The following is a 459799-nucleotide window of genomic DNA, read 5'->3' on the forward strand; positions in this document are numbered from 1 at the left end:
CGGGCTGCCGGGCGAGGCCGCGCCGCCGGCGCCATAGCCCGCACCGCCGGCGCCACCTATGCCGTTGGCACCCGTGCCCGATGTACTCTTACAAGCCGCGAGCGCGAGAACACAGGTCAGCGCAGCGGCAAAGCGCAGTCCGTGGACCGCACGCAGGGACGTCATCATTCCGGTTACTCCTCCGGTCGTCAGAATTGGTGAATGAGGCATAGCGAAAGCTGGTTAATCGAACGTTCTGGAAACCTTGTTCGCGGAGTTTTCCCGAGCGTTGCAGCCCGGTAACACCGTGCCGCTACCTTTAAACTGCCGTTATGGTTAAGGAAGTGCTGTGAAAATCCGGCGCAAAGGTGGCCCGGAGCGGGCAGGCGCAAGGCGGGAACCCTTTGCCACACAGCGATGCAATATTGTCACACATGCTATGAGTAACACATTCCATGAGTGTGAAATATCAAATTTCCCATAAATTTTTGCGTATTATAGATTGACATTGTCGATTGATTTAGTGGACATTACGGGCCAGTTGATATTCCTGGTTGGAAACGGACCCGATGAACGACCCTCTTTGGAACAACTCGCTTCGCCTTGCGCGCCTCCGGGACACCCTGGCCGTGCTCCTTGCCCTGGCCTTCGTGCTGTGGATGACATTCGCCGCAGCCCCCGGTGCTCATTCCGCCGAGCTTCTGAACGTCTCCTACGATCCCACGCGTGAACTCTACAAGGATCTGAATGTCGCCTTCATCGCCGACTGGAAGGCCAAGACAGGCGAGGACCTCACCATCAAGCAGTCGCATGGCGGCTCGGGCAAGCAGGCTCGCTCGGTCATCGACGGGCTGGACGCCGATGTGGTGACGCTGGCGCTGTCGGCCGATATCGATGCGATCGCCTCCGCCACCAACAAGATCCCGGCGAACTGGCAGACCCGCCTGCCCCACAATTCCTCGCCCTATACCTCCACCATCGTCTTCGTCGTGCACAAGGGCAATCCGAAGAACATCAAGGACTGGGACGATCTCGTAAAGCCCGGCGTCTCCGTGATCACGCCCAATCCCAAGACCAGCGGCGGCGCACGCTGGAACTACCTGGCGGCCTGGAGCTTCGCCCTCGACAAGAACAATGGCGATGAGGGCAAGGCGAAGGACTTCGTCGGCGCCCTCTACAAGAATGTTCCCGTGCTCGATTCGGGTGCCCGCGGCTCCACCATCACCTTCGCCCAGCGCGAGACCGGCGATGTGCTGCTCGCCTGGGAGAATGACGCCTTCCTTGCATTGCAGGAATTCGGCGCCGACAAGTTCGAGATCGTCAATCCCCCCACTTCGATCCTCGCCGAGCCGCCAGTCTCCGTCGTCGACGGTAATGTCGATGCCAAGGGTACGCGTAAGCAGGCCGAGGCCTATCTGAACTTCCTCTACACCCCGGCCGCGCAGAAGATCATCGCCCACGACTACTACCGCCCGAGCGATTCTGCCGCCGCCGACCAGGCCGATCTCGCCCGCTTCGCCAAGATCAAGCTCGTCAGTATCGACGATCCCAGGTTCGGCGGCTGGAAGAATGTGCAGGGCAAGCATTTCGACGATGGCGGCATCTTCGACCAGATCTACAAGCCGCAATAATAGAAGCGACCCTCGTTGACACGGAAGCGGGCCCCTGCGGCCCGCTTTTCGTTGGAGTGGCGGTCTCTGACCGCCATCCCCAAAGCGAAGCGCCCGAGACAAGAAGGGGGCGGTCGGAGACCGCTACTCCAAATAACACACATTATTTGTGGAATTTATCCAATTTAACACATTGACATTGTCGATTGATTTAGTAGATAAGGCCTCAGCGACGTAGAATTATCCAATGCCGGCCCAGGGCTGTGAAATGACCAGAACTTCCTTCGCACGCCTCAGGGACACGCTCGTCGTCCTGCTCGCGCTCGGCTTCGTGCTGTGGATGACCTTTGGCAGCCCCTCACGCGCCCATGCGGCCGAACTCCTCAACGTCTCCTATGACGCCACGCGCGAGCTCTACAAGGAAATCAACAAGGCCTTTGCCGCCGACTGGAAGGCCAGGACCGGCGAGGACATCACCATCAAGCAGTCGCATGCCGGCTCGGGCAAGCAGTCGCGCGCCGTCATCGACGGGCTCGATGCCGATGTGGTGACGCTGGCCCTCTCCAACGACATCGACGCCATCGCCAAGGCAACGGATAAGATCCCGGCCGACTGGCAGTCCCGCCTGCCCCGCAATTCCACGCCCTATGCCTCGACCATCGTCCTGGTGGTGCGCAAGGGCAATCCCAAGAACATCAAGGACTGGGACGATCTCGTCCGCCCGGACGTCGCGGTCATCACCGGCAATCCCAAGACCGGCGGCGGTACGCGCTGGAACTACCTCGCCGCTTGGGGCTACGCGTGGGACAAGACCGGCGGGGACGAGGCCAAGACACGCGATTTCGTGGCCGCTCTCTACAGGAATGTGCCGGTGCTCGATTCCGCCGCCCGCGGCGCCACCATCACCTTCGCCCAGCGCGAGGTCGGCGACGTGATGATCGCTTGGGAGAACGAAGCCTATCTGACCCTGCAGGAATTCGGCGCCGACAAGTTCGAGATCGTCACGCCCTCGGAATCGATCCTGGCCGAGCCGCCTGTCGCGGTCGTTGACGGCAATGTAGATGCCAAGGGCACTCGCAAGCAGGCGGAGGCCTATCTGAATTTTCTCTACACCCCGGCCGCGCAGAAGATCATCGCCCATAATGGCTATCGCGCCTTCGACACTTCGGCAGCCGATCCGGCTGATCTCGCCCGTTTCGCCAAGCTGAAGCTGTTCAGCATCAACGACCCGCAATTCGGCGGCTGGAAGACCGTGCAGCCCAAGCATTTCGAGGATGGCGGCATCTTCGACCAGATCTACAAGCCCAAGGGCTAGGATATGCATGACTTTTGGCCGGCGGTCGATGAACATGCCCAAGCAGGAAGGGCTGTCATCCCCGGCACCGCCGTAGGATAGGAAATCCCCATGGCCGATACCGCCCTCCGGCAGGCCGCAGTCGCCCGCCCCCGAGCCTCCTTCGTCGCGCCCAGCGCCCTGCCGGGCTTTGGCCTGACCTTCGGCTATACCATCCTCTACCTCAGCCTGATCGTGCTGATCCCGCTGGCGGCCCTGCTGCACAAATCCGCCGTGCTCGGCCCCTCAGGCATCCTGGCGATCGCGCTGGAACCGCAGGTCTTCGCAGCACTGCGCGTCACCTTCGGCATCTCCTTCCTGGCGGCTATCGTCAATGTCGTGTTCGGCGTGATCGTGGCCTGGGTGCTGTCGCGCTATGATTTCCCGGGCAAGCGTCTGGTCGATGCGGCGGTGGACCTGCCCTTTGCCCTGCCGACCGCGGTGGCCGGCCTGGCGCTATCGAGCCTCTACGCCTCCAATGGCTGGATCGGCCAGTTCTTCGCCATGGGAGGCATCAAGGTCGCCTACACGCCCAAGGGCATCTTCGTCGCCCTCGTCTTCATCGGCCTGCCCTTCGTGGTGCGCACGCTGCAGCCGGTGCTGGCGGAGATCGACAAGGAGATCGAGGAGGCTTCCGCCACGCTCGGCGCCACTCGTTTCCAGACGGTGACGCGGGTGCTGCTGCCACCCTTGCTTCCTGCCGTCCTGACGGGCTTCGCCCTCGCCTTCGCCCGGGCCGTGGGCGAATATGGCTCGGTGATCTTCATCGCCGGCAATATTCCCTACGTCTCGGAGATCGTGCCCAGCCTGATCTTCCAGAAGCTCGAGCAGAACAAATATGCGGACGCCGCCGCCATAGCCATTATCATGCTGGCGATCTCCTTCGCGGTACTGCTGATCATCAATCTCATCCAGGCCTGGAGCCGCAAGAGGACAGGCGATGTCTGAGCTCGCAATCGAACTTTACCGCGAGCCGCCGGTTTCGCGCGAACACAACGTCACCACCGAGTCGCGCTGGGTGCGGCGGATGCTTATCGGCATCGCGCTGGTCTTTCTTGCTGCCTTCCTCGTGGTGCCGCTGATCGAGGTGTTCTACGAAGCCTTCCGTACCGGGGCGGCAGCCTATTTCGCGAGCTTCGAGGATCCGGACACGCAGACAGCGATCTGGATGACGCTCGGCGTCGCCGCCATCGCCGTGCCGCTCAACGTTGTCTTCGGCGTGATTGCCGCCTGGGCCATCGCCAAGTTCGAATTCAAGGGCAAAAGCCTGCTGATCACCCTGATCGACCTGCCCTTCTCGGTGTCGCCGGTGGTGGCGGGCCTGGTCTTCGTGCTGCTGTTCGGCGCGCAGGGCCTGTTCGGCCCCTGGCTCAACGCCCATCGCATCCACATCATCTTCGCCTTGCCCGGCATCGTGCTCGCGACGATCTTCGTCACCTTCCCCTTCGTGGCGCGCGAACTGATCCCGCTGATGCAGACGCAGGGCAAGTCGGACGAGGAAGCGGCCCTGACACTAGGAGCCTCGCCGCTGCGGATGTTCTGGACGGTGACCATTCCCAACATCCGCTGGGGCCTGCTCTACGGCGTGCTGCTCTGCAATGCCCGCGCCATGGGCGAGTTCGGTGCCGTCTCCGTGGTCTCCGGCCACGTCATCGGCGGCACCAACACCATGCCCCTGCACATCCAGATCCTCTATGAGGGCGGCGGGGACGGCGCCACAGCCGCTTTTGCCGTCGCCTCCCTTCTCGCCATGCTCGCCCTCGTCACCCTCGTCGCCAAGACCATCCTGGAATGGCGCTATGGGGATGAGCTGGCGCGCGGCGCCAAACATTAAGGAGTTCGTGACCATGGATATCCGCGTTACGGGCCTCACCAAGAGCTACGGTATCTCGCCTGCCCTGCACGGCATCGATCTCGACATCAAGTCGGGTGAACTGCTCGGCCTGCTCGGCCCCTCCGGCTCGGGCAAGACCACGCTGCTGCGCATCATCGCCGGGCTCGAGCAGCCCAGCACAGGCACCGTCTTCTTCGGCGCGGACGACACCTCGCGCCTCAGCGTGCAGGAGCGCCGCGTCGGCTTCGTCTTCCAGCATTACGCCCTGTTCCGGCACATGTCGGTGGCCGACAATGTCGCCTATGGCCTGCGCGTACGCCCACGAGGCAAGCGCCCGGCCGAAGCCGAGATCGTCAAGCGCGTGGCCGATCTCCTCGAACTCGTACAGCTCGGCGCTTATGGCCAGCGCTTCCCGGCCCAGCTTTCCGGCGGCCAGCGCCAGCGCGTGGCGCTCGCCCGAGCTCTTGCGGTAGAGCCCAAGGTGCTGCTGCTGGATGAGCCCTTCGGCGCACTGGACGCCAAGGTGCGGAAGGATCTGCGTTCATGGCTGCGCACCATCCACGACAAGACCGGCCACACCACCATCTTCGTCACCCATGACCAGGACGAAGCGCTGGAATTGTCGGACCGCATCGCCGTGCTCGACAAGGGCCGAATCGACCAACTCGGCGTGCCCGACGAGATCTACGACCATCCCGCCACGCCTTTCATCTTCGGCTTCATCGGCGAATCCAGCCGCGTGCCGGTGACGTTGACCGGAGGGCGGATCCGGTTCGAAGGCACCACCCTGCCCTTCAATGCCGAAGGCCTGCCGGATGGGCCCGCCACGCTCTTCGTGCGTCCGCACGATGTCGCCCCCGTGGAGCCGGCGTCGGGCACGCTCAACGGCGTGGTGGTGGCGCAACGCCGCGTCGGCGCCACCCGCCGCCTGGAAGTGGCACTCGGCGCCCAGCGCACCATCGTTGAAGCCGACCTGCCGGCCCTGCGCGCCGGCGAGACCAACAAGCCGGTGGGCTTGAAGCTCCTCAACGCCACCATCTTCGCCAGCAATGGCGAAGTGCGCTACTTTCGGGGCCCGAATATCGACCCCGTCGTCGTAAGGCCGAGCGCCTTTCAAAGGGCGTAGTAGTCCCGGGTGCGCGGACATCCTGTCCGCCTCTTGGAAACGATACTGTCGCAGGAATGGAAGAGCGGACAAGATGTCCGCGCACCCGGGACGAACTGGCTGGAAGCGACCATCACCCCATTTTGAGTGCAGCACGGCGGCAAGCCGTCTATGCTTCCTCGTCCCAGTCAATAGCGGCCATCCCTTTGCTTTCCCGATTTCGCCCCGATAATTTCACCCTGATGCTGGTCGCCACGGTCATCCTGGCGAGCTTCCTGCCCATCTCCGGACAGCCGGCCGTCTATTTCGGCTATGCCACCAATTTCGCCATCGCCCTGCTGTTCTTCCTGCACGGCGCGCGCCTGTCGCGGCAGACGGTGATCGCCGGCCTCTCGCATTGGCGGCTGCACCTCACCATCGTGCTCTCCACCTTCGTGCTCTTCCCCATCCTGGCGCTTGTCCTCGATTATGGGCTTGCCGCGGCACTCACCCCAGCGCTGGCCAGCGGCATCCTCTATCTGTCCATCCTGCCCTCGACCGTGCAGTCCTCGATCGCCTTCACCTCGATGGCTGGAGGCAATGTGCCGGCGGCTGTTTGCGCGGCCTCCGGCTCCAACATCATCGGTATCTTCGTCACGCCGATCCTCGCCGGCCTGCTGTTCAGCGCCCGCGGCGTCGGCTTTTCCACCGATGTGCTGCTGACCATCGTCAGCCAGCTGCTGCTGCCCTTCTTGCTCGGCCAGGTGCTGCAGCCCTGGATCGGCGACTTCATGCGCCGCCACAAGGCGGGGCTGAGCTACGTCGACCGCGGCTCGATCCTGATGGTCGTCTATCTCGCCTTCTCGGACGCGGTGGCGACGGGCCTGTGGAAGGAATTCTCGGCCATGGCCTTGCTCACCATGGTGCTCGTCAACGCCCTCCTGCTGGTGCTGGTGCTGCTGACCACCACCTATGCCAGCCGCTGGCTCGGCTTCTCCAAGGAGGACGAGATCACCATCGTGTTCTGTGGCTCGAAAAAGAGCCTCGCCAGCGGCGTGCCCATGGCGACCGTCATCTTCGCCGGCCAGAACATCGGCGCCATCGTTCTGCCTCTGATGCTGTTCCACCAGATCCAGCTGATGACCTGCGCCGTCCTGGCCCAGCGCTACGCCAAGCGCCTGAAGTCCGATGTCATCGTTGCGACGGAAGGCACGGCCAACGCACCGGCGAAGTCATAGCGGACGCCGGATAGTCACGATGTCTCCGAGGTCGCCTCGGCATCCTCGACAATCAGGCCGACGAGCCGGGTGAGTTCTCGCGCCGCGGGGGTACGCGCCTGGGTTTTGAGGAAATCGATCAGGGAGATGACGCGAATATCGCCATCGCCGTTCGCGCCCGCCCGACAATGATGCTCGACGAACAGCTCACCCTTGTCGTCCTTGGCGAGTAGCCAGCTATTGCCCTCATGATCGGTATCGAGAAGACGCTTCTTGATATCAACGACGACGATATCCTCTTCTCCCCGCAGATCCAGGTCAGCCATGGCGACCTCCTTCCATTGGGGCCTTTGCATCTCCACTATCCGGCGCGGGATACGTTCCCCAATGCCCAATCTCCCATGCAAAGGCGCCTATTTGATGGGTCTCAGAGGGAAAACACCCAGCGACGGAGGGATGTTCCGCCCAGAGCGGATCGTGACGCCGCTATAAAGAAAAACCCTCCTGACGAGGTGTCAGGAGGGCGGCTTCACGTTCAATCTGAAACTGTCGTCAGTTCTACCGGGAGGCCATCATATTGGTCGACCAGGCCGGATCCGAGGCATAGCCCTGGGTCGGCACGCGCTGCTCGGGCGTGCCGAAGATCGAGGCTTGCCAGAGCTGCGGGCCCTGGCCGAGATCGCGGAACCACATCAGGTAGAGGCCGTTCGGCGCCCAGGTCGGGCCCTCATTGTGGAAGCCCTCGGTGATCATGCGCACGCCCGTGCCGTCCGGCTTCATGATGCCGATGCCGAACTTGCCGCCCATCTGGCGGGTGAAGGCGATGAGGTCGGAGCGCGGCGACCAGACCGGCGTCGAGAAGCGGGCACCGCCGTCACCCGAGGTGATGCGCTGCTGGTTCGAGCCGTCTGCGTTCATGATGTAGATCTGCTGGGTGCCCCCGCGGTCGGACTCGAACACCACGCGGCTGCCGTCCGGCGAGTAGGAGGGCGACGTGTCGATGGCGCTGCCATCCGTGAGTTGGGAACTCTGGTGCGACTGCAGGTTCATGACCTGGATGGTCGAGGCGCCGTTGTTCTCAAGACTCATGATCACCTTGCGGCCATCCGGTGAGAAACGCGGCGAGAAGGTCATGCCCGGGAAGTTGCCGACCACCTCACGCTGGCCGGTCTGGATATTGGCAAGGAAGACACGCGGATCGGCATCGCCGAAGGAGAGATAAGTCAGCTCCTGGTTGGTCGGCGAGAAGCGCGGCGTCAGCACCAGGTCGTTCCCGCGGCTGAGATAGACGACATTGGCGCCGTCCTGATCCATCACGGCAAGACGCTTCACCCGTTTGTCAGCGGGCCCGGACTCGGCAATGTAGGCAACGCGTGTATCGAAGGCACCTGGTTCGCCGGTAACGGCCTTGAACACCGTGTTGGCAGCCACATGGGCAAGCTGGCGCCAGTTGTTCGCGGACGTCGTGAATTGCTGGCCGGCGATCTGCTTGCCCTGAGCGACGTCCCACACGCGCACCTGAATGCTGAGACCGCTGCCTGATGGGACGACCTGGCCGGCGACGATCACCTGCGCATTCAAAGTCTGCCAACTGCCGAAATTCGGCTGGGCATTGGGGCCGACCTGTTCCACGAAGGCCTTGGGATCGATCGGCTGGAACAGCCCGGAGCGGCTCAGGTCGTTGGAGATGATGCCGGAGAGGTCCTTGCCGCCGCCGCTGATGTTCATGATGGCGACGGAGGTGGGCGTTATTCCTGCTCCACCGTCAAAGTTGAGTGTCATGATCCTATCTTGCGCTACCGCCGGTACGGTCGCGCTCGCGAGAATGAGAGCCAAAGCGGCCGCGCACAAACGGACTTTGGCTTGTAAGAAGGAGGCGATGGACATTCTTATCTCTCGTATTTGCAGACTCTACGCGCCGTCTCAGAAACTGCCCGGCCTGACGACGTAGTTAAAGACCTTCCACGAGGCGTAGAGTTCGGGTTTGAACTTGAGCGGATTATCCGATGTGATGCATCGCTTGATGGCGCGAGTGACCGCTCCGGCGACAGTCGTACTCGTCGAATCGACAAGTTCAGTTTGAGCGACTGTGCCGTCCTCATTCATATGAAGCCGGATTGTTGCCTTCTCCTGGTCACCATTCACGCCAAGCTGAAGATTGAGGCAGCCTCGGATCTGGTTGTTGATCATGCCTTGCATAGCCATTTGCTCGGTCGCCGTGGCCTTTCTGCCTGTTGCTTCAGGAGCACCGGTCGATGCAGTCTGGCCGACATTGTCCCTGGTATTGCCGGCTCGTCCGGACGGCTTGCTTGGCGTGGTGGCAGGGCCGGCACTAGCGAGCTTGGTACCTTCCTTCGCCTGGCGCTTGGCGAGCAACCCCTGGATCCCATTCAGCGCAGCGGCTTGCTTGGCAGCCTGTGCCTGCTGTGCAGCGAGCTTATCCGCAGCAGCCTTCTTGGCTGCGGCAGCCTTTTCAATTGCAGCTTCAGCGTCGGCCAGCTTCTGCTTGTCGGCAGCTGCCTTCTTAGCCGCGGCCTCCTGGGCAGCTTTCTCGGCAGCAGCCTTGGCGGCATCCTGCGCGGCCTTGTCGGCAGCGGCCTTCTTGGCGGCTTCCTGGGCCGCCTGATCCTGCGCGGCCTGCGCCATCTTCAGAGCCAGCGCTTTTTGATCTGCGGCTTTCTGCTCGGCAGCCTTCTGTTCCGCGGCCTTCTGTTCCGCAGCCTTTTGCTGAGCCTGCCTTGCGGCCTCGGCCTGTTTGGCCTGCTGCTCCTTGGCGGCGGCATCCGCCGCGGCCTGGGCCATCTTGGCCAATGCGTCCGTGCTGACCTTGTCGGGCTTGGTGTCCGGCTTGGGGGGTTGCGGCGGCGTTGGAGGCATGGGTGGCGTCGGTACGGCGTCGTTCTTCGCCTGGCTGGGCGGCGGCGGGGGCGGCGGCTGGTCGTCGGAATTGTCGGCGACCTGCTGGTCCGGCACATCGCGCATCGGCGGCATAGGTGGCGAGGGTGTGGGCGAACTGGCGGATGAGCCGCTGGCCTGGTTGGAAGTCTGTGGGGTGTCGGAAGATTGCGCAGACTGTGCGGACGGATCACCCTTCATGATCTCGTTATATTCCGCCGTGGAAATGGTATCGATCACCGTTTCGGGCGTCGATTCAAGCGGCGCGGCAGCCGGCCACGCAAATAGAAGCGCGCCAATCAACACCGCGTGCACAATCGCCGAAACGGGAAGTCCATAATCACGCATTTTACTCAAACCGGCCTTTTCGATTGGCGCCTGTCGGCCATCGCAGTCGTCGTCAATTCTTCTGATCGGTGATCAGGGCCACCTTCTTGTAGCCGGCCGCCGACATCATCCCCATGATGTTCATGACCTGGCCGTAATTGGCGTTCTTGTCGCCGCGCACGAAAATGCGGTCATCGAGCCCCGCGCCGTTGTCGGCCATCGACTTGAGCTTGTCGAGGAGGTTGGGCTCCGGCGTCTCGCTGTCATTGATATAGGCGCCGCCATCCTGCTTGACCGAGATGGTCAGCGGCTTCTTGTTCACGGAGACCGCTCCAGCCGCCGTCTTCGGCAGGTCCAGCGTCACGCCCGAGGTCAGCAGCGGTGCGGCGACCATGAAGATGATCAGCAGGCAGAGCATGACGTCGATGAACGGCGTCATGTTGATATCGGCGATCGGCGCTTTGCGGCGGCTGCGGCGACGGCGCGTGCCGCCACCCGAACCGCCTGCCCCTGCCGCTACACTTCCAGCCATGATGCAATCCTTGGAAAAAGAGAGTCGGTCGTCACAGCCCTTTCGGGCGGCCAGATTCAAGCAGCCATGCGCTCGTCGATCTGGCGCGACAGGATGGCGGAGAACTCGTCGGCAAAGCCTTCGAGCCGTCCCTGCTGCTTGGCGACTTCGGCGTTGAACTTGTTGTAGGCGATCACGGCCGGAATGGCGGCGACCAGGCCCATCGCGGTGGCGAACAGCGCTTCCGAGATGCCCGGCGCCACGGCGGCGAGCGAGGTGTTCTTGGTGGCGGCGATCGACTGGAAGGCCGTCATGATGCCGATAACAGTGCCGAACAGGCCGATGAAGGGCCCCGACGAGCCGACGGTGGCGAGCACCAGGAGCTTGGATTCGAGACGCTCGGCCTCGCGCTGGATGGTGACGTCCATCACCTTCTCTATGCGGGCGTGCAGGCCGAGGAAAGAGCGGTTAGGCGTCTCCAGCGAGCGCTTCCATTCGCGCATGGCGGAGACGAACAGGCCGGCCATGCCATAATTGTTCTGGCGCTGCGACAGCGAGCGATAGAGGTCCTCCAGGCTCTGGCCGGACCAGAAGACCTGCTCGAAGCGGTTCATGGCGGCACGGGAGCGGGAGAACAGGATCGTCTTGTCGATGATGATGGCCCAGCACCAGATCGAGGCGATCATCAGGCCGATCATGACGATCTGCACCACCAGTCCCGCGTGAAGAACCAATCCGATCAGGCTCACATCCGCGACGGGAGCCAGTGCTGTCTGGGCAATATCCGCTGTCGAGTCCATACGTCCAAATCCTCGTCCTGAAGCCGGCGAGCCTACCTCACACCAAACGATACTCAGGAAATCCATGGGCGACGTTGTGCAGGGCAACAACGTCAGCGATCCCTGGTCCTTTTGGCTTTTGAATGTGACCGCAGTACGGCACCTTTCCCTCGCCGCAAAGCGCGGCAGATTTCCGGCCTATTGACCATCCGTATCGTTAATGTCGGGTTACGGCAGGGAAGATTTTAACATTTCTTGTTCATGATGCGGTGCAACATGGATCGGAAGGTGCGGCGAATTAAGCCAGGCACGGTCTTCTCAGGCCTCCCCCTTCCAACTTGCCAGCACCTTGCGCAGCACCTCCGGCAGCCTTTGCGGCCTGCCGCCCTTGATGCAGACCACCAGAACCTCCGCCGTGGTCAGCACTTCCTCGCCGCGGCGGATCGTCTGCGAGAGGTTGAGCGAAGGCCCGCGCACGAGGCCGGCCTTGGTCTGGACTTCGATGATGTCGTCCATGAGGGCGGGCCGCAGGAAGTCCACCCGTATCGAGCGTACGGCAAAGGCGATGCCTTCCTCGCGATGCAGCGCCATCTGGTCGACGCCCAGCGCCCGGATGAACTCGGTCCGGCCCCTCTCGAAGAAGCGCAGATAGTTGGCATGGTAGACGATGCCGGAGAAATCCGTGTCCTCGTAATAAACCCGTAGCGGCAGGTGGTGGCCGTCGCCATTAAGCACGCCGCCAGAATTACTGATCATTTGGCTAATTCTCTCATGGGGAAAGCCGGTTCTTCAAAGTTTCGCCTGACTTGGCCTGTGTGGTATCGACATGTCCAATCCTGGATCGATTTGCAACCCCAAGAGCCGCCCTATGAGCCGCCCCCTGCTCCGCCCCGTCTCCGCCGCGCTCCTGGCGACCGTGTCCCTGGCCGTGACACTGGCGCTGTCCCCGGGCCTGGCTCGCGCTGCCCAATATGATGATGGATTGATGCCGCCCGGCTCGGTTGGGCAGGACCAGACCTATCAGGATCGGACATATCGGGACCCGCAGGCCTATCCCGACCCGCGCCCCCAGGATGGCTATGGCCGCCAGAACGACGGGCAGGCCACCTATGACCAGAGCCAGCAGGACAGCGGCCAGGCCGCACCGCCGCAGGATTATGGCCAGGCCCCCGCGGCGCCATCGTCCCCGCGCGGCGGCTATGTCGTGGCCCAGGATTCCACCATGGGCGATCTCTTGGTGCGGGTGCAGCGGCTGGAGGGCGACAACCGCCGCCTGAACGGCCAGATCGACGACCTGCAGTCGCAGATCCGCAAGCTCCAGGACGACATGAAGCGCCAGCAGGAGGATACGGAGTATCGCCTGCAGGCCCTGGAAGGCGGTGGTGGCGGAGGCGGCAAGGCGCCGCCACCCAAGCCCGTGCCGCAGAAACAGCGTAGCGGCCAGAACGGGCCGGGCACCCCGCCTCAGAATCTCGGCAGCATTCCGCCCGACAACCAGAACACCGACGTGGCGATGCAGGACCAGACCGGCGACGACCAGCCGGCGGCGGCGCCCCCGCCGCGTCAGCAGCGTGTGAACTCGCCGACCTCGGCAACCGGCCTGCCGGGAATCGCCGTCGACACCAACCGGCCGCTGGCCAGCAACGCGCCGGACGCCGGCATGGACGGCGGCGCTCCGGCTGCTGCAGCGCCCGGAACGCCCGAGGAGGAATACACCGCCGACTATCGCCTGTTCGAGAACCGGCAATATGAGCAGTCCGAGGCCGCCTTCCGCAGCTTCGTGGCGAACCACCCCAAGGACAAGCGCGTGCCGGATGCGATCCACTGGATCGGCGAGAGCCTCTACCAGCGCAAGCAATACACCGATGCGGCCGAGCAGTTCCTCAAGGTGACCAAGAGCTACGCCAAGTCGAGCCGCGCGCCGGCGAGCATGCTGAAGCTCGGCATCACCTTGGCCGCCATGGGCGAGAAGGACGCGGCCTGCGCCGCCCTCCAGGCCGTGGCCAGTAAATATCCCAAGGCCGGACCGACGATCCTGAGCGGCGCCGATCGCGAGATCAAGCGCAACGCCTGTACGGCTGGGTGAGCTGGGAGCCTAAGCTAAGGGCGCGACGTGAAGCCTTCCCCACGAATCTGGGGAAGGCTCGTGCCTACTCTTGAGAGAAGAGCGCCCTTGCCCGACCCCATCGCCCTGGACGAACTCCACTCGCTCTTCGCTGCTTTCGCCGCCCGTTCCCATGTCGTCCTCGCCGTCTCCGGCGGCGCCGATTCCACGGCGATGATGTTGCTGGCGACCCGCTGGCAGGAAGCGCATCCAGGCACCCGCCTCACGGTCGTCACCATCGACCACGCCCTGCGCCCCGAAAGCGCGGCCGAATGCACTGCCGTCACTGGCCAGGCGGAGAGGCTCGGCCTGCCCTGCCTCGTCCGCCACTGGAGCGGCCCCAAGCCCTCCTCACGGCTGCAGGAAAGCGCCCGCACGGCCCGCTACGCCCTGCTGGCGGAGGCCGCCGTGGAGATCGGCGCCGATGCCATCGCCACCGCCCACACCCTCGACGATCAGGCCGAGACCGTGCTGATGCGCCTGCTGCATGGATCGTCGGTCGATGGGCTTGCCGCCATGCGCCCCGAGAGCATGCGCAACGGACTCACGCATCTTCGCCCCCTCCTCGCTATCCCCAAGGCGAGGCTGGTGGCGACTCTTGAGGCCGAGGGCATCGCCTGGACCGAGGATCCCTCCAACCGCAACAGCCATTTCGAACGGGTGCGCCTGCGCCATCTCCTTGCCGAGTTCGCTCCGCTCGGTCTCGATTCCCGGCGTCTCGCCTTGCTGGCCGAGCGGGCGGCGCGCAGCGCCGACGCCCTGGAGGCGATCGCAGCGGCCGATTTCGCCCGGGCCTTCCGGCAGGATGGCACCGAAGGCGTTCTGGATGGCTCTGTCTATCGTGCCGCGCCGGCCGAGATCAGGCTGCGGCTTCTCGAACGCGCCATCGATCGAATCCGGCCGGGCGAAGCCGGGAAACCCTACGGCCTGCGGCTGGAAAGACTGGAAACGCTCGCGCAAGCTATCGGCGTCGCCTTGCCTGCCGGCGGAGCCCGGCAATGGAGCCTCGGCGGCGTGCTCGTCCGTCTGGCCCGAGGTGGCGATATCCACCTCGCCGCCGAGCCGCCTCGCCTGCGCGGACAGGTAAAAAACAAGGTGTAGAAAATGTCATTTACAGGCATTATGGACGCAGCTGGGAGGTGGGGACCCTAAAATGGGCCGCCTGTTCAATATCTTATGAAATGAGGTTCCTGCAGCGTCTTGGCCGTGACAAGCGCGCTGCGGCCCTGTAAGGGAGCGTTCGGTAATCTATCCCGAGGGCTTGCCTTGGCATTTGAGTTCCATATGCCTATTTTAGCCAGGATATCCTGTGGCACTCGCCGCGACACCGCAAAACGGCTGCCACGAAAGGCAAGAGATGAACGCGAACTTCCGTAATTTTGCACTTTGGGTGATCGTAGTGCTGCTGTTGCTGGCGCTGTTCACCCTGTTCCGTCAGACAGGTGGCCAGAGCGCTTCCGCCAACAGTGCCATCTCCTATTCGGAACTGGTGAAGTCCGCCAAGGATGGCAAGGTCAAGGCTGTCACCATCACCGGCAGCGAGTTGACTGGCACCTATACGACGGGCGAGCCATTCAGCGCCCAGTTGCCGAACGATCCGAACCTGGCCAAGACGCTGAACGACTATAATGTTCAGGTCAGCGCCGCCCCGCCGGGCGAGACGCCCTGGCTGCTCCAGCTCCTGCTGCAGGCCCTGCCGATCCTCGCTCTGATCGGCGTATGGATCTTCCTCTCGCGCCAGATGCAGGGCGCCGGCGGCAAGGCGATGGGATTCGGCAAGTCCAAGGCCAAGCTCCTCACAGAGGCGCATGGCCGCGTCACCTTCGATGACGTCGCGGGCATCGATGAAGCCAAGGAAGACCTGCAGGAAATCGTGGAGTTCCTGCGCGATCCCCAGAAGTTCCAACGCCTCGGCGGCCGCATTCCGCGCGGCGTGCTGCTGGTCGGCCCGCCTGGCACCGGCAAGACGCTGACGGCTCGCGCCGTCGCGGGTGAAGCCAATGTGCCCTTCTTCACCATCTCGGGTTCGGATTTCGTCGAAATGTTCGTCGGCGTCGGCGCCAGCCGCGTGCGCGACATGTTCGAGCAGGCCAAGAAGAACGCACCCTGCATCATCTTCATCGACGAAATCGACGCGGTCGGCCGCCATCGCGGCGCGGGTCTGGGCGGAGGCAACGACGAGCGCGAGCAGACGCTGAACCAGTTGCTGGTCGAGATGGATGGCTTCGAGACCAATGAAGGCATCATCATCATCGCCGCGACCAACCGTCCCGACGTGCTCGATCCGGCCCTGCTGCGTCCAGGCCGTTTCGACCGACAGATCGTCGTCTCCAACCCCGACCTGTCGGGCCGCGAGAAGATCCTGCGCGTACATGTGCGCAAGGTGCCGCTGGCGCCCGACGTCGACCTCAAGGTCATCGCCCGCGGTACGCCCGGCTTTTCCGGCGCCGATCTGATGAACCTGGTCAACGAGGCCGCCCTGCTTGCAGCCCGCCGCAACAAGCGCATGGTCACCCATGTCGAGTTCGAGGACGCCAAGGACAAGATCCTGATGGGTGCCGAGCGCCGTTCCGCCGCCATGACGCAGGAGGAGAAGGAGCTGACCGCCTATCACGAGGCCGGTCACGCCATCGTCGCGCTCAACGTGCCGCTGGCCGATCCCGTGCACAAGGCAACGATCATACCGCGTGGCCGCGCACTTGGGCTTGTCATGCAGCTCCCAGAGGGGGACCGTTACTCGTATAAGTACACCTTCATGACTTCGCGGCTTGCGATCCTGATGGGTGGCCGCGTCGCCGAAGAACTGCAATTTGGCAAGGACAATATCACCTCGGGTGCGACAAGCGACATCGAACAGGCAACCAAACTGGCAAAGTCGATGGTCACGCGCTGGGGTTATTCCGATATCCTCGGCACCGTCGCCTATGGCGACAACCAGGACGAGGTCTTCCTCGGCATGTCGATGGGGCGCACCCAGAGCGTGTCGGAAGCCACCGCCCAGAAGATCGATTCGGAAGTGCGACGCCTGGTCGGCGAGGCCCTTGACGAGGCACGTCGCATCTTGGTCGACAAGAAGGGCGACTTTGAGAACCTGGCCCATGCCCTGCTCGAATACGAGACGCTGACGGGCGACGAGATTAGGGATCTCCTCAACGGCAAGCCCCCGTCTCGCGATCCCCTGGAAGAGCCCGCGCCCAGTCGCGGCTCGGCGATTTCGCCGGGCAAGCCCCGCCGCCGCCCGCCGTCGGCGGACCCTGGCATGGAGCCGGCGCCGTCGGCGTGAACACTTGCCTAACACGAACTTCGGAAAGGCCGGTTCCTGGGACCGGCCTTTTTCATGTCCTCAACGCTTATCTTGCGGAAAATAGTACCTTCACACCGCAATCACGGCATCGGCGTATCCTTTGCGAGCATAGCCACAATGGCGAGCACATTGAATGGAATGCAGCAGATCTCAGGAGAATAAATCAAGCTCTCGAGGAGCAAGCTCATGCCTGACACGCCTCTCTTCGATTACACACTTCACTATAGTGGCCAGCTGGCCACTTCGAAGACGATCAACAATATCCTATTCGTTTCCGCGCATCTGCCTTTCAACATGCAGACCCAGACGCAGACAAATTGGTGCTGGGCGGCGACATCGACGAGCGTATCGCACTTCTATTGGCGTTGGAGCGGCTGGACACAATGCCTGGTAGCCAATGGGGAACTTGGCTTCAACAATTGCTGCTCATCGCCTGTGCCAAGCCCCTGCAACGTCCCCTGGTATCTCGACCGCGCGCTGACCCTGACGCAAAACCTCGATCACATGGTGTCCGCCACGATCACCTTCCAGGCGATCAAGGCCGAAATCGATGCCGGTCGGGTCATCGGCGCTCGCATAGGCTGGTCCGGGGGTGGCGGCCATTTCGTCGCCATCTATGGCTATAGCCGGGTCGGGCCCTTCGAGTTCCTCGATATAGACGATCCGATATACGGCAAAAGTCATCCGTCCCTTGCCACATTCACCAGCAATTATCGCGGCAGCGGACAGTGGACCCATACCTATTTCACCAAGAGGTGGCCAAACTTGCACGTGATACTCGCCGACCTTCCGCCATTGGTTGCCCGCAGGATCCAGGAGATCCGCCCGCTTGTCGGCATGAAGAACGCCGTTCCCGAGCAAACGGAGTCGGCAGATGCTTCCCTTGCGGCCGCCCATCTGGTCTATGTCGCCGGCATCACGGACATCCAGAAGGCCAAGGGCGACGACATCTTCTCATCGTCCTCCCAACGCTTCCTGCGCGTGTTCGATGTCGAGAACGGCAAGGCGACGGCTCTCTACGATCTCGACCAAGGCGAGGCAGCGGGCCTGCGCAGTTTTGAGAGCGATCCGGCGACCGTCGAACTGATGCAGCAGGGCGCTGACGAAGCTTCCAGGCTCGCGACGAAAGGCAAGGCTCCTCCCGAATTGCGTTTCGTCAGCATTCCCGCACTCTATGTCGAAGCCTTTTGGCTTCACTACGAGGATGCAGGCGAGGATATCTTCGTGCCGGTTCGGGGTATCGGGCTGTTCAAGCCGCTGGAAGCCATGCCGGCTCGCAAATTCAACGAAATCGTCATGGCGGCGGCCCGGGATCGCAAGCCGGCCGATCCCACGGACAGCATCGCGCCGTGACAGCGCTGCTTCGGCACAGCAGGGAGGCACGGCCGCCGTGCCTCCGACACCCCGGCGATACTCGATAAAGAATTCATGATTTTCCGGGATGACACGGGCCAGATCCTGGCCCCGCTCGTCTTGTTTAGACCATTTCAGGTAGCATCCGAAATAAAGGCCTACGCCGCGTCCCTGAACTGCAGCTGTGCCAGGCGCGCATAGAGGCCGCCCCTCGCCACCAAGGCATCGTGCGTGCCCTCTTCGACGATGCGACCTTCATCCAGCACCACGATGCGGTCCGCCGCCTGCACGGTGGCGAGGCGGTGGGCGATCACCAGCGTGGTCCGCTCGATCATCAGGCCGTCAAGGGCGCGCTGCACCGCCTTCTCGCTTTCGGAATCGAGGGCCGAGGTCGCCTCGTCGAGCAACAGCACCGGCGCATCCTTGAGGATGGCGCGGGCGATGGCGATGCGCTGGCGCTGGCCGCCCGACAGGGTGACGCCGCGCTCGCCGATTGGCGTGTCATAACCCTGCGGCATGGCGCGGATGAAACCATCGGCGGCGGCAAGGCGCGCAGCCTCCTCCACCTCGGCATCGCTGGCGTCCGCGCGGCCGAAGCGGATGTTGTCGCGGGCGCTGGCGGCGAACACCACCGGATCCTGCGCCACCACAGCGATGCGCTGGCGCACGCGCTTGGGGTCGGCGGTCGGCAGGGCGATGCCATCGAGCGTCACGCGCCCCTGCAGCGGATCGTAGTAGCGCAGCAGGAGCTGGAACAGCGTGCTCTTGCCAGCGCCGGAGGGACCAACGATGGCAACGGTCTCGCCTGCCTTCACGTCGAGGTCGATGCCGTGCACCACCGGCCGGTCGGGCTGGCCGGGATAGGCGAACTCGACCTTCTCGAACGTGATGGCGCCGCGGGCGGGCTCTGGAAGCGCAACGGGCCGTGCCGGTGCCGCGATGGCCGGCACTTCGTTGAGGAGTTCGCCAAGCCGCTCGGCCGCGCCGGCGGCCTGCACGATCTCCGACCAGACCTGGCCGAGCTCGGACAGCGCGCCCGCGCCGAACACGGCATAGAGCACGAATTGCGACAGCGTGCCCGGCGTCATCGTGCCAGCCACCACGTCATGAGCACCAAGCCAAAGCACCGCCACGACCGAGGCGAACACCAGGAAGAGTGCGATGGCGGTGAGCACGGCGCGCGAACGCGTGGAGGTCGCGGCAGCCTCGTAGGCCTTCTCGACCTCACCGGAGAAACGCCCGATCGCCAGGCGCTCGGCCGTGAAGGACTGGATCACCCGCATGGCGCCGATGATCTCGGCGGCATAGGCTGAGGCATCGGCGAGCGTGTCCTGGGCCTTGCGCGAACGCGTGCGTACGGAACGCCCGAAGGCGACGAGGGGCAGCACGATGATGGGAATGGCGATCAGCACCAGCGCCGACAATTTCGGGCTGGTCCACACCATCATCGCCACTGCGCCGGCGAAGAGGAAGAGATTGCGCAGCGCAATCGAGGCGGAAGAGCCGAAGGCAGCCTTGATCTGCGTGGTGTCGGCGGTGAGACGCGATACAACCTCGCCTGTCTTGGCGGTGTCGAAGAAGACGGGCGACAATTCGGTGAGATGAGCGAAGACCGCCGTGCGGACATCGGCGACGACCCGCTCGCCGAGCGTCATCACCAAGTAATAGCGCGAGGCGCTGGCCAGAGCCAGGATCAGCACCACGCCGACCATGGCGAGGAAATAGGAATTGATCGTATCGGCATGAGAGGACAGGAAGCCGAAATCGATCATGCGGCGCACGGCCATCGGTACCGCCAGCGTGGCGGCGGAGGCGACGAGCAGTGCGACGAAGGCGAGGAGAATGCGCCCGCGATAGACCATGGCGTAGGGCGCGAGCGCCGTAAGCGGCCGCAGGGAACGGCTCCTTCTGGCCATCTCAGCCGCTGTTTCCGGGGTTTGGGCGGTTATTTCTGTAGCCACGAAACAATCTTCCTCACGAGCGCGCGGGACAATGCCGTGCCGCGGCCCCGGCTGCAATCGCGCCGTTTCGAACCGCTACAGTTTGCCGCGGCATATACCCCCGTGCACCGCGCAAAAAAGCGCTTGACTGCGACGGCGCAGAAGCGCAATTCGCCATTGTTCCGGCTCACGAATTTATTCGTATCCCGGACCCCACGAGACCCCAAGATCCATGCCAAGCGACAGTACCAGTCGAATGTTCGCGCCGTTGACGGCTGAGATGGACTGACCGCATTCGCGGGCTCATCCTTCCGGCCGGCAACGGCCGATAGGAAGGAAGAGCCATGGAAGACCTGGCCGAAAAGAATGTCGACCTCGCCGACCGCGACATCCTCGATGTCTGCCTCGGTCTCGAGCATGTCGCCGATATCGTCGAATTGCTCAATGAGCAGGATATCGAGGAGCAGGCCCGCGTCCTCATCCACCTGCCCGACGAGCGCGCCATCGAAGTGCTCGACCAACCCGGGCTGGACGATCCCGCCGCCCTGATCGAGGCGCTGCCGACCGATCGCGCCTTGAAACTGCTCGCGGGCATGTCCTCGGACCGTGTGGCGGATGTGTTCCGCTACATGAACGATCCGCCGCGCTCGGACCTGCTGCAGCGCCTCGACCCGGAGACCCGGACATCGCTGGACAAGGTGCTGTCCTATCCCGTCGACAGCGCCGGTTCTCTGATGACCACCGAATTCGTCTCGGTGCCCTCCTCCTGGACGGTGGAGCAGACGCTGGACCATATCCGCCGCGTCGAGCGCACCCGCGAGACGATCTATTCGGTTTATGTCCTCGATCCGAAGACCCGTCAGCTTCTCAAAGCCGTGGCGCTACGCCGCCTGATCACGGCCGATCCCAAGGCCTCGGTGCTCACAGCCGCCCGTTTCGACAAGCCGATCACGGTCTCCCCCACAGCCGACCGCGAGGAGGTGGCCAAGCTCATCTCCAAATACGACCTTCTGGCCGTGCCGGTGGTCGATGAGAGCTGGCATGTCATCGGCATCGTCACCGTCGACGACATCATCGACGCCATCGTGGCCGAAGGCACCGAGGATGCCCAGAAGTTCGGCGGCATGGAGGCTCTGGACGAGCCTTACAACACCATTGGCTTCTGGGCGATGATCAAGAAGCGCGCCGGCTGGCTGTGCATCCTGTTCCTTTCGGAAATGCTCACCGCCAGCGCCATGCAGCACTTCTCGGACGAGCTCGACAAGGCGGCGGTGCTCACCTTGTTCATCCCACTCGTGATGTCCTCGGGCGGCAACTCCGGCTCGCAGGCGACCTCGCTGCTGATCCGCGCCATCGCACTTGGCGAGGTCAAGCTCAGGGACTGGTGGCGGGTAGCGCTGCGCGAACTGCCGACCGGCATCTGCCTCGGCGCCATTCTGGGCGTGCTCGGCGTGCTTCGCATCACGGTGTGGCAAACCGCCGGCTTCTTCGATTATGGCGTGCATTGGGGCCTCGTCGCCTTCACCATCGCCATGGCGTTGACGGCGATCGTCACCTTCGGCTCGCTGGCGGGGTCCATGCTGCCCTTCGCCCTGAAGAAGTGCGGTCTCGACCCGGCCAGTGCCTCGGCGCCCTTCGTCGCCACGCTCGTCGATGTAACGGGGCTGGTGATCTACTTCTCCGTGGCCTTGCTCATCCTCAAGGGCACTTTGCTGTAGCGGCGCTGAGCCCTGGAAAGGCGCAAATTTTGTCATGCCCGGGCTTCGTCCCGGGCATCCAGTCTTAACTTCCATCGAGCATCGCGCCCCCCTCGATCACCGGCACGAAGCCCGGTGATGACGAAAGGCCGAGTTTCCCGATCTTTTATCGACTTCTGTCGACCGGCACTTGCAGACAGACGCTTGAACATTGGCGGGTTTTGCGCTATCGACCCGCCACTCATTCGAATTTGACCTTATCCGACCGGGGTAGCGCTCCGGCAAAGAGCAGGATTTGACCCCCATGAAGGCCGACATTCATCCCGACTACCACAAAATCAAGGTCGTTCTGACCGACGGCACCGAGTTCTACACGCACTCCACCTATGGCAAGGCAGGCGACACGCTGCAGCTCGACATCGACCCCAAGTCGCATCCGGCCTGGACCGGCGGCACGCAGCAGCTCCTCGACCGCGCCGGCCGCGTATCGAAGTTCAACCAGCGCTTCGCCGGCATCAGCTTCAAGCGCTGATCCGAGCTACCATCGCGGTGACGCTGAAAGCGGGCCTTCGGGTCCGCTTTTGTTTTGGGAGAAGCAAGCAAAAAGAAGCCGCGAGAAGATCGCGGCTTAATCCAAGTCAGAAACAGGGAGGCGTCAAACAGAGTGAACAGGAGCCACTCGAACATCCAGGAAAGCTGGAATGGGCACAGGCTACCTGAGAAAACTTACTGTTCGGTTAATCCGGGGGCACGCGCTCCCAGCGTCTATTTCTTGAAAAACGCGCTCGCTGCCGACATCGAGGCGGCCTTGCGCTCTTTCGCCTCTTCCATGCGCTTGATCTCGTCCTTCAGCGCCGCAATGCGTTCATCGAGCTCGTGCAGCGAAAGCGTGGAAAGATCCTGGCCGATCTGGTGGCCCGCAGCAGCCTTGCGTGGTTCGTCGTCGAAAACGGCCATGTCTTTCTCCTGCAGCCCCGGGCTCGCGGCCCCTCTTCGGCCCGTTGTGCCGCCATCTCCTGCGTCGTGGCAAGCCTTATCCCATCCGCGTTCGCGATGAAGAGTTCGTAGCGACTTCCTGGCGTAACAGTCGGGGGACCGCTCGCTATCTGCACGACGTTGAGCCGATCGAATACGTCTCGCTCCCGAATTCCGAACCTTGCGCAGCGTCATGATACCGGTACATCGGCTTTTGTCGACGTCCTGCACCCTCGAAAATGCGTAACAGGCTTTCCTTTCGGCCCGACGACGACTATATGGGGGATGAATCCCGACAATCAGCTCGCGTCGGGCTTCGCTCCGGGAGGCCGGTGCGAGGCGGCAGCGAGTTCATGCTTCCGAGGAGATGCTTATGTCGACCGCCCCGCTGATGCCGAAGGCCACCGCTGTCTGGCTGGTTGAGAACACCGCCCTCACCTTCGACCAGATCGCCGATTTCTGCAAATTGCACCCGCTGGAGGTCAAGGGCATCGCCGATGGCGAAGTCGCCGCCGGCATCAAGGGCCAGGATCCGGTGATTGCCAATCAGCTCACGCGCGAGGAGATCGCCCGTGCCGAGCGTGATCCCAACTACCGCCTCAAGCTGGCGGAGCCGAAGGTGAAGATCGCCATTGCCAAGGTGAAGAAGGGCCCGCGCTATACGCCGGTCTCACGCCGCCAGGATCGCCCGAACGCCATCCTCTGGCTGGTCAAGAACCATCCGGAACTCAAGGATGCGCAGATCATGCGCCTGGTCGGCACGACCAAGACCACGATCGCCGCCATCCGTGACCGCACGCATTGGAACACCCAGCAGCTCACCCCGGCGGATCCGGTGATGCTGGGCCTGTGCACCCAGATCGACCTCGATTTCGAGGTGGCCCGCGCCTCTAAGGACCGCGCACCAGAGCCCGAAAGCGCCACGCTGCTGCCGGCCGAGATCACCACGGGCCCAGCCGAGCGTGCCCACAGGGTCGAGGATCCCTTCGCTTCGCTCGGCAACAAGCCGCGCCAGAACGAAGACGAAGAGGTACTCGATGTTGCCAATGTCTTCGCCAAGCTCAAGGGCATCAAGCAGAAGGACGATTGAGGCTTCTCGGCCGTCCGGCATCGATGCGCCATTGCAGCGCGATCACGGCAAGGCGTGGTCGCGCTTTTCCTTTGTTGCCTGCCGCCGCACTTCCTTCGAACGGCGATCCTAAAACACCCAAAGGCGCGGCCGGCTTCCCGGTCGCGCCTTTCAGATCACGGTCACCCTGCTCCGAGATCAGCCGATCGGACGGCCGAACTCGTCGCGAACCCCTTCATGTGGGGTGTAAAGCACGGGGAGCACATCCTCGTCGCTGTAGGCGTCGTGCAGGCGGGACGGCCTCGACAAGGCGAAAAGCTCTGCCTGGTGCCGGTCATAGCGCTCCGCCGCCTTTTCGATCAGCGATTGTAGACCTTCGAATAGCGTTGCAAAGAGCGGATAACTTACCCGAACCTGCGTCCCGTGCAGGGCCGGGGAATAGCTCCACTGACGGCCCCATTCATCCTCGTGAAATTCAACGCTCGACATGACACATATCCTTAACAAAAAGTTAGTTCTTGGTTTCCCTATGACATTCATTTTCAATGTTTTATGTGGATTCATCAAGGCAGATGACCTATCTTCATCATCAAGAATAACTTGATGATTGCAGGCATGTGATGAACAAATCTGGCACAGGGCTGGGCGCGCTGTGGACGTTCGCCGCCGCCGCTCGCCATCTCAGCTTCGCCAGGGCGGCGGCGGAGCTCGACGTCACGCCGGCGGCGGTGAGCAGTCAGATCCGCGCCTTCGAGGAGCGTCTTGGCACGCGCCTGTTCTTCCGCACCAGCCGCAGCATGCGCCTCACACATGCGGGGGAGGAATTGCTGTCCTCCACAGCCGGAGCGCTGCGTACCATCGACGAGGCACTGCGCCGCGCCGCCAACACCACGCATCGGGAGACACTAACCGTTTCTTCCGGCCCCTCCTTCGCGGCCAAGTGGCTGGTGCCGCGTCTGCCGCACTTCCGGCAGAAATTCCCGGAGATCGAGATGCGCATCGATATCTCCGACACGCTGGCCGATTTCGGCCGCGAAGAAATCGATGTCGGCATCCGTTTCGGCCGGGGGGTCTATCCCGGCCTGCGCTCGGACAGGCTGTTCGACGAGGTGGTCTTTCCGATCTGCAGTCCCAGACTATTGGAAGGCCCGGTACCGCTGCGCGAGCCCAACGACCTGCAGCATTTCACCCTGATCCATCTTGACTGGTACGGACAGGGCGATGCCTGGCCGGACTGGCGCATGTGGCTGCTCGCCGTCAAGGCCGACAAGCCCGACCCCAGCCGCGGCCTGCATTTCAGCCAGTCCGTCATGACGCTGCAGGCCGCCATCGATGGCCAAGGCGTGGCGCTTGGCAACACCAGCCTTGTGGGTGACGACCTCGCCGCAGGCCGGCTGGTGCGCCCCTTCGATCTCTCGCTCAGGATTTCACCGGAATTCGCCTATTATCTCGTGGCGCCCAAGACAAAGGCCGACAAACCGATGATCAAGGCCTTCCGCGAGTGGATGCTGGGCGAGATCCAGAGCAGTACTGCGCCAGGGTAGGGCCGGGAGCGCAGACGCCATTCCTGGGAGTATCCGTATTCGGTCAAGCAGCTTTAGGCGTCCAAATCCGATTATCTCGCAAGAGGGCGTTAGCGAGGATGATGAGCTTGCGCATGATGGCGACGATGGCGATTTTTTTGGGTTTTCCGGCGGCGACCATGGCCTGGTATTTAGCGGCGAGGTCGGGGTTCCATCGGATAGCGGCGACCATGGGCATATAGAGGGCTCGTCGCAGAAGGGCTCTTCCCCCGCGAATGAAGCGCTTGCCATTTTTGCTGCCGCTGTCGCGTGGGACAGGGGCGAGGCCGGCCAGGCTTGCGGCTTGAGGGGGAGACAGGGTGCCCAGTTCAGGCATGTGGATGAGCATGGCGTGAGCTGTGATGGGTGCCACGGCGGGGATGGAATCGAGGATTTCGGCTCTGCGCTTGAAGGCGGGATCCTTGTCGGCCCGCCTGGCGATCTCCTCGTCGATGGCGTTTATCTGCGCTTGGGTCAGAGCCAGTGTCTTGGCGAGTTGGCGCTTGATCAGGGGGAGTTCGGCGGTTTGCTGGCGGGTCTGGGTTGCCACTTTGATCTTCATCAGGGCGTCCCGCGCCGCGGCCAATTGCTTCATCTCCTCAAGGGCCTGGCTGACGATGAGGGTCGGCTCGGGCTGGACGGCCTGGCCATAGCGGGCCAGGGTCATGGCATCGATGCGATCGGTCTTGGCCAGCCTGCCAATACCTTCGGCAAAGCGTCGGGCCTGGCGCGGGTTGAGCTTGACGGCCGGCAGGCCGGCCTGGTTGAGCGCGCGTTCGAAGGCGCGATGATAGGCCCCCGTTGCTTCGAACACCACACGCTCGACAGTCCAGGAAGAAAGCCAGGCAAGCAGGGCGCGATGGCCCGCCTGGGTGTTGGCAAAGCGCTTGATGAGGCCTGCCGGGTGGACAGCCACATCCAAATGATCCTTGCCGATGTCGGTGCCGACATTGTGTGCTAGGCTGCTCGTCATCTTTTCCAAGTCCTCTGCTTGTCTCCGGAGCAATGCCGGTATCCGTTCAGGCCTCATGGAAAAGAGAGGGGTGGTCAGACTCCTAAGTCAGTCCTTCGATTATCGCAGGCACGACCCGTCCCCTCCCGCCTCCAGCTCGGCGGCCACCGAGCTGGAGGCATCCAAAAGCTAGGCTTGCACGATGGGATTGAAATAGACAATCGCAGGCATCTCTGCCTGCTCTCGGATACGGATTGCTGTCCGGCAAGGGAAGAGCAGGCTGGAGGCCTGCGATCCCAGGAACTACGCAATGATATCCGGCGTCAGCATGTCCTCGATATAGGAGATGCGGTCTTTCAGATGAAGTTTGCGCTTCTTCAGGCGCTGCAATTGCAGTCGATCCGGTGAGCCCACCTGTTCAAGCGCGGCGATTGCAGCATCGAGGTCGCGGTGTTCCTGGCGCAGCTGGCCCAGTTCCGCCACGAACGCGGCTTCCTCCTCCTCACTCAGCGGATCTGACAAGCCGTTACCTTTCCGTTCCAAACCGCGCAGCCTTGGCTTGAAAGCCACACTGCGATTCTTGTTCGCTTTGCCCCGTTGCCGCGCGGGGAAGGATTATAGCGCAAACTATGCCGGTGCGATTCGTCACCCGCAAGCGCTGTGGAAAGATATCGCCATCTATTTACACGCGTTTGGTGGGCATTGGCGGGGGAACCATGAAACAAGGCTGCTACATCCTTGTTTCCGCACCCTTTTCAGCGTCAGGCACCTTGGTGTATCGCCTAGTAAACTATTGTTCCGACTAATGTAATTGCTGCTTTGCACAATTGATGAAGGCCTAAAAATCTCGAATTTTCCTTCGACAAGCCTTGCATTTCGTGAGAACGTTAGATGTCGGAACTGTGACAACAAGGAGCCGTTAATGCCTGTGCAGTCGCATCTGGTTGAGTTGGAGCGTAAGCATCACGCTCTCGAAACCGAACTCACCATCGCCTTGTCGCATCCCTCCTCGGATGATCTCAAGATTGCAGAGCTGAAGCGTAAGAAACTCCTTTTGAAAGATGAAATTGAGAAGTTGAAGAGCACCGGGACGGTGCACTGACCCAGCCAAAGCTGGAGCATTCCCAACCGCCGGCCTGGAGTTGATCCGGGGCCGGCGGTTTCATTTTGGGCAACCGGCAAGGCGTCAGCCGATCGCCGCTCGTGTGCCAAATCATACGGACAGGTCACGCCGACGAGCCCATGATGTCACACGATTGAGGTGACATCCCACATGAGGGGCATGCGATGGCCGGCACGAGGGGAAATATCGGAACTGTGCTGTTGACATCGGCGATGCTGGCCATGTCCTCGCTCGTGCCGATCGCCGGGCTGACCGCACCCGCGCAGGCGGCACCCGCGGCGGCGGTACAGCCCCAGCCGCCCACACTCGAGGACTTCAAGACGACGCTGTCGAATTTCGGACAGTTCATCTATTCGGAGCGTTACGGCAATGTCTGGCAGCCAACCTCCCTGCCCGCGGGCTGGCACCCCTACCCCGCCTGCCACTGGGTCTACGACCGCACCTATGGCTGGACCTATGACGACCCCACAGCCTGGGGCAAGATTGTGCACCACTATGGACGCTGGGCGCATGACGACCAGGCCGGCTGGGTCTGGATCCCCGGTACCGAATGGGCGCCCGCCTGGGTCATATGGCGCAGTGGCGGCGACTGGACCGGCTGGGCGCCGACGCCCCCGAACAGCGACCAGCAGGAAATCACGCTGGCAAGCTTCAACGCCGACAAGCAATGGACCTTCATCGAGACGGCCAAGCTCGCCAATCGCTGCGACGCTGAGCCGGCCGCCGCCCCCGCTGCAGCCTTCTCGGGCAGCGCACCAGTGACCAGCATCAGGGTTGTGCGCGGCATCGCCGTCTATGTGCTACCCCCGCCGGCCACGTTGATCGACTACGATACAGGTCCGGTGATCGCGTGGAAGCCGGACTTCCTGGGCGAATGGCTGCTCTGGCTCAATACCGCCGCCTCGGCTGCGGCTGTCAATATCGGCCCGGGCCATGCGGCCGTCTGCCCACCGGCCGTGGCGCCGGCCGCCGCTCCCTACATCTCGACGCCGCCGCCTCCGCCGCAGGGCCAGAAACCCCTCAAGAGGCGCGCCACGCGCAAGGACTACCAGCCTCCCCGCCAGGGCCGTCCGCCCGTGCTGGTGCAGGAAGGCCCCGCTTACGAGCCGCCTCCCGTCTATGTCGACCCGCCGGTTCGGCGCCGGCCCGCGGACTGGGTACCGCCCTATGTGCGCCCGCGTCCCTATCCAAGGCCTCGGCCGGTGTTGACGCCGCAGAACTATCCCGACCGGCCCTATTATCCCCGCAGCCCACGCCGCATACCCGGTCCCTATGACGAGCCGTTGATCCGGTAGAAGAGAGCGTGCGCTGACCTGAGATCGCAGGGCGAGCCGTTTTGCCTCAATATCGTCTCGACAGCGCACTGGAAGTCCGCGATCCCTCGCTCTATCGTCCGGCCTTTCCTTCCTGCCCGGACCTTGCCATGCCCTCTTCCGTTGCCCTGCCCCGTCGCCATTGGTTCGAGATGACGACGGAGGAGTTCCGCACCTCCGACACCTCCTCCTGGATTGCCGTGCTGCCGATCGCGGCCGTCGAGCAACATGGCCCCCATCTGCCCGTCGGCGTCGACAGCATGATCATGCAGGGCTACCTCGACCGGGCCATTCCCCTCATTCCCGCCGACATTCCCGCCACCTTCCTGCCGATCCAGATGATCGGCAAGTCGAACGAGCATCTGGAATATCCCGGCACGATCAGCCTGTCGGCGGAGACCGTGTTGCGCGCCTGGGTCGAGATCGGCGAGAGCGTTCATCGCGCCGGCGTAAAGAAGCTGCTGATCGTCAATTCGCACGGCGGCAACATGGCGGTGATGGACATCGTGGCGCGGGAACTGCGGGTGCGTCATGGCATGCTGGTCGCCTTCACTTCCTGGCATATGTTCGGCTATCCCAAGGGTGCCTTCGCGGAGGATGAGATGCGGCTCGGCATCCATGCAGGCGAGGTCGAGACGGCGCTGATGCTCGAATTCAGACCCGAGCTTGTCCATATGGACCGCGCCAGGGATTTCCGTCCCGTGACCTACGAGATGGAGCAGACCTTCAAATATCTGCGCACCGGCCGCCCGGGGGGCTTCGGCTGGATGGCGCAGGACATCCGCCCCGAAGGCGCTGCGGGCGACGCCTCGAAGGCAACGCGCGAACACGGCGCGCAATCGGCCGAGTTCGGCGCGCAGGCCTTCGTGGACCTGCTGCGGGATGTCAGGGATTTCGACCTGTCGAGGCTGAGGAAGGGCCCGCTCGGGTAACCTGGGAGAGCGGACGTCCCTACGACACTCAAGCGAGTGTCGTAGGGACGTCCGCTCTCCCAGGAATTCACGCCGCCTTGGCGGCGTCGTCCAGCAGCAGCAGGTCGTCGCGCCCGAAATTCAGGGCCACCGTATCGCCCGCCTTCGGCGGCACCGCGCTCGACGTGTTGAAAGTATCGAGCGACAGACGATTCGATCCCAGATTCACGTGGATGCGCACGATCGAACCCAGGAAGCTGACGAGGTCGATCTTGCCATGGAGCGTGTTGCGGGTATTGCCGCCTTCGCCGAGTTCCACCGTCTCCGGGCGCAGCGCCAGGCGACGGGTTTCGCCATTGCGGGTGCCCTGAAGGCCGCGGCCGACCACGACCTCCTGGCCGTCGATCGAGAAACGCCCGCTCGCCGCATCGGCAACCGTGCCGGTGAGGTAATTGAGATGGCCGACGAAGGAGGAGACGAAGCTGGTCTTGGGGAAATTGTAGATCTCGAAGGGCGTGCCAACCTGCTCCATCTGTCCGGCGCTCATCACGACGATGCGGTCGGACATGGAGAGGGCTTCCTCCTGGTCGTGGGTGACGAACAAAGTGGTAATGCCGAGCTGTTGTTGCAGCACGCGGATTTCGTCGCGCAAGGAGACGCGGATCTTGGCGTCGAGCGCCGAGAGCGGCTCGTCGAGCAGGAGGATCTTGGGCTGCACTGCGATGGCGCGGGCCAGCGCCACGCGCTGCTGCTGGCCGCCGGAAAGCTGGAAGGGATAGCGGTCAGCGATGTGCGGAAGCTTGATCATGTCCAGCATCTGCTTGACGCGATCGGCGGTTTCCGCCGTCGACTTCTTGGCGATCTTCATGCCGAAGCCGATGTTCTGCGCGATCGTCATGTTCGGGAACAGCGCATAGGCCTGGAATACCATGCCGACATTGCGCTGGTTGGGCGCAAGCGAGGTGACTTCCTTGCCGTCCATCTGGATGGAACCGGAGGTCGGCGTTTCGAAACCGGCCACCATGCGCAGCACCGTGGTCTTCCCGCAGCCGGAGGGCCCGAGAAGGGTGATGAATTCACCCTTGTTCACCGAGAGATCGAAGTGCTTCACGACCTGGTTGGGGCCGTAGCTCTTCTTGAGATTGGAGATATTGAGGAATGACATCGTGACCTCCCAAGGCGCTCAGCGCGCTGGTCTGGCGGCGCGCGAGCGGCCAGCGAGTTGGAGCAGGCCCATGCAGGCCCAGGTGATGATGAAGGCGACAATGGCCAGAGCCGACGGCTCGTAGGCGCGATTGGCGCCGATCAGCTGCAGATAGGTACCGAAGACCGGACGATTCAGCAGGCTGGCGAAGGTGAATTCGCCGATGACGATGGCAAAGGCGATGAAGGAACCGCTGAGCACACCGGACCGGATATTGGGCAGGATGATCTGCGAAAGGATGGTGAAACCGCTGGCACCCAGGCTTTGCCCAGCCTCCGTCAGCGTCTTGACATCAATCGCCCGCAGGCCGGCGTCCACTGAACGATACATGTAAGGTAGCGCCAGCGTGACGTAGCCAAGAGCGAGCAGGAGATCCGTCGTCCAGGCATTGGTCGTCAAGGGTAGCCAGGATGATGAATTGAACATCCGGATGTAGCCGAACACGATGATGATTGCCGGAATCACCAGCGGCAGCAACGTGACGAACTCAACCGGGGAGCGCCAGGACGGCAGGCGCAGGCGAACCAGATAGGCGGCCGGAACCACCAGCAGAATGCTGAGGATGATGGTCGCGAACGCCAGCAGGATCGAACGGCCAAATGCGATCTGGAAATCCGGCTGCACGAAGACGACGCGATAGGCCTCGAAGCTGTACTGGCCACGCAGCATGCGCAGCGAGAACTCGAAAGTCGCGAGCAGCGGGACGATGAAGTAGCTGATCGCCAGTATGATGATCAGCCAGGAGAGAATGTTGACTTTTTTCATCGCACCCACCGTTCGCTATAGCTGCGCAGCCAGATATAGGCGCCGCTCGACAGGCTGGTGATCACCACCATGCCGAACGCGATCGCGTAGCCGAGATTGGGATTGTTCAGCACGTCGCCACGGATCTGGGCCATCAACTGGATCGGAATGATCGGCAGGCTCGAGCCCGTCAGCGCATAGGCGGTCGCGACGGCACCGAAAGCATTTGCGAAGAGCAGCAGGGTGGCGCCCAGGATGCTGGGAAAGAGGATCGGCAAGGCGATGCGGCGCCAGTAATCGGCGTTGGTGCCGCCGAGTACGGCATTGGCTTCGCGCCATTCCTTTTTCAGGCCGTCCATCGCAGGCGCGATCACCAGAACCATCAGCGGGATCTGGAAGTAGAGATACACCAGCGTCAGACCGAAGAAACTCAGGATGTTGAAGCCGGTCGCATAGAGGTTGAAGCCCAGCCAGTCACGCAGGAGCACGGTGACGAGGCCGACCCGGCCCAGCGTGGCGAGGAAGGCGAACGCCAGGGGAATTCCCGCGAAATTCGAAGCAACGCCGGAAAAAGTCATCACGGCGCCCCGCATCCAGCCCGGCAGGCCGCCGAGGATGATGGCGTAGGCGACGAAGAAACCGACCAATGCCCCGCCAAGCGCCGAGGCGAAACTGACCTTGATACTCAGCCAGAACGAGGAGACGATGGTGGGATTGGTGAAGAGCTCGCCAAGATTGGCGAGGGTGAAATGTCCCTCGCGATCCAGGAAGGCCCCGACCATCAGCAAAGCCGTCGGGATGATCAGAAAAATCGCGGCGAATAGCGCGAAGGGCAACATACCGACCGCGGCCCAGGTCTTCGTTCGCGCTTCGGTCCGCCCTTTGGGGGCCGGAGAAGCAATTTCGATAGTAGCGCTCATCGTCCTGCCGCCATAAATTGAAATCCTGCCCGGAGGCTCCGGGCAGGATAACTATCGTAATGAGAACGACTTACTTGACAGCGGCGCCGACCTGGCTGTCCCACCCCTTCGCGATCACAGTGCTTCCTGCATTCTGCTGGTCGAGAGTGGGGAACACGGCCTTGGCGTAGGATTCTGCCGGCGGCAGCTTGGCGAGCAAGTCCGCGGGCACCTTCTTGTTGGCGACCAGGTCGTTGAAGCGGATCGGATGGCAGTAACCCTTGAGGAAGCCGAGCTGGCCTTCGTCCGAGTAGAGGTATTCCATCCACAGCTTGGCGGCGTTCGGATGCGGCGCGTAGGCGCTGATGGCCTGGACATAGACGCCGGCGATCACACCGGTGTTGGGAACCACGACGTCAACGTCCGGATTGCCCTTCAGGGTGTCGCGGTCAGCGAGGGCGTTGTAGTCCCAGCGGATGATCACCGGGGTCGTGCCCTGGGCAAGCGAAGCGGACTTGCCGATGGTGGGCACGAAATTGCCCTTCTTGTTCAGGTCGGCGAAGAACTTCAGGCCTTCATCGCCAGCCTTGCTGGCATCGCCCTTGGCGCCGGAAAGTCCGGCAGCATAAACGGCCATGGTGGCCTGGTTGGACACGCGGGGGTCGCCGGCCAGCGCAACGGCATTGGCGAAATCGGAGCCGAGCAGGTCAGCCCAATCCTTGGGCGAGGTCTTGATGATGTCCTTGTTCACCTCGAAGGTGAGAACGCCATAGTAGTCGCCATACCAGGCGCCATCGGCATCCTTGGCGGTGTCCGGAATCGTGCTCCAGGTCGAGACCTTGTAGGGCTGGATCAAGTTGTCGGCCTTGCTCTTGGGGCCGAAGGAAAGACCCACGTCGATCACGTCCGGAGCCTGCGGGCCGGTGTTGCCCTTGTTGGCCTTGATGGCCTCGACTTCGTCGCCCGAACCGGCATCCGGGTTGAGTTCGTTAACGGTCAGACCGTACTTGGCCTTGAAGCCGTCGATGATCGCGCCATAGCCGCACCAGTCGTGCGGCAGCGCGATCACGGTGAGCTGACCTTCCTTCTTGGCGGCGTCGATCAAATCCTGGCTCTGGGCAAACGCGCTGCCCATCGAGGCCATCAAGGCCAGGGACGATACCGATGCGATACCAAGCCACGTTTTCCTGCTCATGTTCAACTCCTTGATGGTGCCGCGCTGGCCCATTTTTTCCCCGTACGGGTTTTTACAGCGGCGCTGGTATCAATGACGGTTGACACTTTTGTGTCAATCCTGATTGTCATATATGACAATCAGTATTTTAGCGGTTTAGGGCGGAATTTTACGGGTTTACGTGCCTGTTACAATCCGTTAGGAAGTGAAAAAGCCCGGCCATCGGATGAGCCGGGCTTTTGCGCGTCCGGGCTGTCGCACACTGAAATTGGCCCCGGGCCAGAGAGAAAGGGAGAGTGCTTGTGGCCAATGTCGTCGTGGTCGGGTCGCAATGGGGTGACGAAGGCAAGGGCAAGATCGTCGACTGGCTGTCGGAACAGGCCGATGTCGTCGTCCGCTTCCAGGGCGGCCACAATGCCGGCCACACCCTGGTGATCGGTGAGAACGTCTACAAGCTCTCGCTCCTGCCCTCCGGCATCGTGCGCGGCAAGCTCTCGGTCATCGGCAATGGCGTCGTGCTCGATCCCCGTGCCTTCGTGGCCGAGGTGAAGAAGCTTGGCGACCAGGGCGTGAAGGTCACGCCCGCCGTGCTGCGCATCGCCGAGAATACCCCGCTCATCCTCTCCTTGCACCAGGAGCTCGATCGCCTGCGCGAATCGGCGACGGACGGCACCAAGATCGGCACCACCGGCCGCGGCATCGGCCCGGCCTATGAGGATAAGGTCGGCCGTCGCGCCATCCGCCTGATGGACCTCGCAGACCTCGAGGCCTTGCGCCCGAAGATCGCCCGGCTTCTCAATCACCACAACGCCCTGCGCCGCGGCAATGGCCAGGCCGAGATCGACCCGGAAGCGCTCTACGGCGAGCTCGCCGATGTCGCCCCCCTCGTCCTTCCCTTCATGGACGATGTCGGTGCCCTGCTCGACAAGAAGCGCAAGGCAGGCAACCGCATTCTGTTCGAGGGCGCGCAGGGTGCCCTCCTCGACATCGACCACGGCACCTATCCCTATGTCACCTCCTCCAACACGGTGGCGGGACAGGCGGCGATCGGCTGCGGCCTCGGGCCCAGCGCCATCGACTATGTGCTCGGCATCACCAAGGCCTATACGACCCGCGTCGGCGAGGGCCCCTTCCCCACCGAGCTGCATGACGAGACCGGCCGCCTGATCGGCGAACGCGGGCGCGAATTCGGCACGGTCACCGGCCGCGCCCGCCGCTGCGGCTGGTTCGATGCGGCTCTCGTGCGCCAGACCATCCGCACTTCCGGCATCACCGGCATCGCCCTCACCAAGCTCGACATCCTCGACGGTTTCACGACGATCAAGGTATGCGTGCGCTACGAGCTTGACGGCCGCGAGATCGATTATCTGCCCGCCAGCCAGGCGGCGCAGGCACGCGTGAAACCGATCTATGAAGAGATCGAGGGTTGGCAGGAAACCACTGCCAAGGCACGCTCCTGGGCCCAGTTGCCGGCGCAGGCGATCAAATATGTCCGGCGCATCGAGGAACTCATCGGCGCTCCCGTGGCGGTGCTCTCCACCAGCCCGGACCGGGATGACACGATCCTTGTGCAAAACCCTTTTCAAGTCTAAGAGCGAACCTATTCCGGTCAGATTCGGGCGGTAGTGCGTGAGTGCCGTAGGTCAGGCTAGGCGGTTTCTTAAGCAAATTCGCTTAGCTTGCCAGGTGTTTGGCAGTCTTTGATTCCGCCTGGAATGGCGGATCAATCGTGGCGAAGGCCATGCAGCGCTGCCTGGAGTCCCTGCAGCAGCCCATCTGCCTTTCAAGAGATTGAGCCAGGACGAGTGTCGACGGATTATTTCCCTCCCATCCAGCGAGCGGTACAGGGGCTGTTGCCCAATACCCAGGAGACCCGCAGCGCTCTTTACGAAAAAGCGCGCGCGGCGCTGCTCCGGCAGCTCAACGCCGCCGACCCGGCCCTGACCCCCGGCCAGATCTCGCGGGAGCGCGGCCTCCTGGAGGAGGCCATCCGGCGGGTCGAGCACCACTACGACGAAGCCGAGCTGACGCCCGAGCCGATGGCCTCCGAGCGCCCTGCGGCGCCCAAACCCGCGAACGCGGCCGATGACGCTTCACTGCCTGAGGATGAGGCCGCTGCGGAAGAGCCCGGGACTGCGCCCGCCTGGCAGCCCGAAGGCCTGCCGGCTTTTGTCGAACGCCGGGCCGAGAGGCGCCGCCCTCAGGCCCCGCGCCGCAACGCTGCCGGAGGCGGTCTCCAGCGCTATGCCGTGATGGGGCTTGTCGGCCTTCTCATTGTCGGTGGCGGTGCGGCCACCGCCCTTTATCTGCGCAGCCATGACGAGAAGACCGTGCTCGTGCCGGCGCAACCTGCGCCCGGGCCGCAAGCCGCCGCCAAGCCAGCCGATCCCGATCCCGCCAAGCTGAACGACCGCCTCGGCGGCGGGCCCAGCGCACCGCCCCCGAACCAGGTCGCGGTGGCAACACCGACGGTGCAGACCCGCTCGATCACGCCGGAGCCCGAGCGGACGCCGGCGCCTCCCCCGCCGACGACCGCGCCGGCCCCTCTCCTGCCTTCTGCGCCGACACAGGCGCCCGAGGGACAGCGTGCGCGCATGCTGGAGGAGGATCCGACGGCCCCCATGAAGGGACGCGTCTTCGAGGGGACGGTGAACTGGCGTACGGAGTCGCAGGCAAGCGGCACCAATGGTCCGCTCGAAACGGTGGTTATCGGCGAGCTCAACTTCCCCGACCGCAAGATGAAGGCGCTGCTCACCCTGCGCCGGAATTCTGACCCGGCCTTCCCGGCCGCCTTCCTGCTGCAGATCCAGATGACGGTGCCGCCCGATTATCCCAACGGCAATATTGGCTCGCTCAGCGGCGTCAACGTCAAGCACGCGCCGCAGGTCACCGGCACGCCCCTCGATGGAGTGCTGATGAAGGTGACGACCGGCGTGTTCCTGATGGGCATCGCCGACCCCTTCAACGAGAAGGGGCGTAACGCCAAGATGCTGCAGGACAATGAGTGGTTCGACGTCCTGTTTGCCTTCGACAATGGCCGCAGGGCCGTGATCACCTTCGAGAAGGGACCGGCCGGCAACAAGGTCTTCAATGACGCCATGGTAGCCTGGAACAACGGCACGGCTACGATCCAGTAAGATCGAAGCGGCAGTGGAGCTCCCGTCACAGCGAGCGCAGCGAAGCAATGACGGGAACGGCACTCCAACAAAAGAAGCCGCCCTTTCGGGCGGCTTCCTTGCCTTGACGGTATTGACCTTAGGCCGGGGCGTGCACCGCCTCGAGACGGGCGACGCCTGAGCGCACGGCGGCCTGCACCTTCTCGAAGGCGCGGACCTCGATCTGGCGCACGCGCTCGCGCGAGACGCCGAACTCGTCCGACAGCTCCTCGAGCGTGATCGGATCATCGACCAGGCGACGAGCCTCGAAGATTCGCCGTTCGCGATCGTTCAGGACGTTGAGGGCCTGGCGGAGCGCGGTGGTGCGATTGTCGCTCTCCTCGCTCTCGGCGAGACGGGCCTCCTGGTTGCTGGTCTCGTCGACCAGCCAGTCCTGCCATTCGCCGTCGCCATCCTCGCGCACTGGCGCGTTGAGCGAGGCGTCGCCACCGAGGCGGCGGTTCATCTCCACCACTTCCTGCGCTTGCACGCCGAGCGATTTGGCAATCGACTGCACCTGGTCGGGACGGAGATCGCCCTCGTCCAGCGCGGAGATCTGGCTCTTGGCCTTGCGCAGGTTGAAGAAGAGTTTCTTCTGGTTGGCCGTGGTGCCCATTTTCACGAGCGACCAGGAGCGCAAGATATATTCCTGTATCGAGGCGCGGATCCACCACATGGCATAGGTGGCAAGGCGGAAGCCCTTTTCCGGCTCGAAGCGCTTGACGGCCTGCATCAGGCCGATATTGCCTTCGGACACGACTTCGCCCAGCGGCAAGCCGTAGCCGCGATAGCCCATGGCGATCTTGGCGACCAGACGCAGATGCGAAGTTACAAGCTGGTGAGCCGCATCACGATCGCCATGCTCGCGCCAGCGTTTCGCAAGCATGTATTCCTGCTCCGGCTGGAGCATTGGGAAGCGGCGGATTTCATCGAGATAACGCGAAAGGCCACTCTCGGCGGCCAAGACGGGAAGCGCGGCAGAAGCCATATGTTCCTCTCCTCTGAACCCCCTTTTTGGGCGGTTCAATCGCCATCCCCCGTACTGGGCAGACGACGCCTACGTGATATGGGGACGGCACATGCATTTGTGAAGACCCCTTCAGGAACCTTCCTGCACCACCTGGCGGCCCCGCATGTGCCCTTGCAGACACGGACCAATCCCCTATCGACCGCGTATCATGCGCCCGATTGCGGCGATTTCACGTTGCAATTTTGGGAGGTCCGCCATGCATTGCGCTAAGGGCTCCGAAAGACTCTTGCAGCATGACCGGCAGGTCTGGGCCCTTGCGCTGGATCAAGATAGCCGCGGCCGTGGTGTTTACCGTAACCACTCGTTTACCTTGTGCTATCAGCCGGGTTCTCTATCTGTTGAGGGGAACAAATCTGCCCCAAGGAAGTTCCTCGCACACCAAAACGAAGACCGCATTTCATCGTTCACCAGTACGGGAGACATGAGAATGGATGGAGACAAGCGAGTGGAACAGGCCAAGGCACGCATATCCGATGCGCTCACCACGGATATCGACGCACTGCGCGCCGAGGTTGCCCGCCTGACGGAGCAGCTCAGCAGCTTCATCGACGAGGAAAAGTCCACCTTGTCGAAGCTCCTTTCCAAGGAAGCCAAGAGCGCCAGGCAGATGTTCGACAGCACGCTGAGCGATGTCGGAAGCAAGGCAGGCGAGATCAGCGATGCGGCCAGGGAGCAGGCCTCGGACCTGCAGAAGGCCACGATCGACTATATCACCAAGAAGCCGCTGCAATCGGTGGCGATCGCCGCGGGGATCGGCCTGCTGCTCGGCCTGTGGAGCAAGAACCGCTCGTGATGCGCCTTGTTGCTCTCGGCAGCCTCGCCAAGAAGGAAGTGGGCACGGCCCTGCGCCAGCGCGGGGCCGTTTTTCTGTGGCAGGGCATCGCCGGGCTCTGCGTGGTGGCCATTGCGGTCATCGGCCTTATAAGTCTCCACCGTTTCGTCGGCGAGCGCTACGGTCCCTATTGGGCGGATGCCGCCCTTGCCGGGCTGTTCGCGGTGACCGCCCTGATCGCGCTTGCGGTATCGATGCAGTTGGACAAGCGCGCCAAGCGCCGCGAGGCGCTCGCCGCCACCATGCTCGCCGCCGCCGGCCTTGCCTCGGAAGTGCTGCCTGACAAGAAGTCCGTCACCCAGGCCCTGGTCATCGCCGCCCTCGCCGGCGGCTTCTGGTTCGGCCGGAAGAGATAGGCACGCTGGGATCGCAGGCCACCTTGCCCGCTCTTGGAAACGATACACCTGCAGGAGAGGAAGAGCAGGCTGGAAGCCTGTGGTCCCAGGGTCATTACCCCCGCAAAGCCTGCGCCAAGGCGGCCAGATCCGCCGGCAGCTGGCTCTCGAACACCATATGCTCCCCACTCACGGGATGCTCGAAACCGAGCAGACGGGCATGCAGCGCCTGCCGGTCCATCGCGGCGAGAGCGGCCTTCGCCTCCTCCGGCAGCAGCGCGGCCTTGGTCTTGAAGCCCGAACCGTAGACGGCATCGCCCAGCAGGGGATGGCCGAGATGGGCCATGTGCACGCGGATCTGATGGGTGCGGCCGGTTTCGAGCCGGCATTCCACCAGGCTGACCAGCGGCTGGCCCGCCTGTTCGCCGAAGGTCTCGACCAGGGTATAGTGGGTGATCGCCTCGCGCCCTCGCCCGAGCGGCACCACGGCCATCTTCTCGCGGTTGCGGGTCGAGCGGTCGATGCCGGTCTCGACGGTGCCATGCGGGCGGGTGCCGCCCCAGACGAAGGCGAGATAGGCGCGCTCCAGTGGCCCCGTGCGGCCGTGATCGGCGAATTGCGCGGCGAGCCCCTGATGGGCGCGATCGTTCTTGGCAACGACCAGCAGGCCGGAGGTATCCTTATCCAACCGATGCACGATGCCCGGCCGCTTCACGCCGCCGACGCCCGAGAGCGAATCACCGCAATGGGCGATCAACGCATTCACCAGCGTGCCGCTTTCATGGCCGGCGGCCGGATGCACCACGAGGCCCACCGGCTTGTCGATGACGAGAAGGTCGTCGTCCTCATAGACGATGGCGAGCGGGATATCCTCGCCCCGCGGCTCGGCCGGCGCCGCCTCCGGCACGCCCAGCCCCACCGTCTGCCCGACCTTGAGGATATGTCCGGCATCGAGCACCGGCTTGCCGTCGAGCAGCGCATGGCCGGCCTCGATCAGCGCCTTGATGCGCGTGCGCGAAAGAGGCTGTGCCTCAGGGCCCTGGAACTGGCGCGCCAGGAAGCGATCGATACGCTCACCGGCTTCGGCAACCTCGAAGGTGGTGTAAACGGGATATACTGGATTGGTCATACACGCCTAAGGCGGATGGCGCTCCCAACCGGACTCGAACCGGTGTTTTCGCCGTGAGAGGGCGACGTCCTGGGCCACTAGACGATGGGAGCAGCGGCAAGGAGTGGGCCTATAGCGGGAAAGCTCGTCGCGAGCAAGGACCAATCTGCGCTTTTTCGCATTCGCAGACCGGCCGCCGTTGTTCAGGGCCTGGCGATGCCATTTGCGGGAGGAGGAAGCCGTCGGGCGATGGCTCCCTCGAGACTTGGGGTAAGCCGCGACCGGCGCGGATAGCGCCCTAGCGCACGCCGACCAGGCGCTTGGGCGCGCGGTATTCCACCACAACGGAACGCGGCGCGGCGGAGGCGCGGGGCTGCCCGATCGGTAGGCTCAGCCGCCGCTCGGTCGGCTTGAGCGGCGCCGGGCGCTTGGCGACGGCGCGCACTTCTTCTGCGCCGATACCGAGCAGGGATGCAGCGATCTCGATCTGCTGCTCGAAATCCTCGCTAAGGCATTCCGCGGCAATCATGGCTTCCTCGATGGTGGGAAGCGCCTGCTTGACACGCCGGCTGCCATATTTTGTCTTCCAGGTCTCGCTCACGGGAGTGAATGCCTTCTCTTTGATCGCCCTCAACATAGCAGGATTCGAACGATATTGCACCGCAGCATAAGCTGACCTGCCATGCGCTTTAAGGGTGACGAATCGCTCCTGCATATCCTTTCGAATCGGTCTGTGCGATTTGACACACCCCAGATGGGATAGTGCTGAAGCGATTCAAGGGAACCTTTCAGCCGATATCCTTCGTAGCGGCAGGATCACGATCTTCCGCCGCGACCGCCGACCTGAGGTTGGCTTCTATTGGAGTTCCACCCACCCAGCCCTCGCCGCCCAGACCTGACAAGTCATGACGACCGCACTTGACAGCATGGTTCCATGTGCTATTTTGAATTTAATATCATTAGTGAATAAATATTCAAATCCCGGACGGGGAGGACAGATGACAGCGCCCTATCGCCAATCAGCGTTGCAGGACGCCGTGATGGCAGCCCCGGACCCGGAGTTGCGAGCCGTGGCCTCCCCCGCCTTCGGCGCCACGTCTGATCCGAAGGCTCTCGCCGAGATCGCCCGCCAGGTGCGCATCAAGATCGTCAAGACCATCGCCAAGGCGCGACTTGGCCATGTCGGTGGCGACCTCTCGGTGACCGACATCCTCACCACCCTGTATTTCGGCGTGCTCGACATCGATCCAGCCAATCCGGCCAAGCCGAACCGCGACCGTTTCATCCTCTCCAAGGGCCACTGCGCCGCCGCCTTCTACAGCGTGCTCTCCCTGCGCGGTTTCTTCGATCCCGAAGCCGTCGACACCTTCATGCAGCCGCTCGCCGCGCTGAACGGCCATCCGAACCGCCGCAAGATCCCCGGCGTCGAGGCCAATACCGGTCCCCTCGGCCACGGCCTGCCCATCGGCGTCGGCGCCGCTGTCGGCGCCAAGCTCGCCGGGCAGGACTGGCGCACCTTCGTGGTGCTCGGTGACGGCGAACTGCAGGAAGGCTCGAACTGGGAGGCCGCGATGACTGCAGGCCACCGCAAGCTTGCAAACCTCACCGCCATCGTCGACCGCAACCGCTTCCAGCAGGGCGCCGGCACGGAGGCCACCAACACGCTCGAACCGCTTGCCGACAGGTTCCGCGCCTTCGGCTGGGACGTGACCGATATCGACGGGCATGACACGGCGGCCCTGCTCGAGGTTCTTGCTGCCCCAGGCACCGACAAGCCCCGCGCCGTGATCGCCAAGACCTATAAGGGGCGCGGCGTTTCCTTCATGGAGGACAGGGTGGAGTGGCACCACAAAGTGCCGAGCGCCGAGCAGGTCGAGATCGCATTGAAGGAACTGTCGAAATGAGCGCTCTTGAAACTCCGCGCCCTGCCGGGGCGGCCGAAACCTTCGCAAAAGAAACGTTCGACTGCCGTGTTGCCTTCGCCGAGGAGCTGACCGCTCTTGCCCGGGCCGACAGCCGCATCGTGGCCGTATGCAACGACAGTGTCGGCTCCAGCAACCTCGGTGCCTTCCAGAAGGAATTTCCCGATCGCCTCGTCAATGTCGGCATCGCCGAACAGAACATGGTGGGTGTCGGTGCGGGCCTTGCCAATGCCGGCATGATTCCCTTCGTCTGCGCCGCCGCGCCTTTCCTGTCGGGCCGCGCTACCGAGCAGATCAAGGCGGATTGCGCCTACTCGCAATATCCGGTGGTGCTGTGCGGCATGTCGCCAGGTATGGCCTATGGCGAACTCGGCCCGACCCATCACTCGATCGAGGATTATGCCTGGATGCGGGCGATCGCCGAGCTCACCGTGATGGCGCCTGCCGATCCGCAGGAGACCCGCCAGGCCGTGCGCTGGGCCGCCGGCGCCGGAAAGCCTGTCTACATGCGCATCCCCCGCTTCAAGATCCCGGCCGTCAACCCGTCCGAGTCCCGGTTCGAGCCGGGCAAGATCGCCATGCTTCGCGAGGGCAATGACGTCACCATCGCCGCCATCGGCACCATGGTCTCGCGAGCGCTCGATGCCGCCGACATGCTTGCACAGCAAGGCATTTCGGCCCGCATCCTCAATGTCTCGACCCTCAAGCCACTCGATGAAGAGACCATCCTCAAGGCCGCGCGCGAAACCGGGCGCATCGTCACCGCGGAGGAAGCGGTTGTCGGCGGCGGCCTCGGCGGCGCGGTAGCCGAAACCGTATCGCAGCACCATCCCGTGCCGATAAAGATCCTCGGGGTATCAGGCTTTGCGCCAACGGGCGACACGCAGTTCCTGCTCGACCATTTCGGCCTGAATGCGCAGGGCATCGTCAAGGCAGCGCTCGGCCTCCTGGGCAAGGGAATACATTGATGGCAGGCCCGCTCGTCCTCGCGATCGACCAGGGCACGAGCTCAACCAAGTGCCTGCTGGTCGACGGCTCCGGCGCCGTGGTGGCGCGCGGGCAGGCGTCCTTGTCCGAAAGCCATCCCCGGCCCGGCTGGGTCGAGCAGGACGCCAACGAAATCTGGGCGAGCGTCAAGTCGGCCGTCGCGGCCTGCGTCTCGCCGGACCTCGCCTCTCGTGTCGTCGCGGCCGGCATCAGCACGCAGCGCGAATCCTGCCTGCTGTGGGACCGCAGGACGGGTGCGCCGTTTTCTCCCGTCCTGTCCTGGCAGGACCAGCGAACCTCCGCGCTGGCGCACAAGATCGGCGCGCCCGACACCCTTGCCATGGTGAGGCGCGCCAGCGGCCTGCCGCTCGACCCGATGTTCTCGGCGCTGAAGCTCAACTGGCTGCTCGATGAGCTCGACCCGGATCGGGCGAAGGCAAGGGCCGGCGACATCCTTTTCGGCACCATCGACAGCTGGCTGCTCAGCCGCCTCTCCGGCGAGCACTTGATCGAAGCCGGCAATGCCTCGCGCACGCAGCTCCTCGACGTCGCGAAGGGATGCTGGGAGCAGGGCCTGCTGGATCTCTTCAGGGTGCCGGCCGAGGCGCTACCGCAGCTCACGGCTTCGACCGGCCCGTTTCCCGCCCTGCGCGGCCTCGCGCCCCTGCCGGACGGCATCCCCGTGCTGGCGGTGATGGCCGATTCCCATTCCGCCCTTTTCGCCCATGGCGCCATCGCGCCGGGCGAAGCCAAGGCGACACAGGGCACGGGCTCCTCGGTGATGGGCCTCGTCGCCGACGGCGCCTCACTCGATCCGGGCCTCTGCCTCACCATTGCCTGGGCCATCGACGGCGTCACGCCCGATAAGCTTGCCCTGGCGGCGGAAGGTAACATCCGCGCCGCCGGCTCGACCCTGCGCTGGGCTGCCGGCATCCTCGGCGTTACCACTGAAGAACTCGCCGCGCTCGCGAGGACCACGCCGAGCAACGGCGTCGCGCTCGTGCCCGGCTTCAACGGGCTTGGCGCACCCTGGTGGGATGCAGAAGCGACGGGACTCCTGACCGGCTTGACGCTTGGCACCGACCGCAAGGCCATCGCGCGCGCGGCCCTCGACAGCATCGCGCACCAGATCGCCGACGTAGTGGAAGCCCTCGACCGCAGCGGCACCCCGCTGCGCCGGCTCCATGTCGATGGCGGGCCGACCCGCAATGACCAGCTCATGCAGATGGAGGCCGACATGATCGGCCGTCCCATTCTGCGCGGCCGCACGACCGAACTCTCCGCCCTCGGCGTCGCCCATCTCGCCGGCCTCAAGGCCGGGCTCTGGGACACCAAGACCCTCGCGGGGCTGGAACGTCCGCACGATGTCTTCGAGCCTGTGATGGAGGCGCGCGCCCGGAAAGTCGAACGCCGGCACTGGCTCGACGCGGTGGCGCGCTCGCGCCTTCGGCCTGCGCCTGAACGGCACGGATAATCGCGCAAAGCGGACGAACTCGACACGGGAAGGAACAGGAATGTCAGCTCAAGCGGAGAATACGGGCCAGACTACGTCCCGTTTCAAGATCGACCTGACCAGTGGCATTTGGGGGCCCCTGATCGGCCTCCTCGTGCTGATCGCCTTCTTCTCGATCCGGGCGCCGCATTTCTTCACGATTCAGAACGCCATCATCATCTTCGACCAGGTCACCGTCTATGGCATCCTGGCGATCGGCATGACGCTGGTGATCATCACCGGCGGCATCGACCTTTCGGTCGGCTCGGTGCTGGCATTTTCGGCGATGACGACCGGCTGGCTGTTCTCGATCGTCGGCCTGCCCTTCGTGCTCGCGCTCTTCATCGGCATCCTTGCAGGCGCGGCCTGCGGCCTTGTCTCGGGCCTCCTGATTACGCAGGCGCGCCTGCCCCCTTTCATCGCCACCCTCGCCATGATGACGATCGCCCGCGGGCTCGCCAACAAATACACCGACGGCAATGTCGTCTCGGGTTGGCCGGACGCCTTCAACACCCTCAATACATATCGGCATTTCGGCCTGATCACGGTCACCACCGCCTTCTTCCTGGCTCTGGTAGTACTGACCTGGGCCTTCCTGAAATACCGGCCCGCCGGCCGCAACCTCTACGCCATCGGCGGCAATCCGGAAGTGGCGCGCCTCGCCGGCATCTCCGTGAAGCTGCAGATCGTGATCGTCTATGCCGTGGCCGGCGCGCTCTCGGCCGTCGCCGGCATGGCCAATGCCGCCCGCCTGCAGACCTCCCAGCCCTATGACGGCCTCGGCTATGAGCTCACCGCCATCGCCGCGGTGGTGATCGGCGGCGCCAGCCTCTCGGGCGGGGTCGGAAGCATAGGAGGCACGCTGATCGGCGTCCTGATCATCGGCGTCCTCAATTCCGGCCTCAGCCAGGTCGGCGCCCAGACCTACGACAAGGACGTGATCATCGGCATCATGATTGCGGCGGCCGTGGCCTTCGACACCCTCATCCGGCGACGCCGGTAACCAGATCGGGGCGGGCCGTGCCCACCCGGTGCCCTAGTAGACCTTCAACAAGCAAACCACCAACTGAGGAAACTGCTCTATGACCATGAAAACGCGCATGCTCGGCCTGGCGCTCGCTCTTGCCGTCTCCCCGCTCGCTCTCTCCGGCGCTCTCGCCGCCGACAAGATCAAGGTGGGCCTCGCCGTCGCCAACCTCCAGGCCGACTTCTTCAACCAGATCAAGCAGTCGGTCGAGAAGAACGCCGATGCCATGGGCGCCGAGGTCATCACCGTCGATGCCAAGGGCGATGGCGCCACGCAGGTCAGCCAGATCCAGGATCTCATCACGCAGAAGGTGCAGGCCCTCATCTATATCCCGGCCGGCGCCGCCGCGGCCAGCGTGCCGGTGAAGGCGGCCAAGGCTGCCGGCATCCCGGTCGTCGCCGTCGACCGCAACCCGGCCGACGCCCCCGGCGACACCTTCATCGCCACCAATTCGGTGGTCGCCGCCAAGACGCTGGGCGATTATGCCTGCAAGCAGACCGGCGGAACCGGCGTGCTGGGCGTCATTCAGGGCCAGATCGGCACCACGCCTGAGCTCGATCGCGACAAGGGTTTCAAGGAAGCCATGGCGGCCTGCCCCGGCATCAAGGAGGTGGCCCGCGAAGCGTCCAAGATGTGGATGAAGGACGAGGGCTTCAACATCGCCCAGAACATGCTGCAGCGTGACCCGACCATCAGCGTCTTCTTCGGCCGTGCCGATGCCCTCGCCCTTGGCGCGGCTCAAGCCGTCAAGGCCACCAGCCCCGACCACAAGGTCTGGGTCTTCGGCTTCGACGGAGACCTCGCCGGCCTCAAGGCCGTGAAGGACGGCACGCTCGATGGCACGATGACCCAGCGCACGCAGTTCATGGGCAAGCTCGCCCTGCAGTCGGCCCTCGACCTCGTCGCCGGCAAGAAGTTGCCGGCCGAGCAACTGCAGGATGCGGCGTTGACCACCAAGGACAATGTGGATCAGTACATCGCCGAGCATCCGTAAGCGGTCATCCTGTGCGCGGTGCGGCATGCAATGCCGCACCGCTGACACGGGACGGTAGGACCCGAAGAGCGCCCTACTCCTCGAACGGTCCCGGATCTGCGCAGCATCGCTTCGCGCTGCAGCGCGTCCGGGATGACACCCTGGAGACCCACCATGTCCCAATCCAACGAACCTCTCGCCGTGGGCCTGTCCGTGCGCGGTGCCGGCAAGAAATATGGCCCGGTTACCGTGCTCGAAGGCGTCGACCTAGACGTCGGTCCGGGCGAAGTGGTGGCCCTGCTCGGTGAGAACGGGGCCGGCAAGTCGACCATCTCCTCGATCATCGCCGGGCTGGTGCAGCCGACCACCGGCACCATGACCTGGAATGGCCGGCCCTACGCACCCGCCAATCCGCGTGATGCCCTGTCCCAGGGTATCGGGCTGATCCACCAGGAGATGCGGCTGCTTCCCGATCTCTCCATCGCCGAAAATGTCTTCGTCGGCCGCCAGCCGACCAGCATGGGGCGTATCGACCGTGCCGGGATGGAGAAGCGCGCGGCCGAGCAGCTCCATCGCCTTGGCCTCCACGTGCCGACCTCGACCCTGGTGCGCAATCTGCGCGTCGCCGCCCAGCAGCAGGTCGAGATCGCCAAGGCCCTCACCCTCGATGCCAGGCTGCTCATCCTCGACGAGCCTACTGCGGCGCTGGGCGGCGAGGAGACCGACCACCTCTTCGAACAGGTCGAGCGCCTGAAGAAGGAGGGCATGGGCTTCATCTATATCAGTCATCGCCTCGACGAGATCGCCCGCATAGCCGATCGCGTGGTGGTACTGCGCGACGGGCGCCTGGTCGGAACCTATGCCACTGCGCAGGTGCCGGTGAAGACCCTGGTCGAGGCCATGGTGGGCCGTTCGGTCGAGCGCATGTTCCCCGCCATCACCGCCGCCGGCAGTCGCGAGGTTCTGCGTGTCGAAGGGCTGAGCGCGCCGGACAAATCCTTCAGCGACGTCAGTTTCAACGTGTATGCCGGTGAAGTCTTCGGCATCGCCGGCATTGTCGGTGCCGGGCGCACCGAGCTGGTACGCGCCATCGCCGGTGCCGATCCGATCGCCGCCGGTTCCATTACCATCGACGACAAGCCGCTGGCGCCCAGAAGCCCGGCGGACAGCCTGGCTGCCGGCATCGTGCTGGTCCCGGAGGACCGCAAGGACCAGGGCCTCATCCTCGAACATACGATCGGCGATAACATCGCCCTCGGCAACTACCCGCGCGTGGCGCCCTCGGGCTTCGTCACGCCGAGCGCGGTGCGCCGCTATGCCAATGAGAATATCAAACGCTTCGGCGTGAAGGGGAGCCCCGGACAGCCGGTCAATCACCTCTCGGGCGGCAACCAGCAGAAGGTGGTGCTGGCCAAATGCATCTCGCGCCGGCCCAAGGTTGTCATCCTGGACGAGCCGACGCGCGGCATCGATGTCGGCGCCCGGGCCCAGATTTACGACGTCATCGCCGGACTCGCCAAACAGGGCCTTGCCGTCATCGTCGTCTCCTCCGACCTCGACGAAGTGCTGGGCCTTGCCAATCGCGTGATGGTCCTCAGCCGAGGCCTCAACCGCGGCATCCTCGATCACGATCAGGCCAATCGCGTGTCCGTAATGGAACGCGCCACGCTTTGACAGCAGGAAATGGGTTCATGCAGATCTTCAGACTGGACGGGCAAACCGCCTTCGTCACGGGCGCCGGCAGCGGCATCGGCCAGCGTATCGCGATCGGTCTTGCCGAGGCGGGCGCCGACATTGCCGGCTTCGACCTGCCGGGTTCCAAGGGCATCGGCGCGACCGTTGCCGCTATCGAGAAGCTTGGGCGCAAGGCCATCGCCCTCGCAGGCAATGTCACGCAGGCCGACGATCTCGCCAGGGCGGTGAGCGAAGCCGAAAAGGCACTCGGACCGCTGCAGGTCGCGGTCAACGCCGCCGGCATCGCCAATGCCGCGCCGGCCGAGGAGATGCCGCTCGACCAATGGCAGCACATGCTCGACATCAACCTCACCGGCATCTTCCTGTCCTGCCAGGCGCAGGCGCGGGTGATGCTGCCGAGGAAGCGTGGCGCTATCGTCAACATCGCCTCGATGTCCGGCTCCATCGTCAATCGCGGCATTCAGCAGATCCACTACAACACGTCCAAGGCCGGGGTCGTACATCTCACCAAGAGCCTGGCGATGGAGTGGGTGGATCGCGGCATCCGCGTCAACGCCATCAGCCCCGGCTACACCTCGACGCCGATGAACCTGCGTCCCGAGGTTGCCGAACAGGTCAAGCGCTTCGAAGCCGAGACGCCGATGGGACGCATGGCTCTGGTCGACGAAATGGTCGGGCCGGCGGTCTTCCTCGCCAGCGCAGCAGCCTCCTTCGTGACGGGCGTCGACCTTCTCGTGGATGGCGGCTTCGAGTGCTGGTGACCTGGCCATGGGGGCATGCGACGGTGCACGAGTGAGATTGGCGCTTGTCGGTTCCCCGCGATCCGGTCGAGAATGGAGGCTTCCGCACCGCCGCGCCGCAAGCGCACGGAACACTCATTCTTGCCAAACAACGATAAGAACCATGTCCAGGGTCGACGAACTACGCCTCATCACCCGCGTCGCGCAGATGTATTATCTCGACGCCGTGAAGCAGTCGGACATTTCCGAGCGGCTGCACATTCCCCAGGCGCGCGTCTCGCGTCTCCTGAAACGGGCCCTTGACGAGAACATCGTCCGCATTTCGATCACGCCGCCCCCGGGCGTATTCGCCGAGCTGGAGGCGGGGCTGCGCGATCGCTTCGGCATCGATGAAGTCATCGTCGCCGAAGCGATGAGCGAGCGGGATGAAGCCATCCTTGCCGCCATCGGCGATGCCGCAGCGCATTTCCTCGAGAGCACGATCGCCGACGATGAAGTGATCGGCATCTCATCCTGGAGCCTGTCGCTCCTGCGCACGGTGGACGCCATCACGCCGATCAAGCGGGTGCAGGCGAGCAAGGTGGTGCAGACTTTCGGCGGCATGGGCAATCCGACCATGCAGTCGCACGCCCAGCACATCGTCACCCGCCTCGCCCAGCTAACCAACGCCAAGGCGCAGTTCCTGCCCGCCCCCGGCGTCGCGGGCTCTCCAGAGAGCCGCCGCATCCTGGTGAACGATCCCTTCGTGGAGGAGACCTTGCGCTGCTTCGCAGAGGTGACGCTTGCGCTGGTCGGCATCGGTTCGATGACGCCCTCCTACATGCTGGTCAATTCCGGCAACGCCTTCACGCGCGAGGAACTCGACGAACTCGCCGAGCACGGCGCCGTCGGCGACATGGGGCTGCGCTTCTTCGACGCCCAGGGCGCCCCGGTGATCACGCCACTGAACGACCGCGTAATCTCGATGACGCTCGCGGAAATCAAGGCGGCAAAGCGCGTGGTGGCGGTCGCCGGGGGCTCACGCAAAGTGCCGGCCATCCGCGCTGCCATGCTTGGCGGCTATATCGACGTGCTCATCACCGATCATTTCACCGCCGGGCAATTGCTCGCCGGCGGACCGCCTCCAAAGCTCTGATCAACACGACCTGAAAGGACATGCCATGACTTCCCCTTCCCGCTTTGCTGGCAAGACCGTGGTGATAACGGGCGCCAGCCGCGGTATCGGCGCCGCCATCGCTCGCCGTTTCGCCGAGGAGGGGGCGGCCGTTTTGGTCAGCGCCAATGAAGTGCGGGTCGAGGAAGTGGCGGCCGGGATCAGGGGCAACGGCGGCAAGGCCGTGGCCTTCGTGGGCGACGTCACCGACAAGGAAAGCGTCGCAGGCCTCTATGACGCGGCCGAGCAGCATTTCGGCCGCGTGGACATCTCGGTGCAGAATGCCGGCGTCATCACCATCGCTCGTATCGAGGACATGACCGAGACGGAGTGGGACAAGATCATGGACGTCAACACCAAGGGCGTGTTCCTCTGCTGCCAGGAAGCAATCCGGCGCATGCGCAAGCATGGCGAGGGCGGGCGGCTTATCAACACCGCCTCTGGTCAAGCCCGGCAAGGCTTCATCTTCACCCCCCACTACGCCGCCTCGAAGTTTGGCGTGGTTGGCGTGACGCAAAGTCTTGCCAAGGAAGTGGCCAAGGAAGGCATCACCGTCAACGCCTTCTGCCCGGGCATCATCGAGACCGACATGTGGGCTTATAATGATACCGCCTGGGGCAAGCTCCTCGGCAACTACAAGCCAGGCGAGTTGATGGCCGAATGGGTGCGCAACATTCCAATGGCGCGCGCCGGCACAGGCGACGATGTGGCGGGCCTGGTGGCCTTTCTTGCCAGCGCAGACGCGGCTTACATTACGGGCCAGACCATCAACGTCGATGGCGGGCTCATCATGTCATAAGGAATGAGCCACGCCGACGGAACGTGTTTAACCGATGAAACAAGGGGCGGAGCTTTATCTCGCCTCCCTGTTGGTACAGAGCGGCGTGACAGTGACCGGCGGCTGCTTGAGACTAATCAACAAATCTGCATTTTTCAATGAATTGCGCGGATACCCTCTACCCCAAAGGGGTTAGTTCCGTAGTGTAATGTGAGGGGCTTAGACTCCTGATTGTCCTTTTGAGGCTCTGGGTACAAAGAGAATCAGATCGAAGAGGATTAAGATATACCCATCAATTACTATCACTTCTCAACCCATCCTTGGATTAATTGGGATGCAAAAAAGCAACACGTATCTTAATTTTGAGCAAGCAAAGCTCATCATGATTAATAGCGCTTCACTTTCCCCTTGCTTGCGAGTTAATATGGAGGAAAGCAGACGTCAAACAAATGTAACATTCGCTCAATGGTTCGAAACTCGTCATGATGGCCCGTCTCCTGCGTCTTGTCCCCGTGCTGCTGATTTTGCTTGCAGCCAATTCCTTTAAGACAGCCTACGCTCAAAAGGCGCCCGTCGGCGAGGACCCGACCGTGATCGGCGATGTGGTCGGCCTTACGCCGGCGGTCCATGGCACCGTCTCCGGCCTGCTCGCAATCGGCTCGAAAGTCCACCAGGGCGAAAAGATCGAGACCGGGCCAAGCGGTGTGATCGAGCTGCGTTTCCTCGACAACACCCACCTTATGCTGGGCTCACGCTCTTCGGTGACCCTGGACACCTTCGTCTATGCCGGCAATGGCAAGGCCAACTCTGTCGTGCTGCAGTTCGCCCGGGGCGCCTTCCGCTTCGCGACGGGAGACTCGGCCAAGAGCGCCTACAAGATCCAGGCCCCCCAGGCCTCGATCGGCGTCCGTGGCACCAAATTCCAGGTGGATTCGCGCTCGCCGACCAGCGCCATCACGCTTTACGAAGGCAAGACCTTCATCTGCCCGCCGCACCGCCCCATCGGCTACTGCAAGATCGTCAAGCCGGGTGAAACCGCCCTCGTCGGCGATGACCGCGTCATCCGCATCGTTCCCGCCCAGGGCTCGCCCACGGAACACTGCACGGGCTCGCCAAGCTCCAAGATCTGCGACATCTTCGGCGGCAAGTAGGACGACGGCTCAAGCGAGGAGAGAGGGCCCGTTCTCGGGCCCTTTTGTTTCAAAACTTCTTGCTGAGGAATTTCGAGCCATCCCACCCGAAACGCCAGGGCCGCTCCATCGCCTTGGTGATGCCGATGCGCGGCCCGGCGACGATGGGCGGCTCCTCCCGGCGACGCTGGAGTTCGAAAGGGGGCTGCGTCAGCGCAAGCCCGTTCTGCGCACCGGTAAGGCCGAGGGCCTCGCAGAGCCGGCCCGGACCGGAGCAGAGCAGCGTCCGCTTCGTCACGCCCCGCCGCTCCTCCATGCGCTCGATCCCCACCTGGGGTTCGAGCGCGCGCAGCAGCACGGCGCTGGCCCGCGCGCCCTCTCCACTGACGAGATTGGCGCACCAATGCATGCCGTAGGATAGATAGATATAGATGTGGCCCGGCGCCCCGAACATCACTGTGTTGCGCGGCGTCTGTCCGCGATAGGTGTGCGAGGCCGGATCGTCGCGATCATAGGCCTCCGTTTCGACGATCACCCCGCCCACCCCGTCGACCAGGAGCGTCACGCCGATCAGATCGCGCGCCACCTGGAGGACGTTGCGGTTATAGAAGGAAGCGGGAAGGAAGGTCATGACGTCGGTGGGATTAATCTATTGTCATGAAATAGGCCATGTTTAATACAGCTTGGCATTGACTCCAGATATTCCCTGTTTAGCTTGCGGCTCGGTTTGAGTTAGGAACTTGTTGATGAACGACGCTTTCGACCGGCGGCAATTCCTCCAGGGAGCCGTGAGCCTTTCAACCCTGATTGTTCTGGGCTTGCCCGCGGCCGCGTTCGCCGATGAAGGGGCCCTGACTTTCGGTCCCGCCGAACCCTTTTCCTTCGACGGACTGGTCGACCGGGCCCGCAAGCTGGCGACGGAAGCCTATGTGCCGGCCGAGAAGCCTGCGGCGGACATCACTTCCAGGCTGACCTATGAAGAACTCGGCAAGATCAAGTTCAAGACCGAGGACGCGCTTTGGGCAAACGGACCTGCCCCCTTCCCGGTGACTTTCTTCCATCTCGGCACCTTCTTCCAGAAGAAGGTGACGATCAACGTGGTCGACGGCAAGAACGCCAGCGAGATCATCTACCGCAAATCCTCATTCGACATGCCGGCCGACAGCCCGGCCCAGGCCTTGCCCGAAGGCGTCGGCTTTGCAGGCTTCCGCTTCCAGGAGCCGCGTACCGGCCCGATCGACTGGAAGAAGAATGACTGGGTCGCCTTCCTCGGCGCATCCTATTTCCGCGCCATCGGTGAGCTCTATCAATATGGCCTCTCCGCCCGCGGCCTTGCCGTGAATGCGGCTGATCCAAACCCACCGCACCAGGAGGAATTCCCCGACTTCAAGGAATTCTGGCTGGAGCCGGTGGCTGGATCCACAAACCAGATCAAGGTTTATGCCCTGCTGGACGGCCCCTCCGTCGCCGGCGCCTTTTCCTTCCTGATGACGCGCGAAAAGGCCGTGCTGATGGACATCGATGCGCGTGTCTTCACGCGCAACGACATCAACCGCTTCGGCCTGACGCCGTTGACTTCGATGTACTGGTTCTCGGAGACCGTGAAACCGACGGCGATCGACTGGCGGCCGGAAGTCCATGATTCCGACGGCCTGGCGATGTGGACGGGAGGGGGAGAGCATATCTGGCGCCCGCTCAACAATGTGCCGGCGACGATCACCTCGACCTTCACGGATTCCAATCCGCGGGGCTTTGGCCTGCTGCAGCGCGACCGTATCTTCGACCATTATCTCGACGGCGTGATGTATGACCGGCGGCCCTCGCTCTGGGTCGAGCCCCTGGCGCCCTTCGGTGACGGCCAGGTGCAACTCATCGAGATCCCCACCGATGACGAGATCCACGACAATGTGGTCGCCATGTGGGTGCCGAAGGATCCGGTCAAGGCCGGCCAGGAGTTCAACCTGAAATACCGCCTGCACTGGGCGGCGGACGAGCCCTTCCCCACCAATCTCGCCCGCTGCGTGGCGACGCGTCTCGGCAATGGCGGCCATCCCGGACAGCCGCGCCCGCCGGGCCTGCGCAAGTTCATGATCGAGTTCCTGGGTGACTCGCTCAAGGACCTGCCCTATGGCGTAAAGCCCGTTCCGGTCATCACCGCCTCGCGCGGCGAACTCTCCTATATCTTTACCGAGGCGGTGCCCGATGGCATCAACGGCCATTGGCGCGCCCAATTCGACCTGCAGGTCACCGGCCCCGATCCGGTGGAGATGCGCTGCTATCTCAAGCTCGGCGACAAGGTGTTGAGCGAGACCTGGCTCTACCAGTACCACCCGTTCTGATGCGAAGTCATCCCGTGCGCGATGCAGCATGTAGTGCTGCGTCGCAGACACGGGATCGCGGGAAGATACATTACTCCACCCACGGTCCCGGATCTGCGCAGCATCGCTTCGCGCTGCGGCGCGTCCGGGATGACGCTCCCCTCCTTCCCAAACGCCGCGTCATGCACTAGACACCCCTTTTGCCGAAGGAAGTCTCGATGCCAACAACCGCCGCGGCGGGGCAGGCCAAGCCTGTCGCCATCATCATGGGCAGCCAGTCCGACTGGGCCACGATGCGCCATGCGGCGCAGACCCTGGAAACGCTGGGCGTCGGCTATGAGGCGCTGATCGTCTCGGCCCATCGCACGCCCGACCGTCTCTACGACTTCGCCCGGACGGCCAAGGCGAAAGGCTACCGGCTCGTCATTGCCGGGGCCGGCGGCGCCGCTCACCTGCCCGGCATGGCGGCCGCGCTCACCCCCCTGCCCGTTTTCGGCGTGCCGGTCGAATCCAAGGCCTTGTCAGGCGTCGACAGCCTCCATTCCATCGTACAGATGCCGGCCGGCATTCCCGTCGGCACACTGGCCATCGGCCGTCCCGGCGCCATCAATGCCGCATTGCTGGCGGCGGCCGTGCTCGCTTTGCACGATGAAGGCCTCGCCGCCCGGCTCGATCGCTACCGCGCGGCGCAGACAGCCGCCGTAGCCGAACATCCCAGCAATGACGAGGCTCCCAAGGCATGAGCGGCGTGCGTGTGCCGCCGGGCGGGACGCTCGGCATCCTGGGTGGCGGCCAGCTCGGCCGCATGCTGGCGCTGGCCGCAGCGGAACTCGGCATCCAGAGCCATATCTATTGTCCCGACAAGGCAAGCCCGGCGTTCCAGATTGCCGACCGTTATACCTGCGCTGCCTATGAGGATCCCGCCGCCCTTGCCGCCTTCGCCGAGAGTGTCGATGCGATCACTTATGAGTTCGAAAACATCCCGGCCGCCACCGCCGCCATCCTCTCGTCCGCGCGTCCGGTGCTGCCTGCCGTCCGCGCCTTGGAGACCACGGCCGACCGCCTGACGGAAAAGACCTTCGTGCGCTCCCTCGGCATCGGCACTGCGGAATTTCGCGCCGTCGACAGCCATGCCGACCTCGCCTCCGCCGTCGCCGCGCTCGGGCGCCCGAGCGTCTTGAAGACGCGCCGTTTCGGCTATGATGGCAAGGGTCAGACCATCATCCGGCCTGGCAGCGACCTCTCCGAAGCTCTTGCCCGCATGGGCGGCCAGCCCGCTATCCTCGAGGCCTTCGTGCCTTTCATGGCCGAGGTCTCGGTTGTCGCGGTCCGCGGCGATGACGGGGCCGCCCGCACCTATGACCTTGTCGAGAACAAGCACCACGATCACATCCTCGACCAGTCGATCGTACCCTCCCGGCTATCCGTCATGGTGGAGGACCAGGCCCGCGCCATCGCCACCAAGATTATCGCGGCGCTCGACTATGTCGGGGTGCTGGCGGTGGAGATGTTCGTCACCGCCGATCACAACGTGCGTGTCAACGAGATTGCGCCGCGGGTGCACAATTCCGGTCACTGGACGCAGAATGCCTGCCTGGTCAGCCAGTTCGAGAATCACGTGCGCGCCGTCTGTGGCTGGCCGCTCGGCTCGACCGATCGTCACAGCAACGCCGTGATGACAAATCTCATCGGCGACAGCGTCAATTCCTGGCGCGCTCTAGCGGCCGAACCCAATGCCTCCGTTCATCTTTATGGCAAGCACGAAGCGCGACCGGGCCGGAAAATGGGCCATGTCACGCGGATTTTCCCCAAGAGTCGCTGATCCGTGCTAAACTGTATGGACAGGTGAAGCCCCGTCTGATATGACGCCGCTTCCAAATTCGGCGGTGCCTTGGCACTGGGCTTTCTTGCGTCAAGCCGCCGCAGCAATTCACATCAAGTATAGGACAGCACGCGTGCAGGTTCTCGTTCGCGATAACAATGTTGATCAGGCTCTGAAGGCGCTCAAGAAGAAGATGCAGCGCGAAGGCATTTTCCGTGAAATGAAGCTCCGTGGCCATTATGAGAAGCCGTCGGAAAAGCGCGCCCGCGAGGCTGCCGAGGCCGTTCGCCGTGCCCGCAAGCTTGCTCGCAAGAAGCTGCAGCGCGAAGGCCTGATTCCCGCAACGCCCCGCGTTGTGAAGAAGTAAGCTCCGCTTCCGATCGAAGTTGCCGTCTCCGACAGACGCCCGGGCATTTGGCCGGGCGTTTGTGTTTTGTGCGTTTGTCACAGCCTTGCCCAGATTTGCCGTTAGCGGCTTCGGGAACGATAGCGGTGACGATGCGCGCAAGGCGTTTGACGCTATGGCGTTTTGCGATTTGACAGAATCGGCATGAATCGCAAAGACGCGTCAAAACAATGAGTTAGAGCAATGAGCGTTTGCGTGTAAAGGCGCTTTGCTCTAGGTCAGGAAGCCAGCAAACGCTGCGTTTGCGAAAAGTTCAGGGGAAAGCTTTACCTTCCAGCAAGGTTAATGCGGCAAATTGCCGGCCAAAGGCCTCGAAGGCGAAAGACCCTGGCCATTGTGACTTGTCTCGAACTGTCCGGATCAGAATGATGACAGACCCCATGAATGCAGCCGCCCCGGCCACCCTGCGGAGTTCGCGCTCCCTGTTCGTGGCGGCCCTGTTGCTGGGTGCTGCCGGCCTTGGCCTGATGAGCTGTGAGACCGTGGGGCGGGTCGGAAATGCCGATGACGGCGGCGAGAGCTACCAAGTGGCCTCCACCGACATCTCCTCCCTTAGCCAAGTGATCGAGAAGAACCCCAACGATCCGGAGGCCTGGAACATGCGCGGCTCCGCCTATGCGCGCTCCAAGCAGTTCGGCCCGGCTGTCTCCGATTTCAACCGCGCCCTCCAACTCGATCCGAACTTCGCGCAGGCCCTCGCCAACCGCGCCCTTGTCTACCGCCAGACCGGCCAGACGGACCAGGCGCTCGCCGATTACAACAAGGTCATCTCGGTCGATCCCAACTATGCGCCGGCCTATGTCGGCCGCGGCAACATCTATCGCCTGCAGGGCCAGACCCAGCAGGCGATGGCCGACTACGACAAGGCCATCCAGATCAAGCCGGAAACGGCCGAGGCCTACTACAATCGCGGCCTGATCCGCCAGGCCAGCGCCAATCACGAGGTGGCGATCGACGACTTCACCTCGGCGATCTCCAACGATCCGCTGGCCGAGGCGCCCTATTATTCGCGCGGCACCTCCTATCTGCAGCTAAAGAAGTACAAGGAGGCTCTGGCCGACTTCAACCAGGCCCTGCAGATCAACAACAAGAACCCGGCCTCCTGGGCCGGCCGCGGTTATGCAGCCGCCGGCCTCAACGATATCCAGAAGGCGCGCGAGAGCTTCCATCAGGCCCTCGGCATCGATCCGAGCAATTCCGCCGCCAAGAACGGCTTGTCGCAGCTCCCAGCCGGCTGAGGCTGACTGCCGCCCTTATGGGTGGCAGGGCTTCTCCGCTGAGGGGGTCGGCGAAATCCTGACGAGCGAGAATGCGCTGCACAGGCCGGGATAGGCCGCCTTCACATCGCCCTTCATCGCGGTGCCGGAGGCGGCGATGCGCCCCTCCAGGTCGACGGTGATGTAATCCTTCGGCTGCGTGATCCAGGTCGAAGCGCCGATGAAGACCCGCTTGTCCTCGAAAATGTGCCCCGCAACCGCAAAGCAGCCTTCCTTGGCCGCCGGATTGGACGGCAAGGGATAGAAATGAAAAGTGCCCAGAAGGGCCGCGCCATCCTGTTTATTGACGGAGAGGGTCAACCCGGTAAGGCCCTGCCCGCAAACATATGAGCCTTTCCAGGTGCCCGTCAGCGTCATGCCCTTGCTGTCGCCCGCCAAGGCCGGGATCGTCATGGCAAGCGAGAAGAGCACTGTTGCTGTCGTGAATTTCATGGCGGCGACCAGTCCCGGCATCGGGGCCCTAGAGCAAAGCGCGTTTGCACGCAAACGCCCATTGCTCTAACTCATTGTTTTAACGCGTCTTTGCGAATCTTGCCGATCCCGTCAAATCGCAAAACGCTATAGGAGAGTGCCTGGATGATATCCGGGACCGAGTTTGCCAGCAATTGCCGGGACGCATGGGGATGCCGTGCTTTTTGAAACTCCATCCCACACTATCCGCACCTCGGGGGCTTACATTGGGGACCCGCCATCCAATATAAGGCTGAGCGAACGCGGCCAAGGCGGTCATGTGCCTGGCCGTGCGCTTATCCGTTTTTCAAGAGCGCGCCCTGCGCTCCGGAGATTGTCATGGCCGATACGATTGCTTCCGAAAACAAGTCCTCAGACAAGATTCCGGTGACGGTGCTCACCGGCTATCTCGGCGCAGGCAAGACCACTTTGCTCAACCGTATCCTTACCGAGCCGCATGGCCAGCGCTTTGCCGTCATCGTCAACGAGTTCGGCGAGATCGGCATCGACAACGACCTCATCGTCGACGCCGACGAGGAAGTCTTCGAGATGAACAATGGCTGCGTGTGCTGCACGGTGCGCGGCGACCTCATCCGCATTATCGACGGCCTGCTGAAGCGCAAGGGCAAGTTCGACGCCATCCTGGTGGAGACCACCGGCCTTGCCGATCCGGCCCCCGTGGCCCAGACCTTCTTCATGGACCAGGACGTCGCCGACAAGACCCGCCTCGACGCCGTGGTCACGGTGGCAGACGCCAAATGGCTGAAGGACCGCCTCAAGGACGCTCCGGAAGCCAAGAACCAGATCGCCTTCGCCGACGTGATCGTGCTGAACAAGACCGACCTCGTCACCCCCGCCGAGCTGCGCGAAGTGGAGATGCGCATCCGCGCCCTCAACCCCTATGCCAAGCTGCACAAGGCGACACGCTCCAACGTGGCGATCAACGAGGTGCTCGGCCGCAACGCCTTCGACCTCGACCGCATCCTCGATCTCGAGCCGGCCTTCCTGGAAGCCGACGAGCATGATCATGACCATCATCACGATCATGATCACCACCATCATGACCACGAGCACGGCCTGAAGCACTATCACGACGAGACCATGCAGTCCCTCTCGCTGAAGATCGACGGCGACGTCGACCCGGCCAAGGTGATGCCCTGGATCGAGCGTATCGCCCAGAGCGAGGGACCGAACCTCCTGCGCTGGAAGGGCATTCTCTCGCTCAAGGACGAGCCGCGCCGCTTCGTGCTGCAGGGCGTGCACATGATCATCGAGGGTGACCTGCAGCGCGAATGGAAGCCGGGCGAGAAGCGCGAGTCGCGCCTGGTCTTCATCGGGCACGACATCAACCGCGAGGCGCTGGAGCAGGGCTTCAAGGCTTGTGCGGCGTAGTGCTGGGAGCGCGGGCGTCTCGTCCGTTCTTGAAACTGTAACCTTTCAGGAAGACCCAGAACCGCCGCAGAATCCACGACATAAAAGGGCGGGAGCCATAACCCTTGGGAGCGCCCTTTTTTATCCAACGCAATCGTTTCAAGAGCGGACGGGACGTCCGCGCTCCCAGGTCCGCATCGTGAACACCACCACCTTCCCCTCCTTGTCCGAAGCCACCACCTGGATCGAGGCCGGCGGCCATGTGCTCGCCGCGAGCTGGCTCGGCCGAACACCGATCTTCGCGCTCACCGATGGCACGGTCATCACGGCCGCAATCGGTGAGGAAAAGCGCGACAGGCTATTCGCGGATGCCAGCCTGCTCTCGATCGCCTCAAACGGCACCATGCTCATCGCCGGCAGCGATGATGGCCAGGTCGTCAAGCTCTCGGCCAATGGCGAGATCGGCCGGCTCGGCGAAGTCAAGAACAAGTGGATTGACGCGGTGGCCCTCTCCCCCGGTGGCGCCACGGCCTGGTCGGCCGGGAAGCTCGTCTTCGTCCGCGACGAGAAGGGGGCGGTGAAGCAATGGGGGGCGCCCTCCGGCGTGCGTGGCATCGCCTTCATGCCCAAGGGCTATCGACTGGCCATCGCCCATTACAACGGCGTCTCGCTCTGGTTCCCCAATTCGACTGCCACCCCCGAATTCTACGAATGGAAGGGCAGCCACCTCGACATCACGATTTCGCCCGATAGCCGCTTCATCGTCACCTCCATGCAGGAAAACATGCTCCATGGCTGGTCGGTGGTCGAGAGGAAGCACATGCGCATGTCGGGCTATCCCTCCAAGACGCGTTCCTTCTCGTGGTCGCATGACGGCAACTGGCTCGCCACCTCGGGAGCGGACGCCGGCATCGTCTGGCCTTTCCAGTCCAAGGATGGCCCCATGGGCAAGGCACCACGCGAGTGCGGCATCCGCCACGCCAAGGTGACTCGCGTGGCCTTCCATCCCAAGGCGCTGGTGCTGGCGCTCGGCTATGAGGACGGTTGCGTGCTGCTCTGCCGCCTGACCGACGCCTCGGAGATCCTGGTGCGCCGCGCCGTCGATGGATCGAACATCACGGCGCTCGCCTGGGACAAGACGGGCGCTCAGCTCGCCATCGGCACAGAGGATGGCCAGGCCGGCATCCTCACCTTGCCGGCTGCGGCCTGAGCCCATGTTCGGCCTGTTCCGCAAACCCAGCCAGGCCGAGCGCGACAGGGCAGCCGCTATCAAGGAGCAGGTTCGTGCATTGCGCGGCCTCGGCGTGGAGACAACCGTGTCGGTGAGCGAAATCCAGTGCGGCGACGCCTACTGCCCCGGCACCGAGACGGTGATCCTGATCATGCAACCTGGCGTGAAGACCAAGGCCTACAAGGTGCTGGCGCCTTTGCTGGAAGTAGATGGAGCGGCGGTCGAAGCGGCGCTGGCCGAATAGGTCGGCTCACAACTTCGGCCCTTCCAGCGTCTTCACATAGCTCGTAAGCGGGAAGCAGATCACAAAGAAGATCAGGGCCACGCAGCCATAGACAATGAAGGGCTGGAAGGTGGCATTGTTGATGGCATTGGCCGTACGCAGCAATTCCTCGAAGCCGATGATCGAGGTCAGAGCCGTGCTCTTCACCAATTGCACCAGGAAACCGACTGTGGGCGCCCGTGTGATCGAAAAGACCTGGGGCAGGACGACAAGGCGCAATTGCAGAAAATAGTGCAGGCCGAGACTCGCCCCGGCATCCCATTGGCCGCGCGGCAGGGCCTCGACGCCGCCGCGCCATATTTCGGCGAGGAAGGCGCTGGCGCATAAGGTAAGGCCGAGCACGGCGGTCAGCCAGGGGTCGATGCGCAGACCCAGGCGCGGCAGGCCGAAGAAGACCAGGAAAAGCTGCAGCAACAGCGGCGTTCCCTGGAACAGGCCGATATAATATTCCGCCGGCCGCCGCAGCCATTTGCGGCTGTCGATCCGCATCAGCAGAATGGCGAGGCCAACGATGCCGCCGCCGATGAAGGCCGCTATCGAAAGGAGCACCGTCCAGCGAGCCGCCAGCAGAAGATTGCGAACGATATCCCAGAGGGTGAAGTCCATCATATGGCTCCCCTGAACAGGAAGCGCTGGCCGCCGTTCAGCAGCACCCGGCGCAGGATGATGCTCAGTCCCAGATAGATCAGCGCGACCACGAGATAGGTCTCGAAAGGCAGGAAGGTTCTGGCCTGGATGAGGTCGGCCTCATAGGTCAGCTCCTTCACCGCAATCTGAGAGACCGCGGCCGACTCCAGCATCATGATGACGATCTGGCTGGTCAGAGCCGGCGAGATCACCCGCAGGGCCTGGGGCAGCACCACCTTGACGAAGATCTGCCCGGGCCGCAGCCCGAGCGCCATGCCGGCCTCGCTTTGCCCCCGCGGCACGGCGTCGAGGCCGGCACCGACGATCTCGATGCCATAGGCCGTCAGATTGATGGTGATCGCCAGGATCGCGACCACCAGGGGATTGAGCACCAGCCCGATGCTCGGCAGCCCGAAGAAAATGAAGAACATCTGGACGATGAAGGGCGTGTTGCGGATCAGCTCGACATAGCCGGTGACGAAATAGCGGATCGCCACATGCCGGCTGCGCCGCCCCGCGGCACCGATGACGCTGAGGACAACGCCCAGCAGGGCAGAGACGAGGATCATGCCGATCGTCGTCGCCGCCCCCCTCGCGATTGCGGCAGAGGCATCGCCGAGCCACCCGAAGTCGAGATTACCGCCCATCGTCGCGCCCTTTGCCGCAAGCCGGAGTCCGTCTTTTTATGATCAGTCCTTCAGATCCTTGGGGTCCAGCGGCTTGTTCAGCCACTTCACCGAGATGGCATTCAGGCTGCCGTCCGCCGCCATCTTGGCAATCGCGTCGTTCAGAGCCTGCTTGAGGCGGGGTTCGCCCTTGTTGATGGCGATGTGATCGGGAGAGGTCAAGAGCTGGAACTTCTGTTCCGGCTTGAGATCCACGCGCTTGGCCAGCACCTGGGAGCCGACGTCATTGCCGACCACCATGAGTTGCGCCTGGCCCGACAGGAAAGCCTGGATCACCGAGTTGTAGTTGTCGAAACGGCGGACATCGGCCGAACTCGGCACCACCGCGGTCAACGACGTGTCCTCAAGGGTGCCGCGATTGACCGCGATGGACTTGTCCGCCAGATCCTCCTTGCCGGTCACCTTCAGCGCCTGAGGGCCGATGACCGCGATGTAATAGGGTGCATAGGCCGAGACATAGTCGACCACTTTCTCGCGCTCGGCGCTGTAACCCACGCTCAGGAGCATGTCGACGCGCTTTTCGGTCAGGAAGGGGATGCGGTTCTGGCCGGTGACGCTGACAAGGTTGAGCTTGACCTTCAGCCCATCGGCGATGATCTGCGCCACATCGATGTCATAGCCCTTGAGGCTCATGTCCGAACTCACCGAGGAGAAGGGCGGAAAATCGGCGAAGACACCGACATTGATCACGCCGGCCTTGGTGATGTCGTCGAGCGCATCGGCTCTGGCGCCGATGGCACCGGCGAAGAGCGCCGCGGTCACGGCGGCGGCACGCAGGAAGAAATTCAGCTTCATGGAACTCGTCCTTTCTCTGGATGGGTCGTTTCAACGATGCAGAGTATTCAAGCGGCGACGGGGATGACGACGCAACCCTGCGCCGGCAGTCCCACCACCACGGGCTGTCCGGGAACTTGGGCGTCGCCGGCTCTATTGGGCTGGACAGCGAGTAGCTGCCCGCCTCCCTGAAGCCCGATCAGCACCTGGCGCATGGCGCCAAGCGGGGTGATTTCCAGAACCTGTCCGGGAATGCGGTTGCGCTCGCCCGAGGCTGCGGCGGCCTGCGGCGCCATCAGGTCGATGCTCTCCGGGCGAACGCAAAGATCGACCTCGCCTCGCCCGGCAGCGCTGTCCTGCATGGCAACCACCAGCTTCATGCCATTGGCGCCCACGAAGGCCGCAAGCCCATTGCCATGCGCTTCAAGGCGGCCACGGAACCAATTGGCTCGTCCCATGAACTCCGCCACGAAGCGAGAACGAGGCTGGCCATAGACCTCGTTCGGGGGTCCTGCCTGTACGATATGTCCGCTTCTCATCACGAAGACGCGCTCGCCCAGGCTCATCGCTTCCTCCTGGTCATGGGTGACCACGATGGTCGTGGCATCGACTGCGGCGAGTACCTGCTTGAGTTCCGCCCGCAATTCCTGGCGCAGCTTGGCATCGAGAGCGGACAACGGCTCGTCCAGAAGCACCAGCCCCGGGCGTGTCGCCAAGGCCCGGGCCAAGGCGACGCGTTGCTGCTGGCCGCCGCTAAGCTGATGCGGCTTGCGATGCCCGAAGTCCGGCAGGCGCACCAGTTTGAGCATCTCGGCGACCCGGTCGGCGATCTCATTGCGCGGACAGCCGCGATAGCGCAGCCCATAAGCGACATTCTCGGCGATGGTCATATGCGGAAACAGGGCATAGTGCTGGAACAGCAAGCCGACATTGCGCTGATAGGGCCTAAGGCTGGTGACATCCTCGCCAGCAATCCGCACCGTCCCGGCATCCGGCTTCTCGAATCCGGCGATGATGCGCAGGATCGTGGTCTTGCCGCAACCGCTCGGACCAAGAAGAGCAACTGTCTCGCCACCTGCGATCGAGAAGGAGACGCCATCAACGGCCGTTATGTCGCCAAAACGTTTGACAGCATTGGTGAATTCCACGGAGTTGGCCATGTCGTGCTCCTGTTATCCGAACATGCCCTGGCCGATCAGCCGGTCGAAGCCGACGAGCCGTTCCAGGACGATGATGAGAATGGCCGTGATGCCGACGAGCAGAACGGCGGCAGCCGCGATGGTGAGGTCGAAGGAGGCCCGCATGTTGCTCACCAGCGCTACCGGCAAGGTATAGGTGGTGGGATCGGTGAGGAAGAGGCTGACGGCGACGTCGTCCATCGAGATCGCAAAGGTGAAAACCGCGCCCGTGACGATGCCGGTGCGGATGAGCGGCAGGGTGACGCTCCAGAAAGCCTGCCTTTCCGTCGCCCCAAGGATCAGCGCTGCCTCGGTCAGGCGTTTGTCGCGACCGACCAGGCTGGCCAGAGTCGCGCGCAGGGCATAGGGCAGCGTGATGATGATGTGCCCGGCCAGCAGCCGCGGAAAGCCGTTGACCACACCGATCTTGGACAGGAACAGCAACAGGGCGAAGCCCGTCACCACGGCCGGCACAATGAGCGGCGACAGGAACGCCGCCATGATGAGGCCCTTGCCACGAAAATCACCGCGGTCAAGCCCCACGGCCGCCGCCGTTCCAATCACCACATTGACGAGGGTTGCCAGGATCGCGATCTGCAGGCTGGTGCTCAGCCCCGCTGCCACGTAATCCTGCGAAAACAGCTTCTCGAACCAGTGCAGCGACAGGCCGGGCGGCGGTAGCGGCCCGAGATAGTCACGGGCATCGAAGGCGAGCAATCCGGCCACCAGCAAGGGCGCGATGAGGAAGGCCAGCCCCAGCCCGACCAGTGCGTTCGTCACGGCGACAGCGAAACGATCGCCCCAGAGCTTGGTCCTGCCGTCCGAGGTCATGCGCGTTTCCTCCGGCCATGCTGCACGAGCGAGACGAGATAGACGACGCAAAGGGTCAGGATCAGCATGGTGATCGAGACGGCGGCGCCGCTCGGGTAATTCGAGACGTCGCTGAAGCGGTTGTAGATCACGTTCGAAATGAAAAGTACCCGCCCTTTCCCGAGCACCATCGGAATGACGAAGGCGCTGATGGAGAAGGTCAGCGAGATCAGGAATGCGGAAATCACCGCCGGCAGGCTGCGCGGCAGGGTGATATCGAGATGAGCCCGCCAGACCGGCGCCCCTAGGGACTGGGCAGCATCGATCAGGCGGGGATCGAGATTCTGCACCGTGCCGATCAGGGTCAGTACGCTGATCGGAATCACCGCATGCAACAGCCCGGCCCCAACCAGGGTCTCGATATACCAATGGCTGGTCGGCGCGATGCCCATGGCGGTGAGCAGCGGGCGGGCGATTCCGACCGAGCCGAAGGTGAGTTCGAGCGCATAGGTGCGCACCAGCATGGAAAGCAGCACCAGCATGATCATCAAGCCGATGCAGGCGACCCGTCCCCGTCTCGAGAAGCGGCGCACGATGCCGTAGGCGATCGGAAAGGCGATGATCATGCCCACCAGTGAGGCGGCGATACTGATACGGAAAGTCTCGAGCAGCACACCCACGAAGGAAGGGCTGGCGAGCTCGCTGTAATTGTCGATGACGAAAGGCGAATCGGGCGCCGAGCCGATCCGGCCGGGCACGAACTGCCTGAAGCTCTCCAGCGCGAGATCGACAAGCGGCGCCGCAAAGATCAGCACGAAGACGGCCAGCGCCGGCACGAGCAGGAGCATCGCCCCGCGGTCGCGGAATGGCGTCGTCGACGGGCTGGTCGCAGGGATGGCTTGGGACGACAAAGGATGTTTTCCTGCAGACTGCTCCCCGCACCCGGGGTGAGGGAGGCAGCCGATCTGGCGGAAAGGAGAAAAACGAGGGCGATGGTGTCCTCGTTTCGATTTGCGTCAGAGCAGCGGTGCGATATCGGCTTCCCAGCGCTTGGCCCAGGCATCCTGGCTGGACAGCACCACGTCGTAGTCGGGCACGTGGACATATTCGTCCAGTTCGGCCGACGTGAAAATGAGGTGCTTGAGGTTGTCCGGCGTCTCGGCCTTGGCATTGAGCGGTGCCTCGCCCGCGACCTTGGCATAGAGCGCGTTCATCGGCGGGCTGATGGCAAAATTGATGAAGTCCAGCGTCGCCTTCAAATTGGGCCGGTTCTTCAGCACGGCGAAGCCGCTCTGATAGAGGAAGGTCGCCATGCCCTTCTGCTTGGTCAGGCGGGTTACCGGGAAGTTCTTGGCGACGGCCGCCCAGCTCGGCTCGGCAAAGAAACCGACCGAGGTCTCGCCCGCGGTGAAGGAGTTGGTGAAGTCGACATCGGTCACCGCGATGCGGCCGATATTGCCCGACTTGGCGAGATCCTTCATCAGGGCCCAGCCTGGTTCCATGTTCTTCTCGTCGCCGCCGCCATGCAGGGCCAGCGCCACGATCTGCAGCATCATGCTTTGTGTCGGACCGGGCCAGCAGATGGCGCCCTTCAGCTTGGGATCAAACAGGTCCTCGATCCTGGTGACGGGCATCGGCGCCGTATCCGTGCGGTAGCCGAAATACATGCCGCCGACGGCGCGCGGTACCGCCTTGATCCCTCCCTTGCTGTCCTTGATGATCATCTTGGCGGGAATGTCGGCGAGATTGGGAATGTCGGCCGGTGAGATGGTCTCCAGCCAGTCCTCCTTGATCATGCTGTTGAAGGAACCTTCCCAGCCGGCGACATAGTCGAAATCAGTGCGCGGCCAGATCGCCTTGATCTTGGGTAGAATTGCGGCGGCACCACCCTGATGGAGGACCCAATCGATATCGACGGTGCTTTGCTGAGCGGCGATCTCCTTCATCGCCTTGACGACATCGCCGCCCCATTCGACGGCCGTCAACTTCGTACCGGCGGCCCGGACTGGTGCGACCGTCCCCAACAACGCGGGCACGCTCATCGAGCCCAGAAGTGCGAGCAGGTTCCTGCGCGACAATTCAATCATGATCTTTCCCCTCTATGGCTGCCGCCATGCCCGCGTCGTGGACCGACTTCTTATGGGCAGCGCCAGCACGGCAGAGGGGGCCCGAAAAAGACCGGCTGCGGTAGCCGGAAAATAGATGTGAGGGTATAAGCGCCGCTGAATGCCCTCAGCGGAACGCCGCCACAGGTAGTCTCTCAGGCGTGGCCGAGCTCAACCTGGCGCAGCACGAAATCGACCAGGAAACGCGACTCCTCGCGCGCGCCGCTGCGCACATAGAGACCGATGTCGACCCGGGCCGGACCCGGTATGTCGATCGATCTGTCGAGGGCGCGGCAACCCTCGGGGATGGTCGCCGCGATCATTGGGCCGATGCCGATGCCGACCCTGACGGCCGTCGCCATCGCCACCAGGGTCGAAGCCTCGCAGACGATGCGCCAATCGCGATTGCGCGTTGCGAGCGTCGCCATGGCTGGGCCCCGCCAGGGGCAGCTTTCCACGAACATGATGACGGGCAGCGGCATGTCCGGCATGAATTCGATATCGGCACGCCCGACCCAATGCAGATACTCGTTCCAGACATGCACAGGCTTGCGGCTGCAGCGGCTGGTATCGCAGACAGCGATATCAAGCTCGTCATTCTCAAGCATGGCCGCCAAGCGTGCATTGGAATCGACCAGGATGTCGATGTCGACCCGCGCGTTCTTGTCGCGGAAATCCCTGAGAATGTCGATCAGGCGGGTCGCCGCGAAATCTTCGACCACGCCGAGCCGGATGCGTCCCTCGATCTGCCGGCCGTTCAGACGCTTGCCGACTTCGTCGGTCAAAGTGAGGATTTCACGGGCATAGGACACAAGCAGAAGTCCGTCGGCAGTCAGGGTGAGTCCCTTGGGGCTGCGCTCGAAGAGGTCTGACCCAACCAGACCCTCCAGTTTGCGGATCTGCATGCTGACCGCCGCTTGCGTGCGATGCAGCGATAGCGCCGCGCCATTCACCGTCCCCACTTCGGCGACGGAAATAAAGGCGCGAAGCAAGTAGGGGTCAAGATTCAGCATGGGGGCGCGGAAGAGAGCCAGTAGGCCGGAGGCGCGATGGGCGATAGTGCAACGCATTCGCTGCGAGGCGCCGGACTAGGCGGTCCATGCTGCTGATCCCCTGTGATGATACCCCTGCCCGTGCCGGCCTCGTCAACCTTCTCAGCGCATGCAAGCATTGTTCCACATGAGCTGAAAATCACAAGAGCCTTCTGTCGTGATGGGCGTCCGTGGATCGGCGGGCTCACGGCTTTGCGGCCACGACCTCGACCTCCACCTTGAACTCTTCCCGCGTGAAGCCAGAGACGATCATGAGCGTCGAGGCTGGCGGCGGATTGGACACCACCGTGTCGCGTGCCTTCATATAGCCCGCCATGTGCTCGCGGGCTGTAACATAGGCGTTGATGCGCACGATATCGCCAAGTCCCATGTCTGCTTCAGCCAGGATGGCGGCGATGGATTGGAAGATCAGCGCGGCCTGCGCCTCGGCGCCTTCCGGTATCACCTCGTCGGTGCCGATGCCCAATTGCCCCGAACAGAACACCAGCCGCGTACCGGCCAGCACTTCGATGGCATGGCTATAACGCGCGAACGGTGCGCGGAGGGAAGGCGGCGTAATGGCACGGAGCATGGGGACAGATCCTGGGCAGAAGGGGCTGGCGCGAAATTAGTCGTGCTTGTCTCTTGTGCAAGCGCGATTTGCCGCTAACAATTCCTATCGGCGTGGCAAGGGCCCTGACTGAAGCGCCCGCATGACCACTATCGGCCTTCGAGCCGGAAGGGAACAGAGGCGAACGAATGAACAAGATGCTCAAGAAGGCCAGCTTCATTGCGGCGGCCGTGCTCCTTGCCGGCTTGAATGCCGCCCATGCGGAGGATCTCGTCAAGGTGCGCTTCGGCACCAACTGGCTGGCCGAGCCCGAGCATGGCGGCTTCTACCAGGCTGTTGCCGACGGCACATACAAGAAATACGGCCTCGATGTCGAGATTGTGCAGGGTGGTCCGCAGGCCAACAACGCCACGGCCTTGGTTGCCGGCAAGAACGACTTCTACATGGGCGGCAACATGGTCGAGGTCTTCTCGGCAGTGAAGGAAGGCGTGCCGCTGGTCGCCGTCGCCGCCACATTCCAGAAGGACCCGCAGATCCTGATGACTCATCCTGGCGTCGGCCTGGATAGCTGGGCCGACCTCAAGAAGGCAAAGTCCATCCTCATCGGCCCCGACTTCCAGGCCACCGGCTATGCCTGGATGAAGGCAGCCTTCGGCTTCACCGATGAGGTGGTCAAGCCCTACGACTTCAATCCCGCCCCCTTCATCGCCGACAAGGACTCGGTGCAGCAGGGCTATGTGACCTCCGAGCCCCTTCAGGTGGAAAAGAGCGGCGGTTTCAAGCCCAACGTCTTCCTGATCGCCGACCAGGGCTGGAATACCTATTCGACCTTGATCGTCACCCGGCAGGACTTCATCGACAAGCACCCCGATGTGGTCCAGAAATTCGTCGACGCCTCCGCCATCGGCTGGGCCAATTATCTCTACGGCGACAACAAGGCCGCCAATGAGGCGATCAAGAAGGACGATCCTGACATGAACGACGAGCAGATCGCCTATGGCGTCTCCCAGCTCAAGGCTCATGGCCTGGTCGTCTCGGGCGATGCCGAGAAGGGCGGAATCGGCGCCATGACCGACGAGCACATGAAGTCCTTCTTCGACAAGATGGTCCAGGCCGGCGTCTACACCGCCGATCTCGACTACAAGAAGGGATACACGCTGCAATTCGTGAACAAGAATGTCGGCTCGGATCTGATCAAGAAGTAGAAGATGCGGGGCGCGACTTGCCTTCCCCACGAAGCTGGGGACGGGAGTGGTGCCCTTCACTCAAGTGGAAATCCCCCATTGAACCAGGCCGCTTCCACTCCGCGCCCGCCGACCCCCAAGACCGTCGTCTCGCTGCGCGATGTCAGCAAGCAGTTCTCCTCGGGCACTCTGGCACTGGAGCATCTCGATCTCGATATCTACCAGGGTGAGATCCTTTCTTTGCTCGGCCCTTCCGGTTGCGGCAAGTCGACGGCGCTGCGCATCATCGCCGGGCTCGGCGACACTTCGAGCGGCCGCCTCATCTGGCCGGGCGGAGGCGATGATCATTCCAGCGACGTCGGCTTCGTCTTCCAGGAACCGACGCTGATGCCCTGGGCCACCGTGTTCGACAATGTGCGGCTGCCCTCCCGCCTCAAGGGCATCTCGCGCAAGGCGGCGAAGGACACGGTGATGCAGGCGCTCGACAATGTGGGCCTCCATGCCTTTGCCGATGCCTATCCGCGCGAACTGTCCGGGGGCATGCGCATGCGCGTCTCCATCGCTCGCGCCATGGTGACAAAGCCGAAACTCCTCCTCATGGATGAGCCCTTCGCGGCGCTCGACGAGATCACGCGCCAGAAGCTCAATGACGATTTGATCCGCATCCAGCACGAACTCGGCTGGACGGTGGTGTTCGTTACCCATTCCGTGTTCGAGAGCGTCTATATCTCGGACCGCATCGTGGTGATGGCGGCCCGCCCCGGCCGGGCCTTCGCCGAGCTCATCGTGGATGCGCCCCGCCCGCGCACCCCCGAGTTTCGCGCCTCCGCCGCCTATGCCGATTATTGCCGCAAGGCCTCGGCCACGCTGACGGCGGCCATCGGCAAGACGGCCGAAACGGTCGATGGACATTGAACGGAGGCCGACATGAGCGCCCTCACCAACACCAGCGACCTCGCAAGCGTCCCACGGGGCCGCGCAGGCGCCTTCCTCAAATGGGCCCTGCCGCTCGCCTTCCTGGTCGTGGTCGTGGCGATCTGGGAATATTGCGTCGATGTCGGCCTGACTCCACAAAAGGTGGTGCCGGCCCCGAGCGAGATCTGGGCGGCCTTCTTTCGCGAATGGAACACGCTGGGGCCGGCGTGGCTGTTCACCATCGAGGTGACGATCGAGGGCTTCGTCCTGGCTGTGGTCGGCGGCGTGGTGCTGGCGGTGCTGTTTTCGATGTCGCGGCTGGTCGAATTCACGCTCTATCCTTATGCGATCATCCTGCAGGTCACGCCGGTTCTGGCGATTGCGCCGCTCCTGCTGGTCATCCTCTCGCAGGGTACGGTGCTGCTGGTCTGCGTATGGCTGGTCGCCTTCTTCCCGGTACTCGCCAACACGCTGATCGGCCTGCGCTCGACCGACCATAATCTCCTCAATTTGTTCGAACTCTATCGCGCCTCGCCCTGGCAGAAGCTCTGGGTGCTGCGCCTGCGCAGTGCCCTGCCCTATTTCCTGGGCGGCGTGCGCATTGCCGGTGGCCTCTCGCTGATCGGTGCCGTGGTGGCAGAACTCGCTACCGGGGCAGGCGGCGCGCGCGGGGGCCTCGGCTATGTCATCTATCTCGCCCCGCGCTATTTCGCCTATCCGCGCGCCTATGCCGCTTTGGTGCTGCTGTCGCTGTCCGGTATCGTCATCTTCCTGTTGCTCTCTTTCGCCTCGCATCTGCTTTTGCATAAATGGCACGAGAGCGCCCTGAAGCGGGAAAACTGATTGTGCCCTCGTTACCGGAAATTCCCGCCTCGGGCCGCTGGTCCCTCGAAGCCACCGTTCCCGCGTGCCTGGTGGCCTTGCCGGGCCTGACGCCGGACGAGGACGGGTTGGCACGCATCAGCCTGACGGTCGAGAATGGCAAGATCGTCGCGCTCACCCCGGCTGGCGGCCTGCCCGGTGCGCTCAGGGCCGGCATGGCCTTTCCGACTTTCGTCGAGCTGCACACCCATCTCGACAAGGGCCATATCTGGCCGCGCCGGCGCAATCCCGATGGTACCTTCTTCGGCGCCCTCGACAATGTCACGCTCGACCGGGAGGCCCACTGGTCGGCCGCCGATGTTGCCGCCCGTATGGAATTCTCGCTGCGCTGCGCCTATGCGCACGGCACTTCGGCCATTCGCACCCATCTCGATTCGATCGGCAAGCAGATAGGCATTTCCTGGCCCGTCTTTGCCGAAATGCGCGAGAAATGGGCCGGCCGCATCGAGCTGCAGGCCGTGGCGCTATTCTCGATCGAACAGGTCTCGGACCGCGCCCATGTCTCACAGGTCACGGCCGCCGTGCGCGACCATGACGGCATCATGGGCGGGGTCACCTATATGGTGCCCGAGCTCGACCAGAACCTCGACACCCTCTTCCGCCTTGCGGCCGACAACGGCCTCGACCTCGACTTCCATGTCGACGAGACGCAGGATCCGGCTTCGCGCTCGTTGCGCCACATCGCCGAGGCTGCCCTGCGCCACCGCTTCGCCGGCCAGGTCACCGTTGGCCATTGCTGCTCGCTGGCACGGCAGGAGGAAGAGGAAATCAGGGGCACCGTCGACAAGATGGCGGCCTCGGGCATCGCCGTGGTCTCGCTGCCGATGTGCAACCTGTATCTCCAGGACCGCGTCACCGGCCGCACCCCCCGCTCCCGCGGCGTCACGCTGCTGCATGAGCTGAAGGCGGCCGGCGTGAAGGTGGCAGTGGCCTCCGACAACACGCGCGACCCCTTCTACGCCTATGGCGATCTCGATGCGCTGGAAGTATTTCGCGAGGCGAGCCGCATCGCCCATTTCGATCATCCCTTCGGCGACTGGCCGATGGTGGTGACGGCGACTCCCGCCTCGGTGATGGGCATTGATGCCGGGCGGCTGCGCGTCGGCGGCGCGGCCGATTTCGTGCTCTTCCGGGCCCGCAACTGGACGGAGCTGCTCTCGCGCCCGCAAAGCGACCGCGTGGTGGTACGCGGAGGGCAAGCGATCGATACGGCGCTGCCGGATTACGAGGAGCTGGACGGAGTGCTGGCGGGATGAGGGAGACATTTCGGGGGGCGGGTCTTCAGACCCACCTCTTCAAAGGCAACGACGCAGAAGGCGGGTCTGAAGACCCGCCCCCCGAGGTCATGGCATGGCAGGCTTCCCGCCTGCTCTTCCCTTCCCATATGCGTATCGTCTCCAAGAGCAGGCTGGAAGCCTGCGATTGTCTATTTCAATCCCATCGTGCAAGCCTAGCTTTTGGATGCCTCCAGCTCGGTGGCCGCCGAGCTGGAGGCGGGAGGGGACGGGTCGTGCCTGCGATAATCGAAGGACTGACTTAGGAGTCTGACCACCCCTCTCTTTTCCATGAGGCCTGAACGGATACCGGCATTGCTCCGGAGACAAGCAGAGGACTTGGAAAAGATGACGAGCAGCCTAGCACACAATGTCGGCACCGACATCGGCAAGGATCATTTGGATGTGGCTGTCCACCCGGCAGGCCTCATCAAGCGCTTTGCCAACACCCAGGCGGGCCATCGCGCCCTGCTTGCCTGGCTTTCTTCCTGGACTGTCGAGCGTGTGGTGTTCGAAGCAACGGGGGCCTATCATCGCGCCTTCGAACGCGCGCTCAACCAGGCCGGCCTGCCGGCCGTCAAGCTCAACCCGCGCCAGGCCCGACGCTTTGCCGAAGGTATTGGCAGGCTGGCCAAGACCGATCGCATCGATGCCATGACCCTGGCCCGCTATGGCCAGGCCGTCCAGCCCGAGCCGACCCTCATCGTCAGCCAGGCCCTTGAGGAGATGAAGCAATTGGCCGCGGCGCGGGACGCCCTGATGAAGATCAAAGTGGCAACCCAGACCCGCCAGCAAACCGCCGAACTCCCCCTGATCAAGCGCCAACTCGCCAAGACACTGGCTCTGACCCAAGCGCAGATAAACGCCATCGACGAGGAGATCGCCAGGCGGGCCGACAAGGATCCCGCCTTCAAGCGCAGAGCCGAAATCCTCGATTCCATCCCCGCCGTGGCACCCATCACAGCTCACGCCATGCTCATCCACATGCCTGAACTGGGCACCCTGTCTCCCCCTCAAGCCGCAAGCCTGGCCGGCCTCGCCCCTGTCCCACGCGACAGCGGCAGCAAAAATGGCAAGCGCTTCATTCGCGGGGGAAGAGCCCTTCTGCGACGAGCCCTCTATATGCCCATGGTCGCCGCTATCCGATGGAACCCCGACCTCGCCGCTAAATACCAGGCCATGGTCGCCGCCGGAAAACCCAAAAAAATCGCCATCGTCGCCATCATGCGCAAGCTCATCATCCTCGCTAACGCCCTCTTGCGAGATAATCGGATTTGGACGCCTAAAGCTGCTTGACCGAATACGGATACTCCCAGGAAGGTCCCATGACCGACATCGCCGCGCTCAAGGCCCGCCTGCCCGGCATCCGCATCGAGGACCACCCCACGCTCGTGCGCCAGAAGAGCCGCGACTTCTTCTGGTATTCGCCCGTGCTCAAGCGCCAGCTCGACCACATCACCGGGGATGGCGTCGTCTTCGCCAAATCGGCCGCCGATGTCGCCGCCACGCTCGCTGCCTGCTATGACCTCGACATTCCCGTCACCCCGCGCGGCACCGGCACCGGCAATTACGGCCAGGCCATGCCGCTTTCGCGCGGCGTGGTTCTCGACCTTTCCTTGATGGACAAGGTGCTGAAGATCGAGCCGGGCGTGCTGGTCGCCGAAGCCGGCGCCGTGATGGCGGAGATCGACAGCAAGACACAAGCTCATTCCAGCCAGGAACTGCGCCTGCACCCCTCCACCGCCAAGACCGCCACTATCGGCGGCTTCGTCGCCGGCGGCTCTGGCGGCGTCGGCTCGATCACCTGGGGCGGCCTTCGCGATTGGGGCAATGTCACCCGCCTCAAGGTGGTGACGATGGAGGCAAGCCCCCGCCTGCTCGACCTCACCGGCGAGGACCTGCAGAAGGTCAGCCACGCATACGGCACCAACGGCATCATCACCGAGGTGGAAATGCCGCTGACCACCGCCTTCAAATGGGTGGATGTCATCATCGGCTTCGATACGCTCGCCGAGGCGGCCGCGTTCGCCAATGAGACGGGCGAAGCCGACGGCATCCTCAAGAAGCAGCTTGCCGTGGTGGCCGCGCCCGCGGCCCATGACTACTTCAATCGGCACCGGCGCTGGATCCCGCGCGACAAGCACATCGTCTGCGCCATGATCGCACCGCAGAACTACGATGCCTTCCTTACCCTCACGCGCCGGCGCAGGGGCGCCGAACTGCTGTTCTCCACATCGGGCCTGGGCGAGGCGGATCGCAAGGGCCTGCCCGACATCTATGAGCTTGGCTGGAATCACACCACGCTGCGGGCACTGAAGATCGACCCCACCATCACCTATCTGCAGGTGCTCTATCCCTTCCCGAAGCAGCTCGAGCTTGTGACGAAGATCCATGCTCGCTTCGGCGATGAATTGCCGGCTCACCTCGAATTCGTGCGTTTCGACGGCAAGGTCACCTGCTTCGGCCTGCCGCTGGTGAAGTTCACCACGGAGGAGCGGCTAGACGAGATCATCAGCATCCACGAGGAAATGGGCGCGCCGGTGTTCAATCCGCACCGCTACACACTGGAGGAAGGCGGCATGAAGCAGACCGACGCGCTGCAGCTCGCCTTCAAGCGCGAAGCTGACCCCAAGGGCCTGCTCAACCCCGGCAAGATGATCGCCTGGGACGATCCGAACTACGACTACACCTCGAGCCGGACCTACCTGTTCCGGGGCATGCAGATGGAGGAAACCTAAGTCATGTGCGGCAACCAGAGCGGTGAGAATCTTGCGACCGGCACCCTGCAGGTCGACGACGAGCGCGTACGCATCACCCGCTATGACTTCACGCCGGGCGCCGAGACGGGCTGGCACCGCCACGAATATCCCTATGCCGTGGTGCCCCTGCTCGACGGCACGCTGCGGATCGTCGACAAGGCGGGCGAGAAACTGGTGCCGCTCTCGGCCGGCGTCAGCTATTCCCGCCCCGCCGACATCGAGCATAATGTCTTCAATGCCGGGCCTGGACCGATGGCCTTCGTCGAAATCGAAATGAAGGGTTGATGCGAGTCCTGGTTCTGTTCGCCCATCCTTGCGAGGAATCCTTCGCCGCGGCCCTGCACGCCAGAGCCGTCGAGACCCTGCGCAAGGCCGGCCACGAAGTCGACGATTGCGACCTTTATGCCGAGGACTTCCAGCCCGTGCTGTCGGCGGCGGAACGGCGCGCCTATCATGATACGGCCAAGAACCGGGCAGGCGTCGTCGCCTATGTCGAGCGGCTGCAGCGGGCCGAGGCACTGGTGATCGTCACCCCGGTGTGGAATTACGGCTTCCCGGCCATTCTCAAGGGCTTCTTCGACCGGGTCTTCCTGCCGGGCGTCTCCTTCAATCTTGTCGATGGCAGGGTGCAGGGCGCGCTGCACGACATCACCCGCGTGGTTGCCGTCACCTCCTATGGCGGCTCGCGTTTCAAGGCGATCCTGATGGGCGATCCGCCTCGACGTGTGATCATGCGCATGTTGCGAGGCGTGGTGAAACCTTTCGCACGCTTCCGCTATCTCGCCCACTATTCGATGAACCTGTCGACCGATCAGTCCCGCAAAGCCTTCCTGGCCAAGGTGGAGCGAACGCTGGAGCACCTTTAGGGGCGCTGCCTTGTCCCAATGCTCAAACAAAACCATTTTCACAGTTTGCGCAGGTACTCCTCGACATTTTCTGTAAGAAAATGTATTTGAAGCCGGCTACATCAAATCATCAGCCGGCGGATTATTGCCATGCGACATCCGGCCTCCAAGACCCTTGGTTATCAATTGATCCATGTGGCCCGGCTGCACCGGGCTCGAACGGCCAAGCTCCTTGAAGCGCTTGGCCTGTTTCCCGGCCAGGAGCAGGTTCTCGAAGCACTGGCAGGGCGCGAGGCGCTGTCGATGAGCGAGCTCGCCGATATCCTGCGCGTACGCCCGCCGACGGCCTCGAAGACGATCGCCCGTCTCTCCGCAGCGGGCCTGATCGAGCGCAAGACGACCGACGGCGACGGACGTGTGGTGCGCGTGGCGCTCAGCCCCACGGGCAAGGACAAGGCGGCAGCCATCGCCGCCCTGGCTCTGGACATCGAGGCGGAGGCCACCAGCCATCTCGATGGCAAGGACCGCAAGCGCCTGCGCAAACTGCTGAAGCGCGTCGAGAAGGGTTTCAAGCACGCGTTGGGCGGCGAGATGGATCCCGACGACGATGACGGCGCCGACGATGGGGACGCCGACGAGGTGTGACCGGGAGCGCGGACATCCTTCCTGGGATCGCAGGCATCCTTGCCTGCAACTTTGTCGTAGAGCGAAGCGTATCCAAGAGCAGGCAAGGATGCCTGCGATCCCGGGAAATCACAGCCCCATGATACTTTCCACCAGTTCCTTCGAGCGGAACCGGTAGCCTTCATTGTCGATGGCCTTCCAGCCGCCCTTGCCGTCATCGACGATGCGGCTGCGCATCCCGCCGGCCTTGGCGATGATGTCGTAGTCCTGACCGGAGTCCGCCGGATAGGCGAAGGTCATCACCAGTTCCGTGTCGCCGATATTCACGGAGCGGTGGATCCAGTAGGGCGGCACGTAGCACAGGCTGCGCGGGCCGATCTCGACAGTGCGAATCTCGCCGGCGGGTGATTCCAGCAGCATGAGGCCGTGGCCCGCCTCCCCATAATACATTTCCGGCCGGTTGGCGTTGGCGTGGATATGGCCGCGCGTGAGAAAATACTCATCGCCCACCCTGCCCGGGATCATGCGCGTGACGCCGATGATCATGTCGCCGGCATCGGACGAGGGTTTGAAGTCGGTGACCTCGTAGACCACCGTCTCGCCGAGCTCGGCCAGAACGGCATTGTAGGCGTCTTGGTCCGCATAGAGGCCGACAAGATCCGCCATCGTCCTGGTGTAGCGATTGCTGGCGCCGCTCAGTTCGCCCTTCTCGACATCGACTCGGCAGATACCGGGTTCACGCATCGGCATTTCAGCACAACCTTTCAACGCAATGAAGCGAGCCTTGGGACTCGAAATTGTGTAGCTATGCTACATTTTCGACAACCGGCCGACAAGACCGCGGGCAAGTTTTTGACCAGGTGCACGGAAAAATGCGCAATATTGCGCCGCAGCATTTCACCTATGTGAATAGATATCAAATTTTGATATTTTCTCTCGCTTGACCGTTATCAAAAAATGTACTTAAGCTACCAAATGGGCCGCAAAGAAACGCCCAGCGAATTTGGCTTCGGAGGAGACGGACGATGAAGAAATCCCTTTTGGGTGGCGCTTTGCTGGCGACCCTGCTGGCGGGCACGGCGGGCCTTGCCCAGGCGGCCGACTGCAAGATCGGTGTCGCCATGTATACGCTCAGCGCCCCCTATTTTGCCGCCCAGCAGGCCGCCGCCATCGACGAGGGCAAGAAGGCCGGCTGCGAGGTCACCACCTCGGACGGCCAGAACGACATGGGCAAGCAGATCTCCGACGTCGAGGACATGGTCGCCAAGGGCGTCAACCTGCTCATCCTCAACCCGCGCGATCCCGAGGGTCTTGTCGGCGCTGCCAATGCCGCCACCAAGGCCGGCGTGAAGGTGGTGGTGATGGACTCCTCCATCAACACCAAGGCCAATGTCATCACGCAGGTGCGCTCCTCCAACGACCAAAATGGTTTCCTGGTTGGCGAGTGGCTCGCCAAGAAGATGCAGGGCAAGCCGGTCAAGATCATTCTGCTGTCCGGTTCCCAGGGTAATGAAGTCGGCCGTGACCGTCGCCTCGGCGTGTTTCGCGGCCTGGTGGAAGGCCAGCTCGTCAACGAGGGCAAGGCCGGCTTCGAAGTGCTTGGCCAGGGTTGGGGCAATTGGGCCACGGAGGACGGCTTGAAGGCTGCCGAAGACCTGCTTCAGGCCCATCCCGACGTCAACGTCCTGCTCGCCGAGAACGACTCGATGGCGCTGGGCGGCATGAAGGCGCTCCAGGCTGCCGGCAAGACCGATGTGCTGGTGCTCGCCGCCGCCGATGGCCAGAAGGAAGCGCTCGCCCTCATCAAGGACGGCAAATATGGCGCGACCGGCCTCAACGATCCCGATCTCGTGGCCCGCACGGCCGTCGATATCGGCATGAAGGCCCTCAAGGGTGATTTGCCTGCCGATTTCCCCAAACTGAACCTGACGACGCCTGCCGTGATCACGCAGGACAATGTCGACAAGTACTACAGGAAGGATGCAGTGTTCTGAGGAGCAGGGTCATCCCGGACGTGCTGCATCGTGTAACGGTGCAGCGCAGATCCGGGACCGCCCTCCAGCAAGCATTTTTCTCGTCTTACGGTCCCGGATCTGCGAAGCGGCACAGCGTGCCGCATCGCGTCCGGGATGACCATTCATTGCAGCGAGCGCACCATGCCAGAACTCGCAAGGCTGACGGCCATCACCAAATCCTTCGGCGGCGTCCATGCGCTGAAGGGCGTCGATTTCGACGTGCGGAGCGGTGAGGTCCACGCCCTTCTCGGTGAAAACGGCGCCGGCAAATCAACCCTCATGCGCGTGCTCGGCGGCGAGCTCCAGCCCACCAGCGGCGAGGTCAAGATCGCCGGCCAGCATGTCGACTTCCGCGACCCGCGCCTGGCCAGGGCGCTCGGCATCGCCGTAATCCACCAGGAGCTCGCGCTGGCGCCGGACCTGTCGGTGGCGGAGAATATTTTCTTGGGCGAACTACCGGGCGTCTTCGCCGGTCCGGGCCTGAAGAGGAAGGCCGGCGAGTTGATCCGCCGCCTCGGCTTCGATATCGATCCGGGCGAGCGTGTCGGCAACCTCGCGGTCGCCCATCAGCAGGTGGTGGAGATCGCCAAGGCGCTGTCGCGCGAGGTAAAGATCATCATCTTCGACGAGCCCACCGCGGTGCTCTCGGCGCAGGATGCCGAACGCCTGCACAGGGTGATCGCGGATCTGCGTGCCCACAATGTCGGCGTCGTCTATATCTCCCACCGCCTCGAGGAGGTGATGCGCATCTCCGACCGCATGACGGTGATGAAGGACGGCCAGCTCGTCGGCACCGTCGCCGCCGGGGACGTCACCATCGAGGATATAATCCGCATGATGGTCGGCCGCCCGCTTTCGGCGATGTTCCCGCAGACAGCCCCGCGCAAGATCGGCGAGGAGATGGTCTCGGTCAGCGGCCTCAATGCCGGCCGCAAGGTCCGCAATGTCAGCCTGTCGGTGCGCGCCGGTGAAATCGTCGGCCTCGGCGGCCTGGTCGGCTCCGGCCGCACCGAGGTGGCGCGCCTGATCTTCGGCGCCGACAGACCGGATTCGGGTTCGATCAAGCTCAGGGGGCAGCCCGTGAGGTTCCGCTCTCCGCGCGATGCGGTGGCGGCGGGCATCGGCCTCGTACCGGAGGATCGCAAGCACCAGGGCGTGATTCTCGACAAGCAGATCCGCGTGAATGCCACCATGGCGCGCATGTCCTCGATCACCACTGCCCTCGGCTTCCTGCGCCAGGGGCTGGAAAGGCGTACCGTCACCGATCTCGGCCAGAGCCTGCGTCTCAAGGCAGCAAGCGTCGATGCTCCAGTCTCAAGCCTGTCCGGCGGCAACCAGCAGAAGGTGGTGCTGGCCAAATGGTTCCATGCCAAGGGCGAGATCATCATCCTCGACGAGCCGACGCGCGGCGTCGATGTCGGCGCAAAGACCGAGATCTATGCGCTCGTCAACCGGCTCGCCGAAGCAGGCAAGGCCGTGCTGGTGATCTCCTCCGAGCACCAGGAGTTGTTCGGGCTATGCGATCGCGTGCTGGTGATGCGCGAAGGCGAGATCAGGGGCGAACTCAAGCCCGGCAGCTATTCGGAAGAAAATCTCCTCTCTCTGGCGATGAGCGAGGGCGGACAGCCCGGCTCAGCCGCAACCAAAGCGATTGGATAACATGACGGCTCTCAGCGAAAACCGCGACGAGAAGAAACGCGGCTATGATCTCGGCGCGCTGGTGCAACGCTTCGCCACCCTCGGCATTTTCCTGGTGTTGGTCGTCGTCGCCTCGTTCTGGACCGACAGCTTCCTGACCAAGACCAATATCCTCAACGTGCTGCGCCAGGTCGCCTCGGGCGCCGGTATCATGTCGGTCGGCATGCTCTTCGTCATTCTCACGCGCGGCATCGACCTCTCGGTCGGCTCGGTACTGGCGCTGGGCTGCGTGCTCACGGCCTATTTCATTTCGACACTGGGCTACAGCGTCGGCCTTTCGATCCTCCTGGTCATCCTGTGCGGCGCCGCCTGCGGCCTCGCGGTGGGCTTCTTCGTCGCCTACATGCGCCTGCCCTCTTTCGTGATGTCTCTGGCCATGATGGCGATCGCACGCTCGCTCTCCTTCATGATCTCGGAGGGCCGCCCGATCTCGATCGGCGACGAGGGCCAGTCGCTGGCCGATTTCGGCTCCGGCTACTGGCTGGGTATTCCCCAGCCAGTGATCCTGATGTTCGCGGTGTTCATTGTCGGCGGCGTCGTGCTCTCCTTCACCCGCTTCGGGCGCATCATCACGGCGATCGGCTCCAACGAGGAGGCGGTGCGCCTGTCCGGCATCGCCGTGCCGCGCTATGTCCTGGCCGTCTATGTGATCTCCGGCGCACTTGCCGGCCTTGCCGGGGTGATCTCGGCTAGCCGCACCACTATCGGTTCGGCCCAGGTGGGCGTCGGCATGGAACTCAACGTGATCGCGGCGGTGGTGATCGGCGGCGCCAGCCTGATGGGCGGGCGCGGCGATGTCATAAACACTCTGCTCGGCACGCTGGTGATGGGCATCATCGCAAACATCATGAACCTGGCCGGCGTGCCCGGCTACAGCCAGCAGCTCTATACCGGCCTCATCATCGTCGTGGCCATGCTGCTGCAATACGCCACCGGCACGCTCAAGCGCTGAGACCAACAAAGCGCGCTGTCGAAAGGTTTGACAGCGCGCCTTCTTTTGTCTAGATTTTCACATAAATGATCTTCTTTCACAAATGTGAAGAAGGATCGTCGGCGGCCAGGCTGCCGCTGGGAATAGGGAGATCTTCCAATGAGCGCTACACAGGGCTGGCATGCCGCCTCCGGCCGGGCCTTCGGCGGCCCGCTGAAATATGTCCAGCGCGCCGGCGAGATCGATCGCCTGGCCGGCCACCTCAAGCCGCTCGGCAAGACCGCTTTTCTGCTTGTGGACGGCTTCGTGTTCGAGAAGCTCGGCAAGTCCATCCTCGCCTCGCTGGAAGGCAGCGGCCTCGCCCTCACAGTGGAGAGGTTCAACGGTGAATGCTGCCGAGAGGAGATCGACCGCGTCACCGCCCTGGTGACCAAGGCGAAGGCGGATGTCGTCGTCGGCATCGGCGGCGGCAAGACGGCCGATACCGCCAAGCTCGCGGCGATCGCCAATGAGGCCCGCATCGCCATCGTGCCGACCATCGCTTCCACCGATGCTCCCACCAGCGCCATCGCGGTGACCTACACCCCGCAGGGCGTGTTCAAGGAGAGCTTCATGCTGCCGCGCAACCCCGATGTGGTGGTTGTCGACAGTGCGCTGATTGCCAAGGCGCCGGTGCGTTTCCTCGTCGCCGGCATTGGCGATGCCCTCTCCACCTGGTTCGAGGCCCGTTCGAACCTGGAATCGCGTTCCAATAATTTCATCGCTGGTGGATATCCTGCACCGATTGCGGGCGTTGCCATCGCCAAGGTCTGCCACGAGACATTGATGCGCGACGCTCTTGCCGCCAAGATTGCGGTCGAGAAGGGCGCGCTGACACCCGCGGTGGAGAACATCATCGAGGCGAACACGCTCCTCAGCGGCCTCGGCTTCGAGAACTGCGCCGTCTCGGCCGCTCACGGCATCCATGACGCGCTGACGGTGCTCGACGAGACGCATAGCTTCTTCCATGGCGAGAAGGTCGCCTTCGGCGTGCTCTGCCTGCTGATGCTGGAAGGCCGCCCGCTCGCCGAGATTGAGGAGACCGCGCGGTTCTGCAAGACGCTCGGCCTGCCTTGCACGCTGGCCGATCTCAAACTCACGAAGGTAACGGCCGACGACATCGAGCGCGTCGCCAAGGCCGCCCTGAAGGAAGGCTCGATCACCTGGCGTGTGGCGGTGCCGCTGTCGGTGGCGATCGTCCGCGACGCCATCATCGCGCTCGATGCGTTCACGAGCGCGCTGTTCAGGGAAGCGCAACCATGACCCGCAGGGCGCAACCAGCCTCCCCCACGAAGCTGGGGGAGGTGGTCCGGCAACGCCGGGTCGGAGCGGGTGTGGCCAGAATTGGGCGCGCGAAACGGAACTCAAGATACTGCTTCCCGCACTTTATCCTGACCACACCCCCTCCGTCATTGCTCCACAATGCCACCTCCCCCAGCTTCGTGGGGAGGCTCGTCGCTCCCTGTTCTGCCGCCACCTGCCCTTCCCATTTCCCATTTCACCCCAAGGACTTTGATCATGCGTGCAGCCGTCATGTATTCGCCCGGCGATATCCGGCTCGAGGACGTTCCCAAGCCCATCGCCGCCACTGGCGAGGTGCTCCTGCGCGTTGCGGCCGTCGGTGTTTGTGGCTCGGATCTGCCGCGCATGCTCACCAAGGGCGCGCATCGCATGCCAATCGTCTGCGGACATGAATTCTCCGGCCATATCGCCGAGATCGGCCAGGGTGTGAGCGGCTATGAGACGGGCGAACTGGTGGGCGTCGCCCCACTCATTCCCTGCCGCGTCTGCGACCAGTGCGCCACCGGCAATTTCTCGCGCTGCCGCGACTATGACTATTTCGGCAGCCGCCGCGACGGCGCCTATACCGAATTCGTCTCGGTGCCGGTGGGCAACCTGCTCAAGACGCCCGCAAGCGCCGATGCGCGGGCGGTGGCAATGACGGATCCGGCGTCCATCGCCTTGCATGCGGTCTGGAAGGCCCCGCCCACCATGGGCCAGCGCGGCGGCGTGATCGGTTGCGGCCCGATCGGCCTGTTCGCCATCCAGTGGATGAAGTTGATGGGCTGCACCGAGGTGGTAGCCGTCGACATCTCGCAACAGAAGCTCGACCAGGCGAAGGAAGCCGGCGCCACCCGGACGCTGTTGGTGACGGACGAGGTGCCGGCAGGCCTCACCTGCGACCTCATCGTCGAGGCGGCCGGCCATCCCTCGTCCATCAACCTGGCGGCAAAGCTCGCCGGGCCCGGCGGTCATGTCGTCTTCATCGGTATTCCCGTTGCCGATGTGACGCTGGAGAACAAGACCTTCCAGCATTTCCTGCGCCAGGAGATCTCGCTGCACGGCGCGTGGAACTCCTTCGGCGCGCCCTTCCCCGGCAAGCAGTGGACCGTGGCGCTCGAAGCGCTGTCGAACGGCACGCTGCGCTGGGAGTTCATGATCTCGCACGAGCTGGAACTGGAAGAGCTGCCGGCCATGTTCGAGACTTTCAAGCGGAAGAATGATTTCTTCTCGAAGGTGATGTTCAGGCCGTAACGCTGGGAGCGCGGACATCTTGTCCGCTCTTCCTCCATTATAGGGCCCATCGTTTCCAAGAGCGGACAAGACGTCCGCGCTCCCAGGGAGTCTCCATGCCACGTCTTCTCGGCCTGGATTTCGGCACGGGCGGCATCAGGGTCGGCGTGTTCGACCTCGACAGCCGCACCATGCTCGGCGAGCGGGAGGTGCAGTACGAGACGCGCCAGCCCTATCCGGGCTGGGCCGAACAATCGCCCGCTGACTGGTGGCGGTGCCTGGGCGAGGCGACGCGCGGCCTGATGCGCGACCTTGGCTCTCCCCATATCGACGGCATCTGCGCCGCCACCACGGCCTCCACCGTGGTCGCCTGCAAAAGAGATGGCACGCCGCTGCGCCCTTCGCTGCTCTGGATGGATTGCCGCGCGGCCGAGGAGGCCGCCATTACCGCGCGCGGCACGCATCCTGTCCTCGCCTATGCAGGAGGGAGCGACGCCGCCGAATGGCTGGTACCCAAGGCGATGTGGCTGGCGCGCCACGAGCCCGAGGTCTACACCCAGGCCGAGATCATCTGCGAATGCCTCGACTACATCAATTTCAAGCTGACGGGCCTGTGGGTCGGCTCGCGCATGAACGCGACCTGCAAATGGAACTATGATTCCGCCGCCAATTGCTTCCATGAAAGCCTCTTCGCCGAGTTCGGCGTGCCCGATCTCACGCGCAAGCTTCCTCCCGAAATCAAGGCGGTGGGCGCGCCGATCGGAGAGATCGGGGCCGAGGCGGCCGAACATCTCGGCCTCGTCAACCGGCCCATGCTGGCGCAGGGCGGCATCGACGCCCATACAGGCATCGTCGGCGCCGGCACGCTCAGGCCCGGCGAACATCTGATGATCGGGGGCACCTCGGTGGTGCATCTCTTCCAGCTGGCGGCAAAGGTGCCCGTCACCGGCTTTTGGGGCCCCTATCCTCATGCCCTGGTCGATGATTACTGGCTGGTGGAGGCCGGACAGGTCTCTGCCGGCTCGGTGCTATCCTGGGCCTCGCGCGACGTCTTCCAGCTCGACCAGTCCGGCCTCGCCGCGCTGTGGGAGGAGGCAGCGGCCAAGCCCGTCGGCAGCACAGGCCTGCTGACGCTCGACTATTTCATGGGCAACCGCACGCCCTATCGCGACCCGCTGCTGCGCGGCGCCGTCATGGGCCTGTCGCTGAGCCACAGCCGGGCGGACATCTATCGCTCGGCGGTGGAAAGCGTCGCGCTCGGCTCGGCCAATGTGCTCAAGCGTATCCGCGAGCTCGATATTCCCTGCAATCGCATCGTCAGTTCGGGCGGCTATGCCAAAAATCGTCTATGGTTGCGGGCAACCGTCGACGCTCTTGGCATGCCCGTGGAACTTCTTTCGCAAACCAACCTCACCATCATAGGCGCCGCCGCCTGCGCCGCGGTCGGCGCCGGCCTGGTCAAGGACCTCTTCGCCGCCGCCGATGCGGTGAGTCAGCCGACGACCCTGATCGAACCAGACCTTGCGGCGCATGCGCGCTATGGCGAGCTGCTGGTGGATTATCTGGAAGCCACGGAACTCCTGGCCCCCCTCTCACGCCGCCTCGCCACGCGGCAATTGGGAGGCGCGGCATGAGCGTCGCCAATCTCGACCAGGACGTCCAGTTCCGCACGCTGTCGGGTGAGCAGCGCGAGCTCCTGATGATCCAGGTCGCCAAGCGCTATTATGAGCTTGACATGACGATGGGCGAGCTTGCCAAGGAGCTCAACCTCACCCGCTGGCAGGCCAGCCGCCTGCTCACCGATGCCCGCGAGGCCGGCATCGTGCGCATCGAGATCGTGCCGCGCGCGCCGCGCAGCCCCGATATCGAGGCGCGGCTGCAGCGCCGCTACAGCCTGAAGGAAGCTGTGGTGGTGCCCCATTCAGGCGAGGAGGACGAGGGCCTGCTGCTCGAAAGCGTCGCGCAGGCCGCCGCCCGCATGCTGGCCGGGCTCGGCAAGGTTCCGCTGATCGGCGTCTCCTGGGGCCGCACCATGAGCGCCGTAGCCCACCGCCTGCCACCCTTCTGGAACGAAGGCGTCGAGGTCGTGCTGCTGAACGGGGCGATGAACATCCGCTCGCCCTCGATCCGCACCAACAATGTCGCCGAACTCTTCGCCCGCTCCGCCAATGGTACGGCGACATTGCTGCCCGTGCCGGCGATCCTCGGCCATGCCGCCACGCGCGTGGCGCTTGAGCAGGATCCCACCATTGCCAGCGTGCTCGACCTTGCCCGCCGAGCACCGGTGATCTGCTTCGGCCTCGGCACCATCAGCCCGGATTCGGTGCTGGTGCAATCCGGCTTCGTCACCGAAGCCGAGACGGCGGCGCTCAAGGCGAGGGGCGCCGTTGGCGATATTCTCAGCCGTTATGTCGATGCCTATGGCAATATCGTCGATGCCGGCATCGATGCCAGAACCATCGGCCTCGATTTGCGTTTGTGCCGGGAGCGCAAATTCTCGATCGGCGTCGCCGCCGGCAAGTCGAAGCAAGCCATTACCCTTGCCTGCCTGCGGGCAGGCTATATCAACGTGCTCGTCACCGACGAGCAGACAGCGCGTTTCCTCCTGGATGAGGCCCATCATGGATAAGACCGATCAAGGCACACAGACTGCCACCAAGAAATCCGCCTCCACCACCCCGGCGCTCAGCGTGGTGCCAACCGGCTCGGCCCTCACCGTGATGAGCCATGGCGCCCATGCCCGCAATCCCGGCACGGCGCTGAAGCCCGAATGGTTCGAGAACGTCCAGGTCAATCTCAGCGCCACCGAGCGCCGCGCCGCCACGCTGGGCGGCCGCCGCACGGTGAAGAAGGAATACCAGGCGGCCTGGCTGGTGAAGGCGGTACAATGCATCGACCTTACCACCCTCGCCGGCGATGATACCCCGGGCCGCGTGCATCGCCTCGCCTTGAAGGCGCGCCGGCCCATCCGCGAGGACATCGTCGCCGCTCTCGGCCTTGCCGACACTCCGCCCACGGTCGGCGCAGTCTGCGTCTATCCCACCATGGTCGCCCCGGCCGTGAAGGCCCTGCAGGGCTCGGGCATTCCCGTGGCGTCGGTCGCCACCGGCTTTCCCGCCGGCCTGACCCCCCTGCCGCAGCGCCTCGCCGAGATCCGTTATGCGGTCGACCAGGGCGCCGGCGAGATCGACATCGTCATCAACCGTGCCCAGGTGCTCACGCAGGACTGGAACGCCCTCTATGACGAGGTGAAGGCCATGCGCGAGGCCTGCGGGGAGGCCCATCTGAAGGCTATTCTCGCCACCGGCGACCTCAAGACGCTGCGCAACGTCTACAAGGCCAGCATGGTGGCGATGATGGCGGGTTCCGACTTCATCAAGACCTCGACCGGCAAGGAAGACGTCAACGCCACGCTGCCTGTCAGCCTGACCATGATCCGGGCGCTTCGCGACTATGGCGAGCTCACCGGCGAGATGATCGGCTTCAAGCCGGCCGGCGGCCTGCGCACCGCCAAGGACGCCCTCGCCTGGCTGGCGCTGATGAAGGAGGAACTCGGCCGCCCCTGGCTCGAGCCGAACCTCTTCCGCATCGGCGCGAGCTCGATGCTGGCCGACATTGAGCGGCAGTTGGAGCATTTCGTCACCGGGCGCTACTCGGCGCTCACGCATCACGCGATGGCGTAAGGGTCATCCCGGACGCGATGCGGCACGCAGTGACGCTTCGCAGATCCGGGACCGCGCTCCGGATGGGGCGCCCTTGTCGTCTTACGATCCCGGATCTGCGCAGCATCGCTTCGCACTGCAGCGCGTCCGGGATGACCGCCCCCTCTTCTCCCCCTGGAGGAATACCCATGCCCACCGTCAAGGAAATCCTGCAAACCATGGACTACGGTCCCGCCCCGGAAGCCGAGAACCATGTCTCCGCCTGGCTTCAACAGCATGAGAAAGGCTTCCGCCATTTCATCGGCGGCGCCTTCGTCGCTTCGAAGGGCAAGTCGAGCTTCGACGTTACCAATCCGGCCCGCGACACCCTGCTCGGCAAGGTCGCCGAGGGGACGGCGGAGGATATCGATGCCGCGGTGAAGGCCGCCCGCAAGGCGTTTCCCGCCTGGTCGGGCCTGCCGGGTCATGAGCGTGCGCGCTATCTCTACGCCATCGCCCGCCATATCCAGAAGCGCGAGCGCTTCCTCTCCGTGCTGGAGACCATGGACAATGGCAAGCCGATCCGCGAGAGCCGCGACATCGACATCCCGCTCGTCGCCCGCCATTTCTACCACCACGCCGGCTGGGCCGAGCTGATGGAGAGCGAGTTTGCCGGCTATGGTCCCGTCGGCGTCTGCGGGCAGATCATTCCCTGGAACTTCCCGCTGCTGATGCTGGCCTGGAAGATCGCCCCGGCGCTGGCCGCCGGCAACACCGTGGTGCTGAAGCCCGCCGAGTTCACGCCGCTGACGGCCCTCGCCTTCGCCGAGATCTGCCGCGAGGCCGGCCTGCCCGACGGCGTCGTCAACATCGTCACCGGCGACGGCGCCACCGGCGCAGCCTTGGTGGCTCATCCCGATGTCGACAAGATCGCCTTCACCGGTTCCACCGAGGTCGGACGCCTCATCCGTCAGGCCACGGCCGGTTCCGGTAAGAAATTGTCGCTGGAGCTCGGCGGCAAGTCGCCCTTCATCGTCTATGAGGATGCCGATCTCGACGGCGCGGTCGAAGGCGTGGTTGATGCCATCTGGTTCAACCAGGGCCAGGTCTGCTGCGCCGGCTCGCGCCTGCTCATCCAGGAAGGCATCGCCGAGCGCTTCCTCGGCAAGCTCAAGCGCCGGATGGAGACACTGCGCGTCGGCGATCCCCTCGACAAGTCGGTCGACATGGGCGCCATCGTGGCGCCGGTGCAGCTCCAGCGCATCCGCGACCTCGTCAAGAAGGGTGAGAGCGAGGGTGGCACGCTGGTGCAATCGAGCTGCGCGCTGCCGGCCAAGGGCAATTTCTTCCCGCCCTCGATCTTCGTCGATGTCGAGCCTTCCTCGACCGTCTCCGAAGTGGAAATCTTCGGCCCCGTCGCGGTCGCCATGACCTTCCGCACTCCGGACGAGGCCATACAGCTCGCCAACCATACGCGCTACGGCCTTGCCGCCTCGATCTGGTCGGAGAACCTCAACCGCGCTCTCGACAGCGCCGCGCGCATGAAGGCGGGCGTGGTCTGGGTCAACTCCACCAATCTCTTCGACGCCGCGGCCGGTTTCGGCGGCTATCGCGAAAGCGGCTTCGGCCGCGAAGGCGGGCGTGAGGGCATGTATGAATATCTCAAGCCCGATTGGGAGAAATCTCTGCCGGCAGCGGAGGACGCCAAGGCCGCGGCGCTCAGCGTTTCACCGGCCGAAGCGCCTACCGGCAATGCCCTGCCGACCATCGACCGTACGGCCAAGCTCTTCATCGGCGGCAAGCAGGCGCGGCCGGATTCCGGCTATAGCTATACGGTGAAGAGCAGCGCCGGCGCCACGCTCGGGCAGGCTGGCCTCGGCAACCGAAAGGATATCCGCAACGCCGTCGAGGCCGCCACCAAGGCCGGCGGCTGGGGCGGCGTCACCGCGCATAACCGCGCCCAGGTGCTCTATTACATCGCCGAGAACATGGCTGCCCGCGCCGCCGAGTTCGAACAGCGCCTTGTGAGCTTCGGCCAGAGCGCCAAGGCGGCGAAGGCCGAGGTGGAAAAGGCAATCCGGCGCATCTTCTATTACGCCGCCCAGGCCGACAAATATGACGGCCGGGTGCATGCCACCCGCACGCGCAATGTGACGCTGGCCATGAACGAACCGTTCGGCGTGCTGGGCATCCTCTGCCCGGACGAGGCGCCGCTGCTTGGCTTCGTCTCGCTGGTGCTGCCAGCCATCGCCATGGGCAACCGGGTGGTCGTGGTGCCCTCGCCCGCCTTCCCGCTGGCGGCGACGGATTTCTACCAGATCCTCGAAACCTCCGATGTACCGGCCGGCGTGGTCAACATTGTCACCGGCGCCCGCGACGAACTCGCCAAGACCCTGGCCGAACACGACGATGTCGACGCCCTCTGGTATCACGGCTCCAGAAGCGGTGCGGCGGCGGCCGAGAAAGCTTCTGCCGGCAACCTCAAGGCGACCTGGACCAACCAGGGCCGGCCGATCAACTGGCTGGTCGATGTGCAGGCCCAGGGCGAGGACTATCTGCGCCATGCAACCCAGGTGAAGAACATCTGGGTGCCTTATGGGGAGTGAGGAGCGAAGCTAAAGCAAAGAGCGCGACTCGCCTCCCCCACTAAGCTGTGGGAGGCCCCCGCACACCGGGCTCGCGCGATGCCAACCGCCTCATCTCGCTCCGCTGCCCAATTCCACCCTCCTCATCACGCCAATCCCCTCCAGAAACGCCTCATCATGGCTGACGACCAGCAGCGCCCCGTCATAGGCACGCAGCCCGCTCTCTATCGCCGCGATGGAGTCGAGGTCGAGATGGTTGGTCGGCTCGTCGAGGATCAGCAATGAGGGCGGCGTCGGGCCGCCCAGCACGCAGGCGAGGCCGGCGCGCAGTATCTGGCCGCCGCTGAGGGTGGAAACAAGCTGCAGTGCCGCATCGGCCCGGAACATGAAGCGGGCGAGCGCGGCGCGGCAGGCATTCTCGTCCGTGCCGGTGTTCAAGCGTCGGAAATTGTCGCGGATCGACAGTTTGGAATCGAGAAGACTCACCTGCTGGTCGAGCATGGCGAAGGGGACCATTACCCGCACCGAGCCCTCCCATGGTTCCAGCGCACCGGTGATGAGCCCCAGCAGCGTCGTCTTTCCCGAGCCGTTCGGGCCAGTAATGCCGATGCGCTCCGCCCCAACGATCTGGAAAGACAGATCGCGGATGACAGGCTCATCCAGCCGGTAGCCGGCTGTTACGCCGTCGAGCCTCAGCACGACCCGGCTCGCGGGCAGGCCGGAGGGCGCCAGACTGACCGACAGCGGTTGCAGCACTTCGATCTGCTCCCGCGCGGCGGACGCATCATCAAGGGCCTGTGAGCGCCGCCGCTCGGCAAGATGGGCATTGCCGGCCGACGTCATCTCGCTCTTCTGCTTCTGGGCGCCGAGGGCGATCCGCGGCATGTCGCCCCTCGCGGCCTTCTTCTTGCCCGTGCTGTTGCGGCGTGCCTGCCGCTCCACGGTTGCCTGGGCATTTCGGGCAGCCTCGGCGACGCGCTTCTCAGCGTCCGCGAGATCGTGCGTGATAGCCGCGAGTTCCAACGCCTTGCGCTCGCGATAGTGGCTCCAGTTGCCGCCATAGCGCGTGGCGCCGAGCGTGGACAGCTCGACGATGGCGTCCATGGTTTCGAGCAATTCGCGGTCGTGGCTGACGATGATCGCGCCTGAGCGCCAATGGGCCAGCAGCGCGATCACCGCCTCCCGTCCTTCGCGGTCGAGATTGTTGGTCGGTTCGTCGAGGATGAGGAAATCTGGCTTCCCGAAGACAAGGGCGGCAAGGCCCGCGCGCGTACGCTGGCCACCGGACAAAGTGGCGAGTGGCGTCCCGCCCTCCGCGTCGAGCCCGGCATGGGCCAGAGCACTGGCCATGCGTGCCTCCAGCGTCCAGTCGGCAGTGGCGAGCTCGTCGGCATCGGCCTCCCCGTCTTCCGCCCGCCGCAGCACAGCCAGTGCGCCGGCCACGCCGAAGAGGTCGGCGATGGTCGTGCCCGGCGCCACGTGCACGTTCTGGCGCAGGATGCCGAGGCTGCCGCCGACAGTAACGGCCCCAGTTTGTGGAGGGATCTCGCCGGCAATCAGCCCGAGCAGCGTGGTCTTACCGACACCGTTGCGGCCGACAAGCCCGGTACGTTCGGGCCCGAAGCTCAGATCAAGATGGGAGAAGAGGGTCCGCCCCTCAGGGGTAGACCACGACAGATTGGACAGAGTGATGGCGGCAGGCATGGATGTGCAGAGTCCCGGTGGCAAGGCGAAGCGGCATTGCGATCGGGTTGGAATCCACGGTGCACCATCCTGTCGGAGTACGGTGCCAGCGATTTAGGGCAGAAAGGAGCGGGACGCAAGGGAGCCGCTCGGATCGCCGCGGCGAGGAAGGTCGGGTGCAACCTGGCGGGATCGGCGTCCGCGATCATCACCTCGTCGAAAGCCAGTGCGGCGCCATGTGAGAAAATATCACATAGCGCCGCCATCGCCGGGATGGACCGACTCCTACGACAGTCGCGACTCACCCCTTCGGCAGTCCCATGGCCTCACCACACATGCACGGAACTGCTGCCCTGCGTCGTCCACTGCCAGGCAGAGGTCTCGATGTTGAAGACGAGGGCGCTGACGACCTGCCTCGCCACCGTCTGGTGAAAGGCGAGAATACCCTCGGCTTTCAGGAAGAAGGTCTGGGTCAACAGGCGGCGCTTGGACTTCGCCTCCGTGAGGGTCACGATCACGTTGAAATGCGGATCGCCGCCTTGGACCTCTCCCTCCACCAGATAGTCGACGCTGGCCTCGATCAGGGCGGCGGGCATGGCGGGCGAGAGCGTGCGCACCGTGATCGTACGGGAGGTGGAGAGCGCGGTCTGGATCTCCTGCGCCACTACGTCGAAATTGCTTTTCAAAGCCTGGCTCGCCCCGCCGAGGCGGAAGGGCAGCACGGCGACCCTGGGTTCGGTCGAAATCAGGCTGAGGTCGAGATCGTAGGGTGCCCGGGACAGAGGCTCGGCGAAGTCGTCCTCCTCGCCGCATGAGGGCACATACATGTAGCCGCGGCGCGACACGGTGCGGATGACCTTGTGGTCCTCATCGCCGATGCATTTGCGCGCATCGCGGATGCATTGGGTGAGCGAATCCTCGGTCACGATCGTGCGGGGCCAGACGGCATCGAGCAGCTCTTCCTTGGTCACCACCCTGCCGGCATTATGCGCCAGATACCCCAGCAGTTTGAAAGTCTTGGGGCGCAGCGACACCAATTCGCCTGCCTTGCGGAGGGTTCCCCGGCTGAGATCCAGAACGGTCTCGCCAAGCCTGTAGGTAATCTCCTGATCCATGACCCATATCTTTCCGCATCTGGTTTTGCTCGCGGCGAGGTCAGCCCCGCTTCTCGTCGGATTGGTGTTCGTGCAGGCAACCGGCGGGCCAAGAAGAAGATGACGCCCAATGATCCGGAACCGCGTGATGGGGAGTGTTGCTTGTGCGGCGCCGGGTGACATCACCAAAATAGATGAGGACGGGAATATTTCTTACCTAAGGCGCGGCATATTGCCTTGCTGGACGGTTTGTTACATTCCCAATCGTCATCGCGATCTTGGTGGCGGAAGCAGGACGGACCGTCTACCCGCGGCCCTTGATCGTTGCTCCACGTCTCTTGTCGCGCGAAGGGGACGGACGCTCTGTTCCCTGGGGAACAGTACCGCTGGAGAACGGACGGACGTCTCGAGCTGAACGCTCACATCTAGATGGGGCTCGCGCCCAAGCGGACGCTCGGGACGGCGCCGGCGAGCAGGGAGATCACCTCGGCCTGGCGGCTGCAGCCGGTCTTTTCCAGGACGCCACGCACCTGCGTACGGATGGTATTCAGGGTAACGCCGCTGCGCACGGCAATGTCCTCGACCGTATCCCCGGTAGCGAGGCTGCGGGCGACACGCGCCTCAGCCGGGGTAAGGTCGAACAGCGACTGCACGAGTTCGACCCGCGGCGCTTCCGGCGCGGTCACCGGCGTCATGATCAGCGTGGCGGCACAGCTTGCGAAGATATCGCGCGCGCTCAGGCGGATCGGCACGACATGGGCCACCATCATCGCCCCTCCGCCCCGCACCGGGAAGGAGCGCACGCTGGCGCCCTCGGCGAGGTCGACGGTCGCGATGGCATCGCGCAAGAGCTGGTCAGCCGCCTTATCGCTGAAGGATACACCGTCGAAGGCGCGCCAACGCACGAATTTGGGCAGGCTCTCGATCAGGCTGTTGGCCGCGAGCACCTTGCCATACCGATCGAGGACGAGGGCGGGAAGGCCGAGAGCGGCGAGCGTCTTGCTCGCCACCTTGGCGCGTTCGAGCTGCGGGCGGGCCGTCATCAGGGCGCTGCGCGCCAGATGTGGACGCAGCCTGTCGAGCTGGTCGACCAGTGCGCGTTCCGCCGGGCCCTGCTGGAGCCAGCGCGTGAAGAGGAGCAACAGCGATTCCTTGGTGGGCAGTTCGACCGTCGTGACCACCATCGAGCCGATGCCGGCCGGGCGCCAGAAGTCGCGATAGAGCGGTTCCTGCTCCAGCTCGTCCATGGTCATGATGTCGCGCTCGGTGATGAAGCCGGAACGCGAGGAGGCGAGAACGCGCGCCAAACCCCGGCCGCGCTGGACGAAACCACCCCTGAGCGCTCCGGCCGCCCGCTCCCGGGCACCGGGCGAGGCAGTCAGCATGGTCGCATCCTTGCCGAAGATATAGAGGCTGCCACCGGCCCCCGAGGTCAGGTTCGAAAGCGTATCCAGCGTGCCCGGCCATTGCTCCGGCACGAAGGCGCATTCGTAGATGCGATCGACCAACCCTTCGATCATCTGAGGCTTCCCATTGAAAGCGCGCGTATTATTCCAGATCACGCCTCGCTTTCATAAGGAAAATGCCCGCTGGATTGCCGGTTTCGCCGGGAAACGAATTAATTTCTCGTCATTATTCCCGGGTTTGAGATGATCTTACATCATCGATTTGTCGGTCTAGGAGCCGGACTCGAAAAGTGCAACGAAGCGAAAGAGGCAGCAGAAGCGCAGTTATTGCGAGCTCGCCAATCCTCTTGGATTGCTTCGCTACGCTCGCAATGACGAACGCTTGTCGGCCTCTTGCGATTTTTCGGCCAGGTCCAAGGCCCGAGAACAGAGCCACCAGCGAACGGCGTTGGCGTAATCACGGCCGCTCGTTTTGGACCAGGCAGTCCGCAACGCCTCAGGATCTCGGCCACGGCGTCTCTGCAACCGGCGTGATCGGACCCTTGCCATCGCGCCAGGAAATGAGGTTGTCGATCACGAGCTGGCCCATGGCCGCGCGCGTGTGGTGCGAGGCCGAGCCGACGTGGGGCAGGAGAACGACATTGTCGAGCGCGATCAGCGCCTCGGGCACTTTCGGTTCGTCCGCGAAGACATCGAGGCCCGCGCCGAGGATCTCGCCCTTCTGCAAGGCAGCGATCAGCGCCGGCTCGTCCACCACCGAGCCGCGCGCCACATTGATCAGGATGCCGTGGGGTCCGAGCGCCTCGAGCACCTTGGCGTCGATCAGGTTGCGGGTCTCCGCGCCGCCCGGCAGGATCAGCATCAGCGTGTCGACGGCCTCTGCGAGGGACAGCACGCTGTCGTAATAGGGATAGGGTGCATCCGCCTGTCGGCGCCTGCCGAAATAGGCGATCTTCAGCCCGAAGGCCTCTGCCCTCTTTGCGATTGCCTTGCCGATGCGGCCAAGGCCGACGATGCCGAGGGTGCGGCCCTGAAGCGTGCCGCGGGTGAGGGGATAATTCTCGTGTCGCCACTTGCCCTCGCGCAGATATTTCTCGGCCTGCGGCAACTCGCGCACCGTGGAGATCAACAGCCCCATGGCGAGATCGGCGACATCCTCGTTCAGCACGTCGGGCGTGTTGGTGACGATGATGCCGCGCTGGGCCGCCGCAGCGGCATCGACCGAATCATAGCCGACGCCGAAATTGGCAATGATCTCGAGCTTCGGCAGCGCCTCGATCATCGCCGCGTCGACCACCGAATGGCTGCCTGCCGCGATGAAGCGGACTTTGTCGCGAAGATCTGCCAGCATCCCCGCCTGATCGCCCGCCTGCCAGAGCTTGTGGACGTTGAACTCCTTCTCCAGCACCGCCGTGGCGTGCGGCAGCATCGGGCGGGGCATCAGCAAGTCGAGCGAAGGCATCGGCAGAACAATCCGGTACAGGCAGGAAAGACGGTTTTGCAGTCGGAGGATCAGTAGTTCGGCAGCTTACCGCCAAGCTCGTCGTCGATATAGACCTTGATGATCGCGTCCATGTCCTTGTCGGCGACGAAGCCGAGCGAGAGGGCGCGCGCGGTATCGAAATCACGCGCCCAGCCGTCCACGATCTTTTCGATCACCGGATCGGGCTCGCGGCGGATCAGGGCGACGGCCTTGTCGCCGGCAGCGCGGCGCAGGGCTTCGATCTCTTCCGCAACGGTGGCCGAAAGGCCGGGCATCGAGAGGTTGCGGCGCCAACCGAGCTGGGCGGTGTCGATGGCGGCGGCATGATGCAGGAAGCCGACGGCCGAACGCGGGCTGGCGAACCAGTGCCGCACCTGGTCCGACACCGGCAGGATCGCTTCCTGGCCGCTGAGCGGCTCGCGCAGGATGCCGGAGAAGAAGCCGGAAGCCGCCTTGTTTGGCTTGCCGGGCCTGACCGCGATGGTCGGCAGGCGGATGCCGATGCCGTCGAAGAAGCCCTTGCGGCTGTAATCGGCCAGCAGCAATTCGCCGATCGTCTTCTGCGTGCCGTAGGAGGTGAGCGGCGTGTTGAAGAATTCATCGCCGATCCGCTCTGGGAAGGGCGCGCCGAACACGGCGATCGAGGAGGAGAAGATCACGCGCGGAAAGTAGCCCTCGCGCGGGGCGCTGGTGCCATGGGCCTGGCGGATGGCCTCGAACAAGCGCGTGGTGCCCTCGAGATTGATGCGGTAGCCCTTCTCAAAATCCGCCTCGGCTTCGCCGGAGACGATTGCGGCCAGATGCACGATCACGTCGGGACGGGCTGAGATCAGTCGTTCCACGGTGCCACGCGCCGGCAGGTCGTCCTGCGAGGCGCTGCAGGTAAAGGGCAGGCCGGGCGGCACCAGGGGCAATACGACGTCGCTGAGCAGGACCTCATCGACCTTCTTGCCACCGAACATGCCGCTCTGGGCAATGCTTTCAAACAATTTGCGGCCGATCATGCCAGCCGCGCCCAGAATCAGCACCTTCATCGCCACGCCTCGTCATTTCCCCGGGAGTGGTCGCCCGACAACACGCCGCCACACCCTGCCAGAATTCTTGCTTGTGATCCGCCGGACCGGGCGGGGCCCTAGCGATAGGACCTTTGCAGAAGCGAGGCAAGCTTTGGTCCTACAATTCATGGTGCCGGCGATTATTCCGTGAGACTCGACCAGTCACCGCACGAAAATGCCCGGACTTTCGCCCGGGCATCACGCTTGCGTCGGAAACAGGGCTCAAACCTTCGGGCCGACCACGGCGAACATGGCGCCTTGGGGGTCCAGGCCCTGCACGATCCACATGCCGCCGGGCACTTCCACCGGACCATGCAGCACCTTGCCGCCATTGGCGTTGATGCGGCCGTGAGTGGCCTCGATATCGGCGACGTTGATGTAATAGAGCCAATAGGGCATCGGGGCTTCCGGCATCTTGGTCATGATGCCGCCGAAGTCGACGTCGCCCTTGCCATACATCTGGTAGACGCCCGCCGGGCCCATATCCATGGCCTGCCCCTTGCGCCAGCCGAACAGGCCGGCATAAAAGTCGAAAGCGGTCGCCCCGTCGCCGGCGTTCAATTCACGCCAGGCAATCAGGCCGGGCGTATTCATCGGCGGCATTTCGGGGGGCTCGCCCTGGCCCTTGAAGAGGCAGAACACGGCGCCCTGCGGGTCCGCGGCCACGGCAAAGCGGCCGATGCCGGGAATATCGTCCGGCTCGCGCATGATCCTGCCGCCGGCCTTCTTGATCTCGGCCGCCACTGCGTCGACGTCGTTGCAGCCGATATAGCCGATCCAGGCCGGCCGGGCGCCCATGGCGGCAGCCTCCGCGGGCACCGTCATCAGGCCGGCGACGCGCGTTCCGTTGGTCGAGAACAGGGTGTATTCGACGCCGGGCATGCCGGAATCGGCGGCATCCCAGCCGATCACGGTCTTGTAGAAGGCCTCTGCGGCCTTGGTGTCGCTGGTCATGAGCTCATACCAGACAAAGCTGCCGTGGTGGTCGGTCATGTGTTTTCTCCCTGTGCAATACGGGGTTTGCGTTGGCCCTCGAGGGCGGGTGGAACCTTAGCGAAAGAAGGTGACGATTATCTGGCGCTCATGCCGTTGCGGCAGCACCGCAGCAGGCAAGGGCGGGCTTGCTCTCATATTCGTCGTGGCGGCGCACGAAATCCATGGTCGAGCCTTCGTTGCGGCCTTTGGGCGCGAGGTCGAGGATCATCAGCGTGCCGATCATCTCCTCTCCCCCACGGGCATAGCTCGAGTAGGTGTGGAAGATCGTGCCGTCCTCGTTCTTGTAGAAGGCGCTGAGGCCCGGCAATTCGTCATTTGCCTCGGAGCCCGGAATCTCCCGGAAATTGTAGAAGACAGCGCCGCTCTTCAACTCCGCCGGCTCGAAGGAGACGTGATAGTCGAAATTGAAGTCGCCGCCATGCGAAGACACCCACGGGAAGCGCCAGCCCATGCGGGCCTTGTAGGCCTCGATCTTGGCGAGCGGCGCGCGCGACACCGCCGTGAGCGTCACATCGTGATGTTCCAGATGCGGCAGCGCGCCGTCGAAATGATCGGCCAGGAAGGAGCAGCCGGTGCAGCCTGCGGTCCAGTCCGGTCCCAGCATGAAATGGTAGATGATCAGCTGGCTGCGGCCGGCGAAGAGGTCGGCAAGGGATTTGCGCCCATGCGGCGTGTCAAATTCATAGGGCTTGTCCACCCTGACCCAGGGTAGAGCCAGGCGCTCGGCATTGAGCCTGTCTCGCGCGCGCGTCGCCTCCTTCTCCTTCACGAGCAGCGCCTTGCGGGCTGCGAGCCATTCTTCCCGCGATACAACCGGATGTGCCGTCATTTCATCCTCCTCAAGAGCTTCAACCGAGCCAAAGCAACCGGATGTCGTTCCAAATCTTTGTCCCGCCGCGCTTTTCCGCAGGCAGACCGCCGTCCGCCTCACCTGAAATATACGTCGTCAGCCTCTCGGGCTTCTTGACAGGAAAGGTTGATATCAACATTATTCCTGCCTGTCAAAGAGCCTCGTTTCCGCAAAAATCTCGGAACGCAGGCCGATAGCCGATCGATATGATGCGCCAGACCAGAACCATCGAACCGTCTTCTCCGTCGCTACAGATGGAAGACGTCTCAGTGTCCTTCGAAACGACATTGCTCGTGAAAGATTCCTGCCTGTGCCTGCATGTGCAGCGCGCGGCCCGAGCGCTGGCGCGCCGCTTCGACCTCGCCTTGCGTCCGGTGGGGCTGACCAACAACCAGTTTTCCCTGCTGATGGCGCTCAACCGGCCCGAGCCCCCGACGATGGCGCCGGTATCAGCCCTGCTCGCCCTGGATCGCACCACGCTGACCGCAGCGCTCAAGGTCCTGGAACGGCGCGGGCTGGTGACGGTGACGCCCGACCTGGCCGACAGGCGCTCTCGCCTGCTCGCCTTGACACCCGCCGGCCGCACGGTCCTGGCGAACGCCTTGCCGATCTGGAAGAGCACGCATGAGGCGCTTGAAGCGAGCCTGCCGGAGGGCAATGCCGACAGGCTGCGGCAGGACTTGGCGGCGCTGGCCTGAAGCCGGGCAATCAAGCTTTGCAATAATGCAAGTGAATAAGTGACGCTAGGTAAGGCCGGAACCGGTTTCAACAGGCGGGCCGGCACAGGAACCGTAGGCAAGGTCGATTGCTAGCGCCCTGTGGAACTCACAACCCGGCAATGCAGCCTCGCTTGCCGGACAGAATCACGAGGGCATTCTTCCTCCACTCCCTTTCGACGAGTGGCATCCACACGCCCGGAACACCACAGGCCGCAAATGCAAACAGCGGCCCGAGGGACCGCTGTTCAAGTGACGCTGCAAAGTGCGATGGAGCGTCGGGTCCGGAGCCTATTGGGCCGGAGCCGCATCCGGTGCCGGCTTGGGCTCGGCTTTGGGCTTGGGCTTGGGTTTCGGCTTGGGCTTGGCCTTGGGGGGATCCGACGACGCCGGTGCCGGGGCTGCGGCGGGCCCTGGAGCGTTGGCGGCAGGCGCCGGTGCCGCGGGGGCACCCGTCGCAGGAACCGGAGCGGGCGCCTGCGCGGCTGCGGGCGGGCTGCCGGCCTGGCTCACATTCACGCTGAGCCCATAAAGCACCAGCCTCTTGTCAACGAACTGATAGAGCATCTCGAAATTCAGCTTTCCATCGCCGTTGACGGGAAAATAGCCCGCCAGATGCAGCAAGCCGTTGCTCTCGACCTGCGGCTGGAGCGTGATGGTCGGCTCCAGGATCAGGGCAGCACTGAGGTCAAGGCCGACCTTGCGCTGGCCGGCGAAGAGGTCGCCGAGCTTCGCCAGTGTATTGCCGCGCTGGAAGTCGGGCGCTCCGAGATCACGCAGCACGGAGTAGTTGCCGGTCTTGTTGGCCTGGTCGAGCGCGATCAAGGTGGAACGCACCAGCACCAGGATTGCCTTGGGATCCAGTTTTACAGCCTGCGGCCCGGCCGGAGCAGCGGTTGGTGGAGGTGTTGTTGCGGCGGGTTGCTGTTGGGCAGGCGCCGATGGAGGCGTTTTGGCGGTAGGCTGCTGTTGGGCGACGGCCGGTATCGTGAAACCAGCCGCGAGGCTGAGGGTGAGCACGCCCACGGCCGTCAGGCTCATGAGCGGGCGCCGTTCTGTCGTCGAGAATATCTGCAATGGATAGGCTTTCATTGGGCCTGGCTGTCTCTCTTGGGCAAAGCTTTCATGGAATGGAGACCCGTCTTCCAGATTGTGCGGTACTCGTGACGGCCTTGGCCCGGATGACCAAATCGCGCAGCTGAATGCGCGCGTTGGGTACTACCACGTTCCATCTCCGCCTCGCCAGTCCACGAAAAAATGCCGGACGGCGGCGGCGCTGCCGAATGGGGCCTGTCTCAACCCAGCGTCCTCCCTTATAAGCAGCGCGAATTCGGTAACTGGACAGACCCCCGCATGCGCAGTCTCCTTCAACGCCTTCTTCTGGCCCTGAGTGTCGGTGCGATGGGGGCGATCTGCACCATGCCCTCAGCTCCGCAGGCTCAGACAGCACAGAAGCCCGCGAAGAAGGGCAAGGCGCCTGCGAAGAAGGCCGCGCCCGCCGCCGCTCCCGCTCCCCTGCCCGAACCGCCGCTCCCCGTCCAGCAGGCCCAGAAGCTTGGCATGACGCAATGCCTCGGCATGGTCGATCAGATATCGCGCGGGACGCTCAACAGCCAATATGACGTACAGTCGGGCTGGAACGGCCAGGCGCCCGCCCAGCATGCGTTCCAGAGCGTCGCGGTTATCCAACGGCCCGAGGTGATGCCGGCTAACGGTCTGGCGGCCATCATTGCCACACCCACGCCCGGCGGCTGCGACGGCGTAGCCGTGCAGGTATTCCCTCTCGCCAGCGACTGCAGCACGGCGCAGAAATACATGCAATCCACCGGGTCCACCCCCACTCCGATCCTCAATACGCAGATCATGATCGATCGCAACGGCAAACGGGTTTTCCTGCTGCCAGGCGTAAACAAGACCTGCATCGCCGTTTCCGTCGATTCGAGCTTTGGTCCGGCAGTTGGTCCGGCGGCACCGGCGCCAGTTCCCATCCCGCAGCCGACTCCACAGGCACAGATTCCACTGCCCGCCCCGGCGCCGTCCGCCTCGCCCATTCCCCTTCCGGCGCCCGCCGCGACGCCGCCCGCCATCGTTCCGACACCGGACAGCTCCTCCATCCTTCCAACGGCGCAACCGGCAAAATAGGGTCGAACCCACCGGCTGATACCGTCGGATGGCTTGTGCATGGCGCCCGAAGCTGCCTTTGAATCCTGCGCCGGACATGTTCTAATTGCCCGATAGTGGTCAGCCGCCGCCTCTCGCTCTCCCGCCTCTGGGCCCACGCGGCGTGGAGCCCCAATCGAAAACCAGCAGAACATGCTCGAGATTTCAGCCCTCCAGTCGATGAAGGTGTTGTTTGCAACGCCTTGCTACATTTCCGCTGTCAGCATGAACTATGTGGTAAGCATGTACAGCCTCGCCTGCGATGCCTCGGCGCTCGGCCTCAAGACCGTGCTGCACATGCACTCCGAAAGCCTGATCACGCGCGGGCGCAATATGGTGGTGCTGAAATTCCTGCAGGACGAATCCTTCACGCACCTATTCTGGATCGACTCCGATATCTCCTTCAACACCCAGGCCGTGATCCGGCTGCTGTTGGCCGACAGAGATGTGGTCGGCGGCGTCTATCCAATCAAGGCGCTGGCTTGGCCCGACGCCCTGCCGCCGGGCATGACAAGGGAGCAGCTGGAAATTCGTTTCGCGCGCTACGCCTTCAATCCTGTCGATCACGGCAAGACGCCGATCGGCCAGCATGTCGATGCCGAGGGCTTCATCGAAGTTTCGGAAGCGCCCACCGGCTTCATGGTGATCAAGCGCCACGTCTTTCCGAAGATGATGGAGGCCTATCCAAAGCTCAACTACACGCCGGACGGACCGCCCAACAATCCGCTCAAGCCGTTGCATTGGCTATTCTTCGACTGCATGGTCGACCCCGATTCCGGCCGCTACCTCTCCGAGGACTACGCCTTCTGCCGGCGCTGGCGCGACATCGGCGGCAGGGTCTGGGTGGATTCCCAGTCCAAGCTCTCGCATCTGGGCCAGTACAACTTCAGCGGCGATGTCGAGACGAGTCTCAAGCAGCAGGGCCATTGGTAAAAGACCGGGCTGCGAAGCGCGTCATTGCCTCATCCGAAACGCGAGAAGACCGGCACGCCTCGTCTCAGGTCGCCGAAATCCTGCACCGGCATCAGCTTGCCTTCGAAAGAGGGCCGGCCCGGCGGGCAGAAGACGATGTTCGAGTCCCAGCCCGCCACGGAAAAACTCGAACGGTTGAAATTATCGGCGCGAAAACGCGAAGCAAGAAACCAGTAGGCGGCATAGCCCCGAGGGCGTAGCTCAGCCAGGATATCTTCCGCCACCTCGGCCTTGTTCGCCTCGACGAAGAGATAGGGCTGGTGCAGCCCGATGAGACGGCGCCCGCCGCGCAGCACCTGCGGCTCGAAGCCTTCCGCGTCAATCTTGATCAGGTCGAGCCGGGCAAGATCGGCCAACTCCCGATCGCCGTCGAGGCTGACGATATCGATCGTTTCGCTGCGGACGCCCCCCTTGAACGCCGCCTCGGTGCTGAAGCCCGCGTCGATCGAGAAGGAGCCGTAATTCCAGGCCTCGTCATAGTCGCCGGTCTGGATGCTGATACGCCCGGGATTCTCTCCGACCGCAAGATTGCGTACCACCGCGTTGAGGCGGTTGTTGAGGGCCATGTTGCCGCACAGGATATGGAAGACCGGGCGCTGCGGCTCGTAGCAATAGATTCGCCCGTTCTCGCAAAAGCGCGAGAGCGGCACGGCGTGCATGCCGATATTGGAGCCGACCTCGATGCACACGCCGTCATGGGGCAGCAAGGTTCTGAAGAGCTCGACCTCCGTCTCCACCCATTCGCCATACATGTCGACATATTGGCTGATCATGTCGCCACGCAGCAGCATGAACATGCCCCATCGGCATTCCCTGAGATATGTCTTCATCAGGTTTCCCTATCGCGGCTCGCTCCGGCTGGATGCCATGATTTCGGGCCGGATGACAGTCTCGTCAGGTGCGGGCAGCCAGCCAGAGGGACTTGGGATCGCACGCATCCTTGCCTGCTCTGGAAACGCGACACCCGCCGGAAAGGAAGAGGCCGGCAGGATGCGGGCGGTCCCAGGGAGATCTTGACGCCGTCCCGCCGCTCGCGTTCTCTGGGGCCCCATCGAGAGCCATCATGCCCGCAGATACAAGCGCGCCGCGCCATCCCGAGGTCGCCGCCTTCCTCGCCGCCCGTCCCGAAACCCGCTTCATCGAAGCATTCACGCCCGACCTCACCGGCTACGGCTTCGGCAAACGCCTGCCGGTGGTGGAGATCGACAGCCTATATCGCTCTGGCATGGGCTTTTCCGCCGCTCCCTACGTGCTGAACCCGCAGCATGGCGGCTATGGTTCGGGTGGCATCGGCTGGGACGATGGCGATCCAGACGCCAGGGGCATGCCGATCCCCGGCAGTCTGAGGCCGATGACCTGGGCGGCCGTGCCGACGGCGCAGGTGATGCTCGACATCACCCTCGCCGCCACCGGAGAACCGCTGTGGACCGATCCGCGCCATCTCCTGAAGTCCATCGTGGCGCGGCTCAACGCGGACGGCTTCTTCCCGACGGTGGCCTGCGAATACGAGTTCTTCCTCACCGACGGCGCCCGCGAGGCCAACGGCCGCATACGCCCGCCGGTGATCAGGCGTACCGGCCGGCCTATCGGTCCGCCCACCAACCTTTCCGTATTGACGCTCGAGGAAGTGGCGCTATGGACGGCCAAGCTGGAGAATGGCGCCCGCGCGCAGGATGTGCCGATGGGCAGCGTCATTGCCGAGATGGGCGTCGGCCAATTCGAGACCAACCTTCACCACTGTGACGACGCGGTGCTCGCGGCCGACCATGCCGTGTTGCTCAAGCGCCTGATCCGCGGCACAGCACGGGCCGAGGGTTGGGATGCCACTTTCATGGCCAAGCCCTATGCCGACCAGACGGGCTCGGGCCTGCATGTGCATGTCAGCCTAGGCGACAGGGAGGGCCGCAACATCTTCGCCGATCCCACCGAAGGCGAGAGAATGATCCGCCACGCCGTGGCCGGCATGCAGAAGCTGATGCCGGAGTCCCTTGCCTTCTTCGCGCCAAACCATAACAGCTTCCGCCGTTTTGGCGGTCTGTTCGCGCCGGTCAACCGCAAATGGGGCGAGGACAACCGCACGGTCGCTTTGCGCATTCCCACCGACAGGGGGCCGGGGCGGCGCATCGAACATCGCGTTGCCGGGGCGGATGCCAATCCCTATCTCACCGTCGCCGCCATCCTCGCAGCCGCCCACCACGGCATTACGCGCAGGCTCGAACCGGATGCACCGGTAGCCGGCAAGCATGCCGGTTTCACAAGGGATCCCGGCCTGCCCGCCGACGTCTTCGAGGCCGCCCGCCGCCTGAGGGGCGCGAGGGTGCTTAGGGATTATTTCTCCAGGCGCTACCTGGAAACCTATGCGCATCTCGTTCACGGCCAGCATGAGGAATTCCTCTCCGAACTCAGCGTGCGGGAATACGAGATGTTCTTCTGAGCGTGCGGCAAAGACTTTCCGACGCCTCGAATTTATATCGCAAGACGATATAAATTGCCCAAACCATCTGCATTCGATACAAAAGATCGGTTCAATCGGATGGATATCTTCGGAAATGGAACCGATCGACTACACTGCGCTGGCGCAGTTCCGGCATGAATTGCGCAAGTTCCTGGCCTTCAGCGAGAATGCGGCGGCGCAGGCCGGTCTGACCGGGCAGCAGCACCAGGCCCTGCTCGCCATACGCGGCCTGTCGTCGGGCGAATTGTCGGTGGGCGAGCTCGCCGAGATCCTGCTGCTGCGCCATCACAGCGTGGTCGAGCTCGTCGACCGCCTGGGCAAGCTCGGCCTCGCGGTTCGGGTCGCCGATCCCAGTGACGGGCGACGGGCACTGATCAGGCTGAGCCCGCTGGGCGAGGAAAAGCTGCAGGCCCTGTCCTCCGCCCATCTGAAGGAACTCGCTTCGATCGGCCCGGCGCTAACCCGCATGCTGCAGCCTTTCCATGCGAAGGCATAGTCGGGAGCAAACGGAGGTGGCATCGCTCTCGCCCAAGGCCAGGGTAGCTGTCATTCCTTCCCCTCGCCCTTTCTCTCTTCGCTTGAGAGCGGCTCGGCCGGGAACGACACTCCTTGATCTCAAGTGATTGTTCCGGACGAGGTCACGTCCCCATTGCGTTCTTAAATTTTATATCGTATCACGATATAACTCTTGAATCGCATCGATGGAACGTGGGAGGCCGGCTTCCCGCGTCGTCTGCGCGAGCAAAACTCTCTCTCGGACGTCCTCAGGTGCCCTGTGAAGAACAGCCATAGTCGCCTGGCCGATTTCACGACCGACCCAAGGGTCCTCGTGATCGCCGCCATCGCCATCATCGTCGGAACGGCTGGCGTCGCCGCCGCCGTCATCCTCCTGCATCTCATCGAACTCGCCACCAACATCGCCTATTTCGGCCGCTTCAGCTTCGGCAGCGTCGATCTCCAGCAATCGCCGTTCGGGCTGTGGACGGTGCTCATCCCGGTCGGCGGCTCGCTGATCATCGGCCTGATCGCCCGCTATGGCAGCGAAAAGATCAGGGGCCACGGCATTCCCGAGGCGATCGAAGCAATCCTGCTCGGCCGTTCGCGCCTCGACGCCAAGGTCGCCATCCTGAAGCCGCTCTCCTCCGCCATCGCCATCGGCACCGGCGGCCCCTTCGGCGCAGAGGGACCGATCATCATGACGGGCGGAGCCATCGGCTCCCTCATCGCGCAGGCCCTGCCGGTCAGCGACAATGAACGCAAGACGCTGCTGGTAGCCGGCGCCGCAGCCGGCATGACCGCCGTGTTCGGCACGCCCATCGCCGCCATCATGCTGGCGGTCGAACTGCTGCTGTTCGAATGGTCGCCGCGCAGCTTCATTCCCGTCGCGGTCGCCGCCATCGTTGCGGCCGTCGAGCGCTCGCTCCTCGGCATGCCGGCTCCGCTCTTTCCCTTCAGCGGCAGCGTCGCCGTCACCGTGCCGGGCCTCGGCGGCTGGGTGCTGATCGGCATCCTCGCGGGCCTGCTCTCGGGCTTGCTGACGCAGCTCGTCTATGCCTGCGAGGATGGCTTCCTCAAGCTGCCTCTTCACTGGATGTGGTGGCCGCTCATCGGCGGCCTGGTGGTCGGCCTCGGCGGCCTCGTCGACCCGCATGCCCTCGGCGTCGGCTATGACAACATCGCCGGCATGCTACAGGGCAACGTCGTGGCCAAAACCGCCCTGCTCCTGCTCGTGGTCAAGGCGATCATCTGGTCCGTCGCGCTCGGCTCGGGGACGTCGGGCGGCGTGCTCGCGCCGCTGCTGATCATGGGTGGTGCGATGGGCGCGGCGCTTGCGGGCTTTCTGCCCGACGCCCCGCCCGGCTTCTGGCCGCTCCTCGCCATGGCCTCGACCATGGGCGGCACCATGCGCTCGCCGCTGACTGCGACCTTCTTCGCCGTCGAGCTCACCGGCAACACCCATGTGCTGCTGCCGCTGATCACCGCCTGCGGCACCGCCCATGCCGTGACCGTGCTGACGATGAAGCGTTCCATCCTTACCGAGAAGATCGCCCGGCGCGGCCACCATATCGTGCGCGAATACCGCATCGATCCGTTCGCCCTGAGGCGCGTGAACGAAGTGATGACCTCCACGGTGGAATCCGTGCCGGCAAGCATGACACTGCACGCCGCCGCGGCCTTCCTGACCAGCCCGACCACCACCCATCCCAGCTTCCCCGTCGTCGATGGGCAACACCGTGTAATGGGTGTGATCGACCCGCCCGCCATCCTGCGCTGGCGCCGGGCCGGCAAACACCGCAAGAGCACGCTCGGCGAATTGCTGGCCGGCAGCAAGATCGCCGTTGCCTATCCCGACGAATATCTGGAGGCTCTCGCCGACCGGCTGGCGACCGTGAATATCGCCCATCTGCCGGTGATCTCCCGCAAGGACGAGCGACTGGTCGGCTATATCGGCTGGAAAGACCTGATGCGCGTGCGCGCCAAGGTGCAGAGCGAGGACAGGCACCGTGCCGCCTTGTTCGGCAAGAAGGCCCCTGCCGTCAGCCAGCATTGAGAGTTTTTGCCTCACGTCCACGTCAGCACCAGGCGGCGTGAGGCTCAAATCCGCGTGACACTCGTAACGAAGGCTCCAAATACCCGTATAGTAGCTGTAACGCGACATCGGGCTGGAGCCTCGCCATGAAAAAGACCTCCTCGACTCTCCGCAACTGGCTGATCGCCGGGCTTGCCGTTCCCCTCGCGGCCGGCCTTTGGCTCTCGACATCCAAAGCCGACGAGTCCCCGCATCTCGTGCCCGCCCCATCTGTGGACAGCGCCGCCTCCGGCAATCTCGAGACCGCCGTGCTGGCGGGCGGCTGCTTCTGGGGCGTGCAGGGCGTGTTTCAGCATGTGAAGGGCGTGACCTCAGCCGTGTCGGGCTATGCCGGCGGCGACAAGGCCCATGCCCAGTACGAGATCGTCTCGACCGGCACCACCGGTCACGCCGAATCCGTGCGCATTACCTTCGACCCTTCCAAGATCTCCTATGGCAAGATCCTGCAGATCTATTTCTCCGTGGCGACCGATCCGACCGAACTGAACCGCCAGGGACCGGACACCGGCACGCAATATCGCTCGCAGATCTTCACCTCGACGCCGGAACAGGCCAAGGTCGCTGCGGCCTATATCAAGCAGCTCGACACTGCCCGCACCTATAGCGCCCCAGTGGTGACCAAGATCGGCGGCCTGCGCGGCTTCTATCCAGCCGAGGATTATCATCAGGACTTCCTCGTGCGGAACCCGGACTATCCCTATATCGTGATCAACGACCTGCCCAAGGTCGCCGCGCTGAAGCAGTTCTTCCCCGACTATTACCGCGCCGATCCGGTGCTGGTGGCAGCGAAGTAAATGGGGGGCGGATCTTAAGACCCGCCCCCCCAAAGGTCAGGCCTCGCTCCCAAGCCTCTTCCTGAAATGCACCACGCGCCGGTCGGGCCGCTCCTCGATGCGCTCGATCGCATAGCCGCGGCGCTGATACCAGGCGACGTTCTCGGTGAAGCGCTCATTGGTGTAGAGCCTGACCTCCCCGAGACCCGACTCTTGTGCACGGTTCTCTGCGAAATCGAGCAAGGCCGAGCCGATGCGCCCGCCCTTGCGCCCGGGTGCGACCGCGATGCTCCAGATCAGGAGATGGTCGGGCTTCACATCGAGGATGAGCGCCGCATCGAGCGCCCCGGCGCTTCCCTCCACCCAGATCTCCATCGTCTCGAAGATCGCCGTGAAGTCGGCATCGGCCGGCTGCAGCGACATGCCGATCCGCGCCTTCAGCATCGCATAGGCCGCCTGCTGCAGGGCGGCGAGAGAGGGGACATCGGTTCGAAGGGCGCGGCGGAGGAGCATTCCCGGGTGCGCGGACGTCCCGTCCGCCTCTTCCTTTATCGTAGGGCGACTCGTTTCCAAGAGGCGGACGAGACGTCCGCGCACCTGGGATTAATCAAACCGCAGCTTGCTTTTCTGCTGGCCGGCCTCGTCGAAATTCTCCAGTCGGAGCCAGGCCTCGTAGCCTGCCTTGAGGCGCGGCCAGTCGGCATCGACGATGGAGAACCAGGCGGTGTCGCGGTTCTGCCCCTTGGCCACCATGTGCTGCCGGAAGACGCCCTCGAAGACAAAGCCGAAGCGCTCCGCGGCCCGCTTCGAGGGGTCGTTGAGGTTATGGCACTTCCACTCGAAACGGCGATAGCCGAGCGTGTCGAAGACATAGTGGGCGAAGAGATAGAGCGCTTCCGTACATACGCGCGTGCGCGCGATGGCCGGGCCCCACAGGACGCTGCCGATCTCGATGACGCCGTGCACGGGATCGATGCGCATCAGCGCCTGGCGTCCTTCCGCCTTGCCGGTAGCCTTGTCGATCACCGCAAAGAACATCGGATCAAGGCCGGTTGAGGCCTTGTCGAGCCAGGGCTGAAACGCGGCCGCATCCACCGGCGTGGTCTCGAACAGATAGCGGAAGCGCGCGTCGGCGCCCGGCTCCTGCGCCGAGTGCAGGAGGTCGGCGCCATGCCTTGCTCCATCGAGCGGCTCCAGCCTGGTGTAGCGGCCTTCGAGAACGACGCGTTCGGGGCGCGGCACCCCGTTCCAGGCCGAGAGGTCCATCACTTGTCCTTGGCAGAGAGCAGAGGATCGGAAAAAGGGCTATTGCGGGGCTATGCGCTGTTCAAGCGAAAGCACTTCCTGGCGCACCACGCCGGGCAGTGCCTTGGAGGACGCGACGGAGGCGAAGTCGCCATCCTCGTGCGGCACATCATTGGGGCCGTGAAAGACCTTCAGCCCGTCCGGCATCACCACGATGTCGCCATTGCGCAGCGTGGGGTCGAGGGAGATCGGGATCTGCGGCAGGCCGCGCGCCGTCGACTGGCAGGTACAGGATGGGTTCTCGCCATTGCGGAAGGCATAGGCCGTGGGCAGCGCCGTGTAGAGATTGCCGCCCTCATCCTGCGCCGACTCGATCGCCGGCTTGGTGTTGCCGTTGCTGTCCGAATTGTTGACCGTGGCGGTATAGAGCGCCATCTGGCCACCCGTGCAGGAGGACTCGCACATCGAGGCCTGCATATCCTGGTCGTGCTGGTTGCGGATGAAACCGGTGGCGAAATAATAGCCGTCGCAGGTGCGCACGCAGTAGCCGCGCATGCGCGAGGCGCTCACTGCGGGCCCCGGCGCCCTGGGGCGCTGCTGAGTCTGCGGCTGCTGCTGGACCGGCGGCGCAACAGGCTGGGGACGCTGGCGCGGCCCGAACAGGAAATCGAACAGGCCCGCGTTGGCGCTGCCCGCCGCGACACCCGCCAGGAGCAGTCCGGCGGCAAGGGAGGCAGCGAAACGTCTGGTGGTCATGTCGAAATTCCTGGCAGGTCGCGGAAGGGCTGTACCCAGCCCTACCCCGACCTACGGGAGCATCCCGACAAAATCATGTCGGAGCGCGAGGTTAGTGGTTGTCGCGCGGCACGCCAAAGGTCTGGGCGACCTTCTGATACTTCACCGCGGGCTTGAGCACCATCCCATCGCCGAGCTGATCCACCATGGCGCGCTGGATTTCCTGCCAGGGCGTCTGGCTCGGCGCGTAATGGAATCCGCCGGCTGCGGCGAGATCGGCCCGACGCTGCGCCAGTTCCTCATCCGAGATCAGGATATTGGCCTCGCCCTTGTTGAGGTCGATGCGCACCTGGTCGCCTGTCTTGAGGATGGCAAGGCCGCCGCCTGCCGCCGCTTCCGGCGAGGCGTTGAGGATCGAGGGGGAACCGGAGGTGCCGGACTGGCGCCCGTCGCCGATGCAGGGGAGCGCCGTGATGCCGCGCTTGATCAGGGCCGCGGGCGGCTGCATGTTCACCACCTCGGCCGCGCCCGGATAACCGATGGGCCCGGTACCGCGGATGAACAGCATGGAATGCTCGTCGATGTCGAGCGAGGGATCGTCGATGCGGTGGTGATAGTCCTCCGGCCCCTCGAATACGACGGCGCGGCCTTCGAAGGCACCCGGATTCTTCGGATCGGCGAGATAGCGGTCGTGGAACTCCTTGGAGATCACGCTCGTCTTCATGATGGCGGAATCGAACAGATTGCCCGACAGCACGATGAAGCCGGCGTCCTGCACCAAAGCGGTGTCGAAGGTGCGGATTACGTCGGGCAGCTCGATGGAGGCGTTCTTGCAGTTCTCGCCGATCGACTTGCCGTTCACCGTGAGCGCGTCTTCATGGATGAGCTTGTGCTTCATCAATTCGTTGACGACGGCCGGCACGCCGCCGGCATGCTGGTAATCCTCGCCGAGATATTTGCCGGCGGGCTGCAGGTTCACCAGGAGCGGCACCTTGTGGCCGATGGTCTGCCAGTCGCGGATGTCGAGTTCGACGCCGATATGGCGGGCGATGGCATTGATATGGATGGGCGCATTGGTCGATCCGCCGATGGCCGAATTGACCACGATGACGTTCTCGAAGGCTTCGCGCGTCATGATGTCCGAGGGCTTGAGGTCCTCCCACACCATATCGACGATGCGCTTGCCGGTCTCGTAGGCCATCTGCTGGCGCTCACGATAGGGCGCGGGAATGGCGGCCGAACCCGGCAATTGCATGCCGAGCGCTTCCGCCAGCGAGTTCATCGTGGTGGCCGTGCCCATGGTGTTGCAATAGCCGGTCGACGGCGCCGAGGAGGCCACCATCTCCATGAAGCCTTCATAGTCGATCTCGCCGGTGGCCAGCATCTCGCGGGCCTTCCAGACGATGGTGCCGGAGCCCGTGCGCTCGCCATGCCACCAGCCATTCAGCATGGGACCGACGGAGAGGGCGATGGCGGGAATATTGACGGTGGCGGCGGCCATCAGGCAGGCGGGCGTGGTCTTGTCGCAACCGATGGTCAACACTACGCCGTCGATCGGATAGCCGTAGAGGAGTTCCACAAGGCCGAGATAGGCGAGGTTGCGATCGAGCGCCGCGCCGGGGCGCTTGCCCGTCTCCTGGATCGGATGGACGGGAAATTCGAAGGCGATGCCGCCTGCCTCGCGGATACCCTCGCGCACGCGCTCGGCGAGGACGAGATGATGGCGGTTGCAGGGCGAAAGATCGGAGCCCGTCTGCGCGATGCCGATGATCGGCTTGCCGGATTGCAGCTCCTTGCGCGTGAGGCCGAAATTGAGCTGGCGTTCGATATAGAGCGCCGTCATTCCCGGATTGTCCGGGTTGTTGTACCAGGCCTGAGACCGCAATTTCCGGGGTTTGCCAGTGGTGTCAGCCATCGTGAGACTCCCTAATTTCATGCCGGGCCTGTGCATCAGGCCGCTGCCTTCTTGCGCAACTGACGATCTAGCACTTTTGTCAGACCATTCGCAACGCCAAAGCGAAGCGGCGCGGAAAAGCTGGTTCCCACAGCCGTGATTCTCGTTGTAGCCTGACCGCATAAAAGAAATCCTCTCCTAACGGAAACGTTCAATGCCTCCTCACCTGGTTTCCGCCTTCTCCCGCATCGGTGAGGAGAATGCCTTCGCCGTGCTGGCCCGCGCCACCGACCTCGCCAGGCAGGGCAAGGACATCATCAACCTCGGCATCGGCCAGCCGGATTTTCCTACCCCCGCCCATATCGTCGAGGCCGCGATCAAGGCCCTGCGCGAGGGCCATCACGGCTATACGCCGGCCACCGGCATCCTCCCCCTGCGCGAAGCGGTGGCCGCGGATGTCGGCAAGCGCACAGGTGTTTCGGTCTCGCCGGACGAGGTGATCGTGGTACCCGGCGGCAAGGTCACCATGTTCATGGCGATCATGATGTTCGGCGAGCCGGGCGCCGAAATCCTCTATCCGGATCCCGGCTTTCCGATCTACCGCTCGATGATCGAGTTTACCGGCGCCACGCCCATCCCGGTGCCGATCCGCGAGGAGAACGGCTTCGCCTTCTCGGCAGCGGAGACGCTTTCCCTGATCACGCCGCGCACGCGCCTCCTCATCCTCAACTCGCCGGCCAATCCGACCGGCGGCGTCACGCCCAAGGCCGAGATCGACGCACTGGTGAAGGGTCTCGATGCCCATCCCGATGTCGCCATCCTCTCCGACGAGATCTACAGCCAGATGAGCTATGACGGGCTGGAGCATGTCTCGCTGCTGACCTATCCCTCCATCCGCGACCGCCTGATCCTGCTCGACGGCTGGTCCAAGACCTATGCCATGACGGGCTGGCGCATGGGCTTCTCGATCTGGCCGAAGGATTCTTCAGGAAGGAGTCCCTGGGGCGACGCTGCGCGCAAACTCGCGGTCAACTCCTATTCCTGCGTCAACGCCAGCGCCCAATGGGCCGGCCTCGCCGCCCTCACGGGTCCGCAGGACGAGGTGCACGCGATGGTTGCCGAGTTCGACCGGCGGCGAAGGATCGTGGTCGAGGGGCTCAACCAGTTGCCCGGCGTCTCCTCGGTGACGCCGAAGGGCGCCTTCTATGCCTTCCCCAACATCCGCAAGACCGGCTGGAAGGCCAAGCCTCTCGCCTCGGCCCTGCTGGAGCAGGCCGGAGTCGCCACCATCGGCGGGCCGGATTTCGGCGTGCATGGCGAGGGCTATATTCGCCTCTCCTACGCCAATTCGGCCGAAAACATCCGCAAGGCCCTCGGCAGGATGGGCGAGTTCCTCAGCGCGAATCCGGGCAACCACGCGTGAAGCCTGTCATCGTTTGCGCCGGCGCGATGCATGTCCGCTGGCTTTGCTTCACCGCCAACCCGCCAGGACGGACGTCATGACCGATCTCATCGCCATCGGCGAATGCATGGTGGAACTCTCCCGCCAGGGCGGCAATGTCATGAGCCTCGGTTATGGCGGCGACACCTTCAACACCTGCGTCTACGCCGCGCGTCTCGGCCTCGATGTCGCCTATGCCACGGCGCTCGGCGACGATCCCTATTCGCAGGGCATCTGCGACCTCGCCGCCAGCGAGCGCATCGCCATGGCCGGCGTGCCGCGCCTGCCCGGCCGGGTGCCCGGCCTCTATGCCATCGAAACCGACGACAAGGGCGAGCGGCGCTTCTTCTATTGGCGCGACAGCGCCCCCGCCCGCAGCCTGTTCGAGCTTGCCGAAAGCGCCGATCTCACAGCCCGCATCGAGAGGGCCGGGATCGTCTACTTCTCCGGCATCACGCTCTCGCTCTACACGCCCGCCGGGCTCGACCGCTTCGAGCAGGTGCTCAAGGCCGCCAAGCGCTTCGGCGCCAGCATCGCCTTCGACGGCAATTTCCGCCCACGCGGGTGGGCCGGCAGCACCGAGCGGGCGCGCAAGACCTTTTCCCGCTTCCTGCCTCTGGTCGAGATCATGCTGCCGACCTTCGACGACGAGCAGGCCCTTTGGGGTGATTTGAGACCACAGGACACGCTGGCGCGGCTCGCCCGCTACGGCATCCGCGAGATCGCGGTGAAGGACGGCACCAACGGCGTCCATATCCGCAGCGGAACCAGCCAGATCCATGTTCCGGTGCCCGAAAAGGTCTCGCCCGTCGACACCACGGCTGCCGGCGACAGCTTCAACGCCGGCTATCTCGCCGCCCGCCATGGCGGCGCCTCAGAGGAGGCCGCGGCACTCGCCGGCCACCGCCTCGCCGCCCGGGTGATCACCCACCGCGGCGCCATCATCCCGGCGGAGGCGATGGCGGGCGTGTAGGAGCCTGAGCGCTCACTGGCATTCTGTCAAAAAGCTCATGTCCCGCCTCGGCCAAGCGACCGCGTTCTCACGCCCTCTCGGGCTGAGTCATGCAGCGGGCGCAGTCAAGGTGACGGCGGCTTTCCGCAGGAAAGCCGTGCCTTGATATATAGGTGCGTGGCGGGCCTGTTGGGGAAAGCCGCCGTCACCTCAGTCCGGCGGGTTGCCCCGCACCGATCCCGACATGCCAACAATGCGCATGCCGGACCGGCCTCTTCCCGTCAGAACCGGCCGCTCGCCGAAGCATGAAGCCTCGGTTTGCCGGCCCGGCCCTTGCCGAACGGGAAGACACCGCCCCTTCTGCCCTTGGAGATCACGTCGCTCTCCTGGCATTCGGGGCCATGCTGGATGGCACAGGTCCCAAGTCGCCCCCGCAGCCACGCGGGAACGGCCCGGATCATCCTGCGCCTCACCCACGAAGCGTCGAGAACAGGGCCCGCGATGGCTTGCGCCACCCGAATGATCCGGCCCGGAACGGCCGGCTACTCTCCCGATCCCGGAGACGCATCTGCGGCGCAAGGATCATGTCCTATCGCGCCGTGAGCGGTCCATCCGCCTCTCATTAAGCCCTTACCGGCTCGGTCAGGGCCGACAGGCTTTCGCCTGCAGACCAGCCCGAAGCCGCCGGATGATGTCGCCGCACAAGATCCCATCCCGCGAGGTTCCATTCTCGCGGGCAGCCGGGATCGCAAGTAGCGCGCGGCTGGCAAGGCCGCGAGACATCGGGGTGGGTGGAGGGGGCAAGGCTACCGGTCATGATCCGGATTTACGAGCCGCGCCTGCCTTCGTTCCAATAGGAAGTAGAGCAGAGCAAGGGAGTGATGTCAATATCGGTTCTTGTTATGTACACAAGACTGCGACCGCCCATTCCTGCGCGGCAAGTCCCGCTCCCTCTCAGTGAAAGCGCAGACGCTGTCACGCGATCCGACCATCCCGCCGCACCGACAAAGAGCTATTGGAATTCTTAATGCAACGCCGCCAGCAGAAGAATGAAGGCCCCGATCAGGGCCAGGTAGTCGGCCAACTCCTTTGGATCGATTTTGAACGTTTCCCTGATTGAATTCGGGGAGACTTCAAAGATATGACGAATATCATACCTGAGATCCGCTGACGGCTTGACGGCAATCATTGTAGCTACCAAAAGTAATGAGGAGCCGAAGACTTCGAACATTTAAAAAAAGGGATCAGAATGCATTGCAGAAGTTCCTTTTTGCAGCCATACGGGATGCTGGTAACAATTTCACATTCTATTCCTAATATACCGTGACGTCAATCCGATACGTGAGTAATGCAATAAGTTACGCTATACTTCCACCGTATGGCATCACGTCATAAACTTTGGGGAATTACGGAAATAGTGCGTTTAATTCCTTCGCCCCGGCAACGACACGCCTGATCCGGAATGAGCTTGTCAGGGCCAGGCAAAATTAAGTGCGATCGCGGTGGAGACGCCCATTGCTGAGCAGGCCCCGCAGAGAACCGTATGTGCCCAATTCGGGGCATCACGACGCGCATCCTGTCACCTGAACTCCTTGTCTCAGCGATGGGGTGCTGTCCAGCATCTTGCGGGTTCTGGAGTCCGCCCGACTACGGGAGAGGAAAAACGGGCAAGATGCCCGTGCACCCGGAGAAGCGCGTCCGGCTCGCTTTTTCTCCATGGTCTCATCTCGCGCAGCCGAAGCCGTCTCCTCACGCCATCCGGGGATTGGGCATGCCATGGTCCCAGCCAGGAGAAGGGAATCATCCCCTTTTGTTACATACAATTCACATACCCGCCGCTGGAATGCCACGTTCTGCCAGCATGAACATTGCGCGTGATAAGTGACCGCTGAGCTTGAATCGCGGGGAGCGCCTTGTTAGTGCTCTCGCAATGGCTTGTGCCCATTTCTGTCGGTCACTATCCAGTTCAGGGCGCAGTGACGTGTCGACAGTGGGTGGGTCCGTCTGGGCGACCGCCTTTCATGATGGGGCTAAGGCATGGCTGAGATTGTGGGATCGCTCGATCGCGCCGTAACGCGCGACGATGCTCCCGGCCCCTCGCCTGTACCCGTCGGAATCGAGGCCACCACGGCTCCTCCCGCCAAGGAGAGCTGGCTGAGGCGGATCGACTGGAGCAAGGCCGGCCTGCTGGTCGGGCTCGCCCTCTTCCTCATCGCAGCCTTCGTCCTCTATGACACGCTGGAGGATCTGACCTGGAACGACATCGCCGACGCGCTGTCTCGCATCGTCTGGCACCAGGTGGCGCTGGCCTTCATCGCCGCCGCTCTCTCCTATGTCGCACTGATCGGCTATGACATCCTGGCGCTGCGCCATGTCGGGGCAAGGCAGGTGCCGCTGCCCGCCATCGCCTTCACCTCCTTCGTCAGCCAGACCTTCACTTTCACCCTCGGTTTCGGCGTACTGACAGGCGGGGCGGTGCGCTGGCGCATGTATCAGGGCTACGGCCTCAAGCCCGGCCAGATCCTCGCGGTCGGCGCGCTCACCACCCTGACCTTCTGGCTCGGCATTGCCACGGTGGCGGCCATCTGCCTGCTGTTCCGGCCGAGTTCGCTCGCGCCCATCGACGGTCTTGCGCCCAATCTCAACTTCATCATCGGCGTTGCCGTGCTTGTCGGCGTCGGCACCTGGGTGACAGTCTCGACCATCCGCAAGCGTACGCTGACGGTGGGCGAAGTGACCATGCCGCTGCCCGGCCCGCAGGCGACTCTCGGCGCCATTCTCGTCGGCCTTCTCGACACCGTCGCCGCCGCGGCGGCTCTCTGGCTGATCCTGCCCGCCGGGCCGGATGCCGGTTTCATCAGCTTCCTGGCCGTATTCGCCATCGCTACCGTGCTCGGCGTCATCAGCCATGTCCCGGGCGGCGTCGGCGTCTTCGAGGCGACGCTGCTGCTGGCCCAGCCGCAGATTCCGCGCAGCGACATGTGGGCCTCGCTGATCCTGTTCCGCCTCGTCTACTACATCATCCCATTCGCCATCGCCTGCCTGATGTTCGGCGCTTACGAAGTGCGCCAGCGCCAGCAGGAGGTCGGCCAGTTCGCCAAGGCATTGCGCTCCTTCGCCCGGCCGATCGCGCCGCGCGCCGCCGGCATCGCCGTGTTCCTCGGTGGCGTCGTGCTGCTGTTCTCCAGCGCCACGCCCGAGGAGCATTATCGCATCGCCATCGTGCGCACGATCATCCCCCTGCCCTTCGTCGAGCTTTCGCAGCTTGCCGGCAGCATCGCCGGCATGGTGCTCCTGATCATCTCCTACGGCCTGGTGCGGCGCATGGCCAATGCCCAGCGGCTGGCGGTGCTGTTGCTGCTCGCCGGCGCCGTCTGCGCCCTGTTCAAGGGCCTCGATGTCGAGGAAGCCATCATCTGCTCGATCGTCGCGGGCCTGCTCGTGCTCTACAAGGACGAGTTCTACCGCCAGGCCGAGCTGTTCTCGGTGCGCCCGTCCTTCCATTGGATCATCGCCTGCATCGTCGCTGTCGGGGCCACCATCTGGCTCGGCTTCTTCGTCTATTCCAATGTCGACTACCAGCATAAGCTCTGGTGGGACTTCGCCTATAACGCCGATGCCCCACGCTTCCTGCGCGCCACGCTGGCCACAGTGGTGGTCGCCTTCGGCATTGCCGCCTACATCATCATGCACCGCACCCGCGCCGCCTTCGATCCGGCCACGCGCGAGGAGCTGGAAACACTGGAGCCACTGATCGAGGCGAGCACCCGCTCCGACGCCCATCTCGCCATGCTCGGCGACAAGCGCTTCCTGCTCTCGGCCAGCGGCAAGGGCTTCACCATGTATGGCGTGCAGGGCCGCAGCTGGATCGCCATGAGCGATCCGGTGGCGCCCGAAGAAGAGATCGACGGCATGGTCTGGCGCTTCAAGGAGCTGGTGGACCGCAACGGCGGCATGCCGGTGTTCTACCAGATCACCACTGGCCATCTGCCTGCTTATCTCGATGCCGGCTTCTCGCTGGCCAAGCTTGGCGAGGAAGCCTGGGTCGATCTTAGCAAGTTCACGCTGGAGGGCGGCGAGGGCCGGCGCCTGCGTCAGGCCAAGGCCAAGGCCGAACGCTCCGGCGCCACCTTCGAGCTCGTGCCGGCGGCCGAAGTCGAAACCATTCTTCCCGAACTCGAGACCGTCTCCGATGCCTGGCTCGCGGAAAAGGGCAACAAGGAGAAGGGTTTCTCCCTTGGCTTCTGGTCATCAGACTATGTCAGGCGCTACGATCAGGCCGTGATCCGGCAGAATGGCCGCATCGTCGCCTTCGCCAATATCTGGCGCGGCGCCGACAAGAAGGAATACACGGTCGACCTGATGCGCTATCTGCCTGATGGACCGGCGGGCATGATGGACCTCCTGTTCATCGGCCTGCTCGCCCAGGCCAAGAGCGAGGGCTACCAGTGGTTCAATCTCGGCATGGCACCCCTCTCAGGCCTGGCGCGCCACCCCCTCGCTTCCCTGTGGAGCCGGGTCGGCGCTTTCGTCTACCGGCGTGGCGACCGCTTTTATAATTTCGAAGGACTCCGGTCCTACAAGGACAAATTCAAGCCGGAATGGCGGCCGAAATATCTTGCATTCCCGGGTGGATTGGCCCTACCGCAAATTCTCATGGATGTTACCGGCTTGATTTCCTCAAGCCCGAGACGAGCTTTGTCTGAGGAGACTACTTGATGCGGCGCATCGCCTTGTTCTGCGTTGCCATGCTGGCCTGCACGACTTCTGCCCTCGCGGCGCCCCGCCAAGTTCAGGTTCAGGAAGAGGTCCTCGGCAAGGTCACCGTTCTCGCTCCGGAGGACGAACCCACCAAATACGTCGCCCTGCTCTCCGACAAGGACGGCTTCTCGCCGGCCTATAATGCCGTGGCCGAAAAGCTGGTGGCCCAGGGTAGCGCCGTGATGCTGATCGATTCCCGGGCCTTCATCGACGGTCTCGACAAGAGCGACGAGGAAGATTGCCACTACGCCTTCGGCGACATCGAGGATGCTTCCCGCGAGGCACAGCGCCAACTGGGCATGCAGACCTGGCGCTGGCCGGTGGTGATGGGCCTCGGCAAGCTCGGCGGCACCTATGCCTATATCAACCTCGCCCAGGCTCCGGAGAACACCGCGGCTGGCGCCGTCTCGACTGATTTCAGCGACGAGATGGCCTCCAAGCTGCGCATGTGCGACGGCCCCTCGAGCGACAAGGCGGCCGACGGCAATTGGAAGTACAAGCCGCTGGAGGAGATGCCTGGCCGCTGGACGCTGGTCACCACTACCCCGCCTGACGCCACCGAGCAGGCCTTCATCGCCGGCACCAAGGGCGCGACCTCGATCGTCGCCTCCGACGGCGCCGACGCAGTCAACGACGCTGCCGTGAAGGCTGCCGTCGAGATGGGCGCGCCTCCGAACCAGGAACTGAGCGATCTGCCCCTGGTGGAACTGCCCGCTTCCGGCCCGCCGGTGGGTCTCGCCATCTTCATATCCGGTGACGGGGGCTGGCGCGACATCGACAAGACCATCGGCGAGATCCTGCAGAAGGAAGGGGTCGCGGTGGTGGGCATCGATTCGCTGCGTTATTTCTGGAGCACCAAGGAGCCGGATGTCATCGCCTCCGACCTCACCCGCATCATCAGCTATTATACCAAGCTGTGGGGCGCCAAGCGCATCGCGGTGATCGGCTATTCGCTCGGGGCCGACGTCATCCCCTTCACCTGGCAGAAGCTGTCGCCGCAGACCCAGAAGAAGGTCAATCTCCTCGCCATGCTGGGCCTGGAACCCACCGCCGATTTCGAGATCTCGGTGTCCGGCTGGCTCGGCGTTGCTTCCTCCTCCGATGTGGACCTGAAGCCCTATCTGCCTGGCCTGCCCTTCGAGAAAACCATGTGCTTCTACGGCGCCGAGGAAGTGCCCGACAACGACACGGCCTGCGTCTTCCCGGAGATGAAAAAGGCCGAGATCATCGAACGCCCCGGCGGCCACCACTTCGACGGCAATTACGAACCAGTGGCGCGCGCCATCCTGGACCGGCTGAAGAAATAGCCTGGGAGCGCAGACGTCCAGTCTGCTCTTGGACACACGGCGCGAAGCGTTCCTGGGATCGCAGGCATACTTGCCCATGTGCGCTAACTTTGCGGAAAAAGGCGCACGAAACGCGGAGTGGCGATCTCCGATCGCCATCTTCTTCACCGGCGAACACATCGTTTCCAAGAATGGCGATCGGAGATCGCCACTCCCAGCCTGCATCTCACCGCCTAAAGTTTGCGCACATGGGCAGGACGCCTGCGATCCCAGGGAGTCTTGCCTGCGTCATATCGCTGTGGAAGGCTTGGCGGGACCCATTGTCCGCGCTCCCGGGAGGCCCCATGTCGAAGATCTCGCGCCGCCAAACCCTCGGTCTCGGCCTGGCAGCCGGCTTTTCGGTGACCATGCTTGCCGGCGGCGACGACACGGCAAAGGCCGCGGGCCCCGGCACCACCTTCTCGCTTCTTCTCGTCAACGATATCTACCAGGCCGGCGACACCAAGGGCCGGGGAGGCTTCCCCAAGCTGGCGGCGGTGGTCAAGGCCGAGCGGGCGCGTGGCGTGCCCATGCTGTTCTGTCATGCCGGAGACAGCTTCTCGCCCTCGCTGATGTCGGGCTTCGACCAGGGCGAGCATATCGTCACCCTTACCAACATGATCAAGCCCGATGTCTTCGTGCCCGGCAATCACGAGTTCGATTTCGGGACCGACGTCTATTTCAAGCGCATGAAGGAGGCGAGCTACCCCTTCTTCGCCGCCAATATGCGCCAGGCCGACGGCTCCTCCATCCCGGGCATGCAGGACAACACCATCATCGAGCTCGGCGGCATCAAGGTCGGCGTCACCAGCCTGGCGCTGGCTGCCACGCCCCAGATGTCGCAGAGCGGCAACCTCGTCTTCAAGCCGGAGATGGAGACCCTCCGCGCCGAGACGGCGGCGCTGCGCAAGGCGGGCGCCGAGTTCATCGTCTGCGTCGCCCATACCGACCGCGCCATGGACAATGAGATCGTGCGATCGCGCCTGGTCGACGTGCTGCTCTCTGGCCACGACCACGACCTTGCCATCGGCTATGACGGCCGCACCGTGATGGTTGAGTCCAACGAGGAAGGCAATTTCGTCACCGCCATCGACTTCGCGGTAACGGTGAGCGGCGAAGGCGATCAGCGCAAATTGAGCTGGTTGCCGAGCTTTCGGGTGCATGACAGCGTCACGGTGACGCCCGATCCCGACGTCCAGGCCGTCGTGGACAAGCTCGAGGCGGAGCTGTCCCAGGAACTCGACGTGGTGATCGGCAAGACGGTCGTCGCACTCGACAGCCGTACCGCCAGCGTGCGCTCCGAGGAAACGACCATGGGCGATCTGATCGCCGACGCCATCCGCGCCCGTACCGATGCCGATTGCGCGCTCACCAATGGCGGCGGCATCCGCGCCAACAAGGTCTACCCGGCCGGCTCGGAGCTCACACGCCGCGACATCCTCTCGGAACTGCCATTCGGCAACACCACGGTGCTGGTCGAGCTGAAGGGGAGCGATCTGAAGGCTGCGTTGGAAAATGGCGTCTCGCAACTTGAGAATCATGCCGGCCGCTTTCCGCAGGTATCGGGCATGACCGTCACGGTGGACAAGAATGCGCCGGTCGGCTCCCGCATCGTTTCGGTCAGCATCAACGACGAGCCTCTCGATCAAACCAAGACCTACAAGCTCGCCTCCAACAATTTCATGCTCGCCGGCGGCGACGGCTATACCGCGCTCGCCAGGGGACGGGTGCTGATCGGCGCCACCGATGGCAAGCTGCTCGCCAATGAGGTGATGGTCTATGTGCGCCAGAAGGGCACTATCGACATCAGCATGCAAAAGCGCATCGTGATCCAATAGGCATTCCTCCGGGCCTGAATCCAGCAGGCCGGTACGGATTTGACTGACACCTGACCAACTCGGCGCCCTCGGCGCCTTGAGAAAAATCAGGCCTTTTCAAAGGCATGTCCGGCGGCCCTCGTGTCCGGCCTGATGCCATCCCTTATACTTTCCTTATTTGTAGGCCGTCCTCGCCGGGCCTATTTTCATGGGTGTCTTCAAGACCGCAGTGCCGTCAAGCCCATGACCACCATCAGACTTCGCAAAGCCCGGGCCGAGGATCTCGACGCCCTGGTGAACCTCGAGTTCGCCGTCTTTCCCGGTGACCGCATCTCCCGCCGAAGCTGGCGGAATCTCCTGAAAAGCCCTTCCGCCCTGGTGACCGTGGCCACGGTCGGCGATGTCGTCGCCGGCTGCACGGTCGTGCTCCTCAACAAGCGCACCGCCATCGCCCGGCTCTATTCGATCGCCGTCGCGCCGCACGCCCGCAAGCAGGGCGTGGCCCGACTGCTTCTGGACGTTGCCACGCTGGCAGTGGCCGAGGCCGGCGCCTGCCTGCTGCGCCTCGAGACCCGCTTCGACAATCTCGATGCCCAGCGCCTGTTCATCCACCTCGGCTTCAAGCCCTTCAAGCGCATCCCCGGCTATTACGAGGACGGCGCCGAGGCCGTCCGTTACCAGCGCATGATTTCGGACGACGAAATCCACGCGCCCCCCGAAAGCAAGTCATGTCATCTCAACTGATCATCGTCGAAAAACGCAGCGATTTCCGCTGGCCGGATCCCGAAGCGCGCGTCCTCACCGCGCAGGAATTCATCGCCGAGGGCCGAAATCCCCTCAATCGCCCGTACCGGGTGATCAATCTATGCCGGAGCTATGCCTATCTCAGCATAGGCTACTACGTCTCGCTGCTGGCCGAGGCCCGTGGCGACCGGGTGACGCCAAGCGTCGAGACCATCACCGACCTGCAGCAGAAGGGGGTGCAGGCCCTCAAGCTCGCCGGGCTCAACCGCTGCCTCGGCCCCCTGCCCTCGGTGCCGCGCGCCGTCAACGCCATGCGCGTGCAGGTTTTCTTCGGCCAGATCGAGGACAGGGAATTGGCCGAGATGGCGGCCCGCAGCTTCGAGCTTTTCCGCTGCCCTTTGCTCGCCATCGACCTCGAGCGCACCGGTGGAGGCGATGGCTGGAAGGTCGCCAACCTCCATCCCCTCGACCCGCGCGACGTCGATGCCAGCCGCGACAAGGTCTTTCTCGATGGCCTCGGCAAGTTCGCCCGCCGGCCCTGGCGGGCCGCGCCGACGTCGAGCGGCCCGCGCATGGACCTGGCAGTCCTGTACGATCCCAAGGATCCGATGCCGCCGTCCAAGCTCAAGACGCTTCAGGCAATGGCGCGCATCGGCCAGAGCATGGATATCGCTGTGGAGCTGATCGAGAAGAAGGATTTCCCGCGCCTCACCCAGTTCGATGCCCTGTTCATCCGGGAAACCACGGCGATCGGCCATCACACCTTCCGCTTCGCGCGCAAGGCGGCGAACGAGGGCATGCCGGTCATCGACGATCCGGACTCGATCCTGCGCTGCACCAACAAGGCCTATCTCTCCGAACTTCTCGCCGGCAACGGCATCGCCGCGCCGCGCACCCTGTTCCTGACAAGGCGTACGCTGCCGACCTTCGAAACGGGCCTGACCTATCCCGTGGTGCTCAAGGTGCCGGATGGCGCCTTCAGCCTCAGCGTCAAGAAGGCAGAGAACTGGGCGGAATTCCAGGAGATCGCGGCTGCCATGCTGAAGGAGTCCGATCTCATACTGGTGCAGGAATTCGTCTACACCACCTTCGACTGGCGTATTGGCACCCTCGCCGGCGAGGTGATCTTCGCGGCCAAATATTTCATGTCGTCGGGCCATTGGCAGATCATCCAGCATGAAGGCGCCGGCAAATATGTCGAGGGCCGCACCCAGGCGGTAGCTGTCCAGGACGTTCCGCGCGAGGTGCTGGACCCGGCCCTCGCCGCTGCGCGCCTGATCGGCAACGGGCTCTACGGCGTCGACCTCAAGCAGACCAAGACGGGGGTGCTGGTCATCGAGGTCAACGACAATCCCAACATCGATATCGGCATGGAGGATGCGGCGGCGGGCGAGGATCTCTACCGCACGTTGCTGCGGCACTTCCAGACGCTGGTGGATGCGCGGCACCGACAGGTGGCGCCGCTGCAGCCGCTGCAAAGAACAGGGAGTTGAGGCAACCCTGGGATCGCAGGCATCCTTGCCTGCCTCTTTTTTACAGTTGCCACAAGGAAAAAGGGACAAGCAGGCAAGGATGCCTGTGATCCCAGGAAATCAGTGCTTCGCCAATGCCTGGGGCTGCTTCGCCGGCGTCTGCGGCGGCCCGGACCGCGGCCGTCTGGGCACCGGCGGGGCGGAGAGGAGTGGCGAAACGATGATATCCGCGAGACGGTCGGAGTCGCCATCGAACCCGTGGCCGCCGGACTCCGGCAGGATGGTGAAATCGGGACGGGCATTCGCGAGTGCCGGGCAGGCCATCGCCGCCATGCGGTCTTCCTTGCCATAGATGCATTGCACGCTGGGCGCGTCGATGCGCGCGGCCTCGGGCAGCAGCGGCGTCTCGTTGGGATAATCGTCGTCGCTGAGCTCGATGCGCATGTCGGTCACCGGCGCGATCGACAGCAGCGACACCACCGCCACGATGCGCTTGGTGGCCGGCGGCAGGCGGTTATAGACCAGCGGCAGCGCATCGGCGCCGAAGGAATATCCGACCAGTGCCACCCTGTCGACCGGCCACGCCGCGCGGAAATGGCGGATGATCCGGCGCAGGTCCACCGCGACATCGCCCGGATCGCGCTTGGCCCAGAAATAGCGCCGGGAATCGATGGTCACCACGCCGACACCCCGCTTGGTGAGCGAGGTGGCGAGATTGCGGTTGAGCGGGCCCATGCCGCCATCCCCGGACAGCACCACGGCAAGGCGATGGGGCGGCATATCGGGCTGGGCGACATAGAGCGGCAGGTCGGCAAGATCGCCCGGACCATGCGGGCCGGCATCCTTGCCAAGCGCCTCCGCCGCTTCCTCCGCAGCCGTCTCGTCGCCATCCTCGATCTCGCGCAAGGCCGTGAAGCTCGCCGCGGTGGAGGCGCTGGCATCCGCATTGGTGAGGGTGCTGGTGTTGGCGGCGCAAGCCGACACCGTGTCGGGCTTCATGTCGGTGGTGTGAACGGCGATCACGCCCGCGATGCTGTGACCTGCGGCTTCAAGCGCAAGCGCCCGCGCGGCATTCTGACCGAGACCGGCGCCGGCCAGCACCGGCGTCTGGTAAGGCGCAATGTCGAGCAGGCGCTCGACATGCAGGGTGACATCCTCGATATGGCCGGCCAACTCAGTGCAGGTCATGGCGCGGCCGAGGCCCGTGAGATGCCGGCTCGCCGGCCAGCTCAGGCCGATGACGAGATCACCATGCTGCATGAATTCCACCGCCACCCGGCTTTCGTCCCGGCCGAAGCCATCGGAATTCGAGAGGAGGACGATGACGTTCTTGGGCGCGGCAAAGGGTTTGAACAGCCTGATGTCGCCGAAGATCGGATCGGTCGTCGCGCCTCGCCCGGCAGCCTGCGCCATGGTTGCCGGCAGGACCGCGATCATCAGGGCCGACAACATGCAGATGAGACGCATGGGTCACCAAACGGCGAGCGACGGCCTCGCGCCGTAACACTCTCCTCATAAAGTAATCCGCAACCTATGCAGGAGTCGAGCCGTCCAATGGAGGTAGGCGATCACTTCATATTGATTCTCGTCATCATCACCGCGCCCAATATCAGGAGGCCGCCGACAAGCTGATCGAGGCTGAGAGCTTCGCCAAACACGAAATAGGCGATGATGGCCGACAGGATGGGATGCGAGAGCAGGATGATCGCCACGATGCCGGCGGGCAGGCGGCCGATGCCGACGGCGCTGAGGCCCTGGCCGAGAACCTGGCAGATCAGGCCGAGGCCGACGACCACGGCCCAGCCCTGCAGCGTATGCGGCAGGAAGGTCCCCCCCTCTACCAGCGCAATGGCAAGCAGGCCGATGGCCGCGGCGCTGGTGGAGACCAGCGTTACATCGGCGGCAAGGCGGCTGCTGCGCGCCACGCGCAAGGCGACGAGGTAGAAGGCGTAGGAGAACCCGGCCGCGGTGGCAAGCAGGTCGCCCCGCCCCATGGAGAAGCCGCCATGATACGCCCCGCTGGTGATGACCACGCCGATGAGGGCAATGCCGAGCGCCAGCAACACCAATGGGCGGATCCGGTCGCGCAGCAACACGAAGCCGGCGACGACGGAAGCGACCGGCGCGAGGTTGGAGATGAAGCTGGCATTGGCCACGGAGGTGAGCGGCAAGGCGGCATGATAGAAGGCGAGGTCGCCGGAAAAGGCGATGCCGGCCAGCACGGCTGCGATGAGGCCCGGGCGCGACAGCAGGCTCGCCAGGGGCTGGCCGCCGGCTCGACCGGCTTCCGCACGAGCCCAGAGAACCAGCACGGGCAACGAAAACATGAGCCGCCAGAACGCTGTCGCCGCCGGCGCCACATCGCTGAAGCGGGCGAGAATGGGCGACCACGCAATCGCCAGCACGGCCGCGATCATGGCGCCGAGACCGACGGAATCCACCACCGGCAAGCTGGCGGCACGGCTGGTGGAGGTAATATCACTCATGACAGGCTCACGCGGGGAAATATTTTGCCGGAGCCACCATAGGCGGGACTTCACATGCACGAAAACGAATGTATCATATGAAAGGATATCAAATCTTTATGGATCAGGCGCCATGCGTCACTTCGATACCGACAGTCTGGAAACCTTGGTCGCCATCGTCGACCGGGGCGGCTTCACCGCGGCGGGCGAGGCGCTCGGGAAGACGCAGGCCGCCGTCAGCGTGATCGTCTCGCGCATGGAGGCGCGCGTCGGCAAGCGCCTGCTGGAGCGCTCGCGCAAGGGCGTGATGCCGACCTTCGCCGGCGAAATCCTCATCGGCTATGCCCGCCGCATTCTGAGCCTGGAAGACGAGGCACTGGCCGCAATCGGTGGGGACGAGGCAGCCGGGCGTGTGCGCCTCGCGGTCCCGGACGACTTCGTCGACATGATGGTGACGCCGCTGATCGGCGCCTTCTCGCGGCGATTCCCTCGCGTGCAGCTCGAAATGCGTTGTGACCTCTCCTTCCGCCTCGAACCCATGCTGGAGCGCGGCGAGGTCGACCTTGCCATCATCACGCAGGATCCCGTCCGTCCGCTCGGCGAGGTGCTGCGCCGCGAGCCGCGAGCCTGGTGCGCGGCGCGCGACCACCGCCCCGAACTGATCGATCCGCTGCCACTCGCCATGTTCCCCGACGGTTGCCGCTGCCGGCCGGATGCGCTCGCGTCGCTTGAGGCCATGGGCCGATCCTGGCGCATTGCCTACACCTCCAGCCATATGCCCGGCATCCATTCGGCGGTGAATGCCGGCATGGCGGTCTCGATCCTGGGTGTCTCGTCGATCCCGAAGGAATGGCGCCGCCTCGGCGAGGCCGAAGGCTTCCCCGAGTTGCCGCCGCTCGACATCGCACTGGTCGTCCCGGCCAATGCCAGCGTCGCGACCAGGCGCTTCGCAGCCTTCCTGCGCGAGACGGTATCGCAGCAGGAGCTTGCAGCCTGAGGCCGTCGATGCCAACCGATGCGTTACTTCCTTCCATGAGCACCGGCGTCGTTCATGAAAGCTCGGATTTTTGTCATAGGGGGCATGTCCCGCGTATCCAGACAACCGCCGGCATTGCTGGATGACCTGGACAAGCCCGGTCATGACAAAAATCAGGCCTGTGTTCCCCATGCTCACTCCGCAAGGCTAGACGCCATGCAGCCTCCCGCCCGCAAGCCCCTGCGCATTGGTTTCATCCTGGCCAACGACTTCACGCTCTCGGCCTTTTCGCTGTTCGTCGACACGCTCCGCCTCGCTGGCGACGAGGGCGACCGCAGCGGCAAGGTCCATTGCGACTGGGATGTGCTGAGCGCGAACGGGCATCTCATCCGCTCCAGCACGGGGGTCGAGGTAGCACCCACCGCAGCACTCGCCGATCCGCGCCGCTTCACCCATGTCGCCGTGGTCGGCGGTCTGCTGCGCGATCCGGAGCCGGTCAGCGCCTCGGCCCTCGCCTTCCTGCGCAAGGCCGCACAGGAGAACGTGCCGCTTATCGGCGTCTGCACGGGCACCTTCATCCTCGCGCGCGCAGGCCTCATGCGCGCGCGCAAGGTCTGCGTAAGCTGGTACCATCTCGACGAATTCCGCAGCGAGTTTCCGGACAATACGCCAATCGCCGACCGCCTCTTCTTTGTCGACGGCAACCGCATCACCTGTTCCGGCGGCGCCGGCGCGGCCGACCTCGCCGCCCTGTTGGTGGAACGCCATCTTGGCCTCGCCATGAAGCAGAAGGCCCTCGACGTGCTGCAGATCGAGAAGGCACGGGCACCGTCCGATCCACAGCCGCATGTGCCGGTAGCCCGGCCCGTTTCGGACAACCGGGTGCGCCGCGCCTTGCTGATCATGGAGCAATCCATGGCCGATCCCTTGCCGATCTCGGAAATCGCCAGCCGCTGCGGACTCTCGACGCGTGGCCTCGAGCGGCTGTTCATGAACTCGCTCAACACCCGCCCCAACGCCGCCTATGTGCGCCTGCGCCTCGAGGTCGCGCACCAGATGGTTGTAACGACGGCCAAGAGCATGATCGAGATCGGCGGGGTGACCGGTTTCACCCATTCCTCGAATTTTTCACGACGCTTCAAGGAAGCCTTCGGCATCTCGCCAATCGCGTTGCGGAGGAGTGGTCAGGGAAAACCAGCGGCGAGCGAAAATAGTGTTGGCGCTGGCATTGGCTAAGGAGGCACAGGCTTGGAGTGGCGGTCTCCGGCCGCCATTCTTGAACCAGCCTACTTTCGGCAGAGTAAGATGGCGGTCGGAGACCGCCACTCCAATTCACCTCACCGGGGCGGCAGGGTCGTCCCCTTGACATCGGCCGAGCGGGTCGAGAGCAGGAAGACCGCGGTGTCCGCGAAGGCCTGTCCGCCGGAAAGAAGCTGGTTGACGCGGATATCCTGCGCGGCGAACTCGTCGCTGAAGTGCCGTGCCGCCTCCGCCAGGGCGCCGCGCACGCCCGCCGCCGGCCAGGGCTCGCCCTTTCGCTCGCCGCCGGCTACCAGCAGCACGGCGCTGGAGGCATGCAGCAGCGGCCCGGCGGCCTCCACCGCCTCCACGGCATGGCCGACATTGAGGGCGAGTTCTGCCTGCCAGGCCTCGCGATCCGTTCCACCCTTCGTCGCCATGGCTCCGTTGCAGACAAGGCCATCCAGGCGTCCGAAGATCTCGACGACGCTGGCAATGAAGGCCGCGGCTTCGCCCGGTACGGCAAGATCGCAGGCATAGGCGAGGCACCGGCCGCCATGACCCTCGATCACGGCATGGGCATCGGCCAGCTCCTGGGCCGAACGCGCTGCGATCGCCACCGCCGCCCCCTCGGCAGCCAGTCGCTCGGCGATAACCAGGCACACACCGCGCGAGGCGCCAGTCAGCGCGACCACCTTGCCGGCAAATTCGAGATCCATGCTTTGCTCACCTCAAAAAGGCGGCAAGAGTGTCAGATGGCACGAAGATCGGCAACTCTTGGACGAGATCGGAAGAACCTTTAGGTGCTTTTAATGGAATCCCAATTGAGGTAGAAAGGTTGATCCTAGGAACCTTGGTACTAGCATGGCTCTGAGCATCAAAGACCCGGTGACGGAACAATTAGCCCGAGCTTTGGCTCAGCGAACCGGCGAAAGCATCACCATGGCGACCCGGCACGCCCTGGAGGAACGCCTGAGGCGCGTTTCCGATCAGGCAGGCGATGCGCTGCTTGCAGAGGAACTCGCAGCCATTCGCCGCCGTTGGAGCACCATGCCCATTGTCGACACACGCTCTCCGGAAGAAATCATCGGTTACGATGAAAACGGGCTGCCGCTCTGATGGTGATCGACACTTCTGCAATTGTCGCGATCGCCTTGAACGAACCAGAGGCCCCGGTCTTGGAAGGTAAGATCGTCGGCGATCCTGTAAGGCTCATTTCGGCGGCCACGCTTCTTGAAACGGCGATGGTCATCGAGGCCCGCCTCGGTGAGGCTGGGGGACGCGAACTTGATCTCTGGCTCTACAAGGCACAGATCGAAACCGTTGCTGTGGATGTCAGGCAGGCCGATGTCGCACGCCGGACCTGGCGCCGATATGGCAAGGGCAGGCACCCCGCCGGTCTCAACTATGGTGACTGCTTCTCCTATGCGCTCGCGGCGGTTCGGGGAGAACCTCTGCTCTTCAAGGGCGATGATTTCAACCGAACGGATATCGTCCCGGCTTGAGCCCAAAATAGAGGCATCGTCAGGAACCAGGCGCCCCAGCTACTGCATCAACCTGGGTACCGTGCCCGTCAGGCCCGTCGCCTCGCGGATAAAGAAGCGTTTGGCGGCCGGGAAGCGTTCGACCAGGCCGAGGCCGAAATCGCGCGCCAGGCGGATGGCGTCGTGGTCGTTGGAGAACAGGCGGTTGAGGCCGTCGGTCGCCATGCCCATCGAGACGGTGTCGAAGCGCCGCCAGCGCTGGTAGCGCTCCAGCACATCGGGCGCGCCGATATCGAGGCCAAGGCCGGCCGCATCGGCGACACATTCGCTGAGCGCCGCCGCATCGCGGATGCCGAGATTGAGACCCTGCCCGGCGATCGGGTGGATGATATGGGCGGCATCTCCAACCAACGCCAGGCGATCGCCCACAAAAGAGCGGGCGATGCGCATGGCGAGCGGAAAGGCCGCGCGCGGGCCGACAGCCCTGATATCGCCGAGCTTGAGACCGAAGCGCTTTTCGAGCTCGGCATGGAAGCCGGCTTCGTCGAGGCCGATGACGCGTTGCGCCTCTGCCGACTTCTCCGTCCACACCAGGGAGGAGCGCCGGCCGGTCAGTGGCAGGATGGCGAAGGGTCCAGCGGGCAGGAAGTGCTCTTCGGCCCGGCCCTCATGATCGAGCTCGTGCTCAACCGTGGTGACGATGCCGGACTGGCCATAGTCCCAGCCATGCATGGCGATGCCGGCCTGCTCCCGCAGGCGCGATCGCCCACCATCGGCCGCCGCGAGGAGGCGCGCGGTGATGTCCTCGCCCGAGGGCAGGATGGCCGTGATCTTCTCGTCCTCCTGCCTGTAGCGGCTGACAGAGGCCCCCTGCCCGCACAGCTCGACGCCGAGCGCGGCGGCCCGTTTCACCAGGGCATCGAGCAGCAGGCGGTTCTCGACCATGTGGCCGAAGGGCTCGCCCGGCTCGACATCGCCGCCAAAGGACAGGAAGGTCGGCCGGATCGGATCGTCGAGCTTGGAATCGGTGATCACCATGTCGAGGATCGGCTGACTCTCGCTTGCCACCTCGCCCCACACGCCGAGCCGTTCGAAGAAACGCCGCGCGCCGGCGGCGATGGCGGAAGCGCGGGCATCACGCGAGGGCGCTCCGCCCAGGACGGGATCGACGACGACAATGTCGAAGCCAGCACCCAGCTCCACCTTCAGCGCCACGGCGAGGCCGAGGCCGGCGAAGCCGCCACCCGCGATGATGAGATCGGCCTGCTTCACCATGGTTGATCCTCACACTTGACTTTCGGCGGCGGGACCGGCTCGTTGCGTCGACAAGGAAGCGCCGATGCCCGATCCCATATCCAATCTGCTCTCGATACTCGATCTCGAACAGCTCGAACATAATCTTTATCGCGGCACGAGTCCGCAGGTGGGCTGGCAGCGCGTGTTCGGCGGGCTGGTGATCAGCCAGGCGCTGGTCGCCGCCAGCCGAACGGTCGATGCCGAGCGGCGCGTGCACTCCCTGCATGGCTATTTCCTGCGCCCGGGCGATCCCAGCGTGCCGATCATCTACGAGGTCGACCGTTTGCGCGACGGCAAGAGCTTTGCCACCCGCCGGGCCATCGCCATCCAGCACGGCCAGCCGATCTTCTCGCTTTCCTGCTCCTATCACCGCTATGAGGAAGGCTGGAACCACCAGTCCACCATGCCCGAGGTGCCCAAGCCCGACCAGTTGCCGAGCGATATCCAGCTCAAGGAGCGCTTCCTCGCCTTGATGCCGAAGAGCGTGCGCGATTACTGGGAGCGCGAGCGGCCGATCGAACTGCGCCCGGTCGACCTCACGCGCTATGTCGCCCGCATTCCACAGGAGCCGAGGCAATATATCTGGATCCGTGCGGCCGGTAAGTTGCCCGAGGATCCCGCCGTGCATGAGGCGGTGCTGGCCTACGCCTCCGACATGACGCTGCTCGACACCACGCTCGTCGCCCACGGCAAGAGCGTGTTCGACACCGACGTACAGGCCGCCTCGATCGATCATGCGCTGTGGTTCCACGCCCCTTTCAAGATGGACGAGTGGCTGCTCTATGCCCAGGAGAGCCCCGTCACCGGCGGCGCGCGTGGCTTTGCCCGAGGCCAGATCTGGCAGGCCGGCAAGCTGATCGCCTCCGTGGCCCAGGAGGGCCTGGTGCGGCCAAGATGGGACAAGGATACGAGCCTGGGGGATGTGTCGCGGTAACTGGGAGCGTGTCGCCAGGTGCCTGGACATCTTGGCCTGCCCCTTGGAAACGACTCGCTTGGTGGCGAGGAAAGAAGCGGACGAGGACGTCCGCGGTCCCAGCCATCGCATCTCTCCCCGCAACGGCAGCATGTCACCATAGAAGTATTTTAGTGCTGGAAGCGGCGTGGCTGGGACCGCGGACGTCCTCGTCCGCCCCTTGGAAACGGCTCGCTCTACAATATGGGAAGATGCGGACAGGATGTCCGTGCACCCAGTCAGCCCGCCATCTTCTGCAAGGCAGCGCCCAACGCGGCCCCATCCCCTTCCACCAGCACCATCTTCACCCGGCTGGTCGCGCCCTGCGCAATCGACACTTGCGACGCGGATACCTTCAGCGCCTTGGCAATCAGCCTGATCAGTGCCTGGTTCGCCTCGCCATCCGTCGGCGCGGCGCGCACGCGGGCCGCTAGCACCGGTCTGCCGTCAGAGAGGACCTCGGCCTTGCCGAGCGTATCCTTGCCGCCGCGCGGGGTCAGTCGCACGGCGATGCGCAAACCCTTGGGCGAAGCCTGCCAGGGCGAGCCGGCAGTGGGCATCATCAGGGGACGTTCGGAATGACGTATTGCACGATTTCCATCTGGAGCAGCCAGATGACCAGAAACACCACGATCGGGGACAGGTCGAGATTGCCGAAATCGGGCAAGCGCCGACGGATCGGCGCCAGCACAGGCTCGGTCAGCCGATAGAGCACGTCGCCCACGGACGCGACCATCGGGTTGCGCCGGGAGACGATGTTGAACGCCACCAGCCACGAAAAGACGATCGAAGCCAGGAGAATGAAGGCGTAGATTTGGAGAAGATAGACAATGATGATGAAGATCGGTTGCATCTCAGCTTAAGGCCTTCGGCGGGAGCGTGGTGGCTATGATCTAACGATGGAGCGACGGCAGGACAAGAGTGCTGCGCGAGCATTGCCACTTGCCTCAATCTCTGCGACACATCCGCCATGAGCACGCATGATCACGACCATGACCATGATGACGACCACCATCATGGCGCGCCGCCCTCCCGGATGGCCGAACGGGTGAAGAAGCTCGAAGCCGTGCTGGTGGAAAAGGGCTATGTCGATCCGGCCGCCCTCGATGTCTATATCGATACCTATGAGACCAAGGTCGGCCCGCGCAACGGCGCCCATGTCGTCGCCCACGCCTGGCGCGACGAGGAATTCCACCACTGGCTCCTGGAGGACGCCACCGCCGCCATCGCCTCGCTCGGCTATTCCGGACGGCAGGGCGAGCATATGAAGGTGGTGGAGAATACGCCGCAGGTGCACAACCTCATCGTCTGCACCCTGTGCTCCTGCTATCCCTGGTCGGTGCTGGGCCTGCCGCCGGTCTGGTACAAGTCGGCGCCCTACCGCTCGCGGGCGGTGATCGACCCGCGCGGCGTGCTGGAGGAATTCGGCGTGAAGCTGCCGGCGAACAAGGAGATCCGGGTCTGGGATTCCACGGCGGAACTACGCTATCTCGTCCTGCCCGAGCGGCCCGATGGCACCAAGGGCTGGAGCGAAATGGCCCTGGCCCAGCTCGTCACCCGCGATGCGATGATCGGCACGGGTCTGGCGATACAGCCGGGCGGGCTGTAGGCCGCGCGACTTCTCCGACCTGGAACAAAATCAAAGTCCATGACCCGCTTCATCACCAATGCCCGCATGTATTCCGTCACGCCCGAGGTCGAGGAGAGCTGGAAGGCGTTGCTGGGCCATGTGCTATCCATGGCGGGCGTCGATTTCGACTATGTGCCCTATCCGGCGCCCAAGCCGCTGGAGGTGTTGTGGGAACGCGAGGATCTCGGCTGCGTCTTCATGTGCGGCTACCCCATCGCCTTCCAGCTCTCGGAAGTCATCCCGATCGCGGCGCCCATCCCCTCCGCGCCCTGGTCGCAGGGCAAGCCGCTCTATCGCTCGGACCTGATCGTGAGGAAGGACAGCCCCTTCCGGCGCATCGAGGATACGTTTGGCCATCGTATCGGCTGGACGGTGGAGCATTCGCATTCGGGCTTCAACGCCTTGCGCCATCATCTTCTCGCCTATCGCACGCCGGAGCGTCCTGCGCTCTACACCGAAGTGCGCGGCAACCTGATCACAGCGCGCGGCATCCTCGACGCGGTGCTGGCCGGCGAGATCGATGTCGGCCCGCTTGACGGCTATTGGCATGATCTGATCCGCGCCTATCGCCCGGATCTCACGGACGGCATCCGCGTCATCGCGAGCACGGATCTCGCCCCGATCCCTTCCTTCGTCGCCGCGCCGGGCCTGCCGGCCGAAACGATCGTGCGACTCAAAACCGCCTTCGCCGCCGCCCATCACCAGCCCTGGTTCGCGCCTCTGGGCGAGACGCTGCACCTCACCGCCTTCGCGCCGGTGGAGCTGGCGGACTTCGAGCGCACGCTCACCTGGGACCGGGAAGCGAGGGAGCAGGGCTACGCCATGATCGCGTGAGCCTCGAAGTACCAGTTGCGGGCCCGCTCTTGGAAACGATGTGATTGAAGGCAGAGGAAGAGGCGGACGAGGACGTCCGCGGTCCCAGCCACGGCGCCTGTCCGACTGGTGACTACACCTTAAAGCGAACGGCCGGCCTAATCGCTGCACCTGCAGGAAGAACGGAGTGGCTAGGACCGCGGACGTCCTCGTCCGCCACTTTCCGCCTAAAATGCCGCGCCGCCAGTAAGCCGGCTCAAAAGCCGCCGCCCCCAAGCAAAGAAAAGGACGGAGAGACCCCCTCATCCGCCCTTAGGGGCCTTCCCTGCTTGGGGGGGAAGGCGAGGTGTGCTTGCAACCTAGTACAGCGGCTGTGGCTCCAGCGCCGAAAGCGGCTTCGGCCGGGGCTTCGGCGCGGGGGCCGGAACCGGCATGCCACCCATGTCGGCCTCGACGGCGGTCGGCCGGATGGTCACCGTCGGCACGGCGCGGGACTGCGCCACCACGGCCTTCGGACGCTGGGGCTTCGCTGCCGGCGTGGCGTCAGCCACACCTGACGGGCCCTGCTGGAAGTTGAACTGCGGCTGCGGGGCGCGGTTGCGGATCGGCGGCGGCAGATGGACCTGGCCGACCGACGGGCGCACCGGCGGCAGCGCCTCGGGCGTGGTGCCGGCATCCGTGTCGTTCTGCGCGACTTCCGCATCCGGCGTACGCACCTTCTTCGCCGTATTCAGGCGAGTCGGACGAGCCGGCGGCAGGATGTCGATGACTGGATCGGCCTGTGGGCCGGGCTCAGCCTGGTAGGCTGCGACCGCCAAAGGCTTGGCTGCCGTGCTGCGGGTATATTTGCGGTGCTCGCGCGGCGGTATCGGCGTCTCGGCCGAAGCGACATCCATACGGACGGCCTTGGGAAGCGGTGCCGGCTCGGGGAGCGGCGCGGGCTCGGGAGTAGCCAGCGGCGGCATATCGGCCTGGGCCACCATCACCGGAGCCTCGGCAGGCGAGCTACCCGGCCTGCTGCGCTTCTCGTAGAAGGCATTGCCACCCGCGACAGCGACATAATGCATATTGCTGTAGGGATAGGTGTAGCCGGCGGTGTGGAAGAACATGACGTTCTTCGCCATGCCGGGATAGCGTTTGCCGGCGAGCACCGCGTCCGCCACGCGGAAGGCGCGCGGCTTGCCGGCATCGGCCATTTCCTTGGTGAGCACGCCCGGAGCGAACTGCACGCGCTGGCCGACCACACCGCAGATCGAGCGGGGGTACTTGCCGGATTCGTAGCGGTTCATCACCACGGTGCCGACGGCGAGCATGCCGTCGTCGCTCGAGCGGTTGGATTCGAAATACATCGCTCGCGCCAGGCACTCACGTTCATTGGTCGTGCTGGCCACACGCGAACCGGAGAAGAGGGCACAGCTGCCAAGGCCGGACGTCGCAATCGCGATCGCGAGGAAACGTGCGGCAAATTTGATGGTGTCTGTTTTCATACGCTCGTTGTGCTGTGAGGAAGTTAACGACCGGTAATGAATTATGTGGCGAAAAAACAACGTGGCTACAAAACTTCTCCACACCGGGGCCTTTTTAAGGGAATGGTTAGCACTTTCTTGCCACAGAGTGGCGAATCTGCAACAATTTGTCTGACAAATAGAGCCATATTTGGTCATTCCGGACGCCCTGCAGCGCCAAGGGTGCCGCGCAGATCCGGGCCAGTCCGCCGGCAGAGACTCACGCCTCCAACGGTCCCGGATCTGCGCCGCAGCACCGCGTGCCGCGCCTTGTCCGGGATGACCTCGACCTCATCGATTGACGCCGCTCGCCGCCAGCGCCATAGCAAGAAAGGCATCGGGAAAGAATCGCCGCAATCGGAGGAGAACCATGAACGCACCAGCGAAGGCGCGCGGCGCCAATAGAACGCAGACGGATGAACTCCTGGAGCGGCGCGCCAATGTCTTTTCGCGCGGCATGAGCGCGGGCCAGCCCGTCTTTGCCGCCAAGGCCAAGAATTCCGAGATCTGGGACGTCGAGGGGCGGCGTTTCATCGATTTCGGTGGCGGCATCGCCGTTCTCAATACCGGCCATCGCCATCCCACGGTGATGAAGCGCGTCTATGAGCAACTCGACAAATACACCCATACCTGCCTGATGGTGACGCCCTACGAGCCGGCGGTGACACTGGCCGAAAAGCTCATCGCCATGACGCCGATCTCCGGCCCCAAGAAGGTGATGCTGGTTACTACCGGCGCCGAGGCGGTCGAGAACGCCATCAAGGTCGCGCGCGCCCATACCGGCCGCTCCGACGTCGTGGTCTTCAACGGCGCTTTCCACGGCCGCACGCTGCTGGCCATGGCCATGACCGGCAAGGTCGTGCCCTACAAGACCAAGTTCGGCCCCTTCCCGGGCGGCGTCTGGCGCGTGCCCTACCCGATCGAGCACAAGGGCATTTCGGTGGAGGACACCTTCGACGCCTTGAAATGGCTTTTCAAAACGGATGTCGACCCGAAGAATGTCGCCGCGATCGTGATCGAGCCGGTGCAGGGCGAAGGCGGCTTCTATATCGCCTCCCCCGAGTTCCTCAAGCGCCTGCGCGCGCTCTGCGACGAGCACGGCATCCTGCTGATCGCCGATGAGATCCAGACCGGCTTTGGGCGCACCGGCAAATGGTTCGCCATGGAGCATTCCGGAGTCGAGCCCGACCTCCTCACCACCGCCAAGAGCCTGGCCGGCGGTTTCCCCCTGGCCGGCGTGGTCGGCAGGGCTGATATCATGGATGCCCCCGATCCTGGCGGGCTCGGCGGCACCTATGCCGGCAACCCGGTCGCCTGCGCCGCGGCGCTGGGCGTGATCGAGGCCTTCGAGACCGAGGGCCTGCTCGACAAATCGACGAAGCAGGGCGAGACTATCATCAAGCGTCTCAAGGCGATCAAGCGCCGCAAGGAAGGACGCCCCATCGGCGACATCCGTGGCCTCGGCGGCATGACGGCCTTCGAGCTCGTCACCAGCCATGGTGGCAACGAGCCCGACCCCAACGCCGCCAAGGCACTCGCGGCCGAGTGCCTGGAGCGCGGCCTGATGATCCTCACCTGCGGCGTCTATGGCGAGACGGTGCGCCTGCTTGCCCCGCTGACGATCCAGCCCCGCGTGCTCAAGGAAGGCCTCGATATCCTCGAAGCCGCGCTCACCACGCCGAAATGAGTCTGTTCCGACTTGTTGTCCTGCCGTTCCTGCTGGCGACGCTGCTTGCCGGCGGGACGGCCTGGGCACAGGTCGAGATCGGCAACAACGTCTTCGTGGGCGGCCACCGGGTCACGCCCGGTACCTATCGCTCCGTCCATATCGAAACCACCAGCCGCCGCCCGCCCTGGTATGGCTGCCGCTGGTTCTCGCCGGGTTCGGTATATCAGGGCGAGCGCGTCCGCACGCGGACGAAGATCTGCAACTGGAAGCAGGTGCCCTACAGCAAGAAACGGCGATAACCCCCTGGGATCGCAGGCATCCTTGCCTGCCCCTGGAACCGCAAGTTTCCAAAGGCAGGCGAGAAACCTACGGTCCCAGAAGCGCTTCGTACGCACCTCCAAGGAAAGAGCAGGCTAGGATGCCTGCGATCCCGGGAAGGATGTCCGCGCTCCCGGTCAAACCCTCTCCCACGCCCCGCTCTTCTCCGAGCGGAACAGCGCGTCGATGATCTTCATGTTCTGAACCGCATCTTCAGGACCATAGGGCAGCTTGATCTCGCCCCGTACGGCCTTCGAAAAGGCCTCGGCCTGCTCGGCATATTGGTCGACGGGATGGATCATCTCCGGCACCACCGAGGCATCGCCCAGCTTCGAGCCGTCGTCGGTGAGCACCGTCACCGCTTCCATCTGTGGGGCATTGAAGGGGATGGTGATCTGCAAGCGCTTCTTCGTGCCGACGATATCGACGCGCTGCAGGGGCGTGAGCTGGGTGGAGCAGGTGAATTCCGTTCGGCGCCCGCCACCGAAATCGAGGATCGCCGAGGCCAGGCGGTCGACACCGGTGTGGGGATCGCGGTCGACCAGCGCGACGACGCGCTGTGGCTCGGCATCGAAGATGAAGCGGCCCGCAACGATCGGATAGCAGCCGATATCCATGATGCCGCCGCCGCCGATGTCGAGCTGGTTGCGGATATTGGCGGGATCGTCGTTGTAGTAGGAGAAGAAGCACTGGATGGCGCGCACCTCCCCGAGTTCGCCCGAGCGGGCGGCGTCCCGTGCGCGCAGCCATTGCGGATGGAAGCGCACCATGAAGGCCTCCATCACCAGCCGGTCCTGGGGCAGGGACAGGAGCTTTTCGGCGTCGGCAGCGTCGAGACCGACAGGCTTTTCGCACAGCACATGTTTGCCGGCTGCCACCGCCTGCAACGTCAGCGGCACATGAAGGTGGTTGGGCAGCGGATTATAGACCGCCTCGATATCAGGGTCGGCGAGCATCTCCTCATAGGACCCATAGGCCTTGGGGATGCCAAGCTCCTTGGCCGTCTCCTGCGCCCGGGCGAGATCGCGCGAGGCGATGGCGACGACTTCCGCCGACGGTGCCCGCTGGATGCCCGGGATCACCTTGCCGGTGCCGATCTTGGCGGTTGAAATAATGCCCCAACGCGTTTTGGCCATGGCGGCCTCCTCCCGGAATAGTCTGACTTATCGTTCAGGCTATTCTTGGCATGGGAGGAAGGGAGAGGGAAGTCCTTCCCTGGGAGCGCGGACGCCTCGTCCGCTCTTGGAAACGTCGCGCTTTACGACAAAGGAAGAGCGGACGAGGACGTCCGCGCTCCCGGCTACTCCTCCCCCATGGCGATCAGGCTGGCATTGCCGCCGGCGGCCGCTGTGTTCACCGCCACCACCTGCTCCGACGCGAAGCGCTTGAGGTAATTGGGGCCGCCCGCCTTCGGGCCGGTACCGGAGAGGCCGACACCGCCAAAAGGCTGGGTGCCCACCACGGCGCCGATCATGTTGCGGTTCACATAGATATTGCCGGCCGGCATGCGGTCGGTCACCGCCTCGATTGTGCTGTCGATGCGGGTGTGAACGCCGAGCGTCAGGCCATAACCGCTGGCGGCGATGGCGTCGAGCAGGGCGTCGAGCTTGCCGGCCTTCCAGCGCACCACATGCAGCACCGGGCCGAAAACCTCGCGCTTGAGGTCCTCGACCTTGCCGATCTCGAAGATGTGCGGCCCGACGAAGGTACCCTCCGCAGGCGCCTTGGTGGCGAGGCGGGTCTTGGAGGTCTTCGAGATCTCGGCAATATGGGCCTCCAGCCCAGTCTTGGCTTCGGCGTCGATCACCGGGCCGATCTGAACCGAGAGGTCGCGCGGATCGCCAAGCTTCAGTTCCTCCGCCGCACCCTTGATCATGGTGACGATCTTGTCGGCGACATCGTCCTGCACGCAGAGCAGGCGCAGCGCCGAGCAGCGTTGGCCGGCCGAGCGGAAGGCGGAGAGCACGACGTCGTCGGCCACCTGCTCGGGCAGGGCGGTGGCATCGACCACCATCGCGTTGATGCCGCCCGTCTCGGCGATCAGCGGCACGATCGGCGCGTTCTTGGCCGCAAGCGCCCGGTTGATCGCCCAGGCCGTCTCGGTCGAGCCGGTGAACGCGACGCCGGCCACGGCGGCATTGTTGATGAGGGCGGCGCCGATGCGGCCGTCCCCGGGCACGAACTGGATCACCGAACCAGGTACGCCGGCTTCCAACAGGATTTTCACTGCCTCATGGGCGATCAACGGCGTTTGCTCCGCGGGCTTGGCGACCACGGCATTGCCGGCGGCGAGCGCCGCCGCGACCTGGCCGAGGAAGATCGCCAGAGGGAAGTTCCAGGGGCTGATGCACACGAACACGCCGCGCCCGCGATGAACAAGGCGGTTTTCTTCGCCCGTCGGGCCGGGCATGGCTTCGCCCTCCGCAAAGAGCTTGCGGGCCTGGGCGGCGTAATAGCGGCAGAAATCGACCGCCTCGCGCAGCTCGGCAATGGCATCGTCGATGGTCTTGCCGGCCTCGACCTGGAGGAGCGACAGGAGCGGACCGCGGCGCGCTTCCATGAGATTGGCGGCATTGTCGAGCGCGGCGGCGCGCCTTGCGACATCGGTGCGGTCCCAGGCACGGAAGCCGGCGGCAGCAACCTTCATCGCCTCGCGCGCCTGGTCTTCGCCGGCCTCGACCACGCTGCCGGCGACCGTCTTGCCGTCCACGGGTGAGATCACCGGCCGCGCCTTGCCCGGCACGGGCTTGCCGTTGATCAGGGGCGTGGCGTCGACCTTGCCGCCCTTGGCGAGATCGGCCTGCAGGCGGGCGAGATCCTCGCGCGAGCCAAGCTCGACGCCGTCGGAATTGTCCCGCTCCTCTCCATAGAGCTGGCTCGGCATGGGGATCCTGGCATGGCGTGCCTTGCGGGCATTGCCGATCTGGATCTCGGGCCGGCGCAACAGGCTGGAAATCGGCACGGCGGGATCGGCGGCCACCGAGACGAAGTTCGAATTGGCGCCATTCTCGAGCAGACGCCGCACCAGATAGGCGAGCAGGTCGGCATGACCGCCCACCGGGGCATAGACGCGGCAGGCGGTTGCAGGCCGCTCCTTCATCAGCGCCTTGTAGGCAAGGTCGCCCATGCCGTGCAGGCGCTGGAACTCATAGCCCTCGGTGCCGCCGGCAAGCTCGACGATGGTGGCGATCGAGAGCGCATTGTGGGTGGCGAACTGCGGGTAGATATGCGGGCGAGCTTCCAGCATGCGGCGGGCGCAGTGGATGTAATTGAGGTCGGTGACCGCCTTGCGGGTGAAGACGGGATAGTCTTCGAGGCCTCGTTCCTGGGCGCGCTTCACCTCCGTGTCCCAATAGGCGCCCTTGACGAGACGCACCATCAGACGGCGGCCGAGAGCCTTGGCCAGCGCCTCGATATGCTCGATCACGGCATAGGCGCGCTTCTGGTAGGCCTGGATGGCGAGGCCGAAGCCGATCCAGCCCTCCAGCGCCGGATCGGCCAGCACGGCGGCGATGACGTCGAGCGAGAGCTCGAGGCGGTCGGCCTCCTCGGCGTCGACGGTGAAGTTGAGGTCATATCCCTTGGCCTTGCGGGCAAGCTCCTGCACGAGCGGCACAAGCTCGGCCATCACGCGGTCGCGGCTGAGGGCCTCGTAGCGCGGATGCAGCGCCGAGAGCTTGACGGAAATGCCCGGGCGGGACGGCAAAGCCTGCTTGCCGGCCGAGCGGCCGATGGCATCGATGGCATCGCTGTAGCTCTTGAAATAGCGCCTGGCGTCCTCCGCCGTGCGGGCACCCTCGCCCAGCATGTCGAAGGAATAGCGAAAGCCCCTGCCCTCGCCGGACGCGGCGCGCTTGAGGGCGTCGCCAATGGTCTGTCCCAGCACGAAATGCGATCCGAGCACCTTCATGGCCTGGCGCGTGGCGGTGCGTACCGCCGGCAGGCCGATGCGCTTGGCAAGCGAAGCGACGATGCCTTCCGGCGTCTCGCCGGGCTGGATGACGCGGGCGGTAACGCCCAGTGCCCAGGCCGAAGCCGCCACCAGCCGCGCCTCGGACTTGGTCTCGCGGTTGGCCCAGTCGCCCTGGCCGAGCTTGTCCTCGATGAGGGCGTCGGCCGTCTCCTTGTCGGGCACGCGCAGCAGCGCTTCGGCCAGGATCATCAGGGCCAGCCCCTCCTTGGTGGAGAGCGAATATTCGCGCAGGAAGTCCTCGATGCCGCCGATGGAGCCGACGCCTTTGCGGATCGCCTCGATCAGGCGCGTGGCAGTGGCATCGATGCGGGCCTGCCCCGCCTGGTCAATGGCCGGATCGGCCAGCAATTGCGCCACGATGGTGGAATCGTCGGCGGCATAGGGGGCATGAAACTGCGGCATAACAGGCATGTCAGGAACTCCCTTGGAGATGCTGGAATCTCGCACCGATTGCATAGTTTTTCGACGGCTATTTTTGGAGTTTGATAGTGATAGTCACTAGCTTTTGTTATGGTGATGGTGATATCCGCGGATAACGTGGTTGCGGTGTGCCGACCTCCAGGTCGGCACTCTTCTCCGCCGTGCGATGCAAAAGTGCCGACCTGGAGGTCGGCACACCGAGTCCGAGCCCCCATGCCAGAACCATCCCCCATCGACCGCACCGACCGCAAGATCATGCGCCTCCTTCAGGCCGACGGGCGCCTTGCCACCGTCGAACTGGCCGAGCGCATCGGCCTCTCCCCTACCGCCACCACCGAACGGGTGAAGCGCCTGACACGCGAAGGCTTCATCACCGGCTTCGGCGCCCGCCTCGATGCCGGCAAACTCGACCGCGCCTTCCTCGTCTTCGTGGAAGTGCTGCTCGACAAGACCACGCCCGATGTGTTCGACCGCTTCGCCGACGCCGTGCGCCGCACGCCCGACGTCGCTGAATGCCACATGGTCGCCGGCGGCTTCGACTATCTTCTCAAGGTGCGCGTGGCCGATATGGCCGCCTACCGCAACTTCCTCGGCGATGCGCTTTGGACTGTGCCAGGGGTGAGGGAAACCCGGACTTATACGGTGATGGAGGAAGTGAAGGCCGATCAGGGATTGCCGGTGTAGGGCGTGCTCGCCTCAAACAGGTAAGGGATATCTTCGCCACAAGGGAACCGGCGGGAAACGCCGTTCCATGTGCGGGATCGCACAGGCCGGGGCATTTGGATCGTGCGATGTAACCCCGGGCACAATACCAAAAGGCAGCAGCAAATGCCTCAACGTCAGGTCCATGATCTCGACAATCTGAAACAACTCATCGAAGACCAGGAAGCACAGGGTATCCGCTTTCAGTTCCTGGGCTGGGCGATCCGGTTGCCGGACGGCGAATTCGCCTATGGCGCCCATACGCAATACGGCATCACCACTCGAAGGCTCGTGATCACCCAGGATCAAGCCGAAGCTCGCCGCCTTGCGAAGAGGAACCGCGGTGAACTGGTGGAATACTGGGCGACACCGAAGATGACCCTGGCCATCGCCCGAAACGGCAGCGAAGCTGTGTGGTGGGACGCCAAGGTCATGGGGTGACGCCGCCTGGCGCCTCGGGAGACAATTTTCGGTACAGAACGCATGGCTGGTCGTGAAAGACAACCTCACGCTCGAACAGGAAACCCGCCTTCTCCAGAACGTGACGGGAAGCGGCATGCGGGACGAGGACCACACCAACCAGCGAAGAAAGGCCCAGCCGTTGGAATCCCAGCTCGATCAACGCCTTGGTGATCTCACTTGCCAGGCCCATTCCCCAGAAAGGCCGGCGCAAGGCGTAGGCAATCTCTACCTCCTGCGCATCCTCGACGACGACGTGCCGTATGCCGGCACGTCCCACGAACTTGCCGTCCGGTGTCCGCCAGGCCCAAAGCCCAAATCCGTAACGATCCCAATGGGCCATGCTGGTTGCGAGATAGGCCGTGGTCACGGCCGGCGAGCGTACGCCGCCAAGATAGCGTGAAACATCCGGGTCCAAATGAAGCGCGACGAGATCATCGAGGTCCGCATGTTTGAGCCTTTGGGCGGTCAGTCTCTCAGTCGTCCAAATTTCCATGATGCGGGCACCGCGCAATTCGGCCATAAAGCCCCGAACTAGCATAGAGATTTATCCGGGCCGCAACCATCCCGCGCCACCGTGGTTTTCCTTTGCCCCACAATGCAGGAGGAACTTCCTTCCATGAGCAGCGACAGAACACGCCGGCCGAGCGATCCCTGGAAGCAGGCCGAAGCAGCCTTCAAGCCCAAGGCGGCGAAAGCGGTGGCGCCACCGAAGAAGCCGGCCATCCCCAATGCCAAGGAAGTTGTTTCGCTGCGGCTCGACCGGGACTTGATCGAGCATTACCAGGCTGAAGGCCTCGGCTGGCAGGACCGTATCAACGCGATCCTCCGGGAAGCATCCGGCATCGACCAGGCCGAGGGCCTGCGCCCGGACGAACTCAATGCGGAGGATGACAGCTGAGGCCCCATAAGCGCGACTTCGGTTTGTGGGGAATGCGCTGAATTTGGAGTGTCGATCTCTGATCGACAATCTTGGAAACGACACGTTTGCCGGCTTGGAAGATGGCGGTCGGAGACCGCCACTCCGCGTTTCGCACACCTCGCACTGCAAAGTTAACGCATACGCGCCTGAGCGCCGTACCCCTCAGCTCTTCACCAGGAATTCCGGATCGGCCGGAATCTGCATGGCCGTCACGAGGTGATTGGTCTTGCCGGCCAAGCCGATCACGGCCAGGAGCTCGCCATATTGGGCATCGGTCATACCCTTGGCGCGGGCGGCGGCAGTGTGAGAGTGGACGCAATACTGGCAGCCATTGGCGGTGGAAACGGCGATATAGATCATTTCGCGCACCAGTGGATCGAGAGCACCTTCGCCCGCCATTACCGCCTTCAGATCCTCCCAGGTGCGCTTGAGAAGCACGGGATCATTGGCGAGGCCGCGCCAGAAATTATTGACGAAATCGGATTTGCGCGTGGCACGGATGTCGTCAAACACGGCTTTGGCTATAGGTATCGCCTCAACCTCGGCGTCGGTGAGCAGCTTCACGGTAGCCATCTGAGTCTCCTGGGATAAGGGGGGCGGGTCTTCAGAGCCGGCTCTTTTTTGCAAGGTCGAGGGCAGCCGGGTCTGAAGACCCGCCCCCAATTATCCCAGCCTGTCCCCGCTTGCCGCATCGAACAGATGCAGCGCCCTATCGTCGAAACCGATGCCGATCTTCTCGCCGATCTCGCGCTGGAAATCCTTGTCGACCTTTACGGTGACGGTCGAGGAGGCGCAGCGGCAGGTCACCAGCGAATGGTCGCCGATCAACTCGGTGGCGAAGACCTCGCCGGCGAACTTGCCGAGTTCGGGTGTCGTCACCCGGCAGTCCTCCGGGCGGATGCCGACGACGGCCTTGGCCGCGCTGGCATGGCCGGGCGTGCCGAAGCTGCCAGCGGGCGAGGAGAAATGTCCATCCTTCAGTTCGCCCTCGAGGAAGTTCATCGGCGGCGAGCCGATGAAACCGGCGACAAAGAGATTGGCTGGGCGATTGTAGATGTTGGCGGGCGTATCGAGCTGCTGCAGCACGCCCTTGTCGAGCAGGGCAACACGGTGGGCGAGCGTCATCGCCTCCACCTGGTCATGCGTGACATAGATGGTGGTAATGCCGAGTTCGTGCTGCATATGCTTGAGTTCGGCCCGCATATGGCCGCGCAATTTGGCGTCGAGGTTGGAAAGCGGCTCATCCATCAGGAAGGCGGCAGGGCGGCGGATGATGGCGCGGGCGAGCGCCACGCGCTGGCGCTGGCCACCGGAAAGCTGGCGGGGATAGCGGTCGAGCAGCTGGTCGAGCTGCACCTGGCGGGCGACATCCTTCACCGCCGCCTCGATCTCGGCCTTGGGATGTTTGCGCACCGTCAGGGGATAGGCGATGTTGGCGTACACAGTCTTGTGCGGATAGAGCGCATAGGACTGGAACACCATGGCGATGTCGCGATATTTCGGCAGGATGTTGGTGACGTCGCGCTCGCCGATCCGCACGGTGCCGGAGGTGACGGTCTCCAGGCCCGCTATCATGCGGAGCGCCGTGGTCTTGCCCGACCCCGAGGCGCCGAGCAGCACCAGAAACTCGCCGTCCTTGACGTCGAGGTCGAGGCCTTTGACGACGTCGACGGCGCCGAACGACTTGTGGATGTTCTGCAGAGTGACTTGCATGTGACGCTCAACCCTTCACCGCGCCGACCATCAGGCCCCGCGCGATATGTTTCTGCAGGAAGGCCGCGATGACAATGACCGGCACGATCATGATGACGATCAGCACCGACATGTACCACCATTGCGGGCCGCGGGTGGTGTTCTGGGCCGAGACCAGCACCGGCATGGTCTGCGCATTGGCATTGGAGAGGAAGAGCGCCAACAGATACTCGTTCCACGCGAGAATGAGCACCAGCATGAAGGTGGCGGCAAGGCCGGAGCGCACCAGCGGCAGGGCAATGGTGAAGAAGACGCGGAACTTGGACGCGCCGTCGATCTCCGCGCTCTCCTCGAGGTCGAGCGGAATACCTGCGAAGAAGTCACGCGTCAGCCAGACCACGATGGGCAGGTTGACGGCGGTATAGGTCGAGATCAGCGCCACCTGCGTATCGAGCAGCTTGAGGTTCTGGAACATCACATAGATCGGCAGCACGGCCACGATCGGCGGCATGATGCGGTTCGAGATCATCCAGAACTCGATGTCGTTGTTGCCGAGCGCGGCCTTGAAGCGGCGGCCGATGGTGCCGAGGATCAGGAAGAACAGCACGATCGCGGCCACCGTCGCGACCTGCCAGGGCACGCCGAACTGCGCCACAGCCAGGATGATGCCCACGACCAGCAGGATGAAACAGATGACGGCGGCGAGCTTCACCTGGAACTGGATACGCACCAGCGCGTAGGCGGCGAGAGAACCGAAAAGCAGCGCCAGGACGGTGCTCGACAGCGCCACGATGATCGAGTTCACATAGGGCCAGAGCGTGTTGTTCTGGAACAGCATGAAGTTCCAGGCATCCAGCCTCGGCTGGAAGTCGACAAAGGGGATGTAATAAGGCCCGGCGTCGACCTGGATCTGCACCTTCAGGGAGGTGACCAGCACCCAGTAGAGCGGGAACAGCACGACGAAGGTCCAGCCGAGCAGGGCGAGATAGGTCAGCGCCTTGGGCACCGGCGCCATCTCGTCGAGGCTGCGGCGCTCGAACAGGCGCTGCATCAGCGGGCGGGTGTCGGGGGCCGGGCTCATCACTGATATCTCCTGGTGGGCCGCACCACGAAGTTGAAGAAGGAGACACAGGTCACCGTCGAGACGAAAAGGAGCAGGTAGCCGACCGCCGCCGAGCCACCGAGATCCTGCGTGCGCCAGGCGATGAAGGAGTGCAGGGTGAGGGATTCGGTGGCAAGGCCCGGGCCACCGGCGGTAAGCACGTTGGGCATGTCGATGATCTTGAAGGCCTCGATCAGGCGGATCAGCACGACCGTCGCCGCCACGGGAGCGATGGAAGGCCAGGTGATGTCCTTGAAGATCTGCCAGGGGCCGGCGCCGTCGAGATGGGCGGCTTCGAGCTGGTCGCGCGGTTGGTTCTCCACCGCCGCCAGCAGCACGATGAACATGAAGGGCGTCCACTGCCAGGTATCGCCGATCATCACCATAAGGCGGGCCGACCAGGCTTCCGTCGCCCATGACCATTGGCTCACGCCGAGAATCTGGCTGAGCGGGGCGAAGGGCCCCTTCTGCATGTCGGCGAGCATGCGGAAGATATAGGCGACGCCCACAGGCGTCACCATCACCGGAATGAAGAAGATCACCCGGAACCAGTTACGGGCGCGGATGGGCTGGGCGCAGAGCAGCGCCAGGCCAAGGCCGATCAGGAATTGAAAGAACACGCCGACAAAGACATAGAGCAGGGTGTTGAGCAGCGTGCCGGGAATGGCGCCGCTGAAGGCCGTGGCAAGCACGACATACCAAACGCCGGTGATCAGGCTCGCCGTGACCAGCCGGCCGAGAAGACCTGATACGGTGAAGCCCGTCATGGCGAAGCGCACGAGCCAGGCCAGCATCAGGGCGACGACGACCAGCAGCAGCACCCATTCGAGCGGCCCCAACTCCTTCAGCGTGCCGAGGAAGTGGTATTGCTGCACACCCAGGAAGAGGCGGTTGTAATTATAGAGCCCGATGAAGGTGAGCTTGAAGCTGCCGGCTGCGAGCGCAAAGCGCGACAGGGAGAGATAGGCCGAGGCGATCAGCGGAAAGATGGCGAAAGCCAGCAGGATGAGTACGGCCGGCAGCACCATGATGCGGCCGGAGTGCCGGTCGAGCCATTGGGACAGACGCTCCCGCCGGTCGGCTTCGTTGGGAATGGAGACGTTGACGGCCATGCTATGCCCGGTATTGCGAGACATGGCCGGGAACGCGCAGTGACTGGGACCGCGGACGTCCCCGTCCGCCTCTTGGAAACGGTACGGGAGCAGGAAGAGAAGAGCGACCGTCGCGACAATCGGCTTCGCCGATTGCGCGGCTACGTCCGCGGTCCCGGTCACATCGCCTCTTCAACCGGCCGCGGCGGACAATCGCCACGGCCGGATCTTCAAGCGCTTACTTCGCGCCGAGCGTGTTCTTGTAGAACTTCAGCTGGTCGTCGGTACCGATCTGGTCGTTGAGGTCCTTCCAGCCGTCGGAGATCGTCTTGATGGTGGTGTCCTCGTCGATCTCGCCGGCCAGGAAGCGGGCGATGGCCTCGTCGAGCACGACCTGCTGATATTTCTGGTTCTGCGGGATGCGGAGGTCCAGGATCATGTTCGGGCTGTTGAGGCTGTCCTTGATGGCGCCGAGATATTGCGCCGCCGCCTTCTCGCTCATGCCGCCCTTCTTCCAGGCGTCATTGTAGGAAAGTTGCGACAGGCGATAGGGGTTGAAGCCGGTCTTGCCGATGGTGACGTCGACATTCGACTGGGCCGGCGCGCTCATATAGGAGAAGAAGGCGTAGGCCGCATCCTTCACCTTGTCGCTGGCCTTGGCGTTGATGCCGCCGCTCCAGCCGCCGAAGGCCGCATAGGGAGCATGGCTCACGCCATCGATGGCGTTCGGGCAGTTGTCCTTGGTGCAGGCCTCGAGCTTGCCCGTATCCCAGTTAAGCACTTCCTTCGAGCCGGGCGTGATGATGGCGCCCGTCTTGTCGATCACCTTGGACGTAGCGGGATCGATGGCAAGCACGCCGACATCGCCCCAGTCCAGGTTGAGGGCACATTTGCCGGAGGTGAACAGCGGACGGGTATCGGACACGTCCATGTTGAGCTCATCCGGCGGGCCGTATTTCGAGGATTCCTTGAGGAACGCCAAGGCCTTGCGGAAGGCCTCGTTGTTGACGAGCGGCGACATGTCCTTGGTGTTGAAGAAGGTGCCCTGCGAGGTGCCCTTCGACTGGGTCATCGAGCCCACAATGTCGGTGACGAACCAGTAGCTCTGGGCATTACGCTTCTTGGCGATGCAGGAGCCGTAGATCTTCTGGCCGTCGACTTCCATGCCGTTCAGCTTCTTGGCATCCTCCAGATATTCGTCCCAGGTCGCCGGCGGCTTGAGCCCGGCCTTGTCGAAAATATCGGTGCGGTAATAAAGCATGTGGAAGTCGCCATCGAGCGGCACGAGATAGGTCTTGCCGCCATAGCTCGAGGAGAAGTCGCGGAAGAAGGGCGCGATGTCGGTCCACTCGATGCCCTTGTCCTTGGCGACTCGGTCGCCGATGTCTTCCAGATAGCCGCCTGCGACATAGTCGACCATCCATTGCGGGGCGAACACCGCCGCATCGACGGAATTGGTGCCGCTGGCCCAATCGGTCAGGACCTTCTGGTAGAGGTCGGAGAAGGGAACCGCGATCACGTTGATCTTGGCGCCGGTGAGCTTCTCGAATTCAGGAGCACGCCTCTGCAGGGGCTCCTGAATTGCACCGGTCTGCGTCATGACATTGACGGTCACGCCGTCAAATTCGCCAGCAGCGGCAGGCAAAGCCGTGGTGGTGAGCGCAACCGCCATGAAGGCAGCGCTGAAAACCCCTGATTTAGAAGCCATCCATTCCTCCCGATTTTATGCTTTTATTGTCGTACATGTCGCTGCAGACGGTGTTGCGATGCGACAATCCACTGCAGCGGTGGGATTATGCCATCGCCGCTGACAAAACGTCAAATGTCAGAACATTCATTCCGGCTGTGTTCCGGATAGCCGACACCAGGCGGGAGCCTTACCTAGGGGCACAGGTTTTCAAGGAGTTGACCTCCATCCGGTTCCGGAGACCGAGAAGATCCTTTCCACGCCGTAGCCCGAAAAGCGCCGCTTCTTCCCGGGTGCGCGGGCATCTTGCCAATAGGCGCTAATTTTGCGGAAAAAGGCGTAGGGAACGCGGAGTGGGGATCTCCGATCGCCATCTTCTTCACCGGCAAACACATCGTTCCGAGATTGGCGATCAGAGATCGCCACTCCAAACCAGTGACCTCCCACGCAAAGTTAGCGCCCGTGGGCATCTTGCCCGCCTCCTCTTCTCCAACGAATGACACCGCCTGAAGGGAGGGAAGAGGCGGACAAGATGTCCGCGCACCCGCGGCAATCACGCTTGCACGCGGTCGAGCTCCGGCAGCAGCACAACGCTTTCCTGCTCGTTGGGGTCGGTACGCGCGATCACGGCGCGGCAGGGCTCGGTATCGCTGAGATTATAGGGCAGGTGCGGCATGTTGGCGGGGATGTAGAGGAACTCGCCGGCGCGGGCGATGAGGTGGTGTTCGAGCCTCTCGCCATAGTGCATGCCGGATTCTCCCTCCAGCACATAGATCGCCGTTTCATGGGCCTCGTGCTTGTGCGCCTTGGCACGGGCGCCGGGCGGGATGGTGACGATCTGCAGGTGGATGGCCCTGGCGCCCACCGTCTCGGCGGAGATGGCAGGTGCGTAGGAAAAGCCCTGCTTGCCCACAAAGGCCGCATGGCTGTGCATCACGGTGCAAATGGGCTCGGGGTTTGGCCTGGCTGGCTTCTCGGTCATGGGAGGTCTCCGACAGGGGATCGCCGACAGGCTTATTCCCCTCATAGCTCCGCTGCAACTAGCGCCTGCCGCGTGACCGATCTGTGACCGACAGAGGGCTAAGGCGTTTTTGGTATTTGACGGAATCGGCGAGAATCGCAAAGACGCGTCGCAACTATGAGCTAAAGCAAAGCAGCGTTTACGCCTAAACGCGCTTTGCTTTAGCGTTCGATCAGCATGGAATCGCCGAATTCATGCGTGCGATAGTTCCAGGCCTCAGCCATCAGGGAAAGACGGCCGAGCAGGACATCATCGGCAAAGGCCCGCAGCAGCTCGAAATGGCTCTCCCCGGGCTGATGCACGCCGGTGACGATCGCATCGACGATGCGAAGCGGCGTGTCCGGCCCGATGCGACCGCGCGCCACGCCCGGTCCTGCACGAACATGGCCGACGCCGACCGCTGCCGCCTCCAGTGCCCGCACCACGCTGGTGCCGACGGCGATGATGCGGCCACTCGTGTCCTGTGTGCGGGCCACCGCGGCCGCGGTTACCGCGGGAATGCGATAGAGTTCGTCCAGCGGAAAGCGCTGGTCGAGCGCGGCATCGCCGGTCGAGGAGATCCCCGCCGCATGGGTGAGCGTGGCAAAGCCGACCCCACGCACTCGCCAGGCGGCGATCACGCGCCAGTCGAGAGCGAAGCCGGCCGACGGTGCCTCGAAGGCGAAGGGCTCGGCGGCGACGGCCGTCCAGACATCCCACAGGGCGAGCGTCTCAGGCACATGGGCATATTGGATCGGCCTCCCGTGCCGGGCGAGCCCGGCAAGAAATGCCGTGCGTTCCCCTTCGAAGCGCAGTGCCACCAGCCGCGGATGGTCGAGCAGGCTCTCGATGATGGCCGTGAGAGGCCCCAGCAAGAGATGATCTCCAATAGCCAACGGCGGCGGCAAGGGCCGGTCCTCCGTGCGGGTGTGGTGATCGCCCGCGCCGAAGGCCACAGCAGCGAAGCGCAGTGGATCATCTGGCGCCAGCCAGGCAGCGAGCCGGATCTCGACGGGCGCGCCGCTCGCCGCATGCAGGCCCCGTAGGCTGGCGGGCAGCGTCGCGGCGTCATTGGCGATGACGAGATCATCGGGCCGGAACAGGAGGCCGAGCGCCTGGCGCGGCAAATGGCGGATACGGCCTCCGGCATCGGCGGCAAGCAGCCTGGCGCCGCCGGGATCCGGACTGTCGGCAACGATCATGGCTGCAGCTCCACCGAGATGTTGGCAGCCAGGGCAGCGCGAATGGCTGCGATGATCCCGGCGGCCGCATCCTCCGGGCGCTTCAGCGTCGTGGGATCGGCCTCGGGCACTGCGACCGCATGCAAGGGCGTATCCATGTCGCTGGGGTCGAGCGAGAGTAAGGCCACGCCCTCTCCCCTTGCCTCCTCGGCCCAGATCCCCGTGAGATGGCGCAGCGCCGCCTTGCTGGCGCCATAGGCGCCCCAGCCTGCATAGGCCGTGACGGCGGCGTCGCTGGAGATGTTGACCACCACCGCGCCGCGCCCCTCGCGCGCCGAGGCCGCGAGAGCGCCGAAGAGAGCCTTGGTCAGCCGGAAGGGCCCAAGGAGGTTGGTCGCCAGCGCCCGTTCGAGCTCTTCGCATTGGGTGTCTGCCAGCAAGGCGAGCGGCACGGGGCCGAGGCTCGAAGCATTGTTGACGAGGACGTCGAGCCCCCCAAGCAGGCCGAGGATCTGCAGGCTGATGGGATGGATATCCTCCCTGCGGGCGATATCCCCGACGATGCCATGTGCGCCTGTCTCGTTGGCCGTGCGCTCCACGGCGAGCGGCGTTCGGGCGATGAAGGCGACGCGCGCGGCCTGAGCTGCGAGGCCTCGCACCAGCGCCAGCCCAAGGCCGGACGTGCCACCGGTGACGGCCACGCGCAGTCCTTGCAGAGGGATCTGAATGGGCATGATTCGATGCTCCTTCGTTCAACGAAGGCATTGGCATAGAAGTTCAAGTGAACTTGAAGTCAAGAGCCGATCGTGCTCTTATTCGCCGATGGATACCGTGCTCCCCATCAGCGAAATCGCGCGCCGCAGCGGCGTCGCCTCTTCTGCCCTGCGCTTCTATGAGGAGCGCGGCCTCATCACCTCCGAACGGGCAGGCTCGGGACACCGGCGCTATCCCCGCTCGACGCTCAGGCGCATCGCCTTCATCGTCTTTGCTCAGAAGATCGGGCTGTCGCTCGAGGAAATCGGTGCGGAACTCGCCAAGCTGCCCGAACATCGTGTGCCATCACGCGAGGATTGGCAGAAACTCTCGGGCGAATGGACGAAGCGCATCGACCAGCGCATTGCCGAGCTGCAGCGCTTGCGCGCTGGTCTCAGCGAGTGCATCGGCTGCGGCTGCCTGTCGATCGACCGCTGCCATCTGGCCAACCCCGCCGACGAGGCCGGCCGGCGGGGCCCGGGCCCGCGCAACTGGATGGGGTAGGCAATGAGGCGGGGAGAAAGGCCGGCGTGACCCGGAAACGCCCGGCGCCCCTCCTCAGCTCGTCAGCATCACCGCCTGGACGTCCTTGTCGACATGGGCCTCGAACTTGCGGAAGTTCTCGGCGAAGAGACCGACCAGCCTCTTGGCCTGTGCCTCATAGGCAGCCTTGTCGGCCCAGGTCTTGAACGGGTCGAGCACATGCGTCGGCACGCCGGTGACCGCCGTGGGTACCTTGAAGCCGAAATGGCGGTCCGTGCGGAAGCTACCGCCCGCCAGCGTTCCGTCGAGCGCGGCGGCGAGCGAGGTGCGCGTCCACTGGATCGGCATGCGCCGCCCCGTGCCGAAGGCGCCACCGGTCCAGCCGGTGTTGACCAGCCAGCAGGTCACCTCGTTCTCAAGGATGAGTTCACGCAGGAGCCTCGCATATTCGGCCGGATGGCGGGGGATGAACGGGGCGCCGAAACAGGTCGAGAAGGTTGGCTGGGGCTCGGTGACGCCCCGCTCCGTTCCGGCAACCTTGGCCGTGAAGCCCGACATGAAGTGATAGATTGCCTGGTCGGGCGAGAGCTTCGCGATCGGCGGCATCACGCCGAAGGCGTCGGCCGTCAGCATCACGATGGTCTTGGGCTGGCCGCCGCGCCCCATCGGCGAAGCGTTCTCGATAAAGTGCAGCGGGTAGGCGGCGCGGGTATTCTCGGTCCTGGCCGCGCCATCGAAGTCGATCCGGCGCGTAACCGGATTCATGGCGACGTTTTCAAGAATGGTGCCGAAGCGCTGCGTGGCCGCGTAGATCTGCGGCTCGGCGGCCGGATCGAGCTTGATGGTCTTGGCATAGCAGCCTCCCTCGAAATTGAAGACGCCGTCCTGGCCCCAGCCATGCTCGTCATCTCCGATCAAGGCGCGGTCGGGCGAGGCCGAGAGCGTGGTCTTCCCGGTGCCCGACAGGCCGAAGAAGACGGCGACATCGCCATCGGCGCCGATATTGGCGGAGCAATGCATCGGCATCACGCCCGCCTCGGGCAGGGTGTAGTTGAGATAGGTGAAAACGGATTTCTTCATCTCGCCGGCATAGGCCGTGCCACCGATCAGGATGATGCCATTGGTGAGGTCGCAGGCGATCACGGTCTCCGAACGGATACCGTATTTGGCGGGATCGGCCTTGAAGCTCGGCAAGTTGATGATGGTGAGATCAGGCCAGAAGCCGACGAGGTCGGCGGCAGGCGGACGGATCAGAAGATTGCGGATGAACAGGCTATGCCAGGCATATTCGGTGTAGACGCGAACATTGATGCCATGGGCCGGGTCGGCGCCCCCGCGAAGATCCTGGACATAGAGCTCCTTGCCGGTCGCGTGCCAGAGCATGTCGTCGAGCAGCTTGTCAAAGGCTTGCCGGCTGATGGCATTGTTGTTGTCCCACCAGACCTTGTCCTCCGTCGAGGCCTCGCGGACCACGAACTTGTCCTTCGGCGAACGGCCGGTATGGCTTCCCGTATCAACCACAACAGCGCCATTGGGGGAGAGCAAACCTTCGTTTCGCCGGATGATTTTCTCGACCAGCGCCGCTTCGTCGAGATTAGCGAAGACGGCGGCCAGATTGTTGAACTGAATCGGCTCCGACGTACCGGGATTTCCGCCTTCGATAACCTTGAACGTCATCATCTTCTCCGTGCATTAGCTGTCGGGACATCCTTCCCGTCATGATGACCATCATGCATATTCCAACCCTGGAGCAAAGCGCGTTCAGGCGTAAACGATGCTTTGCTCTAACTCCTTGTTTCGGCGCGTCTTTGCAATCCTTGCCGAGTCCGTCAGATCGCAAGACGCTTTAGCGTCCAATCGCCCTGCGGGCGGTGCCGCCACCCTCTTCCCGCTATCACCTCCCCCTTGCGGGCAGGCTGTGGAGCGGCTTTGATGGCGGATTGGGGAGCCGGCTCAGAGGCGTCGCGTCGAGCTGGCGGCAGGCAGATGACAGGTCAGCCATGACAAGCGTTTCTCCGATTCTGGTCGACCGGCTTCTGGCAATCTCGCGCGCCCTTGCCGGCCACACCAACCCGGGCGAGGCCTTCCGCGCCACTGCGGTGGAGATCGGCCAGCTGATCCCGCACGACCACATGGACGTCGCCGTGCTCATGCAGGAAGGCGCAAGCCATGCCTGCTATGAGGCGGGCTATCACACGAGCTGGAGCAGCCTCGCCGAGCAGCCGCTGCCCACCAGCCGCAGCCCCGTACGCGCGGTGCTGTGGGGTGATGTGCCCTATCTTCTGGCCGGCGATGCCGTCGCCGATCCGCGCTTCCATTTCGACGGCGCCCTCGACGGGCCGATCTTCTCCGCCGAATTGCGCAGCCGCATCGTGGTGCCGCTCAGGGCACGGGGCGAGATCGTCGGCGCCCTCAATATCTCCAGGCACGATCGGGACTGCTATTGCCACGAGGATGTCGACGTCGCCCAGCAATGCGCCGACTTCATCGCGCCCTATATCTTCGCCCTGCTGCAGGCGAACGAAGCGCAGCGGGCCATGCTGGCGGAGGCCGAGGCGCGCAACCGTGAGGAGCTCCTGCGTGTCGGCGCCTCCAGGCTGACGGAAGGCATGGAGCGTGAGCGCCGCCGCATGGCGATGGACCTGCACGACCAGACGCTTGCCGATCTTGCCCGCGTCGCCCGCCAGATCTCGGCGCTTCGCAGCCAGGGCGTGGCGCGGACTGCGCAACTGGCGGACCTGGAAGCGGAGGTCGTCAGCTGCCTCACGGAGCTGCGCCACATCGTCGACGACATGCGTCCAAGCGTGCTCGAGCTCTTCGGCTTTCGCGACGCCGTCGAGGCCCACCTGAACCGCAGCGTCAGCCGCGCCAAACCGCCGATAGCGGTCGGCATCGCGGATAACAGCGATGGCAGCGCCGACGACCTGCCGGAGACCACGCGCACCGCCCTCTACCGGATCGCCCAGGAAGCGATCAACAACGCCGTCCGCCATGCCGGCGCCGGACGCATCGAGGTCCATATCGGCTCGACGTCCTCAGAGCTCCTGGTTGCGGTGATCGACGACGGCCGGGGATGCGATCCCCCGGGCGCCGTCGCTTCCGGCGGCGTCGGCCATATGCGCACCCGTGCCGCCCTCATCGGCGCGCGCCTGGAGATCGGGCGCGCCGGCCGGAAGGGAGGCACGCGGGTTGAGATTGCCATCGCCCGCAATGCCGGCAACGATGAAGCGGCACCGGTGCCGGCCCAGTCGGCCGAAGCCGGACTATGATGGAGACGATGCGATGCTGGTGATGATCGCCGAGGATGATGGATTGCATCGCAGTTTCGCCCGCGGCATCGTGGAACAGCTCTGGCCCGGCGACGTCGAGGTGATCGAGGCAGCCGATGGCGACGGCGCCATCGATCTCGCGCTGAAGCGCGAACCACCCTGCGTGGTGCTCGACCTGCAATTGCCCAAGGCGACGGGCATCGAGGTGGCCCGCACGATCTGGAACCGCCGCGCCGACACCCATATCCTGTTCTGGTCCAATTTCGCGGACGAGGCCTATGTCCGCGGTGTCGCACGCATCGTGCCGCCCGGCTCCGTCTATGGCTATGTACTGAAATCGGCCTCGGAGGAAGGCATGCGCTCGGCGCTGCGCGGCGTCTTCCGCGAGGGGCATTGCATCATCGACCGCGAGGTGCGCGGCATCCAGCACCGGGTATACGACCGGCTGGAGGGCATCACGGATACCGAATATGAGAGCCTCATCGACATCGCGCTGGGCCTCACCGACAAGGCCATCGCGCATCGCCGGGGCCTGTCGACACGTGGCGCCCAGAGCCGCATCCAGCACCTCTACGACAAGCTCGGCCTCGCCACCGTTCCAGGCGACGGGAGCTCGGTCTTCAATTCGCGGACGAGGGCAATCTACCTGGCCTTGGCCCGCGGCCTGATCAATGTCGATGCCCTCAAGCGCGAACAGAAGCGCTTCGACGATTGGCTGCACCAGGCGGAGGATCTCGGCGAGCTGTAGGGCACTTTCTTTTATAAGGGGCGCATCGTCATTCCGGGCGACTGCACGAATACGCAACGCCGACTGTGCAAACGCACAGTCGATCTTGTCTCTTGCCTCGTATCGACACCGCCCCGTCGCGCCTAGCCTCGACTTCAACAATCAAGAAGTTCGGGGAAACGCCAATGCCATTCGTCAACATTCAGATTCTCAAGGGCCATCCTCAGAAGCGCAAGGACGAGATCGCGCGCCGTGTGACGGATGCGATCAGCGAGGAGACCGGATTGCCGAAGGAGGCGATCTGGGTGGTGTTCGAGGATGTGGCCGCGCCTGACTGGTATGTCGGCGGCAAGACCGTGGCCAAGGCCGAAAACTGACGGCCATGATCGTGCAAACCCGCCCGACAGGCTTTTCCGACATCGTCGGCGGCGCGAGCCTGGAGACATTGGCGACCGGCTTCGGCTTCCTCGAAGGGCCGGTCTGGCATCCTTACGAGAAATGGCTGGTGTTCAGCGACATCCCCAACAGCCGGATGTATCGCAGGAGCCCGGCCGGCGTCATCGAGACCTTCCGCGATCCCAGCAATATGGCGAACGGCAACACGCTTGACCGCCAGGGACGGCTGCTGTCCTGCGAGCACGCCACCAGCCGCGTCACGCGGACGAGGCAGGACGGCAGCAGCGAGGTTCTCGTCACCCACTATGGCGAGAAGGCGCTCAACAGCCCGAACGATATCGTGGTGGCCGCCGACGGCTCGATCTATTTCACCGATCCCAATTATGGCCGGCGCGACTATTTCGGCGTCAGGCGGGCGCAGGAACTCGCCTTTCAGGGCGTCTACCGGCTCGACGCCGCCGGCCTCATCCTGCTGGCGGACGATTTCGCCCAACCCAACGGCCTGTGCTTCTCGCTCGATGGCTCACGGCTCTTCGTCAACGATACCGAACGTCGGCACATCAGGGTGTTCAACGTCGAGGCCAATGGTCATCTTGGCGGCGGGGCCGTCTGGGCGGAGACAAAAGGCAACGGGCCGGGAGCCCCCGACGGCATGAAGATCGACAGCTGCGGCAATCTCTATTGCTGCGGGCCAGGCGGCATTCATGTCTTCGACCCGTCCGGTGATATAGTGGGGGTGATCGCGACACCGGAACCCTGCGCCAACTTCACCTTCGGGGACGATGACTTTCGCAGCCTGTTCATTACCGCATCCAGCACCTTGCACCGCTTGCGGGTGCGCGTGCCGGGACTGAGATTGTTCTGAGCCGACAGGGTCGGCCCAGCTCCAAATAACCTCCGGTCCAACCGGCGGCGCACGGCGCTCCAGCGCCACAACTGAAGCTGCCGGCAGCCAAGCCGGCATGACGATCAAAAACGGGAGGACGTCGAAATGAAGAAGCTACTTGTCCTGAGCGCGCTCGCCAGCGTTCTCGTCTCCACCACCGCTCTTGCCGACACCAGCGGCAAGAAGATCGCCTTCTCCAACAACTATGCCGGCAATTCCTGGCGCCAGGCCATGCTCAAGAGCTATGGCGCCGTCACCCAGAAGGCGGTTGCCGACAAGGTCGTCGCCGCGGCCGATGTCTTCACCACGGCCGACAAGGAAGTGCCGACCCAGGCCGCGCAGATCCAGAACCTGATCCTGCAGGGCTATGACGCCATCGTCATCAATGCCGCCTCCCCGGATGCGCTCAACGGCGCCATCAAGCAGGCCTGCGACGCCGGCATCGTGGTGGTGTCCTTCGACGGCATCGTCACCGAGCCCTGCGCCTATCGCGTGGTCGTCGACTTCAAGGCCATGGGTAATGCAGAAGTCGCCCAGATGGCCAAGTTCCAGCCCAAGGGTGGCAACCTGCTGGAGATCCGCGGCCTCGCCGGCACTTCCATCGACGATGCCATCCATGCCGGCATCCTCGAGGGTGTCGCCGCCAATCCGCAGTTCAAGATCGTCAGCTCGGTAACCGGCGACTGGGACCAGACCACGGCCCAGAAGGCGGTGGCAACCGTGCTGCCCTCGCTGCCGGACATCATCGGCGTAGTCGACCAGGGCGGTGATGGTTATGGCGCGGCACAGGCCATTGCCGCCGCCGGCAAGCCGCGCCCGACCATCATCATGGGCAACCGCCAGGATGAATTGCAATGGTGGAAGGAGCAGAAGGATAAGGATGGCTACACCACCTGGTCCGCCTCCATCGCGCCGGGCGTGTCGAGCCTTGCCTTCTGGGTAGCCCAGCAGGTGCTGGACGGGCGCAAGGATATCCCGCACGATCTGCTCGTGCCCTATCTCGCCTTCACCCAGGAGAATTTCGAGGCGGCTCTGCCCACCATTGAGAAGGGCGGCGTCGCCAGCCACGAATACACCCAGGACGAGGCCCTGGCCGCCATCAAGGCGAACATCAAGTGAGGCTGCGGTCCTCGGCGCAGCATCGACCACTAGAGCAAAACGCGTTTAAGCGTAAACGCCCTTTTACTCTAACTCTTTGTGTCGACGCGTCTTTGCGATTCTTGCCGATGCCGTCAAATCGCAAAGCGCTATGGTGAGCAAGGAGCGAGCGTGCCGGCCGAGGTAAGCAGAACCATCATCAGACTTGACGGCGCCGAGAAGCATTTCGGCGCCGTTCGCGCCCTCGACGGGGTCAACTTCGCCGTCGCCGAGGGCGAATGCATCGGGCTCGTCGGCCATAACGGCGCCGGCAAGTCGACGCTGATGCACATGATCGCCGGCACGCTGTCGCTGAGCGGCGGGCGCATCACCGTCGGTGATACGGTCGAGGACAATTACTCGATCCTGCGGGCCCAGCAGCGCGGCATACGCTGCGTGTTCCAGGAACTCTCGCTCTGTCCCAACCTTTCGGTGGCGGAGAACACCCGCGTCAGCCACGCCGCACTGCAGGGCCTGCGCTGGCGGCACCGGGCGGCGACCCTGATCTCGGCCAAGCTCGACGAGATCTTTCCCGGTCACGATATTTCGGCTTCCGACGTCGTCAGCGATCTCTCCATCGGCCGGCGGCAGATGGTGGAGATCGCGCGCGCCTTCACCGTCACAGACGCACCGCTCGACCTCGTCATCCTCGACGAACCGACCTCTTCGCTCGATGCCCAGACCGCCAGCCAGTTGCTCGCTTTCGTCCGGCGCTTCGTCGCCGGCGGCAAGAGCTGCATCCTGATCTCCCACATCCTCGGCGAGGTACTGGAGAATACCGACCGCATCGTGGTGATGCGCGACGGCAAGGTGGTGGTCGCCGATGCGGCCAAATCCTTCAATCGCGCTCGGCTGGTGGCGGCAATGGGCTCCGTCGAGCCGCGCCAGAAGGCCATCACTGCGGCTGCCATCGGGCGGGCAACGAGCCCCGAGCGGGTCCGGGCCCGCCCGGAGCGCCAGACCGATGGCGAGGAACTGGTCGCCCGTGAGGGCGAGATCATCGGGCTTGCCGGGCTCGCCGGCCATGGCCAGACCGATCTGCTCCTGGCCATCTACCGTGCCGCCGAGCGGCGCCGGCCCGGCATAAGCGTGACCGCGCCGGTCGCCCTGGTGGCCGGCGACCGCCAGTCGGACGGCATCTTCCCGCAATGGTCGATCGCCGCCAATATCGGCATCCGCTCTCTGAACCGGCTGCGTAGCGGTCTCCTGATCTCGCCTCGTCGCGAGGCCGACCTCGCTCGGGACTGGCAGAAGAAGATCAAGATCCGCACGCCCGACATGAGCAACAACATCCTCTCGCTGTCCGGTGGGAACCAGCAGAAGGCGCTGTTCGCCCGCGCCCTCGGCTCGGACGCGAAAATCGTTCTGATGGACGACCCGATGCGCGGCGTCGATATCAGCACCAAGCTCGAGGTCTACGACCTCGTGCGGGAGGAGGCGCGCCACGGCCGCACCTTCCTATGGTACACCACGGAAACCGACGAGCTCGACAATTGCGACCATGTCTATGTCTTCCACAATGGCCGCATCGTCGCCAATCTCGCGCGTTCCGAATTGACGGAAGAGCGGATCATCCACTCCTCCTTCAGCGAGGCGGGCTGACATGACGATGCCTGCCGTTCAAGCCAATCCGGTAAACACAAATCCTGGGAGCGCTGCCGCAAGGCGCATGGCGCGGGCGAGACTGCTGCGCACGCTGCTGCCGGCGCTGTCGCTCGCTCTCGTGCTCATCGCCATCGCCTGGCTCAATCCACGCGCCATCAGCTATTTCGGCTTCAATCTGATGCTGAACCTGGCGATCCCCATCGCACTCGCCACCATCGCGCAGATGTTCGTCATCGCCAGCAACGAGCTCGATCTTTCCATCGGGACCTTCGTCGGCTTCGTCGCCTGTGTCACCGCGACTTGGCTGCGGGAGGAGCCCCTGCTCGGCGTCGCCGTGCTGATCGGCGGCATTCTCGTCTACGCCGCCCTCGGCGCGCTGATCCATCTGCGCAACCTGCCATCGATCGTGGTAACGCTCGGCATGAGCTTCGTGTGGCAGGGGCTCGCCATCCTCGTCCTGCCCAAGCCCGGCGGCAAGGCGCCCGACTGGCTTCTTGCCCTTGTCGGCTTCAAGCCGCCCTTCGTGCCCTTCCCGATCCTCGCGGCCGTGCTGATCGCGGTGATCGTGCATTTCGGGCTGATGCGCACCTCCTATGGTGTGATCCTGCGTGGCTCGGGGGGCAATCCGGCTGCGATCGGACGGGCGGGCTGGTCCCTCCTCAAGATCAAGATGTGCCTGTTCGCGCTGACCGGCTTATTCGGCGTGCTCTCCGGCATGGCGCTCATCGGCATCACCACCTCGGCGGATGCCAATATCGGCAATGGCTATACGCTGCTGGCGGTCGCCGGCGTCATCCTCGGTGGGGGCGAGTTCGTCGGCGGCCGCGTCTCGCCGATCGGCGCGGTGATCGGCGCGCTGACGCTGGCGCTCGCCGCCTCGCCGCTGCTCACCTTCATGCGCATTCCGCCGGACTGGCAGGTTGCCGCCAACGGCGCCATCCTCATTATCGTGCTCGCCGCCCGGGCGCTGATCAGCCGAAGGGAGGGATGATCATGGGTTCCCTGAAGCTCCTTTCGGAAAAGCCCTGGCTGTGGTCCTTCGTCGGCGCTCTCGCCGTGTTCCTGGCAACGATTGCCTTCACTGGCGGCTACGGCGCCGGCGGCATGGTTACCGCCGCCCTCGCGCTGGCCGAATTCACGGTGATCGTCGGTGTCGGCCAGATGTTCGTCATCACGCTGGGCCCCGGCAATGTGGACCTGTCGCTGCCGGCCAATATCGGCCTTGCCAGCGCCGTCGCCATGAAGGTGATGGACGGCAGCGACTCCATGGTCGCCATGGGCCTGCTCGCGGCCCTCGCCTGCGGCATGGCGATCGGCATGTGCAACTACCTGTTGATCTGGGCCCTGCGCATTCCGCCGATCATCGCCACCCTGTCCGCAAGCTTCATCATCCAGTCCGTCGACATCAGCTATGGCCGCGGCCTGCAGATCAAGCCGCCACCCGGATTTGCCGACTTCACCAACCTGCAGGTCCTCGGCATTCCCGTCCTCGCCATCGTCGTGATCCTGTTCACCATAACAGCCGCCATTATGCTCCAGCGCATGATCTATGGCCGCTCCGTACTCGCGATCGGGCAGAACATGCGCGCGGCCTGGCTGGCCGGCGTGAAGGTCGGGCGCATCCGCTTCCTCACCTACACGCTCTCGGGCGCTCTCGGGGGCATCGATGGCGCCCTGCTCGCCGGCTATTTCCGGGGCGCCAATGTCGATCTCGGCAATGAATATCTCCTGTCCTCGCTCGCCGTGGTGGTGATCGGCGGCACCTCGGTGGCCGGCGGGAAGGCCAACATCCCCGGCATCTGGGGAGCCGCCCTCTTCCTGGTGCTGCTCCTCACTATGCTCAACACGTTCGGGGTGAGCGCGGGCGTGCGCCTGGTCCTCACGGGTGCGATCATCGTCGGCGTCATCACGGCGGCGGGCGGACAGAAGGCGCAGAGGTAGCTCCATTCGCGGGAACGAGAAATCCGGTCCTACCTGAACGCATTTTGCTTCAGGCAGCGGCTTCCTCGGCAAACTCCACGCCATAGTCCTTGAGGGCCGATCTGATGCGGACAATCTCCGTTGTGAGGATATTTTCCAGGCCGGATACCAGCAGAGCCGTAACCTGAGGCCTCACGATGCGCTCCATCGGCCGATTGGACCGGGTCGTGTAGACCAAGCGAAATTCGGGTGTCTGGCGTATTTCCTTGAGAGCTATTTCAAGCTCGTCCAGTTCCTCGAAGAGACCGGCGATACGAAGAAAATCTTCTCTCTTCATGGGATGGATCTTTCGTTGACAGCTCACTCGCGTCTTCGACTGACGTCGAATGTCCGTTACTGGCCGGCGTCTCTTTCGACGTGATAACTTTGACGAGGTGTCGAAGTTCCGCCCGACTCCCGGCGTGGCGACGCTGACCAGGGCTCGCTGTCAAAAGCAGGGCCATCCGGCACCCCAAGCCCTTAACACTCAAAGCCCGCTCTGTTTAATCGGTGACGACGCACCTCCACCCAGCAGTGGTGAATGGCGTGCGCACGGCCGCGAGGCAGGGCCGTCGCATTGTCCCATAAGAGCCGTGATCGCCCGCAATCTTCGGTGGAAACCTCGACCGCTTGCGGAACACCACCGCCTTGCCGGCGTTGAACTCGCGTCAACCATCAGGTCGCAACGCGTTGCTTGGACAATTCATGACTTTGATCTCCGGGCGGAATGGAGCAGAAGTGAGTCCGCACGAGATCCCGCGTACGACGCCGGATTCCCGAATGCCCCCGAGCTTGTTCGGTTTTGTCATTCGGGTCTCCGGCAAACATCAGATCTGGATCGGGCTGCTGGCGGTCCTGTTGTTCATCGCGGACACCGTGCCGCTCGAAGTGCAACGACGCCTTGTCAATTCCGCGGTCAAGGGCGGCGACTTCAAGATCGTGCTGATGCTGGCGATCTTGTTTGCCGTTCTGGCCCTGGTGCAGGGCCTCCTCAAGATCGGTCTCAATCTCTATCGGAACTGGGCCGGGGAATCCGCGGTGCGGTGGCTTCGCAACGAGATCTCACGCGTCGCCCAGCAGCCCGACTCTGTGCTGCCCTCGGGCAAGGCAGGCGGGGTCGAGATCGCCATGGTCGTCGCGGAGGTCGATCCGATCGGAGGCTTCGTCGGGTCGAGCTTCTCCGACCCCATTCTCCAGTCTGGCGTGCTTATCTCGGTTTTCGGCTATCTCATCTACCTCCAGCCACTCATGGCTCTCGTCGGCATTCTCGTTTTCCTGCCGCAATGTTTCCTGGTGCCGTGGATGCAGGGCGCCATAAACCGGCGGGTCGGGGCGCGCATCTGGGTGTTGCGCAAGATCAGCGTGATGCTCGTCGATACCGCCGAGCGCGACGAGAGCACCAACCATTCCCAGTCCAGGCGTGTCGACCAGGTCTTTCGTCTGAACATGAGCATCTACAAGCTCAAATTCGCGCTCAACTTCGCGATGAATTGGCTGAGCGCCCTGGGAACGGCGGTCATCCTGGGTATTGGCGGCTATCTCGTCGTCAATGGACAAACGGAAATAGGCACCGTTGTCGCTTTCGTCTCCGGGCTTGCCAAGATCAACGACCCGTGGGGAGACCTCGTGAATTGGTACCGCGACTATCGCGTCATCCAGGCGCGCTATCATCTGGTTGCGACCGCGATGCGCACCGTCGGCGCGGAAGAAGAGGTGCCTGACACATCTCGCCCATCTTCAACGCCGGAACGGTGAGCAGCGGCTCGCCGGGCATGGCGGAAACCCAACCAGGTTTCCGGGAACGAAGACGAACGGAATTCTCCCCTCATCCACTCCCAGCTTGGCGGAGCAGGCAACCACTGCTATTGAACTCCTCAACGAAAATGAAAGTATTGACGGTCAACGATGTTATCGTTTTGATTCGACACGGACTTTCGAAACGCCATTCGTATGGCGATTACGTACGGCATGAAGCAAATACCAGCCTTCAACGCCAGAGAGAGACTGCAGGCCAATGAATAATATAACGATAAAGAACCGCATTCTCTTAAGCTTTGCAATAATTCTGGTAATTCTCTCCATCATGGCGATTGCCATCTATTATTGGCTTCAGCAGATTGAAAACGAAGCCAACACCTTGGAGTCCAGCACGGTTCCGGCTCTGTATTACAGTGCGCAACTACAATCCTCCTGGGCACAGGCCTTCGGCCTCGTCGAGGAATTCGCGCTGCAGGATAACGCGTCGGACCGGGCGCGGATCGCCAACCAGATCAAGGCGAACCAGGACAATTTGCGTCAGCTGATATCGAAGTACAAGACCACGATAGACACTGATCAGGACCAAAAGAACTACGATACCGTAGCGAATATCGCCAATCAGTTGCTTCCTGCAGAAGATGCAGTTCTGCAGCGTGGGCTCGCCGCCGATGCGTCAGGCGTCGTAGCGGATGTGCGAGCGGATATTCGAGACCGGCTGAAAGGACCTTATACCGATATCGGAACAGCCCTCGGAGCGATGTTCAATTACAATAGGGGCGAATCCGACAATTCAAGCCGGCGTATCGCGGATGCGGTCTATGTGGCCCTCTATGGCCTGGTTATCGGCTTTCTTGCCGCGCTCATCCTGTCCCTGTTGTGCGGGTATCTTCTCTTCCGCGCAGTGATGACGCCGCTTGGCCGATTGCTCGGAACCGTCGATACTCTGCGTCAAGGCGATTTCAGCGAGCGCCTCGATCTGGGCCGGCAGGACGAATTCAGCACTCTGGGCGCCGGCTTCAATTCCATGGCCGACGACCTCACCAATCTCATCGGTCAGGTGCAGAAATCCAGCATCCAGGTCAACACGTCGATCACCGAAGTCGCCGCGACATCGAAGGAGCAGCAGGCAACCGCCCACGAGATCGCCGCGACGACGACGGAAATCGGCGCGACGGCCAAGGAGATTTCAGCGACTTCGAACGAACTCGCGCGCTCCATGCAGGAGTTGTCGGCCGTAGCCGAACAGACGGCGACGCTGGCAGGAGGCGGGCAGGCAGGCCTGTCGCGCATGGAAGCGACCATGAGGCATGTGGTGGATGCTGCAGCCGCCATCAACGCCAAGCTTGCCGTTCTCAGTGAGAAGGCCGGCAACATCAACCAGATGGTCACCACGATCACGAAGGTGGCCGACCAGACCAACCTCCTGTCGCTCAACGCGGCGATCGAGGCTGAAAAGGCCGGGCAGTACGGACGTGGCTTTGCGGTCGTCGCCACCGAAATTCGCCGTCTCGCCGACCAGACCGCGGGCTCCACCTACGACATCGAGCAGATGGTAAAGGATATCCAGTCTGCCGTTGCCGCCGGCGTCATGGGCATGGACAAGTTTTCGGAAGAAGTCCGCCGCGGCATGTCCGAGGTTCAGGAGGTCGGAGGCCGGCTGTCCGAAATCATCGATCAGGTCCAGGGGCTGGTTCCTCGGTTCGAGGTGGCCAATGAGGGCATGCAAGCCCAGGCTGCGGGCGCCGTCCAGATCAGCGAAGCCCTGGTGCAATTGAGCGAGGCAGCCCAACAGACCGTCGAGTCCCTCCAGCAATCGACCATCGCGATCGACGAATTGAACCAGGTCTCAAGCGGGCTGCGCACAAGTATTTCGCGGTTCAAGCTGAGGGCATGACCGGGTGTCGCTATCGACAGGCCAGGACTGAACGATGCTCTTCCTGATGTTCCATCTCAACAAGGACCGTTATGTTCTCGATGTCGAACAGATCGAGGAAGTGCTGCCTTGTATTGCTGTCAAGGCCATTCCAGGCACGCCGCATGGTGTCGCCGGTGCGATCAACTATCACGGCCGACCGGTACCGTTGATCGACCTCAGCCTCCTGGCGCTTGGCCGCCCATGCGAGGAGGTGATGAGCACGCGCACCATCCTGGTCCGCTATCCGTCCGCGCAGGGCGAGCCGCGTCTCCTCGGGCTGCTTGCCGAGCGCGCAACCGAAATTCTCGCCCGTGACCTCGATGATTTCGGCCCCTCCGGTATCGATGCCGGGACACCAGCCTATCTGGGGCCCGTCCTGGCAGACGAGCAGGGCCTCATACAGCTGGTGCAGGTGGATGCTCTCCTGCCGGCGGAGATTCGCGATGCGCTGTTTCAGCAGATCGAAGCGGTGGCGTGATGTCGGACGCCGTCGAACTGTTCCTCAAGGAGGCGATCGGTCTCCATAGCGGCACAATCGGCTCCTCCGTGATCGATCACGCCATCAGGCAACGCATGAATGCCTGCAAGATCACCGATATCCAGATCTATCGGCAGCATCTGGTCACATCGGATCATGAACGCCAGGAACTGATCAACGCCGTCGTCGTTCCCGAAACCTGGTTCTTCCGCGACCGCAAGGCCTTCGGGGCAGCCGTGCACCACCTTCGAAGCACCACCGACGTCGGCCGGCCCAAGCGCATCCTGAGCCTCCCCTGCTCGACCGGGGAAGAACCCTTCTCCATGGCCATCTCCTTGTTCGAAGCAGGGTTTGGAGCGGAGGATTTCAGAATTGACGCCGTCGATGTCAGCACACAGAATCTCGAAAAGGCCGAACGGGCCATCTACGGCCGAAATTCGTTTCGCGGCGGCGACCTTGGCTTGTGGGCCGGTTATTTCGACAATGTCGACGTGGGGCTCCAACCGAACGACAGGGTGCGCCGACAGGTCGCCTTTACGCGCGCGAACCTGTTCGAATGGACGCCAGTCCTCGGCGAGAATTGCTATGACGTCATCTTGTGCCGGAACCTCCTGATCTATTTCGATCGTCAGACGCAGGAACGGGCACTTCGCCGGTTGGGAGGCTGGCTCGCACCTAACGGCCTGCTGCTGGTCGGCCCGGGAGAATCCGGCATTCCGACGACCTGCGGATATGCTTCGGTTCGGGCGCCGAGAGCTTTTGCATTTCGCAAAGCCGACCGGCCGCCGACAGTCGCCGCGCCTCTGCCTCTGAGGCGGTCAGCGCAGGGGTCGCGGCTTGCAGCATCCGCGGGCTCGCCCAAGCCGAAGCCGACGGCCGCCGCAAACAAGGCTGCGGTGAAACCCTTCGGCATCCCGCGAACCCCCCATCCCGAAAGCGCCGCACCGCCCGCGGACAGGGCGCCAGCTAGCCTTGCCGCGATCGAGCGGGCCGCCAATACCGGCAGGATGGCGGAAGCAAGGCAGGCGGCCGCCGCTCATTTTGCCGACTTTGGACCGTCGCCGGACATCTTCTACCTGATGGGGCTGATCTGCGACGCGAGCGGGGATGCGAGCGAGGCCATCCAACATTACCGAAAGGCGCTGTACCTGGCGCCCGATCACGCCGAAACTCTCGCACACCTCGCGCTGCTTCTCCAAAGCCGGGGCGATATCCCAGCCGCCAAGGCCCTGAACAGCCGCCTCGCCAAACTTGAGCAAAAGAGGAGCGGGTCATGACAGCCTCAGCCAAGGCCGAACAGCCGACGCCCGGTTCTGCAACTCCGACGAACGCCCCGGTCGCCACTCCAGCGGCGCGAAGCCTGCTCGACCGCCCCCTGCCCGAGGGATATCGCGAAGGATGGGCGCAGCATTTTGCGCGCAACGACCGAGGTGCCGGGAGAGAAGACGACGTTTCGGAGAAATCGCGCACGTTCATGATTTTCCGCATCGGTGAGGAATGGCTGGCATTGCCGGCAGCCATCTTTCACGATGTCGTCGAACCTCGGCCGGTGCACTCCCTTCCCCATCGCCGCGATGCCCTCGTGCTCGGCCTCGTCAATGTTCGCGGCGAATTGCTCGTTTGCGTCTCGCTCGCCCAGCTTCTCCATATCGCGCAATCCACATCCCAGGCGCGCTCGACCCGCGTGGACAATCTTCGGCGCATGGTCGTGATCGGGAGCGAACACCGCCGCATCGTATTTGTCGCCGACGAGGTGCACGGCCTCCAGCGCCGCCATGAAAGCAGCCTCCTGGCCATTCCGGCAACGGTCAGCAAGTCGGCATCGGCATTCACGACCGCCATGCTGGCATGGGAGGACCGGACTGTCGGCTGCCTCGACGCGACGTCGGTGCTGGACATGCTGGATCGGAGCCTTGCATGAGCGGGGAGGATTTCAGCCAATTCTCGATGCTGGACCTGTTTCGAGCCGAACTCGAGACGCAATCCCATGCCCTGACGACCGGCCTGCTTGCGCTCGAGCGCAATCCAAGCGCGGCCGATCACCTCGAAGCGTGCATGCGCTCTGCGCATTCTCTCAAGGGCGCCGCGCGCATCATCAATTTCATGCCCGCAGTCGCGGTGACGCATGCGATGGAGGAGTGCTTCGTTGCGGCCCAACGCGGGCAGATCCGACTGGGACGGGGCCATATCGATATCCTCTTGAAAGGGGTCGACCTTCTCGCTTCGCTCGCATCGCAATCGGAACTGGACACCGACGAAGACGCGCCGGAGATCACGGATTTTGTCGATGCCTTGGAGCAGGCGTCCGCGCCCGCTCGGCCGGAGGAAGCCCCGCCTGTTCCGGCAGCACAGCCCTCGCGCGCCCTCGCTTCGGCAAGGCCGGAGCCTGTCGAACCCAGCATTCCGGCTTCCGGCGGTGCGGGGCCGGATCGCATCGTCAGGCTCACAGCAGGCAGCCTCAACCGGCTGCTCGGGCTCGCCGGTGAGGCGTTGATCGAGGCGAGGCGTCTGCGGCCATTCGCCGACAGTCTCGTTCGGCTCAAGCGCCTGCAAGTGGATCTCGGCAGGGCGTTCGACTCCCTGAACCTCGGCCTGGCGGAGAATGCGGACAGCGAACAAACCCTGCCGGCACTTGCGAATGCGCAGCAGAAGCTCGTGGCCATGCAGGAATTCCTGGCAAAGCGTCTCAACGAGCTGGACTCGATCGACAGGCGTGTAACCGACCTTGCCAACAGGCTCTACGACGAGACGCTGGCCAGCCGCATGCGGCCCTTCGAGGACGGCGTCAAACAATATTCGCGCATGGTCCGCGATCTCGGCATGGCTCTGGGCAAGATGGTTCGGCTGGAGATCGTCGGCGGCTCGACCACCATCGACAGCGATATCCTGGAACAGCTCGACGCGCCGCTCGGGCATCTGTTGCGCAATGCCGTGGATCACGGGATCGAGACACCCGTCGAACGCCTGGCCGCCGGCAAGCCCGAAGAAGCCTGCATTCGGCTCGAGGCCCGACACAGTGCGGGTCGCCTGCAGGTCATCGCTTCCGACGACGGCAAGGGCATCGATCTTTCTGCCCTGCGGGACCGGATCGTTTCGCGGCAGCTCGCAAGCCGGGAGTCGGTTGTAAGCCTCAGCGAAGAGGAGCTTTTGGAATTTCTGTTCCTCCCGGGCTTCTCCCTCAAGGCCGAGGTGAGCGATATTTCCGGGCGCGGCGTCGGGCTCGACGCGGTCAGGGCCATGGCCAAGCAGGTCGGCGGTTTCGTCACCCTCACTTCGAAGCTGGGCATCGGAAGCAGTTTCCAGCTCGAGTTACCACTGACGCGGTCGGTGGCGCGCACTCTGCTCGTCGAGATCGACAGGGAGCCCTACGCCTTTCCGCTCGTCGGCATCGTGCGCGCGCTGAATGTGCCGCGTGAAAGGGTCGAGCTTGTCGAGGGCCGGCCGCATTTCCGCTTCGAGGATCGGCAGATCGGCCTGATCACCGCGCACGAGGTGCTGGAACGTACCGAATGGCAGCCGGAGGGAAGCGAGCTTTCCGTCATCCTCATCGGCGATCGCGACGAGATCTACGGCGTGATCGTCGATCGTTTCGTGGGCGAGCGGGAACTCGTCATACGGCCCCTGGATCCCCGTCTCGCCAAGGTCAGGGATATCAGCGCCGCGGCGCTGATGGACGATGGTTCGCCCGTGCTCATCATCGATGTCGAAGATCTTCTTCGTTCCATCGAGAAGCTCGCGTCCTCCAGGCAGCTTCGCACGCTCAGCCGGGCTTCGGACGGTGCCGCGCGCAAGCAACGCAAGCGCGTCCTCGTCGTCGATGATTCCCTCACGGTGCGCGAGCTCGAGCGCAAATTGCTCGATCAGCGCGGCTATCACGTCGAGGTCGCCGTCGACGGCATGGATGGGTGGAACGCCGTGCGCTCGGACCCGTTCGACCTCGTGGTCACCGATGTCGACATGCCACGCATGGACGGCATCGAGCTTGTGAAGTTGATCAAGAGCGACGGGCGGCTCAGCGGGGTGCCCGTGATGATCGTCTCCTACAAGGACCGGGAGGAGGATCGCCGCCGCGGTCTCGATGCCGGTGCGGATTACTACCTGGCGAAGGGAAGCTTCCACGACGAGACGCTGATCCGTGCGGTGGCCGATCTCATCGGGGAGGCCAACGAATGACGCTGCGAATGGGTGTTCGATCATGAGAATTGCCATCGTCAATGATCTGCCCATGGCAGTCGAGCTGCTCCGGCGCACTCTGTCGATCACGGCCGAGCATCAGGTCGCATGGATCGCCACAAATGGGCGGGAGGCCGTGGAGGCCTGCGCGCTTGACCTGCCCGATCTGATCCTGATGGATCTGACCATGCCGGAGATGGGCGGTGTCGAGGCCACGCGGCGGATCATGGCCGCAACCCCCTGCGCGATCCTCGTGGTGACCGCGAGCATCGACGCGAACATTCCCGAGGTTTACGACGCGATGGGCTACGGCGCGCTCGACGCCGTCGAGGTGCCGACGATCGGCGCAGACGGGGGAACGTCTGTCCAGGCGCAGCTCTTCCTGACCAAGATCGCCAACATCGAAAGGCTCATCAAGGATAGTCCGCTGGCCAGGGGAAACGGGAAGAAGTCTCCCTCCTCCTTCTCCCTCGCGCGGCGCCTTATTGCGATCGGGGCTTCGGCCGGCGGACCTGCCGCCGTCGCCGGCGTGCTCAGCAAGCTGCCCAGGGACCTGCCGGCCGCCATCGTGGTGATCCAGCATGTCGATGCGCAGTTCGTTCCCGGCCTGGTGACATGGCTCAGCCAGCACACGGCCCTGCCCATTCGCCCCGCAAAGGATGGCGACCGCCTGGAGACGGGCACGGTTTTCATCGCGGCGACGAACGATCACCTCGCGTTCAAATCGACGGGCGAGCTGAAATACACGCCTGAGCCCCTGAACAACCTCTACCGGCCCTCGGTGGATGTGTTCTTCGAGAGCGCAGCCCGGCGATGGCGCGGCGAGATCATCGCCGCCTTGCTGACCGGAATGGGACGCGACGGTGCCAGAGGGCTGAAGCTCCTGCGCGAGAAAGGGCATCTGACGATTGCCCAGGATGCCGCGACGAGCGCCGTCTACGGGATGCCCAAGGCCGCGGCGGCGATCGAAGCGGCTGTCGAGATTTTACCACTCGATCTCATAGCGCCCCGCCTCATCCAGGCCTGTGGCCACCATGGTTGAAGGACCCTAGCCCATGTCGGACGTGCCCATGTCGGAAGATCCCGATCTCGATCTGGAACTCGTGCCCCCTCCTGCCGACAAATACCTGTCGATGGTCCTGCTCATCGACGATCAGATGATCATTTGCGAGGCGGTGCGCCGCGCTCTGGCCGGCCAGGCCGAGCTCGACTTCCACTATTGCACCAATCCGCTCGACGCCATCAGGATCGCAAATGAGACCAAGCCCACGGTGATCCTGCAGGATCTCGTGATGCCCGGCATGGATGGGCTCGACCTCGTCCGCGCGTATCGCCAGAATCCGGCGACACAGGCCGTGCCCGTCATCGTGCTTTCCGCGAAGGATGAACCGGCCATCAAGGGTGAGGCCTTCAACGCCGGAGCCAACGACTATCTCGTCAAGCTGCCGGACCGTATCGAACTGATCGCCCGTATCCGCTATCACACCCGCGCCTATCTCGACCATGTGCAGCGCAACCAGGCCTATCGCGCCCTGCGCGAAAGTCAGCGCCAGTTGATCAAGGCCAATCTCGAGCTTGAGCGCCTGACGCGGATCGACGGGCTGACCTCCCTCGGCAACCGGCGCTATTTCGACGAGTATCTCAGCCTGGAATGGATGCGCGGGCGGCGCAAGCAAACGCCGCTCTCGGTCTTGATGATCGATGTCGACAACTTCAAGCGATACAATGATTCCTACGGCCATCTCGCCGGAGACGAGGCACTGAAGCGCGTTGCCCGGGTGATCCAGGACAGCCTGAGCCGGGCGACGGACCTGGCTGCCCGGTTCGGCGGCGAGGAATTCGTCGCAGTCCTGGTCAATGGATCGGAGACGGGAGCCAATCAGATTGCGGAGAAGATGGTACAGGCAGTCCGCGACCTTCGGATTCCCCATGGCGAGGGATGCGTGACCATCAGCATCGGCGTGGCCAACGCACTGCCCGGTGAGGAAAACTCCGCCGGGGAATTGTTGCATAATGCGGACCAGGCGCTGTTTCGGGCCAAAATGAAAGGCAGAGATCGGGTCGTGTCCTACGAGTCTCTGGACGAAAAGAAAGAATAAGCTGTTGGGTGAGCCGCGAGTATAGGTCGGACAGCGAAGCCACGCCTCACGCGACCTCACTGAAATCCCGAATGTCAAGGCGCTCTCGGTCTATCGTCATCGTCGAACAGGATGCGCTCTGCGGAGCCGGCCAGATCATCGTACTGGCCGTTCCACAAAGACCATAGAAAGGCAGCAAGCCCGATTGCTCCGAGAAGCAGCGCGATAGGAACGAGAAACAGGAAATCGCTCATGACCCGCCAGCCAGAATGATGGAAGTGCGCGGGAACGCTGTGCTGCAATGTGGCCCCACTTCCTTCCCACCGAAGCGTTGCGCATTGGCGACCACGACGAGCGACGAAAGAGACATGGCAATCGCGGCGATCAGCGGGGTAACGAGGCCCGTGAAAGCCAGCGGTATTGCCACCAAGTTGTAGGCGATCGCCAGGCCGAAGTTCTGGATGATCAGCCTGTGAGCCCGACGAGCGACATGAAGGGCCCGTGGCACAGCCAGGAGACTTTCGCCGAGAAAGACGAGATCGGCCGCGCTACGGCCGACATCCGCGCCCGACGCAGGCGCCATCGAGGCGTGGGCGGCGGCAAGGGACGGTGCATCGTTGAGGCCATCGCCCACCATGAGGACCTTTCTGCCACAGGAGGTGAGGGCCGCGATCCGGGCGACCTTGTCGCCCGGCGACATCTCCGCTCGGAAGGGGATGCCCAGGCCAGACGCCAGTTGCTCGACTGCCTTTTTGCGATCGCCCGAGATGATCTCGGCGCCGATCCCCTGGGCGACAAGTGAGGCGACGCTTTCGCATGCATCGGGCCGCAGACCATCCTCGAAACGGAAAGAGGCGAGCACAGTGCCGTTCCCTGCGAGCAAGACGTGGGCGTCTGCCCCATAGGGCGCAGGCACATCGCTCCCGGCCCAGCCTGGACGCCCGAGTCGATAGACCATCTTGCCTTGCCGGGCCTCCAGACCCAGCCCGGGATGTTCCACCACATCGCTGGACCGGAAGCCAGGCGCGGAGCTGTCGCGAAGCGCCTCGATCAGTGCACGCGAATAGGGGTGCCGGGAATGTCGCGCGATCGCGGCCGCCAGCGCCAGGGAGGCTTGGTCGAATCTGCCGCCGCACAACCTGGCCTCCCCGCAAGTAAGGGTTCCCGTCTTGTCGAAGACCACACTGTCGATTTCGACAAGGCGCTCCAACGCCGCCCCATCCTTGGCCATGATGCCTTGCTCGAAGAGTCGTCTGGCGGCCGCGACCTGGACCATCGGGACGGCAAGGCCGAGCGCGCAAGGACAGGTGATGATGAGCACCGAGACGGCGATCAGGATCGCACGATGCCAATCGCCCGTGCCTATCAGCCAGCCCAGCAAAGCAAGCAAGGCGGCAACGTGGACGAGGGGCGCATAAAGTCGCGCGGCCCGATCGGCGATACGCCGGTAGGACGGACGTCCGGTTTCCACCGCCTCCATCATCCTGATCATCTCGCCGAGAAAGGAATCTCGGGCCCGAGACAGCGCCGCGAGCGTCAGGGGGGCGCTGAGATTGAGCGTCCCAGCCTGCAGAATCGCGTCTTTTTCGGTCGTACGCGGCAGATACTCGCCGGTTACCAGCGAACAATCGATATCGGACACGCCCTCCATCACCCGCGCGTCGACGGGCACGCGCTCGCCTGCCGCGAGCAGGAGGGTCATGCCAGGCTCAATTTCGGCGACAGGCAAGTAGTGCTCCGTGCCGTCTTCGTTCAGGATCAGCGCCCCTCGAGAGGATAGTTTTGCCAATCCCTTCACAGCTGCCCGCGCGCGTTCGCGCATCAGGTGATCGAGCGTCCGGCCGACCAGCAGGACGAAAAGCAGGGATGTCGCGGCATCGAAATAGGCATGGGGCCCTCGCTGCACGGTCTCATAGAGGCTCATTGCGAAGGTAGCCAGGACGCCGATGGAGATCGGCACATCCATGTTCAGGCTGCCATGGCGAAGCGCCTGCCAGGCGGAGAGGTAGAAGACCCGGCCTGAATAGGCCAGCGCCGGCAAGGCGAGGAGAGCCGAGATCCAATAGAAGAGCGTGCGCGTGTCGGGCTCTGCGCCAGCCCAGACCGAAACCGACAGGATCATGATGTTGGATGCGGCGAAGCCGGCGACAGCAAGGGCTCGTATCAACTGCGCCAGGACCGGATCGCCCTCGCCCGCGGAATCGAAGAGGTGCGCCTCATATCCAAGGTTCCGCAACGTCTCGATGAGCGGAGGGGCTTCCTCGCGATTGTTCCATTGAATGGATACACGTTTCGCCGAAAGGTTGGCCCTGGCGCGCTGCACGCCGGGAAGCCGGTCGAGCGCCTCTTCGATTGTCCGGATGCAAGCACCGCAATGCATGGTGGGAATTGAGATGTCCGTCTGCAGGAGATCGCCGTCGAGACGCCGGCTCGCCAAGCGAATTTCCTCCTGCGTGGGGCCGCTCCGCAAGGACGCGAAAGCAAGTTCGGCTTGATCAAGGCAGCAGCTCATCGTGATTTCCAAGCCGATGTGACCGGTTCAGGCGCCTTCCTTCGACGCAAGGGCCTTGTAGGCGTGCCAACTGCCGTGACCGAGGATAGGAAACACGACGACAAGCCCTACAAGGCCGGTGGCCACGCTTGCCAGAACCAGTCCCAGCACGATTGCGGCCCAGGTCAGCATGACCGGCAAATTCTTTGAAACGAGCGCCAGGCTCGATCCCATCGCGGTGAGGGCGTCGAGACGCCTGTCGAGCAACATTTGAGGCGACAGCGCACTGATGGCGTAGGAAAAGGCAGCAAAGATACCGCCAACCGCAGTCCCGACAAGCAGCATGCACCAGCCGCGCGTCGTGGTGAAAAGCACCCTCGCAATGTGATCGAGTCCCGGAAATGGCAGGAATCCGAAGAAAAGAGCATAGATGATGACGGCGGCCCGCATCCAAAGCAGCATCAGAAGGCAAAGCAGTACGCCGATGAACAGGGTCTGCCCCCCCGAAGCCGCCTGCACGAAAAACATTCCGCGCGTATCGACGGGCTCGCCGCGGGTGAGGCAGCGACTCTTCTCATAGAGGCCCATGGCGAGGATGGGTCCGACGATCATGAAGCCCGCGAGTGCGGGAAACAGCAAATAGTCCCAGCCGAGATAGAGCATCCCGCCGACCACGAAGAGCGACACCGCAAAGACGATCAAGCCGATCGCAAGGCTTGGGAGAGGCTTGACGCTGAAATCGCGCCACCCTTGAGCCAGCCAAGTGAAGGCCGTGGCGGGCGCGATGTGGCGGCTCCATCTTTCCTGATGCGGCAGCGGCGGCACGACCGGAGGCAGCATTGTCATTCTCGTTGCCCTCCTGGTTTGACGCTCTGTTCCGGCCCCTCGGACGTACAGTCGGACTGCGCCGCGGCAAAAGTGCGCCCCGTCCCCTCTCCGAGTCTCACATGGTCCACGCAAGCCGGCTGCGAAATCAGCGACACCATCACGAGATGCGCGTTCGCGACGAGGATCAGCAGCACGCCGGCAATCAGCAGCAGCCAGCCCGCCACGGACCACCCTGCACCGGACGTCACAGCAGGAACGGATTCGTCCTTCATTGGTCCGGGGCCCTCAGACTGGTGACATAGAGAGCGAGAATCTTGCGCGATACTGGCGAAAGCCGTTCTTCCCAGGTCGGCATGTGGCCCTGCCGTCCTCCCCACAACGTCGTCAAAACGGATTGCTGGTCACCGCCGTAGATCGAGAACCGATCGGTCAGATTCGGGGCGCCGACGTCTGTCTTGCCCTTTGCGTCGTCGCCATGACAGACCGTGCAGTTCGCCTTGAATATGGCCCTCCCGGCGTCGATGGTCGAAGCCGGCTGCTCGCTTGCCACGGATGGATCCGTCAGGCTGCGTACGTAGGCTACCACCTTGTCGATGGAATCAGCGGGAAGCAGCTTATCCCGTCCAAAGGCTGGCATTTGCGATATGTGGCTCTTGGGATGGGCCGAGTTGATGCCGACGCGAATGGTTTCGAAAATCGCGTCGGGCGAACCACCCCAGAGCCATGAGCTGGTGGTGAGATTGGGAAAGCCCCTCTGCCCTCGCGCGTCGGCCCGATGGCACGCCGCGCAATTGTCGCCGAACAGCCGCGGCCCGGCCTCGTGCACGATCCTCATCAGGTCGGAATCCGCCTGGATGGCCGGGAAACTCTCCGCCGCGATGCGCTTGGCCCACACGTCCCGGTCCATCGCAGCCTGCTCAAGAGAAGCCTGAACGCTCGTCCTCTGGTCGACGTTGAGAATGCCCTTCGTATAGGTCGTCCCGATCGGCCAGGCGGGCCAGAGAATCCAGCCCAGGAGTGCGAAAGTCGCGGCGAGAATGAGAAAGAAATACACGGGACGCGGCACCGGCGTGTTGAGCTCGGTGATCCCGTTCCATTCATGCCCCGTGGTCAGATACCCGGTGGCGCTGTCGCGTTCCTCTACCGGCATGGCTTGTCCTCATCGCTCAGGATGGAGGTCCGGGCACGATCGAAAGGCTCCCTGTTGGAAGGCCAGAACGTGTAGGCAAGAACCGCAACGGAAAAACCGAGCAAATAAAAGAGCCCGAAGGATTTGGAAAACCAGACGACGGTGTCGTAATCGAAGCTCATGGCTCGTCACCCGCATCCGGCCCGTTCACCGGACTTTTCGAAGCGTTTGTCAGTTTTCCGAGAACCTGCAGATAGGCGACGAGCGCATCCATTTCCGTGAGCGGCCCCGAGGGATCCGTGAATGCCTGCACATTCGTCGCCGCGCCATAGCGTGCCGTGACACCATCGACCAGGGAGCTGTCGGGCTGGGCCTGGCCATAGGCGTCCTCGCGCGCATGGGCAATCATGTCGGCGGTATAGGGCACGCCGACCTCCCGCTGGGCCTCGAGATGGAGGCTTAGATCGTCGGTTCGCAGTTCGGTCGTGCTAAGCCAATGATAGGACGGCATCACCGATTGCGGCACGACGGCACGCGGGTCGTTGAGATGCGCGACATGCCACTCGTTCGAGTATTTGCCGCCGATGCGGGCCAGGTCCGGTCCCGTCCGCTTGGAGCCCCACAACATCGGATGATCGTATTTGGACTCGACCGCCAACGAATATTGGCCGTAGCGCTCGACCTCGTCCTGGAGGGTTCGAATCATCTGGGAGTGGCAGGCATAGCAGCCCTCGCGGATATAGATGTTGCGTCCCGCGAGTTCCAACGGCGTGTAAAGACGCATGTCGGCGGCTTTTTCCACGGTGTCCTGGATGGTGAAGAGCGGCGCGATCTCCATCAGGCCGCCGACGCTCGCGACCAGGATAATGGCGACGACGAGACCGATAGCCTTACGCTCGAGCCTGTAGTGAAGACCGAACACCGTCGCTACTCCGCAGGCTGGGACAAGGGCAGGTCGACGGCGGACTCACCCGGCTCGTCGACGACCATCACCGGCCTTGGATGTCGAGCGGTCGCGATGGTCATGGCAACATTGTAGGCGCAGACGAGTCCTCCGAGCAGGAAGAGCAGGCCGCCGATGGCACGGGCGCCATAATAGGGATGCATGGCGACAAGCGAGTCGACGAAGGAATAGACGAGCGTCCCATCCTCATTATAGGTCCGCCACATCAGCCCCTGGATGATGCCGGAGTTCCACATCGCGAAGACGTAGACGACGGTGCCGGAGAGGGCGAGCCAGAAATGGACCTCGACGAGCTTGGCCGAATACATCGACTGGCGCTTCCACAGGCCAGGCACGGAGGCGTAGATCGCACCCAGGCTGATCATGGCGACCCAGCCTAGAGCTCCCGCATGTACATGGCCGATCGTCCAATCCGTATAATGCGACAGGGAGTTCACCGGCCGTATCGCCATGAACGAGCCCTCGAAGGTCGTGATGCCGTAGAAGACGGCCGCGACCATCATGAAGCGCAGGGTCGCGTCGTCCCTCACCTTGTCCCAGGCCCCGTTCAGGGTCAGCAGCGCATTGGCGGCCGAGGCCCAGGAGGGCACGAGAAGCATGACCGAGAAGGTCATTCCCAAGGTCTGCACCCATTGAGGCAGCGCTGTATAATGCAGATGGTGAGAACCAGCCCACATGTAAAAGAACGTAATACCCCAAAAGCTTATGATAGACATTCTGTAAGAATAGAGTGGTCGCCCTGCACGCTTTGGAAGATAGTAGTACATCATGCCGAGGAACCCGGCGGTGAGAAAGAAAGCGACCGCGTTATGGCCATACCACCACTGTGTCATGGCATCCTGCACGCCCGCGAAAAGCGAGTAACTCTTGGCGTGTCCTAAGGAGACGGGCACAGACAAGTTGTTGACGATATGCAGCATCGCCACGACCACGATGAAGGCCAGGTAATACCAGTTGGCAACATAGATGTGCGGTTCGTTTCGCCTGGCGAGCGTGCGCAAATAAAGGATCAGGTAGGTGACCCAAACGATCACGAGCCAAAGGTCGGCATACCATTCGGGCTCGGCATATTCCTTCGACTGCGTGACACCCATCAGGTATCCCGTCACGGCCAGAAGGCAGAACAGATTGTAGCCGAGCAGCACGAACCATGGGCTGAGCTGGTCGGGCAGGCGCGCCCGCGATGTGCGCTGCATGACGTAGAATGAGGTCGCGATCAGCGCGTTGCCGCCAAAACCGAAGATCACACCCGTCGTATGCACCGGCCGCAGGCGCCCGAAGCTCGCCCATGCTGCATCGAAGGTGAGGTTCGGATTGAACAAAAGCCAGGCAACCCAATCACCGACGGACAAGCCTATGACGAGCCAGACGACCGCAAAGACGATACCTGCCTTGCTGGGATCGTCGTAATATTCGGAGAGCCTCGCTGCGCCCGGCTCCGGGTCGAAATAGCGGCCGATAATCGCGAACACGCCGACGATGGCCAGCACCATTACCATGGCGCCGTGGACACCAATCGGGTCGCTCCGCCCCGCCATGGCGGCGGCCAGCCCGCACACCGCAAGAGCAATCAGGATGACGACCGCATATTGCCGCTCACCCTTAGTCAGCTGGCTGACCATACTTCCCGCTCCCGACGCCGAACGACGGACCCCCTCGGGAACGATAGGCGACAGCACGCCGCCTTGATTGAACATTCACACCCTATTTTGCAGAATCAGGACATATCCAATCACTCGACGCGCGTTTTGCGACGGGCGAGATCAGCGCCCATCGGCGCCCCGACCTTCGGCTTTTTCACCGTCGGCTCCGGGATTGTCGAGGGGCCGGGTTGCACGTTCGCGCCGCCATTGCCCTGGGCCCATTTGCATGTGCCTTGTAAAGACGCGCGTAAAGTGACTCTGGTCGGCAAAGCCGCATTCGATCGCGATATCGGCCAGGGACATCTGTCCGCCGTCGAGCAGTGACATGGCCCGTTTTATTCGACGCTCCTGCAGCCATTGATGCGGAGATGCGCCGGTTGATCGCCGAAACGCCCTGGCAAAGTGGGTCACAGAGATCCCGCAGCTGTCCGCCAACTTCTTCAGTGAAATATCGGAGCCGAGGTGAGCGTTCATCAGCTCCTTCGCAAGGCGTTCCTGCCAGGGAGCCAGGCGGCCGTGGGGAAGGATTCTGGCAGGCCCGGCCTCGCCATATCGAGCCACCACATGGGTAGCGACGGCATAGAGCACATGGTCTAGAAAGAGGCCGTCGAGCGGTTCGCCGCGTGCCAGGATAGGCAGGAGCGCAGATCCCAGGTGGCGGATCGTGGGGTCGTCATAGCCCTGCGCGAACTGGTAGCACAGGTCCCCGGAGAAACGCACGCCCGCCTCATCGGCTATGTCTCTGAGAACGTCGCGAGGCAGATAGAAATGCAAAGAATGATGCGCGGTCCTGGTGAGATTGATCGGGTCTCGACGCAGATCGAAGAATGCGATCTCGCCGGCCAACAAGGTCTGCTGTTTCGCCGCCCGCCCATCCTGCCACAGCTGGTTGTCGGGAACATCGCGTACCATCAACCCGACCAGATAGGCTTCGTCATAGCCAATGGACTGGCTGGGTTCGGGCGTCGGAAAGTCCGATTGAATTTCCGTGACCGCAAGCGATCCTCGCCGGAGCGAGCGCATCACGTGCGTCCGGGCCTTCTCCAGCCAGAAACGTTCGCCCAGTTCGTCGCCATGCGCCTTTGAGGGCCGATCTCCCGCCTCACGGCCGTTCGAATTCTTCATGGCACAAACTCGCTATGGCGCTTTGCGAATTGAGCAATGGGCGTTCGAGGGCAACCGCGCTTTGCTCCAGGACACGGCACACTTGAATACCATATTTCATGCCGTTTCCCGCAAAGATTGCAAGCGTCTGCAGTTGCATGCTGGTGGGCCGGTATTCCGCCGATCAGAGCTCATGGACGCCGGGACCATTCCCGGGGTCGCACAGCCAGCCGCATTCCTCGCCACTGGTCGGTCCGAGGCGTGGTGGCGGGTATCTATGATGCGAGTGGATAGCGTCTTGACTTCAGGCCGAACCACCAGGAATCACAAATTGCGTTTCGGACCAACGAGTTAATCTGAGAATCCGCTCCTGCCAGGATGCATTTTTCCCCAGGGGTCGCCGCTGCTCCTACCAGCGCTGGTGCACATATGGCTTGATGCAGGTGTCGTAGATCGTACGGATCTCCGCCATCACTTCTTGCGGGATCGCAGGAAGATCCGCCGCCTCGGCATTCGTACGAGCCTGGGCGGGATTCCGGGCACCGGGAATGGCGACTGTGACGGCGTGGAACATCAGGATCCAGCGCAGGGCGAATTTCGCCATGGTGGTGTCATCGGCCACCAGCGGACGAACCTTCTCGACAGCCTGGAGGCCGACCTCATAGGGCACGCCCGAAAAGGTCTCGCCGACATCGAAAGCCTCGCCGCTGCGATTGAAGAGGCGATGGTCGGTGCTCTCGAACTTGGTGTCCTTCCTGAACTTGCCGGACAGCAGACCGCTGGCCAGCGGAACGCGGGCAATGATGGCGATGTTCTTTTCCCTGGCCTGCTGGAAGAAATGTTCGCTCGGGCGCAGGCGGAAGGCATTGAAGATGATCTGGACGCTGACGACGCCCGGATATTCGATCGCCTTGAGGGCCTCTTCGACACGCTCCACGCTCACGCCGTAATTGCGGATCTTGCCGTGCTCGACCAAGCGGTCGAGGCGTTCGAACACTTCCGGCTGATAGTAAAGATCGGTCGGCGGGCAGTGCAGTTGTACCAGATCGAGCACCTCGGTCTCGAGGTTCCTGAGGCTGCGATCGATCCATGTCGTGAGGTTTTCAGCGCTATAGCCCTCGACGGATTGCGCCGGCAGGCGGCGGCCGGCCTTGGTCGCGATGAACGGACGCTCCCCGCCACGCTCCCGCATGACGCGTGCGATCAACTGCTCCGAATGGCCGTCGCCATAGACATCCGCGGTGTCGATGAAGGTCACGCCTGCGTCGAGAGCGGCGTGCAGGGCGGCCAGAGCGTCCTCGTCATTGATCTCTCCCCAGGCGGCGCCGATCGCCCAAGCTCCGAAGCCGATTTCACTCACGCTGCGGCCTGTCCGGCCAAACTGTCTTGATCGCATATCACTCTTCCCGGGACGCCGCCTATTCAGGCCGAATTCTACGTGTTCCGACCGCAGCCGGAGCTTCACGGGGAAGGCTATTATCAGAAAAACTACTTGTCGTACAACCCTGCAAGAAGGCAAAATTGGATCGAGAGGACCATTGTGGGGACCCGCCGAGGAGGAGTGCTTGGAACAGGTCTACCCATCATCGCGACGGAACGTCAGCGGCCGCAGATGCTTACCGTTGCTTGGCCCAACCCGGCGTGCTTCTGCTGGATGAACAACCCTCGCTACCTGGGCAGGCTCTCGTCACGCAGGCTTTCGAAACGCGCGGCGCTGCGAGACAAATGATTGCGAAGCGCCTTCCTCGCGGCCGCTTCGTTGCCGTCGCGGATCGCGGTGAAGATTGCGTAGTGCTCCTTGCGCATCCGCGTCGTGTGCCGCTGGCGTTCGGCATCGGTCATCTTGTCCAGACGCATCCACTGGCGGGGAACCATCGCCGTACCGAACGTATCGAAAAGCCGCCCGTAATAGGAATTTTGCGTGGCCACCAGGATCGAACGGTGGAAGGCATAGTCTTCTTCAGCGCCATATCCACCCTGCCCGATGGCGCGGTCCAGCGCGTCCAGGCGTTCCTGCATGCGGGCAATATCTTCTGGCGTGCGCCGGAGGGCCGCCAATCCTGCCGCCTCGTATTCGATACCGATCCGCAACTCCAGCACGCGCAGGACTTCGTCGATCGACTCAAGATCGGTCGGAATGATTGAAAAGGAGCGTGGATTCGGATCGTTGGCAACGAAGGCCCCCAGGCCCTGCCGCGTCGTGATCAGCCCCTTTGCCCGCAGGGTTGCCAGCGCCTCGCGGACGATCGTGCGGCTGACTCCCGTCGCCTCCATGATTGCCTGTTCGGTTGGAAGGCGCTGGCCGGGTTTCAGGTCGCCGGATTCGATCTGGGCGATCAGGCGGTCGGCGAGCCCGCTCCGCAGATTTGGCGTCTGCTGGATCGTATTGAAGACTGCGCTGTCCCTGTCTCTCATGCCGCTCGAAGCCCGCCCGCTGTCCGACAACCTGTGCTTATCCTAGCTACCCTGGGCCAGCTCAATAAGCAAAGGCATGCTTTGCACAGGACGAAGATGGGGCAGCGGCAACGGCCAGCCAGAACCGTAGCGCTGGCTGGAGATGAGCATTTATCCGGATTGCTCCTCGGCAAGGCCGACACGGCCGGCGGCGTTGTGGAGATGGGCGCGCATGGCATCCTGGGCTTGGTCGGCATCGCCGGCGGCGATGGCGTCGAGGATGCGCTGGTGCTCGCCGAGCGTCACGGCGGCGAGGTCTTCCGAGCGCTGCTGGTTGCCGGAGGCGAGGATGCTCTCACGGACCTTCTCGGAGACGAACATGAGAAATTGCACCATATAGGCATTGCCGGTGGCGGCAGCGACCTTCTTATGGAATTCGAGGTCCGTCTTCAGCCACGTCACGCTGCCATAGGGCGCTTCCCGCATGGTTGCGAGTGCTCCCTCCAAGGCCGAAAGGTCATCCTCGGTCCGGCGTCTTGCGGCAAGCGCGGCGGCCTGAACCTCCAGTATCCCGCGCAGTTCGAAGAGGGAACGGAAGGCGTCGCCCTGCTGGAGGGCCTCGAAATCGATGGTCAGCACGGTCGGATTCGGCTCGTCGGCCACGAAGGCGCCACGGCCCTGCTGCGACCAGATGCGCCCTTCCGAGCGCAGGCGCGCAATCGCCTCGCGCACAACGTTGCGGCTCACCCCGAAGGTCTGCGCAAGTTGCTGCTCCGTCGGCAACTGGTCGCCGGATTTCAGCCGGCCCTGAGCGATCTCGCGGGAGATCGAGCTTGCCACCAATGTCGAAAGATGCGGCCCCCGATTGACCTTACCGAGCTTCAGCGTCATTCCCCACCCCCTGCGCGCTTGCCAAGATCCGCCCCTCGCTCAGCAAATGCTTGGGATCGAAAGCGTCCTTGATTCGGCGAGAAAGTTCCAGAGTCAAAGGGTCGGCTCGTTTCAGGAAAGCGGCCTGCTTGACGCGGCCGATGCCGTGCTCGGCACTGATCGAACCGCCATGCCTGTCCACGATGTCGAAGATCACCTCCTCGGCGGCGCTGAACAGCGCGTCGAATTCAGCCGGCGGCATGGTTTCGGGCGGCACGACATTGAGGTGGATATTGCCGTCGCCGACATGACCATAGGTGACGGGGATCGCTTCGGGCAATGCGCGCGCGAGCGCGTCGAGGCTGTCGGTAACGAACGTGGCAAGGCTCGATATCGATACCGAGACATCCGTTCGAAGGTAGCGCCCGCCCCGGCCCTGCGCCTCCACCATCATTTCGCGCAAGAGCCACAGCCTGTCGGCCTGAGCCCGGCTCCCCGCGATGACACCGTCAAGCACGAGGTCGGAGGCATCGGCAAGGAAGCCCTCCAGCAGGCCCCTGAGGTCGACCCTGCCTGCCGCGGATGCCTCGATCAGCACGTAGACGGGATAAGCCGCGCCGAGGGGGTCGTGCAGATCATCCCTTGCATTGAGGGCGATCTCGATGCCACCGCGCAGGATCAGCTCGAAGGCGGAGAGGAGATCGCTGCATTCGCGCCGCGCGCGGGCGTAGAGCTGCATGGCGGCGTCGACCGAAGGCAGGCCGACAAGCGCGGTCTCGACCTGCGTCGGCTTGGGGAAGAGCTTCAGGGCAGCGGCCGTGACGATGCCAAGCGTCCCTTCGCTGCCGATGAAGAGCTGCTTGAGGTCATAGCCACGATTATCCTTGCGCAAGGTTCGCAGGCCATTCCAGACCTGCCCGTCGGCAAGCACGACTTCGAGACCGAGCACCAGATCGCGGGACATGCCGTAGCGCAGCACGTTGAAGCCGCCAGCATTGGTGGAGACATTGCCCCCGATGCGGCAACTACCCTGCGCTCCGAAGGTGATGGGCAGGATGCAATCGGCAGCCTCGGCCTGGCGCTTGGCATCCTCGAGGATGCAGCCAGCCTCGACGACCATCGCGAAATCGATCGGATTGACCGAGCGGACCTTGCTCATGCGTTCGAGCGAGACGACGACCTCCCCGCCTGGATAGCTCGCCACGGCGCCGCCCACCAGACCGGTCAGACCGCCCTGCGGCACCACATGGATCCGCTGCTCGTAGAAGCGGCGCATCAGCAAGCTGAGTTCCTCCGTCGAGCGGGGTCTGGCGACCGCCAAAGGGCGTCCGTAATGGTCGCCGGACCAGTCCCGGCTATAGCGTTCCAACGCCTCCCCATCCGACAAAAGCAGATCCGCCGGCATCGCCGCGAACAGAGCCGCGAGCGCTTTTTCGTGGGACGGCGGAAGGGCATTCATTCTGGGGCTCCGGCTGGAGGGGAAAACATCTGGACAATTGGACTGCTTGCATGGTTATCATACAACACTGACTTGGAACATCAAGAGCAGAGGCCCTCTCCCGCGCCCTGCTTTCCTAAAAACCAGTGTGAAAACGACAACTTGTAAGAGGATCCGTACGATGACCGATGCGTCTGGCCAATTCCGAATGATGCATACGATGATCCGAGTCTTCGATCTCGACACGTCTGTCAAGTTCTATACGGAGCTGCTCGGCATGAAGCTGCTCCGCAAGGAAGAGTTCCCCGGCGGGCGCTTCACCCTCGCCTTTGTCGGCTACGGCCCGGAGGAGGACAGCACGGTGGTCGAGCTGACCTACAACTGGGACCAGGCGACACCCTATGAGATCGGCACCGGCTTCGGCCATCTCGCCCTCGGGGTCAACGACATCTACGCCGTCTGCGGCGCGCTGGAAAAGCAGGGCGCAAGGATCCCCCGCCCACCCGGCCCGATGAAGCACGGCACCACGCATATCGCCTTCGTCGAGGATCCGGACGGCTACAAGATCGAGCTGATCGGCCTCGACACCATGAAGTGACAGCCGCCCCCTGGGGAGGCCGTGCCCTCGAGCCCGGCCCTCCGTCTTCGTGCTTCCCGTGCCAGGGCTCCCTCATTTGATGATGGCGATCTTGCTGCGGTCGATGGTGATGGCGACGGCCATGACGAGCACGGCGCCGAAGACGATGTTTTCGGCGAAGATGTTGATCCCCACGAAAGTCGTGCCGATGCGCACGATGGAAATTATCAGCGCTCCCACCGCGGTGCGTGCAATGCCACCGAGACCGCCGGTGATCGCCGTTCCGCCGACGATGACGGCGGCAATCGCCGGCAGCAGCAGCTGGTTGGCGAGGACCGGCGAACCGCTGGAGAGGCGAGCAGCGAGGATCGTGCCGGCGATGGCCGCGAGCATGCCGGAAATGGCGAAGGCGACGATCTTGGTGCGGTCGACATTGATGCCCGCTGCGATGGCGGCCGGCTCCCCGGCCCCGATGGCCATGCTGTAGCGCCCGAAGCGCGTATAGCGCAGACCGATATAGGCCACGATTCCGATCACTGCGGCGATGATGACCACCGTCGGCAGGCCGCCGAGGCTGCCATTGATCCAGGCTGTGTTTGCACGACCCCCCTCCTCGATGGTGATCGCCCGGCCGTCTGCCACCCAGAGGGCAATGCCCGCCACCACGCCGCCGGTGGCCAGCGTCGCCACGAAGGAGGGCACCTTCAGCCGAACATGCACATAGCCACTCAGCAGGCCGAAGACGAAACCCGACAGGATGGCGACGGGAAAGGCCAGCAATCCCACGCGCGGCAGGAGCTGGGCAAGGATGACGCTGGCCAGCGAGGCCACCGACTGGATCGACAAGTCGATGCCGCCGATCAGGATCACGAAGGTGACGCCGGCGGCCAGGATGAAGAGCACCGCCGTGTTGGAGAGCAGGAGAAGGAGCGTATCGCCCGTCAGGAAGCCTGGCGCGGCGACCTCGATGATCAGCACCAGCGCGACCAGCAAGGCTAGGGGAATGGCGCCCTGGAGCCATCCTGTGGCCAGGAGAGTCTTCAGGCTGTCGGTTCGCTCCATGAGTTCCTCCTCAAACCACTTCCTCCTCAAACCACGTCCTCCTCAAACCATCGCCCGCACGAGTTCGACCTGGTCGGGCTTGTGGCCCGGCGCGGCGTCGAAATGGGCCGTCACCGCACCGTCGCGCATCACGAGAACTCGGTGCGAGAGGCCGATCGTCTCCTCCAGCGTGTCGGAGATCAGCAGAATCGCCACCCCTTGGGACGACAGGTCCCGCACCAGGTCGTAGACCTCCTCCTTGGCGCCCACGTCGAGCCCTCGGGTCGGATGGTCGAGGACGAGGATGCGCGAGCCCGCAGTCATCCAGCGCGCCAGCACCACCTTCTGCTGATTGCCGCCGGAGAGCTTGCGGCAGGCGATGTCGGGGCCCGGTGCCTTGATATGGAGGCGCTTGATCCAGTCGCCGGCCAGCCGCCGTTCCAGGCCATAATTGATGGCGCCGCCACGCATCACCGAGGAAAGGTCGGCCAGCGAGATGTTCTCTGCGACGGAGAGGAACATCACCAGCCCCTCGACGCGCCGCTCGCGCGGGACGTAGCCGATCTGCTTGCGCACGGCCTGTTCGGGCGAGCGGAAATGCACGGCCTGGCCATTGATCTTGAGCGAGCCGGCGGTGTGGGTGAGGAAGCCACCGATGGCGCGCGTCACTTCCTCTCGGCCGGAGCCCACCACGCCGGCGATGCCGACGATCTCGCCGGCGCGGATCTGCAGGTCGACATCGCGGAAGACGCCCTCGACGCCGAGGCTCCTGGCTTCCACCACGATTTCAGTGCGCGGTGGGAGCTGCTTGTCTTCCTTGTAATAGGCCGCCTGCAGACCGCGCCCGACCATGATCTCGTGGAGCTGCGGTGCGCTGACGTCGCGAGCCTGATGTTCGGCCACCACCTGCCCGTCCTTCATCGTGTAGACGCGGTCGGAGACGTGCAACACCTCCTCGAGGCGATGGGAGACGAAGACGAAGCTCGCGCGCGATTTCAGGGACCGCACCCGGCCGAACAGCATCTCGATGTCGCTGCCGCCGAGGACCGAAGTCGGTTCGTCGAGCAGGATCACCAGCGGGCGCGAGACCGTCTCCTCCAATGTCAGGGCCTTGGCGAGTTCCACCATCTGGCGCGCGGCGAAGGTGAGCTCTGACGTGCGAGCAGCGACGTCGATGTCGACGCCCACCTTGGCAAGCTGGCGCCGCGCTGCCGCCCGCATCGCCCGCCAGTTCATCAGCCCGAAGCGGATGAACCGGTCCTCCTGGCCGAGATAGATGTTCTCGGCGACCGAGAGGTTGAGCAGAAGGGACTGCTCCTGGAAGACCATGCCGATGCCGTGCGCCGCCCCGTCGCGAGCGCTACGAAGTCTCAGCGACTCGCCGTCGAGGAGGAGCGTGCCGCTGTCGGGCTGGTGCGTGCCGGCCAGGATGCGCATCAGCGTCGACTTGCCGGCGCCATTCTCGCCGATCAGTCCCACCACCTCGTTAGGCCGGATATCGAGGGAGACCTCCCTCAAAGCGGGAACGCCAGCGAAGGATTTGCTGATGGCACTGGCTGACAGCAGGGAGGTCATTTCACGATCCTCAGGCGCAGGCGATCGAGCGAAAGGGCGACGGCCGCGATGATCATCAGGCCCTGCACGGTCTGCTGCACATAGGGCGAGACGCCGAGCAGGATCATGCCATTGCCGAGGACGGTCACGATCAGCACGCCGACGAGGGTGTTGATCACGCCGCCTTCCCCACCCGTCAGCGCAGTGCCGCCCACGACCACCGCCGTGACAGCCGCAAACAGGCGCCCGTCGGCAATCACCGCATCGGAGCGACCAAGCTGGGCGGCGGAAAGCACGCCTGCGACGCCGAAGAAGAAGCCCGCGAGGCCAAATGCCATGATGCGCACACGGCGCAGATTGATGCCCGACAGCTCGGCGACATCCTCGCCGCCGCCGATCGCCATGATGTGCCGGCCGAGCCGGGTGAAATATTGCACGAGACAAGCCAGGGCGAAGGTGCCGAGCGCGACCCAGACCGCCAGTGGCAGGCCGAGGAAGCGCGCCAGCGCAAGGTCGCGGATCGAGGGATCCATCAGCCTGACGGCGGACCCGCCCAGCATGTAGACGGAGATGCCGAGGCCGATAAACCAGACGCCGAGCGTCGCCATGAAGGAGGGAATGCGCAGATAGGTCTGGATCACCCCGGTGGCGAAGCCCATTGCGGTGCTGGCCGCGATGGCGGCCAGCACCGCGAGCCAGCCATAGGAGTTGGCGTTCAGGTCGTTGGCAGCGAGCAGCACCGTGACCATGGCCGAAATGGAGAGCGAGCCTTCGACGGAGAGATCGATGCTGCCGAGCAGGATGATGAAGGTGAGCCCCATTGCAAGCGTCAGCGGCACGGCCGCCGAATTGGCGATACGCACCAGGTTGCGCAGCTCGATGAAATTCGGATTGGCGATCGCAATCAGGATACACAACGCAATCAGGACGAGGGCCGGTGCATAATTGCGCCAGCGCTTGAGATTCAGCCCGCCGGACAGGCGGCTCGCAAAGGCCGGCATCACACGTTCCCGCTCGCTTTTCGCGACAGTTTTAAGATTCTCGGCATCGATGGTCAAAAGAGGACACCTCGCTAAGCCATTTGAAAAAGCTGGCGGACGCGGGCGCCCGCCAGCAGTAAGCCAGTCGCGAGAGGAGGGACCGCCGACTGTCGAAAACAGAAAGCTGGTTTTGCCCTCAGGAGCGGATCGGGCCGACGACGCGGCCCCACAGGTCGTTCCAGTCAAGGGTGGGATGGGAGTCGATATTGGTCTTGTAGTACTCCTCGACATTGTCCTTCGAGATCAGCACCGCCTTGCCGTAGAACTCGCGGTGCTCCGCCGGTTCCTTGGCCGGATCGATCTTCTTCTGCAATGCCGCCAGGCCGATGGCGAGGCCCATGCCGCCCTGCCAGAAGGGGTCGGAGGTGACAGTGCAGGCAAACTCGCCCTTGCGCACGGCATCCACGGCCGCCTTGATGCCGTCGACGCCGACCACCGGCACCTTGCCGGCCAGGTTCTCGGAACGCAGGGATTCCAGGGCGCCCGTGCCCATGTCGTCATTGGCGGCCCACACGCCCTTGACGTCGTCGCCGAAGCGGGTGAGCAGGTTGCCGGTCAGATCATAGGCTTCCGAGGATTTCCAGTTGGCGACCTGGAAGTCGAGCAGCTTGATGTTCGGGTTGGCCGCCAGCGCAGCATCGAGGCCCTTCTTGCGCTCGATCGCCGCCGTGTTCGAGATCTGGCCGCCAAGGGCGACGATGCCGCCGGAGCCGCCCATGGCCTTGAACAGGATCTCGGCGATCTGCTTGCCGCTGGCAATGCCGTCGAACTCGATATGCGAGACGTAATAGGGATTGAAGTCGCGCGGATGCAGGTCATCCGGCTTGTTCCACTGCGTGACGACATAGGCGCCGGCCTTCGCGCAGGACTCGGCGATGGGGCGGGCATCCGGCGTGTCGTTGGGGTCGGAGTTGAGCACCATGTTACCGCCCGTCTTGGCAAGCATGGCCTTGATGTCCGCGATGCCCTTCTCGCTGTTGCCCTCGGAGACAAGCGTGACATGGTCGAGGCCGATGGCGGAGGCAAAGGCCTCGGCACCAGTCTTCCAGACGGCGTGATAGGGGTTCGAAAGCGAGCGGATCGAAGTGACGAGCGTGGGCTTGTCGGCCGCGAAGAGCCGGCTGGGCAGCGCGGCGACCGTGGCCCCCGCCGCTATGGTGGCAAGGAACGAACGGCGATTGAGGACGCCGAACCGCGAACTGACCTTGTCGATCATGAAATACCTCCCGTTGCATGGCCCCCGGAGCTGCTGCCGTCGCTGTTTCGCGACATTCCGGTCAGGGCGATCTTGTTGTAGAGATTGTACGACAACCCCTCAAGGCGGCAACCGTACTCTTTCTCTCCTAAATGGGCAAGGGACTTTGGATCGGACGATGACCCGGGATGAAAAAAGACAGGGAGTTCCGTTAGTTGACAGCTTCGTGCCTGCCCGAAGCGGCGTGTTCGCCGGACGCAGCGGGGAGCACCCATCTGGCGGCCATTATCGCCGATATTCGCCGGCCCGTGGTTTTCAGGACCCCCGGCCCGGCGGCCCTACCGCGCCAGCCACCCGCCATCGACGGGGATGACCGCGCCATGGACATAATCCGACGCGGATGAGGCCAGGAACACCGCCGCACCGCCGATATCCGCCGGGTCGCCCCACCGGCCCGCTGGCACACGTGCCAGGATGGCCGCGCTGCGGTCGGGATCCTCGCGCAGGGCGGTGGTATTGTTGGTGATGAAATAGCCGGGCGCGATAGCGTTGACATTGATGCCGCTGCCCGCCCATTCGCAGGCGAGCAGCCGGGTGATGCCGGCGAGCCCGCTCTTGGAAGCCGTGTAGGACGGCACGCGGATACCGCCCTGGAAGGAGAGCAGCGAGGCGATGTTCACGATCTTGCCCCTCCCCCGTCCGATCATGTGACGGGCGGCGGCCTGCGACAGGAAGAAGGCCGTCTTCAGGTTGACGTCCATCACCGCGTCCCAGTCTTCTTCGCTGAAATCAATCGCATCGGTACGGCGGATGATGCCGGCATTGTTGACTAGGATGTCGAGGCCGCCGAAGGTCGAGAGTGTCTCGGCAACAATGGCCTTCACCGGAGCGATGCCGCCCAGATCGGCGCGGATGGCGTGGAAGCGGGCGTCCGCGCTCCGCACCAGCGCCTCGGTCTCGTCCATGGGTGAGCGGCCGACGGCGACAATCGCCGCACCCGCCTGGCCAAGGGCAAGCGCGATCGCCTGTCCGATGCCGGTGTTGGCGCCGGTAACGACGGCGACGCGGCCCGTTAGATCGAAGGGATTTGCCGCCATGCTCACCTCAGATCGCCGATGGCGATATGGTCCATGTCGGTGAAGCTCTTGTTATCGCCGGCCATGGCCCAGATGAAGCTGTAATTCTTGGTGCCCGCGCCCGAATGGATCGACCAGGGCGGGGAGATGATCGCCTGCTCATTGGCCACCAGCAAGTGCCGCGTTTCCTGGGGTTCGCCCATGAAGTGAAAAACGCGCTGGTCGGCATCGAGATCGAAATAGAGATAGGCCTCCATGCGGCGGTCATGGGTGTGGCTGGGCATGGTATTCCACACGCTGCCCGTCTCCAGCATGGTCAGGCCCATGGTGAGTTGGCAGGACTGGCAGACTTCGGGGTGGATGAACTGGAAGATCGCACGCCTGTTGGCCGTGGCGGCGTCCCCGGGGGCCAGATGCCTTGCCTTGTCGCGGGTAAGGAGCACCGTGGGGTGGTTCGCGTGAGCCGGCGTGGAGACGAGGTAGAATTTGGCCGGCACCGCCACATCCACGCTTTCAAAGCGCACCTCGCCCGCACCGCGACCAACATAGAGACATTCATATTTCCCCAGCTCATAGGCATTGCCATCGACGACAACGCGGCCGGCACCGCTGACGGCCAGCACACCAAGCTCACGCTCGGCCAGGAAGGTCTCCTGGCCGATCGCCTTCGGCGCGGTCAGGGTCAAGCCTTGGCCGAGTGGCATGGCGCCGCCGATCACCATGCGGTCATAATGGGAATAAGTGAGGCGGATCTCGCCGTCGGCAAACACGGTCTCGACCAGGAAATGGCGCCGCAGCGTCTGCGTGTCGTATTCGCGCACCGCATCGGCGTGCGAGGCGTGCCTGACGTCGATCTTCATGGAATTTCCTCTCAGTTTCTCGGTCCAGCTGGCGAGATAGGTCCGATCTCCTGCTCGGCAGCCAGGATGGCGCGCTTGCCGAGGCCGGATTTGACGATGCGGATAAGCTCTTCCTCGCTGGTCTCGGAGGTCGCGGCATCGAGCACGATCTCGCCGGAATGCAGGAAGTTGATGCGGTCGCAGACCTCGAAGATCTGGTTGTAGTTGTGCACGATCAGCACCACCGAGACTTCGCGCTGGCGCCGCAGATTCTGGATGAGGCCGAGCACATGGGCGCTTTCGCGCACGCCGAGGGCGGCAAGCGGCTCATCGAGGATCAATACGGTGGGCGAAGAATAGATCGAGCGTGCCACGGCGATGCACTGGCGCTGGCCGCCAGAGAGCATATCGACCGTGCTGTTGACGCTTGGAATGGCGATACCGAGCGTGTCGAGATAGGAGCGCGAGAGTTCGCGCATGCGCTCATTGTCCAGCAGGTTGAAGCCGAGAAAGCGCCGGCGCTGCTCCCGGCCAAGGAACATATTGTGGTAGACGCTGAGATCGCCGATCAGGGCCAGGTCCTGGTAGACGGTCTCGATGCCCAGCGCCCGCGCATCACGGGGCGAGGCGAAATGCGTTTCCTTGCCGTTGAAGAACATCTTGCCGCCGTCGGGCGCGTGGAAGCCGGACATCGTCTTGATGAGGGTCGACTTGCCTGCGCCATTGTCGCCGACCAGAGCCAGCACCTCGCCCTTGCGCAGCTTCAGGCTGACATCGACGAGCGCCGTTACCGGGCCGAAGCTCTTGCTGATATGCTGCATCTCCAGGATGACCGGGGCATCCACCGGCAGCGGCGGCAAAATATCGCTCGTCATGTCCGCCTCCTCAGCCTGAGACGGCCGACCTGCACGTTGAGGATCATCGCCGCGACGATGGCGGCTCCCAGGTAGATGTCCGAGGTGGTGGCCTGGGCGCCCACCATCACCAGCCCATTGTTGAGGGCGGCGACCACGAAGGCACCGATCAGCGAGCCGACCACAGTGCCCGAACCACCCATCAGCGAAGTGCCGCCGATCACCGCCGCGGCAATAGCCTGCAGGGTAAGGAAGGGGCTGCCGGCCGTGGGATCCGCGGATGAGAATTCCGCCGTGTTGATGATGCCCGCAAAGGCGGCGATGCCGCCGGCGATCATGAAATTATAGATCTTCATCCAGTCCGTGCGGATGCCGATCTCGCGAGCCCCGGTGATGTTGCTGCCGGTGGCGATGGTGTGCAGGCCGAAACGCGTGCGCGTCAGCACCACGGCGAGCACCAGCACCACGAGCAGTGCCCACAGGAACGGCGAGAAGGCCGAGAGGCCATGGAGCGAGAATGGTGAATCGTTCGGCCCGAACAGACTCTCGCCGAAAATTGCATTGAAGGGCTCTTCGCTCGGCGCCACGATCGGCTGGCTGTCGTAGATCGAGACGGTGACGCCATTCAAAAGGAACAGCGTGCCCACCGTGGTGATGAGCGAGGGTACGCGCAGCCTGACCGTGATGAAGCCGTTGATGAACCCCACCAGCACGCCGAGCAGGATGCCGATGGCCGCACCCGCGTAGAGCGGCAGCCCGAAAGTGATCGACATCAGCACCATCAGATAGGGCGCGAGCGAAAATGTGCTGCTCAGCGAGAGGTCGATCTCGCCGGTGATCATCAGCATCACCTCCGCGGCAGCGATCATGCCGAGCCGGCCGGCATCGCGAAGCACGACGCTCATCAGCTGCGTGGTGAGGAAGCCACCATTGCTGCCGATCTGGAAATAGATGACCAGCAGGACGGCGACGACCGCGATGCTGGCCTCCCTGTAGCGGGAGAGCAGCATGATCAGGACATTGCCAACCGACACCTTCGGCCGCGGCGCGATGCTGGCCGACGTTGCATCGGGATTACCGGATTTCGTGTTCATCGATCAGGGACTCTCGCGCCTTTGGAGTGGCGGTCTCCGACCGCCATTCTCGGATACGATGCGCAGGCAAGGCAGGAAGATGGCAGTCGAAGACTGCCATTCCGTGCTTCGTGCGCCAGTCGGACTGCCCAACGCCCGATCAAGTCGGCTCCGCGTTGGTGCGGCCCTCGAAGCGGGTCTGCCCGAGATAGTTGTCGACATTGTCCTTGGTGACATAAGCCTGGCTGGTGTCGCTGTTCGCTGGGCCGACCAAGCCGCCGGAGACCTTGTAGAGGAACATCTGCTGCACCGGCAGGAAGCCTTGCAGATAGGCCTGCTGGTCGGTGGTGAAGGTCACGTCCTCACCCTTGATATAGGTCAATGTCTGCGGGAAGAGATCGAAGCCGGCGACAATGCCGCCCTTCTTGGCCAGACCATATTTGTTGGAGACGAAGCCGCAGGCATAGGTATCCGAGCCGCCCGTGCCGAACAGGCCGGCAACGTTCTGGTGGCTGAGATAATAGCTCTCCACCCGGGAGATTTCGGTCTGTGGATCCGGGCCGGAGTTGACGACGTCGTAGGTGACGCCGTTGCCGAAATCCTTGATCGCCTGGATATAGCCATCGAGGCGCGGCTGGGTGTTGAGCGAACCGGGCACGCCGATCGTCAGCATGACATGGGCGCTCTTGGGCAGCAGCTTCAGCCACTTCATGGCGACGTTGTAGCCCGCCGTGTAGAGCGGCTGGCCGACATAGGACAGGCGCTTGTTGGGGCTGCCGGCCGGCACGTCGGCATTGAAGGCGATCACCGGGATGCCGGCGGCGGCGGCCATGTCGGTGGCGGCGTCGAAGGCCTTGGGATCGACCAGGCAAACGGCGATGCCATCGGCCTTCTGGGCAATGGCCGTCTGCATGGCGGACACCATCTCGGAGACCACATTCTTCTGCGAGCCGGTCCACTGATAGGTGGTGCCGAAGGCGGCGCAAGCGTCCTGGATGCCGTAGATGCAGGGGGTGAAGAACTGGTCCAGCGTCACGTGGCAGACGAAATGGAACTTGTAGGGCCTCCTCGGCAGCCCGGCGCTGGCCCCTGAGGCCTGGGCCAGTGCGAGATCGGTCTTCGCCAGCAGTCCGGCCGCACCGCTCGCCAGCGCCGCCGCGCCGAGGCCCGCCTTGGTGGCGAAGCTGAAAGCCTGCCTGCGGTTGAGCCGGCGCTGCGCAAGAAGCTCGGCCTCTTCGTCCTGGAATTCCTTGGTCACTGCAACCTCCCCTTGAGCCGATATGAGCGACGCCTGGAGCGCGCTTCCCATCGTACGGTTACCTTGTTGTACGACAAATTTTCTGTCAATATGTTTTTCGCGCCCTGCGGCGACACAGCTGCCGGGAGGTGGTCGGCATGTGCGGCGAAGCAAGAAATATTCAGGAAAATCAATGTCTAAATTGAAAACGAGGGCCATCACGGCCAGCGGATTGAAGGTGACCACGATGGGCCTTGGAGGCACGGGCCTCGGCAACATGTATCGCGCCACCGATCCTAGGGTTGCCCATGACACCGTGCATGCCGCCTTCGCGAACGGCCTGCGCTACTTCGACACGGCGCCCGTCTACGGCTTCGGTCTTGCCGAAAGCCGGCTGGGCGAAGCGATTGCTTCCCTGCCCCGCAACGAGATCGTGATTTCATCCAAGGTCGGCTACGACCTCGTGCCCATTCCCCCCGAGGAGGTTAAGCCGGTGCTCTGGGACGCCGCCCCACCCTTCCGGGCCGATTTCGACTATTCGCGCGATGGCGTGCTGCGTTCGATCGAGGGCAGCCTGAAGCGCCTCGGGGTCGATGCCATCGACATGCTGGCGATCCACGATCCCGACGAGGCGCTGCATTTCGCCCCGGGGGAGGATCCCTTCGCCCACAGCCGTTTCAGGGAGGCGATGGAAGGCGCCTATCCCGCCCTTGACGAATTGCGTTCGCAAGGCGTGATCAAGGCCGTGGGGGTGGGCATCAACCAGTGGCAGATGCTGGCGGATTTCGTCACCGCCGGCCGTTTCGACTATTTCCTGCTCGCGGGCCGCTACACGCTGCTCGAACAGGAGCCTCTCGCGACCCTGCTGCCCGAATGCGAGAAGCGCGGCACCAGGATCATCATCGGCGGCCCCTACAATTCCGGCATCCTGGCGACGGGCCCGGTGGAAGGAGCGACCTTCAATACGAAAATCGCGCCCCCGGCCGTGCTGGAGCGCGTGCGGCGCATCCAGAGGGTCTGCGAAAGCCACGGCGTGCCCCTCGCCGCCGCCGCGCTGCAATTCCCGCTCGGCCATCCCATCGTGGCCAGCGTCATTCCCGGCGCACGCGCCGTGGCCGAGCTTGAACAGAACCTCGCCTATATGCGCTGGACCATTCCCGCTTCTCTCTGGTCCGACCTCAAGACCGAAGGTCTTGTGGATGCAGGAGCGCCTCTGCCCACTGAGAATTTCCGAGCGATTGCTGAATAGCCGGCTTATCCTTCCGTTGGCTTGAAGGATATGCGCGCGGACCAAGCAGGGTTTCAGTACGCGCTCCAAAGCCCCTTCCCACCGCGCATGAACGCGGCGAAGTGAGGCCGATCTGCAGAAAACGAAGAGAGGGCGGGCGTGATCCCGCCCTCTCTTCGTTCGGACAAAGAGGTTGCCATGAACGGTCCCACGCCGGTGAATGGCCTGGATGACAAAGGCCGGGGTGTTCAGTCCACCCTGAGCAGAAACTCGTGACAGAATCCCACGCTTTTGGATGACTTGACTCAAAATAATGATGGGCGCACACGGCTCGGGCCAAAGCTGAGCCGGCGAATTTGGCGCGCAGGAGCGATGATGCAGAGCGGACGGGCCCGGGTAAGGCGACGAGAAAAGCCAGCGTCGGCGGCCTCTCCCGGCGCCAGGACCGGGCGCACGCCGCTCCTGGTTGCCGAGCATAATCTTCGGGTCACGCTCGAAGCGATCCGCCGTGCCGGTCCCCTCACCCGTCCTGAACTCGCGCGCCGCAGCGGCTTGTCTGCGCCGGGGCTGACCAACATCCTGCGCCGTCTCAGCGAAAACGGGCTGGTGACGGCGAGCCGGCGACGCGGCGAGGGATCGGGCCAGCCCTCGGTGGAGTTTGCCATCAACCCGAATGGCGCCTTCGCCGTCGGCATTCGCCTCGCCGGGGCTGCGAGCGAGGCGGTACTGATCGATCTTGGCGGGCAGGTGCGCGACAGGATCATCTTCGATCCCGGCACCGACCTCGCTGCCGCGATCGGCGAAGTCCTGGCGCGGCTCAGGAGCGGGCCTGCCCAGCCACAGAATATCGTCGGCATCGGCATCGGCGCCAGCACGCCGGGTGCCCTGGACCCGGGAACCCTGAGCGCCGGCCTCAGCCCGCTCCGCGTGATGGTGGAGCGCGATTGTGTGGTCGGCGCCTTGGCGGAACGCATGTTCGGCGCAGGTGCAGTCGATGGCGGCCTCGTCCTCATCGTCATCGACGCAGCGGTGCGGGCAGGCCTCCTGCTGCAGGGCGTTCCCTTCGGTGGCGTGCATGGAAGGGCCGGCGATATCGGCGCGATGCGAACCGGCCCCGACCAGGTGCCGCTCGATTCCGTGGTGGGCCTGGGCGCCCTGCATGCCAGGCTGACGCCCGCCGAGAGGAAGATGCTGCAGGACGGCGAGGATTTGCCCATGACACCAGCCGTGCGCGCCTGGATCGAAACCGCGGCCGGCCATTTGCTCGATGCCATCATCGCTATGGCCGGATTCGTGGCGCCGGGCGCGATCCTGATCGGGGGCGACCTGCCGCGCAACGCGATCGATGCACTGATCGAGCGCATGGTGATGGAACGCGCCGACAGCTCGATCCGGCCGGTCTCGACGCCCTGGATTTCGCCGATCCGGCCGGCAACCTTCGCCGGTGGAGGGATCGCCATCGGCGCAGCCCTGCTGCCCTTGTTCGATCAGCTACTGCCTTCGCCGATGGTGGCAGTCTAAGGGGCCGTCAAAAGATCAGTGAATCGGCGCCGGTGTATGAGAGTGCAGGGGGCGCGGCGCTGGAAGCGCTCAGTCTTGAACGATCCCTTGGTTAGCCGGCCAAACCGCTCGTCAGTGCTCGTGTCAATCGATGGTGCTCTGCGTGGCATCCTACCCCGCGGATGACACAGGCGTTGGATTGCGTTGAACATAGAACGAACGGAGATTGACTTTCGTTCGTTCCCATGCTTTATTCCGTAACGGAATGAGGCGTCAGCGGCCGGCGTAGGAACAACCCGGCTCCGAACGCTTCCATCCACCCCGACAGCCTGTCCAGGCGATAGGCGCGTGCGGCGGTCCTGCTTCCTTTGAAGCCGGCCGCCAGGGGTGACGAGCGGGACAGACGGGATCGGCACACCATGGAAGTGCCACGCGATGGAAAGACCACGCAATCCCCGGACGGAGCGTGAAGGGCTTGAGCCCGGCAACGCCTTCGTCCCTCCTCCCGCCGATGCGGTGAAGACGGCTGATGCCGCCGTCCGGCCAGGATGGATGTCGCTCAGCCCCTTTGCCGAGCCGGCTGGGCCGGGTTCGGATGGTCCGTGCCATCCGCTCCCGGCTCGCCTCCGCCTTCAGAAGGCGGAAAAACAGGTGGCCTTGCGCGCCTTGTCAGCGTGTGAGGCTGCCGGAACGGGGCGATGGTGGCCTGCACCGACAGTGCGGCCTGCATCTTCCATGATCCTGCTTTCACGGCTGCCCCGCAGCCGCCATCGCCCGGTCTCCTCAATCAACCCAGCCCGAAAGGGCGTGGGAACGAGAGCGCTTGCGCATTGTGGTGGGACGACGGCGGAGGCGAGAGAGACTGATGCTTGGGGAACATTTACAAAATCAGTGAATCGGCAAGCCGATGCTCAGGGAACCAGGAATGGCGCGCTCGAAGCACATATGTTTTGACGATCCCAAGCTGTGTTTCAGACCCACCCCTCGAGCCTTACCCGACAGCTTCGTCGCGGCGGCTCTGATCGGAGGCCATTGCCTTGTCCAGCACCTTCTGGATATCGGCAGCGCGACGGAAGGAGGGTTCCTGAGTCTTGCCCGCCCGTACCGCAGCCACGAAGCGCTTGTAGTTGGTGTCGACGGGATCGTAGGGAATGTCGCGCCAGTTGGCCGTATCGAGGTCGCGGCCAAGGCATGCGCGCAGATACGACCTGCCTGTGTCGTAGATCATCTCGATCGAGCCCTTCTCGCCATAGACCCGCAGGCGCAGCTGATCGAGTTGTCCCGCCGCCGTGCGGGTGGCCTGGATGGTGCCGACAGCGCCATTGGTGAAATCGACATTCATGGTGAAACTGTCATTGGCGTCGAGATCATACTCGCCGATGACGTTGCCCTCTATCTTGTCGAAGGTCTTCAGGCGGGCAAACACATGGGCCACGTCGAGGCCCGATCCATAGGACGTGAAGTCGACGATATGGATGCCGATATCGCCGAGTGCGCCATTGGAGCCGTGCTTCCTGGACAGGCGCCAGAGCCATTTGCTTTCGGTCTTCCAGTCTCCCCAGGCCTTGCCGACCAGCCAGCTCTGCAGGTGGGAAGCCTCGATGTGGCGCACGGCGCCGATCTCGCCGGCGAGCACCATCTGCCGGCCCTTCTGCAAGGCGGGCGAGTTGCGATAGGTGAAGTTGACCATACCGACCTTGCCGGATTTCTCCATCGCCTCGGTCATTTCCATGGCGAGACTGGCATCGGTCGCCAGCGGCTTTTCGCAGAAGACATGCTTGCCGGCAGCGATGGCCTGCATGGTGGTAGGGTGATGGATACGGTCGGGCGTGACATTCGCCACCGCATCGAACTCGCCCCACTTCAGGGCGTCCTCGAGGCTGGCGAATTGCCGGGCGATGTTGTGCTGGGCGCAGAAGGCTGCAAGGCGGTCGGGCACGACATCGACGCCGCCCACGACGCTGACGCCGTCGATCGCCGAGAAGTTTTCGGCGTGCTGCCTTGCCATGCCGCCAGTGCCGAGAATGAGAATGCGCATGTTCTTTCCTTGAGCGTGAGCAACAAGGCGTCCCCTGGAAACGCCGGTTTGGGTGAGAGGGATCAGGAACGGGCGACGACCGAGCCGTCCTGCTGGAAGCGATGGATCTGGTCCGGCATCGGGTTGAGCCGAACCGTCTCGCCAAGGCGCACGGCAAACTCACCCCCTGTGCGAACGGTGACGCGTCCTGCGTCCGGCACGTCGGCATAGAGGAACGTGTCGCTGCCCAGATGCTCGGCGACGGCGACGACGCCCTCCCAGCCCTCGCCGTCCCGGCTGACCAGCAGATGTTCCGGCCGTATGCCGATGGTCTCGGCGCCGAGCCGCTGGGCGATCGGGCCAGATATGATGTTCATGTGGGGCGAGCCGATGAAGCCGGCGACGAAGAGGTTCGCCGGGTTGCGATAGAGTTCCAGTGGCGAGCCGACCTGCTCGATCCGGCCCGCGTTGAGCACGACGATCTTGTCGGCCATGGTCATGGCCTCGGTCTGGTCATGGGTGACGTAAACCGTGGTGGTGCCCAGGCGCCGGTGCAGGTCACGGATCTCCGAGCGCATCTGCACCCTGAGCTTGGCGTCCAGGTTGGACAACGGTTCGTCGAACAGGAAGACCTTGGGATCGCGCACGATGGCGCGGCCCATGGCGACGCGCTGGCGCTGGCCGCCCGACAGCGCCGCGGGCTTGCGCTCCAGGTAGCGATCGAGGGCGAGGATCGAGGAGGCGCCTCCCACCTTCCGCGTGATTTCGGACTTGGGCCGCCGCGCGATCTTCAGCGAGAATCCCATGTTCTGATAGACCGTCATATGCGGGTAGAGAGCGTAGTTCTGGAACACCATCGCGATGTCGCGTTCCTTGGGGGCGAGGTCGTTGACCACCCGGTCGCCGACACGGATCGTGCCCGAGGTGATCGATTCCAGGCCGGCGATCATGCGAAGCAGGGTCGATTTTCCGCAGCCCGACGGACCCACCAGGACGATGAAATAACCGTCCTCCATCTCGACGTTCAGGCCATGCACGACTTCGAGCGCGCCATAGCTCTTGCGCACGTTCTCGATGCTGACCGAAGCCATGCTGGTTTCCTCCTCGGGTCGTCTTTTGGCGACTTGACACGAAAACAAAGTCACTTAATCTAATCAATGCAGCATCAAAACTACCTCAGGTCAACTGTGAGAATTCCGCTGCAGGGCATTCCCTTGGGAGGAAACCATTGTGATGAGACATCTCGTCGGCGCCTTGGCGCTGAGCACGATCCTATGCTCCGCACTGCCCGCCTATTCCGATGATCTGACGGCCTCTGACCGTATCGGGCTGGCCAGCGCACCCAACAAGCTGATCCTGCGCGTAACCCTCGACAGTCCCGGCAATGCCGATGCGGCCATCGGCAAGGGCTACCAGGATCTCTATGTCGACTTCATCAAGAAGCACCCCGACTGGCAGCTCCAGCTCCAGTACATGTCTCAGGACATCGGCACCGAGCAGGCCAAGATGCTCGAGCAGGCCAAGGCCGGCACGGCGCCGGATTGCGCATCGGTCGACTCGTTCGTGCTGGGCCAGTTCAAGGTCAATCATGTCCTGGCCGACTTCACACCGTACTTCAGCAAGGAGGAGATCGCCGACCTCTTCCCCTTCGTGCGCGATGGCATCAGCGACAAGGATGGCAAGATCTACGCCTGGTGGTGGGACACCGATCTGCGCGTCCTTTATCGTCGCACCGATATCAACAAGGATGCGCCGCAGACCTGGGACGATCTCAAGAAGGCGGGCCTCGCCTCCAAGGAACAGGGCATGGAGGGCGTGCTCTTCAATGGCGGGCGCTATGAAGGCGCCACGTTCGACTGGCTGTCCAATTATTGGGATCTCGGCGGCAAGCTCGTCGACGATGCCGGCAAGCCCGTGTTCGGCGACGACGAGAACCGGCCGAAATTCCTCAAGGCCCTCAACTATTATAAGGATCTGGTAGACTCCGGCGCCGCGCCCAAGCGTGTGACGACCATAGCCAACTATGACGATCTGAACGCTGCCGCCGCTGCCGGAACAGCCTCCTTGTTCTTCGGCGGCAACTGGCAGCTTGCCCAGCTCAAATCGACCCTGGAACCGGATGCCTTCGCCAAATGGGCGTTCTCGCCCCTGCCCGGGCCGACGGCCGACAAGCGCCAGACCGGCACCGGCGGCTGGACCTTCGCTTCCTTCAGCAAGGACCCCAAGAAGATCGAGATGTGCGCCAATTTCGTGCGCGACGTCTATATGGGCCCTGCCAACGCCTTGCAGCAGCAATTGCCGACCAGGGCGTCGCTGTTCGACAAATATCCGGTGTTCGCGACCGCAGAGAACAAGACCTTCGCAGCGGCGCTGAAGGACGGCCAGGCCCGCCCGGGCGCGCCCATCTATCCTGAAATCTCCAATCAGATTCAGATCATGATGGGCGACGTGCTGTCGGGGACCAAGTCTCCCGAGGACGCCTTGACTGGCGCCTATAACGCCGCTCTCGAAGCCTACAAGCGTCTCTAGCGGCGATAAGCCGGCGCCGCCTGTCTCCTCCCCGGGCGGCGCGACCTTTTTCTCGATCCGGGCGAACCAGGCGAACCATGAGCGCAGTGACCACGGCCCCCCTGACAGGCCGACTTGCCAGCCGGTTGGGACGCCGCTTCACAGGCGCGCCCTTGCCCTGGATATTGCCGGTTATCCTGGTGATCGGCATCTTCTATCTCTATCCGGTCTTCGACGTGTTTCGTCTGGCGTTCACGGACGCCACCCTGATCGGCAATCGCGAAAACTATACGCTTGGCTCGATCGTCAACGGGCTGGGCTCTCCGGCGCTTCCGGGCATCCTGCTGACCACGCTGATCTTCACGGGCGGCAGCGTCGTCGGCCAGCAATTCTTCGGCCTGGCGATTGCGCTGGTGGTCATCCGTGGCGAAAAGCGCCGCCTGTGGGGCACCACGACGCTGCGCACCACTGCGCTCGTCGCCTGGGTGGTACCCGGCATCGCGGGCGGCATCATCTGGCAGATGCTGTTCAGCGAGGCGCCTTACGGCGCGCTCAACAGCATCTTGCGGGTCATGCACCTGCATCCCGTGGCCTGGCTTTCCGATCCCGGCATCGCGCCATGGTCGGCCGTAATCGCCAATATCTGGCGCGGCACGGCCTTTTCGATGGTGGTGATGTACGCCGCCCTCAAGAGCATCGACCCTGCGCTCTATGAAGCAGCCGAGATGGATGGCGCCTCGGCCAGCCAGCGCCTGATCTACATCACGCTGCCGCAATTGCGGGCGGCCATCCTGGTCAACATGATCCTGATCACGATCCTGACCATCAACACGTTCGACGCCATCATTGCGCTGACGGGCGGCGGCCCGGGACGCGCCACGGAAGTGCTCTCGCTCTATGTCTTCAACATCGTCTTCCGCAATTACGACCTTTCGGGCGGCAGCGTGCTGTCGGTGCTGATGCTGGTGATCAGCCTGGGGCTTGCCCTCGTCTATGCCTGGTTCCTGCCGCGGGAGGAGCCGACATGACCGGCAAGACCGTCAACCGCATCGGCGACGTGCTGAGCTATGTCTTCATGGCGGTCACCTTCGTGTTCTTTGCCGGGCCGCTTTCCTGGCTGCTGTCGATCGCCATGCGCGACAAGCGGGAGATCTATCTCGGCGTCTCCCGCTACATTCCCAAGAACCCGACCTTCGACAATTTCGTCGCGGTGATGACCAACAGCTTCTTCCCGACCTATCTGTGGAACGGGTTGAAGCTCGCCTCCCTCAGTGCCGTCGGCGTGCTGATCGTGGCGATGCCGGCCGCCTATGCCTTCTCGCGCTTCACCTTCCGCGGCAAGGGCCTGTGGATGATGGCGCTGCTGGCGTTCCAGATGATTTCACCGCTGGTGATCATGGTGCCGCTCTATCGCTACATGAATCGCGTGGGCCTGACCGACAGCCATTTCGGCGTCATCATGGTCTATATCGCCCTTGGCGTGCCGCTCGCGGCCTGGCTGCTCAAGGGCACGGTCGACGCCATTCCCAAGAGCCTCGACGAGGCGGCGATGATCGACGGCTGCAGCCGCTTCTCGACATTCTGGCGCATCATCCTGCCGCTGTCCGGGCCGGGCATCGCGTCGGTCTTCATCATCACCGTGATCGCCGGCTGGTCGCAGTTCCTGGTGCCGTTCCTGCTGCTGACGAAGAACGATCTGCTGCCCATCGGGGTCGGCATCTTCAACTTCAAGGGCATGCAGACCGATTCCTCGATCCAATTGCTCGCTTCCGCCTGCCTGATCTCGGTCGTGCCGGCAATCGTCGCCTTCCTCCTGCTCCAGAGGTTGATCCTGGGGGCGATGACCTCGGGCGCGGTCAAGGGATAGGCCGGCTTCGCAACGGCGCCAGATGCAATTCGAGCCGTGTCAATTCGAAAGTGGACTGTCAGTATCATGGTCGCGCGACAACGGGCCCAGCCAATCCAGACCGAAGACCTTGCCGGTTCCAATGCGGGGCATGCCGGGGAACACAATCGCGCCCTTGTGCTGCGGGCAATCCACCGGGATGCACCGATCTCGCGCGTCGAAATCGCACGCAAGACCGGACTGACCAAGCAGACGATCGCCCGCATCGTGGACAAGCTCCTCGACGAGGGGCTGATCATGGAGGCCCGTCGCCGCCACGGCCTGCGCGGCCAGCCAGCCATCGAGCTCGAGATCAATCCGGAAGGCTGCTACTCGATCGGCGTGCATATCGACCGCGACCACCTCACCATCCTGGCAGTTGACGCCATCGGCACCGTGCGCGGGCGCGTCCACCACGAGAAACGCGCCATCCTCCCTGCTGAATTCGTCGAACTCACGGGCGAGGCGATTTCCTATTTCCGCCGCAGCAAGCTGATCGACGAGGCCAGGTTGAGCGGCATCGGACTGGCCATCCCCGACTGGCTCGGCGAGATCCCGTTTCTCGGCATGCCCGAGACCTATTCGCAATGGGCCAATTTCGACGTGCGCGCTGCACTGACGAATTTTACCGCTCGCCCGATCTTCATCGACAATGAGTCCAACGCCGCCGCGGTGGCCGAGCTCGACTATGGCCTTGGCGCGGAGAGCCGCGACTTCTTCTACATCTCCATCAACGCCCTCCTCGGCGGTGGCCTGGTGCTCGACGGCGTGCGCCATCGCGGCGCCATGGGCCTCAGTGGGGAAATAGGCTGGATGCCTGTCATCACCGACGACGGCCGAACACCCCGAAGGATCACATTGCTCGGGGAAGTCTTTGCGTTGCTCTGGCTCTACGAGTATCTGCGCCAGCATGATGTCCATGTGACCAAGCCGCAGGACCTGCTGGCGCTGGACGCTCGCGGGCGAGCTCTGGTCTCCGCCTGGCTCAAGCAGATGAGCATCCACATCGCCGACGCGGTCGTCCACATCGGCCTGATTGTCGATCCCGATGCCGTGCTTGTCGGCGGACGGCTTCCGGTTCGCATGATCGACGAGCTGCTGCGCTACATCAACGAGCATCTCGCCAAGGCAGACCCGAACCTGCCCTCCATTCACCGCGCCTCGATTGCCGAGGACGCCGGGGCGTTGGGCGCGGCGGCGATGTCGACGGCCTCGGCGCTGATGCTCGGCTCGGTCGACCCAGCCCAGCGTACGCGAATGCCGCTCCAGAATTTGCAACGACCGACAGGCTTTTGAACCGAACCCTCCGTTGCGGGCCATCGAATAACTGAAAGAAATTATGATGAAGATCGGTTTTTATACCTCCACATTCAACGATCGTCCGGCCGAAGAAGTGATCGGCTTTGCAAGGGACACCGGATTCGATGCCATCGAACTCGACGTCCGAGGCCATATCAAGACGCCCGAGAACGTGGCGCCTGTCGTCGCGAAGGCACGGGAGGCAGGGCTATTCGTCTGCTCGATCACCCTTTTCGGCAACCAACTCGATCCCGAGCCGGCGCAGCGCCAGACCTTGCACAAAGCCACGAGCGAGTTCGCCCAGGCCATCGGCGAGGCGGGCGTCCCGATTTTGGTGATCTTCCCGGGCCGCGACAGAACCTCCCCGGAAGAGGACAACTACGCCGGCTTCGCAGCCCATATGAACCAGCTCATCGCCGACACCGCCGCCAGTGGCCTGCAATTTGCGATCGAGAACTGGCCTGGGCCGAACGATGATTTCATCGGTGTCACGCCGGAAGGCTGGCTGAAGCTGTTCTCGCTGATTCCCAGCAGCCGCTTCGGCCTCGAATTCGACCCGTCGCACCTGATCCGCCTGGGCATCGACCCCTATGCGGCGCTGGATCTCGTCAAGGACCGCGTCAAGATCCTGCACGGCAAGGACACCTCAATCGATCCCGAGCGGCTGCAAACCATCGGCTATCACGCCAAGGGCTGGTGGCGCTATCGCCTGCCCGGCAGCGGCCTTCTCGACTGGCCCCGGTTCATTGCCCAGGCTCGCGGTTTCGGCTTCGACGGCACGATTTCGATCGAGCACGAGGACTCGGACTATGGCTGGCCGGGCAAGGATCTGGCGGCCCGCAAGGAAGGCGAGCGCAAGGCCCTCGCCTTCCTCAGGGAGGTCATCGGCTCGCGCTAGCGCCCGCCAGTCATCAGATCCCGCAGACGCCGCGCTCGCGCGGCCTTCGGAGCGCGGCTCCACTTCCCCAAACGGTTTTTCGACAGGACAGATCCATGGCCCTCACCCTCTCCCAGCGGCTCAATCGACTCAAGGTGCGGTTGGCGGAACTCGCCTTCTGGCGCGAGCGCGAACGCCGTCCGATCGACAACTGGACCTTCGAAGGCGAACCGATCGCCAGGGGCGCATTCTGGCCGCGCCGCGATGGCGTGGTGCATCTGGCTGCTTCCGCCGAGGTTCCCGAAGACTGGCCGCTGGCGGAGACTCGTCTGTCGCTGAATGTCGGCGGCGAAAGCCTGCTCTCCCTGACCTATGCCGACGGTGAGGTCGTCCGTTTCGGTCTCGATCCCTATCATGAGGAATTCCCGCTGAGGGCCGGGCCTTTCACCATCGCCACCGACAGCGTGGCGCGCCTGCCCTTCGGCGAGCCGGTGCGCGAGCCTCGCCTAAACCGTGCCGAGCTTATCTGGCTGGACCTGCCGGTCCACCGCTTGCATTTGCTGCTGACCCAGATCGCCGAGGCGGTGGCGGCGCTCGAGGGCCACGAAGTGGTACCCCATCTGCTCGACGCCGCGGAGGCGACGACGCGGGCACTCGACTGGCCGTCGGCGACCGCCGATTATGTCGCGCGCACCGCTAAGGAGGCCGGTCAGCAACGGATATGGCAGTTGCCCGAACTCATCGACGCGCCGGCAGGCCTCAACCAGGCCGAGCGGGCCAGCGTCGCCACGGCCTGCGACACCCTGGTGGCGCAGTTGCAGGTCCTGAAGCAGCGCTTCCCCCAGCAGGGGGAAATCGCCTTGACCGGACATGCCCATATCGATCTGGCCTGGCTATGGCCCTATGACGAGACGCGACGGAAGATGCGCCGCACCTTCCACACCGCGCTGTCGCTGATGGAGAAGTCCGAGGACTTCCGCTTCAATCAGTCGACGGCCCATTATTATGCACAGATGCAGGAGGACGATCCGGCCCTGTTCGAGAAGATCGCGGCACGGGTGAAGGCCGGCAATTGGGAAACCGTCGGCGCCATGTGGGTCGAACCCGACACCAACATGCCGACGGGCGAAAGCCTGGCGCGCCAGATTCTCTATGGCCAGCGCTACTTCGAAAAGACCTTCGGCCTTCGCCATACCGTTTGCTGGCTGCCCGACTGCTTCGGTTTTTCAGGAGCACTGCCGCAATTGCTCAGGCAGGGCGGCGTCGACAACTTCTTCACCATCAAGGTCAATTGGAGCGAGACCAACCATATCCCAGCCGATCTGTTCTGGTGGGAAGGGCTCGACGGCAGCCGGGTTCTGACCCACACCTTCGACAACCCCATGCATGGCTATAACGGCTTCGTGCAGCCCGATTGCTTCGTGCCGACCTGGAAGAATTTCCGCGGCAAGACCAAGCATCCCACCACGCTGCTGGCCGTGGGTTATGGCGATGGCGGCGGCGGCGTGACACCTGGCATGATCGAGCGCGAAGAACAACTGCGCGATTTCCCCGCCTTGCCCAGGGCACGCTGGACTACGATCAAATCCTTCTTCGAGAGCGCGCAGCAGAGCGCGCGAGCGCAGAAGATGCCGGTCTGGCTGGGTGAGATCTATCTGGAACTGCACCGCGGCACGCTGACCACGCAAAGCGGTGTCAAGCGCATGCACCGGCAGGCCGAGCGCGCGCTGATCACGGCGGAAGCGCTCGCAAGCCTGAACCATATGATCGGCGGCGAGAAGCCGGGCAGCCTCGAAACGCTCTGGCGCGTGGTGCTGAAGAATGAGTTCCACGACATCCTGCCGGGCTCGTCGGTCCGGGAGGTGTACCAAGATGCCGAGCGCGAGCTTGGCGCCGTCATCGACAACGGCCTTGCCGCCCAGCAGGCCGCGATGAAGGCTATCGCCGGTAACCTCGCCAGGGGATCCGTCAGCGACGCCCTGGTCGTGGTCAATCCGTCACTGTCGGCTCGGCCGTTGCGGCTGCGCCTTGACGACGGCGGCTTCCTCGCCGCCGGAGAGAGCGTGCCGCCGATGGGCATCGCCGTGTTCGACCGATCGCGCCTGGCTGCCGTGCCAGGCCTGTCCGTCAGCAAGACACATCTCGAAAACGCTCATTTGCGGGCGACGATCGGTGCCGACGGCACTATCACCAGCCTGGTTCACAAGGCCAGCGGCCGCGAGGCACTCGCCGGCCGGGGCAATCAGCTCTGGGCCTATCCGGTCGACAAGCCACGCAACTGGGATGCCTGGGATGTCGAGGAGGACTATGCCGAACGCGGCGAGGAATTGCTCGACGTCGAGAGCATCGAGGTCATCGAACAGGGGCCGCACCGCGCCGCCCTGCGAATTCTCAGGCGCTATCGCCATTCCACCGTCACGCAAACACTGGCGCTCGCGGCCAACGGCCTGCGGCTCGACATCGAAACGCATCTGGACTGGCATGATCGCCGCGTCTTCCTGCGCACCCAGACCCCGGCGGCGGTGCGCTCCTCCACCGCCACCTTCGAATGCGCCTATGGCGTCACCCGGCGCACGACCCACACCAATACCTCATGGGACGAAGCGATGTTCGAAGCGCCGGGCCACCGCTTCGTGGATCTCTCCGAACCCGGCTTCGGCCTCGCCTTGCTCAACAACGCCAAATACGGCCATAGCGTGCGTGGCAATGTGATCGGCCTCAGCCTGTTGCGCTCGCCGACCTATCCGGATCCGCAAGCCGATGAAGGCGAGCAGAACTTCACCTATTCGCTGATGCCGCATGGGGGCGACTGGTTCGACGCAGGTGTGCGCGAAGAGGCCGAAGACCTCAACCAGCCGCTGCTGGCGACAGGTGCGAATGGCCTCGCCGAGGGTGTCGTGGCGCCCATAACCACCACCGGCATTCCGGCCGCCTTTTCTGGCCTGAAGCCTGCCGAGGACGGCAAGGGGCTGATCCTGCGCGTCTACGAACCGGCCGGCCGGCGCGGGGATTTCAACCTTGCCCTGGCAGGTGGCTGGAGCGCGCAAGGTCCGCTCAACATCCTGGAGGAAGCGATGGACCGCGGCGATGGCGCCGATCTCCGGCCATTCGAAGTCAGATCCTGGCGGCTCACGCGCTGAGCGGGCCGGCGCTTGCTGACCATGATGCCAGTGGGGTGCGCGACTCGATTACGCGCACCATCTCCACCTTGCGTGAAGAGCTGGGCCGACCGCTGACGTGGGATCGGGGAACCGAAATGGCGTGGCATGCCCGGCAGCGAACCAGGGAGCCTGGAAGGCAGTGGCTTAATCCGGCGCCTTCTGAACTATACACAACATATTGAAATATAATATCTTTGGTGTGCTGTGCGCTGCTCCACGCGAGTCTGCGTGGCATAAATAGATAGATATTGACAGAATTTGAGAAGACGCCCTTACTGATGGCCTTCGAGGTCCATCTCGATGTCGGTGTCGATCGGCTCGCTGCTGTTCGACGCCCAAGGCAAACCAAGCCGTCCGATCAACGAGACGGCGGATAGCCAAGCCTACGCGCGGCCGAGCATCCGCGCGCAAGCACGCAAATAAACATTCAAGGAGGAGGGAGTCTCATGCGAGGCAAAATATTTCTGAGTGCAGGCATTCTTGCCTTAGCGCTGTCAACCGCATCCGCGTTCGCCCAGCAGAAGGAAGTAACCGTCTGGTCCTGGTTCGTTCAAAGCACCATGCAGAAGTCCATCGATGCCTTCGAGAAGGCGCATCCGGACATCAAGGTCACCTATACCTATTACAACTATTCACCGGAATATATTACGGCGCTGAAGGCGGCGGCAGCCTCCGACAGCCTGCCGGACGTGATCGGCCTGCAGCCTGGCTCCCTCACGCAGCAATATCGCGATAAGCTCGAGCCGATCGACCAGCTCGCCGCCAAGGCCTGGGGCGATGGCTGGCAGGACAAGGTGTTCCCGGTCAATCGCCGGCAGATGCAGATGGGCAATCCGGCCGGCGACAAGAACAACTACCTCGTGCCGCAGGAGTCGCAGGTTCTCTGCATCTGGTACAACAGGAAGCTGTTCGACCAGCTCAAGATCTCGGTTCCCAAGACCTATGCCGATCTCAAGGCAGCCGCCAAGACACTCACCGATGGCGGCTATATCCCGATGTTCCAGGGTGCTGCCGACGGCTGGCAGAACGAGAACGTCTTCCTGATGCTCGCCAACCAGTTCTCCGCCGGCATCGTGGACAAGGCGCAGGCGGGCCAGGCACCATGGACATCGCCTGAACTGGTCTCGGCCATGAAGGCGTGGAAGGGCCTGTTCGATGACGCCATCTTCCAGCAGGGCGCCCTTGGCGCGCACGCCTATCCGACCGGCGCGCAGTTGTTTGCGCAGGGGCGGGTAGGCATGATGGCGCTCGGCTCCTGGTGGATGCAGGAAAGCAAGTTTCCGCCCCCGCTATCCGAGTTCGTCCAGAACATGGACGGATTCGACTTCTTCTACCTGCCGTCCGTCAAGGACGGCGGATCCGCCAGCCCGCCGGTCGGCGGCATCGACATCGGCTACGGCCTGACCAAGAATGGCGCCAAGCATCCCGAATCCTGGACCTTCCTGGCCGAGCTGACCAATGGTGTCGGCCTGCAGGAGGCGCTGAACGACCTCAACGACCTGCCGGCCTTCTCGGGACATGAGCCGAAGGGCGACATCACCGATCACGTCAAGGAGATGTCGGCGCGCTTCATGGCCGATCTGCCGAAGGCCGAGAACCAGCGCTTCGCTTCCCCTGCCGTGTCCGAGGCCCTCGACAATGCCCTGGCCGGCGTTGCCGCCGGCAGCCTCGAGCCGGACGCGGCGCTGGCTTCGGTCCAGGCCGCGACCGACAAGGCGCTCGGCAAATAGATCCTATCTCGACCGGGCGCTCCACGCGTCCGGTCCCTTACCGGGGATGACAGCATGCAGGCTCAAGCCGGGCAGACGATCCTACTTTCGTCGCGGCGGCCGGGACGGGGCCGCCTTCTTTCCTATGGCTTTGTGCTGCCGGCGGCGACGCTGTTCGTCATTTTCATCGCCTATCCGATACTCTGGGTGATCGGCCAGAGCCTGTATGCCAAGAATGCGGCCGGCGCCCTGGTCATGAGCGGCTTTGCCAATTATGCGGCCGTGCTCGCGGACCCGACCTTCTGGATCGTCGTGCGCAACATGGCGCTCTGGGCGATTATCACCATCCCGGTGCAGATGCTGATCGGCGGCCTGCTCGCCTATTTCATCGAGCGCCACACCCTGCGCCTGCGCGGCTTCTTCCGGACGGCATTCTTCCTGCCCGTGGTGACGTCGGTGTCCGTCGTCAGCCTTGTGTGGGTACAGATCTACGCGCCCTATTACGGCATCGCCCAGGAATATCTGAAGCATCTCGGCATCGTCATGGTGAACTCACCGATCGGCGATCCAAAATCGGCAATCTACGCACTGGTCGTCGTCAATATCTGGCAATGGACCGGCTTCTCGATGCTCATGTACATCGCGGGTATCGCCAACATGCCGAGCGAAATACTGGACGCCGCCCGGGTCGATGGCGCAACTGGCTGGCGCCTGGCCGTGCATGTCGTGGTTCCGATGCTGGCGCCCGCGACCAAGTCGCTGTTGCTGCTCGGGGTCATCGGCACGCTGCAGACCTTCCCGATCGTCCATCTGATGACCGGTGGCGGGCCGAACCACGCCAGCGAAGTCTTCGGCACCTTCATCTTCAAGCAGAGCTTCGTTCTCGGTGACACGGGAGGCGGCGCGGCGCTCTCGGTCATCGTGCTGCTGCTCGCCCTTGTGCTGTCGCTTGTCCAGATCGTCCTCCTCGGCGCCCGCCTCACGCCCGCCTCGAAGGAACGCCAATGACCAGCCTCGGCCGAAACCGACTGCATTCGCTGCTCGTGCATGTCGTGCTCTTCGCAGCGCTGGCCCTGTGGATGGTTCCCCAGATCTACATGCTTTCCATTGGCCTCAGGACACCGGCTCAGGCCTTCAATCCCGCTCTCGTGACCTGGCCTGTCACCCTGGACAATTTCGTGACGGTGATAAGGGACAACCCGCTGGGCCGCATCTTCCTCAACAGCCTCATCGTCACGGTCGCGACGGTTGCGATCGTCGTGGCGCTGTCGTCGTTGTTTGCCTTTGCATGCGCCGTTCTGCGCTTGCGGGGAACCACCTTCCTTTATGCAACGCTGCTGACGACACTGATGGTGCCGCTCGCCTCGCTGGTGCTGCCGCTGGCGATCCTTCTCAAGAACTTCGGCTGGATCAACACCTATATCGGCCTGATCCTGCCCTATGCCGCGCTCGGCGTGCCGTTCGCCATGGTGATCCTCAAGGCGTTCATGGAGGATTCGCCGCAGCAGCTCTTCGAAGCTGCCCGTGTCGATGGCTGCACCCCCTGGCAGACCTATTGGCACGTTGCCCTCCCCCTCGTGCGGCCGGCGCTCGTCTTCGTCATGATCTGGCAGTTCATCGTTACCTGGAACGAGTTCTTCCTGGCCCTGATCGTCCTCACAAGGACCGAGTTGAAGACCCTGACCATCGTGCCGATGCAGTATTCCGGGCTCTATATGGCGAATCCGGGCGCCCTGTTCGCGATCCTGACGCTGATCGCGCTTCCCCTGATCCTCCTCTATGTGCTGGTCCAGCGTGCCTTCGTTCGCGGGCTGCTGGCCGGCGCCGTGAAAGGTTGAGCCATGGCAACGCTTTCCATCGACAGGATAACCAAGCGCTTCGGGAGCCATCCGGTCATACCGGAACTCTCGCTCACCATCCGGGACGGCGAGTTTTGCGTCCTCGTCGGCCCGTCCGGCTGCGGCAAGTCCACCCTTCTTCGGATCATCGCCGGCCTTGAACCCACAAGCTCCGGCCGGATCCTGATCGACGGCGTCGACATGAGCGACGCCGAGCCGCCGGAGAGGGGCGTCGCCATGGTGTTCCAGTCCTATGCGCTCTACCCGCATATGGATGTCAGCCGCAACATCGGCTTCGGTCTCCAGATCGCCCGCACGCCGCGAGCCGAGATCGTCGACCGCGTCGCGGCGGCTGCCGAGAAGTTGCGGCTATCCTCCTATATCCGGCGCAAGCCGCGGGAACTCTCCGGCGGCCAGCGCCAGCGGGTCGCCATCGGTCGGGCCATCACGCGCAAGCCGAAGCTCTTCCTGCTTGACGAACCCCTGTCCAATCTCGACGCCGCGCTGCGGGTCGGAATGCGCCTGGAGATCGCCCGCCTCAAGGCCGAGCTCGCCTCGACCATGATCTATGTCACGCATGACCAGGTCGAGGCGATGACGCTGGCCGACCGCATCGTGGTGATGAATGCCGGCCGGATCGAGCAGGTCGGAACTCCCTTGGATCTCTACGAGCAACCGGCCAATCTCTTCGTTGCTGGCTTCATCGGTTCGCCCGCAATGAACCTGCTGAAGGGAAGCGTGAAGGCCGTCGACGGGGCCGAGGCAAGAGTCGCGCTGGCCCTCGGGGCAAGCGTGTCCGTGGCGGTTACGGAGCCCCTGAAACCGGGAGACCCGGTCACGCTGGGCATCCGGCCGGAGCATCTTTCCTTTTCGCTCGACGGCGGCCCCTCGGACTATGTCGGTGCGGCCTACATGGTCGAGATGCTCGGCAGCGACACCTTCATCTACATGCGGCAAGGAGAGGAATCGCTGGTCATCCGCGACAGCGCAGGGCGTCGCGCCCATGCGGGCGACAAGATTGCCCTCTCCTTTCCGCCAAAGGCCTGCCACCTGTTCAACGCAGCCGGCCAGCGGATCTCGCACGCCGCCATCATGTCCAGCCCATAACCGCGCCCCGGCGCTCGCGAAACGAACGAATGAGAGAATTCGCCAAGGAGGAAAGCCATGACTGATTTCAACGGACGTACCATTCTCGTAACCGGAGGCAGCGGCGGCATCGGCGGCGCCACCGTGCGTCATCTTGTCAAGGCGAATGCCGACGTGATTGCGAGCGGCCGATCGATAGAGGCGCTCGCGGCGATCGCCAAGGAAACCGGCTGCCGCACGCTTGTCTTCGATCTGGCGTCAGAGCACGAGATACGCGACGCGCTGGAGGGCCTCGACCTCTGGGGCGTGGTCAATTGCGGCGGCTTCGGCGGAGAGATCGCGACGCCGATGGACACCGACATCGCAATATTCGACAAAGTTATCAGCATCAACGCGCGCGGCGCCCTGATCGTCACCAAATATGCAACCCAATCAATGGTGCGCCTGGGAAAGGGCGGCTCGATCGTCAATGTTTCGAGCCAGGCCTCCCTCGTCGCCCTGGATGGGCACATATCCTATGGTTCCTCGAAGGCTGCGCTCGACAATATTACCCGCGTCTCCGCCCTCGAACTCGGCAGATACAACATCCGCGTGAACAGCGTGAACCCCACGGTGGTGATGACGCCGATATCCTCCGGTCACTGGAGCCAGCCTCACGTCGCCGAGCCCTTCCTCAAGCAGATGCCGCTTGGCCGCTGGGCGACGGAGGACGAGATCGCCGGACCGATCGTATTCCTTCTGAGCGATGCCGCCTCCATGATCACCGGCGTCTCGCTGCCGATCGATGGCGGCTATACCTGCCGCTAGAATAAGGTAAAAGCGCCGTCCCCGCCGGGGCGGCGCAATCTTCGCCGGCATTCGCAGTACGAATGGCGACGTAGGAGATCGCAGCATGGGCGCTAACTTTGTGGGCAGGGCGGAATCATAGCCCGCCCCTGCGACATGAATGCCGAGGGAAAGTGTTTTCGTTCGCCCAATCCTGTCGGTGATATCACTCAAGTTCAGGCAGCATAGAAGACTTAACGCGGTGCTAATCGCTATCGGTTATTCATGCATGGCAAGGTTTGTTGCCTGATTTTCTCGCGAGCTATGGATGGTCGCCTTCTTCCTGCTGGTGCTGCACCTCATGGCGACTAGCCTTGTCGTCCTGCGTATCATGCTGCGCGACGACACCCTGCCAACCGTACGCGTTGCGTGGGTCCTCCTATTGCTGTTGCTGCCGATCACGGGATTGTTCGTCTACTTCTTCTTTGGCGAAGTCAGACTCTCAAGGCGTTTCGTCGAACGTCACCGTCGCGCCGAAGAGATGATCGGACGGCCCCGGCAGGTGAGCGGGACTGAAGAGCCAGGCACAGCCTTTGCCTACGCGGCCTCGATCAATGGCTTCCGTCCTGCTCCGGGCAATCACGCGGAACTGATGTCCGGCGGTGATGAGGCCAGGCGGCGCCTGATAATCGATATCGATGGCGCCCGTGATCACGTTCACATCCTCTATTACATCTGGCTCGACGACCAGACGGGCATCAGCACATCGCAGGCGATCATCCGCGCCGCGAAGCGAGGCGTGCACTGCCGGATCATGGCGGATGCGCTGGGTTCGAGCGCCTTTATCGGCTCGGAACACTGGCAGGCCATGCGCGATGCCGGCGTGGAAGCGGTGGCAGCCTTGCCTCTCCCCAGGCTCCGAACGCTGTTCACCGCCAACCGACTGGATCTACGCAACCATCGCAAGATCACTATTATCGACACCCGGATCTGCTATTGCGGCAGTCAGAACTGTGCCGATGCTGCCTTCCTTCCGAAGGCCAGGTTCGCGCCCTGGGTCGACATCCTGCTTCGCTTTGAGGGCCCGGTCGTCGGGCAGATGCAGGCCCTGTTCGCCCAGAACTGGTTGACCGAAAGCGATGGCTCGTTGGCTAACTCCGCTGCGCTCGAGGAAAGTTCCGCAGGAGGCTTCCAAGCGCAGGTGGTGGGCACAGGCCCCACGGTGGAGCATGGCACGACGGCCCAGCTCTTCAGCAAGCTGATCTCTCACGCGCGGCAGGAACTCATCATTTCCACGCCTTATTTCGTGCCGGACGAGACCGTCGCCAGCGCCCTATGCGGGGCTGCGGCAAGCGGCGTGTCCGTGACCCTGATCCTCCCGCTCCGCAACGATTCTCGTTTCGTCGGTCTGGCCAGCCGCAGCTATTACAAACGGCTGCTCGCGGCCGGTGCGAGGATCTATGAGTTCAAAGGGGGCCTGCTCCACGCCAAGACGCTGACCATTGACGGGGAAATCACGTTCCTTGGATCATCGAACATGGACGTACGCAGCTTCGACCTCAATTTCGAGAATGACATACTCCTACATGACTCATTCACGACGGAGCAGGTCCGGGAAAGGCAAATGGCCTATATCGCCACCTCGGTGGCAATAGAAGAAGCAAGCGTGCGACGCTGGTCAGCCCTGCGCCGGATCATGCAAAACGCCTGCGCTACGATGAGCCCGATCCTATGAGACGTAGCAAATGCTACCTGAAGACATTTAGAATTCGCGCACGCGCAGAAGCATCTCGACGCGAGGGGCAGTCCGGACCCTGATATAGCCTCCGAGCGAACGGTCGAGCTCGGCGTTCCCTGTATCGACAAACAATTCACGCCGCTCCAGGGACGAGAGCTTCGATTGAGTGGCCAGCACGCGGATATTCTCTCGACCGACATGTTGCAGCACGGCCGGACTGATGGGGTGATTGCCACGGCCAAACAAGCATCCCGTACCCCCGATGACGCCGACATGGATGATCGCGGGCCGTCCCTCCAGATGCCTGAGGATCGTGGCTTCACTGACATCGCTCGCCACCAGCTCGCCATCGAGGACAAGATCGACACCGAGAAGGGTTCCTGTGAGTCCTGCCTCCGACAGCAGGCGCTGCATGGTCGATCCGGGGCCGACGATGTGCAGGTGGCCTGGCTCCAGGGCCTTCGCAGCGGCACGGCACAAGGCACCAAGGGCGATTTCCTCATTCGTGGTAGCCGAGAACTTGGCGGCCTGCATCGCAGGATCTCGCGGTACCAGGGCATATCCGTAAAGGCGCGTAGCGGATCTCCCCTGTCGCACGCTCTCCTCATCGACATCGAGGATCTCGGCCTCGCACAGACCTCGCTCGACGCCCGTCAGGAAATGGCGGGTAAGCCGCCCCGCATGAGCCGGCGAAACCGCGAAAACACCCGAGTACATCTTCACGCCCGCGGGTATGCCAACCAGCGGCACCTGCCGGCCGACGGCGGAGGCAATGTCCCGTGCCGTGCCGTCCCCGCCCGCGAAAAGTATGAGATCGACGCCAGCCGCGATGAGCGCCTGGACGGTCGATATCGTGTCACCCGCACTCGTCTGCCGCGTCGTTGCCCTGTGTACTATCTGGGGTTCGACCCCGGCAGCCTGGCAGGCCCCCTCCCCCATGCTGCCAGCCGCGGTCAGGATCACGAGCTCCCGCTCCGCCAACGCCGTCAGGGCAGCGAGGGCGCGCTGCGAAGCGGCAGGCACGGCCCCGCGAGCCAGAGCCTCCATGACGGTCGCCGAACCATCCGACCCCTTCAGGCCGACCCGGCCGCCCAGCCCGGCAACCGGATTGACGAGGAAGCCGAGGCGCTTTGGGGATACCGTCATGTCCGCACAGGCGTTCGCTTGGAGCGACATGCAGCCTTCACCTCCCGAATACGGATCGCAAGCATGTCACCCTCTTACGAAGGCCTTCATCCACCGTCGCATGCCGAACCTCAAAGTTCGATATAACAACTTCTGTACGCATTGCGAACAAATGATTGACAGGCGCACCAAAGCGCCGGCACATTCGATGTCAGCGAAAGGCAACGCGCGAGGAGCCATGACCTTCACTCACCCCTTCATGGCCAATTCGGTAAGCACCATCAAACAGGAGATGCTCGACGCCATAGGCGCCAGGACCGTGGAGGAGCTGTTCGAGCAGATTCCCGCAGATCACCGCCTCGCAAGACCGATCGACCTGCCGCCTGCCCTGCGCTCGGAGGCCGAGCTGCGCCGCCATCTCCTGGGCCTGCTCAAGAAGAACCAGGACTGCGAGAGCAATCTGAGCTTCCTCGGAGGCGGCTGCTGGCAGCACCATGTTCCGGCCATCTGCGACGAGATCGCCGGACGCAGCGAATTCCTGACGCCCGTATGGGGCACCCCGTCGTCCGATCACGGCCGCAACCAGGCTTGGTTCGAGTTCACCAGCCAGTTGGGTGAACTGATCGAGATGGAGATCGTGAGCCTGCCCGTCTACAGCTGGGGCTGCGCTGCTGGCCATGCCATTCGCATGGCCTCCCGCCTCAACGGCCGCCGTGAGGTGCTGGTGCCCCGCATCATCGATCCCGAACGGCTTTCCGTGATCCGCAATTACTGCGAGCCGGAGGCGATGCCGAGCCACATCAAGGTGGTCGAGATCGGCTACGATGCGGCGACTGGCCTGCTGGATCTGACGGATCTCACGGCCAGGCTCTCCTCGGGGACCGCTGCTGTCTATATCGAGGTGCCCAACTATCTGGGGGTGATCGAGAGCCAGGGTGCGGCGATCGCGGACCTCGCCCACAAGGTCGGCGCCGAGTTCATCGTTGGGATCGACCCCATCTCGCTCGGCCTGCTCGCCCCGCCAGCGACCTATGGCGCCGACATCGTGGTCGGCACCACCCAGCCCCTCGGCGTGCACATGAATTGCGGCGGCGGCACCGGCGGCTTCATCGCCAGCCGCGACGAGGAGCGCTATGCGCGCGAATATCCCGCACTCCTCGTCTCCATCGCGGAGACCACCGTGCCAGGCGAGCATGCCTTCGGCCTGTCCCTTCTGCACCAATCCTCCTACGGCATGCGGGAGAACGGCAAGGACTGGACCGGCAATTCGGTTTATCTGTGGGCCATCGCCAATGCCGTCTACATGTCACTGATGGGGCCGCAGGGGTTTCGCGAGCTCGGCGAGTTGATCATCCAGCAGGCCCAATACGCCGCCAGGGCGATCGCAGCCGTGCCGGGCGCGGAGGTGATCTTTCCAAGCGGCTTCTTCAAGGAATTCGTGGTGCGCTTCTCCGGCCGGTCGGTCGGCGAGGTCAACGCCGCGCTGCGCGCCAGGGGCATCTTCGGCGGGCACGACCTCTCCCCCATCCTGCCCGAACTCGGCCAGGCCGCTCTTTATGCGGTCACCGAAATCCACACGAAGGGCGATATCGACCGCCTCGCCGAGGCGCTTGCGGAGATCCTGCACCGATGACCGTCCTCCCGAAGATCCCGCGCTACCACGCCGCCGTCTGGGACGAGCCGGTGGTCATGGAGATGGGCCGCCCCGGCCGCCGAGGCATTACCTTTCCCGCCGCCGAGGACGCAGTCGCCGGACTCGTCGGCCCAGCGGAGAGCCTCGTTCCGGCCGGCATGCGCCGCAAGGCTGCGCCGGCCTTGCCCGAGATGTCGGAGCCCGACGTGCTCAGGCACTATCTGCATCTGTCGCAGGAAACGCTGGGCATGATGGGCATCAGCCTGTTCGGCACCTGCACCATGAAATACAATGCCCGCCTCAACGAGGCCCTGGCCTCGCGCCCCGAGCTTGCGGAGGTCCATCCGCTACAGGACGAGACGACTTTGCAGGGCGTCCTGGAGATCATCCACCGGTTCGACCTCATCCTGCGCGAGCTTTCGGGCATGGACCAGTTCGTGTTCCAGGCCGCAGGCGGAGCGGATGCGGCCTATGTGCATGCCTGCGTCACCCGCGCCTGGCTTGCCTCGCGCGGTGAACTGGGAGAGCGCGACGAGATCGTCACCTCGCTGCAGGCCCATCCCTGCAATCCGGCAACGGCGGCAACGGCGGGCTTCAAGGTGATCACGCTTCCCCTGGAGGAGAACGGCTACCCCTCCCTGGAGGCGCTCAAGGCCGCGCTTTCCCCGCGTACCGCCGCTTTGATGATCAACAATCCCGACGACATGGGCATCTACAATCCCGACATCAAGGAATGGGTGCGCCTTGTGCATGAGGCCGGCGGCCTGTGCTTCTACGACCACGCGAACTTCAACGGCGTGATGGGCCGCATCCGGGCGCGGGAGCTCGGCTTCGATGCCTGCATGTACATGCTGCACAAGACCTTCGGCGCGCCCAAGGGTGGTGGCGGGCCGGCGGTCGGCGCCTATGGCTGCAGTGCCGAGCTGGCGCCTTTCCTGCCGAGGCCGATCGTCGGCTTCGATGGCACCGCCTATCATCTCGACCATGACCGCAAGGAGAGCATCGGCAAGGTACGCGAGTTCTTCGGCAACATTCCGGTGGTGCTTAAAGCCTATGCCTGGGCCCGTTCGCTCGGCGCCGAGGGCATCCGCGAGGCAGCCGATCTCTCCGTGCTCGGCAACAACTACATGGAGCACGAACTCCTCAAGCTGCCGGGCGTCTCACGCTCGCATCCCCAAATCGATGCGTGGCGCATGGAGATGACGCGCTTCAGCCTCGGCAAGCTGTTCGAGGACACCGGCGTCAGCGCCATGGATGTGCAGAACCGCATGGTGGACTACGGCGTCGACGCCTTCTGGCTCTCGCATGAACCCTGGATCGTGCCGCAGCCCTTCACGCCCGAAGCTGGCGAGATGTGGTCGAAGGAAGACCTCGACACCTGGATTGCCGTTCTGGGCAATGTGATCGAGGAAGCCTATGCCGATCCCGAACTGGTGCGCAGCGCGCCACACAACCAGGCCGTCCATCAGATCAAGGCCGGACCGCTGGAAGATCCGGACTACTGGGCGATGACCTGGCGGGCCCATCTGCGCAAGCGGACGAGGAGCAAAGCCAAGGCGGCTTGATCACCCGATGGACCGGGCGGAGGCGCCTACTCTCAAGGCGAGCGTCAGATCCAGCTCTCCAGCCTTGTATTCATCACGAGTTCTGCAACCGAGGCCGTGTTCGGCAGACGCAGGAGGAAGGCGACCGTCTCGGCGACCGTCTCGGGCGCGAGGCGGTTGGCCGTGGGCGTTACGCCTGGAATGGAAGCCACGAGCTCCGTATCCACCGCGCCGGGGCAAAGCGCAGTCACGCGCACGCCCTTCTCCCATCCCGCGAATTTGGCGGCATGGGTGAGTGCCATGACAGCATGCTTGGTCATGGCGTAGGCGACCGACACGGTATCGCGATAGCGTTTGCCGTCCGTCGAGGCGATGTTGATGATGCGGCCATGGCCGCCCGTCTCCAGATGCGGCAAGGCGAGCCGGATCAGGCGATAGGGCGCCTTCACGTTCACCGCCCACATCTCGTCGAGCACGGCCTCGTCGCCGGATCTCAGGTCGAGCGGGCGCAGGATGCCGGCATTGTTGATGAGCGCGTCGAGGCGCCCGAAGCGTGCCAGGGTCGCGTCGAGCCATGCCTGCGCGGATTGTGGCTGCGTCGCATCGAAGCGGTGGATGAGCACGCGGTCGGTAGGAAAACCTGCGAGGCCCGCCGCCGTCGGCGTGCGCACGCCCAGGGACAGCAGATACCCTTCGGCCGAGAGCCGCCGGGCAATGGCGAGCCCGATGCCGCGTGAGGCGCCGGACAGCATCACCACCCGCCCTGCAGGATCGAGCATTTCGGCCCCGGCCATCATAAGATCCCCTGATAGACGCCGCCGTCATTCACGATGTTCTGGCCTGTCATGTAGCCGTTCTGCGCGCTGCACAGGAAAGCGATCAGGTCTCCGCACTCGCTGGGATCGGCAAAGCGGCCGGCCGGCGTGCTCTTGAGGCGATCCGCCACGATGGCCTCATAGGTGGTGTTGCCGCGCGCGGCGTGGCCGTGGAGGTTCGTCTGCAACGCATCGGTGTCGAAGAAGCCGGGCAGCACGCTGTTGATGACCACGTTATGCGCCACCAATTCGCGCACCATCGAGGCGATGGCGCCGGCCAGCGCCAGGCGCGCCGCGTGGGAATGGCCGAAATTCACCTGCGGGAACTTGATGAAGCTCACCGAAATATTGACGACGCGGCCGAACTTGCGATCGCACATGCCGGGGACCAGCGCCCGGATGAGTTCGAGCGCCGAGAAGAAATGCGCCTCCATCCAGCCATCCCATTGCTCGCGGCTGAGCGTGCGGAAATTGTCGGGCGTCTGGCGCACGCCGGGATTGGTGATGAGGATGTCGGGCGCTGGACAGGCCTTCAGCACGGCCTCGCGGCCCGCGGGCGTCGTGACATCTGCTGCGACGAGGGAGACCTCCACGCCCTTGGCAGCCGCGATCTCGCGCGCCGTCGCCTCGAGCGTTTCGGCTGTGCGAGCCGCCAGAGTGAGGCTCACGCCCTCTCCCGCCAGCGCCATGGCCGCCGCCTTGCCAAGCCCCTTGCTGCCGCCGCAAACCAGGGCATGGCGCCCTTTGATACCGAGGTCCATGTGTCGAACCGCTCCATGCATGTGAAAGGCGACAGCACCGGCCCTGGTCCGAAGCCGGGTCCGGTGCTGTCGACGAACTCTAGACCTTCGGCGTGAAGGAGGAGGCCAGCAGCCGCGGCGGCACGCGGAAGCGGCCGGCGACGTCCTTGAGCTGCTCGCGCTCGGTGATGATCTCGGCATGCGTCCCCGAGACCAGGACAGTCGCCGGCAGGAGCTGCGCATTGTAGCGGGCCGCCGAAGATTCCGTGTAACCGCCGGCATCGAGGAAGGCGACGAAGTCCCCCCGCTTCAGCGGTGGCATCTTGCGATGTGAGCCAACCTCGTCGGAATTACAGAGAGGCCCGACCAGATCGACCACCTCGCTTCCTTCCGCGCCGGCATTCTTCACCGGGACGGCGTGATAATACCAGTCGAGCACGGCAGCCCAGGACAGGTGGTTCGTCGAAAGATCGAGGTTCACCCATTTCTTGCTGGCGCCGACCTTCACCGCGCCCACCCGGCCGACAGCGACACCAGCGGGCCCGGACAGCGCACGGCCCGGCTCGAGGCGCAGCTTGGGCAAAGGCAGGCCCAGGCGGGCCGCCTCCTCCTTGATCGCGGCCGAGCACAGGCGGGCATAATCCTCGGCGGTGGGCGCCTTCGCGTCGTCGAGCTGGCTGTTGGGGCCGGTGCCGTACCATTTGCCGAAGGTCCAGCCGCCACCGATATCGATGCAGGGCGGCGTCCAGCCGGCATTGTCGCGCAGATAGCCCGACCAGGTCAGCATTTCCCGTGCCATCACGGCGAAATCGTTGGGATCGTTCGACATGCGGCTGAGATGGAAATGGGTCTCCTTCAGCTTGATGCGGGGCATGCCGAGGGCGCGCTTCACGATCTCCACCGTCTGCTCGCGCGTCATGCCCCATTTGGTGGAATCGCTCTGCTGCTTGAGCGTGCCCGGGCCATGCATGGATACCCCGGTGCGCTCGCGAAGCGGCTCGAGGTCGAGCTTGAGGCGGATGCCGACATCGACGTCCCTGTCCAGCCGCTCGGCAATCTCGACGATGCGGTCCAGCTCGTCCATGGCATCGATATTGATGCAGAGCCCGTTGGCGATCGCCATTTCGAGCTCCTCGTCCTGCTTGTTGGAGCCGTTGAGCACCAGCGTCCGGGCATTGGTGCCGGCGAGCAGCGCCATGTACATCTCCTGCGCGCCGAAGCAGTCGCCGCCGGCTCCCTCCTGGTTCATGATGTGGCGGATGGCGAGTCCATTGTTCGACTTGTTGGCGAACAGGATCTCGACCTCCGGATAATGCCGGCGGAAGGCATCGCGGAAAGCGCGATAGGTGTAGCGCAGCTGGTTTTCCGAAATGATGTAGAGCGGCGTGCCGAACTTCTCGGCCAGGACCTGCACGTCGCAGCCATCGACGAAGAGATCGCCGTTCGGCCCGATGCCGATGAACTCGCCGAACTTGACGCTGTAGTCGACCGGCGTGAGCTGCGGCGCCGAACCCGGGATCTTCTCTTGAATGGTCATGACCGTCTCCTAAAGATGAGGGTGCCGATTTGGGCCTGCGTCAGAGCAGGCCGAGTTCTTTCAGGCCGCGTTCGAGCCCTGCCAGCGGTTCGCCCACGAGCGCCCGCAGGGGCGCGCGCGGCTTGCCGCCGCCGGGCAGGCCCAGCATGTCCATTGCGGCCTTGGTGGCGGGATAGAGCGTGCGGCCGCCCGACGTGCACAGATCGGTGAGCTTGCGGCCAAGGGCTTGGACCTGCTCGGCCTTGGCCCTGTCGCCGTTCTTGGGCGCGAAATAGAGATCCATGCCGCCTGGTGACCACATGTTCGGGAAGCAATCGATGGTGCCGTCGGCGCCAAGATCCACGGCGGGAACCCCGAAGACCGAGGACGGCCCGCAGAAGACCCGCAGGCGGTCGCGCACGGCGAGCGCCGTGCCATAGTAATTATTCCAGTCGCCGGAGCTTTCCTTGACGGCCACCACGCGATCGAGACCGGCAAGGCGCGACACCAGTGCCGGCGTGAGGGCATTCACCGCATTGCCGGGAATGTTGTAGAGCACCACCGGCAGGCCGATCGCTGCTGTCACATCGCGATAATGGGCGTAGATCTCGTCATCAGTGAGCTTGACGAAGTAGGGCGGCAGGATCAGCGCCCCGTCGCAGCCGACCTTTTCGGCATGCCGGGACAGAGCCACGGCCTCGTCCACCGTCACCGCGCCCGTGCCGACGATCAGCGTGCCCATGCCGGCGACCGCCTCCTTCGAGACTTCATAGAGGCGCTTGCGTTCGTCATGGCTGAGCGCCCAGAATTCACCCGTGCAGCCGCCCGCCACCACGCCGGTTGCGCCGTCCCCGAGAAGGCGCTCGATATTGGCCGCGAATTCGGCCTCGTCGATACGTCCATCATCGTGAAATGGCGTGGTGATGGCCGGCATCGGGCCGGTCCAGTTGACGCTTGTCCTATCCATTAAGAAATTCCCTGATGAAATGGCGGTCGGCTCAGGCCGACCAGATCTTTTCGCGCACCAGCTCGTCCATCACCGTGTCGACCGCCTTGCGGGCGCGCGAGACCATGAGGCCGACTTCCTCCTCCGAAATCACGAAGGGCGGCGAGAAGGAGATGGTGTCCGCGTGCGGCAGGGCGCGCGTGATGAGACCCTCCGCCAGCGCGGCCTTGACGATGCGGCCGGCGATCTTGAGAGCGGGATCGAAGCGCGTCGCCGGTTCCTTCCTGGCCACGAATTCCACGGCACCGACGAGGCCGCGCCCGCGGATCTCGCCCACGAGGGGATGGCCAGCGAAGGCCTCCTGCAATTTCTCGTGCAGGAGGACGCCGCGGCTCGCCGCCTGCGCCACCAGGCCGTCATCCTCGATGATCTTGAGGTTGGCGAGAGCCGCCGCGGCCGCCAGCGGATGGGCGGAATAAGTGTAGCCGTGGCCGAAGGCGCCGAGCCTGGACTGGCCGTCGACGATGGTGCGCCAGACCTTCTCCGACACCATGCAGCCCGAGAGCGGCACATAGGCCGAGGTGATGCCCTTGGCGACGGTGATGAGATCGGGCTGCATCGCCATGGCTGTGGAGCCGAACATGGTGCCGAGGCGGCCAAAACCGGAAATCACCTCGTCCGCGATGAGGAGCACGTCATATTTGTCCAGCACGGCACGGATGGCGGCGTAATAGCCTTCGGGCGGCACGATCACGCCGCCTGCCCCCATAACCGGCTCCATGATCACCGCCCCCACCGTCTCCGGCCCCTCGGCAACGATGAGGTGGTCCAGGTCCTTGGCAAGCTTGGCGGTGAAGGCGGCGTCCGACATGTCGGGCGTGGCTTCCCACAGGCGATAGGGCGCGGTGGTGTGGCGCACGAAAGGCAGCGGCAGGTCGAAGCCGGAATGAAGGGCGGGCATGCCCGTGAGGCTGCCGGACACCACGGTCACGCCGTGATAGCCACGGTTGCGGGCGATGATCTTCTTCTTCTCGGGCTTGCCCCGCGCATTGTTGTAGTACCAGACGAGCTTGACCTGGGTGTCGTTGGCGTCCGAACCGGACTGGCCGAAGAACACCTTCGACATCGGCACCGGCGCCATTTCGATGATCTTCTCCGCCAGCAGGATCGGCGTGTCGGTGGCCCAGGACGAGAAGGCGTGGAAGTAGGGCAGCGTCACCGCCTGGTGGTGGATGGCATCGGCAATTTCATGGCGGCCATAGCCGACATTGACGCACCACAGGCCCGCCATGCCGTCGATATAGCGGCGCCCATGATTGTCCTCGAGCCAGACGCCTTCGCCCTTGACGATTATCATCGGGCCGTTGCGCTCATGATCTGCCAGGGCGGTGAAGGGATGAAAGAGATAGCGCTTGTCGAGCGTTTCCAGGTCGGGTGTGTTGCGCAAGAGCTCATGCATAACGGTATCTCCAGATGAAATCAGACGGTGACGCCCAGGCGGGCAGGCTCGGATGCCAGGTCACGGTCGGCATTGAGGCGGCGTCCGCTCGCGCGCTCGAAGATGTGCAGGCGCTCGCGCCTGAGATCGAAGGGCACGGTGTCGCCGGGCCGCAGCGGGCAATCGCCCGGCACGCGCACGGTGAAGACGACATCGCCGGCATTCGCCAGCACAATGGATTCATGGCCGGTGGGTTCGACCACCCGTATGCTGGCCCGGCCCTCGCCGGCACCCAGCACGACGTCCTCGGGGCGCACGCCCACCGTGACGAGCTGGACACCCGCCGGAGTCTGGCTGAGATGATTGGGCGACAGCTCCACTTGCAAGGTCCCGAGCTTCAGCATCGGCCTCCCCTGCCCGGCGGCGATCTCGCCATCGGCCAGCGTCATGGCAGGCGTGCCGATGAAGCCGGCGACGAAAGCGTTGGCCGGACGGTGATAGATCTCTGCCGGAGTGCCGAATTGCTGCAGTTCGCCGCCCTGCATCACCGCGACGCGCGTCGACATCGTCATGGCTTCGAGCTGGTCGTGGGTGACATAGACCATGGTCTTGCCGAGGCGCCGATGCAGCTCGATCAGCTCAGCCCGCATATGGGCGCGCAATTGGGCATCGAGATTGGAAAGCGGCTCATCCAGAAGGAAGACCTTGGGTTCGCGCACCAGCGCACGTCCGAGCGCCACGCGCTGCTGCTGGCCGCCCGAGAGCTGCCGGGGCTTGCGTTCGAGCAACGGCCCGAGTTGCAGGAGATCGGCCACCGCCTTCACCTTCGCCGGGCGTTCCGCCTTGGGCACTCCGCGCTTGCGCAGGGGGTAGGCGATGTTCTGCGCCACTGTCATGTGGGGATAAAGAGCGTAGGACTGGAACACCATGGCGATGTCCCGCTCGCCGGGCGCCAGATTGTTCACCGGGCGATCGCCGATGAGGATACGCCCGCTGGTCGGCTGTTCGAGGCCGGCAAGCATGCGCAGCGTCGTGGTCTTGCCGCAGCCAGAGGGGCCGAGAAGGGACACGAATTCGCCACTGCCGATGGCAAGGTCGAGCCCTGGCAGGGCCACCATCGTGCCGAATTCCTTGCGCACCTTGTCGAACGTCACAGTAACCACGCCAGAAGATCCTCCGCTGCACTCAGCCTTTCACGCCGCCGGCCCCGAAGCCGCGGGTGAGATAGCTCTGCAGGAATGCAAAGATGATGATGAGGGGGATGCTCATCATGACGGAGGCCGCCATCAGCAGCGACCATTCGATGTTGAAGGAGGTGATGAGCATGTTCATCACCCCGGTCGTCAGCGGGCGCACGTCGTCCGCATTCACCATCACCAGGGCGTAGAGATATTCGTTCCAGGCCAGGATGAAGGTGAACAGCGCGGTGGAGATGATGCCCGGCAGTACCTGGGGCAGGATTACGTCGAAGAACGCCCCCATGCGGCTGGCCCCGTCCACCAGCGCGGCCGATTCCAGGTCTTCCGGCACGCCTGCCATGAAGGAGCGCAGCAGCCAGAGCGCATAGGGCAGCGCAAAGGTCGTGTAGGCAATCACCAGGCTGGTCAGCGTGTTGGCGAGGCCGAGCTTCACCATCATGAGATAAAGCGGGATCAGCAGGACCACCGATGGCAGGAGATAGGTGAAGAGGATCAGCCCGGCCAGCAACTCGCGGCCGCGATAGGAAAAGCGCACCAGGCTGTAGGCTCCGAGCGTGCCGATCGCCACAACCACGATGGTGGTGGAGGTCGCCAGCAGCATCGAATTGGCGAAGTAGCGTAGGAACGGCGTCTCCCACAGCAGCTTGGCGTAGTGCTCGAAGGTGATCGAACGGGGGATCAGCGTCGGGGGGATCTTGAAGAGCTCGGTCTGCGGGCGCAGCGAGGTGACCACCATCCAGATCAGCGGAAAGGAGATCACGATCACCAGGATCCAGGTCACCAGGTTGACCAGGATGGTGTTGGCGCGGCTGGAGGCCCTCATGCTGCCTGCCTCCGCACCCGGTAGAGATAGAAGAGCATGAAGACGAGCATCACCAGCATCATCAGCACGGCATAGGTGGCCGCCACGCCCATCTGGTTGAGACCGAAGGCCTGCTGGTAGACGATCAGCGGCAGCGTCCGCGTGTTGTTGAGGGGGCCGCCGCCGGTCAGCAGGTAGATCAGGTCGAATTCCTTGAAGTCCCAGATCGTGCGCAGGAGGATGACGATGGCCAGCACCTCGCGCAGCTGCGGCAGGGTGACGTCGAAGAAGCGCCCGAACACGCCGGCCCCATCGATGGTGGCAGCCTCATAGAGTTGCTCGGGAATGGTCTGCAGCCGCGCGAGCACCGCGATCACCACAAAGGGGAAAAATTTCCAGGCGCCGACCACGATGACGCTTTCCATGGCGTTCGGCATGCGGCCGAGCCAGTCCACCGGCATATGGATGATGCCGATGCTGATCAGGATGTGGCTGAGGATCCCGTAGAGGTCATTGAACAGCCAGCGCCAGACGAGCACCGCCACCACGGTGGAGACGAAATAGGGAAACAGCACCAGGCTGCGCGCCAGCGAGCGGAACAGGATGTTCTGGTTGAGCAGCAGCGCCATGGCCACCCCCAGCAGCACCTGCAGGACCAGCGTGCCGCAGGTCCAGATCAGGGTGACGAGTAGGGACGACCAGAAGGTCCGCGAGCCGATGACAGCGGCATAATTATCGAGGCCCACCCAGCTTCCCTGCAGCGTGGGCGTGTAGATGGAGAACAGCGACAGATAGAGCGCCGAGACCAGCGGATAGATGATGACGGCGCAGAGCGTAAGCACGGCCGGCGCGATCAGCGCCACGCCCAGCAGGGCATAGCGTCTTTCGAGCGGCATTCGCTGCCTTTGCTGGCTGGCTACCATCGTCATGCAGTCTGGTCCGGTCCGGAAAGGACGGGAGCGGCGCGCGCCGCCCCCGCGCGGGGTCAGGCCTTCATCAGGCCGTCGAGCTTCTTGGCGATGTCGCCCACGGTCGCCTTGGGCTCCTCGCCGTTGAGCACGACGCGCTGCACCAGTTCGGCGATGACGTTGGAGGCGATGATCTCGTTGGCCTTGAGATTGGGCTTATGCTTGGCCGTCTCAAAGCCGAGATTGTTGCCGCCCGCCGCCGCGTTGGCCATCAAGGTCACTTCGGCCGTGTATTTCTTGATGATGGGATCGGCGAGATAGGCGGGATCCGCCGCGATGGTCTTCAGCACCGGGAGGATATGACCGGGAGCCGCCAGGAGCTGCGGAATATAACCTGCCGGTTCGAACAGGAAGGCGGCGAAGGCCTTGGTCTCCGCCACATTGGCCGGACCCTTGGGGATGAAGACCGAGGGGAAGTCGTTGAAGGTCCAGCTCGGCACGCTCGCCGAAATGGTGGGATAGGTCGTGCAGGTGACGGAATCGGCGATGCTGGGATTCTGCTTGTTGACATTGGCAAGCACGCGCCCGGCATAGATGCCGGTGGCGGTGGCACCGGAAACGAAGGCGGTCAGGCTCTCGCCCCAGGAGTAGTTGGTGGCGCCCGGCGGGCAGAAGTCCCGCATCGACTTGTAGAAGTCGAGCGCGTCGTAGGTCGGCTGGCTGTCGATGGCGACGGCGAGATCGGGCGAGAAGATCTGGCCGCCTGCCCGATGGATGAAGCCGATAAAGATCAGCGACGTCATCGAGTTGAGGCCGTAGGGCAGCGGGGCGCCATAGATGCCATCGCCCTGCATCTTCTGGCAGGCGGTGCGCAATTCGTCCCAGGTGGCCGGAGCCTTGTCGATGCCGGCCTTCTGCATCAGGTCCTTGCGCAGCCAGAGCATGTCGGCGGCGGTGTTGCCGATAGGCGTACCGCAGTAGTGACCGTCGGCGGTCTTGTAGACATCGTTGGCGCCAGGGAAATACTTGTCCTCCCCGATCGCCTTGATGACATCGTCCATCGGTTCCAGCAGGCCCTGCCCGTAGTAGTTCTGGGCCGCGAAGGACGGCAGATGGGTGACGATGTTGGGCAACTGCTTGGAAGCGAAGGCAGCGGCGAACTGTGCCGGATAGCCTTCGTCCGAAGTCGGCTCGAAGGCGATCTTGATGCCGGGATGGGCGGCTTCGAAGGTCGCGATCTGCGCCTGGTACATTTTGAGCTGGTCGGGCGAGGCCTGCGGCGACCACCAGCGCAGCGTGACGGGCTCGGCAGCGCGGGCGCTGAGCATATGGGGCAGATTGAGCCCCATCGCGAGGCCGGCAACGCCCAGCCCCTGCAAGACTCCCCGTCGCGATACGCCAGAACCGGATGGTAGGCCGAACCGAATTTCATGCGGTTTCATGCTTGTCCCCTCTTGCATCTGCGCCGCAATTGTATTCGCTATGCGCACGCATGTCCGCTATTGTGACACTCGCTTTTCAAATTTGGCAAGGGGGAAACACGTCGTTGCCTGGAATTTGACCCCATGCGGGCGACATCAGGCCCTTCCGGCGAGGCCACCCAATGCCTTTCCGGCTGCACACCCCTCGAAATGAATTGTCACGCTATGCGCACACTTGTTCGCATAGCGTGACAATTCTGGAATCACCGTCTACCGTTCATTCATTTCGTTCTTCAGGAAGAGCACCATGCATACGCTTCAGGACCCATCCCTCCTCCGGCAGGCCTATTTCATAAATGGAAGGTGGGAGAGCGAGGGCGAGGGCTCGATAGTGGTGAAGAATCCCTCCACCGGTGCGGTGGTGGGCAGCGTCCCGAAGGCAAGCCGCGCCACGACCAGGGCGGCGATCGAGGCGGCCCGTGCAGCCCTGCCAGCCTGGTCCGCGCGGCCCGCCAAGGAGCGCGCCGCGATCATGCGCCGCTGGTTCGACCTCATCGTCGCCAACGCCGATGATCTCGCCTTCATCCTCACAGCTGAAATGGGCAAGCCCTTCCCTGAAGCGCGCGGCGAGATCCTCTATGGCGCGGCCTTCTTCGAATGGTTTGCCGAGGAGGCCAAGCGCATTGCGGGCGAGACCTTCCCCGCGCCCACCAGCGACAAGCGCATGATGGCGATCCGCCAGCCGATCGGAGTGTGCGCCGCGATCACGCCCTGGAATTTCCCGATGGCGATGATCCCCCGCAAGGCCGGGCCGGCCATCGCCGCAGGCTGCACCATGGTACTGAAGCCGGCCAGCGCCACGCCGTTCTCGGCCCTCGCTCTGGCCGTGCTGGCGGAGCGCGCGGGCCTGCCGGCAGGCGTGTTCAGCGTGCTCACCGGCGCCGCCTCGGTGGTGGGCGATGAGCTCGTCACGAGCCCGATCGTGCGCAAGGTAACCTTCACCGGCTCCACCGAGGTGGGGCGAGAGCTGATGGCGAAGGCTGCAGGCACCATCAAGAAGGTCTCGCTGGAACTGGGCGGCAATGCGCCGCTGATCGTGTTCGACGACGCTAACCTGGAGACCGCGGTGCAGGGCGCCGTCGCCTCCAAGTTCCGCAATGCCGGCCAGACCTGCGTATGCGCCAACCGCATCTATGTGCAGGACGGTATCTACGACGCCTTCGTCAAGCGCTTCTCGGAGGTGGTCGGCGCCCTCAAGGTCGGCGACGGCATGGCCGAGGGCGTGGTTCAGGGGCCACTGATCGACGAGGCGGCCGTGGCCAAGGTCGAGGACCATGTGTCCGACGCGCTGGCCAAGGGCGCGAGGGTGATCACCGGCGGCAAGCGGCATCCGCTTGGAGGCACCTTCTACGAGCCCACTGTTCTTGCCGACGCCAACCCCCAGATGCGTATCTCGCAGGAAGAAACCTTCGGCCCGGTGGCCCCGATCTTCCACTTTGCTGAGGAAAAGGAAGTTATCGCACTGGCCAACGACACTGAATTCGGGCTTGCTGCTTACTTCTTCACGCGAGACCTCGCGCGCATGTGGCGCGTGGGCGAGGCCCTGGAATTCGGTATTGTTGGCGTTAATGCCGGAATTACGGCATATGAGGGCGCTCCATTCGGAGGCGTGAAGGCGTCGGGCATCGGCCGCGAGGGATCCCGACATGGCATTGAAGAGTTCCTCGAGCTGAAATATCTGTGTTTGGGTGATATCAATTGATGAGCGCCGCCGACGTGAATGAAGATCTGCTGGTGAGGGATGAAGCCCCCGGTTTCGCCGACACTCCGGCCAATGACTCCAATGACCGCGACTATGTGAATTCGCTGGCGCGCGGCCTGGAGGTGATCAAGGTCTTCACACGCCGCACCCCCAAGATGACCCTCAGCGAAGTGGCGCAGGCAACCGGCATGACCCGCGCCACGGTCCGTCGGTTCCTGCTCACCCTGGTGCGGGAGGGTTATGTCGAGACCAACGGCAAGTATTTCAACCTGCGCCCGAAGATCCTGGAGCTTGGCTTCTCCGCTTTGTCGTCCATGGATATCTGGGATGTCGCCCAGCCGATCATGAACGACCTGTCGGAGAAGCTTCAGGAATCGTGCTTTGCGGCCGTGCTCGACCATGGCCACGTCATCTATGTCGCCCGCGCCACCTCGAACCAGCGTATCAATGTGGGCATCACCATCGGGAGCCGCGTGCCTGCGCACTGCGTTTCTACCGGCCGTGTGCTGCTCTCGGCGCTGCCGCCCGATGAGTTGTACCGGCAGCTGGACGAGATCACCATGACCAAGTTCACCCCCAACACGGTGACCTCGAGGGTGCAGCTGCGCAGCATCATCGAGGAGGTCCGGCTGCAGAGCTGGTCGATCGTCGACCAGGAACTCGAAATCGGCCTGCGCTCGCTTTCCGTTCCCATCCGCGACGGGCAGGGCAAGATCGTCGCCGCGCTGAACGTCTGCTGCCCGAGCATGCGCATCACGCCCGAGGACATGCGGACCCGCGTGCTCGCCGAGGCGCTGGAAGCTTCCAACAACATCACCCGCGCCCTGCAGATCTGACGCCACGGGCCTTCAGGCGCCCGAGGCAAACCGTCCAGGCGAGAAAGGCGAGACATCCTCGCCTGGATCACGGCCCAGCATCAGCTGGGCGACGATGTGGGCCGAGAGCGGCCCGAGCGTGTAGCCGGCATCGCCGGGAATGGCCGCGAACAGGCCCGGCACATGCTCGATTTCACCCAGCACGCCGCGCCCGTCCACGGATGTATTGACGCCCGCCCAGGTGCGGATAACGCGCAGGGGCGCGATCCGCGGAACCATGTGCTGCGCCAGCGTGACATTGGCGATGAGACTGGCCAGTTCCACGGTTGGATAGCCTCGCCCGCCGGTCAGGTGGGCCGGCCAGCCGCCGCCGATGACGATCTGTCCGGTGCCGAGCTGCTTGAGGGTGATCATGCGATCGGCATGCTGGATCAGATGTCCGATCAGCGGGGTGGTGGCCTCGGTGATGTTCATGTGGAGCGGCTCGGGCCGGGCCGGAATGACAACGCCGATGTCCCTGCCAAGATCGGCGCTGCCGGAGCCGGCCGCCAGCACGACACGGCCCGCCTTGATCAGCCCTCGCCCGGTCTGCACCGTGAAGCCCGCGCCCTCGCGCCGGATCTGGCCTGCACGCTCGCCCTCGAGCAGCACGACGCCCAGATCCTTGATCCAGCGGCGGATGGCTGCATTGCACAGCAGCGGGTTGAGCTTGCCCTCATTGGCGCAAAGTTCGGCCCCCACCACGGCGGGCCCGAAATAGGGCGCGATGCGATCGAGGGCGGCACGATCGAGAATCTCGACATCGAGGCCGAGTTCGCGCTCCTTTTGCGCCTTCACCTTCAGGAAATCGAGCTGGTCCTGGCTCTCCGCCACCATAAAGCCGCCGGTCATCTTCAGGTCGAAGTCGCTGCCGAGCTTGGCCTGCAACGCCTGCCAGAAGCGCACGCCCTTGGGATAGAGCGGCAATTGCTGCTCCATGCCCGCTACGTTCTCAGGGTAAAGACGCATGAAGCGGCTCTGCATCTGCGCATGCAGGCTGCCGGCATTGGCATTGGAGCCGCCGATGCGGCCATCATCGATCACACCGACGCCGCGCCCCTCCCCGGCCAGGAAACCGGCAAGGCAGGAGCCGACCACGCCGCCCCCGATGACGAGGACATCGATCTCCCGGAGGAGAGGATGGGCCGTCTGCAGGGCGCTCATCCCAGACGCGCGAGGTCTTCGATCGCCACAGGCTTCACCGGCACGCGCGGGGCGAAGCCGGTGAACTCGTCGCGCGGCCGGCCATAGCGTTCGGCCAGCAGGGCATCGAGCACCGGCGCGCAATAGCGGCCCTGGCAGCGGCCCATGCCGACTCGGGTGCGCCGCTTGATCGCGCCCATCATCCGCATTTCCTCGGAAAGTGCCTCCTCGATCTGCCCGAAGGTGACTTCCTCGCAGCGGCAGAGCAGTGTCTCCGGCGTCGCCAGCTTCACCGAATAAGCGGGGGCGGCGTAGAGCGACCACAGGGCCCGCTGGAAGCGCCGATGCCGGGCAAGATCGGTGCCGGCGCGCGCCAGCCTGCCTGCTAGGCCGACATCGGGCCGGTGCCCGAGCGCCCTGGCGGCGGCCACCCCGACGATGATGCCCTCGGCCAGCGCCGCCCGGGCGCCGCCGAGCCCGGTGCAATCGCCAAGCGCATAGATGCCGGCGATATCTGTGAGCCCGTCTCCGTTGCGGCGCGTGACCAGTTGCCGGCGCACCGGATCGTAGTCGTGGCCGCAGCCAAGCGCACGCAGGAGCTCGTTCGAAGGCTCGAAGCCATAGCCAAGGCAGAGCGCGTCGACCTCGCGGCGTTGCTCCGCCGCGCCATCCTGGCTCCGCAGGCACACCGAAAGGCCCGCAGCCGTCTTCTCGATCCCGGCCACCACCATGCCATGAATCATCGCCGCGCGTCCGGACCGCCGGGCCGCATGGTAGCGCAGTCCATCCCGGATGAGTTGCGGCGCCGCGAGCGCCATGCGGGCGATCAGGCCGGCATGGGCCGCACCGGGCTTCGGCGCGGATTCCACCACGGCGACGACCTCGGCGCCGCCGGCGATGAGTTCGGCGGCAAGCTGGAGATTGAGCGGGCCATTGCCGGCGATCAGCACGCGCTTGCCCGGCAGGCGGCGTGCGGTGCGCCAGAGCGTCTGCGCCGCGCCGGTGGTCATCACGCCGGGCAGCGTCCAGCCCGGCACCGGCCAGCCGCGTTCATAGGCGCCGGTCGCGATGATCGCGGCCTTCGGCAGCAGGCGCAGCGTGCGCCCTTCGGCGGTCGCGGCGAACTCGTTGGGCTCGAAGGCGCCCCAGACGGTGACGCCGGACCGGATCACGACGCCGAGCTGCCTGGCTTCCTCGATCAGCGCCGCTCCCTCGCGATGCTGGGCATCGGGCGGGGCATCCGCGGGCGCTTCCACGCTCAATTGCTTGAAATACTGGCCGCCCGGCTGGCCGCGCTCGTCCACCACCAGCACTTCGGCCCCCGCCCTGCGGGCGGCGATAGCGGCCGAAAGCCCGCCCGGCCCAGCCCCGATCACCAGCACTTCCGGCTCCATCACCTCGACTTCGCCGATCGTGATGGGCGGCTGGCCCGCATCCACCGGAGCCAATGGCCGGGCGTGTGCTTCGCGGCGCACGACGAGTGGTCCGTCCACCTTGGTCATGCAGGCTCGCTGATTTGGCTTGCCGTCAACCTCCACGAGGCAGTCCTGGCACACGCCCATGCCGCAGAACAGGCCGCGCTCAGCCTCGCAGCGGGTGGTGCGGAAGGCCTGGATACCATGGGCGGCGAGTGAGGCGGCAAGGCTCTCGCCCTTGCGCGCCGGAACGGTTTCGCCCTCGAAGGTGATCTGGATCTCGGAGCTCATGCAGCAGGCTCGGCTTTGCGATGGCGAATCAAGGCCATCAGGCGGCGATCACGCCAGGCCACGCGCTCCGCCCAGCCCTCAAGCGGTAGCAGAGCGCGGCGCTCTCCGGTGACTTTTTCGACGAGATCCGGCGTCCATGGGTCGTCCTGCCCGCGCTCGGCTCCCATGCGTGCATAGGCCGGCCCCATTTTCTCGGCATGGGAGGCGATGCCGCCCTGCGTATTCAGGTCGACTGTCTCGAACGGTCCGATCACCGACCAGCGCGGGCCGAGGCCATCGCGCACGATGCGATCGACGTCATCGACGCTGGCCACGCCATCACGTACCAGGCAATAGGCCTCCCGGAGCAGAGCGCCCTGCAGGCGGTTGAATACGAAACCTTCGATTTCCTTGTTGACCAAGACAGGCGCCATGCCGGCGCCGGCAAGCAGGTCCTGCGCGAGGGCCACGGCTTCCCCGCTGGTGAACGGCGCCGGCACGATCTCGGCGACCGGAATCAGGAAGGGCGGGTTGCCTGGATGGACGACGAGAATGCGATCACGCCCGGGCAGGTCCGCGGCAAAGGCCGAAGCGGTGATGGCCGAGGAGGCGCTTGCCAGAACGACTGCCGGCGGTGCGAGGCGATCCAGCTCGGCGAAGATCGCCTGCTTCAGCGCCAGCCTTTCCGGTACGCATTCCTGCACATAGACCGCCCCGGCAACTGCCTCCGCCATATCGGCCACGACTTCGACCCGCCCCGCGATCGTCCCTGCCGGTTCGTCGATGAGATCGAAGGCCGCGAGGTCCTCGAGCTTGCGGGCGAGGATCACGGGCACCTCACCGCGCCGGGTCTCGTCCGGCTCGCTCAGCCTGACGCGATGGCCAGCACGCGCGAATACCACGGCGAAAGCGATGCCGATGCTGCCGCCGCCGACGATCCCGATCGTCTTGCCGGGGTGATCGGATTCGGGCTGCACTGGAGACATGATCGGAACCGTTACGGGACAGGGGGCGGTGGCAGACCGCCTCATTGCGTTCGCATTGCGAACTTCTGTACACAGATTTACATTGCCACCGGTAATTCGCAAGCCTGTTCGGCTTGCCGCCAGAAAGAGCGAGATCCATACATGTATTCCCTTCTGGAGGGCCGCGTCGCCCTGATCACCGGCGGATCTCGGGGCCTCGGCCTTGCCATTGCTTCCTGCTTCTCAGCCGCCGGCGCCAAAGGCAGTACCATCGACCTGCCAGAGCTTGGCCGAGACGCGAAGCTGCCCGCGGGTTTCGACTTCATCGCCGGCGATGTCGGTGACGAGGCCTCGCTCGAAAAGGCCGTAACCGCCGTCCAGGAGCGCCATGGCCGTCTCGATGTCGTCGTGGCCAATGCCGGCCTGGTGCCACCCTGGCGCGAGACAGAGACCCTCGATCTTGTCGAGTGGGACAGGGTGATGGCCGTGAACGTGCGCGGTGTCGCCGCCACGCTCAAGCACGCCACGCCTGCCTTGAAGGCTAGCGGCGGCTCGGCAATCCTGATGGCTTCGATCAACGCGTTCGTCGCCCACCCCCGACAGATGCTCTACACCGCTTCCAAACACGCCGTGCTCGGCATTCTGCGCGCCGCAGCCCAGGATCTCGGCCGCTACAATGTTCGCGTCAACGCCATCGCACCCGGGCCGATCGCCACCGATGCCTTGCTGGAGCGCATCCGCACTCGCGCCCGCAATGGCGGCCCTTCGGAGGAGCAAGCCCTGGCCGGCCTGGCGGCCGGGAACGCGCTGCAAAGGCTGGCGACGGCCGAGGAGGTCGCCAAGGCCGCTCTTTTCCTTGCCAGCGACCTGTCGAGCGGCATCAGCGGCGAATTGCTGCCTGTCGATGCAGGCTTTGCCTGATAACTCCCGGAGCCCACCATGCTGGACCTCAACGGCAAGACCATCCTGATCACCGGCTCCTCCAAGGGCATCGGCGCCGCCATTGCCCGCATCGTCGGCGAAGCGGGTGCCCAAGTCGTTGCCCATTATGGCTCTGACCGCGCAGGCGCCGAGGCCGCGCTTGCCGGCGTGCCGGCGGATCGCAAGCTCTTCCTGCAGGCAGACCTGCATGATCTTGCGGCCGCCGAACGCCTGTGGGACGAGGCGCAGCAATGGCGCGGCCGGATCGACGTCTTCGTCAACAACGCCGCCATCATGCGCTGGAACGGCGGCATCGAGGAAGATGACGAGACCTGGGATGCGGTGTGGGCAGAGACGCTGCAGGTCAATGTGCTCGCGCCCGCCCGTCTCGTGCGCCGCGCAATCAAGCACTATCTCGCCGTCGGCGGCGGCATGCTGATCACCATTTCGAGCTGGGGCGCCCAGCGCGGCGTCACCAATCCTGCCACCATGGCCTATGCCGCCTCCAAGGCGGCGGTGAAGGCGATGGCCCAGACGGTGGCGCGCGCCCACGCTCGCGACAACATCCTCACCTATATCATCGCGCCCGGCGTCGTCGCCACGCAGATGTCGGAGGCCTTCGCGGCGACCCAGGGCGGCACCGACAAGATCTTCGCGGGCCTCGCCATGGGCGAATGGGTGCCGCCCGACGATATCGGCCACCTCGTCGCCTTCCTCGCCACCGGCAAATCGCGCCATCTTTCCGGCGCCACGCTGGACGTGAACGGCGCGACCTATATCCGCTGAGGCGAGCGGGCCGGCGGGCCTGTATCTTGCATGCGATCACTGCCGGAGAGCGACTGGCAGGCCTCCAAAAGGTCCGCGCCCGTCTGTCGTTCGGCACCTGCGGACGGCGTCCTCGCCGCCAATGTGGCAAAGGCGCACTGTGCTTATTTCGCACAAACGTTCGTATAACGTACATTTTTGTTGACCGGCGGGCATATGTTTTGCCAGCATGCGCTTGCGGATCGGAGGCTGAAGCCCGGGAGGGGCCGCTGCGGTCTGGCAGAGGGGTATCACGTGCCGGCTTCCGCCGGCGGAGGAGGACGACTACATGCTGCGGAAACTTCTCTCTTTCGCATCGGCGGCGCTGCTCGGCACCGTCATGCTCGCCCATGCCGTCGAGGCGCGTTCGCTCGACCAGATCATCCAGGCGGGCACCATCAAAATCGGGGTCAATCCGAACTTCCCGCCCATGAGCTCCTATGGCAAGACCAACGAGTTCGAGGGCTTCGACATCGATGTCGGCAACAAGATTGCCGCGGCGATCGGCGTGAAGGCGGAATTCGTGCCTACCGAAACCGCCCAGCGCGTGCCCTATCTGGTGGCGGACCAGATCGATATCTCGCTCGGCGCCCTCACCCGGTCGGCAGAGCGCGCCAAGCTGATCGACTTCACCGTGCCGCTGCACACGGAATCGATGGCGGTGCTCACCACCGACAAGAACGGCACCCAGAAGTGGACGGACTTCAACTCCGACAAATACACCCTGGTGAATATGCGCGGTAACTGGTCGGTGGACTTCCTGAAGGACAAGCTGCCCAATGCCAAGGTTCTGCTGGTCGAGAACAATGCCGACACGGTACGCGCGGTCGCTCAGGGCCGTGGCGATGCCATCATCGAGAACATCGATTTCTTCCTCGCCTTCACCAAGAACTATCCCGACGTGAAATGGCGGACCCTCAACGACACGATCTTCACCAATTACGATTCGATCGGCGTGCAGAAGGGCAATGACAGCCTGCGCAACTTCCTCAACATACTGCTCTACGACCTGCATTCGAGCAACTACGTCAACGATACCTGGCAGAAGTGGTACGGCCAGCCAATGCTGAAGCCTGTCGTTCCCAGTCCCTATTTCTGATTTGAGAAACCGGCTCCTCCGCCCTGATCCGTCGGGCCGGAGGGGCCCGGCGGAACCATGCTGTATTGACCGAGGAATGGAGTAATCTGTTCCGCTGCCAGCCTGGAGGTGGAGGCCGCTACCGTTGCACTACACGTTCCAATTCAGTGTCGTCCTGGCGCAGCTGCCTTATCTGCTCGGCGGCGCCCTGCTGACACTCGAAGTTGCCTTCCTGTCCTTCTGGCTCGGCGCCCTGATCGGCCTGTTCGGGGCCCTCGGCAAAGTCTATGGCGGCAAGCCGATCCGCCGCCTGATCAACGCCTATGTGATCTTCTTCACCAACACGCCCGCCCTGGTACAGATCTATTTCCTGTTCTACGCCCTGCCCGACGCCGGCATCGTCCTCACGCCGATGACCGCCGTGGTGATCGGCATGACAGTGAACTCCGGCGCCTATCTCACCGACATCCTGCGCGGCGGCATCCTTTCCGTGCGGCGCGAGGAGATTGAGACGGCGCAGGTCCTGGGCATGTCGGGCTGGCAGATGGTGCGCTTCGTCATCCTGCCGCACATCGCCAAGACGATCTATGCGCCGCTGAGCAATTTCTTCATCTGGCTGGTGCTGGGCAGCTCGATCGCCGCCGTGTTCGGGGTGGAGGAGCTGACGGGACGGGCCATCAACATTTCCACCCAGAACCTGCGCACCATCGAAACCTTTTCGGTGATCGCCGTCATCTATATCGTGCTCACCTTCGTCGCCTCCCTGGCGCTGGCGCTGGTCGGGCGCTGGGCCTTCCGTGTCAAGGCGAGGATCTTCTGATGTGGTGGGACCGGATCCTCGCGGACGCCCCGCAGTTCTTCACCTATTACAACGCCATCTTCGTGTTGCAGGCGATGGGCACCACCCTCGCCCTCACCGTCACCGGCTGCAGTATCGGCTTCATCTTCGGCTTCCTGATCGCGGGCATCCGCTCGACACATGGCAGGCTGCTGCTGCCGCTGCGCCTGCTGGTGACGACCTATGTCGAGATCTTCCGGCGCATTCCCTTCCTCGTCATCCTGTTCATCGTGATGTTCGGGGTGCAGGCGATCAGCCAGGGCATCTCGCTCTTCGTGATCGCGCTGATCTCGATCTGCCTGGTCTCGACAGCCTTCATGTCGGAGATCATCCGGGCGGGCATGGAGTCGGTGCCCAGGGCCCAGCGCGAGGCGGCCGAGGCGATGAACTTCGGCTTCTGGCGCACGCTGCTGTCGGTGATCCTGCCACAGGCCTGGAAGGTGATCCTGCCCCCCGGCTTTGCCTTCATGGTGATGTTCATCAAGGACACAGCCCTCGCCTCGCAGATGGGCGTGGTCGAACTCACCTTCACTGGAAAGATGTTCGTCGGCCGCGGCTTCTCGCCCTTCCTCGTCTATGCCGTGGTGCTCGCCGGCTATTTCGTGATGTCCTACCCCCTCAGCCGCCTCGGCGCCTATCTGGAGAAACGCCTTGCCACTTCTCGAAGCAGAGAATCTCTCGAGCGCGTATGGACGGGTCCCGGTTCTGTCCAACGTGAACCTGTCGGTGAACAAGGGTGAGGTGATCAGCCTGATCGGGCCCTCGGGCTCGGGCAAGAGCACCTTCCTGCGCGTGCTGATGGGCCTGCTGCCGCCAACGGGCGGCCGGGTGCGCATCGATGGCGGCCAGGTCGACTATGCCTCGCGGGCCCAGTTGCGGGCGATGCGCGATCGCATGGCCATCGTGTTCCAGCAGTATAATCTCTTCCAGAACATGGATGTGATGCGCAACGTCACCATCGCGCCCCTCAAGATCAAGAAGCGCCCCAGGGCCGATGTCGAGAAGGAAGCGACGGCGCTGCTCGCCAAGGTCGGCCTTAGCGAGAAGCATCATTCCTATCCCGACCAGCTTTCCGGCGGCCAGCAGCAGCGCGTCGCCATCGCCCGGGCGCTGGCGCTGAAGCCCGAGATCCTGCTGCTCGACGAGGTCACCGCCGCGCTCGACCCGGAACTCGTCACCGAGGTGCTGGATACCATCCGCTCGCTCGCCAGCGAGGGCATCACCATGCTGATCGTGTCGCACGAAATGGCCTTCGTGCGCGAGGTCTCCACCCGCGTGGTGATGATGGACAAGGGCCAGATCGTCGAGACCGGCGCGCCGCGGGAGATCTTCGAAAATCCGAAGGAAACCCGCACGAAGGAGTTCGTGAGCAAGATTCTAAGGCATTGAGGCCGGCGCCAGCCCACGCAAAGCCTCAGGCCTTGGGCAGGAACGGCCCGAGGTCTATATCGATAGGCGGCTCCCTGCCCTGCACCATGCTGGCGACGATGCGCGCCGCGATCGGGCCGGCCGTAAAGCCCATCCAGGGAAAGAAATTCACAAAGAAGCCGGGCATGCGCGGAATCTCGCCGAGGATCGGCTTCCAGTCATCCGTGCCGTTGACGATGGCCGCCCAGGTACGCACGATCTGAATCTTGGCCAGGGCAGGCACGACGGAGACCGCGATGGCGAGATTGCGGGCGAGCGAGTCGGGATCGGCGACGGGATTGCCGTCGCGCCCGAGACGCGCCGGCCAGCCGCCACCGATCAGCAGCGTGCCGACATTGTTCTGCTTCAGCGTCAATTTCTCGCCGGTGAAATAGACGAGGTGCGGCACCAGCGGCGCCACCTGTTCCGTGGCGCTCGCCTGGATCGGAAATCCCTGCACATCGGCGAGCTCGATGCCGAGCATCGCCGCGACGCGTCCTGCCTCGGCACCGGCGGCATCGACGAGCCGCGGCGCCCTGAGGACGCCGGCGCTGGTGGCGAGCGCAAAGCCGTCCATCTCGCGCGTGATGCCCTGGACCTCGGTGTGCCGGAGGATCCTGACACCAAGGCGCTCGGCCGCCGCCGCATAGGCCGGAGCGACCCGGAAGGGGTTGGCCTTGCCCTCGTCGGGACAGAAGGCACCGCCGACCATATGATCGGCCAGATAGGGCGCCCGCTCGCGCAACGCGGCGCGATCCAGCAGTTCCACCACCAGCCCCTGCTCCCGCTCGTACGCTACCTTGCGTTCGATATCGCGCAGTTGGGTCTCTGTGGGCGCGACGAGAAGACCACCTTTCAGCGAGACCTCGAGATCCATGCCGAGCAGTGCCGGCAACTCGCGCCACATCGCGATGGAACGCGAGAGCAGGCCGATGGTTGGAGAGAAGACACGGGCCCAACCCTCGCCCTTGGTGATGAAGGGGTCATGCGGGATCTGCGCGTGGAGACTGCCGGCATTGGAACCCGAAGCCAGGGTATTGAGATCGGAGCGCTCGACCAGCGTTACGGAAACACCGTCCATGGCCAGGTAGTAGGCCGTGGCACACCCCGCGAGACCGCCGCCGATCACAATCACATCCGACATCAACGCCTCACGGAACCATCAACGGCCTTGCCTGCACCAACTCGTTCGCTATAGTAACAAATGTTCGCTGTGTGAACGCGTTTCTTCGTGATGACGATGTCCCCAACACCGGCACATTGTCCCAGCGCAGGCAAGCACGGTCCCGGCACATCCGTTCACCGCCCACAATTTTCGCGCTCCCGATAAACCTTCCAGACCGGACAATTTCCATGGCCAAGCAGTTTCGCGGCAGTCACAGCGTCACCGTCACCCCCTTCACGCCGGACGGTGGCGCCATCGACGTGCCTGCCCTCAAGCGCTTCCTCGATTGGCAGTTGGCCTGCGGCGTGCCGGGCGTGATCATCCTCGGCACCACCGGCGAATTCCTCACCGTTACCGACGAGGAACGCCGGCACTATGTCGAGGAGTCGGTGAAGCATGTCGCGGGTCGCATGCAGGTGATGGTCGGGACCATGAACGCGCATACGCCCAACGCCGTTCGCTACAGCAAGGAAGCGCAGGAACTGGGCGCCGACGGGCTGATGATCGCCCCGCCCTACTACTACACCCCTACCGAGGACGAGATCTTCAACTACTACAAGGCGATCTCGGAGGCGGTGACCCTTCCGATCATGCTCTACAACAACCCCGTCACCACCAATGTCGACATGAAGCCGGCGCTTATCGCCAGGTTGACCAAGGCCTTCGAGAATGTGCGCTACATCAAGGAAGCGAGCATGAATGTCGGCCGCGTATACGACATCGTCGAACTCACGGACGGCGTGATGAACGTCTTCGCCGGTGAACGCATCGTCGAAAGCTACCGCCTCGGAGCCGTCGGCTATGTCAATCCCTATGGCAATTATATCCCGCGCGCCTCTTCGCGGATCTGGGATTTCCTGGTCGCCGGCCGCCTCGAGGATGCCGGCGCCATCCAGGCGCTGATCAACGAGATGGATCACATCATCGCGGCCGGCCATCCGACCTATGGCCACCAGTGCTATTCCAAGGCGCTGGCCGCGGCGGCGGGCTATCCCGTCGGCGACGTTCGCGCTCCGCTCACGACATTCGCGGAACTGGGCGAAGAAGGCCTCGCCCGCCGCGAGAAACTGCTGGCGATCATGGGCAAGCTCGACGTGCTGATGGACCGCCTCGAAGCCAAGGCGGCGTAAGGCACGTTCAGCCGATCAATAAACAAGGGCCTCCCTCGATCCCCGGGGAGGCCTTTCGGGCGACGCCCCAGGATCACACGGCCTCGAGAGCCAATGCAATGCCCTGGCCGACGCCGATGCACATGGTGACCAGCGCTCTTGTCGCCTTGCGGTCCTTAAGTTCCAGCGCCGCCGAGCCGGCAATGCGTGCACCACTGGCGCCGAGGGGATGGCCGAGGGCGATGGCGCCCCCATTGGCGTTCACGAACGGCGCATCATCGGCCACGCCCAGTTCACGCAGCACTGCAAGCGACTGGCTTGCAAAGGCCTCGTTGAGCTCGATCACACCGAAGTCCCCGATCGTCAGGCCGAGGCGCTGCATCAGCTTGCGCGAAGCCGGCACCGGGCCGATGCCCATGATGCGGGGCGGCACCCCGGCCGTAGCGCCCCCGAGGATGCGCGCGATCGGCTGCAGACCATGGCGTCGGCACGCCTGTTCCGAGGCCACCAGCAGCGCCGCCGCCCCATCATTCACACCCGAGGCGTTGCCGGCGGTGACGGTGCCGCCCTGCCGAAACGGCGTCGGCAGCTTGGACAGGCCCTCGAGGCTGGTGTCGGCGCGCGGATGCTCGTCGGCTTCCACTACGGTGCCGGCGCCCTTGCGGCCCTTGATCGTCACCGGCACGATCTCCCGCGCGAGGCGGCCGCTTTTCTGGGCAGCGACGGCGCGCTGCTGGCTGCGCAGCGCAAAGGCGTCCTGGTCAGTGCGCGACACCTTGAACTCGGCGGCAACGTTCTCGCCGGTCTCGGGCATGGAATCGACGCCATGCAGGCTCTTCATCAGCGGATTGACGAAGCGCCAGCCAATGGTGGTGTCGAAGATCTCCGCGGCGCGGGAGAAGGCGCTCTCGGCCTTCGGCATCACGAAGGGAGCCCGCGACATGGATTCGGCGCCGCCCGCCACGATGAGGTCGGCTTCGCCCGCCCGGATCTGGCGGGCGGCGATGGCGATGGCGTCCAGCCCGGACCCACAAAGGCGATTGATGGTCGAACCCGGCACCGCGACGGGATAGCCCGCCAGCAGGCTCGCCATGCGGGCAATGTTGCGATTGTCCTCACCGGCCTGGTTCGCACAGCCAAGAATCACCTCGTCGATCGCTTCCAGGTCGAGCGAGGCATGCCGCTCGGCCAGAGTGCGGAGGGTGATGGCTGCCAGGTCATCCGGTCGCACTGACGAGAGGGCGCCGCCAAAACGGCCGATAGGCGTGCGGACATAGCCGGCTATGAAGGCTTCCATCATCTCAATCCGCTGTCACGTCAATCCGCCGCATGGGCGCTCTTGGTCCGGGCATGGAGATCGCGCAGGACCGTCAACTCTTCTGCAGTCGGTGCCGGCGTTTCGACAAGATCCCCGGCGAAACGCAGCGGCCAGCCGCAGGCCGCCTGCACCTGTTCGCGACTGACGCCGGGATGCAGCGAGACCACCGTCAATTCCTTGCTGTCGGGATCGGGCTCCATCACGCACAGATCCGTCATGACCTTGGTGGGCCCCTTGGTGGTGACGCCCAGGCGCCGGCGATGGTCGCCGCCCTCGCCATGACCCATCGAGGTGACGAAGGGCAGCCTGTCGACGAAGGCCCGCAGCCCCATGGCCATGGTGATGAAGACCTCGCCGCTGCTGGTGGCGATTTCGGGCGCACCGCCCCCGCCCGGCAGGCGCACCTTGGGACTGTCATAGGGGCCGACCACGGTGGTGTTGAGGTTGGCGAAACGATCGATCTGCGCGCCGCCGAGGAAGCCCACGGTGATGCGTCCGCCCTGCAGCCAGTAGCGGAACATCTCCGGCACGGAGACGGTGGTGAGGGCGGTATCGCACAGCTCTCCATCCCCGATCGAGAGCGGCAGCACGTCAGGCTTGGTGGCGATGGTGCCGGATTCATAGATCAGCGTGATGCCCGGCGCATGGGTGAGCCGGGCGAGATTGCATGCCGCGGACGGCGCACCGATGCCCACGAAGCAGACATCCTCGTTGCTGAGCGCCCGGGCGGCGGCGATCGTCATCATTTCGGTGGGCGTGAACGCGCTCATCTCCATCCCCTCAGGCGGCCCTTGCATAGCGCGCGAACGTGCCTGCATCCTTTGCGAGGATGTTTTCCTTGACCCAGGCGGCGAAGCTGTCGCGGTCTCGCGAGATCGCGTCCCAGTCTCGATAGAAGGCGTTCGAGCGCTTGTAGTAGCCATGGGCATAGGAGGGAAAGGCGCCGCCGGGCACCACCGCGATGGCCCCAACCGTCCAGGCCGGCAGGATCACGCTGTTCGCCGAGCGCGGGCCGAACTCCTCGACCACCTCCTCGACCGTGACGATCGAGCGCCGGGCGGCGAGCACTGCCTCCTTCTGCACCCCGACGATACCCTCGATCAGCACATTGCCCGCCCGATCGGCGCGCAGGGCGTGGATGATGGCGACATCCGGGCGTATGGCAGGCACCGCCGCCAGCACCTCGCCGGTAAACGGACAGGTCACGGAGCGGATCCGAGGGTTCACCTTGGGCAGGTCCGCGCCGATGTAGCCACGGAACATGGCGAAGGGCAGGTTTGCCGCCCCGGCCTCATAGGCATTGGCCATGGCGGCATGCGAATGCTCCTCGACCTCGATGCGATTGGGAAAGCCGTTCTCCACGGCGTCGCGCATGCGATGCAGGGATCCGACCCCCGGATTGCCACCCCAGGAGAATTTGAGCTTTCGTGCGGCGCCCACGCCGATCAATTGGTCGTAGAGAAGATCCGGCGTCATGCGGATCAGTTCGAGATCCTTGCGACCCTGCCGGATCACTTCATGCCCCGCCGCATAGGGGACGAGATGGGTGAAGCCTTCCATGGCGACGCTGTCCCCATCGCGAAGGTTGGCCTCGACGGCCGCGGCTAGATCAAGGAACTCAGCCATTCCAGGCTTTCCTCACCACTCAAGATTTTGTCCGTATAGCGCACAAGTGTTCTCAAAACGCCCAATTTATGCACTAGCAAGCTTGCACTGGTCAAGTGCGCTGCGCACATGTACGTTCGGATATCGCACGTTGCGGAGGGGCTCATGGATTCGGGATTGCGCATTCGCGACGGGGATCTGATCGCCGGTTTCGTGAAGGGCCTCTCGGTAATCGAAACCTTCGACCAGGAGCGAAACAAGCTGAGCATTGCCGATGTCGCGCGTCTGACCGGCCTGGAGCGCGCCTCGGCGCGTCGTTGCCTGCTCACGCTCGTCCATGGCGGCTATGCCGAGTTCGACGGCAAGTTCTTTCGCCTCACCCCCCGCGTCCTCAAGCTTGGCTATGCCTATCTGTCCTCGACGCCGCTGCCACGTATCATCCAGCCCTTCCTCGAACAATTGTCCGAATCGATCCACGAATCCTCATCCGCTTCGATTCTGGATCGTGGGGAGATCGTCTACATCGCCCGCTCCGCCCAGCGCCGTGTCATGCTGATCGGGTTGAATGTCGGCAGCCGCCTGCCGGCCTATTGCGCCTCCATGGGCCGTGTGCTGCTGGCTGCACTGCCGGACGAGGAGGCCCGCCGGCGGCTTGAGGCGACCAAGCGCGAGAAGCATACGCCCAAGACCCTCACCGGGCTGTCGGAGCTGATGAAGGAACTCGCCAAGGTGCGCCAGCAGGGCTACGCGCTGATCGACGAGGAATTGGAGATCGGCCTGCGCTCGATCGCCGTGCCGATCCTCGACGGCCGCGGCAATGTGATGGCGGCCGCCAATGTCGGCGTGCAGGCCCAGCGCGTCTCCTCCCAGACCCTGATCGAGGAAGTGCTGCCGCGCCTCTTCGCGATGCAGAGCGAACTGCGCAAGCTGCTTGGCTGAGACATCCGCATGACGACGACCACCCTTCCGCCCGAACGCTCCGAACTCGCGCCCGGTTTTTCGATCAGCCGTATCGTCACAGGTCTGTGGCAGGTCGCCGACATGGAGCGCGGCGGCACCTTGCTCGATCCCGTTGCATCGGCGCAGGTGATGGCAGGCTATGCCGATGCCGGCTTCGACACCTTCGACATGGCCGACCATTACGGCAGCGCCGAAGTGATCACCGGCGAGTTCCTGGCGCAGGAACGCCTGGCTGGCCGGCGCCACGCCACCGCCTTCACCAAATGGTGCCCCTCGCCCGGACCGATGACGGCCGAGGTCGTGCGGGCCGGCGTCGAGCGCAGCCTGGAGCGCATGCGCCTCGACAGCATCGATCTCCTCCAGTTCCACTGGTGGACCTTCGAGCATCCCGGCTATCTCGATGCCATGCGTGAACTCGCGAAGCTGCGGGAGGAGGGCCTGATCCGCCACCTCGGCGTCACCAATTTCGATACCGATCACCTGCGTGTGCTGAAAGGCGAGGGCATTCCCGTCATCTCCAACCAAGTCTCCTTCTCGGTGCTCGACCGGCGTGCCAGCGAGGAGATGAGCGCCTTCTGCCTGGCCAACGGCATCCGGCTGCTCGCCTATGGCACGCTTGCCGGCGGGTTGCTGAGCGAGCGCTGGCTTGGACAGCCGGAGCCCGACGAGATCGCCGACTGGAGCAAGATGAAGTATCGGCGCTTCGTCGAGGCGATCGGCGGCTGGGGCGCCTATCAGCGCATTCTCGCCACCCTGCGCCAGGTTGCCGACAAGCACAGGGCGTCGATCGCCAACGTCGCCACACGCTGGGTACTCGATCAGCCCGCGGTAGCGGCAGTCATCGTGGGCGCGCGTCTGGGCGAACGCGAGCATCGTGGCGACAACGCCCAGGTCTTCGACCTCAGTCTGGACGAAGACGATCATGGCCTGCTCGGCGCGGCCTTCGCAGCCTCACGCCGCATCCATGGCGATTGCGGCGACGAATACCGCAAGCCTCCCTTCCTTACGGCCTCCGGCGATCTCAGCCATCATCTGGCTTCGCTGCCGAAGGTCTATCAGGCAACGCCTGTAGAGGGCCGACCTGGCCGTCTCGTCGTCGACACCGGCAGCGTGTGGGAGGGCATCTGCGGCTACAGCCGGGCGGTCAAGGTTGGCAGCCGCCTCCTCGTCAGCGGCACCACGGCGACGCACGGCACGGGCGAACCCGTCTGCCCTGATGATCCCGCCGGGCAGGCCGTCTACATCCTCGACAAGATTGCCGCGAGCCTGGCCGCCCTCGGCGGCGGGCTTGCCGATGTGATACGCACCCGTGTCTACCTGCAGCATGTCGACGACTGGGAGGCCGTCTCGCGCGTGCATGGCCGTTACTTTGCCGGCATCAGGCCAGCGAACACGCTGCTGGCTGTCGCCCGGTTGGTGGGGCCCTATCGCGTGGAGATCGAAGCGGAGGCCGTGGTCGACGCTTGAGTTTCGCGGTCTTGGGCGAATGTCAGTATGGCATCGCCTGATGTATTCCAACCGCCTTTCCATGGAGCGACTGGGCCGCGGTCTTGAGGCATTCGAGATAATGCTCCCGGTTCCTGATCCCGTCCTCGCGCGGCGACACCAGACAGAGCGTCGCGGCGCAGCGCCCATCCTCCCCCCTGACAGGCACGGCGAAGCAATGCGTGAAACTGTCCACGATGCTGTTGAACGTGAACTCGCCAGCCCTACCCGCCTGATGCACTTCCGCAATGAAGCGCTGCGGATCGAGCATTTCACCATTGGGCAGGCGGAAATCCTCGGGGGGAATAAAGTCCAGGATTTCCTCTTCGCTCATGTCCGACAGGAGCAGTCGTCCCGATGCCGTCCAGGGAATCGGCACGGCGCGGCCAACATCCGACGAGATCCGAAAAGGCCGGACGCCCTCCTTCATGCGCACGACGGTGTATTTGTTGCCGTCGAGCATACATAGCTGCGCCGTCTCGCGCGTTTCCTCGGCGATGCGTGCAAGCACCTTGTCGCACTCGCGCATGAAGTCGAAATGATCCTCATAGGCTGCGCCGAGGAAATAGAGCTTGCGGCCGAGATAGACCCGCCCTTCGCCATCCGCATATTCGAGGATGCCGTTGCGCAGCAAAAGGTTCACCAATTCATAAACCGACGATCGTGGCGCACCGATGCGTGCGGCGATCTCGTTGGGCTTGGTCGGCTCGCGCTTCATGCGCAGGAAATCGAGGATCTCGAAGGCACGGTCGAGGCCCCTGGTTCGTCTGGCAATGCCCTCGTCGCTGATTGCGTCCATTCCCTGTCCTACCACATTGCCGCACCGGCATGTTGTGCTGCTTTCGAAAATCTTGACCGAGACTTGTCAACCCCAAAAATCTGCATATAGTTCGCCTTGTCCAGTATTACGACCATATGTCCAATATACCGTACATACATCAACGGCCAGAAAAATGACAAGGCTGTGGTCTCAAAAAAGGGGAACGACACTATGAAAATCCCGTTTCTGCGTGGTTTGACGAACCGCCGCGCCCTGATCGCCGGCTTGGGTGTAGCCACGATCGCCTTGACGGTTGCGGGGGGGCCGGCGTTCGCCGCGTCCAACTGCGTCAAGGGCGATCGCAAGGCGCCCTACCGGATCGGCTGGGCCAATATCTATTCTGTACCGACCTGGATGAAGCAGACCGAAGGCACGATCACCGATGAGGTCGCGGCGCTGAAGAAGGAAGGCCTGGTCAAGGACCTGATGATCACCGACGCGCAGGGGAACGCCCAGACGCAGATCCAGCAGATCCAGTCGATGATCGATGCCAATCTCGACGCCATCATCGTCGAAGCCGGATCCTCCACCGCTCTTGATCGCGTTGTCTCGGATGCCTGCGCCAAGGGTATCGCGGTCGTCAATTTCGACAGCCTCGTCGACACCAACAACCTGACTGCCAAGATCAACACCGACTCCCTCGAGTGGGGCAAGCGGGCCGCCGAGTGGATGGTCGCCCAGTTGAAGGGCAAGGGCAAGATCATCATCATGAACGGGCCTGCCGGCGTTTCCGTCAGCGATGACCGCCGCAAGGGCGCCCAGCCGGTGCTCGACGCCAACAAGGGTCTCGAAGTCATCACAGAGACCAACACCGAATACAATGTGGCGCCCGCCCAGGAAGCCATGACGAGCCTGCTCTTCGCGAATCCGCAGATCGACGGCGTCCTATCGCTGGGCGGCGCCCTGTCGGCCGGTTCCATCCTCGCCTTCGATCGCCAGGGCCGCGATCAGGTGCCGACCAGCGGCGAGAATGCGCGCCAGTTCCTCGAGCTGTGGAAGCAGAAGGGGCTGAAGGGCTGGGCCACCATGCAGCCCAATTGGCTCGGCGCGCTCTCCGTCTATGCTGCCGTACAGGCCCTGCAGGGCAAGTCCATCCCCGCCGTCGTCAAGGTGCCCTTGCCTGTCATCGATGACAGCACCATCGATACCTATCTGGCGCGAGCCGACAAGTTTCCGGCGGATGGCTACATCTATTCCGACTACGACAGAGCTCTCTTCGACAAGCTGCTGGCGCAGTGATCCCGCCGGCAAGCCGGAGAGAAACTGCCCATGACCGACCGTCCGCCTTTGTTGGAGGCCCGACAGGTATCGAAGGGCTTCTATGGCAATCCCGTGCTGAAAGGTGTGAGCATCGCCCTTCAGCCGGGCCGGATCCATGCCCTTCTGGGCGAAAACGGGGCGGGCAAGTCAACCCTGATCAATCTGCTGTCCGGTGCCTTGGCGCCGGATGGCGGCGAGATCGTGCTCGACGGCAAGCCGGTACACCGCTTCAGCCCTACCCTGGCGCGGGCAGCCGGCATCGCCGTCGTTCAGCAGGAACTGAGCCTGACCCCCGAACTCTCGATCGCCGAGAACATCGGGCTGGGCGCCTATCCGCGCCGCTTCGGCCTCATCGACTACAAGGCCCTTGAACGGCGCGTCCGGGATGTCTGCGCCCTTGTCGGATTGACCGAGCCACTCGACGCGCCGGTAGGAGACCTGACCCTTGGCCGGCGCCAGATGGTGGAAATCGCCAAGGCGCTCTTCCGCAGGCCGCGCGTGCTCATCCTCGACGAGCCGACCTCATCCCTTTCCGGCCATGAGGCTGGAATCTTGTCCGACCTTATCGTGAAGCTGCGCGACGAGGGCATCGCGCTCCTCTACATTTCTCACCGCCTCAACGAAGTCCGCGCGCTCTGCTCATATGTCACCGTGCTGAAGGACGGCGTGGTTACGGCGGACCAGCCCCTCGCCGGCGTCGATGCCAAGGGGCTGGTGCGCCTGATGGTCGGACGCGATGCAGGCGATCTGTTCCCTGCCTGGACCGTGCCGACACCGGGCGACGTCCGTATCGACGTCAAGGGCCTTGCCGCCGGCATGGTGCACGATGTCGATTTCGTCGCCCGTTCCGGGGAGATTGTCGGCATTGGTGGCCTCGTGGGCCAAGGCCAGGAGGATTTCCTGCTCGGCCTCTATGGGGCCATTCCAGCCTCGGCGGCGAGTGCGACCCTTTGTGGAAAACCGGGCCTGTTCGCCCATGTCGGTGCCGCCAATGCGGCGGGCCTGGCCTATGTGCCCGCCGACCGCAAGAAGGAAGGCCTGATCCTCCCCCACACCATCGCCTCCAATCTCCTGCTGCCGTCCCTGGATCGGCAGACGCGGCGCGGATTCAGGGATCGTTTGCGTGAACGCTCGCTCGTCGCCGAGCTTGCCCGGCGGCTGACCATACGCGGCGACACCGGCCGCGCCGTGCGGGCCCTGTCGGGAGGCAACCAGCAGAAGGTCGCACTTGCGAAATGGCTGCCTCTGGAGCCGTCGGTCCTGCTCCTCAACGATCCGACACGCGGCGTCGATATCGAGACCAAGCGTGAGATCTACCTGATGCTGAAGGCCTTCGCCAATGACGGCAAGCTGGTGATCCTGCTCAGCTCCGATACGCCGGAACTCGTGCATCTATGCGACCGGGTGCTCGTATTCAGCGAGGGACGCGCCGTCGCCACGCTGGAGCGCGACGCGATCTCCGAAGAAGCCATTGTCGGCACGGCGATGGGTGTGTCTTCGAAAGGAGTGGCGGCATGACGGACAGCGCGCTTTCCTCGAACCTCTACGCCGCGATCCAGCGCCGCCGCAATCGCGGACTGGGCGGGCTCTACATGGTCGTGGCGGCCTTCCTGCTTCTCTATATCTGGCTGTTTCCCGGCATATTGAGCCTCGGTGGCTTTTCGAAATTCACGCAGAACTGGTTTCCCCTGGCGCTGGTCACCATGGCGCAAGCATTGCTGATGCTGAACGGCGGCATCACGCTGGCGGTGGGCCCCCTGGTCAGCCTGGGCGCCGTGATCGCAGCAACCGTCATGGGCGGCCCGGCGGGAACTGCGGGGGGCATTCTTGCGGTTGCCGCCACGGGCCTTGTCGTCGGCAGCCTGACAGGCGTGATCGTCGCCTATCTGCGCCTGCCGGCCATCATCGTCACGCTCGCCGGCTCCTTCATCATTACCGGCATCGCCCTTTTGATCCTGCCGCGGCCGGGCGGCTTCGTGCCTGCCTGGTTCTCGGATCTTCTCGCCGGCGACCGGCCGGTCGCCTTCTTCCTGCTGATCCTGGTGCTGGTGGCCTGGAAGCTCTTTCTGGCAACTCCGACCGGGCTGGGCATTTACGCAGCCGGCGACAATCCGGTGGGTGCCTATCATTCGGGTGTCCCGGTTGAGAAGGTCAAGGTGGCCGCCTTCGCCATTTCCGGGCTGCTGGCTGTCCTGGCGGGGCTCTTCGTCGCGGCACAGACCGGCTCCGGCGACCCGGTGATCGGCAATCCCTTCACGCTGAACTCGATCGCAGGCGCCGTGCTGGGTGGTGTGGGCTTTCTCGGCGGCAAGGGCACGATGCGCGGCGCCGTCTGCGGCAGCCTTTTGCTCTCGGTGATGATCAACGTGATGTTCTTCCTCGGCTTTCCGCCGGTGGCCCAATATGTCGCGCAGGGCCTGATCATCGTGGGCGCCGTTGCCATTCCCGAACTCACGGCCCGGTGGAGGAAGAAATGAACGCCCTGTCCTCCGCCTTCCGGGATCTGTTCCGGCATCCGGCGCTGCTGACGCTGATCCTTGTCGCGCTTGTCTGGGTTGTGGCCGGCATCACGCTCCGCGGCTTCGGCGCCTATGGCCATCTGCGCTACCTGCTCGAGCTCGCCGCCGTGATCGGCATCGCGGGCGCGGGACAGACGCTGGTCATCATCATGGGCGGTATCGATCTTTCGGTCGGTGCTGTCATCACCGTCACGGCCATCCTGCTGCCGCTGATCTCGCCCGGCTGGGACCCGACAGGTCTTGTCGGCATTTTCCTTGCGCTGGCGATTGCCTCGGGCATCGGCTTGCTGAACGGCGCAGGCTCCGCCTTCCTCGGCGTGCCACCTATCATCATGACCTTGGCGATGGCGACATTCCTGCAAGGCCTGCTCGTGATCATTGCCGGAGGTAGTGCCGTCTCCGTGACGAACGGCGCCGTGATCTGGCTCGGCTCGGCGAGGCCCTTCGGCGTACCGGCCGGGATCATATTGTGGGTCATCGTCTCGATCGTCGTACTTGTCCTGCTGCATCGCATGCCGATGGGCGCCCGCTTCCTTGCCCTTGGCGCCAATCCAATCGCCGCGCGTCTGTCGGGCGTCAGCATCACCCGCAACACACTCCTTCTCTACGCCCTGTCCGGCCTGTTCGCCGGAGTTGCCGGCACGTTGATCCTGGGCATGAACAGGCAAGGTTATGTCGGCATCGGCGATCCCTATCTCCTTACCTCCATCGCGGCGGTCGTCTTGGGTGGAACCTCGATCCTGGGCGGCAAGGGCACCTATGCTGGAACGATACCGGGGGCCATCCTCCTGGTGACGACGACTGCGCTGATCACCGTCGTCAATGCCTCGCCTGGCTGGCGCTCGATCATGTTCGGCTCCCTCATCCTGGCCCTGTTGCTGGTGTCCGGCCGCGAGGCCCGCCGATGAGCGGCCTCTATCGCGGCCCGATCATCGATCCGCATCATCATTTGTGGCATTTGGAGATGGGGCGCCACCCCTGGCTCCAGAAGCATTCGGCACGCCAAGAGGACATGATATTCGGCAGCATCGAGCCGATCCGTCGCAATTATGGCGTAGCGGACTATCTTGCCGATGCGGCCGAGCAGAACATTGTTGCCACAGTCCATGTCGAGGCGGGGTGGTCGGAGGACCATCCTCTCGAGGAAAGCCGCTGGATCGACAGCCTCGACAAGGATGGAGGCGTCGCTCGGCGAAGCGTGGCGCACGTTGCGCTCGATCGGCCGGATGCCCCCTCGCTTCTGGAAGCGGAGGCCGCCAATGAACGCGTCGTCGGCATCCGGGATATCGTCAGCTGGCACCCGGAGCCCGCCAAGAGCTTCGCCCGATCCGCAACTCTCATGAGCGATCCCCAATGGCAAAGCGGGCTCGAGGTCGCGACAAGGCTGGGACTGGTTTTCGACCTCATGCTGTATCCCTGGCAGATGCCGGAGGCCCTGCGTCTCGCCCAAGATTTTCCCAATACCATTTTCGTCCTCAACCACTGCGGCAGCCCCGCCGATCGCAGCCCCGAGGGCATGGCACTCTGGCGCCGCGGGCTGGAAGCCCTCGGACGGGCCGATAATATGCTCATTAAGATTTCCGACCTCGTGGCATACGACAATGACTGGTCTCTCGAGAGCCTGGGGCAGGTCATCGACCATTGCCTTGCATGCTTCGGGCCGAGGCGCGCGATGTTCGCAAGTGATTTCCCGGTCGCGAGCCTGCACGCCAGCTTCAGTGAAATCTATGACGGATTCCGCAGGCTGGCCTCGCCGCTAAGCCCGACCGAGCAGCACGACCTTTTCTTTTCAACGGCCAATCGGACCTACCGGCTCGGCCTGGATGCTCGTGGCGACGGAGAGGATTGATCATGTCAAGCCTCGCTCTTTCTTCGACAGTCTTGTCTTTGATCAAAGGAATCGATGCATGATCATGCGTTACCAGAAGGGCTCTCGGATGAGCCAGGCGGTCAGCCATGGCGGGCTTGTCTATATTGCTGGCCAGGTCGCCGAGAATCGTGATGCCGGCATCGAAGGCCAGACGCAGGATGTGCTGGACAAGATCGGATCCTTGCTGAAGGAAGCGGGCACCGACAAGTCACGATTGCTGGCAGTCAATGTCTTCCTTCCGGCCATCATCGACTTTGACGCAATGAACAGCATCTACGATGCCTGGATAGACCCTGCCAATCCGCCTGCGAGAGCTTGCGTCGAAGCGCGCCTCGCGGATCCGGACCTGCGTGTTGAGATGACCGCGATCGCCGCGATCTGAGTGTGGGGGGAGAGATGCATTCGGGCCTCGTTCATGCCATCGACTTCGCCGCCCACGGCCGGCAGAGCGGACATTTGAGCATTCCCTATTCGATCGACCGCTCGCCCTATTATCAGATCAAAGTGCCGTTTCTGCGGGTCAAGAACGGCTCGGGACCAAGCCTCCTGCTGATGGCAGGAAATCATGGTGACGAATATGAAGGTGAGCTTCAGCTCGGCCGGCTGATGCGCCGCCTCGATCCGGCGGTGATCCAAGGCACCGTCACCGTGCTGCCGGCCGCGAACCTGCCGGCGGTGATGGCAGCCAAACGCTGCTCGCCTTTCGATGGTGGCAATCTCAATCGCGCCTTTCCCGGGGACCCATCGGGAACCCCGACTGCGCGCCTGGCGCATTTCCTCGAACACGAACTCTTTCCCCGCCACGATGTCCTGCTGGATATCCATTCCGGCGGCACCTCGATGGCCCACCTCCTGTGCACCCTGATCGAGCGCCAGGAAGACGAAGCCCGCTTCGCGCGAGCAAACGAGTTGATGCGGGCGATGGCGCCAAGTCACGCCTTCATCGCCGATAACGGACCGGCATCGCCAACCTCGATGGGAGCCGCCACACGCAGTGGCATCATCGGCCTCAGCGGCGAATTCGGCGGCGGCGGCACGGTAACGCCCGCCAGCATGGCCTTCACGGCGCGAGCCATCGACAATCTCATGCTGGCTTTGGGAATTGTCGAGAAGCCGCTGCTCGGCAGTCTCCCGACGGAACAGCCTGCCTTGCAATTGCTTTCGCTTTCGCGCCACAGCCAGGGCATCTACGCCACCCGCCGAGGCTGGTTCGAGCCGGCGGTGCAGCTCGGAGCCCATGTCGATGCAGGAGGCCTCGCTGGCTGGTACCACGATCTCGAACGGCTGGACGCGCCGGAGGAGCCGCTGCACTTTGCGGAAGGCGGCATCGTGATCTCACACAGGCTGCATTGCGACAGCCAAGCTGGCGATTGCCTCATGCAGGTAGCCGAGCGGATCAACCTCTAAGCTTTCCTGAGAACCGGTCATTTTCTGTGAGGCTCGGCAACCGGCGCGACATCAATCCCCCATCGGATGCAGGTCGCGCACCATCGCCTTCATGCGCTCGTCGAGCACGTGAGTATAGATCTGCGTCGTGGCGATGTCGGCGTGGCCGAGCATCATCTGGACGGAACGCAGGTCCGCGCCGTTCTGCAGGAGGTGGCTGGCGAAGGCGTGGCGCAGGACGTGGGGGCTGATGCGGTCGCCCCGTATGCCGACCGAGGCGCCGAGCGCCTTGAGGTCGCGGGCGCAATGCTGGCGGGTGAGGTGGCCGCTCTCCCCGAAGGACGGGAAGAGCCAGGGCGAGGCCTGATCGCGGCCCGCCTCCGCCAGCAGCGCTAGATAGGCCTGCATTGCCTGGCGCGCCACATCGGTAAGCGGCACCAGCCGCTCCTTGTTGCCCTTGCCGACCACGCTGAGCATGGCGAGGCCGGGGCGGGCCGCCGAACGCTTGAGGCTGACGAGTTCGGAAACACGCAGGCCCGAGGCATAGAGCGTTTCGAGCAGGGCGCTCATGCGGGCAGCGCGCAGGCGCTCCAGCATGGGACGGGCGGCATCCTCGATCCCCTCCCCGGCAGCGGCCAGGAGGCGATCGACCTCCTCCACGCTCAGGATCTTGGGCAGGGAGCGGCCCCGCCTGGGGCCGTCGAGCACGCCGGTCGGATCATCGTCGCGAAAACCCTCTGCGTAGAGAAATTTGTGCAGCTGCCGGATGGCCGAGAGATGCCGCGCCAGCGTGGTCGCCTTGAAGCCGAGGGCAGTGAGGGAGGCGAGATGGTCGCGCGCCTGGTCCGAGGTCGCGCTGGCGATGGCGCCGCCGCGGCCGGCAAGGAAGTCGCTGTAATCGGTGAGATCGCGCCGATAGGCTTCAAGCGTATTATCGGCGCCGCCGCGTTCGGCGGACACCATATCGAGGAAGGCGTTGATCAGCCTGGTATCGCTGGCGGGCTTGGGCATTGGGATACCCTAGTCCGCCGCGGTTAACAGGCTGAAAAGATCATTTCAGGCCGAGAGCGGCGCGCAGTTCCGCCTTGGCAGGCTCGAACTCGGCCTTGAAATCGTCCTGGCGCATGATCGTCTCTGCGATCACCGTGCCGGAGATGCGGCCCATCTCGATGTCGGAGGGATAGTGGATGCCCACCACCAGGCGGCTATGGCCGTAATCCCAGGCGCGGGCCATGATCTCCGCGCGCTTCTCCGGCACCATATTGGCGAGCACGATGCCTTCCAGCGTGCCGAGCGTGGTGTGGCCGGAGGGATAGGAGCCGGACTTGCTGGGCTCGACGGCCGGGCGGACGAGATCGCTGACCAGATGGGGACGCAGGCGACCAAGGGTTTTCTTGGCGGGATCCACCACGGCGCCTTCCGTCTCGATGATGCGGTCGAAGAAGGCCGCGAACTTCGGCAGCTTGGCCTTGTCGAAATTGGCGCCAAACAGTTCGCCGCCGAAGCGCCAGACGGTTTCCTCGTCGTCGGCCTGGGCGTGCTTCAGTTCCTCGGGCGTGCGCTCGACCTGAAGCGCCAGCACCGCGGCGATCTCGCTCTTGGTCTGCATCGAATCGGCGGCCGGCGGCGGCGGCAGCAGGATGGTGAGGTCAACCACCTTGGCGTCGGTGAAGGGCTTGGCATCGTCGGCGAAAGCCGGAGAGAGGCCTGAAAGGGCCAGCATGGCGGCGAGGGCAATAATCTTGCGCAAGGGAGCACCCATAGGTTGTGGAACTTGCGCCAGATGCCACTCTGGGGTGACGGGCCGATGACAGATGCGGCGGGTGACAAGAAGACTGGCCGCAGAAGCACGCCGGGCTGATGTGCTCGATCTGGACGACATGGTGTGATCACGATCCGACAATAAGTCGGGCTGCGGCGCACCCGTCCGTCAAACCTCTTGGCTCTGAAAAATCAGCATGTCGGCGCCGCCGGTAGCAAAGTTTTGCACATCCGCGGCCGCGGCCTCGCCTTCTGCACTGGCGAATGCAGCCTGGATGGCTGCCTGATCGTCGAATTGCAAGGTCGCAATCAGATGAAACTTGGACGGACCGGCGGGCGTGACCACCGGCCCGCGACTGACCTCGTATTTCCGGAGCCCTGGGATCTTCTTTGCGATTGGAACATGGGTCTCGAAATAATACCTGTCGAATTCAGCGCTATCGACCGGCGTTCCATACATGACAACCAGGCTCGCCATGGCACTCTCCCCAAGAATTTTCGTCTGCTGCTGCGAATGGCCGGCTGCTCGGACTCCGGGGGCCCGGCTCACCAATTCCCCTCCATATCGCTCTCATATTGTCGCTCAGATGATCGGATAGCTGCAAGCGCGAAGCGCGACGTCCCTCTCGCATATTCCGGCTCAGAAATAGAGCGGATGATCCTCGAGCGCCAAGGCGATCACGCGCAGCGAGGCGGCGGCCTGGAGGTGTATGTTCGGGCTCGCGTCGGTGGCGCTTGAAGCCGCCAGGATGCGCAAGGCGTCGATCATATCGCGCCGGGTCTTGGCATGCGGGCCGCGGATGGCCAGAAGCTTGGCGAGGCGCACGAGCATCGCGCTCACTTCGACGGCGTGGCTGGCCTCGAGCAGGCCATCGCGGATGAAGCGGCGCAGGCGCATGATCTCCAGCCCCATCGTCACGGCGGCGAGGCTGCCGTCGAGCACATATTGTGCCTTGGCGCCCACGCGTTCCAAAGGGGCCATCAGCTGGTTGATGCGGTCATAGGCGAGGCTCTCGAAGGCCGAGGCCCTGGGCAGGCGCTCATGCAGGCACAGGCGGGTGAGGTCGGCGCGGAACGCCTCCACCACGCGCTCGACCACGCTCTCCGGCCGGCGCGGCAGCACAACGGCGAAGACGCCGACGCTGAGCAGGATGCCGCCCAGCACTGCGATCGCCTCGTTCAGGAAGGGCCAGGGCTGCGCCACCATGGGCTGGCGCGGATTGACGAAGAGCAGGAAGTTGATGGCAAAGGCGGTGGCAACGCTGGTGTAGCGCGGATTGGCCATGGCCAACGCCACCGGGACGAGCACGAGCGCAATGAGCAGCAGCAGCCAGAACAGGCCCTGCAGCTCCGGCAAGAGGACCTGCCCCACGACGAAGGCTGCCGGCACAGAAAAAGCAGTTCCCTTCAGGAATTCGAGGGAGGAGCGCATCGGGTTGGGCATGGTGGCGAACAGGCTCGACACCACTGCGACCATTACCGCGGCTCCTGCGAGATCGGCCCAACGCGTGGCGATCCAGTAGGCGGTGACGACGGCGGTGGCGATGGCGGCACGCACGGCATTGACGAAGGCGACCTTCTGGTCGCGGTCGATGGTGAGCGTCGGCAGCTTCCATTGGCCGGGCGGGCCAGGGGGGTCCGGTGCGCGCAAGCGCAGAGCCGTGAGGCCCTCCAGCACGAGGCCGAGGGCGGCAAGGAACTCGATCAGCAGCGTGATGCGGGCGGCGGCAGCGGCGCGATCCTCGCTCTGCTGCAGCGGAGCGGTGCGCATTGCCTCGGATTCGCGGGTGAGGTCAAGGATCTGGCGCAACCAGGGCCTGGCATCCTCGACCAGCCAGTCGCGCTGGACGAGGCCGTCCAGCATGGCCTTGACCCGGCCGAGCAACGGGCGCCAGCTCGAGTCCGGGGCACTCGCATGGGCGAGGAGTGTGTGGATGGCCGAGATCGCCGAGAGCATGTGGCCGATCGTATGCCGGGCCATGCGGCCATGGGTCACCAGCCCTGGCGCCTCGATGCGAGCATAGGCGCGCATGCCGGCCAGCGCCTCGATGTCGACGATCAACCGCTGGTAGCGGGTGTCGAGTTCGGGTTTGGCTGTGCCGCCGATGGCCCCGGCGCCGTAGCGTGCGATGTCGCGCAGGCCCGCGCCGACGCGCTCCACCAGCACGTCCCTTGCGAGCTGCGGCATGAAGAAGCGTCCGGCAATGCCTGCGCAGGTGATGCCGAGCATGATCTCGATGCAGCGCGCCACGGCAAGGTCGGTAACGAGATGGGGATTGTCGAAGGCCGGCAGGCCAATGATGGCGGCCGTGTAGCCGGCCAGCACCGCGCCATAGGATTCGGGATTGCGCAGCACCGAGGCAACATAGGTGCACACGGCGATCCACAAGGTGAGCAGGCCGACATAGGCGATATGCTCCGTGCCGGTGGCCTTGACCATCGCCACCGAAGCAACCGCTCCGATCAGGGTGCCCGTGAGGCGGAACAGGCCCTTGGCGAGGACCATGCCGGCGACGGGCTGGCTGACGATGAACACCGTCATCATCGCCCACTGCGGCTGCCCGAGGCCGAGCAGATAGGCGATGACCAACGCGATGAGGCCCACCAGGGTCGTACGCAGCGCAAAGATCCAGTCCGCCCGCGGGGGCAGGGACACTTGCGGCACCAGGACGGCAAAGCGCGCGCGAAGGGAAGCGGGACTGGGCATGCTTACGGGAATAGAGGCTCAGCCTGCGAATTGGAACCGGGCGCGACAGGGAAAACACCAGCGGCCCAAAAAGGCATTGTTCGAGCGACAGGACATTGTCATTCCCGGCAGCGCCGCAGGCGCTGGGAAGGGGATCCAGGGGCTGACGGTCTCACTTCTCCGGCCCCTGAATTCCCTTCCCGGCGCGTACGGAGCTGGGAACGGAATGGCAGAGGTTCCTGCCCAGAGTGCTCGTCGCTCGCGCCAACAAGCCCTTCACGGCGCGTTGCCGGGCGATGTATCCGGCCTCGGCTGCAGGTTCCTGAGTGGCACGTCCACGCTCATCGGCCGGGTAGCCGGCCTCACATAGGTACCCAGCGCATAGACGAGGCCATATCCGGCAAGACCGATTATGACGAGGATAAGCAGGAAACGGAGCAGACTGGGCATAGGGAACCTGGAGATTTCGGCCGCACAATACTGCGCGAATCCGGGCGGAGCTATGTCTTCGGCGCGGCCAAACAACGAATGAAATGTGGGAAACCCTTGCGTCCCGGCCCGTCTCCGGTTCAATAGAAATATGACTTTGTTGATGCAGGACGAAATGGGCGGCGTTGCGACATCTTTTGCTCCGGCCGAACGCGAGAAGAAGCTGACCCGGGCCCTCGCAGGCCGGTCGGTCGTGCTGGTGGGAATGATGGGCGCGGGAAAGAGCGCGGTGGGCAAGCGCCTTGCAGGCCGGCTAGGGCTTGAATTCCGGGACGCCGACGCCGAGATCGAGGAAGCGGCCAAGAAGACCATCTCGGAGATCTTCGCCAGCGACGGCGAGACGTTTTTTCGCGACAAGGAGCGGCGCGTGATCGCCCGCCTGCTCTCCTGCGAGGAGCCGATCGTGCTGGCGACCGGCGGGGGCGCCTATATGAACAGCGAGACCCGCGCCCTGATCGCCGGATGCAGCGTCTCGATCTGGCTGAAGGCCGAATTCGACGTGTTGCTGCGCCGCGTGCGCCGCAAGCCGACCCGGCCGCTGCTCCAGAACCCCGACCCCGAGGGCACGCTGAAAAAGCTGATGGACCTGCGCTACCCCATCTATGCCGAGGCGGATGTCACCGTCCTGTCGCGGGATGTGGCGCATGACATGGTGCTGGAGGATGTGATCTCCGCCCTCGAAACCTATCTCAAGCTCCGGGATCCCGCGATGCCGGAGCTGAACGCCCACAAGCCGGACTCCCTCGCATGAGCACGCCGATCACCGTTCCCGTCGTCCTGGGAGCGCGCTCCTACGAGATCCTCATAGGACCGGGCCTGCTGGCCGAAGCCGGCGCCCGCATCGCTGCCTTGGCGCCGCAGGCCCGGCTCGCCATCGTCACCGACGAAAATGTCGCCGCCCTGCATCTTGCCGCCTTGACGGCCAGCCTCGACAAGGCCGGCCTCGCGCACCAGACCATCATGGTGAAGCCGGGCGAGGCCTCCAAGAGCTACGCCACCTTCGCCGAGGTCTGTGACGGGCTGCTGGCCACCAAGGTCGAGCGCGGCGATTTCGTCATCGCCTTTGGGGGCGGCGTGATCGGCGATCTCGCCGGCTTTGCAGCCGCGGTCGTCAGGCGGGGCATGCGCTTCATCCAGGTCCCGACCAGCCTCCTCGCCCAGGTCGATTCTTCCGTCGGCGGCAAGACCGGCATCAATTCACACCACGGCAAGAACCTCGTCGGCGCCTTCCACCAGCCGAGCCTGGTGCTGGCCGATACGAGCGTGCTCGACACGCTCTCGACGCGCGAATTCCGCGCCGGCTATGCCGAGGTCGCGAAATACGGCCTGATCAACGACGCGCCCTTCTTCCGCTGGCTGGAGAAGAACTGGCCTGACGTGATGGCCGGTGGAAAGGCACGCGAAAAAGCCATCGCCGTCTCCTGCCGCTCCAAGGCCAGCATTGTGGCGCGCGACGAAACCGAGACCGGCGAGCGTGCGCTCCTCAATCTCGGTCACACCTTCGGCCATGCGCTGGAGGCGTTGACGGGTTATGATGCGCAGCGTCTCGTCCATGGCGAGGGCGTTTCGATCGGCATGGTACTCGCCTATGAATTTTCGGCGCGCCTCGGCCTGTGCTCGCAGGAGACGCCCTCGCGTATCGCGGGCCACCTGGCCGAGGCCGGCCTGCCCACCCGCATCGACCAAGTGCCGGGCGGCGTGGGCACGGCGGTGGAGTTGATGAACGCCATCACGCAGGACAAAAAGGTCAAGCGCGGCAAGCTCACCTTCATCCTCACGCGCGGCATCGGCGAGAGCTTCATCGCCAACGACGTCGACCCGGCGGCTGTGACGGAGTTTTTGGAGGAGAAGCTGGCCGTCGCTCAAAAGGTGAGCGCGTGAGCGATGGGCGTCGATTTGTTTCTTGAGGAGCGCGATACCCCCAGCTTCGTGGGGGAGGCTTCTCGCGTTCTGTCTTTCCCGCCTGGAAGCCTCCGCACGCCATGACCGCCCAGATGTGGTTCTCCATCTTCATCGTCTTCCTGCTCCTCCTGGCGGGCTTTTTCTTTGCAGGCTCCGAGACGGCGCTGACAGCAGCTTCGCGCGCGCGCCTCCTGTCGCTTGAACGGAACGGCAACCGGGCGGCCAAGGTCGTCAATAAGCTGCTTGACATCCGCGAGGCGATGATCGGCTCGCTCCTGGTCGGCACCAGCATAGTCAACACGGCGGCGGCGGCGCTGACGACGGGCATCCTGCTCGACATTTTCGGCGATGTCGGCATCTTTTACGCCACCATCGTCATCTCGGTGCTCACGATCGTCTTCGTCGAGATCCTGCCGAAGACCATCGCCATCAATTTCCCCGAGCGCTTCTCGCTTGCAGTGGCCTGGCCGGTGCGCATCGTGGTCATCGTCTTCTCGCCCCTGACCACCGGGCTGGGCTGGCTGGTGCGCGGCATCCTGCTCCTGTTCGGCCTGCGCATCGGCGAGCACACCTCGATCCTCTCCGCAGCAGACGAGTTGCGCGGCACCGTCGATCTCCTGCACAAGGAAGGCTCAGTGGAGAAGACCGATCGCGACATGTTCGGCGGGCTGATCGACCTGCAGGAGCTGACGGTTGGCGACATCATGGTCCACCGCACCACCATGCTGTCGGTCGATATCGACGAGGATCCCAGCCATATCGTGCAGAGCGTGCTGGCGGCCCCCTACACGCGCATCCCGGTCTGGAAGGACACGCCCGAGAACATCATCGGCGTGCTGCATGCCAAGGATCTCCTGCGTGCCCTTGACGCCGCCGGCAACGACCCGTCCAAGCTCGACCTGGAAGAGATCGCCCTGCCCGCCTGGTTCGTGCCCGACACCACCTCGCTCGCCGACCAGTTGCGCTCCTTCCGCCGCAAGAAGATGCATTTCGCCTTCGTGGTCGACGAATATGGCTCGGTGCAGGGCATCGTTACGCTGGAAGACATTATCGAGGAAATCGTCGGCGATATCTCGGACGAGCACGACGTGGCGGTGAGCGGCGTCCGCCCGCAGGCCGACGGTGCCGTCAATGTCGATGGCTCGGTGCCGATCCGCGATCTCAACCGGGCCATGGACTGGAACCTGCCGGACGAGGAGGCCACCACCATTGCCGGCCTCGTCATCCACGAGGCGCGTACCATCCCCGAGGCCGGGCAGACCTTCACCTTCTACGGTTACCGCTTCCAGATCCTGCGCAAGCAGAAGAACCGGATTGCCTCGCTCAGAATCACGCCGGTCGACGCCGCGGCAGCCAAGGCCGAGTGAGGTTCATGTCGGTGGAAAATGTGCCGGCACGGTGATGGAATGGCTGTTGCCGCCCATTGCGTCTAAAGCAAAATTCGCTCGCACCGGAGCGGACCTCCAAATGAGCTCTTTGATATCGAGAGCTTTTTGCGATTCTTGGTGATTCCGTGTGAAGACAAAACGCTAAAATCAACGAGGGCCCGACGATTCCCCCCTGCCTCCGGAATTGGTGGATCCGCGGGTGTTGCCGTTGTTGCCATTGTTGCCGTTGCCGCCCCCCTGGCCGCCTGTGCCCTGATCGTAAAGAATGCGCGGGCCGGTTACATCCGGTGGCGGCGGTGTGAAGATCACCTGCGGCTCGACACGGAATTTCTTGCGCGGTGGCGGTGTGACCACGACCTTGTGCACCGGCGGGAGCACGACTTCCATCTTGTCGCCCTTCGGCGGGCCACACGGATCGAAGGCGTATTGCCACTGTCTTCCATTCGGATCCAGCGCCGCCATGAGGCCGGCATAATGTCTGGCCTTCTCCGGATTGCGTACATCCACGGGCCCCCTGGCATAGATCCAGGCCAGGTTTGAGGCGGCGTAATAATCACCGCGCTCGGCGCCGGTCTCAAACCAGCCGATTGCCGTTGGCAGATCCTTTTTTACGCCATTGCCGTTGAAATACATGGTCCCGATCGTGGTGGGGGCGTAGGGATGCGCCTTGTCTGTGGCGGTCTTCAAGAGCCCCATCGCGGTGGCGGCGTCGCGGGCTACGCCTTTGCCCTCCAGATAGGCGACACCCAGGTTGCGCATCCCGCAAACATCGTTGCGCACCAGGGCAGCCTGGAAGAACTTGGCACCGCGCGCGGGATCGGCAGGCACGTTCTGGCCGTAATAGTACATGGCGCCGAGCGTATTCATCGCCGAAGTGTTGCCGAGTTCGACGGCCTGGCCGATGAGCTTGACGCCATCGTCGACGGATTTGGGAGTTCCTCGCCCAAGGGTGCGGTTGCGGCCATAATCCAACATGGCGTAGGCGTCGACGCCGGCACCTTTCTTGAAGAGCTGGTTGGCCTCCGCCAGGTTTTGCGGTTTCCCGGCACCGCGCTCGGCCAGGAGGCCCAAGCCATGATAGGCGCGGATATAGCCGGCATCGGCCGCGGCCTTGAATTGCTCGCTCGCCCCGGCCACGTCGTTGTCGGCAAGCTTGGCGCGGCCGAGTTCATATTTGTAGCGCGCAATCCCGGGAAACTTCGCCACGGCCTCGGTGCAGGCCGCGATGGCCGCCTTGGCATCGACCTCGTTAGGCAGCTTGCCGGCGGTGACACCCTCAGGATCGAGCGGCTCGCCAGCCAATTCGTCGCAGGCCGGCACGAAGGGCTCGATCCGGCCAGTCACGACCTGACTGTCGCCACCAGGCTGCTCGACCTTGAGCTGGATGGTCTGCAGCTTGCCTTCCGAACCGATGGCGGGCTCGAAGCTCAAGGCTCGAAGTGCATTCTGGTCAATAATATCGCCCTCGCCGAGGGGCTTGCCGTTGAGGTAGAGCACTCCGCGGCTCGGGGCGGCGGCGACCTGGATCTCGGCGCCGGTGGCGTCGCGGATGAGTGGCAGGTCGTCGAGCATCGCCACCTCGCCGATGCCGATCGGCACGCGGCGCGGCTTGCTGAAGGTCTCATCCAGGAGAGCCGCCATCTGCACCGGGGCGGCCTGCGGCGACTCCGCGGTGGCCGTATCCTGCCTCGGCGCGGAGCCGATTCTCACTGCACCTAAATTCGCGGTCTGCACCGGCTTCACAGGCTCGATATGGATGACCGGCTTGGCCAGGTAGACGGGCTGCGTCAGTGTACTCATCAGCCAGGGGCGCTGGCGCTCATGGGTGGCCTGCCAGACATCCTGCGTCACCTCATCGAGGGCCTTCTGCACATCGACGCCCAGCGTGAACGAATATTTGAGCATGGAGGCGGTGAAAGGCGACTTGTCGCCAGCGCCGTCCTCGGCCACCGCACCGGGCTGCGTCGAATAGGCGACGAAACTCCCCGGGGAACTGGTCAGGGGTGCAAGGCCGACGCCGGCGACAGTCATCTGTTTCGCCGGTCCCACAAGGTAGGAACGCGCCTGGAAGGGATTGTTCCGGCAGGAATCGAGATAGACGAGCTGCGTCTTGGAGTATTGCCGCATGGCCGACAGAATCGTCTGAACCTGGATGGTTTCGATTTCGAGATCGGCCGGATCCTTCAGCTTGGCATCGATGGGAATGATGCGGTTGTCCCCGCCGACCTGGATGCCGTGGCCAGAATAATAGAACAGGCTGATGTCGGAGCCCTTCAGGGACTGGATGAAGAGCCGCATGGCCTCGTCGAAGTCCTTGCGCTTGAGATCGAGAACCGAGATCACCTGGAAGCCCTGGCGCGTCAGCGCCTGGGCCACGGCGCGGGCGTCATTGTCGGGATTGTTGAGGGGCGGCACCACCGTGTAGTTGCTGTTGCCGACCACGAATGCGATGCGCCGTTCCGCCGCGTTGGCGCTCGGGGCAACGGCCAGCATCATGGCGGCGAGCGCCGCCAGCGGCAGAGCGGCTTTCCGGGCAGGGCAACGACGACCGGCGGGATCTCGATTCGAGATGAGCGCTGCCATGGATGCCTCCCTACAAGCCAATCCGGATTCGCCAACGTTCAATTATAAGTAGCTGCAAGCCAAGCTTACATCGGTCACGAATACTTACGCGGAACAAGCGCCCGCGGAGGGTGACGGTCGGATCCTCGCAAATACCGAGGAATACGACTCCTTCTATGCTCTACTCAGATTTTCAAACCTTATAGGATTAAAAGCAACAGGCCGGCAGTGCCGGAACGCACAAATCGCGAATTTTGCAGAGTGACTTCAGATTTATTTCAGAAGCGTGGCACGAACCGATTTCATGGGCTGTGTCCTTACAAACCGCTTTTGCACGCGCCGCGGTGCCTTCGCCCCTCATGCAGGTGGCCTCACCTGCGCGGGGGTCTTGCCCGCATCTTGGAAACGCCTGGCTTGTTGGATAGGAGATGTGAGCGAGACGTCCGCGCACCCCGGGGGAAAGTATGCTGCGCCTGCTCAAATGGGTCGTGATCATCCTTGTGCTCGTCACGGGCGCCAGCTGGCTCGACCAAGTTCTGCCGCGCTATGACGTGGTGCGCATCGTCGGCACCGACACAAAGCGCCTGGATTCCTCGGGCTATTTCGACAGCGACCAGCCGGGCCCGAAGACCACCAGCAGCCGCGACGTGCGCTTCATCAACACGGTCTATCCGAGCGGGACGCCGCGTGTCTTCCGCAACGAGGACACCGACTGGGGCTTTCCCTGGTACTACAAGTTCGACTCCGGCAACCTGATGGCGGCCGCGCAGGCCTTCCAGTCCGGTGCGGACAACCCGAAATGGGTGGTGATCAAGAGCTATGGCTGGCGCGTCACCCTCCTCACCATGTTCCCGAATGCAATCTCGATCCGCGCGGCGAGCGGGCCGGACGAGTATGTCATCCCCTGGCTGCGCATTTTCGTGTTCGGCTTCCTCGCCATCTTGCTGATCTGGCTCTATTTCCGCTTGCGCCGTTTCAAGCGCGAGCGTCTGGACCCCATGTTCGGCCGAATCGAAAGTCGCATGAGCGCCGCGGCGGATGCGGTTGACGATCACGCCGTGGCTGTCTCCAACACGACCAACGGCTTCATGGCGCGCCTCCGGCGCTGGCTGGGTTGGGGACGATCAAAGCATTAGGCTGAGACTTGTTGCGCATGACGAATCATATTTGATCCGGGTAATATTGACTCGAAAATTTTACCCGGGTATATCCCGCACAACACCACGGGATGAAGGACCATGACACACACTCTTATTGCCTTTGCCGGTGCGCGTCGCCTGGCCGAGGGAGACACCGCCAGCGTGGCTGTCGCCATCCGGCAGGCGCAGGACAGCGGCGAAGCTGCGTCCATCTTCGTGTTCGAGCGGGACAGCAGCCGCCCGGTCGATCTCGATCTGCGCGGCACGCCTGCCGAGATCCGGACACGCTACATCGCCATTGATCCCCCGCGCGGTCCCGGCCGCCCCAAGCTGGGCGTCGTCGCCCGCGAGGTCACGCTGCTGCCGCGTCACTGGGACTGGCTTGCGGCTCAGCCGGGCGGCGCCTCCGTGGCGCTGCGCAAGCTGGTGGACGAAGCCCGTCACGCCTCCGAGGAAAAGGATCGCATCCGCGATGCGCGCGAGGCCACCTTCCGCTTCATGAGCGCCATGGCCGGAGACGCGCCCCATTACGAGGAAGCGATTCGCGCCCTGTTCGCAGGGGACAGGGAAAAGTTCGGCGCCCTGATCGAAGCCTGGCCGCAGGACGTGCGCGAGCATGTCCACAAGCTGGCGGAGGCAGGGTTTTGACGCCGGCAGCGCGGACGTCTCGTCCGCTCTTCCTCTCTCGCAGAACGCATCGTTTCCAAGAGCAGACGAGGACGTCCGCGCTCCCGGCAACCCCTTATCCGGCCAAGCAAATTTTTACTTTTTCTTGACCTCGAAATTTTTGCGCTCCGCTTAAAAATTTCCCTTGCATGTGACGCCCATAATCCCTATTTCCCGGCTTGCCCAATTTCGCACGTGCCTGTGGCCGCGTGTCGGTCGGTGGACATCCAGACAAGAGGCTGGACGGTCGCCAGGGATGGACTAGGGATCGCGGCAGTGATCCCTTGAGGTGGCCCGACACTTTCTTAAGTGTCGTTGCCATCGAATCCCGAACAACGATCGGCAGCCGGAGGCGACCGGTGAACCCCGTACTCCGCGGGGGACGCAGCTTGAAGCAACGACGAAGCGGGCTTTTTTGGTCTCGGCTGGTGTCCAGATCCAGCGACTGAAGAGGCTTGTTTCTCTTTGCCAGGCGTGCGGACCGGGTTTCCCGATCCAATCCAAGGCAGTTTCGAACCATGCAGCGGTTTGTTCCGCTGTGTGGAGATACGCATCCCGTCGCGGTGAGGCTCATGCCTGACCGGCGGTGGGCGGCGCGTCTTCATTGTCGATCCGCGTTTCCACCCCGCGGCGGCCGTGACGGCGCTCCGATCCGTGCCATTTCCAGGATTGGGGGAACCCACCATGACCGACCGCATCCGCGACTATCTGCGCGCCAACCCTGCCGAAGGCCCCCGCCTCGTCGTCGATCTCGACGTGGTTGAGCGGAACTATCAGGCGTTCGCTCATGCGCTGCCGGACACCCGCGTATTCTACGCCGTCAAGGCCAACCCGGCGCCGGAGATCCTCAATCTCCTGGCCGAGCTCGGCTCGAATTTCGACTGCGCTTCCGTGGTCGAGATCGAGCAGGCGCTCGCCACCGGCGCAGAGGCCGACCGCGTCTCGTTCGGCAACACCATCAAGAAGGAGCGCGACATCGCCCGTGCCTTCGAGCTCGGCGTGCGCCTCTTCGCGGTGGACTGCGAAGCCGAAGTGGAGAAGATCGCCCGTGTTGCCCCCGGCTCGCGTGTGTTCTGCCGTATCCTGTGCGACGGCGCAGGCGCCGAGTGGCCGCTGTCGAAGAAGTTCGGCTGCGCGCCCGAAATGGCGCCGGATGTGCTGGAACGCGCTCAGGTTCTCGGCCTGACGGCCTATGGCGTATCGTTCCATGTCGGCTCGCAGCAGGGCAACGTCCAGGCTTGGGATAGCGCGCTTGCGACCGCAGCGCGCATCTTCCGCGAGCTGGCCGAGCGCGGCATCACGCTGTCGATGGTCAATATGGGCGGTGGCTTCCCGGCCAAGTATCTGCGTGCCATGCCGGGCGTGCCCGCTTATGGCGACGCGATCTTCGGCGCGCTCCGCCGCCATTTCGGCAACCAGCTGCCTGAGACCATCATCGAGCCGGGCCGTGGCATGGTCGGCGATGCCGGCATGATCGAGGCCGAGGTGGTGCTTGTGTCGAAGAAGGCGGTGGAGGACGAAATCCGCTGGGTCTATCTCGACATCGGCAAGTTCCACGGCCTCGCCGAGACCATGGACGAAGCCATCCGCTACCCGATCCGCACCGAGCGGGACGGTGACGTCAAGGCGCCCTGCGTCCTGGCCGGGCCGACCTGCGACAGCGTCGACGTGCTCTATGAGAAGACCCCCTATGATCTTCCCGTGAGCCTGTCGATTGGCGACAAGGTGCTGATCGAGGCCTGCGGGGCCTACACCACCACCTACTCCACGGTGGGCTTCAACGGCTTCCCGCCGCTGGCGTCGGTGGTGATCTGAGGCGTCATCCCGGAAGCGCGCAGCGCTATCCGGGACCGTCCTCCAGCAAGCCTTTGACGTTCAACGACCCCGTGTCTCCGGTGCTCCATTACATGGCGCACCACGCACGGGATCACCTCCCATTCATCGTCCCGTACGGCCGCGTTTGTCGGTGCGAGGGCTGTCGCTCTAGCCTCCAAGGAGCCACGGCCATGATCCGTATTGTCCAGGAAACCTCTTCCCATTTCGATGCCCGCGAGAAGCTGCTCGATGCCGCTTTCGGGCCGTCCCGCTTCGCCAAGACCTCGGAGCGCCTGCGCGAGGGCCGTCTGCCCGCCAAGGGCCTGGCCTTCTCGGCTCTCGACGACGGCAAGCTGATCGGCACTCTGCGTCTGTGGAGCATCTCGGCAGGCCCCGGCCGGGCAGCACTCCTGCTCGGCCCGCTCGCCATCGATGCCGCGCGCCGTAGCGAGGGCCTGGGCGCGCGCATGATGTGGCATGCCATCGGCCATGCCCAGCATCTCGGCCACAAGGCCATCCTGCTGGTGGGCGATGCGCCCTATTACAGCCGCTTCGGCTTCTCGACCGACCTCACCGAGCGCCTCTGGCTGCCCGGCCCCGTGGAGCGCAACCGCTTCCTCGGCCTGGAGCTTGTGCCCGATGGGCTGGTGGGCGCCAGCGGTCTGGTGAACGCCACCGGCGAGAAGGTCGCCACACCGGACTTCGCAGCGCTGGTCGCGAAGGCGGCCAACGACACGGCGTGGCGGTTCGCGGCGTAGCTGGGAGCGCGGACGTCTCGTCCGCTCTTGGGCCTCGACTGTCCAGAATGGAGAGGGGCGGTCCCGAAAGGATCGCCCTTCTCATTTGACGACGGCGTTTCCAAGAGCGGACGAGGACGTCCGCGCTCCCGGGCCGACCGTCATCTCCCCTTCACACTCTCTCGACAAAAACTTGCAGCTAGCCCCGGCTCGCCCTAAACGCTTGGGGTCAAGCATTCAGGAGGTATCATGGCTGAGTGGCCAGTCTACGGTAAGATTTCCGGTCCCATCGTGATGATCGGCTTTGGCTCGATCGGGCGCGGCGTGCTGCCGCTGATCGAACGCCATTTCACCTATGACAAGAGCCGCCTCGTCATCGTCGATCCGCACCCCCTGCCCGCCGACCGCAAGCTCATCGAGGAGCGCGGCATCCGCTTCATCCAGGAGGCGGTGACCAGGGACAATTACAAGGGCCTGCTCGAGCCGCTGCTCAGCAGTGGCGGCGGCCAGGGCTTCTGCGTGAACCTCTCGGTCGACACCTCTTCCGTTGACATCATGGAGTTCTGCCGCAGCCTCGGCTCGCTCTATATCGATACGGTGGTCGAGCCCTGGCTCGGCTTCTATTTCGACAGGAATGCCGGCCCGGAAGCGCGCACCAACTACGCCCTGCGCGAGAGCATGCTCGCTGCCAAGCGCCGCAATCCCGGTGGTCCCACGGCCGTGTCCTGCTGCGGCGCCAATCCTGGCATGGTGTCCTGGTTCGTCAAACAGGCACTGCTCGACGTCGCCAAGGAAACCGGCTACGGCACGCCCGATCCCAAAACTCGCGAAGAATGGGCGGCCCTGGCGCAGGCTGTCGGCGTCAAGGGCATTCATATCGCCGAGCGCGACACCCAGCGCGCCAAGCATCCCAAGCCCCGCGACGTCTTCGTCAACACCTGGTCGGTCGAAGGCTTCATCTCCGAGGGCCTGCAGCCGGCTGAACTCGGCTGGGGCACGCATGAAACCTGGATACCCGAGACCGGCCGCACGCACAAGGAGGGCTGTGGCGCTGCGATCTATCTGCTGCAGCCCGGCGCCAACACGCGCGTTCGAACCTGGTGCCCGACGCCCGGCCCGCAATATGGCTTCCTCGTCACCCACAACGAGGCGATCTCCATCGCCGACTATCTGACGGTGCGCGAGGGCGACAAAGCCGTCTACCGGCCGACCTGCCACTACGCCTACCACCCGGCCAACGATGCCGTGCTCTCGCTGCACGAGATGTTCGGCGCCGCCGGCAAGGCACAGGACAAATTCGTCATCCTGGACGAGAACGAGATCGTCGACGGTGCCGACGAACTCGGCGTGCTGCTCTACGGCCATGCCAAGAACGCCTACTGGTTCGGCTCGCAGCTCACCATCGAGGAGACGCGCAAGCTCGCGCCCTACCAGAACGCCACCGGCATGCAGGTGACCTCCGCGGTGCTCGCCGGCATGGTCTGGGCGCTGGAGAATCCGGCTGCCGGCATCGTCGAGGCCGACGAGATGGATTTCCGCCACTGCCTCGAAGTGCAGCGGCCCTATCTCGGCCCGGTGAAAGGCTATTATACCGATTGGACCCCGCTCGACGGCCGCCCGGGCTTCTTCCCGGAGGATATCGATACGTCGGATCCCTGGCAGTTCCGGAACATATTGGTGCGGTAGGCTGGGAGCGCGGACGTCTCGTCCGCTCCCGAACCACCAACACTCCAAAAAAGGGGCGCGATCACAATCGTTTGCGCCCTTTTCCTTTATCTGATCGCTTCCAGGAGCAGACGAGACGCCTACGCTCCCAGGGGCAAGCCACAGCAAGTGAAAATAGACCCGCTACAGCACCACGCGCCGGGAGAGAAGGTTCACGTCAGCCCTTTGCGCTCCACCAGCTTCTCCAGGGCCGACAGCCAGTGCTCGTAATAGTGCGAACCGCCATCGGCGGGCGCCGCAGCGATTTCGGCGGCGAGAGCCTGCGCCCATTCAGGCCAGGTGAACACGCCCTTTTCATGGAGTGAGACGGCCATGGCGAAGGCACGCGCCTCCCAGGGCTCGCGAAAGACGGGCTCGCCGCGGTCGCGCGGGATAGAGGGAATGGCCTCAAGCAGGGTCAAGATAGCTCTCCCACAGATCGAGCATCACGGCGAGGGTGGGATCGGCCTCGCGGCCCCAGAGCTCGCTGCCGGCAAAGCGCACGGTGTAGAGCCATTCGGGATTCTCGCCCCCGTCATGGGCATTGCTGTCGGGCAGCACGAACATCGTATGGGCCTCGACGATGGTGCCGACATGGCCGCGGGCATAGCGCGGCAGCCGGGTATGGGTGGGCTTGTGCTCATTGCGCGTCCTGACGCGGTCCCCTGCCGCGAAACGCGCCGGCTGCGTCACCGCCCGGTCGCAGCGCGCGCCCGCGAGCAGCGCCGCCGGCACCTCGGCTGCCTTGATCACGCGCCTGACGGGCTTTGCCGGCTCGATCGCCCTTCCCTCGGCGAGCTCGGCCTCGATGACCAGGCCCTTGGCCAGCAACAGCTTGATCAGCCCCTTGATCCAGATCTCGTAATAGGAGGAGGAAAGATACTCGGCCGGCGGCAGGCTCTCGCGGGCATGGCGCCCGGCATCGAGCGGCCAGGAGCCGGCGGCGCCCATTGCCAGGGTCACCGCCATCGCCCGCTTCTCCCAGGGCGCATGGAAGAAAGGCTCGTCCTTCTCCGGCATGACAGGCCCGAAACCCATCATGCCGCCGAGATCCTGCGCACCGTTCATGGGGAGCTCCCTGAAAAAACGAAGCGCAGGTTTAGCAAGGGGCGCGATGGATGGCAAAATCCTGGGCGCCCTACCCTCTCCCCGGCAGCATGCTCTGCAGCACCTCGTCGCGGTCCCAGAGCCGATGCTTCAGCGCCGCCAGGATGTGCAGCCCCACCAGCGCCATCAGCACATAGGCGAGGCGGTGGTGGACCACCTTGGCGCTCTCCGACAATTCGTAATCCGGCGCCACCAGGTTCGGCACATGGTAACCGCCCGGCAGTTCGATCGGCAGCGGCAGGGTGGAGGCCGAGACATAGACATAGCCGGCGATCAACACGCCGAAGATCAATCCGTAGAGCAGGATATGCACGCCCTTGCTGATCAGCTGCTCATGCCGCGGCATGGTCTCAGGCAACGCCGGCGCCGCCGTGAAGACGCGCCAAAGCGCGCGGATCGCCATCAGGAGGAAGACGAAGGCGCCGGTGGTCTTGTGCAGTTGGTAGAGGTCGAATTTCCGCGCGGGATCGTCGACCCATTCCACCATGTAGAGGCCGAGCCCCAGCATCAACAGGATCAGGCCCGCGCATGTCCAGTGCAGCACCTGGCCCACGCCGCTCCAGCGGCGGCGCGGGGTGACGGCGGTGGTCATTGCGCCTGCGCCTCGGTGGTGACGATCAGGTCGACGTCATTGCTGATCGCCGGGAAACCGGCGCTCATGTTGAAGGCGAGGCGCTTGATCACGCCGGTGGCGCGGAAGCCGATCTGCGCGCGCGAATTGTCGGCCGGCCTGTCGAGGGCGACGTCGATGGTCAGGGGACGTGTGACGCCGCGGATGGTGAGATCACCGGTGACCTTGGCATGGCTGCTGTCGACCTTCTCGACCTTGGTCGAGGAGAAGGAGATGGTCGGATATTGGCTGACGTCGAAGAAGGCGTCGGTGCGCAGATAGTCGTTGAAAGAGGGCGAGCCGACATCAACCGACTTGGCCGCCACCTTGAACGAGACGTGGCTTGCGGCCGGGTTGTCGAAATTGATCGAGATCCTGCCGTCGAAATCATGGAACTGGCCCTTGGTGCGCGGCCAGCCGATGCCGTCGACCACGAAGCCCACCGAAGTGCGCGAGGGATTGATGCGCCAGTTGCGCGCCTCGGCCGAGTCGGCGTGCGCAGTGCCGAGCAGGGCCATCACTGAAAGAGTGGCGGCGAACAGGCGCACGCCCGAAATTGCGTTCCGACCGATCATGGTGGAAACCTCCAACTCTGAATCCAGACAAGAATTGTCCTGCGATAGCAGGTTCGCGATGAAAACACGCGAAAACTCGGATTATTCGTAGGCAGGCGAAATTGGCGGGAATCGGCCTGCCAGGGCTTGTACCGGCATCACAATACGTCAAGCGACCGTGACCCTGTCTGTGCCCTTGGAAACATGGATCAGGCGATTGATCTGACCAGGCGCACTAGTCGCCCAGGAAAGGCCGTTCGGTTCTTCTATCCTCCGCCATAAAAAAATAGAATCAATTGAGTGCTCGAATGGCGCAATAGATGCGCTGCCGCAAGAGCGTGACATCCAACGGCCAAAGCCTGCTTGACGCTTGTCATGCTGATTGCCGGCCTGCATGGGCAGGCGCATAGTCTAGCCTAAGCTTGGAAGTTTGGGAGAATCTCATGGCTGGCTGGCAGAAAATCTTGTCGGGTATGTTCTTTTCACTCCTCTTCTCGGCTGTTGCGAGTAGCGCCCATGCGCAAACACTCTCGCAGGAACAGGTGGCTGCCGCCCTGCCCATTCTAGACACCATGGCCCAGCGGGCGATCGATACGGGCAGCGTTCCCGGTCTCGCCATCGCTGTCGTCCATAACGACCAGGTGGTCTACCTGAAGGGATTCGGCCGTCGCGAAGCCGGCAAGCCGGAAGCCGTGGATGCCGACACCGTCTTCCAGATTGCCTCCCTCTCCAAACCGATCACCTCCACCATCGTGGCAGCCTTGGTGAGCGACAAGGTACTGGACTGGAATGCGCGGATCGCCGATCTTGACCCTGCCTTCCAGCTGCACGATGCCTATCCGACCGCCGAGGTCACGGTACGCGATCTCCTCGCCCATCGCAGCGGCCTGCCCGGCGCTGCCGGCAATGAACTGGAGGACATCGGCTATGACAGGGCGGAGGTGCTGCATCGTCTGCGGCTCGTTCCTTTGTCGTCGAGTTTCCGGGCCGGCTACTCCTACAGCAATGCGGGCTTCACCGAGGGTGCGGTCGCGGCAGCAAAGCCCACGGGCAAGGCCTGGGAAGTCGTTGCCGAGGAGAAGCTCTTTCGCCCCCTCGGAATGACGTCCACGAGTGCGACCTATGCCGATTTTCTCGGCCGGAGCGATCGGGCCGAGCTGCATGCGAGGATCGACGGCGCCTGGGTGGCCAAGGTCAAGCGCGACGCCGACATGCAGGCGCCGGCCGGCGGGGTCAGTTCCAGCGCCCGCGATCTCGCGCAATGGATGCGGCTCGAACTGGCGCATGGCACCTACGACGGCAAGCCGCTCATCGCCGCATCTGCGCTCGATGAAACCCATGCGCCGCTCTTTGCGCTCGGAACCCATCCCGTCACCGGCGGCACCTATTTCTATGGGCTCGGCTGGAACAGCGAGTTCGGCCGCCATGGTCTCGCCTGGGGACATGCCGGCGCCTTCAGCGTCGGTTCGCGGACCGTCGTGACGCTCTTTCCCAAATCCAATCTCGGCATTCTGATCCTGGCCAACGCTTTCCCGACCGGCGTTCCCGAAGGCCTTTCCGACAGTTTCGCCGATCAGGTCTTCGACGGAAAAGTAGAGAAGGATTGGACCAAGCCCTGGGACGATCTCTATGAGAGCCTGTTTGCCGGTGCCTTCGCCGCCGCGAAGACGAATTACGGCACGCCGCCCGCTTCGCCGAGCCCCGCTCTGCCGCTCGCGGCCTATGTTGGGCACTATGCCAACAGCTATATCGGCGAGGCCAACGTCACGGAACAGAATGGCGCCCTCACCCTGTCGGTCGGTCCCGGCGGCGCCCGCTCCTACCCGCTCCGCCATTTCGATCGGGACCTATTCCTGTGCTTTGCATCGCCCGAAATGCCGGAACTGCCCTATGCCGTGCGTTTCGCCATTGCACCGGATGGAAAGGCGTCGGAGGTGACGATCGATTTCCTGAACGATGTGGGTCTCGGTACGCTGAAGCGGGTTGAGTAGGCGAGAGCAAAGCGCGTTTACACGCAAACGCCCATTGCTCTAACTCCTTGTTTTGACAAGTCTTTGCGATTCTTGCCGATTCCGTCAAATCGCAAAACGCTATAGGAACAGCCCGAGAGCTACACCCCGATCTCCTGTTTCCGTTTGGCGATATACGCGTCCATCGCCTCCTTCACGGCCGGATCAAGCGGCGGCGCGACGTAATTGTCCCGCGTCTTCTTCCACACATTCAGCGCCCGGTCCGTGGCCGTACGCTCGCCCGCATCGCGCCAGTTTTCATAATTCGACCAATCCGAGAGGATGGGGCGGTAGAAGGCGTTTTCGTAGCGCGCCAGCGTGTGGGGCGAACCGAAGAAATGGCCGCCCGGCGCGACGCCTCTGATGGCGTCGAGGGCGATCTCCTCGTCGCCGAACTCGACGGGCTTCAGGATCTCGGCCCAGCCGCGCAGCAGTTCCGCGTCGATGACGATCTTTTCGAGGCTCGCCGACAGGCCTCCTTCCAGCCAGCCCGCGGCGTGGTTGATCAGGTGGCTGTGGCTCATGATGGCCGCCCAGAGCGAGAAGCTGGTCTCCCAGGTCGCCTGCGCGTCCGGGGCCGGACTGGCGTTGACGGCACTGGTGCGCACGGGCAGGCCAAGGCGCCTGCCGAGTTGCGCAGTGGCGAGGCAGGCATTGACATATTCGGGCGTGCCAAAGGCGGGGGAGCCCGTTTTCATGTCGACATTGGAGGTAAAGCCGCCCATCACGCAGGGCGCGCCGGGCCGCAGCATCTGGCAGAGGGCGATGATGCTCAAGGCTTCCGCCGTCTGCTGCACCAGCGCGCCGGCCAGCGTCACCGGGGCCATGGCGCCCATCAGGGTGAAAGGCGTGATCACGACGCATTGGCCGTGCTCGGCCATGATCATGATCGAGTCCATGATCTCTTCGTCGACCACGCGCGGCGAGTTAACATTGGTCACCGTCATCAGCGTCGGCCGCTCGGCGAGCGCCTCCACCGTGGTGCCATGCTCGATGGCCGAAAGCGCCAGCGCGTCGCGCGCCTGCACGCCGCCGACGCCTCGCGCCGCCCAGACGAGGTCCGAGAGCTCGATATGAGCGCGGTACATTTCCAGATGCCGGACGGGCACGGCGATGTCGACCGGTTCCACCACCACCCCTCCCTGCCAGTGCAGCAAGCCCAGGCCGTTGGTGATCTTGAGTACGTCGCGGAAGGCCTCGAGGTCGCCATAGCGCCGGCCGCGTTCGAGGTCGCGGATGTTGGGCGCGCCGTTGACCGGGCCGAAATTGACGACATTGCCGCCGACATGGAGGTCACGTTGAGGATTGCGCGCATGCAGAACGAAGCTCGAAGGCGCCGTCTTCAGGCTGGCCTCGACGATGTCGCGGCCAAGGCGCACCATCTGCGTCTCGTCGTCGACCACAGCCCCATGCGCCCGATAGAGGTCGCGCGCCCGGCGGCTGATGATCTTCATGCCGTCCGCCTCGAGCAGCGTGAAAGCGGCATCGATGATACGTTCCACCTGCTCGGCCGAGAGGATGTCGACGGGGGCGAAGCGGTTGCTCAGCCGCGGCATCGGCGGCGTCGAGGCGCCGGTGCTGCGGGTGCCGCGCTCGCGGCGCCCTCCCCGGCCTGTATGTTCGGCTCCTGCGTTTTCCCGGCTCATCCGCGCAGCCTTCCGCCGTTCGGGTCATGCAAGGGGGCCTTGCGCAGGATGGCGGGACGGTCGTCCCCGAAGATGTCAATGGCGAATTCGCCGCCGTCCTCGTAGTGCTCCGACTTCACATAGCCGATGGCAAGACTCTTGCCGACATAATGGCCGTAGCCACCCGAAGTGACGTGGCCTACCACCGCGCCGTGCTTGAGGATCGGCTCGTAGCCAATCACCTCGGTGTCGGTATCGACCTCCAGCACGGCGAAGCGCTTCTTCGGTCCCCTCTCGCGCTCGGCCAGCACGGCGTCGCGGCCGGTAAAGCCTTCCTTCTTGAAGTCCACGAAGAGGTCGAGCCCTGTCTCCGCCGGCGTGTAGTCGGGCCGGAAGTCCTTGTTGAAGGAGCCATAGGCCTTTTCTAGGCGGAGCGAAGAAAGCGCGCGGCCGCCGAAATGCCTGAGGCCGAGATCCCTGCCTGCCTCGAAGATCTCGTCATAGAGCGTCGCCTGGAAGTCCGGCGTCGTCCACATCTCGTAGCCGAGTTCGCCCGTGAAGCCGGCGCGCGAGAAGATCACTGGCGACATGCCGACGGCCGTCTCCTTTACCGCGAAAAGCTTGAAGGCGTCGGGCGAGAGGTCCTCGCGTACCAGGCGCTGCATCAGCGTGCGGGCGTTGGGGCCGGCCACCGAGAAACCTGTCAGCGTCGAGGCGGCCGAGCGCACATGCACGTCAGCGGGCGGGTCTTGCAGCCAGAACCAACGCATATGGAAGGCCTCGGCGAACCCCGAACCGATCAGCAGGTAGCGGTCCAGGTCGAGGCAGGCGATGGAAAGATCGCCGACGATGCGGCCTTCCTTGTTGAGCATCGGTGCGATCGCCATGCGGCCGGGCTTGGGCAGCTTGCAGGCCAGCAGCCTGTCGAGCCAGGCGCGAGCGCCCTTGCCCTCGACCTCATACTTGCCATAGTTCGAGGTCTCGTAGATGCCCACGGCATCCCGCACGGCCAGGCATTCGGCCTTTACATGAGGGAAGGCATTGGAGCGGCGATAGGTCGGGTTCTCGATGGGCTCGACGCCCTCGGGGGCAAACCAGAGCGCATGCTCCAGGCCGAAATTGGCGCCGAACACCGCGCCGGCCTTTTCCAGGCGGCCATAGATCGGCGTGCGGCGCAGCGGTCGGGCATCCGGCAGTTCCTCGTTGGGGAAGGCGAGGCGAAAGCGGCGGCGATAGTTTTCGATGACCTTGGTCTTGGTGTAGCGGGGCGTGGCGAAAATACCGAAGCGGGCTACATCCATCGCCATGATATCGGCGCCCGGATCCCCCTCCGCCATCCAGCGCGACAGCGTGAGGCCGATGCCGCCGCCCTGGCTGAAGCCCGCCATCACCGCGCACGCCACCCAGAAATTCGGCAGGCCCTTCACCGGGCCGACCAGCGGATTGCCGTCCGGGGCGAAGGTGAAGGGGCCGTTGATCGACTTCTTGATGCCGGCGCGTCCGACGGCGGGGAAATGCTCGAAGCCGACTTCGAGTTCCGGCGCGATGCGGTCGAAATTGTCGGGCAGCAGCTGAGTGTGGAAATCGTCGGGCGTATGGTCGACCGACCAGGGCGTACAATTGTGCTCATAGGTGCCGAGCAGCGCACCCTTTCCTTCCTGGCGCACATAGATCTCGCCCGAGAAGTCGGTGGTATTGATGATCTCGCGCTCCAGACCCTCCAGCTCCGGAATGGCCTCGGTGACGATGTAATGATGCTCCATGGCCAGGACCGGCAGCTCGATGCCGACCATGCGGCCGACCTCGCGCGCCCACAGCCCGCCGGCATTCACCACATGCTCGGCGTGGATGGACCCCTTGTCGGTGGCAACGTCCCAGGAGCCGTCCGGACGCTGGGAAAGGCCGGTGACCTTGGTGTACTGGTAGACCTCTGCGCCCAGCTTGCGGGCGGCGGCGGCATAGGCATGGGTGGTGCCCCAGGGGTCGACGTGGCCGCCATCCGAGCGCCAGAGCGCGCCGGTGAAATATTTCTCCTCGATCAGCACGTTGCGCCGCTTGGCCTCGGCCACCGGGATGATCTCGGTCTCCATGCCGAGATAGCGGGCGCGGCTGGCGACGAGGCGCAGATAATCCATCTCGCCTTCGTTTGCCGCCAGCATCAGCCCGCCATTGTGGTGGATGCCACAGGACTGGCCGGTGAGCGCCTCCAGCTCGCGATAGAGATCGATCGTGTATTTCTGCAGCTTGGAAACGTTCGCGTCGCCGTTGAAGGTGTGCATGCCGCCGGCCGCGTGCCAGGTGGAGCCTGAGGTGAGCTGGTTCTTGTCGAGAAGCACCACGTCGCTCCAGCCGATCTTGGCAAGATGGTAGAGAATGGAGCATCCCACGACACCCCCGCCAATCACGACGGCACGAACCTCGGTCTTCATTATCAGGAACCCTTCTGCGGCAATGAGCCCTGATACACGATGATTCAGCGCTTCGCGACGATGATGCGCGCAACGGTTTGTTGACCAAACAAACGAGGAGAGGGATCAACGAGAAGGAATTTGGGCGCAAAAGGGGATTTTAAGAAACAAAATGGGGAAAAGTAAACGAGCAATGCCAAACGATCGAGCTTTCCCAAAAAGGGCCCTTCCCCCGGGATGCTGTGTTCATCTCGGCGCGAAGCCTCGCCGCGAGGGCTGCCACTTTCGCAGTCAGGATCCGTTGAAAATAAGTGCTTCCAGCGCGACGCTTCCGCGCCTTTCCCGCTCTCTGAACACCTGCTTGCCGATTCCCTAGAGCATAGTGGCTTGGGACCCGATAACCAACGAGGCGGGAGAGGCTGATTCTTTAACGATCCCCAAGCGTCGGACTCTCTCGCCTCCGCCGCCTTCTCACCGCCATAGCCAAGCGCTCGCGTTCCCACGCCCGTTCCGGCTGGGTTGATGAGGAGACCGGGCGATGGCGGCTGCAGGGCAGCCGTGAAAGCAGGATCATGGAAGATGCAGGCCGCACTGTCGGTGCAGGCCACCATCGCCCTGTTCCGGCGGCCCGGCACGCTGACAAAGCGCGCAAGGCCACCCGTTTTTCCGCCTTCTGAAGGCGGAGGCGAGCCTGGAGCGGATGGCACGGACCATCCGAACCCGGCCCAGCCGGCTCGGCAAAGGGGCTGAGCGACGTCCATCCTGGCCGGACGGTGGCATCAGCCGTCTTCACCGCATCGGCGGGAGGAGGGACGAAGGCGTTGCCGGGCTCAAGCCCTTCACGCTCCGTCCAGGGATTGCGTGGTCTTTCCATCGCCTGGCACTTCCATGGCGTGCCGATCCCGTCTGTCCCGCTCGTCACCCCTGGAGGCCAGCTTCGAAGGAAGCATGGCCGCCGCGCGCCTGTCGCGTGGACAGGCTCTCGGGGTGGATGGAGGCGTTCGGGGCCGGGTTGCGCGCACGCCGGCCGCTGACGCCTCATTCCGTTACGGAATAGAGCATGGGAACAAATGAAAGTCAATATTCGTTCTATTTCTATTCCTACGCCACAGGACGAGGATGCCAGGCAAGGTGGTGTCGATTGATCCGGTCGCCGACGAGCGGTTTGACCGGCTAACGAAGGGATCGTTCAAGAATGAACGCTTCAAGCGCCGCGCCCGCACTCCCGACACCGGTTAGGCGATTCACTGATTTTTTTAACGCCCCCAGGCTCACACAAAAATAAATATGCCATCGCGAAAATCGATCGTCGCAGCTTTCTCGGCATCGATATCTGGCGGCAGGAGCAGTAGAAATTCCACCCCATCCTGCTCCATACGCTGCCAGCCACCGTAATCATCATCGGCACGAAATACGCCGACGCCGAACCCCGGACCACTGACCTGCCGGTAGCTGCCATCCTCCTGGAGCTCGCCCGTGGACAAGTGCCAACCCAGGCAGGGTATCAAGCGCCCGGGGATGATCTCCCGGAGAGGTTCTATCTGTCTTTGTAGTTCGTCCAGAGCACTTCCGGTCAGCGCGACATTCAAAGAAGCCTCCCCGTAGGGTCTGCTACGACGTTCACAGACTTGCTGCTGGGCCTAGTTGTGAGGATCGTCTTGGCGAAATCAAGCGGACGAAAACAAGAGTTGCCGCTTTGGCCACAAGCATGTCGATTCAGCGCCTCACGCCCAATGGCGCGTGATGAAGCCGGCGGCAGCATCGAGGGCGCGGCGGGCGCTCGGCAGCTCGCTGGTGGAGCGCTGGAAGACGTGGTGAAGCCCCTCATGGATGTCGAGGCGCACCTCGCCGCCCCTGTCGGCTGCCGCTTTGGCATAGCGCAGGGCGTCGTCGAACAGCAATTCGTCCGTGCCCACCTGGATGGCGAGCGGCGGCAAGCGTGCGGGGATGGCGTAGAGCGGGGAAGCCCGGCCGTCCCTGGGATCGGCGCCGTTGAGATAGGCGGCCGCCGCGCCGGTCAGCACCTGCGGCTGGAAGATCGGATCATGGGTCTGCGGGCTGTTGAAGGACGGCCCGGTGAAAGCAAGGTCCAGCCATGGCGAGAACACCACGACGGCGGCGATGTGAGGCGGCGTTCCATCGCTCTCCTGCAGGGCCGACAGAGCAAGGGCGCCGCCGGCCGAGTCGCCAATCATGGCGATCTGCGAGAAGCCCTGCCCACCCAGCCAGCGCCGTGCCGCTGCGGCGGCATCGAAAGCCGCCGGGAAGGGCTGTTCGGGCGCCAGGGGATAGTCTGGAACGAAGGTCGCCACGCCGGCGCGGGCCGCGATCTGGCTGGCGAAGCCGCGATAGGCCGCGGCCGAGCCGAGCATATAGGCCCCGCCATGCAGGAAGAGGATGGCCCGCTTGTCGGACGCTCCGGCGGGACGGACCCACCAGCCCTTGATGCCGTCCTGGCTTACGGGGGCGAGGCTCACACCCTCTGCAATCGGCGTCTGCGCGATCATGGCATCGTAGGCCTCGCGCAGGGAGCCTGCAAAGTCGGCCATGTGCCGGCCCGTCGCCGCCAGAACGTCCTGCTCGATCTGGCGCTCGGCTTCCGGCAGGACGTACCGGGTCTCCACGAGCCCGGTAATGAGGGAATTTTGCATCGATTGAGCCTCCATATGGCGCTGGAACCGCCCAGCGCCTCAGTGCTGGCAAGAATTTATCCATTCCAGATGCTTCCGGAAGACACGATATTGGAATACGATCCATTCCAAATGGGAAGTTTTGAAGAGAGCGGGCAACCGTGGACCGTCTGGATGCGATCCGTCTTTTCCTGCGTGTGGTCGAGCGCGGCAATTTCGCGGCAGCCGCGCGCGAGGCCGGAATCGGCCAGCCTGCGGTCAGCAAGCAGATCGCCGCGCTGGAAGCGCATCTCGGCGCACAGCTGCTGCGGCGCACCTCGCGCAGCATGACCCTGAGCGAAGCCGGACAGACGTTCTACGAAGCGGCGCTGCGCCTCGTCGCCGATTATGATGCCGCGGCCTCCCTCATCGGCCGCGGCCAATCCTCGCCCTCGGGCCTGGTGCGCGTGAGCACCTCGCCGGTGTTCGGACGGCTCTACATCACGCCTCGGCTACCCGAGTTTTTCGCATGCTATCCCGATGTCGCCGTCGAACTCTCGGCTTCCGAACGCATGATCAACCTTGTCGAGGAAGGCATCGACGTCGGCATCCGCATCGGCAATTTCGCCGATTCCTCCCTGATCGCCCTTCGCCTCGCCTCCACCCCTATCATCACGGTGGCCGCCCCCGCCTATCTCGAAGCCCATGGCGTTCCTGCTTCACCTGCTGAACTGGAGCGGCACTCCTGCGTGATCTTCGCGCTTCGCGGGGAGCCGCGCGCCTGGGAGTTCAAGACAGCGGCCGGACCTCTCGTCCATCATCCCCAGGGGAATTTCCGCACCGGCGATGCCGAGCAGGTGCGAGCCGCCGTACTCGCCGGCCTCGGCCTTGCCCAGGTGCCGGCTTGGCTGTTTGCTCCCGAAATCGCGTCGGGCGCCGTGCGCGTGGTCCTGCGCGACTTCGAACCGGGGAGCTTCGCCATCAGCGCCGTGCATACGGCCGGACGCAGGCTTCCGACCAGGGCGCGAGTGTTCGTCGACTTCGTGGCCCGCGCCTTGGGGCGAGAAAAAAGCCTTGCCTTCCAGTGACAGGCCTGGCGCCAAGTTTGCCGTCTAGAGCGTTTTACTTTCAGATCGAATCACCAAGAATCGCAAAATCCTTTTGGTACCAATAAGTTAATTTCGTAATCCGCTCTTGCGTGAACGCATTTGCTCCAGAGATTGGCAGGCCGCCTCTCCCTCCCGGCCTACGTCCCCGTCCCATAACGCAGCAGGACGATGCCGGAACCCAACGGCCTGCTTTCCGCCAGGGTCAGCTTCGAGGCATAGCCGTCGGCGAAGAGACGTTTTCCGCGCCCGAGCACGGTAGGATAGACCATCAGGTTGTACGCATCGATCAGGCCATGCGGCATGAGGGCATGCACGAGCGCAGCGCTGCCATAAACGAGAATATCGCCTCCGGGCTTCGCCTTCAGAGCCCGAATCTCGTTGGCTGCGTCGCCCGAGAGGATCGTCGTATTGTGCCATTCCGCCTGCCGGAGCGTGTTGGAGGCCACGAATTTGGGCATGCTGTTGAGGCGATCGGCAAAGCCGGTTTCATCCTTAACGCTTGGCCACACCGCCGCGAAGGCATCATAGGTGACGCGGCCGAGCAGGACGGCATCGGCCGCAAGCATCTCTTCATGCTTGAATCTGTCGCCTTCCGGCCCGCGCTCGAACGGCCCGGTCCAGTCCCCCAGCCCGGAATTCTCCATGCCGACGGGGTCTTCGATGACACCGTCGAGCGAGACATATTGGGTTACGACGATCCTGCGAGGCATCGGCCGGTTCCTCCCTTTCATGGGCTCGCCCCGAGGACGCGCCGGCGCAGGGGGATCCGACATATCCCTCGAAATTAGGCGCGATCCGCTTCGGTGTTTTGCGATTTGACTGGATCGGCAAGAATCGCCGGGACGCGCGCTGACAAAGAGCTGGACCAAGGCAGCGGCTACACCTCGCGCCCCGCCTCCACCTCATAGCCAAGCAGCCTGCGATCCCCGATGCCGAGCCGCGGCCAGGCGGCGCGCCACTCGTCGATATGCGCCGAGGCAAAGTGGCGATCGAGCGTGGCCCGGTCGCGCCAGATTTCCTTTACATGAATGAGCCCGGCATCGAGGACATCCTGCGCGTAGGAATACTCGACGCAGCCATCCTCCCTGCGGCTGGCCTCCACCATGCGCCTCATGACAGGACGGGCCACCTCGAGGTTCTCCGGCGGCAGGCGGATGGTTCCGACAATCAGGAGCATGAGAGCTCATCGCGCATGACGGCGGCCAGAAGCATGAAGGGCTTCGGCCCGGCGCCCGCGCTCAAGGAGCGACCAGGCCGAGAGCGTGGGCTATGCGCGCCACATAGCTGGGATTGGCAACGTCCCCTGCCTCAACGGCCAAGATCTCGCTTGCCGTAAGGCCACAGGTTTCAGCTAGATCTTCCAGGCTATATCCTTTCTCTGTTCTGATCTGTCTGAAGATCTCTCCCCGAACATTGGCGGGCATTTCCGCCAGATGAGCGTTTTCGTAATCGGACTGCGAATAGGTCATAGGTTATCCCTATATGTTGGGAGGCTTGTTTGTATTTCGATGGCAATTTATATCTGAATTAGTTCAACTGCTTGATGGCGAGATTTCCGGAGAATTCCCGCTATCATTGCGACTGCTTGGCGTACCTGTTGTGACTAATGTCCCGATCAAGCGCAGGAGGGCCTGATGTTCGGGTCCATTGGCGCCTGACGCGAGAAAATCGCGCAGGGTAATGAACGAGACAGCTGCGCCGGATGGACCGTTCGCCTGATGCACGATCATCGCGGCACCGTCCGCCGGGTCCCTGGCAAGAGACCAGAGGTCGCCGTTGGAGCTTCGATAGAGTTCGCGGCGAAAATCCATCTGACACCCTGGGGGCTAAGGCGGTTTACCCTCCGACGGAGTCACCAAGAATCGCAAAATGCTTTTGATACCAATGCGTTAACTTGAAGACCCGCCTGAACGCATTTTGCTCTGGAGGGCGGCTACACTTAACGCGGTCGCGATACGGTGGTTCCACGACTCGCAAACTAGCATGCCTTGGCAAAAAGCGTGTCTTCTTTATGCAGACACGCATTCCACCATGATGGGCCGAGTTTGTCGTTCCCTAACGATCGTGGCCAAGGCCGGCCTGTGATCGCGCTCCATTCGCACTGCATGGAAGGGAAACTCTTCCCGTTGCGATGGGTTACGATAGAGCTGGAAGGCCCAGTTCCATTCCCTGGTCACCGTCTGCCGGTTCTCGGCAAGGGGATGGTATATCTTTCAGGAGTAGCCGCGATGCCGAGATATGTTGTCAGCCATGCCGTCACCGAAGAGTCCGCGTTTGGCGAAGAAAGCCATCTGGCGGCAACGATCTCCGGCGAGTTCCCGGATGCCGAGTCTCAGCCGGACGGGGTGTGGGTGATCATTTCCGACCTGACGGCGGAGGACATCCTGGCAAAGCTCAGCGAAGGGGTTTCGGAAGAAAGCGTGATGATTTGCGCAGTTCCTACTGCCTAATGCATTTTGCTCTATCGCAAGCTGCGGCCATCAAAAGTTTCGCCGTAGCGGGCAACCACAACGATATCGTCAAACGTACCGCTATCGTCGGTTTCCCTCGCGAACACGACAGCACCAACGATGGGCGCATCTCCGACTATTCGTCCCACGGAATAGGAAGCCTCTCGAAGAGCCGAATATCGGGTGTTGGCGGAACACGGCTCCAAGGCAATCAATTCATCCAGATTATCCCGAACAAAAGGGACTATGGCGTAAAAGGTACCCGCAGACACGATAATCCCCATCCATTACGTCTCGATGAGCAATGTTAGAGGGGGTGCTGCCGGTTCACCAGTGCCCTTTACGGATACCACAAATAGCGAGATGAGATAGAGCGGCGAAAACGCAAGGTCTCCGCCGATGGAGTAGTATTAACTTTTTAATGAACGATTGCTCCAACATCGGTATCTTTCTCCGCCACCTGCAGCCTTTAAGGCGTATCCGGCTGGATGGCCGCGAAACCCGGCAGGCGTCGATCGGCCCTGTGAGGGTCTGAACGCCTCACGCCCATTGGACCATGTCACCGGGTTTGAGACTGAGGTCGTCAAGGGTCGCCTGGGTCGTCGGCTTGTGAATGTAGCGGTAGTTACCCGAGATGGTGCTGTCTACCGCACCCGACACCCCTAGAATGGCTTCTTCGAGGTCGGGCCTTGCAACCACCCAAAGCTGCGCGTCCGACATGTCCACGTTGATCGCGAAGATCTTCCAGCCCACCGTCGGGGTCATTGTTGCCTCCCATGTTGGCTAAGCTTCAAAGGCGCGGAACGAGTGTGGCATACTCGGCGGCTATACGTCCCGGCTCTTGTGGTGCCTGCGGGAATTACCGCACAAGATTTCCCCGGCAGGCAATCAACTCGTGATTTCCCAACTCGTTTTCGCGAATGCTGCCACCGTAGCCCACAGGCTCGTTACCTCCCCGATTGCGAGGGCAAGCAATCGGGGCCGGCAAAACCAAAGGCGGAACGCGTGCCTCTTGCAATGGTTCAGTTCGCCTTCGCGTAGAACACGTAGGTCGCGGTGTAGGGTACACCCACCTTCGTATCGGTCCGCACGGGAGGCGTGGCGGGGGCGACGCCGCCATGGGTCTCGATGCGCTGGACATAGCCGACCTTGCTCAGCACACCGGCGGCGGGATCGGCCGTCACCTTGACGAGAAGCCAGGGAATGTCGGCATTCGCCTGCTTGGCCGGCACCGTTGTCACGGGCGTATCCTTGTCACGCGCGACCTTGCTGCCATCCAGGGCCTCCCAGGAAGGTCCGGCATAGTGATGGATGGCGGCCTTGGGCGTCGTCAACTCCGCCAGTGGGCCCTCGAGAACCCATTTCGGCGCCGCGCCAGCCTCCGCAGTGCTCGTATAGATCTGCACGCCGTTGGCCTTGGCGCTGAAGGCCAGCGTGTAGCCGGCCGGCGGCTGCAATGCGGCCGGCACCGCCTCCGCCGCTCTCAGGGTCTGCGATCCTCCGACGAGCAGAAGCGCTGCTGCGACAAGAGCGCGAATCTTGTATGTGGTCATCGATATCTCCTGGCCCCATCGCGGGCCGATCTATGTCGCGGCCACACTTCCATGGCACGAGCGCCGGAAACTCGGCAGCATCGCAGGGAACACCAGGCGGAGGATCGTCGCCACCAATCGTCGGTGGCATCAGCCCGGAAAAGCAATGTCGTCGGCGGGCGACGTTGTTGGGGCGAGCGCTTGTGTCCTTCTTGACCGGGGATAACCGCTCGGCTGGTGATCGCGCGTATCCAGACGATGATGCCCAACAAAAAACCCGGCTCATCGGGAGCCGGGTTGGGTAAAAATTCATTTCCCCAGATAGACGGTCTGGCGAGGCCGCCATGAGCAATATGACGAGAGTAGCGTTACCCGAGTGTTACCTGGGTAACTTCAATACGGCGCAGCGCCGAGAATCCGGCTCCCGCCAATCGCCGGGCGTCGAGCACGACGAATCCCTGGGCGCAGCGTGAATAAGGCCACTGGCAACCGGTCACTGCCTGCCGGCGGCATCCGCGAGCTGGATCCGCGCCTTGTTCATCGACAGTTCCACGACGCCGCTGATCATGGCGACATCGGCCATCGGCAGGCGCGACTCCCCGAGCAGCACGCTCAAATGGGTTCGGGAGGCGGCGATCGCCTTATCGATGGCACGGTCGGCCATCGCCGAATCCACCTGCCCGAACACGGACACCAGCTGGGTCAGCGCCCCTTCCAGAACCGCATAGGCTGCCTTCATGGCAACGACGCGCTCGACATGGTTGGCTTCAGTCATATCTACCACTTTTGAGCTAATACAGACAGACGAGGTATCTCATCAGAAGCCCGTTCGCGAGGTGCGTTTTGCCACATCGCGTTACGTCAGAGCGTATCCGACGCACGCTTGCGGGACCTCCGTGTCACGCTCGCCGGCCGCGGCATCGACACCGCTCCGGGCGAGCGCGACGGCTCACCTGTTCTCGGGCCGCCCCTGGATAAGCCGCTCACCCTTGAGCCAGCGATCCGACGTCCACGTTCCAGCTATTTCCCCGGCATCATGCGCAGCAGCACCTTGTCCTTCAGAACATAATGATGACCCAACGCGGCCACGGCATGCAGGCCGGCGAGACAGACGATGGTCCAGGCGACGGTGTTGTGCAGTTCGCCGAATGTGCGGGTGAGATCGGGGTCGATGGCAACGTGGGGGATCTCGAACAGGCCGAAGAAGAAAAAGGGCTCGCCCTGGGCCCAGCGGAAGAGGAAACCGAGGGCGACCTGCGCCGCAAGCAGGAGATAGAGCGCCAGATGCACGAGCGAGCCAGCCATCTCCTGCCAGCGCGGCAGGTCGGTAGGCAGTTCATAACGGCGGGCGAGGCGCCAGAGTATGCGCGCCACCATCACGGCCGCCAAAGCCAGGCCCATGGAAATATGCAGCGATTGCAGGCCCTTGCGCAGGAAGGTGCCCTTGGGCAGGAAGCCCCAGGTCTCGGCGCTGGCGAATAGCGCGACGACGAGGAGGGCCGTGAGCCAATGCAGGGCGATGGTCAGCCCGTCATGGCGGGAACGGGCTGAGCCGGAAGTCATGATATCGGTGGTCACGAGGAGTTTTCCTGTGGCGGGTGCCGGGTTAACACGCCAGGGCGAGCGGCTATTCGCTCGGCAGGCGGCCACGGTGGCGCTCAAGATCGAAGGTTCTGGGGCGCGACCCGCGCCGCGCCTTACCTAGCAATCGATTCTTATTCCAGGCTTAGCCCGAATTCCGCGGCGCTCTCGACCAGGAACTCCGCGAAGGACTGCGCCAGGGTGGACGGCGCCAGCAGGTCGTAGACGCCTTCCTCGGTGCCCTGGCAGAGGATCACATTGACCTGCGCCATCACGGTGCGCGCCACGCGTCGAAGCCCGAACACCCTCGGGTGGAGGTCGAGGCGGCAGCCCTTGGCGAGCGCAGGGCGCGCCTTGGGGCCCGAGATTGTGAGCGCGCCAAAGGCGAAGGACTGGTCGGTCACCGAGGCCGCCTCGCCCGCCGCGTGCTTCAGGCTGACGGCGAGCCCGCCGGCCCGGCCATGCTCGTCGAGAACAAGCCAATCGCCCGGGCCAAGGCCGAGCGCCGTCAGAGGGCCGGCGCTGGTGATGCTGCCGGTTGCGGGCAGGTCGAGGGCAAACTGGGCCTGCAGCGCGCGCCGCAGCATCTCCTCGCTGCCCGTGCGAGCCTTCAGCCCGGCAACGTCGGGGCTGCGCTCGGTGAGACGCACCTGGCCATTGCGATCCGAAGCACGGTCGGGAATGAGGGTGTGCCCGCCGGGAGGCGTGGGGCGCAGCATGAGCTTCTCGACCTCGCCGACAGGCGTCGCGTCCTTCACCCGCCGGTTCTCGGGGTCGACGACATGCGGAGAGCTAATGGTGACGTCGCAGGCCTCGCCCCGCACGGGATCGGCGGCATGCAGCACCTTGCCGAGATGCGCCGCGCCGCCGGCGAGCAGCGCCAGGCCGATGAAGCCGGGCCCTTCCGTGGTCGGGCAGGCGGCGGTGACGAAGCCGAGGCTCTCCTTCGACTCGGCATTCACGAGGAGATGAGCCCCGGCGCGCAGCTTCTTCTCGGGATCGGCGACCTTGACGCCCACCAGCGACAGGCGTTGCGGATCGTTCAGTCCAGAACGCATGGCAAGCACCTTGCCGATGAAATCGCCATTTTTCTTCAGCATGCGGCCAAGACCGAGATCGGCGGCGGTGGTCTGGCCGTTGAGCTCGCTGCCGGCGACATGGCCCTTCTCCACCCGCATCAGGTTGAGCGCGTCGAGGGCATAGGGCTTGATGCCGAAGGGCTTGCCGGCGGCGATGATCGCCTCCCACACCGGCTCGGCATGGCCGGAGGGCACGCTGACCTCATAGGCCATCTCACCGGAAAAGGAGATGCGGAAGAGCCGGCCCGCAACACCTGCGATAGTGGTCTCGGCCACCGCCATGAAGGGGAAGGCGGCGTCCTCCAGGTCGAGATCGACGATGCGGGCGAGCACGGCGCGCGACTTCGGGCCGGCCACCGCGAAGGTCGACCATTGGTCCGCGACATTGGTGATCTGCACGTCGAGCTCGGGCCAGACCGCCTCGTGGTGGAATTCGAGATGCTCCAGCACCGGCCCTGCATTGGCCGTGGTGGTGGTGACGAAATAATGGTCCGGTGCCAGGCGCGAGGTAGTGCCGTCGTCCATCAGGATGCCGTCCTCGCGCAGCATCAGCCCGTAACGGGCGCGGCCGACGGGCAGCGTCGAGAAGGTGTTGGCATAGATGCGGTCGAGGAAGGCGCCGGCATCGCGGCCCTGAATGTCGATCTTGCCGAGCGAAGAGGCATCGGTCACGCCGACACTGCTGCGCGCATTCGCGGCTTCCGCCAGCACGGGGCCCCAGCTCATGTCCTTGGCCGGCGAATAGACCAGCGGGCGCAGCCAGAGGCCGAGCCTGACGAAGACGGCGCCGTGGCGGGCGTGCCAGTCATGCAGGGCAAGACGCCGCTGCGGTTTGAAATGCCTGCCGGTCTCCCCGCCCGCCAGCGCGCCGAAGGAGACGGGCGAGACATAGGGCCGGAAGGTCGGCAGGCCCGTCTCCGCGATACTCAAACCCCTGGCCTCGGCCAGGATGGCGCTGCCGACGAGGCCGCCGGTCTTGCCCTGATCGGTCGCCATGCCCTGCGTGGTATAGCGCTTGGCGTGCTCGACATGGGAATAGCCCTCGCGGTGGGCGAGGCGCAGGTCATCGGCCGTGACATCGTGCTGGAGGTCGACGAAGGACTTGGCGCGGCCTTCGGACTTCACCTCCCAGAAGGGGAGCAGCGGCGTCTCCCCGGTGGCAAGCCCGGCCGCGCCGCCCGCGATCTGGATCCGATCATTCCCCTTCGCGACAAAGGTCGCGGCAGCCTCGTCCCAGGTGAGCTTCAGCCCCGCCTGGCTGGCAAGCTGGAGCTGCGGATTGTAGCCGCCGGAAACGCAGAGCAGGTCCGCCAGCAACATCTGCGAGCGGCCGCCGCCGGCGATCGGCGCGACGGTGACGATATGGAGCGGCGCACCCTCGGTTGCCACGATCTGGGAGCCGAACCAGACCGGAAAGCCCTTCCGCTCGGCTTCGCGGCCCTTCTGCGAATCCGGCCTGACATCGACGATGCCGGCGATCTCGATCCCGGCCTCGGCGAGGACATCCGCCTCGCGATAGGCTGCATCATTGTTGAGGAAGAACACGGCCTTGCGGCCCGGCGCCACGCCGAAGCGCGCGACATAGGTCGCAGCGGCCGAGGCCAACATCACGCCCGGACGGTCGTTGCCCGGGAAGGCGATTGGCCGCTCCAGAGCTCCGGCCGCGAGCACGATGCGGCCGGGCCGGATGATCCACTGGCGCTGCCGTACCTGGTTGGCGCCAGGCGCAGGCAGGTGATCGGCCACGCGCTCGACGGCACCGACGACCAGACCGTCATAGAGGCCGAAGGCGGTGGTGCGCCTGAGCAGGGTGACATCGGGAAAATGCGAGAGCTCACGGAAATCCGGCCCGAACTCCCCCGCCGCGATCGGATCGAGCAGCGAGGAACCGCCGAATTCGAAATCCTGCTCGATCAGGATCACGCGCTGCCCGGCCCGCGCGGCGCGCACCGCGCTGACGACACCATGCGGCCCCGAGCCGACGACCAGCACATCGCAATGGGCATGCATGATGTCGTAATGGTCGGGGTCGGGCTCCACTGCGGCGCGGCCGAGGCCGGCCGCCCGGCGGATGATTGGCTCGTAGAGCTCCTCCCACCATTTGGGCGGCCACATGAAGGTCTTGTAGTAGAAGCCGGCCGGCAGGAAGGGCGAGAGGAGGTTGTTCACCGCCCCGATGTCGAAGCCGAGCGAAGGCCAGCGGTTCTGGCTCCTGGCCTCCAGCCCCTCATAGAGCTCGATGGTGGTGGCGGGGATGTTGGGCTCGCGCCGAGCCCCGCGACGCAGCTCCACCAGCGCGTTGGGCTCCTCTGGTCCGGCGGTGAAGACGCCGCGCGGACGGTGATATTTGAAGGAGCGGCCAAGGATGCGCACGCCATTGGCGAGCAGAGCCGAGGCCAGCGTATCGCCGGCGAAGCCCTGATAGACCTTGCGGTCGAAGCGGAAGGAGAGCGGCTTGTCTCGGTCGATGAGGCCGCCCGTCTCGAGGCGGTAGGGCCCGCTCATGCCGAGGTCTCCGGTAGCGCGATTGGATCGTCCGGCAGGCCCACGGCTTGGATTTCGTGGCTCACGGTATGGCGCGCTACCTTGAGGAGCCGCCGGCAGCCGGAGACATGCAGCCACCATTCGAGATGCCAACCGGCCGGGTTGGTGCGTTCATAGACATAGGTATAAAAGGCCTCGGCGTCGGCCCCGGCGGCCGGGCGCCTGACGCTGGCATCGCCACGATAGCGGAACTCGAACTCGTCGCGCAAGCCGCAATGGGGACAGGGAATTCTCAGCATGGGAGCAAGCCTGCGGCTGGGCGAGATGAGACGCCCAGGAATGAGGCGCGTCGATTGCGCCGCCTCGCCCCGTTCTTACGGGGAGAGGATGGAGGTGAGGGACAGTGCAACATCAGCGAGCCTGGCTCTGCCACGTTGGCGCCGTATCCAGCCAATGTCTTACACTCCTGCACTCCCCACCTCGTAGGCCTGTGCCGCCCCTCACCTCTATCCTCTCCCCACAAGCGGGGCGAGGGGGCTTCGACATCGTGCCCCATCCTCGACTCTCTCATCTCGCCCAGCCGCGCCCCCGTCTCAATGCATCCAGGCATAGGGACCGACCCCGCGCTCGTCGATCATGCGGCCCTCGCGGAAGCGCTCCAGCCCGAAATGCGCGATCAGCGGATGCGGCTGCCCCGTCGCGACCAGATGCGCCGTTGTGAAGCCGCCGGCCGGGATGGCCTTGAAGCCGCCATAGCACCATCCGCCATTGAGGAAGAGGTTGCCCACCGGCGTGGTCGAGATGATCGGATTGCCGTCGAGCGACATGTCCATCGCCCCGCCCCATTGCCTGAGCACGCGCAGGCGCCCGAGCGCGGGCATCAGGGTGACGCCGGCGGCCAGCACGTCCTCCACCATCGGCAGGTTGCCGCGCCGCGCATAGGTGTTGTAGCCGTCCAGCGCGCCGCCGAAGACGACGCCGCCCTTGTCGGACTGGCTGACATAGAAATGCCCGGCGCCATAGGTGACGACGCGATCGATCAGGGGCTTGACGCCCTCGGAGACGAAGGCCTGCAGCACATGTGTCTCGATCGGCAGGCGGAAACCCGCCATTTCGGCCAGGCGCGAGGAATGACCGGCGACGGCGAACAGCACCTTCTTCGCCCCGATGAAGCCGCGGCTGGTCTCGACCCCCGTGACCGCCTCGCCCTCGCGCCTCACGCCCGTGACCTCGCAGGTCTCGACGATGTCGACGCCGCGCGCGTCCGCCGCCCTGGCATAGCCCCAGGCCACCGCGTCATGCCGCACGGTGCCGCCGCGTTTCTGCAGGAAGCCGCCGATCACCGGGAAGCGGCCATTGTCGGTGTCGATCAGCGGCACCAGTTTTTTCACGCCCTGCCTGTCGAGCAACTCGGCATCGACGCCTTCCAGCAGCATCTGGTTGGCGCGGCGGGCAAGCTGGTCACGCTGGCCGTCGGTATGCACGAGGTTGAGCGCACCGCGCTGGGAGACCATGGCATTGTAGTTGAGGTCCTGCTCCAGCCCTTCCCAGAGTTTCAGCGAAAAATCGTAGAAGCGGATGTTTTCCCGCGAAAAATAGTTCGAGCGGATGATGGTGGTATTGCGCCCGACATTGCCGAGCCCGATGCCTCCGCGCTCCAGCACCGCGACATCGGTGATGCCGTGATTCCTGGCGAGGTAATAGGCCGTGGCGAGCCCATGCCCGCCGCCGCCGACGATGACGACCTCATAGGAGGATTTGGGCGAAGCCTTGCGCCAGGCTGGGCCCCAACCGCGATGACCGCGCAGAGCCTCGGCGAGAAGGCGAAATCCGGAATAGCGAACCATGGGCCTCGGGCAAATGCCGTTACGGTTCCCGGCATAGAGCAGGAGAAGGGGATGAGGCAACCGGATTTGTGGGGGATCGGGCGGGTGCCGGCTTGGAGTGCCCGCATATTGCAGCGCCCTTCCCTTCCGCTGGTGCAAACCAGCGACGACCGGCGGCAAAAGCGGCGAAATTTCCCCCGACTTTTACCCAACTCCGATCTTGCCCCGCGCCGAACAACTCTATATGTAGCGCCCGACCAGCCGCGGAGAGGTGGCAGAGTGGTTGAATGCACCGCACTCGAAATGCGGCATGGGGGCAACTCCATCGGGGGTTCAAATCCCTCCCTCTCCGCCATTCCACCGCTTCCTCATCATACGCTTACGTTCAATAACCCCTTGTGATTCCTTCACTTGGGCGCCTTGCCGTATCATTGTCGTTCGCAGGCGTTCGCTGCCTCTAAGGTGCAAACACCTTGATCACCTCATTTGCTGCGCTGCCGACCATGGCAATAGCGCCCATTACGAGCGTGAAGATTGGCTTATCGCTTTCAATGACGCGCGACAGAGTCGCCATGATCAATCCGCGTAATGGCTTTAAAATAAATGTAATCAAAAAACCCGCTGCTATACCCAAACGTAGAAGACTTATTAAAACTGATAAAGACATGTCCAATAATATCAAGTTTGAGCCAATACGATTTGACCAATAGTCACTCTTCGGAAAAGACGGCCCAAAATCATAATCAAAGTACGGATACATGTAAGTTCTGTAAAATTTATCGAAAAAATCTTGTAAGGTGTAAGTATCCAAATTTACCAGCGAATCTTTAAACGAATCGAAGATTTGCTTCACCATATCCATATTCAAATCAGGGGAAAAGATTTTGGCGACGAAGCTTCCAAAGCAAGCGAGCAGCAAAACAGATGCGTTGACCGATATAGATAGGAAAATATATTGAAATATTACCAATATTAAATACCCCAGTAGATTAATATAGCTTTTTCCTGTCAAGTACAGTGCCATATTCTTGGCGGCATATATGGTAATGGATGTCGATACTGAAAAGTGGAACAAAGAGAATAGTAGGATTCCGGCGTTCAAATAAATACCTGCTCCCCAAAAATCGTTGGTGTGAAGCAGGGGCCATATCACCAGGAAAAGCATCGCCGCGACCCATAACGTCGCCAGGATTGCCAGCCGGCGAAATGAAAAGAAGCGCCCGAAGAGTCGCTCCATAGCATTCGCGGCGAGGGATGCCTCGGCTTGGCCAAAATTGCCCCAGTCGACGTAGCTCATACGCAGCCACCAGGTTTCCAGCTGACCACGCAAAGATTTCTGCCCATTCTTGCCGAGCACAAAATCGATGAAGGCGCCCAAGCAACAGAAGAGCCCGATTGTCGCAATTGCCCCGCCCATGGGTGTCCTTCCACAACCCCTGTGCCCCTGTCAGCGCAATGCTATAGCAAACACAACAATAGCCCTGCGTGAAATCTTCGAGGCCCTCAAATTGAGAGTAGGCGCAATAACCCTTTGTGAGTCCTTCACATAGGCGCTTTGTCGTGCTCAGTCCCAAATCGAGGCGGTCGTCAAAGGGGTTGGCATCTTACAATTTGCGCGCCTTGCGATCGCGGATGGTTCTTGCCGCCGGAGGATTAAATATCGAGCTGCCGGAGATAGCGATGTTCACCACGCCGATCTGTGTCCTCCACACGCTTTGATGACAAGTTCCGTCAGGTGCGCCTGCTCATCGATTTTCTGATTGAGGCGTTGAGCGTCGGTTCGAATTTGAACTCGTCATCGCAGTGCTAGGGGGCTTTTTATCGCAGTGCTAGAGGCTTTTTGGCTCGCGGTCTCACCCCCGCCAAAACCCCAAGCCGACAGCCCTAAGACTTCTCGTGCTTGTAGTTTCGCCCAAGGCCGTGGTGATCATTCACCACGGGATGAGCCTCAATCCTTGCCGTCGCAAATGACGTTTTGCTCAATAGCCATCGTCATAAGGCGGCGGTGGGCGCCGATATCCATAGGGCGGTGGCGGTGGCCTGTCGTAGCCGTAGTAGCCCTCGTTGTAGTAGCGGTTGGGGTTCTGCGCCGGATGATGCCTGGTCCAATCGGTGACCTTGCAGCCGCCCTGGCTCGTGAGCTTGGAGCCTGGCGGGCAGAAGCCCCCATGGTACCGGACTTCGACGACTGACTTCGAATCCGAAGTGTGGAGCGGGGCCGTTGGAACGGCTAGTGCCGAGCTTGCAGCCAGCAGTGTCGCCGAAAGAATACCAAGGTGCAGTAATCGAGACATATTCGCCTCCTTGTTGACATGCACGCCACGGTGGCGTCTGAAGATTGAATTCCATCTGAACAAAAAAGTTCCTCAGCGTTCACGCTTGCCGGGATCGAGTTCCCCTGCTTGTCGTTCACATGCATTCGCTGTCAGGCAGAGAAATGGACAGCAAGATACAGCGCTCAGCGCTGACCGGGGGCAATGCCTCCGGGGTCCGAGCTTCCATGTGCCGTACCCGCCGATCCTCATCGTTTGTGCAGGATGAAGCTGCGTGCTCCTGTCTCCGAAACGAACTGTTACAAACAGGCGAAAAACCGGAAACCTCAAAAGTCGATACTTCGGCGAGAGTTCCGGAATACGTACATCTCGTTTCAGACAAGCGCGATGTTGGTTTACCAGGACGTTCTCGTTCTGATCGTCTCTATTGCTGCTGTTGCTTTTCGCTTTGGCCGGGATTGGCGCATTTCTTGCTTGTCGGGATTGACAGGCCAGAGGTGGCAACCATGACTATCTGGAGCCGGTAGTGGAGATATCGATTGCTCCTTCTCAACACCGCACATCAACTGCCGGCGTCCCGCTGGCGATCGTCGCCAATTCATCGCCTACCCTCGGCCAAACAGAAATCTCGAACAACAGAACAAGAAAATTACACAATCCGCTCCTTCATCGGCCATACTCAGATACCTTATAAAGAAGACATCAACACTGTTGCGAGCTGGTAATGGACTCCGAGCAAAGCCAGGCATCCGTCAACCGGCTGATAACTGAAGCCAACAAGTCGTCGGAGGCTTTGGCCACGCAGCCCAAGGATTATATTGCCATCGAGGCGAATCCGGAGCTGACGCTGGCGAGGCTCACGATTTTCGGACAAGACAAGCCTCTCGCCAGCATCGATTTCGATGCAGACCAGCTCGATATCCTCATTTCTCGAATGGTGGCAGTCCGAGACGCCATGAGCGGCCGCAAATAGCGTGGCCAACCGAGGCAGCAGATAATTTCGCCGTCACCCGCGTCGCGCCGGGTATGACAGCCGCAGGCAACGAACGTGGTCGTCGCGCGACCGCAAAGGCTCGGCGACATCAAGATTTGCACAAATGCCTTTCCGCTCTGATTTGGCGGGGAGCAACGGGGCCGTTCTTGAATATGACCAAAGCGGAACTTTTCCGCTCGGATGGAATTCACCCGAGACGGATTGCCGCCGCGTACATTCAGCAAGGAGGCAATGTCTCGATCTCTGCAAACCGCTTCAGGCAGCGTTGCTGCGTGGCCGAACACGGGAGATAATGACATGTCGAAGGCGCGAGGGCTCTTTCGAAACGAGAATAACGGCATCGAATATGCGCGGGTCGAATACGCCCCTGATGATGTTGTCGACGTTCCGCGTTTCGAATACGACAAGCAGATGTTTCAGCCGGCTTTTGATGAACTTCCTACGTTCGAGGAATACGAGGCGCGGGATAATATAACCAGCGCTCACACGCTTGGCCCGTCCGACTGAAGACCTGCGCAGCCCACTCTCATTTGCATCCTCACATACATAGCTTTTCGCGCGCAAAGCCGGCCTGGGAAGACTTGCGGAGGCCGACCAGCGCAATCCTGTCGAGCCCAGATCCTTGGCCCAGATCCTTGGCCCAGATCCTTGGCCCAGATCCCTAGCCCAGGTCCTTGGCCCAGGTCTTTGGCCCAGGTCCTTGTTCGACCGAGAATCGGCCCAACACCTCACCCGGCGAGACCTCGAATCGTCTTCTCAAAACCACTCGTCGAGCACCCGCACACTGATCCGTGAGTCCCCTCCGAGGAATTTGATACTCCATGGAGGTTGGCGTATATATTTGTGGGCTTGAATACATGGGGGAGCGCTGTTTGGGGGGGCACTGACGGGCCCATATATTCTATGACGGAGGCGCTGAAGCGGATGTCGCGACCTCCCTTAACTTGTTCGTCTACTTTCTCGGGCTCGAACACAGCTGCGCCGTGAGCGGGTGCGGCCAGATTCTCATCAAGGGCCTCCAAGAGTTTGCCTTGTCGACCTGCCGGGTGCGCCGAGTGGACAGGAAGAGCCCGGTTTGAGCTTGCTCCGTCTATGCGCGACGTCACATCCGGATACGCGGCACTTGCTATAGTTCAATATCGGCGCCTTGGGTGCGGTCAGATTTTAGGAGATATCGATGACGAGCAAATTCGATCTGCGTCGGGGCCTGTTGCTGGGGGCCTTGGGAGGCGGTTTGGCTGCTGTGCTTGCCAGCTGCGGGTCGGCCTATCGTGGCCCTGTGGTCCTGGAGGAGCCGGTACCGGATTGGGAGCGGAGACCTGTTCATCCCCAACGCCGCGTGATCTACCGCCGCAAGAAGCTGCCATCGGAGGCAGTCCCTGACAGCACAGCGTCCGGTCCCACCCCGAGTGCCGGTGGTGGAGGCGGCGGCGGTGGTGGAGGCGGCGGCGGTGGTGGTGGAGGCGGTGGCGGCGGTGGTTCCGGCGGCGGTGGCGGCTGGTCTGATCGGCGCCTCAAGACCGACATCCAAACCCTCGGCCACTCTCCCAGCGGCCTGCCGATCTATCGATTCCGCTATGTCTGGGGTGGCCCGGTCTATGTGGGGGTCATGGCGCAGGATCTCCTTGAGACCCGGCCTGAAGCGGTTATCGTCACCGACAGCGGCTATCTCATGGTGGACTACGATCTCATCGACGTGAGGATGATGACGCTGGCGGACTACGAGATGTCCGCGCATCAGTTCGCTTACTGAGGACGGTACGACCGTTGCAGCCTCGGACCTGATCCGAAATCAGGTCCGAGGCTGGAGACGGCGCATGTGCTGGTTGGCCAATCGCTTTGGCAAGCTCAGAGTCAGGCCGAAAACTCATATGGTCCATCAGCATCGAACGACGCTCAGGCGCTCAAGGAAAGAGCCGCGCTTTCCGCTCCGGATGGATCGATAGACGCTTTTGGGATCGAGGAGCTCCGCCGCGAGCCTCCGGTCTTTGCCGCCTTCCCCAGCATACCGGGGAAGGCCCGAAAACGCGCTTCGACAAAATCACAATCCGTCAGAACAGGTCGAGGCGTGGATTGCGCTTCTGCCAGGCCTTGCGGGCAAGAACCACAAGCGTGTCGTTGATATCGGCGGAGGGCGTCACGGCGTCGCTTCCCAGCTCGCTGTTCAGCTTCTCGACGGTCTTCTTCTTCTCGGCCAGCGGCAAGGCGCGAAGGCTATCTGCTTCCTCCTTGTGCTCCCCATAGGCGTCCATGGCGACGGCAAGGCTCGAATACCATACGGCCTTCTCCAGATCCCTCTGAGGCTTGGGGCCCTTCGAATAGATCCACGCCAGATTCGAGGCCGCATAATAATCGCCGCGCTCCGCGCCGATCTGATACCAGCTCATTGCGGTCGCCAGATCCTTCTTGACGCCATCGCCCTTGAAATACATCGCACCGATATTGGTGGGCGCACTAGGATGGCCGCCATCCGAAGCCTTCTTGAAAAGCTCCATCGCGGTCGCCGGATTGCGCGCTACGCCATTTCCTTCGAGATATGCGATGCCCATATTGCGCATGGCGTAGATATCGTTGCGCGCCAACGCGGCTTCGTAGAACTTGATGCCGCGCTCGGGATCGGCAGGCAGGTTCTGGCCGTAGTAATACATGGCGCCGACCGTATTCATCGCATAGGTGTGACCGAGTTCGACGGCCCGGTTCAGCAGCTTGACGCCGTCATCGACGGACTTGGGTACACCGCGCCCGAGCGTGAGATTGCGGCCGTAGGCCAGCATGGCATAGGGGTCACCGCGGTCCGATCCCATCTTGAACAGCCGATTGGCCTCGACCACATCCTGGGGGCGCCCAAGGCCGCGTTCCGCCAGGTAGCCCAACTCATAATAGGCGCGCGTATACCCGACATCCGACGCAGCATTGAACTGTTCGATCGCCCCGGCCACATCCTTGTCGGCCAGTTTGGCGCGTCCGAGTTCGTATTTGTAGCGCGCGACCTCCGGGAATTTCGCGGCAGCCTCCCCGCAGGCGGCAAGGGCCGGCAGGGGATCGATCTCGTTCGGCAGTTTTCCGGCGGTGACGCCCTGCGGGTCGAGCGGTTCGCCCGCCTGCTCATCGCAGGCAGGAACGAAGGATTCGAGCTTGCCGGTGACGACCTGGCCATTGCCGCCGGGCTGTTCGACCTTGAGCTGAACGCTCTGGATCTTGCCTTCCGAGCCGATGGAGGGCTCGAACGTCACGGCGCGAATGGCGTTCTGATCGACCACGTCGCCCTCGGCCAGCGCTTTGCCGTTGAGATACATGGTGCCAAGGTTCGGCGCCGCCGCGATTTGGATCTGCGCCCCCGTCGCGGCGCGAACAAGCGGCAAGTCACCCAGCATTGCCACCTGGCCAACGCCGATTGGAACGCGGCGCGGTGTGTTCAAGGTCTCTCCCAGCAACACGGCAACCTGCACCGGAGCCTCAACGGTCGCAACCTCGGTCGGCTGCTGCCTTGGAGCGGGCCCGATCTTGACGGCCGCGGTCGCCGTGGCCTGGGCCGGCATCGCCGCAACGATGCGGATCGCCGGTTTGGCCAGGTAGACAGGCTGCGCCAGCGTATCGACCGACCAAGGGCGCTGGCGCTCCTTGGTTGCGTCCCACACGTCCTGTGTCACCTTGTCGAGCGCCTTCTGCACGTCGACGCCCAAGGTGAAGGAATATTTGAGCATGGACGCCGTGAACGGCGACTTGTCGCCCGTGCCATCCTCGGCGACGGCCCCCGGTTGGGTCGAATAGGCGATGAGGCTGCTGGGCACGCTGGCCGGCGGCGCCAGACCGACGCCGGCCACCGCCATCTGCTTTTCGGGCCCGACCAGGAATGACCGCGACTGGAACGGATTGGTGCGGCAGGAATCGAGATAGACCAGCTGCGTCTTCGAGTTCTGCTGCATATAGGCAACGATCGTCTTGACGTTGATCGTCTCGACCTCCAGGTCGGCCGGGTCCTTCAGCTTCGCATCGATTGGAATGATGCGATTGTCACCCCCCACCTGGATGCCGTGGCCGGAATAGTAGAACACGCTGAGCTCGGACCCCGGCAGCGATCGGATGAAGCGCTGGAGGGCCTTGTCGAAGTCGTTGCGATCGAGGTCGAGCGCCGACACCACCTCGAAGCCCTGACGCTTCAAGGCCGCAGCAACGGCCTGCGCGTCGTTGTCGGGATTGTTGAGCGGCGGAACGACCGCATAATGGCTGTTTCCGACGACAAAGGCGACGCGGCGCTCGGCCGCCTTGGCGCTTGCCGGCAACGCAAGCATCGCTGCCGCGAGCGCTGCGACCGGCAGGACCGCCTTCCAGGCAAGACAATGCCGATTACCGGGGTCTCGATTTGAGGTTAGCATCTCCACTAACGCCTCCTGAAATACTTTGGGTCGCATTGTACCAGTTTTAGAAACAATTTCTCGCCGCTCTCGCGATAGTGATATCGACACCATACTCGAAAGCATAGAAGAGCAATTGCGGGCATCTTACTAAGATCTCCGAGCGTCTCGCCCGTTAATCTAGTTTCATCGCCCCGATGACTCACGACTTGTCGTCCTACTTCTCATCTTTGCGTGATATTTCCGTGAGAAGAGCATTGAAGTCCTTGGCGACGAAGTTTCTCGCCTTTTCGATCAGCATGGGAATCGGGCTCGAAGGCTCGATGTTGTTGTAGAACAACTCAACCTGGCGCATCAGCGCCGTGGCTTCTGCACGCGTGGCGACGGTATAGCTGCGCGCCTCGGCCTCGCCATCCACCTGCTTGCCTTCGTCGGCGGCAAGCGCGGTAAGCTGAGCGAAATTCAGGGCGAAGGGCGCGGTGCCGCCGATCTGGATCTTCGCCTTCTCGACCAGGCCGGGCGCCAGGATCTTCATGACCTCGACGAACGATTTTCCGACAAGCTGGTGCGCCTGCTTGATCAGCAGCCTGGCCAGGCTCGACGGTTCATGACCAGCATAATAGGCGAGGATTGCAGCCAGCGCGTTCGAGGCCTCCTTCACCGAGGCGACATCGCGCGGTCCGGAGGACGGCGATGCAACGGTCGCGGCGCTCTCCTCGATGCCTGCTTCCTCGTCGGGCTCGGTCTCCGCGAGACCAGGTTGCCGCGTCGCGACGATATCGCCGAGATAGGCGCGGATCGACTGAACCAGTTCCGGCAGTTGCTCGAATTGCGGGGCAGTCTGGTGATCGGCCTTGTCGATGAAGAGCTGGCGCAGGCCATCCAGGCTGGCCAGGATCGTTTGGAGACTGGCTTGCAGATCCACAAGCTGCTGCAGGGGTTCGAAACGAAGAAAGGCATCCTTGATGCCTGACGGATCGACGATCGTTTCCCCATCGCGGACGGGCAGTTTCTTCTCCCCCACCAGGATCGAGCGCATGGACAGCGCGCCCAATCGCTTGTCGTTGATGAGGGTGGCGCTCTGCAACGGCAAGACCACCGTCGGCAGGTCGTCCAGCGATTTCAGGAAGGCGGATCTCAGCTCCGCGCCCCCAGCGGCTTCGGTTGGATGGCAGTGCTCCCACTGCGCCGACAGCAACGCATTCGTGGCCGTGATCGCGTCGATGAAACCCTGCAGATCATCCGACAGAATATGATACTTTGCGGCCAGGATGAGATATCTGACATCGCGCGACTTCTTGAGATAATCTCTCAAGGATGACAGCGTTTGCTTGGCTTCGAACGATTTCTTATTGAATGTACGATAACTTGCCGGCAGCTGACCTTCGGCAACGCTCAGAAAGTTCTGAGCCTCCGGATCGCCATCGGGATCGGGCCCACAGGGTGAGTCGGCTGAAATCTGGTCTTCGAGGCCGGCATACACAGCCATCTTGGTCTACCTGTTGGTTCGCACCAGAGCAAAATGCATTGAGGCGGCGTTGTGCTCTAACTCTTGTTTCGACGCGCGTTGCGTTCCTGCCGATGCCGTCATATCGCAAAACGCCACGGGAAATGATGATGATCCGGGCCGGTGCCCGCAACCCCCTATATGTGGGAGCCGCCATAGCATACTTCATAGATCGGCGGCGTGACCCGCTTCCAGATTCAGCCCCTGCCGGCGAACCAGGGGCAGCCAAAGAATGGTTGTGGTTCCCTCGCCCGGCTTGCTCAGGACATCCAGCTTGCCGCCGAGAGCCTCGGCGCGTTGAGCCATGTTTCGGCGCCCGCGCCCCATCACCGGGGCTTCGGCATTGAAACCCGTACCATTGTCGGCAACCTCGACACGAAGGCCTGGCCGTCCCAGCAGAAGCGCCATCTTGCATTTGAAGCTGAGCTGCGTCGCCTTGCTGTGACCCATCGTATTGCTGATCGACTCCTGCAGGATACGCAGCACATGCAGGGCGCTCGGTGCGTCGAGCCACTCGAGCTCCGGCACATCTTCGACCATCCACTTGATGCCGATTCCGGATTTGCGCAGCTCCGGCTCATATCGATAGCGAAAGCTTGCCAGAAGCGTCGCGACATTGCCTTCCACCGGCTCGAGAGAGTCGATCGCCACCCTCAGGTCGGTCAAGGCGCCCTTCAAGGCAACCACGGCGGTGGTGCTCTCCTTGCCCTGCCGCTCGGCCGAAGCCAGCGCCGCAACCAGGCTCGACCCAATGCCATCATGGATCTCGCGCATGAGGCGCTCCCGCTCCAGCTTGACGGCATGGGCGACCTCCAGGGAATGACGCGCGCTTTCACTGGCGAGCAGATTGGCCTTGGTGGTCTCGATGCGCTGGCCCAGTGCTTCGTTGAGCTTCTCCCGCGCCTCGGCAGTAGCCAACATCCGGCGCAGGATGATGAAACCACTGAAACCCAGCAGGAGCACGCCCGCATAGGGCGAAAGCAGCAATCCCGTGGCGGGCCAGATTTTCCCTGCGAACAGATCGACAGCGGTTGCGGACAGGCCGAGCGCATAGATCGAGACCAGGACCAGCTTGTCGAGCGAGCTAATGCGCTCCCCTCCGCCCGTCGCGAAAAAGCCGAGCATCAGCAGCGTCACGCATATGCTTGCAAGGGCCACTATCCGCGTGAATTCCAGGCCATGAAACACGGTTGCAGCCGCGCCGAGCGCCAGGGACGCCACTGCTGCCGTGATGGCCAGGGGCCGCGGCACGGCCACGCCAAGGAAACTCGCCGCCAAGCCCATGGTGGCCAAGAGCAACGGATAGAGCAAGGCAGATTGGCCGGCCGGGAATTCGAATGGCCAGGCTTCGATGAAAGGCAAGCCGTCGAGATTGAATACGAACCAGGCCAGACCCGCGAATGAAAGCCACGCCAGGACGGCCTCGTTTCTCCGCAGGAGCCAGCCCATGAAAGCAATGACCGCGATGACAGCCAGGGTGTCGGTAGCGAACAGGTGCCCCAACTGCCTGAAGCCGTCCGCAACCGGGCTCATCACACCATCCTCAAAGCAAAACCACGACCCGACCGGATCTCCGCCCAACCAGAACCTTCAATGCAGAGCCAGAATAAGAATAGCAAGAATGTAGAGCCGCGCCAGTCCGCCGCCTCAGGAACTATGGCGCAGGCCCCCCCTAAATGTGGGAAGCGACAATGCGCTTGCGCGGTAGACGCTGAACTCGAAGAGAGCTAGCCTCCATTGGCCGACCTTGGCTGAATGAGGGTATGCTGTGGCACAATTATTCGCTCAAGACACGCGAATGGGATCTTTCACGAGCAGCCTTGGCAAGGACAAGCTCGTCGTAACCCGTTTCGAAGGTTCGGAGGCCCTCAGCGAACTTTTCGAGTATCGCCTCGAAGTGGTCAGCGACGACAATGATGTCGACTTCGACAAGATTCTCGGGACCAAGTGCGGTCTGGAAATCCAGTCGCACCACGAGGGCGTCAAGCGCAACTTCAGCGGTGTGCTGGTGGAGGCGCAGTGGGTCGGTAGGGATCAGGACCTTCGCTACTATCGCCTGGTGCTCCGCCCGTGGTTCTGGCTTTTGACCCGGACCACCAATTGCAAGATCTACAGCCATAAGACCGTACCGGACATTCTCAGCGAGGTGCTGGGCAACCGCGGCTTCGTCCAGTTCGAGAAGAGGCTATCGGAGAGCTACCCGGAGCTTGAATATTGCGTCCAGTATCGCGAAAGCGATTTTGCCTTCATGTCGCGGCTCATGGAGGAATACGGCATCTATTATTATTTCGAGCACAGCGACTCCGACCACAAGCTCATCCTGGTGGATTCGAGCTCGGCGCATGAGCCCAAGCTTGGCGGGGCGGCGCTCGAATTCTCGGCGGTGGGCCTCGACAACATCACCGCCAAGGACAGGCTGAACGAATGGGCGGAGGGCCGGCGCCTGCGCTCCGGCAAGGTCACGCTCGAGGATTACGACTACGAGAAGCCCAGCACCGATTTGCTGGCGGAGAAGACGGCCAGCGCCAAATACCAGCATGGCGACCTCGAACTCTATGATTATCCCGGCCGCTATACGGAAAAGGGCGAGGGCACCACGCTTGCCAATGTCCGGCTGGAAGCCGAGCAGGCGATAGACAAGCGCGTCATTGCCGGCGGCGATGCCGTCACCTGCTGCCCGGGTTTCACCATCACGCTGGACGGGACCCCGCCAGCCAGCAAGGGAACCAAATATCTGATCCTGCGGGCCAATCACCTGTTCCGGTCTCAGGCCTATCGTTCGGCCAATGCTACGGGCGACGAGGGATATTCCGGCAACTACGAGTTCCAGCCTATCGATATTCCGTTCCGGGCTCCGGCGACGACGCGAAAGCCGGTCATCTACGGGCCGCAGACCGCCAAGGTGGTGAGCGACGTGGACGACCAGTGCCGCATCGAGGTCCAGTTCTACTGGGACCGCGACAAGGTCCATTCTCGCTATGTGCGCATAGCCCAGAGCTGGGCCGGAAATGGCTGGGGCGACGTCAAGATTCCGCGCATCGACATGGAAGTGGTGGTCGAATATCTGGAGGGAGACCCCGATTACCCCCTGGTGACGGGCAGCGTCTACAACAAGGATAATGTCGCGCCCTATGTGAAGGACAAGCTCAACGCCGTATCGGGCACCAAGACCCAGACACTCAAGGGATCGGGCTACAACGAGCTGATCATGGACGACACGGCAGGAGACGAGCTGATCCGCTTCCATGCGCAGCACGATCTCGAAGGCAAGGTCGAGAACGACGAGCGGCGCGACATCGGGCAGAATGTCAAGGTCACCATCGGCAACAACCGCGACGAAAGCATCATGTCGACCTGGACGGTGAAGGCCAATGAAAAGATCGAATTCACCGTGGGCCAAAGCACTTTCACCATGGATCCGGTCAGCATAAAGCTCAAGTCGACGATGATCACCTTGGAGGCCGATGCCCTGGTCAACATAAAGTCGAACGCACTCGGCCAGGTGACGGCCAGCGCACCGCTCATCATCCAGGGCGGCCTGGTCCTCATAAACTGATGCGTTTTGCAATTTGACGGAAGGTGCCGTCAAGGTTCAAATACGATAGTTTGTTTCCACCGTTTGCGTCCGCAAATGCTGGATGCATTCGCGGATTCACACAAGTCCGAACAATGGTACAGTGGCGCAGAGGCGGCCGGTGCGCTTCGAGCGAGAGTCGGGCCCTTCCAAAAATCGACCAGACCTTACCGATCCGCCGGACACGCACGCACGAAATGGTGTTCGCTTGCGGCCCACGATACAATGACGGAGGCCAGCTGCGTCAGAGCCGGTTCAGGACCCGACACAGATGCTGCTGAGCATTTTTGGTTGGACGAAATCGGTATAAATTGCAAAAATGCGTTTAAACAAAGAGTTAGAGAAGAAAATGTTTCGATCTGAACGCATTTTGCTTGAGCGGCCGAAGGAGACGAGATGAAGCATCTTCGGTTCTCGACGGCCCGACAAGTCATCGACGCCTTCCCGAACCTGCGTGGCGAGTTTTCCGGCAACCTCGAACTCGATCCCTTCGCGTTCATTGACAGCTTGATAGCGCAAGGAAGCGTACGGAAGGCGATGGCATTTTGTGCCTTTGTATTGCCTCGCCGCGAGGCGGTTCAGTGGTTGTGCGATGCGTTGCGCCAACAGGCACCGCGGCCGAGCGGGGCCGACGCGGCTCTGCTGAAGCTGGCCGAGGAATGGCTGAAGGCGCCCATGGAGGCGACACGCCGCGCGGCTCTCGACGGTGGCATGGAGGATCCACTCAAAGGGGCCTGCGCCTGGGCCGCGCTGGCAGCGGGCTGGAGCGGCGGCAATCTGTCGCCCAATACCGAACAGCCTGTTCCCCCGCCGCAGCACCTGACCGGCCATGCCGTGAATGTCGGGCTGACGCTGCTCGTTGCGAGCCTGCCTCTGGCGAAGCAGCCCGACAAGATGGAGGAACTGGTTGGCGATGCGGTAGCGCTGCTGCGCCGCGGCAGCGCCTGATTGATTTTCGACGAACTGCTTTTTTTGCGTGACAGGATTTCATACAAGCCATGCTGACGCTGAGGATCGAGAACTATGATCGCCTGCCGGACGGCGGGCCGCTGGAGTTCACGATCGACAAGCGCGGTTTCGATTTCGGGCGAGACCAGCATCTGGACTGGACACTGCCGGATCGAAACCGGGTGATCTCCGGCAAGCATTGCGAAGTCCGCTTCTATGATGGCGCCTATTGGCTGACGGATACGTCGACGAACGGCACCTTTCTCAATGGCGCCAGCAAGCGCCTGCAAAGCCCCTACCGCCTGGCTGATGGCGACAGACTGTCTGTCGGCGAATATGTGCTGGCCGTATCCGTCAAGCTTGCGCAAGCCCCTCCGCCGCTTGCGCAGCCGGCTTCGCCCTCCTTCGCCCAGAGCCCCAGCCAACCGTCAGCGGGCTCAGACATCTGGGATAGCCCGCGTGAGGCCCCCCCTCCCATCGATGCCCGCGAACTCTTGCCGCCGTTGCGGGAAGCCGAGCAAGGGCCGGACTTCCTGCATCAGGCAGCCTATGTGCCGCCGCCTTTCGAGGAGCCGGAACCGATACGCAAGCCGACGCCTGCCTTTCCCGCACCACCGCCGGCCGGCAGCCCGTGGGGGAGCGATGACGACCTTCCGGCCCCACCCTCCAGGGCCAGGCCACCTGCGAACGAGGCGCCTGCGGCTGCGTTCATCCCCAAGGATCCGATCGACGCGCCGAAGCCGGCCATGGCTCGCAGCACACCGGCGCCCTCGCCTTCGGCAGATACCGGATCAAGCGAGTTCATTCGCCGGTTTGCAGCGGGCGCAGGGATCCCCGAGGGCCTTCTCATGGGCGCGGATGCCGGCGATGTGGCCGAGGAGGCCGGCCGGCTCCTGAATCTCGCCTGCCTGCATGTCATGGCGATGCTGCGCGCCAGGGCCGAGGCCAAGGCTCTGTCGCGCAGCGGCAACCGCACGATGATCAGTGCCGACGACAACAATCCCTTGAAATTCATGCCGACTCCCGAAGAGGCGTTGCGGGTGATGCTCGGTCCGAAGACCCGGGGCTACCTCGACGCCAGGACGGCGCTCGATAACGCCTTTGGGGACCTCAAGATGCACCAGGTCGCCTTCCTGGCGTCGATGCAGGCGGCTCTCACGGAACTCTTCGACGAATTGTCGCCTGAGGCGATCAAGAGCGCCGGGGACAGCAAGAAATCCCTGCTGTCCTCCGGCAAGAGCCGATATTGGGATGTCTATACCGAACGCTGGCTCGCACGAGTGGGCCGCCGCGAGCATGGCATGCTCGGGGCCTTCCTCGATCTCTACGCTGAACAGTACGACAAGCTGAGCGCCTCCACGCGCAACAGGCATTCATAGGTGTGGCTGCTTTATTTTATCGGTACTGATGCACGATCATATTGCTGATTGCCTCGTAAATTAACCAAGGTCGGCGGCGATGTATTATCGGGGTCGGAACAGGACCAGGGAAATTCTCACAAGGCAACATCTGCTATAGACTGTTACAAGCAATTGGGCGTTTCACATGAAGAGCCCGCTGCAGATCAAGGTGCTGGGCGAATTGGTGGTCCTGCGGGACGCCAAGGAAATTCCCCTGCCCCAGTCAAAGAAGACGCGCGCTCTCCTCGCCTACCTGGCTGTGGTGAACCGGCGCCAACGGCGCGACCATCTATGTGATATGTTCTGGGAGGCGCCAGACGATCCGAGAGCTTCGCTGAGGTGGAGCCTCTCAAAGCTTAGGCGGGTTATCAACGAAGACGACGAGAAGTCCTGCCTCGGAACCGACCGAAGCAGCGTATCTCTTGACGTCGAAAAGCTTGACGTCGATTTGCAGCACGTCGCCCACATCACGGCGAAAGACGTGCGTGCCCTTGGCACCTCAGATCTGGAAACGCTGGCCGCCGAGTTCCGGGGGCGGTTTCTTGAGGGCCTCGAACTGCCTCGTTGCCCCGTGTTCGAGGCTTGGCGCATATTTCACGCCGACGCATTGGATCGCACCAGATCACTGATCCTGCAGGTGCTTGTAGAACGGCTGCGCAGCGAACCGGAACGGGCGCTTCCGTACGCCCGAGCCCTGCAGTCCATGGATCCGACCGACGTGCACGTGTCATCGGAAATGAGATCGCTCGCCACGTCGGCTCGACAAGATACAACGCGACTGAGATCGGCTAGCCTTGAGACGCCACATGAGGCCAGCCTTCCCGATGAATATCCCAGCCTCAGTGAACACCAGCAGTCCCAGGCGATACGATATTGCAGGAGTCCGGACGGCGTGCGAATTGCCTACGCCGTTTCAGGGAGGGGTCCACCCATTCTTCGTGCGGCGCATTGGATGTCGCATCTGCAATATGAATGGGAAAGCCCGGTGTGGCGACACTGGATCGATTCGCTGTCGAGAGAGAACACGCTCATTCGATACGACGAGCGGGGCAACGGCCTCTCCGATTGGAATGCCGATGACCTATCCCTTGCCGCGATGGTTTCCGATCTGGAGAGTGTGGCCGATGCCAGTGGCCTGAACGGGTTCCCACTGCTTGGCGTCTCGCAAAGCTGTGCTGTCTCGGTGGCCTACGTCGTCCGGCATCCTGAGCGGGTATCGCACCTGGTTCTCTATGGCGGATATGCAAGGGGTTGGCGAAGGCGGGGGAACCACCGCGAGATCGACATTCATGAAGCCATGACGACATTGATCCGCGAGGGATGGGGCAAGGACAACCCGGCATTCCGGCAGTTGTTCACCGAAGCTTTCATTCCGGGCGCAAGCCGCAAGCAGATGGCTTGGTTCAATGACCTGCAGAAGGAGACGGCCTCGCCGGCCAATGCCAGTCGACTGCACCATGCCTTTGGCGACATGGATGTTTCGGCAATCTTGCGAGAAGTCAGCGTTCCGACTTTGGTCCTGCATGCCAGGAATGATGCAGCAGTCCCGTTCGAGGAAGGCAGGGCCCTGGCGGCTGGCATACCGGGCGCGCGCTTCGTAGATCTCAACAGCGCAAACCATATTCTCCTCGGCGACGAGCCGGCCTTCGGCGACTTCCTGCGAGAAGTCACATCCTTCATCTCAGTCGCCAATCCAAAATGACCGATCGGCTCGGCTGACTACTCGCGGGGCGATGTTCCGAGGGCGCTCCAGCAGCGAGTATTCCAACGTTTCAGCCGCATTTTTCAACACAAGCAACAACACTGCTTCCAATGCAGGTCGGCGATCATCGAGATCGGGTTTGAGGCACATTGCGATTTACCGGCCTCGGCAAGAATCTCAAAGACGCGTCGAAACAAAGAGTTAGAGCAGAGCAGCGTTTACACTTAGACGCGCTTTGCTCTGGTGAATGGAGCATCGAGATGAAGATTCATTCCGTGACCGGCGGGAATGGCGTGAGACTGCATGTGCGGGAATGGGGCAAAGCCGATGCACCAGCCATCCTCTTCATCCATGGGTGGTCACAGAGTCATATTTGCTGGCTCAAGCAGTATGAGAGCGAACTTGCGAGCGCTTTCCGCCTCGTCGCATTTGATCTCCGCGGCCACGGCATGTCGGAAGCGCCCGAGGCGGGCGACCACTATACGCAATCCCAGGCATGGGCAGATGATATTGCCGCCATCGTCGAACAACTCGGACTGAGGCATCCCGTTCTCGTCGGGTGGTCCTATGGGGGCTTCGTCATCTGTGACTATATCCGCGCATATGGTCAGGACGCCATTGCAGGGATCAACTTCGTAGGTGCAGCGGTAACACTCGACAGGGCCGCGTTCGGGGTGCTTATCGGGCCCTGCTTCCTTGATCACGTACCAGGCGCGACCGCCGACGATTTACCCTCCAATATCCAGGCAATGCGCGCATTCGTGCGCGGCTGCACCGCGCGGCCGCTCCCGCGCGACGAGTACGAGATCGCCCTCAGCTGGAACATGGTGGTGCCGCCAAAGGTACGAGCCGCCCTTGTCACTCGCGTGATCGACTCCGATGACGTCTTGCGCTCATTGGAACGGCCCGTCCTTGTGACTCAGGGTCTGAGCGACAGGGTGATCCTCCCGGCAATGGGGGACCACATCCTCAAAACATGTCGAACTGGAAATGCGTCCTGGTACCCCGAGACTGGGCACGCCCCCTTCATCGAGGACACCCCGCGATTCAACCGCGAACTCGCCGACTTCGTGCGTAAGGCAAGAGAATTATGACGCGCTTGTCGGCAAGTGGTTGCTCGAACCGTCAAGGCACTTCTCGAACGCAGACTACTGCAGCAAGGCCGTTACGCTCGTCTTGAGCGCGGCGAAGAGGGGATCGCTGGCGAACTTCGCCAGAGGTTCGTTGTTGGCCGTGGCGGTGCCGGTCCCTGAATCCTGGGACGGTGTTGAGCCGCCGGAGAGTACGGAGCCCATCTTCTTTGCCGCCCACGAGATAAGATAGCCGATCGTCTTTCCCGCCTCGAAGGGATTGGCGCGTACATGCGCGGCGCCGAACACGTCCGAAATCTGCAGATTCGGCTGGCTTCCCAGCACTTTTACAGCGCCGCCGACACCGAGAAAATGCGCCAGATACAAATTGCCGGGGGTGACGGGATGACCGGCCGCCCGGACGACGGCGGCATTGTCGCGCGTGAAAGCGGTTGTCATCGCTCGCGAGAGATCGCAATTGGTGCGCATCGCCAGCACCTCCTGGCGGGTGTGGCCAACCAGCAGATCCGGACGGTGGAGCTTGATCGTCGTCATCCAGGTCGATTCGATGAACTGGCCAAGCCCGACCGCCGTCGAGAGCGGGTTGCTGGCATTGCATTTGTTAGCGCTTTCAATGTGGATGATCTGGCCGACGAACTGGTCCACGGCGCTGTTGGTGCCGGTATTGGCCTGCACCTCCGCGACGGGGTCGACCGGCACGCCATTGTTGCGGACCTCGAAATGCAGCCGCGGCTCGCGGCTTGTGGGCGGCGTGCCGACATAGCCGATGACCTGGCCGGCCTTGACGGCGCTGCCGACGGCCAGCCCCGTCGCCGCACGGGCAAGATAGCCATACATGGAGGTCTTGCCGCCATCATGCGACAATCGCACCACCGTGCCGAAGCCGGTCTCGTTGCCGATCGCGGTGACCTGCCCATCGAAGGCCGCAACCACGGGCGAGCCGGCGGGCGCCGTCCAGTCGATGCCGTAGTTCATCTGCGACCCGGCGGCGGCATTGTCGGCCCCCTGCGGTCCGAACCTGGCGGCAATCACGCCGCTGACGGGCGTGACCATGCTGCCGTCGGGCACGCTGGCCTGCCCGCCGGACGAGACGCATTCATATTGCGCGCCCGGCTGCGATTGCATCACATAGCAATCGAGGTTGCCCGTGGTGCGGCCGATGCTCACGAAAACGATGCGGCCGAGGCCCTGTTTCGCATCACGGGCGACCGGGGAGTAGATGATCGTGATGGTGTCGCCCGGCTGCACCTTCTGCTCGAGATCCTGCGCCCGGGACAGCAGCATGATCGTTTCGCCGACCACCGGCGTGGGCAGCCGGTTGCGGAGCGCCGTGACATAGATCGCGTCGAGCAGGCGCGGCTGATCTTCCGGATCCGGCTGCACCGGCACCAGCGGCGCCGCGAACGGATCGCGCTGGTACCAGGGATCTTCCGACTTTGCATAGGCGCCGACGTCATTGAGGGCGATCGAGCCGACCAGATCGCTCTTGCTGTAGACAGAAACCTGCACGGGCTGCATATGGCTGGGATCGCCGTCGATCGCGACGGCCCGCACCGCGTAGCGGTCGCCGGTCTGCAGGCTCTCGCGGCCGTAGAAGGAATTGAAGGCGCCGCCTGCCGCGGTCGCCTGCCCTGGGTCGAGGCCGAGGCCCTTGAGAGCATCGGGGAGAGAGATCGAGGCCTTGGCTGTCTGGGCGAAGTCCGTAACCCTGTCGCCCGGACTGGAGCCCGACGCCGCAATTTGCGATGTTCCCTCCGCGCTATCCCCATCGCCCGTACTGTCGGCCGAGGCTTGCGTAGGGGCATCCTGCGCGACGGCGATGTCTTCCTGCGACCCCATCATCGCGACCTGGGAAGCGGGAGTGGGCAGATCGAGTACATCCTTCAGCCGGAAGACATCGTTCTTGATGCCCAGATCGCTCACTGCCGCGCGTTGCGGAGCGCTTGCCAGCTTGAGCAGCTGGCGCGGGGCGCTGGCGAGCTGAGGCACGATCACCGGATCGCCGCTCAAGTCGATGATGCGCGGTTTGATCGCCGCCCGGATCAGAGCCTCGTCTTCGGCCTCGCTGTCCGGGGTCTGGATGGCGACCAGGTTCGCTGCAAGGTCGCTGTCGGACACCGCGGCCTGCTGTTGATTTCGATTGGACGAGAACAGGTAGATTGTCGTCAGGGCCGAGCCGATACCCAGGAACAGCAAGGCCGCCAGCATCGAGACATAAACCATGGCGCCGGCCCGGCGGACGACCGGTGCGGCGGGTTTCTCGGGGGTCTTCTTGGCGATCTTGGCCCCGCCGTCCGCCGGCGGGGCAGCCTCGTTCGTGGACTTCGCGGCTTTCCTGGCGGGCCGCGCCGCCGCGGGCCGGGCCGGCACGATGATCGTTGCGTTGCCATCTTCCGCGGGAGACTTAGCCCCCGGCGTCGCCGGCGGTGGGATTGTACGGTCGGTCGGCCCGGAACCGGTCTTTCCGGCTATGACTGTCTTCTCGTCCATGGCTGGCGTCTGCGGACTTTATGGTTTCAAGAATACCCTTCGATAATATCATATACAGTCGGAGATCGGCCTTTCCGGAACCTGCCTAGGGCGCGCTGCCACGTATGAACACCGTCCATGAGCTGGCATTGCCGGTGTCGACCTCCTTGAATTTGGCCTGCACGAAGCCGCGCACCCAGCAATCCCAGGGCTGGTCCTGGATCTTTTCGATCTCGAAGCGCTTGGTATCGACGCACATATCCCAGTTGCCCTCGAATGCGCTGTCGCCCGTCGCAGTCGTTGCATAGATATAAACATATCTGAGCCTGAGGACGTCCAGATCCTCCTTGATAGGCGTAACGCAGGTACTGGCCGGCAACGTCCACCAGCCCTCCGTCTTGAACTTATCGTTGATCTCGGCGCCGATGGCGACATTGTACAGTGTCACCGATTGGTTGCACACTTTGAACGCCGCCTGGGCCTTGCCACCCTGTGCAAGCAACAAGCCGAACAGAACCATGGCGAGGCCAAACCTGCGCCACGGCCGGCATCCAAGAGACAGTATCAACCGCATCAATCGACTGCACCATGCGCTTGAACAATTTGGTATCCGCAGCGCTCGCTTCTGTCTACCTCACAATGGGGGAGGAATAATCCAGACGCTTCTTCTAACCTGCGAAGGTCGGTCGGGTGTAAAATGGCGAACAGCTTGACTTCCTCAGGTCCTGTGGCAGAGTTTGGAATGAGCCGTGAGAATTCGCTCGGGCAACGGCCGATAGCTTTTTTGGTGAGGCCTTGCGATACGTTTGCCAGGCCTGGCAATCACACATCCAGATCCTTCGGGCGGCTCGCAAATGTCCTGGTATAGCAAAGTCGTTTGGTCAGAGGGCTTGTTCCTCCGGCCGCATCACTTGCAGCAGGGCGACCGCTATCTTGAGCATTTGCTTGAGAGCCGTACCGGCCAGATCACGCCCTATCCCTGGGGGTACAGCGAGGTCGAGATCGATCGCGACCTGGCACAGCAAAGCAAGTTCGGCTTGCGCCGCGCCGCCGGCATCCTGCCGGACGGAACGCCGTTCCGGTTTCCGGGCGACTGCCCGCCGCCGCCGCCCGCCGCCGTGCCCGAAAATGCTGCCGGGCTCTTCATCTGGCTGTGCATGCCAATGGCCCAACCCAACAGCCGCGAGGTCGACGAACCGGAGTCGGAGAGCGGCAGCCGCTATGTGGTCAATTCGGAGACCCTGATCGATGCCGCTTCCGCGATGCAGATCGAGGAAGAGATCGATATCGCGGTGCCGCGCTTCAGCTATGAGATCCGCAGGACGGCAAAACCGGGCTTCGTCAACATGCTCTGCGCCCGGATCATCGAGGTCAATGACAAGACCATCGTCTTCGACGAGCGTTTTGCGCCGCCGGTTCTGGTGGTCGGCGCGCACGCCACCGTCACCGGCTGGCTTGATCGCGTAATCGGCTGGGTGGAAACCAAGCTCGACGAACTGGCCCGCTTCGCCTCGGACCCGCGTTCCAGCAGCGGCATGCAGAGCGTGGACTATTTTGTTCTGCAGATGCTGAATCGCGAAATTCCCGCTTTGCGGCACATGCGACGCTCGAAATACACCCATCCTGAGCGGCTCTATGTCGAGCTGTTGCGCCTTGCCGGCGAGTTGGCCACCTACTCCACTCGCGAGCGGCGCGCCAACGAATATCCGGCCTATGACCACGACAATCCCGGCGGCACCTTCGCGCCTGTTTTGGCGGACATCCAGCGCTTCCTAAGCGTCGACATCAGCCGCGCCATCCGCCTCGAAATCGTCGAAAAGGCAACGAATGCCTTCCTGGCGACGGTCACCGACCGCAACCTGTTCCGGGCCTCGACCTTCGTTCTGGAAGTGGCGGCGCAGCGCTCCCTCACCGAACTGCAGACGCAGTTTCCTGCTCTCTTCAAGGTGGGCCCCAATACGCGCATGAACGAGATCGTGCACGCGCACCTTCCCGGCATCGCGCTCATTCATCTGCCGACGCCGCCGGCGCAAATCCGGGCGATCACCAGCCACGTCTATTTCGCGCTCGACCGCATGTCGCCGCTATGGCCCGAATTCAGCACGGCAAGCGGCATCGGCATGCACTTCTCGGGCGACTGGCCGGGACTTGAGCTCAATCTGTGGGTGGTCAAGGAAGACGCTAAATAGGATGTGGGCCAATGACGAACGGCAAGGGCCCGTTCGGGTCTAACCCCGAATCCGAAAAGACGGTCATCAAGCCCAATCCCGGGGGCCGACGGGACGGCCGCGCCATGCCCTATGCCGGCGAGGCTCCATCCTCTACCCCTGCTCCAGCCCAGGACATCTGGGGCGGTGCGCGTGTCGCAGCCGGCGCTGGAAATCCGCCGCCGCCCTATCAACCCGTGCCCCAAACGCCTCTGCAGCAGGCCCCGTTGCCGCCCGGACCTTCGGCGATCGATCTCGCATCGCTGGGCGCCAGCGACAAGACGGGTGGCCCCAATCCCATCCTCGAAGCGGCAATGCCATTGCTCCTGGTGCTCGCCAATATCCGCATCGCGAGACAGGTCCCCCAGGTCGCGCCCATGATGAATACGGTGGCGCTAGGGATCGAGAACTTCGAAACGGCGCTCCACGCGCAGAACATTCCGGAACCGCAGGTTCGCACAGCCAAATATGTCGTGTGCGCCACGGCGGACGATATCGTCCAGAACCTGCCGAGCTCCGACCGCAACCTGTGGACGCAGTACAGCATGCTGAGCCGCTACTTCCAGGTTCGCGACAGCGGCGTGGGATTTTTCGACGAGCTGACCAAGCTGCGGCAAAACCCGCAAATCAACCACAATCTTCTCGGCCTCATGCATGCCTGCATGTCGCTGGGCTTTGAAGGCAAGTATCGCGTCGCGGGCGGCGACGTCCAGCATCAGCAAATCCGCCGCGACGTCTATGAGACGCTGCGCGCCCGCGAGGCGCGCGTGACCGACCATATCTCGCCGCACTGGCGAGGCCAGGACATCGCCGCCGCCTATGTGCGGCGGGCGGTGCCGGTCTGGGCGGTTACCTCCGTGGCGGCGGGACTGCTCCTGCTCAGCTTCCTGGTCTTTCGCTGGCTGCTCGGCGATCTGTCCGACACGGCCAGTGCGGCACTGCTGACGCTCCATCCCAACTCGGACATCCACATCTACAGGACTGTTCCGGCGCCGCCGCCCCCACCGCCGCCGGTCAAAGTCACCACCCAGCTCGAGCGCATCCGCGAGCGCCTGAAGGACGACATCGCCGCCAAGAAGGTGTCCGCCGACTATTACGGCAAGGACATCGTCGTGCGCCTCCTGAACGATTCCCTGTTCGACAAGGGCAGCACCACCGTGCGCGCCGACGCCGTTCCGGTCATCGGCCATATTGCCGCCGCGCTCGAGAAGGAGCCGGGCCAGATCCGTATCGTGGGGCATACCGACAACACGCCGGTGCGCGCAACCGTCAGGTACAAGGACAACCAGCAGCTCTCCGAGCAGCGTGCGCAGGCGGTTGAGCAGATCCTCGTCCAGGGTGTCTCCGATCCCAAGCGCCTGACCACGGCCGGGCTTGCCGACACAGCGCCGATCGACATGAGCAACACCGCCGAAGGCCGGGCCAGGAACCGGCGTGTCGAAGTGTTCATCCCGCGCGAGGACATGTGATGAAGCGCTGGATCATCCTCATCGTCAGTCTTCTGGCCGTCATTGCCCTGTGCGCGGTGATCTGGTTCGTGCTGCCGATCATTGCGTTCGCGGGCGTCGAGCCGTTTGCCAATCCCTGGCTGCGGCTGGCATTGATGGTGCTGGTCCTGGCGATCTATTTCGGCTGGCTGGCCTATCGCATCTACAAGCACAGCCAGTCCGCCCGGGCGCTTGCCGAGAATATCGCCGTACAGGAGCCCGAGGACGATGGCTCCGACTCCGCCGTGCTGGCCGAGAAGATGCGCGACGCCTTGCTTACCCTCAAGGGCTCGCGGCGGGCCAAGGGCGACTTCCTCTATGAACTGCCCTGGTATCTGATCGTCGGGCCGCCTGGGGCGGGCAAGACCACGGCCCTGATGAATTGCGGCCTCAAATTTCCGCTGGCCGCTCATGCCGGCCCGATCGCCGGCAGCGGCGGCACGCGCTATTGCGATTGGTGGTTCACCGAGGACGCCGTCTTCATCGACACCGCCGGCCGCTACACCACGCAGGATTCCGACACCGAATCCGACCGCAAGAGCTGGCTCGCCTTTCTCGATCTCCTGAAGCGCCATCGCGAACGCCAGCCGATCAATGGCGTGCTGGTGGCCATCAGCATCGGCGACATGCTGGCGATGAAGGAGGCGGATCTCGGTGCTCATGCGGTTGCCATCCGCAAGCGCCTGGCCGAGCTCAACAACCGCCTGCAGGTCGATTTTCCGGTCTACGTCATCTTCACCAAGGCCGACCTTATCGCCGGTTTCATGGAATATTTCGGCAATCTCGACCCCGAGGAGCGCAAGGCCGTCTGGGGCGCGACCTTCCAGACCAAGAACAAGAAGGAAAATCGTGTCGGGGATGTCGGGCCCGAGATCGATCTCCTGATCTCCAGGCTCACCACCGAACTGCCGGACCGCCTGCAGGAGGAGCCGGATCCCGTGTCGCGCGTGCGGCTCATGGGCCTGCCGTCCCAGTTGGCCACGCTCAAGCCCACTATCACCCGCTTCCTTGCCCAGATCTTCGAGCCTACGCGCTACCAGACCAGTGCGGCGCTGCGCGGCTTCTACTTCACCTCCGGCACCCAGGAGGGCACACCGATCGACCAGTTGCTGGGCTCGCTGTCGCGGGATCTCGGCCTGCAGGCAGGCGCCAGCATCGCCTATTCGGGGCGGGCGAAGAGCTATTTCCTCGAGCATCTTCTGACCAAGGTCGTGTTTGGGGAAGCCGGGTGGGTGTCCACCAACGCGGCCGCGGTGCGCCGCAGGTTTCTGCTGCAGACTTCGGGCTACGTCCTCGTCGCAGGCGTGACGCTGGCGGCGCTCGCCGGCTGGTTCAACAGCTACTATGCCAACAAGTCCCTGATCGACAGGACCAATGTCGCCGTGGCCTCCTATGCCAACGACACGGCATCGCTGCTCGACGAGGATCCCGTCAACGACGCCGATTTCCAGCGGATCATCAAGCCGCTCGACAATCTCAGGAACTTTCCGTGGGGCTATGACAAGGTCGATACCGACCCGCAGATCAGCGAAACGCTGGGGCTGGGGCAGCACAAGCGCGTAGGTACGGCAAGCGTTGCGGCCTACCGCGATGGGCTCGACCGGCTGCTGCGCCCGCGCATCCTCTTCCACCTTGAAAAGCGGCTTGCCGATCTGCAGGACAAGCCCGACCAGCTCTATGAGCCCCTCAAGGTCTACATGATGCTTGGCGGCGATCCCAACATTCCCGTCGACACCGCCCTGATCGAAGGCTGGATGCAGGGCGATTGGGAGAATCTCTATCCGGGCGAGCCCAACAAGGCAGCCCGCGACAGCCTGAGCGCGCATCTCGATGCCATGCTCAACGTCGACGGAGTTCCCCCACGCCCGATTGCCCTCGACGGTGATCTCGTCAAATCGAGCCAGGTCGCACTGACGCGGCTGTCGCTCGCCGAGCGCGCCTTCGCGATCATCAAGTCGACCGCGCATGACCAGAGGGTCAAGGATTGGACCGTAGCAGGCCATGCCGGACCCGACGCCGCGGTGGTGTTCGCCACCAATGACGGCTCTCCCATCGAAAGCGTGGGCGTCCAGGCGCTGTTCACCTATGACGGCTTCTACACCCTGTTCCTCGACAAGATGACAGCGGTGATATCACTGCTGCAGAACGAGCGCTGGGTGCTCGGGGACGCCGGCAGCAGTCAGGCCATCGACTCGCAATATGCCAATCTCGGCCCTGATCTCTTCCGCATCTACGACCAGGAATTCATCAAGGCGTGGACAACGGCTCTGGGACGGCTGAAGCTCAACAGTTTCGCGGCCGACAAGCCGACCTATACGACGCTTCGAGCCGCCACAGGCGCGGCGTCGCCGATCAAGCTGCTGCTCGAGTCGATTTCATCGGAGACCAAGCTGACGGAGGCGAGGGACGCGGCGACTGGCAATGACGTCTCCGACAAGCTCGCGGAGGCTGCGGGCAAGGTTGCCACAAGGGCTGCCACCAGGGCTGCGGGCAAGCTCGGAAACATGGCGGCCATCGGCCTCGATGCCGCCAAGAAGTCCACCGGCCGCGGCGGCGATGTGGACGCGCCCTTCGTGCCGGGCGCCATCATCCAGGAACATTTCCGCCGCTATCACGAACTCGCGGCGAAGAATGGCGACAAGACCCAGATTGACCTGCTCGTCGAGCAGCTCAAGGGCCTGTACCAGAGCCTGATCGACGAACAGAATTTTGAAAGAGCCGTGCAGGCCCGGCAGAATATGCAGACCTTCCTGGGCTCCATCGCCACCAGTTCGTCACGGCTCGAAACGCCGTTCGACACCATGTTCCGCGATGCCATGGCCGAGTTCGAGCAGAAGATAATCGGGGAGAAGGTGGCCGACCTCAAGGGCGACCTGAATGGCTCGGTAACCCGCGAATGCCTCAATATCACCAGCAACAAATATCCGTTCGCGCCGAACAGCAAACAGGACGTGCCGATGGGAGAATTCGGCCGGCTGTTCGGACCGAACGGCGTCTTCGACACCTTCTTCCGGGAAAAGCTAGCGGGTCTCGTGGACACCTCGGGCGCAGCCTGGGACTGGAAGCAAAACTCGAAATTCAGCCAGGCGCTCTCGTCGGAGTCGCTGCGCCAGTTCCAGAACGCCGCCCGCATCAAGGAAGCCTTCTTCGGCGGCCAGGGCAGCGCACCCAATGTGAAATTCGCCCTGGTCACACAGTCGATGAGCCAGAAGACCGCATCGGTAACATTCGAGGTCAATGGCACGAAACTGGACAGCCCGTTCGGCGTGGTCTCGCGCGGCGATTTCGAATGGCCGGGAAGTTCGCCGGATGGCACGGCCTCGATCACCATGCCGGAGAGCGACGGCACCACGCCTGCCCTCCGCTTCACCGGCGCCTGGGCCCTGTATCGCCTGCTGCAACAGGGCGCCCTGCGTCAATCCGGCAACAAGGCCACGGCGCGTTTCGTGGTCAGCGGCCGGGAAGTCACCTATCAATTGACCTTCGACACGCTCGACAACCCGTTCACGATCCTCTCGCAGCTTAAATTCGCCTGCCCCTCGGATCTCTAGCAATGACAACATGCGCAATGTTCGGGAAATTGCCATCGAAGCGGGACTTCGTCTCCTACAACATGCAGCGGCCGTTTCTCGATCAGTGGGAGGAGTGGCTCCAGGCCGCCGTCGCCGCCAGCCGGCATGCGCTCGGCGGCCGCTGGCAGGAGATATTCCTGGGCTTTCCGATCTGGCGCTTCTGGTGTGGCCGGCGGATCTTCGGAAATGCGGTTACCGGCGCGTTGATGGCGTCCGTGGACGGGGTCGGCCGCTACTTCCCGCTGACGGTCTGTGCCTGCGAAACCCCCGACCTATATCTGGAGCCGCCGCCCTCGCGAGGGCTCGATCACTGGCACGAGGATTGTGAACGCTTCCTGCTTCACATGCTGGACGATCGCTTCGAGCGTGAGCCATCCGACCTGCTCGCGGAACTTCCCTTCCCGCCTACTGCGCCGCGCGTGCCGCCGCCCCAGAGAGACAGCGGCCTGCTCCTGTGGCCCGCCGGAGACACGCCGGTCGCCGACGCCTTCCGTTCGCTCGACATGGCGGATGGGGAAGCACGAAACGGGGGGCGCAGCTATTGGTGGACGCATGGCGGCGAGGGTGGGCATCCGGCCAGGCTCGTGGTCGTCGAGGGCAAGCCCAGCGCCCAGTTCTTCGCATTCCTCATGACGGGGGAGATGGTCTGATGGACCCGTGGCCAACTGGTGACAAGCTCAAGTTCGAAACAGCCGCGATCACGCATCCGGGCAATGTGCGTCCCGTCAACGAGGACAGTATCTTTACCGACGGCGAGCGTGGCATCTGGCTTGTGGCCGATGGCATGGGCGGCCACCGCGACGGCAATCTTGCCAGTGCGATGATCGCAGATACGGCGCGAGGCCTCGGCAAGGGCGCCTCCCTGATGGAACTCACCGAGGCCTTCCGACATGGCATCGGCGCTGTCAACACGGAGCTCCTGGCGAGGTCCAATGGCAGCGCCGACCGGCTTGTCGGTTCGACGGTTGCAGCTCTGCTGATCCACAAGGCCAATTATTGCTGCCTCTGGGCCGGTGACTCTCGATGTTATCTGGTGCGGGAAGGCGGCATAGAGCAGCTCTCGCATGACCATACCGAAGTCCAGGAATTGGTGGATCGCGGCGTGATCAGCAAGGCTGAAGCGGCAACCTGGCCACGCCGGAATGTGATCACCCGTGCGGTCGGCGCCATCGACGATTTTCAACTGGAGCATGCGAGCGGTGTGGTAAGGTCGGGCGATTGTTTTGTGCTGTGCAGCGATGGCCTGACCGGCCACGTGAACGATGAGGAAATCCTCGCGAGGAGCAGCAGGCTCAGCGCAAACCAGGCAAGCCACGAGCTTCTCGAGCTCGCTCTGGCGCGCGGAGGCAAGGACAACATCTCCGTTGTCGTCGTCAACGTCGTCGCCAAAGGGGCAACAACGCTTGTGATGCGCTAAAGCAAAATGCGTCCCGGCAGGAGCAGATTTACGAGTTAACTCATTGCTATAAAAAGACTTTTTCGATTGCTGATCAATCATGCTGAGAGTAAGACGCGATAATGATCGCCGATGGAGCCGCATGTGGACGATGACAGAACCCGAATCGCGATGCGCGGCTCGGCCGTAAGCATCGGCACGGAACTCAATCAGACCTACCGCATCGATTCACTTCTCGGCGTCGGCGGTATGGGCGAGGTGTTCAAGGGCCACAACATCCAGACCGGCGATCCGGTCGCGATCAAGATCGTCCTGCCCGAATTTGCCCAGGACGAGACGATTCTGGGGCTGTTCCGCAAGGAAGCTCGCATCCTCAACCACCTCTATCACGACGCTATCGTCCGCTATTACGTCTTCTCGATCGATCCGGCGATTTCGCGGCCCTATCTGGCAATGGAGTTCGTCGACGGCCCCTCTCTCGCCGCGCATGTGAAGAATGCTCCGCTCCCCGCATCGGAATTCATGCCGCTGCTGCGCCGGCTCGCAGATGGTCTGCATCGGGCGCATGCGGCTGGTGTCATTCATCGCGACATGTCGCCCGACAATGTCATCTTGCCGGGCGGCCTGGTCCAGAATGCCAAGATCATCGACTTTGGCATTGCTCGTTCCGCCAATGTAGGCGGGGAAACGCTGCTGGGCGGCAGCTTTGCGGGAAAATACAACTTCGTTTCGCCCGAACAGCTCGGCCTCTACGGCGGCGAGGTCACGCCAAAATCGGATATTTACAGCCTTGCGCTGGTGATGGCGGCAGCCATGCGCGGCCGCCCGCTCGAGATGAGTGGAACGCAGGTCGACATCATCGAGAAACGCCGCACCGTGCCCGATCTCAGCGGCATCCCCAAGCAGTTCCATCCGGTGCTGTCGGCGATGCTGACGCCCGAACCGGCCAAGCGGCCCGCCGACATGGCGGCCATCCGAGACTGGCCCGACGACCAGCCATCGTCCAAGTCGAAAGCCGAAAAGCCGAAGGCTGCCGTCTCCAATGCGGCACAGGCTAAGCCGCCAAAGCCTTCCAATGCCCTGCGCAACAGCATTTTCGCCATCGCCATGCTGGCAGTGATCGGCATCGGTGCGTTGGGCGGCTGGATCTACACGCACGGCAATATGTTTTCGAACGAAACGCCTATCGCCAAACAGCCAGACAACAAGCCGCCGGACGATAACAACCAGGATAAGGCTGCCTTGCAGGCTGCTCGCCACGATCGCCTGGCGGGGCAGCTGTCGGCCGCCGGCCAGGATAGTGCTGCCCTCCAGAGCTTCCTGGATCAATGCGGCGCCGATTGCCCGGATGATCTTGCCAAACAGGCTCAGCAGCGGATCAACACCGCGAAGGAGCAGGCTGCCCGCCGTGATCGCTTGGCCGGGCAGCTGGCGGCCGCTGGCCAGGATAGATCTGCCCTGCAGAACTTCCTCGATCAATGCGGCGCCGACTGCCCGGATGACCTGGCTAAACAGGCTCAGCAGCGGATCAACACCGTGAAGGAGCAAGCTGCCCGCCATGATAGACTGGCGGCGCAGCTTTCGGCTGCTGGCCAGGACAGTGCGGCCCTCCAGAGCTTCCTCGATCAATGCGGCGCCAACTGCCCGGATGATCTTGCCAAACAGGCTCAGCAGCGGATCAACACCCTGAAGGAGCAGGCTGCCCGCCATGATAGACTGGCGGCGCAGCTGGCGGCCGCCGGCCAGGACATAGCCGCCCTGCGAAGCTTCCTCGACCAGTGCGGCGCCGATTGTCCTAGTGACCTCGGCCGGCAGGCCCAGGAACAGATCAATGCCCTCAAGGGACGGGCCACTCGCCGCGATCGGCTGGCGGCCCAACTTTCGGTCGCCGGCCAGGACATGACCGCCCTGCAAAACTTCCTCGATCAGTGCGGCGCGAACTGCCCGGCCGATCTCGCCCAACAGGCACAGACGCGGATCAATGGCCTTAAGGAGCAGGCGGCGCGCCACGATCGCCTGGCGGCCCAGCTTTCGGCCGCTGGCCAGGATAGTTCCGCCCTGCAAAGATTTCTCGATCAGTGCGGCGCGGATTGTCCCGGCGATCTCTCCCAGCGAGCTCAGGCACAGATCAATGGTCAGAAGGAGCAGGCGACGCGGCGCGATAGCCTGACTGCGCAGCTCTCGGGCGCGGGCCAGAACATGGCTGCCCTTCAAAGCTTCCTCGATCAGTGCGGCGCCGACTGCCCGGATGATCTTGCAAAGCAAGCCCGACAGCGGATCGATACCCTGAAACTGCAGACGGCGCGCCACGATAGCCTGGTCGCGCAGCTCTCGGGCGCAGGCCAGAATATGGCTGCCTTGCAAGGCTTCCTAGATCAGTGCGGAGCGGACTGCCCGGATGATATCGCAAAGCAAGCCCAGCAGCAGATCGCTACGCTCAAACAGCAGGCGGCGCGCCATGATCGCCTGGCCGCCCAGCTTACGGTTGCCGGCTCGAATGTTGCCGCGCTCAGGCGGTTCGTCGACCAATGCGGGGCCGATTGTCCCGACGATCTCCTGACCAAGGCGAAGGCCGTCATAGACAAGGCCAAACCGCCGATCGTCGCCTCGCTTTCTCCGGCGGTGCTCCAGGATTTCGTGACTGGCTTCGGCGCGAATAGCTGTTTTGCGGCCACGGCGGATAATGTGACCGCCACCTCGGCGACCATTACTGCGCTTGGGACATCGGCGTCGGGCCAGAATTTCATCGATGCGTTCAAGCAAAAGGCCGGCTTTACGCCGGACGTGACGCTCGATCCCGTCGCCGACCCGCAATGCGGCTTTGTCAGCGCGCTGAAGCGCATGTCGGTTCCAGGGGGCCCGCCGCTGAACCTCGCCTTGAGCAAGTCTGAAATCCGCGGCAGCGATGCGGATACGGGCAAGACGGGAGACCCGCTGACCGTTTCAGTCACCGGGGCGGGCGAGCGCAACATCTATCTGTTCGTGATGGACCACCAGGGCGGCATCCAGAACATCAACCGCCTTTGCGCTTCCTGCATCACCATGAAGACAGGCGAGATGGAGGCCGGGCTTAGCCTTACCTCGCCGGCCAAGGTCGATGGCGAAAGCCGCCCGCCCTTCTATCCCATGCTGGTGTTCGCCGTCGCCTCTTCAAGGCCGTTGATCAGCATAAACTCGCAGGATGCCTTCACGGCGGATGATTTCATCGCGCCTTTCCTGACGGAGATCGCGAATACGAAGGACGTCACGACAGCCGTGGGATTCGTGAAGCTGCGCGACCAATAGAGCAAGATGCATTCGGGCGGGAACGCATTTTCAGTTTAACTCGTTGGCACCAAAATGCATTCGGCGATTCTTGGTGACTGGATCCGAAGGCAAACGCTCCAGCCATCTATCCGCCGATGAGGACCGTCGGGCACATGCCTACAATCGTGCCGCCATGAACGGTGAGGTCGCCGATACGCGCCGCCATCTGACTGTTCACCAGGACGGTCATGGACCCCAGCGCGATCACGTCCGGCGGGCCGACGCAAATGCAAAGGTCGCCAACCCGCGCCTGCGGCTGCTTCCCGGTGAGGACATTGAACGACCCCATCACGATCGGGCCGCCGACATGCGGCACCAGCACCGTCACCTGCGGACAGACGTGCATATCGCCCATGCGTGAAGCGGGTTGTCCCATGCCCGCAGATTATCAACTCGAGCCTGCCTTGGACACCCCCTAATCTGGGGGATGGCCTGTCCAATCATCAAGCTCCATACTCTTATTGCTCATTGACAGGTCCCACATGCGGCAAACCAACAAGGCGAATTCGGCCGGTCCTCAAGATCGGCGATGACAGCCACGTTCTACACGACCGAAGGTGCTTCATGAAGATCTTCGAGAAAACCGCAAGAATGACCGTCAATACCGAGGGATCCGTTCCATCGGTGAGTATATCTCGGGATGGCAAAGCGGCCGTGCTGCATCTTGAACGCAATCATGCGAGTCTGCTGGGCGCAGCGAGGGATATTCCCGACTCCCGAACCACAAGTGCCATCAATATCAAGGGCAGTGTCGACGCCATATTCGATCAGTCCGACTGGACATACATGGAAAACATAGATTTCCACTTCATCCAGGTCGCCCGTGATACTCGATGGCGCAATACCTATGTCGGCTCAAAGGCTCAGGATGGAGCAATCGTACACGATCTCGCGGCCCCGCCTCTCCTGCCGGCTGCCCGCGTCGACAGGTTCCTGCTCGATAGCGGAGAGGCAAAGGATGATGATGGCACCCTGACAAACTGCATGCCATTCACGAATCCCAGGCGATTTGCAGCCTGGAAGAAAGACAACAAGGATTTGCAGAATATTACTATAGATATGGATGACCATCCAAACAGTAGAACTCCCCTGAGATTTCCAAACAGTCTCGCAAGAAGCACGAATTATTTATTTGAAGCATCTCATCAATTTGAAGCTGTGACAGCATTCGTATTCCGAAGCCGAGAACGAAAAGTACAAATCCTGGCCTATATTTCCTGGAACATCATCTGGCTCGCAAGGTTCAAATGGAACCGAGGCGTTTGCACGGGATCAATGGTCGCAAAAGCGTTCACGGTGGCGGATATGCAACTCTCATCGACGAACGATCCGGAGATCGACGGCATCGTGAAAAATCCTCCCCAGGGGCTGGAAGAGACCTACAACTCGGTGACGAACACGGCTGTGCAAGAGCTGTCGCGCTACGCCACGCCCTATTGGTCCATCGGCGAGCGCGCCGATCGTGAGGGCCTGCAGGTCCCGGCCGACTTCTGGACGGCCTGACGAACACAATACCGCGGCCCTGATCGCGTTCTGGCGCAATTGACCGGCAAGCGCATGGGCGTCATTCTCGCAACCAAGCCGAAGGCTTGGTTGGATGACCGTGGGAAGATCCGGACCGAGCTCCTCTTCCTCAAAGACCCGCTCGGCACGGTTCTCACGGGCCGCATGCGTTGTTTCGATCCTGCCTGGGGAGATAGGTCGGACCAAGGCGCGTCGTTCAGCTTACTGCGTATGCGAACTCGCCCTCCTTCAGCTCGACACGCGCTTCCTCGATCTCCTTGCCGGCGATCGCCTTGCCGAGGATCTGTTGCGACAGGGCAGGCAGCAGCGTGTTGGTGACGATGTTGTCCACCATGCGACCGCCCGAGTCGGGGTCGTTGCACAGGGACACGATCTTCTCGACCACGGCATCGTCATAGACGAACGCCGCGCCATGATTGTCGCGGATCCGCTTGCCGATACGGTTGAGCTGAAGCCGCACGATGGCACCCAGCATGTCCCCGGACAGCGGGTAATAGGGGATGGTGACGATGCGGCCCAGCAGCGCTGGCGGAAAGACCTGCAGGAGATAGGGCTTCAGATCGGTTGCCAGCGCCTCCGGTTCCGGCTTGTCGCCGTCGCGCGCCGCGGCGTCCATGATCATCTCGGTACCGGCATTGGTGGTGAGAATGATCAGGGTGTTCTTGAAATCGATGCGGCGGCCCGAGCCATCCTCCATCACCCCCTTGTCGAAGACCTGGAAGAAGATCTCGTGCACATCGGGATGAGCCTTCTCCACCTCATCAAGCAGCACGACGCTGTAAGGCCGGCGGCGCACCGCTTCGGTGAGCCTGCCGCCCTCGCCGTAGCCGACATAGCCGGGAGGAGCACCCTTCAGCGTCGACACCGTATGCGCTTCCTGGAACTCCGACATGTTGATGGTGATCATGTTCTGCTCGCCACCATAGAGAGCTTCGGCGAGCGCGAGTGCCGTTTCCGTCTTGCCGACGCCGGACGGGCCGGCGAGCATGAAGACGCCGATGGGCTTGTCGGGATTGTCGAGCTTGGCGCGATTGGTCTGGATGCGCTTGGCGATCATCCTCAGGCCATGGTCCTGGCCGACCACGCGCTTGGCCAGGATATCGCCGAGATTGAGGACGGTCTCGACCTCGTCCTTCACCATGCGGCCGACGGGAATGCCAGTCCAGTCCGAGACCACGGAGGCGACGGGCTGCTCGTCGACAAAGGGATAGACCATTCGCTTTTCGGGATCGATGGCAGCCAGTTCAGCCATGACGCCGGCGAGCTTCTCACGCGCCGCCTCGGCCTCCGGTCCGCCCTCGATGATCTGGCGGCGGGCGGCCATGAGGTTCTCGACGATGGCCTTCTCGTCGTTCCAGGCCTTCTCGAGCGTTTCCTGCCTAGCCTTGGCCTGCGCGATGACCTCCTTTACCTCCCCGATACGCTTCTCATCGACATTGCCGATATCGCGTTCGCGTTCCAGCGCCTGCAGTTCCCGCTCGCCGGCGGCAACGGCCACGCGCGCATCTTCGACGGCCGCCGGCGTCGCATTTTGCGAGACGGCCACGCGCGCCGCGGCCGTGTCGAGCAGGCTGACGGCCTTGTCCGGCAATTGCCGCGAGGGGATATAACGGCTCGACAGCTTGACGGCGGCAACCACGGCGTCGTCGGAAATATGGACGTTGTGATGCTTCTCCATCGGCGCCAGCAGGCCGCGCATCATATTGCAGCATTGCTCGATGCCTGGCTCACCGACATTGATCGGCTGGAAGCGCCGCGTCAGTGCCGGGTCCTTCTCGATATGCTGCCGGTACTCGGACCAGGTCGTGGCGGCGATGGTCTTGAGTGTGCCGCGCGCCAGCGCCGGCTTGAGCAGATTGGCGGCATCGCCGGTTCCTGCCGCTCCGCCGGCGCCGATCAGCGTGTGCGCCTCGTCGATGAACAGGATGATCGGCGTTGCCGAAGCCTGGACCTGATCGATCACCGAACGCAGCCGCTGCTCGAACTCGCCCTTCATCGAGGCTCCGGCCTGCATCAGGCCAATGTCGAGCGCGTAGAGCAGATTTCCCTTGAGGGGCGGCGGCACGTCGCCGGCCGCAATACGCTGAGCAAAGCCTTCGACCACGGCTGTCTTGCCGACGCCCGCCTCCCCGGTGAGGATGGGATTGTTTTGCCGCCGCCGCATGAGGACGTCGATGACCTGGCGGATTTCCTCGTCGCGGCCGACGATTGGGTCCATTTCGCCGCTCGCGGCACGCTGTGTCAGGTCGATCGCGAAACGGTCGAGGGCGGTGGTGCCCTTGGGCCCCTGCGCGGCCTCGCCGCCCGCGCCTTTGGCGACCGGCCCCGAGCCGTCCATCGGCCGCATATTCTCCTCAGCCGATTGAGCCCAGATCTTGCGATGCTCGTTGGTGAGCTGCTCCACGTCGATCATCCGGAACTGCTTGGAGAGATCATGCAGTTTGCGGGCGAGGCGCGGTTCCTTCAGTATCGCGGCGAGCACGTGGCCGGTCCTGACCTGCGTCTCGCCAAACAGGAGTGTCGCATAATTCCAGCCCTGGCTGAGGGCATCGAAAATATCGTCTGAAAAGCCCGGCAGCTCGGTCTTGTTCATGGCGAAGCCGGCCGCGGCAGCACTGAGATCGGTCAGCAGCCTGCCGCCGTCGAGCTTGAAATGTTCGACCGTCAAGACAATGTCGCTTCGGTCCGCCTGGAGAACCGCCTGCAGCCAATGCGCAAGCTCCAGATTGCGGTTGCCGGCGCCCTGGGCCAGGCGGAAGGCCTGCATGAATGTTTCGTACCCGAGCGGGTTGAGCTTCCCGGTGAGGACCTCGAGGCTGACATCGGCCATGGAAACGACCCTTCTGAGGATTTGCTGCGCTATGAGGTGCGGATTTCAGCGGGGTGAAAGTGGCAGTCCCAACGAATGCGATCGGAAGCGGTGTCAGGGCGATCCTGCTTGCCCATCCAGCAGGTCCAGCCCAGGCGGCCAAAGCCACCGAGCTGCGCGGGCCTGGTCTTGCTTTCCGCCAGGCCGAATTCGACATCGTAGATAAAGCTGTCGCCCAGGTAGAAGCGTATGGCGTCCGCCAGGGGCTCGAAGTGAATGCCATCAGGCAGGAAGGTTTCGAGTTCATTCAGATCTTCGACTTGCAGCCTGATCCGGAACTTGTCCTTGAGGCTGTAGGCCGACCGCCCGATGATGCTGTCGACGCCCAGCGCGCAACTGCCTGCCGCCAGAACCGCCTGTTCGCGCTCCTCCAGCGGCAGCCAGACGCCAACGAACTCCTGCACCTTGACCTTGGCATCGAAGAGCCAGCCAAGCATGCCTTCGATCCGCGAGGCGCTCTTGACTGAAGGCGCCATCAGGCCGGCAAGCGCCAGTTTGGAGAAATCGTGCAGGTGGCCGCGACCGCGCATCGGCGGCGTTCCGATTCCGACCATCGCGCCGATATAGGTGAGGAACTGATTTTCCCCCGGCCGGTCGGCCTGAACCACCGGCCGGGCATTGGCCCAGGCCCGAAAGAACAATTGCTGGAAGCGATTGTTGAAGATGTCCAGGAAGCGCGCGAACGCCACGTCGCGCATATTGGCCCAATGGGTCGCCTCATACGTGGTGTGCAGCGGCAGCGCACCTTGCGGGCCCAGCATGCCGAGGAAGCGGCTCTCGATTTCGAACCTGCCATCCTCTCGCGTCCCGACGCGGCTGACATTGGAATCGGCAAAATCGATATGGGGCTGCTGGCCGAGCGCCGTCACGGCCTCGGCGGATGAGCCGCTTTCGCCGATACGGGGTTTGGCGGCGGCGAGATGCTCCAGACGACGCAGGAGATCGAGGAGGTCATAGGCCCCCGCTTCGCCCGGAAATTGGCTGGTGTCGCTCATAGGTGATGCCGCCGCCCAAGCTGCGCCGGCCAGCGCATGATCTCGCCGCGCTCGGTCGAGCGAATAACTGTTTCCACGACAGTGTTGAGGCCGACATATTCGGCAAAGAACCGATCGAGGATGGCGCCCAGCAGGAAGATGCCGCTGCCTTCGAAATGCTTTTCATCGAGCGTGACCGTAATCTCGAGTCCGCGGACGACACCCGCTCCGTTGCGCTGGCGAATGCGTCGATTGATCGGCTTGCTTTCGACCGAGAGGATGCCCTGGATGCGCCGCTCGATGGCGGCGTTGCTGTGATTGGCAAAGAGCGAGAGGATTTCACGCAGCGATGCGGCCGAATCCTGCGTCCCGTAGCCCGTCAGGCCCAGATGGTTGAGGCTCAGCATGCTGATGAGCCGCCAGGCCGATGTGCCACCTGCAGCATGATGCGTTCGCGAATCGGGATCGGTCACGATGGAATCGCGGGGCAGGGTCGGCCCGACGATGCAATTGACCCTGAGCGTGGTCTTGTCTTCGAGAATGAAATCCGCGCCCCCCTGTCCGACAGGCAGATGCTCGGTCAGGTGGCGGTTCGAACAAAGCGCCCGCAGGCTGAGCTCGGCGACATTGAGCCCATCCTCCCTGTCGCGGTGATTGGTGAGCATCACGAACATGTCGCTGCCCACATATTGGGTCGGCTGACCGGTACGCCGTTCCTCCTGCGAGCGACGGCGAGGCCTGCGCCGCACGGTGTAGAAAATCGTCCGCGTTTCGGAGACGCCAAGCGGTGGCGCTGCGTAGAGCGGATATACCTCCATCCGGTCGCCGCTGCCGGTGACATGCGCTTGCATCTTGATGAGGCGGTGGGCCTCGAAATCGAGGTGGCGCGAGCGGTCGGTGACGACGTGATATTCGTGCTCATTGTCCTTCACTGGCACGCGTGCCAGTTGCATCTCGAACAGGTTCGAGGCGGGGGCGGCGTATAATGCAAAACTCTCGGCCCTCACCACGGACTGAAGCCGGCTATCGCCCTGGTTGAAGGCGATGACGATGTCGCACCGGTTGGTCTTTATGGCGGACAGAATGGGCCGCAGATTTGTCAGTTTGAATCCAAGAAACTTTGCCGGCAGCACGAAATATTCGCGCAGCAGATCGAACCCGCTGAAGACCCGCCTGTCGCAAGGAAACAGAGGTTCGTCCAGGTCAAAGCCGAGCTGCGCGAGGCAGGTCTTGGGCAGAGGGACGATAATGGGATCGCCAGCCTCGTCGAGATAGCGAAAGTAGATCCCGGTCGTGCTCGCAAACAGCTTCTCGTGAAGCCTGACAGCATCGCCTTCGTTGCAGACGATATGAAACGGCAGCTCGTCCGTGCGGCAATTTGCAAACCACCAATCGGCCTTCTGCGCCACTTGCTTGTCGGCCGGCTCCATCTGGCGATCAGCGGCCGACCGCCGCAAAAGGGAAAGCTTCAGGCCCGATTGGCTGGCCGGGATGGTTTCGATGCCCAGAGCTTGCAATGCCGCAGGCCCGTTCAGGAACTCGGCCTGGGCAAGCTCGAACGGCCACAGGGTGATTTCGGAGGAGAGGCGATACTTGCAGGCTATGCGGCGCTCCCGCTCGACGAAACGGGCGTCCGCATAGGAGCCCGCGGCGATCTTCATGCCGTCCTTGAGATTGGGGTCGCCATAAGGCGGTTCGATCCGCAGCAGCGCGGCCGATGGCACGGGCGCCAGATAGTCGGGCACGAGCTGATCAAGCAGATTATCCGTGAACTCGGCATATTCGTGCTTGAGCTTGAGCTGCACGCGAGAGGCGAGATAGGCGGCGCCTTCGAGCAGCCCGCCGATCATCGGGTCGGTGTTGTTCTCCAGAAGCCCTCCCAGACGCTCTGCAACGCCTGGAAACTCGGCCGCGAACTGCCTTGCATCCTCCTTGAGAATGCCAAGCTCGCGATTGTAGAGCTCAAGGAATTCACGGTTCATGGCGTTACAATCTGAAGACCCTGATCTTGCCGCTCTCGACCTCGACGTCCGCCACGAACTCTATCGGAACATCGGTGGGCGTCGAATACATTTCGGCGTTGATATGAAAGCGCAGTTGCCCCGAGGCGGTGTCGTCGAGCGGTTCGCTGGAAACGACGATCGTGCCCGGCACCAGCCGGCACTCGTACAGTTCCAGCCTCTGCTTGAGGAGATTTGTCACCCGCCGCGCGGCTTCCGGGCTGGCGACGATCGCCGTCAGGTCCGGAACGCCGAAGTTCAGGATCGAACTGCCCACCTGATCGAAGCCAAGGAGGTCTTCGATCGCCGCCAGTTCGACGGTGTTGAGCAGGGATGCCAGGTCTTCCCCAAGTTCGGAACGCAGCGCCGCTTCGCCGACCGAAGATCGCGGCGATGTGCGCCGGCCCGCGATGACGCGTTCACCCGCATCATTGCGGTTGTCGATCGGCTTGGCCGCGTCACGCATGCGGAATGCCTCGCGGAAGGCATGCATGATGGGGGGTACAAACCGATCGCTTTTGGCAGCCCGGGAACGGCTCACATCAGCTTCCGTATTCGATTTCCATGGACGGGAAAACTATCCTGGGTCAGGCCGGGCAGCATCTCACGCTGTATGTGAGCGTGCCCGGCCCCACGAAGGACAGGGATTAGGAGTCCTTGCCCGTGGCGACGTTGTAGGTGAACTCGATCGGGCCACCGTCGGCGGCGCCGGTCTTGTCCTGGGGCTGATACTCGTCGTGGATCTGTTCATAAGTGACGGAGAAGCTCTCCATGGCGCCGCCGTCGGATCCGCCACTCTTCTGATAGCTGGTGATGAAGCAGTTGGTCAGGGTGGTGGTGATATAGGTGAGCTTGTCGTCACCGGCGGCCTTGCGAGCGACGAGCTTCACGGAGTCGACGTGATTGCCGAAGGCGCAATACTGGAAGATGGTCGCCGAGGCCTTGTCCACGGCCTTGGTGCAATGCAGGTCCTGCATCACCGACTTGCCCTTGCCGCCGCCGGTGCCGCTGCCGAAGGTTGAGGAGTTGGAACCGCCGAGGCTCCAGCTCAGCAGCTCCATATAGCCGTCGAGGCCATCCTGCTGGGTTTCGCCCGTGATACCGTCGATCTGTAGTAGTGCGTCAGATTGTGCCATTTTGCTCTCCTGTGCGTTGGCTGGTTCGGCCCTTGTTGCGATGCGCATGGCCGTCTCACACGGACATGACTCATCATTCGCTCGTCGGAGCGTTGGCGCAGGCCGAATTCTTTCCTATGGTTACTTCTGGCTATTGGGCAGTCGCGAGACGAGACTGATACCGATGTCCATTCCCTCGAGCTGGTAGTGCGGCCTCAGAAAGAACCTCGCGCCGTAATAGCCAGGGTTCTCCTCGTCCGGGAACACTTCGACCTTCGCCGCGGCCAGGGGTCTTTTGGCCTTGATCGCCTCGGTCGAATTCTTGGGATCGCCGTCGACATAACGATTGATCCAGGTCTGCAGCCATTTCTGCAGTTGATCCTGCTCCATCGTAGAGCCGATCTTGTCGCGCACCATGCATTTAAGGTAATGCGCAAAGCGCGAGACAGCGAACATATAAGGCAGCCGGGCCGAAAGATTTTCGGAGGCTGTCGCCTCGTCCGTATCCATCTTGTGCGGCTTGTACAGCGACTGGGCGCCGATGAAGGCGGCCTTGTCGGTGTTCTTGCGGTGGATCAGTGGCAGCAAGCCCGATTTCGAAATCTCGGCCTCGCGCCGGTCGCTGATGGCTATCTCGGTAGGGCATTTGAGATCGATGCCGCCATCGTCGGTCGGGAAGGTATGCGTCGGCAGGTTGACGACCTCGCCACCGGACTGCACGCCGCGAATGCGCACCGTCCAGCCATATTCCTTGAAGGCGCGATTGACATTGGTAGCCATCGCATAGGCCGCGTTCATCCAGGCATATTTCGCGCCGTGATGACCGTCGGTATCCTCCTCGAAGGCGAATTCCTCCACCGGCTCCGACTTCGCGCCATAGGGCTGGCGAGCCAGGACACGCGGCATGCACAGGCCGACATAGCGTGAATCCGGCTGGTCCCGTAGCCCGCGGAAGGCGGCATAGTCCGGCGTATCGAAGACCTTTCCGATATCGCGCGGATTGGAGAGCTCGTTCCAGCTGTCCATGCCGAACAAGGAGGGACTCGCAGCCGCGAAGAAGGGGGCATGGGCCGCGGCAGAGATCTTGCTGATGTCGCGCAACAGCTGCACGTCGGGTGGCGAATGGTCGAAATAATAATCGCCCACCAGGCAGCCATAGGGATCGCCGCCCAATTGTCCGTATTCGGCCTCGTAGAGCTTCTTGAAGATCGGGCTCTGGTCCCACCGCGCGCCCGGATAGACCTTGAACTCGCGGTAGAGCTCTTCCTTCGACACGTTCATGACGCGGATCTTCAAGGTGACGTCGGTCTCGGAATTGAACACCAGATAGTTGAGACCGCGCCAGGCGCTTTCGAGTTTCTGGAACTCGGGAGAATGGATGACTTCATTGAGCTGGATCGAGAGCTGCTGGTCGAGCTTGGCGATCATCGAGTCGATGGTATCGAGGACGTCGTCCTTGACCAGAGAGGTGTCTTCGAGCGCCTGGCGGACCAGGGTCGTCACCGCGTTCTCGACTTCGCTGGCGGCACTGTCGTTGCGCGGCTTGAAGCTTTTCCGCAGCAGGCTGGAAAAAGTGTCGAGGTCACGCGTCTCGACGGCCGTACCGGTTTGATTGGTGGCTGCTGTTTCGGCCATAAGGCTGAACTCCTAAGCTTGGGCTGCTGGCGGGCGTAGGTGTCAGTTCTCTTCGGGCTTGGTCTGCTCGCTGTGATCCTTGAGCAGGCGCATGAGCTCGGGATCCTTCAGCAGCGCCTTGATCTGGTCTTCAGCGGCGACCTTGCCGTCCATATAGCGCTGGAGGTTGGCGAGTTGTTCGCGCGCCTTCAGCAATTTTGCGAGCGCCGGCACGCTGCGGACGACCTGAGCCGGATTGAAATCGGTCATCTTTTCGAAGTTCAGCTTGACCGACATCTTCTCGTCGCCCTTGGCGTCGCCAAGGCGATTGGTCACCTTGAATGCGATGCCGGGCTTGATGGCCTTCATGCGATCGTCAAAATTGTCCATGTCGATGTCGAGATATTTGCGGTCGGCGATCGGCGCCTTCTCGACGTCGGACGCATTGCCGGAAAGATCCGACATGACCCCCATCACGAACGGGATCTCGACGAGCTTTTCCGCGTTGTAGGGATCTTCATACTGGATCTGGACGCGCGGCGGGCGATTGCGCTTGATGAATTTCTGACCGCTATCAACCATGATCTTTTGCCTCTCTCATCGACATTACAGTAGGAATTCCCGCTAAGCGAAGAAATACAGCGGAAATATCCCACCATCGCGCTTCAATTCATCAAGGTTTGTGATCTTGGGCCCAATGGGCAAGTATCACCCCCCAGTGATATGCATATTGCGTCAAACCCCCTCCCCCGTAATCCCCTATTTTGGGGGCTGATAGCCAGCGCCCCTTTTGCTTCCGCTCATTGATCAAACAACCGATCACTTCTCACGATCAAAGAACTGGTTTTGCGGCGGAGGTCTCTGGAATTGAGGTTGGCGCTATCTCCGGATTAATCAATCCAAGTGATTTCGGCGTGACATGCTGGAGAGAAGACCACGCCTTGCGAGGTGACTTTCCACTCCAGACAGGCCAACGCCAAGTCCTGTCCATTAGCCGACTATGCCTTCAATGAAGGCTTCTCACCTGACCGTTCCCGTGCATTGCTCAAAGGGTTGCAGAAGCAAGGCGACCACGGCAGGGGATACTTAATACAGGCATCCTCGCTTAACTCAGTATAGAAAGCAAGATACATTCCAAATTACAAGACCAACGTCGCGAACCTCAGTCTCCCCCGTATATAAAACACCCGATGAAAGGCTCTTTATCGCCCTCAAGGGACCGGAAACATTCCGGCTCGACCAGTTCAACAAAATGCCTCGGCCAGAAACCTAGCGTGGCATATTGATGACACCCATACTTGACGCTTCGAAGACGGCTTCGGCGCGCGAGTTCACCTCAAGTTTCTGATAGATATTCTTGACATAGGTCGCCACGGTGCTACGGCCTATCTTAAGAATATCGCCAATCTCTACGAACGTGAAGCCGCGTGCGAGAAGCTTGAGCACTTCGAGCTCTCGTTTCGAAAGCAGTTCAAGGCCCTTCTTGTCGGCGTCCTGCTCGTGCGGCTGGAATTCCTTGAGCAATTGCCGCGCAATCACAGGACTGATCGGCGAGCCGCCACGCCGCACTTCGCGAATACTCTCCGCGAAACTGTCGAAGCGTTCGTCTTTCAGGAGATAACCCCGCGCACCGGCCTTGATGCTCCCGAGAACCTTATCCTGATCGGCGAAAATGGTGATGACCATGATATCGACATCGGCATGTTTCTGGGATGCATGCCGAATGAGGTTCATGCCGGACCCATCAGGCAGCCCCAGATCGCATAGCAGCACGTCAAAAGCGCAACTGTCGATAAGCGCCTTCCCTCTTGCCGCGTTAGGAGCGGTTGCAATGACAGAAATATCCGGAGCCGCCTCGAGCGCCACGGTAATGCGTTCGAGCGCGGCGGGGTCGTCCTCGATGATGGCAACGCGGATAATCGGCGGGGTAGCCTCTGCAGAGCTTGTTTCTGTCATGGTATGATTGGTTCACTCCGGCATTGTCTTAACAACTGAAGGACGATCGACCGATCAACTGGCCGCACACGTGGTTGAAGCGGATGCCGCTCCTCAAACCCGTCTTCGGGAATTCGGTCCCTTTAAAGCTCGTTGTCGACGTAAAGTCCGCAACCTCCGCTAGCTTCAGGACGGCCAGACCTAGCTGTTGAGCCAAACAAAGACTCTCGAAGGGCAGGATAGACGACCCGTAACCCCTCATCTTACGCTAGCGTCCTGGCTCCCTCCCCCCATATACAAGCTTTAATTTAAAAGGACGGTACACAAAGTCTATCAACTCGTTCAATAAACCGTATCAACTCACAGGCCCCAGCTGATCACTTTCGAGCCGTGGCCCAGTAGCTATCTGCTTTGAACGATCATTGTTATTCACCGAAACAAATCTTAACCTATCTCGTCTGTCGCGTCGAGTGACCGCCCGATCCCCATTTTGGTTGCTCGGCTGGTCGAGCACCCATCTGGACGGCCAGATCGAGCGACAATGGGAGTTGATTCATTCAGTCCGATCCGCCCTGGTTTGACGAGCGGGATCAGACAAAAGGCGTGGCCTCACCCGCGGCTTCGTGATGATGGAGCCGCACCCGTTGCACCTTGTCAGGCCTGCGCTGTCTGTGGGATCATTCGCAACATTTGCAGCAGAATTCACATCGGAAGTTTCCAAAGACCAGGACCATAGAGCATGTTCAGCAGGGAACGATTGTTGCACGGCGCCTGGATAGGCTTCGTCCTGCTGCTCTACGTTGCGTTCACCCTTTATCTGCACAAGCTGGGTTATCAGTCGGTCCTGACCGAAATCACGCTGGGCTTCTTCTGGCTCGGCATCATCGCGCTCGGTGAATATCTGATGCGCCGACGCCGCTAAGCAGACTTGTGTTGGCAAACCAATGCTTTGGCTGTCGTCCCCGGCCGCATCCTCAGGAGCTTTGCCTGTGAGGGCGCTCGCGAGCGCAGCGAGAGGAACGAGGGTAGCTGAACCCATTTTGCTCAAGGTCTGCAGACGAAACAACGCGACGAGGGAACCCTCGGCACTTTGGCGTGTTCCCGATACATGGCTTTCCTGACCTTCATACTCACCCCCGCCACGGAAGCGTGGTGGACCTTCGCCCTGCAGATGCTGTTCGCCGATCTCGTCATCGGCCTCGTCGTGCTGGTCGGACATGGCTGGTACAAGAGGATCGAGCGCAGAACAGCCGAGGAACGCAGCGCGGCATCGATCGAAGCGGGCATCGAAACGCGTAGGCGCTGATTATTGGAGCGCGCCGTCCGGGACGGAAAGCCAGATCTCAACGCATCATCGATACTATTGGAATCGTTGACGAAATTCCACCCCCTCCCCAGCACTCCAAAGCCTGCCGTAACGCCAGGTAGACAACGTCCCGCCGGCGACGGCGGAAAGCCGGTATAACGGTCTCCACCAAGGACGGAGACACCGCATGGCTCAGCCTGAAGATCCCAAGGCCTTCGAAATCAGGATCCGGGCGGCCGAGCGCGCGCATGAGACACGCGACAAATGGCTTGCCGAGACGAACAACACCATGATCGCCTACAGCGTCGAGGCCCTCAAATCTGCCGCACTGATCAGCGGCGGCTCGGCGGCAGGCCTGCTCGCCTTCATGGGGGCGCTGGTCGCCCATGACCGCAGCGACGTCGCGGCCTGGTTCCCTTGGCCGCTCAGCCGCTTCGTGGTGGCGCTGCTCTGCGCCTGCCTCGGGTCGGGCTCGGCTTATTTCGCGCAGCTCTGCTTCACGCAAAGCCTTGGGAAGCACGAGAAGACCTGGACTCCGCCCTATGTCACCGACGGCACGGCCTATCGTGGCTGGCGCCGCGGCGGGCTCCTCTTTCAGAGCCTCACGATCGCCCTGGTCCTGATCTCCTACACCGCGCTGATCATTGGATATCTGGCGACCTACCGGGCGATCTCGATCGTCGGCTTTCGCTAGAGCAAAATGCGGCCACACCGGAGCGTCTTGCGCAGTCAAATCGCAAACGCTTGAGATAGGTCTCTCTCCCGACTGTAGAACAATATCCGATCGGAAGGACAATGTGCTCATCAGAAAGGAAAACGCCCTAATTGTCAGGCGGCAGCAGGTCCTCAAAATAGATCCACCAATAGAGAGCGAAGAAGAAGCCGGTCAGGCCGCCAATGCCCACATAAAGATATGAGGCGTGGTGCAATACTTCGCAGGTGTAATTTTACGGCTCGCGGTAAAGTTGATCGCGGAGCAGACGAGCCTTTAGGCTGGCGCCCTCAAGCAGCGCGGCATCGTCTTTCCATGATGGCGGACCTTTCCATCTTTTCACGGGTCGCTACAGTTTGCGGCCGATCCGTCAAGAAAGCCTCGCATTGCCATCCTAACGTAGACGGTGCAGCTTGTCCGCCCTGCCGGGTGCGGCAGGAATTTTCCGTTGAGGAGTTTCTCATGAGCGATCTGGTGTTTATCGCCTTCCCGAACGAGCAGAAGGCCGAGGAGGTGCGCGACCGCATCCTCGGCATGCAGAAGGAGTATCTCATCGAATTGGGCGATGCGGTGATCGCGACCAAGGACGAGCAGGGCCGCGTAAAGCTCAACCAGATGGTGAACACCACCGCCGCCGGCGCCGCTTCCGGCGCGATCTGGGGAACGCTGGTCGGCCTGATCTTCATGGCCCCGCTGGTAGGCACGGCGATCGGCGCCGCCTCCGGCGCGCTCGGCGGCTATCTCACCGATGCCGGCATCGACGACAAGTTCATGAAGGAGGCAGCCGGGGCCCTCTCGCCCGGCAGCGCCGGCCTGTTCCTGTTGATCCGCAAGCTGACCGCGGACAAGGTGCTGGCGGATCTGGAAGGCGTCGGCGGCACCGTGATGCGCACGTCCTTCGACCATGAGCAGGAGCAGAAGCTGCGCGATGCCCTGGCCGGTCACACCCCTGCACCACAGCCTGCGCCGGAGAAGACCGACACGGCGGGCTGAGTTGGAGCACCGGTTGCGCCATCTTTCTTTGTTGCGAGGGGCTCACATCCAAGATTGGCAGTCGGAGACTGCCATTACATCCCGCTTGACCCGGCCCCTGGGGCCGCCTCGATAGAAGGGCGGTCAACCAGGAGGGATGATTCGTGGTCCGGTCTGCCGAGTTTCTCAACGCATCCGAGGCGGCCCGCCGGCTGGGCGTGTCCACGAAGGCGCTGCGGCTTTATGAGCAGCACGGCCTGCTCGTGCCGGTGCGCAGCGCCGCCGGGTGGCGGGCCTATGGCCCCGGCGAGATGGAGCGCGCGGCCGAGATCGCGGCGCTACGCGACCTCGGCTTCAGCCTTGCCCAGATCGGGCGCGTGCTGAAGCGGGAGACAAAGGGCCTCGGACCGGCTCTCGCCTTGCACCAGGCCGCTCTCGAAGCCCGCCTTCGGCAACTCACCGACACGCTGGCCAGGGTGCGCGGCCTCAGGGACGATCTCGCCCGCAGCCATGTGGCCACCACCGGCGAGCCCGCGGGCGCGCTCAGCTCCAGCCGGGCCCCCGGCATTGCCTTCGACCTGCCCTGGCCTTGGGGCGGCGAGCGCTTCGAGCTGTCGGTCATCAGGCCTCTCACCTACATCATCGGCCCTCTCGGCAGTGGCAAGACGCGGTTGGCGCAGCGCTTGGCCGAGACCTCGCCCGGGGCCGCCTTCCTGGGGCTCGACCGGCTGACGGAAAGCGGGCCGGAAAGGCTCGCGGCGGACCCGGCTCTCAAGGCGCCGGTAGACAAAAAGCTCGCCTGGCTGATCGAAGACGGCGCCACGGCGAGCGACGCCCTCACCGCCCTCCTCTGCGGCCTCGAAGCAGCGGGACCGACGGTGCTGGTGGTCGACATGATCGAGCACGGGCTGGACCAGGCGACGCAGGAGGCCGTGATCGCCATGCTGCGCTGCCGGGGGCCGGCGGGGCGGCCGCTCTTCCTGCTCACACGCTCCTCCGCGATCCTCGATCTTGCCGTCCTCGGGCCGGACGAGGCCATTGTATTCTGCCCCGCCAACCACAGCCCGCCGATGTTGGTAGTTCCCCATTTGGGCGCACCGGGCTTTGAGGGTGTCGCCACCTGCCTCGCGTCGCCTGCCGTAAGGGCGCGGACGGAAGGCGTCATCGCATGGCGGCCGCAGGTGGCTTAATTCAGGAGGAAGCTGGCCTTATCCCGGCTCGCCGACGGCCCGCATGAATTTCAGGAAGACGGGAGCCTCGCCATTGGCAATCGGCGGCCGGTAACCCGCCGGTGCCCCGCAATGAGGGCATGCCACCCTATCCTGTTTGCGGCGCCTGTCGCAGGCGCCGCAGCGGATCTCGCCTGAGCGGCGAAGATAGCGCTCCTCCAGCACCGGGCGATCGAAGCGAATCAAGACGGCCACGGCAAGGCCCAACACCACCAGCAGGGGCGAGATGAAAAAGAAGATAGCGAAACTCGGCCAGAAGAGGACCCAGAACAGATATCCCCACCTGACGGCGACATAGGCACACAGGGCCGCACAGCCCGCATCGAACAGGATATTCGCAATCAGAATCACGGAGAGGCCTCACATCGCACGACCTTATATTACGTTAGGTGATGCACTAAAGTAAAGGCCGATGTGACAGGCAATGTTTCTTCATGCCGCTCCGGCAGGCAGGAAATGGGCCTTCGTAGTATCTCAGGCCAGCCGGTAGATGAAATAGCGCCCCTTGGGAACCTCGGAGATGTCGAGTTCCGTGTAGGCGGGGGGCACTTTGCCGTGCACCAGGGAAATGTCGGTGTTGCTGATATAGAGGCCGCCAGGGGCGATCAGGCCCGGCAGATATTCGATGATGCTCGCCACGATCGGCACCGCGCCGTCGCGATCCCTAAGGCCGAGATCGGAATGGGCCATCGCCGCCTTGCGCGGCAGGCGCGCGGCCGCCGTCTTTACGGTGTCGTGGATGTCTCCCTCGAACAGGAGTGCTTCGGGCGGGCGGACGAAGACATTGGGGCTGACGACCTTTTCGAAGACATAGACGTCCCGGTCGGGAAATGTCTGCAGGATGTGGTCATAGGTGCGCCCATGCCCGAGCCCGAATTCGAGGATGGGTCCCTCGACATCCCGGATCAAATCGCGGGAGAGGTCGATGCAGGTGCGCTGCGCCATCATGCGGGTAATGAAATTGTCGAGATAACTCATTGATCGATATCACGGGAAAAAGACAGGCCCAGCCGGAACATCGTCATAGAGGCCGCCGGCGCGCCCGGCAAGCGAGGCACGACGGCACGCTCGCCAGCGGGCGACTGCCGCTGCCAAGGAACCACCGCCTTACATCGGTCATTACGGCTGCGGGAGATACGCCATGGAGAACAGGGCCCGGTCGGCCAGATAGCAACCAGCGGACCACGGCAAATTTGACGGTGTGCAGAAATTTTGTATCCCGGCTAATTTCTCTTTGCGAGCGATGCGGTCATCTCCGAGCAGATCCCCTCCCAGCCGTGTCGTTCGCGTTTTCCCGGCTCGTCTCGTCGACCCTCCCAAAGCCCGCGCAAGCGGGCTTTTCTTTGCCCCGCCAGATCAACCGCGCGCGTAGGGAATCGGCACTTCGGCCCGCTCCAGCAGCCATTCCCAATTGCCGCGGGAATAGCCCCGGGAGACGTCGGCGAGCAGCTTGGCCATCTCCGCCTCGATCACTGCGATCTCGGCCATGGCATGGGTGTTGGCGACCAGCAGCGTGCGCACGGCGGCGCGGGGATCGCCACCGCATTCGGCGATCGCTTCATCGACGCTTTCCTCGAGCTCGGCCGTGGTCTTGAACTCGCTCACCCTCGCCTGCGCCGCCATCGATTCCTCCCGCGCTTCACCGGCCGAAAGCTAAGGTCGACAGGCGACCCTGTCGAGTCTTTTGTTCACTATACGTTCCACAGAGGAGCGACGCCTGCAGTCCCAGGAATCGGGCCTCGTCTTTGACGATCGCCACGCCCCAATAAAAAAATGAAAATGCGCTGGAACAAAGCTGCGCGCCGCCGGTTCTCTCCCCGATCGGATACCAAGAAGCCGTTCGTGGTATCCGTCGGGGCCTGCTTTCCCCTTGCAGCCCTGTCGATCTCGAGCTGTTGACGCACTCGTGTTTTCCTGGCCTTGACCGGCCATTGTTCTACGACCCCGACTGCCGGGTGCCTCCCGCACCCGGCATTTTTCGTGCTTCAGCTAATTGCGCAGCACCACGCAGGCCCCGCCCGCCTGATGCAACTTCCCGCAGAGCAGACTTGCCTCGCGCATGGTCTTGGCCGGCAGGCGAACGCGATAGAAGGCGCGCCGGCCTCGCCCGGCCATGCGCGTGCCGATGATCAGCGTCTCCCTGCCGCCGAGGATGGCGGGAAAGCGCGCCGCCACCCGCTCATAGGAGGCAATCGCCCGGCTCTTGGAGAAATTGCCGGAAAGCTGCACGCCGAAGGGGGCATAGGGCCCTTCGATCAGCTCCTGCGGCGCCGTCGTGCGAATGGCGGTGACGATGGCAAGGCAGCCCTGGTCCTTCGGCGGCTCCGGCTCGCGTCTCAGCCCATCGAGCGAGGCCCAGTCATAGATGCTGCGACGGGTGATGAAGCGAACATAATCCTCCGTTTCCGGCGGCAGGAAGCGGCCCTTGTCGAACCAGTCCTGCAGCCGCTTCGGACCGGCATTATAGGCAGCGAGCGCCAGGCCCCAATTGCCGAACTGGTCCTTCATTGCCGTGAGATAGGCCGCGGAAGCCGGGATCGCCTTTTCGGGATCGAATGGGTCGTCAAGATTCCACTCCTCCGCCGTGCCGGGCATGAACTGCGCGATACCCTGCGCTCCCGCTCCGCTGATGACATGGGGCCGGAAGCTGCTCTCGCGCCAGATCAGCCGGGTGAACATCTCGGGCGGGATGGATCTTGCCGCCGCGGCCGTCTCGATCAGCCGGCAGATCGCCTGGTCGAAGGTCTCCTGCTGCGCCCTGGCCTTTCCCGGCACCAAAAGGCACGCGAAAGCGACAAGCAAGGTCACGACAATGATAGAGAACCCCAGCCTCATGACCTCGCTACCACGCATTCGTCAATATTTGCTGTGGCAGGTTGTTCCATTGCTCCATCACCGTCAAACAAGTCTTGTGGTAAGAATACATCAACATTCTTGAAACAATCCAGACACCACCTTGCTCTAGGGAATTAGCCATGCTAAGCGTCATTCCGGGGTTCTGAGGAAGTGTTATGAAGCATAGATTTATTGCTGTTTTGAGTCTTTTGGCTAGCGTTTCACTGTTTTCCGTTGCCAAGGCGGACAATCCTACGCCGGAGGAGCAGGCCAAGATCCAGAAGATCCTGGATCTCAAGGCGAACCTGCATCCCCAGTATGGCGATGTTCGCCTGATCCTTGCGGAGGCGACGCTCCATCTCGGCCAGGACTACTACTTCCTCAGCGCGGAGGAAGCCAAGAAGGTGCTGGTGGATGGCTGGGGCAACCCGCCGGGCAATGTCTCCAATGTGATCGGCATGATCTTCAAGGACAAGACGTCCTTCATCAACGCACAATGGGGCGCGGTCGTGACCTTCAAGGGCACAGGCTATGTCTCTGACGAGGATTCCAAGACGGCCGACTACGATGCCATCATCACTCAGATGCGCGAGGGCGAGGCCGAGGAGAATGCCGCCCGAGTCAAACAGGGCTACGAGCCCGTGCACATCGTTGGCTGGGCGCAGCACCCCTCGTATGACCCGCAACATCATTCCATCGTCTGGGCACAGGATTTGCGCTTCGGTACCCAGAAAGACGACACGCTGAACTATGACGTGCGCGTGCTCGGCCGGCGCGGCTATGTCAGCCTCAACATGGTGTCGACCATGTCGCAGCTGCCCGATGTCGACATCGGCGCCAAGAAGTTGGCGACGGTGGCGGCCTATAATCCGGGCGCGCGGTACGAGGATTACAGCCCCTCCTCGGACGCCAAGGCCGAATATGGCCTAGCTGGCCTAGTGGCGGCTGGTGTCGGCGTAGCCGTAGCCAAGAAGGTCGGCCTGCTCGCCTTGCTGCTCGCCTTCGGCAAGAAGTTCTTCATCGTCGGCCTCATGATCGTCGCCGGCCTGTTCGGCCGCATCAAAAGGCTCTTCTCGCGCAGAAGCTAACCTTCACCAACTTCGGCGCCTGTAGGATTTTCGAACCTCGCCGGCGATTGGCCAATGCCCGTGGCTAGGCCACGAACGGGAACGTGGTGGCCTCTCTCTTCGATGTGCCAGGCTACCCCGCCTTGCTCAGCGTCTGCTCGCCGTAAAAGGCGCTGCGGTCGAGCGTGAGCAGGTCGGCGATATGGTTGATGGTGACATCCGGCCTGGGATCGATCACCTTGCCTTCGGCTTCGGCTTCGGCCGAGTAATGGCCCTGGCGGACATAGATGGTGGTGAGCTTGTCGCCCATCACCTTCTTCATCTTGGCGAGCAGGCGTGGCTTGTCGTCGACCATGGCGTAATGATCGGCCGGGTAGCGGCGCTGCACGGCATCGAGCACCAGCTCCTTGTGCAGATAGATCATCACATTGCCGCCCATGGCATCCCAGATGCCGGCGTGCTGCACCTTGCGCGGCTGGAAGACCACGTCGCCGTCCGAGAGTACGGCCGTGGTGGCGAAGGCCTTGAGATGGGCGATCGCCTCCAGCGCCCCCGGGAAGACACGCTCGGCGAAGGGATATTCCAGCATGAAGCCCGACATCTCAAGGAGCTTGGGATCGTCATCCAGTCCGGCGCGGAAGAACTGCAGGGCGCCGAGATAATCGGCATAGCCATGCTCGTCCCGGATTTTCTCATAGAGCTTGCGATAACGAGCCCGCTGTTCGGCGCCGAACAGGCTTTCAAGCTTGTCCATGAGGTCGTCGCCGAAGCGATCATTGTCGAGCAGGGTGTTGTCGACGTCGAAGAGCACGACGAGCTGGTGTTCGTTAGGCACGGCAGCCTCCCTGAGGTGTCGGTTGAGGTGGCGAAGTAAGGATGGTCACGCTTGCTGACATCACGGCCCCCGGCTCGAACCACGCAGCCTGGCTATCGGCAAAGACGGGAGATGGAAATCTGTTCCTCCATGTTACCGCCCCATGCGGTTCCAGGCGTCGAGGCCGGCAATCTTGTAGGCCTCGGCCAGTGTCGGATAGTTGAAGGTATTCTCGATGAAGTAGTCGATCGTTCCCTTGAGGTTGAGCACTGCCTGGCCGATATGGATCAGCTCGGTTGCTCCCTCGCCAAGGATGTGTACGCCGAGAAGGCGGCGCGTCTTGGTCGAAAAGATCATTTTCATGATGCCGCTGTTGAGCCCCATGATATGGCCCCGCGACGTCTCGCGGAAACGGGCGATCCCCACTTCATAGGGTATGCCCTTCTTGCGCACTTCCTCCTCGGTGAGCCCGGTGGTCGAGATTTCCGGCACCGAGTAGATGCCGTAGGGGAAATATTCCGGCGGTGGTGGCGGATTGAGGCCAAAGGCGTGGCAGGCGGCCACACGCCCCTGCTCCATCGAGGTGGAGGCGAGGCTCGGAAAGCCGATCACGTCGCCCGCCGCATAGATATGCGGCACCTCGGTCTGCAGCGTCGCGGGATTGACGTCGATGCGGCCGCGATGGTCGACCTTCAGCCCGGCGGCCTCGAGATTGAGCCTGTCGGTGGCGCCGAAGCGCCCGGCCGCGAACAGCAGCATCTCTGTGGTGACATGGCGCCCATCCCCGAGCTTGGTGGTGATGCGGCCATTCTCGCCCACCTCGATCGAGTTGACGGCAGAGCCCAAGCGCAGCGCGACATTGCGATCGCGCAGTTCATGCATGAACTCGTCGATGAGTTCCTTGTCGATGAAGTCGAGGAAGGTGGGCCGCGGCTCGATCAGGGTGACGGCGACATCGAGGGCGGAGAAGATGGTGGCATATTCGACGCCGATCACGCCGGCGCCGATCACCGCGAGGCTCCGCGGCAGCTTGGGCAGCTCGATGATCTCGTCGGAATCGAACACTGTCGTATTGTTGAAGGGCACATAATCGGGCCGGAAAGGCCTGGTGCCACAGGCGATCAGCACGTGGGCCGCCGAGACGATGCGCTTCTCGCCGGCATCTGAGGTGATCTCGATCTCGTGCGGGCTGACGAAGCGGGCCTCGCCGCGGGCGGTACGCACGGTGTTGCGGCTGAACTGGTGCTCGAGAACCTCGACCTCGTGGTCCAGCGTCTTCTGCAGGCGGGCCATCAGGTCGCCGGCGCCGATATCCTGCTTGACGCGATAGGAGCGGCCATAAAAGCCGCGCTCGCGCCAGCCCGAGAGGTTCAGCACCGTCTCGCGCAGGGTCTTGGAGGGAATGGTGCCGGTATGGACGGAAACGCCGCCGACCCGCCTGCCCTTCTCCACCACCAGCACCGACTTGCCGAGCTTGGCCGATTGCACGGCGGCACGGCGCCCGGAAGGGCCGGAACCAATGACGAGCATGTCATAGTCATACATGGAGGGCGTCTCGCAGATGGGCAGGCATCGAGGCCGGCAACGAAGTTTGCTGCGGCACAGCATGAATGCACGTCCACGACGCTTCTGCCAAGAGAGCTTGGTGTCGGTGACAAGAATAAGACCGTGAGTGCGGGCGCGCACCTGCAACGTAGGGAAGATCTGGCAGAGATCGATGGCCGATGGCTCCGGCACTGTCATTCCCTCTCGCTGCAAAGCGCAAGCGTCCGCGTTCCCACGCCCTCCCGGGCTGGGTTGATGAGGAGACCGGGCGATGGCGGCTGCGGGGCAGCCGTGAAAGCAGGATCATGGAAGATGCAGGCCGCACTGTCGATGCGAGCCGCCATCGCCCCGTTCCGGCGGCCGGGCACGCTGACAAAGCATGCAAGGCTACCCGTTTTTCCGCCTTCTGAAGGCGGAGGCGAGCCTGGAGCGGATGGCACGGACCATCCGAACCCGAACCCAGCCGGCCCGGCAAAGGGGCTGAGCGACGTCCATCCTGGCCGGACGGTGGCATCAGCCGTCTTCACCGCATCGGCGGGAGGAGGGACGAAGGCGTTGCCGGGCTCAAGCCCTTCACGCTCCGTCCGGGGATTGCGTGGTCTTTCCATCGCCTGGCACTTCCATGGGGTGCCGATCCCTCTGTCCCGCTCGTCACCCCTGGAGGCCGGCTTCGAAGGAAGCAGGACCGCCGCATGCGCCTGTCGCCTGGACAGGCTGTCGGGGTGGATGGAAGCGTTCGGAGCCGGGTTGTTCCTACGCCGGCCGCTGACGCCTCATTCCGTCACGGAATAAAGCATGGGAAGGAATGAAAGTCAATATTTGTTGATTTTTTGTTCATGTAGCTTGAAAGCAGACAAGGCCAGAGGAGGAAAATATCACAAAGAGAGATGTCCATTGAACTGGGAGCTCACGACTTGTTTGACCAAGTATCCAAGGGATTATCTAAGAATAATAGCTTTAACCGCCGTGGCCCTTCCACTCAATGAACACTTGATCTCTCATACACTTCTTTCTCAACACCCCGTATCCGCCGGCTCCGAACGCTCACTAAGATAAATTGCTTCCGGATCGGGGTGTTTTACCGTCAGATCGAATCGCCAGGAATCGCAAGATTGACGTGGTGCCTGCGCATTAATTTGGAAATCCGATCGTTCCCCAATACATTTTGCTCCAGAGCGTGGTGCTGGATAATTGCGCTTCACATCATCCCGTGCCCGTCGGGGTAAACGGCGCGAACTATGCGGGTGAGAGCCGGATTGCCTTGACGGACAGCCGCCTGAAAAGTCACGCGGTGACCTATTTTGATCTTCTTCACGCTCGCCTCTGGGTCAATAGGCTCGCTTCGGTCAAATATCGACAAGCACGGTATCAGTTCAACGCCGCTGCCACCTTCCGAATTTGCGATAGCTGGCCCTTTAGGCCGTCAAGCTGAAGCTGCGCCTTTTTAGTCTGGCGTGAACCGGCCAATTTCGCGGACTCCAATGCCAGCCTTAGCTTCTTGAACTGTTTGTGTGGAACAGAGATGTTGTTGTTAACAACGAACACACCGGTGACCTCGGCCGGTCGATCGACAAAAAGTTTTTCCTTGTGATACCGCAGGCCGGCGCCGTGGATGGTCTCCTTTATCTCCCACATCACTCGTTCTGGCACACGCTCGCCTGAGACCGTAAGATCGTCGACGTAAACGGTAAGCGTAACACCCTCGCGACGGCAGATCGAGGCTATTTCCTTCCACATGTCGTAATGGGCGAAGAACGCCATGATTGGACTGAGAGGGCTGCCTGTCGGTAGGTGTCCGCGATAGCATGCAAAGCTCGTCAACGTTCCTGCAATATCGCGCCCACACCCCATCACGGAATTAAAGAACCAGAACACGCGGCGCGCGGCGGTGTTCGGGAAATATTAGTGGATGTCGAGGGAACGAATGACACGGTTGCCGCGATGACGCGCGGCATTGGTTACGTAGGAGCGCCGCTTAACAGGGCAAAAGAGAAAATCGGGTGGCGCGATTCTGGAAAGCAATTTTGCCAACTTTCCCTGAGCGGTCTTTAGCAGCTTGGCCGGATCCTCGATATGGCGAGTGCCGGAGCCACTCTTTTTTGGTTGATCAAACTCGCGGTAGAGTGTGTCAGCGTATTTCGTAACGTGGCGAAGCTGCGCGTCGGTTAGCCCCAGCAGCTCGGCCAGGCGCGCGCGACGAGTCATTCGATAGAGGCTTGACTGTTCAAGGGTGTAGCTGCCGCGTCTAGTCAACATCTGCGCGCTCTGATTTCGTTTCGAGGAACTGCATCAATTTGATGATTTTACTAGCGACAGCAGTACGAGTTGTCTCGACGGCGCGTGCCTGACCCATGTTCTCCGAAAAGTACAAGATCGACGACGCCGGTATCCGATATGTTTCTGCATATTTTTCGATGAGTTCCAGCGTCGCTTTCTTTTTTCCCTTCTCTACCTCAGACAAATAAGAGGCCGAAACACCTAAAGCCTTTGCCGCTTCAGCCTGCTTCATATCGTGGAATACTCGAATTAGCCGCAAAGCCTCGTTCATCATCAAATTCACTCCTGAGACGTGTACAAAACAGGGCGGCGGGCTAGTGCCGAAACTCGCAGTAAAGCTTGTACAACGCCGCAATCACCTTGGTGATCCCGACGATGACAGCCACCGCCATCCGCACGGTGACAGGCTTCACCAGACACTTGGCCCAGTTAAGCCGCATCTTCTTTACCCGCCGCCGCTTCCGATCGAACTCACCTTCCATGAAGGCCTCCTCCTAACCAGTCGCTGCACTATTGCAGCGACCCCTTCGTGGTCAGAGAGAAGTGGGCAGAAGCGCATTACCTGCATGTACGGGCGGAACCGCACCCTTCGCGGTGCCGCCCGCCCCCGCCACCCGTCGGATACCCGCGAGCGCCGGAGATTTGGTAGGAGGCTCGCGCCTCCCGCGAAGCCCCGCAGGGCTTCAGTGAGTGAAGGTCATCCCGTTTTCATTCGACGTACGAACCATAACCGATTCGTAGCTGCGCGCGGAATAAAATTCGCTGTTAGCGAATTTTATCCACAAACTATTCGCAACCTCACCTACTAATGCGGGCTCTGCTCGATTGGAAATGTAGGAAATCGAATGTTGATTGGTAGAGCTTGCCATCGTGATTGCAAATATATAGATTGCAATCAATGAAAGCAATCACGCCACGAGCAGTCAATGCCCTCCATTACCATCCGCAATGTCCCAGATGAGGTGCACCGCGCCATCCGCGTTCGCGCGGCTCTGCACGGACGCAGTACCGAGGCTGAAATCCGCGAAATACTGGAGCAGGCTGCAAAGCCTGATGGTCGCCTAAAACTCGGGTCCCTGCTGGTATCGATTGCCCGCGAGGCAGGCGGCCTGACCGGCGAGGAACACGCCCTTTTTGAGCGGGACAAGGCCGCGGCCGAACCCATCAGCTTCGACGAATGATTGTTCTGGACACCAACGTGCTTTCAGAATTGTGGAAGCTTGTACCCGAGCCGAATGTGTTGACCTGGATTGATGCCCAGCTTGTTGAAAGCCTTTACTTGTCGGCGATTACCGTGGCCGAACTGCGTTTCGGTATTGCCGCGATGCCGGCCGGAAAGCGCCGGACAATCTATCAGGAGCGCTTGGAGCGGGAAGTGCTGCCAGCCTTCAAGGGCCGCGTGCTGGCATTCGATCTGGAAACCTCCCAAGCATATGCCGAGTTCATGGCAAGCGCGCGGGCTGCCGGTCAAGCGATCAGCAAGGCCGACGGATACATCGCTGCCACAGCGGCTTCACGCGGTTTCGCCGTTGCCACTCGCGACACCAGCCCTTTTGAGGCCGCTGGGTTGAGCGTGATCAATCCGTGGGAGCCTCGTGCGCGACAGTCCAGATAGGGACCCGTACGACGCCGGACGAGGAATCGGCGATTGCAATCTGCCGAACAACCCACGGGCCGGACGGCCTGTGCGAGAGGAGCGGCCGGATGGTCTGCGGCTAGAGCACGGTGGCTTTAAGTTCGATTGCTTTGGCTGTCATCCCGGGCTGAGTTGCTCGCGAGCGCAGCGAGAGAGAACGAGGGGAAGGGGATCCAGGGGCCGACAGGGCAGAGACCTCGGCCCCTGGATCCCCTTCCTGATAGGCAGTCGCGGAAAGGACCCAGCCTCACGCGGCGAGGGTATTTCCGACGAGGCGATACCCGACCGTAAACGGTGTCCCCGGCTCGATCGTCAGCGCTGTGGCGATCCCCTCCTTCGCGATAGGATTGTCCGCTCCCGCGATCACGCTGCCGAAATCGAAGGCCGAGGCCACCGGCTCGACGCCGACGCAGAGGTTGCGTCCGTTCCACGGCGCGAATTTGCGGCCGCGATTGCTCATCCACAGCAGGCAGGAGGGGAGCTTCGTCGTATCCCAGCTCAGGTCCCAGGCGACCCTGTCGTGGTGGTCAACCAGATGCATGCCCTTTTCGATGCCGCAGAGCTGGATGATGTCCTCGCGGTCGTCGGCGAAGGGCAGGCGGTCGAAGCGCTCGTGGCCGCCTCCCTTGAGCGCCACGTCGGCAAGGCTGGCGATCCGGCTGTTTGGCGCGGCGCGGGCCAGCACCTCGTCGACGGGATGGGTCAGGCCGAATTTGTACGGCCCAGGCTCGATATGGAAGGAGCCGGGCGCCCCGCGCAGTGCGAAGTTGGGATGGAAGCCGAACGGTCTGACGCAGCGCCGCTGCGCCAAGATCTCGACGGCGACATCGAGGCCTGCCTGTCCGTCGAGCGGCCGGATCGAGCGAGTGATGCGCTGGATGGGCGAATCCGGAGGATAATCCAGGCCGAGGACGATTTCGCGTTCGGTCTTCGATACCAGGCTCCATTCGGCGTTGGCGCTGTAACCATGCAGCAGAAAATCGCTCTCGGCGAGCGCCGAAGCCGGCACCGGCGCATCCACAAGGCTGTGCCAGGGCTCCACCAGCCGGTCATCCGGGCCGTAGACCCGTCCGAAGGGCAGGCAGGGCCAGTCGCCCCTGAGGTTGCGCACCTCCGGCTCGACCGCCTCGCCGGCCGTGATCCAGGGCGCCTCGTGGAAGGGCTCGACCTCGCGGCCGTCCTCGAGGCGAAAGCGCGTGCGACCGATGGCGCCGGCGCCGCTGTGGACAGTCACGCTGCCATGGGACCAGTCGAGCGACCAGCTATCCGTCATGTCGTATTCCTGAATTGAGGGGTGTTGATCCAAGGAGCGGATATTGAGCTAAAGCGTTATGGTTTTTGTTTCGATCGGCTGTCATCCCCGGCGGGCCGAAGGCCCGGGAAGGGGATCCAGGGGCTCATATGGCAGAGACCTACAGCCCCTGGATCCCCTTCCCTCGCAGTCACAAGCAACAGCTTGTGACATGCTCGCCGGGGATGACAGTCTCTCTTGGCGCGTGGCGATCAGGTCTAAAGCCACTTTGCTCTAGCAAGTGTACCGGACCCGTCATTCCGGCCGAAGCGCCGGAATCCATGAACACTGTCCTCGGAGGATGGTGTTCATGGATCCCGGCTCTCGTTCGTCGCCCGGGATGACGGGTCCAATGCACCGGCACGCCCTTGCCGGAGCATGGCCAGATCGGAGACAATGCCTGGGATGCCCAGGATAAGTCCTGGCATCCCAAGTCTTACATTCTCCAGCAAGGCCCGTGTTCAGGTTCCTCAGAACTTGAACTCTTCGACATTGGCAGGCGTGACGATCTTCGCCGGCCCAAGCACCACCTCGCCCTTGGCGCCGACGGTATAGTCACCCAGCCGCCCGGCCTTGAACTTGCCGCCTTCCTTGCCGTCGATCTTGCACTGGGCCAGCGCCTGCGCCCCGTAATAGGTGAGGTAGCCGAGGTCCTTCACGTTCCACCAGATATCCTGGACCGAACCGTTCTGGATGTATTTCTTGATCAGCGTCGCCGGTGCAAGGCCGGTGAGCTTGACCTTGCCGAGGCTCCCGGCCTGGTCGAGCGCGCGTGCGGCGGCCGGCAGGCCGATGCCGGCGGGAATGATGATGCCCTTCAGGTTCGGGAAGGCTTGCACCAGGCCGAGCGCCTGCTGCTGGTTGATCTGCTCGCTCTCCTGGCCGTAGGCGATCTGCACCAGCTTCATCTTGGCGTATTTCGGCTCCGTCAGCCGCTTCTTCATGAAGTCGATCCAGGCGTTCTGGTTGGTGGCCGTCGGAGTCGAGGAGAGGATGGCGAAATCACCCTCGTAGTTGATCATCTGGCCCATGCTCTCCAGCATCATCTCGGCGAGGCTGTCGCCCTTGGCCTGGTTGAAGAACAGAGTGCGGGCGGATTCGGCGACATCGGAGTCATAGGAGACGATGCGCACACCCTGCTTGACGGCGCGCTTCAGGGCCGGCGCAACGGCATTGGCGTCATTGCCCGAGATCGCGATGACGTCCACCTTCTGCGACACCAGATTGTTGATGAACTCGATCTGCGCCTCGGCGGTCGCCTGCGAGGGCGCCTGCTGGATGACCTTGCCGCCGATCTCGCCCTGCGCCTCTTCGGCGCCCGTCTTGGCGACCTGGAAATAGGGGTCGGTGTCGAGCTTGGGCAGGAAGCCCACCGTCACCGGCTCCTTGGAGCATTTCTCGGCGGCCAGAGCGCCGGTGGAGATGATGGTCGCGCCCAGCAGCAATGCCGCCGTAGTCAAGAGATGCTTCGTCATTGGGGCCGTTCCTCCTTGTGGCTTTCTTCGTTCAAGGTGCTTTCGACTTGCCCGCCCGGCCGCTTGAACCCGGCCGCGCGGGACGATCCGGTGCCAGTGCGGATTGCAGCACCGTGTAGAAGCGTTGCGCCGTCGTGCTCATCAGCAGCGAGAGGATGAGCAGCAGGCCGATCACAGTGCCTTGGGCATCGCCGCCGATCTGGCTGAGGCCGAGCACGTTGCGCAGGGTGGCGATCAGCACCAGGGCCAGGAACACGCCGGTGAGCTTGCCCTTGCCGCCGAACACGCTGACCCCGCCGAGCAGGGCGATGGTGATGACGTCGAGCTCGAGGCCGATGGCATTGTCGGCGCGGGCATTGGCGAGGCGGGCAGTGAAGACGATGCTGGCAATGGCGCTGACAAGGCCGCTGACGATGAAGAGGCTCAGGCGGATGCGGGCAACCCGCACGCCGGCATAGAGGGCGGTATCCGGACTGCCGCCAAGCGCGTAGATGCGCCGGCCGATGGCGGTCTTCTGCAGGATGATGGCAAAGACCGGCGCCAGCACCAGGAAGGGCACGATCGTCCAGGGAAGGGGCGAGTCGCCCAGCGTGTTGATGCCGAAATCCGTGAAGGAATCCGGGAACTCGTTCACCGAATCCGTGCCGAGGATGATGTAGCCGATGCCCCGGAACATCGCCATCGTGCCCAATGTGACGACGAGGGACGGCAGGCCAAGATAAGTCACCAGCGCGCCGTTGAAGGCGCCGCAGAGGATGCCGGTGGCGAGCGCCCCGAGGATGGCGATTTCCTGCCCATACCCCGCCTGGATCAGCACGCCGAACACCACGCTGCTGAGCGCCAGGATGCTGGCGACCGAGAGGTCGATCTCGCGGGCGATGATGAGGAGCACCATGGGCAGGACGATCAGCGCACGCTCGGAGGCGCCGGCGATCGCCTGGGAAATGTTGAAGCCGGTGGCGAAGTTCGGCACCGCCAGCACGGCGTAGGCGAGCACGGCAACCGTAAGCAGGCCGAGGAAGTTCTCCCAGGTGGCGAGTCTTTCGAGAAGTCCCGTCTTCATCGCCGCCTCCGCGCCAGCAAGGTGCGCCGGCCGATCACCGTATCGACGCCAACGGCGAGGAGGATGACGAGGCCGTAGACGCCCTGGAGCCAGAGCGGATCGACCCGCACCAATGTCAGCCCGTTCTGGATGACGAGCAGGGTCAGTGCGCCAAGCACCACGCCGAGCACCGAGCCGGCGCCACCCCGGATGGCGACGCCGCCCACCACCACGGCGGCGATCACGGTCAGCTCGAAGCCGAGCGCCACGCGGGCGTCGATGGTGGCATAGCGCGAGGCCCAGAGCGCACCGTCAAAGCCGGCGAGCAGGCCCGCCAGCATGAAGGCGCAGAGCACCAGGGCGGTCTTGCGGATGCCGATGAGGGAAGCACCGTCCGGATTGGAGCCTATGGCATAGAGCTCGCGCCCGACGGGCAGGTAGCGCAGCGCAAGGCCGATGGCGACGACGCAGACGAGGGCAATGAGGATCACGGCGGGAATGCCGGCGACGCGCGCGCTCGTCATGTCGAGCCAGTCCTGCGGCACCTGGTCGGCGCTGATCTGCTTGCCGCCGGCCCACAGGCTGTTGAGACCGCGAAAGACCGACAGGCTGCCGAGCGTGACGACGATGGCCGGCACCCGGCCAAGGGTGACGACGAGGCCATTCAGCGCTCCGCACGCAAGGCCGATGCCGCAGGCGACCGCAATGCCCAGCAGGATGGAGGCCTCGGGATGGCCGTGCATGAAGCTCGCCGCGCCATAGGCGGAAAGGCCGATCACCGAAGCAACGGAGAGATCGATATTGCGGGTGAGCAGCACCAGCATCTGCGCCACCGCCACGATCATCAGCAGCGCCGCGTCCATGGCGACGGCGGTGAGGTTCTCGGCGCTGATCATGCGCGGGTTGACGGCCATAACCGGAAGGGCCACCACGGCCATGGCGGCAATGAGGCCGAGCTCACGATGCCGAAGCAGGCGCTGCAGGAAGGAAGGCTGCGCCTCCCGGCTCTCCACTTCGCCGGCATGCAGGGGACCAGCCAGGACCATGCCGGCATCGGCGCTGTCGGCATCGGTGGCGGCGCGGATCACCCGCTCCTGGTCGACATCGCCGCGGGAGAACTCACCGGTGACCTCGCCCTCGCGCAGCACGACGATGCGGTCGCACATGCTGACCAGCTCCGGCAGCTCGGAGGAGATCAGGATGATCGCAAGGCCCTGCTGGGCCAGTTCGGCGATCATGCTGTGCACTTCGGACTTGCTCTCGACGTCGATGCCCTGGGTGGGCTCGTCGAGGATGAGGAGGCGCGGGTGGGTAGCAAGCCATTTCGACAGCACCACCTTCTGCTGGTTGCCGCCAGACAGCGTCTTCACCGGCTGATCATAGCTGCGGAACTTCAGCTTCAGGCGCTTGAGATGCGGTTCGACCAGCGCAAGCTCCTGCCGGCGCATCACCAGGCCCGCGAAGGTCGCCTTCTCGATGACGGGCAGCGAGGCATTGGCGAGGATGGGAAAATCCATCACCAGGCTCTGGCCGAGCCTGTCTTCCGAGACATAGGCGATGCCGGCGGCCATCGCGGCCGGCGGATCCGCGAAGGAGACCTCGCTGCCGGCGAGCGTGACGGTGCCCGACGTCGGCTGGTCGATGCCGAACAGCACGCGGGCGATCTCCGTGCGCCCGCTGCCGACGAGGCCACCGAGGCCGACGATCTCGCCGGCGCGAACGGTGAAGGAGACATCGCGGAAGGCTTCGTCGCGCGAGAGGCCGGAGACCGCCAGCACCTCCTCGCCCGGCCTGCTCTCCCATTGCGGATAGATCGCCTTGAGCGGACGGCCGATCATCATCTGCACCGCCTGGTCGCGATCGAGCTCGGCGGCCGGCTTCACGCCGATGAGATGGCCGTCGCGCAGCACGGCGATCCGGTCGGCGATGCGAAAGATCTCCTCCATGCGATGGCCGACGAACATCATCGCCACCTGCCGCGCCCTGAGCTGGGCGACCACCGCGAACAGACGCTCCACCTCGCGCTGGGACAAGGCGGCCGTGGGCTCGTCCATGATCAGCACCTTGGCATTCACCGAAAGCGCGCGGGCGATCTCGACCAGCTGTTGCTCGGAAGTACGCAGCTGGTTCAATCGGTCCTCGGGTGCGCAGGAAAGGCCTACCACCTCCAGAAGCGCCCGCGCCTCCTCGCGCATGCGGTCATAATCGATGCTGCCCAGAGCGCGGCGCGGCATATGGCCGACGAAGATGTTCTCGAAGACCGTGAGGTCGCCGAACAGGCCGGGATGCTGATGCATCACCGCGATGCCGCGGCGCTGGGCTTCGAGCGGCGACCAGTGATCCACCGGCTGGCCATCGATGATCACAGCCCCCGAGTCGGGCCGGTAGACGCCGGCAAGCAGCTTCACGCAGGTGCTCTTGCCAGCGCCGTTTTCACCAAGAAGGGCGAGCACCTCGCCCGGCAGGAGGTCGAAGCTCGCCTCGGCGAGGGCAATCGTGCCGCCGAACCGCTTGGAGGCGTTGCGCAGGCCGGCCGTTGCGGCGGGAGCCGCGGCCACCGCCTCGCCCGGTATCTCATTGACGACGGCGCTATTCATCGCAGGAAACTGGATTCGGGGCGGCGGAAGCAGTGAAGGCCGGCCCAGCCATGCCTGACCGGATCACCGTGGGCATCTCCCCCATGGTCGCCTCCTCAATGCGCTTAATTATTAAATCAAATGGATATATCCACGAAGGAAGCGAGTCAAGCAAGGGCATGGCATTCGAAGCACTGAATGGAGTGGCAGTCTCCGACTGCCAATTTTCTTCCGACGCAAGTAGCGGTTCCAAGAGTGGCGGTCGGAGACCGCCACGCCGTCATTGCGCCCGGATATAGGTCTGCAGGCTGATGCGTCCCGAACCCGGCGCCTTGGCCTTGACCAGCGTGCCGCTGTCGGGGGCGAACATGGCGTAAAGCGGCAGGATGGCCGCCCCGATCGCCGCCGCTTGCGGGCCAATGGTGCCGACCTCGATGCGCGGCGCCACCAGGCCCTCAGGCACGATTTCCCCGAAGCGCTGCGACACCGCCTCCACCGTCCTTTCGAGGATGGCGGGTGGCAGGATACCGTCGATGACGATGCTGTCGACATCGACCACGGCAATGGCCCCGACGATCGCCTGCGCCAGGGCGTCGGCGCAATCGGCGATCCATTCACCGAGGAAGGGCTCGGCCTTTTCCCCCATCGCCTCCAATTCGAAGGCGCGTCGGATCGGCACGCCATTCTCGCGCAGATGATGGGTCAGCACATAGATCGAGGCGCGGCGCAGCAGGATCTCGAACGGCCCCTTGGGCGGGGGCACGGTAGACAGCAGGGAGGGCGTCACCGGATAGGGACCGAAGGCAGCCGAATTGCCATGCGGCCCCGTCTCCAGATTGCCATTGATGATCAGGCCGCCGCCGATGAAGGTGGCGATGAAGAGGTAGATGAAATCGCGAGTCTCCCGCCCCCGGCCATAGACGAGTTCCGCCGTGGCGGCGCCGGAGGCGTCGTTCTCGAAGAACAGCGGCAGGCTGATATGGTGGGTCAGCGCCTTCGCGAAATCGAAGTTTTCCCAGGCCTCGGTGATGGAACGCGGCATGCCCAGTTCCTTCGTCCAGCTGTCCATGAAATAGGGCATGGCTATGCCGACGCCCACGATGCGCTCGCGCAGGTCCGGAGCGAGGCTGGCGCGGAAGGTCTGGACATAGGCGCCGGCAAGATCGGCTACCGCCTTCGGTTCGGGGAATTCATATTCGCAGGTCTCGATGCGCAGGGTCTTGCCGGTGAAATCGACCAGCACGGCATCGAAGGCCCGCCGCCCGATATGCAGGCCGATCGAGAAGGCCCCGTCCGGCGCCGGGGCATAGAGAGTCGAGGGCTGGCCGACCTGTCCGACGCGCTTGCCCTCATGCCTGACAAGGCCGACTCCTTCCAGGTGGTCGACGATGGCGGCAACGGCTTGCGGCGTCAGATTGGCCGAACGGGCGAGTTCCGCCTTCGAGGCCTGGCCGAGCCGCTGCAGCGCCTCCAGCACCACGCGCTCATTGTAGCGCCGCACCTGGACGGAATTGCTGCCCTTGCGGCTTTCTGAGGCTGGCGGGCTGGACATCGCGTGGCACCACTCTTGAACAGGCGGCTGGTCGCTCCCGAGAGCTTCCTTATTTTATTAAAGCATTATGCTTAATTATCAAGCGCTGTATGCCGACTTCCGGGATGACGCTGCTCGCGACAGGCGTGGCGCTTCTGGCACGCGCCACCGCTCGGGCCTGCTATGCACAATCTTATTCAGAGCGGCACATCTATAAGTTGTAACTTTATCCTCGATGCGTTTACGGCTATCGACGAATCACAGCCCTGCACCGGCCATTCAGCCACACAATTCCATCAATTCGGTTCCCATCAGAGATACTCCATGCGCCTGTTCATCGCCTGCCTGTGCGCCCTGTTTTCGCTTGCGGTCTTCGCAGCCGCACCCGCCAGCGCCGCACAATGCGGCAATGATGCCGCCGGTTTCCCAGCCTGGCTGGACTCCTTCAAGCAGGAAGCCGTGAGCGAGGGCATCTCGGAAGACGTCGTCAGTGCGGCGCTGAGCGGCGTGACCTACAATACCACGGTGATTCATCTCGACCGCTCGCAGAAGAAGACCTTCGGCGGCACCTTCGAGCAGTTCGCCGCCGGCCGCGTCACCGGTGGGCGCATCGCCAAGGGCAAGGCGATGATGCAGCGCTATGCCGGCGTCCTCTCGCAGATCCAGAGCCGCTTCGGCGTGCAGCCCGAGATCCTGGTGGCGATCTGGGGCATGGAGACGGATTACGGCGTGGTCTCCGGCAAGATGCCGGTGTTCCGCTCGCTGGCGACGCTGGCCTATGACTGCCGTCGCTCCGATTTCTTCCGCAACGAGCTGATGTCGGCCCTCAAGATCGTACAGCGCGGCGACGAAACACCCTCCGCCATGATCGGCGCCTGGGCCGGTGAGATCGGCCAGGCCCAGTTCCTGTGCTCGAACTACCTCAAATATGCCGTCGACATGAATGGCGACGGCCGCCGCGATTTGATCCGCACCCCCGCTGACGTGCTCGGATCCATCGCCAACCTCCTGCAGGCCCATGGCTGGTCGGCGGGCGGCAGCTACGAGGTGGGCAGCAGTAATTTCGGCGTGCTGAGCGAGTGGAACAAGTCGACGAATTACCAGAAGGCGATCGTGCTCTTCGCCGAGAAGCTGCAGAGCTGAGAAAAGACCTTTCACGATCCGATTTCTCGACGTTCGGCCCGTCCTCGGATAACCGGGCATTTTGCTGTCCAGGGCCGAAGAACTTGGCAAATCTCGGCACCTAACAATGTAAGGCGCCCTCCCTCCCCACGAAGCTGGGGCGGGATCGAGGGTGGGGTGTGGGCGGAGTGAGGCACGCCCATGAGCCCACAGTGTCAGCTCATTCCCGGACCTTCAGCTCACGCCGAGTTTTACTCCGCCCGCACCGCACCCAAGAGCGTTGAGAACTTCTACGCCTCCCGCGAATGGCGCGACCTGATTGCTTCCATCAAGCGGGAGCGTAGCAATCGCTGCCAGCGTTGAGGCGAAGACGGCAGGACATCGGCGACCCGAAGGGCCGCGATACGGGGCAAAGTAGATAGCGAGCGCGATTATTCTCAATGAAACCAACGACAGATCTACAATTAATAGTTGTGAGCCGCTCGACCCGTAGACAAAAAAGAAGCGAAGGACTATAGTCCCGCCCCTCTCGGAAACAACTGCTTAGCCGTGGATCGGGCGGCATGACCGAGTGCTTTGGCCTTTATTATCTGTAAGGGCAATCTCGACTGCTCCTTCGTCCAATAGCCTTCCTCTTTCCTAGAGCGATCTTGCAGCTGGGCGTCCACGCGCGGATGCGAGTAGCGGCAATATGGAGCGCAGCATGAGTATTCGATCAAAGATAACCGAAATAAGTAGTGCGTTCGCTGGCGGCCTGATGCTCGCCACGACGGCGTTGGTTCCCACACACGCACAGACCCCCGCGCAGCCAAACATTGTTGTCATCATGGGCGACGATATTGGTATGTGGAATATCGGTGCCTATAGTCGCGGCATGATGGCCGGCAGAACACCCAACCTGGACAAGATTGCCAAGGAGGGGGCGCTGTTCACGGACTACTACGCCGAGGCCAGTTGCACGGCCGGCCGCGCCAACTTCATCACGGGTGAATTGCCCATCCGGACGGGCATGACCACGGTTGGTCAGGCCGGAGCGTCAGTCGGACTGCCGGCCGAGGCGGTGACCATTGCGACGGTTTTGAAGTCGATGGGTTATGCGACTGGCCAGTTCGGCAAAAACCATCTCGGCGACAAGAACGAGTTCCTGCCGACCGTACATGGCTTCGACGAGTTCTTCGGCTATCTCTATCATCTCGATGCGATGGAAGACCCTGCACACCCCAATTACCCCCAGGAACTGCTGGATAAGGTCGGCCCGCGCAATATGGTTCACAGCTGGGCTACCGACGTCGATGATCCCACAGACATGCCGCGCTGGGGCAAGGTCGGCAAGCAGAAGATCGAGGATGCCGGCACACTCTATCCCAAACGGATGGAAACGGTGGACGACGAGATTCGCGACATGTCTCTCAATTTCATGGAAAAGGCCCATAAGGAAAACAAGCCGTTCTTCGTCTGGCTCAATCCGACGCGCATGCATATCGTTACGCATCTCTCGCCGAAGTATGAAGCGATGCGAAATTCCAAGAACGGATGGTCCGAAGAAGAAGCCGGCATGGCCCAACTCGACGACGACGTTGGCCTGGTGATGAAAAAGCTCACTGACATGGGCGTGGATGACAACACCATCGTCCTCTTCACCACTGACAATGGTACGGAAGTCTTCACCTGGCCCGATGGCGGTCAGACACCATTCGCCCAGTCCAAGGGAACTGTCCTCGAGGGCGGCTTCCGCGTCCCCGCGCTTCTTCGTTGGCCAGGTCACGTACCCGCTGACACGGTTCAGAATGGTATATTTTCGGGTCTCGACTGGTTACCGACGTTTGTCGCGGCTGCCGGCAACCCGAACATTACGGATGAGCTATTGAAGGGCAAGACGATTGGCGACCGGACGTACAAGAACCATCTGGATGGTTACAACCAGTTGGACGCCATCACCGGCAAAGGGCCTTCCGCGCGACATGAAATCTTCTACCTCGGCGAAAGCACCGTCGGCGCAGTGCGTATCGACGACTACAAGTTCCGGTTCATCGACCAGCCCGCCGGCTGGCTAGGCGAAAAGACCCATCCCGACGTTCCCTACATCACGAACCTGCGGCTTGACCCGTTTGAACGGACAGGCTGGCCAAACAACGGGACGAAAGACGGAGCGCAGCAGTACTTCGACTGGTTCAAGTATCAATTCTGGCGGTTCGTTTTCGTCCAGCAGGTCGTTGGCAAGGAACTCCAGACCTTCATAGACTATCCCCCAATGCAGCGAGGGGCGAGCTTCAATCTCGACGCCATCAAAGCTGAGATGCAGAAACACATGGCAGAGGCCGAAGCGGCTGCAAAAGGCCCTGGGAATTAATAGGAGCTATCTTCGTAGAGGCGGGCGACCTCCGGACGGTCGCCCGCCGTTCCTCGCAACTGAACCTCCCCCAGCTTGGTGGGGAGGGCCCGTGCCTTGTTCTGCTGCGCTGAGTATTCACAACGGCCCCTTCGCCGAGAAATGCCCGGGCAGCAGCAGCGCCAGCTGCGCAGCCGCCACCGCCCTTGCCTCCTCACGCGAAAGGCTGCCGGGCGACATCATCAGATGCAGCCACAGCCCTTCCAGCATGCAGACGATGCCGCGCGCGAGTTGCGACGGCTCCACGCCGTCAGGCGCCAGCGCCGCGCAGAGCTCCACCGCCGTCGCCTGATACTCCGCATCGTTGGCGCCGCACATCTGGCGATAGGTCGGCCGCGTCTTCGCCTCGCCCCAGAAGGCGCACCAGGCGGCAAGCTTGCGAGGGGTGCAGATCGCGCGGTCGAAATCGGCCATGGCGAGCGCCCAGAGCCGCCGGGCCGGCTGCGACCCCGCCGTGGCAAGGGCCCCTTTCCAATGGGCGCGATATTCATCCGACAGGAAGCGCAGCGTCGCCAGGAGCAACTGCTCCTTGGTCTCGAAATGAAAGTTCACGATGCCGCGCGACATGCCCACCGCCTCGGCGACGACCCCGATGGTGGTGCCCTCATAACCGTGCCTCGCAAGGCAATCGATGGTCACCTCGATGAGTTCCTGCCGGCGTTCGGCGCCCTTACTCCTTCGGGTCTTCGCTTCACCAACGATCGCCATGTCGCTCGAAACCATCCTGCCTGCCTCGCCCAAGGCTAGACGAGGGCGAACGGCGCTTCAACAAAAAAGGCTGTACGATCGTTCAGTTTTGTGGCTTATTCTGAACGAACGTATAGCAATATTATTGCCTCCGGCAGGAAATCCATGAAGCGATATGATGCCATCGTCGTCGGTGCCGGGCATAACGGGCTGGTCAATGCCGCCTATCTCGCCAAGGCCGGCCTCAGCGTGCTGCTGGTGGAAAAGAACGACTGGGTGGGCGGCGCCGCGGTGAGCCGCTCGCTCTATCCGGGGTTCACCTATTCCAACTGCTCCTATGTCTGCAGCCTGCTGCGGCCCGAGATCATGCGCGACCTCGATCTGCCCCGCCACGGCCTCCAGATCATCCCCTATGAAGGCGGGGCAGTGTTCACCCGCGAGGGCGACTATCTCGCCACCTATCGGGACCATGATGCCCATCGCCGCGAGATCGGCCGCTTCTCGTTGCGCGACGCCGAAGCCTATGACCGCTATGCCACGGACGTCATCCGCCAGTGCCGCTTCATCCAGCCTTTCCTGCTCCGCACGCCGCCGGACCCGGCCTCGCTGAAGCCGCGCGACATCGGCGAACTGCTTTATCTCGGCAAGAAGTTCCACGGCCTCACCGAGCGGGAAATGTATGACACCATCCGCTTCTGGACGATGTCGATCTCCGACTTCCTCGACGAATATTTCGAGACAGACCTCGTCAAGGCGAGCCTCTCGATCTCCGGCATCATCGGCACCGCACTCGGCCCGATGTCGCCGGGCTCGGCCTATGTGCTGCTGCATCACTACATGGGCGAGGTGGACGGCTCGGTCGGGGCCTGGGGCTTTGCCCGCGGCGGCATGGGCGCGATCAGCCAGGCCCTGGCTGCCGCCTTCCGCGAGGCGGGCGGGGAGATTCGAACCGGCAAGGGCATCGAAAGCATCAAGGTGCGCGACGGTCGTGCCACCGGCGTGGTGCTCGAAGGCGGCGAGGAGATCGAAGGCGGCCTGATCGTCTCCAATCTCGACGTCAAGCGCACCTTCCTCAAGCATGTCGAGGAGCAGGCGCTGCCGGGCGACTTCGTGATGAAGGTTAGGAATTTCAAGATCCGCGGTTCCTCGGGCAAGGTCAACATCGCCCTCGATGCCCGGCCGCGCTTCCCCGCCTTGCCGGAAGGCTCGTCCTGCTATCGCGGCGACCTCCATTTCACCGATAGCGTGGAGCGCATGGAGCGAGCCTATGACGACTGGAAATATGGCCGCTGGTCGGCCGATCCCTTCATCGACATGATGATCCCCACCACGCTCGACCCGACCATGACGCCACCGGGCAAGCATTTCGTCAGCTGCTTCGTGCAATATTGCCCGCCCAAGGTCGAGGGCCGCGACTGGACGGATGCCGACCGCGACGCCTTCGGCAAGACGGTGATCGACCAGATCGCCGACTACGCGCCTGGCTTCAGGGACCTGATCCTGCACGCCGAGGTGCGCACGCCCCGCGAATTGGAGGCTGAAGTGGGCCTCACGGAGGGCAACATCTTCCAGGGCGAACTCACCTTCGACCAGCTTCTCTTCAACCGTCCGGTGCCTGGCTACGCGCAATATCGCAGCCCGATCCGGGGCCTCTACATGTGCGGTTCCTCCACCCATCCGGGGGGCGGGGTGATGGGCGCGCCCGGGCGCAATGCCGCCGCCGAGATCCTGCGTGACCTGAAACGCAAGCCAACCGGCATGAGTGAAGCCCATGCAGTCGTTTGATGCCATCGTCATCGGGGCCGGGCACAATGGCCTCGCCTGCGCCGCGCTGCTGGGTGCGCGCGGCAAGCGCGTGCTGCTGCTCGAAGCTGCCGAGATGATCGGTGGCGGCGCCCGCACCGTGGAATTCGCGCCGGGATTCAGGGTCTCCGAAATCGCCCACATCCTAGGCCAGCTCCATCCCGACCTCGTCTCCATGCTCAAGCTCGAGCGGCACGGGCTGGCGCTCGCCGCGCAGGCAATCCCCACCACGGCTCTCTCGCCCGACGGCGCGCATCTCACCTTCGAAGGCGCTTTCGGCGAGCGACTGAGCGGCGCGGTCTCGGACGAAGACCGCCAGGGCTGGGCGCGGTTGCGTACCCGCCTCCTCGCTTTCGCCGGCGTGCTCCGCCCCCTGCTGCGCGAGCAGCCACCGCGGCTGAGGAATGGTGGCGTTGCCGATATGCTCACCCTGGGCAAGCTTGCTCTCGCCGTGCGCCGTCTCGGCCAGGCCGAGATGCGCGAATTCCTGCGCATGGCCCTGATGAACATCGCCGATGTGCTCGACGAGGAGATCGAGAGCGATCTCCTCAAGGGCGCCGTCGCCTTCGACGCCGTACTCGGCACCCATCTCGGCCCGCGCTCGCCCAATTCGCTGATGACGCTCTACTATCGCCTGACGGGACAGTCCGGCGGCAGCCAGGCCGCGATCGCCTTGCCGAAGGGCGGCATGGGTGGCGTCATCGATGCCCTGGCTTCCGCCGCACGCGCGGCCCGCGTTGAAATCCGGACAAGTGCGGCGGTTGGACGCCTCCGGGTCGAGCAGGGCGCGGTGACCGGTGTCGTGCTCTGGGATGGCGAGGAGATCCGCTCACCCTGCGTGGTGTCGAGCTGCGACCCCAAGGCAACCATTCTGAAGCTCGCCGGTGCGCGCCACTTCGACACTGGCTTCGTGCGCCGGGTGAACAATATCCGCCAGCGCGGCAATGTCGCCCGGCTGCATCTGGCGCTCGAAAGCCTGCCGGACTTCGCCGGCCTGCCGCGCGAATTCCTCGCCGGACGGTTGCTGATCGCGCCTTCGGTCATGGCGATCGAGAAGGGTTTCGATGCCGCCAAATATGGCGGTGCCGCTGGCGAGCCGGCCTTGGAGATCGTGCTGCCGAGCCTCAGCGATCCCACCCTCGCCCCGCCGGGCAAGCATGTCGCATCGATCAGCGCGATCTATGCCGCGTCAGACTTCGAGCACAAGGCACCTGCTGCCCGCGAGAGTTTCCTCAAAGCCATCCTGGCCGTGTTGGAGCGTCACGCCCCCGGCATCGGCGCCCTCGTCAGCACCGCCAATCTGCTGACGCCCGGGGATATCGAACGCGGGACGGGCATGCCAGGCGGTCATTGGCACCATGGGGAGCTCGCCATCGGGCAGATGCTCATGCTGCGGCCGGTGCCGGAAGCCGCCCGCTATGCCACACCCCTACACGGCCTGTACCTTTGCGGCGCCGGCTCGCATCCCGGTGGCGGCGTCATGGGTGCCGCCGCCCTGAATGCGGCAAAGGTCATTCTCTCAGGGAAGCAACAGCATGCGTAATGCCCTCGCCAAGGATCATTTCCGCACGCCCCTGTGGGAGACGCCTTTCCATCCGCGCCTTGCCCTCCTTGCGAGCGCCAATGACTGGTATGCCTGGTCGGGCTACCGATCGGCTTCGGTGGTTCGCGACCGCGAGATGGAATATTTCGCCATCCGCAACGCCGCTTCGGTCTTCGACGTCACGCCGATGACGAAGTACCGCATCGAGGGACCTGAGGCCGAGGCTTACCTCAACCGCCTCACGCTGCGCGACGTCGCCAGGCTCAAACCTGGAAAGGTGCATTACACCGCCTGGTGCGACGATGACGGCAAGGTGCTGGATGACGGCACGCTGTTCCGCTTCTCACCGACTTCCTTTCGCCTGTGCTGCCAGGACCGCCACCTCAACTGGCTGCTCGATTCGGCCATCGGCTTCGACGTCGTCATCGAGGAGGTCACGCAGGCGATCGCCGGCCTTGCATTGCAGGGCCCGACCTCGGCGACCGTGCTGCGCAACGCCGGCTTCGACATCGAGGCAATGAGGCCCTTCGACATCGCGGCATTCGAGCGCGACGGCTTGAGGGTCGAGATCTCGCGCACCGGATTCACCGGTGATCTCGGCTATGAACTCTTCGTTGCACCCGATCAGGCATTGGCACTGTGGGACAGGCTTTTCCAGGCCGGCCGTCTCGCCGGCATCACCGCCATCGGCTATGCGGCGCTGAACCTCGCGCGCCTCGAGGCCGGCTTCATCGTCGCCAATGCGGATTTCGTCACGGCCGATGTGGCGGTGCGAGCCAATCGCCGCCGCTCGCCCTTCGAAATCGATCTGGACTGGATGATCAATTTCGACAAGGACTGCCATTTCAATGGCGCGGCAGCCTTGCGGGCGGAGAAGAAGGCGGGCTCCTCCCCGCACATTCTGGTGGGGCTGGATATCGAGGGCAATATCCCGGCCGAGCATGCGCTGGTCTATCACGGCGGCAAGCGCGAGGTGGGCCACATCACCGCCGCGGCCTGGTCCCCCACCGCCAAGCGCAACATCGCCCTCGCCTCGCTGCAACGACCTTATGGTGAGCGCATCAAGGAGAATCTGTGGGTGGAGATCTACGCTCTGCGCGAGCTCGTCTACCAGAAGAGCATGGTGCGGGCGCGGGTGGTCGGCAAGCCATTCTTCAAGCCGGCGAGAAGGACGCAGACGCCGCCAGGGGTGTTCTGAGCGGGAGGCGCGACGCGAGCCTCGTCCCCTCTCCCTTTACCGCCCCGCCACCTGCGCATAGGCTCCGCCAAAGCGGTTCGCCAGGAACGCCTCCAGCCCGATGTCCTCCTGGCGGATGAAACCGCGCTGCGGGAGTTCGCCCCTGGCCAGCATGTCGAGCACGGCGCAGATGGCGGAGGCCGTCGTCACCTGGATGGCACTGCGCAACTGCGCGCCGACGCGGCGGCTGTAGATCTTGTTGGCGTAGGTCTCCTGCACGAGTTGACCGTGGCGCTTGCCGCTGACGGTGACGAAGATCACCACCACATCCTGCACCGTGGTCGGCAGCGCATTCTCCAATATGTCCTTCAGCACTTCGCGCCGGCGCCGAAGACCGAGATCGTTGAGCAGCGCTTTCATGATGGCGGCATGACCGGGATAGCGGATGGTGCGGTAGTTCAGCGTCCGCACCTTGCCCATATAAGTCTCGCACAGGCTCCCGAGCCCGCCCGAGGTGTTGAAGGCTTCATAGGTCACGCCATCGAGCGAGAACTCCTCGCGCTCCTCCATGGCCGGCACCTCGACGCGATGACCGTCGACGATTGCCTCGCAGGGCTCGCAATATTCGTTGATGACGCCGTCGGTGCTCCAGGTGAGATTGTAGTTAAGGGCATTCGAAGGGTATTGCGGCAAGGCGCCGACGCGCATGCGGATGGAGTCCAGCGTGTCGAACTGCTTGGCGAGATCGTTGGCGACGATGGAGATGAAGCCGGGCGCCAGACCGCATTGCGGGATGAAGGCGCATTCGGCCGAAGCCGCGAGATCGCGCACCCGGCGGGTCGAGGCGACGTCCTCGGTGAGATCGAGATAATGCACATTGGCCCGCGCAGCCGCCTCGGCGATACGGGTGGTGAGTTGAAAGGGCGCTGCGCTCAGAACCGCAAAGGCACCGGTGAGCACGGCATCGAGCGCCTCCTCGTCTTGGATGTCGACCTCGCGCCGGACCACCGCGCCTGACAATTCGGCGTTGTCGAGCTGCTCCGCCGAGCGGTCTATCACGGTTACGCCGTAGTCCCCGCTCACCGCCAGGATATCGGCGATGGTCGAGCCGATCTTGCCTGAACCCGCAACCACGATCCTGCGCATGCCGTTTCCCCCTGCGAATCGCCAGCAACAGGATACGCTTGAGCTTCGTCCGATCGTAGCTATCATTTCGACGATATGCCGAACTATACCTGCATAATAAAGCCAGCTATATCGTCACTATGACGACAGCAGCCGACGATGCCCTTATTGCCATCCTGCGCGAGAATGCACGCGCCTCCACTGCCGAGATCGCACGGCAGCTCGGCGTTTCCAGGACGACGGTGCAAAGCCGGATGGAAAGGCTGGAACGGCGCGGCGTGATCATCGGCTACACGCTGAGACTGTCCGAGGAGCACACAGGCGCCCTTATTCGCGCCCATGTCCTGCTCACGATACTGCCCAAGTTGATCCGCCAGGTAGAGGCCGGTCTGCGCGCGATTCCTGCCGTGCGCGCGCTCCATTCGGTGAGCGGCAATGTCGACATGATCGCGGTTATCGAAGCCCGTTCCGTCGGTGAACTCGACGAACTGGCCGACTGTATCGGTGCTCTCGATGGCGTGGAACGCACCTCGACCTCGGTCATTCTCTCGACGCGGATCGATCGCTGATTCTTAGCCTGAAGCGCGCCGCCTCGAAATTGAACACTGTTCAATTCAGGAGACTTCATGGCCCCTAAAGATGGCTCCACCCGTTCCGCGTTCAGTTTCGGTTCAGCCGCAATCCGGATTATGGCGCTCCAACAAGAGAGGTCGCCATGTCCCTGCGCAGAAATTTGATCGGTCTGGTCGGAACCCTGATGCTTGCTGTTTCTCCCACGGCGATCGTGGTGGCGCAGGACACGCAGACCCCAACGGTCGAGGCGCCCGGCAAGGCCTCGCCGGAGGATGTGATCAAGCGTCACAAGCAGAGGCAGCAGGGCGCAGGCGACGAATCACAGAATCCGGAAGGCGCTCCGCTGAAGCCGCAGCAGGGCCGGCAGAAGCCGGCCGCGCAGGATGATGCCGGCGGCGCTCCTGCGGCTCCCGATGACGGTGCCCCCGCCGTGAAGCCGAAGCGCCAGAAGCCTGGTGCGGTCGAGCAGGATGGCGCCGGCGCAGCACCGAATGCCGCCGATGAGGGAGCTGGTGCCCCCGCCATGAAGCCGAAGCGCCAGAAGCCGGCGCCGGCCGCCGAGATACCTGCTCCCGCCACATCGGAGCCCGCCCAAAACAACGCGCAGCCTGACAATACGCAGCCTGACAACGGGCAGCAGCCTGGCACCGGCAAGCCGCCGCGCCAGAAGGGTCAGCGCCCGGTCAATGAGGGCGAGCAAGGCGGCGCCGCCCCCGCAACCGGGGGCGAGCCGCAAGCCCAACCGGACCAGCAGCAGGGGCAGGGTCAAGGCAAGCACCACGACCGTACCAACCAGCAGGGACAGCCTGACACATCCCAGCCGGAGGTCACGCCCGATACGACCGGCCAGCCGCAGAATCAGGGCCAGAAGCCGGGATCGCAATTCCTTCCCGGCCGCCAGCGTCCGGCAGGCCAGGGCGCTAACCCCGCCCAGGGCCAGGGACAGGATGACGGCACGCAGCAGGGCCAGGGCGGGCGCAACCGCCTTCCCGGCCAAGGCAACCTTCCCGGCCAAGGCAACCTCCCCGGTCAAGGCAACCTCCCCGGTCAAGGCAACCTCCCCGGTCAAGGCAACCTGCCGGGCCAGGGTGGTTTCCAGAATCAACAGCAGGGAGGCGCCGTGCCGCAGGGCCAGAGCGACTTCGTGCGCGCTCCAGTCAACCAGGCCGCCGAGCAGCGGGCGCTCGGCCTGCTCAACGACCGTACGCCGCCCGATCGTCTCGACGATCAGCAATTGCGTCAGCAGCTCGATGTGTATCGCGGCGCCCTTGCCGGGGGCAATCTCTCGCCAGCTACCGAACAGGCCTTGATCGAGCGCCTCAACGGCGCCCGCGCCGCCCTGCGCAACCGCGTCTCGGACCAGGAGTATGGCGGCCCGCAGAACGCCCAGAATGGGCGCAATTCACCCTTTGGCCGCCCGCAATTCCAGGAGGGCATGCCGACCGCCCAGGACATTCCGGCGATCCTGGCCGACCGCCGCCCCTCCAATGTGCTCACCATCGACCAGCTCAACCGCCGCATCCTGGTCTATCGCGACGCTTCAAACGACCCGCGCTACAGCCCCGATGACCGCCAGGCCTTCACGCAATATCTGCAGGACGACCGCGGGGAGCTTCGCCGGCGCCTCATCAGCGACCGGGGCCAGCGTCAGGACCGCCTCCGCCGGCCTGACCCGGGCTATCGCTTCGACATGGATGTCGTCCCGCGCGGCCCGCGCCAGCAGAGCATCTGGGCGGCCGAGGTGGACGACGAGGAGATCGAGGAGCAGTTCGCCTCCCGGCCGCTGCGCCCGCTGCCGCGCCGCTACAGCCGCGCCGACTTCTTCGCCCAGCCCGAAATGGTGATGGAGCAGCCGGTCGTGCGCCAGGCAATCCCCAGCGTCGAACTCGACACCATCCATTTCGGCTTCAACGAATCCTTCATCCGTGAAGAGGAAATGGCCAATCTCGACCGGGTCGGCCGCATTCTGGAGCGCATAGTTGCGGCCCATCCCAACGAGGTCTTCGTGATCGAAGGCAATACGGATGCGGTGGGCGACGACGCCTACAACCTGCGCCTCTCCAAGGAACGAGCCGAGGCCGTGAAGCAGGCGCTCACCCAATATTACGTGATCTCCCCGGAGAATCTCGCGACGGCGGGCCTGGGCGAGCGCTATCTCAAGATCCCTACGCCCGGGCCCGAGCAGGAAAACCGCCGCGTGACGATCCGCCGCGTCACTTCGCTGCTGGAGAATTGAGGGGTAGATTGGGTGAAGTCGTAGGCGCCACACGAGCCTCCCCCACGAAGCTGGGGGAGGTGGCGCGACGAAGTCGTGACGGAGGGGGTGTGGCCAGGATCAAGCTCCGGGAGCGCGCACCTGTGTTTCGTGTCGTGCGCCGTACGCCGCCCGCACCCCCTCCGAGCCGGCTTCGCCGGCCCACCTCCCCCAGCTTCGTGGGGGAGGCTTTGGACGACGCCCTCTCCATTTGCCATGCTGCGCCCCCTACCGCTTTTGCTTGAATTCCCATCCCCTTTCGCTTACACCCCGCGGCGCGGATGCCCCTCGGCGTTCGCGCCTTCTCGCCTCATGCAGGGTGTCCGCTGCCGGCAGGATTTGCCGGCCCGTGCTCCTGCGGCGTCACCCTTCGAGAGCGCCTTCCCCGATAAGCGTTCGAGAGTTGATCGGAGCCTAGTGGCCGATGTCCGGCAGTTCGCGTCCCCGTCTTGTCATGAAGTTTGGCGGCACCTCCGTCGCCACCGTCGAACGCATCAAGAATGTGGCGCTTCATGTCAAACGCGAGATCGATGCGGGCTACAACGTCGCCGTGGTCGTCTCCGCCATGACCGGCAAGACCAATGAACTCGTCGGCTGGTGCAACGAGGCGAGTTCGCTCTACGACCAGCGCGAATACGATACCATCGTCGCCTCGGGCGAACAGGTGACCTCGGGCCTGCTCGCCATGGTGTTGACCTCGATGGGCATCAAGGCCCGCTCCTGGCAGGGCTGGCAGGTGCCGATCGAGACCTCCAGCGCGCATGGCTCGGCCCGAATCTCCGGAATCCCGTCCAAGAATCTGGACGAGGGCTTCGCCGCGGGCGAGGTGGCGGTGATCTCGGGCTTCCAGGGCATCGAACCGGTCAGCCAGCGCATCACCACGCTTGGCCGCGGCGGCTCCGACACGTCGGCCGTTGCAATTGCGGGCGCGATCGGCGCCGAGCGCTGTGATATCTATACGGATGTCGACGGCGTCTACACCACCGACCCGCGCATCGTGCCCAAGGCCCAGCGCATGGACCGCATCGCCTTCGAAGAAATGCTCGAAATGGCCTCGCTCGGCGCCAAGGTGCTGCAGGTGCGCTCGGTGGAACTCGCCATGGTGCACAAGGTTAAGACGTATGTGCGGTCGTCCTTCGACGATCCCGCCAATCCCAATCCCGGAACCCTCATCTGCGACGAGGAAGACATCATGGAACAGCAGGTCGTGACCGGCATCGCCTATTCGAAGGACGAGGCGCAGATCACCCTGCGCGACGTCGCCGATCGCCCGGGTGTCGCCGCCGCCATCTTCGTGCCTTTGGCCGACGCCAACGTCAATGTCGACATGATCGTGCAGAACATCTCTGCCGACGGCGCCTCCACCGACATGACCTTCACCGTGCCGCAGGCCGAGTTCCAGCGCGCCAAGGACGTCATCGACAAGGCCCGCCTGACGGTGAAATGCGACAATGTCGAGACCAATATGGATGTCGCCAAGGTCTCGGTGATCGGCATCGGCATGCGCAGCCATGCCGGTGTGGCCGCCACCTGCTTCCAGGCTCTCGCCGGGCGAGGCATCAACATCCGCGCCATCACCACCTCCGAGATCAAGATCTCGGTCTTGATCGACGCCGTCTACACTGAGCTTGCTGTGCGCACGCTGCACACGCTCTACGGCCTCGATAAGGCCTGATTGATTGATTTTTATCCCGACGCAATTCGCCAGTCAGCGCCGGAAAAACTCTTTCATTTTCCGGAAAAACTTGCGACAGGACAAAAAGTTAAGGCGTGCGTCGTTTACGATCTTGAACGACGCACGCTCCCGATTCATCGTGTATTCTGGGGTAGAGCGCGTTTGGGCGGAAACGCCATTTTGCTCCAGTTCTTTGTTTTGATGCGTTTTGCGAGTCTCGCCGGTTTCGGCAGATCGCACAACGCTCGGGGGTCAGGCGAAGACCCTGAAGGAGGCCTTGTATGCGTGGTGCGATCGGCGGCCCACGCCTGCTGCTGAAGCGGCTCCGCGAGGTGACGGCGGAACCCGTCTCGGCGCAGGAGCGGCTGGACAAGATTGTGGTGCTGATCGCCGCGAACATGGTCGCGGAGGTGTGCTCGGTCTATGTCCTGCGCACCGACGGCACGCTCGAGCTTTATGCCACTGAAGGCCTCAATCCGAACGCCGTGCATCTGACCATGATGCGCAAGGGCGAGGGCCTGGTCGGCCTTGTGGCCAAGGAAGCCGAGCCGGTCACCACCTCCGACGCCCAGCACCACCCCTCCTTCTCCTACAAGCCCGAGACGGGTGAAGAGATCTATAACGCCTTCCTCGGCGTTCCCATCCTGCGCGCCGGCGAAACGCTCGGTGTGCTGGTGGTGCAAAACCGGGCGCAGCGCGTCTATTCGGAAGAAGAGATCGAGGCACTGCTCACGGTCGCCATGGTGCTGGCCGAGATGATCGCCTCGGGCGAGTTGCAGGCCCTCGCCCGCCCGGGCGCCGACCTTGCCAGCCGCCGCGCCTTGCACATGACCGGCGCCTCGCTCGCCGAAGGCGTCGGCCTCGGCCATGTCGTGCTGCATGAGCCGCGCGTGGTGATCAAGACGCTGATCGCCGACGATGTGGGCCGCGAAACCAACCGGCTCGACAATGCCATCGTGGGCCTGCGCGATTCCATCGACGCCATGCTCGACCGCGGCGATCTCGCCCGCGCCACCGAGACGCTCGACGTGCTCGAGGCCTATCGCATGTTCGCGCAGGATCGTGGCTGGATCACCAAGATGCGCGAGGTCATCGCTACCGGCGTCACCGCCGAGGCGGCGGTGCAGCGCGTGCAGTCCGACACCCGCGCCCGCATGCAGCGCGTCGCCGATCCCATCCTGCGCGAGCGGCTCTACGATCTCGACGACCTCGCCAACCGTCTCTTGCGCCAACTCACCGGCGATGGCCATCACGTGCCGGCCGAGGCGATGCCGAAGGACGCAGTGCTGGTCGCCCGCTCCATGGGCCCGGCGGCTTTGCTCGACTACTCGCGCGACAGCCTGCGCGGCCTCATCCTTGAGGAGGGCGGTCCGACCAGCCATGTCGCCATCGTGGCGCGCGCTCTCGGCATTCCCACCGTGGGCAAAGTCGAGGGCATCACCAACCTGGTCGAGCCGGGCGACGCCATAATCGTCGATGGCTCCTCCGGCGACGTGCAGGTGCGTCCGGCCTCCGATGTCGAGCATGCCTATGCCGAGAAGGTGCGCTTCCGCGCCAAGCGCCAGGAGCAGTACCAGGCTCTGCGCAGCCTGCCCAACCGCACGCGTGACGGGCGCGATATCGGCCTCTTCCTCAATGCCGGCCTGCTGGTCGACCTGCCGCATGTGAAGGAAAGCGGGGCCGACGGCATCGGGCTCTTCCGCACCGAGCTGCAGTTCATGATCGCCTCGCAATTCCCGCGCACCGGCGAGCAGTACCAGCTCTACAAGGCGGTGCTGGAGGCGGCCGGCGACCGGCCCGTGACCTTCCGCACCCTCGATATCGGCGGGGACAAGGTGCTGCCCTATATGCACCAGATCGAGGAAGAGAACCCGGCGCTCGGCTGGCGCGCCATCCGCCTCGGCCTGGACCGGCCCGGCCTGATGCGCTCGCAGCTGCGCGCCTTGCTGCAGGCGGCCGCCGGGCGGGAACTGCGCGTGATGTTCCCGATGATTGCCGCAGCCGAGGAGTTCGACCAGGCCCGCAGCGTGGTGGAGCGCGAAATCACCTTCCTGCGCCGCCACGGCAAGCCCCTGCCCGATCTCGTCAAGCTCGGCGCCATGGTCGAGGTGCCGAGCCTGCTCTTCCAGCTTGACGAAATCCTGGAGCGCACCGATTTCCTGTCGGTGGGCTCGAACGATCTCTTCCAGTTCCTTTATGCTGTCGATCGCGGCAATGCGCGCGTCGCCGGCCGCTTCGACACGCTCTCACCCTCGGTGATGCGCGCCTTGAAGATGATCGCCGACAAGTCGCATGAGGCTGGCGTGCCCGTGACCCTGTGCGGCGAGCTTGCCTCCAAGCCGCTGGAGGCCCTTGCTCTCATCGGCCTCGGCTTCCGGCAGCTCTCGATGACACCCTCCTCCATTGGGCCGGTGAAGGCGATGCTGCTGGAGACGGAGGCGGCCGAGGTCGCCGATCTCGTCAAGCGCCATATCGCGCCTGACGCCGAAAAGCCGCTGCGTCTGGCGCTGCGAGAATTTGCCGACCAGCGCGGCATTCCGTTATAGCCCCGCTGGAAGCGCGGAGGTCTCAGCGACATGCCTGCATGTCGCGATGTCCGCTCTTTCCCTCTTTCAAGCGTGCCGTTTCCAAGAGCGGACGAGGATGTCCGCGCTCCCAGGTTCTCCATCATGCTCCCCCTCGAACGCCTCGATGCCCTGCTCCGCCGCCGCGACTTCGTTGAAGCCGAGCTTGCGTCCGGCCCTGACGCCGAAGCCTATGTCGCGCTGGCGCGCGAATTGTCGGAGCTCGATCCGGTGGCCGCCGCCGTCCGCGAATGGCAAAGCGCACAGGAAGAGCTCAAAGGCGTCGAAGCGATGATCGCCGAGCCTGCCACGGCCGGCGAAATGGCGGAGATGGCGGAGGATGAGCGCAAGGCCCTGGTGGAGCGTATCGCCAGGCTCGAGACCGAGATCAAGCTGTCCCTGATTCCAAAGGACGCGGCGGACGAGAAATCCGCCATCCTGGAAGTGCGGGCCGGCACCGGCGGCGACGAAGCCTCTCTCTTCGCCGGCGACCTCTTCCGCATGTATCAGCGCTATGCCGATCTGCAGGGCTGGAAGACCGAAGTGCTGTCGGAAAGCGAGGGCACGATGGGCGGCTACAAGGAAGCCGCCATGGCGATCCGCGGCAAGGGCGTGTTCGCCAGGCTGAAATTCGAGTCCGGCGTGCATCGCGTGCAGCGCGTGCCGGTGACGGAAGCCGGCGGGCGCATCCACACCTCTGCCGCAACCGTCGCCGTGCTGCCAGAGGCCGAGGATGTCGACATTCAGATCGACGAGAAGGACCTGAAGGTCGACGTCTTCCGAGCCTCGGGCGCCGGCGGCCAGCACGTCAACACCACAGACAGCGCAGTGCGCATCACCCATCTGCCAACCGGTATCGCGGTGGCCGTGCAGCAGGAACGCTCCCAGCACAAGAACCGTGCCCAGGCCATGGCGATGCTCCGCGCCCGCCTCTACGAAGCCGAGCGCGAGCGGGTGGATTCGGCGCGGGCCGCCGATCGCCGCGACCAGGTCGGTTCCGGCGATCGTTCGGAGCGCATCCGAACCTACAATTTCCCACAGGGTCGTCTCACCGACCATCGCATCGGCCTGACACTCTACAAGCTCGACCAGATCATCGCGGGCGATGCCCTGAACGAGGTTGTTGATGCGCTGGTGACCGAGAACCAGGCACGCCTGTTGGCCGCGAGCGAGGCGAAGCAGTGAGGGCTTTGTACCGGAAGCGCAGTGGCTGGGACCGCGGACGTCCCCGTCCGCTCTTCCTTTATCGTAGTGCGCCACGTGTCCAAGAGCGGACGGGGACGTCCGCGGCCCCAGCCACTGTGCCCCAATGACCACCCTCGGCGCCCTTTATCGGGAGGCCGTTGCCGCCTTCCAGGCCGTGTCCCTGCTCACGCCCGAGCTCGACGCCCGCTGGCTGGTGACCGAGGCAGCGGGCCTTCCTGCCAACGCCATCATCCTGGATCCCCAGCGTGTCCTCGCCCCGGAAGCCGTCGCCAAGGCCCGTGCCTTCGTCGCCCGGCGCCTCGCGGGAGAGCCGGTGGACCGCATCGTCGGCAACCGTGAATTCTGGAGCCTTGCCTTCCGGCTCGGCCCGGCTACGCTCTCTCCGCGTCCGGATACGGAAACCATCGTCGAGGCCTGCCTTGCCGTGTTGCCGGACAAGCAGGGCGCCTATCGCCTGCTCGATCTCGGCACTGGCACGGGGGCCATCCTCATCGCCCTGCTCAGCGAGCGGCCGCGGGCAACTGGCCTTGGCATCGACAAGGCGGCGGAAGCTGTGGCAATCGCCCGGCTCAATGCCGAGGACAATGGCGTTGCCGCGCGAGCCCATTTTGCCGAGGGGGACTGGTTGGCTGATATCGCCGGACCGTTCGATCTCATCGTCTCCAACCCGCCCTATATCCCCTCACGGGACATCGCCGGGCTCGACCGTGAAGTGCGCGAGCACGATCCGCGGCTCGCTCTGGATGGCGGAGGGGATGGCCTCGATGCCTATCGCGCCATTGCGGCGGATGGCCCACGCGTTCTGGCGCCTGGCGGCTTCCTCGTCTTCGAACTCGGCATCGGACAGGAAGAAGACGTTGCAGCCCTGATGCAGGCCGCCGGATTCACCCTTCTCGGCCCGGCGCGCACGGATCTCGGTGGGGTGGCAAGAGCCTTGGTGGGAAGGCTGGGATAGGCCGGGACCGCCGACTCGAGAGTGGGCGATCCCGGAGGCGATCATGCCTTGTAGGGCTTGGGTGCGTCATAGGGCTTGGGCGCGTTCGCGACCGTGAACAGGCTCGCCAGTTCATGCGCGATCAGGACACCGAGGCCGCTGCAAGGGTCGGGACCGACAGCCGCCTCCCAGCCGTCATTGTTGCCCTCGGTGATGTCCTGGAAACAATCCCGATTGGCCCACAGGATCGGGTTGACGAAACCGTTGCTCCTCTTGCCGAAGGCGGCAAACAGGCCGGCATAAAGGGGAGCGACGGCGCTGGTGCCGCCAGTAAGACGCTCGTTGCCGTGGACGTAGATCCTGTAACCGGTGTTCTTATCGGCATTCCCCGCCACATCGGGCACCATGCGGCCGATGCCGACCGGGGCGCCCCTCGCCCAGGACTGTGGGAAGAACAGGCTCGAATAACCGCCGCCTGTGCCGATCCCATTGATCTTGCCCGGGTCGTTGTTCCAGACGATTTCCTTGTCGCGCGTCTTGCTGGTGCCGGCGCAAGCCACTGCATGCGGGCAGGCGGCCGGCAGGTTCACCGTCTTCTGCGGCTCGCCAGCATTGGCCTCGCGGTCGCCGGCCGCAGCGAAGACGGTCATGCCCAGCGCGGCCGCACGGATGAGAGCCGCCTCCAATTGCACTGCGACATTCTGGCCGAACTTCCAGAACAACCATTCCCAGGCATCTTCAGGAGCGCCCCAGGAAATCGAGAGTACGGAGCAGCCATCGGCAGCCGCCTTCTGGATCGCAGGAGCCATCGAGCGCAGATCCATGTCCGTCCAATAGATGCGGATCTTGGCGGGCTTGCCGGTAGCGACATAATAGGCGGAAGCGGCTACTTCGATGTCCAGAGCGATCTCCACGTCTGGATCAAAGTCCTCGCTAGGAGGCTGATTGGGGTGGTTGCCGACGCCATTGACCACGACATTCTCTATATCGGGCATCGGTTGCCCGATTCCCTTGAAATAGGCCTCGAGATCGCTGGGCTGATAGCCGCCCCCCATGGCCAGGATGCCGATCACGCCGCCGCCGTCCAAATCCTTCGGCCAGCCATAGGCCTCGCACAGTTCGGGTACGGTCCAGGTCTTTGCCACGGCATCCGGCGCAATCTGCTTCGGCAGACGCGCCTTGGGAAGTTTGTCTTCCGTCAAATCGATCATCTCGAAGAAAGGCCGGCACTTCGGCACTTCCTTGCGCTGGCTCATAGATCGGTGGTTGTTCATCGCTCAAGCTCCTGATTCAAGTAAGCACGCGGATTCGGCGGCGGGCCGCGCGCTCGGCCACCGATCCAACCTTCCAACTCGTCAGGCAGCCCGGACTGCCCACGCACTGACGGCGTCGTCATTCCGTCGGCGGTGATTGTCGCACAAAGCCAAGACAAGGCTGTGCGATGGCGCTCACACCGACATCGCTTCCCAGTATAGCAACTCGATTAGCCGCAATGGTGTGAGTTCAGCGTGAATCGGCCGAAGTAAAACGGTGGTCGCGAAGCAAGACGAATGACGCTACGGAAAAATAGCCGGCCGCACATGCTTTCGTGGCAGCGCCAAGCACGCTCAAGTGATCGCACCAGTGCCGCAAGTCTTTCCAGCCAAAAGACTTTTTTGCAAACCGGCATGTCGCCTTCGGTCGCGACAATCGATCACCAGGCATGGTTGCCGGCAAGTCATGCCGACGCCACAGCCGACGGTCACCCCCTGATGACCGACAACAAAAAACCCCGCCGAAGCGGGGTTTTCGAATTTCTGAAAGGAAGCGAAGCTTACGCTGCCTCTTCCTCTTCCGTGGCATCCTCGAAGTCCGCATCGGCGTCGGCTTCCTTGGCGCCACCGCGCTTCGGGCCCTTGGCAAGATTGGCCTCGATAACCTTCACGGATTCAGAATCCGTGAGGTCGTCGACGGCGGCAAGCTCGCGCGCCATACGGTCGAGTGCCGCCTCATAGAGCTGGCGCTCGGAATAGGACTGCTCAGGCTGGGCGTCGGAGCGATAGAGATCGCGCACGACTTCGGCGATGGCGATCAGGTCGCCCGAATTGATCTTCGCTTCATATTCCTGCGCACGACGCGACCACATGGTGCGCTTGATGCGGGCACGGCCCTTCAACGTTTCCAGCGCCTTGGCCACGATAGCCGGCTCAGACAGCTTGCGCATGCCGACGGAAGCGATCTTGGTGGTAGGAACGCGCAGAGTCATCTTGTCCTTGGCGAAGGAAATCACGAACAGCTCAAGCTTGAAACCCGCAACTTCCTGTTCGTCGATCGACACGATTTTGCCAACACCGTGCGAGGGATACACGATGCTCTCGCCGGTCTTGAAACCCTGCTTCGTGGACGTCTTCTTCGCTGTCGTCATGACGCTTCTCAACGCTCCTATCTATGGCGGTCCACGACAAAGCGCAGCCGCACCAAATCACGGGCAGACACAGCCTGCAGCCGTTAACATCATTCGACATTGAAACCAGGCCAAAGCTCAAAAGCCGCCGCGAGGAAAGTCGAACTGAGGATGGTCAAAAAATTCCATGTATCTCTTCGCGTTGACCACGCCCCGAGATAGAGATCCCTTGAAGCTGAGCACAAAAAAATTGCCCCTGTGCGGAGCGGCGGCGGGGTAACTCGGTCTCTCTCTGACCCATTTGACCTATATATACCAAAAATAGGCAAAAATCAACGGTTTCGCATATAAAATCGGCACTTAAAGCGCTTGTTAGGGTTTACGCGCCGAGTTTTTTCCGAATAGCCGCTATGCAATAAATGACGAGCCGGCTTATCGGATATCGATTTATTCGGCTACCGCCCATTGAACTCTCAGTTCGAATTCAGCACCGTGCCGGAACGCTCGCCTCCGGTAGAAGAGCCCAGCGCACCAGCCTCCCCTCGGTGCATCGAAGCGTCAACGGAGACTGAAGGAGAGCGGCGAGCGTGGACCAACACGCCGCTCTCGCAGGATAGATCAGCCGGCGATCAGGCGTCGCCCTGGCCCGCCTCCGGCGAGAGCAGTGGAAGCTTGTCCGGCTTGCCGTCCCACTCCTTGGAGTCGGGGAAGCTTTCGCGCTTGACCGTGATATTCGGCCAGGACGGGGCGAACTTGGCGTTCAGTTCGAGCCAGGCTTCCAGGCCCTTCTCCGTATCGGCCTTGATCGCATCAGCCGGACATTCGGGCTCGCAGACACCGCAATCGATGCATTCGTCGGGATGAATGACAAGGAAGTTCTCGCCCTCGTAGAAGCAATCCACCGGGCAGACTTCCACGCAGTCCATATATTTGCACTTGATGCAGTTTTCAGTGACCACGTAGGTCATGCCAGACAATCCCGAAAGTTTATAATCTTGCCGAATGTGCGTAGCCGAACTGGGGCAAGGGTTCAAGGCACGCCTGCACAGAGCAGCCATTCGTCGCGGTACAGGCTATGCAGGACTCCATCACATTTGGGCGGCCGCGCCTGTCTCCTACCCGGCCTGTCCTGCATCGCCGGCGCCCGCATGGGGCGACAGCAGCGCAAGCTTACCCGGCTCGCCGTCCCACGTCCTGGCGTCGGACAGGGGCTCTCGTCGCACCGTGATCTCCGGCCAGACATGGGCGTAGCGCGCGTTCAATTCGATCCAGGCCTCCAGCCCTCGCCCGGCATCGGAGCGGATCGCATCAGCCGGGCAGGCGGGTTCGCAGATGCCGCAATCGATGCAGAGCATGGGATCGATGACGAGCATGTTCTCGCCCTCCCGGAAGCAATCGACCGGGCACTTGGTCACGCAGTCCATATATTTGCATTTTATGCAGTTCTCAGTGACCAGATAGGTCATGTCGGCCATTCCATAAGGGGCTGAACCCAACGGAATGGTTAGGAATCCTATACGGCACTCTCAAGGCACAATTGCGATCAGAACGCTTTACCTTCGATTCAAATCACCAAGAATCAAAAAATATGCTTCCGTTTCCAGCAAATCACGCAAAGAGAGCGCTTTAACCAGAACGCATTTTGCCTAAAGCGTTTTGCGATCTGACGGAATCGGCAAGAATCGCAAAGACGCGTTGAAACAAAGAGCTAGAGCAAAGCAGCGTGTACGCTTAAACGCGCTTTGCTCTAGAGGAGATCACGGCCGATTTTCTCATGCCAACGGCGCTCGGCCGCCACCTCACCATTGGCGAAAGCTTTGAGCTCCCCCTCCAGGATGAAGTCGGTGGCAGTTGCCTGCATCGATGTCTTCACCTCGACGCGGATGTCCCAGCCCTTACGACCCATCTCATAAGTCTCCGTCAGGCGATAGCAGGCGCTGAGCGGGTCGTCGCCCTTGATGGTCAACTCGCGCCTGAGGCTGTGGGAGAGCGTGGTGTCGATCTCGTCGAAGCGCAGTACTCCTTCGCCGAACAGGCCGCCCTCGCCTTGGGTGACATAGGTGGCCGTGTTGGTGAGGAGGTCGAGGGCCGTGGTCCGGGTCATCTGTCCCTCCGTGACCATGGTCGCGGGCGTCCGCGCCGCGCTCATCGCCGGCTCGAAGATGACATCCGGCTCCTCTTTCTTCGCACGGACCGGCAGGCGCAGTTCGGCTGGGCAGCGCAGGGTCAGCGTCACCGCCTCCGGTGCCGGCCAGATCAGCGGCCAATAGGCAGTCGAGAGGGCAAGGCGTATCTTGTGGCCGGAGGCGAGACCATAGCCGCAGTCGTTGAGCCTGAGGCGAATACGGTAGAAGCGGCCCGGCTCGAGCGCTTCCGGCTCGGCATGGCTGTCTCGATGGGTCAGATTGAAGACGGCATAGGCGATGCGGCGGGACGAGCCGTCTGGCGCGATATCGCACAGTCGTGCACAGAGCTGAGCCACCGGCTTGTTCGCCGCCAGCTCCACTTCGATCTCCGGCGCCCCGAGCAGTTCCAAACGATCCACCAGGACCTCGCTGTCGAAACAGCAGGAGAAGGCATCGTCATGGCGCTGGTCGGCCGCCTCCTCGCCGGCGACGCCGGTGCCCATCCATTCGCCGGAGGCCGATCCCGTCCAGGCCGGGGAGGTGAAGGCGATCTCGGCCGGTCGGCCGGGCGCTGCCGTAAGGGCGCCCGGCGCCAGATGGAAGACTTTCGGCGCGATCTCGGGCGAGGGCCATTTCATCTCGCCAACGAAGCGGCCGGGAACGGGATCGCGGCGGCCGGGCGGAGTCCATTCCTCGATGAAGGCGCGCAGCATCGGCTCAGCCATGACGCCGCGATCCCGGCCCTTCAGCCAATGGTCCCACCAGCGTATCGCCTCCTGCAGGAAGCCGATGGCCGGGCCGGGCACGCCATCCTGCGGATAGATATGCGCCCAGGGCCCGATCAGGCCGAGGCGCGGCACCTGCAGGCCCTCCAGCAGGCGCGGGATGGCGTTGGTATAGGCGTCTGCCCAGCCGCCTACGGCAAAGACCGGGCACTGGATGGCGGAAAAATCCTCGCAGACCGAACCGTGCTGCCAGTAGGCATCGCGCCTTTGGTGGCTGAGCCAGAGTGCCGGAAAGAAGGGCATATGGTTGAGCTGCTTCAGCCATTGCGCCCGCCAGGCTTCACCGACCAGGGCCGGATCGGCGGGGCGGGCCTGGTAGGCCAGCATGATAGAGCCCCACCACAGATTGTCGTTGAGCAGCGTGCCGCCCATGAAATGGATGTCGTCGGCATAGCGGTCATCGGTGGAGCAAACGGTGATGATGGCCTTGAGCGCCGGCGGGCGCAGCGCCGCGACCTGCAGGCAGTTGAAGCCACCCCAGCTCTTGCCCATCATGCCGACTGAGCCCGAGCACCAGGGCTGGGCGGCGAGCCAGGCGATCACCTCGCAGGCATCGTCGAGTTCCTGCGGCAGATATTCGTCGTCCATCAGCCCGTCGGACTCGCCCGAGCCGCGCATGTCGACCCGGATCGCAGCGTAGCCGTTCTCGGCGAACCAGCCGTGCATCGGCTCGTCGCGCCCGCGCGTGCCGTCGCGCTTGCGATAGGGAATATATTCGAGGATAGCCGGCACGGGTTTGGCTTCGGCATCTTCAGGTAGCCAGAGACGGGCCGCCAGCCTTGTGCCATCGGCGAGCGGAATGAAAAAATGTTCGATGATGCGGATAGACATAGGAAACCCTGGGAGCGCGGACGTCCTCGTCCGCTCTTGAAACGAGATCTCATGAGAAAGGGGCGTGAGCCGATCGGTTCACGCCCCTCTCCCTATACGCGACGTTTCAAGAGCGGACGAGGACGTCCGCGCTCCCAGCAGCTCAGATCAGGATCTGGCCCTTGCGGCTGGCCAGAATGCTGTCCAGCCAATGCGTATCCATCTCGGGCACCGAGCTGATGAGCTTCTCGGTGTAGGGGTGGAAGGGCGGTGAGAAGATCTCGGCCGTCGGGCCCTGGGCGATGATCTCACCCTTCAGCATCACCGCCGTGCGGTGGGCGATGCGCTTCACCGTGCCGAGGTCATGGGTGATGAAGATGTAGGACAGCCCGAGATCGTCCTGCAGCTTTTTGAGGAGCTTGAGCACTTCCTCGGCCACCAGCGGATCGAGCGCAGAAGTCGGCTCGTCGCAGATGATCACTTCAGGCTCAGCGGCCAAAGCGCGGGCGATGCAGATTCGCTGCTTCTGGCCACCTGATAGCTGGCCAGGACGGCGATCGGCGAAGTCTTCCGGCAGGCCGACCTTGCGCAACAGCTCCAGGACCCCCTTGCGGACTTCCGCTCCCGAGCGATTGAAGTAGAACGCAATCGGACGGCCGATGATCTGTGCCAGCGTGTGGCGCGGATTGAGCGCGACGTCCGGCAACTGATGCACCATCTGCAGCCGGCGCAGGATATCCTTGCTGCGCTGGTTGAGGGCCGGCGGCAGGGTCTTGCCATTGAGGGAAACATCGCCTTCCCAGCGTGGCAGCAGCCCGACGACGATGCGGGCGATGGTGCTCTTGCCCGAGCCTGATTCGCCCACCACCGCCAACGTCTCGCCCTTGGCGAGCTTGAAGGAGGCATTCTTGACGATGGGCACCGGGCCATAGCCTGCCGTGACATTGGTCATCGACAGGACTGGCTGCTCGACATTGACCGGCGCACTGAGCTGGAGGTGTTCGGCGTTGCGCCGTTCGTTGACGAGCGCCGTGGCATAGTCGGTCTTGGGCTGTTCGAGGATTTGCTGGGCGCCGCCCACCTCGATCATCTTGCCATGCCTGAGCACCATGATGCGGTGAGCGATCTGCGCAACGACCGCGAGGTCGTGCGTGATGTAGAGGCCCGCCGTGCCGAATTCGCGGATGAGGTCACGCAGCAGCGCCAGGACCTCGATCTGCGTGGTGACGTCGAGAGCGGTGGTCGGCTCGTCGAGCACGATCACGTCCGGACGGCAGCTCATCGCCATGGCAGCCATGGCGCGCTGCAACTGGCCGCCCGAGACCTGATGCGGATAGCGTCCACCGATGGTGTCGGGGTTGGGCAGTTGCAGGGTCCGAAAGAGCTTTTTGGCGTAGGTTTCAGCCTCGGGCCGCGTCATCACGCCATGCATCACCGGGGCTTCGCAAACCTGGTCCATGAGAGTCATGGAAGGATTGAACGAAGCAGCGGCGCTCTGTGCGATATAGGCGATGCTCTTGCCGCGGAAATTGCGGCGCTGGGCGGCGGTGGAGGCCCGGAGCTCCGTGCCATCGAGCGTAATGGAGCCGCCGGTGATGCGCATGCCCGCGCGGGCATAGGCCATCGATGCGAGACCGATGGTCGATTTGCCGGCGCCCGATTCACCGATCAGGCCAAGGATCTCGCCGCGCTTGAGGGTGACGTCGACATTGTCGACCAGCACACGGCCGGTGATGGTCTCGACCTTGAGCTTTTCGAGCTCGAGGATGAGATCGGTCGAGGGGGCGGAGTTGGGTTTGCTGTCTGCCATCTTGGCCCCCTTACATTTCTGCCTGCGCGCCGGACGGGCGAGCATCGATCGACAGGAACCAGTCGACGACAAGATTGATGCCGACAGTGAGAAGTGCAATCGCGGCGGCGGGATAAAGCGCCGAAGGCGAGATCGTGGGGATGACCTTGGACAGGGTCAGGCTCTGCATGTCGTCGCGCACCATGCCACCCCAGTCGGAGAGCGGCAGCGGCACGCCGAGACCGAGGAACGAGAGCGCCGCGATCATCAGGAAGTTGAAGCAGAAGCGCAGGCCGAATTCCGACATCAGCGGTGCCATGGCGTTGGGCAGGATTTCGCGACGCACCACCCACCACAGGCCCTCGCCGCGCAGCCGCGCCACTTCGACGAAGTCGAGCGAGGCGAGGTTCATGCCGAGCGCGCGCGCCAGACGGAACACGCGGGTGGAGTCGAGGAAGGCAAGGGTCAGAACGAGCGAGGTCAGCGTCTGGCCGAAAATGCCGAGGATGATCAATGCCCAGATCAGTGAGGGGATCGACAGGATGATGTCGCACAGGCGGGAGAGCAAGATATCGACCCAACGGCCGGTGACCGCGGCGATCAGGCCGGTGGTAATGCCGATGGCAAAGGAGAGAAGCGTGGTGATGAGGGCGATGCCGATGGTGAGCCGCGCGCCGTAGACGAGGCGGGTCAAGATATCACGGCCGAGTTTGTCGGTGCCGAGCCAGCTCGTGTGCGAGATGCCCTGGAACATCTTGCCCACGATCTGCGTGTCGGTATAGGGCACGAGCAAGGGACCGATGATCGCCACCGCGATATTGATGAAGATGATGGCGAGGCCGATGACGGCAGTGAGCGGCGCTTTGTGACCGAAGATTTTCATGCTGCCCTCTTACCGTGGGTGCCGCAGACGCGGGTTGAGGATGATCGCCATCACGTCGGCAATCGTATTGAGAATGATGAAGACGGCGGCAAAGAGCATGCCGCAGGCGAGCACCACGGGAATGTCGCGCTTGCTGACCGCGTCGATCATGTATTGGCCGACGCCAGGATAAGTGAACACCTTCTCCACCACGACGACGCCGACCACGAGATAGGCGATGTTGAGCGCCACCACCGAGATGATCGGCGAGGCCGCATTCGGCAAGGCGTGGCGGGCGACGACGCGGCTGCGCGTCATGCCCTTAAGAAAGGCCATTTCGATATAAGGCGTCGACATGATCGACAGCACGGAGTTGCGGGTCATGCGCATCATATGGGCGCAGACCAGGCAGGTCATGGCCACCGCCGGCAGGAAGGTTGCGATGGCGCGCGCCCAGAGGCTCATTTCCGGCGTGACGCTCGCCGTCGGGGCAAACCACATGCCCTTGCCGGTGAGGAAGAGGATGAGGATGCCGCCGACGAAGAACTCAGGCATTGAGATCGCCACCAGCGCGCCGATATTGGCGGCGCGGTCGGCAATGCGCCCTTCGGTAATGGCGCAGGTCACGCCGGTGATGACGGCGAGCGGCACCGAAAGCAGCGTTGCAAAGGCGGCGAGCCAGATCGTGTTCTTGAACCGCGGCCAGAGGTCTTCGACGATGACGCGCTGGTTCGTATAGGACTTGCCGAAATCGAAATGGGTGAGGACGTTCCACAGCCAGGTCAGGTAGCGCTGCCACGCCGGCAGGTCGAGACCGACATCGTGCCGGTAGGCAGCGACGGTTTCAGGAGTGGCGGACTGGCCGAGCACCGCGGTGGCGGCATCACCAGGCAGGGCAAGCGTCAACAGGAAGATGATCAAGGAAATGGCGAAAAGCGTCACCACGCCCTGTATGATGCGCCAGGCAATGAGACGTCCCACAGCGGCGTCCTTTCCAAACTTGTTAATAGAGGCGCGTTCACGGAGCAGTTCCCCCCGCCCGCGGTTCGGCCTTTGTCTTGAAAGGAAAAGGGGTGCGGCTGATATGCCACACCCCCGGTTTGACGTTAGGCGAACCAGCCCTTTTCGGCGATGCGCTGGTCACACATGTCGTAGCGCGGATGCGGAGCGGTGCCCATGACCTTCTTGGAGTAGCCGTCGAGATAATCGCCGACCGCGTAGCAGACCATGCCGCCATCGTCGTGGATCATCTTCTGGGCCTCGGAATACATTTGCACGCGCTTGGCTTCGTCGGTTTCGACACGGGCGGCGATGACCACCTTGTCGAAGTCCTCGCGTTTCCAATGGGTGTCGTTCCAGTTGGCCGACGACAGGAATGTCTGCGAGAGCTGCAGGTCGATCGTCGGGCGGCCGCCCCAATAGACGGCGCAGAAGGGTTCCTTCAGCCAGACATTCGACCAGTAGCCGTCGCCCGAGACGCGGGTGACGGTGAGGTCGATGCCTGCCTGCTTCATAGCTTCCTGGTAAAGCACGCCGGCATCCGTGGCACCGGAGTAGGCGCCTTCCGAGACCTTGAGCTCGATCTTCGGCGACCCGGCCTTCTTGTAGTAGGAAGCGGCCTTGTCCGGATCATAGGGGGTCTGCGGCACGTCCTTGGCGTAGTATTTGTGCGAGGGCGAAACCGTCGTGTCGTTGCCGATGGTGGCGTAGCCCATATAGACGGTGTCGACGATCTTCTTGCGATCCATGCCGTACTTCAGCGCCCAGCGCAGGTCGGCGCTCTTGTAGGGATCCATGTCGCACAGCGCCACAAAGGCGAAGCGGTTGCCGGTGCCCTTGGTTTGCACGACGCTGGTATCCGGCGAGGCCGTCATGATGTCCATCGTCTTGGCGTCGAGGCGGTTGATGGCGTCGACCTGGCCGGCGAGCAGGGCCTGCATGCGGGCGGTGGCGTCGGGGATGTACTGCAATTCGATCGAGTCGAAATTGCCGCGACCCGGCTTCCAGTAATTGCCCGTGTTCTTGGTGACCAGGCGCACGCCGGGCTCGAAGGTTTCGAGCTTGTAGGCGCCGGTGCCGTCGGGCTTGGAGAAGTCCGTGAAATTGTTCGGCACGCACAGGATGTGGTAGTCGGACAGGTTGTAGGGCAAGTCGAGGTTGCCGTCCGACAACGTGATCTGGATCTGGTTGGCGCTGAGCTTCTTGATGTCGGTGATCGAGGAGAGGAGGTCCTTGGCGGCCGACTTGGTGTCGCCGCGATGCAGGTTGAGCGAGTAGATAACGTCATCCGCATCGAGCGTCTTGCCGGAATGGAAGGTGACGCCCTTGCGCACGTTGAAGATCCAGTCCTTGGCGCCGGGCTTGAATTCCCAGCTTTCCAGCAGTTCGCCAGTGGCGCTGCCGTCGGCGCCGATCTCGACCAGGCCATTCCAGATCTGGTAGCCATAGGAGATCGGAATCGAATCGGCGTAAGTGCGCGGATCGAGGCTGTCCGACGCCGAGCCGCCTTCCATGCCGAGGCGGAGGGTACCGCCCTTCTTCGGTGTGTCCTGGGCCAGAGCGCCGCCACTCAGCGCGGTGAGGCCACCGAAGCTCAGGCCGAGCGCGGCGGCGCCCTTCATGAGTTCGCGGCGATCAAGGATCAGGCCGGACCCTTGCTGCGTAAAGTTCTTACCCGTCATATCTGTGTTCCCTGCGGCTCGCCTGAATGGAAGTTTCGCCCGTTTGCCCGGGCGTTCAACTCGCTCACTATCGTGGCTTGCAACCTCCCACGCAAGAGACTTACAAACGACATCAAATGACAGCAGAGCGACGTCCTGTCATTTTTCGTGAGGGAAAGGCGAACTGAAAAATCTGGCTTTGACCGCAAGGTAAAGCAGGTTTCACGCGCAATAATCGCAAAAATCCGGAGATTGAGGGGGTGAAAAGCTCCGAAAATCTCCTGCTCCAAATACGACCGGTGCTGTCGCATTTCGGACAGCATCGTTAACCAGTCCGATATGAAGAGAGGGTCGGCGCTGCATTAATTTTGATGCCAGCCCAAATTTTTCCTCTGCGAGCCGGGCTCGGGGTCGGTATTCCCGTGGCAAGACGCCGAAAAGCCCCGGCTTTCGCCGAGGCCTTCCGGTTTGGATAGCGGACTATCCGAGGGATCAGTGATGCACGGTCTCGCCGTGGAGGTTGATGTCGAGGCCCTCGACTTCGATTTCCTTGGAGACGCGCAGGCCGATCGTCAGGTCGATGACCTTCAGGATGATGTAGGTGGCAATGGCGCAGTAGACGAAGGAAACCGCCACGCCATAGAACTGGGTACCGATCTGGGCAAAGTTGCCGTCATAGATCCAGCCCTTGCCGGCTGAGTTGATCGCGTTTGAAGCGAAGACGCCGGTGAGGAGGGCGCCGAGCGCACCGCCCACGCCATGCACGCCCCAGGCGTCGAGGGCGTCGTCATAGCCGAACACCTTTTTCATCTGCACGGCCGAGAGATAGCAGATGATGCCGGCGAGGATGCCAATGAGGAGGGCACCGGTCGGATTGACGAAACCGGAGGCGGGCGTGATGGCTACCAGACCAGCGACGGCGCCGGAGATCATGCCGAGGATCGAGGGCTTCTTGGCCACGATCCATTCGACGAACATCCAGGCCAGCGAGGCTGCGGCGGTGGCGATCTGGGTCGCGGCCATGGCCATGCCGGCATTGACGTTCGAGGTCACGGCTGAACCCGCATTGAAGCCGAACCAGCCCACCCATAGGAGCGAGGCGCCGATCAGCGAGAGCACGAGATTGTGGGGCGCCATGTTCTCGGTGCCGTAGCCAACGCGCTTGCCGATCACGAGGCAGGAGATGAGAGCGGCCGTACCGGCATTGAGATGCACGACGGTGCCGCCGGCATAGTCAAGCACGCCGGAGGTACCGAGCATGCCGCCGCCCCAGACCCAGTGGGCGATCGGGCAGTAGACGAGGAGCAGCCACAGCCCCATGAACCACAGGAAGGCCGAGAACTTCATGCGGTCGGCAAAGGCACCGGCGATCAGCGCGGGCGTGATGATCGCGAAGGTCATCTGGAAGCACATATAGACCGACTCAGGAATGGTCGGCGCCAGCGCGCTGGTGGCATTCAGGCCCATCGGCCGCAGCAGGGCATAGGAGAAGCCACCGAGCCAGGACTGGTGCGAGCCACCGTCGGTAAAGGCCAGGCTGTAGCCCACCAGCATCCACAGCACCGTGACGAGAGCGGTACAGGCGAAGCTCTGGCCGAGAACAGCCAGGACGTTCTTTTCGCGGACCATGCCGCCATAGAACAGTGCCAGACCCGGAATGGTCATCATCAGAACGAGCGCGGTGGAGGTCAGCATCCAGGCCGTGTCGCCAGTATCGATCTTCGGCGCGGCGGCCGCCGCGGCCGGAGCAGCTGCTGCGGCATCGGGGGCGGTCTGTGCCAAGGCGGGCAGCGCAATCAGCAGGCTGACGGCGATCAGCGCGGGCACCGCATATTTGAGGGATCGGGTAAGTGTCATCGAGCGGAAATCCTGTCTCGTACAGTGGGTGTCCAGGGAGCGGGTCTCAGAGGGCGTCGCCATCGCGCTCGCCGGTGCGGATGCGCACGGCGGTTTCGAGCGGGGTGACAAAGATCTTGCCGTCGCCGATCTGGCCGGTCTTGGCGGCCGCGGTGACCGCATCGATCACCTTGCTCACCAGTTCCGAGGGAACGGCGACTTCGATCTTCAGCTTCGGCAGGAAACTCACGGCATATTCGGCGCCGCGATAGATTTCCGTATGCCCCTTCTGCCTTCCGTAACCCTTGACCTCGGTCACGGTCAGACCGTGCACGCCCAAGGCGGTGAGTGCATCGCGCACCTCCTCGAGCTTGAACGGCTTGATGACGGCCATCACTATTTTCATGCTGTTCTATCCCCTTCGAGAACCGGTTACTCCGACCTCGGACACGAGCTTCACCGCAATGCGAGCCTTCGGAAGGAAAGTCGCGTCACGGCCTGCCCCGCCCTTTCAAGTGGCGTGCCAACCGCGCGCCGATGTGCTAACACCATGAAAAATCATACGAAAAACCTTAACTGCTGCTTTTGGAATCAGGGATGCCCGCAAGGTATGCACAAAAAATAGGCAAAACGTTCGCAATTGTGGCATTTTGGGGAGTAGCGGCGCCGACATTGGGCGATCCTTGTGCAATCGGGGCGCAGTCAGGCGAGAGCGTGACGATTTCAGACACGAATGCGGACGGCCACCTCGTCCTTGCCGATGGGCGAGAGGTGCGTCTGACGGGTCTCGATCAAGCCTCGCTGCGCCTGCCGCCCCTGGCCGGAGCCGGCGCGACGCTGATTGCGGCGACGGGCCCCGATCGCCATGGCGCCCTGCGCGGCGCGCTCTATGTCGATGGTCGCGATCTTGCATCGGATCTTGCCGCCAGGGGGCTGGCGCGCATCCGCCCGGCCATCGGGGACGAAGCCTGTTACACAGAATTAATGAGTGCAGAGGACAATGCCCGCCGGGCTCGGCTTGGCCTCTGGGCCGATCCGGGCTATGCAGTCGCCGATGCGGCGGCTCCAGAGGCCGTTGCCCGCCATGTCGATGGCTTTGCCATTGTGGCGGGACGCGTGCTGCATGTTGGAGTGACGAAGACGACCGTGTGGATCGATTTCGGCAAAATTTGGCGGGAAGACGTGACCTTGGCGATTCCCGCCAAACAATGGCCACGGTTCGAAGCCAGCGGTCTTTCCGCCGCGATCCTTGAGGGCAGCTACATCAGGGCACGCGGTATTGTAACCATGCGGGATGGGCCGCGTATCGAAATTACCGAGCCGGCGGCGATCGAAAAGGTCTCGCCGGTGTCGCCGTGAAAGGATCGGGGTACTGAGCGGGATGCTGGTCGGGCGTGGGGCAGGATATCGGAACTGGGTGCGGTTGAGCACCCTGGCGCTTGCGCTTGGCCTTGCCTCCTGCGCCTCGGTCTCCGACAACGATCCACCGGTGACGCAGACCGCAAGCGCCACCACACCGACTTCGCTGCCGGCGGAAGCCCCGCGCGTGATCGCTCCGCCCAACGCCGACGAGCGCGAGAGCGCGCGCGTGCTCGCGGCTTATGGGGGCGCTTATCGCAACGCCAGGCTCGAGCGCTATCTCGACGATCTCGTCCAGCGCCTCGCCGCGCAGTCGGACCGGCCGGACATCCCCTACAAGCTGACGGTACTCAACGCCTCCTCGATCAATGCCTTCGCCCTACCCTCGGGCAAGCTCTTCGTCACCCGCGGCCTCCTGGCGCTCGCCAACGACGATGCCGAGATCGCGGCTGTGATCGCCCATGAGATGGCGCATGTCTCCGCCCGCCATGCCCAGGCGCGTGCCGATGCCGAGCGCAACACCCAGCTCGTCTCTGGTGTCGGCGACATGCTGCACAACACCTCCCTGGCGACGTCGAGCCAGGGCAGCCTCGCCGCATTCTCGCGCCAGCAGGAGATTGCCGCAGACGAGATCGGCATCCGCACCATCGCCAAGGCGGCCTTCGATCCTTATGGCGCCTCCCGCTTCCTGACTTCGATGCGCCGTCAGGTCGAAGCGCGGGGGCGGCCGGCCACGCCGGACTTCCTCTCCACCCATCCCTCGACGCCGGAGCGCATCGCCAAGGCGAACGAGGAGGCGGCGCAATATGGCCAGCCCGGCTCCGGGGAACATGACAAGTTCGGTTATCTCTCGGTGATCGACGGCCTCACCTATGGCGAGGATCCGAGTCAGGGCTACGTGCAGGGGCGTGTTTTCTGGCAGCCGCGCCTCGCGTTCACCTTCACCGCGCCGCCCAACTTCACGCTCGACAATACGCCGCAGGCCATTCTCGGTGTCGACGGAAATGGCAGGGCGCTGCGTCTCGACACGGTGAAGACCAAGGACGACCAGTCGCTTTCGGCCTATCTCGGCTCGGGCTGGATCTCGGGCGTCGACACCGGTTCAATCACCACGCTCAACATCAATGGCAACGAAGCAGCCACAGCCGTCGCCCGCGGGCAGGACTGGAGCTTCCGCCTCTATGCCATCCGTTTCGGCAGCGACGTCTATCGCCTGATCCTGGCCGCTCGCAACCTCGACTCCTCCACCGATGCCCTGTTCCAGCAGACGGCCAGCAGCTTCCGCCGCATGACGCCGGATGAGCAGCGCAACGTGCATCCGGAGCATATCGACATCGTCACCGTGCGTGCCGGCGATACACTGCAGTCCCTGGCGGCGCGCATGGTCGAGCCGCAGGACCAGCTCGAGCGCTTCCTGGTGCTGAACGGCTTCGACGACAACACGCCGATCAAGCCGGGCGACCGGGTGAAGATCATCGCACAGTAACTGTTCCTTGGAGCACGGACCGTCCGACACTCTCTTGAGTGTCGCAGGGACGTCCGCGCTCCCAGTTACACCTCCTTGAACCGCCCCGCATCGACCATGGCCTGGATGAAGCCGGGCACCTTCAGGCCTGCCTTCACCCTCGCATCGAAATCCGCCTCCGCCGCCTTGACCACGGCAAGGCGGGCGATCGTTTCCCCGATGCGGGCGAAGGGTACGACCACCACGCCATCCTCATCACCCACGACGATATCGCCGGCACTCACGGCGACGCCGCCCATCACCACGGGAAAGCCCACGGTCCCCGGGCCGTTGCGCACGGGCGAGTTGGGGGTCACGCCGGCGGCGAAGCACGGCAGGCCGACGGCCCGGAGGCCGATCTGGTCGCGCACCAGGCCGTCGGTGACGAAGGCGGCGATGCCGGCATTCTTCATCATGCCGAGCATGAGGTCGCCAATGACGGCCACTTCGTGGAAGCTGTCGGCCGCGCACATCACGACATCGCCGGGCTGGGCCGCCAGGATGGTGCCGAAGGCGGCGAGATTGTCGTTGGCGCCGGTGTGGCAGGGCAGAGCCACGCCGTGGAAAGACTGCGCCGTGGTGATCGGCTTGATGCGGTAATTCACCGCTCCGCGCCCGTTCATGGCGTCAACCACGAAGCCGGCCTGCACGCCGGCAAAGGCGGCGACCTGTTCGGCGGTGGGCCGCGGGAAATTGCGGCGAATCTGCAGGAGCGGCGGGTCTTCGATCATGGTCCAGTATCCCAATCTTCAGTGAAATGAGCTTCGGCGGATGAGGCCCGGCTTGATGTCGGCAATGCTGCGCAGGCCGCACAGGCCCATGACACGGTCGATCTCGCGCCGGAAGGTCCCGAGCACGTGGGTGACACCGGCTTCGCCCGCGACAGCGACGCCCCACAGATGCGGGCGCCCCTCCAGGCAGGCGGTGGCACCAAGCGCGAGCGCCTTCACCATATCGGCGCCGCGACGGATGCCGCCATCGACGAGCACCGGCATGCGGCCCTGTACTGCCTCGACCACGGCAGGCAGTGCATCGAGCGAGCCGATGGCGCCGTCGAGCTGGCGTCCGCCATGGTTGGAGACGATGACGGCATCGATGCCGCGCTGCAGCGCCTCGCGTGCCTCGTCGGGATGCAGCACGCCCTTGAGGATCAGCGGACCCCGCCATTGCGCGCGCAGGGCATCGACATCCGCCCAGTTCATCCCCTGGTCGAGCAGCGACTGCATGCGCGCGGCCAGGGTCTTGATATCGGCGTTCTCGCCATCCCGCACATAATTGCCGAAATTGATGCGCTGGAGTTCCTCGCGCATGCGCCAGAGCCAGGGCGCCTTGAGCGCCATGCCGGCGAGATCGAGCGGGCCGAAGCGCGGCGGGATGGAAAAGCCGTTGCGCAGGTCGCGCTCGCGCTTGCCGAGCACCTGGTTGTCGGTGGTGAGCACCAGCGCGTCATAGCCTGCCGCCTCGGCCCGGCTGGCGAGCTCGCGCGTGAAACCGCGATCCCTGTAGATGAAGACCTGCATCCAGCGCGGCGAGGCGCCCGTGCCGGCAACATCCTCGAGCGTGCAGACAGAGCCATGGCTGAGGCAGAAGGCCGTGCCGGCGGCCGCGGCGGCGCGGGCGATGCATTTCTCGGCTTGCGGCCAGAACAGGCCGGCAAGACCGGTCGGCCCCAGGATCAGCGGCATGCTGAGGCGGCGACCGAACAAGGTAATCGACAGATCGCGCTCCCCCGCCCCGTTCAGGGGCTTGGGCAGGAAGGCATAATCGCCGAACGCCGCCTCGTTGCGGCGCAGGGTCCATTCATCTTCCGCGGCGCCATCGGCGAAATCGAAGATGAATCGCGGGAGGGTCGAGCGGGCGAGCAGGCGCATGGCCCCAATGCTGTAGCCACCCGTCTGCAGATCCGGCTGGCCCAGCATCATCGGTCTCAGATCGCCAGGCGATAGAAGGCGATGGCATTGTCGCGGAACAGTTTGCGCCGCTCGTCCGGCGAGCAGCCATGCGTGATCTCGTCGACGATATGCACCCAGTCGGGATAGGTGCCGGCGAGCTCCAGCACATGCCAGTCGCTGCCGAACATCACGCGGTTGAAGCCGAAAGTCTCCAGTGCGTGCTCGATATAGGGCGTGATCTCGGACCGGGTCCAGTTGCGGTGATCGGCCTCGGTGCTCACGCCCGAGATCTTGCAATGCACGTTCGGCAATGCGGCGAGCCGCTTGAGATCGGCGCGCCAGGGATCCATCTCGCCCGCCTTGATCGCCGGCTTGGCGATATGGTCGAGCACGAAGCGGACCTCCGGGCACTGCTCGACCATGCGGATCGTGTTGGGCAGATGATGATGGAAGATGCAGATGTCGAAGGAAAGGTCGTGCTGCGCCAGCAGTTTCAGACCGGCGATGAAATCCGGCCGGATACAGAAATCGGGATCCGGCTGGTTCTGGATCAGCCGCCGCACGCCGCGCACGGGCTTGAGGGCGACCAGCTTTTCGAGATCCGCCTTGATGGCAACTCCTCGCTCCAGCGGCAGACAGGCGACAGCGCCACCAAGCCGCGGATCGGCGGCGGCGATATCCGACACCCAGGCCGCCTCGTCGAGATATTGTCCCTCATCGACATCGACCTCGACGAAAACGAATCGCTCGATCTCGACGGGCGAGGCTGCAGCCACGAGATCCGCCGGAGAAGCCTTCGGCCTCAGGCCCGGGGCATTGCGCGTCCACGCATAGCCGAGCCGGGCAGGATCGAGCAGATGCACATGGGCATCGACGATGGGATAGTCGAGCATGGGGTCGCCTCACCTGTTCGAACCGTCTGCGCGGCCTTGGTGTTGGCAGGGATGGTATGGTCTGACAAGTGGAGCGTCAACCGACCTTGGATGAAGAGGCACGGCTCCACTGCCCTGCCCAGATCGCCTCCGCCAGGCGCGAGACATCGGGTCCGCTCGGGCGGTCTTCTTCCAGCCTGTCGACATGGGCCCGCACGAAGTCCCGAATGCGCGCAGTGCCTCCACCCAGCTGCACATTGCCCCTCAGGTCGATGCTCTGGGCCGCCACAACCATCTCGCAGGCGGCCAGATAAAGCAGGCGCTCGGCACTTTCCGCCAGCTTGGTAACGGCGGCGGGCGCGTTGGCGGCATGGTCCTCGACCCCGTCGGCGGCATGAAGCAGGGCCAGCGTCGCTGGCTGGGCGCGGGCGCGGATCTCTCCCTCGAGGGCACTGATCACCTTTTGCAGCGTGGCGAAGCCGGTTCGGCTCTGGCCCATGGGCGTGAGGAAGCGCGGCTGATCGGAATATGAGGGCGACATCAGCTTGAGGGCGCGCTGGGCCGAGATGGTCGCCACATGGGACAGGGCTTGCGATAGTGCCTCGAAGCGCAAAGTGAAGCCGGTCATGTCGAAATTACCGTTCGACTTCAGTTGCCCGTCGACGATGACGGGATTGTCGCCCGAATGATTGAGCTCGAGCAGCACCATCGCCTCTGCCTCTGCATAAGCCGTGCGCGCCGCGCCATGCACCGGCGCAACGCAGCGGAAGGAGAGTGGATCCTGCACGCGACGGCTTGCCTTGTTCTCACCGAGCGGTCCGCCGGCCAGCAGGGCATAGACGTTCCTGGCCGCCTCGAGCTGGCCTGGCGCCGGACGCGCGGCGTTCACCGCTTCGGCCAGCGGCGAGATATTGGCGCCGAAGGCTTCCATCGAGAGGGCAGCGGCACGGTCGAGCGTATCGAGCGCCAGGCGCACGTCGGCCAGCGCCAGGGCCCCGCGTCCAGCGGAGGCGGCATTGGCGACGACAAGAGCATGGCCGTCCTTGGGACCGATCGGCACGGGCTGCAGGCCGGCACGCTTCAGCGCCTCGCCGCCGCCCATGCGCTCGCCGCCAATCTCGGCCTCGCCGTCGCCGAGCAGAGCAAGCGCCATATGGGCGAGCGGGGCGAGGTCGGCCGCACCGACGGAACCGATCGACGGCACGATGGGATGGAAGCCGGCATTGAGGGCATCGACGAGAGCCTGCGTCACCGCCAGCGACACGCCAGTCTGGCCGATGCTCATCCCGGCGACGCGGGCGGCCATCATGGCGCGCACCTCCTCGGCCGGCATCTCGCCGCCGACACCGACGGCGCGGGCGAAGGCGACACGGCGCTGAAAGGCGGCAAGATCGTCAGGCGAGAGGCGGGTATCGACGCCGGCACCGAGCCCGGTGGTGAGGCCATAGACCGGCTTGTTGTCCGCAATGGCCCTTTCGATCACCGAGCGCGACGCCCTGATGCGCTCCTGCGCCGCCGCCGAAAGCGCAGCCGGATGGCGGCCCCGCGCGATCGCGGTGAGCGCCTCGATCGTCAAGGGCCCATCGCCGATCACTACAGTTTCGCCAGACATTCCCAAGGGCTCCCGGATTGTGATTTTACGAAGCCCACTCCCTGCGTGACCTCGCGCGCTTGATCGCTTAGAAGGGTTTGCCCTTACAAGCGAGAGTGAAAATGAGCGCGCTGATCGAACTTTTCTTGTGCCGCACCGACAATTTTGGCGTGCTTGTCCACGATACCGACACCGGCCGCACCGCCGCCATCGACGCGCCCGAGGTCGAGGCGATCGAGGCTGCCCTCACCCGCCGCGGCTGGCGCCTTACCGATATCCTGGTCACGCATCACCATGAGGACCACGTCGCCGGCATCGAATCGCTGAAAGCCTCCTATGGCTGCCGCGTGGTTGCGGCCAAGGCCGACGCGCACCGCATTCCGGCGGTGGACGAGACGGTCGAGGAAGGCGGCAGCGTCTCGGTGGGCACGCTGACGGCTGGCATCATCGACACCCCCGGGCATACGGTGGGCCATATTTCCTATCATTTCCCTGAGCAGAAACTGCTCTTCGCCGCCGACACCTTGTTCTCGCTCGGCTGCGGACGGCTGTTCGAGGGCACGCCGGCGCAGATGTGGACCTCGCTCCTCAAGCTGCGCGCTCTGCCAGACGACACCGCGCTCTATTGCGGCCACGAATATACGCTCTCCAACGCCCGCTTCGCCGTGACGGTCGATCCCACCAACGAAGATCTTGCCAAGCGTGCGAAAGAGGTGGAGGCGCAGCGCGCCGAGCACGAATTCACCCTTCCCGTGCTGCTGGGCGCTGAAAAGCGCGAGAACCCCTTCCTGCGCGCCGACGCGCCCGCGGTCGCCAAGGCCGTCGGCCTGGAAGGCGCCGACGCGGCAACGGTGTTCGCCGAGCTGCGCGAACGCAAGAACAACTTCTGAGCCGAGGCTGGAATGGGACGCGAAGCTCTCGTCCCCTGCCGCTGGAACGGACGAAGCGCCGTGGCGAAGGCGCTGCTGGAATCGCACGAGTTGATTCTGCGCGGTGGGCTCAAGGGCCGCTTCGCGATTGCCGGGATGAGCGAGATCGGCGTCGAGGGCGAGGAGCTTCATTTCCGGGTCGGCGAGGATAGCCTCGCTTTGCAGCTCGGAGCCGACCTTGCCACGAGCTGGGCGAAGAAGCTCGCCACCCCGCCGCCAACCCTGGCGCAGAAACTCGGCATTGGGCCGGATAACAAGGCGTGGCTGATCGGCGAGGTGAAGGAGCCCATGCTGCTCGCGGCGCTCGCCAATGCGCAGGCATACATCATGGCCGAGGTACGGATCAGCCTCGCTGTCGTCGGCAGTGCCGCCGAGCTCGCACATGCAATGGCCCTGCATGAAGGCCTGCCTGCAGCCGTGCCAATCTGGATCGTGCATGGCAAGGGGCCACATTTCACCTTCGGCGAAGCGCAGGTGCGGCAAGCGATGCGGAAGGCTGGCTATCGCGACAACAAAGTCTCGGCCGTGTCGGAAACCCAGTCAGCCACGCGCTACGCCCGCTCCAAGGGATGAGCCGCCTGGGATCGCAGGCATCCTTGCCTGCTCTTGGGAATGCAACGCCTTTTGGCGGAGGAAGCGCAGGCTGGAAGCCTGCGATCCCAGGAATTCCTTACACTATCCTTATATCCCCGACCCACAATCGGAATCGAACCCTGACGCACTTTGGTGGCACACCCTGTCCATGCCCAATCGGGTAGGAGTTTGCCATGCTTGATCTTGCTTATGTGGCGCTTGGTGTCGGGGGACTGTTCGTGCTCGTCCTCTATGCCCGTGCCCTCGACCGGCTGTAAGGAGGACCCGATGTTCGATCCCATCCTCGGCCTTGTCGTCGCCCTCGCCCTCGGTGCGTATCTCGTTGCCACCTTGCTGAAGCCCGAGCGCTTTTAACTTCCCGTCTTTCGCCTTGCGTGTCCCAGCGCCGCCGGCCACCCCCGCGCCGGCGCGATGACACGCGACGGGAGCGGGGCCGCCTCATCGGGAAGGCGGGCCCGCTTCCTGCTTCCCACGCCCGCCCCGGGCCCTCGCCAAGTGCTGCGGGGGCCCGTATCCCTTTGGAGAACTTCCATGTCATTGAACGGATGGCTTCAGATCATCCTTCTGTTCGCCCTGGTCCTCGCAGTGGTCAAGCCACTGGGCGCCTACATGGCCCGTGTCTTCACCGGTGAGAGGACATTCCTCTCGCCCGTGCTGGCGCCCGTCGAGAAGGGCTTCTATGCCCTGTCCGGCATCGACCCGGCGAAAGAACAGAACTGGCTCACCTACACCATCGCCATGCTGGTGTTCAGCGCGGCCGGCTTTGCCTCGCTCTATGCGATCTTCCGCCTGCAGGCCTATCTGCCGCTGAACCCGCAAGGCTTTTCCAACCTGACGCCGGATCTCGCCTTCAACACCTCGGTGAGCTTTGTCACCAACACCAACTGGCAGTCCTATGCCGGAGAATCCACGATGAGCAATTTCAGCCAGATGGCTGGGCTCACCGTGCATAATTTCGTCTCGGCCGCCACCGGCATCGCCCTCGCCATTGCCGTCACCCGTGCCTTCATCCGCTCGGGCGCGACGACGCTCGGCAACTTCTGGGTCGATCTAACCCGCTGCACGCTTTACATCCTGCTGCCGATCGCCATCATCGTCGCCATCGCCTTCGTGGCCCTTGGCATTCCGCAGACCATGCTCGGCACCGTCGATGTCGGCACGCTGGAGGGCGCCAAGCAGACGCTGGCCATCGGCCCGATGGCCAGCCAGGAGGCGATCAAGCAGCTGGGCACCAATGGCGGCGGCTTCCTGAACGCAAATTCCGCCCACCCCTTCGAGAATCCGAGCGCGCTCGCCAATTATCTCTCGATCTTCTCCATGCTCGCGATCTCTTCGGCCCTGGTCTACACTTTCGGCCAGATGGTCGGCAGCCGCCGCCAGGGCTGGGCGCTGCTCTCGGCCATGGCCGTCGTGCTGATCGCCGGCGTCTGTGCGGTCTACTGGGCCGAGACGTTCGGCAATCCGATCCTCGCCCATCTCGGCGTCGATCCCAGCCTCGGCAACATGGAAGGCAAGGAAGTCCGCTTCGGCCAGGCCATGACGGCCGTGTTCGTGGCGGCCACCACGGGCCTGTCCTGCGGCGCCGTCAACGCCATGCATGCCTCGCTCACGCCGCTCGGCGGCCTTGTCCCGATGTTCCTGATCCAGCTGGGCGAAGTGCTGCCCGGCGGTGTCGGCTCGGGCCTCTACGGCATGGTCGTCTTCGTCGTGCTCAGCGTGTTCATCGCCGGCCTGATGGTCGGTCGCACGCCGGAGTTCCTCGGCAAGAAGATCGAGGCGCGCGAGATGAAATACGCCATGCTGGCGGTGCTGATCCTGCCGGTCTGCATCCTCGGCTTTGCCTCGATCTCCGCCATGGCGCCTTTCGGCATCTCGCAGATCGAAAATGCCGGCCCGCACGGCCTCAGCGAGATCCTCTACGCCTTCACCTCTGCGACCGGCAATAACGGCTCGGCCTTCGCAGGCCTGTCGGCCAACACGCCCTGGTACAACACCACGCTCGGCATCTCCATGGTCCTCGGTCGCTTCGGCTATGTCGTGCCCGTGATGGCCATCGCCGGCTCGCTGGTCGCCAAGACCAAGGTCCCCGCTTCGGCCGGCACCTTCCCCACCCATACGCCGCTCTTTGTCGGCCTCCTCGTCGGCGTCATCCTGATCGTCGGCGGCCTGCAATTCTTCCCCGCCCTCGCGCTGGGACCCATCGTCGAGCACTACCTGATGCTCGCCGGCACAACCTTCTGAGGAATGGCAATCATGTCATCCAAACCCACTGCTCCCTCCATGTTCGATGCGGCGATCCTGCTGCCTGCCATCAAGGATGCCTTCGTCAAGCTCGACCCAAGGCTGCTCGTCCGCAATCCGGTGATCTTCGTCACCGAGGTTGTGGCGGCCCTGGTCACGGTGCTCTGCCTGCGTGACCTCGTTACCGGCCAGGGTATCGTCTTCTCGGCCCAGATCGCCGCCTGGCTCTGGTTCACCGTGCTGTTCGCCACCTTTGCCGAAGCCGTCGCCGAAGGGCGCGGCAAGGCGCAGGCCGAAAGCCTGCGCAAGACCAAGTCGGACCTCAAGGCCAAGCGCCTGGCATCCCCGACCGCGGCCAACAGCAATTACCAGTTGATCGACGCGACCAAGCTCAATATGGGCGATGTCGTCATCGTCGAGGCGGGGGACCTCATCCCCGGTGATGGCGAGGTGATCGAGGGCGTCGCCTCGGTCAACGAGAGCGCCATCACAGGTGAGTCCGCCCCGGTGATCCGCGAATCAGGCGGCGACCGCTCGGCCGTCACCGGCGGCACGATGGTGCTGTCCGACTGGATCAAGGTGCGTATCACCACGCAGCCAGGCTCCTCCTTCATCGATCGCATGATCGCCCTCGTCGAGGGTGCCGAGCGCCAGAAAACCCCAAACGAGATCGCCCTCTCCATCCTGCTCTCGGGCATGACGCTGATCTTTCTGATCGCCGTCGTCACGCTTTGGGGCTTCGCGGGCTATTCCGGCACAGTGGTCTCGATCACCGTGCTGGTCGCCCTGCTGGTGACGCTGATCCCGACCACGATCGGTGGCCTCCTCTCGGCCATCGGCATCGCCGGCATGGACCGCCTGATCCGCTTCAACGTGATCGCGACCTCGGGCCGCGCGGTGGAGGCGGCCGGTGACGTCGACACTCTGCTGCTCGACAAGACCGGCACCATCACCTTCGGCAACCGCATGGCGACCGAATTCATCGCCGTGCCAGGCATCGGCGACGAGGAACTCGCCTCCGCCGTGCTGCTCGCCAGTCTCGCCGACGAGACGCCTGAGGGACGCTCGATCATCGCGCTCGCGCAAGGCGATTATGGCCTGAGGGAGCCGGATCTCACCTGCAAGAAGATCACCACCATCCCCTTCGCGGCGCAGACCCGCCTGTCGGGCATCGACATCGATGGCCGCTCCATCCGCAAGGGCGCCGTCGACTCTATCGTGAAGTTCGCCGGCACCACGCTCGATGCGGCTCCAGCCGCCTTCCGCCAGGCGGTGGAACGTGTGGCCCGCACCGGCGGCACGCCGCTGGGCGTCGCCGATGGCAGCCGCATCCTCGGCGTGGTGCATCTCAAGGATGTGGTCAAGCCCGGCATCAAGGAGCGCTTCGCCGAGCTCAGGGCCATGGGCATCCGTACCGTGATGGTGACGGGCGACAACCCGATCACCGCCGCCGCCATCGCGTCCGAGGCCGGCGTCGACGACTTCCTGGCCGAAGCCACGCCCGAGGAGAAGCTCGCCTATATACGCAAGGAGCAGACCGGCGGGCGCCTGATCGCCATGTGCGGCGACGGCACCAACGACGCCCCTGCCTTGGCCCAGGCCGATGTCGGCGTGGCCATGCAGACAGGCACCCAGGCCGCCCGCGAGGCCGGCAACATGGTGGACCTCGACTCCAGCCCCACCAAGCTGATCGAGATCGTCGGTATCGGCAAGCAATTGCTGATGACGCGCGGCTCGCTCACCACCTTCTCGATCGCCAACGACGTCGCGAAATACTTCGCCATCATCCCGGCTTTGTTCATCGCGACCTATCCGGCGCTCGGCGCGCTGAACGTGATGCAGCTGTCCTCGCCACAATCGGCGATCCTCTCGGCGGTGATTTTCAACGCCCTGATCATCATCGCCCTAATCCCGCTGGCGCTGAAGGGCGTCGCCTACAAGCCGGTCGGCGCGGCGGCCCTGCTGAGGCGCAACCTGCTGGTCTACGGCCTCGGCGGCATCATCGTGCCCTTCATCGGCATCAAGGCCATCGACCTCGTCGTAGCCACGCTGCATCTGGTGTGAAAGACAAACCCATGTTGACTCATATCCGCCCCGCCATCGTGATGATGGCCCTCTTCACCATCCTGCTCGGCGGGATCTATCCCTACTTCATCACCGGCATTGCCCAGGTGGCCTTTCCCTCGGCCGCCAATGGCAGCCTGGTGAGCCGCTACGGGACGGTGATAGGTTCGGCCCTGATCGGCCAGAACTTCACCTCGGACAAATATTTCCAGGGCCGCCCCTCGGCGACGTCGGGCACCGATCCGAACGATGCCACCAAGACGATCGCCCAGCCCTACAATGCCGACAACTCCACCGGCTCCAATCTTGGCCCGACCTCGAAGCCTCTCGTGGACCGCGTCACGGCCTCGATTGCCGACCTGCGCAAGCAGGGCGTGACCGGTGATATCCCGGCCGACGCCGTCACCACTTCCGGTTCCGGCCTCGACCCCGATATCACGCCGGCTGATGGCGCAATGCAGGTCGCCCGTATCGCCAAGGCGCGAAACCTGCCCGAAGATCAGGTGAAGAGCGTGCTCGACGCCCAGACCTCCGGCCGCCTGTTCGGCGTCATCGGTGAGCCGCATGTCAATGTTCTCGCGCTCAACCTCGCGCTTGATGCATTGACGACGAAGTGAGACCATTCGGCGAAAGGCGCGGCGCCTCCTCCACGAAGCTGGTGGAGGTGGCCTCGCGAAGCGAGATCGGAAGGGGTGTGGAAAGCAAGGCTGTGCTTCATCGGTAGCGCTCCGCGGCTGTGCAACCTGCTCAGGGCCGGCCTTTTTCCGACCACACCCCTCCCCTGCCCCTCCCCAGCTTCGTGGGGAGGGCGCGCCCGTGCCGGAGGGCGAGGTATCCGTCATTGATGTTCACTGCTTTCAAATTCTCATGCACCCACCATCCGACAAGCGACCCGATCCCAATGCCCTGCTCGCGCTCGCGGGCCGTGAGGGGCGAGGTCGCCTGACCGTCTTCCTCGGTGCGGCGCCGGGCGTCGGCAAGACCTACGCCATGCTCTCCCGGGCCCGGCGAGAGAAGGATGCCGGGGTCGACATGGTTGTCGGCATCGTGGAAACCCATGGCCGCTCCGAGACGGCAGCGCTGACCGAAGGGCTGGAGATCCTGCCTCGGCGGCAGATCGATTATCGCGGCCGCGAACTCGACGAATTCGACATCGATGCCGCCCTCGCCCGCCGGCCGAAGCTGATCATCGTCGACGAGCTTGCCCATACCAACGCACCGGACAGCCGCCACCCCAAGCGCTACCAGGATGTCGAGGAACTGATCGGCGCGGGCATCGACGTCTGGACGGCCCTGAACATCCAGCATCTCGAAAGCCTGGTCGACGTGGTCTCGCGCATCACCGGCGTCACCGTGCGCGAAAGCGTTCCGGACAGCGTGATCAAGAAAGCCGACGAGGTGATCGTCGTCGACATCACCCCGGCTGAACTCATCCAGCGCCTGGAGGCCGGCAAGGTCTATCTGCCCGAAAACGCCAAGCGCGCCGCCGACGGATTCTTCAAGCCCGGCAACCTGACCGCCCTGCGCGAGCTGGCGCTGCGGCGCACCACCGACCGCGTCGACGACCAGATGATCGCCTATCTCCGGCAGAACGCCATCGAAGGCCCATGGGAAACCGCGGATCGCCTGCTTGTCTGCATCGGCCCGGACGCACTGTCTGAAAAGGTGGTGCGGACGGCAAGCCGCCTCGCCGACGGGCTCAACGCCCACTGGCTGGTCGTTACCGTCGAGCGGCCCGGCCAGGACGCTGCCGATGCCACCGCAATGGCCCGGCTCGATGAGACATTCCGCCTGGCCGAACGTCTCGGCGCCGAGACGCAGCGCGTGAGCGGGCATGATTATGTCGGCGAAATCCTGCGCCTTGCGCGACGCGAGAATGCCACCCAGATCGTGCTTGGCCGTGGCGAATCCGGTTGGTGGCAGCGGCTGACCGGACGCTCTTTGCCCGACGCGCTGCTGCGCGAGTCCAGCGATATCGGCATCTGTGTCATCACCGACGGAGATAGTGACGCAGCGCCGCAGCACAGGAAGGGGCGCCGGTGGGAGATGCCGCCGTTGGTCAGCACCATCGGCTCGGCGGTCACCTCGGTCGCGGCGGCCGTCGCTCTTGGCAGGGGGTTGGAGTATTTCACGCCCCTGCCCAATCTTTCCATGCTCTTCCTGATGGCGGTGCTGGTTTGCGCCCTGACGGTTGGCCGGCTCAGCGCTATCGCAGCGGCGGTGCTATCCTTCCTCGCCTATAATTTCTTCTTCATCACGCCGGTCTACACCTTCACGGTCGCCGAACCCTATGAGCTCTTCGCGCTGGTGATCTTCCTCATCGTCGCCGTCACCACCGGCGATCTCGCCGGCCGCGTGCGCGACCGGGCCGAGGGCGCCGGACGGCGGGCGACAAATCTGCAGGCGCTCTACGAATTCTCGCGCAAGCTCTCGGGCATCACCAGCATCGATGACGTCGTCTGGGCCGGCGTCGCCCATGCGCAGGCAACGCTGCACGGCCAGGTGGTCATCGCCATCCCGGTCGAGGAAGAACTCACCGTTTCCGCCGCCTGGCCGCCCGACACCGTGCTCGATTCCACCGACATGACGGCCCTGCGCTGGGCCTTCGAGAAGCGCGAGAATGCCGGCAAGGGAACGGAAACGCTGCCCAATCTGCGCTTCCAGTTCCGGCCGATCATGGCGCCGCACGGCCCTGTCGGCGTGTTCGGCTTCGAGCAACCGAGGGACGCCCCGCCCCTCAGTCCGACCGAGGAGCGCGTGCTCGGCGCCATCCTCGACCAGACGGCGATCGCCATCGACCGCGCCCAGCTTGCCCGCGAGAATGCCCGCACCGTGGCGCTGGAGGAGAGCGAGAAGTTGCGCGGAGCCCTGCTCTCCTCGATCTCGCATGACTTGCGCACCCCGCTCTCCTCGATCACCGGTGCGGTCACTAGCCTGCGCGAATTCGGCCGCAAGATGAGCCCGGAAAGCCGCGACGACCTGCTCGCCTCCATCGAGGAGGAAGCCGCCCGCCTTTCGCGCTTCGTCTCCAATCTGCTCGACATGACGCGTATCGAGGCAGGCGCCCTCAATGCGAAGCGTGACTGGGTGGATGTTCCGGATGTCGTCCGCGCGGCGGTGGAACGAGCCCGCAAGGCCTTCCCGGAGCGGGCGATCGAGGTCAGTGTCGCCCCCGAGCTGCCGCCGGTACGCGGCGATTCCACCTTGCTCGGCCAGGTCCTGTTCAACCTGATCGACAACGCGCATAAATATGGCGGCGAGGATACGCCCACCACCATCTACGCCCGGCGCGAAGAGGGAGAGGTGGTGGTCACCGTGACCGACCAGGGCAAGGGCATACCGCCAGCGGACCTCGAACGGATCTTCGATAAGTTCTATCGCCGCGGCAAGGTGGACGGCCGCGCGGCAGGTACAGGCCTGGGCCTGTCCATCAGCCGCGGCTTCGTAGAGGCGATGGGCGGCACCATCACGGCCGAGAGTCCGGCCGTGAGGAAGCGCGGCACCCGCATTGTCATCCGCCTTCCAGTCAAGGCATGATGGTCCATAGTTAAATGACATTTCTTCATAAGAGAAAATGGTGGGGCCTGCGCAGCCCCTCACCTCTATCCTCTCCCCGTAAGAACGGGGCGAGGTGACTTCCACGTCGGGGATCAGTCTGAGAAGGCTCATCTCGCCCAACGGTTGGGCGAGATGAAAGGTGGGAGAATCAGTCGCGCCGGTCGTGCCCCCTCGCCCCATTTACGGGGAGAGGCTAGAGGTGAGGGGCTGCGCGACCTCGTAGATCTCGTGAATCCTCCTAAGGAAATCCTCCTTCATGCGTGTCCTGGTTGTCGACGACGAGCCCCAGATCCAGCGTTTCCTCAAGCCCGCCCTCTCGGCGGCAGGGTATGAGGTGACGGACGCCGCCAACGGCGCCGACGCCATGCGGCTGATCGCGACCTCCGCGCCGGATATCGTCATCCTCGATCTCGGCCTGCCAGACATGGACGGCAAGGACATCATCACGCGCGTACGCGAATGGTCGAAGGTGCCGATCATCGTGCTGTCCGCCCGCGACCGCGAGACCGAGAAGATCGCCGCCCTCGATCTTGGTGCCGACGATTATGTCGAAAAGCCCTTCGGCATCGGCGAGCTGATCGCCCGCATCCGCACTGCCTTGCGCCACAAGGCGCAGGACAGCGGCGCGGCCACCAAATTCGAGAGCGACGGCCTCGTCATCGACACCCTGAAACGCCTGGTCAGCCGTGACGGCGAACCGATCCGGGTGACGCCGAAGGAATACGACCTCCTCGCCATGCTGGTGCGGCATGCCGGGCGGGTGGTCACGCATCGCCAACTCCTCACCTCGGTGTGGGGCTCGGCACATGGGGATGACCTGCATTATCTCCGGGTGTTCATCGGCCAGCTTAGGGCCAAGATCGAGCGGGATCCTGCCAACCCCAGGATCATCCAGACCGAATCGGGGATCGGGTATCGGCTGAGGGATGAGGAGTGATTCCGGGTGCACGGGCATCTTGTCCGCATCTTGGAACCGTCGCACCCGCAGGAGAGGAAGATACGGACAAGATGCCCGTGCACCCGGAAGAATTACGCCGCCAGCTTCAGCGCCAGCCCGCACATCGTCATGCCGATCAGCACGTCGAGCACCCGCCACGCTCCCGGCTTGGCGAACATCGGCCGCAGCAATCGCGCGCCATAGCCGAGCGAGAAGAAGAACAGGAAGGAGGCCGTGCCCGCGCCGACACCGAAAGCGGTCTTGTCGCCACCATATTGCGTGGAGATCGAGCCGAGCAGCACCACCGTATCGAGATAGACATGGGGGTTGAGCCAGGTGAAGGCGAGGCAGGTGGCGAGCGTGCGCAGGAGCCCGTGCCCATCGGCATCCGAGGGAGAAAGACCGCCCTGGTTGATGAAAGCCGACCGGAAGCTGCGCAAGCCGTAGGCGGCGAGGAAGAGCGCGCCTCCATAGCGCATTACCGGCTCGATCCAGGGCACCGCCACGCCGACAACGCCGAAGCCGCTGATGCCGGCCGTGATCAGCACCGCATCCGACAGCGCGCAGGCGAGGCATATGGCAAAGACATGCTCGCGCCTCAGGCCCTGGCGCAGCACGAAGGCATTCTGTGCCCCGATCGCCACGATCATGCTGAGGCCGAGCAGGAAGCCAGCAAGAGCTGCAGTAACCATCGTCGCTTCTCCCGAAACGGAGATTTGACTAGCTGAAGCAATGGAATTAGAGAATTTAAATGATCTAATGCCAGATTAGAGAATCTAATTCATGCTGGATTATGCCCTGCTCGACGCCATGGCGGCCGTCATCCGCACCGGCAGCTTCGAAAAGGCGGCCCAGCAGATCGGTGTGACGCCATCGGCCATCTCGCAGCGCGTGAAACTCCTGGAGGAGCGGCTCGGCACCAGCCTGATCATTCGCGGCCAGCCCTGCACGGCCACCCCCGCCGGCAGCCGGCTGAGCCGCCACGTCGAGGAGATCGGCCTGATGGAGCACGTGCTCAGGGCCGATCTCGGCGATGTCTTGCCAGCCGGCCGGGCACCGACCATCCGTATCGCCGTCAACGCCGACAGCATGGCGACCTGGTTCGTGCCCGCCCTTGCGGGGCTTAATGGCCGGCTGTTCGACCTCGTGCTCGACGACGAAAGCAATACGGCCGAATGGCTGCGGCGGGGCGAGGTAAGCGCCGCAGTCAGCACCGCGCCGGGCCCCGTGCAAGGTTGCGGCAGCCGGGCTCTCGGCGCGCTGACCTATGTGGCCACCGCGAGCCCCGCCTTCATGCGGCGCTGGTTCGCGGACGGTGTAAGCGAAGCCGCCATCGCCGAAGCGCCCTGCCTGACCTTCAACAGCAAGGACGAGTTGCAGGATATCTGGATCGCACAGGTTTTCGGTCGGAGCGTGGCGAGATCCACTCACTGGATTCCTTCCTCCCACGGCTTCGTGGACGCCTCACTGGCCGGTATCGGCTGGGGCATGAATCCGGTGGCGTTGGTGGGCGAGCACCTGGCGGCCGGCCGGCTGTTGCAACTGATGCCGGGCCACCCGCTGCTCGTGCCTCTCCATTGGCACTGGAGCAGGGCGGTGGAGAGCGGACTGCGGGAGGTGACGGAGTCGGTGGTAAGGACGGCGCGGGAACGGCTGGGAGCGCGGACGTCGCCGTCCGCTCCAAACAACGAGGCGTCTGCAAGAGATCGGGCAACCGAAGCAGGTGGTTCAATGCCGGTCTGAAGACCGGCACACCGAAGAACGCTACACATGTAGCGCTCCCAGTTACGCCTTCATCCAGCGCATCCTCACTTTTCCGGCCATCCCTTCGCCCGGCGCGAGGCGTTTCAGCCCGCCGCCGTCGGCATGGTGATGCGCGTCGGCGCTATGGCTCATCGGCTCGAAGCAGAAGAACTCATAGGCGTAGCCGGGATCGAAGGCCGGATCCGACACGAAGATGAGATAGCGACCGAACAGAGGATCGGCTTCGATTTGGAGGTTCAGGCCGCTTTCGGCCCACGTGATCTCGGCCTTGCCGTCCCAGCCTTCAAACAATGTATTCACCCATTGTCGCGGCAAGGGCGCAGCCTGCGCAAACACGATATCGCCCGACACGTTCTTGCGCATGGTCGGCAGCCATTCGCCATCTTCCTCCCAATAATCGGAGGCGACCGCCGTGAGCCGGGTTCCGGGCGTCAACGGAAAATAGGGGTGCCACCCCAAGCCGAAGGGTAGCGCTGTCTCGCCGCGATTGGTTACGCCGAGCGCCATCTCAAGGACATTGCCATCGATGCGGATGGTCTGCTGGGCCTCGTAAACATAAGGCGTACCCGGCGCATGATGGGCCTGCAGGTCCAGCCGCACGAAATTCGGCGCTTGCTCGGCGACAACCCAGCGCGCCGTCCAGCCATCGCCGTGCAGATAATGCTTGTCCCAGGGCATGTTGGGCTGGAAAGCGTGGTCGCGGCCCTCGAAACGGAAGCGGTTGCCACGCACCCGGTTGCCGAAAGGCACGAGTGGGAAACTGGCGGCGTGCAGCGGATTGCGCTCCTCGCTTTCGGGTGGCGCACGCAGCAGAGGCACTTCACGGCCGCCCACCTTGGCCATGACGCGCCAGAGTGCCCCGCCCTGCGGTGCGACATCCACGATCAGCGCCTCGTTCTCCAACCTGATGTCACTCATGCGAGATACTCGATCACGACCAACCCTACCTTGCCAGCCGCCATCAACGCGTAAGCCTCCGCTGCTTCCACCCCGCGCCAGAGACGTCAATGACCTGTTTTTTTCTATGAATTTCTCAAGCCAGGCACAGCCTTGTGACGGCCTCCGGCCATCGAGCTAGACGTCAAATATATCATAATTAAAGAAACAAATAGGATAATTGATTTCAATCGACTCGTCGACAGGCGAGCATCGCATGGTCCCACCAGGGATTTACACCGAGCGCCTGATCCTTAACGGCAAAGCCCGCCGTGGCGAGTTCCTCCGTCAGCGACGCCAGCGGCCTCATCGTCCGGTAGGGCTCGCCATCCAGCATGAGGCAGCCGCGTTCGGCATCGAAACGGGCCTTCGCCTCAGCAGATTTGGGCGGCGCGACCATGCTGCTGACGAAGAACAACCCCTGGGGTCGGAGGATCCGGTGCACTTCCGCGAGGCAGGCGCTGCGGTCGGGGCCAATCAGGCAGTGCAGGCATTGACCATCGATCACAGCGTCGAACTGCCCGGCCGAAAAATGGGGCATCGCGCTGGCAAGGCCGACCTGGAAATGCCCATCCTGTCCCGCTTTGGCGAAGATCTCGCGTGCCCAGGCGATGGCGGTCGGCGAGATATCGATGCCCCAAACAGCATGGCCGCGCTCAGCCATCGCCAGCGCTGTGTGGGCATTGCCGCAACCGAGTTCCAGCACGTATGCCGGTGGTGGCGGAAAAATGCCCGTACGATGGAACCAGTCGAGCATGTTCAGGAGGCGCAAGGCCCTATCGGGCTCCGACACCACTGCCCATCCGGGCCGGCCCGCCGCGCGCAGACGCTGATACTCAGCCTCATAATCGAACATGAACCATTCCTGCTGCCTCGGATCAGAGATGGAAACATGGAGCCCCCTGAGTCGTCCCGGCTCTGGACAGCGCCGCTTTTGCCGCTACCATTGTCCGACAAATCACTCTCTAAGACGACAAACGTTCAGGGACGGAAACCATGACCTTGCCCACCTTGCCTGGCAATGCCGCACCACGCCGGCTCGGCCGCACATCGGTCTCGCTCACACCCGTGGGTCTCGGTGGCGGGCCTATGGGCGACATGTTCACCCATCTCGACGAAAACGACGTGCGCGCGACCTTCGATGCGGCCTGGGATGCGCAGATGCGCTATTTCGATACCTCTCCCTGGTATGGCCGGGGCATGAGCGAGCTGCGCTTCGGCGCCAGCCTGCGCCAGCGCCCGCGGGACGAGTACGTGCTTTCGACCAAGGTCGGCCGTGTCTTCGACCGGCCGCAGGATCCGGTAAACTTCAAGGGCCCATTCTGGGCCGGCGGGCTGAAGTTCCAGGAGCGCTTCGACTACACCTATGATGGCATCATGCGCTCCTACGACCAGAGCATGATGCGAACGGGCATCAATACTTTCGATCTCCTGCTGATCCACGACCTCGATGTCCGCCATGTCGGCTCGGCCGATCTCGTCGCCCAGCATTTCATCGATCTCGAGCGCTCCGGCTGGCGGGCGCTGGAGTCTCTGCGCCACTACAAGGAGATCAAGGGCATCGGCGCCGGCGTCAACGATCTCGGGACCATCCCGGAAATGCTGAAGCGATTCGATATCGATTTCTTCCTGGTGGCGATGCCCTACACGCTGCTCGACCAGGGACCGCTCGACCTCGAGTTCCCGCTCTGCCAGGAGCGCGGCGTCGGCGTGGTGATCGGCGCGCCCTTCGCCTCAGGCATCCTCGCCACCGGCACCAGCGTGCCGACGCCTTATTACCGCTACATGCCGGCCGAGCCTCCGGTGATCGAGAAGATGAAGAAGATCGAGGCGGTCTGCGCCGTCCACAAGGTGCCGCTCAAGGCTGCCGCCTTCCAGTTTGTGCTGCGCCATCCCATCGTCGCCAGCGTGATTTCAGGGGCCGTGACACCCGAACAGGCCCGGGAGAACGTCAACTTGCTCGGCGTAGAGATTCCCGATGCCTTCTGGAGCGACCTCAAGCATCAGGGGCTGATCGACACGCGGGCACCCTAGGAGTGAAACAGCATAGCCGGCTATGACGGAGGGTCGACGGCGTTGGACCCGTCTCAAATGCCGCAACGGCCTCCCGTCGCAGCCCGACTGCAAGTCACGCAATAAACTAAGTCCCATGACTGACCCCGCGTTGTACAGTCTTCAACGGGGTCGGTGAATACCTTACTCAAGGAAATGCACCCGACTATCCATCCTGGCCTGTCGCAGCTGCACGCGCGCTGCTGAGCGAAGTCAGCTCGACTTCCCTCCTACGTCATACGACGGATAACCCTATTCGCAAGACGTATGCATCATTCCGCCCGGGTCCAAAAGGAAAACTGGAAGAAAAGCATCCGAAGCGCCTGGATGCTTCCCACCAAGAACTCCCCCCTCGGCCTGCCACCGATGCCGATGAGGAATATCTTTGAGCGAATACACACTTGCTAAGACCCAACCTTCGTATCGTAGAGAAGAACATATTTTATCTCTTACAGATCTTATTTGTTCGACAAAATTAAAAACAAAAGAAAAATTCCAGACGATATTAATTTTAATATTCACGAATAACGCATGGTAAGCCAAATTATTGGTATGCCCAAATCGAACAAAGATATTGACGTGAAGCCTTTGTTAGCTTTTGACTTCGGGCGAGACAGTTCGATTGTGTGAAACGGTATATTCATGGAGCATCCTGCGGATGCCACAGGTTTGCCTCGACGGGGTACGAGCCATCCTTTGGTAATTCAACCAATCCAGTGCACCAGTCGTGCACAAAAAATACGCAGATGGTCACATACATTTGCTATACTACTTTCCGTAGGGTCAAATTTCGTTCTGTCTGGCTGTAGCGCACAACGCGCGATCATATCCGGGTCAGCGGTCACGACGGTCCCGCCGGAGGCTGCATTCGTTTCACTGGGTGCAGGCACACCGGCCGTCGTTTCCATCCTGCAGACCGCCTATGCGAATGCCACGCGGCAAACCATGGCGCTCGCAACCGACGGGTCTGCGCCGGGGCAGAACCAGTTGCGTGTCGACATCTTCGGCGTCAGCAACGAGAGCGCCGGCGCCGAAAGTACGCTGGCGGATCGCTCGCTGAGCGAGGATCAATTGACCTCCGAGGCCGAAGCGGCGCTGCCGGGGGTGCCGATGCGCCGCTCCCTCACCTATGTGCAGAACCAGTACGGGCCGTTCGGCTATGCGCTCGGCCGGGCCGCGGGGGAATTGTGCATCTATGCCTGGCAGCGTATCGCGACACCGGATCTGGACGTTTCCCTGTTCAACCGGCGCGCCACCATTTCGATCCGCCTGCGCCTGTGCGAACCCCATGCAACGGAGACCAATCTCGTCGCCGCCATGATGGGGCTGCATGTCAATGCCTCCCTGTCGAGCGGCAGCTGGTCCCAGGCACCGCGCCCCCTGTCACCTGATCTCGGTGCGGCCGGCGCTCCGATGGGGCCCTCTCCCGCATCGGTTGTGCCCACGCCGGCGGCCTCCGCAAGGACGGGCAAAAGAAAGCGCCCGCGCGTGCCCGCGCGCGCAGGTGTGAAACCGGCACCCGAGACCGCCCAGCCTGACAGTACGCCGGCAGGAAACGGCGTGATGATTCCTCCGCCTCCAGCGGTCGGGGCTCCCGGCACTGGCGCACCAGCCGTACCGCCGCCGCCCGTGATTCCGGCGCCGCCCCAGGGAGCGCAGCCATGAACAAGCTCTTCGCCGTCCTGCTCTGGGCGCTCGCCTCCGTCTTCGTCCTTATATTGGTCACGCTGCCGATCAGCCAGCAGGCCCACCTCATCGCCGGTACGGCCGTGGTGGTCGCCATGGCACTCTTGAAGGCGTTCAAACCGACGGGCATCTGGCGTCCTATCGCCCTTGCCCTCGGCACCTCGATCGTGCTGCGCTATGTCTACTGGCGCACCACCAGCACGCTCCCGCCGATCAACCAGCCGGAGAACTTCATCTTCGGCCTGACCGTCTATCTCGCCGAGATGTACTGCGTATGCATGCTGGCGCTCTCGCTGTTCGTCGTATCCTCGCCGCTGCCCTCGCGCGTGGCTCCGCGGCTCAGGGACGAGGAACTGCCCAGCGTCGACGTCTTCGTCCCCAGCTACAACGAAGGCGCCGAACTCCTGGCAAGGACCCTGGCGGCGGCCAAGGGCATGGATTATCCGCCCGACAAACTGCATGTCTACCTGCTCGATGACGGCGGCACCGAACAGAAGCGCAATGCCCAGAACATCGAATCGGCAACCGAGGCGCAGCAGCGCCATGCCGAACTGAAGAGCCTGTGCGCCGGACTGGGCGTGCACTATCTCACGCGCGCCCGCAACGAGCACGCCAAGGCCGGCAATCTCAACAATGGCCTTGCCCATTCCTCCAGCGAGATCGTGGTCGTCTTCGATGCCGACCACGCCCCCGCCCGCGACTTCCTTCATTGCACCATCGGCTTCTTCAAGGACCACCCGAAGCTGTTCATGGTCCAGACGCCGCATTTCTTCCTCAACCCGGACCCGGTCGAGCGCAATCTGCGCACCTTTCAGAAGATGCCGTCCGAGAACGAGATGTTCTACGGCATCATCCAGCGCGGCCTCGACAAGTGGAATGCCTCCTTCTTCTGTGGCTCGGCCGCCGCTCTCAGCCGTGCGGCGCTCGCCGAGACCGGCGGCTTCAAGGGACGCAGCATCACCGAGGATTGCGAAACGGCGATGGAGCTCCATGCTCGCGGCTGGCACAGCATCTATGTCGACAAGCCCCTGATCGCGGGCCTGCAGCCGGCGACCTTTGCCAGCTTTATCGGCCAGCGCTCCCGCTGGGCACAGGGCATGGTGCAGATCTTCCTGTTCCAGCGCCCCTTCATGAAGCGCGGACTCAGCATCTCGCAGCGCATATGCTACATGTCGAGCATCATGTTCTGGTTCTTCCCGGTCGCGAGATTGATCTTTCTCATCGCGCCGATGTTCTACCTCTTTTTCAACCTGGAGATCTTCGTCGCATCGGGCCAGGAATTCCTGTCCTATACGCTGTCATATATGTTCGTGAACCTGATGATGCAGAACTATCTCTATGGTTCGTATCGCTGGCCCTGGGTTTCCGAACTCTATGAATATGCGCAGACACTCTATCTCCTGCCGGCGCTCATCTCGGTGCTCATGCATCCCACCAAGCCGACCTTCCGGGTGACCGCCAAGGACGATTCGGTCGCCGAGAGCCGGTTGTCCGAGATCGCCTGGCCGCTCTTCGCCTTCTTCTGCGTGATGCTCGCCGGTATCGCCATGACGGTTTTCCGGTTCATCGAACAGCCCTACAAGGCGGATGTGACGATAGTGGTCGGCCTGTGGAACATCCTGAACGTGCTGCTCGCCGGCTGCGCGCTCGGCGTGGTCTCCGAGCGTGGGGAAAGGCAGTCGACCCAGCGCGTGAAGGCGGACAGGCGGTGCGAGCTGACCTTCGGGGAAACCACCGTCAGCGCCATGATCGAGAACGTCTCGGCCTATGGCGCCGGCATCCGCCTGGTCGGTCCGGTCAAGGGCCTGTCGCGCGACAGCCACCTGCGCATCCGCTTCACCCCTTTGACGAAGCTCGACGGCGATCCCGAACTGCCCGTCGTCGTCCGGAGGATGGACACCAACGCCGGGACGACCACCGTGGGCGTGCGCTATCTGACGACGGAGCCGGTGCACTACCGCCTCATCGCCGATCTGCTCTATGCCAATTCGGACCGTTGGACGGCCTTCCAGGCTGGGCGCCGCTACAATCCCGGCCTGGTGCGCGGCACAATCTGGTTCTACGCCCTCGCGCTCAAGCAGACGATCAGGGGCCTGGTCTATCTCTACCGGGCCTCAGTACCCGCGCGCACTGCAAGCGTGGCGCCCCAGAAAAGCGCAGGGGAGCCTACATGAGGCGCCTCTCTCCAACCCTCCTGGCTGTGGTGGTGATGCTGGCAGGCCTGCCCCACCTGCAGGCGGAGGAATCGGCGTCTCCCTTCGACATGACGCCGGAACGCGGCAGCGCACCCGCGCCGCCCCCAACGCCGCCGCCTGCCGCGCCCGCACCGACCGCACCAGCCGCTTCGACGCCGTCCGCACCCAGCCCGCCCAAGCCGGAACCAGCCTCGACCGGCGCTCTCGATCGTCCCGTCCTGCCTTTCCGCCACCTCGTCCTGGAAGGGGAGATCGACAGCCGGGCATGGAACGTCGTCCTGACCGGGGAGCAGGCCGCGAGCCCTGCCACACTCACGCTCGGCTACAAGGCCTCCGTGATGGTGGCGCCGGAAACTTCGCGCCTCACTCTTTTCGTCAACAACCAGCCCATCTTCGACGCGCCTGTGGCAGCGTCCGACGAGGTTGGCAAATTGTCGGCGGATTTGCCCGCCGGTCTCCTGAAGGCCGGTGCCAATCTCTTCCGCATGCAGATCGTCCAGCGCCACCGCACGGATTGCACGATCAGCTCCACCTATGAGCTGCGCACCGAGATCGACAGCACCGCGACGGCACTTCATTTCCGCGCTCCGGCTGCGGCACGCCTGTCGCGCGTCGAAGACCTTGCCGCCATCGGCCCGGATTCCAACGGGCTCGCGCATCTGCGCATCCTCATGCCTTCCCTCGGCCGCAAGGCGCTGACGGGCCCCGTGCTTCGCTTTTCCCAGGCGGCGGCCATTCTGATCGCCATGCCGAGCCTCAGCATCTCGGTCACGGCCCATCCGGACGAGCCCGTCGATCCCGGTACCGTCACGGCGGCCATCGGCACGGCCGATGAGCTGCGCCCGGTGATAAAAGCCCTGCCGGCGGATGCGGCGTCCCGCCCGATCGTGACCTTCGTCGACGACCCCGCCCTCGGCCCCTCCACCCTGGTCGTCTCCGGCCCCTCCGCCGCCGCCGTCTCGCAGGCCATCGAAGCCGCGGGAAGCCTGGCCGACCGGCCGAAAGGGCGCGCCCGCGACGTGCTTGACACCAGCCGCTGGTTTGCGCCCAATCCGCCGCTGGTCCTGCAGGCGAGCCGGCTGAAGCTCGCCGATCTCGGTGTCAGCACGCAGGAATTTGCCGGCCGCCGCTTCAAGACCGAATTCCAGATCGGCATGCCCTCGGATTTCTATGCGGACGCCTCGGGCGAGGCGACCTTGCTGCTCGATGCAGCCTATAGCGGCGAGGTGCTGCCTGGCAGCCACATGGACATCTACGTCAACGGCGACATCGCCGCGACCACGCCGATGAGCATCAGTGGCGGCGATATCCTGCGGCACCTGCCGATCCGCATTCCGATGACGCATTTCCAGCCCGGCCCGAACCGCATTACTTTCGAAGCGCAACTCCACACGAACTCAGACCTCGAATGCGCGACCGGGCCGACCAAGGGCAGCAACCGCTTCGCCCTGTTCGACAGCAGCGAGTTCGTCATGCCGGGCTATGCCCGCATCGCGCAGCTGCCCAATCTTGCGGCTCTGCAGGGCACGGCTTTTCCGTATAATTCCTCCACCGAGCCGGTGGCGCTCGAGCTCAGCAGCCTGGACGCCGACACGATGTCGGCGGCGGCGACGCTGATTTCCCGCATGGCGGTCGCAGCGGGGCGCCTGATCGACCTCGATCTCGATGCGCCCTCGCTCGACAATCGCAACGCGCTCTTCATTGCGCCAGCTCCCGCGATCCCTGACCGCGTGCCTGCGCAGCTCGATCTCGACGAGAAGTTGCGCAGTGGCTGGAAGGCTCGCGAGGAGGTACCGCAAGGCCCGGTCGTGGCCGGCAACACGCTCGGGCCGGCCACGGCGCCGGCGCTCCCGGTGGCCGCCAGCGAACCGTCGGACACGCAGGAGACCTTCGATCGCTGGCGCGATACGCTGTCGACGGAAGGCAGCAGCTGGGACGGCAATGTCACCGCCTTCGAGGACTGGCTGCAGCGCACTTTCCAGGTCTCCAGCCAGACCCTGCGCTTCCTGCCTTCCCGAGATGTTGCCTATCACCCCTCGCGCGATGCCACTGTGATGATCGCCCAGGGCCCGAGCCCGAGTGGCGACAAGGCCTGGACACTGCTCACCGCCCCTACCGAGAACCTCCTGCGCCAGGGCGCAACCACCTTCACCACCAGCCCGCAATGGTTCCAGCTCAGCGGCAGGCTTGTGACCTACAATGCGCGAGTGGCCGAGGTGCAGACCCAGCCCGTCACCACCTTCTCCTTCATCCCCACCCAACCTGTTTCTTTCGCCAATCTGCGCCTGGTCGCGGCGAACTGGCTGTCGGAGAACCTCCTGGCGTTCGCCGTTCTGCTTTTTGCCGCTTGCCTGCTGCTTGGCCTTGCAACAGCCTTGTTCCTGTCCAGCATAGGCCGGAGAAATTCCCCATGACCAGGCGCCGCCGATCCGGCCCTATTCCCCTGCTGGCTGCCCTGGCCATGAGCGCGGCGACCCTGCTGCCGCTCGGCTCCGGGCATGCCGCGCCGATGGGCGAGCCGGCCCGGCCGGGAACGCTGACGGCCCAGCAATGGCAGCCCTGGCGCGACCGGTTCGTCACCCTGGACGGACGCGTGGTCGATACCGCCAACAAGAATATCAGCCACAGCGAGGGCCAGGGCTACGGCCTCCTGCTTGCCGTGCTCGCTCAGGATCGCGAGACCTTCACGCGCATCTGGACCTTCACCCACAACGAATTGCTGCTGCGCGACGACGGGCTGGCGGTCTGGCGCTGGGATCCCGACAGCAAGCCGCATGTCACCGACATCAACGACGCCTCCGACGGCGACATCCTCATCGCCTACGCCCTCGCCCTGGGCGGCGATCTGTGGAAGGTGCCTTCCTGGACCGAGACTTCGCGCACCATGGCGAGCGCGATCGGCCAGCGGCTCGTCCGTCGCTCCGAGAACCGCACCATTCTGTTGCCGGGCGTGAAGGGCTTCGGTGCACAGGACCGGCCTGATGGCCCCGTGATCAATCTCTCCTACTGGATCTTCGAGGCGCTGCCGGTGCTTGCGCATCTGGCGCCCAATGCCGACTGGCAGGCCCTGGCCGCCAGCGGGCACGACCTGATACGGGAAGCGCGCTTCGGCAGTGCGGGACTGCCAGCCGACTGGATCTCGCTGAAATCGGGCAAGCCTGCCTTGGCTATCGGTTTTCAACCGCGTTTCAGTTATGATGCCGTGCGTATTCCGCTCTATCTGGTGCGTGCCGGCGTGAGCGACCGGGATCTGCTCGAACCTTTCGTGAAGGCCTGGGGCGACGGCAGCTCGGCGCCGGCCATCGTCAATCTCGAAGATGGCCAGCCTGCCGGCTCCATGGACGATCCGGGCTACCGCATGATCGGTGCCGTGCTGCAATGTGCCCTTGAGCGCAAGCCTGTCCCGGCTGAGCTGCGCTCGCCGAAACTCGATGTCTACTTTCCCGCCACGCTCTATCTGCTGGCTCTTGCCGGTGTGGCGCAACATTATCCGGAGTGCCTGTGAGACCGCCTGGCTTCCTCACCATCATCCTGGGGTTGCTACTGTTCTGCAGCGTGGCCTGGCAGATCGTCGGCCTATGGAATCAGCCGGGCAACGCCTACCGGCCGTTGGGCGAAAGCCGCCCCGTGATCCAGCGTGCCCCCGTAACCGCCAGTGCCGCCCAGGCAGCGGAGATCCTCACGCCGAGGAACGACAGCAACGCTCCGCCTCCAGCCGCTCCGCCCCCGGCCGCGGCGCCCGCTCCGGCACCGGCCGCACCAGCGCCGGCTGCCCAGCCGCCGGCAGAGGCGGCGCCGGCGGCACAGGGAGCGACACCGGGGGCCAAGCCCGTTGTTGACGAGACGGCGTTGCGTTACTTCGCGCGACAGGGCGACACCAAGCGCCTGAACACCGAGATCGCGCGCCTGCGCTCGCTCTATCCGGACTGGGTGCCGCCCGACGATCCCCTGAAGGGGACGCCGGTTACCGATCCGCAGCTCGACGCCCTCTGGCAGCTCTACACCCAGGGCCAGCTCGCCGCGGCTCGCGCCGCCATCGCGGCTCGCCAGGCCAAGGAGCCGGGCTGGGTCGCTCCGAAGGATCTCCTCGACCGTCTTTCCGTGGCGGAGACGCGCGAACGGCTGGTGAATGCCTCGAACGCCAAGCAGTACATGACGGTGATCGAGCTGGCGACGACGACACCAAGCCTCCTGACCTGCGGCGACGTCGACGTGCTCTGGCGTGTCGCCGAAGCCTTCGCCCAGACCGATCGCGCCATGCGGGCGCAGGACGCCTACCGCTACATCCTCACCTCCTGCACCGATCCGCGCGACCGGCTGTCGACCATGCAGAAGGCGATGGCCCTGCTGCCGCGCGACGATCTCGAGCCGCTCCTCGCGCTCGGCCATACGGGTACCGACGGCGACGAGTTTCGCACGATCCGCGAAGGGCTGGCCCGCAACGCCATCGCGGCCGGGGCCGCCGACGCCAAGGCCAGCGCCGATCCGGGCGACCTGAAGCTCCTCCAGGATGTTGCCGGTGCCAACAATTCCGCGGCCGATGCCCTGCTGCTCGGCAGCTATTTCCGCCTGCACGGCGACCCCGTTCTGGCCGAGCACTGGTATCGCCTATCCTATGAGCATCAGAATGCCGCGCCGGCGGCCGAGGGTCTCGCCCTTGCCCTGATCAGCCTGAAACGCTCGTCCGAGGCAGAGCCTATCCTCGCTCCCTGGCGCGATACCAATGAGGGAACCCGCAAGAGCTACATGGCGGTGATCGCCAATCTCCTCGCCCAGCAACCGCCACCGACGCTGGCGACGGACACCCTCTCCCGCTTCGTCACGGCCGTGGCTGCCCAGCGCGATCCCGCCGCGGCGCAGCAACTCGGCTGGTATTCGCATTTCTACCGGCAGGAAGAGACGGCGGCTCGCTGGTTCGCGGCAGCGCTCAGCTGGAATCCGGACGATGAACCCTCCGCCTTCGGACTGGCAATCGCCAACCTCGCCATGAACAGGCGCGACGCGGCGCGCAGCGTGGTGAATGCCTGGGGCCAGCGCTCGCTTCGCATCCGGGCGCTCCTCGACCCGGCCGCCGCGCGGCAATTGGCCCTGACCGGTGCGCAGGCGGCGCCGCCCCAGCAGATGTACCAGGCGCCGCTGACGTACCAGGCCCCGCAGACGTACCAGGCCCCGCAAGTAGCCCAGAGTCCGATCCAGCAGGTCGCGCCGTTTGCACCCGCTGCGGCGCCGACGCTGCAGGGCCCCACTCCCCTGTCCCAGGCCGCAGCCATGCCCGCACCGGCGCCCCAGGCAGCGATGCAGGCCCCGTTGCCAGCCCCGGTCCAGCAGGTCCCTGTCCAGCAGGCCCCAGTCCAGCCCGTCATGGAGCAGCCGGTGGCGATGGCGGAGCCACAGCCTGAGTCGCCGGCTCCGCGCAACACCTCCCGGCGCGCCCAGCGCGCTGCCTCTGGTGCCGCCGCCGCCTCTCCAGGTCGGGGCGGCTGCCCCGGCGGCCTTGCGGGCGGCTGGTGCCTGATGAAGCTCGATCGCCCCTCCGAGGCCGTGATCGCCTTCCAGGGCGCCTTGTCCAGGGGCTCGGCGCAAAGCCGGCAGGACGCGGCCTATGGCCTGTCGCTGGCCTATCTCCGGCTGGGCCTGACCTCCCAGGCCGCGATCGCCTCCACGCAGGCCCCCCTCCAGGCTGGACGGGCGCGCGACCTCAACCTCTCCATCCTCACGCAGCGCATCCTCACCGACTACCAGGCAGGCCACTACACGCAGGCCCTGATCGGGCTCGACACCCGGGCCACGCTGGCGCCTGAGCAGACCGATCTCCTGATGCTGCGTGGCTGGTCCTACTATCACCTCCAGCGTTTCACGGAATCGCGGCGAGTGTTCGAAACCCTCGCGGCCACCGGCAACCAGGAGGCGGCAGGAGGCCTGGAGGCGGTCAGGGAGGCGACGCATAGTCGCTACTGAGGAAGGTCGCGCCTCCGCGGGGCGGAGGCGCCTTACCTGGAGCAAAGCGGCTCCGGGTCCGATCGCTACGGATCGGGAGAGGCTGTCATCCCCGGCGAGCACGTCGCAAGCATTTGCTTGTGTCTGCGAGGGAAGGGGAACCAGGGGCCGAGGTCTCTGCCCTGTCGGCCCCTGGATCCTCTTCCCCTCGTTCTCTCTCGCTGCGCTCGCGAGCAACTCAGCCGGGGATGACAGCCAAAGCAATCGAACCCAAATCCACCGCGCACTAAAGCCGCTTTGCGCCAGGTTCCTACGAGACCAGCTCGCTATCCCAGTAGAGATAGTCGACCCAGCTCTCATGCAGGTAGTTGTGCGGGTAGCGCCTGCTCGACTCGAGCAGATCCCAGGGCGAGGGCCGGGCCGGCTTGCGGATCGGCTTCATGTCCATCCTGTCAGCCTTCTCGGCGTTGCAATCGCCGCAGGCCGCGACGATGTTCTCCCACGAGGTCGCCCCGCCCCTAGAACGCGGGATCACGTGCTCGAATTGCAGGTCGCGGGCCTGGAAGCCCTCGCCGCAATATTGGCAGGTGAATTCGTCGCGCAGGAACAGGTTGAACCGGGTGAACGGCACGGTGCGGTCGACCTTCTGGTAGTCGCGCAGGGCGACCACCGAAGGCAGGCGCATTGTCGTCGAGGGACTGCGGACCACGGCATCATATTCCGCCACCACGCTCACGCGGTCGAGAAACACGGCACGCAGCGCATCCTGCCAGGACAGGAGCGACAACGGAAAATATCTCAGGGGCCGGAAATCGGCATTCAATATGAGCGCGGGATGCGATGACATAAGGGCCTCAACTCAACGCCTTGCTTCGACGCGGTATTCCTGTGGGGTTACAACGAGTTGGAGGAACGGGATGACCGGTTGCCCGGCCGGCGGATAGGCTTGGCTCGGCTTTCGCTGTCGGGCCTGCGGCCAGCCCCGTTGGCAGGTCTGGCCGGACGCTTGTCCGGCAACGAAAAGACAGGAAGATGACAAGAGAATGTGTGGCGCATGGCCAGATGCAGGCATGACGAAGCGCGCGATCGGGCGCACCGTGAATGCTGATCTGGATGATACGGGCGTACAAACCCTCCTGCCATCAAGGCGGAGGGGACTGCCCTGCCGCCGGATTATATCGTGTGTTGACTGAGCGCCGCTTTGCCGGCGGCTTCATTCAACGTCGACAGCCTATCCCTGCCGCAACCCTCATGCTTCACGCCGCCGCGGACGCGCGATTCCAGGCACGGCACGAAGACCGGCAGGATGCGGGCGTCACAAGCAAACGCAAAAGGGGCGACGAGGATCTGCAACATGGTTTCCTGGCTCGGGAAGGGAAGAGATCCTTCCTGATGACTAGGCTTATGGCTCTCGATGCGCGCAAAAATCAAGCCGGAAACGGCAATACCCCGAGAAATCAACTTGTTCGACGATGCGGAGGCCGAAGCTACCGACTAGCGCATTGTGGCTCTAGGCTCGACGGCTTTGGCTGTCATCCCCGGCGAGCGAAGCGAGGGAAGGGGATCCAGGGGCTGATAGGGCAGAGACCCTCGGCCCCTGGATCCCCTTCCCTCGCAGTCACAAGCAAAGGCTTGTGACTGCGAGGGAAGGGGATGACAGCCTCTCCTGGCTCGTTGGCGATCGGGTCTGAAGCCACTTTGCGCTATTGCGGATATTTTGAGTGCAGACCTCGCGCCACCCTGCGGCCAAGCGACCACGTTCTCACGCCCTTTCGGGCTGAGTCATGACAGTGGGCGCGGTCAAGGTGACGGCGGCTTTCCGCAGGAAAGCCGTGCCTTGCTGGTTCATGGCTCTGGCGGGCTTGTTGGGGAAAGCCGCCGTCACCTTATTCCGGCAGGTTGCCCCGCACCGATCCCGCACATGCCAACAACGCGCATGCCGGACCGGCCTCTTCCCGGCCCTTGCCGATTCGGGAAGGCACGCCCTGTCGCCCTGGAGATCACGTCGCTCTCCTGGCATCCGGGACATGCTGGATGGCGCAGGCCCCCAGGCCCTCCCGCAGCCATGCGGGACCGGGTGGGATCGTCCTGCGCCTCACCCACGAAGCGTCGAAACCAGGGCCCACGATGACCTGCGCCAAATGACGCCGGCACCGCAAGTGATCCGGCCTGGAGCGGCCGGCCTCTCTCCTGGTCCGGGGACGCATCTGCGGCGCAAGGATCATGTCCTATTGCGCCGTGAGCGGTCCATCCGCCTCTCATCAAGCCCCGCATCCGGCTCGGTGACGACCCACAGGCTTTCGCCTGAAGGCCGGCCGAAGCCGCCGGACGATGTCCCTTGCGCGCGATCCAATCCCGCGAGGCTCCATTCTCGCAGGCCGTCCGGACCACAGGCAGCGCGGCTGGCAAGGCCGCAGGACATCGGGGTGGGTGGAAGGGGCGGGGCCACCGGTCATGATCCGGATTTACGAGCCTCGCCCTCCTTCGCTCCGGGGAGGAGTAGAGCAAAGCAGGAGTGGAATGTCGAGGTATGGTCCTATTTGCCCAACGTACTCCAACGGCACGCCCTGCCAAGAATGCGAATACCTCAGATGAGAGCCAGCGAGAGGAAGGCACTTGTCCATATGGGCATACCCTTACGGACAAACTTTACGTGTCAGAGCTCGACCCGCTTAAACGTGGAGTGGAAGGTTCAAAACACTATGATCCCATCGCATGCGAGCCCCGCAGCCATCACGCGACTGACCCCAGGTATGTACGCGGCGAAGCCCCAAGAACCCGCTTGAACATGGTCGTGAAGGCGGCAGGATTGTCATAGCCAAGATCGATTGCGATTGTCGTGACAGCCTCACCCGCCACTAAACGAGGCAGTGCAGACACCAGACATGCCTGTTGTCGCCACTCCACGAAGCTTAGGCCGGTCTCCTTCTTGAACAGGCGCGTGAACGAGCGGCGCCCCATGCCTAAAGAGTTGCTCCAGTTGTCGATTGTCTGGTGGGCGTTTGGGCGCCTGAGAAAGGAGCGGCATCGCTCGGCAAGCGCCCAGTGGCTTGGAAACGGGAGTGAAAGCGACAGGTGGGGCATCAGCCGAACCTCGTGCTGAATCAGCGCCATCAGCGCAGCCGCTCTCTGGTTCATCTCGTATTCGACGGGAAGTTGCACGGCTTCCGCGAGCAAGCTCTGCATAAAGGGCGAAATACCAAGAACCTGACATTGCGGCGGCATACCTACGATGTCATCGGGCTCGAAATAGAGGCTTTGCATGGTGACAGCCCCTAGGATTTTCACGTCGTGGATGACACCGGATGGTATCCACATCCCTCGCTGCGGCGGCATTACCCATGTTCCGTGCGGCGTGCCGACCACCACGACGCCGCACGAGGCATACAGAAGTTGGTGGCGGCGATGGTAATGCGGCTCAATGAAGAATCCGTCGGGGTAGTCGTTCCTTAGCGGGATGACAGGGCGCACGACGTCCTTGAAGTACCTCTCCCGCTGCCTGTTTGAGGACATGGCCCACTCTCGTAAGAATATGGCCCTAACGCGGTGGCGGGCCTATCTACAACCTTCTAATGCGGCGGTTCAACGGGCGCAACCGATGTGCCCTTCTCTGACGAATTCCGAGATATCCGGCCCATGAACCAAGCAGCCCTGCACAAATCATCCGCCGTTGGATTGACCTTTCCCGTGTTGCTCGCGGCGAGCGTCTGCCACTTCCTGAACGACCTGATGCAATCGGTCTTCACGGCAACCTACCCGCTGTTCAAATCGGGTTTTGATCTCACCTTCGGCCAGATTGGGCTTCTGACGTTCACCTACCAAATGTCGGCATCAATCTTCCAACCGCTGATTGGCCATTACACGGACGGAAAGCCACAGCCATATTCGCTGCCATTTGCGTCGGCGTTCTCCATGGCCGGCATTCTGACATTGTCCATGGCGCACACCTACGGGTTGCTGCTCCTTGGCGGCGCGCTGCTCGGCATTGGCTCGTCCATCTTCCATCCGGAGGCTTCGCGCGTCGCCCGGCTTGCCGCTGGAACTTCACATGGTCTTGCCCAGTCGATCTTTCAGGTGGGCGGCAACCTCGGCTCGTCCGTTGGCCCTCTGCTTGTCGCCTTCATCGTCTTGCCGCGCGGGTTGAACAGCCTGTCTTGGTTCGCGCTCGCGGCACTTACCGGAATGAGCATCCTGATCGGCATCAGCCGCTGGTACAAAAGGAACGGCCATGCAAAGCGGGGTGTCAAACCTGCCGTTCAGGAGGGGGCACTTTCCTCGCGAAGGGTTGGCGCCGCAATCTTCATCTTGACGCTGCTGATGCTATCAAAAACCTTCTATCTCGCGAGCTTCGACAGCTTCTACCAATTCTATCTGATGCATCATTTCAGCGTGTCGCCGAAGGATGCGCAGCTGTGCATGTTCACCTTCCTGGCCGCCGTAGCGGCTGGTACCCTCGTGGGCGGGCCTGTCGGCGACAGGATTGGCCGCAAGAAGGTCATCTGGGGTTCCATTCTTGGCATTCTGCCATTCACGCTTGCGCTGCCCTATGCGAGCCTTTGGGGCACCATCGCGCTCAGCATGGTCATCGGCTTCGTGCTGGCGTCTGCCTTCTCGGCGATCGTTGTTTTCGCACAGTCTCTGGTGCCGGGCCGTATTGGCATGATCTCAGGCGTTTTCTTCGGCCTTCTGTTCGGCTTTGGTGGCCTAGGTGCGGCTTTGCTCGGTTCGCTGGCCGATTGGACGAGTATAGAGTTTGTCTACAAGGTTTGCTCGTTCTTCCCCCTCATGGGCCTCCTGACTGTGTTTCTTCCGAACACTGACCGGGGAAGCAGGGCGGCCAGCAGGGCCCACGGGAAGCAGTAGGGAGCGAAATGGAAAAGTCGTTTGACATCGATCACCCCGTCATTGCAGTTCCCCATCTCGCGCGTGCGAGAGGCGCCTATGAGCGCCTTGGATTTACTGTCACAGACAAAGGGCAACACGAGTGATGGGGAACCGCTAATCACATCATCGCCCTGGAGAACCAGTATATCGAGTTGTGCGGGCTCGATCGGGAGGGGCCTGACGCAGCGACCGTTGCTGAGTTGGCGAACCAATCCGGCCTTTGGCAGCTTGGGTTTAAAGCTGAAAATGCTTGCTCACTCACGAGCTCCGTCGCCACACGCATCACCACGATGGCGAGGATCTGCTTGGCGGCGCCGCCAAAAGCATCGCCACAGTAAATCCCCCTCTCCCGAATCGCAGCACCTCCCCTATCCCCACGCCCAGGCATGATGGCATGTATCCCTTCGGCGCCAATCATGCCCAGCGGGGAAACAATCATGCCCAACCACGCAAGCGATGCCCTCAGCGCCTTCGGGCCGGATTTTCCGTTTGCCTATGACGACTGGCTGGCCCATCCGGCCGGGCTCGGCGCCGTGCCGGCCGGGAAGCATGGCGCGCGCGTCGCCATCATCGGCGCCGGGGCGGCCGGGCTGGTGGCTGGCTATGAGCTGATGCGGCTCGGCCTCAGGCCGGTGCTCTACGAATCGGCTCGGCTCGGCGGGCGGCTGCGCTCGCAGCGCTTCGAGGGCGCGGAGGGCGTGGTGGCCGAGCTCGGCGGGATGCGCTTTCCGGTGTCCTCGCGCGGCTTCTACCATTATGTCGACCTGCTCGGCCTGGAAACGCGGCCCTTTCCCAATCCGCTCACGCCGGCCGCCGGCTCCACTGTGATCGATCTCGAGGGCGAGACCCTCTACGCCCGCACGCTGGAAGACCTGCCGCCGCTCTATCGGGAAGTCGCCTCCGCCTATCACCAGGCCCTTGAGGACGGCGCCCAGTTCTCCGCCCTGCAGGCGGCGATGCGGGCGCGCGACCCCCAGGCCATCAAGGCGATCTGGGATCCGATCGTGCAGGCGTGGGACGAGCGCACCTTCTATGATTTCGTGGTGTCCTCGCGGGCTTTCCGCCAGCTCTCCTTCCGCCACCGCGAGGTGTTCGGGCAGGTGGGCTTCGGCACCGGCGGCTGGGATTCGGATTTCCCCAATTCGATGCTGGAGATCCTCCGGGTCAATCTCGGCGGCTTCGACGACGAGCAGCGCTATGTGGTCGGCGGCGTCGAGCAGGTCGCCCAGGGCATCTGGCGGCAAGCGCCGGAGAAGCCGGCGCACTGGCCCGCCGGCACCACCCTCGCCGGGCTCAATGCCGGCGCCACCAGGGGCCGGGCGCAGGCGATCGCCCACAACGGCAAGGGCGGCTTCGTGGTGACGGACCAGTGGGGGAATCGCGACGACTATGAAGCGGTGGTCGTCACCTGCCAGAGCCATCTGCTCACCACCTCGATCGACGCCGAGGAAAGCCTGTTCGACCAGAAGCTCTGGATGGCACTCGACCGCACGCGCTACATGCAGGCGGCCAAGACCTTCGTGATGGTCGACAGGCCCTTCTGGAAGGACAAGGATCCGGCCACCGGCCGCGACCTGATGTCGATGACGCTGACCGACCGCATCACGCGAGGCACCTATCTGTTCGACAATGGCGACGACAGGCCCGGTGTGATCTGCCTGTCCTATTCCTGGATGACCGACGCGCTGAAGGTGCTGCCGCTGCCGGCCGAGCGGCGGGTGGAGCTCGCCCTCTCGGCCCTGTCCAGGATCTATCCGGGGCTCGACATCGCCAGCCACATCATCGGAAGCCCGATCTGCGTGAGCTGGGAGGCGGATGAGAATTTCCTCGGCGCCTTCAAGGGCGCACTGCCGGGGCATTATCGCTACAACCATCGCATGTACGGGCATTTCATGCAGGCCGGCCTGCCGGAAAGCCAGCGTGGCATCTTCATGGCCGGGGACGGGGTGAGCTGGACGCCGGCCTGGGTGGAGGGCGCGGTGCAGACCGCGCTCAACGCGGTATGGGGCGTGATGACCCATCTCGGCGGCAGCTCGCCCGGCGACAATCCCGGCCCAGGCGACCTCTATCCCGCGCTGAAGCCGGTCGCTCTGGAGGATTGAGCGGGAGGCGCCGGGGGCTCTCTTGTATTTCAGCTTTTCGTGGACGGGTGTGCGATGCCGACCTGCCCCAAGTCACACCAGCCCCACCATGAGGCTGCCTCCCATGTCATCCCCGGCGAGCACGTCACGAGCTCTTGCTTGTGACTGCGAGGGAAGGGGATCCAGGGGCTTATGGGGCTCCAACCTTCGGCCCCTGGATCCCCTTCCCTCGCTTCGCTCGCCGGGGATGACACGGGCCCGCGGGGAGTCGACCGCAACGCTGGTTGGCACCACTGCCCAATTTTTCGCCTGCCACCCTAATTTCGCCATTTCCTCAGACCAAAAGCGGGCCTATAACGATTTATCCATCCTTCCCCGTCTAGAGTTGGCCCGTTTCCTTCAAAGCCTGCCGTTTGGGCAGGCCGCTGTATGAATTGTCATTTCCATGTCGGAGTTAGCCCTCGGTGCCATGCCCCAGATGGCGCGGCCCAATTTCAGAACCACCGCGCTGATCATTGCCAGCGCCATGTTCATGGAGCAGCTGGACGCCACGGTCCTCGCGACCGCGCTGCCCACCATGGCAAAGTCCTTCCAGGTCTCGCCGGCGCATATGAGCATTGCGCTGACCTCCTATCTCCTCAGTCTCGCCGTGCTCATCCCGGCCAGCAGCAAGATTGCCGATCGCTACGGCGCGCGCACGGTGTTCGCCTCGGCGATCGCCATCTTCATGGTCGGCTCGATCCTGTGCGCCTGGGCGCCGAACCTGTCGATGCTGGTGGCGGCGCGCGTGCTGCAGGGTGCCGGCGGGGCGATGATGGTGCCGGTGGGGCGCCTCATCCTGCTGCGCACGGTGGACAAGCGCGACCTCGTCTCCGCCATGAGCTGGCTGCTGGTGCCGGCGCTGATCGGCCCGATCCTCGGGCCCCCGGTGGGCGGCTTCATCGTCAGCTATTTCGACTGGCGCTGGATCTTCTACATCAACATCCCGATCGGCGTCATCGGCCTGGTCTTCGTCCAGCTCTTCATCCCCAACACCAGGGAGGGCCGGCGCGAGCGCTTCGACATGGCGGGCTTCGTGCTCTCCGGCCTGTCGCTCGCCTGCCTGCTGTTCGGCTTCGAGATGACCAGCCGAGGCACGCTCGAGGAGGCACCGATGGCGATCGTGCTGCTCCTCGTCGGCGTGGTGAGCGGGGCTGGCTATATCGTCTATGCCCGCCGGCCGCACCGGTTCGAGCCGATTCTCGACCTCACCCTGATGCGGATCAGGAGCTTCCGCATCTCCGTGGTGGCGGGTTCGCTCTCGCGCATCACCCAGGGCGCGCAGCCCTTCCTGCTGCCGCTGATGCTGCAGATCGGCTTCGGCCTGTCGCCGGTGGCGAGCGGGCTGATGACCTTCGCCACCGCCTGCGGCTCCATGCTGATGAAGGCCGCCGCCAGGCCCATCCTCAAGCGCTGGGGCTTCCGCGCCACGCTGATCTGGAACGGCCTGTTCTCCAGCCTGCTCTACGCGCTCTGCGCACTGTTCCGGCCGGATTGGCCGCATTGGGGCATCTTCGTGGTGCTCATGGTGTGCGGCTTCTCGATGTCGCTGCAGTTCACCGCCTACAACACCATCGCCTATGACGACATCCCGCCGAACCGCACCTCCTCGGCCAACAGCTTCTACACCACCTTCCAGCAGTTGATGCTCTCCTTCGGCATCTGCACCGGCGCGCTGGTGCTCACGGGCTCGCGCCTCGCCTTCGGCCATGCCGCCACGACGCTCGCCGATTTCTCGGTGGCTTTCCTGGTGGTGACGGCGATCTCGGTGCTGGCGGCCCCGGTCTCGGCTAGGCTGCCGCGGGGAGCCGGCGATGCCATGAGCGGGCGTGGGCCCCGGAGCGAGGCGGCGGAGGCGTGAGCCAGAGCAAAGCGCGTTTAGGCGTAAACGCTTCTCTGCTCTAGCTCTTTGTTTCGACGCGTCTTTGCGATTCTTGCCGATTCCGTCAAATCGCAAAACGCTCTAGATGTGCCGACCTCCAGGTCGGCACTTTTTCTCGAGATGCTACGGTTCCGTGCCGACCCGGAGGTCGGCACACCGATAAAGTCCCCTCACCCCCGCCGATACGGCTCCAGCTCCCTCCACCCCAGCAGCGCCGTCAGCTTCTCGCCGTCGGTCGCCCTGCGGAACAGGCCCGGTGCCATCCAGGGTGCCTCGCCATCGATATTCGGCGCTCCGCGGCCGGCCCGCACATCCTCGATCCAGAGCGTGCGCGTCTCCAGCGAGATCCGCGTCAGGCCGGTGGTGTTGCCGACGCCGGCATGGGCATGGGCGGAGGAGAAGGCGATGACCTCGCCGGGCTCGATCACCACGGGCTCGACACGGCCGACATCGACAGCCTCGTTCAGATGCGGAATGGCATCGTCGGCGCCCATCGAATGGCGCCCTTCCGTCCTGGCGCGGGCCAGCAGGGCCTCGAGGTCGAAGCGTGCGCTGGTGTTGGGCACGGCCCGCGCCCACAGGTCCGGATAGAGCGCGAAAGTGCGCCCCTCGGTGATCGGATAGACCGGCGCCCACCAATTGGTCTGGGCGTAGAGGTTGGAGCCCCAGGTGTCGCGGTGGAAGGCGACGGTCGAGGTGTTGCGCGAGCGCGGCAGCCCGGCGGCGGGATCCTGGTGCGGCTGGAAGCGCAGATGCAGGCGGTCGCGCGCGAGCAGCGCCGGGTCGAGCCCAGCGGCCTCGAAGACGCCCGCCCATAGCCGCTTCACCGTGTCGGAGCGGGCGAAGTCCTTCTCGATCCCGGCGAAGGCCTCGACCTGCCTGTCATGCGGGAGATGGCGGTGGATCTCCACCGGGGCATGCGGCGCCAAGGCCTCCTCCAGCATACCGCGGGCGAAGGCCACGAGGTCGCGCATCGGTGCGAGATTGGCAAAGCTGATGACCTCGCCCTCGTAGATCCGGTCATGGAAATCGCGCGGGGAGACCGGCACGGCGGGGGATAAATACATGATGGCTGCAACCCGATGGTACGGGCGAACCTATCAGCTTCGCCCCGCCAGTTGAACCCGCGCGGGCGGCGCCTCGTCCGGCTGGACCAGCCGCCCCTCCTCCGCCTTGTTGATATATTGGCTCGCCACCAGCACGCCCTTGATCGGTCGGAGGATCGGGATGCAGGAGAGCAGCAGGAAGGGCAGCGTGGTGACGAAATGCACCCAGAGCGGCGGATCGTAGCTGAGCTCGATCCACATGCCGAAGCCGGTGGCCGGGAAGGCCATGGTCATCATCACGAAGAAGGCCGGGCCGTCGGCCGGATCGGCGAAGGAAAAGTCGAGCCCGCAGGCATTGCATTTCGGCGCAAGCTTCAGGAAGCCGCTGAAAAGCTTCCCGCGGCCGCAGCGCGGGCAGCGGCCGCGAATGCCGACGCGCCAGATGGATTGCTCGGCTGCTGATTGTTCGGTCATCGCGAGGCTCCTTTGCCTGGCAAGCACAAAATGTATGGATTGATATTCCATACAAATAGCACTATCTTGCGTTCAGATTCCCTTGATTGGCACCAGATACTGACATAACTGTTGCTCACTGGCCCAATCGATGCCCTCTATTTATTATTGTAGGCATACAAATGCAAGACAATTCGGTTGCGACATTCTGGCTGCCGGCAACCCTCGCCCGGGACGCGCCGAAATATCTGGCCATCGCGCAGGCATTGTCCGCGGACATTAAGGCCGGCCGTCTTCCGCCCGGCACGCAGTTGCCGCCGCAGCGCCAGCTTGCCAAGGCGCTGGGCGTCGACCTCACCACGGTGACGCGCGCCTTCAACGAAATTCGCCGCGAGGGCCTGGTGGAGGGCAACACCAAGCGCGGCACCTTCGTCAGCGCGCCCAGAACGCCACGCCATGAACCCACGGCGCGCTACGAGGCCACGGCCCCCGACACCTCGCCCCTCATCGATCTCAGCATGAACATGCCGCCACAGCCAGCGGACGCCCTTCTGCGCGAGGCCATCCGCGACGGCATCGGCGCGGTGCTGGCCTCCCCACACGCCCTGCTGCAACTGCATTACCAGGACAATGCCGGCGCCCCGGCTGACAGGGCCGCCGGGGCGCTCTTCCTCGAGCCGCGTCTCGGCCTCGTCGATCTCAATCGGCTGGTCGTCACCTCGGGGTCGCAGGCGGCCCTGTTCGCGGTGGTCTCCACCCTGATGGCCCCCGGCGCCGTGCTGGCGGCCCCGGCGGTGACCTATCCCGGCCTGCGCTCCGTCGCCGCACGCTGCGGCGTGCGCCTGGTGCCTGTCGCCGCGGACGAAGACGGGCTGATCCCCGACGACTTCGAACGCCTGTGCCGGATGGCGCCGCCCGCGGCACTCTATTGCGTGCCGACGCTCGACAATCCGACCACGGCCACCCTGCCCCGCGAGCGCCGCGAGGCCCTCGCGACTATCGCGCGGCGATACGACATCGCCCTCATCGAGGACGATGCCTATGGCGCCCTGCCCGAGGCACCGCCTGCGCCGCTCGCCGCCATTGCGCCGGAGCGGACCTGGCACATCGCCACGCTATCGAAATGCGCCACGCCGGCCTTGCGCCTTGCCTACGTGGTGGCACCGAGCCTGGCCGGCGCCCTGCAGGTGACCGCACAGACCCGCGTCACCAACCTGATGGCGCCGCCCCTGATGGCCGGCCTCGCCACCGTCTGGATCAAGGACGGCACCATGGCGCGGCTCACGGCCTCCATCCGCCGCGAGAACCGGGCGCGGCAGGCTATCGCCGCCGATGCGCTGCGGGGCTTCCGTTTCCGCGCCGATCCCGACGCCCACCACCTCTGGCTCAGCCTGCCCAAGGCCTGGGCGGAGGCCGATTTCAGCGCCGACGCCCGCAAGGCGGGCCTTGCCATCGTCGGCAGCGAAGCCTTCGCGGTATCAGCGCCGCCGCCAGCCCTGCGCGTCTCCCTGGGCGCCGCCCAGAGCCGGGAAGCCCTGCGCCAGGGCCTCAACACCCTCGCCGCCATCCTCTCAGTGCCGCCACGGGGGGTGCCGGCGATCGTTTGAAGCCGCGAAAAAGCAGCGAATATCTATTTCGCAAGCATGGCCGCCAGCCTACAATCCAGTCATGGTCGATGAGGCGCAGCTTATCCACATCGCCGACGCGGTCCGGCGGTTTCTCGAGCCTGCCTGGCTCAAGTGGCACAACGCCTGGGGCGAGATGCCGGCGGTGCCCTCGCGCTGGACCGACACCCGCTCGAGCGTTTTCCTGCAGAAGGTGCTGCGCGAGGATTTCGGGTTGCCCGCGAGATGGCGTTCCGGCACGCCGCGGCTGCTGCCCGACGGCCCCGATGACTGCCCCTATGGCTTCCAGACCCCGCAGGGCTGGGAGGCGCATGCCTGGGTGGAAGTTGGCGGCTGGATCGTCGATGTGACGCTGGACCAGCATGGCGGCGCCCCCGTGGTCGTCACGCGGGCTTCCGATCCGCGCTACGGCGCGGGCGAAGGGCCCTCCGCCCTCCCCGAGTTCAGCGCCGGCCGCAGCCAGGCGATCGAGGAACTCTGGCCGAAATGGCTGGCCTCCGAAGAAAGGAAAGATCTCATCCGCGCGCCCGCGCGTTGAACTCCCGCACCAGCGCCATGAGGGCCCGCCGCGCGATGACGGCGGAGGCCTATAGCGATTTCATGCGAGTGCAATTCGCGCAAAATCCATAAGCTGACTGGACAAGACAGCCCTTCACGGCTAATCGGCATTACCTACCGATAGGGAATTGTGTCTTGCCAGCCATTTCAGGCTCCAAACGCCTCATCCTGGGACGCGAGCACGACGAAGCCCTGAGAGCCGGGGCCCTCGCCGCGCTGCGCAGGCTCAAGGCGCAGACGCGCGCCAGTTCCTGGGACACCGGCGGCTGCCAGGAGGTCACGACCCTTCGCTTCACGATCGACGGGCAGGAGGTCACCCTGACCTCCGGCACCAATTCGGGCCTCGCCCTCGAGGGCCCGGCTGTCCTTGTGGACCGGATCCGGACGGAGATCGAGGCCTCGCTGTCTCTGGACGAGAGCTCCGATTGACGAGGCAGTGGCCGACAAAGAAGCGCCCTCAAAACAGAGCCGAGCCCCCTCACAGCGACTCCACGTTGCCGTCCACGCCGAGCGACTGGCCGGAGATGTTGATGCCGGCCGGTGAGAGCAGGAAGAGCACCATGGCGGCGACATCCTCGGGGGCCGTCATGCGGCGCAGCGAGATGCGGTTGAGATATTCCTGTTCCATCGCCTGATAGCTCACCCCTACCTGTTCGGCGCGGGCCCGGATCACGCCCTCCATGCGCGGCCCGCGGATGATCCCGGGCAGGATGGCGTTGACGCGGATGCCGGAAGGCCCCAGTTCTTTGGCCAAACTCTGGGTAAAGCCGATGACGCCCCATTTCGCCGCCGAATAGGGCGTGCGGAAGGCATAGCCATAGCGCCCCGCCGCCGAAGAGAGGTTGACGATGGCGCCATTGCCGGCCTGTTTGAGCAGGGGCACGGCATGGTGGGTGCAGAGGAACTGCCCGGTGAGGCAGACGTCGATGGTGCGGCGCCAGTCGGCCGGCGCGATCTCCTCGACACCGCCCGTCGGCCCGGCAATGCCGGCATTGTTGATGAGGGCGTCGAGGCCACCGAGCCCTTCGCGCACCTCATCGAACAGCCTCCCGACGGCGGCCTCATCGGAGACATCGCAGAGGCTGGCGCCATGCCCGGGATGGGCATCGCGGAAATCTGCAAGGTAGTGCTCGGCGACATCGCAGACATGCACCCTCGCCCCGTTCTCGATCAGGAGATCGGCGATCGAGCGGCCAATGCCGGAGGCGCCCGCGGTGACAAGAACGCGCAAGCCTTGGTTCAGGGCGATTCCGGCCATGAAATTTCCTCGAATGGTTAATACTGGCGTCCGGGCAAGGAAGGATTAGCCAAACCTTGCCCCATCCAGCCCTCCTGTCCAGCATCCGCGGCGAGAGGTTACCGGGATATTGCCCTCGCGGCCCAAACTCGCACGCAGCGTAAAGGGTTTGGTTACCAAGATTGGGCACACTCCTCCAAGTCGGCCAAAGGCCGATCTTGACTGGAATTTCGCTGGCCGCGCGCAAACCCGCCTTTCGCAGCAGCCGACCTTGACGCTCAGCCGATGGCTTCACGGGGCGAGCAACCTCGTGTGACCGTCCCGGAAATCAGTTCTATGACCTATGTTCGTGCGTCCCGCGACGTCGCTTCTTCTGATGGTCGTGTGCCGCGCCGAATGAGATTCCGCTGGCTGCTCATCGGCGGAATTGGCTTTGGCGCGGTAGCGACGGCCTGGACGGCGATCACGCTGGCTGCACCCTCCGTGGTGGTCACCTCGCTGTCGGCAAGCCCGAATCTGCGTGTCGCCGACCCCTTCGCGCCCAAGACGGTGATGGCGTCCAACCAGCTGCCCGAGTCGGCGCTGGTGGTCGATGATCCCACTCTCATCATCGCCGAGGAGACGGTGGCGGCGAACCAGAACGACAATGCCTCTACGCCTGGCCCGATGGCGAGCGCCGACGGCAGCATGCCGGCCATGGTGCGGGACGGCTTGGAGATCGCGCCCGGCGTGCCCGTGCGGCGGGCCGATCAGCTGACGCCTTCGCTGGGACCTGTGCTGGCGAGCCTGACACCCTATGCCAATGATTCAGAACTGGCGTCGCCCACCATCAGCACCGTGACGGCGGTGAACGCCAACCCCCCAGCCCCGGAGACGGTGGCGCCGGCTGCCCCGCCCAGTGCCGAAGCCGATGATCCCCCCGTCACCGGCAGCCTTCCCGACACGGTTCCCCTGCCCCCGATACGCGATGTGACGCTGTCGGAAGCCGAACCCCCAGCAGCTCCCATACCGCTGCCGCCGGCGAGCCCGGTCCGACGTCCCGGCCCCGTCCTCGCCTCGCTGGATCCAGCCGAGAGGCGCCCGTCTCCGGCCCCGCCTTCCGCGCCGGCAATCTCCATGCCAAGCTTCGGCAACCGCACGGCTGTCTATGACATCGCCGCCCACACGGTCTACCTGCCCAACGGGGAGAAGCTGGAGGCACATTCGGGCCTGGGCGGCATGCTGGACGATCCCGGTTCCGTCCACGCGAAGAATCGGGGGGCGACACCGCCACACACCTATGATCTCTCGCCGCGCGAGCAACTGTTCCACGGCGTCGCCGCACTGCGGCTGACCCCTGCGGGCGGGGGCAATGTCTATGGCCGCGTCGGCCTGCTCGCCCACACCTATATGCTCGGGCCGCGCGGCGATTCGAATGGCTGCGTCTCCTTCAAGGATTACAACCGCTTCCTGCGCGCCTACCGCAATGGCGAGATCACCAAGCTCGCCGTGGTGCCGAGCCTGTCGCGCTCGGGAAGCCAGCTCGCCTCGCGCAGCAAGCGCAGTTGGTGGTGGTTCGCCTCCAGCACGGACTAAGCGCATCGGCCCCGCCTTCCAACCCGCAACCGAGGCCGTCGGGCTCTGACGTTGCCCATTTTGGAAGACGACTACCCTCTTCCCCCGCCCCATTAGGCGGCCTGCTCCTCATGGCCCCTGCCGATCAGGCCAAACCGCAAGGCTAGCACACGCCCCGGCCCATGCGCGGCGGCGAACAACAGGCCGGCGATGAAAGTGAAGTGGTCGACGAAGAAGCCGAACTCGGCCTGATTGCCCGCCCAATGGCTGGGACCATGGAAGGAAAAAGCGAGGAAGACCACATAGACGGCGGCGAGCAGTGCGGTCTCCGTAAAGAAGGCGCCGGTGAGAAAGCCGAGGATCAGCAGGCATTCGAACAACGCAGCGCACCAGGCCAGGAAGAGCGAGGCCGGGAAACCGGCTGCCGCAATGAAAGCAGCGGTGCCTTCGATATTGGCGAATTTGAAGGCGGCGGCCATGATGAAAAGACCCGCGAAGATCAAGCGAGCGAGCAGGACGGCTGCGATCTTCCAGGGAGCTTCGGTAACAGCGACGGTCATGGATCTGTCTCCAGTCAGGGGGCTCGACGACGGCGGCTCGATCGTAGGCCTCGGGCCTCAAGTCACAACCGCCGTTTGCTCCAAGGACGATCCGTCGACCGGAGAGCCGACAGGCGAGAGCCGTGTTTTTCAGAGGGGGCTCGCCCACGGGATGGAAGAGCCCGCTGCATCGTACTGAGCAGCTTGAACCCGTGGATGAGTGAGGCCCCAACAATCGCCAGAACCTCGATGATCGAGCGACCAAGGCGGCTGCGGTATCATGTGTCGTGGTCATTCAGCTGCGGCGAAAACTGGGGCATCTCCGGCCTCAGATTCAGGAGCACTTGATCGCAGCCGCCATCCCTTGACCAGGCTATAGATCGCCGGGATCACGATGAGTGTCAGCAAGGTCGAGGAGACCATGCCGCCGATCATCGGCACCGCGATGCGCTGCATGATCTCAGAACCCGTGCCGGTGCTCCACAGGATCGGCACGAGACCGGCCATGATGGCGACCACCGTCATCATCTTAGGCCGCACGCGCTCGACGGCGCCCAGCATGATCGCGTCGTTGAGATCCGCGCGTGTGAAGGTGCGGCCGGCCGCCTGCCGCTCCATCCGGAGCTCGTTCAGCGCCTGGTCGAGATACATCAACATGACGACGCCGGTCTCGGCGGCTACGCCTGATAGAGCGATGAAGCCAACGACGACAGCAACCGAAAGGTTGAAGCCGAGCCACCACATCAGCCAGAGCCCGCCCACCAGCGCGAAGGGCAGTGACAGCATGACGATCAAGGTTTCGGTAAGCCGCCCGAAGTTCAGATAGAGCAGCAGGAAGATGATCATCAGCGTCACGGGGACAACGATCTTTAGCTTGGCCTCGGCGCGCTGCAGATATTCGAACTGCCCGCTCCACTGCACATAGGTGCCCGGCGGGAAGTGAACGTTGTCGGCCACAGCCTTCTGTGCGTCGGCGATATAGCTGCCGAGATCGCGGTCGTGCATGTCGACATAGATGTAGAGGGCGAGTTGGCCGTTCTCGGTCCGGATCGAGGTCGGGCCTCGCGCGAGTTCCACCTTGGCGACTCCGCCGAGAGGCACGGTACCGCCATTCGGCATCGAGACCAGCACGTCGCCGGCGATAGACTGCGGATCGCTGCGCAGGTCGCGGGGATAGCGCACATTGACAGTGTAGCGCTCCCGACCCTCCACAGTGGTGGTGACGGTGTCGCCGCCGAGCGCCATCGAGACGGTGTCCTGGAGATTGCCCACCATCAGACCGTAGCGGGCAAGCGCATCTCGATCCGGCACGATATCGAGATAATAGCCGCCGACGACACGTTCGGCATAGGCGCTGGAGGTGCCGGGCACATTGCGCATCACCGTCTCGATCTCGCGGGCGACCTTCTCCATCTCGCCAAGGTCCCTGCCAAGTACCTTGATGCCGACGGGTGTACGGATGCCGGTGGCGAGCATGTCGGTACGGGCTTTGATCGGCATGGTCCAGGCGTTCGAGACACCCGGGAATTGGAGAGCCCTGTCCATCTCGGCGGTGAGGCTGTCGGTCGTCACCCCGGGCCGCCATTGATCCTTCGGCTTGAGGTTGATGACCGTCTCGAACATCTCGCTCGGCGCGGGATCGGTCGAGGTATCCGCCCGTCCGGCCTTGCCATAGACGGATGCGACCTCAGGGAAGCTCTTGATGATGCGGTCCTGCGTCTGCAGCAGTTGAGCCGCTGACGTTACAGAGATGCCCGGCAATGTCGTCGGCATGTAGAGCAGCGTGCCTTCGTTCAGAGCCGGCATGAACTCGGTGCCGATCCTGCCGAGAGGCCAGGCGCTGACGCAGAGCGCGGCGATCGCCAGCACAATAGTCAGCGTCTTGGCCTTGAGCACGCCGCGAATCAGCGGCCGGTAGACCCAGATCAGCGCTCGGTTGATTGGATTCCTCTGTTCGGGAATGATCTTGCCGCGCACGAACAGGATCATCAGCACCGGCACCAGCGTGATGGACAGGATGGCCGCCGCGGCCATCGAGAACGTCTTGGTGAAGGCCAGTGGCCCGAACAAGCGACCTTCCTGCGATTCAAGCGTGAAGATCGGCATGAATGAAACGGTGATGACCAGCAGGCTGAAGAACAGCGACGGGCCAACCTCGCGGGCCGCCTCGATCAGCACCTCGGCTCTGGACTTGTCGGGCGCCGCTCGCTCCAGATGTTTATGGGCGTTCTCGATCATGACGATGGCGCCGTCGATCATGGCACCGATGGCGATGGCAATACCGCCCAGGCTCATGATGTTGGCTCCGAGGCCGAGCAGTCGCATGGCGCCGAAGGCCATCAGGATGCCGACCGGCAGCATGAGGATGGCGACAAGGGCACTGCGTATATGCAGGAGGAAGACGATGCAGACGATCGCCACGATGACGCTTTCCTCGAGCAGCGTGTGCTTGAGCGTCTCGATCGCCGACAGGATCAGGTTGGAGCGGTCATAGACCGGCACGATCCTGGTGCCTTCCGGCAGACTCGGCATCAGGGTGCCGATACGCTCCTTGATGTTGTCGATGACATCGAGCGCATTGGAGCCAGAACGCTGCAGGGCGATGCCACTGGCAACCTCGCCTTCGCCGTTGAGTTCGGTGATGCCCTGTCTTTCGTCCGGCCCGAGCTCGATCCGCGCCACATCCTTGAGCAGCACAGGCGTGCCGTTGTCGACCTTCAGCACGATCTTGCCGATATCATCGACACCGCGCAGATAGCCCCTGCCGCGCACGATGAACTCGAAGCCCGACAGTTCGAGGGTGCGGCCACCGACGTCGGTGTTGCTGCCGCGGACGACCTCGCGGACCTTGTCGAGCGTGATGCCGAGATCGCGCATCTTCTGGGGATCGACGACCACGTTATACTGCTTGACGAAGCCGCCGACGCTGGCGATCTCCGCCACGCCGTCGGCCTTGGCGAGGCCATAGCGCAGCGCGTAATCCTGCGTACTGCGCGTCTCGGCCAGGCTCTGGTTCTCGGCCGTGACAGCATATTGATAAACCCAGCCGACACCGGTGGCGTCGGGGCCCAACGTCGGCGAGACGCCCGCCGGCAGGCGCGTGGCCGCGGCGTTGAGATATTCGAGCACGCGGGAGCGGGCCCAGTAGATATCGGTGCCGTCCTCGAAGATGATGTAGACGAAGGAGACGCCGAAGAAGGAGAAACCACGCACCGCCTTGGACTTGGGCACGGTGAGCATGGCGGTGGTCAGCGGATAGGTAACCTGATCCTCGACCACCTGCGGGGCCTGGCCGGGATCTTCGGTGTAGACGATGACCTGCGTATCGGAGAGGTCGGGGATGGCATCAAGTGGCAGATGGGTCAGCGCATAGGCGCCGCCGGCGACCGCGAGCAGGCTGGCGATCAGCACCAGCATGATGTTGCGGGCCGACCAGGTGATGAGGGACGCGATCATTTGCCGTCTCCCGACGTGGCCAGGCCCTGCAAGGCGGCCTTGAGGTTGCTTTCCGCATCGATCAGGAAGTTCGCGGCGACGACGACCTTGTCGCCTGGCGCCACACCGTCCTTGATCTCCGCGAAATCGGAATTGCGTTGACCGAGCGTGACGGTACGCGGCTCGAAGCGGCCTTCGCCCTTGTCGACGATCACGACCTGCCTGGTGCCGCTGTCGATAACGGCGCTCATGGGCACGGTGGTGACCGGTGCCTGAGAGCCGGTGGCGATTTCGGCATCGACATACATGTCGGGCCGCAGAATGCCGTCCGGATTTGCCAATTCGACGCGCACCCGCGTGGTGCGAGTCTCCTTGTTGACCTGCGGATAAATGACCGTGACCCTGCCTGCGAAGCTGCTATCGACGAAGCCTCGGGCGCGAACCGTCACAGTCTGCCCGACCGCGATCATCGGCAGGTCGCGCTCGGTGACATCGATGAGCGCCCACACCGTCGATATATCGGCAAGCCGGAACAGCACATCGCCGGGGGCGGCCTTCATGCCCTCGACGACGTTGCGCTCGGTGACGATGCCGTTGCGTGGCGCCGTCCAGACGATCGAGGTCGCGGCCTTGCGGTTGCGCTCGATCTCATCGATGACCTCGGCGGGGACATTGAGGTTTTCCAGGCGCTGGCGTGAGCCTTGAGCCCCGAGGCTGGACAGGTATTGTGCCGATGCGGCGGCGATATCGGGCGAATAAAGGCGCAGCAAGGGTTGGCCCTTGCTGACCCGATCGCCCGTCGTGACGTCCTCGACATGATCGATGAAGGCATCGGAGCGTGTCGCCACCACCGAGATGCGCCGCTCGTCCAGCTGTATCGTGCCGGAGGCGCGCACGGGCAGCGAGAGGATGCGGCTCTGAGCGGTCTCAGTGCGGACGCCGGTGCGCTGCAGCTTGCCGGGGCTGACCTTGACGGCGTCGCCGTCATCACTGTCGCCTTCGAAGACGGGGATATAATCCATCCCCATCGAATCCTTCTTGGGCGCCTGCGAAGTATCAGGCAGGCCCATCGGGTTGCGATAGTAGAGGATGCGCTTGGCACCCGCAGGGCTCGCCGCCTTCGCGGTGGTCGCCGCAGGTGACACCGCCTCGCCCGACGCCTCGTCGAAGCTGATATCCTCGTCGGCATGAACTGGCAGATAATCGTGGCCGGCCGCGGTCTTGCGTGGCCCGGCCGAATAAGACGGCTTGCCGTCGGGATCCCGATAATAGACGATCGGCCCGGATGCGGCTGCCGGCGCCTGGGTAGCCTGGGCGGTGGAGATCGTCACACCCGGCCACCGCAAGCCGTCCTGGCCCGCATAATATCCTCCAGCCCCCGCCGCACCGATCGCAGCGAAGGTGAGGATCGTCGAAGCGATCCGATAGCTCATGGCGTGGCCTTGAAGGTCAGCTGGCTTTGGACGGTCTCCATCTCGCCCTGGACCTTGGCGGCCAGCGAGAGACGCCAGCCACCCGCCATCGCCAGGCGGGCCTTGAAGCGATAAATGCCGGTTTCGGTGGACGGCATTGCCTCGATGGGCGCGGCCATCCCCGCCATGCCGGCCGGCGCCATGTCGATACGCGAGGCGAAGACCACGGCATCGGGTACCGGTTTGCCGGATCGCTTGTCGACGAGCCGGACGGCGACGACCGCATCGTTGCTAACCTGCGCTTCGGGCTGGAGCAGCTGAAACTCGTAATCGCTAGCCCCAGCAAAGGCGGAGGAGACCGAAGCGCTCAGCGACAGAGCGACGAACGCGGCGCCGAGGGCGCGCGTGGAACGAAAAATAAGCATGAAGGATACCTGGATTCGGGTGTCGGATCCGCCGAATTGGCGGAACAAGGCGGTGGCGGCGACAGGCCGCGCGCGAAGTGACGGCGGGAATCTAGGCTCTTGGGGGTCTTATCAATGGAGGCGGCGCCAAGCCGGTCAGCTGGGCTTCAGCCGGCAGTCCGATCAATCGCGTCCCATGCGATGGCGTGGGAAGTCGCGCGGCGCCGACCGCGCCGCTGGCGAAGCACTTCGCCATGCAGACGGCAACGTCCGGGCATGCCATCTTTCCGCAATCCGGCATGTGCTTTTCATGTTGGTCGGCACAGCAAGGCATATCGCCAGACATCGCCATCCCCGCCGCCAGCGCGCCGGTACCGGCGGGCGCAGCGAGGGGCGCAAGAACCATGCCCACAATCGCAAGGATAGGCAGAAGATGGCGGAACCAGGATCGGATCATCGATCGATGAAATCTCACATCGCCGATCGGATTGGAAGACACATGACGTTCACAGTCTCGCTATCGATCGGTGAGCAGCCGTCGTCGAATGGTGCAAAGCAGTGTTTGCGTAAGACGCACCTTGCTCCACCGATCTTTGAAATTCGATAGTTTATTTAAGAACCTGAGGATGTCTGGAGTCGGGGCATCGCTTCAGCGCTTTCACACGTGGAAGGACTTTCACCTCGAAGAGGCGCCCTTGCCTAATACATAGCAGAAAGACCCGACTCATGCCGGATCTTCCCTGGTCCTTCTCACGGCGCCCCGAAGGCTGCCTATGCCCGATTACATCGAGTGATGAACCACATCGTGATGGTGCACCACATGATGATGGTGCACTACATGATGATAATGATGATGGTAGTGGTGAACGGGCTTCTTAGGAGTTGGCGTCGCTGCCTGTGAAGCGCCGATGGCAGCTGTTAAACTAAATGCGGCAACCGCCGCCGCTATAATGAACTTCCTCATGGGTGTTTCCCCTTTTGTTTCGAGACCTAGACGAGCCGACTTCAACGGCTTTCGACAACACAAGTCCGGCAGCGCTTTGACACGCTGCACGCGTACAATACCACTTGCCTCCGAAACCCGCCAATGCCCTCATCATGCGGCCGCGACTTTGCTGGGTCGACAACGCCCGGGACTGGCGCATTGAGGCTCGGGAGGGCGGAATGCTCGCGCTCAGGTGCCTCGCCGGGAGGTCATGCTCAACCTGGGCTTTCTTCATCTTTGCCGCGATTTAGGGCACCGGGTATCCATGTTTCCATTGCCAATCAACATAACGCCTGTAAATCCAGGACCTGCTAGTTGCATTGGCACGAGGACCCCACGCCGCCTCCGATCGCCGTCGCCTGCCGCGCGCTTTGGTAACTTGATACTCGTGCGTCCGATTATCACCAACCAGCAATTCTTCTTGATCGCCGGAATAATATGTCCGCGACTCCGGCCAGTCCAGGGGACCCCATATGCGGCCAGATTTTCCCACCACCGCTATCTTTCCACCCGATTGCAGGATGGTATGTGACAGCCCGTCTACCCCCGTCTCAAATTTCACGCACTGCTCCTTTGTAACAAACGGATTTGCAAAGGAGAGAAAGAGCTCACGTCTCAGAAAAATAGCTGTTGTGCGTAGATGTGGACTCGGAAAAGGGAGATCCGGTTCGATCGATCTCCAACTCCCCGTCGCTCCAACAGCTGAGTGATCTCCCAACTGTGAATATGCGTGTACATAGGCTTCAAGCCACCCGCTTCCCAATATACGGGCGTAGGAATTGAAAAAAAGGCAGTGCGAGGACGTAAGCTGCGAAGCCACTGTTCTGTAGGCTGTCAAATCAAACCCATCGTCTGACACAAATACACTTTTTGCTCTCTGCCCATTCTCGGTTACCCAAGAAGAAGTCAGTGAGTGCTCCGTTTCGGATAAAAAGCCCTTGTGGATCAGAATAGGTATATAATTCACCTTCGTCGGGTGCTTTCGCAAACTTCGGATGAAGGCCTTCAGCCACAATGAATCATTCCCGTTTCTTAACAAATAGAGTACAGCAATACTCTCAATCATAACGACCTAGCTCCGACGTTGGATTTTGTTGTCACCAGTGAATATTTCGCCCAGACGACGGCGCAACGTTTCTCTAACGTTTCATAGTGGGCCCGCCTACCCCGTTCGGGCGACTCCTGAGTGCGCACGCGATCAAAGCCGCCAGCCTGTCTGCAACCCCTTCACCGGTTCAGGCACCGCCTTCTTTTTGTCAGATCCTATTTTGACGAGGCTCGCCATTTTAGTAGACCACGGAGAGATGATCTCCCTTCTAAAGCTATGATACTTGATTAAGCATCAATTTGATGAAAGAGCGACCTCGCGGCGAGGTTCTGTCGCCACACTTCCAGCCATATCAACCTTTCGTAAAAACTGTGGACAAAGCGATGTCGCTTCAAAGTATTCTTATTCAATTGCCTCAAAGCATTCTTCTTTTAGCGGAAATCTTCCACGGCACTGGTGCTTCGCATCGGGCGTCACCATTTTTTTGAGGCGACATCCTTCAGGATCGCGTTGTCCAGCATCTGCTCGGCCAAGAGCTTCTTCAGCCGAGCGTTCTCGTCTTCCAGCGCCTTCAGCCGGCGCGCGTCCGACACGTCCATCCCGCCATACTTCGCCTTGAACTTGTAGAAGGTCGCATAGTCCGTCTCCTGTTCGACGGACTCTACCGAATTCTGGAGGAAGTTCAGGGTCTCAGGTCAGCCTTTCTCATTTCGGGCGCGCACCAAGCTAAGGAATGCGTCGGCGCTGCCCGCGATCGACACCTGGCCACCGAGAATCAAGCCAAGTCCTAGACGCCCTAAAGCATCGGACCCGATTTCTGAATCGGGTCCATCGTCAGCGCATTCAATTGGGCACAATGAATGTCAACGTGCACAAGGGTTTGCCGGGCAGAGAGCGCACACTTCGAACTCAATCTGTCAATCGCGAGCGGATTGTTCGGAGGTCTGTGGGTCAATGCCCCCGCGCTGACATCCCATACGTCACATTGGATGGCTTGCGCGAATGAGGATGTGATGATCGCGTTGCCAGAACATACAAGAGTGAGGCATAGGCATAAAGCGACTTAAGCTTGTCGCGAAGCACGCATGCGAATCTTCTAGCCTTGGAGCGTTCGACGACATGAGATCGCTCCTGACCCCACGCGCATCTAGAAAAACGCAACCTTCTGCGTGGATTCGTAACTTCATATTCAAGTGTTCGATTATCTGAAATTAAAAGAAGCTCCTGATCGCCACGCCAAAATACGTTTCTGTCTGGCCATTGTTCTGGAAATATGACGCCACCATTTCGATCGACAACAGCAACGGACCCGCCTCCCTCGATTACCATATTCGTCATGCTGCGAGGTCCATGTTCCAGCATGTAGTTATCGTATTTGCTAATAAGAGGAGCCTCGATAGACAGAAATAGCTTCCGCGATATGAGAAACGCGTTTGTACGAATATGTACATTAGGGAAGGCATCGTCCTCCGTTGCCCCTTGCCAACTACCAGTCGCGCCGATGAGACTATTCTCACCCAATTCAGTTATGGCGTTAACGTAATAATCCAGCCAGAGATGGCCGAGTATTTTCGAATATGAATTGAAAAAAAGGCAGTAATCTGTGTCAGCCTGCAAGGCTGCCTTGCGATAGGCGAGCAAATCATAGCCATCATCAGATACGTCAATGACCTGGGCACGTTCCCCATCTTCAGTAACCCATGCGTCGATCAGATGATGGCGGAAGCCAGTGGGAAAACCTTTTTGAATGACGACCGGCGTGTATCGTATTGCTGTCCTGTATTCACGCAAACTCTTCAAGAATGATGCAAAGTGTAGAACACTGTTGCCTTTCCTAAGTAGGTAAAAAACAAATACGGTCGGCCTTTTACCGGTCGTGGAAGAATCAATATCTATTTTTTCAACCATGCCCCTGTCCAGGATGCATATATCACGAGCGGCAACTGTGGCATACTAGCGGAAAAATGAAAAGAGCGCATGACATTGGGCTAGGACGTAGACTCGTAAATCCCTAAGGCAGATACGGACTGCGAGCAGCTTGAGGGCAGAGAAGCCGGTTCCAGCGGCGTTGTCATCTCGGCGGGTTTGGGAGGTAGCGACAGACCATCTACGGCGTTGATATATAATTGGCTGTCCTTGCATGAGGCTTAGTCGAAGATATCAGCGCGCCTGTCGCATGTCCAAATGTTCGACTGATCGCCGCGGCGGGAGATGTTGTCCGGACGATGCGCGTCGCTCAGGGGCACGATGTCGTCCGGCGCTACGAGCCATGCCCCCTATCTCTAACGCCGCACACACCGTAGGCTGAGAGAATCGGAGCCAGGTTCAAACTCCAGACATTCTTCGCGACTATTGCAAAAATTGCGATAACGATGGAGGCGCTCAGATCGGACGAAGCAACCGGTGCTGCGAAGATGGGGGTTCCGATCGAGCGAAGACGTCGATCCGAACCGGCCTTCCCCATATACGTCTCGCGCGTCACAGAAACCTTCAGCCAGCCTCCTTGACAAAAATAAGCCAAGGACCAAAAGTACATGATTCAATCGTCAGCGTCCGTCGTCGTGGCGGCAACCTGATGCGCGCCGATATCCCGTCCGGACCCTGGATATCTGGATTACATTATATTCAATTCGCTCAAAATAGCTGCAGATTTCGGCGGTCAGGCCATCATTGGAGTTGATCAGAAACAGTTGGTGTTCCGCGTCCGCCGGAAATGCTCTGTAGCTCTCGGCAAACTTTTTGGTTGCGCCTCTATCGGCCTCTGAAGGCGGTGCGCCGAGGCATGCCGCCTGCGATGACGAATGTAAGATTGATCACTGAGAGACCGGAAGCGCCGGAAAGCTCCGCCACAGTAGAACCTCGAATTGAGCTGGCCTTCGCAGCGCCTCCTTTATGGCCTCGTTGTCGAGCGGTGCCGTCTCTTTACGATCTTACCGTCAACCTTTATAGACGGCGCGGAACCCTCACAAGAATGGATGCCCTCGTGTCAATTTTGCAAAAGGCGGCTCTAACGCTGTCCGGCCTCCGAAAAAGGATGTCAAATAAGGCGCGTCCGCCATTTGATGCTATAAATACTTCAGTATCGCCCTTGATAGCGTCGACGACAAACGGAATCGGGAGCTTTGCTCCCCACTTCATGGAACCTATCCTGACCGGCGAAGAACGACACCTTGTGGACTCATTCTCGGATTTATACTATTCAAAACTTGATAGCGGCAGGGGCCTTCATACCATCGTACTTTCATGGATGGGTTATGAAATGTTCAAATGCCCGATGGACCTGTGGATCTATCAGGAAATCATCGTTCAGAAGCGGCCCGATTTGATTATCGAGGTGGGTACTTACAAAGGCGGCAGTACGCTTTATCTCGCACATATGCTGGATTTCGTCGGGAAAGGTGATGTTGTCAGCATCGACATCAACCCGGGGCGGGAGTTCGCCCGTCCCCAACACCCTCGGATTCGATATGTGACGGGGTCCAGCACTGATCCCGCTATCTACAATGAAATGGCTGCGCTTGCTCAAACGAAAGACAAAATTCTCGTTATACTGGACGGCGATCATCGCTGCGACCACGTGCTTGAGGAACTGAGGCTTTATCATAAATTTATCAAACCAGATGACTATCTGATCGTCGAAGATACGAATATCAACGGGCATCCGACTTATCGAGACTTTGGGCCTGGCCCGTGGGAGGCTGTTGATTTGTTTCTCTCCGAGAATAATGACTTCTACCCCGATCGCAGCTGTGAACGCTTCCTTCTAACAATGAACCCCCGCGGGTATCTCAGGCGCCGCCAGAATCGCCAAGGCAAGACCTTACGCAATTGATAACGATCGTTA

At 63.4% G+C, this 459799-nt stretch carries 402 protein-coding genes, 2 tRNA genes and 2 pseudogenes (1 of these 406 cut by a window edge); 209 read left to right on the plus strand and 197 right to left on the minus strand.

Going from position 1 to position 459799, the window contains the following annotated elements; all coding sequences use genetic code 11:
- Positions 1-168, minus strand: partial view of a peptidoglycan-associated lipoprotein Pal gene (pal, locus tag ACMDCR_RS26025; RefSeq protein ID WP_413989394.1) — the 5' portion only. 360 nt of this gene lie to the left of the window's left edge; the window shows 168 of its 528 coding nt (coding positions 1-168); the start codon lies at positions 166-168; its stop codon lies beyond the left edge, outside the window.
- A 380-nt stretch (positions 169-548) separates the two neighbouring features.
- On the opposite strand from pal, the gene ACMDCR_RS26030 reads away from it, so the two are divergent.
- The 6 genes from ACMDCR_RS26030 (at position 549) to ACMDCR_RS26055 (ending at position 7078) form a co-directional block, all read left to right on the plus strand.
- Positions 549-1610, plus strand: coding sequence for a sulfate ABC transporter substrate-binding protein (locus tag ACMDCR_RS26030; protein WP_413989395.1), 1062 nt, complete (start codon positions 549-551; stop codon positions 1608-1610).
- A gap of 319 nt (positions 1611-1929) precedes the next feature.
- Positions 1930-2904, plus strand: coding sequence for a sulfate ABC transporter substrate-binding protein (locus ACMDCR_RS26035; RefSeq protein WP_413993731.1), 975 nt, complete (start codon positions 1930-1932; stop codon positions 2902-2904).
- Positions 2905-2994: 90 nt separating this feature from the next.
- Entirely contained in the window at positions 2995-3870 is an 876-nt protein-coding gene (gene cysT / locus ACMDCR_RS26040; RefSeq protein WP_413989396.1) for a sulfate ABC transporter permease subunit CysT, read from the plus strand.
- Positions 3863-4756: a sulfate ABC transporter permease subunit CysW gene (cysW, locus tag ACMDCR_RS26045; RefSeq protein ID WP_413989397.1), complete on the plus strand. Its 894-nt coding sequence runs from the start codon at positions 3863-3865 to the stop codon at positions 4754-4756. Before cysT ends, cysW begins: the two co-directional genes overlap by 8 nt.
- A gap of 13 nt (positions 4757-4769) precedes the next feature.
- Positions 4770-5882: a sulfate/molybdate ABC transporter ATP-binding protein gene (locus ACMDCR_RS26050; RefSeq protein ID WP_413989398.1), complete on the plus strand. Its 1113-nt coding sequence runs from the start codon at positions 4770-4772 to the stop codon at positions 5880-5882.
- Positions 5883-6103: 221 nt separating this feature from the next.
- Positions 6104-7078, plus strand: coding sequence for a bile acid:sodium symporter family protein (locus ACMDCR_RS26055; protein WP_413993732.1), 975 nt, complete (start codon positions 6104-6106; stop codon positions 7076-7078).
- A gap of 14 nt (positions 7079-7092) precedes the next feature.
- Here the strand turns inward: ACMDCR_RS26055 and ACMDCR_RS26060 are convergent, their stop codons facing one another.
- The 6 genes from ACMDCR_RS26060 to ybgC all read right to left on the minus strand — a co-directional run bounded on the left by ACMDCR_RS26060 (position 7093) and on the right by ybgC (position 12325).
- Positions 7093-7383, minus strand: a complete 291-nt coding sequence (locus ACMDCR_RS26060) for a hypothetical protein (RefSeq protein WP_413989399.1) — start codon at positions 7381-7383, stop codon at positions 7093-7095.
- A gap of 232 nt (positions 7384-7615) precedes the next feature.
- Positions 7616-8839 (minus strand): Tol-Pal system beta propeller repeat protein TolB, encoded by a 1224-nt coding sequence (gene tolB / locus ACMDCR_RS26065; protein ID WP_413989400.1) that lies wholly within the window; start codon positions 8837-8839, stop codon positions 7616-7618.
- 141 nt (positions 8840-8980) lie between these two features.
- Complete coding sequence (gene tolA, locus ACMDCR_RS26070; protein ID WP_413989401.1) at positions 8981-10300, minus strand: cell envelope integrity protein TolA; 1320 nt, start codon at positions 10298-10300, stop codon at positions 8981-8983.
- A gap of 52 nt (positions 10301-10352) precedes the next feature.
- Positions 10353-10811, minus strand: a complete 459-nt coding sequence (locus ACMDCR_RS26075; protein ID WP_413989402.1) for an ExbD/TolR family protein — start codon at positions 10809-10811, stop codon at positions 10353-10355.
- 56 nt (positions 10812-10867) lie between these two features.
- A complete protein-coding gene (gene tolQ / locus ACMDCR_RS26080) occupies positions 10868-11590 on the minus strand; it encodes a protein TolQ (protein ID WP_413989403.1) in 723 nt (240 codons plus the stop codon).
- Positions 11591-11887: 297 nt separating this feature from the next.
- Complete coding sequence (ybgC, locus tag ACMDCR_RS26085; RefSeq protein ID WP_413989404.1) at positions 11888-12325, minus strand: tol-pal system-associated acyl-CoA thioesterase; 438 nt, start codon at positions 12323-12325, stop codon at positions 11888-11890.
- 112 nt (positions 12326-12437) lie between these two features.
- Between ybgC and ybgF the strand changes: the two genes are divergently transcribed.
- The 4 genes from ybgF to ACMDCR_RS26105 all read left to right on the plus strand — a co-directional run bounded on the left by ybgF (position 12438) and on the right by ACMDCR_RS26105 (position 18330).
- Positions 12438-13655, plus strand: coding sequence for a tol-pal system protein YbgF (gene ybgF, locus ACMDCR_RS26090; protein ID WP_413989405.1), 1218 nt, complete (start codon positions 12438-12440; stop codon positions 13653-13655).
- A gap of 87 nt (positions 13656-13742) precedes the next feature.
- A complete protein-coding gene (gene tilS / locus ACMDCR_RS26095; protein WP_413989406.1) occupies positions 13743-14774 on the plus strand; it encodes a tRNA lysidine(34) synthetase TilS in 1032 nt (343 codons plus the stop codon).
- 256 nt (positions 14775-15030) lie between these two features.
- Positions 15031-16956 carry an ATP-dependent zinc metalloprotease FtsH gene (ftsH, locus tag ACMDCR_RS26100; RefSeq protein WP_413989407.1) on the plus strand — a complete coding sequence of 642 codons (1926 nt, stop codon included), beginning with the start codon at positions 15031-15033 and terminating at the stop codon, positions 16954-16956.
- A 207-nt stretch (positions 16957-17163) separates the two neighbouring features.
- The gene (locus tag ACMDCR_RS26105; protein WP_413989408.1) at positions 17164-18330 is read left to right on the plus strand and encodes a papain-like cysteine protease family protein; all 1167 of its coding nucleotides are present in this window, start codon (positions 17164-17166) and stop codon (positions 18328-18330) included.
- A gap of 158 nt (positions 18331-18488) precedes the next feature.
- On the opposite strand, the gene ACMDCR_RS26110 is transcribed toward ACMDCR_RS26105, so the two are convergent.
- Positions 18489-20246 (minus strand): ABC transporter transmembrane domain-containing protein, encoded by a 1758-nt coding sequence (locus tag ACMDCR_RS26110; protein WP_413989409.1) that lies wholly within the window; start codon positions 20244-20246, stop codon positions 18489-18491.
- 368 nt (positions 20247-20614) lie between these two features.
- On the opposite strand from ACMDCR_RS26110, the gene mgtE reads away from it, so the two are divergent.
- Together mgtE and rpmE are read left to right on the plus strand one after the other, a co-directional pair.
- A complete protein-coding gene (mgtE, locus tag ACMDCR_RS26115) occupies positions 20615-21988 on the plus strand; it encodes a magnesium transporter (protein ID WP_413989410.1) in 1374 nt (457 codons plus the stop codon).
- Positions 21989-22271: 283 nt separating this feature from the next.
- Positions 22272-22499 carry a 50S ribosomal protein L31 gene (gene rpmE, locus ACMDCR_RS26120; RefSeq protein WP_413989411.1) on the plus strand — a complete coding sequence of 76 codons (228 nt, stop codon included), beginning with the start codon at positions 22272-22274 and terminating at the stop codon, positions 22497-22499.
- 233 nt (positions 22500-22732) lie between these two features.
- On the opposite strand, the gene ACMDCR_RS26125 is transcribed toward rpmE, so the two are convergent.
- Positions 22733-22924, minus strand: coding sequence for a DUF1192 domain-containing protein (locus ACMDCR_RS26125; RefSeq protein WP_413989412.1), 192 nt, complete (start codon positions 22922-22924; stop codon positions 22733-22735).
- Positions 22925-23315: 391 nt separating this feature from the next.
- Between ACMDCR_RS26125 and ACMDCR_RS26130 the strand changes: the two genes are divergently transcribed.
- Entirely contained in the window at positions 23316-24032 is a 717-nt protein-coding gene (locus ACMDCR_RS26130; RefSeq protein ID WP_413989413.1) for a DUF1013 domain-containing protein, read from the plus strand.
- Positions 24033-24209: 177 nt separating this feature from the next.
- Here the strand turns inward: ACMDCR_RS26130 and ACMDCR_RS26135 are convergent, their stop codons facing one another.
- Positions 24210-24500: a hypothetical protein gene (locus ACMDCR_RS26135; RefSeq protein WP_413989414.1), complete on the minus strand. Its 291-nt coding sequence runs from the start codon at positions 24498-24500 to the stop codon at positions 24210-24212.
- Positions 24501-24631: 131 nt separating this feature from the next.
- Between ACMDCR_RS26135 and gcvA the strand changes: the two genes are divergently transcribed.
- Positions 24632-25555: a transcriptional regulator GcvA gene (gene gcvA, locus ACMDCR_RS26140; RefSeq protein ID WP_413989415.1), complete on the plus strand. Its 924-nt coding sequence runs from the start codon at positions 24632-24634 to the stop codon at positions 25553-25555.
- A gap of 43 nt (positions 25556-25598) precedes the next feature.
- On the opposite strand, the gene ACMDCR_RS26145 is transcribed toward gcvA, so the two are convergent.
- Both ACMDCR_RS26145 and ACMDCR_RS26150 read right to left on the minus strand, forming a co-directional pair.
- Positions 25599-26546: an IS110 family transposase gene (locus ACMDCR_RS26145; protein ID WP_413987661.1), complete on the minus strand. Its 948-nt coding sequence runs from the start codon at positions 26544-26546 to the stop codon at positions 25599-25601.
- Between the two features lie 282 nt (positions 26547-26828).
- A complete protein-coding gene (locus ACMDCR_RS26150; protein ID WP_413993733.1) occupies positions 26829-27035 on the minus strand; it encodes a YdcH family protein in 207 nt (68 codons plus the stop codon).
- Positions 27036-27447: 412 nt separating this feature from the next.
- Here ACMDCR_RS26150 and ACMDCR_RS26155 point away from each other — a divergent pair, with 412 nt between their 5' ends.
- The 3 genes from ACMDCR_RS26155 to ACMDCR_RS26165 all read left to right on the plus strand — a co-directional run bounded on the left by ACMDCR_RS26155 (position 27448) and on the right by ACMDCR_RS26165 (position 29893).
- Entirely contained in the window at positions 27448-27627 is a 180-nt protein-coding gene (locus tag ACMDCR_RS26155) for a YdcH family protein (RefSeq protein WP_284314740.1), read from the plus strand.
- Positions 27628-27812: 185 nt separating this feature from the next.
- Complete coding sequence (locus ACMDCR_RS26160) at positions 27813-28943, plus strand: DUF6600 domain-containing protein (RefSeq protein ID WP_413989416.1); 1131 nt, start codon at positions 27813-27815, stop codon at positions 28941-28943.
- A gap of 41 nt (positions 28944-28984) precedes the next feature.
- Entirely contained in the window at positions 28985-29893 is a 909-nt protein-coding gene (locus ACMDCR_RS26165; protein WP_413989417.1) for a creatininase family protein, read from the plus strand.
- Positions 29894-29960: 67 nt separating this feature from the next.
- Here ACMDCR_RS26165 and ACMDCR_RS26170 read toward each other — a convergent pair whose 3' ends face one another.
- From ACMDCR_RS26170 to ACMDCR_RS26185, 4 genes are all read right to left on the minus strand, one after another.
- Positions 29961-31037, minus strand: coding sequence for an ABC transporter ATP-binding protein (locus tag ACMDCR_RS26170; protein ID WP_413989418.1), 1077 nt, complete (start codon positions 31035-31037; stop codon positions 29961-29963).
- Positions 31038-31055: 18 nt separating this feature from the next.
- A complete protein-coding gene (locus ACMDCR_RS26175; protein ID WP_413989419.1) occupies positions 31056-31841 on the minus strand; it encodes an ABC transporter permease in 786 nt (261 codons plus the stop codon).
- On the minus strand, positions 31838-32740 hold the full coding sequence (locus ACMDCR_RS26180) for an ABC transporter permease (protein WP_413989420.1): 903 nt from the start codon (positions 32738-32740) through the stop codon (positions 31838-31840). Before ACMDCR_RS26180 ends, ACMDCR_RS26175 begins: the two co-directional genes overlap by 4 nt.
- Positions 32741-32810: 70 nt before the next feature.
- Positions 32811-33863 carry an ABC transporter substrate-binding protein gene (locus tag ACMDCR_RS26185; RefSeq protein ID WP_413993734.1) on the minus strand — a complete coding sequence of 351 codons (1053 nt, stop codon included), beginning with the start codon at positions 33861-33863 and terminating at the stop codon, positions 32811-32813.
- Between the two features lie 332 nt (positions 33864-34195).
- Between ACMDCR_RS26185 and ACMDCR_RS26190 the strand changes: the two genes are divergently transcribed.
- Positions 34196-35485, plus strand: coding sequence for an adenylosuccinate synthase (locus ACMDCR_RS26190; RefSeq protein ID WP_413989421.1), 1290 nt, complete (start codon positions 34196-34198; stop codon positions 35483-35485).
- Between the two features lie 261 nt (positions 35486-35746).
- Complete coding sequence (locus tag ACMDCR_RS26195) at positions 35747-37030, plus strand: hypothetical protein (protein ID WP_413989422.1); 1284 nt, start codon at positions 35747-35749, stop codon at positions 37028-37030.
- Between the two features lie 118 nt (positions 37031-37148).
- Here ACMDCR_RS26195 and rpoH read toward each other — a convergent pair whose 3' ends face one another.
- Positions 37149-38036 carry an RNA polymerase sigma factor RpoH gene (rpoH, locus tag ACMDCR_RS26200; RefSeq protein ID WP_413989423.1) on the minus strand — a complete coding sequence of 296 codons (888 nt, stop codon included), beginning with the start codon at positions 38034-38036 and terminating at the stop codon, positions 37149-37151.
- Positions 38037-38505: 469 nt separating this feature from the next.
- Between rpoH and ACMDCR_RS26205 the strand changes: the two genes are divergently transcribed.
- A complete protein-coding gene (locus ACMDCR_RS26205; protein ID WP_413989424.1) occupies positions 38506-38871 on the plus strand; it encodes a DUF883 family protein in 366 nt (121 codons plus the stop codon).
- The gene (locus ACMDCR_RS26210) at positions 38868-39266 is read left to right on the plus strand and encodes a hypothetical protein (RefSeq protein ID WP_413989425.1); all 399 of its coding nucleotides are present in this window, start codon (positions 38868-38870) and stop codon (positions 39264-39266) included. Before ACMDCR_RS26205 ends, ACMDCR_RS26210 begins: the two co-directional genes overlap by 4 nt.
- A 94-nt stretch (positions 39267-39360) precedes the next feature.
- Here the strand turns inward: ACMDCR_RS26210 and ACMDCR_RS26215 are convergent, their stop codons facing one another.
- The 3 genes from ACMDCR_RS26215 to ACMDCR_RS26225 form a co-directional block, all read right to left on the minus strand.
- Complete coding sequence (locus ACMDCR_RS26215; protein ID WP_413989426.1) at positions 39361-40374, minus strand: RluA family pseudouridine synthase; 1014 nt, start codon at positions 40372-40374, stop codon at positions 39361-39363.
- Between the two features lie 16 nt (positions 40375-40390).
- A tRNA-Glu gene (locus ACMDCR_RS26220) sits at positions 40391-40466 on the minus strand.
- 185 nt (positions 40467-40651) lie between these two features.
- Positions 40652-40954, minus strand: a complete 303-nt coding sequence (locus ACMDCR_RS26225) for a hypothetical protein (RefSeq protein ID WP_413989427.1) — start codon at positions 40952-40954, stop codon at positions 40652-40654.
- Positions 40955-41351: 397 nt separating this feature from the next.
- On the opposite strand from ACMDCR_RS26225, the gene ACMDCR_RS26230 reads away from it, so the two are divergent.
- The 10 genes from ACMDCR_RS26230 to ACMDCR_RS26275 all read left to right on the plus strand — a co-directional run bounded on the left by ACMDCR_RS26230 (position 41352) and on the right by ACMDCR_RS26275 (position 52271).
- Positions 41352-42257, plus strand: a complete 906-nt coding sequence (locus ACMDCR_RS26230) for a transketolase (RefSeq protein ID WP_413989428.1) — start codon at positions 41352-41354, stop codon at positions 42255-42257.
- Positions 42254-43243 (plus strand): transketolase family protein, encoded by a 990-nt coding sequence (locus tag ACMDCR_RS26235; protein ID WP_413989429.1) that lies wholly within the window; start codon positions 42254-42256, stop codon positions 43241-43243. Before ACMDCR_RS26230 ends, ACMDCR_RS26235 begins: the two co-directional genes overlap by 4 nt.
- Positions 43243-44736, plus strand: coding sequence for an FGGY-family carbohydrate kinase (locus ACMDCR_RS26240; RefSeq protein ID WP_413989430.1), 1494 nt, complete (start codon positions 43243-43245; stop codon positions 44734-44736). Before ACMDCR_RS26235 ends, ACMDCR_RS26240 begins: the two co-directional genes overlap by 1 nt.
- 40 nt (positions 44737-44776) lie before the next feature.
- Positions 44777-45757 (plus strand): ABC transporter permease, encoded by a 981-nt coding sequence (locus ACMDCR_RS26245; protein WP_413989431.1) that lies wholly within the window; start codon positions 44777-44779, stop codon positions 45755-45757.
- 85 nt (positions 45758-45842) lie between these two features.
- Complete coding sequence (locus tag ACMDCR_RS26250) at positions 45843-46775, plus strand: sugar ABC transporter substrate-binding protein (RefSeq protein WP_413993735.1); 933 nt, start codon at positions 45843-45845, stop codon at positions 46773-46775.
- A gap of 153 nt (positions 46776-46928) precedes the next feature.
- The gene (locus ACMDCR_RS26255; protein WP_413989432.1) at positions 46929-48428 is read left to right on the plus strand and encodes a sugar ABC transporter ATP-binding protein; all 1500 of its coding nucleotides are present in this window, start codon (positions 46929-46931) and stop codon (positions 48426-48428) included.
- Positions 48429-48445: 17 nt separating this feature from the next.
- The gene (locus ACMDCR_RS26260; protein WP_413989433.1) at positions 48446-49210 is read left to right on the plus strand and encodes an SDR family oxidoreductase; all 765 of its coding nucleotides are present in this window, start codon (positions 48446-48448) and stop codon (positions 49208-49210) included.
- A 142-nt stretch (positions 49211-49352) separates the two neighbouring features.
- Positions 49353-50324: a sugar-binding transcriptional regulator gene (locus ACMDCR_RS26265; RefSeq protein ID WP_413989434.1), complete on the plus strand. Its 972-nt coding sequence runs from the start codon at positions 49353-49355 to the stop codon at positions 50322-50324.
- Positions 50325-50349: 25 nt separating this feature from the next.
- Complete coding sequence (locus tag ACMDCR_RS26270) at positions 50350-51141, plus strand: SDR family oxidoreductase (RefSeq protein WP_413989435.1); 792 nt, start codon at positions 50350-50352, stop codon at positions 51139-51141.
- A 461-nt stretch (positions 51142-51602) separates the two neighbouring features.
- Positions 51603-52271: a FecR domain-containing protein gene (locus tag ACMDCR_RS26275; protein WP_413989436.1), complete on the plus strand. Its 669-nt coding sequence runs from the start codon at positions 51603-51605 to the stop codon at positions 52269-52271.
- A 49-nt stretch (positions 52272-52320) separates the two neighbouring features.
- On the opposite strand, the gene ACMDCR_RS26280 is transcribed toward ACMDCR_RS26275, so the two are convergent.
- Positions 52321-52881 carry a DNA-3-methyladenine glycosylase gene (locus ACMDCR_RS26280; RefSeq protein WP_413989437.1) on the minus strand — a complete coding sequence of 187 codons (561 nt, stop codon included), beginning with the start codon at positions 52879-52881 and terminating at the stop codon, positions 52321-52323.
- 115 nt (positions 52882-52996) lie between these two features.
- Here ACMDCR_RS26280 and ACMDCR_RS26285 point away from each other — a divergent pair, with 115 nt between their 5' ends.
- The 5 genes from ACMDCR_RS26285 to ACMDCR_RS26305 all read left to right on the plus strand — a co-directional run bounded on the left by ACMDCR_RS26285 (position 52997) and on the right by ACMDCR_RS26305 (position 58034).
- On the plus strand, positions 52997-54589 hold the full coding sequence (locus ACMDCR_RS26285; protein WP_413989438.1) for a glucan biosynthesis protein: 1593 nt from the start codon (positions 52997-52999) through the stop codon (positions 54587-54589).
- Between the two features lie 197 nt (positions 54590-54786).
- Positions 54787-55311, plus strand: a complete 525-nt coding sequence (purE, locus tag ACMDCR_RS26290) for a 5-(carboxyamino)imidazole ribonucleotide mutase (RefSeq protein WP_413989439.1) — start codon at positions 54787-54789, stop codon at positions 55309-55311.
- Complete coding sequence (locus ACMDCR_RS26295; RefSeq protein WP_413989440.1) at positions 55308-56390, plus strand: 5-(carboxyamino)imidazole ribonucleotide synthase; 1083 nt, start codon at positions 55308-55310, stop codon at positions 56388-56390. Before purE ends, ACMDCR_RS26295 begins: the two co-directional genes overlap by 4 nt.
- 133 nt (positions 56391-56523) lie before the next feature.
- On the plus strand, positions 56524-56757 hold the full coding sequence (gene rpsU, locus ACMDCR_RS26300) for a 30S ribosomal protein S21 (RefSeq protein WP_068285423.1): 234 nt from the start codon (positions 56524-56526) through the stop codon (positions 56755-56757).
- A gap of 419 nt (positions 56758-57176) precedes the next feature.
- Positions 57177-58034: a tetratricopeptide repeat protein gene (locus tag ACMDCR_RS26305; RefSeq protein WP_413989441.1), complete on the plus strand. Its 858-nt coding sequence runs from the start codon at positions 57177-57179 to the stop codon at positions 58032-58034.
- Positions 58035-58049: 15 nt separating this feature from the next.
- Here the strand turns inward: ACMDCR_RS26305 and ACMDCR_RS26310 are convergent, their stop codons facing one another.
- Positions 58050-58505, minus strand: coding sequence for a hypothetical protein (locus ACMDCR_RS26310; RefSeq protein ID WP_413989442.1), 456 nt, complete (start codon positions 58503-58505; stop codon positions 58050-58052).
- Positions 58506-58862: 357 nt separating this feature from the next.
- Between ACMDCR_RS26310 and ACMDCR_RS26315 the strand changes: the two genes are divergently transcribed.
- The 3 genes from ACMDCR_RS26315 (at position 58863) to ACMDCR_RS26325 (ending at position 61369) form a co-directional block, all read left to right on the plus strand.
- Positions 58863-59915 (plus strand): CobW family GTP-binding protein, encoded by a 1053-nt coding sequence (locus tag ACMDCR_RS26315; protein ID WP_413989443.1) that lies wholly within the window; start codon positions 58863-58865, stop codon positions 59913-59915.
- A gap of 175 nt (positions 59916-60090) precedes the next feature.
- On the plus strand, positions 60091-61104 hold the full coding sequence (locus ACMDCR_RS26320; protein WP_413993736.1) for a WD40 repeat domain-containing protein: 1014 nt from the start codon (positions 60091-60093) through the stop codon (positions 61102-61104).
- Between the two features lie 4 nt (positions 61105-61108).
- On the plus strand, positions 61109-61369 hold the full coding sequence (locus ACMDCR_RS26325; protein ID WP_413989444.1) for a hypothetical protein: 261 nt from the start codon (positions 61109-61111) through the stop codon (positions 61367-61369).
- Between the two features lie 6 nt (positions 61370-61375).
- Here the strand turns inward: ACMDCR_RS26325 and ACMDCR_RS26330 are convergent, their stop codons facing one another.
- From ACMDCR_RS26330 to ACMDCR_RS26370, 9 genes are all read right to left on the minus strand, one after another.
- Positions 61376-62017, minus strand: a complete 642-nt coding sequence (locus ACMDCR_RS26330; RefSeq protein ID WP_413989445.1) for an amino acid ABC transporter permease — start codon at positions 62015-62017, stop codon at positions 61376-61378.
- The gene (locus ACMDCR_RS26335) at positions 62014-62682 is read right to left on the minus strand and encodes an amino acid ABC transporter permease (RefSeq protein ID WP_413989446.1); all 669 of its coding nucleotides are present in this window, start codon (positions 62680-62682) and stop codon (positions 62014-62016) included. Before ACMDCR_RS26335 ends, ACMDCR_RS26330 begins: the two co-directional genes overlap by 4 nt.
- Before the next feature lie 42 nt (positions 62683-62724).
- On the minus strand, positions 62725-63516 hold the full coding sequence (locus tag ACMDCR_RS26340; RefSeq protein ID WP_413989447.1) for a transporter substrate-binding domain-containing protein: 792 nt from the start codon (positions 63514-63516) through the stop codon (positions 62725-62727).
- Between the two features lie 47 nt (positions 63517-63563).
- On the minus strand, positions 63564-64655 hold the full coding sequence (locus ACMDCR_RS26345) for an ABC transporter ATP-binding protein (RefSeq protein WP_413989448.1): 1092 nt from the start codon (positions 64653-64655) through the stop codon (positions 63564-63566).
- A 12-nt stretch (positions 64656-64667) separates the two neighbouring features.
- A complete protein-coding gene (locus ACMDCR_RS26350) occupies positions 64668-65504 on the minus strand; it encodes an ABC transporter permease (protein WP_413989449.1) in 837 nt (278 codons plus the stop codon).
- Positions 65501-66394 (minus strand): ABC transporter permease, encoded by an 894-nt coding sequence (locus ACMDCR_RS26355; RefSeq protein WP_413989450.1) that lies wholly within the window; start codon positions 66392-66394, stop codon positions 65501-65503. The genes ACMDCR_RS26350 and ACMDCR_RS26355 overlap by 4 nt, the downstream gene beginning before the upstream one ends.
- A 105-nt stretch (positions 66395-66499) precedes the next feature.
- Positions 66500-67570, minus strand: coding sequence for an ABC transporter substrate-binding protein (locus ACMDCR_RS26360; RefSeq protein ID WP_413989451.1), 1071 nt, complete (start codon positions 67568-67570; stop codon positions 66500-66502).
- A 173-nt stretch (positions 67571-67743) separates the two neighbouring features.
- On the minus strand, positions 67744-68601 hold the full coding sequence (locus tag ACMDCR_RS26365; protein ID WP_413989452.1) for a LysR substrate-binding domain-containing protein: 858 nt from the start codon (positions 68599-68601) through the stop codon (positions 67744-67746).
- Positions 68602-68824: 223 nt separating this feature from the next.
- Positions 68825-69211, minus strand: a complete 387-nt coding sequence (locus ACMDCR_RS26370) for a RidA family protein (protein WP_413989453.1) — start codon at positions 69209-69211, stop codon at positions 68825-68827.
- 167 nt (positions 69212-69378) lie between these two features.
- On the opposite strand from ACMDCR_RS26370, the gene ACMDCR_RS26375 reads away from it, so the two are divergent.
- From ACMDCR_RS26375 to ACMDCR_RS26415, 9 genes are all read left to right on the plus strand, one after another.
- On the plus strand, positions 69379-70395 hold the full coding sequence (locus ACMDCR_RS26375) for an ABC transporter substrate-binding protein (RefSeq protein WP_413989454.1): 1017 nt from the start codon (positions 69379-69381) through the stop codon (positions 70393-70395).
- Between the two features lie 78 nt (positions 70396-70473).
- The gene (locus ACMDCR_RS26380; protein WP_413989455.1) at positions 70474-71289 is read left to right on the plus strand and encodes an ABC transporter ATP-binding protein; all 816 of its coding nucleotides are present in this window, start codon (positions 70474-70476) and stop codon (positions 71287-71289) included.
- A gap of 12 nt (positions 71290-71301) precedes the next feature.
- Positions 71302-72132 (plus strand): ABC transporter permease, encoded by an 831-nt coding sequence (locus ACMDCR_RS26385; protein WP_413989456.1) that lies wholly within the window; start codon positions 71302-71304, stop codon positions 72130-72132.
- Positions 72099-73427, plus strand: a complete 1329-nt coding sequence (locus tag ACMDCR_RS26390) for a cytosine deaminase (protein ID WP_413989457.1) — start codon at positions 72099-72101, stop codon at positions 73425-73427. The genes ACMDCR_RS26385 and ACMDCR_RS26390 overlap by 34 nt, the downstream gene beginning before the upstream one ends.
- A 366-nt stretch (positions 73428-73793) precedes the next feature.
- Entirely contained in the window at positions 73794-74741 is a 948-nt protein-coding gene (locus ACMDCR_RS26395; RefSeq protein WP_413987661.1) for an IS110 family transposase, read from the plus strand.
- Between the two features lie 29 nt (positions 74742-74770).
- Entirely contained in the window at positions 74771-76183 is a 1413-nt protein-coding gene (locus ACMDCR_RS26400; protein ID WP_413989458.1) for an FAD-binding oxidoreductase, read from the plus strand.
- Between the two features lie 3 nt (positions 76184-76186).
- Positions 76187-76489, plus strand: coding sequence for a cupin domain-containing protein (locus tag ACMDCR_RS26405; RefSeq protein ID WP_413989459.1), 303 nt, complete (start codon positions 76187-76189; stop codon positions 76487-76489).
- Positions 76489-77070, plus strand: a complete 582-nt coding sequence (locus ACMDCR_RS26410) for an NAD(P)H-dependent oxidoreductase (protein WP_413989460.1) — start codon at positions 76489-76491, stop codon at positions 77068-77070. Before ACMDCR_RS26405 ends, ACMDCR_RS26410 begins: the two co-directional genes overlap by 1 nt.
- Positions 77071-77199: 129 nt before the next feature.
- Positions 77200-77694 carry a MarR family winged helix-turn-helix transcriptional regulator gene (locus ACMDCR_RS26415; RefSeq protein ID WP_413989461.1) on the plus strand — a complete coding sequence of 165 codons (495 nt, stop codon included), beginning with the start codon at positions 77200-77202 and terminating at the stop codon, positions 77692-77694.
- A 108-nt stretch (positions 77695-77802) separates the two neighbouring features.
- Here the strand turns inward: ACMDCR_RS26415 and ACMDCR_RS26420 are convergent, their stop codons facing one another.
- Entirely contained in the window at positions 77803-78423 is a 621-nt protein-coding gene (locus ACMDCR_RS26420; protein WP_413989462.1) for a glucose-6-phosphate isomerase, read from the minus strand.
- A 275-nt stretch (positions 78424-78698) separates the two neighbouring features.
- Here ACMDCR_RS26420 and ACMDCR_RS26425 point away from each other — a divergent pair, with 275 nt between their 5' ends.
- The 9 genes from ACMDCR_RS26425 (at position 78699) to ACMDCR_RS26465 (ending at position 91117) form a co-directional block, all read left to right on the plus strand.
- A complete protein-coding gene (locus ACMDCR_RS26425) occupies positions 78699-79667 on the plus strand; it encodes a substrate-binding domain-containing protein (protein ID WP_413989463.1) in 969 nt (322 codons plus the stop codon).
- Between the two features lie 162 nt (positions 79668-79829).
- The gene (locus tag ACMDCR_RS26430; RefSeq protein ID WP_413989464.1) at positions 79830-81347 is read left to right on the plus strand and encodes a sugar ABC transporter ATP-binding protein; all 1518 of its coding nucleotides are present in this window, start codon (positions 79830-79832) and stop codon (positions 81345-81347) included.
- Between the two features lies 1 nt (position 81348).
- Entirely contained in the window at positions 81349-82338 is a 990-nt protein-coding gene (locus ACMDCR_RS26435; protein ID WP_413989465.1) for an ABC transporter permease, read from the plus strand.
- 138 nt (positions 82339-82476) lie between these two features.
- Positions 82477-83619, plus strand: coding sequence for a glycerol dehydrogenase (locus ACMDCR_RS26440; RefSeq protein ID WP_413989466.1), 1143 nt, complete (start codon positions 82477-82479; stop codon positions 83617-83619).
- Between the two features lie 255 nt (positions 83620-83874).
- A complete protein-coding gene (locus ACMDCR_RS26445) occupies positions 83875-84891 on the plus strand; it encodes a galactitol-1-phosphate 5-dehydrogenase (RefSeq protein WP_413989467.1) in 1017 nt (338 codons plus the stop codon).
- Between the two features lie 95 nt (positions 84892-84986).
- A complete protein-coding gene (locus ACMDCR_RS26450; RefSeq protein ID WP_413989468.1) occupies positions 84987-86504 on the plus strand; it encodes an FGGY-family carbohydrate kinase in 1518 nt (505 codons plus the stop codon).
- Positions 86501-87499: a sugar-binding transcriptional regulator gene (locus ACMDCR_RS26455; RefSeq protein ID WP_413989469.1), complete on the plus strand. Its 999-nt coding sequence runs from the start codon at positions 86501-86503 to the stop codon at positions 87497-87499. Before ACMDCR_RS26450 ends, ACMDCR_RS26455 begins: the two co-directional genes overlap by 4 nt.
- A 91-nt stretch (positions 87500-87590) precedes the next feature.
- A complete protein-coding gene (gene deoC / locus ACMDCR_RS26460) occupies positions 87591-88553 on the plus strand; it encodes a deoxyribose-phosphate aldolase (protein ID WP_413993737.1) in 963 nt (320 codons plus the stop codon).
- A 167-nt stretch (positions 88554-88720) separates the two neighbouring features.
- Entirely contained in the window at positions 88721-91117 is a 2397-nt protein-coding gene (locus ACMDCR_RS26465) for an aldehyde dehydrogenase family protein (protein WP_413989470.1), read from the plus strand.
- Positions 91118-91207: 90 nt separating this feature from the next.
- On the opposite strand, the gene ACMDCR_RS26470 is transcribed toward ACMDCR_RS26465, so the two are convergent.
- The 7 genes from ACMDCR_RS26470 to ACMDCR_RS26500 all read right to left on the minus strand — a co-directional run bounded on the left by ACMDCR_RS26470 (position 91208) and on the right by ACMDCR_RS26500 (position 99642).
- Positions 91208-92800 (minus strand): ABC-F family ATP-binding cassette domain-containing protein, encoded by a 1593-nt coding sequence (locus ACMDCR_RS26470; protein WP_413989471.1) that lies wholly within the window; start codon positions 92798-92800, stop codon positions 91208-91210.
- A 305-nt stretch (positions 92801-93105) separates the two neighbouring features.
- Positions 93106-93894: a winged helix-turn-helix domain-containing protein gene (locus ACMDCR_RS26475; RefSeq protein WP_413989472.1), complete on the minus strand. Its 789-nt coding sequence runs from the start codon at positions 93892-93894 to the stop codon at positions 93106-93108.
- 404 nt (positions 93895-94298) lie between these two features.
- Complete coding sequence (locus ACMDCR_RS26480) at positions 94299-95393, minus strand: helix-turn-helix transcriptional regulator (RefSeq protein ID WP_413989473.1); 1095 nt, start codon at positions 95391-95393, stop codon at positions 94299-94301.
- A gap of 382 nt (positions 95394-95775) precedes the next feature.
- Entirely contained in the window at positions 95776-96741 is a 966-nt protein-coding gene (locus ACMDCR_RS26485) for a 2-hydroxyacid dehydrogenase (RefSeq protein WP_413989474.1), read from the minus strand.
- A 50-nt stretch (positions 96742-96791) separates the two neighbouring features.
- Positions 96792-97796 (minus strand): D-erythronate dehydrogenase, encoded by a 1005-nt coding sequence (gene denD, locus ACMDCR_RS26490; protein WP_413989475.1) that lies wholly within the window; start codon positions 97794-97796, stop codon positions 96792-96794.
- 243 nt (positions 97797-98039) lie between these two features.
- On the minus strand, positions 98040-98810 hold the full coding sequence (locus ACMDCR_RS26495; protein WP_413989476.1) for a VOC family protein: 771 nt from the start codon (positions 98808-98810) through the stop codon (positions 98040-98042).
- Between the two features lie 88 nt (positions 98811-98898).
- Complete coding sequence (locus tag ACMDCR_RS26500) at positions 98899-99642, minus strand: DUF899 domain-containing protein (RefSeq protein ID WP_413989477.1); 744 nt, start codon at positions 99640-99642, stop codon at positions 98899-98901.
- 275 nt (positions 99643-99917) lie between these two features.
- Here ACMDCR_RS26500 and ACMDCR_RS26505 point away from each other — a divergent pair, with 275 nt between their 5' ends.
- Positions 99918-100361, plus strand: coding sequence for a MarR family winged helix-turn-helix transcriptional regulator (locus ACMDCR_RS26505; RefSeq protein WP_413993738.1), 444 nt, complete (start codon positions 99918-99920; stop codon positions 100359-100361).
- Between the two features lie 309 nt (positions 100362-100670).
- Here the strand turns inward: ACMDCR_RS26505 and ACMDCR_RS26510 are convergent, their stop codons facing one another.
- The gene (locus ACMDCR_RS26510) at positions 100671-101420 is read right to left on the minus strand and encodes a hypothetical protein (protein WP_413989478.1); all 750 of its coding nucleotides are present in this window, start codon (positions 101418-101420) and stop codon (positions 100671-100673) included.
- A 312-nt stretch (positions 101421-101732) separates the two neighbouring features.
- Between ACMDCR_RS26510 and ACMDCR_RS26515 the strand changes: the two genes are divergently transcribed.
- Together ACMDCR_RS26515 and ACMDCR_RS26520 are read left to right on the plus strand one after the other, a co-directional pair.
- Positions 101733-102521 (plus strand): hypothetical protein, encoded by a 789-nt coding sequence (locus tag ACMDCR_RS26515; protein WP_413989479.1) that lies wholly within the window; start codon positions 101733-101735, stop codon positions 102519-102521.
- 171 nt (positions 102522-102692) lie between these two features.
- Complete coding sequence (locus ACMDCR_RS26520; RefSeq protein WP_413989480.1) at positions 102693-103472, plus strand: hypothetical protein; 780 nt, start codon at positions 102693-102695, stop codon at positions 103470-103472.
- Positions 103473-103501: 29 nt separating this feature from the next.
- Here ACMDCR_RS26520 and ACMDCR_RS26525 read toward each other — a convergent pair whose 3' ends face one another.
- A complete protein-coding gene (locus ACMDCR_RS26525; protein ID WP_413989481.1) occupies positions 103502-104341 on the minus strand; it encodes an FkbM family methyltransferase in 840 nt (279 codons plus the stop codon).
- A 233-nt stretch (positions 104342-104574) separates the two neighbouring features.
- On the opposite strand from ACMDCR_RS26525, the gene ACMDCR_RS26530 reads away from it, so the two are divergent.
- The 4 genes from ACMDCR_RS26530 (at position 104575) to msrA (ending at position 109350) form a co-directional block, all read left to right on the plus strand.
- Entirely contained in the window at positions 104575-105945 is a 1371-nt protein-coding gene (locus ACMDCR_RS26530; protein WP_413989482.1) for a glutamine synthetase family protein, read from the plus strand.
- Positions 105946-106060: 115 nt separating this feature from the next.
- Complete coding sequence (locus ACMDCR_RS26535; protein WP_413989483.1) at positions 106061-106462, plus strand: MarR family winged helix-turn-helix transcriptional regulator; 402 nt, start codon at positions 106061-106063, stop codon at positions 106460-106462.
- A 279-nt stretch (positions 106463-106741) separates the two neighbouring features.
- The gene (locus ACMDCR_RS26540) at positions 106742-108517 is read left to right on the plus strand and encodes a chloride channel protein (RefSeq protein WP_413993739.1); all 1776 of its coding nucleotides are present in this window, start codon (positions 106742-106744) and stop codon (positions 108515-108517) included.
- 125 nt (positions 108518-108642) lie between these two features.
- The gene (msrA, locus tag ACMDCR_RS26545) at positions 108643-109350 is read left to right on the plus strand and encodes a peptide-methionine (S)-S-oxide reductase MsrA (RefSeq protein WP_413989484.1); all 708 of its coding nucleotides are present in this window, start codon (positions 108643-108645) and stop codon (positions 109348-109350) included.
- Positions 109351-109386: 36 nt separating this feature from the next.
- On the opposite strand, the gene ACMDCR_RS26550 is transcribed toward msrA, so the two are convergent.
- The 4 genes from ACMDCR_RS26550 to ACMDCR_RS26565 all read right to left on the minus strand — a co-directional run bounded on the left by ACMDCR_RS26550 (position 109387) and on the right by ACMDCR_RS26565 (position 113224).
- The gene (locus tag ACMDCR_RS26550) at positions 109387-109842 is read right to left on the minus strand and encodes a GNAT family N-acetyltransferase (protein WP_413989485.1); all 456 of its coding nucleotides are present in this window, start codon (positions 109840-109842) and stop codon (positions 109387-109389) included.
- Between the two features lie 90 nt (positions 109843-109932).
- Positions 109933-110598, minus strand: coding sequence for a GNAT family N-acetyltransferase (locus ACMDCR_RS26555; protein WP_413989486.1), 666 nt, complete (start codon positions 110596-110598; stop codon positions 109933-109935).
- 36 nt (positions 110599-110634) lie between these two features.
- Positions 110635-111330 carry a DUF2865 domain-containing protein gene (locus ACMDCR_RS26560; protein ID WP_413989487.1) on the minus strand — a complete coding sequence of 232 codons (696 nt, stop codon included), beginning with the start codon at positions 111328-111330 and terminating at the stop codon, positions 110635-110637.
- A 91-nt stretch (positions 111331-111421) separates the two neighbouring features.
- Positions 111422-113224, minus strand: a complete 1803-nt coding sequence (locus tag ACMDCR_RS26565; RefSeq protein WP_413989488.1) for an IlvD/Edd family dehydratase — start codon at positions 113222-113224, stop codon at positions 111422-111424.
- Positions 113225-113417: 193 nt separating this feature from the next.
- On the opposite strand from ACMDCR_RS26565, the gene ACMDCR_RS26570 reads away from it, so the two are divergent.
- Positions 113418-114626: a pyridoxal phosphate-dependent aminotransferase gene (locus tag ACMDCR_RS26570; protein ID WP_413989489.1), complete on the plus strand. Its 1209-nt coding sequence runs from the start codon at positions 113418-113420 to the stop codon at positions 114624-114626.
- 76 nt (positions 114627-114702) lie between these two features.
- The gene (locus ACMDCR_RS26575; protein WP_413989490.1) at positions 114703-115617 is read left to right on the plus strand and encodes a sugar kinase; all 915 of its coding nucleotides are present in this window, start codon (positions 114703-114705) and stop codon (positions 115615-115617) included.
- 1003 nt (positions 115618-116620) lie between these two features.
- Here the strand turns inward: ACMDCR_RS26575 and ACMDCR_RS26580 are convergent.
- A complete protein-coding gene (locus tag ACMDCR_RS26580; RefSeq protein WP_413989491.1) occupies positions 116621-116785 on the minus strand; it encodes a hypothetical protein in 165 nt (54 codons plus the stop codon).
- Between the two features lie 848 nt (positions 116786-117633).
- Between ACMDCR_RS26580 and mprF the strand changes: the two genes are divergently transcribed.
- From mprF to ACMDCR_RS26605, 5 genes are all read left to right on the plus strand, one after another.
- Entirely contained in the window at positions 117634-120315 is a 2682-nt protein-coding gene (mprF, locus tag ACMDCR_RS26585; RefSeq protein ID WP_413989492.1) for a bifunctional lysylphosphatidylglycerol flippase/synthetase MprF, read from the plus strand.
- Positions 120315-121664, plus strand: a complete 1350-nt coding sequence (locus tag ACMDCR_RS26590; protein ID WP_413989493.1) for a virulence factor family protein — start codon at positions 120315-120317, stop codon at positions 121662-121664. Before mprF ends, ACMDCR_RS26590 begins: the two co-directional genes overlap by 1 nt.
- A 323-nt stretch (positions 121665-121987) precedes the next feature.
- On the plus strand, positions 121988-123520 hold the full coding sequence (locus ACMDCR_RS26595; RefSeq protein ID WP_413989494.1) for a bifunctional metallophosphatase/5'-nucleotidase: 1533 nt from the start codon (positions 121988-121990) through the stop codon (positions 123518-123520).
- 222 nt (positions 123521-123742) lie between these two features.
- Positions 123743-124243 carry a GNAT family N-acetyltransferase gene (locus ACMDCR_RS26600; RefSeq protein ID WP_413989495.1) on the plus strand — a complete coding sequence of 167 codons (501 nt, stop codon included), beginning with the start codon at positions 123743-123745 and terminating at the stop codon, positions 124241-124243.
- Positions 124228-125736, plus strand: a complete 1509-nt coding sequence (locus tag ACMDCR_RS26605; protein ID WP_413989496.1) for a RimK family protein — start codon at positions 124228-124230, stop codon at positions 125734-125736. Before ACMDCR_RS26600 ends, ACMDCR_RS26605 begins: the two co-directional genes overlap by 16 nt.
- A gap of 99 nt (positions 125737-125835) precedes the next feature.
- Here ACMDCR_RS26605 and ACMDCR_RS26610 read toward each other — a convergent pair whose 3' ends face one another.
- The gene (locus tag ACMDCR_RS26610) at positions 125836-127182 is read right to left on the minus strand and encodes an AcvB/VirJ family lysyl-phosphatidylglycerol hydrolase (RefSeq protein ID WP_413989497.1); all 1347 of its coding nucleotides are present in this window, start codon (positions 127180-127182) and stop codon (positions 125836-125838) included.
- Between the two features lie 101 nt (positions 127183-127283).
- Positions 127284-128201: a DMT family transporter gene (locus tag ACMDCR_RS26615; RefSeq protein WP_413989498.1), complete on the minus strand. Its 918-nt coding sequence runs from the start codon at positions 128199-128201 to the stop codon at positions 127284-127286.
- A gap of 112 nt (positions 128202-128313) precedes the next feature.
- Between ACMDCR_RS26615 and ACMDCR_RS26620 the strand changes: the two genes are divergently transcribed.
- A complete protein-coding gene (locus tag ACMDCR_RS26620; RefSeq protein ID WP_413989499.1) occupies positions 128314-129177 on the plus strand; it encodes a LysR substrate-binding domain-containing protein in 864 nt (287 codons plus the stop codon).
- A 195-nt stretch (positions 129178-129372) separates the two neighbouring features.
- Positions 129373-130392 (plus strand): GlxA family transcriptional regulator, encoded by a 1020-nt coding sequence (locus tag ACMDCR_RS26625; protein WP_413989500.1) that lies wholly within the window; start codon positions 129373-129375, stop codon positions 130390-130392.
- A 101-nt stretch (positions 130393-130493) separates the two neighbouring features.
- Here ACMDCR_RS26625 and ACMDCR_RS26630 read toward each other — a convergent pair whose 3' ends face one another.
- Positions 130494-131114, minus strand: coding sequence for an SDR family oxidoreductase (locus ACMDCR_RS26630; RefSeq protein WP_413989501.1), 621 nt, complete (start codon positions 131112-131114; stop codon positions 130494-130496).
- A gap of 145 nt (positions 131115-131259) precedes the next feature.
- Here ACMDCR_RS26630 and ACMDCR_RS26635 point away from each other — a divergent pair, with 145 nt between their 5' ends.
- Positions 131260-131514, plus strand: a complete 255-nt coding sequence (locus ACMDCR_RS26635; protein WP_413989502.1) for a type II toxin-antitoxin system VapB family antitoxin — start codon at positions 131260-131262, stop codon at positions 131512-131514.
- Entirely contained in the window at positions 131514-131900 is a 387-nt protein-coding gene (locus tag ACMDCR_RS26640; RefSeq protein ID WP_413989503.1) for a type II toxin-antitoxin system VapC family toxin, read from the plus strand. Before ACMDCR_RS26635 ends, ACMDCR_RS26640 begins: the two co-directional genes overlap by 1 nt.
- A gap of 39 nt (positions 131901-131939) precedes the next feature.
- On the opposite strand, the gene ACMDCR_RS26645 is transcribed toward ACMDCR_RS26640, so the two are convergent.
- Positions 131940-133154, minus strand: a complete 1215-nt coding sequence (locus ACMDCR_RS26645; protein ID WP_413989504.1) for a ubiquinone biosynthesis hydroxylase — start codon at positions 133152-133154, stop codon at positions 131940-131942.
- Positions 133155-133218: 64 nt separating this feature from the next.
- Between ACMDCR_RS26645 and tesB the strand changes: the two genes are divergently transcribed.
- The gene (tesB, locus tag ACMDCR_RS26650; RefSeq protein ID WP_413989505.1) at positions 133219-134109 is read left to right on the plus strand and encodes an acyl-CoA thioesterase II; all 891 of its coding nucleotides are present in this window, start codon (positions 133219-133221) and stop codon (positions 134107-134109) included.
- Between the two features lie 257 nt (positions 134110-134366).
- On the opposite strand, the gene ACMDCR_RS26655 is transcribed toward tesB, so the two are convergent.
- Complete coding sequence (locus tag ACMDCR_RS26655; RefSeq protein WP_413989506.1) at positions 134367-134690, minus strand: DUF167 family protein; 324 nt, start codon at positions 134688-134690, stop codon at positions 134367-134369.
- A complete protein-coding gene (locus ACMDCR_RS26660) occupies positions 134690-134980 on the minus strand; it encodes a YggT family protein (RefSeq protein ID WP_284314832.1) in 291 nt (96 codons plus the stop codon). Before ACMDCR_RS26660 ends, ACMDCR_RS26655 begins: the two co-directional genes overlap by 1 nt.
- Positions 134981-135097: 117 nt before the next feature.
- On the opposite strand from ACMDCR_RS26660, the gene nthA reads away from it, so the two are divergent.
- Together nthA and ACMDCR_RS26670 are read left to right on the plus strand one after the other, a co-directional pair.
- Entirely contained in the window at positions 135098-135736 is a 639-nt protein-coding gene (gene nthA, locus ACMDCR_RS26665; RefSeq protein WP_413989507.1) for a nitrile hydratase subunit alpha, read from the plus strand.
- A gap of 39 nt (positions 135737-135775) precedes the next feature.
- Positions 135776-136591, plus strand: coding sequence for a phosphate/phosphite/phosphonate ABC transporter substrate-binding protein (locus tag ACMDCR_RS26670; RefSeq protein WP_413989508.1), 816 nt, complete (start codon positions 135776-135778; stop codon positions 136589-136591).
- A gap of 338 nt (positions 136592-136929) precedes the next feature.
- On the opposite strand, the gene ACMDCR_RS26675 is transcribed toward ACMDCR_RS26670, so the two are convergent.
- Entirely contained in the window at positions 136930-138057 is a 1128-nt protein-coding gene (locus ACMDCR_RS26675) for a cell wall hydrolase (protein ID WP_413989509.1), read from the minus strand.
- 388 nt (positions 138058-138445) lie between these two features.
- Between ACMDCR_RS26675 and gabT the strand changes: the two genes are divergently transcribed.
- Both gabT and ACMDCR_RS26685 read left to right on the plus strand, forming a co-directional pair.
- Complete coding sequence (gene gabT, locus ACMDCR_RS26680; protein ID WP_413989510.1) at positions 138446-139762, plus strand: 4-aminobutyrate--2-oxoglutarate transaminase; 1317 nt, start codon at positions 138446-138448, stop codon at positions 139760-139762.
- A complete protein-coding gene (locus ACMDCR_RS26685; protein WP_413989511.1) occupies positions 139759-140043 on the plus strand; it encodes a hypothetical protein in 285 nt (94 codons plus the stop codon). Before gabT ends, ACMDCR_RS26685 begins: the two co-directional genes overlap by 4 nt.
- Positions 140044-140199: 156 nt before the next feature.
- Here ACMDCR_RS26685 and ACMDCR_RS26690 read toward each other — a convergent pair whose 3' ends face one another.
- Both ACMDCR_RS26690 and putA read right to left on the minus strand, forming a co-directional pair.
- The gene (locus ACMDCR_RS26690) at positions 140200-141198 is read right to left on the minus strand and encodes a Gfo/Idh/MocA family protein (RefSeq protein ID WP_413989512.1); all 999 of its coding nucleotides are present in this window, start codon (positions 141196-141198) and stop codon (positions 140200-140202) included.
- A gap of 164 nt (positions 141199-141362) precedes the next feature.
- Positions 141363-144446 (minus strand): bifunctional proline dehydrogenase/L-glutamate gamma-semialdehyde dehydrogenase PutA, encoded by a 3084-nt coding sequence (putA, locus tag ACMDCR_RS26695; RefSeq protein ID WP_413989513.1) that lies wholly within the window; start codon positions 144444-144446, stop codon positions 141363-141365.
- 222 nt (positions 144447-144668) lie between these two features.
- Between putA and ACMDCR_RS26700 the strand changes: the two genes are divergently transcribed.
- Entirely contained in the window at positions 144669-145139 is a 471-nt protein-coding gene (locus ACMDCR_RS26700) for an Lrp/AsnC ligand binding domain-containing protein (RefSeq protein WP_413989514.1), read from the plus strand.
- A 144-nt stretch (positions 145140-145283) separates the two neighbouring features.
- Positions 145284-145598: a hypothetical protein gene (locus tag ACMDCR_RS26705; protein WP_413989515.1), complete on the plus strand. Its 315-nt coding sequence runs from the start codon at positions 145284-145286 to the stop codon at positions 145596-145598.
- On the opposite strand, the gene ACMDCR_RS26710 is transcribed toward ACMDCR_RS26705, so the two are convergent.
- Positions 145588-146139, minus strand: coding sequence for a GNAT family N-acetyltransferase (locus ACMDCR_RS26710; protein ID WP_413989516.1), 552 nt, complete (start codon positions 146137-146139; stop codon positions 145588-145590). The two genes, ACMDCR_RS26705 and ACMDCR_RS26710, sit on opposite strands and share 11 nt — an antisense overlap.
- A gap of 96 nt (positions 146140-146235) precedes the next feature.
- On the opposite strand from ACMDCR_RS26710, the gene ACMDCR_RS26715 reads away from it, so the two are divergent.
- Positions 146236-146517 (plus strand): BrnA antitoxin family protein, encoded by a 282-nt coding sequence (locus ACMDCR_RS26715; protein WP_413989517.1) that lies wholly within the window; start codon positions 146236-146238, stop codon positions 146515-146517.
- A 183-nt stretch (positions 146518-146700) separates the two neighbouring features.
- On the opposite strand, the gene ACMDCR_RS26720 is transcribed toward ACMDCR_RS26715, so the two are convergent.
- From ACMDCR_RS26720 to ACMDCR_RS26755, 8 genes are all read right to left on the minus strand, one after another.
- On the minus strand, positions 146701-147111 hold the full coding sequence (locus tag ACMDCR_RS26720) for a carboxymuconolactone decarboxylase family protein (RefSeq protein ID WP_413989518.1): 411 nt from the start codon (positions 147109-147111) through the stop codon (positions 146701-146703).
- Positions 147112-147201: 90 nt separating this feature from the next.
- Complete coding sequence (locus ACMDCR_RS26725) at positions 147202-148251, minus strand: ABC transporter ATP-binding protein (RefSeq protein WP_413989519.1); 1050 nt, start codon at positions 148249-148251, stop codon at positions 147202-147204.
- Between the two features lie 7 nt (positions 148252-148258).
- On the minus strand, positions 148259-149311 hold the full coding sequence (locus tag ACMDCR_RS26730) for a carbohydrate ABC transporter permease (protein WP_413989520.1): 1053 nt from the start codon (positions 149309-149311) through the stop codon (positions 148259-148261).
- The gene (locus ACMDCR_RS26735; protein WP_413989521.1) at positions 149311-150468 is read right to left on the minus strand and encodes a carbohydrate ABC transporter permease; all 1158 of its coding nucleotides are present in this window, start codon (positions 150466-150468) and stop codon (positions 149311-149313) included. Before ACMDCR_RS26735 ends, ACMDCR_RS26730 begins: the two co-directional genes overlap by 1 nt.
- A 193-nt stretch (positions 150469-150661) precedes the next feature.
- Entirely contained in the window at positions 150662-152131 is a 1470-nt protein-coding gene (locus tag ACMDCR_RS26740) for an ABC transporter substrate-binding protein (protein ID WP_413989522.1), read from the minus strand.
- A 532-nt stretch (positions 152132-152663) separates the two neighbouring features.
- On the minus strand, positions 152664-153044 hold the full coding sequence (locus ACMDCR_RS26745) for a cupin domain-containing protein (protein ID WP_413993740.1): 381 nt from the start codon (positions 153042-153044) through the stop codon (positions 152664-152666).
- Positions 153045-153292: 248 nt separating this feature from the next.
- Positions 153293-154312 carry an S-adenosylmethionine:tRNA ribosyltransferase-isomerase gene (locus ACMDCR_RS26750; RefSeq protein WP_413989523.1) on the minus strand — a complete coding sequence of 340 codons (1020 nt, stop codon included), beginning with the start codon at positions 154310-154312 and terminating at the stop codon, positions 153293-153295.
- Positions 154309-155025, minus strand: a complete 717-nt coding sequence (locus ACMDCR_RS26755; RefSeq protein WP_413989524.1) for an SDR family oxidoreductase — start codon at positions 155023-155025, stop codon at positions 154309-154311. Before ACMDCR_RS26755 ends, ACMDCR_RS26750 begins: the two co-directional genes overlap by 4 nt.
- Positions 155026-155113: 88 nt before the next feature.
- Between ACMDCR_RS26755 and soxR the strand changes: the two genes are divergently transcribed.
- Positions 155114-155548 (plus strand): redox-sensitive transcriptional activator SoxR, encoded by a 435-nt coding sequence (soxR, locus tag ACMDCR_RS26760; protein ID WP_413989525.1) that lies wholly within the window; start codon positions 155114-155116, stop codon positions 155546-155548.
- 54 nt (positions 155549-155602) lie between these two features.
- Here the strand turns inward: soxR and ACMDCR_RS26765 are convergent, their stop codons facing one another.
- Positions 155603-157204, minus strand: a complete 1602-nt coding sequence (locus ACMDCR_RS26765) for a phosphoenolpyruvate carboxykinase (protein WP_413993741.1) — start codon at positions 157202-157204, stop codon at positions 155603-155605.
- A gap of 323 nt (positions 157205-157527) precedes the next feature.
- Between ACMDCR_RS26765 and ACMDCR_RS26770 the strand changes: the two genes are divergently transcribed.
- The 8 genes from ACMDCR_RS26770 to ACMDCR_RS26805 all read left to right on the plus strand — a co-directional run bounded on the left by ACMDCR_RS26770 (position 157528) and on the right by ACMDCR_RS26805 (position 165488).
- Positions 157528-158796: a GAF domain-containing sensor histidine kinase gene (locus ACMDCR_RS26770; RefSeq protein WP_413989526.1), complete on the plus strand. Its 1269-nt coding sequence runs from the start codon at positions 157528-157530 to the stop codon at positions 158794-158796.
- Positions 158797-158809: 13 nt separating this feature from the next.
- Positions 158810-159544, plus strand: a complete 735-nt coding sequence (locus ACMDCR_RS26775) for a response regulator (RefSeq protein WP_413989527.1) — start codon at positions 158810-158812, stop codon at positions 159542-159544.
- Between the two features lie 164 nt (positions 159545-159708).
- The gene (locus tag ACMDCR_RS26780; RefSeq protein ID WP_413989528.1) at positions 159709-159900 is read left to right on the plus strand and encodes a tautomerase family protein; all 192 of its coding nucleotides are present in this window, start codon (positions 159709-159711) and stop codon (positions 159898-159900) included.
- Between the two features lie 5 nt (positions 159901-159905).
- Positions 159906-160784: an SMP-30/gluconolactonase/LRE family protein gene (locus ACMDCR_RS26785; RefSeq protein ID WP_413989529.1), complete on the plus strand. Its 879-nt coding sequence runs from the start codon at positions 159906-159908 to the stop codon at positions 160782-160784.
- Between the two features lie 126 nt (positions 160785-160910).
- Positions 160911-161924 carry a substrate-binding domain-containing protein gene (locus ACMDCR_RS26790; RefSeq protein WP_413989530.1) on the plus strand — a complete coding sequence of 338 codons (1014 nt, stop codon included), beginning with the start codon at positions 160911-160913 and terminating at the stop codon, positions 161922-161924.
- Positions 161925-162074: 150 nt separating this feature from the next.
- The gene (locus ACMDCR_RS26795; protein ID WP_413989531.1) at positions 162075-163544 is read left to right on the plus strand and encodes a sugar ABC transporter ATP-binding protein; all 1470 of its coding nucleotides are present in this window, start codon (positions 162075-162077) and stop codon (positions 163542-163544) included.
- 67 nt (positions 163545-163611) lie between these two features.
- Positions 163612-164538: an ABC transporter permease gene (locus tag ACMDCR_RS26800; protein WP_413993742.1), complete on the plus strand. Its 927-nt coding sequence runs from the start codon at positions 163612-163614 to the stop codon at positions 164536-164538.
- 2 nt (positions 164539-164540) lie between these two features.
- The gene (locus ACMDCR_RS26805; RefSeq protein WP_413989532.1) at positions 164541-165488 is read left to right on the plus strand and encodes an ABC transporter permease; all 948 of its coding nucleotides are present in this window, start codon (positions 164541-164543) and stop codon (positions 165486-165488) included.
- A 49-nt stretch (positions 165489-165537) separates the two neighbouring features.
- Here ACMDCR_RS26805 and ACMDCR_RS26810 read toward each other — a convergent pair whose 3' ends face one another.
- The gene (locus tag ACMDCR_RS26810; RefSeq protein ID WP_413989533.1) at positions 165538-165804 is read right to left on the minus strand and encodes a hypothetical protein; all 267 of its coding nucleotides are present in this window, start codon (positions 165802-165804) and stop codon (positions 165538-165540) included.
- Positions 165805-166286: 482 nt separating this feature from the next.
- Between ACMDCR_RS26810 and ACMDCR_RS26815 the strand changes: the two genes are divergently transcribed.
- The 8 genes from ACMDCR_RS26815 (at position 166287) to ACMDCR_RS26850 (ending at position 175929) form a co-directional block, all read left to right on the plus strand.
- Positions 166287-167261 carry an ABC transporter transmembrane domain-containing protein gene (locus tag ACMDCR_RS26815; RefSeq protein WP_413989534.1) on the plus strand — a complete coding sequence of 325 codons (975 nt, stop codon included), beginning with the start codon at positions 166287-166289 and terminating at the stop codon, positions 167259-167261.
- A 259-nt stretch (positions 167262-167520) separates the two neighbouring features.
- Entirely contained in the window at positions 167521-169158 is a 1638-nt protein-coding gene (locus ACMDCR_RS26820) for a methyl-accepting chemotaxis protein (RefSeq protein WP_413989535.1), read from the plus strand.
- A gap of 34 nt (positions 169159-169192) precedes the next feature.
- Positions 169193-169657 carry a chemotaxis protein CheW gene (locus tag ACMDCR_RS26825; RefSeq protein WP_413989536.1) on the plus strand — a complete coding sequence of 155 codons (465 nt, stop codon included), beginning with the start codon at positions 169193-169195 and terminating at the stop codon, positions 169655-169657.
- On the plus strand, positions 169657-170934 hold the full coding sequence (locus ACMDCR_RS26830) for a CheR family methyltransferase (protein ID WP_413989537.1): 1278 nt from the start codon (positions 169657-169659) through the stop codon (positions 170932-170934). The genes ACMDCR_RS26825 and ACMDCR_RS26830 overlap by 1 nt, the downstream gene beginning before the upstream one ends.
- Complete coding sequence (locus ACMDCR_RS26835; RefSeq protein WP_413989538.1) at positions 170931-171578, plus strand: chemotaxis protein CheW; 648 nt, start codon at positions 170931-170933, stop codon at positions 171576-171578. The genes ACMDCR_RS26830 and ACMDCR_RS26835 overlap by 4 nt, the downstream gene beginning before the upstream one ends.
- Positions 171575-173830 (plus strand): hybrid sensor histidine kinase/response regulator, encoded by a 2256-nt coding sequence (locus ACMDCR_RS26840; RefSeq protein ID WP_413989539.1) that lies wholly within the window; start codon positions 171575-171577, stop codon positions 173828-173830. The genes ACMDCR_RS26835 and ACMDCR_RS26840 overlap by 4 nt, the downstream gene beginning before the upstream one ends.
- Positions 173831-173852: 22 nt before the next feature.
- Entirely contained in the window at positions 173853-174872 is a 1020-nt protein-coding gene (locus ACMDCR_RS26845; RefSeq protein ID WP_413989540.1) for a chemotaxis response regulator protein-glutamate methylesterase, read from the plus strand.
- A 13-nt stretch (positions 174873-174885) separates the two neighbouring features.
- Positions 174886-175929, plus strand: a complete 1044-nt coding sequence (locus ACMDCR_RS26850; protein WP_413989541.1) for a diguanylate cyclase — start codon at positions 174886-174888, stop codon at positions 175927-175929.
- A 74-nt stretch (positions 175930-176003) separates the two neighbouring features.
- On the opposite strand, the gene ccoS is transcribed toward ACMDCR_RS26850, so the two are convergent.
- From ccoS to ACMDCR_RS26915, 13 genes are all read right to left on the minus strand, one after another.
- On the minus strand, positions 176004-176162 hold the full coding sequence (gene ccoS / locus ACMDCR_RS26855) for a cbb3-type cytochrome oxidase assembly protein CcoS (RefSeq protein ID WP_413989542.1): 159 nt from the start codon (positions 176160-176162) through the stop codon (positions 176004-176006).
- On the minus strand, positions 176159-178420 hold the full coding sequence (locus tag ACMDCR_RS26860; protein ID WP_413989543.1) for a heavy metal translocating P-type ATPase: 2262 nt from the start codon (positions 178418-178420) through the stop codon (positions 176159-176161). Before ACMDCR_RS26860 ends, ccoS begins: the two co-directional genes overlap by 4 nt.
- 27 nt (positions 178421-178447) lie before the next feature.
- Positions 178448-179245, minus strand: a complete 798-nt coding sequence (locus tag ACMDCR_RS26865; protein ID WP_413989544.1) for a DUF2189 domain-containing protein — start codon at positions 179243-179245, stop codon at positions 178448-178450.
- Positions 179242-179499 (minus strand): hypothetical protein, encoded by a 258-nt coding sequence (locus ACMDCR_RS26870; RefSeq protein WP_413989545.1) that lies wholly within the window; start codon positions 179497-179499, stop codon positions 179242-179244. The genes ACMDCR_RS26865 and ACMDCR_RS26870 overlap by 4 nt, the downstream gene beginning before the upstream one ends.
- Entirely contained in the window at positions 179496-180377 is an 882-nt protein-coding gene (ccoP, locus tag ACMDCR_RS26875; protein ID WP_413989546.1) for a cytochrome-c oxidase, cbb3-type subunit III, read from the minus strand. Before ccoP ends, ACMDCR_RS26870 begins: the two co-directional genes overlap by 4 nt.
- Entirely contained in the window at positions 180368-180538 is a 171-nt protein-coding gene (locus ACMDCR_RS26880; RefSeq protein ID WP_413989547.1) for a cbb3-type cytochrome c oxidase subunit 3, read from the minus strand. Before ACMDCR_RS26880 ends, ccoP begins: the two co-directional genes overlap by 10 nt.
- Positions 180535-181278, minus strand: a complete 744-nt coding sequence (ccoO, locus tag ACMDCR_RS26885; protein ID WP_413989548.1) for a cytochrome-c oxidase, cbb3-type subunit II — start codon at positions 181276-181278, stop codon at positions 180535-180537. Before ccoO ends, ACMDCR_RS26880 begins: the two co-directional genes overlap by 4 nt.
- Positions 181279-181283: 5 nt before the next feature.
- Positions 181284-182942 (minus strand): cytochrome-c oxidase, cbb3-type subunit I, encoded by a 1659-nt coding sequence (ccoN, locus tag ACMDCR_RS26890; RefSeq protein ID WP_413989549.1) that lies wholly within the window; start codon positions 182940-182942, stop codon positions 181284-181286.
- A gap of 141 nt (positions 182943-183083) precedes the next feature.
- Complete coding sequence (locus ACMDCR_RS26895) at positions 183084-184088, minus strand: helix-turn-helix domain-containing protein (RefSeq protein ID WP_413989550.1); 1005 nt, start codon at positions 184086-184088, stop codon at positions 183084-183086.
- A 388-nt stretch (positions 184089-184476) separates the two neighbouring features.
- Positions 184477-185463 (minus strand): aldo/keto reductase, encoded by a 987-nt coding sequence (locus ACMDCR_RS26900; protein ID WP_413989551.1) that lies wholly within the window; start codon positions 185461-185463, stop codon positions 184477-184479.
- 272 nt (positions 185464-185735) lie between these two features.
- Positions 185736-186482 carry a FadR/GntR family transcriptional regulator gene (locus tag ACMDCR_RS26905; RefSeq protein ID WP_413989552.1) on the minus strand — a complete coding sequence of 249 codons (747 nt, stop codon included), beginning with the start codon at positions 186480-186482 and terminating at the stop codon, positions 185736-185738.
- A 150-nt stretch (positions 186483-186632) separates the two neighbouring features.
- Complete coding sequence (locus ACMDCR_RS26910) at positions 186633-187352, minus strand: FadR/GntR family transcriptional regulator (protein WP_413989553.1); 720 nt, start codon at positions 187350-187352, stop codon at positions 186633-186635.
- Positions 187333-188790, minus strand: a complete 1458-nt coding sequence (locus ACMDCR_RS26915; protein WP_413989554.1) for an FAD-binding oxidoreductase — start codon at positions 188788-188790, stop codon at positions 187333-187335. The genes ACMDCR_RS26910 and ACMDCR_RS26915 overlap by 20 nt, the downstream gene beginning before the upstream one ends.
- A 160-nt stretch (positions 188791-188950) precedes the next feature.
- Between ACMDCR_RS26915 and gloA the strand changes: the two genes are divergently transcribed.
- On the plus strand, positions 188951-189367 hold the full coding sequence (gene gloA / locus ACMDCR_RS26920) for a lactoylglutathione lyase (RefSeq protein WP_413989555.1): 417 nt from the start codon (positions 188951-188953) through the stop codon (positions 189365-189367).
- 72 nt (positions 189368-189439) lie between these two features.
- On the opposite strand, the gene ACMDCR_RS26925 is transcribed toward gloA, so the two are convergent.
- The 9 genes from ACMDCR_RS26925 to ACMDCR_RS26965 all read right to left on the minus strand — a co-directional run bounded on the left by ACMDCR_RS26925 (position 189440) and on the right by ACMDCR_RS26965 (position 199276).
- Positions 189440-190408 carry an ABC transporter permease gene (locus tag ACMDCR_RS26925; RefSeq protein ID WP_413989556.1) on the minus strand — a complete coding sequence of 323 codons (969 nt, stop codon included), beginning with the start codon at positions 190406-190408 and terminating at the stop codon, positions 189440-189442.
- 42 nt (positions 190409-190450) lie between these two features.
- Entirely contained in the window at positions 190451-191953 is a 1503-nt protein-coding gene (locus ACMDCR_RS26930; RefSeq protein ID WP_413993743.1) for a sugar ABC transporter ATP-binding protein, read from the minus strand.
- Positions 191954-191958: 5 nt separating this feature from the next.
- Positions 191959-192942, minus strand: coding sequence for an ABC transporter permease (locus tag ACMDCR_RS26935; protein ID WP_413989557.1), 984 nt, complete (start codon positions 192940-192942; stop codon positions 191959-191961).
- 175 nt (positions 192943-193117) lie between these two features.
- Complete coding sequence (locus ACMDCR_RS26940; protein ID WP_413989558.1) at positions 193118-194197, minus strand: sugar ABC transporter substrate-binding protein; 1080 nt, start codon at positions 194195-194197, stop codon at positions 193118-193120.
- A gap of 317 nt (positions 194198-194514) precedes the next feature.
- Complete coding sequence (kduD, locus tag ACMDCR_RS26945; protein WP_413989559.1) at positions 194515-195273, minus strand: 2-dehydro-3-deoxy-D-gluconate 5-dehydrogenase KduD; 759 nt, start codon at positions 195271-195273, stop codon at positions 194515-194517.
- Between the two features lie 2 nt (positions 195274-195275).
- Positions 195276-196112, minus strand: coding sequence for a 5-dehydro-4-deoxy-D-glucuronate isomerase (gene kduI, locus ACMDCR_RS26950; protein WP_413989560.1), 837 nt, complete (start codon positions 196110-196112; stop codon positions 195276-195278).
- 11 nt (positions 196113-196123) lie between these two features.
- Positions 196124-196966 (minus strand): ATP-binding cassette domain-containing protein, encoded by an 843-nt coding sequence (locus tag ACMDCR_RS26955; RefSeq protein ID WP_413989561.1) that lies wholly within the window; start codon positions 196964-196966, stop codon positions 196124-196126.
- Positions 196963-198039: an ABC transporter permease gene (locus tag ACMDCR_RS26960; protein ID WP_413989562.1), complete on the minus strand. Its 1077-nt coding sequence runs from the start codon at positions 198037-198039 to the stop codon at positions 196963-196965. The genes ACMDCR_RS26955 and ACMDCR_RS26960 overlap by 4 nt, the downstream gene beginning before the upstream one ends.
- Positions 198040-198178: 139 nt before the next feature.
- Complete coding sequence (locus tag ACMDCR_RS26965; protein WP_413989563.1) at positions 198179-199276, minus strand: sugar ABC transporter substrate-binding protein; 1098 nt, start codon at positions 199274-199276, stop codon at positions 198179-198181.
- Between the two features lie 172 nt (positions 199277-199448).
- Here ACMDCR_RS26965 and ACMDCR_RS26970 point away from each other — a divergent pair, with 172 nt between their 5' ends.
- Positions 199449-200504, plus strand: a complete 1056-nt coding sequence (locus tag ACMDCR_RS26970) for an aldo/keto reductase (protein ID WP_413989564.1) — start codon at positions 199449-199451, stop codon at positions 200502-200504.
- A gap of 351 nt (positions 200505-200855) precedes the next feature.
- Positions 200856-202004, plus strand: a complete 1149-nt coding sequence (locus ACMDCR_RS26975; protein WP_413989565.1) for an ROK family transcriptional regulator — start codon at positions 200856-200858, stop codon at positions 202002-202004.
- 970 nt (positions 202005-202974) lie between these two features.
- Here the strand turns inward: ACMDCR_RS26975 and ACMDCR_RS26980 are convergent.
- Both ACMDCR_RS26980 and ACMDCR_RS26985 read right to left on the minus strand, forming a co-directional pair.
- Entirely contained in the window at positions 202975-204021 is a 1047-nt protein-coding gene (locus ACMDCR_RS26980) for a Gfo/Idh/MocA family protein (RefSeq protein WP_413989566.1), read from the minus strand.
- Between the two features lie 62 nt (positions 204022-204083).
- Entirely contained in the window at positions 204084-205091 is a 1008-nt protein-coding gene (locus ACMDCR_RS26985; RefSeq protein ID WP_413989567.1) for an ABC transporter ATP-binding protein, read from the minus strand.
- A gap of 142 nt (positions 205092-205233) precedes the next feature.
- Between ACMDCR_RS26985 and ACMDCR_RS26990 the strand changes: the two genes are divergently transcribed.
- The 13 genes from ACMDCR_RS26990 (at position 205234) to cls (ending at position 220863) form a co-directional block, all read left to right on the plus strand.
- Entirely contained in the window at positions 205234-206529 is a 1296-nt protein-coding gene (locus tag ACMDCR_RS26990) for an extracellular solute-binding protein (RefSeq protein WP_413989568.1), read from the plus strand.
- 77 nt (positions 206530-206606) lie between these two features.
- The gene (locus ACMDCR_RS26995) at positions 206607-207536 is read left to right on the plus strand and encodes a carbohydrate ABC transporter permease (RefSeq protein WP_413989569.1); all 930 of its coding nucleotides are present in this window, start codon (positions 206607-206609) and stop codon (positions 207534-207536) included.
- Positions 207533-208375, plus strand: coding sequence for a carbohydrate ABC transporter permease (locus tag ACMDCR_RS27000; protein WP_413989570.1), 843 nt, complete (start codon positions 207533-207535; stop codon positions 208373-208375). Before ACMDCR_RS26995 ends, ACMDCR_RS27000 begins: the two co-directional genes overlap by 4 nt.
- A gap of 66 nt (positions 208376-208441) precedes the next feature.
- Positions 208442-209689 (plus strand): ROK family transcriptional regulator, encoded by a 1248-nt coding sequence (locus ACMDCR_RS27005; RefSeq protein ID WP_413989571.1) that lies wholly within the window; start codon positions 208442-208444, stop codon positions 209687-209689.
- A 46-nt stretch (positions 209690-209735) separates the two neighbouring features.
- Positions 209736-210590 carry a sugar phosphate isomerase/epimerase family protein gene (locus tag ACMDCR_RS27010; RefSeq protein WP_413993744.1) on the plus strand — a complete coding sequence of 285 codons (855 nt, stop codon included), beginning with the start codon at positions 209736-209738 and terminating at the stop codon, positions 210588-210590.
- Between the two features lie 95 nt (positions 210591-210685).
- Positions 210686-213709 carry an alpha-mannosidase gene (locus tag ACMDCR_RS27015; RefSeq protein WP_413989572.1) on the plus strand — a complete coding sequence of 1008 codons (3024 nt, stop codon included), beginning with the start codon at positions 210686-210688 and terminating at the stop codon, positions 213707-213709.
- 321 nt (positions 213710-214030) lie between these two features.
- Positions 214031-214153 (plus strand): hypothetical protein, encoded by a 123-nt coding sequence (locus tag ACMDCR_RS27020; RefSeq protein ID WP_413989573.1) that lies wholly within the window; start codon positions 214031-214033, stop codon positions 214151-214153.
- Between the two features lie 23 nt (positions 214154-214176).
- Entirely contained in the window at positions 214177-215460 is a 1284-nt protein-coding gene (locus tag ACMDCR_RS27025; RefSeq protein ID WP_413989574.1) for an ABC transporter substrate-binding protein, read from the plus strand.
- A gap of 54 nt (positions 215461-215514) precedes the next feature.
- Entirely contained in the window at positions 215515-216447 is a 933-nt protein-coding gene (locus tag ACMDCR_RS27030) for a carbohydrate ABC transporter permease (protein ID WP_413989575.1), read from the plus strand.
- A complete protein-coding gene (locus ACMDCR_RS27035; protein WP_413989576.1) occupies positions 216444-217277 on the plus strand; it encodes a carbohydrate ABC transporter permease in 834 nt (277 codons plus the stop codon). Before ACMDCR_RS27030 ends, ACMDCR_RS27035 begins: the two co-directional genes overlap by 4 nt.
- Positions 217278-217280: 3 nt before the next feature.
- On the plus strand, positions 217281-218384 hold the full coding sequence (locus tag ACMDCR_RS27040) for an ABC transporter ATP-binding protein (RefSeq protein WP_413989577.1): 1104 nt from the start codon (positions 217281-217283) through the stop codon (positions 218382-218384).
- A 57-nt stretch (positions 218385-218441) separates the two neighbouring features.
- Positions 218442-219170, plus strand: coding sequence for an SDR family oxidoreductase (locus ACMDCR_RS27045; protein WP_413989578.1), 729 nt, complete (start codon positions 218442-218444; stop codon positions 219168-219170).
- Positions 219171-219456: 286 nt separating this feature from the next.
- The gene (gene cls, locus ACMDCR_RS27050) at positions 219457-220863 is read left to right on the plus strand and encodes a cardiolipin synthase (protein ID WP_413989579.1); all 1407 of its coding nucleotides are present in this window, start codon (positions 219457-219459) and stop codon (positions 220861-220863) included.
- A 27-nt stretch (positions 220864-220890) separates the two neighbouring features.
- Here cls and ACMDCR_RS27055 read toward each other — a convergent pair whose 3' ends face one another.
- Complete coding sequence (locus tag ACMDCR_RS27055) at positions 220891-222042, minus strand: ATP-NAD kinase family protein (protein ID WP_413989580.1); 1152 nt, start codon at positions 222040-222042, stop codon at positions 220891-220893.
- A gap of 187 nt (positions 222043-222229) precedes the next feature.
- Between ACMDCR_RS27055 and gcvPA the strand changes: the two genes are divergently transcribed.
- On the plus strand, positions 222230-223624 hold the full coding sequence (gene gcvPA, locus ACMDCR_RS27060; protein ID WP_413989581.1) for an aminomethyl-transferring glycine dehydrogenase subunit GcvPA: 1395 nt from the start codon (positions 222230-222232) through the stop codon (positions 223622-223624).
- The gene (gene gcvPB, locus ACMDCR_RS27065) at positions 223621-225189 is read left to right on the plus strand and encodes an aminomethyl-transferring glycine dehydrogenase subunit GcvPB (RefSeq protein ID WP_413989582.1); all 1569 of its coding nucleotides are present in this window, start codon (positions 223621-223623) and stop codon (positions 225187-225189) included. The genes gcvPA and gcvPB overlap by 4 nt, the downstream gene beginning before the upstream one ends.
- 44 nt (positions 225190-225233) lie before the next feature.
- On the opposite strand, the gene ACMDCR_RS27070 is transcribed toward gcvPB, so the two are convergent.
- From ACMDCR_RS27070 to ACMDCR_RS27110, 9 genes are all read right to left on the minus strand, one after another.
- Complete coding sequence (locus ACMDCR_RS27070) at positions 225234-225965, minus strand: SDR family NAD(P)-dependent oxidoreductase (RefSeq protein WP_413989583.1); 732 nt, start codon at positions 225963-225965, stop codon at positions 225234-225236.
- Positions 225962-226744, minus strand: coding sequence for an SDR family oxidoreductase (locus ACMDCR_RS27075; RefSeq protein ID WP_413989584.1), 783 nt, complete (start codon positions 226742-226744; stop codon positions 225962-225964). The genes ACMDCR_RS27070 and ACMDCR_RS27075 overlap by 4 nt, the downstream gene beginning before the upstream one ends.
- 79 nt (positions 226745-226823) lie before the next feature.
- Positions 226824-228260: a diaminopimelate decarboxylase family protein gene (locus tag ACMDCR_RS27080; RefSeq protein ID WP_413989585.1), complete on the minus strand. Its 1437-nt coding sequence runs from the start codon at positions 228258-228260 to the stop codon at positions 226824-226826.
- Positions 228261-228300: 40 nt separating this feature from the next.
- Positions 228301-229206, minus strand: coding sequence for a dihydrodipicolinate synthase family protein (locus ACMDCR_RS27085; RefSeq protein WP_413989586.1), 906 nt, complete (start codon positions 229204-229206; stop codon positions 228301-228303).
- Between the two features lie 31 nt (positions 229207-229237).
- Positions 229238-230644, minus strand: coding sequence for an aminotransferase (locus ACMDCR_RS27090; RefSeq protein ID WP_413989587.1), 1407 nt, complete (start codon positions 230642-230644; stop codon positions 229238-229240).
- 20 nt (positions 230645-230664) lie between these two features.
- Positions 230665-231786: an ABC transporter ATP-binding protein gene (locus ACMDCR_RS27095; RefSeq protein ID WP_413989588.1), complete on the minus strand. Its 1122-nt coding sequence runs from the start codon at positions 231784-231786 to the stop codon at positions 230665-230667.
- A 22-nt stretch (positions 231787-231808) separates the two neighbouring features.
- A complete protein-coding gene (locus ACMDCR_RS27100) occupies positions 231809-232645 on the minus strand; it encodes a carbohydrate ABC transporter permease (RefSeq protein WP_413989589.1) in 837 nt (278 codons plus the stop codon).
- Complete coding sequence (locus ACMDCR_RS27105) at positions 232642-233553, minus strand: carbohydrate ABC transporter permease (protein ID WP_413989590.1); 912 nt, start codon at positions 233551-233553, stop codon at positions 232642-232644. Before ACMDCR_RS27105 ends, ACMDCR_RS27100 begins: the two co-directional genes overlap by 4 nt.
- A gap of 56 nt (positions 233554-233609) precedes the next feature.
- A complete protein-coding gene (locus ACMDCR_RS27110; protein WP_413989591.1) occupies positions 233610-234974 on the minus strand; it encodes an ABC transporter substrate-binding protein in 1365 nt (454 codons plus the stop codon).
- A gap of 286 nt (positions 234975-235260) precedes the next feature.
- Between ACMDCR_RS27110 and ACMDCR_RS27115 the strand changes: the two genes are divergently transcribed.
- Both ACMDCR_RS27115 and ACMDCR_RS27120 read left to right on the plus strand, forming a co-directional pair.
- Positions 235261-236715, plus strand: coding sequence for an NAD-dependent succinate-semialdehyde dehydrogenase (locus ACMDCR_RS27115; protein ID WP_413989592.1), 1455 nt, complete (start codon positions 235261-235263; stop codon positions 236713-236715).
- Positions 236715-237551 (plus strand): IclR family transcriptional regulator C-terminal domain-containing protein, encoded by an 837-nt coding sequence (locus tag ACMDCR_RS27120; RefSeq protein WP_413989593.1) that lies wholly within the window; start codon positions 236715-236717, stop codon positions 237549-237551. The genes ACMDCR_RS27115 and ACMDCR_RS27120 overlap by 1 nt, the downstream gene beginning before the upstream one ends.
- 12 nt (positions 237552-237563) lie before the next feature.
- Here ACMDCR_RS27120 and ACMDCR_RS27125 read toward each other — a convergent pair whose 3' ends face one another.
- The 3 genes from ACMDCR_RS27125 to ACMDCR_RS27135 are packed head-to-tail and all read right to left on the minus strand — an operon-like array spanning position 237564 to position 241383.
- Positions 237564-238733 carry an NAD(P)/FAD-dependent oxidoreductase gene (locus ACMDCR_RS27125; RefSeq protein WP_413989594.1) on the minus strand — a complete coding sequence of 390 codons (1170 nt, stop codon included), beginning with the start codon at positions 238731-238733 and terminating at the stop codon, positions 237564-237566.
- Positions 238730-240418 (minus strand): FAD-dependent oxidoreductase, encoded by a 1689-nt coding sequence (locus ACMDCR_RS27130; protein ID WP_413989595.1) that lies wholly within the window; start codon positions 240416-240418, stop codon positions 238730-238732. Before ACMDCR_RS27130 ends, ACMDCR_RS27125 begins: the two co-directional genes overlap by 4 nt.
- Complete coding sequence (locus tag ACMDCR_RS27135) at positions 240415-241383, minus strand: 3-hydroxyacyl-CoA dehydrogenase (RefSeq protein ID WP_413989596.1); 969 nt, start codon at positions 241381-241383, stop codon at positions 240415-240417. The genes ACMDCR_RS27130 and ACMDCR_RS27135 overlap by 4 nt, the downstream gene beginning before the upstream one ends.
- A 141-nt stretch (positions 241384-241524) precedes the next feature.
- Here ACMDCR_RS27135 and ACMDCR_RS27140 point away from each other — a divergent pair, with 141 nt between their 5' ends.
- The 6 genes from ACMDCR_RS27140 (at position 241525) to ACMDCR_RS27165 (ending at position 246392) form a co-directional block, all read left to right on the plus strand.
- Positions 241525-242283, plus strand: coding sequence for an SDR family NAD(P)-dependent oxidoreductase (locus ACMDCR_RS27140; protein WP_413989597.1), 759 nt, complete (start codon positions 241525-241527; stop codon positions 242281-242283).
- A gap of 18 nt (positions 242284-242301) precedes the next feature.
- A complete protein-coding gene (locus ACMDCR_RS27145; protein WP_413989598.1) occupies positions 242302-243069 on the plus strand; it encodes an SDR family NAD(P)-dependent oxidoreductase in 768 nt (255 codons plus the stop codon).
- A gap of 307 nt (positions 243070-243376) precedes the next feature.
- The gene (locus ACMDCR_RS27150; RefSeq protein WP_413989599.1) at positions 243377-244186 is read left to right on the plus strand and encodes a transporter substrate-binding domain-containing protein; all 810 of its coding nucleotides are present in this window, start codon (positions 243377-243379) and stop codon (positions 244184-244186) included.
- 124 nt (positions 244187-244310) lie between these two features.
- A complete protein-coding gene (locus tag ACMDCR_RS27155; RefSeq protein ID WP_413989600.1) occupies positions 244311-244985 on the plus strand; it encodes an amino acid ABC transporter permease in 675 nt (224 codons plus the stop codon).
- Positions 244985-245743 carry an amino acid ABC transporter permease gene (locus ACMDCR_RS27160; RefSeq protein WP_413989601.1) on the plus strand — a complete coding sequence of 253 codons (759 nt, stop codon included), beginning with the start codon at positions 244985-244987 and terminating at the stop codon, positions 245741-245743. Before ACMDCR_RS27155 ends, ACMDCR_RS27160 begins: the two co-directional genes overlap by 1 nt.
- On the plus strand, positions 245730-246392 hold the full coding sequence (locus ACMDCR_RS27165) for an amino acid ABC transporter ATP-binding protein (protein WP_413989602.1): 663 nt from the start codon (positions 245730-245732) through the stop codon (positions 246390-246392). The genes ACMDCR_RS27160 and ACMDCR_RS27165 overlap by 14 nt, the downstream gene beginning before the upstream one ends.
- 25 nt (positions 246393-246417) lie before the next feature.
- Here ACMDCR_RS27165 and ACMDCR_RS27170 read toward each other — a convergent pair whose 3' ends face one another.
- Positions 246418-247554 (minus strand): NAD(P)/FAD-dependent oxidoreductase, encoded by a 1137-nt coding sequence (locus tag ACMDCR_RS27170; RefSeq protein ID WP_413989603.1) that lies wholly within the window; start codon positions 247552-247554, stop codon positions 246418-246420.
- Positions 247555-247763: 209 nt separating this feature from the next.
- Here ACMDCR_RS27170 and ACMDCR_RS27175 point away from each other — a divergent pair, with 209 nt between their 5' ends.
- The gene (locus ACMDCR_RS27175) at positions 247764-248705 is read left to right on the plus strand and encodes a dihydrodipicolinate synthase family protein (RefSeq protein ID WP_413989604.1); all 942 of its coding nucleotides are present in this window, start codon (positions 247764-247766) and stop codon (positions 248703-248705) included.
- Between the two features lie 73 nt (positions 248706-248778).
- On the opposite strand, the gene pcaF is transcribed toward ACMDCR_RS27175, so the two are convergent.
- The 3 genes from pcaF to ACMDCR_RS27190 are packed head-to-tail and all read right to left on the minus strand — an operon-like array spanning position 248779 to position 251628.
- Entirely contained in the window at positions 248779-249984 is a 1206-nt protein-coding gene (gene pcaF, locus ACMDCR_RS27180; protein WP_413989605.1) for a 3-oxoadipyl-CoA thiolase, read from the minus strand.
- A gap of 17 nt (positions 249985-250001) precedes the next feature.
- On the minus strand, positions 250002-250772 hold the full coding sequence (locus ACMDCR_RS27185; RefSeq protein ID WP_413989606.1) for a CoA-transferase subunit beta: 771 nt from the start codon (positions 250770-250772) through the stop codon (positions 250002-250004).
- A gap of 10 nt (positions 250773-250782) precedes the next feature.
- Positions 250783-251628, minus strand: a complete 846-nt coding sequence (locus ACMDCR_RS27190) for a CoA transferase subunit A (RefSeq protein WP_413989607.1) — start codon at positions 251626-251628, stop codon at positions 250783-250785.
- A 162-nt stretch (positions 251629-251790) separates the two neighbouring features.
- Between ACMDCR_RS27190 and ACMDCR_RS27195 the strand changes: the two genes are divergently transcribed.
- Together ACMDCR_RS27195 and ACMDCR_RS27200 are read left to right on the plus strand one after the other, a co-directional pair.
- Complete coding sequence (locus ACMDCR_RS27195; RefSeq protein ID WP_413993745.1) at positions 251791-252546, plus strand: IclR family transcriptional regulator; 756 nt, start codon at positions 251791-251793, stop codon at positions 252544-252546.
- A 9-nt stretch (positions 252547-252555) separates the two neighbouring features.
- A complete protein-coding gene (locus tag ACMDCR_RS27200; protein ID WP_413989608.1) occupies positions 252556-254034 on the plus strand; it encodes an aldo/keto reductase in 1479 nt (492 codons plus the stop codon).
- A gap of 22 nt (positions 254035-254056) precedes the next feature.
- Here ACMDCR_RS27200 and ACMDCR_RS27205 read toward each other — a convergent pair whose 3' ends face one another.
- A complete protein-coding gene (locus tag ACMDCR_RS27205; protein ID WP_413989609.1) occupies positions 254057-254851 on the minus strand; it encodes an IclR family transcriptional regulator in 795 nt (264 codons plus the stop codon).
- Between the two features lie 192 nt (positions 254852-255043).
- Here ACMDCR_RS27205 and ACMDCR_RS27210 point away from each other — a divergent pair, with 192 nt between their 5' ends.
- From ACMDCR_RS27210 to ACMDCR_RS27240, 7 genes are read left to right on the plus strand one after another with little or no spacing between them, the layout of a single operon-like run.
- On the plus strand, positions 255044-256111 hold the full coding sequence (locus ACMDCR_RS27210) for an ABC transporter substrate-binding protein (protein WP_413989610.1): 1068 nt from the start codon (positions 255044-255046) through the stop codon (positions 256109-256111).
- A 30-nt stretch (positions 256112-256141) separates the two neighbouring features.
- Positions 256142-257650 carry a sugar ABC transporter ATP-binding protein gene (locus tag ACMDCR_RS27215; RefSeq protein WP_413989611.1) on the plus strand — a complete coding sequence of 503 codons (1509 nt, stop codon included), beginning with the start codon at positions 256142-256144 and terminating at the stop codon, positions 257648-257650.
- Positions 257647-258609, plus strand: coding sequence for an ABC transporter permease (locus tag ACMDCR_RS27220; protein WP_413989612.1), 963 nt, complete (start codon positions 257647-257649; stop codon positions 258607-258609). The genes ACMDCR_RS27215 and ACMDCR_RS27220 overlap by 4 nt, the downstream gene beginning before the upstream one ends.
- A complete protein-coding gene (locus ACMDCR_RS27225; RefSeq protein WP_413989613.1) occupies positions 258606-259559 on the plus strand; it encodes an ABC transporter permease in 954 nt (317 codons plus the stop codon). Before ACMDCR_RS27220 ends, ACMDCR_RS27225 begins: the two co-directional genes overlap by 4 nt.
- The gene (locus ACMDCR_RS27230) at positions 259556-260500 is read left to right on the plus strand and encodes an amidohydrolase family protein (protein ID WP_413989614.1); all 945 of its coding nucleotides are present in this window, start codon (positions 259556-259558) and stop codon (positions 260498-260500) included. The genes ACMDCR_RS27225 and ACMDCR_RS27230 overlap by 4 nt, the downstream gene beginning before the upstream one ends.
- Positions 260501-260558: 58 nt before the next feature.
- A complete protein-coding gene (locus ACMDCR_RS27235) occupies positions 260559-260903 on the plus strand; it encodes a RidA family protein (RefSeq protein WP_413993746.1) in 345 nt (114 codons plus the stop codon).
- 14 nt (positions 260904-260917) lie between these two features.
- Positions 260918-261928, plus strand: a complete 1011-nt coding sequence (locus ACMDCR_RS27240; protein WP_413989615.1) for a succinylglutamate desuccinylase/aspartoacylase family protein — start codon at positions 260918-260920, stop codon at positions 261926-261928.
- 51 nt (positions 261929-261979) lie between these two features.
- Here ACMDCR_RS27240 and ACMDCR_RS27245 read toward each other — a convergent pair whose 3' ends face one another.
- The 5 genes from ACMDCR_RS27245 to ACMDCR_RS27265 form a co-directional block, all read right to left on the minus strand.
- Positions 261980-262918: a site-specific tyrosine recombinase XerD gene (locus ACMDCR_RS27245; RefSeq protein ID WP_413989616.1), complete on the minus strand. Its 939-nt coding sequence runs from the start codon at positions 262916-262918 to the stop codon at positions 261980-261982.
- Positions 262919-262958: 40 nt separating this feature from the next.
- Positions 262959-263657 (minus strand): acid phosphatase, encoded by a 699-nt coding sequence (locus ACMDCR_RS27250; protein WP_413989617.1) that lies wholly within the window; start codon positions 263655-263657, stop codon positions 262959-262961.
- Positions 263658-263837: 180 nt separating this feature from the next.
- Entirely contained in the window at positions 263838-264146 is a 309-nt protein-coding gene (locus ACMDCR_RS27255; RefSeq protein ID WP_413989618.1) for an EthD family reductase, read from the minus strand.
- 162 nt (positions 264147-264308) lie between these two features.
- Positions 264309-266324 carry an FUSC family protein gene (locus ACMDCR_RS27260; protein WP_413989619.1) on the minus strand — a complete coding sequence of 672 codons (2016 nt, stop codon included), beginning with the start codon at positions 266322-266324 and terminating at the stop codon, positions 264309-264311.
- 306 nt (positions 266325-266630) lie between these two features.
- Positions 266631-266804 carry a histidine kinase gene (locus tag ACMDCR_RS27265; protein ID WP_413989620.1) on the minus strand — a complete coding sequence of 58 codons (174 nt, stop codon included), beginning with the start codon at positions 266802-266804 and terminating at the stop codon, positions 266631-266633.
- A gap of 130 nt (positions 266805-266934) precedes the next feature.
- Here ACMDCR_RS27265 and ACMDCR_RS27270 point away from each other — a divergent pair, with 130 nt between their 5' ends.
- The 3 genes from ACMDCR_RS27270 (at position 266935) to ACMDCR_RS27280 (ending at position 270112) form a co-directional block, all read left to right on the plus strand.
- Positions 266935-267594 carry a shikimate kinase gene (locus ACMDCR_RS27270; protein ID WP_413989621.1) on the plus strand — a complete coding sequence of 220 codons (660 nt, stop codon included), beginning with the start codon at positions 266935-266937 and terminating at the stop codon, positions 267592-267594.
- Positions 267591-268724 (plus strand): 3-dehydroquinate synthase, encoded by a 1134-nt coding sequence (gene aroB, locus ACMDCR_RS27275; RefSeq protein ID WP_413989622.1) that lies wholly within the window; start codon positions 267591-267593, stop codon positions 268722-268724. The genes ACMDCR_RS27270 and aroB overlap by 4 nt, the downstream gene beginning before the upstream one ends.
- A 101-nt stretch (positions 268725-268825) precedes the next feature.
- Positions 268826-270112 carry an HlyC/CorC family transporter gene (locus tag ACMDCR_RS27280; protein WP_413989623.1) on the plus strand — a complete coding sequence of 429 codons (1287 nt, stop codon included), beginning with the start codon at positions 268826-268828 and terminating at the stop codon, positions 270110-270112.
- Positions 270113-270280: 168 nt separating this feature from the next.
- Here the strand turns inward: ACMDCR_RS27280 and ACMDCR_RS27285 are convergent, their stop codons facing one another.
- A complete protein-coding gene (locus tag ACMDCR_RS27285) occupies positions 270281-272716 on the minus strand; it encodes a caspase family protein (RefSeq protein WP_413989624.1) in 2436 nt (811 codons plus the stop codon).
- A gap of 443 nt (positions 272717-273159) precedes the next feature.
- On the opposite strand from ACMDCR_RS27285, the gene ACMDCR_RS27290 reads away from it, so the two are divergent.
- The 5 genes from ACMDCR_RS27290 (at position 273160) to ACMDCR_RS27310 (ending at position 278738) form a co-directional block, all read left to right on the plus strand.
- Entirely contained in the window at positions 273160-273831 is a 672-nt protein-coding gene (locus tag ACMDCR_RS27290; protein ID WP_413989625.1) for a DUF1523 family protein, read from the plus strand.
- Positions 273832-273933: 102 nt separating this feature from the next.
- Positions 273934-274482 carry a DUF2239 family protein gene (locus tag ACMDCR_RS27295; protein WP_413989626.1) on the plus strand — a complete coding sequence of 183 codons (549 nt, stop codon included), beginning with the start codon at positions 273934-273936 and terminating at the stop codon, positions 274480-274482.
- Between the two features lie 702 nt (positions 274483-275184).
- Entirely contained in the window at positions 275185-276315 is a 1131-nt protein-coding gene (locus ACMDCR_RS27300; RefSeq protein ID WP_413989627.1) for a type III PLP-dependent enzyme, read from the plus strand.
- Positions 276316-276506: 191 nt separating this feature from the next.
- Entirely contained in the window at positions 276507-277073 is a 567-nt protein-coding gene (locus tag ACMDCR_RS27305) for a GNAT family N-acetyltransferase (RefSeq protein WP_413989628.1), read from the plus strand.
- A gap of 228 nt (positions 277074-277301) precedes the next feature.
- Positions 277302-278738, plus strand: coding sequence for a homospermidine synthase (locus ACMDCR_RS27310; RefSeq protein ID WP_413989629.1), 1437 nt, complete (start codon positions 277302-277304; stop codon positions 278736-278738).
- Between the two features lie 197 nt (positions 278739-278935).
- Here the strand turns inward: ACMDCR_RS27310 and ACMDCR_RS27315 are convergent.
- From ACMDCR_RS27315 to ACMDCR_RS27330, 4 genes and pseudogenes are all read right to left on the minus strand, one after another.
- A pseudogene (locus ACMDCR_RS27315) lies at positions 278936-279196 on the minus strand (nitrile hydratase accessory protein); the annotation flags it as partial.
- Positions 279165-279824: a nitrile hydratase subunit beta gene (gene nthB / locus ACMDCR_RS27320; RefSeq protein WP_413989630.1), complete on the minus strand. Its 660-nt coding sequence runs from the start codon at positions 279822-279824 to the stop codon at positions 279165-279167. The gene nthB and the pseudogene ACMDCR_RS27315, both read right to left, overlap by 32 nt.
- 70 nt (positions 279825-279894) lie before the next feature.
- The gene (locus tag ACMDCR_RS27325) at positions 279895-280455 is read right to left on the minus strand and encodes a cytochrome b (RefSeq protein ID WP_413989631.1); all 561 of its coding nucleotides are present in this window, start codon (positions 280453-280455) and stop codon (positions 279895-279897) included.
- The gene (locus ACMDCR_RS27330) at positions 280452-281048 is read right to left on the minus strand and encodes a YceI family protein (RefSeq protein WP_413989632.1); all 597 of its coding nucleotides are present in this window, start codon (positions 281046-281048) and stop codon (positions 280452-280454) included. The genes ACMDCR_RS27325 and ACMDCR_RS27330 overlap by 4 nt, the downstream gene beginning before the upstream one ends.
- A 452-nt stretch (positions 281049-281500) precedes the next feature.
- On the opposite strand from ACMDCR_RS27330, the gene ACMDCR_RS27335 reads away from it, so the two are divergent.
- Complete coding sequence (locus tag ACMDCR_RS27335) at positions 281501-283018, plus strand: serine hydrolase (protein ID WP_413993747.1); 1518 nt, start codon at positions 281501-281503, stop codon at positions 283016-283018.
- 119 nt (positions 283019-283137) lie between these two features.
- Here the strand turns inward: ACMDCR_RS27335 and ACMDCR_RS27340 are convergent, their stop codons facing one another.
- On the minus strand, positions 283138-284682 hold the full coding sequence (locus ACMDCR_RS27340; RefSeq protein ID WP_413989633.1) for a trimethylamine methyltransferase family protein: 1545 nt from the start codon (positions 284680-284682) through the stop codon (positions 283138-283140).
- A complete protein-coding gene (locus ACMDCR_RS27345) occupies positions 284679-287090 on the minus strand; it encodes a GcvT family protein (RefSeq protein WP_413989634.1) in 2412 nt (803 codons plus the stop codon). The genes ACMDCR_RS27340 and ACMDCR_RS27345 overlap by 4 nt, the downstream gene beginning before the upstream one ends.
- A gap of 537 nt (positions 287091-287627) precedes the next feature.
- On the opposite strand from ACMDCR_RS27345, the gene ACMDCR_RS27350 reads away from it, so the two are divergent.
- Positions 287628-287819: a hypothetical protein gene (locus ACMDCR_RS27350; protein ID WP_413988965.1), complete on the plus strand. Its 192-nt coding sequence runs from the start codon at positions 287628-287630 to the stop codon at positions 287817-287819.
- Positions 287820-288340: 521 nt separating this feature from the next.
- Here the strand turns inward: ACMDCR_RS27350 and ACMDCR_RS27355 are convergent.
- Both ACMDCR_RS27355 and ACMDCR_RS27360 read right to left on the minus strand, forming a co-directional pair.
- Complete coding sequence (locus ACMDCR_RS27355; RefSeq protein WP_413989635.1) at positions 288341-288658, minus strand: hypothetical protein; 318 nt, start codon at positions 288656-288658, stop codon at positions 288341-288343.
- 135 nt (positions 288659-288793) lie between these two features.
- Entirely contained in the window at positions 288794-289720 is a 927-nt protein-coding gene (locus tag ACMDCR_RS27360; RefSeq protein ID WP_413989636.1) for an alpha/beta hydrolase, read from the minus strand.
- Between the two features lie 140 nt (positions 289721-289860).
- Between ACMDCR_RS27360 and ACMDCR_RS27365 the strand changes: the two genes are divergently transcribed.
- Positions 289861-290766: a LysR family transcriptional regulator gene (locus ACMDCR_RS27365; protein ID WP_413989637.1), complete on the plus strand. Its 906-nt coding sequence runs from the start codon at positions 289861-289863 to the stop codon at positions 290764-290766.
- Positions 290767-290924: 158 nt separating this feature from the next.
- Here ACMDCR_RS27365 and ACMDCR_RS27370 read toward each other — a convergent pair whose 3' ends face one another.
- The 4 genes from ACMDCR_RS27370 to ACMDCR_RS27385 form a co-directional block, all read right to left on the minus strand.
- Positions 290925-291497: a dihydrofolate reductase family protein gene (locus ACMDCR_RS27370; RefSeq protein WP_413989638.1), complete on the minus strand. Its 573-nt coding sequence runs from the start codon at positions 291495-291497 to the stop codon at positions 290925-290927.
- 167 nt (positions 291498-291664) lie between these two features.
- Complete coding sequence (locus tag ACMDCR_RS27375) at positions 291665-291964, minus strand: putative quinol monooxygenase (protein ID WP_413989639.1); 300 nt, start codon at positions 291962-291964, stop codon at positions 291665-291667.
- A gap of 61 nt (positions 291965-292025) precedes the next feature.
- Positions 292026-292256 (minus strand): helix-turn-helix domain-containing protein, encoded by a 231-nt coding sequence (locus ACMDCR_RS27380; protein ID WP_413989640.1) that lies wholly within the window; start codon positions 292254-292256, stop codon positions 292026-292028.
- Positions 292257-292319: 63 nt separating this feature from the next.
- Positions 292320-292598 carry a hypothetical protein gene (locus ACMDCR_RS27385; RefSeq protein WP_413989641.1) on the minus strand — a complete coding sequence of 93 codons (279 nt, stop codon included), beginning with the start codon at positions 292596-292598 and terminating at the stop codon, positions 292320-292322.
- A gap of 417 nt (positions 292599-293015) precedes the next feature.
- Here ACMDCR_RS27385 and ACMDCR_RS27390 point away from each other — a divergent pair, with 417 nt between their 5' ends.
- Entirely contained in the window at positions 293016-293237 is a 222-nt protein-coding gene (locus ACMDCR_RS27390; protein ID WP_413989642.1) for a hypothetical protein, read from the plus strand.
- A gap of 540 nt (positions 293238-293777) precedes the next feature.
- Here the strand turns inward: ACMDCR_RS27390 and ACMDCR_RS27395 are convergent.
- From ACMDCR_RS27395 to ACMDCR_RS27425, 7 genes are all read right to left on the minus strand, one after another.
- Entirely contained in the window at positions 293778-294002 is a 225-nt protein-coding gene (locus tag ACMDCR_RS27395; protein ID WP_413989643.1) for a hypothetical protein, read from the minus strand.
- Between the two features lie 257 nt (positions 294003-294259).
- Positions 294260-294790 (minus strand): DUF3455 domain-containing protein, encoded by a 531-nt coding sequence (locus tag ACMDCR_RS27400; RefSeq protein ID WP_413989644.1) that lies wholly within the window; start codon positions 294788-294790, stop codon positions 294260-294262.
- A gap of 472 nt (positions 294791-295262) precedes the next feature.
- Complete coding sequence (locus ACMDCR_RS27405; protein ID WP_413989645.1) at positions 295263-295544, minus strand: hypothetical protein; 282 nt, start codon at positions 295542-295544, stop codon at positions 295263-295265.
- Positions 295545-295789: 245 nt separating this feature from the next.
- On the minus strand, positions 295790-296347 hold the full coding sequence (locus ACMDCR_RS27410) for a cytochrome b (RefSeq protein ID WP_413989646.1): 558 nt from the start codon (positions 296345-296347) through the stop codon (positions 295790-295792).
- Between the two features lie 137 nt (positions 296348-296484).
- Entirely contained in the window at positions 296485-299934 is a 3450-nt protein-coding gene (locus ACMDCR_RS27415) for a 2Fe-2S iron-sulfur cluster-binding protein (RefSeq protein WP_413989647.1), read from the minus strand.
- Complete coding sequence (locus ACMDCR_RS27420) at positions 299931-300212, minus strand: sarcosine oxidase subunit delta (protein ID WP_413989648.1); 282 nt, start codon at positions 300210-300212, stop codon at positions 299931-299933. The genes ACMDCR_RS27415 and ACMDCR_RS27420 overlap by 4 nt, the downstream gene beginning before the upstream one ends.
- A gap of 294 nt (positions 300213-300506) precedes the next feature.
- Positions 300507-301760, minus strand: a complete 1254-nt coding sequence (locus tag ACMDCR_RS27425; protein ID WP_413989649.1) for a sarcosine oxidase subunit beta family protein — start codon at positions 301758-301760, stop codon at positions 300507-300509.
- Between the two features lie 244 nt (positions 301761-302004).
- On the opposite strand from ACMDCR_RS27425, the gene ACMDCR_RS27430 reads away from it, so the two are divergent.
- A tRNA-Ser gene (locus ACMDCR_RS27430) sits at positions 302005-302094 on the plus strand.
- Positions 302095-302196: 102 nt separating this feature from the next.
- Here ACMDCR_RS27430 and ACMDCR_RS27435 read toward each other — a convergent pair.
- Together ACMDCR_RS27435 and ACMDCR_RS27440 are read right to left on the minus strand one after the other, a co-directional pair.
- A complete protein-coding gene (locus ACMDCR_RS27435; RefSeq protein WP_413989650.1) occupies positions 302197-303156 on the minus strand; it encodes a hypothetical protein in 960 nt (319 codons plus the stop codon).
- A 562-nt stretch (positions 303157-303718) separates the two neighbouring features.
- Entirely contained in the window at positions 303719-304033 is a 315-nt protein-coding gene (locus ACMDCR_RS27440; RefSeq protein ID WP_413989651.1) for a hypothetical protein, read from the minus strand.
- Between the two features lie 703 nt (positions 304034-304736).
- Here ACMDCR_RS27440 and ACMDCR_RS27445 point away from each other — a divergent pair.
- The 3 genes from ACMDCR_RS27445 to ACMDCR_RS27455 all read left to right on the plus strand — a co-directional run bounded on the left by ACMDCR_RS27445 (position 304737) and on the right by ACMDCR_RS27455 (position 306759).
- Positions 304737-304985, plus strand: a complete 249-nt coding sequence (locus ACMDCR_RS27445; RefSeq protein WP_413989652.1) for a hypothetical protein — start codon at positions 304737-304739, stop codon at positions 304983-304985.
- 318 nt (positions 304986-305303) lie between these two features.
- Entirely contained in the window at positions 305304-305513 is a 210-nt protein-coding gene (locus ACMDCR_RS27450; RefSeq protein ID WP_413989653.1) for a hypothetical protein, read from the plus strand.
- 670 nt (positions 305514-306183) lie between these two features.
- Positions 306184-306759: a tail fiber domain-containing protein gene (locus tag ACMDCR_RS27455; RefSeq protein WP_413989654.1), complete on the plus strand. Its 576-nt coding sequence runs from the start codon at positions 306184-306186 to the stop codon at positions 306757-306759.
- Between the two features lie 298 nt (positions 306760-307057).
- Here ACMDCR_RS27455 and ACMDCR_RS27460 read toward each other — a convergent pair whose 3' ends face one another.
- The 3 genes from ACMDCR_RS27460 to ACMDCR_RS27470 all read right to left on the minus strand — a co-directional run bounded on the left by ACMDCR_RS27460 (position 307058) and on the right by ACMDCR_RS27470 (position 312401).
- The gene (locus ACMDCR_RS27460) at positions 307058-309382 is read right to left on the minus strand and encodes a caspase family protein (RefSeq protein WP_413989655.1); all 2325 of its coding nucleotides are present in this window, start codon (positions 309380-309382) and stop codon (positions 307058-307060) included.
- A 196-nt stretch (positions 309383-309578) separates the two neighbouring features.
- The gene (locus ACMDCR_RS27465) at positions 309579-310850 is read right to left on the minus strand and encodes an ImpA family type VI secretion system protein (RefSeq protein ID WP_413989656.1); all 1272 of its coding nucleotides are present in this window, start codon (positions 310848-310850) and stop codon (positions 309579-309581) included.
- A 183-nt stretch (positions 310851-311033) separates the two neighbouring features.
- The gene (locus ACMDCR_RS27470) at positions 311034-312401 is read right to left on the minus strand and encodes a sensor histidine kinase (RefSeq protein ID WP_413989657.1); all 1368 of its coding nucleotides are present in this window, start codon (positions 312399-312401) and stop codon (positions 311034-311036) included.
- A gap of 265 nt (positions 312402-312666) precedes the next feature.
- On the opposite strand from ACMDCR_RS27470, the gene ACMDCR_RS27475 reads away from it, so the two are divergent.
- From ACMDCR_RS27475 to ACMDCR_RS27495, 5 genes are all read left to right on the plus strand, one after another.
- Positions 312667-314424 carry a type VI secretion system Vgr family protein gene (locus tag ACMDCR_RS27475; RefSeq protein ID WP_413989658.1) on the plus strand — a complete coding sequence of 586 codons (1758 nt, stop codon included), beginning with the start codon at positions 312667-312669 and terminating at the stop codon, positions 314422-314424.
- 414 nt (positions 314425-314838) lie between these two features.
- Complete coding sequence (locus ACMDCR_RS27480; RefSeq protein ID WP_413989659.1) at positions 314839-315390, plus strand: DUF6931 family protein; 552 nt, start codon at positions 314839-314841, stop codon at positions 315388-315390.
- 50 nt (positions 315391-315440) lie between these two features.
- Entirely contained in the window at positions 315441-316769 is a 1329-nt protein-coding gene (gene tagH, locus ACMDCR_RS27485; RefSeq protein ID WP_413989660.1) for a type VI secretion system-associated FHA domain protein TagH, read from the plus strand.
- A gap of 166 nt (positions 316770-316935) precedes the next feature.
- Positions 316936-318492, plus strand: a complete 1557-nt coding sequence (locus ACMDCR_RS27490) for an alpha/beta fold hydrolase (RefSeq protein WP_413989661.1) — start codon at positions 316936-316938, stop codon at positions 318490-318492.
- Between the two features lie 260 nt (positions 318493-318752).
- Positions 318753-319586 (plus strand): alpha/beta fold hydrolase, encoded by an 834-nt coding sequence (locus ACMDCR_RS27495; protein ID WP_413989662.1) that lies wholly within the window; start codon positions 318753-318755, stop codon positions 319584-319586.
- Between the two features lie 54 nt (positions 319587-319640).
- Here the strand turns inward: ACMDCR_RS27495 and ACMDCR_RS27500 are convergent, their stop codons facing one another.
- Together ACMDCR_RS27500 and ACMDCR_RS27505 are read right to left on the minus strand one after the other, a co-directional pair.
- Complete coding sequence (locus tag ACMDCR_RS27500) at positions 319641-322073, minus strand: M23 family metallopeptidase (protein ID WP_413989663.1); 2433 nt, start codon at positions 322071-322073, stop codon at positions 319641-319643.
- An 85-nt stretch (positions 322074-322158) separates the two neighbouring features.
- A complete protein-coding gene (locus tag ACMDCR_RS27505) occupies positions 322159-322572 on the minus strand; it encodes a DUF1036 domain-containing protein (RefSeq protein ID WP_413989664.1) in 414 nt (137 codons plus the stop codon).
- 334 nt (positions 322573-322906) lie between these two features.
- Between ACMDCR_RS27505 and tssK the strand changes: the two genes are divergently transcribed.
- From tssK to ACMDCR_RS27535, 6 genes are all read left to right on the plus strand, one after another.
- Complete coding sequence (gene tssK, locus ACMDCR_RS27510; RefSeq protein WP_413989665.1) at positions 322907-324241, plus strand: type VI secretion system baseplate subunit TssK; 1335 nt, start codon at positions 322907-322909, stop codon at positions 324239-324241.
- Between the two features lie 11 nt (positions 324242-324252).
- The gene (gene tssL, locus ACMDCR_RS27515) at positions 324253-325728 is read left to right on the plus strand and encodes a type VI secretion system protein TssL, long form (protein ID WP_413989666.1); all 1476 of its coding nucleotides are present in this window, start codon (positions 324253-324255) and stop codon (positions 325726-325728) included.
- Complete coding sequence (gene tssM, locus ACMDCR_RS27520) at positions 325728-329297, plus strand: type VI secretion system membrane subunit TssM (protein ID WP_413989667.1); 3570 nt, start codon at positions 325728-325730, stop codon at positions 329295-329297. Before tssL ends, tssM begins: the two co-directional genes overlap by 1 nt.
- Before the next feature lie 2 nt (positions 329298-329299).
- The gene (gene tagF, locus ACMDCR_RS27525) at positions 329300-329968 is read left to right on the plus strand and encodes a type VI secretion system-associated protein TagF (protein WP_413989668.1); all 669 of its coding nucleotides are present in this window, start codon (positions 329300-329302) and stop codon (positions 329966-329968) included.
- Positions 329968-330735, plus strand: a complete 768-nt coding sequence (locus tag ACMDCR_RS27530) for a PP2C family protein-serine/threonine phosphatase (protein WP_413989669.1) — start codon at positions 329968-329970, stop codon at positions 330733-330735. The genes tagF and ACMDCR_RS27530 overlap by 1 nt, the downstream gene beginning before the upstream one ends.
- Positions 330736-330858: 123 nt before the next feature.
- Positions 330859-333999 (plus strand): protein kinase domain-containing protein, encoded by a 3141-nt coding sequence (locus ACMDCR_RS27535; RefSeq protein ID WP_413989670.1) that lies wholly within the window; start codon positions 330859-330861, stop codon positions 333997-333999.
- A gap of 106 nt (positions 334000-334105) precedes the next feature.
- Here ACMDCR_RS27535 and ACMDCR_RS27540 read toward each other — a convergent pair whose 3' ends face one another.
- Positions 334106-334396, minus strand: a complete 291-nt coding sequence (locus ACMDCR_RS27540; RefSeq protein WP_413989671.1) for a PAAR domain-containing protein — start codon at positions 334394-334396, stop codon at positions 334106-334108.
- A 188-nt stretch (positions 334397-334584) separates the two neighbouring features.
- Between ACMDCR_RS27540 and ACMDCR_RS27545 the strand changes: the two genes are divergently transcribed.
- Positions 334585-335523, plus strand: coding sequence for a hypothetical protein (locus tag ACMDCR_RS27545; protein ID WP_413989672.1), 939 nt, complete (start codon positions 334585-334587; stop codon positions 335521-335523).
- Between the two features lie 217 nt (positions 335524-335740).
- On the opposite strand, the gene tssH is transcribed toward ACMDCR_RS27545, so the two are convergent.
- The 8 genes from tssH to ACMDCR_RS27585 form a co-directional block, all read right to left on the minus strand.
- Positions 335741-338374 (minus strand): type VI secretion system ATPase TssH, encoded by a 2634-nt coding sequence (gene tssH, locus ACMDCR_RS27550; RefSeq protein ID WP_413989673.1) that lies wholly within the window; start codon positions 338372-338374, stop codon positions 335741-335743.
- Positions 338375-338403: 29 nt separating this feature from the next.
- A complete protein-coding gene (tssG, locus tag ACMDCR_RS27555; RefSeq protein WP_413989674.1) occupies positions 338404-339408 on the minus strand; it encodes a type VI secretion system baseplate subunit TssG in 1005 nt (334 codons plus the stop codon).
- Complete coding sequence (gene tssF, locus ACMDCR_RS27560) at positions 339405-341369, minus strand: type VI secretion system baseplate subunit TssF (protein WP_413989675.1); 1965 nt, start codon at positions 341367-341369, stop codon at positions 339405-339407. Before tssF ends, tssG begins: the two co-directional genes overlap by 4 nt.
- 4 nt (positions 341370-341373) lie before the next feature.
- Complete coding sequence (gene tssE / locus ACMDCR_RS27565; RefSeq protein WP_413989676.1) at positions 341374-341853, minus strand: type VI secretion system baseplate subunit TssE; 480 nt, start codon at positions 341851-341853, stop codon at positions 341374-341376.
- Between the two features lie 181 nt (positions 341854-342034).
- Complete coding sequence (locus tag ACMDCR_RS27570) at positions 342035-342523, minus strand: Hcp family type VI secretion system effector (protein WP_284314627.1); 489 nt, start codon at positions 342521-342523, stop codon at positions 342035-342037.
- A gap of 120 nt (positions 342524-342643) precedes the next feature.
- Positions 342644-344137: a type VI secretion system contractile sheath large subunit gene (tssC, locus tag ACMDCR_RS27575; RefSeq protein WP_413989677.1), complete on the minus strand. Its 1494-nt coding sequence runs from the start codon at positions 344135-344137 to the stop codon at positions 342644-342646.
- A gap of 42 nt (positions 344138-344179) precedes the next feature.
- Positions 344180-344698, minus strand: a complete 519-nt coding sequence (gene tssB, locus ACMDCR_RS27580; RefSeq protein ID WP_413989678.1) for a type VI secretion system contractile sheath small subunit — start codon at positions 344696-344698, stop codon at positions 344180-344182.
- A gap of 687 nt (positions 344699-345385) precedes the next feature.
- Entirely contained in the window at positions 345386-346072 is a 687-nt protein-coding gene (locus ACMDCR_RS27585) for a response regulator (protein ID WP_413989679.1), read from the minus strand.
- A 718-nt stretch (positions 346073-346790) separates the two neighbouring features.
- On the opposite strand from ACMDCR_RS27585, the gene ACMDCR_RS27590 reads away from it, so the two are divergent.
- The 5 genes from ACMDCR_RS27590 to ACMDCR_RS27610 all read left to right on the plus strand — a co-directional run bounded on the left by ACMDCR_RS27590 (position 346791) and on the right by ACMDCR_RS27610 (position 350231).
- On the plus strand, positions 346791-346973 hold the full coding sequence (locus ACMDCR_RS27590; RefSeq protein WP_413989680.1) for a hypothetical protein: 183 nt from the start codon (positions 346791-346793) through the stop codon (positions 346971-346973).
- A 186-nt stretch (positions 346974-347159) separates the two neighbouring features.
- On the plus strand, positions 347160-347357 hold the full coding sequence (locus tag ACMDCR_RS27595; protein WP_413989681.1) for a hypothetical protein: 198 nt from the start codon (positions 347160-347162) through the stop codon (positions 347355-347357).
- A 187-nt stretch (positions 347358-347544) separates the two neighbouring features.
- On the plus strand, positions 347545-348051 hold the full coding sequence (locus ACMDCR_RS27600) for a hypothetical protein (protein ID WP_413989682.1): 507 nt from the start codon (positions 347545-347547) through the stop codon (positions 348049-348051).
- Between the two features lie 480 nt (positions 348052-348531).
- Complete coding sequence (locus tag ACMDCR_RS27605; protein WP_413989683.1) at positions 348532-349062, plus strand: DUF1269 domain-containing protein; 531 nt, start codon at positions 348532-348534, stop codon at positions 349060-349062.
- 143 nt (positions 349063-349205) lie between these two features.
- Positions 349206-350231, plus strand: coding sequence for a MerR family transcriptional regulator (locus ACMDCR_RS27610; RefSeq protein WP_413989684.1), 1026 nt, complete (start codon positions 349206-349208; stop codon positions 350229-350231).
- 18 nt (positions 350232-350249) lie between these two features.
- Here ACMDCR_RS27610 and ACMDCR_RS27615 read toward each other — a convergent pair whose 3' ends face one another.
- From ACMDCR_RS27615 to ACMDCR_RS27630, 4 genes are all read right to left on the minus strand, one after another.
- Positions 350250-350621: a hypothetical protein gene (locus ACMDCR_RS27615; protein WP_413989685.1), complete on the minus strand. Its 372-nt coding sequence runs from the start codon at positions 350619-350621 to the stop codon at positions 350250-350252.
- A 123-nt stretch (positions 350622-350744) separates the two neighbouring features.
- Positions 350745-351248, minus strand: coding sequence for a class I SAM-dependent methyltransferase (locus tag ACMDCR_RS27620; protein ID WP_413989686.1), 504 nt, complete (start codon positions 351246-351248; stop codon positions 350745-350747).
- A 378-nt stretch (positions 351249-351626) separates the two neighbouring features.
- Positions 351627-351893 carry a hypothetical protein gene (locus ACMDCR_RS27625; RefSeq protein ID WP_413989687.1) on the minus strand — a complete coding sequence of 89 codons (267 nt, stop codon included), beginning with the start codon at positions 351891-351893 and terminating at the stop codon, positions 351627-351629.
- A 366-nt stretch (positions 351894-352259) separates the two neighbouring features.
- Positions 352260-353105 carry a lytic transglycosylase domain-containing protein gene (locus ACMDCR_RS27630; RefSeq protein ID WP_413989688.1) on the minus strand — a complete coding sequence of 282 codons (846 nt, stop codon included), beginning with the start codon at positions 353103-353105 and terminating at the stop codon, positions 352260-352262.
- Positions 353106-353314: 209 nt separating this feature from the next.
- Between ACMDCR_RS27630 and ACMDCR_RS27635 the strand changes: the two genes are divergently transcribed.
- The gene (locus ACMDCR_RS27635) at positions 353315-354193 is read left to right on the plus strand and encodes a DUF2167 domain-containing protein (protein ID WP_413989689.1); all 879 of its coding nucleotides are present in this window, start codon (positions 353315-353317) and stop codon (positions 354191-354193) included.
- A gap of 112 nt (positions 354194-354305) precedes the next feature.
- Here the strand turns inward: ACMDCR_RS27635 and ACMDCR_RS27640 are convergent, their stop codons facing one another.
- The 6 genes from ACMDCR_RS27640 to ACMDCR_RS27665 all read right to left on the minus strand — a co-directional run bounded on the left by ACMDCR_RS27640 (position 354306) and on the right by ACMDCR_RS27665 (position 359290).
- Positions 354306-355007, minus strand: a complete 702-nt coding sequence (locus ACMDCR_RS27640) for an HAD family hydrolase (RefSeq protein ID WP_413989690.1) — start codon at positions 355005-355007, stop codon at positions 354306-354308.
- Positions 355008-355139: 132 nt separating this feature from the next.
- Positions 355140-356531: a Si-specific NAD(P)(+) transhydrogenase gene (gene sthA / locus ACMDCR_RS27645; RefSeq protein ID WP_413993748.1), complete on the minus strand. Its 1392-nt coding sequence runs from the start codon at positions 356529-356531 to the stop codon at positions 355140-355142.
- Between the two features lie 1368 nt (positions 356532-357899).
- On the minus strand, positions 357900-358292 hold the full coding sequence (locus ACMDCR_RS27650) for a hypothetical protein (protein WP_413989691.1): 393 nt from the start codon (positions 358290-358292) through the stop codon (positions 357900-357902).
- Positions 358293-358433: 141 nt separating this feature from the next.
- Positions 358434-358787 carry a hypothetical protein gene (locus tag ACMDCR_RS27655; RefSeq protein WP_413989692.1) on the minus strand — a complete coding sequence of 118 codons (354 nt, stop codon included), beginning with the start codon at positions 358785-358787 and terminating at the stop codon, positions 358434-358436.
- Positions 358777-359082 carry a helix-turn-helix transcriptional regulator gene (locus tag ACMDCR_RS27660; protein WP_413989693.1) on the minus strand — a complete coding sequence of 102 codons (306 nt, stop codon included), beginning with the start codon at positions 359080-359082 and terminating at the stop codon, positions 358777-358779. The genes ACMDCR_RS27655 and ACMDCR_RS27660 overlap by 11 nt, the downstream gene beginning before the upstream one ends.
- A gap of 40 nt (positions 359083-359122) precedes the next feature.
- Complete coding sequence (locus ACMDCR_RS27665) at positions 359123-359290, minus strand: hypothetical protein (RefSeq protein ID WP_413989694.1); 168 nt, start codon at positions 359288-359290, stop codon at positions 359123-359125.
- A gap of 444 nt (positions 359291-359734) precedes the next feature.
- On the opposite strand from ACMDCR_RS27665, the gene ACMDCR_RS27670 reads away from it, so the two are divergent.
- Complete coding sequence (locus tag ACMDCR_RS27670) at positions 359735-359989, plus strand: FitA-like ribbon-helix-helix domain-containing protein (RefSeq protein WP_413989695.1); 255 nt, start codon at positions 359735-359737, stop codon at positions 359987-359989.
- Complete coding sequence (locus ACMDCR_RS27675) at positions 359986-360423, plus strand: type II toxin-antitoxin system VapC family toxin (protein WP_413989696.1); 438 nt, start codon at positions 359986-359988, stop codon at positions 360421-360423. The genes ACMDCR_RS27670 and ACMDCR_RS27675 overlap by 4 nt, the downstream gene beginning before the upstream one ends.
- A 268-nt stretch (positions 360424-360691) precedes the next feature.
- On the opposite strand, the gene ACMDCR_RS27680 is transcribed toward ACMDCR_RS27675, so the two are convergent.
- From ACMDCR_RS27680 to ACMDCR_RS27700, 5 genes are all read right to left on the minus strand, one after another.
- The gene (locus tag ACMDCR_RS27680; RefSeq protein WP_413989697.1) at positions 360692-361717 is read right to left on the minus strand and encodes a hypothetical protein; all 1026 of its coding nucleotides are present in this window, start codon (positions 361715-361717) and stop codon (positions 360692-360694) included.
- Between the two features lie 488 nt (positions 361718-362205).
- Entirely contained in the window at positions 362206-363210 is a 1005-nt protein-coding gene (locus ACMDCR_RS27685) for a rhamnose ABC transporter substrate-binding protein (protein ID WP_413989698.1), read from the minus strand.
- A 31-nt stretch (positions 363211-363241) separates the two neighbouring features.
- Positions 363242-364273 carry an ABC transporter permease gene (locus ACMDCR_RS27690; RefSeq protein ID WP_413989699.1) on the minus strand — a complete coding sequence of 344 codons (1032 nt, stop codon included), beginning with the start codon at positions 364271-364273 and terminating at the stop codon, positions 363242-363244.
- A complete protein-coding gene (locus ACMDCR_RS27695; protein ID WP_413989700.1) occupies positions 364270-366849 on the minus strand; it encodes an ATP-binding cassette domain-containing protein in 2580 nt (859 codons plus the stop codon). Before ACMDCR_RS27695 ends, ACMDCR_RS27690 begins: the two co-directional genes overlap by 4 nt.
- A gap of 259 nt (positions 366850-367108) precedes the next feature.
- Positions 367109-368380, minus strand: a complete 1272-nt coding sequence (locus ACMDCR_RS27700) for an ROK family protein (protein ID WP_413989701.1) — start codon at positions 368378-368380, stop codon at positions 367109-367111.
- Positions 368381-368683: 303 nt separating this feature from the next.
- Between ACMDCR_RS27700 and ACMDCR_RS27705 the strand changes: the two genes are divergently transcribed.
- Together ACMDCR_RS27705 and ACMDCR_RS27710 are read left to right on the plus strand one after the other, a co-directional pair.
- Positions 368684-369502 (plus strand): lytic transglycosylase domain-containing protein, encoded by an 819-nt coding sequence (locus ACMDCR_RS27705; protein ID WP_413989702.1) that lies wholly within the window; start codon positions 368684-368686, stop codon positions 369500-369502.
- A gap of 736 nt (positions 369503-370238) precedes the next feature.
- Positions 370239-371831, plus strand: coding sequence for an arylsulfatase (locus ACMDCR_RS27710; protein ID WP_413993749.1), 1593 nt, complete (start codon positions 370239-370241; stop codon positions 371829-371831).
- Between the two features lie 117 nt (positions 371832-371948).
- Here ACMDCR_RS27710 and ACMDCR_RS27715 read toward each other — a convergent pair whose 3' ends face one another.
- Positions 371949-372593, minus strand: coding sequence for a TetR family transcriptional regulator C-terminal domain-containing protein (locus ACMDCR_RS27715; protein ID WP_413989703.1), 645 nt, complete (start codon positions 372591-372593; stop codon positions 371949-371951).
- Positions 372594-372722: 129 nt separating this feature from the next.
- On the opposite strand from ACMDCR_RS27715, the gene ACMDCR_RS27720 reads away from it, so the two are divergent.
- From ACMDCR_RS27720 to ACMDCR_RS27730, 3 genes are read left to right on the plus strand one after another with little or no spacing between them, the layout of a single operon-like run.
- Positions 372723-374342, plus strand: a complete 1620-nt coding sequence (locus ACMDCR_RS27720) for a phytoene desaturase family protein (RefSeq protein ID WP_413989704.1) — start codon at positions 372723-372725, stop codon at positions 374340-374342.
- Positions 374329-375903, plus strand: coding sequence for a phytoene desaturase family protein (locus ACMDCR_RS27725; protein ID WP_413989705.1), 1575 nt, complete (start codon positions 374329-374331; stop codon positions 375901-375903). The genes ACMDCR_RS27720 and ACMDCR_RS27725 overlap by 14 nt, the downstream gene beginning before the upstream one ends.
- Entirely contained in the window at positions 375896-377101 is a 1206-nt protein-coding gene (locus tag ACMDCR_RS27730; protein ID WP_413989706.1) for an aminomethyltransferase family protein, read from the plus strand. The genes ACMDCR_RS27725 and ACMDCR_RS27730 overlap by 8 nt, the downstream gene beginning before the upstream one ends.
- 36 nt (positions 377102-377137) lie before the next feature.
- Here ACMDCR_RS27730 and ACMDCR_RS27735 read toward each other — a convergent pair whose 3' ends face one another.
- Positions 377138-378226, minus strand: a complete 1089-nt coding sequence (locus tag ACMDCR_RS27735) for a saccharopine dehydrogenase C-terminal domain-containing protein (protein ID WP_413989707.1) — start codon at positions 378224-378226, stop codon at positions 377138-377140.
- 119 nt (positions 378227-378345) lie between these two features.
- Here ACMDCR_RS27735 and ACMDCR_RS27740 point away from each other — a divergent pair, with 119 nt between their 5' ends.
- The 6 genes from ACMDCR_RS27740 to prmC all read left to right on the plus strand — a co-directional run bounded on the left by ACMDCR_RS27740 (position 378346) and on the right by prmC (position 387432).
- Positions 378346-378774, plus strand: a complete 429-nt coding sequence (locus tag ACMDCR_RS27740; protein ID WP_413989708.1) for an Lrp/AsnC family transcriptional regulator — start codon at positions 378346-378348, stop codon at positions 378772-378774.
- A gap of 146 nt (positions 378775-378920) precedes the next feature.
- Positions 378921-381014, plus strand: coding sequence for an OmpA family protein (locus tag ACMDCR_RS27745; RefSeq protein ID WP_413989709.1), 2094 nt, complete (start codon positions 378921-378923; stop codon positions 381012-381014).
- Positions 381015-381456: 442 nt separating this feature from the next.
- Positions 381457-382707 carry an aspartate kinase gene (locus ACMDCR_RS27750; RefSeq protein WP_413989710.1) on the plus strand — a complete coding sequence of 417 codons (1251 nt, stop codon included), beginning with the start codon at positions 381457-381459 and terminating at the stop codon, positions 382705-382707.
- A gap of 281 nt (positions 382708-382988) precedes the next feature.
- Positions 382989-385253, plus strand: coding sequence for a phosphoenolpyruvate--protein phosphotransferase (ptsP, locus tag ACMDCR_RS27755; protein WP_413989711.1), 2265 nt, complete (start codon positions 382989-382991; stop codon positions 385251-385253).
- A 123-nt stretch (positions 385254-385376) separates the two neighbouring features.
- Positions 385377-386456, plus strand: coding sequence for a peptide chain release factor 1 (prfA, locus tag ACMDCR_RS27760; protein ID WP_413989712.1), 1080 nt, complete (start codon positions 385377-385379; stop codon positions 386454-386456).
- 124 nt (positions 386457-386580) lie between these two features.
- Entirely contained in the window at positions 386581-387432 is an 852-nt protein-coding gene (prmC, locus tag ACMDCR_RS27765; RefSeq protein WP_413989713.1) for a peptide chain release factor N(5)-glutamine methyltransferase, read from the plus strand.
- 41 nt (positions 387433-387473) lie between these two features.
- Here the strand turns inward: prmC and ACMDCR_RS27770 are convergent, their stop codons facing one another.
- The 11 genes from ACMDCR_RS27770 to ACMDCR_RS27820 form a co-directional block, all read right to left on the minus strand.
- Positions 387474-388685, minus strand: a complete 1212-nt coding sequence (locus ACMDCR_RS27770) for a S8 family serine peptidase (protein WP_413989714.1) — start codon at positions 388683-388685, stop codon at positions 387474-387476.
- A gap of 539 nt (positions 388686-389224) precedes the next feature.
- Positions 389225-389815 carry a CarD family transcriptional regulator gene (locus tag ACMDCR_RS27775; protein WP_284313700.1) on the minus strand — a complete coding sequence of 197 codons (591 nt, stop codon included), beginning with the start codon at positions 389813-389815 and terminating at the stop codon, positions 389225-389227.
- Positions 389816-390423: 608 nt separating this feature from the next.
- Positions 390424-390762, minus strand: coding sequence for a ferredoxin FdxA (fdxA, locus tag ACMDCR_RS27780; RefSeq protein ID WP_413989715.1), 339 nt, complete (start codon positions 390760-390762; stop codon positions 390424-390426).
- A 147-nt stretch (positions 390763-390909) separates the two neighbouring features.
- Positions 390910-391260, minus strand: coding sequence for a ferredoxin FdxA (gene fdxA / locus ACMDCR_RS27785; protein ID WP_413989716.1), 351 nt, complete (start codon positions 391258-391260; stop codon positions 390910-390912).
- 281 nt (positions 391261-391541) lie between these two features.
- A complete protein-coding gene (locus ACMDCR_RS27790; RefSeq protein WP_413989717.1) occupies positions 391542-393536 on the minus strand; it encodes a CocE/NonD family hydrolase in 1995 nt (664 codons plus the stop codon).
- Positions 393537-393678: 142 nt separating this feature from the next.
- On the minus strand, positions 393679-395325 hold the full coding sequence (locus ACMDCR_RS27795) for an ABC transporter ATP-binding protein (RefSeq protein ID WP_413989718.1): 1647 nt from the start codon (positions 395323-395325) through the stop codon (positions 393679-393681).
- A gap of 10 nt (positions 395326-395335) precedes the next feature.
- On the minus strand, positions 395336-396187 hold the full coding sequence (locus tag ACMDCR_RS27800) for an ABC transporter permease (RefSeq protein ID WP_413989719.1): 852 nt from the start codon (positions 396185-396187) through the stop codon (positions 395336-395338).
- A 9-nt stretch (positions 396188-396196) separates the two neighbouring features.
- Positions 396197-397147, minus strand: coding sequence for an ABC transporter permease (locus ACMDCR_RS27805; protein WP_413989720.1), 951 nt, complete (start codon positions 397145-397147; stop codon positions 396197-396199).
- A 125-nt stretch (positions 397148-397272) separates the two neighbouring features.
- Positions 397273-398847, minus strand: a complete 1575-nt coding sequence (locus ACMDCR_RS27810; protein WP_413989721.1) for an ABC transporter substrate-binding protein — start codon at positions 398845-398847, stop codon at positions 397273-397275.
- 471 nt (positions 398848-399318) lie between these two features.
- Complete coding sequence (locus ACMDCR_RS27815) at positions 399319-400683, minus strand: ammonium transporter (RefSeq protein ID WP_413989722.1); 1365 nt, start codon at positions 400681-400683, stop codon at positions 399319-399321.
- A 46-nt stretch (positions 400684-400729) separates the two neighbouring features.
- Complete coding sequence (locus ACMDCR_RS27820; RefSeq protein ID WP_284313707.1) at positions 400730-401068, minus strand: P-II family nitrogen regulator; 339 nt, start codon at positions 401066-401068, stop codon at positions 400730-400732.
- Between the two features lie 308 nt (positions 401069-401376).
- Between ACMDCR_RS27820 and ACMDCR_RS27825 the strand changes: the two genes are divergently transcribed.
- Complete coding sequence (locus tag ACMDCR_RS27825; RefSeq protein WP_413989723.1) at positions 401377-402021, plus strand: thermonuclease family protein; 645 nt, start codon at positions 401377-401379, stop codon at positions 402019-402021.
- A gap of 58 nt (positions 402022-402079) precedes the next feature.
- The gene (locus ACMDCR_RS27830; RefSeq protein WP_413989724.1) at positions 402080-403507 is read left to right on the plus strand and encodes a M48 family metalloprotease; all 1428 of its coding nucleotides are present in this window, start codon (positions 402080-402082) and stop codon (positions 403505-403507) included.
- A 65-nt stretch (positions 403508-403572) separates the two neighbouring features.
- Here the strand turns inward: ACMDCR_RS27830 and ACMDCR_RS27835 are convergent, their stop codons facing one another.
- From ACMDCR_RS27835 to ACMDCR_RS27850, 4 genes are all read right to left on the minus strand, one after another.
- A complete protein-coding gene (locus ACMDCR_RS27835; RefSeq protein ID WP_413989725.1) occupies positions 403573-404256 on the minus strand; it encodes an RraA family protein in 684 nt (227 codons plus the stop codon).
- 18 nt (positions 404257-404274) lie between these two features.
- Complete coding sequence (locus ACMDCR_RS27840; RefSeq protein WP_413989726.1) at positions 404275-405447, minus strand: alpha-hydroxy acid oxidase; 1173 nt, start codon at positions 405445-405447, stop codon at positions 404275-404277.
- Positions 405448-405452: 5 nt separating this feature from the next.
- A complete protein-coding gene (locus ACMDCR_RS27845) occupies positions 405453-406310 on the minus strand; it encodes an amidohydrolase family protein (protein ID WP_413989727.1) in 858 nt (285 codons plus the stop codon).
- A gap of 76 nt (positions 406311-406386) precedes the next feature.
- The gene (locus tag ACMDCR_RS27850; protein WP_413989728.1) at positions 406387-407901 is read right to left on the minus strand and encodes an HAL/PAL/TAL family ammonia-lyase; all 1515 of its coding nucleotides are present in this window, start codon (positions 407899-407901) and stop codon (positions 406387-406389) included.
- 101 nt (positions 407902-408002) lie between these two features.
- Here ACMDCR_RS27850 and gloB point away from each other — a divergent pair, with 101 nt between their 5' ends.
- The 8 genes from gloB (at position 408003) to ACMDCR_RS27890 (ending at position 418203) form a co-directional block, all read left to right on the plus strand.
- Positions 408003-408770: a hydroxyacylglutathione hydrolase gene (gloB, locus tag ACMDCR_RS27855; protein ID WP_413989729.1), complete on the plus strand. Its 768-nt coding sequence runs from the start codon at positions 408003-408005 to the stop codon at positions 408768-408770.
- Between the two features lie 12 nt (positions 408771-408782).
- Positions 408783-409382 carry a hypothetical protein gene (locus tag ACMDCR_RS27860; RefSeq protein WP_413989730.1) on the plus strand — a complete coding sequence of 200 codons (600 nt, stop codon included), beginning with the start codon at positions 408783-408785 and terminating at the stop codon, positions 409380-409382.
- A 252-nt stretch (positions 409383-409634) separates the two neighbouring features.
- Complete coding sequence (kdpF, locus tag ACMDCR_RS27865) at positions 409635-409757, plus strand: K(+)-transporting ATPase subunit F (RefSeq protein ID WP_413989731.1); 123 nt, start codon at positions 409635-409637, stop codon at positions 409755-409757.
- 177 nt (positions 409758-409934) lie between these two features.
- On the plus strand, positions 409935-411644 hold the full coding sequence (gene kdpA / locus ACMDCR_RS27870; protein WP_413989732.1) for a potassium-transporting ATPase subunit KdpA: 1710 nt from the start codon (positions 409935-409937) through the stop codon (positions 411642-411644).
- A 12-nt stretch (positions 411645-411656) separates the two neighbouring features.
- Positions 411657-413708 (plus strand): potassium-transporting ATPase subunit KdpB, encoded by a 2052-nt coding sequence (kdpB, locus tag ACMDCR_RS27875; RefSeq protein ID WP_413989733.1) that lies wholly within the window; start codon positions 411657-411659, stop codon positions 413706-413708.
- A gap of 11 nt (positions 413709-413719) precedes the next feature.
- Positions 413720-414325 carry a potassium-transporting ATPase subunit KdpC gene (kdpC, locus tag ACMDCR_RS27880; protein WP_413989734.1) on the plus strand — a complete coding sequence of 202 codons (606 nt, stop codon included), beginning with the start codon at positions 413720-413722 and terminating at the stop codon, positions 414323-414325.
- A 250-nt stretch (positions 414326-414575) separates the two neighbouring features.
- On the plus strand, positions 414576-417245 hold the full coding sequence (locus tag ACMDCR_RS27885) for an ATP-binding protein (RefSeq protein WP_413989735.1): 2670 nt from the start codon (positions 414576-414578) through the stop codon (positions 417243-417245).
- Between the two features lie 277 nt (positions 417246-417522).
- Positions 417523-418203 (plus strand): response regulator, encoded by a 681-nt coding sequence (locus tag ACMDCR_RS27890; RefSeq protein WP_284313720.1) that lies wholly within the window; start codon positions 417523-417525, stop codon positions 418201-418203.
- Positions 418204-418295: 92 nt separating this feature from the next.
- Here ACMDCR_RS27890 and ACMDCR_RS27895 read toward each other — a convergent pair whose 3' ends face one another.
- On the minus strand, positions 418296-418895 hold the full coding sequence (locus ACMDCR_RS27895; RefSeq protein WP_413989736.1) for a LysE/ArgO family amino acid transporter: 600 nt from the start codon (positions 418893-418895) through the stop codon (positions 418296-418298).
- Between the two features lie 91 nt (positions 418896-418986).
- Between ACMDCR_RS27895 and ACMDCR_RS27900 the strand changes: the two genes are divergently transcribed.
- The gene (locus ACMDCR_RS27900; RefSeq protein WP_413989737.1) at positions 418987-419946 is read left to right on the plus strand and encodes a LysR family transcriptional regulator ArgP; all 960 of its coding nucleotides are present in this window, start codon (positions 418987-418989) and stop codon (positions 419944-419946) included.
- 42 nt (positions 419947-419988) lie between these two features.
- On the opposite strand, the gene ACMDCR_RS27905 is transcribed toward ACMDCR_RS27900, so the two are convergent.
- Positions 419989-420885 carry an aldose 1-epimerase gene (locus tag ACMDCR_RS27905; protein ID WP_413989738.1) on the minus strand — a complete coding sequence of 299 codons (897 nt, stop codon included), beginning with the start codon at positions 420883-420885 and terminating at the stop codon, positions 419989-419991.
- A gap of 205 nt (positions 420886-421090) precedes the next feature.
- Positions 421091-421759 carry a class I SAM-dependent methyltransferase gene (locus ACMDCR_RS27910; RefSeq protein WP_413989739.1) on the minus strand — a complete coding sequence of 223 codons (669 nt, stop codon included), beginning with the start codon at positions 421757-421759 and terminating at the stop codon, positions 421091-421093.
- Positions 421760-421899: 140 nt separating this feature from the next.
- On the opposite strand from ACMDCR_RS27910, the gene ACMDCR_RS27915 reads away from it, so the two are divergent.
- The 6 genes from ACMDCR_RS27915 (at position 421900) to ACMDCR_RS27940 (ending at position 432794) form a co-directional block, all read left to right on the plus strand.
- A complete protein-coding gene (locus ACMDCR_RS27915) occupies positions 421900-422937 on the plus strand; it encodes an aldo/keto reductase (RefSeq protein WP_413989740.1) in 1038 nt (345 codons plus the stop codon).
- Between the two features lie 660 nt (positions 422938-423597).
- On the plus strand, positions 423598-424620 hold the full coding sequence (bcsN, locus tag ACMDCR_RS27920; protein WP_413989741.1) for a cellulose biosynthesis protein BcsN: 1023 nt from the start codon (positions 423598-423600) through the stop codon (positions 424618-424620).
- Entirely contained in the window at positions 424617-426815 is a 2199-nt protein-coding gene (gene bcsA, locus ACMDCR_RS27925; RefSeq protein ID WP_413989742.1) for a UDP-forming cellulose synthase catalytic subunit, read from the plus strand. The genes bcsN and bcsA overlap by 4 nt, the downstream gene beginning before the upstream one ends.
- Entirely contained in the window at positions 426812-429250 is a 2439-nt protein-coding gene (locus ACMDCR_RS27930) for a cellulose biosynthesis cyclic di-GMP-binding regulatory protein BcsB (RefSeq protein ID WP_413989743.1), read from the plus strand. The genes bcsA and ACMDCR_RS27930 overlap by 4 nt, the downstream gene beginning before the upstream one ends.
- Positions 429247-430341: a glycosyl hydrolase family 8 gene (locus tag ACMDCR_RS27935; RefSeq protein ID WP_413989744.1), complete on the plus strand. Its 1095-nt coding sequence runs from the start codon at positions 429247-429249 to the stop codon at positions 430339-430341. Before ACMDCR_RS27930 ends, ACMDCR_RS27935 begins: the two co-directional genes overlap by 4 nt.
- Positions 430338-432794: a cellulose synthase gene (locus tag ACMDCR_RS27940; RefSeq protein WP_413989745.1), complete on the plus strand. Its 2457-nt coding sequence runs from the start codon at positions 430338-430340 to the stop codon at positions 432792-432794. The genes ACMDCR_RS27935 and ACMDCR_RS27940 overlap by 4 nt, the downstream gene beginning before the upstream one ends.
- A 289-nt stretch (positions 432795-433083) precedes the next feature.
- Here ACMDCR_RS27940 and ACMDCR_RS27945 read toward each other — a convergent pair whose 3' ends face one another.
- From ACMDCR_RS27945 to ACMDCR_RS27955, 3 genes are all read right to left on the minus strand, one after another.
- Positions 433084-433620: an HNH endonuclease gene (locus ACMDCR_RS27945; RefSeq protein WP_413989746.1), complete on the minus strand. Its 537-nt coding sequence runs from the start codon at positions 433618-433620 to the stop codon at positions 433084-433086.
- A gap of 326 nt (positions 433621-433946) precedes the next feature.
- Entirely contained in the window at positions 433947-434129 is a 183-nt protein-coding gene (locus ACMDCR_RS27950; RefSeq protein ID WP_413989747.1) for a hypothetical protein, read from the minus strand.
- 1377 nt (positions 434130-435506) lie between these two features.
- A complete protein-coding gene (locus ACMDCR_RS27955; RefSeq protein WP_413989748.1) occupies positions 435507-436286 on the minus strand; it encodes an AraC family transcriptional regulator in 780 nt (259 codons plus the stop codon).
- Positions 436287-436409: 123 nt separating this feature from the next.
- Between ACMDCR_RS27955 and ACMDCR_RS27960 the strand changes: the two genes are divergently transcribed.
- The 4 genes from ACMDCR_RS27960 to ACMDCR_RS27975 all read left to right on the plus strand — a co-directional run bounded on the left by ACMDCR_RS27960 (position 436410) and on the right by ACMDCR_RS27975 (position 441638).
- On the plus strand, positions 436410-437636 hold the full coding sequence (locus ACMDCR_RS27960) for an MFS transporter (protein WP_413989749.1): 1227 nt from the start codon (positions 436410-436412) through the stop codon (positions 437634-437636).
- A gap of 8 nt (positions 437637-437644) precedes the next feature.
- Positions 437645-437761 carry a VOC family protein gene (locus ACMDCR_RS27965; protein WP_413989750.1) on the plus strand — a complete coding sequence of 39 codons (117 nt, stop codon included), beginning with the start codon at positions 437645-437647 and terminating at the stop codon, positions 437759-437761.
- 333 nt (positions 437762-438094) lie between these two features.
- Complete coding sequence (locus tag ACMDCR_RS27970; RefSeq protein ID WP_413989751.1) at positions 438095-439759, plus strand: flavin monoamine oxidase family protein; 1665 nt, start codon at positions 438095-438097, stop codon at positions 439757-439759.
- A 424-nt stretch (positions 439760-440183) separates the two neighbouring features.
- Complete coding sequence (locus tag ACMDCR_RS27975) at positions 440184-441638, plus strand: DHA2 family efflux MFS transporter permease subunit (RefSeq protein ID WP_413989752.1); 1455 nt, start codon at positions 440184-440186, stop codon at positions 441636-441638.
- 191 nt (positions 441639-441829) lie between these two features.
- On the opposite strand, the gene ACMDCR_RS27980 is transcribed toward ACMDCR_RS27975, so the two are convergent.
- Together ACMDCR_RS27980 and ACMDCR_RS27985 are read right to left on the minus strand one after the other, a co-directional pair.
- Entirely contained in the window at positions 441830-442726 is an 897-nt protein-coding gene (locus ACMDCR_RS27980; protein WP_413989753.1) for a hypothetical protein, read from the minus strand.
- 33 nt (positions 442727-442759) lie between these two features.
- Positions 442760-443179: a DUF983 domain-containing protein gene (locus ACMDCR_RS27985; RefSeq protein ID WP_413989754.1), complete on the minus strand. Its 420-nt coding sequence runs from the start codon at positions 443177-443179 to the stop codon at positions 442760-442762.
- A 161-nt stretch (positions 443180-443340) separates the two neighbouring features.
- Here ACMDCR_RS27985 and ACMDCR_RS27990 point away from each other — a divergent pair, with 161 nt between their 5' ends.
- From ACMDCR_RS27990 to ACMDCR_RS28000, 3 genes are all read left to right on the plus strand, one after another.
- Complete coding sequence (locus ACMDCR_RS27990) at positions 443341-444765, plus strand: PLP-dependent aminotransferase family protein (protein ID WP_413989755.1); 1425 nt, start codon at positions 443341-443343, stop codon at positions 444763-444765.
- A 61-nt stretch (positions 444766-444826) separates the two neighbouring features.
- The gene (locus tag ACMDCR_RS27995; protein WP_413989756.1) at positions 444827-445321 is read left to right on the plus strand and encodes a hypothetical protein; all 495 of its coding nucleotides are present in this window, start codon (positions 444827-444829) and stop codon (positions 445319-445321) included.
- A 155-nt stretch (positions 445322-445476) separates the two neighbouring features.
- A complete protein-coding gene (locus tag ACMDCR_RS28000) occupies positions 445477-445770 on the plus strand; it encodes a hypothetical protein (RefSeq protein WP_413989757.1) in 294 nt (97 codons plus the stop codon).
- 49 nt (positions 445771-445819) lie between these two features.
- Here ACMDCR_RS28000 and ACMDCR_RS28005 read toward each other — a convergent pair whose 3' ends face one another.
- Positions 445820-446599: an SDR family oxidoreductase gene (locus tag ACMDCR_RS28005; protein WP_413989758.1), complete on the minus strand. Its 780-nt coding sequence runs from the start codon at positions 446597-446599 to the stop codon at positions 445820-445822.
- 315 nt (positions 446600-446914) lie between these two features.
- Here ACMDCR_RS28005 and ACMDCR_RS28010 point away from each other — a divergent pair, with 315 nt between their 5' ends.
- Positions 446915-448153 (plus strand): DUF2778 domain-containing protein, encoded by a 1239-nt coding sequence (locus tag ACMDCR_RS28010; RefSeq protein WP_413989759.1) that lies wholly within the window; start codon positions 446915-446917, stop codon positions 448151-448153.
- Positions 448154-448245: 92 nt separating this feature from the next.
- Here the strand turns inward: ACMDCR_RS28010 and ACMDCR_RS28015 are convergent, their stop codons facing one another.
- The 7 genes and pseudogenes from ACMDCR_RS28015 to ACMDCR_RS28045 form a co-directional block, all read right to left on the minus strand.
- On the minus strand, positions 448246-448692 hold the full coding sequence (locus ACMDCR_RS28015; protein WP_413989760.1) for a DoxX family protein: 447 nt from the start codon (positions 448690-448692) through the stop codon (positions 448246-448248).
- Positions 448693-448962: 270 nt separating this feature from the next.
- Positions 448963-452127 (minus strand): efflux RND transporter permease subunit, encoded by a 3165-nt coding sequence (locus tag ACMDCR_RS28020; RefSeq protein WP_413989761.1) that lies wholly within the window; start codon positions 452125-452127, stop codon positions 448963-448965.
- Positions 452124-453539 carry an efflux RND transporter periplasmic adaptor subunit gene (locus ACMDCR_RS28025; RefSeq protein ID WP_413989762.1) on the minus strand — a complete coding sequence of 472 codons (1416 nt, stop codon included), beginning with the start codon at positions 453537-453539 and terminating at the stop codon, positions 452124-452126. The genes ACMDCR_RS28020 and ACMDCR_RS28025 overlap by 4 nt, the downstream gene beginning before the upstream one ends.
- The gene (locus ACMDCR_RS28030; RefSeq protein ID WP_413989763.1) at positions 453536-453943 is read right to left on the minus strand and encodes a FixH family protein; all 408 of its coding nucleotides are present in this window, start codon (positions 453941-453943) and stop codon (positions 453536-453538) included. Before ACMDCR_RS28030 ends, ACMDCR_RS28025 begins: the two co-directional genes overlap by 4 nt.
- A gap of 760 nt (positions 453944-454703) precedes the next feature.
- The gene (locus ACMDCR_RS28035) at positions 454704-454886 is read right to left on the minus strand and encodes a hypothetical protein (protein ID WP_413989764.1); all 183 of its coding nucleotides are present in this window, start codon (positions 454884-454886) and stop codon (positions 454704-454706) included.
- A 1548-nt stretch (positions 454887-456434) separates the two neighbouring features.
- A pseudogene (locus ACMDCR_RS28040) lies at positions 456435-456590 on the minus strand (transposase); the annotation flags it as partial.
- 316 nt (positions 456591-456906) lie between these two features.
- Positions 456907-457863, minus strand: coding sequence for a hypothetical protein (locus ACMDCR_RS28045; RefSeq protein ID WP_413989765.1), 957 nt, complete (start codon positions 457861-457863; stop codon positions 456907-456909).
- Positions 457864-458926: 1063 nt separating this feature from the next.
- Between ACMDCR_RS28045 and ACMDCR_RS28050 the strand changes: the two genes are divergently transcribed.
- A complete protein-coding gene (locus ACMDCR_RS28050) occupies positions 458927-459787 on the plus strand; it encodes a CmcI family methyltransferase (RefSeq protein ID WP_413989766.1) in 861 nt (286 codons plus the stop codon).
- The last annotated feature ends 12 nt before the right edge of the window (positions 459788-459799 follow it).

The sequence above is a fragment of the Labrys okinawensis genome (genome assembly GCF_047345005.1).
Lineage (GTDB): Bacteria > Pseudomonadota > Alphaproteobacteria > Rhizobiales > Labraceae > Labrys > Labrys okinawensis.

Bases quoted from the DNA above. Each gene is read 5' to 3' on its own strand.
- ACMDCR_RS26030 (WP_413989395.1), top strand. From the start codon at position 549: ATGAACGACCCTCTTTGGAACAACTCGCTTCGCCTTGCGCGCCTCCGG.
- ACMDCR_RS26035 (WP_413993731.1), top strand. From the start codon at position 1,930: ATGACCTTTGGCAGCCCCTCACGCGCCCATGCGGCCGAACTCCTCAAC.
- cysT (WP_413989396.1), top strand. From the start codon at position 2,995: ATGGCCGATACCGCCCTCCGGCAGGCCGCAGTCGCCCGCCCCCGAGCC.
- cysW (WP_413989397.1), top strand. From the start codon at position 3,863: ATGTCTGAGCTCGCAATCGAACTTTACCGCGAGCCGCCGGTTTCGCGC.
- ACMDCR_RS26050 (WP_413989398.1), top strand. From the start codon at position 4,770: ATGGATATCCGCGTTACGGGCCTCACCAAGAGCTACGGTATCTCGCCT.
- ACMDCR_RS26055 (WP_413993732.1), top strand. From the start codon at position 6,104: ATGCTGGTCGCCACGGTCATCCTGGCGAGCTTCCTGCCCATCTCCGGA.
- ACMDCR_RS26060 (WP_413989399.1), bottom strand. From the start codon at position 7,383: ATGGCTGACCTGGATCTGCGGGGAGAAGAGGATATCGTCGTCGTTGAT.
- tolB (WP_413989400.1), bottom strand. From the start codon at position 8,839: ATGACACTCAACTTTGACGGTGGAGCAGGAATAACGCCCACCTCCGTC.
- tolA (WP_413989401.1), bottom strand. From the start codon at position 10,300: ATGCGTGATTATGGACTTCCCGTTTCGGCGATTGTGCACGCGGTGTTG.
- ACMDCR_RS26075 (WP_413989402.1), bottom strand. From the start codon at position 10,811: ATGGCTGGAAGTGTAGCGGCAGGGGCAGGCGGTTCGGGTGGCGGCACG.
- tolQ (WP_413989403.1), bottom strand. From the start codon at position 11,590: ATGGACTCGACAGCGGATATTGCCCAGACAGCACTGGCTCCCGTCGCG.
- ybgC (WP_413989404.1), bottom strand. From the start codon at position 12,325: ATGATCAGTAATTCTGGCGGCGTGCTTAATGGCGACGGCCACCACCTG.
- ybgF (WP_413989405.1), top strand. From the start codon at position 12,438: ATGAGCCGCCCCCTGCTCCGCCCCGTCTCCGCCGCGCTCCTGGCGACC.
- ftsH (WP_413989407.1), top strand. From the start codon at position 15,031: ATGAACGCGAACTTCCGTAATTTTGCACTTTGGGTGATCGTAGTGCTG.
- ACMDCR_RS26105 (WP_413989408.1), top strand. From the start codon at position 17,164: ATGCCTGACACGCCTCTCTTCGATTACACACTTCACTATAGTGGCCAG.
- ACMDCR_RS26110 (WP_413989409.1), bottom strand. From the start codon at position 20,246: ATGGCCAGAAGGAGCCGTTCCCTGCGGCCGCTTACGGCGCTCGCGCCC.
- mgtE (WP_413989410.1), top strand. From the start codon at position 20,615: ATGGAAGACCTGGCCGAAAAGAATGTCGACCTCGCCGACCGCGACATC.
- rpmE (WP_413989411.1), top strand. From the start codon at position 22,272: ATGAAGGCCGACATTCATCCCGACTACCACAAAATCAAGGTCGTTCTG.
- ACMDCR_RS26125 (WP_413989412.1), bottom strand. From the start codon at position 22,924: ATGGCCGTTTTCGACGACGAACCACGCAAGGCTGCTGCGGGCCACCAG.
- ACMDCR_RS26130 (WP_413989413.1), top strand. From the start codon at position 23,316: ATGTCGACCGCCCCGCTGATGCCGAAGGCCACCGCTGTCTGGCTGGTT.
- ACMDCR_RS26135 (WP_413989414.1), bottom strand. From the start codon at position 24,500: ATGTCGAGCGTTGAATTTCACGAGGATGAATGGGGCCGTCAGTGGAGC.
- gcvA (WP_413989415.1), top strand. From the start codon at position 24,632: ATGAACAAATCTGGCACAGGGCTGGGCGCGCTGTGGACGTTCGCCGCC.
- ACMDCR_RS26145 (WP_413987661.1), bottom strand. From the start codon at position 26,546: ATGACGAGCAGCCTAGCACACAATGTCGGCACCGACATCGGCAAGGAT.
- ACMDCR_RS26155 (WP_284314740.1), top strand. From the start codon at position 27,448: ATGCCTGTGCAGTCGCATCTGGTTGAGTTGGAGCGTAAGCATCACGCT.
- ACMDCR_RS26160 (WP_413989416.1), top strand. From the start codon at position 27,813: ATGGCCGGCACGAGGGGAAATATCGGAACTGTGCTGTTGACATCGGCG.
- ACMDCR_RS26170 (WP_413989418.1), bottom strand. From the start codon at position 31,037: ATGTCATTCCTCAATATCTCCAATCTCAAGAAGAGCTACGGCCCCAAC.
- ACMDCR_RS26175 (WP_413989419.1), bottom strand. From the start codon at position 31,841: ATGAAAAAAGTCAACATTCTCTCCTGGCTGATCATCATACTGGCGATC.
- ACMDCR_RS26180 (WP_413989420.1), bottom strand. From the start codon at position 32,740: ATGAGCGCTACTATCGAAATTGCTTCTCCGGCCCCCAAAGGGCGGACC.
- ACMDCR_RS26185 (WP_413993734.1), bottom strand. From the start codon at position 33,863: ATGGCCTCGATGGGCAGCGCGTTTGCCCAGAGCCAGGATTTGATCGAC.
- rpoH (WP_413989423.1), bottom strand. From the start codon at position 38,036: ATGGCTTCTGCCGCGCTTCCCGTCTTGGCCGCCGAGAGTGGCCTTTCG.
- ACMDCR_RS26205 (WP_413989424.1), top strand. From the start codon at position 38,506: ATGGATGGAGACAAGCGAGTGGAACAGGCCAAGGCACGCATATCCGAT.
- ACMDCR_RS26215 (WP_413989426.1), bottom strand. From the start codon at position 40,374: ATGACCAATCCAGTATATCCCGTTTACACCACCTTCGAGGTTGCCGAA.
- ACMDCR_RS26230 (WP_413989428.1), top strand. From the start codon at position 41,352: ATGACAGCGCCCTATCGCCAATCAGCGTTGCAGGACGCCGTGATGGCA.
- ACMDCR_RS26235 (WP_413989429.1), top strand. From the start codon at position 42,254: ATGAGCGCTCTTGAAACTCCGCGCCCTGCCGGGGCGGCCGAAACCTTC.
- ACMDCR_RS26240 (WP_413989430.1), top strand. From the start codon at position 43,243: ATGGCAGGCCCGCTCGTCCTCGCGATCGACCAGGGCACGAGCTCAACC.
- ACMDCR_RS26245 (WP_413989431.1), top strand. From the start codon at position 44,777: ATGTCAGCTCAAGCGGAGAATACGGGCCAGACTACGTCCCGTTTCAAG.
- ACMDCR_RS26250 (WP_413993735.1), top strand. From the start codon at position 45,843: ATGAAAACGCGCATGCTCGGCCTGGCGCTCGCTCTTGCCGTCTCCCCG.
- ACMDCR_RS26255 (WP_413989432.1), top strand. From the start codon at position 46,929: ATGTCCCAATCCAACGAACCTCTCGCCGTGGGCCTGTCCGTGCGCGGT.
- ACMDCR_RS26260 (WP_413989433.1), top strand. From the start codon at position 48,446: ATGCAGATCTTCAGACTGGACGGGCAAACCGCCTTCGTCACGGGCGCC.
- ACMDCR_RS26265 (WP_413989434.1), top strand. From the start codon at position 49,353: ATGTCCAGGGTCGACGAACTACGCCTCATCACCCGCGTCGCGCAGATG.
- ACMDCR_RS26270 (WP_413989435.1), top strand. From the start codon at position 50,350: ATGACTTCCCCTTCCCGCTTTGCTGGCAAGACCGTGGTGATAACGGGC.
- ACMDCR_RS26275 (WP_413989436.1), top strand. From the start codon at position 51,603: ATGATGGCCCGTCTCCTGCGTCTTGTCCCCGTGCTGCTGATTTTGCTT.
- ACMDCR_RS26280 (WP_413989437.1), bottom strand. From the start codon at position 52,881: ATGACCTTCCTTCCCGCTTCCTTCTATAACCGCAACGTCCTCCAGGTG.
- ACMDCR_RS26285 (WP_413989438.1), top strand. From the start codon at position 52,997: ATGAACGACGCTTTCGACCGGCGGCAATTCCTCCAGGGAGCCGTGAGC.
- purE (WP_413989439.1), top strand. From the start codon at position 54,787: ATGCCAACAACCGCCGCGGCGGGGCAGGCCAAGCCTGTCGCCATCATC.
- ACMDCR_RS26295 (WP_413989440.1), top strand. From the start codon at position 55,308: ATGAGCGGCGTGCGTGTGCCGCCGGGCGGGACGCTCGGCATCCTGGGT.
- ACMDCR_RS26305 (WP_413989441.1), top strand. From the start codon at position 57,177: ATGAATGCAGCCGCCCCGGCCACCCTGCGGAGTTCGCGCTCCCTGTTC.
- ACMDCR_RS26310 (WP_413989442.1), bottom strand. From the start codon at position 58,505: ATGAAATTCACGACAGCAACAGTGCTCTTCTCGCTTGCCATGACGATC.
- ACMDCR_RS26315 (WP_413989443.1), top strand. From the start codon at position 58,863: ATGGCCGATACGATTGCTTCCGAAAACAAGTCCTCAGACAAGATTCCG.
- ACMDCR_RS26325 (WP_413989444.1), top strand. From the start codon at position 61,109: ATGTTCGGCCTGTTCCGCAAACCCAGCCAGGCCGAGCGCGACAGGGCA.
- ACMDCR_RS26330 (WP_413989445.1), bottom strand. From the start codon at position 62,017: ATGATGGACTTCACCCTCTGGGATATCGTTCGCAATCTTCTGCTGGCG.
- ACMDCR_RS26335 (WP_413989446.1), bottom strand. From the start codon at position 62,682: ATGGGCGGTAATCTCGACTTCGGGTGGCTCGGCGATGCCTCTGCCGCA.
- ACMDCR_RS26340 (WP_413989447.1), bottom strand. From the start codon at position 63,516: ATGAAGCTGAATTTCTTCCTGCGTGCCGCCGCCGTGACCGCGGCGCTC.
- ACMDCR_RS26345 (WP_413989448.1), bottom strand. From the start codon at position 64,655: ATGGCCAACTCCGTGGAATTCACCAATGCTGTCAAACGTTTTGGCGAC.
- ACMDCR_RS26350 (WP_413989449.1), bottom strand. From the start codon at position 65,504: ATGACCTCGGACGGCAGGACCAAGCTCTGGGGCGATCGTTTCGCTGTC.
- ACMDCR_RS26360 (WP_413989451.1), bottom strand. From the start codon at position 67,570: ATGATTGAATTGTCGCGCAGGAACCTGCTCGCACTTCTGGGCTCGATG.
- ACMDCR_RS26365 (WP_413989452.1), bottom strand. From the start codon at position 68,601: ATGCTGAATCTTGACCCCTACTTGCTTCGCGCCTTTATTTCCGTCGCC.
- ACMDCR_RS26370 (WP_413989453.1), bottom strand. From the start codon at position 69,211: ATGCTCCGTGCCATTACGCCGCCTTCCCTCCGCGCACCGTTCGCGCGT.
- ACMDCR_RS26375 (WP_413989454.1), top strand. From the start codon at position 69,379: ATGAACAAGATGCTCAAGAAGGCCAGCTTCATTGCGGCGGCCGTGCTC.
- ACMDCR_RS26385 (WP_413989456.1), top strand. From the start codon at position 71,302: ATGAGCGCCCTCACCAACACCAGCGACCTCGCAAGCGTCCCACGGGGC.
- ACMDCR_RS26390 (WP_413989457.1), top strand. From the start codon at position 72,099: ATGGCACGAGAGCGCCCTGAAGCGGGAAAACTGATTGTGCCCTCGTTA.
- ACMDCR_RS26395 (WP_413987661.1), top strand. From the start codon at position 73,794: ATGACGAGCAGCCTAGCACACAATGTCGGCACCGACATCGGCAAGGAT.
- ACMDCR_RS26400 (WP_413989458.1), top strand. From the start codon at position 74,771: ATGACCGACATCGCCGCGCTCAAGGCCCGCCTGCCCGGCATCCGCATC.
- ACMDCR_RS26405 (WP_413989459.1), top strand. From the start codon at position 76,187: ATGTGCGGCAACCAGAGCGGTGAGAATCTTGCGACCGGCACCCTGCAG.
- ACMDCR_RS26410 (WP_413989460.1), top strand. From the start codon at position 76,489: ATGCGAGTCCTGGTTCTGTTCGCCCATCCTTGCGAGGAATCCTTCGCC.
- ACMDCR_RS26415 (WP_413989461.1), top strand. From the start codon at position 77,200: ATGCGACATCCGGCCTCCAAGACCCTTGGTTATCAATTGATCCATGTG.
- ACMDCR_RS26420 (WP_413989462.1), bottom strand. From the start codon at position 78,423: ATGCCGATGCGTGAACCCGGTATCTGCCGAGTCGATGTCGAGAAGGGC.
- ACMDCR_RS26425 (WP_413989463.1), top strand. From the start codon at position 78,699: ATGAAGAAATCCCTTTTGGGTGGCGCTTTGCTGGCGACCCTGCTGGCG.
- ACMDCR_RS26430 (WP_413989464.1), top strand. From the start codon at position 79,830: ATGCCAGAACTCGCAAGGCTGACGGCCATCACCAAATCCTTCGGCGGC.
- ACMDCR_RS26435 (WP_413989465.1), top strand. From the start codon at position 81,349: ATGACGGCTCTCAGCGAAAACCGCGACGAGAAGAAACGCGGCTATGAT.
- ACMDCR_RS26440 (WP_413989466.1), top strand. From the start codon at position 82,477: ATGAGCGCTACACAGGGCTGGCATGCCGCCTCCGGCCGGGCCTTCGGC.
- ACMDCR_RS26445 (WP_413989467.1), top strand. From the start codon at position 83,875: ATGCGTGCAGCCGTCATGTATTCGCCCGGCGATATCCGGCTCGAGGAC.
- ACMDCR_RS26450 (WP_413989468.1), top strand. From the start codon at position 84,987: ATGCCACGTCTTCTCGGCCTGGATTTCGGCACGGGCGGCATCAGGGTC.
- ACMDCR_RS26455 (WP_413989469.1), top strand. From the start codon at position 86,501: ATGAGCGTCGCCAATCTCGACCAGGACGTCCAGTTCCGCACGCTGTCG.
- deoC (WP_413993737.1), top strand. From the start codon at position 87,591: ATGAGCCATGGCGCCCATGCCCGCAATCCCGGCACGGCGCTGAAGCCC.
- ACMDCR_RS26465 (WP_413989470.1), top strand. From the start codon at position 88,721: ATGCCCACCGTCAAGGAAATCCTGCAAACCATGGACTACGGTCCCGCC.
- ACMDCR_RS26470 (WP_413989471.1), bottom strand. From the start codon at position 92,800: ATGCCTGCCGCCATCACTCTGTCCAATCTGTCGTGGTCTACCCCTGAG.
- ACMDCR_RS26475 (WP_413989472.1), bottom strand. From the start codon at position 93,894: ATGGATCAGGAGATTACCTACAGGCTTGGCGAGACCGTTCTGGATCTC.
- ACMDCR_RS26480 (WP_413989473.1), bottom strand. From the start codon at position 95,393: ATGATCGAAGGGTTGGTCGATCGCATCTACGAATGCGCCTTCGTGCCG.
- ACMDCR_RS26485 (WP_413989474.1), bottom strand. From the start codon at position 96,741: ATGCCTTCGCTCGACTTGCTGATGCCCCGCCCGATGCTGCCGCACGCC.
- denD (WP_413989475.1), bottom strand. From the start codon at position 97,796: ATGAAGGTGCTGATTCTGGGCGCGGCTGGCATGATCGGCCGCAAATTG.
- ACMDCR_RS26495 (WP_413989476.1), bottom strand. From the start codon at position 98,810: ATGACCGACCACCACGGCAGCTTTGTCTGGTATGAGCTCATGACCAGC.
- ACMDCR_RS26500 (WP_413989477.1), bottom strand. From the start codon at position 99,642: ATGACGGCACATCCGGTTGTATCGCGGGAAGAATGGCTCGCAGCCCGC.
- ACMDCR_RS26505 (WP_413993738.1), top strand. From the start codon at position 99,918: ATGGAAGACGTCTCAGTGTCCTTCGAAACGACATTGCTCGTGAAAGAT.
- ACMDCR_RS26510 (WP_413989478.1), bottom strand. From the start codon at position 101,420: ATGAGCCTGACGGCCGTGGGCGTGCTCACCCTCAGCCTCGCGGCTGGT.
- ACMDCR_RS26515 (WP_413989479.1), top strand. From the start codon at position 101,733: ATGCGCAGTCTCCTTCAACGCCTTCTTCTGGCCCTGAGTGTCGGTGCG.
- ACMDCR_RS26520 (WP_413989480.1), top strand. From the start codon at position 102,693: ATGCTCGAGATTTCAGCCCTCCAGTCGATGAAGGTGTTGTTTGCAACG.
- ACMDCR_RS26525 (WP_413989481.1), bottom strand. From the start codon at position 104,341: ATGAAGACATATCTCAGGGAATGCCGATGGGGCATGTTCATGCTGCTG.
- ACMDCR_RS26530 (WP_413989482.1), top strand. From the start codon at position 104,575: ATGCCCGCAGATACAAGCGCGCCGCGCCATCCCGAGGTCGCCGCCTTC.
- ACMDCR_RS26535 (WP_413989483.1), top strand. From the start codon at position 106,061: ATGGAACCGATCGACTACACTGCGCTGGCGCAGTTCCGGCATGAATTG.
- msrA (WP_413989484.1), top strand. From the start codon at position 108,643: ATGAAAAAGACCTCCTCGACTCTCCGCAACTGGCTGATCGCCGGGCTT.
- ACMDCR_RS26550 (WP_413989485.1), bottom strand. From the start codon at position 109,842: ATGCTCCTCCGCCGCGCCCTTCGAACCGATGTCCCCTCTCTCGCCGCC.
- ACMDCR_RS26560 (WP_413989487.1), bottom strand. From the start codon at position 111,330: ATGACCACCAGACGTTTCGCTGCCTCCCTTGCCGCCGGACTGCTCCTG.
- ACMDCR_RS26565 (WP_413989488.1), bottom strand. From the start codon at position 113,224: ATGGCTGACACCACTGGCAAACCCCGGAAATTGCGGTCTCAGGCCTGG.
- ACMDCR_RS26570 (WP_413989489.1), top strand. From the start codon at position 113,418: ATGCCTCCTCACCTGGTTTCCGCCTTCTCCCGCATCGGTGAGGAGAAT.
- ACMDCR_RS26575 (WP_413989490.1), top strand. From the start codon at position 114,703: ATGACCGATCTCATCGCCATCGGCGAATGCATGGTGGAACTCTCCCGC.
- ACMDCR_RS26580 (WP_413989491.1), bottom strand. From the start codon at position 116,785: ATGATTGCCGTCAAGCCGTCAGCGGATCTCAGGTATGATATTCGTCAT.
- mprF (WP_413989492.1), top strand. From the start codon at position 117,634: ATGGCTGAGATTGTGGGATCGCTCGATCGCGCCGTAACGCGCGACGAT.
- ACMDCR_RS26590 (WP_413989493.1), top strand. From the start codon at position 120,315: ATGCGGCGCATCGCCTTGTTCTGCGTTGCCATGCTGGCCTGCACGACT.
- ACMDCR_RS26595 (WP_413989494.1), top strand. From the start codon at position 121,988: ATGTCGAAGATCTCGCGCCGCCAAACCCTCGGTCTCGGCCTGGCAGCC.
- ACMDCR_RS26600 (WP_413989495.1), top strand. From the start codon at position 123,743: ATGACCACCATCAGACTTCGCAAAGCCCGGGCCGAGGATCTCGACGCC.
- ACMDCR_RS26605 (WP_413989496.1), top strand. From the start codon at position 124,228: ATGTCATCTCAACTGATCATCGTCGAAAAACGCAGCGATTTCCGCTGG.
- ACMDCR_RS26610 (WP_413989497.1), bottom strand. From the start codon at position 127,182: ATGCGTCTCATCTGCATGTTGTCGGCCCTGATGATCGCGGTCCTGCCG.
- ACMDCR_RS26615 (WP_413989498.1), bottom strand. From the start codon at position 128,201: ATGAGTGATATTACCTCCACCAGCCGTGCCGCCAGCTTGCCGGTGGTG.
- ACMDCR_RS26620 (WP_413989499.1), top strand. From the start codon at position 128,314: ATGCGTCACTTCGATACCGACAGTCTGGAAACCTTGGTCGCCATCGTC.
- ACMDCR_RS26625 (WP_413989500.1), top strand. From the start codon at position 129,373: ATGCAGCCTCCCGCCCGCAAGCCCCTGCGCATTGGTTTCATCCTGGCC.
- ACMDCR_RS26630 (WP_413989501.1), bottom strand. From the start codon at position 131,114: ATGGATCTCGAATTTGCCGGCAAGGTGGTCGCGCTGACTGGCGCCTCG.
- ACMDCR_RS26635 (WP_413989502.1), top strand. From the start codon at position 131,260: ATGGCTCTGAGCATCAAAGACCCGGTGACGGAACAATTAGCCCGAGCT.
- ACMDCR_RS26640 (WP_413989503.1), top strand. From the start codon at position 131,514: ATGGTGATCGACACTTCTGCAATTGTCGCGATCGCCTTGAACGAACCA.
- ACMDCR_RS26645 (WP_413989504.1), bottom strand. From the start codon at position 133,154: ATGGTGAAGCAGGCCGATCTCATCATCGCGGGTGGCGGCTTCGCCGGC.
- tesB (WP_413989505.1), top strand. From the start codon at position 133,219: ATGCCCGATCCCATATCCAATCTGCTCTCGATACTCGATCTCGAACAG.
- ACMDCR_RS26655 (WP_413989506.1), bottom strand. From the start codon at position 134,690: ATGATGCCCACTGCCGGCTCGCCCTGGCAGGCTTCGCCCAAGGGTTTG.
- ACMDCR_RS26660 (WP_284314832.1), bottom strand. From the start codon at position 134,980: ATGCAACCGATCTTCATCATCATTGTCTATCTTCTCCAAATCTACGCC.
- nthA (WP_413989507.1), top strand. From the start codon at position 135,098: ATGAGCACGCATGATCACGACCATGACCATGATGACGACCACCATCAT.
- ACMDCR_RS26670 (WP_413989508.1), top strand. From the start codon at position 135,776: ATGACCCGCTTCATCACCAATGCCCGCATGTATTCCGTCACGCCCGAG.
- ACMDCR_RS26675 (WP_413989509.1), bottom strand. From the start codon at position 138,057: ATGAAAACAGACACCATCAAATTTGCCGCACGTTTCCTCGCGATCGCG.
- gabT (WP_413989510.1), top strand. From the start codon at position 138,446: ATGAACGCACCAGCGAAGGCGCGCGGCGCCAATAGAACGCAGACGGAT.
- ACMDCR_RS26685 (WP_413989511.1), top strand. From the start codon at position 139,759: ATGAGTCTGTTCCGACTTGTTGTCCTGCCGTTCCTGCTGGCGACGCTG.
- ACMDCR_RS26690 (WP_413989512.1), bottom strand. From the start codon at position 141,198: ATGGCCAAAACGCGTTGGGGCATTATTTCAACCGCCAAGATCGGCACC.
- putA (WP_413989513.1), bottom strand. From the start codon at position 144,446: ATGCCTGTTATGCCGCAGTTTCATGCCCCCTATGCCGCCGACGATTCC.
- ACMDCR_RS26700 (WP_413989514.1), top strand. From the start codon at position 144,669: ATGCCAGAACCATCCCCCATCGACCGCACCGACCGCAAGATCATGCGC.
- ACMDCR_RS26705 (WP_413989515.1), top strand. From the start codon at position 145,284: ATGCCTCAACGTCAGGTCCATGATCTCGACAATCTGAAACAACTCATC.
- ACMDCR_RS26710 (WP_413989516.1), bottom strand. From the start codon at position 146,139: ATGGCCGAATTGCGCGGTGCCCGCATCATGGAAATTTGGACGACTGAG.
- ACMDCR_RS26715 (WP_413989517.1), top strand. From the start codon at position 146,236: ATGAGCAGCGACAGAACACGCCGGCCGAGCGATCCCTGGAAGCAGGCC.
- ACMDCR_RS26720 (WP_413989518.1), bottom strand. From the start codon at position 147,111: ATGGCTACCGTGAAGCTGCTCACCGACGCCGAGGTTGAGGCGATACCT.
- ACMDCR_RS26725 (WP_413989519.1), bottom strand. From the start codon at position 148,251: ATGCAAGTCACTCTGCAGAACATCCACAAGTCGTTCGGCGCCGTCGAC.
- ACMDCR_RS26730 (WP_413989520.1), bottom strand. From the start codon at position 149,311: ATGAGCCCGGCCCCCGACACCCGCCCGCTGATGCAGCGCCTGTTCGAG.
- ACMDCR_RS26735 (WP_413989521.1), bottom strand. From the start codon at position 150,468: ATGTCTCGCAATACCGGGCATAGCATGGCCGTCAACGTCTCCATTCCC.
- ACMDCR_RS26740 (WP_413989522.1), bottom strand. From the start codon at position 152,131: ATGGCTTCTAAATCAGGGGTTTTCAGCGCTGCCTTCATGGCGGTTGCG.
- ACMDCR_RS26745 (WP_413993740.1), bottom strand. From the start codon at position 153,044: ATGCACAGCCATGCGGCCTTTGTGGGCAAGCAGGGCTTTTCCTACGCA.
- ACMDCR_RS26750 (WP_413989523.1), bottom strand. From the start codon at position 154,312: ATGATCGTTGCCGACAGTCCGGATCCCGGCGGCGCCAGGCTGCTTGCC.
- ACMDCR_RS26755 (WP_413989524.1), bottom strand. From the start codon at position 155,025: ATGCCCATTCAGATCCCTCTGCAAGGACTGCGCGTGGCCGTCACCGGT.
- soxR (WP_413989525.1), top strand. From the start codon at position 155,114: ATGGATACCGTGCTCCCCATCAGCGAAATCGCGCGCCGCAGCGGCGTC.
- ACMDCR_RS26765 (WP_413993741.1), bottom strand. From the start codon at position 157,204: ATGACGTTCAAGGTTATCGAAGGCGGAAATCCCGGTACGTCGGAGCCG.
- ACMDCR_RS26770 (WP_413989526.1), top strand. From the start codon at position 157,528: ATGACAAGCGTTTCTCCGATTCTGGTCGACCGGCTTCTGGCAATCTCG.
- ACMDCR_RS26775 (WP_413989527.1), top strand. From the start codon at position 158,810: ATGCTGGTGATGATCGCCGAGGATGATGGATTGCATCGCAGTTTCGCC.
- ACMDCR_RS26780 (WP_413989528.1), top strand. From the start codon at position 159,709: ATGCCATTCGTCAACATTCAGATTCTCAAGGGCCATCCTCAGAAGCGC.
- ACMDCR_RS26785 (WP_413989529.1), top strand. From the start codon at position 159,906: ATGATCGTGCAAACCCGCCCGACAGGCTTTTCCGACATCGTCGGCGGC.
- ACMDCR_RS26790 (WP_413989530.1), top strand. From the start codon at position 160,911: ATGAAGAAGCTACTTGTCCTGAGCGCGCTCGCCAGCGTTCTCGTCTCC.
- ACMDCR_RS26800 (WP_413993742.1), top strand. From the start codon at position 163,612: ATGGCGCGGGCGAGACTGCTGCGCACGCTGCTGCCGGCGCTGTCGCTC.
- ACMDCR_RS26805 (WP_413989532.1), top strand. From the start codon at position 164,541: ATGGGTTCCCTGAAGCTCCTTTCGGAAAAGCCCTGGCTGTGGTCCTTC.
- ACMDCR_RS26810 (WP_413989533.1), bottom strand. From the start codon at position 165,804: ATGAAGAGAGAAGATTTTCTTCGTATCGCCGGTCTCTTCGAGGAACTG.
- ACMDCR_RS26815 (WP_413989534.1), top strand. From the start codon at position 166,287: ATGCCCCCGAGCTTGTTCGGTTTTGTCATTCGGGTCTCCGGCAAACAT.
- ACMDCR_RS26820 (WP_413989535.1), top strand. From the start codon at position 167,521: ATGAATAATATAACGATAAAGAACCGCATTCTCTTAAGCTTTGCAATA.
- ACMDCR_RS26825 (WP_413989536.1), top strand. From the start codon at position 169,193: ATGCTCTTCCTGATGTTCCATCTCAACAAGGACCGTTATGTTCTCGAT.
- ACMDCR_RS26830 (WP_413989537.1), top strand. From the start codon at position 169,657: ATGTCGGACGCCGTCGAACTGTTCCTCAAGGAGGCGATCGGTCTCCAT.
- ACMDCR_RS26835 (WP_413989538.1), top strand. From the start codon at position 170,931: ATGACAGCCTCAGCCAAGGCCGAACAGCCGACGCCCGGTTCTGCAACT.
- ACMDCR_RS26840 (WP_413989539.1), top strand. From the start codon at position 171,575: ATGAGCGGGGAGGATTTCAGCCAATTCTCGATGCTGGACCTGTTTCGA.
- ACMDCR_RS26845 (WP_413989540.1), top strand. From the start codon at position 173,853: ATGAGAATTGCCATCGTCAATGATCTGCCCATGGCAGTCGAGCTGCTC.
- ACMDCR_RS26850 (WP_413989541.1), top strand. From the start codon at position 174,886: ATGTCGGACGTGCCCATGTCGGAAGATCCCGATCTCGATCTGGAACTC.
- ccoS (WP_413989542.1), bottom strand. From the start codon at position 176,162: ATGAGCGATTTCCTGTTTCTCGTTCCTATCGCGCTGCTTCTCGGAGCA.
- ACMDCR_RS26860 (WP_413989543.1), bottom strand. From the start codon at position 178,420: ATGAGCTGCTGCCTTGATCAAGCCGAACTTGCTTTCGCGTCCTTGCGG.
- ACMDCR_RS26865 (WP_413989544.1), bottom strand. From the start codon at position 179,245: ATGACAATGCTGCCTCCGGTCGTGCCGCCGCTGCCGCATCAGGAAAGA.
- ACMDCR_RS26870 (WP_413989545.1), bottom strand. From the start codon at position 179,499: ATGAAGGACGAATCCGTTCCTGCTGTGACGTCCGGTGCAGGGTGGTCC.
- ccoP (WP_413989546.1), bottom strand. From the start codon at position 180,377: ATGCCGGTAGAGGAACGCGACAGCGCCACCGGGTATCTGACCACGGGG.
- ACMDCR_RS26880 (WP_413989547.1), bottom strand. From the start codon at position 180,538: ATGAGCTTCGATTACGACACCGTCGTCTGGTTTTCCAAATCCTTCGGG.
- ccoN (WP_413989549.1), bottom strand. From the start codon at position 182,942: ATGGTCAGCCAGCTGACTAAGGGTGAGCGGCAATATGCGGTCGTCATC.
- ACMDCR_RS26895 (WP_413989550.1), bottom strand. From the start codon at position 184,088: ATGAAGAATTCGAACGGCCGTGAGGCGGGAGATCGGCCCTCAAAGGCG.
- ACMDCR_RS26900 (WP_413989551.1), bottom strand. From the start codon at position 185,463: ATGCGATCAAGACAGTTTGGCCGGACAGGCCGCAGCGTGAGTGAAATC.
- ACMDCR_RS26905 (WP_413989552.1), bottom strand. From the start codon at position 186,482: ATGAGAGACAGGGACAGCGCAGTCTTCAATACGATCCAGCAGACGCCA.
- ACMDCR_RS26910 (WP_413989553.1), bottom strand. From the start codon at position 187,352: ATGACGCTGAAGCTCGGTAAGGTCAATCGGGGGCCGCATCTTTCGACA.
- ACMDCR_RS26915 (WP_413989554.1), bottom strand. From the start codon at position 188,790: ATGAATGCCCTTCCGCCGTCCCACGAAAAAGCGCTCGCGGCTCTGTTC.
- gloA (WP_413989555.1), top strand. From the start codon at position 188,951: ATGACCGATGCGTCTGGCCAATTCCGAATGATGCATACGATGATCCGA.
- ACMDCR_RS26925 (WP_413989556.1), bottom strand. From the start codon at position 190,408: ATGGAGCGAACCGACAGCCTGAAGACTCTCCTGGCCACAGGATGGCTC.
- ACMDCR_RS26935 (WP_413989557.1), bottom strand. From the start codon at position 192,942: ATGCCGGCCTTTGCGAGCCGCCTGTCCGGCGGGCTGAATCTCAAGCGC.
- ACMDCR_RS26940 (WP_413989558.1), bottom strand. From the start codon at position 194,197: ATGATCGACAAGGTCAGTTCGCGGTTCGGCGTCCTCAATCGCCGTTCG.
- kduD (WP_413989559.1), bottom strand. From the start codon at position 195,273: ATGGCGGCAAATCCCTTCGATCTAACGGGCCGCGTCGCCGTCGTTACC.
- kduI (WP_413989560.1), bottom strand. From the start codon at position 196,112: ATGAAGATCGACGTCAGGCACGCCTCGCACGCCGATGCGGTGCGCGAA.
- ACMDCR_RS26955 (WP_413989561.1), bottom strand. From the start codon at position 196,966: ATGACGAGCGATATTTTGCCGCCGCTGCCGGTGGATGCCCCGGTCATC.
- ACMDCR_RS26960 (WP_413989562.1), bottom strand. From the start codon at position 198,039: ATGAACACGAAATCCGGTAATCCCGATGCAACGTCGGCCAGCATCGCG.
- ACMDCR_RS26970 (WP_413989564.1), top strand. From the start codon at position 199,449: ATGTCTAAATTGAAAACGAGGGCCATCACGGCCAGCGGATTGAAGGTG.
- ACMDCR_RS26975 (WP_413989565.1), top strand. From the start codon at position 200,856: ATGATGCAGAGCGGACGGGCCCGGGTAAGGCGACGAGAAAAGCCAGCG.
- ACMDCR_RS26980 (WP_413989566.1), bottom strand. From the start codon at position 204,021: ATGCGCATTCTCATTCTCGGCACTGGCGGCATGGCAAGGCAGCACGCC.
- ACMDCR_RS26985 (WP_413989567.1), bottom strand. From the start codon at position 205,091: ATGGCTTCGGTCAGCATCGAGAACGTGCGCAAGAGCTATGGCGCGCTC.
- ACMDCR_RS26990 (WP_413989568.1), top strand. From the start codon at position 205,234: ATGAGACATCTCGTCGGCGCCTTGGCGCTGAGCACGATCCTATGCTCC.
- ACMDCR_RS26995 (WP_413989569.1), top strand. From the start codon at position 206,607: ATGAGCGCAGTGACCACGGCCCCCCTGACAGGCCGACTTGCCAGCCGG.
- ACMDCR_RS27000 (WP_413989570.1), top strand. From the start codon at position 207,533: ATGACCGGCAAGACCGTCAACCGCATCGGCGACGTGCTGAGCTATGTC.
- ACMDCR_RS27005 (WP_413989571.1), top strand. From the start codon at position 208,442: ATGGTCGCGCGACAACGGGCCCAGCCAATCCAGACCGAAGACCTTGCC.
- ACMDCR_RS27010 (WP_413993744.1), top strand. From the start codon at position 209,736: ATGAAGATCGGTTTTTATACCTCCACATTCAACGATCGTCCGGCCGAA.
- ACMDCR_RS27015 (WP_413989572.1), top strand. From the start codon at position 210,686: ATGGCCCTCACCCTCTCCCAGCGGCTCAATCGACTCAAGGTGCGGTTG.
- ACMDCR_RS27020 (WP_413989573.1), top strand. From the start codon at position 214,031: ATGTCGGTGTCGATCGGCTCGCTGCTGTTCGACGCCCAAGGCAAACCA.
- ACMDCR_RS27025 (WP_413989574.1), top strand. From the start codon at position 214,177: ATGCGAGGCAAAATATTTCTGAGTGCAGGCATTCTTGCCTTAGCGCTG.
- ACMDCR_RS27030 (WP_413989575.1), top strand. From the start codon at position 215,515: ATGCAGGCTCAAGCCGGGCAGACGATCCTACTTTCGTCGCGGCGGCCG.
- ACMDCR_RS27035 (WP_413989576.1), top strand. From the start codon at position 216,444: ATGACCAGCCTCGGCCGAAACCGACTGCATTCGCTGCTCGTGCATGTC.
- ACMDCR_RS27040 (WP_413989577.1), top strand. From the start codon at position 217,281: ATGGCAACGCTTTCCATCGACAGGATAACCAAGCGCTTCGGGAGCCAT.
- ACMDCR_RS27045 (WP_413989578.1), top strand. From the start codon at position 218,442: ATGACTGATTTCAACGGACGTACCATTCTCGTAACCGGAGGCAGCGGC.
- cls (WP_413989579.1), top strand. From the start codon at position 219,457: ATGGTCGCCTTCTTCCTGCTGGTGCTGCACCTCATGGCGACTAGCCTT.
- ACMDCR_RS27055 (WP_413989580.1), bottom strand. From the start codon at position 222,042: ATGTCGCTCCAAGCGAACGCCTGTGCGGACATGACGGTATCCCCAAAG.
- gcvPA (WP_413989581.1), top strand. From the start codon at position 222,230: ATGACCTTCACTCACCCCTTCATGGCCAATTCGGTAAGCACCATCAAA.
- gcvPB (WP_413989582.1), top strand. From the start codon at position 223,621: ATGACCGTCCTCCCGAAGATCCCGCGCTACCACGCCGCCGTCTGGGAC.
- ACMDCR_RS27070 (WP_413989583.1), bottom strand. From the start codon at position 225,965: ATGATGGCCGGGGCCGAAATGCTCGATCCTGCAGGGCGGGTGGTGATG.
- ACMDCR_RS27075 (WP_413989584.1), bottom strand. From the start codon at position 226,744: ATGGACCTCGGTATCAAAGGGCGCCATGCCCTGGTTTGCGGCGGCAGC.
- ACMDCR_RS27080 (WP_413989585.1), bottom strand. From the start codon at position 228,260: ATGACCATTCAAGAGAAGATCCCGGGTTCGGCGCCGCAGCTCACGCCG.
- ACMDCR_RS27085 (WP_413989586.1), bottom strand. From the start codon at position 229,206: ATGGATAGGACAAGCGTCAACTGGACCGGCCCGATGCCGGCCATCACC.
- ACMDCR_RS27090 (WP_413989587.1), bottom strand. From the start codon at position 230,644: ATGCATGAGCTCTTGCGCAACACACCCGACCTGGAAACGCTCGACAAG.
- ACMDCR_RS27100 (WP_413989589.1), bottom strand. From the start codon at position 232,645: ATGAGGGCCTCCAGCCGCGCCAACACCATCCTGGTCAACCTGGTGACC.
- ACMDCR_RS27105 (WP_413989590.1), bottom strand. From the start codon at position 233,553: ATGACGATGGTAGCCAGCCAGCAAAGGCAGCGAATGCCGCTCGAAAGA.
- ACMDCR_RS27110 (WP_413989591.1), bottom strand. From the start codon at position 234,974: ATGAAACCGCATGAAATTCGGTTCGGCCTACCATCCGGTTCTGGCGTA.
- ACMDCR_RS27115 (WP_413989592.1), top strand. From the start codon at position 235,261: ATGCATACGCTTCAGGACCCATCCCTCCTCCGGCAGGCCTATTTCATA.
- ACMDCR_RS27120 (WP_413989593.1), top strand. From the start codon at position 236,715: ATGAGCGCCGCCGACGTGAATGAAGATCTGCTGGTGAGGGATGAAGCC.
- ACMDCR_RS27125 (WP_413989594.1), bottom strand. From the start codon at position 238,733: ATGAGCGCCCTGCAGACGGCCCATCCTCTCCTCCGGGAGATCGATGTC.
- ACMDCR_RS27130 (WP_413989595.1), bottom strand. From the start codon at position 240,418: ATGAGCTCCGAGATCCAGATCACCTTCGAGGGCGAAACCGTTCCGGCG.
- ACMDCR_RS27135 (WP_413989596.1), bottom strand. From the start codon at position 241,383: ATGTCTCCAGTGCAGCCCGAATCCGATCACCCCGGCAAGACGATCGGG.
- ACMDCR_RS27140 (WP_413989597.1), top strand. From the start codon at position 241,525: ATGTATTCCCTTCTGGAGGGCCGCGTCGCCCTGATCACCGGCGGATCT.
- ACMDCR_RS27145 (WP_413989598.1), top strand. From the start codon at position 242,302: ATGCTGGACCTCAACGGCAAGACCATCCTGATCACCGGCTCCTCCAAG.
- ACMDCR_RS27150 (WP_413989599.1), top strand. From the start codon at position 243,377: ATGCTGCGGAAACTTCTCTCTTTCGCATCGGCGGCGCTGCTCGGCACC.
- ACMDCR_RS27160 (WP_413989601.1), top strand. From the start codon at position 244,985: ATGTGGTGGGACCGGATCCTCGCGGACGCCCCGCAGTTCTTCACCTAT.
- ACMDCR_RS27170 (WP_413989603.1), bottom strand. From the start codon at position 247,554: ATGTCGGATGTGATTGTGATCGGCGGCGGTCTCGCGGGGTGTGCCACG.
- ACMDCR_RS27175 (WP_413989604.1), top strand. From the start codon at position 247,764: ATGGCCAAGCAGTTTCGCGGCAGTCACAGCGTCACCGTCACCCCCTTC.
- pcaF (WP_413989605.1), bottom strand. From the start codon at position 249,984: ATGATGGAAGCCTTCATAGCCGGCTATGTCCGCACGCCTATCGGCCGT.
- ACMDCR_RS27185 (WP_413989606.1), bottom strand. From the start codon at position 250,772: ATGAGCGCGTTCACGCCCACCGAAATGATGACGATCGCCGCCGCCCGG.
- ACMDCR_RS27190 (WP_413989607.1), bottom strand. From the start codon at position 251,628: ATGGCTGAGTTCCTTGATCTAGCCGCGGCCGTCGAGGCCAACCTTCGC.
- ACMDCR_RS27200 (WP_413989608.1), top strand. From the start codon at position 252,556: ATGACGACGACCACCCTTCCGCCCGAACGCTCCGAACTCGCGCCCGGT.
- ACMDCR_RS27205 (WP_413989609.1), bottom strand. From the start codon at position 254,851: ATGGACGCAATCAGCGACGAGGGCATTGCCAGACGAACCAGGGGCCTC.
- ACMDCR_RS27210 (WP_413989610.1), top strand. From the start codon at position 255,044: ATGAAAATCCCGTTTCTGCGTGGTTTGACGAACCGCCGCGCCCTGATC.
- ACMDCR_RS27215 (WP_413989611.1), top strand. From the start codon at position 256,142: ATGACCGACCGTCCGCCTTTGTTGGAGGCCCGACAGGTATCGAAGGGC.
- ACMDCR_RS27220 (WP_413989612.1), top strand. From the start codon at position 257,647: ATGACGGACAGCGCGCTTTCCTCGAACCTCTACGCCGCGATCCAGCGC.
- ACMDCR_RS27225 (WP_413989613.1), top strand. From the start codon at position 258,606: ATGAACGCCCTGTCCTCCGCCTTCCGGGATCTGTTCCGGCATCCGGCG.
- ACMDCR_RS27230 (WP_413989614.1), top strand. From the start codon at position 259,556: ATGAGCGGCCTCTATCGCGGCCCGATCATCGATCCGCATCATCATTTG.
- ACMDCR_RS27235 (WP_413993746.1), top strand. From the start codon at position 260,559: ATGATCATGCGTTACCAGAAGGGCTCTCGGATGAGCCAGGCGGTCAGC.
- ACMDCR_RS27240 (WP_413989615.1), top strand. From the start codon at position 260,918: ATGCATTCGGGCCTCGTTCATGCCATCGACTTCGCCGCCCACGGCCGG.
- ACMDCR_RS27245 (WP_413989616.1), bottom strand. From the start codon at position 262,918: ATGCCCAAGCCCGCCAGCGATACCAGGCTGATCAACGCCTTCCTCGAT.
- ACMDCR_RS27255 (WP_413989618.1), bottom strand. From the start codon at position 264,146: ATGGCGAGCCTGGTTGTCATGTATGGAACGCCGGTCGATAGCGCTGAA.
- ACMDCR_RS27265 (WP_413989620.1), bottom strand. From the start codon at position 266,804: ATGCCCAGTCTGCTCCGTTTCCTGCTTATCCTCGTCATAATCGGTCTT.
- ACMDCR_RS27270 (WP_413989621.1), top strand. From the start codon at position 266,935: ATGACTTTGTTGATGCAGGACGAAATGGGCGGCGTTGCGACATCTTTT.
- aroB (WP_413989622.1), top strand. From the start codon at position 267,591: ATGAGCACGCCGATCACCGTTCCCGTCGTCCTGGGAGCGCGCTCCTAC.
- ACMDCR_RS27280 (WP_413989623.1), top strand. From the start codon at position 268,826: ATGACCGCCCAGATGTGGTTCTCCATCTTCATCGTCTTCCTGCTCCTC.
- ACMDCR_RS27285 (WP_413989624.1), bottom strand. From the start codon at position 272,716: ATGGCAGCGCTCATCTCGAATCGAGATCCCGCCGGTCGTCGTTGCCCT.
- ACMDCR_RS27290 (WP_413989625.1), top strand. From the start codon at position 273,160: ATGCTGCGCCTGCTCAAATGGGTCGTGATCATCCTTGTGCTCGTCACG.
- ACMDCR_RS27295 (WP_413989626.1), top strand. From the start codon at position 273,934: ATGACACACACTCTTATTGCCTTTGCCGGTGCGCGTCGCCTGGCCGAG.
- ACMDCR_RS27300 (WP_413989627.1), top strand. From the start codon at position 275,185: ATGACCGACCGCATCCGCGACTATCTGCGCGCCAACCCTGCCGAAGGC.
- ACMDCR_RS27305 (WP_413989628.1), top strand. From the start codon at position 276,507: ATGATCCGTATTGTCCAGGAAACCTCTTCCCATTTCGATGCCCGCGAG.
- ACMDCR_RS27310 (WP_413989629.1), top strand. From the start codon at position 277,302: ATGGCTGAGTGGCCAGTCTACGGTAAGATTTCCGGTCCCATCGTGATG.
- nthB (WP_413989630.1), bottom strand. From the start codon at position 279,824: ATGAACGGTGCGCAGGATCTCGGCGGCATGATGGGTTTCGGGCCTGTC.
- ACMDCR_RS27325 (WP_413989631.1), bottom strand. From the start codon at position 280,455: ATGACCACCGCCGTCACCCCGCGCCGCCGCTGGAGCGGCGTGGGCCAG.
- ACMDCR_RS27330 (WP_413989632.1), bottom strand. From the start codon at position 281,048: ATGATCGGTCGGAACGCAATTTCGGGCGTGCGCCTGTTCGCCGCCACT.
- ACMDCR_RS27335 (WP_413993747.1), top strand. From the start codon at position 281,501: ATGTTCTTTTCACTCCTCTTCTCGGCTGTTGCGAGTAGCGCCCATGCG.
- ACMDCR_RS27340 (WP_413989633.1), bottom strand. From the start codon at position 284,682: ATGAGCCGGGAAAACGCAGGAGCCGAACATACAGGCCGGGGAGGGCGC.
- ACMDCR_RS27345 (WP_413989634.1), bottom strand. From the start codon at position 287,090: ATGAAGACCGAGGTTCGTGCCGTCGTGATTGGCGGGGGTGTCGTGGGA.
- ACMDCR_RS27360 (WP_413989636.1), bottom strand. From the start codon at position 289,720: ATGCAAAATTCCCTCATTACCGGGCTCGTGGAGACCCGGTACGTCCTG.
- ACMDCR_RS27370 (WP_413989638.1), bottom strand. From the start codon at position 291,497: ATGCCTCGCAGGATCGTCGTAACCCAATATGTCTCGCTCGACGGTGTC.
- ACMDCR_RS27375 (WP_413989639.1), bottom strand. From the start codon at position 291,964: ATGCTCCTGATTGTCGGAACCATCCGCCTGCCGCCGGAGAACCTCGAG.
- ACMDCR_RS27380 (WP_413989640.1), bottom strand. From the start codon at position 292,256: ATGACCTATTCGCAGTCCGATTACGAAAACGCTCATCTGGCGGAAATG.
- ACMDCR_RS27385 (WP_413989641.1), bottom strand. From the start codon at position 292,598: ATGGATTTTCGCCGCGAACTCTATCGAAGCTCCAACGGCGACCTCTGG.
- ACMDCR_RS27390 (WP_413989642.1), top strand. From the start codon at position 293,016: ATGCCGAGATATGTTGTCAGCCATGCCGTCACCGAAGAGTCCGCGTTT.
- ACMDCR_RS27395 (WP_413989643.1), bottom strand. From the start codon at position 294,002: ATGACCCCGACGGTGGGCTGGAAGATCTTCGCGATCAACGTGGACATG.
- ACMDCR_RS27400 (WP_413989644.1), bottom strand. From the start codon at position 294,790: ATGACCACATACAAGATTCGCGCTCTTGTCGCAGCAGCGCTTCTGCTC.
- ACMDCR_RS27405 (WP_413989645.1), bottom strand. From the start codon at position 295,544: ATGACTGAAGCCAACCATGTCGAGCGCGTCGTTGCCATGAAGGCAGCC.
- ACMDCR_RS27415 (WP_413989647.1), bottom strand. From the start codon at position 299,934: ATGAGCGGGCCCTACCGCCTCGAGACGGGCGGCCTCATCGACCGAGAC.
- ACMDCR_RS27420 (WP_413989648.1), bottom strand. From the start codon at position 300,212: ATGCTGAGAATTCCCTGTCCCCATTGCGGCTTGCGCGACGAGTTCGAG.
- ACMDCR_RS27425 (WP_413989649.1), bottom strand. From the start codon at position 301,760: ATGGTTCGCTATTCCGGATTTCGCCTTCTCGCCGAGGCTCTGCGCGGT.
- ACMDCR_RS27435 (WP_413989650.1), bottom strand. From the start codon at position 303,156: ATGGGCGGGGCAATTGCGACAATCGGGCTCTTCTGTTGCTTGGGCGCC.
- ACMDCR_RS27440 (WP_413989651.1), bottom strand. From the start codon at position 304,033: ATGTCTCGATTACTGCACCTTGGTATTCTTTCGGCGACACTGCTGGCT.
- ACMDCR_RS27445 (WP_413989652.1), top strand. From the start codon at position 304,737: ATGGACTCCGAGCAAAGCCAGGCATCCGTCAACCGGCTGATAACTGAA.
- ACMDCR_RS27450 (WP_413989653.1), top strand. From the start codon at position 305,304: ATGTCGAAGGCGCGAGGGCTCTTTCGAAACGAGAATAACGGCATCGAA.
- ACMDCR_RS27455 (WP_413989654.1), top strand. From the start codon at position 306,184: ATGACGAGCAAATTCGATCTGCGTCGGGGCCTGTTGCTGGGGGCCTTG.
- ACMDCR_RS27460 (WP_413989655.1), bottom strand. From the start codon at position 309,382: ATGCTAACCTCAAATCGAGACCCCGGTAATCGGCATTGTCTTGCCTGG.
- ACMDCR_RS27465 (WP_413989656.1), bottom strand. From the start codon at position 310,850: ATGGCTGTGTATGCCGGCCTCGAAGACCAGATTTCAGCCGACTCACCC.
- ACMDCR_RS27470 (WP_413989657.1), bottom strand. From the start codon at position 312,401: ATGAGCCCGGTTGCGGACGGCTTCAGGCAGTTGGGGCACCTGTTCGCT.
- ACMDCR_RS27475 (WP_413989658.1), top strand. From the start codon at position 312,667: ATGGGATCTTTCACGAGCAGCCTTGGCAAGGACAAGCTCGTCGTAACC.
- ACMDCR_RS27480 (WP_413989659.1), top strand. From the start codon at position 314,839: ATGAAGCATCTTCGGTTCTCGACGGCCCGACAAGTCATCGACGCCTTC.
- tagH (WP_413989660.1), top strand. From the start codon at position 315,441: ATGCTGACGCTGAGGATCGAGAACTATGATCGCCTGCCGGACGGCGGG.
- ACMDCR_RS27490 (WP_413989661.1), top strand. From the start codon at position 316,936: ATGAAGAGCCCGCTGCAGATCAAGGTGCTGGGCGAATTGGTGGTCCTG.
- ACMDCR_RS27495 (WP_413989662.1), top strand. From the start codon at position 318,753: ATGAAGATTCATTCCGTGACCGGCGGGAATGGCGTGAGACTGCATGTG.
- ACMDCR_RS27500 (WP_413989663.1), bottom strand. From the start codon at position 322,073: ATGGACGAGAAGACAGTCATAGCCGGAAAGACCGGTTCCGGGCCGACC.
- ACMDCR_RS27505 (WP_413989664.1), bottom strand. From the start codon at position 322,572: ATGGTTCTGTTCGGCTTGTTGCTTGCACAGGGTGGCAAGGCCCAGGCG.
- tssK (WP_413989665.1), top strand. From the start codon at position 322,907: ATGTCCTGGTATAGCAAAGTCGTTTGGTCAGAGGGCTTGTTCCTCCGG.
- tssL (WP_413989666.1), top strand. From the start codon at position 324,253: ATGACGAACGGCAAGGGCCCGTTCGGGTCTAACCCCGAATCCGAAAAG.
- tssM (WP_413989667.1), top strand. From the start codon at position 325,728: ATGAAGCGCTGGATCATCCTCATCGTCAGTCTTCTGGCCGTCATTGCC.
- tagF (WP_413989668.1), top strand. From the start codon at position 329,300: ATGACAACATGCGCAATGTTCGGGAAATTGCCATCGAAGCGGGACTTC.
- ACMDCR_RS27530 (WP_413989669.1), top strand. From the start codon at position 329,968: ATGGACCCGTGGCCAACTGGTGACAAGCTCAAGTTCGAAACAGCCGCG.
- ACMDCR_RS27540 (WP_413989671.1), bottom strand. From the start codon at position 334,396: ATGGGACAACCCGCTTCACGCATGGGCGATATGCACGTCTGTCCGCAG.
- ACMDCR_RS27545 (WP_413989672.1), top strand. From the start codon at position 334,585: ATGAAGATCTTCGAGAAAACCGCAAGAATGACCGTCAATACCGAGGGA.
- tssH (WP_413989673.1), bottom strand. From the start codon at position 338,374: ATGGCCGATGTCAGCCTCGAGGTCCTCACCGGGAAGCTCAACCCGCTC.
- tssG (WP_413989674.1), bottom strand. From the start codon at position 339,408: ATGAGCGACACCAGCCAATTTCCGGGCGAAGCGGGGGCCTATGACCTC.
- tssF (WP_413989675.1), bottom strand. From the start codon at position 341,369: ATGAACCGTGAATTCCTTGAGCTCTACAATCGCGAGCTTGGCATTCTC.
- tssE (WP_413989676.1), bottom strand. From the start codon at position 341,853: ATGCGTGACGCGGCCAAGCCGATCGACAACCGCAATGATGCGGGTGAA.
- ACMDCR_RS27570 (WP_284314627.1), bottom strand. From the start codon at position 342,523: ATGGCACAATCTGACGCACTACTACAGATCGACGGTATCACGGGCGAA.
- tssC (WP_413989677.1), bottom strand. From the start codon at position 344,137: ATGGCCGAAACAGCAGCCACCAATCAAACCGGTACGGCCGTCGAGACG.
- tssB (WP_413989678.1), bottom strand. From the start codon at position 344,698: ATGGTTGATAGCGGTCAGAAATTCATCAAGCGCAATCGCCCGCCGCGC.
- ACMDCR_RS27585 (WP_413989679.1), bottom strand. From the start codon at position 346,072: ATGACAGAAACAAGCTCTGCAGAGGCTACCCCGCCGATTATCCGCGTT.
- ACMDCR_RS27590 (WP_413989680.1), top strand. From the start codon at position 346,791: ATGTTCAGCAGGGAACGATTGTTGCACGGCGCCTGGATAGGCTTCGTC.
- ACMDCR_RS27595 (WP_413989681.1), top strand. From the start codon at position 347,160: ATGGCTTTCCTGACCTTCATACTCACCCCCGCCACGGAAGCGTGGTGG.
- ACMDCR_RS27600 (WP_413989682.1), top strand. From the start codon at position 347,545: ATGGCTCAGCCTGAAGATCCCAAGGCCTTCGAAATCAGGATCCGGGCG.
- ACMDCR_RS27605 (WP_413989683.1), top strand. From the start codon at position 348,532: ATGAGCGATCTGGTGTTTATCGCCTTCCCGAACGAGCAGAAGGCCGAG.
- ACMDCR_RS27620 (WP_413989686.1), bottom strand. From the start codon at position 351,248: ATGAGTTATCTCGACAATTTCATTACCCGCATGATGGCGCAGCGCACC.
- ACMDCR_RS27625 (WP_413989687.1), bottom strand. From the start codon at position 351,893: ATGGCGGCGCAGGCGAGGGTGAGCGAGTTCAAGACCACGGCCGAGCTC.
- ACMDCR_RS27630 (WP_413989688.1), bottom strand. From the start codon at position 353,105: ATGAGGCTGGGGTTCTCTATCATTGTCGTGACCTTGCTTGTCGCTTTC.
- sthA (WP_413993748.1), bottom strand. From the start codon at position 356,531: ATGTATGACTATGACATGCTCGTCATTGGTTCCGGCCCTTCCGGGCGC.
- ACMDCR_RS27650 (WP_413989691.1), bottom strand. From the start codon at position 358,292: ATGGCGTTCTTCGCCCATTACGACATGTGGAAGGAAATAGCCTCGATC.
- ACMDCR_RS27655 (WP_413989692.1), bottom strand. From the start codon at position 358,787: ATGTTGACTAGACGCGGCAGCTACACCCTTGAACAGTCAAGCCTCTAT.
- ACMDCR_RS27660 (WP_413989693.1), bottom strand. From the start codon at position 359,082: ATGATGAACGAGGCTTTGCGGCTAATTCGAGTATTCCACGATATGAAG.
- ACMDCR_RS27665 (WP_413989694.1), bottom strand. From the start codon at position 359,290: ATGGAAGGTGAGTTCGATCGGAAGCGGCGGCGGGTAAAGAAGATGCGG.
- ACMDCR_RS27670 (WP_413989695.1), top strand. From the start codon at position 359,735: ATGCCCTCCATTACCATCCGCAATGTCCCAGATGAGGTGCACCGCGCC.
- ACMDCR_RS27675 (WP_413989696.1), top strand. From the start codon at position 359,986: ATGATTGTTCTGGACACCAACGTGCTTTCAGAATTGTGGAAGCTTGTA.
- ACMDCR_RS27680 (WP_413989697.1), bottom strand. From the start codon at position 361,717: ATGACGGATAGCTGGTCGCTCGACTGGTCCCATGGCAGCGTGACTGTC.
- ACMDCR_RS27685 (WP_413989698.1), bottom strand. From the start codon at position 363,210: ATGACGAAGCATCTCTTGACTACGGCGGCATTGCTGCTGGGCGCGACC.
- ACMDCR_RS27690 (WP_413989699.1), bottom strand. From the start codon at position 364,273: ATGAAGACGGGACTTCTCGAAAGACTCGCCACCTGGGAGAACTTCCTC.
- ACMDCR_RS27695 (WP_413989700.1), bottom strand. From the start codon at position 366,849: ATGAATAGCGCCGTCGTCAATGAGATACCGGGCGAGGCGGTGGCCGCG.
- ACMDCR_RS27700 (WP_413989701.1), bottom strand. From the start codon at position 368,380: ATGTCCAGCCCGCCAGCCTCAGAAAGCCGCAAGGGCAGCAATTCCGTC.
- ACMDCR_RS27705 (WP_413989702.1), top strand. From the start codon at position 368,684: ATGCGCCTGTTCATCGCCTGCCTGTGCGCCCTGTTTTCGCTTGCGGTC.
- ACMDCR_RS27710 (WP_413993749.1), top strand. From the start codon at position 370,239: ATGCTCGCCACGACGGCGTTGGTTCCCACACACGCACAGACCCCCGCG.
- ACMDCR_RS27715 (WP_413989703.1), bottom strand. From the start codon at position 372,593: ATGGTTTCGAGCGACATGGCGATCGTTGGTGAAGCGAAGACCCGAAGG.
- ACMDCR_RS27720 (WP_413989704.1), top strand. From the start codon at position 372,723: ATGAAGCGATATGATGCCATCGTCGTCGGTGCCGGGCATAACGGGCTG.
- ACMDCR_RS27725 (WP_413989705.1), top strand. From the start codon at position 374,329: ATGCAGTCGTTTGATGCCATCGTCATCGGGGCCGGGCACAATGGCCTC.
- ACMDCR_RS27730 (WP_413989706.1), top strand. From the start codon at position 375,896: ATGCGTAATGCCCTCGCCAAGGATCATTTCCGCACGCCCCTGTGGGAG.
- ACMDCR_RS27735 (WP_413989707.1), bottom strand. From the start codon at position 378,226: ATGCGCAGGATCGTGGTTGCGGGTTCAGGCAAGATCGGCTCGACCATC.
- ACMDCR_RS27740 (WP_413989708.1), top strand. From the start codon at position 378,346: ATGACGACAGCAGCCGACGATGCCCTTATTGCCATCCTGCGCGAGAAT.
- ACMDCR_RS27745 (WP_413989709.1), top strand. From the start codon at position 378,921: ATGTCCCTGCGCAGAAATTTGATCGGTCTGGTCGGAACCCTGATGCTT.
- ACMDCR_RS27750 (WP_413989710.1), top strand. From the start codon at position 381,457: ATGTCCGGCAGTTCGCGTCCCCGTCTTGTCATGAAGTTTGGCGGCACC.
- ptsP (WP_413989711.1), top strand. From the start codon at position 382,989: ATGCGTGGTGCGATCGGCGGCCCACGCCTGCTGCTGAAGCGGCTCCGC.
- prfA (WP_413989712.1), top strand. From the start codon at position 385,377: ATGCTCCCCCTCGAACGCCTCGATGCCCTGCTCCGCCGCCGCGACTTC.
- prmC (WP_413989713.1), top strand. From the start codon at position 386,581: ATGACCACCCTCGGCGCCCTTTATCGGGAGGCCGTTGCCGCCTTCCAG.
- ACMDCR_RS27770 (WP_413989714.1), bottom strand. From the start codon at position 388,685: ATGAACAACCACCGATCTATGAGCCAGCGCAAGGAAGTGCCGAAGTGC.
- ACMDCR_RS27775 (WP_284313700.1), bottom strand. From the start codon at position 389,815: ATGACGACAGCGAAGAAGACGTCCACGAAGCAGGGTTTCAAGACCGGC.
- fdxA (WP_413989715.1), bottom strand. From the start codon at position 390,762: ATGACCTACGTGGTCACTGAAAACTGCATCAAGTGCAAATATATGGAC.
- fdxA (WP_413989716.1), bottom strand. From the start codon at position 391,260: ATGACCTATCTGGTCACTGAGAACTGCATAAAATGCAAATATATGGAC.
- ACMDCR_RS27790 (WP_413989717.1), bottom strand. From the start codon at position 393,536: ATGTCTATCCGCATCATCGAACATTTTTTCATTCCGCTCGCCGATGGC.
- ACMDCR_RS27795 (WP_413989718.1), bottom strand. From the start codon at position 395,325: ATGGCAGACAGCAAACCCAACTCCGCCCCCTCGACCGATCTCATCCTC.
- ACMDCR_RS27800 (WP_413989719.1), bottom strand. From the start codon at position 396,187: ATGAAAATCTTCGGTCACAAAGCGCCGCTCACTGCCGTCATCGGCCTC.
- ACMDCR_RS27810 (WP_413989721.1), bottom strand. From the start codon at position 398,847: ATGACGGGTAAGAACTTTACGCAGCAAGGGTCCGGCCTGATCCTTGAT.
- ACMDCR_RS27815 (WP_413989722.1), bottom strand. From the start codon at position 400,683: ATGACACTTACCCGATCCCTCAAATATGCGGTGCCCGCGCTGATCGCC.
- ACMDCR_RS27820 (WP_284313707.1), bottom strand. From the start codon at position 401,068: ATGAAAATAGTGATGGCCGTCATCAAGCCGTTCAAGCTCGAGGAGGTG.
- ACMDCR_RS27835 (WP_413989725.1), bottom strand. From the start codon at position 404,256: ATGATCGAAGACCCGCCGCTCCTGCAGATTCGCCGCAATTTCCCGCGG.
- ACMDCR_RS27840 (WP_413989726.1), bottom strand. From the start codon at position 405,447: ATGATGCTGGGCCAGCCGGATCTGCAGACGGGTGGCTACAGCATTGGG.
- ACMDCR_RS27845 (WP_413989727.1), bottom strand. From the start codon at position 406,310: ATGCTCGACTATCCCATCGTCGATGCCCATGTGCATCTGCTCGATCCT.
- ACMDCR_RS27850 (WP_413989728.1), bottom strand. From the start codon at position 407,901: ATGTCTGGCGAAACTGTAGTGATCGGCGATGGGCCCTTGACGATCGAG.
- gloB (WP_413989729.1), top strand. From the start codon at position 408,003: ATGAGCGCGCTGATCGAACTTTTCTTGTGCCGCACCGACAATTTTGGC.
- ACMDCR_RS27860 (WP_413989730.1), top strand. From the start codon at position 408,783: ATGGGACGCGAAGCTCTCGTCCCCTGCCGCTGGAACGGACGAAGCGCC.
- kdpF (WP_413989731.1), top strand. From the start codon at position 409,635: ATGCCCGTGCCCTCGACCGGCTGTAAGGAGGACCCGATGTTCGATCCC.
- kdpA (WP_413989732.1), top strand. From the start codon at position 409,935: ATGTCATTGAACGGATGGCTTCAGATCATCCTTCTGTTCGCCCTGGTC.
- kdpB (WP_413989733.1), top strand. From the start codon at position 411,657: ATGTCATCCAAACCCACTGCTCCCTCCATGTTCGATGCGGCGATCCTG.
- kdpC (WP_413989734.1), top strand. From the start codon at position 413,720: ATGTTGACTCATATCCGCCCCGCCATCGTGATGATGGCCCTCTTCACC.
- ACMDCR_RS27885 (WP_413989735.1), top strand. From the start codon at position 414,576: ATGCACCCACCATCCGACAAGCGACCCGATCCCAATGCCCTGCTCGCG.
- ACMDCR_RS27890 (WP_284313720.1), top strand. From the start codon at position 417,523: ATGCGTGTCCTGGTTGTCGACGACGAGCCCCAGATCCAGCGTTTCCTC.
- ACMDCR_RS27895 (WP_413989736.1), bottom strand. From the start codon at position 418,895: ATGGTTACTGCAGCTCTTGCTGGCTTCCTGCTCGGCCTCAGCATGATC.
- ACMDCR_RS27900 (WP_413989737.1), top strand. From the start codon at position 418,987: ATGCTGGATTATGCCCTGCTCGACGCCATGGCGGCCGTCATCCGCACC.
- ACMDCR_RS27905 (WP_413989738.1), bottom strand. From the start codon at position 420,885: ATGAGTGACATCAGGTTGGAGAACGAGGCGCTGATCGTGGATGTCGCA.
- ACMDCR_RS27910 (WP_413989739.1), bottom strand. From the start codon at position 421,759: ATGTTCGATTATGAGGCTGAGTATCAGCGTCTGCGCGCGGCGGGCCGG.
- ACMDCR_RS27915 (WP_413989740.1), top strand. From the start codon at position 421,900: ATGACCTTGCCCACCTTGCCTGGCAATGCCGCACCACGCCGGCTCGGC.
- bcsN (WP_413989741.1), top strand. From the start codon at position 423,598: ATGGAGCATCCTGCGGATGCCACAGGTTTGCCTCGACGGGGTACGAGC.
- bcsA (WP_413989742.1), top strand. From the start codon at position 424,617: ATGAACAAGCTCTTCGCCGTCCTGCTCTGGGCGCTCGCCTCCGTCTTC.
- ACMDCR_RS27930 (WP_413989743.1), top strand. From the start codon at position 426,812: ATGAGGCGCCTCTCTCCAACCCTCCTGGCTGTGGTGGTGATGCTGGCA.
- ACMDCR_RS27935 (WP_413989744.1), top strand. From the start codon at position 429,247: ATGACCAGGCGCCGCCGATCCGGCCCTATTCCCCTGCTGGCTGCCCTG.
- ACMDCR_RS27945 (WP_413989746.1), bottom strand. From the start codon at position 433,620: ATGTCATCGCATCCCGCGCTCATATTGAATGCCGATTTCCGGCCCCTG.
- ACMDCR_RS27950 (WP_413989747.1), bottom strand. From the start codon at position 434,129: ATGTTGCAGATCCTCGTCGCCCCTTTTGCGTTTGCTTGTGACGCCCGC.
- ACMDCR_RS27955 (WP_413989748.1), bottom strand. From the start codon at position 436,286: ATGTCCTCAAACAGGCAGCGGGAGAGGTACTTCAAGGACGTCGTGCGC.
- ACMDCR_RS27960 (WP_413989749.1), top strand. From the start codon at position 436,410: ATGAACCAAGCAGCCCTGCACAAATCATCCGCCGTTGGATTGACCTTT.
- ACMDCR_RS27965 (WP_413989750.1), top strand. From the start codon at position 437,645: ATGGAAAAGTCGTTTGACATCGATCACCCCGTCATTGCAGTTCCCCAT.
- ACMDCR_RS27970 (WP_413989751.1), top strand. From the start codon at position 438,095: ATGCCCAACCACGCAAGCGATGCCCTCAGCGCCTTCGGGCCGGATTTT.
- ACMDCR_RS27975 (WP_413989752.1), top strand. From the start codon at position 440,184: ATGTCGGAGTTAGCCCTCGGTGCCATGCCCCAGATGGCGCGGCCCAAT.
- ACMDCR_RS27980 (WP_413989753.1), bottom strand. From the start codon at position 442,726: ATGTATTTATCCCCCGCCGTGCCGGTCTCCCCGCGCGATTTCCATGAC.
- ACMDCR_RS27985 (WP_413989754.1), bottom strand. From the start codon at position 443,179: ATGACCGAACAATCAGCAGCCGAGCAATCCATCTGGCGCGTCGGCATT.
- ACMDCR_RS27990 (WP_413989755.1), top strand. From the start codon at position 443,341: ATGCAAGACAATTCGGTTGCGACATTCTGGCTGCCGGCAACCCTCGCC.
- ACMDCR_RS27995 (WP_413989756.1), top strand. From the start codon at position 444,827: ATGGTCGATGAGGCGCAGCTTATCCACATCGCCGACGCGGTCCGGCGG.
- ACMDCR_RS28005 (WP_413989758.1), bottom strand. From the start codon at position 446,599: ATGGCCGGAATCGCCCTGAACCAAGGCTTGCGCGTTCTTGTCACCGCG.
- ACMDCR_RS28010 (WP_413989759.1), top strand. From the start codon at position 446,915: ATGACCTATGTTCGTGCGTCCCGCGACGTCGCTTCTTCTGATGGTCGT.
- ACMDCR_RS28015 (WP_413989760.1), bottom strand. From the start codon at position 448,692: ATGACCGTCGCTGTTACCGAAGCTCCCTGGAAGATCGCAGCCGTCCTG.
- ACMDCR_RS28020 (WP_413989761.1), bottom strand. From the start codon at position 452,127: ATGATCGCGTCCCTCATCACCTGGTCGGCCCGCAACATCATGCTGGTG.
- ACMDCR_RS28025 (WP_413989762.1), bottom strand. From the start codon at position 453,539: ATGAGCTATCGGATCGCTTCGACGATCCTCACCTTCGCTGCGATCGGT.
- ACMDCR_RS28030 (WP_413989763.1), bottom strand. From the start codon at position 453,943: ATGCTTATTTTTCGTTCCACGCGCGCCCTCGGCGCCGCGTTCGTCGCT.
- ACMDCR_RS28035 (WP_413989764.1), bottom strand. From the start codon at position 454,886: ATGAGGAAGTTCATTATAGCGGCGGCGGTTGCCGCATTTAGTTTAACA.
- ACMDCR_RS28045 (WP_413989765.1), bottom strand. From the start codon at position 457,863: ATGGTTGAAAAAATAGATATTGATTCTTCCACGACCGGTAAAAGGCCG.
- ACMDCR_RS28050 (WP_413989766.1), top strand. From the start codon at position 458,927: ATGGATGCCCTCGTGTCAATTTTGCAAAAGGCGGCTCTAACGCTGTCC.